The 461,373-nt window shown below is 58.3% G+C and carries 422 protein-coding genes, 4 tRNA genes, 3 pseudogenes and 2 riboswitches (1 of these 431 running past the window's edge); of the genes and pseudogenes, 227 read left to right on the top strand and 202 right to left on the bottom strand.

The features are described from left to right. Positions 1-8: 8 nt before the first annotated feature. From PVA19_RS05070 to PVA19_RS05080, 3 genes are all read left to right on the top strand, one after another. The gene (locus PVA19_RS05070) at positions 9-1,448 is read left to right on the top strand and encodes a M81 family metallopeptidase (RefSeq protein ID WP_274101427.1); all 1,440 of its coding nucleotides are present in this window, start codon (positions 9-11) and stop codon (positions 1,446-1,448) included. A 225-nt stretch (positions 1,449-1,673) separates the two neighbouring features. After that, positions 1,674-2,918, top strand: coding sequence for an MFS transporter (locus PVA19_RS05075; protein ID WP_274101429.1), 1,245 nt, complete (start codon positions 1,674-1,676; stop codon positions 2,916-2,918). Further along, positions 2,911-3,645 (top strand): copper homeostasis protein CutC, encoded by a 735-nt coding sequence (locus PVA19_RS05080; protein WP_274101430.1) that lies wholly within the window; start codon positions 2,911-2,913, stop codon positions 3,643-3,645. The genes PVA19_RS05075 and PVA19_RS05080 overlap by 8 nt, the downstream gene beginning before the upstream one ends. A 98-nt stretch (positions 3,646-3,743) precedes the next feature. On the opposite strand, the gene PVA19_RS05085 is transcribed toward PVA19_RS05080, so the two are convergent. Next, a complete protein-coding gene (locus tag PVA19_RS05085) occupies positions 3,744-5,153 on the bottom strand; it encodes a sensor domain-containing diguanylate cyclase (protein ID WP_274101431.1) in 1,410 nt (469 codons plus the stop codon). Here PVA19_RS05085 and PVA19_RS05090 point away from each other — a divergent pair. Further along, a complete protein-coding gene (locus PVA19_RS05090) occupies positions 5,152-5,349 on the top strand; it encodes a hypothetical protein (protein ID WP_062424118.1) in 198 nt (65 codons plus the stop codon). The two genes, PVA19_RS05085 and PVA19_RS05090, sit on opposite strands and share 2 nt — an antisense overlap. A 99-nt stretch (positions 5,350-5,448) precedes the next feature. Here the strand turns inward: PVA19_RS05090 and PVA19_RS05095 are convergent, their stop codons facing one another. Beyond that, on the bottom strand, positions 5,449-7,539 hold the full coding sequence (locus tag PVA19_RS05095) for a carboxy terminal-processing peptidase (protein WP_274101432.1): 2,091 nt from the start codon (positions 7,537-7,539) through the stop codon (positions 5,449-5,451). Positions 7,540-7,854: 315 nt separating this feature from the next. Between PVA19_RS05095 and PVA19_RS05100 the strand changes: the two genes are divergently transcribed. The 6 genes from PVA19_RS05100 (at position 7,855) to PVA19_RS05125 (ending at position 12,291) form a co-directional block, all read left to right on the top strand. Beyond that, positions 7,855-8,142, top strand: coding sequence for a hypothetical protein (locus tag PVA19_RS05100; protein WP_062424116.1), 288 nt, complete (start codon positions 7,855-7,857; stop codon positions 8,140-8,142). A gap of 392 nt (positions 8,143-8,534) precedes the next feature. Then, positions 8,535-9,038 (top strand): RNase H family protein, encoded by a 504-nt coding sequence (locus PVA19_RS05105; RefSeq protein ID WP_274101433.1) that lies wholly within the window; start codon positions 8,535-8,537, stop codon positions 9,036-9,038. A 136-nt stretch (positions 9,039-9,174) separates the two neighbouring features. After that, positions 9,175-10,041 (top strand): SDR family oxidoreductase, encoded by an 867-nt coding sequence (locus PVA19_RS05110; protein WP_274101434.1) that lies wholly within the window; start codon positions 9,175-9,177, stop codon positions 10,039-10,041. A 91-nt stretch (positions 10,042-10,132) separates the two neighbouring features. After that, on the top strand, positions 10,133-10,345 hold the full coding sequence (locus tag PVA19_RS05115) for a hypothetical protein (protein ID WP_274101435.1): 213 nt from the start codon (positions 10,133-10,135) through the stop codon (positions 10,343-10,345). Between the two features lie 73 nt (positions 10,346-10,418). Beyond that, positions 10,419-10,880, top strand: coding sequence for a hypothetical protein (locus PVA19_RS05120; protein ID WP_274101436.1), 462 nt, complete (start codon positions 10,419-10,421; stop codon positions 10,878-10,880). Between the two features lie 271 nt (positions 10,881-11,151). Continuing rightward, on the top strand, positions 11,152-12,291 hold the full coding sequence (locus tag PVA19_RS05125; RefSeq protein ID WP_274101438.1) for a ceramide glucosyltransferase: 1,140 nt from the start codon (positions 11,152-11,154) through the stop codon (positions 12,289-12,291). Between the two features lie 190 nt (positions 12,292-12,481). Here the strand turns inward: PVA19_RS05125 and PVA19_RS05130 are convergent, their stop codons facing one another. The 6 genes from PVA19_RS05130 to PVA19_RS05155 form a co-directional block, all read right to left on the bottom strand. Further along, entirely contained in the window at positions 12,482-12,733 is a 252-nt protein-coding gene (locus tag PVA19_RS05130) for a hypothetical protein (RefSeq protein WP_130978721.1), read from the bottom strand. Positions 12,734-12,909: 176 nt separating this feature from the next. Then, the gene (locus PVA19_RS05135) at positions 12,910-14,118 is read right to left on the bottom strand and encodes a glycosyltransferase family 4 protein (protein ID WP_274101439.1); all 1,209 of its coding nucleotides are present in this window, start codon (positions 14,116-14,118) and stop codon (positions 12,910-12,912) included. A gap of 167 nt (positions 14,119-14,285) precedes the next feature. Then, positions 14,286-15,527 carry a glycosyltransferase family 4 protein gene (locus PVA19_RS05140; RefSeq protein ID WP_274101440.1) on the bottom strand — a complete coding sequence of 414 codons (1,242 nt, stop codon included), beginning with the start codon at positions 15,525-15,527 and terminating at the stop codon, positions 14,286-14,288. Between the two features lie 9 nt (positions 15,528-15,536). Continuing rightward, positions 15,537-16,307, bottom strand: a complete 771-nt coding sequence (locus PVA19_RS05145; RefSeq protein ID WP_274101441.1) for a polysaccharide deacetylase family protein — start codon at positions 16,305-16,307, stop codon at positions 15,537-15,539. Then, positions 16,279-17,583 carry an O-antigen ligase family protein gene (locus PVA19_RS05150; RefSeq protein ID WP_274101442.1) on the bottom strand — a complete coding sequence of 435 codons (1,305 nt, stop codon included), beginning with the start codon at positions 17,581-17,583 and terminating at the stop codon, positions 16,279-16,281. Before PVA19_RS05150 ends, PVA19_RS05145 begins: the two co-directional genes overlap by 29 nt. 44 nt (positions 17,584-17,627) lie before the next feature. Further along, positions 17,628-19,097, bottom strand: a complete 1,470-nt coding sequence (locus PVA19_RS05155; protein ID WP_274101443.1) for a GumC family protein — start codon at positions 19,095-19,097, stop codon at positions 17,628-17,630. A 161-nt stretch (positions 19,098-19,258) separates the two neighbouring features. On the opposite strand from PVA19_RS05155, the gene PVA19_RS05160 reads away from it, so the two are divergent. Together PVA19_RS05160 and PVA19_RS05165 are read left to right on the top strand one after the other, a co-directional pair. Next, the gene (locus PVA19_RS05160; RefSeq protein ID WP_443111620.1) at positions 19,259-20,506 is read left to right on the top strand and encodes a lipopolysaccharide biosynthesis protein; all 1,248 of its coding nucleotides are present in this window, start codon (positions 19,259-19,261) and stop codon (positions 20,504-20,506) included. Then, positions 20,503-21,591 carry a hypothetical protein gene (locus tag PVA19_RS05165; protein ID WP_274101446.1) on the top strand — a complete coding sequence of 363 codons (1,089 nt, stop codon included), beginning with the start codon at positions 20,503-20,505 and terminating at the stop codon, positions 21,589-21,591. Before PVA19_RS05160 ends, PVA19_RS05165 begins: the two co-directional genes overlap by 4 nt. A 168-nt stretch (positions 21,592-21,759) precedes the next feature. Here PVA19_RS05165 and PVA19_RS05170 read toward each other — a convergent pair whose 3' ends face one another. From PVA19_RS05170 to PVA19_RS05190, 5 genes are all read right to left on the bottom strand, one after another. Continuing rightward, positions 21,760-23,925, bottom strand: a complete 2,166-nt coding sequence (locus PVA19_RS05170; RefSeq protein ID WP_274101447.1) for a glycoside hydrolase — start codon at positions 23,923-23,925, stop codon at positions 21,760-21,762. Continuing rightward, entirely contained in the window at positions 23,925-24,926 is a 1,002-nt protein-coding gene (locus PVA19_RS05175) for a glycosyltransferase family 2 protein (protein WP_274101448.1), read from the bottom strand. Before PVA19_RS05175 ends, PVA19_RS05170 begins: the two co-directional genes overlap by 1 nt. A 157-nt stretch (positions 24,927-25,083) precedes the next feature. After that, entirely contained in the window at positions 25,084-25,365 is a 282-nt protein-coding gene (locus tag PVA19_RS05180) for a hypothetical protein (RefSeq protein ID WP_130978729.1), read from the bottom strand. Between the two features lie 163 nt (positions 25,366-25,528). Next, a complete protein-coding gene (locus tag PVA19_RS05185) occupies positions 25,529-26,221 on the bottom strand; it encodes an SDR family NAD(P)-dependent oxidoreductase (RefSeq protein WP_274101450.1) in 693 nt (230 codons plus the stop codon). Between the two features lie 11 nt (positions 26,222-26,232). Next, positions 26,233-27,783 carry a cryptochrome/photolyase family protein gene (locus PVA19_RS05190; RefSeq protein ID WP_274101451.1) on the bottom strand — a complete coding sequence of 517 codons (1,551 nt, stop codon included), beginning with the start codon at positions 27,781-27,783 and terminating at the stop codon, positions 26,233-26,235. A 362-nt stretch (positions 27,784-28,145) separates the two neighbouring features. Here PVA19_RS05190 and PVA19_RS05195 point away from each other — a divergent pair, with 362 nt between their 5' ends. Further along, positions 28,146-28,460: a BA14K family protein gene (locus tag PVA19_RS05195; protein WP_112357865.1), complete on the top strand. Its 315-nt coding sequence runs from the start codon at positions 28,146-28,148 to the stop codon at positions 28,458-28,460. A gap of 63 nt (positions 28,461-28,523) precedes the next feature. Here PVA19_RS05195 and PVA19_RS05200 read toward each other — a convergent pair whose 3' ends face one another. Further along, positions 28,524-29,153 carry an outer membrane protein gene (locus PVA19_RS05200; RefSeq protein WP_112358123.1) on the bottom strand — a complete coding sequence of 210 codons (630 nt, stop codon included), beginning with the start codon at positions 29,151-29,153 and terminating at the stop codon, positions 28,524-28,526. A gap of 311 nt (positions 29,154-29,464) precedes the next feature. Here PVA19_RS05200 and PVA19_RS05205 point away from each other — a divergent pair, with 311 nt between their 5' ends. After that, complete coding sequence (locus tag PVA19_RS05205; RefSeq protein WP_062441777.1) at positions 29,465-29,662, top strand: hypothetical protein; 198 nt, start codon at positions 29,465-29,467, stop codon at positions 29,660-29,662. Positions 29,663-29,723: 61 nt separating this feature from the next. Here the strand turns inward: PVA19_RS05205 and PVA19_RS05210 are convergent, their stop codons facing one another. Continuing rightward, positions 29,724-30,911, bottom strand: a complete 1,188-nt coding sequence (locus PVA19_RS05210; protein ID WP_112357864.1) for a Gfo/Idh/MocA family protein — start codon at positions 30,909-30,911, stop codon at positions 29,724-29,726. Positions 30,912-30,937: 26 nt separating this feature from the next. Beyond that, positions 30,938-31,990 carry a sugar phosphate isomerase/epimerase family protein gene (locus tag PVA19_RS05215; protein WP_153310600.1) on the bottom strand — a complete coding sequence of 351 codons (1,053 nt, stop codon included), beginning with the start codon at positions 31,988-31,990 and terminating at the stop codon, positions 30,938-30,940. 281 nt (positions 31,991-32,271) lie between these two features. Between PVA19_RS05215 and PVA19_RS05220 the strand changes: the two genes are divergently transcribed. The 6 genes from PVA19_RS05220 to PVA19_RS05245 all read left to right on the top strand — a co-directional run bounded on the left by PVA19_RS05220 (position 32,272) and on the right by PVA19_RS05245 (position 38,666). Next, positions 32,272-32,964, top strand: coding sequence for a superoxide dismutase (locus tag PVA19_RS05220; protein ID WP_274101452.1), 693 nt, complete (start codon positions 32,272-32,274; stop codon positions 32,962-32,964). 309 nt (positions 32,965-33,273) lie between these two features. After that, positions 33,274-34,872 carry an ABC transporter substrate-binding protein gene (locus PVA19_RS05225; RefSeq protein WP_062424094.1) on the top strand — a complete coding sequence of 533 codons (1,599 nt, stop codon included), beginning with the start codon at positions 33,274-33,276 and terminating at the stop codon, positions 34,870-34,872. Between the two features lie 146 nt (positions 34,873-35,018). Continuing rightward, on the top strand, positions 35,019-36,023 hold the full coding sequence (locus PVA19_RS05230; RefSeq protein WP_062424093.1) for an ABC transporter permease subunit: 1,005 nt from the start codon (positions 35,019-35,021) through the stop codon (positions 36,021-36,023). A gap of 15 nt (positions 36,024-36,038) precedes the next feature. Beyond that, positions 36,039-36,956: an ABC transporter permease subunit gene (locus PVA19_RS05235; protein WP_062424092.1), complete on the top strand. Its 918-nt coding sequence runs from the start codon at positions 36,039-36,041 to the stop codon at positions 36,954-36,956. Position 36,957: 1 nt separating this feature from the next. Continuing rightward, positions 36,958-37,824, top strand: coding sequence for an ABC transporter ATP-binding protein (locus PVA19_RS05240; protein WP_082447357.1), 867 nt, complete (start codon positions 36,958-36,960; stop codon positions 37,822-37,824). After that, positions 37,821-38,666 (top strand): dipeptide ABC transporter ATP-binding protein, encoded by an 846-nt coding sequence (locus PVA19_RS05245; protein WP_062424091.1) that lies wholly within the window; start codon positions 37,821-37,823, stop codon positions 38,664-38,666. Before PVA19_RS05240 ends, PVA19_RS05245 begins: the two co-directional genes overlap by 4 nt. A gap of 39 nt (positions 38,667-38,705) precedes the next feature. Here the strand turns inward: PVA19_RS05245 and PVA19_RS05250 are convergent, their stop codons facing one another. Beyond that, the gene (locus tag PVA19_RS05250) at positions 38,706-39,515 is read right to left on the bottom strand and encodes a class I SAM-dependent methyltransferase (protein WP_062424090.1); all 810 of its coding nucleotides are present in this window, start codon (positions 39,513-39,515) and stop codon (positions 38,706-38,708) included. A gap of 109 nt (positions 39,516-39,624) precedes the next feature. On the opposite strand from PVA19_RS05250, the gene PVA19_RS05255 reads away from it, so the two are divergent. The 7 genes from PVA19_RS05255 to PVA19_RS05285 all read left to right on the top strand — a co-directional run bounded on the left by PVA19_RS05255 (position 39,625) and on the right by PVA19_RS05285 (position 46,113). After that, positions 39,625-40,758, top strand: coding sequence for an ABC transporter substrate-binding protein (locus tag PVA19_RS05255; RefSeq protein ID WP_274101453.1), 1,134 nt, complete (start codon positions 39,625-39,627; stop codon positions 40,756-40,758). 96 nt (positions 40,759-40,854) lie between these two features. Then, the gene (locus tag PVA19_RS05260) at positions 40,855-41,991 is read left to right on the top strand and encodes an ABC transporter substrate-binding protein (protein ID WP_062424088.1); all 1,137 of its coding nucleotides are present in this window, start codon (positions 40,855-40,857) and stop codon (positions 41,989-41,991) included. A 1-nt stretch (position 41,992) separates the two neighbouring features. After that, positions 41,993-43,060 (top strand): FecCD family ABC transporter permease, encoded by a 1,068-nt coding sequence (locus PVA19_RS05265; protein WP_112519580.1) that lies wholly within the window; start codon positions 41,993-41,995, stop codon positions 43,058-43,060. Then, the gene (locus tag PVA19_RS05270) at positions 43,054-43,806 is read left to right on the top strand and encodes an ABC transporter ATP-binding protein (protein ID WP_062424086.1); all 753 of its coding nucleotides are present in this window, start codon (positions 43,054-43,056) and stop codon (positions 43,804-43,806) included. Before PVA19_RS05265 ends, PVA19_RS05270 begins: the two co-directional genes overlap by 7 nt. A 254-nt stretch (positions 43,807-44,060) precedes the next feature. Beyond that, entirely contained in the window at positions 44,061-45,194 is a 1,134-nt protein-coding gene (locus PVA19_RS05275; protein WP_274101455.1) for a PLP-dependent cysteine synthase family protein, read from the top strand. After that, positions 45,175-45,579 carry a LysR family transcriptional regulator gene (locus tag PVA19_RS05280; RefSeq protein ID WP_274101456.1) on the top strand — a complete coding sequence of 135 codons (405 nt, stop codon included), beginning with the start codon at positions 45,175-45,177 and terminating at the stop codon, positions 45,577-45,579. Before PVA19_RS05275 ends, PVA19_RS05280 begins: the two co-directional genes overlap by 20 nt. Positions 45,580-45,594: 15 nt before the next feature. Continuing rightward, positions 45,595-46,113 carry a LysR substrate-binding domain-containing protein gene (locus tag PVA19_RS05285; RefSeq protein ID WP_274101845.1) on the top strand — a complete coding sequence of 173 codons (519 nt, stop codon included), beginning with the start codon at positions 45,595-45,597 and terminating at the stop codon, positions 46,111-46,113. 24 nt (positions 46,114-46,137) lie between these two features. Here PVA19_RS05285 and PVA19_RS05290 read toward each other — a convergent pair whose 3' ends face one another. Both PVA19_RS05290 and PVA19_RS05295 read right to left on the bottom strand, forming a co-directional pair. Next, entirely contained in the window at positions 46,138-47,319 is a 1,182-nt protein-coding gene (locus tag PVA19_RS05290; protein WP_274101457.1) for a low temperature requirement protein A, read from the bottom strand. 51 nt (positions 47,320-47,370) lie between these two features. Continuing rightward, positions 47,371-47,754, bottom strand: a complete 384-nt coding sequence (locus PVA19_RS05295; RefSeq protein WP_274101458.1) for a hypothetical protein — start codon at positions 47,752-47,754, stop codon at positions 47,371-47,373. Between the two features lie 257 nt (positions 47,755-48,011). Here PVA19_RS05295 and PVA19_RS05300 point away from each other — a divergent pair, with 257 nt between their 5' ends. Genes PVA19_RS05300 through PVA19_RS05310 form a run of 3 tightly spaced genes read left to right on the top strand, consistent with a single transcriptional unit; the run spans position 48,012 to position 50,942 of the window. Beyond that, positions 48,012-49,466, top strand: coding sequence for a sensor histidine kinase (locus PVA19_RS05300; RefSeq protein ID WP_274101459.1), 1,455 nt, complete (start codon positions 48,012-48,014; stop codon positions 49,464-49,466). After that, complete coding sequence (locus PVA19_RS05305) at positions 49,463-49,900, top strand: response regulator (protein ID WP_062424082.1); 438 nt, start codon at positions 49,463-49,465, stop codon at positions 49,898-49,900. The genes PVA19_RS05300 and PVA19_RS05305 overlap by 4 nt, the downstream gene beginning before the upstream one ends. Positions 49,901-49,913: 13 nt before the next feature. Next, complete coding sequence (locus PVA19_RS05310) at positions 49,914-50,942, top strand: sensor histidine kinase (protein ID WP_062424081.1); 1,029 nt, start codon at positions 49,914-49,916, stop codon at positions 50,940-50,942. Between the two features lie 20 nt (positions 50,943-50,962). Here PVA19_RS05310 and PVA19_RS05315 read toward each other — a convergent pair whose 3' ends face one another. From PVA19_RS05315 to PVA19_RS05325, 3 genes are all read right to left on the bottom strand, one after another. Beyond that, on the bottom strand, positions 50,963-51,709 hold the full coding sequence (locus PVA19_RS05315; protein WP_111847036.1) for a L,D-transpeptidase: 747 nt from the start codon (positions 51,707-51,709) through the stop codon (positions 50,963-50,965). Between the two features lie 122 nt (positions 51,710-51,831). After that, a complete protein-coding gene (locus PVA19_RS05320) occupies positions 51,832-52,836 on the bottom strand; it encodes a L,D-transpeptidase family protein (RefSeq protein ID WP_274101846.1) in 1,005 nt (334 codons plus the stop codon). A gap of 204 nt (positions 52,837-53,040) precedes the next feature. Further along, positions 53,041-53,820: an SDR family oxidoreductase gene (locus PVA19_RS05325; RefSeq protein ID WP_274101460.1), complete on the bottom strand. Its 780-nt coding sequence runs from the start codon at positions 53,818-53,820 to the stop codon at positions 53,041-53,043. 110 nt (positions 53,821-53,930) lie between these two features. Here PVA19_RS05325 and PVA19_RS05330 point away from each other — a divergent pair, with 110 nt between their 5' ends. Further along, on the top strand, positions 53,931-54,485 hold the full coding sequence (locus tag PVA19_RS05330) for a DNA-3-methyladenine glycosylase (RefSeq protein ID WP_274101461.1): 555 nt from the start codon (positions 53,931-53,933) through the stop codon (positions 54,483-54,485). Here the strand turns inward: PVA19_RS05330 and PVA19_RS05335 are convergent. The 5 genes from PVA19_RS05335 to queC form a co-directional block, all read right to left on the bottom strand. After that, entirely contained in the window at positions 54,482-54,637 is a 156-nt protein-coding gene (locus tag PVA19_RS05335; protein WP_274101463.1) for a hypothetical protein, read from the bottom strand. The genes PVA19_RS05330 and PVA19_RS05335 overlap by 4 nt on opposite strands. 163 nt (positions 54,638-54,800) lie before the next feature. Then, positions 54,801-54,992, bottom strand: a complete 192-nt coding sequence (locus tag PVA19_RS05340) for a hypothetical protein (protein WP_062424077.1) — start codon at positions 54,990-54,992, stop codon at positions 54,801-54,803. Between the two features lie 254 nt (positions 54,993-55,246). Further along, positions 55,247-55,996, bottom strand: coding sequence for a 7-carboxy-7-deazaguanine synthase QueE (queE, locus tag PVA19_RS05345; RefSeq protein WP_274101465.1), 750 nt, complete (start codon positions 55,994-55,996; stop codon positions 55,247-55,249). Then, positions 55,993-56,361: a 6-carboxytetrahydropterin synthase QueD gene (gene queD / locus PVA19_RS05350; RefSeq protein ID WP_274101466.1), complete on the bottom strand. Its 369-nt coding sequence runs from the start codon at positions 56,359-56,361 to the stop codon at positions 55,993-55,995. The genes queE and queD overlap by 4 nt, the downstream gene beginning before the upstream one ends. Then, positions 56,361-57,071: a 7-cyano-7-deazaguanine synthase QueC gene (gene queC / locus PVA19_RS05355; protein ID WP_112357850.1), complete on the bottom strand. Its 711-nt coding sequence runs from the start codon at positions 57,069-57,071 to the stop codon at positions 56,361-56,363. The genes queD and queC overlap by 1 nt, the downstream gene beginning before the upstream one ends. A gap of 213 nt (positions 57,072-57,284) precedes the next feature. Here queC and PVA19_RS05360 point away from each other — a divergent pair, with 213 nt between their 5' ends. The 3 genes from PVA19_RS05360 to PVA19_RS05370 all read left to right on the top strand — a co-directional run bounded on the left by PVA19_RS05360 (position 57,285) and on the right by PVA19_RS05370 (position 61,339). Next, the gene (locus PVA19_RS05360; protein ID WP_062424073.1) at positions 57,285-57,809 is read left to right on the top strand and encodes an RNA polymerase sigma factor; all 525 of its coding nucleotides are present in this window, start codon (positions 57,285-57,287) and stop codon (positions 57,807-57,809) included. Next, positions 57,806-58,756 carry a FecR family protein gene (locus tag PVA19_RS05365; protein WP_274101467.1) on the top strand — a complete coding sequence of 317 codons (951 nt, stop codon included), beginning with the start codon at positions 57,806-57,808 and terminating at the stop codon, positions 58,754-58,756. Before PVA19_RS05360 ends, PVA19_RS05365 begins: the two co-directional genes overlap by 4 nt. A 90-nt stretch (positions 58,757-58,846) precedes the next feature. Beyond that, positions 58,847-61,339, top strand: coding sequence for a TonB-dependent receptor (locus PVA19_RS05370; RefSeq protein WP_274101468.1), 2,493 nt, complete (start codon positions 58,847-58,849; stop codon positions 61,337-61,339). 84 nt (positions 61,340-61,423) lie between these two features. Here PVA19_RS05370 and PVA19_RS05375 read toward each other — a convergent pair whose 3' ends face one another. After that, a complete protein-coding gene (locus PVA19_RS05375; protein WP_113265368.1) occupies positions 61,424-61,891 on the bottom strand; it encodes a MarR family winged helix-turn-helix transcriptional regulator in 468 nt (155 codons plus the stop codon). A 140-nt stretch (positions 61,892-62,031) separates the two neighbouring features. On the opposite strand from PVA19_RS05375, the gene PVA19_RS05380 reads away from it, so the two are divergent. Further along, positions 62,032-62,814 (top strand): alpha/beta fold hydrolase, encoded by a 783-nt coding sequence (locus PVA19_RS05380; RefSeq protein ID WP_443111621.1) that lies wholly within the window; start codon positions 62,032-62,034, stop codon positions 62,812-62,814. A 101-nt stretch (positions 62,815-62,915) separates the two neighbouring features. On the opposite strand, the gene PVA19_RS05385 is transcribed toward PVA19_RS05380, so the two are convergent. The 6 genes from PVA19_RS05385 to PVA19_RS05410 form a co-directional block, all read right to left on the bottom strand. Then, complete coding sequence (locus tag PVA19_RS05385) at positions 62,916-64,049, bottom strand: Gfo/Idh/MocA family protein (protein ID WP_274101469.1); 1,134 nt, start codon at positions 64,047-64,049, stop codon at positions 62,916-62,918. 122 nt (positions 64,050-64,171) lie between these two features. Then, complete coding sequence (locus PVA19_RS05390) at positions 64,172-64,933, bottom strand: sugar phosphate isomerase/epimerase family protein (RefSeq protein ID WP_274101470.1); 762 nt, start codon at positions 64,931-64,933, stop codon at positions 64,172-64,174. A 43-nt stretch (positions 64,934-64,976) separates the two neighbouring features. Further along, on the bottom strand, positions 64,977-66,065 hold the full coding sequence (locus PVA19_RS05395; protein ID WP_274101472.1) for an ABC transporter ATP-binding protein: 1,089 nt from the start codon (positions 66,063-66,065) through the stop codon (positions 64,977-64,979). A gap of 4 nt (positions 66,066-66,069) precedes the next feature. Beyond that, positions 66,070-67,011: a carbohydrate ABC transporter permease gene (locus PVA19_RS05400; protein ID WP_062424066.1), complete on the bottom strand. Its 942-nt coding sequence runs from the start codon at positions 67,009-67,011 to the stop codon at positions 66,070-66,072. Next, positions 67,004-67,906, bottom strand: coding sequence for a carbohydrate ABC transporter permease (locus tag PVA19_RS05405; protein ID WP_062424065.1), 903 nt, complete (start codon positions 67,904-67,906; stop codon positions 67,004-67,006). The genes PVA19_RS05400 and PVA19_RS05405 overlap by 8 nt, the downstream gene beginning before the upstream one ends. 137 nt (positions 67,907-68,043) lie before the next feature. Continuing rightward, positions 68,044-69,279, bottom strand: a complete 1,236-nt coding sequence (locus PVA19_RS05410) for an ABC transporter substrate-binding protein (protein WP_113226333.1) — start codon at positions 69,277-69,279, stop codon at positions 68,044-68,046. Positions 69,280-69,934: 655 nt separating this feature from the next. Here PVA19_RS05410 and PVA19_RS05415 point away from each other — a divergent pair. From PVA19_RS05415 to PVA19_RS05470, 13 genes and pseudogenes are all read left to right on the top strand, one after another. Further along, positions 69,935-71,065 carry an HD-GYP domain-containing protein gene (locus tag PVA19_RS05415; RefSeq protein WP_274101473.1) on the top strand — a complete coding sequence of 377 codons (1,131 nt, stop codon included), beginning with the start codon at positions 69,935-69,937 and terminating at the stop codon, positions 71,063-71,065. After that, on the top strand, positions 71,062-71,373 hold the full coding sequence (locus PVA19_RS05420) for an STAS domain-containing protein (RefSeq protein ID WP_062441850.1): 312 nt from the start codon (positions 71,062-71,064) through the stop codon (positions 71,371-71,373). Before PVA19_RS05415 ends, PVA19_RS05420 begins: the two co-directional genes overlap by 4 nt. Further along, positions 71,374-71,742 (top strand): response regulator, encoded by a 369-nt coding sequence (locus tag PVA19_RS05425; protein ID WP_113175918.1) that lies wholly within the window; start codon positions 71,374-71,376, stop codon positions 71,740-71,742. Further along, positions 71,739-73,736, top strand: a complete 1,998-nt coding sequence (locus PVA19_RS05430) for a chemotaxis protein CheA (protein ID WP_274101474.1) — start codon at positions 71,739-71,741, stop codon at positions 73,734-73,736. Before PVA19_RS05425 ends, PVA19_RS05430 begins: the two co-directional genes overlap by 4 nt. After that, positions 73,733-74,275 (top strand): chemotaxis protein CheW, encoded by a 543-nt coding sequence (locus PVA19_RS05435; RefSeq protein ID WP_112952921.1) that lies wholly within the window; start codon positions 73,733-73,735, stop codon positions 74,273-74,275. Before PVA19_RS05430 ends, PVA19_RS05435 begins: the two co-directional genes overlap by 4 nt. 173 nt (positions 74,276-74,448) lie before the next feature. Beyond that, on the top strand, positions 74,449-76,266 hold the full coding sequence (locus PVA19_RS05440) for a methyl-accepting chemotaxis protein (protein WP_274101475.1): 1,818 nt from the start codon (positions 74,449-74,451) through the stop codon (positions 76,264-76,266). A 496-nt stretch (positions 76,267-76,762) separates the two neighbouring features. Further along, positions 76,763-77,041, top strand: a pseudogene (locus PVA19_RS22385) (methyl-accepting chemotaxis protein); the annotation flags it as partial. Positions 77,042-77,326: 285 nt separating this feature from the next. Continuing rightward, positions 77,327-78,385 (top strand): annotated as a pseudogene (locus PVA19_RS22390) (methyl-accepting chemotaxis protein); the annotation flags it as partial. A 133-nt stretch (positions 78,386-78,518) separates the two neighbouring features. Then, positions 78,519-80,222, top strand: a complete 1,704-nt coding sequence (locus PVA19_RS05450) for a methyl-accepting chemotaxis protein (protein ID WP_274101476.1) — start codon at positions 78,519-78,521, stop codon at positions 80,220-80,222. 98 nt (positions 80,223-80,320) lie between these two features. Next, complete coding sequence (locus PVA19_RS05455) at positions 80,321-80,815, top strand: chemotaxis protein CheW (protein WP_062424057.1); 495 nt, start codon at positions 80,321-80,323, stop codon at positions 80,813-80,815. Between the two features lie 12 nt (positions 80,816-80,827). Next, a complete protein-coding gene (locus PVA19_RS05460) occupies positions 80,828-81,676 on the top strand; it encodes a CheR family methyltransferase (protein WP_274101478.1) in 849 nt (282 codons plus the stop codon). A 6-nt stretch (positions 81,677-81,682) separates the two neighbouring features. Beyond that, positions 81,683-82,771, top strand: coding sequence for a protein-glutamate methylesterase/protein-glutamine glutaminase (locus tag PVA19_RS05465; protein ID WP_062424055.1), 1,089 nt, complete (start codon positions 81,683-81,685; stop codon positions 82,769-82,771). Positions 82,772-82,894: 123 nt separating this feature from the next. Then, positions 82,895-83,587, top strand: coding sequence for a ParA family protein (locus PVA19_RS05470; RefSeq protein WP_062424054.1), 693 nt, complete (start codon positions 82,895-82,897; stop codon positions 83,585-83,587). A 35-nt stretch (positions 83,588-83,622) separates the two neighbouring features. Here PVA19_RS05470 and PVA19_RS05475 read toward each other — a convergent pair whose 3' ends face one another. Continuing rightward, the gene (locus PVA19_RS05475) at positions 83,623-85,053 is read right to left on the bottom strand and encodes a mannose-1-phosphate guanylyltransferase/mannose-6-phosphate isomerase (protein WP_274101479.1); all 1,431 of its coding nucleotides are present in this window, start codon (positions 85,051-85,053) and stop codon (positions 83,623-83,625) included. Between the two features lie 258 nt (positions 85,054-85,311). Then, entirely contained in the window at positions 85,312-87,741 is a 2,430-nt protein-coding gene (locus PVA19_RS05480) for a glucose/quinate/shikimate family membrane-bound PQQ-dependent dehydrogenase (RefSeq protein WP_274101480.1), read from the bottom strand. Between the two features lie 651 nt (positions 87,742-88,392). Between PVA19_RS05480 and PVA19_RS05485 the strand changes: the two genes are divergently transcribed. From PVA19_RS05485 to PVA19_RS05495, 3 genes are all read left to right on the top strand, one after another. Continuing rightward, positions 88,393-90,681 carry an NADP-dependent malic enzyme gene (locus tag PVA19_RS05485; protein WP_062424050.1) on the top strand — a complete coding sequence of 763 codons (2,289 nt, stop codon included), beginning with the start codon at positions 88,393-88,395 and terminating at the stop codon, positions 90,679-90,681. A 172-nt stretch (positions 90,682-90,853) separates the two neighbouring features. Then, positions 90,854-92,431, top strand: a complete 1,578-nt coding sequence (locus PVA19_RS05490; RefSeq protein ID WP_082546319.1) for a glycosyltransferase family 39 protein — start codon at positions 90,854-90,856, stop codon at positions 92,429-92,431. Between the two features lie 131 nt (positions 92,432-92,562). Continuing rightward, complete coding sequence (locus tag PVA19_RS05495) at positions 92,563-93,825, top strand: NAD(P)/FAD-dependent oxidoreductase (RefSeq protein WP_062424048.1); 1,263 nt, start codon at positions 92,563-92,565, stop codon at positions 93,823-93,825. Positions 93,826-93,938: 113 nt separating this feature from the next. Here PVA19_RS05495 and PVA19_RS05500 read toward each other — a convergent pair whose 3' ends face one another. The 3 genes from PVA19_RS05500 to PVA19_RS05510 form a co-directional block, all read right to left on the bottom strand. Then, the gene (locus PVA19_RS05500) at positions 93,939-94,886 is read right to left on the bottom strand and encodes a substrate-binding domain-containing protein (RefSeq protein ID WP_062424047.1); all 948 of its coding nucleotides are present in this window, start codon (positions 94,884-94,886) and stop codon (positions 93,939-93,941) included. Between the two features lie 131 nt (positions 94,887-95,017). Next, positions 95,018-96,031, bottom strand: coding sequence for an ABC transporter permease (locus PVA19_RS05505; protein WP_062424046.1), 1,014 nt, complete (start codon positions 96,029-96,031; stop codon positions 95,018-95,020). 64 nt (positions 96,032-96,095) lie between these two features. Further along, positions 96,096-97,616: a sugar ABC transporter ATP-binding protein gene (locus tag PVA19_RS05510; protein WP_274101481.1), complete on the bottom strand. Its 1,521-nt coding sequence runs from the start codon at positions 97,614-97,616 to the stop codon at positions 96,096-96,098. A gap of 162 nt (positions 97,617-97,778) precedes the next feature. On the opposite strand from PVA19_RS05510, the gene PVA19_RS05515 reads away from it, so the two are divergent. Then, positions 97,779-98,822 (top strand): LacI family DNA-binding transcriptional regulator, encoded by a 1,044-nt coding sequence (locus PVA19_RS05515; RefSeq protein ID WP_062445031.1) that lies wholly within the window; start codon positions 97,779-97,781, stop codon positions 98,820-98,822. A gap of 28 nt (positions 98,823-98,850) precedes the next feature. On the opposite strand, the gene PVA19_RS05520 is transcribed toward PVA19_RS05515, so the two are convergent. After that, positions 98,851-99,120 (bottom strand): DUF6074 family protein, encoded by a 270-nt coding sequence (locus PVA19_RS05520; RefSeq protein ID WP_062424043.1) that lies wholly within the window; start codon positions 99,118-99,120, stop codon positions 98,851-98,853. A 342-nt stretch (positions 99,121-99,462) separates the two neighbouring features. Between PVA19_RS05520 and PVA19_RS05525 the strand changes: the two genes are divergently transcribed. Both PVA19_RS05525 and PVA19_RS05530 read left to right on the top strand, forming a co-directional pair. Beyond that, positions 99,463-99,753 (top strand): exopolysaccharide production repressor protein, encoded by a 291-nt coding sequence (locus PVA19_RS05525; RefSeq protein WP_062424042.1) that lies wholly within the window; start codon positions 99,463-99,465, stop codon positions 99,751-99,753. A 126-nt stretch (positions 99,754-99,879) separates the two neighbouring features. Then, positions 99,880-100,869: a glycosyltransferase family 2 protein gene (locus tag PVA19_RS05530; protein WP_274101484.1), complete on the top strand. Its 990-nt coding sequence runs from the start codon at positions 99,880-99,882 to the stop codon at positions 100,867-100,869. Between the two features lie 23 nt (positions 100,870-100,892). On the opposite strand, the gene PVA19_RS05535 is transcribed toward PVA19_RS05530, so the two are convergent. Then, a complete protein-coding gene (locus PVA19_RS05535; protein WP_274101485.1) occupies positions 100,893-101,846 on the bottom strand; it encodes a polysaccharide pyruvyl transferase family protein in 954 nt (317 codons plus the stop codon). Between the two features lie 52 nt (positions 101,847-101,898). Continuing rightward, positions 101,899-102,864 carry a glycosyltransferase family 2 protein gene (locus PVA19_RS05540; RefSeq protein WP_112360362.1) on the bottom strand — a complete coding sequence of 322 codons (966 nt, stop codon included), beginning with the start codon at positions 102,862-102,864 and terminating at the stop codon, positions 101,899-101,901. A 120-nt stretch (positions 102,865-102,984) separates the two neighbouring features. Here PVA19_RS05540 and PVA19_RS05545 point away from each other — a divergent pair, with 120 nt between their 5' ends. The 9 genes from PVA19_RS05545 to PVA19_RS05585 all read left to right on the top strand — a co-directional run bounded on the left by PVA19_RS05545 (position 102,985) and on the right by PVA19_RS05585 (position 114,427). Further along, positions 102,985-104,469 carry a lipopolysaccharide biosynthesis protein gene (locus PVA19_RS05545; protein WP_274101486.1) on the top strand — a complete coding sequence of 495 codons (1,485 nt, stop codon included), beginning with the start codon at positions 102,985-102,987 and terminating at the stop codon, positions 104,467-104,469. 393 nt (positions 104,470-104,862) lie between these two features. Beyond that, the gene (locus PVA19_RS05550; protein WP_274101487.1) at positions 104,863-105,972 is read left to right on the top strand and encodes an acyltransferase family protein; all 1,110 of its coding nucleotides are present in this window, start codon (positions 104,863-104,865) and stop codon (positions 105,970-105,972) included. Positions 105,973-105,975: 3 nt separating this feature from the next. Further along, positions 105,976-106,764 carry a glycoside hydrolase family 16 protein gene (locus PVA19_RS05555; protein ID WP_153310647.1) on the top strand — a complete coding sequence of 263 codons (789 nt, stop codon included), beginning with the start codon at positions 105,976-105,978 and terminating at the stop codon, positions 106,762-106,764. Positions 106,765-106,805: 41 nt separating this feature from the next. Next, the gene (locus PVA19_RS05560; protein WP_274101489.1) at positions 106,806-108,005 is read left to right on the top strand and encodes a glycosyl transferase family 1; all 1,200 of its coding nucleotides are present in this window, start codon (positions 106,806-106,808) and stop codon (positions 108,003-108,005) included. Further along, complete coding sequence (locus PVA19_RS05565; protein WP_274101490.1) at positions 108,002-109,018, top strand: glycosyltransferase family 2 protein; 1,017 nt, start codon at positions 108,002-108,004, stop codon at positions 109,016-109,018. The genes PVA19_RS05560 and PVA19_RS05565 overlap by 4 nt, the downstream gene beginning before the upstream one ends. Then, entirely contained in the window at positions 109,015-109,947 is a 933-nt protein-coding gene (locus PVA19_RS05570) for a glycosyltransferase (RefSeq protein WP_274101491.1), read from the top strand. Before PVA19_RS05565 ends, PVA19_RS05570 begins: the two co-directional genes overlap by 4 nt. After that, positions 109,944-110,936, top strand: a complete 993-nt coding sequence (locus PVA19_RS05575) for a glycosyltransferase family 2 protein (RefSeq protein ID WP_274101492.1) — start codon at positions 109,944-109,946, stop codon at positions 110,934-110,936. Before PVA19_RS05570 ends, PVA19_RS05575 begins: the two co-directional genes overlap by 4 nt. Positions 110,937-111,007: 71 nt before the next feature. Continuing rightward, positions 111,008-113,356: a Wzz/FepE/Etk N-terminal domain-containing protein gene (locus PVA19_RS05580; protein ID WP_111847489.1), complete on the top strand. Its 2,349-nt coding sequence runs from the start codon at positions 111,008-111,010 to the stop codon at positions 113,354-113,356. Between the two features lie 126 nt (positions 113,357-113,482). Continuing rightward, positions 113,483-114,427 carry a 2-hydroxyacid dehydrogenase gene (locus PVA19_RS05585; protein WP_274101493.1) on the top strand — a complete coding sequence of 315 codons (945 nt, stop codon included), beginning with the start codon at positions 113,483-113,485 and terminating at the stop codon, positions 114,425-114,427. A 66-nt stretch (positions 114,428-114,493) separates the two neighbouring features. Here PVA19_RS05585 and PVA19_RS05590 read toward each other — a convergent pair whose 3' ends face one another. Both PVA19_RS05590 and PVA19_RS05595 read right to left on the bottom strand, forming a co-directional pair. Further along, positions 114,494-117,445, bottom strand: a complete 2,952-nt coding sequence (locus PVA19_RS05590; RefSeq protein ID WP_274101494.1) for a hybrid sensor histidine kinase/response regulator — start codon at positions 117,443-117,445, stop codon at positions 114,494-114,496. A gap of 140 nt (positions 117,446-117,585) precedes the next feature. Then, positions 117,586-118,797 (bottom strand): TIGR03862 family flavoprotein, encoded by a 1,212-nt coding sequence (locus tag PVA19_RS05595; protein WP_274101495.1) that lies wholly within the window; start codon positions 118,795-118,797, stop codon positions 117,586-117,588. 180 nt (positions 118,798-118,977) lie between these two features. Here PVA19_RS05595 and PVA19_RS05600 point away from each other — a divergent pair, with 180 nt between their 5' ends. The 3 genes from PVA19_RS05600 to PVA19_RS05610 are packed head-to-tail and all read left to right on the top strand — an operon-like array spanning position 118,978 to position 120,924. Next, positions 118,978-119,565 carry an IMPACT family protein gene (locus tag PVA19_RS05600; protein ID WP_274101496.1) on the top strand — a complete coding sequence of 196 codons (588 nt, stop codon included), beginning with the start codon at positions 118,978-118,980 and terminating at the stop codon, positions 119,563-119,565. Positions 119,566-119,617: 52 nt separating this feature from the next. After that, on the top strand, positions 119,618-120,286 hold the full coding sequence (locus PVA19_RS05605; protein ID WP_274101497.1) for an RluA family pseudouridine synthase: 669 nt from the start codon (positions 119,618-119,620) through the stop codon (positions 120,284-120,286). Positions 120,287-120,294: 8 nt separating this feature from the next. Then, the gene (locus tag PVA19_RS05610; protein ID WP_274101498.1) at positions 120,295-120,924 is read left to right on the top strand and encodes a class I SAM-dependent methyltransferase; all 630 of its coding nucleotides are present in this window, start codon (positions 120,295-120,297) and stop codon (positions 120,922-120,924) included. Here the strand turns inward: PVA19_RS05610 and PVA19_RS05615 are convergent. After that, positions 120,921-121,106 (bottom strand): hypothetical protein, encoded by a 186-nt coding sequence (locus PVA19_RS05615; RefSeq protein ID WP_062424028.1) that lies wholly within the window; start codon positions 121,104-121,106, stop codon positions 120,921-120,923. The genes PVA19_RS05610 and PVA19_RS05615 overlap by 4 nt on opposite strands. A 183-nt stretch (positions 121,107-121,289) precedes the next feature. On the opposite strand from PVA19_RS05615, the gene PVA19_RS05620 reads away from it, so the two are divergent. The 6 genes from PVA19_RS05620 (at position 121,290) to PVA19_RS05645 (ending at position 128,724) form a co-directional block, all read left to right on the top strand. Further along, positions 121,290-122,513, top strand: a complete 1,224-nt coding sequence (locus PVA19_RS05620) for a PQQ-dependent sugar dehydrogenase (protein ID WP_274101499.1) — start codon at positions 121,290-121,292, stop codon at positions 122,511-122,513. A 112-nt stretch (positions 122,514-122,625) separates the two neighbouring features. Further along, the gene (locus PVA19_RS05625; RefSeq protein ID WP_274101501.1) at positions 122,626-123,642 is read left to right on the top strand and encodes a DNA topoisomerase IB; all 1,017 of its coding nucleotides are present in this window, start codon (positions 122,626-122,628) and stop codon (positions 123,640-123,642) included. A 96-nt stretch (positions 123,643-123,738) separates the two neighbouring features. After that, the gene (locus tag PVA19_RS05630) at positions 123,739-125,436 is read left to right on the top strand and encodes a phosphoethanolamine transferase (protein ID WP_443111622.1); all 1,698 of its coding nucleotides are present in this window, start codon (positions 123,739-123,741) and stop codon (positions 125,434-125,436) included. Between the two features lie 67 nt (positions 125,437-125,503). After that, on the top strand, positions 125,504-126,157 hold the full coding sequence (locus PVA19_RS05635) for a response regulator (RefSeq protein ID WP_062424025.1): 654 nt from the start codon (positions 125,504-125,506) through the stop codon (positions 126,155-126,157). Between the two features lie 37 nt (positions 126,158-126,194). Beyond that, positions 126,195-127,508: an ATP-binding protein gene (locus PVA19_RS05640; protein WP_274101503.1), complete on the top strand. Its 1,314-nt coding sequence runs from the start codon at positions 126,195-126,197 to the stop codon at positions 127,506-127,508. A gap of 115 nt (positions 127,509-127,623) precedes the next feature. Further along, the gene (locus PVA19_RS05645; RefSeq protein ID WP_274101505.1) at positions 127,624-128,724 is read left to right on the top strand and encodes an RHE_PE00001 family protein; all 1,101 of its coding nucleotides are present in this window, start codon (positions 127,624-127,626) and stop codon (positions 128,722-128,724) included. Positions 128,725-128,854: 130 nt separating this feature from the next. Here the strand turns inward: PVA19_RS05645 and PVA19_RS05650 are convergent, their stop codons facing one another. The 6 genes from PVA19_RS05650 to minC form a co-directional block, all read right to left on the bottom strand. Next, on the bottom strand, positions 128,855-131,053 hold the full coding sequence (locus PVA19_RS05650; RefSeq protein ID WP_274101506.1) for a methyl-accepting chemotaxis protein: 2,199 nt from the start codon (positions 131,051-131,053) through the stop codon (positions 128,855-128,857). A gap of 323 nt (positions 131,054-131,376) precedes the next feature. After that, positions 131,377-132,312 (bottom strand): dihydrodipicolinate synthase family protein, encoded by a 936-nt coding sequence (locus tag PVA19_RS05655; RefSeq protein WP_274101507.1) that lies wholly within the window; start codon positions 132,310-132,312, stop codon positions 131,377-131,379. A gap of 138 nt (positions 132,313-132,450) precedes the next feature. Next, the gene (locus PVA19_RS05660) at positions 132,451-133,170 is read right to left on the bottom strand and encodes a GntR family transcriptional regulator (protein ID WP_111847478.1); all 720 of its coding nucleotides are present in this window, start codon (positions 133,168-133,170) and stop codon (positions 132,451-132,453) included. Positions 133,171-133,284: 114 nt separating this feature from the next. After that, on the bottom strand, positions 133,285-133,545 hold the full coding sequence (gene minE, locus PVA19_RS05665; protein WP_062424021.1) for a cell division topological specificity factor MinE: 261 nt from the start codon (positions 133,543-133,545) through the stop codon (positions 133,285-133,287). Beyond that, positions 133,542-134,354 (bottom strand): septum site-determining protein MinD, encoded by an 813-nt coding sequence (gene minD / locus PVA19_RS05670; RefSeq protein WP_062424020.1) that lies wholly within the window; start codon positions 134,352-134,354, stop codon positions 133,542-133,544. The genes minE and minD overlap by 4 nt, the downstream gene beginning before the upstream one ends. Before the next feature lie 30 nt (positions 134,355-134,384). Then, positions 134,385-135,116, bottom strand: a complete 732-nt coding sequence (minC, locus tag PVA19_RS05675; protein ID WP_274101508.1) for a septum site-determining protein MinC — start codon at positions 135,114-135,116, stop codon at positions 134,385-134,387. Positions 135,117-135,325: 209 nt separating this feature from the next. On the opposite strand from minC, the gene PVA19_RS05680 reads away from it, so the two are divergent. Both PVA19_RS05680 and PVA19_RS05685 read left to right on the top strand, forming a co-directional pair. Continuing rightward, positions 135,326-136,174, top strand: a complete 849-nt coding sequence (locus PVA19_RS05680) for a TIGR02587 family membrane protein (protein WP_274101509.1) — start codon at positions 135,326-135,328, stop codon at positions 136,172-136,174. Positions 136,175-136,181: 7 nt separating this feature from the next. Next, positions 136,182-136,592 carry a TIGR02588 family protein gene (locus PVA19_RS05685; protein ID WP_274101510.1) on the top strand — a complete coding sequence of 137 codons (411 nt, stop codon included), beginning with the start codon at positions 136,182-136,184 and terminating at the stop codon, positions 136,590-136,592. A gap of 3 nt (positions 136,593-136,595) precedes the next feature. Here the strand turns inward: PVA19_RS05685 and PVA19_RS05690 are convergent, their stop codons facing one another. From PVA19_RS05690 to PVA19_RS05715, 6 genes are all read right to left on the bottom strand, one after another. Continuing rightward, positions 136,596-137,672 (bottom strand): ABC transporter ATP-binding protein, encoded by a 1,077-nt coding sequence (locus PVA19_RS05690; RefSeq protein ID WP_112360372.1) that lies wholly within the window; start codon positions 137,670-137,672, stop codon positions 136,596-136,598. Next, positions 137,669-138,499, bottom strand: a complete 831-nt coding sequence (locus PVA19_RS05695; protein WP_113180051.1) for a carbohydrate ABC transporter permease — start codon at positions 138,497-138,499, stop codon at positions 137,669-137,671. The genes PVA19_RS05690 and PVA19_RS05695 overlap by 4 nt, the downstream gene beginning before the upstream one ends. Further along, a complete protein-coding gene (locus PVA19_RS05700; RefSeq protein WP_062424015.1) occupies positions 138,489-139,391 on the bottom strand; it encodes a carbohydrate ABC transporter permease in 903 nt (300 codons plus the stop codon). The genes PVA19_RS05695 and PVA19_RS05700 overlap by 11 nt, the downstream gene beginning before the upstream one ends. A 123-nt stretch (positions 139,392-139,514) precedes the next feature. Continuing rightward, a complete protein-coding gene (locus PVA19_RS05705) occupies positions 139,515-140,720 on the bottom strand; it encodes an ABC transporter substrate-binding protein (protein ID WP_062600119.1) in 1,206 nt (401 codons plus the stop codon). 52 nt (positions 140,721-140,772) lie between these two features. Continuing rightward, positions 140,773-141,705: a sugar phosphate isomerase/epimerase family protein gene (locus PVA19_RS05710; RefSeq protein WP_274101513.1), complete on the bottom strand. Its 933-nt coding sequence runs from the start codon at positions 141,703-141,705 to the stop codon at positions 140,773-140,775. An 8-nt stretch (positions 141,706-141,713) separates the two neighbouring features. After that, positions 141,714-142,748, bottom strand: coding sequence for a Gfo/Idh/MocA family protein (locus PVA19_RS05715; RefSeq protein WP_274101514.1), 1,035 nt, complete (start codon positions 142,746-142,748; stop codon positions 141,714-141,716). Positions 142,749-142,884: 136 nt separating this feature from the next. On the opposite strand from PVA19_RS05715, the gene PVA19_RS05720 reads away from it, so the two are divergent. Next, a complete protein-coding gene (locus PVA19_RS05720) occupies positions 142,885-143,925 on the top strand; it encodes a LacI family DNA-binding transcriptional regulator (RefSeq protein WP_111847470.1) in 1,041 nt (346 codons plus the stop codon). 42 nt (positions 143,926-143,967) lie between these two features. Here PVA19_RS05720 and PVA19_RS05725 read toward each other — a convergent pair whose 3' ends face one another. The 5 genes from PVA19_RS05725 to PVA19_RS05745 form a co-directional block, all read right to left on the bottom strand. After that, the gene (locus PVA19_RS05725; RefSeq protein ID WP_274101515.1) at positions 143,968-145,971 is read right to left on the bottom strand and encodes an aldo/keto reductase; all 2,004 of its coding nucleotides are present in this window, start codon (positions 145,969-145,971) and stop codon (positions 143,968-143,970) included. A 34-nt stretch (positions 145,972-146,005) separates the two neighbouring features. Beyond that, the gene (locus PVA19_RS05730) at positions 146,006-147,088 is read right to left on the bottom strand and encodes an ABC transporter ATP-binding protein (protein ID WP_274101516.1); all 1,083 of its coding nucleotides are present in this window, start codon (positions 147,086-147,088) and stop codon (positions 146,006-146,008) included. 15 nt (positions 147,089-147,103) lie between these two features. Beyond that, positions 147,104-147,940 (bottom strand): carbohydrate ABC transporter permease, encoded by an 837-nt coding sequence (locus tag PVA19_RS05735; RefSeq protein WP_062424008.1) that lies wholly within the window; start codon positions 147,938-147,940, stop codon positions 147,104-147,106. Further along, the gene (locus tag PVA19_RS05740) at positions 147,937-148,797 is read right to left on the bottom strand and encodes a carbohydrate ABC transporter permease (RefSeq protein WP_062424569.1); all 861 of its coding nucleotides are present in this window, start codon (positions 148,795-148,797) and stop codon (positions 147,937-147,939) included. The genes PVA19_RS05735 and PVA19_RS05740 overlap by 4 nt, the downstream gene beginning before the upstream one ends. A 90-nt stretch (positions 148,798-148,887) precedes the next feature. Beyond that, positions 148,888-150,159 (bottom strand): ABC transporter substrate-binding protein, encoded by a 1,272-nt coding sequence (locus tag PVA19_RS05745; RefSeq protein ID WP_274101517.1) that lies wholly within the window; start codon positions 150,157-150,159, stop codon positions 148,888-148,890. Between the two features lie 86 nt (positions 150,160-150,245). Between PVA19_RS05745 and PVA19_RS05750 the strand changes: the two genes are divergently transcribed. The 4 genes from PVA19_RS05750 (at position 150,246) to recX (ending at position 153,561) form a co-directional block, all read left to right on the top strand. Beyond that, the gene (locus PVA19_RS05750; protein WP_274101523.1) at positions 150,246-151,139 is read left to right on the top strand and encodes a helix-turn-helix domain-containing protein; all 894 of its coding nucleotides are present in this window, start codon (positions 150,246-150,248) and stop codon (positions 151,137-151,139) included. 212 nt (positions 151,140-151,351) lie between these two features. Further along, positions 151,352-151,582 (top strand): helix-turn-helix domain-containing protein, encoded by a 231-nt coding sequence (locus PVA19_RS05755; RefSeq protein ID WP_062444964.1) that lies wholly within the window; start codon positions 151,352-151,354, stop codon positions 151,580-151,582. Positions 151,583-151,766: 184 nt separating this feature from the next. Beyond that, positions 151,767-153,014 (top strand): adenylate/guanylate cyclase domain-containing protein, encoded by a 1,248-nt coding sequence (locus PVA19_RS05760; protein ID WP_062424004.1) that lies wholly within the window; start codon positions 151,767-151,769, stop codon positions 153,012-153,014. 1 nt (position 153,015) lies between these two features. Beyond that, positions 153,016-153,561 carry a recombination regulator RecX gene (gene recX / locus PVA19_RS05765; RefSeq protein WP_274101524.1) on the top strand — a complete coding sequence of 182 codons (546 nt, stop codon included), beginning with the start codon at positions 153,016-153,018 and terminating at the stop codon, positions 153,559-153,561. Positions 153,562-153,569: 8 nt separating this feature from the next. On the opposite strand, the gene PVA19_RS05770 is transcribed toward recX, so the two are convergent. The 4 genes from PVA19_RS05770 to cls all read right to left on the bottom strand — a co-directional run bounded on the left by PVA19_RS05770 (position 153,570) and on the right by cls (position 157,295). Further along, positions 153,570-153,956 carry a c-type cytochrome gene (locus PVA19_RS05770; RefSeq protein WP_274101525.1) on the bottom strand — a complete coding sequence of 129 codons (387 nt, stop codon included), beginning with the start codon at positions 153,954-153,956 and terminating at the stop codon, positions 153,570-153,572. A 101-nt stretch (positions 153,957-154,057) separates the two neighbouring features. Continuing rightward, positions 154,058-154,588: a DUF992 domain-containing protein gene (locus PVA19_RS05775; RefSeq protein WP_144620305.1), complete on the bottom strand. Its 531-nt coding sequence runs from the start codon at positions 154,586-154,588 to the stop codon at positions 154,058-154,060. Positions 154,589-154,908: 320 nt separating this feature from the next. Next, the gene (locus PVA19_RS05780) at positions 154,909-155,730 is read right to left on the bottom strand and encodes an endonuclease/exonuclease/phosphatase family protein (protein ID WP_112519533.1); all 822 of its coding nucleotides are present in this window, start codon (positions 155,728-155,730) and stop codon (positions 154,909-154,911) included. Positions 155,731-155,834: 104 nt separating this feature from the next. Further along, complete coding sequence (gene cls / locus PVA19_RS05785; protein WP_062423999.1) at positions 155,835-157,295, bottom strand: cardiolipin synthase; 1,461 nt, start codon at positions 157,293-157,295, stop codon at positions 155,835-155,837. 125 nt (positions 157,296-157,420) lie between these two features. On the opposite strand from cls, the gene PVA19_RS05790 reads away from it, so the two are divergent. The 8 genes from PVA19_RS05790 to scpA all read left to right on the top strand — a co-directional run bounded on the left by PVA19_RS05790 (position 157,421) and on the right by scpA (position 167,668). Next, positions 157,421-158,725, top strand: a complete 1,305-nt coding sequence (locus PVA19_RS05790) for a L,D-transpeptidase family protein (RefSeq protein ID WP_274101527.1) — start codon at positions 157,421-157,423, stop codon at positions 158,723-158,725. After that, positions 158,722-158,955, top strand: coding sequence for a sulfurtransferase TusA family protein (locus tag PVA19_RS05795; RefSeq protein ID WP_274101528.1), 234 nt, complete (start codon positions 158,722-158,724; stop codon positions 158,953-158,955). The genes PVA19_RS05790 and PVA19_RS05795 overlap by 4 nt, the downstream gene beginning before the upstream one ends. 205 nt (positions 158,956-159,160) lie before the next feature. Then, positions 159,161-159,979 (top strand): N-formylglutamate amidohydrolase, encoded by an 819-nt coding sequence (locus PVA19_RS05800; RefSeq protein WP_274101529.1) that lies wholly within the window; start codon positions 159,161-159,163, stop codon positions 159,977-159,979. Further along, complete coding sequence (locus PVA19_RS05805) at positions 159,976-161,850, top strand: flavohemoglobin expression-modulating QEGLA motif protein (protein WP_274101530.1); 1,875 nt, start codon at positions 159,976-159,978, stop codon at positions 161,848-161,850. Before PVA19_RS05800 ends, PVA19_RS05805 begins: the two co-directional genes overlap by 4 nt. A gap of 10 nt (positions 161,851-161,860) precedes the next feature. Continuing rightward, on the top strand, positions 161,861-162,907 hold the full coding sequence (locus PVA19_RS05810) for a glutathione synthase (protein ID WP_062423995.1): 1,047 nt from the start codon (positions 161,861-161,863) through the stop codon (positions 162,905-162,907). A gap of 101 nt (positions 162,908-163,008) precedes the next feature. Continuing rightward, positions 163,009-163,902 (top strand): DMT family transporter, encoded by an 894-nt coding sequence (locus PVA19_RS05815; protein ID WP_274101849.1) that lies wholly within the window; start codon positions 163,009-163,011, stop codon positions 163,900-163,902. Positions 163,903-164,090: 188 nt separating this feature from the next. Then, on the top strand, positions 164,091-165,359 hold the full coding sequence (locus tag PVA19_RS05820) for a GNAT family N-acetyltransferase (RefSeq protein ID WP_274101531.1): 1,269 nt from the start codon (positions 164,091-164,093) through the stop codon (positions 165,357-165,359). A gap of 167 nt (positions 165,360-165,526) precedes the next feature. Further along, positions 165,527-167,668, top strand: coding sequence for a methylmalonyl-CoA mutase (scpA, locus tag PVA19_RS05825; RefSeq protein ID WP_274101532.1), 2,142 nt, complete (start codon positions 165,527-165,529; stop codon positions 167,666-167,668). 239 nt (positions 167,669-167,907) lie between these two features. Here the strand turns inward: scpA and PVA19_RS05830 are convergent, their stop codons facing one another. The 5 genes from PVA19_RS05830 to PVA19_RS05850 all read right to left on the bottom strand — a co-directional run bounded on the left by PVA19_RS05830 (position 167,908) and on the right by PVA19_RS05850 (position 174,793). Further along, entirely contained in the window at positions 167,908-168,726 is an 819-nt protein-coding gene (locus tag PVA19_RS05830) for a DUF4167 domain-containing protein (RefSeq protein ID WP_274101533.1), read from the bottom strand. Positions 168,727-169,110: 384 nt separating this feature from the next. Next, positions 169,111-169,974: a peptide chain release factor N(5)-glutamine methyltransferase gene (prmC, locus tag PVA19_RS05835; RefSeq protein ID WP_274101534.1), complete on the bottom strand. Its 864-nt coding sequence runs from the start codon at positions 169,972-169,974 to the stop codon at positions 169,111-169,113. Continuing rightward, positions 169,971-171,050: a peptide chain release factor 1 gene (prfA, locus tag PVA19_RS05840; protein ID WP_274101535.1), complete on the bottom strand. Its 1,080-nt coding sequence runs from the start codon at positions 171,048-171,050 to the stop codon at positions 169,971-169,973. The genes prmC and prfA overlap by 4 nt, the downstream gene beginning before the upstream one ends. A 31-nt stretch (positions 171,051-171,081) precedes the next feature. After that, the gene (gene ptsP, locus PVA19_RS05845; RefSeq protein ID WP_274101536.1) at positions 171,082-173,349 is read right to left on the bottom strand and encodes a phosphoenolpyruvate--protein phosphotransferase; all 2,268 of its coding nucleotides are present in this window, start codon (positions 173,347-173,349) and stop codon (positions 171,082-171,084) included. A 163-nt stretch (positions 173,350-173,512) separates the two neighbouring features. After that, positions 173,513-174,793, bottom strand: coding sequence for an aspartate kinase (locus tag PVA19_RS05850; protein WP_062423988.1), 1,281 nt, complete (start codon positions 174,791-174,793; stop codon positions 173,513-173,515). A 345-nt stretch (positions 174,794-175,138) separates the two neighbouring features. Between PVA19_RS05850 and PVA19_RS05855 the strand changes: the two genes are divergently transcribed. Further along, positions 175,139-176,983, top strand: coding sequence for a DEAD/DEAH box helicase (locus PVA19_RS05855; protein ID WP_062444937.1), 1,845 nt, complete (start codon positions 175,139-175,141; stop codon positions 176,981-176,983). 33 nt (positions 176,984-177,016) lie between these two features. On the opposite strand, the gene PVA19_RS05860 is transcribed toward PVA19_RS05855, so the two are convergent. Then, positions 177,017-177,802: an SH3 domain-containing protein gene (locus PVA19_RS05860; protein ID WP_274101538.1), complete on the bottom strand. Its 786-nt coding sequence runs from the start codon at positions 177,800-177,802 to the stop codon at positions 177,017-177,019. 216 nt (positions 177,803-178,018) lie between these two features. On the opposite strand from PVA19_RS05860, the gene ubiG reads away from it, so the two are divergent. Beyond that, positions 178,019-178,765: a bifunctional 2-polyprenyl-6-hydroxyphenol methylase/3-demethylubiquinol 3-O-methyltransferase UbiG gene (gene ubiG / locus PVA19_RS05865; protein WP_274101539.1), complete on the top strand. Its 747-nt coding sequence runs from the start codon at positions 178,019-178,021 to the stop codon at positions 178,763-178,765. Positions 178,766-178,787: 22 nt separating this feature from the next. Here ubiG and PVA19_RS05870 read toward each other — a convergent pair whose 3' ends face one another. From PVA19_RS05870 to PVA19_RS05885, 4 genes are read right to left on the bottom strand one after another with little or no spacing between them, the layout of a single operon-like run. Beyond that, entirely contained in the window at positions 178,788-179,216 is a 429-nt protein-coding gene (locus PVA19_RS05870) for a DUF1178 family protein (RefSeq protein WP_274101540.1), read from the bottom strand. After that, a complete protein-coding gene (locus PVA19_RS05875) occupies positions 179,213-180,073 on the bottom strand; it encodes a carbon-nitrogen hydrolase family protein (protein ID WP_274101541.1) in 861 nt (286 codons plus the stop codon). Before PVA19_RS05875 ends, PVA19_RS05870 begins: the two co-directional genes overlap by 4 nt. A 37-nt stretch (positions 180,074-180,110) precedes the next feature. Beyond that, positions 180,111-180,365 carry a glutaredoxin 3 gene (gene grxC, locus PVA19_RS05880; protein ID WP_062423982.1) on the bottom strand — a complete coding sequence of 85 codons (255 nt, stop codon included), beginning with the start codon at positions 180,363-180,365 and terminating at the stop codon, positions 180,111-180,113. Positions 180,366-180,408: 43 nt separating this feature from the next. Next, positions 180,409-181,167, bottom strand: a complete 759-nt coding sequence (locus tag PVA19_RS05885) for a ComF family protein (protein ID WP_274101542.1) — start codon at positions 181,165-181,167, stop codon at positions 180,409-180,411. Between the two features lie 81 nt (positions 181,168-181,248). On the opposite strand from PVA19_RS05885, the gene PVA19_RS05890 reads away from it, so the two are divergent. Next, positions 181,249-182,121 (top strand): methyltransferase domain-containing protein, encoded by an 873-nt coding sequence (locus PVA19_RS05890; protein WP_274101543.1) that lies wholly within the window; start codon positions 181,249-181,251, stop codon positions 182,119-182,121. 33 nt (positions 182,122-182,154) lie between these two features. Here the strand turns inward: PVA19_RS05890 and PVA19_RS05895 are convergent, their stop codons facing one another. The 6 genes from PVA19_RS05895 to PVA19_RS05920 all read right to left on the bottom strand — a co-directional run bounded on the left by PVA19_RS05895 (position 182,155) and on the right by PVA19_RS05920 (position 186,404). Then, positions 182,155-182,352 carry a Flp family type IVb pilin gene (locus PVA19_RS05895; RefSeq protein WP_274101544.1) on the bottom strand — a complete coding sequence of 66 codons (198 nt, stop codon included), beginning with the start codon at positions 182,350-182,352 and terminating at the stop codon, positions 182,155-182,157. Between the two features lie 205 nt (positions 182,353-182,557). Further along, positions 182,558-182,875, bottom strand: a complete 318-nt coding sequence (locus PVA19_RS05900) for a hypothetical protein (protein ID WP_062423978.1) — start codon at positions 182,873-182,875, stop codon at positions 182,558-182,560. Between the two features lie 143 nt (positions 182,876-183,018). Then, positions 183,019-183,432, bottom strand: a complete 414-nt coding sequence (gene mutT, locus PVA19_RS05905; RefSeq protein WP_113326251.1) for an 8-oxo-dGTP diphosphatase MutT — start codon at positions 183,430-183,432, stop codon at positions 183,019-183,021. Next, positions 183,432-184,202 carry a GNAT family N-acetyltransferase gene (locus PVA19_RS05910; protein ID WP_062423976.1) on the bottom strand — a complete coding sequence of 257 codons (771 nt, stop codon included), beginning with the start codon at positions 184,200-184,202 and terminating at the stop codon, positions 183,432-183,434. The genes mutT and PVA19_RS05910 overlap by 1 nt, the downstream gene beginning before the upstream one ends. Before the next feature lie 18 nt (positions 184,203-184,220). Beyond that, positions 184,221-185,462, bottom strand: coding sequence for a bifunctional glutamate N-acetyltransferase/amino-acid acetyltransferase ArgJ (gene argJ / locus PVA19_RS05915; RefSeq protein ID WP_274101545.1), 1,242 nt, complete (start codon positions 185,460-185,462; stop codon positions 184,221-184,223). Positions 185,463-185,540: 78 nt separating this feature from the next. Then, positions 185,541-186,404, bottom strand: coding sequence for a peptidylprolyl isomerase (locus PVA19_RS05920; RefSeq protein ID WP_062423974.1), 864 nt, complete (start codon positions 186,402-186,404; stop codon positions 185,541-185,543). 240 nt (positions 186,405-186,644) lie between these two features. Between PVA19_RS05920 and secA the strand changes: the two genes are divergently transcribed. Then, positions 186,645-189,362, top strand: coding sequence for a preprotein translocase subunit SecA (gene secA / locus PVA19_RS05925; protein WP_274101546.1), 2,718 nt, complete (start codon positions 186,645-186,647; stop codon positions 189,360-189,362). A gap of 120 nt (positions 189,363-189,482) precedes the next feature. On the opposite strand, the gene PVA19_RS05930 is transcribed toward secA, so the two are convergent. From PVA19_RS05930 to PVA19_RS05945, 4 genes are all read right to left on the bottom strand, one after another. Further along, entirely contained in the window at positions 189,483-191,300 is a 1,818-nt protein-coding gene (locus PVA19_RS05930) for an alpha/beta fold hydrolase (protein ID WP_274101548.1), read from the bottom strand. Between the two features lie 97 nt (positions 191,301-191,397). Then, positions 191,398-192,654, bottom strand: a complete 1,257-nt coding sequence (locus tag PVA19_RS05935; protein ID WP_274101550.1) for a glycosyltransferase — start codon at positions 192,652-192,654, stop codon at positions 191,398-191,400. A gap of 71 nt (positions 192,655-192,725) precedes the next feature. Continuing rightward, positions 192,726-193,805 (bottom strand): glycosyltransferase family 4 protein, encoded by a 1,080-nt coding sequence (locus PVA19_RS05940; protein WP_274101552.1) that lies wholly within the window; start codon positions 193,803-193,805, stop codon positions 192,726-192,728. Beyond that, entirely contained in the window at positions 193,802-194,914 is a 1,113-nt protein-coding gene (locus tag PVA19_RS05945) for a glycosyltransferase (RefSeq protein ID WP_274101553.1), read from the bottom strand. Before PVA19_RS05945 ends, PVA19_RS05940 begins: the two co-directional genes overlap by 4 nt. Positions 194,915-195,183: 269 nt before the next feature. Here PVA19_RS05945 and PVA19_RS05950 point away from each other — a divergent pair, with 269 nt between their 5' ends. Beyond that, the gene (locus PVA19_RS05950) at positions 195,184-196,425 is read left to right on the top strand and encodes a glycosyltransferase (protein WP_274101554.1); all 1,242 of its coding nucleotides are present in this window, start codon (positions 195,184-195,186) and stop codon (positions 196,423-196,425) included. A gap of 43 nt (positions 196,426-196,468) precedes the next feature. Here PVA19_RS05950 and PVA19_RS05955 read toward each other — a convergent pair whose 3' ends face one another. Next, positions 196,469-196,924 carry an NUDIX domain-containing protein gene (locus tag PVA19_RS05955; protein WP_112360402.1) on the bottom strand — a complete coding sequence of 152 codons (456 nt, stop codon included), beginning with the start codon at positions 196,922-196,924 and terminating at the stop codon, positions 196,469-196,471. A gap of 247 nt (positions 196,925-197,171) precedes the next feature. Between PVA19_RS05955 and PVA19_RS05960 the strand changes: the two genes are divergently transcribed. Continuing rightward, complete coding sequence (locus PVA19_RS05960; RefSeq protein ID WP_274101556.1) at positions 197,172-198,473, top strand: O-antigen polymerase; 1,302 nt, start codon at positions 197,172-197,174, stop codon at positions 198,471-198,473. Here PVA19_RS05960 and PVA19_RS05965 read toward each other — a convergent pair whose 3' ends face one another. The 9 genes from PVA19_RS05965 to PVA19_RS06005 all read right to left on the bottom strand — a co-directional run bounded on the left by PVA19_RS05965 (position 198,474) and on the right by PVA19_RS06005 (position 209,211). Then, positions 198,474-199,391, bottom strand: coding sequence for an ATP-grasp fold amidoligase family protein (locus PVA19_RS05965; RefSeq protein WP_274101558.1), 918 nt, complete (start codon positions 199,389-199,391; stop codon positions 198,474-198,476). Positions 199,392-199,432: 41 nt separating this feature from the next. Then, positions 199,433-200,707, bottom strand: a complete 1,275-nt coding sequence (locus PVA19_RS05970; protein WP_274101559.1) for a lipopolysaccharide biosynthesis protein — start codon at positions 200,705-200,707, stop codon at positions 199,433-199,435. 33 nt (positions 200,708-200,740) lie between these two features. Beyond that, on the bottom strand, positions 200,741-202,882 hold the full coding sequence (locus PVA19_RS05975; RefSeq protein WP_274101560.1) for a GumC family protein: 2,142 nt from the start codon (positions 202,880-202,882) through the stop codon (positions 200,741-200,743). Between the two features lie 267 nt (positions 202,883-203,149). Further along, positions 203,150-204,193, bottom strand: a complete 1,044-nt coding sequence (locus PVA19_RS05980) for a Gfo/Idh/MocA family protein (RefSeq protein WP_062423962.1) — start codon at positions 204,191-204,193, stop codon at positions 203,150-203,152. A 6-nt stretch (positions 204,194-204,199) separates the two neighbouring features. After that, on the bottom strand, positions 204,200-204,985 hold the full coding sequence (locus PVA19_RS05985; RefSeq protein WP_062423961.1) for a ThuA domain-containing protein: 786 nt from the start codon (positions 204,983-204,985) through the stop codon (positions 204,200-204,202). A gap of 56 nt (positions 204,986-205,041) precedes the next feature. Next, the gene (locus PVA19_RS05990; protein ID WP_274101563.1) at positions 205,042-206,070 is read right to left on the bottom strand and encodes an ABC transporter ATP-binding protein; all 1,029 of its coding nucleotides are present in this window, start codon (positions 206,068-206,070) and stop codon (positions 205,042-205,044) included. Positions 206,071-206,080: 10 nt separating this feature from the next. Beyond that, entirely contained in the window at positions 206,081-206,914 is an 834-nt protein-coding gene (locus tag PVA19_RS05995; protein WP_274101564.1) for a carbohydrate ABC transporter permease, read from the bottom strand. After that, on the bottom strand, positions 206,911-207,879 hold the full coding sequence (locus PVA19_RS06000; RefSeq protein WP_113180016.1) for a carbohydrate ABC transporter permease: 969 nt from the start codon (positions 207,877-207,879) through the stop codon (positions 206,911-206,913). The genes PVA19_RS05995 and PVA19_RS06000 overlap by 4 nt, the downstream gene beginning before the upstream one ends. 63 nt (positions 207,880-207,942) lie before the next feature. Beyond that, complete coding sequence (locus PVA19_RS06005; RefSeq protein WP_274101567.1) at positions 207,943-209,211, bottom strand: ABC transporter substrate-binding protein; 1,269 nt, start codon at positions 209,209-209,211, stop codon at positions 207,943-207,945. A 259-nt stretch (positions 209,212-209,470) separates the two neighbouring features. Between PVA19_RS06005 and PVA19_RS06010 the strand changes: the two genes are divergently transcribed. Next, positions 209,471-210,487: a substrate-binding domain-containing protein gene (locus PVA19_RS06010; protein ID WP_112360432.1), complete on the top strand. Its 1,017-nt coding sequence runs from the start codon at positions 209,471-209,473 to the stop codon at positions 210,485-210,487. A gap of 154 nt (positions 210,488-210,641) precedes the next feature. Here the strand turns inward: PVA19_RS06010 and PVA19_RS06015 are convergent, their stop codons facing one another. The 5 genes from PVA19_RS06015 to argH all read right to left on the bottom strand — a co-directional run bounded on the left by PVA19_RS06015 (position 210,642) and on the right by argH (position 217,820). After that, the gene (locus PVA19_RS06015) at positions 210,642-211,811 is read right to left on the bottom strand and encodes a zinc-dependent alcohol dehydrogenase (RefSeq protein ID WP_062444889.1); all 1,170 of its coding nucleotides are present in this window, start codon (positions 211,809-211,811) and stop codon (positions 210,642-210,644) included. Positions 211,812-211,973: 162 nt separating this feature from the next. Further along, complete coding sequence (locus tag PVA19_RS06020) at positions 211,974-214,661, bottom strand: TIGR02302 family protein (RefSeq protein WP_274101569.1); 2,688 nt, start codon at positions 214,659-214,661, stop codon at positions 211,974-211,976. 175 nt (positions 214,662-214,836) lie between these two features. Continuing rightward, positions 214,837-216,105, bottom strand: coding sequence for a diaminopimelate decarboxylase (lysA, locus tag PVA19_RS06025; protein WP_274101571.1), 1,269 nt, complete (start codon positions 216,103-216,105; stop codon positions 214,837-214,839). Positions 216,106-216,117: 12 nt separating this feature from the next. Beyond that, on the bottom strand, positions 216,118-216,312 hold the full coding sequence (gene lptM, locus PVA19_RS06030; protein ID WP_062600158.1) for an LPS translocon maturation chaperone LptM: 195 nt from the start codon (positions 216,310-216,312) through the stop codon (positions 216,118-216,120). A gap of 107 nt (positions 216,313-216,419) precedes the next feature. Next, a complete protein-coding gene (argH, locus tag PVA19_RS06035; protein ID WP_274101574.1) occupies positions 216,420-217,820 on the bottom strand; it encodes an argininosuccinate lyase in 1,401 nt (466 codons plus the stop codon). A 22-nt stretch (positions 217,821-217,842) separates the two neighbouring features. Here argH and tlpA point away from each other — a divergent pair, with 22 nt between their 5' ends. Next, the gene (gene tlpA, locus PVA19_RS06040; RefSeq protein WP_112519820.1) at positions 217,843-218,511 is read left to right on the top strand and encodes a thiol:disulfide interchange protein TlpA; all 669 of its coding nucleotides are present in this window, start codon (positions 217,843-217,845) and stop codon (positions 218,509-218,511) included. On the opposite strand, the gene PVA19_RS06045 is transcribed toward tlpA, so the two are convergent. From PVA19_RS06045 to PVA19_RS06075, 7 genes and pseudogenes are all read right to left on the bottom strand, one after another. Further along, positions 218,512-219,393 (bottom strand): 3-hydroxybutyryl-CoA dehydrogenase, encoded by an 882-nt coding sequence (locus PVA19_RS06045; RefSeq protein ID WP_062423952.1) that lies wholly within the window; start codon positions 219,391-219,393, stop codon positions 218,512-218,514. Positions 219,394-219,557: 164 nt separating this feature from the next. Then, positions 219,558-220,487 carry an electron transfer flavoprotein subunit alpha/FixB family protein gene (locus PVA19_RS06050; RefSeq protein ID WP_274101576.1) on the bottom strand — a complete coding sequence of 310 codons (930 nt, stop codon included), beginning with the start codon at positions 220,485-220,487 and terminating at the stop codon, positions 219,558-219,560. Between the two features lie 23 nt (positions 220,488-220,510). Then, positions 220,511-221,257: an electron transfer flavoprotein subunit beta/FixA family protein gene (locus PVA19_RS06055; protein ID WP_062423950.1), complete on the bottom strand. Its 747-nt coding sequence runs from the start codon at positions 221,255-221,257 to the stop codon at positions 220,511-220,513. Positions 221,258-221,438: 181 nt separating this feature from the next. Further along, positions 221,439-222,216 (bottom strand): annotated as a pseudogene (locus PVA19_RS06060) (rhomboid family intramembrane serine protease). A gap of 29 nt (positions 222,217-222,245) precedes the next feature. Then, positions 222,246-222,833, bottom strand: coding sequence for a cob(I)yrinic acid a,c-diamide adenosyltransferase (locus PVA19_RS06065; RefSeq protein WP_153310702.1), 588 nt, complete (start codon positions 222,831-222,833; stop codon positions 222,246-222,248). Between the two features lies 1 nt (position 222,834). Then, positions 222,835-223,032 (bottom strand): twin transmembrane helix small protein, encoded by a 198-nt coding sequence (locus PVA19_RS06070; RefSeq protein ID WP_274101579.1) that lies wholly within the window; start codon positions 223,030-223,032, stop codon positions 222,835-222,837. Positions 223,033-223,126: 94 nt separating this feature from the next. Further along, positions 223,127-223,960, bottom strand: coding sequence for an SDR family oxidoreductase (locus PVA19_RS06075; protein WP_274101581.1), 834 nt, complete (start codon positions 223,958-223,960; stop codon positions 223,127-223,129). Between the two features lie 172 nt (positions 223,961-224,132). On the opposite strand from PVA19_RS06075, the gene PVA19_RS06080 reads away from it, so the two are divergent. Beyond that, positions 224,133-225,041, top strand: a complete 909-nt coding sequence (locus tag PVA19_RS06080; RefSeq protein WP_062423945.1) for a YihY/virulence factor BrkB family protein — start codon at positions 224,133-224,135, stop codon at positions 225,039-225,041. Here PVA19_RS06080 and gluQRS read toward each other — a convergent pair. Continuing rightward, positions 225,012-225,893 carry a tRNA glutamyl-Q(34) synthetase GluQRS gene (gene gluQRS, locus PVA19_RS06085; protein WP_274101583.1) on the bottom strand — a complete coding sequence of 294 codons (882 nt, stop codon included), beginning with the start codon at positions 225,891-225,893 and terminating at the stop codon, positions 225,012-225,014. The two genes, PVA19_RS06080 and gluQRS, sit on opposite strands and share 30 nt — an antisense overlap. A 53-nt stretch (positions 225,894-225,946) precedes the next feature. On the opposite strand from gluQRS, the gene PVA19_RS06090 reads away from it, so the two are divergent. Both PVA19_RS06090 and PVA19_RS06095 read left to right on the top strand, forming a co-directional pair. Next, entirely contained in the window at positions 225,947-226,591 is a 645-nt protein-coding gene (locus PVA19_RS06090) for a DNA-3-methyladenine glycosylase family protein (protein WP_274101585.1), read from the top strand. A 99-nt stretch (positions 226,592-226,690) separates the two neighbouring features. Further along, on the top strand, positions 226,691-227,248 hold the full coding sequence (locus PVA19_RS06095) for an HNH endonuclease (RefSeq protein ID WP_062423942.1): 558 nt from the start codon (positions 226,691-226,693) through the stop codon (positions 227,246-227,248). 275 nt (positions 227,249-227,523) lie between these two features. Here PVA19_RS06095 and PVA19_RS06100 read toward each other — a convergent pair whose 3' ends face one another. Further along, positions 227,524-228,039 carry a disulfide bond formation protein B gene (locus PVA19_RS06100; protein WP_274101586.1) on the bottom strand — a complete coding sequence of 172 codons (516 nt, stop codon included), beginning with the start codon at positions 228,037-228,039 and terminating at the stop codon, positions 227,524-227,526. 331 nt (positions 228,040-228,370) lie between these two features. Here PVA19_RS06100 and PVA19_RS06105 point away from each other — a divergent pair. Then, positions 228,371-228,455 (top strand) — tRNA-Leu (locus PVA19_RS06105). Between the two features lie 421 nt (positions 228,456-228,876). Beyond that, positions 228,877-229,655, top strand: a protein-coding gene (locus PVA19_RS06110) for an IS5 family transposase (protein WP_443111629.1) whose coding sequence is annotated in 2 segments (ribosomal slippage) — positions 228,877-229,219 and positions 229,219-229,655 — 780 coding nt in all. Because the reading frame shifts where the segments join, the coding sequence is not laid out codon by codon here. 149 nt (positions 229,656-229,804) lie between these two features. Here PVA19_RS06110 and PVA19_RS06115 read toward each other — a convergent pair. The 5 genes from PVA19_RS06115 to PVA19_RS06135 all read right to left on the bottom strand — a co-directional run bounded on the left by PVA19_RS06115 (position 229,805) and on the right by PVA19_RS06135 (position 233,358). After that, positions 229,805-230,179: a hypothetical protein gene (locus PVA19_RS06115; protein ID WP_274101588.1), complete on the bottom strand. Its 375-nt coding sequence runs from the start codon at positions 230,177-230,179 to the stop codon at positions 229,805-229,807. Positions 230,180-230,309: 130 nt separating this feature from the next. Continuing rightward, a complete protein-coding gene (locus PVA19_RS06120) occupies positions 230,310-231,047 on the bottom strand; it encodes a YrbL family protein (RefSeq protein ID WP_274101590.1) in 738 nt (245 codons plus the stop codon). 173 nt (positions 231,048-231,220) lie between these two features. Then, the gene (locus tag PVA19_RS06125; protein WP_274101591.1) at positions 231,221-232,174 is read right to left on the bottom strand and encodes an acetyl-CoA carboxylase carboxyltransferase subunit alpha; all 954 of its coding nucleotides are present in this window, start codon (positions 232,172-232,174) and stop codon (positions 231,221-231,223) included. Positions 232,175-232,237: 63 nt separating this feature from the next. Next, the gene (xerD, locus tag PVA19_RS06130; RefSeq protein WP_130978925.1) at positions 232,238-233,191 is read right to left on the bottom strand and encodes a site-specific tyrosine recombinase XerD; all 954 of its coding nucleotides are present in this window, start codon (positions 233,189-233,191) and stop codon (positions 232,238-232,240) included. A gap of 14 nt (positions 233,192-233,205) precedes the next feature. Further along, positions 233,206-233,358, bottom strand: a complete 153-nt coding sequence (locus tag PVA19_RS06135; protein ID WP_130978927.1) for a hypothetical protein — start codon at positions 233,356-233,358, stop codon at positions 233,206-233,208. 287 nt (positions 233,359-233,645) lie between these two features. Between PVA19_RS06135 and PVA19_RS06140 the strand changes: the two genes are divergently transcribed. Both PVA19_RS06140 and aroB read left to right on the top strand, forming a co-directional pair. Then, complete coding sequence (locus PVA19_RS06140; protein ID WP_274101594.1) at positions 233,646-234,227, top strand: shikimate kinase; 582 nt, start codon at positions 233,646-233,648, stop codon at positions 234,225-234,227. A gap of 4 nt (positions 234,228-234,231) precedes the next feature. Further along, entirely contained in the window at positions 234,232-235,362 is a 1,131-nt protein-coding gene (gene aroB / locus PVA19_RS06145) for a 3-dehydroquinate synthase (protein ID WP_274101595.1), read from the top strand. 31 nt (positions 235,363-235,393) lie between these two features. Here aroB and PVA19_RS06150 read toward each other — a convergent pair whose 3' ends face one another. Beyond that, positions 235,394-235,675 (bottom strand): BolA family protein, encoded by a 282-nt coding sequence (locus tag PVA19_RS06150; protein WP_113180105.1) that lies wholly within the window; start codon positions 235,673-235,675, stop codon positions 235,394-235,396. 165 nt (positions 235,676-235,840) lie between these two features. On the opposite strand from PVA19_RS06150, the gene PVA19_RS06155 reads away from it, so the two are divergent. From PVA19_RS06155 to PVA19_RS06170, 4 genes are all read left to right on the top strand, one after another. After that, on the top strand, positions 235,841-236,467 hold the full coding sequence (locus PVA19_RS06155) for a J domain-containing protein (RefSeq protein ID WP_062427625.1): 627 nt from the start codon (positions 235,841-235,843) through the stop codon (positions 236,465-236,467). 63 nt (positions 236,468-236,530) lie between these two features. Next, positions 236,531-237,520, top strand: a complete 990-nt coding sequence (cobS, locus tag PVA19_RS06160) for a cobaltochelatase subunit CobS (RefSeq protein WP_062427624.1) — start codon at positions 236,531-236,533, stop codon at positions 237,518-237,520. Between the two features lie 156 nt (positions 237,521-237,676). Beyond that, complete coding sequence (gene cobT / locus PVA19_RS06165) at positions 237,677-239,584, top strand: cobaltochelatase subunit CobT (RefSeq protein WP_274101596.1); 1,908 nt, start codon at positions 237,677-237,679, stop codon at positions 239,582-239,584. A gap of 58 nt (positions 239,585-239,642) precedes the next feature. Further along, positions 239,643-240,614: an esterase-like activity of phytase family protein gene (locus PVA19_RS06170; RefSeq protein WP_274101851.1), complete on the top strand. Its 972-nt coding sequence runs from the start codon at positions 239,643-239,645 to the stop codon at positions 240,612-240,614. Between the two features lie 7 nt (positions 240,615-240,621). Here the strand turns inward: PVA19_RS06170 and PVA19_RS06175 are convergent, their stop codons facing one another. The 5 genes from PVA19_RS06175 to ftsE all read right to left on the bottom strand — a co-directional run bounded on the left by PVA19_RS06175 (position 240,622) and on the right by ftsE (position 244,986). Next, positions 240,622-241,473, bottom strand: coding sequence for an FRG domain-containing protein (locus tag PVA19_RS06175; protein WP_113265485.1), 852 nt, complete (start codon positions 241,471-241,473; stop codon positions 240,622-240,624). A 161-nt stretch (positions 241,474-241,634) separates the two neighbouring features. Beyond that, on the bottom strand, positions 241,635-242,423 hold the full coding sequence (locus tag PVA19_RS06180) for a lysophospholipid acyltransferase family protein (RefSeq protein WP_062427622.1): 789 nt from the start codon (positions 242,421-242,423) through the stop codon (positions 241,635-241,637). Between the two features lie 154 nt (positions 242,424-242,577). Next, positions 242,578-243,264 carry a YdcF family protein gene (locus PVA19_RS06185; protein WP_062427621.1) on the bottom strand — a complete coding sequence of 229 codons (687 nt, stop codon included), beginning with the start codon at positions 243,262-243,264 and terminating at the stop codon, positions 242,578-242,580. A 68-nt stretch (positions 243,265-243,332) separates the two neighbouring features. Next, positions 243,333-244,334, bottom strand: coding sequence for a cell division protein FtsX (locus PVA19_RS06190; protein WP_274101597.1), 1,002 nt, complete (start codon positions 244,332-244,334; stop codon positions 243,333-243,335). Continuing rightward, positions 244,327-244,986 (bottom strand): cell division ATP-binding protein FtsE, encoded by a 660-nt coding sequence (ftsE, locus tag PVA19_RS06195; RefSeq protein ID WP_062427619.1) that lies wholly within the window; start codon positions 244,984-244,986, stop codon positions 244,327-244,329. The genes PVA19_RS06190 and ftsE overlap by 8 nt, the downstream gene beginning before the upstream one ends. A gap of 208 nt (positions 244,987-245,194) precedes the next feature. Between ftsE and PVA19_RS06200 the strand changes: the two genes are divergently transcribed. Both PVA19_RS06200 and hpt read left to right on the top strand, forming a co-directional pair. Beyond that, the gene (locus PVA19_RS06200) at positions 245,195-245,866 is read left to right on the top strand and encodes an FxLYD domain-containing protein (RefSeq protein WP_274101852.1); all 672 of its coding nucleotides are present in this window, start codon (positions 245,195-245,197) and stop codon (positions 245,864-245,866) included. A 73-nt stretch (positions 245,867-245,939) separates the two neighbouring features. Further along, entirely contained in the window at positions 245,940-246,485 is a 546-nt protein-coding gene (gene hpt / locus PVA19_RS06205) for a hypoxanthine phosphoribosyltransferase (protein ID WP_062427617.1), read from the top strand. Positions 246,486-246,549: 64 nt separating this feature from the next. Here the strand turns inward: hpt and clpB are convergent, their stop codons facing one another. Together clpB and PVA19_RS06215 are read right to left on the bottom strand one after the other, a co-directional pair. After that, positions 246,550-249,168, bottom strand: a complete 2,619-nt coding sequence (gene clpB / locus PVA19_RS06210) for an ATP-dependent chaperone ClpB (protein ID WP_274101598.1) — start codon at positions 249,166-249,168, stop codon at positions 246,550-246,552. A 301-nt stretch (positions 249,169-249,469) separates the two neighbouring features. Beyond that, complete coding sequence (locus tag PVA19_RS06215) at positions 249,470-249,829, bottom strand: response regulator (protein WP_062427616.1); 360 nt, start codon at positions 249,827-249,829, stop codon at positions 249,470-249,472. A gap of 148 nt (positions 249,830-249,977) precedes the next feature. Here PVA19_RS06215 and PVA19_RS06220 point away from each other — a divergent pair, with 148 nt between their 5' ends. Next, positions 249,978-250,442: a group III truncated hemoglobin gene (locus PVA19_RS06220; protein ID WP_274101599.1), complete on the top strand. Its 465-nt coding sequence runs from the start codon at positions 249,978-249,980 to the stop codon at positions 250,440-250,442. 146 nt (positions 250,443-250,588) lie between these two features. Then, positions 250,589-251,692, top strand: coding sequence for a TRAP transporter substrate-binding protein (locus PVA19_RS06225; RefSeq protein ID WP_111847403.1), 1,104 nt, complete (start codon positions 250,589-250,591; stop codon positions 251,690-251,692). 227 nt (positions 251,693-251,919) lie between these two features. Here PVA19_RS06225 and katG read toward each other — a convergent pair whose 3' ends face one another. Then, positions 251,920-254,103, bottom strand: a complete 2,184-nt coding sequence (katG, locus tag PVA19_RS06230) for a catalase/peroxidase HPI (protein WP_274101600.1) — start codon at positions 254,101-254,103, stop codon at positions 251,920-251,922. Between the two features lie 389 nt (positions 254,104-254,492). On the opposite strand from katG, the gene PVA19_RS06235 reads away from it, so the two are divergent. From PVA19_RS06235 to PVA19_RS06260, 6 genes are all read left to right on the top strand, one after another. Continuing rightward, entirely contained in the window at positions 254,493-255,278 is a 786-nt protein-coding gene (locus tag PVA19_RS06235; RefSeq protein ID WP_062427612.1) for an amino acid ABC transporter substrate-binding protein, read from the top strand. 110 nt (positions 255,279-255,388) lie between these two features. Next, a complete protein-coding gene (locus tag PVA19_RS06240) occupies positions 255,389-256,069 on the top strand; it encodes an amino acid ABC transporter permease (RefSeq protein WP_274101602.1) in 681 nt (226 codons plus the stop codon). Further along, positions 256,066-256,824, top strand: coding sequence for an amino acid ABC transporter ATP-binding protein (locus PVA19_RS06245; RefSeq protein ID WP_153310771.1), 759 nt, complete (start codon positions 256,066-256,068; stop codon positions 256,822-256,824). The genes PVA19_RS06240 and PVA19_RS06245 overlap by 4 nt, the downstream gene beginning before the upstream one ends. 297 nt (positions 256,825-257,121) lie before the next feature. Continuing rightward, positions 257,122-257,679: a TetR/AcrR family transcriptional regulator gene (locus PVA19_RS06250; RefSeq protein WP_062445326.1), complete on the top strand. Its 558-nt coding sequence runs from the start codon at positions 257,122-257,124 to the stop codon at positions 257,677-257,679. A gap of 88 nt (positions 257,680-257,767) precedes the next feature. Next, positions 257,768-258,901: an efflux RND transporter periplasmic adaptor subunit gene (locus tag PVA19_RS06255; RefSeq protein ID WP_443111630.1), complete on the top strand. Its 1,134-nt coding sequence runs from the start codon at positions 257,768-257,770 to the stop codon at positions 258,899-258,901. 9 nt (positions 258,902-258,910) lie between these two features. Further along, entirely contained in the window at positions 258,911-262,066 is a 3,156-nt protein-coding gene (locus tag PVA19_RS06260) for an efflux RND transporter permease subunit (protein WP_274101603.1), read from the top strand. Positions 262,067-262,151: 85 nt separating this feature from the next. Here PVA19_RS06260 and PVA19_RS06265 read toward each other — a convergent pair whose 3' ends face one another. Next, positions 262,152-262,685 carry a gamma-glutamylcyclotransferase gene (locus PVA19_RS06265; RefSeq protein ID WP_274101604.1) on the bottom strand — a complete coding sequence of 178 codons (534 nt, stop codon included), beginning with the start codon at positions 262,683-262,685 and terminating at the stop codon, positions 262,152-262,154. Positions 262,686-262,733: 48 nt separating this feature from the next. On the opposite strand from PVA19_RS06265, the gene PVA19_RS06270 reads away from it, so the two are divergent. Next, complete coding sequence (locus PVA19_RS06270; protein ID WP_274101605.1) at positions 262,734-263,735, top strand: DUF2125 domain-containing protein; 1,002 nt, start codon at positions 262,734-262,736, stop codon at positions 263,733-263,735. Between the two features lie 32 nt (positions 263,736-263,767). On the opposite strand, the gene PVA19_RS06275 is transcribed toward PVA19_RS06270, so the two are convergent. The 3 genes from PVA19_RS06275 to PVA19_RS06285 form a co-directional block, all read right to left on the bottom strand. Further along, positions 263,768-264,697, bottom strand: a complete 930-nt coding sequence (locus PVA19_RS06275; RefSeq protein ID WP_274101606.1) for a prephenate/arogenate dehydrogenase family protein — start codon at positions 264,695-264,697, stop codon at positions 263,768-263,770. After that, a complete protein-coding gene (hisC, locus tag PVA19_RS06280) occupies positions 264,697-265,803 on the bottom strand; it encodes a histidinol-phosphate transaminase (protein ID WP_113265499.1) in 1,107 nt (368 codons plus the stop codon). Before hisC ends, PVA19_RS06275 begins: the two co-directional genes overlap by 1 nt. 83 nt (positions 265,804-265,886) lie before the next feature. Next, positions 265,887-266,660, bottom strand: coding sequence for a class I SAM-dependent methyltransferase (locus PVA19_RS06285; RefSeq protein WP_062600239.1), 774 nt, complete (start codon positions 266,658-266,660; stop codon positions 265,887-265,889). Positions 266,661-266,764: 104 nt separating this feature from the next. Here PVA19_RS06285 and gloB point away from each other — a divergent pair, with 104 nt between their 5' ends. Together gloB and PVA19_RS06295 are read left to right on the top strand one after the other, a co-directional pair. Continuing rightward, on the top strand, positions 266,765-267,535 hold the full coding sequence (gene gloB / locus PVA19_RS06290) for a hydroxyacylglutathione hydrolase (RefSeq protein WP_274101609.1): 771 nt from the start codon (positions 266,765-266,767) through the stop codon (positions 267,533-267,535). After that, positions 267,535-267,966, top strand: a complete 432-nt coding sequence (locus PVA19_RS06295; protein ID WP_062600241.1) for a cupin domain-containing protein — start codon at positions 267,535-267,537, stop codon at positions 267,964-267,966. The genes gloB and PVA19_RS06295 overlap by 1 nt, the downstream gene beginning before the upstream one ends. Before the next feature lie 11 nt (positions 267,967-267,977). Here PVA19_RS06295 and PVA19_RS06300 read toward each other — a convergent pair whose 3' ends face one another. Further along, positions 267,978-268,751 carry a DUF3108 domain-containing protein gene (locus PVA19_RS06300; protein WP_062427749.1) on the bottom strand — a complete coding sequence of 258 codons (774 nt, stop codon included), beginning with the start codon at positions 268,749-268,751 and terminating at the stop codon, positions 267,978-267,980. Positions 268,752-269,001: 250 nt separating this feature from the next. Between PVA19_RS06300 and rpmB the strand changes: the two genes are divergently transcribed. Together rpmB and PVA19_RS06310 are read left to right on the top strand one after the other, a co-directional pair. Next, the gene (gene rpmB, locus PVA19_RS06305) at positions 269,002-269,292 is read left to right on the top strand and encodes a 50S ribosomal protein L28 (protein WP_062427600.1); all 291 of its coding nucleotides are present in this window, start codon (positions 269,002-269,004) and stop codon (positions 269,290-269,292) included. A gap of 191 nt (positions 269,293-269,483) precedes the next feature. Beyond that, the gene (locus tag PVA19_RS06310; protein ID WP_274101612.1) at positions 269,484-270,119 is read left to right on the top strand and encodes a queuosine precursor transporter; all 636 of its coding nucleotides are present in this window, start codon (positions 269,484-269,486) and stop codon (positions 270,117-270,119) included. A gap of 89 nt (positions 270,120-270,208) precedes the next feature. On the opposite strand, the gene PVA19_RS06315 is transcribed toward PVA19_RS06310, so the two are convergent. Further along, a complete protein-coding gene (locus PVA19_RS06315) occupies positions 270,209-270,685 on the bottom strand; it encodes an FUSC family protein (RefSeq protein WP_274101613.1) in 477 nt (158 codons plus the stop codon). A gap of 3 nt (positions 270,686-270,688) precedes the next feature. After that, positions 270,689-272,476: an aspartate--tRNA ligase gene (aspS, locus tag PVA19_RS06320; RefSeq protein ID WP_062445346.1), complete on the bottom strand. Its 1,788-nt coding sequence runs from the start codon at positions 272,474-272,476 to the stop codon at positions 270,689-270,691. 287 nt (positions 272,477-272,763) lie between these two features. Between aspS and rnd the strand changes: the two genes are divergently transcribed. From rnd to PVA19_RS06335, 3 genes are all read left to right on the top strand, one after another. Next, entirely contained in the window at positions 272,764-273,933 is a 1,170-nt protein-coding gene (gene rnd, locus PVA19_RS06325) for a ribonuclease D (RefSeq protein ID WP_112360695.1), read from the top strand. Between the two features lie 176 nt (positions 273,934-274,109). Continuing rightward, a complete protein-coding gene (locus PVA19_RS06330; RefSeq protein WP_062427594.1) occupies positions 274,110-275,132 on the top strand; it encodes an adenylate/guanylate cyclase domain-containing protein in 1,023 nt (340 codons plus the stop codon). 202 nt (positions 275,133-275,334) lie between these two features. Then, complete coding sequence (locus PVA19_RS06335; RefSeq protein ID WP_274101616.1) at positions 275,335-276,696, top strand: esterase-like activity of phytase family protein; 1,362 nt, start codon at positions 275,335-275,337, stop codon at positions 276,694-276,696. 95 nt (positions 276,697-276,791) lie between these two features. Here PVA19_RS06335 and ppx read toward each other — a convergent pair whose 3' ends face one another. The 4 genes from ppx to PVA19_RS06355 all read right to left on the bottom strand — a co-directional run bounded on the left by ppx (position 276,792) and on the right by PVA19_RS06355 (position 282,448). Then, entirely contained in the window at positions 276,792-278,315 is a 1,524-nt protein-coding gene (gene ppx, locus PVA19_RS06340; RefSeq protein WP_274101617.1) for an exopolyphosphatase, read from the bottom strand. After that, positions 278,312-280,516 carry an RNA degradosome polyphosphate kinase gene (locus PVA19_RS06345; protein ID WP_062445358.1) on the bottom strand — a complete coding sequence of 735 codons (2,205 nt, stop codon included), beginning with the start codon at positions 280,514-280,516 and terminating at the stop codon, positions 278,312-278,314. Before PVA19_RS06345 ends, ppx begins: the two co-directional genes overlap by 4 nt. A gap of 64 nt (positions 280,517-280,580) precedes the next feature. Next, positions 280,581-281,294 carry a DnaA regulatory inactivator HdaA gene (gene hdaA, locus PVA19_RS06350; protein ID WP_274101618.1) on the bottom strand — a complete coding sequence of 238 codons (714 nt, stop codon included), beginning with the start codon at positions 281,292-281,294 and terminating at the stop codon, positions 280,581-280,583. Then, on the bottom strand, positions 281,294-282,448 hold the full coding sequence (locus tag PVA19_RS06355) for an AI-2E family transporter (RefSeq protein ID WP_062445362.1): 1,155 nt from the start codon (positions 282,446-282,448) through the stop codon (positions 281,294-281,296). Before PVA19_RS06355 ends, hdaA begins: the two co-directional genes overlap by 1 nt. A 234-nt stretch (positions 282,449-282,682) precedes the next feature. Between PVA19_RS06355 and purM the strand changes: the two genes are divergently transcribed. After that, positions 282,683-283,756: a phosphoribosylformylglycinamidine cyclo-ligase gene (gene purM, locus PVA19_RS06360; RefSeq protein ID WP_113261478.1), complete on the top strand. Its 1,074-nt coding sequence runs from the start codon at positions 282,683-282,685 to the stop codon at positions 283,754-283,756. Beyond that, positions 283,753-284,412, top strand: a complete 660-nt coding sequence (gene purN / locus PVA19_RS06365; RefSeq protein WP_274101619.1) for a phosphoribosylglycinamide formyltransferase — start codon at positions 283,753-283,755, stop codon at positions 284,410-284,412. Before purM ends, purN begins: the two co-directional genes overlap by 4 nt. A gap of 69 nt (positions 284,413-284,481) precedes the next feature. On the opposite strand, the gene PVA19_RS06370 is transcribed toward purN, so the two are convergent. After that, positions 284,482-285,420: a phytanoyl-CoA dioxygenase family protein gene (locus PVA19_RS06370; RefSeq protein ID WP_274101620.1), complete on the bottom strand. Its 939-nt coding sequence runs from the start codon at positions 285,418-285,420 to the stop codon at positions 284,482-284,484. A 131-nt stretch (positions 285,421-285,551) separates the two neighbouring features. Between PVA19_RS06370 and PVA19_RS06375 the strand changes: the two genes are divergently transcribed. Continuing rightward, positions 285,552-286,403, top strand: a complete 852-nt coding sequence (locus PVA19_RS06375) for an AraC family transcriptional regulator (RefSeq protein ID WP_274101622.1) — start codon at positions 285,552-285,554, stop codon at positions 286,401-286,403. Positions 286,404-286,451: 48 nt separating this feature from the next. On the opposite strand, the gene PVA19_RS06380 is transcribed toward PVA19_RS06375, so the two are convergent. Both PVA19_RS06380 and PVA19_RS06385 read right to left on the bottom strand, forming a co-directional pair. Next, on the bottom strand, positions 286,452-287,066 hold the full coding sequence (locus tag PVA19_RS06380) for an NUDIX domain-containing protein (protein ID WP_274101623.1): 615 nt from the start codon (positions 287,064-287,066) through the stop codon (positions 286,452-286,454). 13 nt (positions 287,067-287,079) lie between these two features. After that, entirely contained in the window at positions 287,080-289,278 is a 2,199-nt protein-coding gene (locus PVA19_RS06385) for a molybdopterin-containing oxidoreductase family protein (protein ID WP_274101624.1), read from the bottom strand. Between the two features lie 17 nt (positions 289,279-289,295). Here PVA19_RS06385 and PVA19_RS06390 point away from each other — a divergent pair, with 17 nt between their 5' ends. After that, positions 289,296-290,144: a 23S rRNA (adenine(2030)-N(6))-methyltransferase RlmJ gene (locus tag PVA19_RS06390; protein ID WP_274101625.1), complete on the top strand. Its 849-nt coding sequence runs from the start codon at positions 289,296-289,298 to the stop codon at positions 290,142-290,144. 6 nt (positions 290,145-290,150) lie between these two features. Here the strand turns inward: PVA19_RS06390 and PVA19_RS06395 are convergent, their stop codons facing one another. Further along, positions 290,151-291,107 carry a lysylphosphatidylglycerol synthase domain-containing protein gene (locus tag PVA19_RS06395; RefSeq protein WP_274101626.1) on the bottom strand — a complete coding sequence of 319 codons (957 nt, stop codon included), beginning with the start codon at positions 291,105-291,107 and terminating at the stop codon, positions 290,151-290,153. Between the two features lie 204 nt (positions 291,108-291,311). Here PVA19_RS06395 and PVA19_RS06400 point away from each other — a divergent pair, with 204 nt between their 5' ends. Together PVA19_RS06400 and PVA19_RS06405 are read left to right on the top strand one after the other, a co-directional pair. After that, positions 291,312-292,040: a ribonuclease T2 family protein gene (locus PVA19_RS06400; protein ID WP_274101627.1), complete on the top strand. Its 729-nt coding sequence runs from the start codon at positions 291,312-291,314 to the stop codon at positions 292,038-292,040. A 17-nt stretch (positions 292,041-292,057) separates the two neighbouring features. Beyond that, entirely contained in the window at positions 292,058-292,651 is a 594-nt protein-coding gene (locus PVA19_RS06405; protein WP_113261472.1) for a glutathione S-transferase family protein, read from the top strand. A 74-nt stretch (positions 292,652-292,725) separates the two neighbouring features. On the opposite strand, the gene PVA19_RS06410 is transcribed toward PVA19_RS06405, so the two are convergent. After that, positions 292,726-293,376 carry an outer membrane protein gene (locus PVA19_RS06410; protein WP_062445385.1) on the bottom strand — a complete coding sequence of 217 codons (651 nt, stop codon included), beginning with the start codon at positions 293,374-293,376 and terminating at the stop codon, positions 292,726-292,728. A gap of 369 nt (positions 293,377-293,745) precedes the next feature. Here PVA19_RS06410 and PVA19_RS06415 point away from each other — a divergent pair, with 369 nt between their 5' ends. The 5 genes from PVA19_RS06415 to PVA19_RS06435 all read left to right on the top strand — a co-directional run bounded on the left by PVA19_RS06415 (position 293,746) and on the right by PVA19_RS06435 (position 297,961). Further along, positions 293,746-294,513 (top strand): SDR family oxidoreductase, encoded by a 768-nt coding sequence (locus PVA19_RS06415; protein ID WP_113179971.1) that lies wholly within the window; start codon positions 293,746-293,748, stop codon positions 294,511-294,513. Then, positions 294,510-296,552, top strand: coding sequence for an excinuclease ABC subunit UvrC (gene uvrC / locus PVA19_RS06420; RefSeq protein ID WP_162740990.1), 2,043 nt, complete (start codon positions 294,510-294,512; stop codon positions 296,550-296,552). Before PVA19_RS06415 ends, uvrC begins: the two co-directional genes overlap by 4 nt. A gap of 102 nt (positions 296,553-296,654) precedes the next feature. Continuing rightward, on the top strand, positions 296,655-297,242 hold the full coding sequence (pgsA, locus tag PVA19_RS06425) for a CDP-diacylglycerol--glycerol-3-phosphate 3-phosphatidyltransferase (protein WP_062427575.1): 588 nt from the start codon (positions 296,655-296,657) through the stop codon (positions 297,240-297,242). Then, on the top strand, positions 297,242-297,496 hold the full coding sequence (gene moaD / locus PVA19_RS06430) for a molybdopterin converting factor subunit 1 (protein WP_062427574.1): 255 nt from the start codon (positions 297,242-297,244) through the stop codon (positions 297,494-297,496). Before pgsA ends, moaD begins: the two co-directional genes overlap by 1 nt. A 3-nt stretch (positions 297,497-297,499) precedes the next feature. Continuing rightward, complete coding sequence (locus tag PVA19_RS06435) at positions 297,500-297,961, top strand: molybdenum cofactor biosynthesis protein MoaE (protein ID WP_111847372.1); 462 nt, start codon at positions 297,500-297,502, stop codon at positions 297,959-297,961. Positions 297,962-298,056: 95 nt separating this feature from the next. Here the strand turns inward: PVA19_RS06435 and PVA19_RS06440 are convergent, their stop codons facing one another. Beyond that, positions 298,057-300,354, bottom strand: a complete 2,298-nt coding sequence (locus tag PVA19_RS06440; protein WP_274101630.1) for a heavy metal translocating P-type ATPase — start codon at positions 300,352-300,354, stop codon at positions 298,057-298,059. 230 nt (positions 300,355-300,584) lie between these two features. Between PVA19_RS06440 and PVA19_RS06445 the strand changes: the two genes are divergently transcribed. Next, complete coding sequence (locus PVA19_RS06445) at positions 300,585-301,469, top strand: DMT family transporter (protein ID WP_274101632.1); 885 nt, start codon at positions 300,585-300,587, stop codon at positions 301,467-301,469. On the opposite strand, the gene PVA19_RS06450 is transcribed toward PVA19_RS06445, so the two are convergent. Beyond that, positions 301,464-302,552 (bottom strand): ornithine cyclodeaminase, encoded by a 1,089-nt coding sequence (locus PVA19_RS06450; protein ID WP_274101634.1) that lies wholly within the window; start codon positions 302,550-302,552, stop codon positions 301,464-301,466. The two genes, PVA19_RS06445 and PVA19_RS06450, sit on opposite strands and share 6 nt — an antisense overlap. Before the next feature lie 13 nt (positions 302,553-302,565). After that, a complete protein-coding gene (gene rocF / locus PVA19_RS06455) occupies positions 302,566-303,486 on the bottom strand; it encodes an arginase (protein WP_274101856.1) in 921 nt (306 codons plus the stop codon). A 129-nt stretch (positions 303,487-303,615) separates the two neighbouring features. Here rocF and PVA19_RS06460 point away from each other — a divergent pair, with 129 nt between their 5' ends. Then, complete coding sequence (locus tag PVA19_RS06460; RefSeq protein WP_274101636.1) at positions 303,616-304,053, top strand: Lrp/AsnC family transcriptional regulator; 438 nt, start codon at positions 303,616-303,618, stop codon at positions 304,051-304,053. 110 nt (positions 304,054-304,163) lie between these two features. Further along, a tRNA-Gln gene (locus PVA19_RS06465) sits at positions 304,164-304,237 on the top strand. A 662-nt stretch (positions 304,238-304,899) separates the two neighbouring features. Here the strand turns inward: PVA19_RS06465 and PVA19_RS06470 are convergent. From PVA19_RS06470 to PVA19_RS06495, 6 genes are all read right to left on the bottom strand, one after another. Further along, a complete protein-coding gene (locus PVA19_RS06470) occupies positions 304,900-305,202 on the bottom strand; it encodes a putative quinol monooxygenase (protein WP_112953154.1) in 303 nt (100 codons plus the stop codon). Continuing rightward, complete coding sequence (locus PVA19_RS06475) at positions 305,199-306,140, bottom strand: ABC transporter permease (RefSeq protein WP_274101637.1); 942 nt, start codon at positions 306,138-306,140, stop codon at positions 305,199-305,201. The genes PVA19_RS06470 and PVA19_RS06475 overlap by 4 nt, the downstream gene beginning before the upstream one ends. Continuing rightward, a complete protein-coding gene (locus PVA19_RS06480; RefSeq protein ID WP_274101639.1) occupies positions 306,133-307,707 on the bottom strand; it encodes a sugar ABC transporter ATP-binding protein in 1,575 nt (524 codons plus the stop codon). The genes PVA19_RS06475 and PVA19_RS06480 overlap by 8 nt, the downstream gene beginning before the upstream one ends. Next, on the bottom strand, positions 307,704-308,870 hold the full coding sequence (locus PVA19_RS06485) for a Gfo/Idh/MocA family protein (RefSeq protein ID WP_112953159.1): 1,167 nt from the start codon (positions 308,868-308,870) through the stop codon (positions 307,704-307,706). Before PVA19_RS06485 ends, PVA19_RS06480 begins: the two co-directional genes overlap by 4 nt. 121 nt (positions 308,871-308,991) lie before the next feature. Continuing rightward, complete coding sequence (locus PVA19_RS06490) at positions 308,992-310,113, bottom strand: substrate-binding domain-containing protein (RefSeq protein ID WP_113227177.1); 1,122 nt, start codon at positions 310,111-310,113, stop codon at positions 308,992-308,994. Positions 310,114-310,151: 38 nt separating this feature from the next. After that, positions 310,152-310,979 carry a sugar phosphate isomerase/epimerase family protein gene (locus tag PVA19_RS06495; protein WP_274101641.1) on the bottom strand — a complete coding sequence of 276 codons (828 nt, stop codon included), beginning with the start codon at positions 310,977-310,979 and terminating at the stop codon, positions 310,152-310,154. A gap of 188 nt (positions 310,980-311,167) precedes the next feature. Between PVA19_RS06495 and PVA19_RS06500 the strand changes: the two genes are divergently transcribed. Next, positions 311,168-312,523, top strand: coding sequence for an ROK family protein (locus PVA19_RS06500; protein ID WP_274101643.1), 1,356 nt, complete (start codon positions 311,168-311,170; stop codon positions 312,521-312,523). Between the two features lie 9 nt (positions 312,524-312,532). Continuing rightward, the gene (locus PVA19_RS06505; protein WP_112953165.1) at positions 312,533-313,537 is read left to right on the top strand and encodes a substrate-binding domain-containing protein; all 1,005 of its coding nucleotides are present in this window, start codon (positions 312,533-312,535) and stop codon (positions 313,535-313,537) included. 827 nt (positions 313,538-314,364) lie between these two features. Here the strand turns inward: PVA19_RS06505 and PVA19_RS06510 are convergent. The 6 genes from PVA19_RS06510 to PVA19_RS06535 form a co-directional block, all read right to left on the bottom strand. Further along, on the bottom strand, positions 314,365-315,042 hold the full coding sequence (locus PVA19_RS06510; RefSeq protein ID WP_274101647.1) for a permease: 678 nt from the start codon (positions 315,040-315,042) through the stop codon (positions 314,365-314,367). A 357-nt stretch (positions 315,043-315,399) separates the two neighbouring features. Then, positions 315,400-316,806 (bottom strand): dihydropyrimidinase, encoded by a 1,407-nt coding sequence (gene hydA / locus PVA19_RS06515; protein WP_274101649.1) that lies wholly within the window; start codon positions 316,804-316,806, stop codon positions 315,400-315,402. A 16-nt stretch (positions 316,807-316,822) separates the two neighbouring features. Beyond that, positions 316,823-318,088: a cysteine desulfurase-like protein gene (locus PVA19_RS06520; RefSeq protein ID WP_274101651.1), complete on the bottom strand. Its 1,266-nt coding sequence runs from the start codon at positions 318,086-318,088 to the stop codon at positions 316,823-316,825. A gap of 23 nt (positions 318,089-318,111) precedes the next feature. Next, positions 318,112-318,861 (bottom strand): amino acid ABC transporter ATP-binding protein, encoded by a 750-nt coding sequence (locus tag PVA19_RS06525; protein ID WP_274101653.1) that lies wholly within the window; start codon positions 318,859-318,861, stop codon positions 318,112-318,114. Further along, positions 318,858-319,532 (bottom strand): amino acid ABC transporter permease, encoded by a 675-nt coding sequence (locus PVA19_RS06530; RefSeq protein WP_113179956.1) that lies wholly within the window; start codon positions 319,530-319,532, stop codon positions 318,858-318,860. The genes PVA19_RS06525 and PVA19_RS06530 overlap by 4 nt, the downstream gene beginning before the upstream one ends. Positions 319,533-319,589: 57 nt before the next feature. After that, positions 319,590-320,378 (bottom strand): transporter substrate-binding domain-containing protein, encoded by a 789-nt coding sequence (locus PVA19_RS06535; RefSeq protein WP_111847523.1) that lies wholly within the window; start codon positions 320,376-320,378, stop codon positions 319,590-319,592. 157 nt (positions 320,379-320,535) lie between these two features. Here PVA19_RS06535 and PVA19_RS06540 point away from each other — a divergent pair, with 157 nt between their 5' ends. After that, entirely contained in the window at positions 320,536-321,222 is a 687-nt protein-coding gene (locus PVA19_RS06540) for a FadR/GntR family transcriptional regulator (protein ID WP_113226655.1), read from the top strand. 174 nt (positions 321,223-321,396) lie between these two features. Continuing rightward, positions 321,397-321,693 (top strand): PRC-barrel domain-containing protein, encoded by a 297-nt coding sequence (locus PVA19_RS06545; protein WP_062423755.1) that lies wholly within the window; start codon positions 321,397-321,399, stop codon positions 321,691-321,693. A 198-nt stretch (positions 321,694-321,891) separates the two neighbouring features. Here PVA19_RS06545 and PVA19_RS06550 read toward each other — a convergent pair whose 3' ends face one another. Further along, a complete protein-coding gene (locus PVA19_RS06550) occupies positions 321,892-322,146 on the bottom strand; it encodes a hypothetical protein (RefSeq protein WP_130978135.1) in 255 nt (84 codons plus the stop codon). Between the two features lie 307 nt (positions 322,147-322,453). On the opposite strand from PVA19_RS06550, the gene PVA19_RS06555 reads away from it, so the two are divergent. The 8 genes from PVA19_RS06555 (at position 322,454) to PVA19_RS06590 (ending at position 329,913) form a co-directional block, all read left to right on the top strand. Then, entirely contained in the window at positions 322,454-322,924 is a 471-nt protein-coding gene (locus PVA19_RS06555; RefSeq protein ID WP_144620077.1) for a heme-degrading domain-containing protein, read from the top strand. 146 nt (positions 322,925-323,070) lie between these two features. Next, complete coding sequence (locus PVA19_RS06560) at positions 323,071-323,907, top strand: transporter substrate-binding domain-containing protein (protein WP_274101659.1); 837 nt, start codon at positions 323,071-323,073, stop codon at positions 323,905-323,907. Positions 323,908-323,930: 23 nt separating this feature from the next. Further along, positions 323,931-324,677 carry an amino acid ABC transporter permease gene (locus PVA19_RS06565; RefSeq protein WP_112520688.1) on the top strand — a complete coding sequence of 249 codons (747 nt, stop codon included), beginning with the start codon at positions 323,931-323,933 and terminating at the stop codon, positions 324,675-324,677. Next, positions 324,674-325,456, top strand: a complete 783-nt coding sequence (locus tag PVA19_RS06570) for an amino acid ABC transporter permease (RefSeq protein ID WP_274101661.1) — start codon at positions 324,674-324,676, stop codon at positions 325,454-325,456. Before PVA19_RS06565 ends, PVA19_RS06570 begins: the two co-directional genes overlap by 4 nt. A 12-nt stretch (positions 325,457-325,468) precedes the next feature. Then, complete coding sequence (locus tag PVA19_RS06575; RefSeq protein WP_274101663.1) at positions 325,469-326,254, top strand: amino acid ABC transporter ATP-binding protein; 786 nt, start codon at positions 325,469-325,471, stop codon at positions 326,252-326,254. Between the two features lie 2 nt (positions 326,255-326,256). Next, complete coding sequence (locus PVA19_RS06580) at positions 326,257-327,597, top strand: MmgE/PrpD family protein (protein WP_443111623.1); 1,341 nt, start codon at positions 326,257-326,259, stop codon at positions 327,595-327,597. A 15-nt stretch (positions 327,598-327,612) separates the two neighbouring features. After that, positions 327,613-328,911: an LLM class flavin-dependent oxidoreductase gene (locus PVA19_RS06585; RefSeq protein ID WP_274101667.1), complete on the top strand. Its 1,299-nt coding sequence runs from the start codon at positions 327,613-327,615 to the stop codon at positions 328,909-328,911. Positions 328,912-329,046: 135 nt separating this feature from the next. Then, positions 329,047-329,913, top strand: coding sequence for a D-amino-acid transaminase (locus PVA19_RS06590; RefSeq protein WP_274101669.1), 867 nt, complete (start codon positions 329,047-329,049; stop codon positions 329,911-329,913). A 16-nt stretch (positions 329,914-329,929) separates the two neighbouring features. Here the strand turns inward: PVA19_RS06590 and PVA19_RS06595 are convergent, their stop codons facing one another. Further along, positions 329,930-330,802, bottom strand: a complete 873-nt coding sequence (locus PVA19_RS06595; protein WP_443111624.1) for a LysR family transcriptional regulator — start codon at positions 330,800-330,802, stop codon at positions 329,930-329,932. Positions 330,803-330,976: 174 nt separating this feature from the next. On the opposite strand from PVA19_RS06595, the gene PVA19_RS06600 reads away from it, so the two are divergent. Further along, on the top strand, positions 330,977-332,488 hold the full coding sequence (locus PVA19_RS06600) for an MFS transporter (protein WP_274101671.1): 1,512 nt from the start codon (positions 330,977-330,979) through the stop codon (positions 332,486-332,488). Here the strand turns inward: PVA19_RS06600 and PVA19_RS06605 are convergent. Then, positions 332,478-334,010 carry a serine hydrolase domain-containing protein gene (locus PVA19_RS06605; protein WP_274101673.1) on the bottom strand — a complete coding sequence of 511 codons (1,533 nt, stop codon included), beginning with the start codon at positions 334,008-334,010 and terminating at the stop codon, positions 332,478-332,480. The genes PVA19_RS06600 and PVA19_RS06605 overlap by 11 nt on opposite strands. A 110-nt stretch (positions 334,011-334,120) precedes the next feature. Here PVA19_RS06605 and PVA19_RS06610 point away from each other — a divergent pair, with 110 nt between their 5' ends. The 5 genes from PVA19_RS06610 (at position 334,121) to PVA19_RS06630 (ending at position 342,027) form a co-directional block, all read left to right on the top strand. Next, positions 334,121-335,158, top strand: a complete 1,038-nt coding sequence (locus PVA19_RS06610; protein WP_130978148.1) for a dipeptidase — start codon at positions 334,121-334,123, stop codon at positions 335,156-335,158. A 147-nt stretch (positions 335,159-335,305) separates the two neighbouring features. Next, positions 335,306-337,906, top strand: coding sequence for a bifunctional lysylphosphatidylglycerol flippase/synthetase MprF (mprF, locus tag PVA19_RS06615; RefSeq protein WP_113226639.1), 2,601 nt, complete (start codon positions 335,306-335,308; stop codon positions 337,904-337,906). Continuing rightward, on the top strand, positions 337,903-339,267 hold the full coding sequence (locus PVA19_RS06620) for a virulence factor family protein (RefSeq protein ID WP_113261456.1): 1,365 nt from the start codon (positions 337,903-337,905) through the stop codon (positions 339,265-339,267). Before mprF ends, PVA19_RS06620 begins: the two co-directional genes overlap by 4 nt. 190 nt (positions 339,268-339,457) lie before the next feature. Next, entirely contained in the window at positions 339,458-340,600 is a 1,143-nt protein-coding gene (locus PVA19_RS06625; RefSeq protein WP_274101677.1) for a M24 family metallopeptidase, read from the top strand. Between the two features lie 89 nt (positions 340,601-340,689). Continuing rightward, positions 340,690-342,027, top strand: a complete 1,338-nt coding sequence (locus tag PVA19_RS06630; RefSeq protein WP_274101679.1) for a telomere resolvase — start codon at positions 340,690-340,692, stop codon at positions 342,025-342,027. 71 nt (positions 342,028-342,098) lie between these two features. Here PVA19_RS06630 and PVA19_RS06635 read toward each other — a convergent pair whose 3' ends face one another. After that, the gene (locus PVA19_RS06635) at positions 342,099-342,767 is read right to left on the bottom strand and encodes a CHASE3 domain-containing protein (RefSeq protein WP_274101681.1); all 669 of its coding nucleotides are present in this window, start codon (positions 342,765-342,767) and stop codon (positions 342,099-342,101) included. Between the two features lie 209 nt (positions 342,768-342,976). Next, a riboswitch (TPP riboswitch) is annotated at positions 342,977-343,079 on the top strand. A 71-nt stretch (positions 343,080-343,150) separates the two neighbouring features. Here PVA19_RS06635 and PVA19_RS06640 point away from each other — a divergent pair. The 3 genes from PVA19_RS06640 to thiD are packed head-to-tail and all read left to right on the top strand — an operon-like array spanning position 343,151 to position 345,331. Continuing rightward, positions 343,151-343,888 carry a hydroxyethylthiazole kinase gene (locus PVA19_RS06640; protein ID WP_443111625.1) on the top strand — a complete coding sequence of 246 codons (738 nt, stop codon included), beginning with the start codon at positions 343,151-343,153 and terminating at the stop codon, positions 343,886-343,888. Next, positions 343,875-344,534, top strand: a complete 660-nt coding sequence (gene thiE / locus PVA19_RS06645; RefSeq protein ID WP_274101682.1) for a thiamine phosphate synthase — start codon at positions 343,875-343,877, stop codon at positions 344,532-344,534. Before PVA19_RS06640 ends, thiE begins: the two co-directional genes overlap by 14 nt. Beyond that, a complete protein-coding gene (gene thiD, locus PVA19_RS06650) occupies positions 344,531-345,331 on the top strand; it encodes a bifunctional hydroxymethylpyrimidine kinase/phosphomethylpyrimidine kinase (RefSeq protein ID WP_274101684.1) in 801 nt (266 codons plus the stop codon). The genes thiE and thiD overlap by 4 nt, the downstream gene beginning before the upstream one ends. Before the next feature lie 13 nt (positions 345,332-345,344). On the opposite strand, the gene PVA19_RS06655 is transcribed toward thiD, so the two are convergent. Continuing rightward, a complete protein-coding gene (locus PVA19_RS06655) occupies positions 345,345-345,821 on the bottom strand; it encodes an Lrp/AsnC family transcriptional regulator (RefSeq protein WP_062423735.1) in 477 nt (158 codons plus the stop codon). A 127-nt stretch (positions 345,822-345,948) separates the two neighbouring features. Between PVA19_RS06655 and alr the strand changes: the two genes are divergently transcribed. Further along, the gene (gene alr / locus PVA19_RS06660) at positions 345,949-347,115 is read left to right on the top strand and encodes an alanine racemase (RefSeq protein ID WP_274101686.1); all 1,167 of its coding nucleotides are present in this window, start codon (positions 345,949-345,951) and stop codon (positions 347,113-347,115) included. A gap of 7 nt (positions 347,116-347,122) precedes the next feature. Next, positions 347,123-348,379 carry a D-amino acid dehydrogenase gene (locus PVA19_RS06665; protein ID WP_274101687.1) on the top strand — a complete coding sequence of 419 codons (1,257 nt, stop codon included), beginning with the start codon at positions 347,123-347,125 and terminating at the stop codon, positions 348,377-348,379. A gap of 37 nt (positions 348,380-348,416) precedes the next feature. Here the strand turns inward: PVA19_RS06665 and PVA19_RS06670 are convergent, their stop codons facing one another. Further along, positions 348,417-349,127 carry a GntR family transcriptional regulator gene (locus PVA19_RS06670; protein WP_062423733.1) on the bottom strand — a complete coding sequence of 237 codons (711 nt, stop codon included), beginning with the start codon at positions 349,125-349,127 and terminating at the stop codon, positions 348,417-348,419. A 260-nt stretch (positions 349,128-349,387) separates the two neighbouring features. Between PVA19_RS06670 and PVA19_RS06675 the strand changes: the two genes are divergently transcribed. From PVA19_RS06675 to PVA19_RS06700, 6 genes are all read left to right on the top strand, one after another. Then, on the top strand, positions 349,388-350,467 hold the full coding sequence (locus PVA19_RS06675; RefSeq protein ID WP_062423732.1) for an ABC transporter ATP-binding protein: 1,080 nt from the start codon (positions 349,388-349,390) through the stop codon (positions 350,465-350,467). Positions 350,468-350,497: 30 nt separating this feature from the next. After that, the gene (locus PVA19_RS06680) at positions 350,498-351,787 is read left to right on the top strand and encodes an ABC transporter substrate-binding protein (protein WP_062423731.1); all 1,290 of its coding nucleotides are present in this window, start codon (positions 350,498-350,500) and stop codon (positions 351,785-351,787) included. A gap of 191 nt (positions 351,788-351,978) precedes the next feature. Beyond that, positions 351,979-352,890, top strand: a complete 912-nt coding sequence (locus tag PVA19_RS06685; RefSeq protein ID WP_274101691.1) for an ABC transporter permease — start codon at positions 351,979-351,981, stop codon at positions 352,888-352,890. A gap of 3 nt (positions 352,891-352,893) precedes the next feature. Then, positions 352,894-353,712, top strand: coding sequence for an ABC transporter permease (locus PVA19_RS06690; RefSeq protein ID WP_274101693.1), 819 nt, complete (start codon positions 352,894-352,896; stop codon positions 353,710-353,712). A 10-nt stretch (positions 353,713-353,722) separates the two neighbouring features. Continuing rightward, a complete protein-coding gene (locus tag PVA19_RS06695; RefSeq protein WP_274101695.1) occupies positions 353,723-354,469 on the top strand; it encodes an aspartate/glutamate racemase family protein in 747 nt (248 codons plus the stop codon). 111 nt (positions 354,470-354,580) lie between these two features. Next, positions 354,581-355,063, top strand: coding sequence for a BA14K family protein (locus PVA19_RS06700; RefSeq protein WP_062423727.1), 483 nt, complete (start codon positions 354,581-354,583; stop codon positions 355,061-355,063). A gap of 46 nt (positions 355,064-355,109) precedes the next feature. On the opposite strand, the gene PVA19_RS06705 is transcribed toward PVA19_RS06700, so the two are convergent. Beyond that, a complete protein-coding gene (locus PVA19_RS06705) occupies positions 355,110-356,465 on the bottom strand; it encodes a sigma-54-dependent transcriptional regulator (protein ID WP_274101697.1) in 1,356 nt (451 codons plus the stop codon). Between the two features lies 1 nt (position 356,466). After that, the gene (locus PVA19_RS06710) at positions 356,467-358,287 is read right to left on the bottom strand and encodes a sensor histidine kinase (RefSeq protein WP_274101699.1); all 1,821 of its coding nucleotides are present in this window, start codon (positions 358,285-358,287) and stop codon (positions 356,467-356,469) included. A 257-nt stretch (positions 358,288-358,544) separates the two neighbouring features. Between PVA19_RS06710 and PVA19_RS06715 the strand changes: the two genes are divergently transcribed. The 9 genes from PVA19_RS06715 (at position 358,545) to iolB (ending at position 370,583) form a co-directional block, all read left to right on the top strand. Next, positions 358,545-359,879, top strand: a complete 1,335-nt coding sequence (locus PVA19_RS06715; protein WP_062443951.1) for a dicarboxylate/amino acid:cation symporter — start codon at positions 358,545-358,547, stop codon at positions 359,877-359,879. 121 nt (positions 359,880-360,000) lie between these two features. Beyond that, positions 360,001-360,438: an EamA family transporter gene (locus PVA19_RS06720; protein ID WP_112359058.1), complete on the top strand. Its 438-nt coding sequence runs from the start codon at positions 360,001-360,003 to the stop codon at positions 360,436-360,438. 91 nt (positions 360,439-360,529) lie between these two features. Further along, positions 360,530-362,062: an acyl-CoA carboxylase subunit beta gene (locus tag PVA19_RS06725; RefSeq protein ID WP_274101703.1), complete on the top strand. Its 1,533-nt coding sequence runs from the start codon at positions 360,530-360,532 to the stop codon at positions 362,060-362,062. An 11-nt stretch (positions 362,063-362,073) separates the two neighbouring features. Beyond that, positions 362,074-364,077 carry an acetyl-CoA carboxylase biotin carboxylase subunit gene (locus PVA19_RS06730; protein WP_274101705.1) on the top strand — a complete coding sequence of 668 codons (2,004 nt, stop codon included), beginning with the start codon at positions 362,074-362,076 and terminating at the stop codon, positions 364,075-364,077. 101 nt (positions 364,078-364,178) lie between these two features. After that, positions 364,179-364,994 carry a MurR/RpiR family transcriptional regulator gene (locus PVA19_RS06735; RefSeq protein ID WP_274101707.1) on the top strand — a complete coding sequence of 272 codons (816 nt, stop codon included), beginning with the start codon at positions 364,179-364,181 and terminating at the stop codon, positions 364,992-364,994. 115 nt (positions 364,995-365,109) lie between these two features. Beyond that, entirely contained in the window at positions 365,110-367,035 is a 1,926-nt protein-coding gene (locus PVA19_RS06740) for a bifunctional 5-dehydro-2-deoxygluconokinase/5-dehydro-2-deoxyphosphogluconate aldolase (RefSeq protein ID WP_274101860.1), read from the top strand. Beyond that, positions 367,032-368,855: a 3D-(3,5/4)-trihydroxycyclohexane-1,2-dione acylhydrolase (decyclizing) gene (iolD, locus tag PVA19_RS06745; protein WP_274101709.1), complete on the top strand. Its 1,824-nt coding sequence runs from the start codon at positions 367,032-367,034 to the stop codon at positions 368,853-368,855. Before PVA19_RS06740 ends, iolD begins: the two co-directional genes overlap by 4 nt. A gap of 2 nt (positions 368,856-368,857) precedes the next feature. Further along, positions 368,858-369,757 (top strand): myo-inosose-2 dehydratase, encoded by a 900-nt coding sequence (iolE, locus tag PVA19_RS06750; RefSeq protein ID WP_274101711.1) that lies wholly within the window; start codon positions 368,858-368,860, stop codon positions 369,755-369,757. A gap of 16 nt (positions 369,758-369,773) precedes the next feature. Next, complete coding sequence (iolB, locus tag PVA19_RS06755) at positions 369,774-370,583, top strand: 5-deoxy-glucuronate isomerase (RefSeq protein WP_274101713.1); 810 nt, start codon at positions 369,774-369,776, stop codon at positions 370,581-370,583. 74 nt (positions 370,584-370,657) lie between these two features. Here the strand turns inward: iolB and iolG are convergent, their stop codons facing one another. After that, positions 370,658-371,650: an inositol 2-dehydrogenase gene (gene iolG, locus PVA19_RS06760; RefSeq protein WP_274101715.1), complete on the bottom strand. Its 993-nt coding sequence runs from the start codon at positions 371,648-371,650 to the stop codon at positions 370,658-370,660. Between the two features lie 402 nt (positions 371,651-372,052). Further along, positions 372,053-372,436, bottom strand: a complete 384-nt coding sequence (locus PVA19_RS06765; protein ID WP_113179927.1) for a hypothetical protein — start codon at positions 372,434-372,436, stop codon at positions 372,053-372,055. 159 nt (positions 372,437-372,595) lie between these two features. On the opposite strand from PVA19_RS06765, the gene PVA19_RS06770 reads away from it, so the two are divergent. The 3 genes from PVA19_RS06770 (at position 372,596) to PVA19_RS06780 (ending at position 374,190) form a co-directional block, all read left to right on the top strand. Further along, on the top strand, positions 372,596-372,814 hold the full coding sequence (locus PVA19_RS06770; RefSeq protein WP_113179926.1) for a hypothetical protein: 219 nt from the start codon (positions 372,596-372,598) through the stop codon (positions 372,812-372,814). A gap of 144 nt (positions 372,815-372,958) precedes the next feature. Then, positions 372,959-373,702: a cytochrome c oxidase assembly protein gene (locus PVA19_RS06775; protein WP_274101716.1), complete on the top strand. Its 744-nt coding sequence runs from the start codon at positions 372,959-372,961 to the stop codon at positions 373,700-373,702. Continuing rightward, positions 373,702-374,190 (top strand): CopD family protein, encoded by a 489-nt coding sequence (locus PVA19_RS06780; protein WP_274101718.1) that lies wholly within the window; start codon positions 373,702-373,704, stop codon positions 374,188-374,190. The genes PVA19_RS06775 and PVA19_RS06780 overlap by 1 nt, the downstream gene beginning before the upstream one ends. On the opposite strand, the gene PVA19_RS06785 is transcribed toward PVA19_RS06780, so the two are convergent. Further along, complete coding sequence (locus tag PVA19_RS06785) at positions 374,168-374,665, bottom strand: DUF2231 domain-containing protein (RefSeq protein WP_274101719.1); 498 nt, start codon at positions 374,663-374,665, stop codon at positions 374,168-374,170. The two genes, PVA19_RS06780 and PVA19_RS06785, sit on opposite strands and share 23 nt — an antisense overlap. Positions 374,666-374,746: 81 nt before the next feature. Here PVA19_RS06785 and coxB point away from each other — a divergent pair, with 81 nt between their 5' ends. The 4 genes from coxB to PVA19_RS06805 all read left to right on the top strand — a co-directional run bounded on the left by coxB (position 374,747) and on the right by PVA19_RS06805 (position 379,120). Further along, positions 374,747-375,400: a cytochrome c oxidase subunit II gene (coxB, locus tag PVA19_RS06790; RefSeq protein WP_112953524.1), complete on the top strand. Its 654-nt coding sequence runs from the start codon at positions 374,747-374,749 to the stop codon at positions 375,398-375,400. Next, on the top strand, positions 375,397-377,892 hold the full coding sequence (gene ctaD, locus PVA19_RS06795) for a cytochrome c oxidase subunit I (protein ID WP_274101720.1): 2,496 nt from the start codon (positions 375,397-375,399) through the stop codon (positions 377,890-377,892). Before coxB ends, ctaD begins: the two co-directional genes overlap by 4 nt. Continuing rightward, on the top strand, positions 377,892-378,224 hold the full coding sequence (locus PVA19_RS06800) for a hypothetical protein (RefSeq protein WP_274101721.1): 333 nt from the start codon (positions 377,892-377,894) through the stop codon (positions 378,222-378,224). Before ctaD ends, PVA19_RS06800 begins: the two co-directional genes overlap by 1 nt. Before the next feature lie 128 nt (positions 378,225-378,352). Continuing rightward, positions 378,353-379,120 carry a Crp/Fnr family transcriptional regulator gene (locus PVA19_RS06805; RefSeq protein WP_274101722.1) on the top strand — a complete coding sequence of 256 codons (768 nt, stop codon included), beginning with the start codon at positions 378,353-378,355 and terminating at the stop codon, positions 379,118-379,120. A gap of 53 nt (positions 379,121-379,173) precedes the next feature. Here the strand turns inward: PVA19_RS06805 and PVA19_RS06810 are convergent, their stop codons facing one another. From PVA19_RS06810 to PVA19_RS06840, 7 genes are all read right to left on the bottom strand, one after another. Continuing rightward, complete coding sequence (locus tag PVA19_RS06810) at positions 379,174-379,776, bottom strand: hypothetical protein (RefSeq protein ID WP_112358970.1); 603 nt, start codon at positions 379,774-379,776, stop codon at positions 379,174-379,176. Positions 379,777-379,981: 205 nt separating this feature from the next. Further along, positions 379,982-380,710 (bottom strand): Crp/Fnr family transcriptional regulator, encoded by a 729-nt coding sequence (locus tag PVA19_RS06815; protein ID WP_112358971.1) that lies wholly within the window; start codon positions 380,708-380,710, stop codon positions 379,982-379,984. 458 nt (positions 380,711-381,168) lie between these two features. Beyond that, on the bottom strand, positions 381,169-381,687 hold the full coding sequence (locus PVA19_RS06820; protein WP_062424532.1) for a sigma-70 family RNA polymerase sigma factor: 519 nt from the start codon (positions 381,685-381,687) through the stop codon (positions 381,169-381,171). 299 nt (positions 381,688-381,986) lie between these two features. After that, positions 381,987-382,883, bottom strand: coding sequence for a DMT family transporter (locus PVA19_RS06825; RefSeq protein ID WP_200951718.1), 897 nt, complete (start codon positions 382,881-382,883; stop codon positions 381,987-381,989). A 56-nt stretch (positions 382,884-382,939) separates the two neighbouring features. Further along, the gene (locus PVA19_RS06830; protein WP_274101725.1) at positions 382,940-383,701 is read right to left on the bottom strand and encodes an ABC transporter ATP-binding protein; all 762 of its coding nucleotides are present in this window, start codon (positions 383,699-383,701) and stop codon (positions 382,940-382,942) included. Next, a complete protein-coding gene (locus PVA19_RS06835; RefSeq protein ID WP_112953307.1) occupies positions 383,698-384,717 on the bottom strand; it encodes a FecCD family ABC transporter permease in 1,020 nt (339 codons plus the stop codon). The genes PVA19_RS06830 and PVA19_RS06835 overlap by 4 nt, the downstream gene beginning before the upstream one ends. Before the next feature lie 35 nt (positions 384,718-384,752). After that, positions 384,753-385,772: an ABC transporter substrate-binding protein gene (locus tag PVA19_RS06840; RefSeq protein WP_062443887.1), complete on the bottom strand. Its 1,020-nt coding sequence runs from the start codon at positions 385,770-385,772 to the stop codon at positions 384,753-384,755. 181 nt (positions 385,773-385,953) lie between these two features. After that, positions 385,954-386,169: riboswitch (cobalamin riboswitch) on the top strand. Positions 386,170-386,471: 302 nt separating this feature from the next. Here PVA19_RS06840 and nrdH point away from each other — a divergent pair. Genes nrdH through nrdF form a run of 4 tightly spaced genes read left to right on the top strand, consistent with a single transcriptional unit; the run spans position 386,472 to position 390,253 of the window. Beyond that, entirely contained in the window at positions 386,472-386,696 is a 225-nt protein-coding gene (gene nrdH / locus PVA19_RS06845; RefSeq protein ID WP_062423697.1) for a glutaredoxin-like protein NrdH, read from the top strand. 8 nt (positions 386,697-386,704) lie between these two features. Then, on the top strand, positions 386,705-387,103 hold the full coding sequence (gene nrdI / locus PVA19_RS06850; RefSeq protein WP_062443883.1) for a class Ib ribonucleoside-diphosphate reductase assembly flavoprotein NrdI: 399 nt from the start codon (positions 386,705-386,707) through the stop codon (positions 387,101-387,103). Then, positions 387,091-389,247, top strand: a complete 2,157-nt coding sequence (gene nrdE / locus PVA19_RS06855; protein WP_274101727.1) for a class 1b ribonucleoside-diphosphate reductase subunit alpha — start codon at positions 387,091-387,093, stop codon at positions 389,245-389,247. Before nrdI ends, nrdE begins: the two co-directional genes overlap by 13 nt. A 16-nt stretch (positions 389,248-389,263) precedes the next feature. Beyond that, positions 389,264-390,253: a class 1b ribonucleoside-diphosphate reductase subunit beta gene (gene nrdF, locus PVA19_RS06860; protein ID WP_113261423.1), complete on the top strand. Its 990-nt coding sequence runs from the start codon at positions 389,264-389,266 to the stop codon at positions 390,251-390,253. A gap of 246 nt (positions 390,254-390,499) precedes the next feature. Here nrdF and PVA19_RS06865 read toward each other — a convergent pair whose 3' ends face one another. The 6 genes from PVA19_RS06865 to PVA19_RS06890 all read right to left on the bottom strand — a co-directional run bounded on the left by PVA19_RS06865 (position 390,500) and on the right by PVA19_RS06890 (position 399,545). Next, positions 390,500-391,852, bottom strand: coding sequence for an alpha-glucosidase/alpha-galactosidase (locus PVA19_RS06865; RefSeq protein WP_112358983.1), 1,353 nt, complete (start codon positions 391,850-391,852; stop codon positions 390,500-390,502). A gap of 21 nt (positions 391,853-391,873) precedes the next feature. Beyond that, positions 391,874-393,535 carry an ABC transporter ATP-binding protein gene (locus PVA19_RS06870; RefSeq protein WP_274101728.1) on the bottom strand — a complete coding sequence of 554 codons (1,662 nt, stop codon included), beginning with the start codon at positions 393,533-393,535 and terminating at the stop codon, positions 391,874-391,876. Between the two features lie 12 nt (positions 393,536-393,547). Then, the gene (locus PVA19_RS06875) at positions 393,548-394,669 is read right to left on the bottom strand and encodes an ABC transporter permease (protein WP_113179906.1); all 1,122 of its coding nucleotides are present in this window, start codon (positions 394,667-394,669) and stop codon (positions 393,548-393,550) included. A gap of 2 nt (positions 394,670-394,671) precedes the next feature. Then, positions 394,672-395,676, bottom strand: a complete 1,005-nt coding sequence (locus PVA19_RS06880) for an ABC transporter permease (RefSeq protein ID WP_274101729.1) — start codon at positions 395,674-395,676, stop codon at positions 394,672-394,674. A gap of 219 nt (positions 395,677-395,895) precedes the next feature. Beyond that, positions 395,896-397,977: an ABC transporter substrate-binding protein gene (locus tag PVA19_RS06885; RefSeq protein WP_274101730.1), complete on the bottom strand. Its 2,082-nt coding sequence runs from the start codon at positions 397,975-397,977 to the stop codon at positions 395,896-395,898. A gap of 113 nt (positions 397,978-398,090) precedes the next feature. Then, positions 398,091-399,545 carry an alpha-glucosidase/alpha-galactosidase gene (locus tag PVA19_RS06890; protein ID WP_113273815.1) on the bottom strand — a complete coding sequence of 485 codons (1,455 nt, stop codon included), beginning with the start codon at positions 399,543-399,545 and terminating at the stop codon, positions 398,091-398,093. 197 nt (positions 399,546-399,742) lie between these two features. Between PVA19_RS06890 and PVA19_RS06895 the strand changes: the two genes are divergently transcribed. Together PVA19_RS06895 and PVA19_RS06900 are read left to right on the top strand one after the other, a co-directional pair. Then, positions 399,743-400,630, top strand: coding sequence for an AraC family transcriptional regulator (locus tag PVA19_RS06895; protein ID WP_274101731.1), 888 nt, complete (start codon positions 399,743-399,745; stop codon positions 400,628-400,630). Between the two features lie 135 nt (positions 400,631-400,765). Continuing rightward, positions 400,766-400,996 (top strand): EAL domain-containing protein, encoded by a 231-nt coding sequence (locus tag PVA19_RS06900; protein ID WP_274101732.1) that lies wholly within the window; start codon positions 400,766-400,768, stop codon positions 400,994-400,996. A 32-nt stretch (positions 400,997-401,028) separates the two neighbouring features. Here the strand turns inward: PVA19_RS06900 and PVA19_RS06905 are convergent, their stop codons facing one another. From PVA19_RS06905 to PVA19_RS06915, 3 genes are all read right to left on the bottom strand, one after another. After that, positions 401,029-402,087, bottom strand: coding sequence for a D-alanyl-D-alanine carboxypeptidase family protein (locus PVA19_RS06905; protein WP_274101733.1), 1,059 nt, complete (start codon positions 402,085-402,087; stop codon positions 401,029-401,031). A 137-nt stretch (positions 402,088-402,224) separates the two neighbouring features. Then, positions 402,225-402,299 (bottom strand) — tRNA-Gly (locus PVA19_RS06910). Between the two features lie 217 nt (positions 402,300-402,516). Next, a tRNA-Gly gene (locus tag PVA19_RS06915) sits at positions 402,517-402,591 on the bottom strand. Positions 402,592-402,845: 254 nt separating this feature from the next. Here PVA19_RS06915 and PVA19_RS06920 point away from each other — a divergent pair. The 6 genes from PVA19_RS06920 to PVA19_RS06945 all read left to right on the top strand — a co-directional run bounded on the left by PVA19_RS06920 (position 402,846) and on the right by PVA19_RS06945 (position 408,472). Beyond that, positions 402,846-403,358: a prolyl-tRNA synthetase associated domain-containing protein gene (locus PVA19_RS06920; RefSeq protein WP_062443855.1), complete on the top strand. Its 513-nt coding sequence runs from the start codon at positions 402,846-402,848 to the stop codon at positions 403,356-403,358. A gap of 55 nt (positions 403,359-403,413) precedes the next feature. Then, complete coding sequence (trxA, locus tag PVA19_RS06925; protein ID WP_274101734.1) at positions 403,414-404,382, top strand: thioredoxin; 969 nt, start codon at positions 403,414-403,416, stop codon at positions 404,380-404,382. A 75-nt stretch (positions 404,383-404,457) separates the two neighbouring features. Then, entirely contained in the window at positions 404,458-405,129 is a 672-nt protein-coding gene (locus PVA19_RS06930) for an LON peptidase substrate-binding domain-containing protein (RefSeq protein ID WP_162693867.1), read from the top strand. 9 nt (positions 405,130-405,138) lie between these two features. Next, the gene (locus PVA19_RS06935) at positions 405,139-405,327 is read left to right on the top strand and encodes a Trm112 family protein (protein ID WP_027674673.1); all 189 of its coding nucleotides are present in this window, start codon (positions 405,139-405,141) and stop codon (positions 405,325-405,327) included. 152 nt (positions 405,328-405,479) lie between these two features. Further along, the gene (locus PVA19_RS06940; RefSeq protein WP_062423683.1) at positions 405,480-405,659 is read left to right on the top strand and encodes a hypothetical protein; all 180 of its coding nucleotides are present in this window, start codon (positions 405,480-405,482) and stop codon (positions 405,657-405,659) included. A gap of 305 nt (positions 405,660-405,964) precedes the next feature. Then, positions 405,965-408,472: a methyl-accepting chemotaxis protein gene (locus tag PVA19_RS06945; RefSeq protein ID WP_274101735.1), complete on the top strand. Its 2,508-nt coding sequence runs from the start codon at positions 405,965-405,967 to the stop codon at positions 408,470-408,472. Between the two features lie 33 nt (positions 408,473-408,505). Here PVA19_RS06945 and PVA19_RS06950 read toward each other — a convergent pair whose 3' ends face one another. The 9 genes from PVA19_RS06950 to rsmI all read right to left on the bottom strand — a co-directional run bounded on the left by PVA19_RS06950 (position 408,506) and on the right by rsmI (position 416,147). Continuing rightward, entirely contained in the window at positions 408,506-409,033 is a 528-nt protein-coding gene (locus PVA19_RS06950; RefSeq protein WP_274101862.1) for a GNAT family N-acetyltransferase, read from the bottom strand. A gap of 11 nt (positions 409,034-409,044) precedes the next feature. Further along, on the bottom strand, positions 409,045-409,626 hold the full coding sequence (locus PVA19_RS06955; protein ID WP_274101736.1) for a helix-turn-helix domain-containing protein: 582 nt from the start codon (positions 409,624-409,626) through the stop codon (positions 409,045-409,047). 87 nt (positions 409,627-409,713) lie between these two features. Further along, positions 409,714-410,817 (bottom strand): sn-glycerol-3-phosphate import ATP-binding protein UgpC, encoded by a 1,104-nt coding sequence (locus PVA19_RS06960; RefSeq protein ID WP_274101737.1) that lies wholly within the window; start codon positions 410,815-410,817, stop codon positions 409,714-409,716. A 12-nt stretch (positions 410,818-410,829) separates the two neighbouring features. After that, the gene (gene ugpE / locus PVA19_RS06965) at positions 410,830-411,672 is read right to left on the bottom strand and encodes a sn-glycerol-3-phosphate ABC transporter permease UgpE (RefSeq protein WP_062443839.1); all 843 of its coding nucleotides are present in this window, start codon (positions 411,670-411,672) and stop codon (positions 410,830-410,832) included. An 11-nt stretch (positions 411,673-411,683) separates the two neighbouring features. Then, complete coding sequence (locus PVA19_RS06970) at positions 411,684-412,655, bottom strand: ABC transporter permease subunit (protein ID WP_274101738.1); 972 nt, start codon at positions 412,653-412,655, stop codon at positions 411,684-411,686. A 199-nt stretch (positions 412,656-412,854) separates the two neighbouring features. Next, positions 412,855-414,153 (bottom strand): extracellular solute-binding protein, encoded by a 1,299-nt coding sequence (locus PVA19_RS06975; RefSeq protein WP_274101739.1) that lies wholly within the window; start codon positions 414,151-414,153, stop codon positions 412,855-412,857. A gap of 141 nt (positions 414,154-414,294) precedes the next feature. Then, positions 414,295-414,849: a sugar O-acetyltransferase gene (locus PVA19_RS06980; RefSeq protein ID WP_274101740.1), complete on the bottom strand. Its 555-nt coding sequence runs from the start codon at positions 414,847-414,849 to the stop codon at positions 414,295-414,297. Positions 414,850-414,859: 10 nt separating this feature from the next. Next, positions 414,860-415,228, bottom strand: a complete 369-nt coding sequence (locus PVA19_RS06985) for a YraN family protein (protein WP_274101741.1) — start codon at positions 415,226-415,228, stop codon at positions 414,860-414,862. Further along, positions 415,218-416,147: a 16S rRNA (cytidine(1402)-2'-O)-methyltransferase gene (gene rsmI, locus PVA19_RS06990; RefSeq protein WP_443111626.1), complete on the bottom strand. Its 930-nt coding sequence runs from the start codon at positions 416,145-416,147 to the stop codon at positions 415,218-415,220. The genes PVA19_RS06985 and rsmI overlap by 11 nt, the downstream gene beginning before the upstream one ends. 259 nt (positions 416,148-416,406) lie before the next feature. Here rsmI and dnaN point away from each other — a divergent pair, with 259 nt between their 5' ends. The 22 genes from dnaN to guaA all read left to right on the top strand — a co-directional run bounded on the left by dnaN (position 416,407) and on the right by guaA (position 440,737). Beyond that, positions 416,407-417,525 (top strand): DNA polymerase III subunit beta, encoded by a 1,119-nt coding sequence (dnaN, locus tag PVA19_RS06995; RefSeq protein ID WP_062423674.1) that lies wholly within the window; start codon positions 416,407-416,409, stop codon positions 417,523-417,525. A gap of 171 nt (positions 417,526-417,696) precedes the next feature. Continuing rightward, positions 417,697-418,290, top strand: a complete 594-nt coding sequence (gene pmtA, locus PVA19_RS07000; protein WP_274101742.1) for a phospholipid N-methyltransferase PmtA — start codon at positions 417,697-417,699, stop codon at positions 418,288-418,290. Positions 418,291-418,304: 14 nt separating this feature from the next. Then, a complete protein-coding gene (locus tag PVA19_RS07005) occupies positions 418,305-418,886 on the top strand; it encodes a histidine phosphatase family protein (protein WP_274101743.1) in 582 nt (193 codons plus the stop codon). A 5-nt stretch (positions 418,887-418,891) separates the two neighbouring features. Beyond that, positions 418,892-419,599, top strand: a complete 708-nt coding sequence (gene pyrF, locus PVA19_RS07010) for an orotidine-5'-phosphate decarboxylase (protein ID WP_274101864.1) — start codon at positions 418,892-418,894, stop codon at positions 419,597-419,599. Positions 419,600-419,610: 11 nt separating this feature from the next. Further along, positions 419,611-419,898 (top strand): DUF1330 domain-containing protein, encoded by a 288-nt coding sequence (locus PVA19_RS07015; protein WP_062423671.1) that lies wholly within the window; start codon positions 419,611-419,613, stop codon positions 419,896-419,898. A gap of 119 nt (positions 419,899-420,017) precedes the next feature. After that, positions 420,018-420,998: a complex I NDUFA9 subunit family protein gene (locus PVA19_RS07020; protein WP_274101744.1), complete on the top strand. Its 981-nt coding sequence runs from the start codon at positions 420,018-420,020 to the stop codon at positions 420,996-420,998. Positions 420,999-421,868: 870 nt separating this feature from the next. Continuing rightward, on the top strand, positions 421,869-422,561 hold the full coding sequence (locus tag PVA19_RS07025; RefSeq protein WP_062423668.1) for a glutathione S-transferase family protein: 693 nt from the start codon (positions 421,869-421,871) through the stop codon (positions 422,559-422,561). An 82-nt stretch (positions 422,562-422,643) separates the two neighbouring features. Next, entirely contained in the window at positions 422,644-423,780 is a 1,137-nt protein-coding gene (gene queG, locus PVA19_RS07030) for a tRNA epoxyqueuosine(34) reductase QueG (protein ID WP_274101745.1), read from the top strand. Beyond that, positions 423,781-424,659, top strand: a complete 879-nt coding sequence (locus PVA19_RS07035) for an SDR family oxidoreductase (RefSeq protein ID WP_274101746.1) — start codon at positions 423,781-423,783, stop codon at positions 424,657-424,659. A 380-nt stretch (positions 424,660-425,039) separates the two neighbouring features. After that, complete coding sequence (locus tag PVA19_RS07040) at positions 425,040-425,408, top strand: septal ring lytic transglycosylase RlpA family protein (protein WP_112359003.1); 369 nt, start codon at positions 425,040-425,042, stop codon at positions 425,406-425,408. Between the two features lie 157 nt (positions 425,409-425,565). Further along, a complete protein-coding gene (locus PVA19_RS07045) occupies positions 425,566-426,855 on the top strand; it encodes an RsmB/NOP family class I SAM-dependent RNA methyltransferase (RefSeq protein WP_113261403.1) in 1,290 nt (429 codons plus the stop codon). A gap of 156 nt (positions 426,856-427,011) precedes the next feature. Further along, entirely contained in the window at positions 427,012-428,289 is a 1,278-nt protein-coding gene (locus PVA19_RS07050) for an imelysin family protein (RefSeq protein ID WP_274101747.1), read from the top strand. A gap of 96 nt (positions 428,290-428,385) precedes the next feature. Further along, positions 428,386-429,906: a di-heme oxidoreductase family protein gene (locus PVA19_RS07055; protein ID WP_274101749.1), complete on the top strand. Its 1,521-nt coding sequence runs from the start codon at positions 428,386-428,388 to the stop codon at positions 429,904-429,906. Next, the gene (locus PVA19_RS07060; RefSeq protein ID WP_274101750.1) at positions 429,906-431,027 is read left to right on the top strand and encodes an imelysin family protein; all 1,122 of its coding nucleotides are present in this window, start codon (positions 429,906-429,908) and stop codon (positions 431,025-431,027) included. Before PVA19_RS07055 ends, PVA19_RS07060 begins: the two co-directional genes overlap by 1 nt. Position 431,028: 1 nt before the next feature. Further along, positions 431,029-432,120: a DUF1513 domain-containing protein gene (locus PVA19_RS07065; protein ID WP_274101751.1), complete on the top strand. Its 1,092-nt coding sequence runs from the start codon at positions 431,029-431,031 to the stop codon at positions 432,118-432,120. A 50-nt stretch (positions 432,121-432,170) separates the two neighbouring features. Then, entirely contained in the window at positions 432,171-432,626 is a 456-nt protein-coding gene (locus PVA19_RS07070) for a TspO/MBR family protein (protein WP_062600350.1), read from the top strand. A 224-nt stretch (positions 432,627-432,850) separates the two neighbouring features. Beyond that, positions 432,851-434,734 carry a sigma-54-dependent Fis family transcriptional regulator gene (locus PVA19_RS07075; RefSeq protein WP_274101752.1) on the top strand — a complete coding sequence of 628 codons (1,884 nt, stop codon included), beginning with the start codon at positions 432,851-432,853 and terminating at the stop codon, positions 434,732-434,734. A gap of 154 nt (positions 434,735-434,888) precedes the next feature. Next, complete coding sequence (locus PVA19_RS07080; RefSeq protein WP_113326110.1) at positions 434,889-435,962, top strand: 2,3-butanediol dehydrogenase; 1,074 nt, start codon at positions 434,889-434,891, stop codon at positions 435,960-435,962. Between the two features lie 114 nt (positions 435,963-436,076). Next, positions 436,077-437,879, top strand: coding sequence for an NAD(P)/FAD-dependent oxidoreductase (locus PVA19_RS07085; RefSeq protein ID WP_274101865.1), 1,803 nt, complete (start codon positions 436,077-436,079; stop codon positions 437,877-437,879). Between the two features lie 111 nt (positions 437,880-437,990). After that, complete coding sequence (locus PVA19_RS07090) at positions 437,991-438,449, top strand: PaaI family thioesterase (RefSeq protein WP_062423657.1); 459 nt, start codon at positions 437,991-437,993, stop codon at positions 438,447-438,449. Beyond that, the gene (locus tag PVA19_RS07095; RefSeq protein ID WP_274101754.1) at positions 438,439-439,077 is read left to right on the top strand and encodes a 5'-methylthioadenosine/S-adenosylhomocysteine nucleosidase; all 639 of its coding nucleotides are present in this window, start codon (positions 438,439-438,441) and stop codon (positions 439,075-439,077) included. The genes PVA19_RS07090 and PVA19_RS07095 overlap by 11 nt, the downstream gene beginning before the upstream one ends. A gap of 82 nt (positions 439,078-439,159) precedes the next feature. Then, complete coding sequence (guaA, locus tag PVA19_RS07100; RefSeq protein WP_062423655.1) at positions 439,160-440,737, top strand: glutamine-hydrolyzing GMP synthase; 1,578 nt, start codon at positions 439,160-439,162, stop codon at positions 440,735-440,737. A 208-nt stretch (positions 440,738-440,945) separates the two neighbouring features. Here guaA and PVA19_RS07105 read toward each other — a convergent pair whose 3' ends face one another. Beyond that, positions 440,946-441,734 (bottom strand): SDR family oxidoreductase, encoded by a 789-nt coding sequence (locus tag PVA19_RS07105; RefSeq protein ID WP_274101756.1) that lies wholly within the window; start codon positions 441,732-441,734, stop codon positions 440,946-440,948. Next, a complete protein-coding gene (locus PVA19_RS07110; RefSeq protein WP_274101757.1) occupies positions 441,731-442,060 on the bottom strand; it encodes a YybH family protein in 330 nt (109 codons plus the stop codon). The genes PVA19_RS07105 and PVA19_RS07110 overlap by 4 nt, the downstream gene beginning before the upstream one ends. Before the next feature lie 96 nt (positions 442,061-442,156). On the opposite strand from PVA19_RS07110, the gene PVA19_RS07115 reads away from it, so the two are divergent. The 3 genes from PVA19_RS07115 (at position 442,157) to PVA19_RS07125 (ending at position 444,539) form a co-directional block, all read left to right on the top strand. Then, positions 442,157-443,068 carry a LysR family transcriptional regulator gene (locus tag PVA19_RS07115; RefSeq protein WP_274101759.1) on the top strand — a complete coding sequence of 304 codons (912 nt, stop codon included), beginning with the start codon at positions 442,157-442,159 and terminating at the stop codon, positions 443,066-443,068. A gap of 154 nt (positions 443,069-443,222) precedes the next feature. After that, positions 443,223-444,050, top strand: a complete 828-nt coding sequence (locus PVA19_RS07120; protein WP_274101760.1) for a DUF1206 domain-containing protein — start codon at positions 443,223-443,225, stop codon at positions 444,048-444,050. Positions 444,051-444,104: 54 nt separating this feature from the next. After that, positions 444,105-444,539, top strand: a complete 435-nt coding sequence (locus tag PVA19_RS07125) for a pyridoxamine 5'-phosphate oxidase family protein (protein ID WP_274101761.1) — start codon at positions 444,105-444,107, stop codon at positions 444,537-444,539. Positions 444,540-444,858: 319 nt separating this feature from the next. Here PVA19_RS07125 and PVA19_RS07130 read toward each other — a convergent pair whose 3' ends face one another. Next, positions 444,859-445,635 carry an IclR family transcriptional regulator gene (locus PVA19_RS07130; RefSeq protein WP_274101763.1) on the bottom strand — a complete coding sequence of 259 codons (777 nt, stop codon included), beginning with the start codon at positions 445,633-445,635 and terminating at the stop codon, positions 444,859-444,861. An 89-nt stretch (positions 445,636-445,724) separates the two neighbouring features. Here PVA19_RS07130 and PVA19_RS07135 point away from each other — a divergent pair, with 89 nt between their 5' ends. The 3 genes from PVA19_RS07135 to attM are packed head-to-tail and all read left to right on the top strand — an operon-like array spanning position 445,725 to position 449,196. Beyond that, positions 445,725-447,179 (top strand): NAD-dependent succinate-semialdehyde dehydrogenase, encoded by a 1,455-nt coding sequence (locus tag PVA19_RS07135; protein ID WP_274101765.1) that lies wholly within the window; start codon positions 445,725-445,727, stop codon positions 447,177-447,179. A 20-nt stretch (positions 447,180-447,199) separates the two neighbouring features. Continuing rightward, positions 447,200-448,360 carry an iron-containing alcohol dehydrogenase gene (locus PVA19_RS07140; protein ID WP_274101766.1) on the top strand — a complete coding sequence of 387 codons (1,161 nt, stop codon included), beginning with the start codon at positions 447,200-447,202 and terminating at the stop codon, positions 448,358-448,360. A gap of 44 nt (positions 448,361-448,404) precedes the next feature. Then, positions 448,405-449,196 carry an AttM family quorum-quenching N-acyl homoserine lactonase gene (attM, locus tag PVA19_RS07145; protein ID WP_062423647.1) on the top strand — a complete coding sequence of 264 codons (792 nt, stop codon included), beginning with the start codon at positions 448,405-448,407 and terminating at the stop codon, positions 449,194-449,196. 152 nt (positions 449,197-449,348) lie between these two features. Here attM and PVA19_RS07150 read toward each other — a convergent pair whose 3' ends face one another. Continuing rightward, on the bottom strand, positions 449,349-449,516 hold the full coding sequence (locus PVA19_RS07150; RefSeq protein ID WP_165457025.1) for a hypothetical protein: 168 nt from the start codon (positions 449,514-449,516) through the stop codon (positions 449,349-449,351). Between the two features lie 192 nt (positions 449,517-449,708). On the opposite strand from PVA19_RS07150, the gene PVA19_RS07155 reads away from it, so the two are divergent. The 4 genes from PVA19_RS07155 (at position 449,709) to PVA19_RS07170 (ending at position 454,132) form a co-directional block, all read left to right on the top strand. Further along, entirely contained in the window at positions 449,709-450,059 is a 351-nt protein-coding gene (locus PVA19_RS07155; protein WP_274101768.1) for an ArsC family reductase, read from the top strand. 5 nt (positions 450,060-450,064) lie between these two features. Then, a complete protein-coding gene (ybaK, locus tag PVA19_RS07160) occupies positions 450,065-450,541 on the top strand; it encodes a Cys-tRNA(Pro) deacylase (RefSeq protein WP_274101770.1) in 477 nt (158 codons plus the stop codon). Positions 450,542-450,626: 85 nt separating this feature from the next. Further along, on the top strand, positions 450,627-451,865 hold the full coding sequence (locus PVA19_RS07165; RefSeq protein WP_274101772.1) for an aminopeptidase: 1,239 nt from the start codon (positions 450,627-450,629) through the stop codon (positions 451,863-451,865). A gap of 380 nt (positions 451,866-452,245) precedes the next feature. Beyond that, positions 452,246-454,132: an MFS transporter gene (locus PVA19_RS07170; RefSeq protein ID WP_274101773.1), complete on the top strand. Its 1,887-nt coding sequence runs from the start codon at positions 452,246-452,248 to the stop codon at positions 454,130-454,132. Between the two features lie 71 nt (positions 454,133-454,203). Here PVA19_RS07170 and PVA19_RS07175 read toward each other — a convergent pair whose 3' ends face one another. The 7 genes from PVA19_RS07175 to PVA19_RS07205 all read right to left on the bottom strand — a co-directional run. Beyond that, positions 454,204-455,610, bottom strand: a complete 1,407-nt coding sequence (locus PVA19_RS07175; RefSeq protein WP_274101774.1) for a mannitol dehydrogenase family protein — start codon at positions 455,608-455,610, stop codon at positions 454,204-454,206. Between the two features lie 2 nt (positions 455,611-455,612). Continuing rightward, positions 455,613-456,809 carry a mannonate dehydratase gene (gene uxuA, locus PVA19_RS07180; protein ID WP_274101775.1) on the bottom strand — a complete coding sequence of 399 codons (1,197 nt, stop codon included), beginning with the start codon at positions 456,807-456,809 and terminating at the stop codon, positions 455,613-455,615. A gap of 18 nt (positions 456,810-456,827) precedes the next feature. After that, positions 456,828-457,877 (bottom strand): L-idonate 5-dehydrogenase, encoded by a 1,050-nt coding sequence (locus PVA19_RS07185; RefSeq protein WP_274101776.1) that lies wholly within the window; start codon positions 457,875-457,877, stop codon positions 456,828-456,830. A gap of 73 nt (positions 457,878-457,950) precedes the next feature. Continuing rightward, the gene (locus PVA19_RS07190) at positions 457,951-459,357 is read right to left on the bottom strand and encodes a TRAP transporter large permease (protein ID WP_274101777.1); all 1,407 of its coding nucleotides are present in this window, start codon (positions 459,355-459,357) and stop codon (positions 457,951-457,953) included. Between the two features lies 1 nt (position 459,358). Beyond that, a complete protein-coding gene (locus tag PVA19_RS07195; RefSeq protein ID WP_062423638.1) occupies positions 459,359-459,934 on the bottom strand; it encodes a TRAP transporter small permease in 576 nt (191 codons plus the stop codon). A gap of 112 nt (positions 459,935-460,046) precedes the next feature. Then, positions 460,047-461,021 (bottom strand): sialic acid TRAP transporter substrate-binding protein SiaP, encoded by a 975-nt coding sequence (locus PVA19_RS07200; protein ID WP_274101778.1) that lies wholly within the window; start codon positions 461,019-461,021, stop codon positions 460,047-460,049. A 76-nt stretch (positions 461,022-461,097) separates the two neighbouring features. Beyond that, a protein-coding gene (locus PVA19_RS07205; protein WP_274101779.1) for a FadR/GntR family transcriptional regulator crosses the window boundary here: on the bottom strand, positions 461,098-461,373 show its 3' portion. The gene runs 423 nt beyond the window's last position; 276 of the gene's 699 nt are visible here — the last part of the coding sequence; the start codon falls outside the window, past its right edge; its stop codon occupies positions 461,098-461,100.

Genomic DNA, 461,373 nt, shown 5'->3' on the forward strand with positions numbered 1-461,373 from the left:
ACAGTGCCATGGTGTTACGCATTGCAGTCGGCGGCATTCATACGGAGTGCTCCACCTATTCGCCTGTTCTCATGCAGCCGGAAGATTTTCGCGTGTTGCGCGGTAACGATCTGACGGGCGCTGAGTATTTCAGCTTCCTGCCGACCGAGGGGGTGGAAATCTCTCCGCTCCTTCACGCCCGCGCCATTCCAGGGGGCCCGGTCTCCCGTGCCACCTATGAGGAATTCAGGCAAGAATTTTCCGACAAGCTGCGGGCAACCCTGCCGCTCGACGGTCTTTATCTTGCCATGCACGGCGCAATGAATGTCGAAGGCATGGACGATGCCGAAGGCGACTGGATTGCCAATGCCCGCTCGATCATCGGTCCGGATATTCCGCTGGCTGTCAGCTACGATCTGCACGGCAACGTGACCCAGAAGATCGTCGATCAGATCGACATCTTCGCCGCCTATCGTACCGCGCCCCATATCGATGTGCGCGAGACGATGGTGCGGACTTGGTCGATGCTGATCAGGACGCTGAAGACGGGCGCAAAGCCAGGTGTCGCCTGGGCTCCGGTTCCGGTTCTGCTGCCGGGCGAGAAAACCTCGACGGAAGATGAGCCTGCCAAATCGCTCTACCATCGCCTGCCGGAGCATGATCGGATCGACGGCGTTTGGGATGCCAATCTGATGGTCGGCTATGTCTGGGCAGATGAGCCGCGAGCAACCGCCTGCGCTGTTGTGACTGGGTCAAATCCCGAAGCGGCGAAACGCGCAGCGGAAGAGATCGCACTGTCCTATTGGCAGGCGAGAGAAGACTTTCGCTTCGGTCCCGTCACCGGCGATCTCGACGATATGCTCGACCTGGCCGAAAAGGCCGAAACGCAGCCGGTCATTCTTGCCGATTCCGGCGATAATCCCACTGGTGGTGGCGTGGGCGATCGTGCGGACGTGTTGAAGTCGCTGATCCTGCGCGGCTTCGAAGGTGCCGTCATTGGCGGCATTACCGACCGTCCGGCGGTGGAAGCGTGTTTTGCCGCTGGTATCGGCAAGACGCTCAGCCTCAAGATCGGCGGTTCACTCGATCCGGCCAGTCCCTTCGTCGAGGTCGGTGCCGAGATTGTCAGCCTCGATGATCCAGGCGCAGCGGATGAGCGACAGGCTGTCGTCAAGATCGGCGGCATAACGCTCATTCTGGCAGCCCGCCGTCGCCCCTACCACAATATCGCAGACTTCACGCGTCATGGCATCGATCCCGCCAAAGTAAGATTACTGGTGGTGAAATCCGGTTATCTCTCGCCAGAGCTTCAGCCGCTGTCCAACCCCAACCTGATGGCGCTGACGGATGGCGTTATCAACCAGGATATCGAGACGTTGCCATCGAAGCGGCGGGTGCAACCGATATTTCCTTTCGTCAAAGACTTCGACTATACCCCGTCTGCGAAACTATCCGCACGATGGCGTTGAGGCTTTCGGCCAAGCCGCTGACTGCTAAATTACTCGCGGGCGCTCGGGATACCTTCCGAGCGCCCCTTCAACTTTCCCATCCTGCGTGACCGCAGGCTGTCTCTCCTGAAGCGTAACGCGATGTTGCAGATTCGCTGATATGCTTTGGGTCCTGTTTTTACCGCATGTCGTCATCGCAAAATCACTCCACACTTTTGCTTGGACCATGCTTTAAGTGGACGATCCATGCTGTCGGCGCTGCCCTTTGTTTATCGACATGACCAGCTGCGGCTTTCGGCTGCCGGTATTTTCGTCTTCGGTTTCACCGGTGCGGCGACCGCGCCCTATATGTCGCTGATCGGCATTCGCGAGCTTGGCCTGACAGATGCCGGCTTCTCGATCCTGAGTTTCGTCGCAGCGCTGGTCAACGTGTCGGCCAGCATCAGCATGGGCATCCTCTCGGACCGGCTCGGCCACTATAAGCTTCCCATTCTCGGAGCATGTATATCCGGGGCGTTGGGTTATGGCGTGGTTTATGCCTTTCCGACCATCTGGACCTTCGCACTTGCGCTGCTCATTCCCGTTCCGGTTTACGGAGCGCTCAACTCGCTGATTTTCGCCTATGTCCGCGCAAGCTGCGCCGGCATGCCGCCGCGTGATCTCATTGCCGTCAACTCCGCGGTTCGTGCCGCGATCTCGCTCTCCTGGGTCCTTGTGCCCGGCATTGTCGGTTACGCGCTTGCGGGCCGAACGAGCATGCTCCCGGCTTTTCTGCTGGCGGCGATCGCATGCGCCTTCTGTTTCATTCTCTTTGCCCGCTTCATGCGTGAAGAAACCGTTGCCCATGCCGAACGGCAGGAACCGGCTTACGCGTTCCTGGCATCCATTCGCCATCTCGGCTCACGCCAGATCTGGCCCTTCGTGCTTGCCATTGCGCTGATCTCATGCACCCTGCATGTCAACGGCATCGTGTTGCCGCTTGTGGTAACTGGAAAGGCGGGCGGGCAACCGGCCGATGTCGGCGCGATCGTCGGCATCGTTGCTCTTCTCGAGATCGTCTTCATCTTCTTCTGGGGATGGGTGGAAACCAAGACATCGGCCGCAGTCGCCATCGCTGCCAGTGCGCTTATCTATTGCGCTTACATGCTCGGTCTCGGCTTGGCGAAAGACCCGATGACAGTCTACCTGCTGACACCTCTTTCGGGTCTCGGCGCAGCCGGCATCATTTCCCTGCCCATCACCTATCTGCAAAACCTGATCGCCAGGCGCGCAGGTCTTGGAAGCTCGCTCATTGCCGTCAACATCTTCTTGGGCGGCGGCCTGAGCTCCCTGCTCTTCTCGGTCGGCACGGCCGTCAGTGATTATTCCCACACGGCAATGCTCGGCGCATTTGCAGGTCTGTGCGGCGTGGCATTGCTCGGCTTCCTTCACAAGCGGCCGGCTGTTAAGGACGATCTCCACACCCAACAAGGAAGCGAACATCATGGCTGATCACACCGGGCGGTTGCTGGAGATTTGCGTCGACAGCGCAGAGGGTCTCGCCGCCGCGATCGAGGGCGGGGCAGACCGCATCGAGCTTTGCTCCGCACTGGGCGTCGGTGGATTGATGCCGTCCTACGGCCTGATGCAGCACGCGAAACGAACGAGCCCAATCCCCGTCTACCCGCTCATCCGCCCAAGAGCCGGAAACTTCATCTATGACGAGGCCGATGTCGCCATCATGGAGGCGGATATTGCGCAGGCACGGGAGCTTGGGCTACCCGGCGTCGTCATCGGTGCGACGACCACAGACGGACGCCTCGACCGACAGGTTCTAGAGAGGTTGATTGAAGCCGCATCCGGCCTGGACATCAGCCTCCACCGCGCTTTTGATATGGTGCGCGATCCAATCGAAGCGCTCGAGACTGCGATCGATCTCGGCATCTCCCGCATCCTGACCTCCGGCTGCGCAAAGAACGTATCCCTTGGAATGGAGATGCTGAAGCGACTGTCGCATCAAGCGGATGGCCGTATCAGCATCATGCCGGGCGGTGGCGTAACGGCCGATCTCGTGCCCGAGCTTCTGGCCGCAACTGGCATCCACGAAATCCATGCCTCAGGCAGTGCCTCTTCGAAAGAGGACCATTCTCTTGTGGAATTCGGCTTTGCGCCTGAGCAGCGCAGACAAACCAGCCCGCAGGTTATTCGCGCGTTGAAGACGATTGTTCTTGAAGTCTGATTTGGCCAACGCGCACGGCAGCGTCGCTACAGCATCGGCCCGAGAATCGGAATCGATTTTCGGAAAGCACGATGCGTCGATCAAGGACGCGCTAATGATCAAGAAGAGGACGCTGCCAGATCGACTTCGCCCCGGAATGGATTGGCTCCACCGCGGTTGAGACGTTTTGCAATATAGAGCGCCTCGTCTGCACGTCTGAAGACGGGATCTGGTGAGGTCTCCTCTGCCAGAACCCTGCTCATTCCATAGGACGCGCCAACCGCCATGATTGTGCCGTTCACTTCGTAAGGCTTGGAAATCACCGCAGCCAGTTGACGGCACCGCGCCTCCGCTTCCTCTTCGGAAACCTTCGGCATCATCACCGCAAATTCGTCGCCCCCAAGACGGAAGCAAACATCATCCTCAGCGCATCCGGCACGCAACCGCTCGGCAACCTGCTTCAGAAGATCGTCTCCATCGGCGTGACCGAAGCGATCGTTGATTGCCTTGAACCCATCGAGATCGATGCAGACAACCGTCAACGGCCCCTGCTCCGACAGCTGCGTAAACCTGGTCGATACCAGTGTTCTGTTGGCAAGCCCCGTGAGGAAATCATGTGTTGCCGCATGCCGCATGTGCTTTTCCGCATCGACAAGCATCCTGAGCGCCTGACGCGATGTCGAGATTGCGAGGGCACAGCTCGCGATGAAGATGCAGAGCGTGGCCGCGGCAAAGGGCAGTGACTGCCGCAGCAGATCATGGGCTGGCGTGTTCGCCTGCCACGACAAAACCTGTACCTGCCCATGCGGGGCAGCGGCAATGTCCACAGACGCGCGACCGGGCTTGACCTGCTCAGACGGCTCGACGGCTGCATCGTCAAGCATGAAGCGCTCGCCGAAAAACGCCTGAAGGCTGCCTGCGATTGGAATGGCCGAAACAAGGATTGGCGCGCGGTCGGTATTGGGCACGACTGTCCCGATATCGGCCTGGAAGAGGCTCGCCGTCAGCAAGAGAGCGTCATTCCCCACCACTTCGATTTTGCTTGATGAGATCCTGTCCGGAATGCCGCTCTTCTTCGGCTGGTGCTCACGCGCTCGCACCGAGTCGATCAATGGTTGGGCGGCCGCGACAAGCGCGCTCGGTTCCTGTTTCAGGAACGAATGGTTGGCGAAATCATCCGCCGTCTTGGCGTAGATAATCTTGTCGTTGCTGTCGATTACGGCGAGCGAGCGCACGTTCGACGTGCCGATGATAGACTGGCCGAGATTTCGCTCGGCCCAGCTGAGATCGAAATTGTTGTTGAGCTTATCGATCGCCTCGTCCCAGATCGTCCAGGATGTCAAAACGACTTCCATGTCCGAAATCCAGATCGCGACATTGCGCTTGACCAACGTCTCCTGGCGCACTTTCGCCTCTTCGTCCAAGCGGGCAGCACCAAAAAACAGTACGGCGGCCAGGCCGAGCAACAAAAGCCCGACAATGACGGCAACAGGGCCGACAAGCTTGAAGTGATTAAGGCGCGCCGTCATGGTGAGTTCCGTTGGCAATACGCAGATACTCTACATCAGCAATAATGCACTCACAGTTATCAGGGCAAACAATTACCTTGGCAAGGTTAATGGTTTTCTCACGAGTGAAGACGCCGCATCGGCCGCCTTATCTCAAGCGGCAGACAGCAACATCAAAGCTCCTAACCGCCAGCACGACCCATACGATCAAAACTAAATCGTCACAAAAGAGCGAGACCTTGAATTGATGCTTCGGCCCGAAATCCAAATCGCTTTTCAGGCCGAAGCTACAGATCTATTCGCACTACTTCCTATTTTAACGGGAAGCCTTGTCCTTGCCCGGCAAGATATCCGCCATGTCTGCTACGATGGCAGCCGCTTCGGTCTGAAGCACATCTTTCGCGTTCTTCCGGGCATTCTCCAGAGCAAGGTTGGCACTGAGGCTTCGCTCATTGGCCTGCAGCCCGTCATCGAGTTCCGGAACGACGACGCCGGCTTCCTGGCGCGCCTTGAGTTTCGCAGCCACCGCGGCCATTTCCTTGCGACGCTCTGCCTCGTTGAGGGAGATCGTCTTCTTTTCGCGCTGGGCCTTCAGCTCTGCGGCATCTTCAACGAAGCGCTGATAGTCCTTGTCGTCTTTGATGCGCGCTTCATGACGGCTTTCCAATTCAGGCACAAGTGCCGTCATATCGCCCTGTTTCTTGTATTTGGCGGGCTTGATCGTCGTCCACGGCAATGCATTGTCATAGCTGGACTCGCCGAGCGTTTTGGGGTCCTGAACGCTTGGCGTGTTGATGTCGGGCGTAACACCGCGCAACTGCGTCGTGCCGCCGTCGATCCTGAAGAACTGGGCAATCGTCAACTTAAGCTGACCGAGTTCCGGCTCCTGCTTGCCGGCCACCCTGTCCAGATCGACGACTGTCTGCACGGTGCCCTTGCCGAAGCTTGGGTCACCGACGATGACGCCGCGGCCATAATCCTGAATGGCGGCCGCAAAAATCTCCGACGCCGAAGCGGAGCCGCGATTGATGAGAACGCCGAGCGGACCATCCCAGGCCGGCGTGGAGCGATCATCATTCTCGACTTCAACCTTGCCAGCCGCATTGCGCTGTTGAACCACAGGTCCCTTGCCGGTGAAGAGACCGGTGAGATCGATGGCCTCGGCCAGCGAACCGCCACCATTGTCACGCAGATCGATGACGACCCCGTCGACCTTCTCCTGCTTCAATTCGCCAAGAAGCTTTTCGACGTCGCGGCTGGCGCTTCTGTAGTTCTTGTCGCCAGCGCGGCGCGCCTCAAAATCCTCGTAGAACGTCGGCAGCGCAATGACGCCAATCTTCAATGTCTGGTCGCCAAGCTTGACAGGTACGACGGACTTCTTGGCCGCCTGCTTCTCGAGGCTGACCTTATCGCGCACCAGGTTGATCACCCGGTGACCGCTGGCATTTCCGGCATCGGCCGGCAGAATGTCCAGGCGCACCACAGATCCCGCTTCGCCGCGGATCATCTGCACAACCTCGTCGAGACGCGTCCCGACAACTTCCTTGATCGGGCCTTCTTCGCCCTGACCGACACCAATGATGCGGTCGCCAACGGCGAGTTTGTTCGAGAGTTGCGCCGGTCCACCGGCTACAAGCTCGCGGATCGTCGTGTACCCGTCGCGCTCCTGCAGCACGGCACCAATGCCGACCAGAGAAAGCTTCATCGAGATATCGAATTCAGCTGAAGCCTTGGCGCTGAAATAGTCGGTGTGGGGATCGACCGCCGTGGTGAAAGCCGCCATGAAGGACTGGAAAACGTCGTCGGCCTTATAGGTTTCGACACGGTCCAGAATGTTCTTATAACGCTTGTCGAGCGTATCGCGGATCTTTGCTTCGTCCTGATCGGCAAGCTTCAGTCTGAGCCAGTCGCTCTTCACGCGCTTGCGCCAGAGTTCGTTGGCCTGCTCTTCCGTCTTGGGCCAAGGCGCGTCCTCGCGCGACAGCGGATAGTCTTCCTGCACCGTAAAATCGAAGCCGTTCTTCAACAGGCTGCGCGCATAGGTCATCCGCTCGACCACACGCTGGTTGTAGATCTTGAACATCGAGAAGGGGATGTCGAGGTTCTTGTTCTGGATCGCGTCGTCGATCTTTTTGCTGTCCTTGGCAAAGCCGTCAATATCGCTCTGCGTAAACAGCATCCGGTCGGGATCGAGCGACTTTATATACTTGTTCATGACCTTGACGGAGAGAGCATCGTCCAACGGAACAGGACGGTATGCATAACGCTCCAGGAACTGTGCGCTGAGAGCGGCCGCTTCTGCCTCGGGTGCAGTGGCTTCCAGCACCGGCATCTGCGCGGGCTCGCGCGCTTGCGCGACGGTGGCAATTCCGATGACAAGGCTGAAGAAAAGGGGCTTCAAGCGCATCCCGACATGTTCCTTATTACTCAATATCTCCGTCTTATCTTATTCTTGGGCGAAATTGCGATAGTTTAAAAGCGATCAAGATATATTGATCCTTTGAATTTGAGACGGACGGCCCACGCCTCACCTCAGACTTGCTGGACGTCTTGCAGCAGCAAGCGAAGCCAACCGCCACACACCAGCTAAAGCGTTGTGCGTCCTGTTGGACGCACAAAGCATGCTTTGCCTTTTCTGAATCGACGCATCGTGCTTTCCGAAAATCGATTCCGATTTTCCCCTCGATGCTGTAGAGACGCTCCTGCAAATCAGGAGTAAAACATGCAAAATATCAGAAGCTTGGTCGTGGCCATCATCGTCGGCATCGCTGTCGGAGCGGCTTTCATGATGTTGGACAAGTCGCGAGGCGCGGAATGGGCCGTCTCGCCTCAGCAGATCGAACAGGCGAAAGCGGAAGGCAAAGCCGGATACGAATCCTCTCCCGGCACCGTGACCGTTCTGCCGATCCGCAGTGAAACCGCGGATGCTCTTCCCTTCAAATGGACGATGTATGGCCTGGTGGCTGCTGTCGTGACCTTCGTCACCCTGCGCCGCAAACAAAAACGCTGAAAACGAAAAAGCCTGCCGCGGGAGGAGGTGCGGCAGGCTTTCGAAAAGAACCGAACAGCAACTGGGAGGAGGAGTGCTGCTGTTCTAACAAATGCCCTTTGGGAGGAGGATAAGGACATTTGCAACTCGAAGCTTTGCGGGAGGAGGTGCATCGCTTCGATGATTAGAAACTACCCCTAATTCTCGGCACAATAAATGACCTTTATCGCAGGTGAGATATGCATAGACGCATAGCTCCGCGTCTTGAAGTAGGGAGAGCCAGAAACGGTGCTGTGGAAATAGGCACGCGGGTGTGTTTTGTCTTCTAGAAGCTCATCTTCAGCGGTGAACCCTGTCTAACTCAACCGCGTCATCAACTCAGCTGCCGATCGATCGCCGAAAGAACCTCGCCCATGTTGGAATCCTCTACTCCCCACGACCTCCAGCTCTTCGTCGATGGTTCATATGACCCAATCAAGCGCATCGGCGGGTGGGGCGTGGTCGTGCTTCGGCACAATGTCGAAGTGGCGTCGCGGTCCGGCAGTATAGGCTGCACTGATAGCAGCGCGCCGGAACTCCTTGCCCTTCTTGAAGCCCTCCATTGGCTGGACGAGAATGCGCGTGGCGAAGCTGCGACCATCTGGTCCGATTCCACCTACACAGTGACGGGATGCAATAGGTGGCGCCACATCTGGAGAACAAATCATTGGCGGAAGCGCGCCCCGAACGGCAAGGGTCGCAGCCGAGACGTTCCCAATGTCGATCATTGGAAGGCGCTCGACACGTGCCTGACACGCTGCGATAGGATCGAGATTGCCTGGTGCAAGGGCCATGTCGGCCTGCCATGGAATGAACGAGCGGACGCCCTTGCGAGGCAGGCAATCCAGCACGCAACAGTTGCCACAGCAGTTTGCTAAGGTTGGTCTCCTACGCCGCGGAACGGGAACCTCAGACACCTACGAGGCACAAAATCCTTAAGCGCCCGCTAAAACTTACAGGGAACTGCAACTGCTGAACCGTGTTTGGGCTTCGTAACAATTGTGGAGCACAGACATGGATTCCGATATTCGCCGCCCTTCCCCGCCCTATCCTGAGCAGCAGCAGGCGCCACCAGGCACCACCGGTCAGATGGAGCCAAAGCCCGATCACGGCGAAAAGTCCTATAAGGGCAGCGGCCTTCTAAGCGATAAGGTCGCTCTGATCACCGGCGCGGATTCCGGTATCGGCAAGGCCGTCGCAATCGCGTTTGCACGTGAAGGCGCCGACCTCGTCATCTCCTATCTCGATGAGGAAGAGGACGCGCGCGATACTGTCAAATGGGTGGAAGACGCCGGCCGCAAGGTGGTCGCCGTTCCTGGCGACATCACCTCTGAAGAGCATTGCAAAACGCTGGTGCAGCGCACCGTCGAGGAATTCGGCAAGATCGATATCCTCGTCAACAACGCCGCATTCCAGCGCACCTATGCGGACATTGGCGACATTGAGTCAGCTGAGTGGGATCAGACATTCAAGACCAACATCTATGCGCCATTTTTCCTGTCAAAAGCTGCCGTGCCGCACATGCAATCTGGAAGCTCGATCATCAACACCGCCTCGATCCAGTCGAAACAGCCCTCGCCACACCTGCTTGCCTATGCCTCCACCAAAGGTGCGATCCTGAACTTCACCGCCGGACTCGCCGGGATGGTCGCCGAAAAAGGTATCCGCGTAAACGCGGTCGCGCCTGGCCCGATCTGGACACCGCTCATTCCGTCTACCATGGGCGTAGAGAAAACCAAAAAGTTCGGTGAGCAGACATTGATCGGTCGCGCTGGACAGCCAGCGGAGCTAGCTGGCGCCTATGTTCTGTTGGCGTCGGACCGCGGCAGCTACATGACCGCTGCCGTCATTCCCGTCACCGGCGGTGAAATCATGATCTGAGACCGACGGTCAAAGAGGAAATGTGGGCGGGGCCGTACGGAACCGCCTTGTCCATCTGCGGTTCGGTCAGGAGAATAGGGAGGAGATTCCCATGGCCGGCCCGCAACGCACATATGGCTTCAACGAGACCACTTTCGTCATCCGACCCCAGCCATCCGAAAGCCTGAACATCTTTAAGCTGGTTTCCTGTGGCAGATGCGCTGCCGGCCGAGAACGTCTCCACCCGCTTCGGCTCTCCACCATTATCGCGGTGGACCATGACCGCTCGCACCCGCAACGCAGCGTCATCTCGAGCCCGCCGTAATCCATCATCGAACGAACCGGAACCCTCCCGCGTCTGAGAAGTTGAGACGACGAACCCTTACGGAGACAAAACCATGTCCGACAAAAATTCTATGTCACCTGCCGTTGCCTCACTGCATGACGAGCAGGCAAGACAGCGCACCGGAAAAGAAGATCTTCAGACGGGGCTCGAAGACACGTTCCCTGCCTCCGACCCTGTTTCTCAAACGAGTCCGACGACAGCAACCGCGACAACCGAACCCGCGGAAGAACAGGAAACGGACGACACCCCAAAGGTGGACGAGGCTCTTGCCGCTGTCAGAGCGCGCCACGACGATCCGGAAACTGGTCGCGCGATGGAAGAGATCAGAGCACTGCGCTCTGAACTAGGGCGTATCACGGGATCTGCTCAGGAAATGATTTCCGGATCGGCGCGCGTCGCGAAGAGTGAAATCGATTCCGTTCAGAACACGGTGATCCGCCAAGTCCGAAAGCACCCTCTTCAGGCTTTAGGCTTGGCCGCATTGCTCGGCTACGTCTGGGGCATGACGCGCTAGATGGCGCAGGTTGTTTCGGACGCATAAGAGACGCGTTTCGCCCATTGAACCGACCTATCGCACCGGTCCGAAAATCGGTTCCGATTTTCGGACCGGTGCGATAGTCTCAAACGTCACAGCATTTGCGGATGGATGCGTGCAATATTGCTCATCCACAGTAGAATGAAAACTATGTGACAGGGGGAGCCATATGACATCCGTCTGTCATGAAAGCGTTATAGTTGCGATAGAAACCTAAACGCCGGGCAGATCCGGATGTGTGGAGTTGCACATGGACATCGCTCTCGCCGTTCTCGCCCTCGCGCTGATTTTTGTTCACCTGTTGAGCATAGCTCTTACCGCGATCCGTGTGAAACCGACGACGAAGCGCGGCTTAGAGCCACAAACCCAACCGCCCGTCTCCCTCGTCATTCCGCTTCGAGGTGTGGAGAATTTCACTACACTGACAATTCCTCGGGCCTTTCAGCTGGACTGGCCAAACTACGAGATCATCTTTTGTGTTGCGGATAGCGCAGATCCTGTCATCCCGCACGTCAAATCCAACATCGCCGCCTTCCCTCACATTCGGGCAAGCTTGCTGGTGGGTGATGATCGGATCAGCGCCAATCCCAAACTGAACAATTGCGTCAAGGGTTGGCGTGCGGCGACCAGCGAATGGGTGATCCTCGCCGATTCCAACGTGCTGATGCCCGATCATTACATTGCGACGCTGATGAGCGCATGGCGTAAGGATAGCGGCCTCGTCTGCTCGCCGCCGCTTGGTTCACGCCCGGCCGATCTTGGATCGGAGCTTGAATGCACCTTCCTCAACACATTTCAGTGCCGCTACCAATATGCCGCAGAAACGTTGGGCCAGGGCTTTGCGCAGGGCAAGACAATGCTGTGGAACAAGCCGCTTCTCGACTCCCTCGGCGGTATAGAGGCTCTTGGAGCGGAAATTGCGGAGGATGCTGCCGCGACGAAGCTCGTTCGTGCAAGTGGACGCAGCGTTCACCTTGCGCCAGCCCCTTTCGAGCAGCCGCTCGGCACGCGCAGCTTTGCCGAGGTCTGGTCGCGGCAGGCCCGCTGGGCTCGGTTGCGGCGCGTGACCTTCCCGCAATTCTTCGCGCCCGAAATCCTTGTTGGCGGAATTCCACCTCTGTTTCTGGCCCTCGCCGCAGCCCTGCTCGCCGGCGCAGACGGCAAGACGCTGGTAGCGGTTACGGTCGCCGTCCTCGGGCTCTACTACCTTCCAGAACTGGCACTCGCAAAACTCAAAGGCTGGCATGTCTCATGGACCAGCTTTCCAGCCATGATCATGCGCGATGCGCTGCTCCCGCTTATCTGGGCAAGAAGCTGGATGGGTTCCTCTGTTTCGTGGCGCGGCAACATGATGACCGTCGGAACCCAGGAAAGCACACTCAGAGGCTAAAGCCCGGTCCGATCAAAGATATGCATCGGCTTTGCGATAAAGATATGCGGCAGAACAAAGACTTAAAGGGTAGGAAGCGAGTCTGGAAGATCGCGACACGCTTTAGGGGAGGCAGGCGATACGCGGCCATGAAACCAGAGAACTAAGCTTCTGGGTAGTGCTCACCCGCTTGGCACTGACTCCTGTTTCATCAGGCCTTCTGCTCTTCGTGTTCCGCGAGAAGCAGTGCAAGTTCGTCGCCGGCGATCAGAACATCGTGCCCTCCGCGGTGAACATGCAGTTCAACACGGCTCGGTCGAAACGCGGTGTTCCGAACAAACTCGATCGCACTCCAGAGGGAGTCGAACATCTCCCTGTGAGAAACTTCGAAACGCTGCCACAAAACAACAGTTGTATGGCTCTCTCCAAACCGGCTCATTGCCTCGCTCGCATCGAAAACCAACTCAGCGCTCCTCACCATTGCATTTGAAAAGCAACGTTTAAAGACGCTGATCGTTCAACGGGAATGCCTTATTATGACGCGCATATGTCATTTGGGGCTTGGCATCGCGCTGGCGTCGATCGGTTCCTGTTTCAGGCCAGCTCCGTAACGCTACGCAAATCCCCGTAGGTCTGATGTCAGTTACGCTTTAAAACGGAGAGGTAGAGTGAGGCTGTCTGCTCGCAGATGGTCGTCCAGTTATAGCGCGCCATGATCTTGCTGCCCATCTCGCCCACATCGACGGAGGCTTGTGCAGGCATCTTGCGATCCGAGAGCTTTTTCTGCATCGCCTGGGAAAGTGCCGGGACATCGCCCAAGGGGAAATAGGATTCGGCATCCAGTTCGAGCGCCAGATTCGCCTCGATGTTGCTTGCCAATATGGGAAGGCCGTAAGCCAGCGCCTCGAGAAGCGCTATAGGCATCCCCTCATGACTGGAAGGCAGAACGAATAGTCCGGCATTGGCAAACAGCCCACCAAGCCTTGCGCCCGATTGCGATCCTGTCAGCACGATGTTCGAATGTGATTTCGCCCGTGCTCTCAATTTTTCTGCGTAGTCGCTTCGGGCGTCCCCGCCGCCGACCAGAACCAGTTTGGTGTCCGGCATATCCGCATGCAGAAAGGCCTCGATCAAATCCATCTGGCGCTTCTCGACGACGAGGCGGGCCACCAGCAGGACATAGCGGCCTTTGATCAGCCCGAATTCATCGAGGACGGTATCATCTGCGGCTTCGATATCGATCTGCACGCCATTTGGAATGAAATGGACGTTGCGATTGAACTTTGCCTGCATGGCATCGGCAATATGTTTGGCGACGACGATGCGGCCGTGGGCGAAGCGCATGCCAGCCCATTCGCCAAGACGCAGAACCTTCTTCTCCAGCGTGTTCCACTTTTCGCGGTCGTAATCATAGCCGTGATGGGTGAAGACGACCTTCATTCCCATCAGGCGCGCCAAGGGTGCCACCAGCGAAGGACCGACCGCGTGAATGTGGACGATGTCAGGTTTCAGCCTTCGGGCTTTGAAGAGCGCGAGAAGCGTGTGGACGATGGCTTCCAGTCGCGTGTTGCTCGGCGCCCAAGTCGGATGAACGGTGACACCGCGCCAGACATAAGGCACTTCGCCGGCGACGTAATTTTGACGCGCATAGACGTGAACGTCGGCGCCTCTTTCGGCCAGCCCTGGAACAAGTTGCTCAACATGGGTTTCGATACCGCCCGGTACACCCGGCACACCGCGCAACCCGATCACACAAATGCGAACCGCATCAAGATCGGGAAAGTGGACCTCGTCGGCATTCCTGCGCGCCCGAAGTGCCGTCGTCTGTTTCGACGCCGTATAGTCCACTACTCGCTTCCTCCCGGGCATCCTACCCACTCCTACGGTACAGTCATGATACCAGCAACCGGCGGACAGCTTTCACGCTGCCTCGCCTACTCTGCACCGTAGCGCCATTTTATTGACGAAACCCTTCACATAACAGGTAAATTATAATTATCTAAAATACTAAAGACCTACCCGAGAGACGAAATCCCTAAACGTCGATAAAGGTCCAGCGTTCTTTTGAAAAAAGCGCCGCGAGAGAATTCTTGGTTAACCCAGGCGCGACCACGCTCGCCCATCTCCTTGCGCTCGCTTGCAGAGAATTGGTTCATCGCGTTGAGTGCTCCTGCGAGATCATCCGGATCGCCGGGTGCAGCGATAAGCCCTGTCTCTCCTGGTTTTATCAGTTCCGGAATACCCCCGATGTCCGTTCCGATCACCGGACGACCCAAGGCATAGGCCTCCAGAATACTGACCGGCGCATTTTCATACCACTCGGAGGGAAGAACGAGCGCCTTGGCACCGGCCACCGTTTCATGGAGCGCTTGGCCGCTGAGATAGCCGAGGAACTCGACGTCGGCATTTTCTCTCTGCGCCAGCGCCCGAAGCTCTGCTTCTTCCGGTCCCGTGCCTGCAACACGCAGACGTTGCCCCGACCGTGCAGCCGCCCGGATCAAGGTATCGACGCCTTTTTCGGGCGCGAGACGCCCCGCGAACAGAAAGTAATCGCCCTCCTCAACGGCAAAGCGTTGTTCGCTGATCGCATGGTCGACGAAGTTTGGGATATAGACCAACTTGTCGTCCGGCCATCCCCATTCGATCAGCTTTTGCCTGTAAAACCGGCTTGGAACCACGAGCTTGTCGATATGATCGCGATAGAGCCGGAGCGCGCGATGCACGGCGGTCTCCACCATGACCAGACCGCTCAGAGCAATCGATCCCTTCATGCAGCGGTGAAGCAGCACATTATAGATGCGACCGCCTTTGCATCTTTCGCAAACGCCATCCGGCGCCAGCATCTTGTAGGAGGGACAGGCGAGCTTCAGGTCATGCACCGTCATGACGGTGGGTATTCCCTTTTTCTTCAAGAGTGGGAAGATCGCCGGAGAAATGTGGTGATAAACATTGTGGGCGTGCGCCACATCAGGCCGCACTTGGTCGATCAATGCAGCCAGGCTCTGTCGCGCCTTGCGGGAATAGATGATCTCCAGCCCGTGACCGATCTTCGTCATCAGACCGCCTTGACGACCGAACTCGATTTCAGGAACGAAATAGGGCGACCACTGCGATGGCAGATTGTCTGGATGCTGCATGGAAAAGGGCACGGCGTTCCACCCGGAGCGGGCAAACATCTCCATCTGGTCAAGGAAAATCGCGTCCGCACCACCGCGACGATAGTGGTAATTGTTGATTGCCAGAAGCGTCCCGCTCATTGCGTCATCTCAACTCTCCACATGTTGAAGAGCATCCCGAACCGGCAGAACGAGGCAACCGCTCGAAATAGCATAGCGCACCAATGTGGAGAATGTCGAAGGCGTGCATCCATAGGGTGTCGGCGTGTCGCTGACATCGTGGGTGAAGAACACCAGCCAGCCTGGCTCCCTTACCACGTTGTCGATCTGCCGAACCAAAGCGAGGGCGTCCTGTTCCGGTTGGCGGATCTCCATTCCCCAGAGAAAGCCGCGGTTGACCTTTCCCCGGTTGATGCGATCCCCACCTCCGCGCGCCGTCTGGTAACGGTCGGCAAAGAGTTGCCGATGCCGTAGCGACCCCTGGTTATAGGGATAGGCAAAGTTTCGTTTGGTGAACGGCGGTTCAAAGCTATCGAGCAATGCGCCGTTACGGTTGAGATTGTCACGCAAGGCGCGACCCGACAGCGTGTGGACGATCTCATGCCCGAACGTATGGCAGCCGAGCTCATGACCCGCTGCGGCAAGCTCGCGGCAGCCCTCCTCCGAGATGATGTTACGGTCCTGCTCCACCCGATTGAGGAGCCCTCCGGCGATGTAGAACGTGCCACGGACCCCATTCTCCTCGAGAATCTTCGCACCGGCGCTTAACGCCGTGCAGGGCACATCGTCGAAAGTGAAGGACACAACGGGGCGACGACAGGCGACGTTCAGCGTCGATGCTGGCATAGCGCGCACAGCCCGTTCGGCAACACGTTCTCGCAGATACACAAGCTTACCGCTGACTTTGGACAAGAGCGCCATGGCTTTCCTCCCTGATCACAGTCGGTTCTTTGACGAGGCTCATCCTGGACTGCAGGACCAAGCCGAAAATGGAGATGAGGAAGATGAAAAACACCGGGCTGCCATTCTGGAAGAAAATAGCCTCGAGACAGGCAGAGTAGAGCACGCAAAGCCATGTGCGCTGGAACAGGCGCGTTAGCGCCGGGTCATTTGGTGGTGCCCGGTCCAGCCGTGCGATCGCTCGCATTGGCACCAGAATGACCAGCGTCAGCGCCAGTAGCAACCCAGGAATGCCTGTGGTCAGCAGCGTATCCACATAAGCGTTATGTCCGTTAAAAGCCCGGACCGCCCAAGTCTCAAGACCGGCCGGGCTTTGCATCAGGTCAGGCGTTTGCCAGAAGCCTTGGAAGCCATAGCCGAGGATTGGCGATTGGGCGATCGCATCGAAGGCGATCTTCCAGATGTCCGAGCGGTTGGTGAAGGTCGGATCAATGCCGACCGAGACGACCAGGCTTCGGAAATCCGACGATAGGGTGGCGCCAAGGATCAAAGTGTTGAAGGCGACGATACCGCCCACCGCGATAAACCACCGCGTCCAGCGAAATCTCTCGAACATCCATTGTAGAATAAGGATCATCGGCAACATCGCGGTCGAGGATTTACCGCCCGTGTGCATGAGGAAGAAGACGGCCAGAACCGCAATGGCGATGCCGCTTTTCTTCCATCCTGCACTGCGGAAGTAGAGCCCGAAAAATGTGATCTGCAGCATCACCGCAGCCGTCAGGTTCTTGTGTGCGTAATGGCCTCTCCAGTAACCCGCATTCATCGGCTCCACGATTTCAGCCGCCTGATGGATGGAAAGCCGCGGCAGAAAAATAACCCCGAAGTAAGCCACGCTGAGCGTGATGGCTGTGCCATAGAGCATCAGTCGGGCGAATTGCTCCTCTGAGCGGGGAAGAAGCAGGAACATGCCTGCATTGAAGAAGGTCAGAGTTGCAAGGATCGTGCGCTTGATTGCGTCGATGGGATAGTTCGAAAGCGCAGACGAGATGAAAAACCACCCTAGAAGCGCGATGATCAAAACTCTCGGCTGGGCGATCTGCGAGCGCGTGGGATGGTTCACGGCCGCATAGATGGTCAGAGACGTGATGAGCAAGAACGTCATCTGATTGAGAAAATTTGACCCTGATACGATTTCCGTTCCGGCGGATTGCAGTTTCACAAGGTCGATAAATGGATTCGTGGTTATGAAGTAGAACAGGAAGACCGCCATGAAGGTCGCAACTCTAACCTTCATGTGCTGTCCGTTTGGCCGCGCTGGCGAGATTGTGGTTGCCTGCATCACACGAGCCGCTCGAACCGCCAGTCGTTGCGCCTGAGTTCAATCAGTGTCCGACCTGCGATGACAAAAAATACACCAAGCAATAGCCCTGCAATCAAGCCGCCGATCGCAAGCAGTGATGTCGGAGGGGGGAAGTTGCGCCGTTCAGGCGGCACCGGCTCGGTGACGATCCGGAGATTGGAAACGTTGAGCTGTTCCTGCTCTCCCGTTTCACCGGCGCGCTTCAGGAACGTGTCGTAGAGCGCTGCCTTGGCCTCGGCATTCCTCTGCAAATCCTGCAACTCGACTTGCGCCGCATCGTCATTCGACACACGGCCCTGCGCGGTGTTGATCTGACTGCGAAGACTATCGACCGCACTTTGCGCCTGGTCCATCTCGATCTTGACACTTTGCAAGACGCGGTCCGTCTCGCGGGCGATTTCGGTTCTAAGCGTCGCCAACTGCGCCCTAGAGGCGGCAAGCTTCGGATAGCGTTCTCCGTAGGTCAGTGCCAGCTCGTCATATTGCTGTTTGAGAACCGAATATTGCGAGCGCAGCGTATCGAGCAGCGGTGACGACAGCGAACTGGTCCCGGCAACACCATTTGCTGACGTTTGGCTAAGTTTTTTGTAGCGCTCTCTGACGTCCTGAAGTCTGGAGTTGGCATCGTTCAACCGCGTGTTCAGCTGCGAAAGGCTTTGAACATTGACGGAGCCCGCACTTCCGAGATCCTGGAGATTGTTTTTCTGCCGGAATTCCACAACCGCATTGGCTGCTTCTGTCGCAGCACCCCTCAACTCTTCTAGGCGGGTTGCTAGCGCTGCGCTCGCATTCTTTGCAAGATCGCTGCGCCCTGCCTCAAGCTCTTGCCTGAAGGACTCGGCAAGTGTCGCCAGTATCTTGACCGACCGCTCGGGATCGCGTGTCCAGAGGGTGATGTTGACCAGATAGGTCCCGCCTTGGCGGCTAACCTTGATGCGCTTGTCGAGAATTCGCATCGAGGTCAAGGTTTGATCGCCCGGCGGCTTAGGGCTGGAGAGACCCAGCGCTTCCATCAGATTGAAGCCAGGTTCGAGCGAAGGGTTAAACTCCGGAAGCTGCTGCAACTGCTCGCGCTCGACCGTCCGCCGCAAAACGTTGCCGGAATTCAGCAGCAGAATTTTGCTCGACATATCCAGGATTTGGGCTTCGCTTTGAAGGGCGGGGACCGTCAATTCATTTGGAAGCACTTGACCGGACGGCGGCGGCAGTAGGATATCCATCGAGGCCGTGTAGCGCGGCTTGACGAGAACGCCGAAGGCGACGCCGGTAGCAGCGCCGACAATAGCAAACAGCAAAATGACGAAGAGCCCGCGGCGCAACCAAAGAAAGATATTGCCGGGCGTGATGATGGAGCCCGAAGGTGTGACCGGTTTTGCATCAAGGGTTGGACGCGGCAAAGGCTCCGGCGTTGGGCGCTCGACGCGCTTCTGCTTTGGATACTCGTACATGCGCGACCGGACCTTTGTGTCAATCGAAACGAAACATTTTCAGCTTATAGCTCCCATAAACCACACAGACCGCTGAGAAATGGTTTACGCCCCTCCTCTTTCTCGGCATGGAATGAAACATGGCAAGAAACGCACCAGGAAATACATCCAGATTGCTTGGAATGCTCTTGTCATATAGCGCATCCTCGGCAAGTCTTCTGATTGCCAATGCCGCGCAGCTCATCACATTTGCGATACTCGCGCGAACTTTCGGTGCTGACGAATTCGGTCGCTACGTTTCCTTGATCGCCGTCACCAACATTGCCGTCCATCTTTGCGGGATGGGCGCGTCGGAATCCCTCGTTCGCCGCGTTCCGCAAGACCCATCTTGCTTTCCGCGCATCTTCGGCCACAGCATTATCTTAAGCGGCATCAGCGGAGCGGTGCTGATTTTCCTCGGGATGATCGTGCTGCCGCACTTCATGCGCTTTGCAGAAGCGCCAGCTGAGAACCTCTGGATAACCTTTCAGCTGCTTTTGACCAACATCGTCCTGGTCCGCCTGATCATGCTGGGCGAAACCATCTTTCTGGCGCACCGCCGAAACGCTGCCGCCAATGCCTCGATCATGGGATTTGCGCTGATCCGAACATTGACTGCGGCTCTTGCCTGCACCGCCTTCGACGTCAATACGGTCGAAAGCTGGGCAACATGGCAAATGGTTTCATTCATACTGACGCTTGCGCTTTATGGGTTTCTCGCCTTTCGCATCGCGCGGCCGGACTACAGGCTGGACCGCCCCGAAATCCGCCTCGGAGTTCTCTTCGCCACCCCATTCATCTTTCGCGCCTTTCGTCAGAACGTCGATCTCCTGATCCTTGGCTTGGTGGCGAACCCCGAAATGGTCGGCAGTTACGGCGTCGCCAGGCGCATCACCGATAGCAGTTACATGGCGGTCGATGCACTGAACCGGCTCATTTACCCTCACCTTGCCGTGGCCAGCGTGAACGGCATCCACCACGCCTTCAAGCTGACAATGCGTATTCTGGCAATCGCGATCGGCCTTGGATTGGCGGCAGCCCTCTTCATATTCTTCGCAGCCTCCCTCATGCCGCTGATCTTCGGAACGGAATATGTGTCCCTGCCGACATTCGTCAGGATACTGGCGCCACTCATCCTCTTTATCGCGATCTGGTCGGTTGCGGTCGATCTGCTGGGAGCGGCGGGCGAACATGGAGCGCGCGCCTGGGTACTGAATCTCGCAAACGGCATCGGCGCGCTCGTTATCGGCGTGGCTGCATGGCTCTGGCCACCCTACGGAATTTTCATCTCAGCATATATTATCGAATTTAGCATCGTGATCGCTTCATGGCTCGTGGTTCGGACGTATGTCTCCCGCTCCATCGCAGCAAGCAAGGACGTTCAATTATGACGACAAAAAACACTTCAAAGCTTCGCCCCGCAGAACTGGCCGACGTTCCCCAGATGAGCGAACTCTTTACGGCGGTGTTCCGATCCCGTTCAAAGCCGAAGACGAAAGCGCTTGGAGCGCACCTGTCTGAAATCCTCTTCACGCATCCCAATTACACACCCGAAAATGGGAGCCTCGTGTCAGTCGATGACACTGGCGCGTTGAAAACGCTCCTGAACATCATACCGCTCACCTATCGTATCGGTGAGGAGACTGTGATTGCGAGGCTGACCTGCGGCTTCGCGACGACGCCCGATGCCAATCCGCGCGCCGCTGCAGCGGTGTTTTTAAGCACCCGACCGAAATCCGACAGCATCCTTTTTACAGACAGCGGCGCCCCGATCGGCATTGCCCATTTCAAGGCGATCGGCGGGATAGAACTCCAGGTTCAGGCTCTGCGGTGGTACAAAATGTTCAAACCAGTCCCGGCGCTTATCAACTTCCTGAGAATCAAATTGTTCGACCGCTTTCCACGCCTCATCAGCCGCGGTCAGCTTCCTGACAATCGCCTTGCTAACAACGTGACGACGGCGGACGGATACAGTGTGGTGGAGGCAACACCTGCTGTCTTTGCCGAATATGCGAACCGTTATCTGGCACGGTATGTGGTCGCACCGGTCTATGACGAGCGCTACGTCACCTGGGCCGTCAACGCCTCGGAGGGAGAGGACGGACGCGGCAAGCTGATGCTGGCGCAGGTCAAGGATAAGAACGGCAATGTCGTTGGCGTCTTCTCATGTGTGGGTGAAATGGGAGGCTCTGCGCATATCCTTGATCTTCTTTACGAAGACAAGGCTCAGGATGCCGTTGTCGATGCCACCCTGCTCGCACTCCAACGGTCCGGCTTCACCTATGCCTGCTCCCAGGCCCGACCCGAGATGATCAGGTCTCTCTCCCGCTACAGCCGCATCTGGTATCGCTACTTCACCGGCATCTCCGCAACCTCCCGCTCTGAGCGGTTCAAGGAGGCGATGGAGAATGGCAGGGCCTATTTCGGCGGGCTCGGTGGCGAAGGTTGGACACGTCTGACGCGCGACTTTTACTAGAGCGTCCTTTGGGACGAACAAAGCTTTAAATTTACGAATTGTGCTTTGCGAAAATCGACTCCGATTTTCAGGTCAATGCTTTAGCATACGGCGCAGTTTTGCGGCCATGACCGGCGCGACAATAGTCGCCTGATGCGTACGGAGCAAATCTCAAAGATCGTCGCGCCTTTATTCGGTTCGTTCCACCAGGAAGTAGGTTGTCGGACCGCCGTGCGTGTCGTTCGACAGACGCACAATGTTACCGCTCTTGACGGTTGCGACAGGCGCACGGACACGGCCGTCCAGCCCGACAGGAGAAATCTTGAAGGTGCCGGGGGTATCGAAGCGGAGACCCACCTCCATGCGCCTGATGAGAACCGGCAGATGGCCGAAATCTTCGATAACGTGCTGATCCGCGTCGCGAAAGCGCATTCCGGAATTGCGGGCATCCGAGGCCAGGATCAAGAGCTGCCGCTTGCTGTCTGTCAACGGCAGTCCGTCTAGCGACGACAGCGATAGCAATCCTCGTCCATCCGCCTGCTTCACGCTGAAAGCACCAAGCTCGACGCCGTCCCCGACCTTGTCAAAAGCGATCGCCTGCGTCATCGGCGTTCTCAGGGCCAGGGCCTTGGCTCCGGCATCCAGTTGCAGTTCGCCGGTCTGGCTCACCACTTTACCATTATCGAGATCGGACGGGGCAGACGGATCGACGCGACCAGCATCTTTCAGCTTTGCCACGATTGCCATCGGGGTCTCCCCTTCACGCTGCGGCGCGACCGAAACCACACCAGGCTTGGCATCGGTCACAGATTGGAGGCCGATGGCCCCGACAAGACCGAGGCGTGTGAGAAGCTCAGGCTCCATGTCGTTGACGCCTTGCGGCAGACCCTTTTGCCCATCGACGAGGAAAGGGATATCGAGCGACGTGCTCTTGGCATCGCCACGGCGAAAGACGAGCGCAGCCAGCGTTTCACCCGCGCGTGCTACCGGGTCGAGTGCGATCGCGTAGGGCAGAATCTGCTTCTTGAACCGGAAGTCCTCGCCATAGGCCAAAACGATCGGGCCGTGCGCGTGGCGGCACAAGACGTCCCAACCCTGTAGGGCAGCAAAAGCGGGTGCCGCAAGACCTGCCTCGTAGCGATAGGGGTTCCAGAAGAGATGATCATATTCCGTGATGACGAAGGGTCGCCCAAGCCAGCGTGCAGCACCCACGGTTCTCAAGTAGCGCAGCCCGTCTTCCAGCGAACTCTTCCCCTCGATGCTGGTGCCCGGCTCATAGGAGCCGACCCAGTCATGATAGGTGTTCATCGCCACCGCATCCTGGATGCTGCGGCTAATGCCGGTCTGGATCGTCGGCCAGTTGTTGTAAGGCAAGACGATACCGCGAAAGCCAAGATCGCGAAGCGCCTTGGTCATGCGCCGGGTGGCGTTCTGCTCGACATCGATGAAGAAGGATTGCAGGTCGCGCATCCGCTCGCTGCGCTCGTTGCGGTTGGTCGGCAGAGCAACGGAGCGGTCCTCAAGACTGCCGTCCTTCGTCCACCAACCCCATTTCTGCTTCAAGGCGTCGTCACTGCCGTAGTTCTTCCAAAGCCAGTCATTGAAGAGCGGTTGAAGCTGCTTTTGAAAAACGCTGCCGCGCGCACCCTCTTGCACCATGGAATCGAATTCCAGGCCGTTTTCGTTGAAGGGAACAATGGCGACGAGTGCCGGATCGCGAATGGGCGCAATGCCGGTATAGGGATTGACCTTGCCGAGGAAGGCCTGCTGAAATTTCAGCCAGTGATCAAAGCCTGCATCCGTAATCTGCGCATCGACTTTGAGGTCGCCCTTGAGATCCCATCGGTCCTCATAGCCGCCATAGGCTCCGCGGGTGGAACTCAGTCCATCCATGATCCAGTAGATGCCGTTTCGCTTCAGCGCAGCCATGAAATAATGGACGCGATCCAGCACCTGCGGGTCGAAATCGAAATCCTCGGCGCGGTCCGCCATCAACGCGGCGTCGACATAATGGAAACGGGCGATATTGTAGCCGTGCCTTTTGAGCTGCAGGGCATAGCGGTCGGCAGCATCGTGATCCGGAAACCCGCCAGACGCCGGGCTTAGCGCAAGAGACGCGCACAGGAAGCGCTGCGGCTTGGCGGCGTCATTGGCTATCGCGAGCTTGCCAGCGGGTGTGACGATGACCCGCGTATCCTCTTCGATCTTCGTCTCAGGAAGAATGTCGGAAAAATCGAGCGGGCTTCCCGTCTGAACTTCAAGCGACTTTTCCCTGACGGGGAGCCACTCTTCGGCATAGACTGGCCGGATCAATGCGAACGAAACGGCCAGTATCCAAAGAAGGGCTTCTTTCATCAGGGCTTCAACAACTTACTTTCAATCCAACTGCCGGGATCTTTCCGTCGCGATAGGATACCGAACGGAAGTGCTGCCGCATGAAAGCACCAGGCCACGATGGCGTAAAGGCCAAGCTCCAGACTTTTTTTCTTGATCGACATCGCCACAACCGGCAGCACCAGAAAGGCGACAAAGGCAAGCAGCCCGATCGGATGAAAGAGGCTGCCGATCAGACAGAAAAGCAGAATTGCCCACCAGGCATAGACGCCCAGCCAAAGCTTGATCTCCGGGTTCTCTTGAACGACTTGCCTCAACCGCCCCTGCTGCCAGCCTGCGCGTAAAAGCTCCCCTGTGCCAAGCAGATATTTCGACGACCAGCGCCGTGTCAGCAGCACATAGGAATTGATGTTATGGCCGAAGTGATCGACATAGCGCCGGTCCAGCCGGTAAAGCGTCCAGCCGCGCAGCCGAAGACGTTGGGCCAGATCGAATTCCTCAAACGCATGGAGATTGCGGTCGGAGAAATATCCGGCTTCTTCGATTGCGGCGCGACGATAAAGGCCGCCACCGTTCAGACGATCGCGAACGCCATGCTTGACCTGCGAGGCAATTCGCTGCACCCGGCGGGTAAATTCCAGATTATCGAGATTGACCTCGTTGATATCGCCGCTGACGCCGGCGACGCGGGGATGCTTGTCTAGATAATCGAAGGCTTCGGGCAAAAAGGTCGGATCAAGCAGCATGTCGCCGTCCATCAAGGCGACGAATTCCCCCTTGCTGTATTGAAATCCGAGCTGGGGACCGACGCCGCAGCTGGCTTTGGCGGGCGCTTGAATCTGGGCGATGATGACAGGATATCGAGAAGCAATCTCTACTGTTCGATCCTTCGAACCGCTATCGGCAACGATGATTTCGCTTTCGATATCAGGCACGGCCTTCAAAGCAGCGATCACGCTTTCGATGGCCGCGCCGATCCGATTTTCCTCGTTCAGCGTCTTCAGAATGACCGATAGTTTCACAGCCGCATCCGTTACATGTCAGTCTACTGAGGGAAGAATACAGGTTTCGGCACGAAGCTGTATGCAGAATTTCTTATATGCTTAACGCCACAGCAGAGGTCTATGCGGTTGTTGAGAGTCTGGCAACTATGGGATTTGCGGGCGCGGTGAAATCCGCTCAGTGAAGCACCCGGTTTCCGGCGGCCTTGTCCATGTAGAGCTGCAGGAGTGTCAGTGCTTGCGTCAGAATAAGCTCAAGCGGCCTGAGGTTATCCGATGACCTTTCCCCGCTTTCACCTTCGATCATCGCAGCCATGGCGCGGAAATTTTCCGCCAGCCGCACATCGCCCTCCTCTGAAGCATGTTCGGCCGCATCGAAAAGCGCTTCGCTCACAGTATTCATCATGGCGTGCCGCTCGCCGACATTCATCTCTGGTAAGCTTTTGGGTGCTGATTGCATCGATTTACCTCCGCGCGCGTCTTTGCTCCGCACCTGCCGTTGCAGATGCTTTAGCATTACGCATTGTTTGATCGGATTGATGAAACAGAGATAGGGTTGCAGGAGCGGCGAGGCAAGTCATGACAGCGATGCCGTCCGCGCATGGCCTGAACCTTCGCACGGCCTACCATTCGATGCTCGAACCGTCATAGGCATGGAAGCTTCCGCTTTGCGCCGGCTGAAGTCTATCCAGAACGGAAAGCATCTTGGTCGCGCTCTCCTCCGGTCGAAACCGATCGCGGCCACCGGCGTAGTCATCACTGAGCGAGGTTGCCACGGTGCCAGGATGCAGTGCTGCCAAGACCGACTGCGGGTGAGTGCGGCCCAGTTCGACGGAAGCGGTTCGGATAATCTGGTTCAACGCCGCCTTCGAGGCGCGATAGGATACCCATCCGCCCAGATGATTGTCGCCGATCGAACCAACCCTTGCCGACAGAAACGCCATCAGCCCGCGGTCTCGCCTCGGCAGTTTCGCCGCGACGTGTTTCAACACCAGCGCAGGGCCGATCGCATTCAGCGCAAACTGCTTCATCATCGCGTCGGCAGAAAGCTGCTTCAGTGCCTTTTCGGGGCCAACGCCGTCGATCGTCAGCGCTCCGGTAGCGCAGAAGATGAGCTGAAACTCTCCGTCAAGTCTTCCGAGGACGTCGTGAACGCTCGCCTCGTCGGTAATATTCAGGCCATCGCCGGAGCGCGAAAGACCGACGACCTCTGCGCATCTCTCGTCCGCCTGGAGCAGTCTCGCAATTGCCGAGCCGATCCCACCGCTGGAGCCGATCACGAGCGCGCGATATCCGTCTGCGAGTGATGTCATCATCACGAGAACTCCTAAACAGGTTCCGCATCATCGAGCTTTTTCAGAAACTGGCGCGCTGCATTTTTATAATCCTTGCGCTGTTCGTCCTTCATCCGTCCCCAGGTCGCATAAGGCTGGGCCAGACGGCGGTTGCCGTCGAGCTTCTTTTTGTTCCGGTCAAGGAAATCCCAATATAGCGAATTGAACGGACAGGCTCCCTCCTCGGTCTTCTTGCGCACATCGTAGCGGCAGTTTTCGCAATAGTCCGACATGCGCGAAATATAAGCACCACTTGCCGCATAGGGTTTGGATCCCAGCAATCCGCCATCGGCGAACTGGCTCATGCCGATGACATTCGGCATCTCCACCCATTCGAAGGCATCGGCGTAGACTTCGAGATACCATTCATGCACCGCATGGGGATCGAGGCCCGCGAGAAGCGCGAAATTGCCAGTGATCATCAGCCGTTGAATGTGATGGGCATAGGCGTGGTCAATGGTTTCACCAATGACCGTCGAAAGGCAGTTCATGTCGGTCTTGCCGTCCCAAAAGAAGGATGGAAGCGGTCGCGACGCGTCAAAGAAGTTGCGATCCGCATAGTCCGGCATGAAGTGCCAATAGATGCCACGCATATATTCCCGCCAGCCAATGATCTGGCGAATGAAGCCCTCAACAGCGTTGATCGGCGCATCGCCTTCGAGATAGGCGCGCTCCGCCCTTCGGCAGATATCGAGCGGATCAAGGAGACCCAGATTGATGTAAAAGGACATGAGCGAATGATTGAGGAACGGGTCGCTGGAGAGCATGGCGTCCTGCGTTTCACCGAAGCTCGGCAGGAATTGCTCGATGAATGCATCTGCTGCCTGCTCCGCATCCTTCTGCGTGACCGCAAATACAAAGCCCTTCGACTCCCCCATATGCTCGGCAAAGCGTTCATCGATCAATTTCATCACGTCGCGCGTCGTCTTGTCGGGCGTAAACTGCGGATGAGAGGCGCGAAAGAGATCGGGCTTTGCCGGCTTGCGGTTTTCGGCATCGAAGTTCCAGCGCCCGCCTATGGGCTTGTCATCTTCCATGAGAAGTCCAGTCTTTCGCCGCATGTCACGGTAGAAGAACTCCATCCTCAACTCGCGCCGCCCCTCAACCCACGCACCGAACTCTTCCTTCGAACAAAGGAAACGGCTGTCGGCGCGTATGTCTACGGGAATGCTCAGAGACTTTTCCCAGCCAGACATCGCCTGCAAAACCCGAAATTCGCCCGGCTCAGTGACGATGACCTTTTCTGGCCTGATCTCTTCGACGGCGCGCTTCAGCTCTTCGGTGAAGCTCCCCGTGTTCGCCTTATCATCCAGCTCGGTGTAGCGAACGTCGAATCCCTTGCCGCGCAAATCTTCGGCGAAGTGGCGCATGGCCGAAAGGATCAGGATGATCTTCTTGCAGTGATGGCGCACATAGGTGGTCTCTTCCTGCACCTCGCACATCAGGATCATGTCCTGATCCGGATCGGCACCCTCCAGGCTTGCGATGGAGTGGGACAATTGATCGCCAAGGATGAAGATGAGGTTGCGGCAGCGCTGTTTCATCGCCGCAGAACGCCAAGATGCCGCCTGCCGTTCCAGACGGGAACCGCGATCAACGTCTTTTCATGGGCGACGAGGATGCAGGCGATCGCTGCTTGTACTGCATCCTGTCTGCCCCAGAAGATCGCAAAGCATGTGTGGGTGTAAAAGGGCGCAGGCGTAGGGGAGATGTTGAGCCGATATCGTTCAGGAATGGCCAGGGGATAGCGAGACGAAAGAGGACGTCCGCAGCGCGAATCAGCAGGGTTGCGCGCATAGGCAATCGGCCATCATCGGCACGATAAATCTAAGACTTCGTTAATAAGCGGAACCAAAGGCTGTCTTGCTACGTTGCTTTTTCGAGATACGGAAAAGGAACTTCCAAAATGTCAAGATCAGGAAAAGCAAAATCCGTAATTTTTTTAGCAGCGGCCTTCATGTGCGCTGCAAGCGGCCCATCGTTCGCCCTGAGCGTCATTAACCCCGCCTATGTAAACGAAGCTTCTTCGGAAGAAGCCACGAACGCTTCGGTCTCGGCCTTCAGCAATGGCGGAGCAACGAAGGGCAGTGGCGACCTCATGCTTTCGGCTGAAGAAGTTCAGCACATTCGCTGGTGCGCCACCCGCTACCCGTCATATCACGCTTCGGACAACACCTTCGCCACCGCTTCTGGTGTACGTACAGAGTGCCGCTCCAAGTAAGGCGGGCTCGTTTTGCCCGCCTTCCAAGAACCGCGTTGGCAGTCTCAAATCCTGCCAAACATGTCAGAAGTGATAGTTCAACCCGCCCTTGACGACGTTGTCGCTGATATCAGTCCGCGATGTGGTGCCGCCAGAGAATGTGCGAACGTCGTTGGTCGCAACATAGTTGTACTCGACCTTGCCCGAAATCTGCTGATTGAACTTGTGCTCGATACCAGCGCCAAGCAGATAGCCCTCTTTCATGCCATCAGGGCCGACGACATTATCGCCGTCGCGAAGGCTCGTGACCGTCAGGCCAGCCGTGCCGTAGATGAGAGTTTCGTCCATCTTCACGCCGGCCTTGGCCTTTGCCGCGACGCGCCAGCGCTCGCGCAGGTTTCCGTTCGGAACGGAGACGCGGGTATCACCAAGATGGGTTGCTTCGAGTTCGCCACCGACGACAGCGCCGCCGAGGTCATAATTGTAGCCGCCCTGAACGCCCAGCGCCAAGCCCTTGCCGTCACGGAAAGGGTTTGCGCTTGGCATGGCAGCGCCAATATGGCCACCGGCGTAAGCACCTGTCCAAGACGAGCTCGCAGGCTCGTTATAGGCCGGTGGCGCCTCGTAGGACGAGGTGAGGTCTGCAGCAACAACCGGGCTGGCAGCCACCATTGCCGCAACGGCAACAGCGTAAGATCTGAATTTATTGGACATCATCAACTCCATACCAAGTCCTTAAGTCTCCCCGCGGGAGACGTCATTCCGAAAGCCACCAAAGACAGTGCCTGTCTGATTGCTGTTATGGTCAACATAAGCGCGAAGGTATGGCGGAAAAAGAAACTTGGTTAGAATTTAGCTAAAACTTTAACGGCATGGATAACAGGAGGTTAACGACGAATTGCGATCGCTATTCGCGATCTGATGCTTGAGTGCCGGGTGCAGAGAGCCAGGCGTCGGGAGCAAGATGGGAACCAACAGGGCGGCCTTCTGTTTACCTATCGAACAACAAACAGAGGAGGCTCACCATGCCAAACCGTGATCCATTGGACGAGTCCACGATCGACAGCCCGCGTGGTCCAACATCAACACCGGGCATCCCGGACCGCGTCCAGGAAAAGCCGCCCGTGCCACCCGTGAAGGATCCGGGCGATACGAAAAACCCGAACGATCCGACACTCAATCCCGCACTTCTGCCGATCGGGGATCCAGCGGGCGCAGCCTGAAAGCTGTTATAGGAATTCACCAAACCGCCGTGCGAGACAATCGCACGGCGGTTTGTTTGTCTTAGAGCTTGACCCAGCTGCCGTTGTCCTTGGACGAGCGAATACACGCCTCGACAAAGGCGACGCCTTTCACGCCATCATCCACGGTTGGATAGATGACGGCCTTGTCGAGATCAGAACCGTTGCGGCGCGCATCGATGGCATTGGCCGCTTCCGAGTAGATCGTCGCGAAGGCTTCTAGGTAACCTTCCGGGTGACCCGACGGAATGCGTGTGACACGGGACGCCGCATCACCGGCACCAGCGCCACCGCGGGTGATCAGTTGCTTTGGCTCTCCAAGCTTGGTGAACCACAGATAGTTGGGGTCCGCCTGCGTCCATTCCAGCCCAGCCTTGGTGCCATAGACGCGCACCTTCAAGCCGTTCTCATGGCCCACGGCGACCTGGCTGCACCACAAAAGACCCTTGGCCGCCTGCTTTCCTTCCTTCGCCTTGAAGCGCAGCATGACGTGGGCGTTGTCATCCAAGCGCCGCCCTTCGACAAAGGTGTGCACGTCGGCCGCAAGCTCATCCAACTCCAAACCCGAAATGAAGCAGCCGAGATTGTAGGCATGGGTGCCGATGTCACCGGTCGAGCCGCCTGCACCCGACTGCGCGGGGTCCGTTCTCCAGACCGCCTGCTTGGCGCCGGTCTGTTCGATCGGCTCGGCCAGCCAATCCTGCGGATATTCCATCTGAACCAGACGAATATCGCCGAGCACGCCACTTTCCACCAGCTCCCGTGCATGGCGGACCATGGGGTAGCCGGTATAATTATGGGTGAGCACGAACAGCGCATCCGCCTTGTCGGCAACCTCTTTCAGCTTCTTGGCATCTTCGAGGTTGGAGGTCAGCGGCTTGTCGCAAATGACGTGGATACCGCGCTCCAGGAAGGCCTTTGCCGCCGGATAGTGAACATGGTTCGGCGTGACGATCGCGACGGCGTCGATGCCATCTTCGCGTGTCGATTCCTTTTCCGCCATTTCCTCATAGGAGCCGTAGCAGCGGTCTTCGTCGAGCCCCAGCTCCAGGCCGGACGCCTTCGACTTCTCCGGTGTGGACGACAATGCGCCTGCCACCAATTCGAACCGGTTGTCGAGACGCGCCGCCATGCGGTGAACGCCGCCGATGAACGCGCCGCTGCCACCGCCGACCATACCGAGGCGAATACGCTTGGACGCCTTGTCGGTCGTCTTTCCTTCAATTGCCATAGTTTTCAGTCCTCGCAATCGTTCTATTACAGGCCGAGCATGCGCCGGTTGGCCGCATCATCCGTGCCACTGGAGGCGAAATCGTCGAAGGCCTTTTCCGTCACGCGGATGATGTGTGCCTTGACGAATTCAGCGCCTTCGCGCGCGCCGTCTTCAGGATGCTTCAAGGCGCATTCCCATTCGACGACGGCCCAGCCATCGAAATCATTGGCCGCCATCTTGGAGAAGACGGCGCCAAAATCGACCTGGCCGTCGCCAAGCGAGCGGAAGCGGCCCGCGCGGTTGACCCAACCCTGATAGCCGCCATAGACGCCCTGGCGTCCCGTCGGGTTGAACTCGGCATCCTTGACGTGGAACATCTTGATGCGGTCTTTGTAAATGTCGATATTGTCGAGATAATCCAGGCACTGCAGCACGTAGTGCGAGGGATCGTAGAGCATGTTGGCGCGGCTGTGGTTCTTCACACGCTCCAGGAACATTTCGAAGGTTACGCCATCATGCAGGTCTTCGCCTGGATGAATTTCGTAGCAGACATCGACGCCCTGCTCATCGGCAAAGTTCAGGATCGGAGTCCAGCGTTTAGCAAGTTCGTCGAATGCCGTTTCCACCAGGCCTGCAGGACGTTGCGGCCACGGGTAGATGAAGGGCCAGGCGAGAGCACCTGAAAATGTCGCGTGTGCATCGATGCCGAGATTGCGCGATGCTTTCAAGGCGAGCTTGACCTGATCGACCGCCCATTCCTGCCGTGCCTTGGGATTGCCGCGCACTTCCGGTGCTGCAAAACCGTCGAAGGCTTCGTCATAGGCGGGGTGAACCGCGACGAGCTGACCCTGAAGATGGGTCGAAAGCTCGGTCACTTCGACACCATTCTGGCGCGCAATGCCAGCAAATTCGTCGCAATAATCCTTGGATTCCGCCGCCTTCTTGAGGTCGATCAACTGGCTCGCCCATGTCGGCACCTGAACGCCGACATACCCTTTTTCAGCGGCCCATTTGGTGATCGCGTCCCAGCTGTTGAAGGGTGCGGCATCTCCCGCGAACTGACCCAGAAACAAACCGGGACCCTTGATCGTCTTCATCTCTGACTTCCTCCTGTATCGATACAGTTGAACGGACCAAGCCTCCGCCGCGCAACCGCGGACAAGCTAACCGCTCCAGAATTTCGTGCAACCCTGAATGTCGCCTGCGCCGCTAAAAATTGCGCAGGGGCGACGCCGACCGCTGGAGATCCTTCGCAGCGAGTCTCGATCGCGATAACAACTTCGGGAGAACGTCTTAAACGAAGCCAGTGCGGGAAACCTTTTGCAGTTGCTGTGGTTATCCGTTCTCAACCTTTAATCACCAGGAGCTTCGAACCGCCATGATATTGACCAGACGCGCAGTCCTCGCAGCCGGCGCCGCCTCGGCTGCCGCAAGTGTTCTTTCAACGCCGTCCATCGGCCGTGCCGCAGCTCCTTTCGAGCAGCCCGCACTTCCCTTCAAGGAGGACGCGCTGGCGCCGCATATCTCGGCAAAGACGGTGGGCCTTCATTACGGCAAGCACCACAAGGCCTATTTCGACAAGCTCAACACGCTTTCGAAGGGCACGCCCTATGCGGACATGAAGCTGGAAGAGATCGTAACGGCGTCCTACGGCAAGGCGGCAGACAAGAAGATTTTCAACAACGCCGCGCAGGCGTGGAACCACGTTTTCTACTGGGACCAGTTCGTACCAGGCGGCCCAAACAGGCCAGAGGGAAAAACGGCCGATGAAATCAACGCCGCATTCGGCGGTTATGACAAGTTCATCGAAAAGGCCGTCGCGGCTTCCGATGAGGTCTTCGGCACCGGCTGGGTTTGGCTCACCAGAGATGACGCGAACAAGCTTGCGCTGGTCGGATATGAAGATGGCAACAATCCTGTCGCCGTCGGTCGCCCGGCCTATCTCGGCATCGATATCTGGGAACACGCCTATTACGTCGATTACGAGAACCGTAAGCCCGCCCATATCAAGGCCGTGCTGGAAAACCTCGTGAACTGGCGCTTCGTCGGCGATAAGATCTCTGCGGCTTGAGGTTCGTCGGCGCAATCAACGACTGAACCATCGTAATCCACCCCATGCGCCCTGCATCTCGCGGGGCGCTTTCGTATGCCCGCTCCTCACGGCGATAGAAGGATATATCGCATTTGAGCAATTCGACGATCATAACATTCTAATGATTTCGCCTAAAATAGTATCAGATCGCGGTAAGTTGAATATTTGATCAAAAATCATATGAATCGTTTCAGTGTTCGCTTGAGTATGTAAAGACTTTCTTATAACGACGATCAGTCGGCATTCGCGGGACAAGCGAGCCGGTTACAAAAAATTGGGAGCTCACATATGAGATACAAATTTGGCATCATCGCCGCCGCTCTGCTTTCGGCGACGTGCTTCGCGAATGTGGCAAGCGCGAAAACCTTCGTCTATTGCTCCGAAGGTTCTCCTGAAGGCTTCGATCCGGGCCTCTACACTGCCGGCACCACCTTCGACGCCGCTGCACACACCGTTTACAGCCGCCTGCTGGAATTCGAAAAGGGCACCACGAAGCCGATTCCAGGTCTCGCGGAGAGCTGGGAAGTTTCCAAGGACGGCAAGGAGTACACCTTCAAGCTGCGTCCTGGCGTCAAGTTCCAGACCACAGACTTCTTCACGCCGACCCGCGACCTGAATGCCGATGACGTTGTTTTCTCCATCGAGCGCCAGATCAAGACCGACAATCCATGGCACCAGTATGTTCCGGGCACGTCCTGGGAATATGCAGCCGGCATGGGCTTCCCTGAACTGATCAAGTCGGTCGAAAAAGTCGACGACATGACGGTCAAGTTCACGCTGAACCGCCCGGAAGCTCCTTTCCTCGCAAACCTCGCAATGCCTTTCGCTTCGATCGTTTCAAAGGAATACACCGATAAGCTCGCTGCCGAAGGCAAGCAGGCCGAACTGAACCAGAAGCCGGTCGGCACTGGTCCGTTCACATTCGTCGGCTACCAGCAGGATGCCGTCATCCGCTACAAGGCCAACAAGGATTATTGGGGCGGCGCACCGAAGATCGACGATCTGGTTTTCGCAATCACTACCGATGCTGCCGTTCGCTACCAGAAGCTCAAGGCTGGCGAATGCCACCTGATGCCTTACCCGAACGCTGCTGACGTTCAGTCCATGAAGTCGGACTCGAACCTCAAGGTCATGGAGCAGGAAGGCCTCAACGTCGCCTACCTCGCCTACAACACCACCCAGGCTCCCTTCGACAAGGTCGAAGTGCGCAAGGCGCTGAACAAGGCCATCAACAAGAAGGCCATTGTCGACGCTGTCTTCCAGGGCATGGCAACACCTGCCAAGAACCCGCTGCCGCCGACCATGTGGTCCTATAACGACAAGATCGAAGACGATACCTACGATCTCGACGCTGCCAAGAAGATGCTTGCAGATGCCGGCGTGAAGGACCTTTCCATGAAGGTCTGGGCAATGCCTGTTTCGCGTCCTTACATGCTGAACGCACGTCGCGCGGCTGAAATCATCCAGGATGATTTCGCCAAGATCGGCGTCAAGGTTGAAATCGTCTCCTACGAGTGGGCCGAATATCTCGACCGCTCCAAGGCAAAGGACCGTGACGGTGCCGTCATGCTCGGCTGGACCGGTGACAATGGCGATCCGGACAACTTCCTTGACACGCTGCTCGGCTGCGAAGCTGTTGGCGGTAACAACCGTGCGCAGTGGTGCAACAAGGAGTTCAACGATCTGGTGAAGAAGGCCAAGGTTACGACCGATCAGGCCGAGCGCACCAAGCTCTACGAAGAAGCTCAGGTTGTCTTCAAGAAGGAAGCACCTTGGGCCACGCTCGACCACTCCCTGTCCATCGTTCCGATGCGCAAGGAAGTAACGGGCTTCGTTCAGAGCCCGCTGGGTGACTTCACGTTCGAAAACGTCGACATCACCGAGTAATCGCTGCACCCAAACAAGACATGCCGCGCATCTTTTCGAAGGTGCGCGGCAGTTCCTTTATGCGGCACTCATAACATACCAATAAGCAGGCGAAACTGCCTCGTGCCAGAGCATAGGTTCCTCAAGGAACAGATCGAAGGTTTCTCATGATTGGCTTTCTCGTGCGGCGTATTGCCGTGCTCATCCCGACATTCATCGGGGTTTCTATTATCGCGTTCCTGTTCATCCGGCTTCTGCCGGGCGATCCGGTCGCACTGCTGTCCGGCGAACGCGTCATGTCGCCAGAGCGTCATGCGCAGATCAGCGCAGCGCTCGGTCTCGACCGTCCGCTGGTGATCCAGTATTTCGACTATCTGAAGGGTATCCTGACTGGCGATTTCGGCACGTCCATCGTGTCAAAGTCGCCGATCATCGATCAGTTCTTCGCACTCTTCCCGGCAACGGTCGAACTCTCCTTCTGCGCCATCATCCTGGCCATCTGCATTGGCATTCCGGCAGGTGTGATTGCAGCCATCAAGCGCGGCTCGGTCTTCGATCAGGGCCTGATGGGCATCGCGCTCGTCGGCTATTCCATGCCGATCTTCTGGTGGGGCCTGCTGCTGATCATCCTGTTTTCCGGTATTCTGCAATGGACGCCGGTTTCGGGGCGCATCTCGCTGATGTTCTACTTCCCGCCGGTCACCGGCTTCATGCTGATCGACTCGCTGCTCTCCGGGCAGAAGGGGGCATTTGCCTCCGCGCTTAGCCATCTGGCGCTGCCGTCGATCGTGCTTGCCACCATTCCGCTCGCCGTCATTGCGCGTCAGACGCGCTCGGCCATGCTGGAAGTGCTGTCGGAAGACTACGTGCGCACCGCACGCGCCAAGGGCCTGTCTCCCTTCCGGGTGATCGGCATCCATGCGCTGCGCAACGCCATGATTCCGGTCATCACCACCATCGGTCTCCAGGTCGGCGTCATGCTGGCAGGTGCCATCCTCACCGAAACGATCTTCTCCTGGCCGGGCATCGGCAAGTGGATGGTCGATTCCGTCTTCCGCCGCGATTACCCGGTCATTCAGGGTGGTCTGCTGTTGATTGCAGGCATCATCATGGTCGTCAACCTCATCGTTGACCTCCTCTATGGCCTGATCAACCCGCGCATCCGGCACTAAAGGGAGGACCGCTTCATGGCCGATACCGCCATTACCAAAACCGCTGCACCGGTTTCCTCTGCCGCCATGCGCAAGCAGATGCTCAAGGAATTCTGGTTCTATTTCTCGGAAAACAAGGGTGCCGTCATCGGCCTTTATGTTTTCCTCGCGCTCGTGATCATTGCCGTCTTCGCGCACTTCATCGCGCCGCACTCGCCATTCGAACAGTATCGTGACGCTGTCCTTCTGCCGCCCGCCTGGGTTGAAGGGGGACGCCTGACCTATCTGCTCGGCACCGACCCGGTCGGCCGCGATATTCTGTCCCGCCTCATCTACGGCGCGCAGTATTCGCTGTTCATCGGTGTCTTCGTCACCACGCTGTCCCTGACCACCGGCGTCGTCATCGGCGTTCTGGCCGGCTATTATCGCGGCTGGCTCGACACCGCCATCATGCGTCTGATGGACATCATCCTGGCCTTCCCGTCGCTGCTTCTGGCGCTCGTTCTCGTCGCCATTCTGGGACCGGGACTAACGAACGGCATGATCGCGATTGCCCTCGTTCTTCAGCCGCACTTCGTGCGCCTGACCCGTGCTGCGGTGATGGCAGAAAAGAGCAAGGACTATGTGACCGCCTCGCGACTTGCCGGTGCAGGTCCTCTGCGTCTGATGTTCCGCACGATCCTGCCGAACTGCACAGCCCCACTGATCGTCCAGGCAACGCTCTCCTTCTCGAACGCCATTCTCGATGCAGCCGCTCTCGGCTTCCTCGGCATGGGCGCGCAACCGCCTGCACCCGAATGGGGCACCATGCTTGCCGAAGCGCGTGAATTCATTCTGCGCGCATGGTGGGTCGTCACTTTCCCAGGTCTTGCCATCCTCATCACCGTTCTTGCCATCAACCTCATGGGCGACGGTCTGCGTGATGCGCTCGACCCGAAACTGAAGAGGTCCTGATATGGCACTTCTGCAAATCGATAATCTCACCGTCGAGTTCGAAACCGCCAATGGCTGGTTCCGCGCCGTGGATGGCGTGTCGATCTCGGTCGATCCGGGTGAAGTGCTTGCCATCGTCGGCGAGTCCGGCTCCGGCAAGTCCGTCTCCATGCTGGCCGTTATGGGCCTCTTACCTTGGACGGCACGCATTACCGCCGACCGCATGCTCTTCCAGGGCAAGGATATCCAGAATCTCAGCGCATCCGAACGCCGCAAGCTGATCGGCAAGGATGTTGCCATGATCTTCCAGGAACCGGTTGCAAGCCTCAATCCGTGCTTCACGGTTGGTTTCCAGATCGAGGAAGTTCTGCGAATCCATATGGGCCTCGACAAGAAGGCACGTCGCGCACGCGCGATCGAACTCTTCAAGCTCGTCGGTCTGCCGGATCCGGAAGAGCGGTTGAAGCATTATCCGCACCAGATGTCTGGCGGTCAGTGCCAGCGCGTGATGATCGCGATCGCGATTGCCTGCAATCCGAAGCTCCTGATCGCCGACGAGCCGACCACCGCGCTCGACGTGACGATCCAGAAGCAGATCCTCGATCTCATCATGCGCCTGCAGGCCGAAACCGGCATGGGCCTGATCATGATCACCCACGATATGGGCGTGGTGGCGGAAACGGCGGACCGCGTGGTGGTTCAGTATAAGGGGCGCAAGATGGAGGAGGCCGACGTGCTCACTCTGTTTGAAAACCCGAAGAGCAACTATACCAAGGCACTTCTGGCAGCGCTGCCGGAGAATGCGACGGGCGATCGCCTCACGACCGTATCGCAGTTCTTCGATGGCACACCGACGCCAGCCGCAAGCATTGGGGGAGAAACGGCATGAGCGAGAACAAGATCATGCTCGAAGTCCGCGACATGAAGCGGGATTATCATATCCCTGGCGGCTTTCTGAAGCAGAGCAAGACGGTCCATGCCGTCAAGGGCGTGTCCTTCAAGCTGGAGACAGGCAAGACTCTGGCAATCGTCGGCGAAAGCGGCTGCGGCAAGTCTACCCTTGCCCGCATGCTGACCTTCATCGACGAGCCCACATCCGGCGAACTCTTCATCGACGGCGAGAAGATGGACACGCGTCCCGGCCACCTGACGGCGGATATGCGCCAGAAGGTGCAGATCGTGTTCCAGAATCCCTATGGCTCACTCAACCCGCGCCAGAAGATCGGCGATGTGCTGGGTGAATCGCTGCTGATCAACACCAAAATGTCTGCCGCCGAGCGCCGCGAAAAGGCGACCGACATGCTGGTGCGCGTCGGTCTCGGCCCCGAGCACTATAACCGCTATCCGCACATGTTCTCCGGCGGACAGCGCCAGCGTATCGCCATTGCGCGTGCACTGATGCTCAATCCTAAGCTTCTCGTCCTGGATGAGCCGGTTTCCGCGCTCGATCTCTCGGTCCAGGCACAGGTGCTGAACCTGCTTGCCGACCTTCAGGACGAATTCGGCCTGACCTATGTCTTCATCAGCCACGACCTGTCGGTGGTGAAGTATATCGCCGACGAAGTTATGGTGATGTATTTCGGTGAAGCGGTCGAATATGGCACCCGCGACGAGGTCTTCTCCGACCCCAAGCACAGCTACACCCGCACATTGTTTGCGGCGACGCCCAAGGCAGATGTGGAATCGATCCGCGCCCGCATGGCTGCCAAGGCTATGGCCAAGGCCGGCTGATTACACGACCCTCAAGCCTCGGAGAAATCCGGGGCTTTTTTATCCCGGCTTGCGCGCACAGATCGCGTAGCGGTGCTGAATGCCACGGGCCGCAGCCTTCAGGACATTCCAGTTCTTTGCCTGGCTCTTGTGAACATCGCGAAGATCGGTGTCGATCGTCACGTCCTCGAAGCCGGCATCGCGCAGCAATGCTGCCACCGCCTCGGCACGGGCGCCATTGGAAAAATATACGCGGGATAGAATGCTGTTATGCGTGCCGGCCATATCCGGCGGCATGTGCACCGCTTCGGCCTTGAGAAGCCCGCGCCTTTGCAGCCAGTTCGCCAGGTCTTTCAGGACCTTCTCCATGCGGCTGACATTGACGAAATCACCATCGACGATCAGCACCTGCCCGCCGGGTTTCAAAACCCGGATCCATTCACGGAAGGCGGCCTTTGGATCGACCAGGGTCCAGACGAGATGACGGTTGATCACCACATCATAGCTTGCGTCCGGCTCCATGGTGTTTTCCGCATCGCCCATACGAAAGGCAATCTGTCGGTTTCGGCTCTTCGCCTTGGCCTTTGCCCGCTCCAGCATGGGCTCTGCCCAGTCGAGGCCAGTCACGCGGAAGCCGAGATCGTCCATCAGATGGGAGACGACGCCCGTGCCGCTTGCGAGATCGAGCGCCAGCCTCCCCTCACCCGGCCCCAGATGCTTCAGCACAAGACGATGCCAGGCGGCGCGTTCATCCTCGGAAAAGATTTCATGTCCGGGTGAAAGATCGAAGGTCGCAGCGCGAGCGGACCAATAAGCCTTGATCTCGTCCTTCAGACCAAAGTTGCTTCCGTAATCATTTGCGCTGTCCATGCTGGCCGACCTTCACAATTGCAGTTGAGAATTGCTCTAAAAGATAAAACTTGACGAACGCAATCATAAAATCTTAAAGCGCCAAAAGTTTTATTGGAGAGCTATTTCAATGCGCATTACAGGCAGATCCGCAGTTCTTGCAATGGGCCTTCTGGTTTCGACCGTATGGCCTGCTTTTGCTGAAAAAGTGACCGTCAAAGACGTCACCGGACGCGATGTCGAGGTCAATGTGCCGGTCAAGCACGTAATTCTCGGCGAAGGCCGCCAAATCTATTTTCTCGCCGCTCTGGACAAGAACAAACCCTTCGAACACGTCGTCGGTTGGCGCGACGATCTGCCGAAGGCCGATCCGGAAACCTATGAGGCCTATCTGGCGAAGTATCCGGATATCGCCAAGCTGCCGAAGTTCGGCGGCATGAAGGACGGCACCTTCGATATCGAGCAGGCGGTTGCGCTGAAGCCCGATGTCATCCTGATGAACATCGATGCCAAGACGGCAACGGAGGAAGCCGGCTATATCGAGAAGCTTGGCAAGGTCGGCATTCCGCTGGTCTATGTCGACTTCCGCGAAAAGCCGATGGAGAACACAGAGCCGAGCATGCGTCTTATGGGCAAGCTGATGGGCAAGGAAGCGGTCGCGGAAGACTTCATCAAGTTCCGCTCCGACAGCATCAAACGCGTCACCGACGTTCTCGAGAAGGAAAACCCGAAGAAGCCCGTCGTCTTCGTCGAGCGCGCCGGCGGATATTCGGACGATTGCTGCATGTCTTTCGGCAATGAGAATTTCGGCAAGATGGTCGAGATCGCCGGTGGCATCAACATGGCCAAGGGCATCATTCCCGGCACCTTCGGCACGGTCAATCCCGAGCAGATCATTGCCTCCAATCCGGACCAGATCATCATCACCGGTGGCAAGTGGGACGCTTATGTGCCCGGCGGCAATTGGGTCGGCGTCGGTTACGGTGCGGATCTAAAGGAAGCGCGCCGCAAGCTGGAAGCGCTGACGAAGCGCCCGGGCTTTACCGGCGTCAAGGCGGTCGCGAACGGCAATGTTCACGCCATTTGGCACCAGTTCTACAACAACCCCTATCAGTTCGTCGCGATCCAGGAGATTGCCAAGTGGCTGCATCCCGATCTCTTCAAGGATCTCGAGCCTGAGGCGACCTTCAAGGAACTGCATGAGCGTTTCCTGCCGCTCGAATACAAGCCCGGCTACTTCGTGTCTCTGAAAAACGACACGTAAAACAGAGAAGACAATGGCCCGAACCAGGCCAGAAACGAACGAAGCGAGGCGGCCTCTCTCCGCCTCGCCATGCTGTTTTTAAAAGAGGGTCATCCCATGATTTTCAAAACGCTTGGCACCATTGCAACCATCCTTTTTGCGACGCTCTCCTCTCCGGCCTTGTCGGCGCAGATCGTCGATGCAGCCGGTCGCACCGTCGAGATGGATCTGCCTGCAAAGCGGGTGATCCTCGGCGAAGCCCGGCAGGTTCACGTTGTCGCGGCGCTTAAGGGCGACAAAACGTTTGACACGGTTGTCGGCTGGCGGGACGATCTCATCAAGAAGGACCCGGATAGCTACACGGCCTATGTCGAGCGCTTTCCGCAGATCAAGGATTTGCCCCGCTTCGGTTATCTGCCGCAAGGCGGGTTCAGCCTGGAAGCCGCTATTGCACTGTCTCCGGATGTGATCACGCTGAACCTGGAGGCCGAGCAAAGCGCAAAGGAAAGCGGCTTTGAAGAGAAGGCCGCCGCTGCCGGTATCAAGGTTGTCTATCTCGATTTCCGGCTCGACCCGGACAAGAACACCGAACGTTCGATCCGCGCCCTTGGACAAATTTTCGGTGCCGAGCAGCGCGCAGATGAATTCATGGCCTATCGCCGCCAGCAGATCGCGCTGGTGACCGATAAGCTGGCGACCGTGAAGGATCTGAAACGTCCTGGTGTCTTCATAGAGCGCGCCCCGGGTATCTCAGGCGAAAACACCTGCTGCCGCACCTTCGGCCCGGTCAATTTCGGCGCGATGGTTGAGGAGGCCGGTGGCCACAATATTGCGTCTGACGTGATCAAGACCACCTTCGGTGATCTCAACCCGGAGCAACTCGTCGTCTCCGATCCAGCCCACATCATCGTTACGGGCTCCAACTGGGCGGCGGAATCCGATATCAACCAGTTCGTGCCTGTTGGCCGCGGCGCCGATATGACACTGGCGCGGGAGCGTCTCGCCAAGCTGATGACCCGCACGCCGTTTCCTGAACTGACGGCAGTCAAGCAAGGCAATGTCCACGCCGTCTGGCACCAGTTCTATGGCGCCCCTTACGAGTTCTTCCCCATCCAGCAATTTGCCAAGTGGTTTCATCCCGATCTCTTTGCCAATCTCGATCCGGAGAAGAATTTCGACGACTTCCACAAGAAATTCCTGCCAATCAGCTACAAGCCCGGCTACTTCGTTTCCCTCGAAAAAGGCGTGAACTAAAATGGCTTCCGTCACCCAAACGCCCATGGAGACGACCGGAGGGCATCAATACCGCGCCCTTGCCGGCCGCCGCATACTGATCCTCGTCGGTCTTCTTCTAGCTTTGTGCCTCAGCATTGCGACGGACATGGCGCTGGGGCCGGCGCGTTACACGCTTTCAGACGTGGTAAGCGCTATCTTCGATCCGGCGGCGGTTGCCAACCAGCTTCGCGTGGTTATCTGGGACATTCGCATGCCGATTGCCTTGATGGCGGTCACCGTCGGCGCCTCTCTTTCTGTCGCGGGCGCGCAGATGCAGACCATCCTCTCGAACCCTCTCGCCAGCCCCTTCACGCTTGGCATCTCGGCAGCGGCAAGCTTTGGCGCTGCTTTGGCGCTTGTCGGCGGCATTGCGATCTTCCCAGGCGCGGTGGAGTATATGGTACCGATCAACGCCTTCCTGATGGCGATGCTGGCGGCCCTCTTCATTCACTTTGCGTCCACCATGCGCGGCGTCAGCGTCGAGACCATCGTGCTTCTCGGCATCGCACTGGTTTTCACCTTCAATGCGGCCCTTTCACTTCTGGAATATCTCGCCTCCGAACAGGCACTCGCAGCGGTCGTCTTCTGGACCATGGGCAGCCTCACCAAGGCAACATGGGCTAAGGTCTATGTGACTGCCGCCATTCTCGTGCTGACCGTGCCGCTCTTCATGAAGAATGCCTGGGCTTTGACGGCGCTCCGCCTTGGCGATGACAAGGCTGCGAGCATGGGCGTCAACGTCCGTCGCCTGCGCCTCCAGACCATGCTGACCGTCAGCCTGCTGGCCGCCATTCCGGTGTCCTTCGTCGGCACGATCGGCTTCGTTGGTCTCGTCGGCCCGCATATTGCCCGCATGGTGGTGGGTGAGGACCAGCGTTTCTTCCTGCCCGGCTCGGTCATCTGCGGCGCGCTTCTTCTCTCTGTCACCTCCGTCGTCAGCAAGATGCTGATCCCAGGCGCCGTTCTGCCAATCGGGGTGATTACGGCTCTCGTTGGTGTACCCTTCTTCTTCATCCTGATCTTTTCTAACAGGAGACGCGCATGGTAGCCTTGGCTCTACAGGATGTCGGCGCGAAATACGGACGCACCACCGTTCTTTCCAATGTCACTATGGATATGCTCCGCGCAGGGAGCGTCACGGCTGTCATCGGCCCGAACGCAGCCGGAAAATCCACGCTCTTCAAGCGCATTGCCAGCCTGATTTCCGGCCCCGGCGTGGTGACGCTATCTCAAACGGAGCAAGGGCCGAAGACCATCTGCTATATGCCGCAGGACACCGGCGCCAATGCGGTGCTCACGGTTTACGAATCCATCCTGCTTTCTGCCAAGCAGGGAAGCGGCTGGAAAGTTCGCGACGACGAACTTGCCGAGATCGACGCGATCCTGAAGGCGCTCAACATCGACAACCTGTCCTTCCGCGGACTTGGCGAACTGTCCGGCGGCCAGCGTCAGCTCGTGTCACTGGCGCAGGCACTGGTTCGCAAGCCGGAAGTGCTGTTGATGGACGAACCGACCTCAGCGCTCGATCTTCATCGGCAAGTGGAAGTGCTGGACTTCATCTCAAGCCTCGCCCGTCGCGAGGGCATGATCGTGTTGATTGCGCTTCACGATCTGAACCATGCGCTACGCTACTGCGAAAATACCCTCGTGATTGCCGGGGGCCAGATGGTGGTGAGTGGCGCGACCGAAGATGTCATCACGCCTGCCATGCTGCGCGATATCTATCGGGTGGATGCGCGCATTGAAACATGCTCGAGGGGACAGCCCTTTGTTCTGGTGGACGGCACGGCCTAACGCTATCGCCATCTGAGACGGCTCTGGAAGGCCAATCCGATCACAGGGCGCTAAATTTTGGCGGTGCGGTGTGCGCTGCTGGCCTCCACCCGCTTTGCAAAACCATCGTTCTAAGATAGGACGATTCCATGGAACATTCTTCTTCCATATCTATTCATGGGAGCATATTTTTATGGAAACTGTCGCTTCGATAAAATATTTGAACGAGGCATCGCGCACAGCAAGCCGGTCGGGCCAGATGGAGCTCAACTGCCATGCATGAGTGTCTTTCAACGCCTCCAATCACCCCGCTGCCGGCATGCGAAGACCGCGAATGGGCGCGTCGTGCCATCGGCATTCTGCAAGGTGATGGACGCCGTTCAGCTGATACCCATCTCGTGAAGCCCGTTTTTAACGGCCTGCGCGGCATATCGATTTATCTGAAAGACGAGTCGACGCACCCGACCGGCAGCCTCAAGCATCGCCTCGCCCGCTCATTGTTCCTCTATGGAATCTGCAACGGAAAGATCCGCCAGGGAACGACGCTGGTAGAAGCCTCGTCCGGCTCCACCGCGGTCAGCGAGGCCTATTTCGCGCATCTGCTCGACCTGCCCTTCATCGCCGTCATGCCGCACTCAACCAGCCGCCAGAAGGTAGAGGCCATCGAGCGCTTCGGCGGTCGCTGTCATTTCGTCGACAGCCCTTCCGAAGTCTATACCGTTGCGGAGAAGCTGGCTGCGGAAGCGCAGGGCCATTATCTCGACCAGTTCACCTATGCCGAACGTGCAACGGATTGGCGTGGCAACAACAATATCGCCGAATCCATCTTCGACCAGATGCAGAGCGAAGAGCATCCTGAGCCATCATGGGTGGTGATGAATGCCGGCACCGGAGGCACCTCCGCCACGATCGGACGCTACATCCGCTATCGCAATCTTCCGACCCGGCTATGTGTGGTGGACGTGGAGCACTCGGCCTTTTACCAATCCTATATGTCGGGAGACCGAAACGTCACCTGCTCGACACCGTCACGCATCGAGGGCGTGGGCCGCCCGCGCGTCGAGCCCTCTTTCATTCCCGGCGTCATCGATCACATGATCAAGATACCGGACGCAGCATCGATCGCTGCCATGCATGTCCTCTCAGAGCGCCTCTTCCGGCGCGTCGGTGGCTCCACCGGCACCAATTTCTTCGGTGTGTGCTGGATTGCGGCAGCGATGATGAAGGAAGGACGGGAGGGTTCGCTCGTATCGCTGATATGCGACAGCGGTGACCGATACGCCGCAACCTACTACAATCAGGAGTGGCTCGCTGATAACAGGATCGATATAAATCCTTACAAGGCCATGATAGAAGCCTTTATCGATAGTGGCGACTTCAGGAGTTTCGATGCCACTGGACTACCTTGATGCGCGCCAGCTCGAAGCGTTTGTTGCGGTCATGTCGATTGGCAGCATGACGGGTACTGCCCAGGCGCTCCGCAAGTCGCAACCGGTGGTCACAAGGCTGATCCAGGACCTCGAGAGCGAACTTGGTTTCCCTGTGCTGCATCGGAATGGGCCGCGCATCGCGCCTACAGAAGAAGGCAGTGCGTTGTTTGTTCAAGCGGAGCTGTTTTTGAACGGGCTGAAGACGATCAGCCAGACCGCTTACGACATTGCCAATGATCAGGCCGGCACCGTGCGGCTGGCTGCCGTTCCTGCACTGGCGGCCGGTATCGCACCACTTGCTCTTGCCGATCTTCCAGACCGCGGGTTCCCGCTGGACATCCATCTGTCGATCATGACGTCGTAAAATGTCGTCCAAGCCATTGTCGCGCGCACCGCAGAGGTCGGCATCGCGAGCCTGCCTTTTGACAATCCGGGTGTCGACGTCCACTGGATCGGCGAGGTTTCCTATGTTGCCGTCATCGCCAGCGACGATCCTCTGGCAAAGCGGCACGTGATCACAGCCTCGGACTTTAGGGAACGCCGCCTGTTGACCTCTGCCAACCCTTACCGATTGCGCAGGCGGATCGATCAGGCGTTGAACCATCACGACGTCGAACCGGCTGGCATTATCGACAGCAATACGAGTTACGTCTCGCTGGCGCTCGCCAGAAGCGGCCTCGGTATCGGTATCGTTGAGTCCGTAACACTGACGGGCCTGCCGATCGAAGGACTGACTGTCCTTCCGCTCGATTTCCATGTTCCATTTTACTGGGGCGTCATCACCGCAACCGGCGTGCCGCTCTCGACGCCGGCGCAAAGTCTGATTGTCGCAATCGAACGTCGGTCTGAGGCATTACCGACCTTCCGCAAGCATGACGTCATGCCGAGCCTTGATTGAGGCGTGAGAAGCTTAAACGCCAGCCTATCCCATCGTCTCGGCATTTTTGCGAAGCGCCACATACTCCCAGATCGCAACGAGCAACAGGATGGCTGCACTGGCAATCTGCAGACCATAAAGCGGCACGTCTGGGACGAAGAGGAGTGCCACCAGTACACCCACACCGACGAAGTGCGACACCGGCCTCACATGGGATGCCGCAACCTTAACGCCGATATTGCCGAGCAAAAACAGGATCGGCCCGCCCATGATCGCCAGCGACTCTCTGAGCGTCGCGGGATCATGGCTGTTTGAAAGACTGAAGTCCTCGCCGACAGCCGTCAGGATGATACCTGCGACGATGGGCAGATGGCCGTAGTTGAAGAGGTTCTGGACGATTTTCTCCGGCTCGGCCGTCTCCTCGGCTTTTTCCGAGGCTTGCTCCTGCCCATGGTGAAAATATATCCACCACATGATGACGGTGCTGAGGAAGGCCGCACAGAACACCACGAAAGTCAGGCCGGAATTCATATATTCCGTCGCCGTCTTGCCTGTCGTGAGGATCGTTTCACCAAGGCAGATGATGACGAACAGCGCGCATCGCTCCGCAAGGTGCTCGCCCGAAAGAAGAATCTGCTCGTCGTCATGGGCACGTACGCCAGGAACATAGTACCGCACGAGCGGCCCGATATATTCGGTGGCGATCGCGACCGTCCACAAGATCAAGCGATAGGTCAAGCTATCGGTCAGCCCGCCGGCAATCCAGAAAAAGCTGGAAACCACCAGCCATACGGTCATCCTGCCGAAAGTCTTGGAGTTGCCGTGGTCGACACCATGGAAAACATAGAGACCGAAGAGCGAGCGGGAGAGCTGCATCACCGTATAGATCGATGCAAAGATGATCCCCTGGCTCTCGAACGCCTTGGGCAAGGCGATGGCGAGCAACACCCCGGCAAACATGAGGCCGAACAGGAACATCCTGACAGGCCCTTTATCGGTGTTCAGCAGATTGGTGAGCCATGTGATGTGCACCCACAGCCACCACAGCGCTAGAATGAGGATGGCGGCCTCGTAGAGTGCAGTCGCGCCAAAATCTTCCGTCAAAGTGTAGGAAAGCTGGATCAGCGCGAAAACGAAAACGAGATCGAAGAATAATTCTGGAAACGTGGCCTTTTGCGACTCGTCATCGTCAGGCCTGATCCACCCGCTTCCCCTGTTATCCGTCATATATTTCCCCAAGGTGATGCAAGACGATTACTTCACCTTGCAGCAAACAGCCTACCGCGATGCCGTCGAAATGGAAGTGTCCATCAGGGCTGCTTCCCTCATCAAAGCGTCTTTGCGCCCCGCCAACTCCACCTCATTGGAGTTGTCGGGATAAAAGCTTGGCCCGATAAGACGCACGCGCTTTCCGGACACGTCGACGATGTAGGTAGCAGCGATCTCAGTTTTGGGAGCGATCTCCGCTTTCGGTGCGGCGTCCGTTTTAGCAGCCACGGCCGTTTTCGCTCTCTTCGCCAGTTTTGGCTTCTTCGCGACACCACTGTTCGATGAGACTTTCTTGGCCGGCGCGATGCTGCTGACTTCGTAGGTTTGCGCCAGAACGGCAGTCGTCGTTGACAATAGGAAGAGCGCTGCGGCGCCTGCTGCGAACCGTTTCATCGGGGTCTCCAGAACTGTATAGCTTTGCAGCAACAACATCGGACCCGGAATTTTGGTTCCACTACTCTAACGTCAGTCAAAGTCTTTTGTGCGAAACCGTACTATCCCGCTGGTAAGACTGCATGAACTTGCATAAACAACAGGATAGGCATAGGTCGTTTTCAACTGCGCATTGCGACATGCCGGGCAACTGTGCCGATTGAGATGTGGGGACGTCATTGGTCAAACTCTCTCCTTTTGTCAGGCGAACCCTGGTCATGCTGGGGCTCGGAATAGCCCTGTTGATCGGAATGGTCGGGGCATCGCTGTGGCTCGTTGAAAAGAACGATAACTATTCCCGTGAGACCGCAGATCTCCGCCGAATCCGCTCGGCAATTTTGGACGTACTCACCACCATTCAGGACGCGGAGACCGGTCAGCGCGGTTATCTGTTGACCCGCAGGGAAGATTATCTCGCTCCATATAGGGAAGCCTTGCAGACGCTGGCGGAAAAGCGTGAGCGGCTTGTGGCCAGCGTTCAGAACAAGCCGATCTATACTGGAAAGCTTCCTGTTCTTCAGACCGCCATCGATGCCAAAATCGCCGAAATCGGTCGCACGATTGATCTTGTGAATGCGGGACGGATTGATGAGGCGATCGATATCGTCCGCGCCGATACAGGCCTCATCTACATGCAAGAGATCCGCAACACGCTGGATGAGTTTCAGGATGTCACGGATGATCGGCTTCGCGTCATTGTCAACGATCAGTTGCAAGCGGCGGACAATCTTCGCTGGGTGACGATCGGCGGCGCTATCGCTATCATCGCGGTTGTGGGTGGCGCTCTTTTTCTGATCGCGAAATATGTAGGCGAACTGATGCGCTCTCGCGAGGAGGTCGATTCACTCAATCGTGGCCTCGAAGAACGCGTCAACGAGCGCACCCGTGACTTGATACGCGCCAATCAGGAAATACAGCGCTTCGCCTATATCGTGACGCACGACCTGCGTGCGCCGCTCGTCAACATTATGGGCTTTCTGTCTGAATTCGAAGCCTCGCTGAAACCTATCGAAAGCTATGTGCTGGCCGATGGTGCCACGCTCTCGGAAAACGAGATCAGAGACGCACGGTTAGCTGTCAAGGAAGACCTGCCGGAAGCAATCGGTTTCATTCGCTCGTCCACCCGCAAGATGGATCAGCTGATCAATGCCATCCTGAAGATTTCCCGCGATGGCCGCCGCAAGCTGCAGGCGGAGAAGGTCGATCTGAGAGAGCTTTTGGCGGTAGCGGGCGCAAGCGTTCAGCACCAGGTCTCTGCAGTGGACGGCGAGATCGACGTGAATGTGCAGCCCTTCACCGTCATCAGCGACAGGATCTCGCTTGATCAGATCCTCGGCAATCTCTTCGACAACGCCGTCAAGTATCAGATGAAAGGTCGTCCGCTGCACATTTCAGCGCGCATCCTGCCGCAGGGACGTGGTATCGTGCGGCTCGACATTACCGATAACGGACGTGGTATTGCGGAAGAAGACCTGGAGCGGATCTTCGAACTCTTCAGACGCGCCGGCGATCAGGACCAGCAGGGCGAGGGCATTGGACTCGCGCACGTGCGTTCGCTAATAAGAAATTTAGGCGGGGACATTACCGTCGCCTCGGAACTTGGCAAAGGAAGTACATTCCATCTGACCTTGCCAACTGATCTGCGGAAAATCACACGAGGTAACGACACATGAAAATAACCGGCCAGGAAGTCACGATCGTCATGATCGAAGACGATGAGGGGCATGCCCGCCTGATAGAGAAGAACGTTCGGCGCGCCGGCGTCAACAACGAGATCGTGCCCTTCACGCTTGGCAACAAGGCGCTGGACTACATTCTCGGACCGAACCGCGATGGCCTCGTCAGCAAGGACCGCTACATTCTCGTTCTTCTCGACCTTAATCTTCCCGATATGTCCGGAATCAGGATATTGGAGCAGATCAAGAGCAACGAGCATACCAAGCGTCTGCCTGTGGTCGTGTTGACGACGACGGACGACGAGACTGAAATCCAGAAGTGCTACGATCTCGGTGCAAACGTCTATATCACCAAGCCGGTCGATTACGAAGGCTTTGCCACCGCGATCAGAAACCTCGGCCTCTTCTTCTCGGTGATACAGGTTCCATAAAGGCGTAAACGCGGTGCATATACTTTATGTCGATGATGATCCCACTGTCGCGCGGCTCGCTACACGCGTGTTGGGTCGGCACGGCGTTCAGGTCGACCATGCACCGTCCGTCGTCCTTGGGCTTGAGAAATTCAATGCCGGGACATTCGACGCCGTGGTGCTGGACCATTATTTTGTAACCGGCACCGGCCTGCAATTCCTTAATGCCATCGGCGACCGCAGCCGCGATACGCCCGTTCTTTATGTCACCGGCGCAAGCGAGGCACAGATCGCAATCGACGCATTGAAGGCGGGCGCTGCGGACTACGTCATCAAGACGGTCGCCGACGATTTCTTCCCACTGCTTCTGACCTCCATCGAGCAGGTCTGCGCCAATTTCCAGCTTCGCAAGGAGAAGGAAGAGGCGGAGCGTCTTCTCGTGCGCGCCAAGGAACGCGCCGAGCTGATGGCAAAAGAGATGAACCATCGCATCGCCAACAGCCTTTCGCTGGTCTCGGCAATGATCCGCATGCAGATGATCGCGGCCTCCAGCGAAGAGGCGCGCACTGTTCTATCGGAAACGCAGAACCGAATTTCGGCCATCGCCGGCGTCCATCGCAGTCTTTATACCGCCGACAATATGGGTGTGGTGGACCTTGACGCTTATCTCTCTTCCATCATCAACGAGCTGGCGAAATCCGGCCCGGATAATGAGCGCATTCGCATCAAGACAGACATGGAGACGATCAGCGCGGCCCCCGACCAGGCGGTGGCACTCGGCGTGATCGTGACCGAACTTACGACGAACTCGTTGAAATACGCCTACCCCACCAGTGATGGCGATATCCGCATCTCGCTCAAAATTCGCGAGGGCAAGCTGCAACTAACAGTCGAAGATGACGGTGTAGGGATGGGAAGCAAGCCGAAGCCGCAAGGCACCGGGCTTGGCACAAAGCTCATCTCTGCCATGGCCCAGAGCCTGAAGGCGACGGTCGAGCAGAGCAGCGTTCAGGCGCATTCCGGAACACGCATCTGCGTGGAATGGGAAGCGCCGCCTGCCTGATACGGCGACGCTCTTTTCACTTAGTAAGTACCCGGCAAACCAGCAACGATCTGCGGCGCAGGCGCACCAGCCATCACCTGTGACGGCGGAGCAAGCGACGTTACAACGATCGGGGTGCCGTCAGGCACACGATTGTAGAGGTCGACAATATCCTGGTTCATCAGGCGGACGCAGCCGGACGAAACGGATTTGCCGATCGTCCACCATTCCGGCGAACCATGCAGTCGGTAGATCGTATCGCGGCCGTCCTTGAAGATGTAAAGCGCGCGTGCTCCAAGCGGGTTCATCAGACCCGGGGCCATACCCCCGTTCGCGGAGCTGTAAGGCGCAAGTTCCGGCTGGCGCGCGATCATCTCATCGGGCGGCGTCCAGCGCGGCCATTGGCGCTTATACTGAATGACACCCCTGCCCGCCCACTCAAAGCCGGCACGCCCCAGGCCCACACCATAACGCATCGCCTGGTTGTTTTCATAGGTGAGGTAGAGGAAGTGGTTAGCCGTGTCGACAACGATGGTTCCGGGCCGTTCGCCGGTCGGGTTCTCGACCATCTGGCGGTAAAATTGCGGATCGATTTTCTGGTACGGGATCGCCGGCAGCGGGAACTGCTCGTCCGGCTTCGGTCCGTAGACCTCGGCATAATAAGGATCGACTCTGGGGCGTGTTTCTACCGTCTCGCGCGGCGTGGTGGTGCATCCTGCCAGTGCCGTCAGGGCCAGTCCGCCGGTGCCGAACAGAAAGCTTCGGCGTGTCGTTTCATGCTTATTCAATCCAAATCCTCATCAACTGGAGCGCCGTGCGTCCCATTGGACGGCCAAAAGACACTCCACCTTCTTAAATCCATGCATCGTGCCTGCCGAAATCGGTTCCGATGTTCAGGCCGGTGCCATCGTCATCGTGCTCCGGAAAACGGGTCGGCGAGCGCTGCTTCCGGGCGGCTGATCGGATACTTCGTGCCGGAAACACGACCCGCCATGTCCTTTGCACCGCTGTTCTTCAAAATAGCGCGGAAGCTTGGATGCATCCCGCCATCGACATAAGCGTTCATGACGCTTGAAGTTCCACCGGCCATGGCAACATCGAGCTTCTGCTTCTCGACGTCGAGCCGCGAGGCCACTTGCGGGTCAAGTTGATTGACAGCGGGTGGGCAGGCTGCCAGCGGATCGGCCGGCTCGCCACCGGCAAATTCCGTGTTGAACACGTAGCGGCGACCGCAGACCGAGACCTTTGGCTGACGGCGAGTGACTTCGAAATAGTCGTAGCCATCCTTCAGCGTCCGCCAGAAGGGGAAGTTCGGATCATTCTTGTAAGCCGCCATGTTCTTCGCCGTCATGCGGAACGGATAGGCCTGAACCTGGAAGCGATCCTGGCCGCCCTTCAAGGCACGCTCGACGATCGCATAGATCTCGCCAATCTGCGCATCCGTCATGGCGTAGCAGCCAGACGAAGAACAGGCGCCATGCACCATCAGCGCTTCACCCGTATAGCCGAGCGCCGATTCAAGCCGGTTCGGATAGCCGAGGTTGAAAGAGACATAATATTGCGAGTTCGGGTTCAGCATGCTGGAGGAGACATGGTAGAAACCTTCAGGCGCCTGTCGATCCCCGCTCTTGGTTTTGGGACCAAGCTTGCCGGACCACCGGCACATCGGATAGGCCTTGAACAGGGCGTAGTTACCGGTCTTGTCAACCTTCCAGACTTCCAGCTCGCTTTCCTGCTTGAAAATCCTCACAAGCACGGGGCTTTCCGGCTTCATGCCCTTGGCAGACATGGCGGCAGCAACCTTGGAGGATAATTTAGGCGGCTCTTTCGACGCGCTGTCGAACCCCATGGACGTACAGGCAGCAAGCGACGCACACAGCCCAACGACAGCTGCGGCGCGCGCCGATGCGATCATGATGTCTCGAAGCTTCGTCGCTACGAAACCCGATTTTGCCGAAGTGCTCATGGAACGTCTTGCCCGTCTCTTTGTCGCGTGACTAACTAAAGAAGGTGACCACATGACGGCAATCACCCGAATGGACAAAGAGTCGTGAATTTCCGTTACGAGTCCGTTAATCATAGACACACAACGACGTGAGCGCGACGAATGGCAGTCCTTCTATCGCAAAAGTCCCTGACCGCCATCGATCCAGACCGGCGTACCGGTGATGTGACGCGACTTGTCGCTCGCCAGAAACGCTACGAGATCGGCGACGTCCTCGCTCAGACCCGCCTCCCCGCCCGTGATGGGGATGTCGCCCTCCGGCCATTCGACCGGAATTTCCGTTTCATCGGAGCTACGGATATCGGTGTTGTCGTCGATCTTCGTCTCGATTGCGCCTGGACAGATCGCGTTGACACGGATTTTGTACTGGCCAAGCTCAAGCGCCAGTTGCTGCGCCATCGCAAGCTGCCCTGCCTTAGTGGCTGAGTAGGCAGTGGCGCCCGGCGACGTGAAGGTGCGTGTGCCGTTGATGGATGAGATGATAACGATCGATCCGCCACCGGCAGCCTTCAGATGCGGCACCGTCTTATGGAGGGTCATGTAGGTGCCCCGAAGATTGACGGTCATGGTCTTGTCCCACTCTTCCGGTTTCAGATCATCGATCGGAGCCCATACGCCGTTGATGCCGGCATTCGCCACCACAACGTCCAACCGTCCATATTTTTCAGCAAGCCGGGTGACGGCCTCATCCATTGCAGCCTCGTCCGCGACGTCGGCAACCAACGTCAGCGCCTCGCCGCCATCCTTCTCGATATCGGCAACGAGCTTTTCCAGTTCATCGGCAGTATGCCCGAGCGCACCGATGGCATATCCATCCTTGGCAAGAGCAAGGGCGGAGGCACGACCAATGCCGGATCCCGCGCCGGTGACGAGTGCAACTTTTTCCTGCGCCATTGGCGGTCTCCTATTGATGGCAGTAGCGTTTAGCCAGAACGAGTGGCTTATTCACTAAACTGGATAAAATACGGGTTGTTCCCGGCGCCTGCGCGCGTCACCATGCCGGGATGAACAAGGATTTCTTCGATAGGGATGCGGTGGTCGTTGCCAGGGCAATGATCGGGATGGAATTTCGCTTTCACAACACCGGCGGCATCATCGTTGAGACAGAGGCCTATCGACCTGACGACCCCGCCTCACACAGCTTCAACGGGCCAACGTTGCGCAATCGCGTCATGTTTGGTGCGCCAGGACACCTCTACGTCTACCGCTCCTATGGAATTCATTGGTGCGCCAACATCGTGTGCACCTCTGGCTCGGCGGTCTTGATCCGCGCGCTTGAACCTCAAACGGGCGTGGACCTGATGAAGATGAGACGCGGAACTGATGTGTTGCGGAACCTATGCTCCGGTCCGGGCAAACTCTGCCAAGCGCTCGCGATCACAGGCGACGCCGATGGAATGTCTGTGTTTGAGCAACCGGTCCTCCTCCGTCCAAGTGAGACCGATCCAGAGATCGTCGCCGGGCCGCGCATCGGCATTACGAAGGCTGTGGACCTGCCGTGGCGTTTCGGCGCCAATGGCTCACTGCATCTCAGCAAGCCGTTCAGTCGTCCAGCCTAAACCACCATCGGTGGCTCATCGTTCTCATCGGGGTTGGGATTGGGCGCCTCGTCCGGCAGGCGGTCGGGCTCTGGCTCCTGGATTGGAGGGACTTCAGGCTGCGGCGGGATTAGCGGCGTCGTGGGATCTGGCTCTGTCGGGACAATACCCATCGCGTCTTATCTCCAAATGTGTGCGGGCAGCTGGTCTCCAGAAATCGCCTTCCGGTCCACTGTGTTCGCCGGATCGGTCCATTCTCAAGACCAAACTGCCCGCTCTCCTGACATGACGTTGTAACGTCCTAGTCCGTGGAAGGGTTGCCCGCTTTTTTCAAACTCAAACAAATCCAAGTGAGCTGCGCGCGATCTCGCGCTGATCGCCATAATCGCGCGTATGGGCGTCATGGCCATATTCGTGCGCCGCATTGGTCAACTGCAACTCGGGAACCTGAAGCAAGGCATCGGCATAGGTGCCGGTCTCCTCGTCATTCTCAACAATCGTGTGAATTGGCTTCAAAAAATCGAACATGGCTTCCTCCCATTCGAAGTTTCAACCTAACGCATCAGCCGACGCTACGTTCCTCCTCATAGCGGCAAACCATGTCCGTTAGGTACCAACTTTACTACACTTTAATTTGACGAATCGTTATGACGCAGACGCGCATTGTAGCGATCGCGACGTGAAGCCGGCTCCATCTTATGCCTTCTGTCAGCACGCTCGCGGTTCTGGCTTATCGGGATGACGAGACCGCGAGATCCAGTTACCGATTTGCGCGCCACGCGTTAGACGCCGCGGCGATTGCCCCACAGCAAAACGTGAAGCTGAGGCAGCACGCGCGCTTCGAACCAGCGCTCCGATGCGACCTTTTCCACCAGCCACAACATGCGATCCATAATGCCGTCAACATCGACGCGCGCATCATCGTCATCGGGTGGTGGCGGGGTGTGGTTGCCGGGCTGAAGATATACCGGAAGGGAGGGAAAGCGCGAGGCGGCTTCGCGCGCATAGGCAAAATCGGCGTCGTCGAAAACGACGACCTTCAGCGCAAGCTGGGGTTCCGTTCCGGCGGCCCCCAGACAGTTCTCGAAGGCCTGCCAGTCCGTCTCCATGCCGCTGGAGGGTGGCTTGGGGCTGAGCACGAGATAATCCAGATCGGCAAACCAGTCCTTGCAGATGCTTCCTTGCGTCTCGAGCGCGAAGCGGTATCCCTCGCGCTTACCTTTCTGGATCAGCGGTCCAAGTGGTTGGATCGCAGGATTGCCGCCGGACAACGAAACGGTGATCGGCTTGCCGCCAGACAGCCTAACGACCTCCGCCCAGATCGCCTCGACGGAGAGCGGCTTCCAGTCATCCCGATAGTCGCTATCCACCGCATGCAGTGTATCGCACCAGGAACAGCGATAATCGCAGCCGCCGGTGCGAACGAAGACAGTCGGTAGACCGATCAGCAGCCCCTCGCCCTGAATGGTCGGACCGAAGATTTCGCTGACCCGGATCGGCGGGTCGCGCGGCGCATCAACAGCCGCACTCATCGCGCAGCCGCCGGCCGGTACTCTGCCCATGTCTTGGCGGTCTCGCTGACGCGCACTGCACTCGTCTCGGGAAGCCGACCCTTGCACCAATCGTAGAAATGCTGCGCCAGCCGTTCCGCGGTCACCATGTCATGGCCGAGAACATCGTTCAGATGCCGGTGGTCGAAGCAGTCGTCGATATAGCGCTTCAGCGGCGCGAGCTCGTGGTAATCGCGAATGAAGCCGTGCTCGTTCAATGCCTCGCCGGAAAGCTCCACCTCGACGATGTAGTTGTGGCCATGCAGCCGCGCACATTGATGATCGGCGGGCAGGCCTTTGAGTTGATGCGAGGCGGAGAAGTGAAATTCCTTGGTGATGCGAAACATCAACGCACCTCCCGCGCCGCATAGGCACTGGTGGCCGCCGCCCAAAAATCCGGGTCTTCGTAATCGGTAGGGTCAGCCACGCCAGCCAGATGAAAGGCCTCGCGCCGCTCGACGCAGGTGCCACATCGCCCACAATGGCGCTCGCCGCCCTTATAGCAAGACCAGGTTTCGCCAAAGGGTGTGTCGTGCTTTGCCCCATCGGTGACGATATCCGCCTTGGAGACCATGACGTAAGGTGCGTAAAGCTCTACCTTGGCATAGCCCTCCAGCGCATGGGCCTGCATGGTGTTGAAGCTATCGATAAAGCCCGGACGGCAATCCGGATAGATGAAGTGATCGCCGCCATGAACGGCAATCGCCACCGCATCCGCCTGCTGCGCAGCCGCCAGACCAAAGGCAATGGTGAGCATGATGGCATTGCGGTTCGGCACCACGGTGGAGCGCATGGTCTCTTCCGCATAGTGCCCATCCGGCACCTCGACATCGTCGGTCAAAGCCGAGCCGGTGAGATGAGCGCCGATGGTGCGAATGTCGATGATGTGATGCGGCACACCAAGGCGGGCGGCACAGGCACCTGCATAGTCCAGCTCTTTTCTGTGGCGCTGACCATAATCGAAAGACAGCAGAGCAAGAAGTTCGTGTTCCGCTGCAATTCTATGCGCAAGCGAAACGGAGTCCAATCCGCCGGAGCAGATGACGATCGTTTTCATAATTTGAGATCCCTTGTTTTGACCGGGTGGGCTGCGACCGGATTACCGCTGGGCTTCTAGAGCAAAGGGCGAGGCTTGTGAAGACGTAAAAGCCTGGTGAATCGCTCCAAAGGTGAACAACAAAATAACATGATATTTTTAGTCATATTTAATTGCCGATGCGTCATTTCCGTTCTATGAGAGCGCAACTCAGCGAATAGTCGGATACCACCCATGTGGAGCAAACCTGCTTCTCAGTCTCAGATCAACGCAGCAATGGAAGCCTATTACGACGACCTTTGCCGCGCTATGCGCAAGCGAGGACACACGCCTCTCGGTTCGCAGGATATAGTTCACGATATTTATGTGCGGCTGATGGGGAAACCGCGACTGCCGGAAAACCAGTCGGCAGTAAAAGCATTCCTCATTCGCGCCTGCATCAATCTGGGCATAGACCACTTCAGAAGGGCAAACTTCGAAAAGCGACTGTTCGCTGGTAACTCCGAAGAGGCCGCGACTGTAGCGGACGCTTGCCAGAGCGCTGAAGACACCGCGGACATTGGCCTGAGGCTCGTCATTCTGGAACAGGCAATCATGGAGTTGTCTTTACAGCGTCGCCGGGTGTTTCTCGCAAGTGCAGTCGGAGGACTGACATCGACTGAGATCTCTAAGAAGAGCGGACTTACGAAGAATATGGTCGATCGTCATTTGCGAAAGGCTTATTTGCACTGCCTCCAAAGACTGGAGCCGACACTTTGACGGATCGCACAGATCTTACGGGCAATGCCGAAGAGGGGGCAATTGATTGGCTTCTGGAATTGCGAGACCGGCCCAACGACGAAGAGTTGAAAAAGGATTTCGACGCCTGGTTAGCCAGAGACCAGAGCAATGCGAAAGCCTATGAACGTGTGCGTTGTCTCGTAGGCGATGCGAAGCGGCTCTCGGCGGCGCAAAGCGACTTTGGATTTCCTCTTCCGTCCAAGCCACCTTCGAAGACGGTTCTCCCCTCCATCATTGTCATGACTGGGATAGCTGCGGGCTCGTATCTTTACATGTCGGATGCGCTGATAACCTTACGGGCGGATCACGTCACGGACGTTGCTCAGCGAGCATCCTTCAGAGCCCCTGACGGTTCCAATCTCGTGCTGAACGCTGACTCAGCGATAGCGTTTCAGTTTTCGCAACACGAACGGCGTGTCATTTTGATGCGCGGCGAGATGCTTGTCGACGTTACGCCAGACCCGACAAGACCCTTCGTCGTCGAGGCCGACGGTGCGACCGTGACAGCTTTGGGCACAGCCTTCGACGTCAACATGCTGGAGAGCGAAACAAGGGTTGCTGTCATCAGACACAGTGTCGCTGTGCGCCTTAACGATGAGCATCAGGTGAAAGTCGTCAAGGAGAACGAGGGCGTTAATTTTGCCTCAGCCTCCGGAATTAGCGAGACCTTTCCTGTCGACTCAAAGTCCGTCACTGAATGGGAAAGCGGCAGGTTGGTATTCGACGAGCAGCCTCTTCCAGACGTTATCGAGACCGTCGGTAGGTACTTGCCGGGAAAGATCCTGGTCGCAAACCGCGAACTGCGTAGCAAAATAGTCTCTGGGACCCTCGATATGAGCGACCCTCACAAGGCTCTTCAGTCTTTCGCCAAAGCGTTTGATATCAAGCTGTTGGAGCTCACGCCCTACCTCACGATCCTGCGCTGATATCGCCAGAAAAAAATCTTAAAAAGATGTCCCAAATACTCATGTTCATTCGTACCGGGGATGAAAACATCCAATATCCGGAGACTCCCCATGGACCGTGGACACCTGAATATTCGACCGGGACGTCGAAGCTATATCTTGCCGACGTTGCTTATTGGTTTTGCGCTTGGGAGTGGGTGCAATGCCTTTGCAGAGCCAGCGAAGCTGGATGCGTTTGACATTCCAGCAGGTTCTCTTAGCTCGGCGATCAACCGCCTAGGCTCTCAATCGGGGCTGCAAATTCTTTTCGATTCTTCGATTACGACAGGCAAGACGAGCCCGGAGATCAAAGGGCAGATGGACGTGCGTCATGCGCTTGAAGCGCTATTGTCGGGCAAGGGATTGGCCTATCGATACATCTCTGTGGATACTATCAAGATCGAGCCGGCATCGGAGCCAGTCCAGCCTCCACCAGACGGAGCTACCACACTTAAAACAATTGTGATCAGAGGTAGGGAGTTCAACGAAAGTGCGCCGGGCAATGCCGCATTTGACTCAGCCGATATCGAACGTTCCCAAGCTAGTACGCTTCCCCAATTGTTGCAAAGGACACCTGGGGTGGCGACCGCGGGCGGCGTAAGATTGCAAGGACAGACAACGGTGATACGCGGGTTTGCGAGACCATCAGATACCAGGGTGTTGCTGGACGGTGCTCCGAAAAATTTCGAACTTTACGATCAGGGTTCCATTTTCATAGAGCCGGAAATCCTCAAGAGCGTCGAACTTCAGAAGGGTGCAACATCGGTTCGCTACGGAAATGGCGGTTTCGGCGGCACCATTCTGATGGAAACGAAGACAGCAAAGGACATGCTGAAGCCCGGCCAAAGCTTTGGAGGATGGACGAAAGGAAGCTACCACACCGCCAATAATCAGCGAACAGGGAGTGTCATGGTCTATGGGCAATCAGATTTCGACACGCCAGTAACCTATGACGGGCTGATGTCTGGAACCTGGCGCAAGAGCGGCAATATGCGCGTGGGCGGCGGAGAGGTTTATGACGCATCAAATGACCGGCTCACAACATTCACCGCCAATGGCGGCGCTGCTTACGAAGGTCACGAAATCCGCGCTTCCCTCACCTACGGACGCTCCGATGATTGGGGGCCAGTGGCAGCCGTTCGTGGCGATCTTGCCGTGAGTCAGTCCAGTATCGATCGGTACGGAAGGCAACAGGCACGACTGCGTGCGTTGGCTGCTCGCGATCTAGATGATTTTTCGGCCACGCTCAAATACCGCTATGACGGCGAAAGCGACCTCGTGAATTTCAAAGCAATGGCAAGCTTTTCTTCCACGAGCCTCCATCGCACGCGGCCCATCATCCCGGGATTTACACCCAGCGCCTCGCTTGGCGGCCAAGAGAATGACGCCCAATACTCCGACATCAAGTTTGAGGCAGAGAACACGTCCAGGCTAGAAATACTGAATGCTCCGCACGTCTTGAACTATGGCATCCAGATCGGCATGCATGATCGTGACGCATGGATGTACGACGTCGCGAACAGCAGCAATCCAAGCTACAACTACGGCTACTATGCGTCCTGGATCGTGCCTGAAGGCACACAGACATCGATCTCAGCCTTCATTCGTGATGAAGTCGAAGTCACGGATGGCTTCTTCATCACTCCGGGACTTCGCTTCGACCACGTGAGAATGGAAGGCAAACCGAATGCCGCTCCGAGATACAACAACCCCTTGGCGGGACATGATTACTCGGCGGTTTCCTACAATGGCTTCACCCCAGCCCTGAGCGGCCGTTGGGAAGCGACGCCTTCCACAACACTTTTTCTCGACTGGGCTTACGCGATGCGAACCCCCATTATCGATGAACTCTATTCGTCGCAAAGCATTGCAACGAAAGCATCTGCAACATCAAGAGATCTTCTTCCGGAACGCAATAACTCCTTCAATGTGGGTGTGTCGCAGGAGTTTTACGATGTGTGGAGTTCGGGGGATACTCTCACCACCTCGGTATCGGGTTTTTACAATCACGTTACCGATCCCGTCACCAGACGATTTGGTAGTGCCAATCTGGCAAATGTGACAGGTCCTGTGCCCTTCTATTGGAACACGCCATCCTATCGTATCTACGGCGTTGAAGTGAAGGCGAATTATGAATCGGACACCGTGTTCGGCAGCCTCGGTCTTTCCATCATGAATGGCTCACGCAAGGGCGCGATCAACGACATTTACGGCGGCAAAACTTATCCAGGCGATATGGCTCCGCTTACTGTGAATGCTTCGCTAGGTTATCGAATTCCAGACTCCGAACTGTCACTGCGCTGGACCGGCCAGTTTGTCGCCGAACAGAAGCACACACCTTACTATCAAGGTACCGGGTACTTTTACGCGAGGCCTGAAAGTGGAGGCTATGCCGTCCACGGACTTCTCCTGGAATGGACACCTAAGGAAGGGTTTATGGCAGGAACGGAAGTCAGAGCAGGCGTCGAAAACATCTTTGATAAGTTTTACAGCCCTTATCTCGCCGACGGCGTATCGGCGATGGCGGGCAGAAACTTCACGCTTTCGGTCAGCCGAAAGTTCTAAATACATACCAAGGGACCGGGCACGCATCCCCAACTGGGATGCGATCCACCATTACCGTTCATCCAGCCAGCATGTCTGACAAATTCACGCAGGCTCGTCCCACCCGCCAATCTGCGAATAGATGGCGTTTCGTAGGCCTCGCACGTCGCGGTTCAGTGCCGCGAGCGCTTCTGGCGTTTGGGTCGACGCCGCCAGCAGCGTATCGCTCAGGCACCCCGCCTTGTGCTGCAGCGCCCTGCCCGCATCGGTCAATGCGATAACGACCTGGCGTTCATTGCTGACGTTTCGCGTTCTTTGTAGCAGGCCCGACGCTTCCAGACGTTTGAGAAGCGGAGTGAGGGTGCTGGATTCGAGCGCCAGCGAGGCCGCGATGGCACCGACCGTCTGCTCGTCTTTGCTCCATAGAACGTTGAGCACGAGGTACTGAGGATATGTCACGCCCAGTTCATCGAGAAGCGGCTTGTACGCGCGCTGGATCGCGATGCCTGCACTGTAGATCGCGTAGCACAGCTGGTCGCTAAGAGGCGGGGGATCATTCCTTTTGGTGGCCATGTCGAACTCCTTTCCCTTTATATACAGGGCGTTACGACAAAGACCAATATCGCGATAAATAATATCTTGACGATCCCGAAAATCCATGTGAGTTTATTGTTATCGCAATAATAGTTATTGCAACATTTAAGGAGATTACGATGAAGACCTTGACCTCGATCACTGCTATCGCCGCCGCCTTTGTAACCACAGCATCTGCCCATGCCGCAGACGTCATTCCTGAGAACCAGATCGTCAGGAATGTTGTTCTGGTTCATGGCGCCTTCGCCGATGGCGCCGGCTGGAGAGGCGTTTATGAAGACCTGACAAAACGCGGCTACCGCGTCAGCATTGTCCAGAATCCATTGACCTCACTGGAAGACGACGTTGCCTCAACCAGGCGGGTGCTGGACCGACAGGATGGTCCGACAATCCTGGTCGGGCACTCCTGGGGAGGCACGGTCATCACTGAGGCCGGCATCGATCCCAAAGTGGCGGGCCTGGTCTATGTCTCGGCCCTTTCGCCAGACGCTGGCGAAACCACGGCCCAACAGTATGAGGGCTTTGCACCGGCAACGGAATTCGTCTTGGACATCACCAAGGACGGGTACGGTTATGTTAACCGCGATAAGTTCAAGGCGGGGTTTGCTCATGATGTGAGCGATCAGGAAGTCGCCTTCATGCGCGACTCTCAGGTGCCGGTCAACATGTCTGCATTTGCCACAAAGTTGAATAACGCCGCCTGGCGCAGCAAGCCCAGCTGGGCTGTGATCGCCACGGAAGACAAGGCCTTCGATCAGGCGATGCTGATCCATATGGCCGAGCGCATCAACGCGAAGATCACGAAGGTTTCGGCGAGCCATGCGCTGTTCATGACCCAGCCGGAGGTCGTGTCCGACACGATCGACCAGGCGGCGAAGGCGGTTTCCGCCAAGCAGAAGTAAGGCAAAATGAAACAGCCAACGGGGGCGCAGTCGCGACCCCGGTGGCAGTCATTTTCTCGCAATTCCGTGTCAGCGACACGGGCACTTCAGTGCCGCCGATGTTATCGCAGCAGAGACTGCGCTTCTTCGATGCCGAGCGCTGCCGGCTGGGTGCAGGTAGTTGTCAGCTCGATGAAGCGGCCTTCTTCGCCGGATTTCAGGATCGAGGTCATGACGTCGATGCCGTGAAGCGAGCGCTCCAGTGAGCAGCGGGCGTCCCGGCCTTCGATCAGAGCCATCACCATATCGGCAAGGCCGGCGGTGCGATAATTGGCGCGCGGACCGTTAGGGCTTTCCTGATTGGAAATGCCGAAGGGATGCGCCCAGTCTTCTAGCGGCTTGATGTCCTTGTCGCGGCCGCTGGCCTCGACCACGCCGCCAAAGAAGTTGGGGTCGGGCACGTAGATGGAGCCCTCGGTGCCGTAAAGCTCCATATTGGCGTGACGGTGCGACCAGACATCCCAGCTGGCAGACAGCGTGATGGTCGCGCCATTGACGAATTCGAGCAGCGCGTGGATGTTCGTGGGCGTCTCGACCGGAATAATCTGGCCGTTAAGCGGCTGGCTCGTCACGGTGCGGGTCGGGTTTGCCATGGAGGTCAAGGCGCCGACGCGCTTCACCGGACCGATGAGGTTGATCAGGTTGGCGATATAGTAGGGGCCGAGATCGAGGATCGGACCGCCACCCTTCAGGAAGAAAAAGCCGGGATTGGGGTGCCACATCTCCATACCGGGGCTCATCACATGGCAGGTGCCCGAGGTGATGCGACCGACGCCGCCTTCGTCAATGTGCTTGCGAGCCAACTGGTGCGCGCCGCCAAGGAAAGTGTCGGGCGCGCACCCGACGGCGAGGTTCTTTTCCTTCGCAATGCGACGAAGTTCCTCGCCCTCTTCCAGGCTGAGCACAAGCGGCTTTTCCGAATAGACGTGCTTTCCGGCTTCCAAGATCGCCTTGGAGACTTCGAAATGCGCTGCCGGAATGGTGAGGTTGACGACAACGTCGATCTCGTCATTCGCGAGCAGTTCCTCGATGGACTGCGCCTTTACGCCGAACTCTTCCGCACGCAGCTCTGCGGCGCTTCTGTTCAAGTCTGCGCAGGCCAGCACCTTCAGCCCATTAAAGAGCGGAGATAGCGAGAAGTATGTGGTTGAAATATTGCCGCATCCGATGATGCCGACGCCAAGTTCCTTGGCCATGATGGGTAACTCCGAAGTGGTCTAGATGATGGTGTCCGGCCAACCGAGTGTGAGCTTCGTTGGCCGGACACGCGTGAAAATAGAACGGTGATTGCGGCGAACCGGCGCTCACCGCAATGGTGTCAGTAGGTCTTGAAGGATTCGATGGAGCGCGTGATCAGGCGATCAGCGTCGCTTGGATTGTCATGCTCGACCACATAGTATTTCACGGCTGTGTTCTTCAAGGCAGCAACAAGACCCTTCCAGTCGACTGTGCCGTGCCCGACATCCGACCAGCCGTCTTCATTCTTGTTTTCGCCGGACGGAGCAATGTCCTTGACGTGGACTGCGGTGATGCGCTTGCCGTAGCTTTCGATCCAGGCAAAAGGATCGGCATTTCCGCGGATAATCCAGGCGATATCAGCTTCCCATTCGAGATCTGGGCCACCTGCAAGGATCTGCTCCTGTGGCGTGGAGCCGTCTTCCAAGGTCGCGAACTCGAAGTCGTGGTTGTGCCAACCGAAAGAAATGCCGGCATCGCGATAGGGCTTGCCTGCCTCCTGCAGTCGCTTGCCGAGGGCAAACCAGCCGGCGGCATCGCTGGGGCGCTGATCAGGCATGAGATAGGGGCAATAGATCGCCTCGATACCAAGCGTCTTGGCGACCTTTAGCGACTGCTCGCGATCATTTTCCAGCATGTCTAGACCGAAATGGCCCGTCGGCATGGTGAGACCATTGGCATCCAGATCGGCGCGGAGGCCCTTGAGTGCTGCCTCATCCATATTGGCATAGATCCCGCCAAAACCTTCGACATGGGAATAGCCTGCTGCAGACAGCTTCTTGAGAATATCGGAAAGCGGCGGGAAATTGCGCGCACTGTAGAGTTGAAAGCCGAGTTTGGTCATATGTCTCTCCTGACATTTGGCTCGAATGATGAAGATGAGAGGGTCAGATGCGGTCTTCCGTGCCCGCATCGAAAAGGGATGCCATGGTCATGTCGAAACCGAGCTTGACCCTGGTACCGGGCGCAAAACGCCTGTGGCCGCCGACGCGCACCGATATCGTATGGCCTGCATGCTTCAGCCAGATGAGGTTATCAGCACCCATCGGTTCTTCGATGTCGACTACGGCCTCATGCACCTCGCCGCTGATGATATCGGCGTCCACACGAATATGTTCGGGGCGAACGCCGAGAACCGCAGGCTTGCCGGCAGTCAGAGGCGCCAGGGCCTGATAACCGTCGAGGCTCAAGCTCACGCCATTGGTCACGAAGACGACCTTGCCGTCTTTTTCCGCCAATTCGCCACGCAGGAAGTTCATCGACGGCGAGCCGATGAAGCCTGCGACGAAGAGGTTCTTCGGACGGTTATAGATCGAGACCGGATCATCGAGCTGCTGGATGACGCCGGCTTTCATGATGGCAATACGGTCGGCCAAGGTTAGGGCTTCGATCTGGTCGTGCGTCACATAGATCATCGTGTTCTTCAGCGCCTGGTGCAGGCGCTTGATTTCCACACGCAGTTCGGAGCGGAGCTTGGCGTCGAGGTTGGAGAGCGGTTCGTCGAAGAGGAACACATCCACGTCGCGCACCAATGCACGGCCAATCGCCACACGCTGGCGCTGACCGCCGGAAAGTTCGGCAGGCTTGCGCTTCAAAAGAGGCTCGATCTGCAAAATGCCCGCGGCTCTTTTGACGCGACGATCGATCTCGTCCTTCGGCACTTTCGCAACCTGAAGGCCGAAGGACAGGTTCTTCTCCACCGTCATCTGCGGATAGAGCGCATAGGATTGGAAGACCATGCCGATGCCACGATCCTTGGGCTCTTCCCAGGTGACGTTGCGATCCTTGATGAAGATCTGGCCTTCGGTCGGCTCCAGAAGTCCGGCGATGCAATTGAGCAGAGTGGACTTGCCGCAGCCCGACGAGCCAAGAAGAACGAGAAACTCGCCATCATAGATATCGAGATTGAGCGTGGACAGCACGTTGACCGCGCCGAACGACAGAGACAAATCCCGAATGGAAACGCTTTTATTCATGAACTTACCCTTTGACTGCGCCTGCGGCGATGCCGCGCACAAAAAGTCGGCCTGAAACGAAGTAAACGAAAAGAGGAACGGCACCCGTCAGCAGCGTTGCAGCCATGTTGACGTTGTATTCCTTCACGCCCTGAACCGAGTTGACGATGTTGTTCAGCTGAACGGTCATCGGATAGTATTCAGGCCTTGTGAACACGACGCCGAACAGGAAGTCGTTCCAGATGCCCGTGACCTGAAGGATCATGGCGACGACGAAGATCGGCATCGACATGGGCAGCATGATGCGGAAATAGATCTGCCAGAAATTGGCGCCGTCGATGCGCGCAGCTTTAAAGAGCTCTTCCGGCAGCCCTGCGAAATAGTTGCGGAACAGCAGGGTCAGGATGGGCATGCCGAAAATGGTATGAACCATGATGAGGCCCGTCAGCGTGCCATAAATGCCCATTTCACGCAGCACGATGACGATCGGATAGATCATCACCTGATAGGGAATGAAGGCACCAATGATCAGGACCGAGAAGAAGAACTCAGAACCCTTGAACTTCCAGTTCGCCAGCGCATAGCCACTGATCGAGGCAATCAGGATCGAGACGATGGTGGACGGGATCATAATGCGCACGGAATTCCAGAAGCCGCGTGAAAGCCCGTCGCAATTAAGCCCGGTGCAGGCATTCGCCCAGGCCTTGACCCACGGCTCGAAGGTGATTTCCACCGGCGGCGCGAAGATGTTGCCGAGTCGGATCTCCGGCATGCCCTTCAGCGACGTCACGACCATGACGTAGAGCGGCAGGAGATAGTAGAGCGCTGCGACGATCAGCGTGCCGTAAAGGATGATGTTACGTCGCGACAGTCTCTTGCGGGGTTTACGGCCGCGAGGTCCGCTCAATTGATCCGAGACGGCATCTGCACCGGCAGCGACGGTGTTGAGAGTGCTGATGTTAGCCACGCTTGCGCCCTCCGAATTCGAGATAGGCCCATGGAACGATGATGATGGCGACGGTGAGCAGCATCATGGTGGAGGCGGCAAAGCCCTGCCCCAGGTTCTGCGCCTGGAACATGTAGTCATAGACATATTTCGCCGGCACTTCCGAGGCGATGCCGGGACCGCCACTCGTCTGCGCCACGACGAGGTCGTAGACCTTGACGATGCCGCTGGCGATAATGACAAGCGTCGTGATGAAGACGGGCCGCATCATCGGAATGACGATGAGCAGGTAGGTCTTCCACATGGGAATGCCGTCCACCCGCGCCGCCTTCCAGATATCCTCGTCGATGCCGCGAAGCCCTGCGAGCATGAGGCACATGACGAGGCCCGTGCCCTGCCAGAGCGCTGCGATCAGGATGCCGTAGATCACGATCTGCGAATTATAGAGCGGATCGAAGGTGAAGCTTTCCCAGCCGAGCGAACGCACGACCGACTGAATGCCGAATTCCGGGTTGAGCAGCCACTGCCAGACGAGGCCCGTCACGATGAAGGACAGAGCAAAGGGATAAAGGAAGATCGTTCTGAACGTATTTTCGAACCGGATTTTCTGGTCCATCAGTGCGGCCAGCAGAAAGCCGATCACCAGGCTGAAGATCAGGGACAGGATGCCGTAAATGGCAAGGTTCTGGATCGATATGATCCAGCGTGGTGCGGCCCACAGACGCTCATACTGATCAAAGCCGACAAAGGTCGTCCTTGGCAGGAGCTTGGAGTTGGTAAAGGAATAAACGACAGTCCAGATCGTGCCGCCCAGGAAAATGACCATGGAGGTCAAGATCAGGGGGATGGAAGCAATCTTCGAGTTCAGATTGCGAAACAGCTGGTTTGGACGTCCAGAATGGCTCTTTACGGCCATATGCCCTCCTATCAATCGTTGCTCCGGACATCTGTTGAGCAATATCCGAAAGATATCTCGACGAGCGCTTGCCTGCGCACTCATGAGGTTTCGCGTCATCGGCGGGATTTCGCCCGCCGATGACTTGCGATTGATAATCAGTCCGCCGAAGAGATGATGTCAGCGAAGCGCTTCTGCGCCTGCTCAGCGGTCAGCGATTCATTGGCGAAGAACTCCGCCATCAGATCTTCCTTCTGCTTCTGCGAGTCGGCAGAAATCAGCTGGTCGGTGCTGGTGAGGGCGTTGCCCTTGGCGAGAATGGCAAGACCCTTCTTCATGCAGTCGTTCGCCGCATTGAGATCGACGTCCCCGCGGATCGGCAGCGAGCCCTTCTTCAGGTTGAAAGCAACCTGGGTCTTCGGATCGACGATGGTTTCGGCCAGCACTTCCTGCGCCTTGGACTTGGCTTCGTCCTTCAAGAGCGGAAAGTAGAAGGCATCGCCACCGGTCGTCAGATATTCGTTGAGACCAAGACCCGGCAGGCAGGAATAATCCGTGCCGGCCTTTTGACCCGCCAGCTGGAACTCGCCCTGCGCCCAGTCACCCATGACCTGGCCGCCGGCCTTGCCGGTGATGACCATGTTGGTGGCCTGGTTCCAGTCCTGAACATTGGAGCCCTTGGCAAGTTTGCGGGCGGCATCGGCGGCAGCAAAAATCTTCGCCATTTCCGGTCCGGCTGCAGCTTCCGCATCCTTGTCCTTGTAAACCTTCTCGTAGAGATCCTTGCCGCCGAGTGACAGAACAAGCGTATCGAACAGGCCGTTCGCCTGCCATGCCTGACCACCAAGCGCCAGAGGCTGGATACCGGCCTTCTGCAACGCAGGACCAGCCGCAATAAACTCATTCCAGTTCTTCGGAACCTCGACGCCGGCCTTCTTGAAGGCCGCATTGGAAAGCCACAGCCACTGCCAGGAGTGGATGTTGACCGGCGCGCAGTAGATCTTGCCGTCGATGGTGCAGCTGTCGAGCAGGCTTGCCGGCTTGATCACATCTTTCCAGTTGCCCTTCGTGGCAACGTCGGTAAGATCGCGCATCAAACCGGCCTGAACAAGCTCTTCAGCCTGGCGTCCGTGGTTGAACTGCGTGGCACCCATGGGATCGCCGCCGGTGATGCGGCTGATCATGATCGGGCGGGCAGTGCCGCCGGAACCCGCAATCGCGCCATCCACCCACTTGTTTCCGGTTGCGTCAAATGCCTTGGCAAGCTCGGCCACGGCAGCAGCTTCGCCGCCCGATGTCCACCAATGCGTTACTTCAAGATCCGTCGCTGCGGCTATACCCGCCGGCAGCATAACACTTGCCGCCAAAGCGGTCAGGATAGAACGAATGCGCATGAGTCTCCTCCCTCACTGAAACGTTGCCGTAAGACCGTATGCGAATCATATTGGTTGCGCAACTGGGCAAGATGCGAAATTTTAACTTTCTAAAAATGCAATTATATTCAATTATTTAACTCGAAAATGACTGGATGAATCAGCAGGATTTGGGAGGAATGAGGCTTCCTTCGCCGGGGAGCCTACGTTTTCCCCCACTCGTCGCTGAACGCAAAAACTTCATAGGCCACGTCAAACATTAAAATATATAAATAAATAAAAAATCGCTTTCAATATTAAATATTACTCATGTATATTTGACGTTCCGCTTGGTCCTTTTTCACTTCGTACATTTTTTACTAGACTGGCGTAGACGCATATTCCTTATATTAAATACAGACTCATCCTATTCTATTTATTGATCTTTTTCTTTTAGAAATAAAAAACCATGGCGCCCGAGTTTTAACGCGCCCTTAACCATCGTTCTATTAAATAGATTTTCGACAACCGTGGCCCGATTGCGTGTTCTAACGACATTTTCGGCCTGCATGCGGCGGTCACAATGGGCGCATGACGCAAGCCCGGTTTTCCAAATGTCCTCATCATCATGAACGCCCGCTTCGGCCTCAAAACCGAAGAACGGAATGCTGTTCCCTGTCGAAGGCCTGGAGCCACGGTGAAGGTAGTACTCGTAGACGATAGCCGATCGGCACTCTTTGCTCTTCAATCATCGTTGAGCAACATTGAAGGTATTGAAATTATTACATTTATGGTGCCGAAAGAGGCGCTGACCTATTGTCTTGAAAATCCTGTCGACCTGCTTTTCATCGACTATATGATGCCGGGCTACACGGGCATCGATGTCATCAAGACGTTGAAACAATCGCCCGACTACGACCTTGTACCGATCGTCATGGTGACAGCGGAGCGTCAGCGCGAAGTCCTGATTGCCGCAATCGAAGCGGGCGCTACCGAGTTCGTATCAAAGCCGTTTGACGCCATCGAGCTTCAGGCGCGCGCCACCAATCTGCTGCAGCTGCGTAAGGCCCATCTCGAAATCTCGCGCCAGGCGACGCGGCTCGAGGAAGAGGTCGCCCACGCGACGCAGGAACTGGTTGCGCGCGAAGAAGAAATCATCTGGCGCCTTGCAAGGGCGATCGAGTTTCGCGATGGCGCAACCGGCGACCACATCTCGCGTGTGGCGAAGATCAGCCAATTGATTGCCGCCGATCTCGGCCTCGACAAAGAAACGTGCCGGATGATCTATCTCGTGGCGCCGCTTCACGATGTCGGCAAGATCGGCATTGCCGACTGCATACTGCAGAAGCCGGGCAAACTCGATGACAACGAAATTGCGGAAATGCGCAAGCACGTGGAGTTCGGCGTCAGCATGCTGGGCGACGGCACATCGCGTCTTCTGCAGATCGCCGAGGCGATCGCAGGTGGCCACCACGAGAAGTGGGATGGCACAGGATACCCGAAGGGCATCAAGGGTACGGATATTCCGCTCGTCGCGAGGATCGTCGCCGTCGCAGATGTCTTCGAAGCGCTGTGCACGCAACGCCCTTACAAAAAGGCGTGGGAGATCGAAGCTGCTCGCAACCACATCCTTGAAAACAGCGGGCTACACTTCGATCCCGACTGCGTCGCGGCATTCGATCGGCAGTGGCCGGCCATCCAGACACTGATGGCAAATGGCAGCAAGGCGCAGGTCGAACCGCCAGCGCTGGCAGCCAGCCTCATCGACACACTTTCCCTTTCTCCCGAAGGGCGCGTTCAAACCGAAAACACCCAGGAAAGCCGATGACCCCTGAAACAGTCACTCTTCCCTCATCCCTGTCGATCAGGGGGATCACCGCGATTCACGAGACCCTGCTTTCCGCATTTCAGGAAAGCAGCGCTGTCGTGCTGGACATACCCGAGGACGCATCCGTCGATCTGAGCTTCGTCCAGCTCGTCGAGTCGTCCCGTCTTTACGCCCGCGAGCAGGGCAAATTCATCACTTTGAAGAAGCCAGCCGGCAAAAGCGTCGTGGAAACGCTGGGACGCGCTGGCTTTCTTGAAAACATGGACGAGGCTTCGCGCCTCTTCTGGCTGCATGGAAAGGACATCTAAATGAGCGCCAACATTCTTACCGTGGACGATTCCGCAAGCATTCGCATGACGACGAAGATCGCCCTCACCAATGCCGGTTACCAAGTAACCGAAGCTGTAGACGGGGCTGACGGACTTGCGAAAGCAAAGGGCGCTCCCTTCGATCTCATCGTCACCGACCTTAACATGCCGAACATGAACGGTCTGGAGATGATCGAGGCGCTGCGCCAGTCGCCAGCCCATACCGGCGTGCCGATCATCTTCCTGACGACCGAATCCGATGCCGACATGAAGGCGCGCGCCAAGGCAGCCGGTGCCACCGGTTGGGTTACCAAGCCTTTCGACCCGGAAAACCTCGTGAAGATTGTCAGAAAGGTACTTGGTAAATGACGCTGCTGGACCCAATTCAGGTTTTCAGGACAGAGGCCGCCGAGCTTTTCGAGCAGATCGAAAGCGGGCTTCTCGACCTCTTGCATGATCTATCCAATCAAAGTCAGATTGATGCCGTGTTTCGCGGTCTGCATACCTTAAAAGGGTCCGGCGCAATGTTCGGCTTCGAGGCACTCGCTGCCTTTACCCATCACTGCGAGACGGCCTTCGACCGTGTTCGCAAGGGCGAAGTTCCTGCCACCAGCGAGTTGATCGCTGCCGTTCTGGAAGCCCAGGACCACATGCGTCGGTTGGTGGACAACCCTGCAACTGCTTTTCCTGAAACCGGCGATCGGTTGCTGGCCAAGTTGCAGGCTGCTGTCGGCGAAGGCTCTGGTAAGAAGGCCGTTGCCCAGTCGGCTCCGAAGGCGACAGCTGCTGTTCCGGCGCCAAAAACCACTGGCGCGACGTGGACGATCACCTTCCGTCTTCCTGAGAACGCGATGGCAAATGGCACCAACCCACTCGGCCTGCTCAACGAGCTGGCTGAGCTTGGCGAATGCATCATCGTCGCCAACACAGGCGCCATCCCTCCTCTTGGAGAAATCGACCCCACGCAGCTTTATCTCGGCTGGTCTGTGACCTTGACGACCGAACAGCCCCGTTCCGCCATCGATGACGTCTTCATCTTCGTCATGGACGATATGGAGCTTGAGATCACGCAGGTGGAGGACACCTCGGCTTCCCAGGAAATCGTGCCCCCGCCGGCACCTGTCGAAGAAGCCGCCAAGGCCAATCCGCAGCTTGTTCAGGCGGCCACCGATGGCAAGCAGGGAAGAGCCGCTGAAAATGTGCGTGTCCCGGCTGAACGGCTCGATGAGTTGATGGACCGCGTCGGCGAGCTTGTTATCGCCCAGTCGCGTCTGTCGCAGCTCGCCAACACCAGCGTCGACATTCACCTTCGTGCCGTCTCCGAGGATGTGGAGCGGCTTTCGGGCGAACTTCGCGACACGATGATGGTGCTTCGCATGGTGCCGATCGCCCAGCTCTTCAGCCGCTTCCGCCGCCTGACGCATGATCTGGCGCGCGAAACCGGCAAGCAGATCGAGCTGATCACCGAGGGCGAAAGCACTGAAGTCGACAAGGCCGTGATCGAACGGCTTGCCGATCCACTCGTCCACCTTGTTCGCAACTCCTGCGATCACGGCCTGGAAACACCGGAAGAGCGCTTAGCCGCGGGTAAGGACCCGGTCGGACATGTTTCACTTGTCGCGCGCCAAACCGGTGGGGATGTCATCATCACCATTAAGGACGACGGTCGTGGCATCAACCGTGAGCGGGTTCGTGCCAAGGCGGAATCCTCAGGGCTCGTGGCCCCGGGCGCAACCCTGACAGATCAAGAACTCCTGCAGATGATCTTCGAGCCAGGCTTCTCGACGGCAGCCCAGGTTACGAACCTTTCCGGCCGCGGCGTCGGCATGGATGTCGTCAAGAAGACGATCGAGGCGCTACGCGGCACGATCAACATCACCAGCGCACCGGGTGCTGGCTCGGAAGTATCGCTCGCCATTCCGCTGACCCTTGCCATCATCGACGGTCTGCTCGTTCGCGTCGGTCATGGCTGCTACGTCATTCCGCTCTCGGCAGTCGAAGAGTGCCTGGAACTGTCTCCGGAAGACGACGTCAAATCTCGCGGTCGCTCGTTCATTTCGCTGCGTGAAAGCCTGGTGCCGTTCATCCGCCTGCGTGAGCTTTTCCAGAGCGGCACGAAGCCGGACCAGTTCCAGAAGGTGGTGGTCATTTCCACCGGGTCGGAACGTGTGGGTCTCGTCGTCGACCAGATCATCGGCGATCACCAGACCGTCATCAAAGCCATGTCCAAGCTGCACCACGATGTTGCGACCTTCTCGGGCGCCACCATTCTTGGAGACGGCAGCGTCGCTCTCATTCTCGACGTCGCACACCTGGTTGCGGCAGGCCAGCAACAGGAGGCGCAGATGCGCATTGCCGGATGAACCAGCCGCTTTTGAAACAGCCCGTGGACTTCTGGGCCGAACGCCAAGACATTGAAGTTCTGACATTTTCGATCGAAGGCGAGACCTTTGCCATCGAGGCCGCACAGGTTCAGGAAATCCTCGACCTTCTGCCCGAAACGGCCGTTCCGGGCGCCAAGGCTTTCGTGTCGAGCGTCATCAATTTTCGCGGCAAGGTCATTCCGCTGGCGGACATCCGTCTCGCCTTCGGCATGCATGCGGCGGAGAAGACCATCGACAGCCGCATCATCGTCATCGAGGTTTCGCTGGAAGGCGAACAGACGCTGGTCGGGCTCAGAACCGACAAGGTCTACGAAGTGACGACCTTTTCCAAGTCCGCCAGCGAGGCGCCACCCAGCGTCGGGATGCGGTGGCGACCCGACTACATCAACTGCCTGATCAAGCGCGGGGCCGAGTTCGTCATCATGCCGAACCTGATCGCTATCTTCTCGGCACAGCGCGAGAGCCTGCCCGGGAAGGTAGGCGCGCAGGGCAATGTCGTGGAACTTGGAAGAGCATGAATTCCGCACCGTCGAAGGGAATCGACGGTTAAGCGAGCGCCGAAAGGTGTGAATCAAACTTTCCATTCGCCCAGCCGGGCGCATGGAAGCAGACGACACGGCACGCCGCAAGAAAAGGGATCTTTCGGCCAGCAAACACCTGATGCGCCTTGCGCGTCACTCACGGGGGCAAAATGCGATTTACGATTAAACTCAAACTGACGCTGGCATTCGGCATTATCCTCACGGTTCTCGCTTCGCTGTCGTTCTACAGCATCACAAGTCTCGGCACAGTGAACGAGGCGATTGGCAATCTGGCCAACGGCCCCGAAAAGAGGCTCCAGTACGCGCTCCAGATCGACCGCAACCTCTCAGAAATCATCCGCCAGCAGAAGAATGCTCTGCTCGAAAAAGACAGCAGTGGTACAGATCGTTACTTGAAGATCTCGGATGATTTGACTGCCACCACACTGGAACTTGCGCGCACGGGATTCTCACAGGCGTCGGCACAAGGCAAGCCTTACTGGGCTGCGGTTGTCGAGAACTTTGAGAAGTTCAGCGGCGAGTCTGTGAAGCTTAAGGATTTGCTATCGGGCGCCGACAGACAGCAGGCGATTGAGTATTCAAACGGACAAATGCGCGCACTCGCCCAGTCCATCGGCACGAATACCAAGGAACTTGTCAGAGTTCAGCTTGAAATCGTCGACACGATGCTGGCCGCCAGCCAGGCGACCTATGAGCAGGTTCGTCTGATCTTGATCATCGCAGTCGCATCGGCAGTTCTCGGAAGCCTGATCATTGCAACCTGGATTGCGCTCGGGATCAACACAGGGTTGCGCAAGATCATGACGGTTGCTGAAGCTGTCGCGGTTGGCGATCTCGACAAGAATGTCGAAATCAAGACCAACGATGAGATCAAGGACCTTGTCGAACGCATCAATGTGATGACGGCCAACCTGCGCAATACGGCCAGTGTGGCAAACCAGATTTCCGACGGCGACCTGACCGTTACGCCAAAACCACTGTCGGACAAGGACACCCTTGGTATCTCGCTCGAAAAGATGGTCGAACGCCTGCGTGGTGTCGTCGGCGACGCGCTTGCCGCAGCGGACAACGTCTCCTCCGGCAGCCAGGAACTGTCGTCGTCTTCCGAGCAGTTGTCGCAGGGTGCAACCGAACAGGCCTCCTCCGCAGAAGAAGCCTCCGCTTCGATGGAAGAAATGGCAGCCAACATCAAGCAGAACGCAGACAACGCAGCCCAGACCGAGAAGATCGCGCGTCAGTCTTCCAAGGATGCCGAGGCCAGCGGTGAAGCGGTTGGCCGTGCTGTGGTCGCCATGCGGACCATCGCCGATAAGATCTCCATCGTTCAGGAAATCGCGCGTCAGACCGACCTTCTGGCACTGAACGCTGCTGTCGAAGCCGCACGCGCCGGTGAACATGGCAAGGGCTTTGCCGTCGTCGCCTCCGAAGTGCGCAAGCTGGCAGAACGCAGCCAGGCGGCCGCCGCTGAAATCTCTTCGCTTTCCGGCGAGACGGTTCAGGTTGCGACCGAAGCCGGCGAGATGCTGAACCGTCTGGTTCCAGATATCCGCAAGACGGCAGAACTGGTCTCGGAAATCTCTGCCGCATGCCGCGAGCAGGATATCGGTGCCAGCCAGATCAACGAGGCGATCCAGCAGCTCGACAAGGTGACGCAGCAGAACTCCGGTGCTTCCGAAGAGATGTCCGCCACCTCGGAAGAACTGGCCGCACAGGCCGAAGAGCTTCAGGCCAGCATCGCCTTCTTCAAGGTCGAGCGTGCCAATACAAACGGTCGCCCCGCCCCGGCTCGCGCAGCGGCTGCCTCGGTTGCGCACCGTCCTGCGGCGAAATCTGCTGCTCCGGTTCGTCGCCCTGCCCCGTCGCAACCCGTCCACGCCCAGCAGGCCCGCGCTAACGGCTTCGCACTCGACATGTCGATGGGCGGCCCCCTCTGTAAATGCTCCACCAACACGATCTCCGTCACATAGCGCCGCAAATTTGTTGACCGGCGGAATGAGACAACCTCCCAAGGATTACACCAAGATGCGATTTACGATTAAGCTCAAACTTGCACTTGCCTTCGCGCTCATCATCCTGCTGTCAGCGGGCATGGCTGGAATGGCCATCACACAGCTTGCCTCGCTAAACGGCGCTGTGACGGATATCGTTCAGGGACCGGCCACCAATCTGCGTAATTCAAGCGATCTCTCCGACGCGATTCTGAACTCGATAGCAGCCGAAAAAAGTGCTGCACTAAACGAAGACGCGACCCGTATCTCAACTTACGTGGATGCCGCCCGCGCTAATCGGGCGAAAGTCGGGCAACTTATTGCCGCTCTTGAAAAGGAGAGCAATCCGGCGATCCACGCCAAGGTTCTGGAGCTCAGGGCGGCCATTCCAGCCTGGGAAAAACTGCAGGAAGAAGTGCTACGCCTTGGTACTGTAAACACCACGGAAAGCAATCGCCAAGCCGGGGTAATCTCCATGGGAGAGGGCGAGAAGGCAACGCAGGCTCTGCTAACCATTCTCCAAGGACTGAACGACGAAATCGCTGCTGACCTTAAGGCGACGGATGAAGCGACCAACGAGGAATATGACACGTCCCGTACAGTCCTCATCAGCGTCGTTGCAGCCATCATCATCCTGTCGATCCTGATCGCCACATGGATTGCGCTCGGTATCAACAAGGGATTGCAGCAGGCGATCCGTGCATCCCGCGCCGTTGCGCTTGGCGACCTTGATCAGGATATCGCAATCAAGAGCAATGACGAGATCAAGGATCTGGTCGACAGCATGAACGTCATGACGACGAACCTGCGCGCTACCGCAGCGGTTGCAAACAACATTGCGGAAGGTGATCTTTCCCAGGACGTGAAGCCGCTCTCCGACAAGGACCGCCTGGGTATCGCTATGAGCAACATGGTTGTGAATCTCCGCGCGACCGCCGATGTTGCCGGTACGATCGCCTCGGGTGATCTGTCCAAGGACGTGAAGCCTCTGTCGGATCGGGATACGCTGGGCAACGCCATGCTGCACATGGTCACGAACCTGCGCGAGACGGCAACGGTCGCGAATAAGATCGCAGAGGGTGATCTGACTGTTACGCCGAAGCCGCTTTCCAACCAGGACACGCTCGGCATTGCTCTCCAGTCGATGGTCGAGCGCCTGCGCGGCGTTGTCGGTGACGCGCTTGCCGCAGCCGACAACGTCTCCTCCGGCAGCCAGGAACTCTCTTCGTCTTCCGAACAGCTGTCTCAGGGTGCGACCGAACAGGCCTCCTCTGCCGAAGAAGCCTCCGCTTCGATGGAAGAAATGGCCGCCAACATCAAGCAAAACGCCGATAATGCTGCCCAGACCGAAAAGATCGCTCGCCAGTCTTCCAAGGATGCAGAGGCCAGCGGTGAAGCGGTTGGCCGTGCTGTCGTCGCTATGCGGACCATTGCTGAAAAGATCTCTATCGTGCAGGAAATCGCGCGTCAGACCGACCTTCTCGCACTGAACGCCGCTGTTGAAGCTGCACGCGCCGGTGAACACGGCAAGGGCTTCGCGGTCGTCGCTTCTGAAGTCCGCAAGCTCGCAGAACGCAGCCAGGCAGCAGCCGCTGAAATCTCATCGCTCTCAGGAGAAACCGTTCAGGTTGCGACCGAAGCTGGCGAAATGCTGAACCGCCTGGTTCCGGACATTCGCAAAACAGCGGAGCTGGTGTCGGAAATCTCTGCGGCATGCCGCGAGCAGGATATTGGTGCAAGCCAGATCAACGAAGCGATCCAGCAGCTCGACAAGGTGACGCAGCAGAATTCCGGTGCTTCCGAAGAAGTCTCTGCAACATCAGAAGAACTGGCCGCACAGGCCGAAGAGCTTCAGGCCAGCATTGCCTTCTTCAAGGTCGAGCGTGCCAATGCCGCCGCAGCAACTCGCTCTGCACCGGCTCGCCATGCAGCCCCGGCGGTCGCACATCGTCCAGTTGCGAAGTCTGCCGCTCCCGTGCGTCGCCCTGCACCGACGAGCGCCGTCCATGCTCAGCAGGCTCGCGCCAACGGCTTTGCCCTCGACATGTCCATGGGTGGACCGGACGACAACGACCACGACTTCCGCGAAACGGCCTGACACTGGGTACAACCCAATCAGTCTCGAAACTATGGCGGGCGATCTAGCCCGTCACCATCACAGGCCTAAGGTCTCTTTGAAAAGCGGCATGATAGCGCTGGCTACGTGTCCTACTTAGCTAAGGAACACCTCGATGCGTTTTACGATTAAATTGAAACTCACTCTGATCTTCACATTGCTCGTCGGTCTGATGGCAGGCTGCGCGATTTTCGGGATCAGCGGCCTCAATCGATTGGCAACGCTCCAAGATGCTATGATGACGGGACCCATCCGACAGGATGATGTGGCCAACGATCTGGCGAAGGCTTTTGACGGTCTCGGTTTGGCAGAGGGCGATCTTTTGCTCGCAACCACCGAGCAGAAAATGAACGCCGCCTTCGAAACCATCGAAGAAGAGAGAAACAACTTCACGACGGCGCTGAATGCTGGCGAAGCTGCAGCACCCGAAGAATTCAAAGGCAAGTGGGCGGAAATTCGCGAGTTCTGGGCTGGTTATGAGAAACTGGAAGATCGACTTGTCGGCTACATGAAGACGGGCCGCCGTGATGACGCGCTTGCCTTGAACCAGAATGAAGGAACAGTTGCGGGTCAAAAGCTCGACGCCCTGACGGAATCGCTTTCCAGCTTGACCGAAGCCGCCGTTAAGAAAGCCGATGAGGCGAGCGACGCTGCGTATCAAAGCACGTTCGGTACGCTTGTGATCATCGCTTCAGTCGCTGGCGTCGTGTCCATTGTTTCAGCAATATGGATCAGCATCTCCATTAGCCGCGGCCTCACAAGGGCAACGACAGCGGTTCGCAAGGTCGCCGAAGGCGATCTGACGGAGAATGTTCAGGTAAACTCCCGCGACGAAATCGGTGTCCTGTTGACGCATGTCGACGACATGGTCGAACGCCTGCGCGGCGTTGTTGGCGATGCGCTGGCCGCGGCAGACAATGTTTCCTCCGGCAGCCAGGAACTGTCTTCGTCGTCCGAACAGCTGTCTCAGGGTGCGACCGAACAGGCATCGTCTGCCGAAGAAGCCTCTGCTTCCATGGAAGAGATGGCCGCCAACATCAAGCAGAACGCCGACAATGCGGCTCAGACTGAGAAGATCGCTCGCCAGTCCTCCAAGGATGCCGAGGCCAGCGGTGAAGCGGTTGGGCGCGCTGTCGTCGCCATGCGGACCATTGCTGAAAAGATCTCTATCGTCCAAGAAATCGCGCGTCAGACCGACCTTCTGGCACTCAATGCCGCTGTCGAAGCTGCACGCGCCGGTGAACATGGCAAGGGCTTTGCGGTCGTTGCTTCTGAAGTGCGCAAGCTGGCAGAACGCAGCCAGGCGGCCGCCGCTGAAATCTCCTCGCTCTCCGGAGAGACGGTTCAGGTTGCGACCGAAGCCGGCGAGATGCTGAACCGTCTCGTTCCGGATATCCGCAAGACCGCGGAACTGGTCTCGGAAATCTCTGCCGCATGCCGCGAGCAGGATATCGGCGCAAGCCAGATCAACGAGGCGATCCAGCAGCTCGACAAGGTGACGCAGCAGAATTCCGGTGCGTCCGAAGAAGTCTCTGCCACCTCCGAAGAACTGGCCGCACAGGCCGAAGAGCTTCAGACGAGCATCGCCTTCTTCAAGGTCGAGCGTGCCAACGCGGGACCTGCGGTTCGCCCAACGCCCGTGCGCCAGGCAACGCCAGCAGCAGCACCACGAAGTGCTGCAAAACCGGCAACGCCAGGCCGTCGCCCTGCCCCGACAAGTACGGTCCATGCCCAACAAGCGCGTGCCAAGGGTTTTGCCTTGGACATGTCCATGGGCGGCCCGGATGAGAATGACGGCGATTTCCGCCATGCTGGCTAACGAACACTATGGATGCGGGCCCCAGGCCCGCCTCCCCTGACCTGACGTAACAACCGCTCAATCGGCAATGTCGACCAAGACTTCTGGAGAAGACGCAAATGGCGAGCCCTACATCTACCATGCAATACGTGACGTTCAGCCTTGGCGAGGAAGTTTTCGCGGTTCCTGTGGACGTCGTTCGTGAAATCCTCGACCACGAAGAAGCCTTCAAGATCCCCCACGGCCCTGATTATCTGCTCGGCCTGAGGGATGTGCGCGGACAGGGCGTTCCGGTCATCGACCTTCGCCTGCGCCTTGGCATGACCAAGACGGTTAAGACCTCGCACACGCGCATTCTGGTGCTCGACATTCCCTTCGTCGACAAGGTGCTGGCGCTTGGTCTCGTTGCCGACAAGGTCTTTGAAGTTGCGCCGTTCAGGCAGGACCAGATCGAGACCGCACCGGACATCGGCATTCGCTGGAACTCCAGCTACATCGCCGGTGTCGTTCGCCGCGAAAGCGATTTCGTCGTCATCATCGATCTCGCAAAGCTTTTCTCTGGCGATGCCGGTGAGCTTGCCAAGGTCGACAACGGCCCGATGCGCGCAGCCTGAAAGGACGAGTAATTGAATACCGCTGTTAGCGTCAACTTCGAAGATAGTCTGAGCACCCGCGATTTCCGCCAGCTATCCAGTTTCATTTATGATTATTGCGGGATCAAGATGACGGACGCCAAGCGTTCGATGCTGGAAGGCCGTCTGCGCAAGCGATTGCGCGCAACAGGCTTTCGATCCTTTGGCGACTACTGCGAATACCTGTTCCGCCAGGACGGTCTGAAAGACGAGGTCATCTATCTCATCGACGTGGTGACGACGAACAAAACGGACTTCTTCCGCGAACCCAACCATTTTGACTTCCTCGAAAAAACCGCCCTTCCTACGCTCGCCAAGCAGGGGATCAGACAGCCCCGCACGTGGAGCTCCGCATGTTCGACGGGTGCTGAACCCTACACGATGGCGATGGTCATGGCGGAAGCCGTAGAGAAGGGTGTGATCTCCGATTTCAGCATTCTCGCGACGGACCTCTCGACAGACGTTCTGAAGAAGGCGCATTCCGGTATTTACAACCGTGATCTTCTGGAGCCTGTACCCTCCGCCATGCAGCGCAAATACGTAATGCAGGCGCGCGACAAATATCGCAGCGACGTCAGGATTTCGCCGAAGCTGCGCGTCAAGGTCGGCTTTGCCCGCATGAACCTTATGAACCCGTCCTATGAGATCGGCGCGCCGGTCCATGTCATCTTCTGCCGCAACGTGCTGATCTACTTCGACAAGAAGACGCAGACTCACGTGCTGACCGAGCTTTGCAAGTGCCTGGCGCCGGGCGGTTACCTGATGATCGGTCATTCGGAATCTGTCACCGGCATCAATCTTCCGGTCAAGCAGGTCGCCAATACGGTTTTCCTCAAGCAGTAGGTTATCATGGTCAAAAAAGTACGCGTCCTCATTGTTGATGACTCTGCCAGCGTGAGACAGACGCTGACCGCGGTGCTAGAGGGCGATCCTGCGATCGAGGTCATTGGGGCAGCGTCCGATCCGTTCATGGCGGCGAAAAGGATCCAGGAAGACCTGCCCGACGTCATCACGCTCGATGTCGAAATGCCGCGCATGGACGGCATCACCTTCCTGCGGAAGATCATGTCGCAGCACCCGATCCCGGTCGTCATGTGCTCCTCCTTGACCGAAGCAGGCTCCGAAACGCTGATTCAGGCGCTGGAAGCCGGTGCCGTCGATGTCATTCTCAAGCCGCGCATCGGCGCTGCCGATCATCTGGCCGAATCCGCCTTGCGCATCTGCGAAGTCGTCAAGAGTGCGGCACATGCGCGCGTCAAGAGCGTGCGCGCTCAGCCTCGCGGGTCGAGCTCGCTTGGTACCCAGGCCAAATTGACGGCAGATGCCGTGCTGCCGCCGCCGTCCGGCAAGGCGATGGCGCGCACCACCGAAATGGTGATCTGTGTTGGCGCCTCCACAGGCGGTACAGAAGCTTTACGCGAAATGCTGGAGAGACTGCCGGCAAACTCACCGGGCATGGTCATCGTCCAGCACATGCCGGAAAAGTTCACAGCGGCATTCGCCAAGCGCCTGAATGGTCTTTGCGAAGTCGAGATCAAAGAAGCGGAAGATGGCGATCCGGTTTTGCGCGGCCACGTGCTGATCGCACCGGGCGACAAGCACATGCTTCTGGAGCGCCAAGGCGCGCGCTATCATGTCTCCGTCAGAAACGGTCCGCTCGTCTCCCGGCACCGACCGTCGGTCGATGTTCTCTTCCGCTCCGCCGCCCGCTCCGCCGGGTCTAACGCCATGGGCGTGATCATGACGGGCATGGGGGACGATGGCGCGCGCGGGATGCTCGAAATGCATCAGGCCGGGGCCTATACGATTGCCCAGGATGAAGCCTCCTGCATCGTCTTTGGTATGCCCAAGGAAGCGATTGCGCATGGCGGCGTCGACAAGATCGTTCCGCTCGATCAGATCGCCCGCGAAATCATGGCGGAAGACCACAGACGCTGACTTCTCGCACTTTCTCTTCAGAGCCTGTTAACCATATTGTTGAATGATCGAACCGCACCATGAAATGGGTGCGGTTTCTTGCGCGATGATCGCCGCCCCCCTCTTTTTACGCTCGGGTTCATCATGGCAGTCATCACGTTCGCAAACACCAAGGGCGGTGCAGGCAAGACAACCGCAGTTCTTCTCTTGGCATCGGAGCTTGCGCGGCGGGGCTTGCGCGTCTGCGTGATCGACACCGACCCACAACGCTGGCTCTCGAAGTGGCGCGATAATGCCGACCACCGCATTGACCTTACGGTCATCACCTATGTTTCGATAACCACACTGCAACAGCATGTGCTCGACAACCGCAAGAAGTTCGACCATGTGATCGTCGATCTGCCGGGCGCCCAGTCCCCGCTTCTGGCGACGGCAGTTGGCCTCTCCAATCACGTCATCATTCCGGTCCAAGGCAGCACGATGGATGCGCAGGGCGCAGCACAGGTGCTGGAACTGCTGCGCTATCTCGACGATCGCGCAGGCATCAAGATCCCGCACTCCGTGCTGTTGTCACGCGTGAATTCCATGGTGACCACGCGCGCGCTGCTAGCAGCGAAGGCGCTTCTGGCCAAGCGGGACGTCAACGTTCTCAACACGCCGATCATCGAACGTGCCGCCTTCCGCGACATGTTCGAGTTCCGCGGCTATCTCCACATGATGAACCCGTCACAGGTCAGCAATCTCGACAAGGCACTTCAAAACAGCATGGCCTATGCCGATGAAGTATTGAGACTTCTGCCGGCACAGGGAACCGTCAGGCTGTCTTCCGCAGCCTGATCCGGTCCACGTTCCAAGACGCCGATGCCTTAATCCTACTCGCGCTTGTAGTCGTCGTGCAGGCGGACGATATCGTCTTCGCCAAGATAGGAGCCGGTCTGGATTTCGATCAGTTCCAGCGGGATCTGACCCTCATTCGCCAAGCGATGCGGCTTGCCGATCGGGATATAGATCGACTCGTTTTCCGTCAGAAGGCGGGTCTGGTCTTCAATCGTGACCGTCGCGGTGCCGCGAACGACGATCCAATGCTCCGAACGATGATAGTGCTGTTGCAGCGATATCCGGTGGCCAGGCTCGACCTTGACGTGGCTGACACGATAGCGATGGCCGGAATCCGTCTGCTCGATATGACCCCATGGACGGTAGGCGCGCTTGTGCCGCTCCGTTTTCAAGGAATGGTCGCCACTTTTCAGAGTCTCCACCAGGCCCTTGACGTCCTGAACTCGATTCTTCGGTGTGACAAGAACCGCATCCTTCGTAGCAACAACGACCAGGTCCTTGGCGCCGACGACAGTCGTCAACAGGCCGTTGGAATGCACGAGGCAACCTTCGGAATCGATAATGATCCCCTGCCCCTCGATCGCATTATCAGCGTCATGCTTGTCGGCAATCTCCCAAATGGCATCCCAGCTACCAATATCGGACCAACGGAAATGCCCCCGCACGACGGCCATGCGTTTGGTGTTCTCGATGACAGCATAGTCGATCGAGTTCTTTGGTGAGGACTCAAAGCTTTCCTTCTGCAGGCGAACGAAACCGAGATCGACCTCCTGGTTCTCCACGGCCGCCTGAACTGCGGCCAAGATCTCGGGAGCATGGCTCCTCAACTCCTCGATCATGATGTCGGAGCGAAACAAGAAGTTGCCGGAATTCCAGAGATAGCCCTTCTCGACGTAGCTGACGGCACGCGCCTCATCCGGCTTTTCGACGAAGGCTTCGACAATGCAAAGGTCCGGATTTCCGTTGATAGCTTCACCAGGATTGATGTAACCATAGGACGTGCGCGGCTCGGTGGGCGTCAGGCCGAAGACCACGATGTTGCCCTGCTCTGCCGCTTCCGCACCCAGCCTCACGGCATCGGCGAAAAGATCATTGTCCAGCACCACATGGTCTGCCGCGAGCGCCAGCACGAGCGACCCCTTCTCGCGCCGATCCGCCAGCAGTGCTGCAGCAGCCATGGCGGCAGCGCTGTCGCGGCGCGCCGGTTCCAGAACGACGGTTGCCGGCAGATCGATCTCTTCGGCCTGTCGTCTTGCGAAGAAGCGAAAATCTTCGTTGGTGATGACCAGCGGTTCCGCATAGAGGCTTTTGTCGCTGACTCGCTTTAAGGTCTGCTGATATGTCGAAAGCTCTCCGACAAGAGGCTGGAACTGTTTGGGCAACTGATCCCGTGATACTGGCCAAAGTCTAGATCCAGCGCCGCCTGCCAGAAGTACTGGGGTGATCTTTCGAGATAGTTCCTTCACAAATAAAACCTTTCTAAGCTAAAAATGCCTGCGCCGAACCATATAGATATTTCCCAACATCGCCATGACCGTTCTTGGGCGAATACGAAACTTATCAGCTCAACCCGTCAATAGTCTGTTGATCGAAATGGTTACTGCCCGGCGCGGGCCTCCTAACGCCCTCCAAAGTGAGCGGTTCCAGCGGTATTCTGCTCTCCAAAACACACGAACCCGGGATTGCTCCCGGGTCCGATCGTCATTCAGCGCATCTTGTGGCCATCATTCCGGCAGCGCGTAAGCGATGACGTAATCGCCGCGATCGGGAGACTGGCGCGCGCCGCCAGCCGAAATAACGATGTACTGTTTGCCGGTCTTTGGCGACTTGTAGCTCATCGGGCCGCCCTGGCTGCCCACGGGAAGGCGGGCTTTCCAGACTTCCTTGCCGGTCGCGGTGTCGAAGGCACGCAGATAGTAATCCTGCGTTCCGGCGATGAAAACCAGACCGCCCTGCGTGGCGAGCGTGCCACCAAGAGTCGGCATGCCGATCGGGATCGGAAGACCCATCTTGATCCCGAGCGGGCCGGTATCTTCGACGGTGCCAACAGGAACCTGCCACTTGATCTGCTGTGTCTTCATGTCGATGGCGGTCATCGTGCCATAGGGCGGCGCCTGGCAGGGAATGCCGAGTGCGGACAGGAAGCGGTTCTTGTCGACGGCATAAGGCGTTCCCTTCATCGGCACGAGGCCCATGCCGGTATTGACGCTTTCGCCACCGCTTGCTGTTGCCTTGGTCGGTGCGGCTTCCTTCATCTGGATCCACAGGCCGAGACGCATGTCGTTGACGAAGATGGTGTTCGTCGTCGGATCGGTCGATAGACCGCCCCAGTTCATCCCACCAAGCGAGCCCGGGAAGCTGAGCGACAGGTCAGTGCCAGGGGCGGTATAGAGGCCGTCGTAGCGCATGCCCTTGAAAGCGATGCGGCACAGAAGTTGATCGAATGGGGTCGCGCCCCACATATCCGCTTCGGTGAGCGTCTGCGCACCGATCTGCGGCATGCCGACGGAGCGTGGCTGTGTCGGCGCGTAACGCTCGTTTGGAATATTGGCCGGCTCGACCGGGACCTCTTCCACCTTGGTTAGGGGCTGACCTGTGGCACGATCGAGGACGTAGATCTGGCCAGCCTTGGTGCCGAAAACGAGAGCGGGCACGGTTGTACCATCCGCCTTCGGGAAGTCGATGAAGCTTGGCTGCATTGGCACGTCGAAGTCCCAGAGGTCGTTGTGGACCGTCTGGTAGACCCACTTCTCACGACCCGTCGTGGCGTCAAGAGCGAGCATCGATGCGCCGTATTTGTGGTCGAGCGGCGTGCGCGTTGCGCCGTACAGATCGACGGAGGGGCTGCCGACCGGCATGAAGACGGTGTTCAGCGCCGGGTCATAGGACATCGCGGCCCAGACATTCGGCGTGGAGCGCGTATAGGTCCGGCCTTCGGGCGGCAGCTTGGTGATCTCGGGGTTGCCCGGGTCGAAGGCCCAGCGCAGTTCGCCGGTCATCACGTCGAAGCCACGCATCACGCCACCTGGCATATCCACCTGGACGTTGTCGGCGATACGACCACCGACCACGACCGTGGTGCCCGCAAGCGTTGGTGCGGAGGTCAGCACATATTGCGGATCAGGCGCGTTGCCGAGCCCGACCTTCAAATCGACGCGACCATTGGTGCCGAAGTCCGGGCAAAATGCACCGGTATCGGCATCGAGCGCAATCAGTTCAGCCGTGATCGTGTTCATCAGAATGCGGCGCTGGCAAAGCGCACCGTCTGCAACGGTCACGGGCGTGACAGGCGTGGAGCCAGGTACGGTCGGCTGTTGCAACGGTGCCTTAGCATCGAAATAGGCAAGACCGCGGCAACGCATCCAGACGGACGACTTGGCGTTGATGTCCGTCTTCCACTTCTGAGCACCCGTATCGGCATCGAGAGCGATGACATTGTTGTGGGGTGTGCAAAGGAAGACGGTGTCGCCCACCTGTAGCGGCGTTTCCTGATCTTCCGCACCGTTTGCACCGGGGCTGATCGGCGTATCGCCAGTGTGATAGGTCCACGCGACCTTGAGGTCTTTGACATTGTCACGGGTGATCTGATCCAGAGCCACGAAACGGCTGCCGCCTGCGGTATTGCCGTAATGCTCCCAGTTCTTCTGCTCATCGCCAGACGTCACCGGAGTCAATTGAGCCGCCTCGCCCTTGAAGGCGACAGTTGGATGCGCCACGAACATGCCGGCGAAACCGGCACCGGAGGCAATGGCCAAGATGGCAGCAATGGCAAAGGAGGAACCATAGGCAGGTGTCTTACCCTGCGCGCGCCGCAAAAGCGGATAGGACAGCGCAACCACCGTTGCACCGACGCCGATCGCCAGCAGACGCGAGATCAGCGGCCAGAAGTGTAAGCCTGCTTCCCACACCGCCCAGATGGCGGTGCCGATGAAAACAAGGCCGAAAAGAAGAGCGCCGGCAGGCTTGCGCAGAATGATCAGCAGGCCCGAGATGACGAGCGCTGCACCAGCCGTGACGAAATAGGGGCTGCCGCCAAGCGTAAAGAGCTTGCCGCCGCCGATGGCGAAGAACAAGCCCGCGGCAAGGATGACCACGCCCAGCACCAACAGCCATAATCTGGCTGGAAGCGAAAGTGAATTTGCAGATTTATTCATAGAGTCAATATCCGGTTGGAGAGCCACCGAAAAAAGGAAGGCTCGATAATCATTCGGTTTCCGGCACCGCCGGGACAGTTCGCAGGAAGAGTTTCTGGACGGAACCTCGATGAGGTTGGCGCAACCGAACAAGGACGATTGAGGGGAAAGACGTCCGCCGTGACAGTCATATCGATCCATTCATTGCATAGATCGTCGCCGACCCTGTTGTCGACGACCAAAATACCAGAACAAATCCTCCCAGGGTTCGGAGGACGAGACATTGCCGTCATCCAAAACCACTACCGGCGGTATAACGTCGTCTGGGCCGGAATGACAATGGCGAAAGAGTCATTTTCATAAGGAGGACTTATCAATAGTCCCGCGGACAGAAAAGCCTGTGAGCCGGCGTCAACCACGAACTCCCGATGGTGTGGACGCGACAGCGGCACACGAGCGGCAGTGCCCTCCCCCGTTATCCACACGGCGCCTGACGTCCGAAGCAAAGATTAACAAGAGGAATTGCAAACTAATCGATTGAATCTCTCTTGGTGGCCCTAGCCTTCAATTTTGCTGCAGTGAACAACATTCAGTCCTTGGCACCAGCGCCGAAAATACAATAACTACGGCGGAGATCTTATACTGTTGATAGACGGAAAGTACCGCAAGCTCATGTCAGACTCGTCAAAGCCCGCCAGCACAAGAACATCGGTTACGGATCAGGAAGCCCTGGATTTCCATTCGGAAGGCCGTCCCGGCAAGCTTGAAATCGTTCCGACCAAGCCGATGGCAACGCAGCGGGATTTGTCGCTGGCTTATTCCCCTGGCGTCGCAGTCCCGGTGAAGGCGATCGCGGAGGATCCTGCCACCGCCTATGACTACACCACGCGCGGCAACATGGTGGCGGTCATTTCCAACGGAACTGCCATCCTTGGCCTCGGAAACCTCGGTGCGCTGGCGTCCAAACCGGTGATGGAAGGCAAATCCGTCCTCTTCAAGCGCTTTGCCGATGTCGACTCCATCGATCTGGAAGTGGACACGGAAGATGCAGACGCCTTCATCAATTGCGTGCGCTATCTCGGCCCTTCCTTCGGCGGCATCAACCTCGAAGATATCAAGGCGCCGGAATGTTTCATCATCGAAAGCCGTCTGCGCGAACTCATGGACATTCCGGTGTTCCATGATGATCAGCATGGTACCGCCATCATTGCTGCTGCCGGCCTCATCAATGCCATTGCGCTGACGGATCGCGACTTCAACACCACCAAGCTCGTCTGCAACGGCGCAGGCGCGGCAGCGATCGCCTGTATGGACCTGATCAAGGCCATGGGCTTCAATCCCGCCAACATCACCATGTGCGATACCAAGGGCGTCATCTATCAGGGACGCACCGAAGGCATGAACCAGTGGAAGTCGGCTCATGCAACGAAGACCGACAACCGCACACTCGCAGAAGCGATGAAGGGTGCGGATGTGGTGTTCGGTCTCTCACAGAAGGGCGCCTTCACCGAAGAGATGATCCGCTCCATGGCACCGAAGCCGATCATTTTCGCCATGGCCAATCCCGATCCGGAAATTACACCGGAAGAAGTCTCGCGCATTCGCGATGACGCCATCATGGCAACGGGGCGTTCGGATTATCCAAATCAGGTCAACAACGTTCTCGGCTTCCCTTACATCTTCCGCGGCGCGCTCGATGTGCGTGCAAGTCAGATCAATGACGAGATGAAGATCGCAGCGGCCCAGGCGCTCGCCGATCTCGCCCGCGAAGACGTGCCGGACGATGTGGCAGCTGCCTATCAGGGCAACCGTCCCCGCTTCGGGGCGCAATATATCATCCCTGTTCCCTTCGACCCGCGCCTGATTTCGGCGATCCCGGTCGCCGTCGCGAAGGCTGCGATCGAGACCGGCGTTGCGCGCCGCGTGCTCCCCGATCTCGATGCCTATGCCCGCGAACTATCTGCACGCCGCGACCCGATGGCATCCACCACGCAGCGCCTCTACGAGCGCATCCGCCGCTCGCCAAAGCGCGTGGTCTTCGCCGAAGCCGAAGAAGAGCAGGTCATGCGCGCCGCGATCTCGTTCACCGCGCAAGGGCTTGGCACTGCCATCCTTCTTGGGCGCGACGACATCATCAAGGCCAATGCCGAGCGCGCCGGCATCGATCTCGACCGCCCGAACATAAAGATCACCAACGCGCGCCTGTCCGAGCGGGTCGATTCCTACATCGATTACCTCTACGCCCGCCTGCAGCGCAAAGGCTTGCTGCTGCGCGATGTCCAGCGCCTGATCCACAACGACCGAAACCACTTTGCGTCCTGCATGGTGGCGATGGGCGATGCGGATGCGATGGTGACCGGCACGACGCGAAACTACTCCACAGCGCTTGAAGATGTGCGCCGCTGCATCGACGTGAAGCCCGGCCACCGCGTCATCGGCGTCTCTCTTGTCGTCTCGCGCAATCGCACCGTCTTTGTTGCCGATACCGCCGTTCACGACATGCCGTCGGCCGAAGACCTGGCGGACATTGCGGAAGAAGCGGCAGGACTGGCGCGGCGTTTCGGCTACGAGCCGCGCGTTGCGATGCTCGCCTATTCCACCTTCGGCCATCCCGTTGGTGAACGCTCCGACAAGGTTCGCGAAGCGGTTCGCATTCTCGACAAGCGCAATGTGAGCTTCGAAGTGGACGGTGAAATGGCGGCAGACATCGCCCTCAACCACCAAAAGATGCAGAGCCAGTATCCGTTCGCGCGGCTCTCTGGACCGGCCAATGTTCTTGTCATGCCGGCAATCCATTCCGCGTCGATCTCGACGAAGATGCTGCAGGAACTTGGCGGTGCCACCGTGATCGGTCCGCTGCTGGTTGGTCTCGACAAGTCGGTGCAGATCACCGCCATGGGTGCAAAGGACAGCGATATCGTCAACATGGCCGCGATCGCTGCCTACAACGCCGGACGCTAATGCAAAGGCGGGGTGCCCGGTGGGCCGGGCATCCTCGCTACGCAAAAGATCCCGTAGAATTTTCTGTCTCGAAAGCATGATTTTTCACGCGCAAAATAATTAGGCCATGCTAAAACGCCCCGCAAACATTCGCCAGTCTGGCGAATGCGCATGACGAAAAGCTGGATCCACTATGGCACTCTGCACAGGTCTGGAGCATAGAGCGTCGGGCATAAACAGTCTCTACAGGCGGCTCACAAGCTCTCTGGTGAACAATCCGAACGCGATAATTGCCCTTTTTGGCGTCTACTTTCTCATTCAGATCGCCGTTCGCCTCCTGCTCCCTCCGGCACTACGTATAGACGAAGCACAGCAGGTGCTGTTTGCCCAGTGGCTGGCGCTCGGCTATGACGCCCAGCCACCGCTCTATAACTGGTACCAGCAGGCAATCTTTGCGATCTTCGGCACCTCGGTGCTGGGTCTTGCTGTTGCCAAGAACCTCATTCTTTTTCTGGTATTTGCGACCTATGTGAAACTGTCCGACCTTGTCTTGAGAGAGAAGTCTCTGGTCCTGGTTGCGTCACTGGCATTTTTCGTGAGCCCTCAGCTGTTCTGGCAAGCGCAGCGCGATCTCACGCACACGACGATGCTGATGCTGACCAGCCTGTGGGCGATCTATCTGAGCGTCCGGCTTCTTAAGACGCCAACCACGATGGGCTATGTGCTGACCGGAGTTGCGGTCGGCCTTGGGATGCTGTCGAAATACAATTTTGTCCTCATCCTTCCCGCGATCCTCCTTGCCGTCTGGCTGCATCCAAAGGGGCGCGAGCGCATCTTCGATTGGCGCATTCTGCTAACCATCGGCATCAGCCTCCTCGTCTTCCTGCCGCATTCTATATGGCTCTTCGACAACCTGCAATTTGCCTCGGATGTGACACTGCGGCGGATGGCGGAAGAGGCGCCCGAAAGCCGGTGGATGCAGATCCTGACGGGCATCGCGCACGTCTTTTCTGGATCGGCGATTGTGATGATCCTGCCTGCGCTGGTGCTCATCGCATCGCGTGCCAAGAGGACGGACACCAAAGCAGGCGAGCAACAGGTCTCGCCTTGGCTCCGCTTCTTCCTGCATTACTTCATCGCACTTGTGGCGGTTCTCCTCATCGTCATCATAGCAACGACGATGACGGAGGTGAGAGACAGATGGTTGCTCCCGCTCGTCATGCCCTTCCCGATCCTGGCAGCCCTTTGGCTGGAACAGAGGTCATTCGATCCGGCCGTTTTCGTCAAGAAGGTTCTCCCCGTCTGCCTCGTCGTCATGGCCATTTTGCCCGTCGCTTTGATCGTCTCCGTGCCGGTTCAGGCAATGCTCGGCAAGACATCGAGATCCAACAATGACTGGCAGGTCTTCCGGCAGCATATCCAAGAGAAGAGAATCTCGCCTTCTCTCATCGTGACCTCCGACTGGTACACCGGTGGAAATCTGCGGTTTGTCTTTCCGGACACCACGGTTGCCACCACCACCTATGACGACTTCGATCCGGCCTTCGTGTTGTCGAGCGATCATCCCGTGTTGTTTGTCTGGGTTACCGGGCGCGACCAGTCGGCTGGCATGGTGGATTGGCTGCAGGCGCAAATGGGTGTGACGTTGAGCGACATAAGCGTCAACACATTCGAGGCGCCGATGTATTTTCCTGTCGAAGGCAAGATGCAGCGGTTCAGCTATGCTTTGATCACGCCGGACAATGTAGCGAAACCCCCGAGAGAGCCGTGAAGCACAACACGGTCTCTGGAACTGCTGGAGTAAATTCCCGCGACCAGCCCCAGTCGACAAACAATATTCAAAAATGGTAGGCAAGCGACGGATTTGCGATCGGCGCTTATCTCGTTCGGAATGGATGAGACATGGATAGGAACGGCTCTCTGGGCAAATGCGAAGTGCTGGTTATCGGCACGGGGATCGTCGGCGTCATGTCGGCGCTTTATTTGCAGAATGAAGGGAAGTCCGTCACGCTTCTGGAGCGCGGCGAAATAGCCCGCGGCGCCAGTGCCGGCAATGCCGGCATCCTGGCCTTTCCGGAAATCATTCCGATGCCGGCCCCCGGGATCATGAAGAAGGCGCCGAAGTGGTTGATCGATCCGCTCGGCCCGCTGAGTGTTCCGCCGGCCTACGCCCACAAAATCGCACCTTGGCTTTGGCGTTTCTGGAAGGCCAGTTCGCCGCGTATGTTCGAACATGGCATGCGGGTGCAGACGCGGATGATGGCGCTTGCCGCATCCGAGATGCAGCATGTGGCCGCGATGCCGGAACTGTCCTCCTTCATCTCCAACACCGGCACGCTCGATCTCTACGATACGAGCGCGAGCTTCGATGCGTCCAGTCATCACTGGGATGAGAAGGCCAAAGCCGGCTTCGTCTTCTCCAAGATCGGCCGCACGGAGATCGATGAGCTGCAGCCGGGTCTCGCCCCCCAGTTCAAGCACGCAGTCTATACGCCGTCAGGCCTGCAGGTCAGCGACCCTCACGAGTTTACCAAAGCCGTAGCCGAACTGGTAATTGCGCGCGGTGCGAGCTTCAGAAAAGGTGAGGCCGTAAGGATCGAAGCGGTGGGCGAAAGCACCATCGTAACGCTTGCCAATGGCGACAAGATCGACGCCGACAAGGTGATCCTGGCAGCCGGCGCCTGGTCGAAGCCGCTTGCCGCATCTCTTGGCGATGACGTTCCGCTGGAAACCGAGCGCGGATACAACACCACCCTTCCCGCAGGCAGCTTCGATCTAAAACGCCAGATCTACTTCAACGACCATGCCTTTGTCGTCACGCCGCTGTCGAGCGGCGTGCGTGTCGGGGGTGCTGTGGAACTCGGCGGCCTCGACCTGCCCCCCAATTTCCGCCGCTCCGAAGCGATGCTGAAAAAGGCAAGTCGCTTCCTGCCCGGCTTGAAAACCGAAGGCGGTCAGCAATGGATGGGTTTCCGCCCCTCGCTGCCAGACAGTCTTCCGGTGATCGGGCCGTCGCGGTCCGCGCGCTCCGTCATCTACGCCTTCGGCCACGGCCATCTCGGACTGACGCAATCGGCAGCCACCGCGCGCCTTGTCACGGAACTGGTCTGTGAGCGCGATACCTCGATCCTCGTCGATCCCTTCCGCGCCAATCGCTTCTCTTGAGCGACAGCATTGTCAAGTAAGGCGGCCTTGGTCCGTCCAACACGGCGCAGGGCGCTCTAAACGCAAAAAGGCCCGCTTCGACAGCGGGCCTCTCATCATATGCTTTGATAGGATCAGAACGGCGAATCCGGGAAGTAGAAGTCCTTCGCGTTGTCCTTCGTCACCAGCGTGGCATCCAGAATATAGGTGCCGCGAACCGGAACCTGATCGTAGAAGTTGGCAGCGGTCAGTTCCATGGCGGTTGCCACCATCGACGGCGGATAGAGAACGTCGACCGGGATCATCTTGTCGCCATCCATGACCTTCTTGATCATGTCCTTGGAGCCTGCACCGGCAACGACATACTGAATGTCGGTACGCTTGGCCTGCTCGATGGCCTGCAGCACGCCAACGGCCATGTCGTCATCCTGGCACCATACGACGTCGATCTTCGGATACTTCGTCAGATAGTCCTGCATCACCTTGAAGGCATCGTCGCGGTTCCAGTTGCCGAACTGGCGGTCGAGAACCTTCACCTTGGAGCCGGCAATGCCCTTGTCGAAACCGTCCTGGCGCTGCTGATCGATCGGGATCGGAAGACCGCGAATGATGACGACTTCAGCTTCTGGTGTCTTTTCCGCGATGTATTTGCCAGCGACTTCGCCGAGTGCCGGGTTGTTGCCGGCGACGTAGAGATCGCGCACGGTGTCGTCATTGACGCTTGGAGCGCGGTCAACGAGGGCGACGAACTTGCCGTTGCCTTTGACTTCCTTGATGGCGTTGACCAGCGGATCAGGATCGGACGGCAGGATGACCAGCGCATCGATGCCCTGGGTCTCGAGATCCTGTACCGCATTCGCCTGGGTTGCGGCATCGGGCGATGTCTTGACGATCACGTTGAGCCCCGGATGCTCCTGCATCAGAAGCTTGGCAACACGTTCGGCATGAAACACCACGCCCGATGTCCAGCCATGGTCGGCGGCCGGGATCGAAACGCCGATCGTGACCTTCTTGTCTTCCGCATGTGCTGCCCCCGCCAGCGCCACCATGGCGACAGCCATTCCCAACAGTCTTTTACGCATGTGTCTTCCTCCCAACAGATAAGGTCTCGATTCCGAAGCCGGGCGACCTCTCGACCCGGTGTTTCCGGAGCGCCTTATGTCCATGAGACGGGCTGGACGCTCCAAGACTTTGAAAGCATGCAGCTATGTTCTCAGCGCTGGCGCATCAGCGAACGCTGCACCAACATGGCGATGATGATGATCGCACCCTGGATGGCACCAATCAGATACTCGCTGATGAAGTTGGAGAGCAGCATGATGTTGCCGACGAGTTCGAGAATGAAAGCGCCGCAAATGGTGCCCCATACGCGCCCTGCCCCGCCCTTCAGCGCCGTCCCACCAACGACGACGGCCGTAATTGCCTGCAATTCCCACATCATGCCCGTCGTGGCGGATGTGGAGCCAAGCCGCGGTACGTAGAGAAGAACGGCGATCGCGACGCATAGTCCCTGGATGACGAATGCGATGGTACGGACGCGGTTGACGGCGACGCCCGAATATTTGGCAACGTCGCGGTTCGATCCGACTGCGGTCACATGCCGGCCATAGCGCGTGCGGTAGAGAATGAAAGCCGCAATGGCCGTCACCGCAAGGATGACGATGATCGGAACGGGAATGCCGAAGATCGTACCGAAATAGGCAGGTCGGTACATGCTCTGCAACTGTGGTTCGCGCAGCGTGATCGCGCCGCCCTGGGACAGCCATGTCGTCAGGCCGCGAAAAACGCCCATCGTGCCAAGCGTTGCGATGAAAGGCTCGATCTTGCCGACCGTTGTGATCAGGCCATTGGCGAGGCCACACAGCGAACCGGCAATGACGGTGAACACAATCGCCGCTGTCAGCATCAGTGCGGGGTCGGTAATCGTGCCGGAATTCATCAGCAGGATCATAAGGCTTGCAACGAAGGCAACCATGGATCCAACCGAGAGATCGAGGTCTCCGGCGGAAATGACGAAGGTGGCGCCGACGGCGATGATCGCAATGAAAGCGCTACGGGTTGCGACATTTGCCAGATTGTTGATGCTGATGAAGTTCGGGTTGACCAGCGCGCCGACGATCAAAAGCAGTAACAGCGCAACAAAGGGCGCCACGGCGCGCAGATCTACGTCACGAAAGGATCGCGACCGGCGGACACTCTTTTCCTTGCCGTCTTCACTTACACTCATACCCACAACAGACCTCCCGTCCTGCCCCTGTTGCCCGCGACGACCCCTCAATTGACAGGGTCGTTCAGGCGGCTGTTTTTGTTTTCAATCCGGCGGCATAGCGCATGATTTCGTGTTCGTTGATCTCGTCGCCCTCGAGCATGCCGACGATCCGGCCTTCGCGCATCACCGCAACGCGGGTGCAAAGTCCGATGACTTCCTGCATTTCGGAAGAGACAACGATGATCGAATGACCGTCTCGCGCAAGCGCCGAGATGAAATGATAGATTTGCTGTTTGGTGCCGACATCGATGCCGCGTGTCGGCTCGTCGATGATGATGATCTTTGGCTCGGTCTCCATGACTTTCGCCAAGAGTAGTTTCTGCTGGTTGCCACCGGACATGCGGCCCACCATCACGTTGCCGTCTCGCACACGGATGTCGAAGCGACGGCGCGCCTTTTCCAGCGCTCTCGCCTCACTGCCGGAGCTGAGATAGCCGAAGCGGCCATGCCGGTCGAGCGATTGCAAGGTGAGATTGAGACCCATGCCCGAGCCCAGCAACAGGCCCTTGGATTTCCGATCCTTGGTCATGTAAGCCAGCCCGGCATCGATCGAAGCATGCAGATCATGCGATGGCAGCGTGACGTTATTGGCATCCACCGCTCCCGCCTGGCTTGCCTTGATGCCGACGATCGCCTCCATCAACTCCGTTCGGCCGGAGCCGATCAGACCGGAGAAGCCGAGGATTTCGCCTTTGCGCAGTTCGAAACTGGCGTCCTTCACATAACCTGTGGAGAGGCCTTTGACATTGAGTACAATCTGTTCGTCGACGTCCGGCTCGCGTTTTGCCGGGTAGAGGCTCGAAAGCTCGCGACCCACCATAAGCTGGGCGATCGCCTCGCCATCCAGCATCGAGGTGGGTGCAGTCTTCACCCAATGGCCGTCACGAAGCACGGTCACCCGGTCGGTCAGTTCCATCACCTCATCCAGCTTGTGCGAGACGAAGACAAAACTGGTCCCCTGGTCGCGCAGCTTACGCACCTGTTTGAAGAGGTAATTCGTCTCCTCACGGGAAAGAACGGCCGTCGGCTCATCCATGAAGACGATGCGCGCTTCGCGGCTAATGGCTTTCGCTATTTCCACCATCTGTTTTTCCGCGATGGAGAGGCTCGAAATCATCGCGTCTTCATCGACATGACAGTTGAGGAGATCGAGAATGCGACGCGTCTCCGCCCGCATGAACTTTCTGTCGAGCACGCCGAAGCGGGTCACCTCGCGACCGAGGAAGATGCTTTCAGCCACGGTCAGGTGGTCCGCGAGGTTAAATTCCTGGTGAATGATGACAATGCCGAGCGCCTCTGCAGCGCCGTTCGGCGGCAGCTTCACAGGCTGCCCGTCCAGAAGGATTTCGCCGGAGCTTGGCTGCTCGAAGCCGGAAAGAACCTTGACCAGTGTCGATTTACCGGCACCGTTCTCACCCATCAACGCGTGGATCTCGCCTGCCTTCAGCTCGAAATTGACGCTGAAGAGGACCTGCACTCCATTGAACGATTTTGAAACCCGGCGCGCGCATAGCACAGCATTGCCGTTCTCGACGGTTTCCATCCCACTCCTCCATGCGGCTCCCATTCCGCAAGGCTGGTGTAAACCTTTACATGGTTGATGTAAAGGTTTACATTCGCAGTTGTTACACAGATGTGATCAATCCATTTGACGCAACGCGCGGCGTGTGTAGTGTCCGGTCGCAGATAGACCCGAGGCTTATCTTTGTCCAATTCGCCACCAGCCACGATAGAAGATGTAGCCCGCATTGCGGAGGTATCGATTGCCACCGTATCGCGCGCCATCCACAACCCTGAAAAGGTTGCCAATTCTACCCGGTTGAAGGTCAATCAAGCCATTGCCGTCACAGGCTACACCACCAATGCGGTGGCGCGTAGCCTGAGGCTCGGCCGCTCGAACATGATTCTTGTGGTCGCACCCGATATCGGCGACCCCAACTTTTCCAATATTCTCATCGGTTTGGAGAATGAGGCACGGGCGCACGGCTATGGCATATTGATCGGCCACACCCAGAACGATGCCCAACGAGGTCTGGAATATCTGAAATTCCTCAACGCCAACCAGACGGCCGGCCTTATCCTCTTTACCGGCATATTGCCCTTTGGCCATCAGGCCATGACGGCACGTCTCCCGCCAAGTGTCGGCGTTTTCGAGCCAATCTTCAATGGCGGCATTCCCTATGTCGGCGTCAACGATACCGCAGGCGCTCGTAAAGTCGTGGATATGCTGATTGCCGAGGGCCATGAACACATCGCCTTCATTGGCGATTCCAGAGTCCGCCTTGCCTATATGCGAAGACGCGCAGGCTTCGACGAAGGGATGGACGCGGCTGGACTTCCCAAAAGTAGCCGCATGATCCTGGAAGGTGATGGGACACTGGAAAGCGGCAGGCTGGCGGTGGAGCAGCTGTTCATGCGCGACAGGTTGCCGACGGCCTTCATGTGCGTCAACGACCAGACAGCGATTGGCGTCATGATCGGCCTCTCGGCCCGCGGCTATGATGTGCCGGACGATTTTTCGGTCACCGGCTTTGACGATATTCCGCAAGCCGTCTTCATGTCGCCGCCGCTCACGACCATTCGCCAGCCCCGCAGCGCCATCGGCAAACATGCAATGGCGCTTCTGTTGCAGCTTCTCAACAATGAAGAGCCGACCCAACAGGAAGTGTTGCTGACACCCGACCTGGTGGTGAGAAACTCCGTCGCAGCACCTTCACGGCGCAGCCACAAGTCACGCGACAAAAGCTAGACGCCGATCGACGGATTACGAGAGGCCTTTAGTACGTATCGCGGCGTGCGGCTTCTTCGGTCTGGGATTGCGCCCAGAGCTGCGCCTGGACCGCGTTCTGGAATTCCATGACCTCGTGGCGCATGGCTGTGTCGTCGTAGCCGAGTTCCGTCAGATGCGCAGCAAGCGCGCGGCACTCATCCCGCCAGAACCTGTTGGCCTGATCCCCTTGGAGGGTTTCCAGCATGTCGACGCAACGCTGAATGTCGCGGACACGATTTTTGACGGGAAACGCAATTACTTCGGAACGCTTGGACACACGTACACCTGACAGCTCGAGAATCGGTTCCCAAGTTTTACGGTCTACATAGTTAACGAAGTCTGCAGAGGCGAAGCGGAACCGGTTATCGGCAACGGGACGTCACGGTTTGCTTAGGATTCCTGTAACGGGCGACCGCGCGAGGGTGCATTCTCTGATGCGAAAATATCCTTGTTGAGCAGATTTTTACCTTGAAACCTTACCTGAATTTCATGTTCAGCGGGGTATTTGAGCCTATTACTTGGTTGAAACGATGCCAATTTGCCCATATATTTTATGGAAAAAGAACCGATGAAAAATTGTATCCCGCAAACTGGGATAGCATCAGGCGAGGAGAGAGACATGTACGCGCCCCGCGTTTTCGTCAGCATGATCTGCGCCTTGCTGGTGTTCGCAGTGGCGACCTATTGGATCCATGGCTCGTTCTACACGACGTTGATACAGACGGCCATCTCGCTTGTCGTCATTCAGATCTGCTACTTCATCGGTGTCGTCTTCATGGTATCGCGCGAGAAGAAGCGCATGCGCAAGACACTGGAATTTCAGAAGGATCGACCTGCTTCAGCCGACCAGGCAGGCCCGGAACCCATCTCGGCCGTCAGTCGTCATCGCCCGACGCTGAAGGATATCTGACCGCGCTGACCTCCTGAAGCGCTGTGAATATATTTCGCAGGTGCGAAATAGCACTTCCCTCTCCTCATCCCTGACATGTTTTCTGTCCAGTAATCTTGTCGAATGCTGAAGAACGGGAGCGAAGTCATGGGCTCACAATCCATCTGCGTCATCATAGCGGCTAAAAACGCGTCATCGACGATCGCAGAGGCGATCCGATCCGCGCTAGCGGAGCCGGAAGTCTCGGAGGTCGTCGTCATCGATGATGCATCCACCGACGACACGTTTCAGGTTGCGAAGCAGTGCGATGACGGAACGGGACGGCTGATCGTTGAGCGCTTCGACGTCAATCGCGGCCCTTCCGCGGCACGCAATCATGCGATCGGCATTTCCTCGGCGCCGCTGATCAGCATTCTGGACGCTGACGATTTCTTTTTCCAAGGCCGCTTTGCTGCAATGGTTGCGGAGGACGACTGGGATCTGGTCGCGGACAATATTGCCTTCATTCACCAAGGGTCACCTTCGGCCACCAATATCATTCCCCGTCGCTTTGCTCCCCAGCATCACTTCCTGACGCTCACGGAATTCGTGACTGGAAATATTTCGACGAGAGGTATCGAGCGCGGTGAAACCGGCTTTCTGAAACCCGTCATCCGCCGATCGTTTCTCGACCAGCACCAGCTTCGCTATGACGAAGCTCTGCGGCTTGGTGAGGATTATGAACTCTACGTTCGGGCACTCGCCTCAGGCGCACGCTACAAGGTTATCCGCAATTGCGGTTACGGTGCCATCGTGCGCGGCAATTCCTTGAGCGGACGACACAGCACGCAGGATCTGAGGCTGCTCTACGAGGCCGATCGCAAGATTCTTGCCGACTACGCTCTCTCTGCTGAACAACAATCAGTACTGAAAGAGCATGAGCGGCACATTCGGGAGAAGTTCGAATTGCGGGATTTCCTCGACGCCAAATCACAGCGTGGCTTGGGTGGCGCCATGGTTCATGCATTGCGGCGCCTTCCCGCGGTTCCTGCCATCACCAACGGGATTTGGCACGACAAGACAGCGCGCTTGCGCAAGAAGCCCACTCAGCCCGCCGATATCCGTTATCTCCTGAAAGGAACGCCGCTGTCTTCCTGAAGGAAAAAGCGGCGTGTTTCGTTTCAGAAGTAGTCGCGCTTGACCGTTTCCAGAACCGCCTGAAAGCGCTCCTTACGCTCTTCCAGCCGTCCGTCGGGGCTCAGTCTTGGTTCCGCACGGCTTGCCTGCCATAGCGCCAGAATCGACGGAGCGGCGAGAACCTGCTTTGCGAGTTTGCGCAGCGGGCGTTGGGTCTCGGCACGGACAAGCACATCGCCATCGTCATGTGGCGCTGCAGAGGTGTGTTCGACGACGACCGGCGGGGGCGGAGGCGGAAAGCTCATGCCCCAGAACTTCGAACCCTTCTTTGCAGCTTCTGCGCGTGTGGACACGGGAATATAACGAGGCTCGTAGGTGACGCCGACGCTCCCTGCCCAGTCACTCCACTTGAAACTGTTGATCGATTGCGAGGTGCTGACCGCTACCCAGGGAACCCGAAACGCATCGGCAAGGATCGCGCCATGCATGGATTCGGCCACGATCATTTCCGACTGGGCAATCTGCTTGATGACCGATTTCGCCTCTCCTCTCGGATCGAGATAGGTGAGACCAGCCGGTTCGCACACAGTGTCCCACATGCCGAACTCCGCCGATTCCCAATGGGGAACGAAGGTCTTTTTATAGATCTTCTGCAGGTTCTGGAACTCCGGCATCTCCGTCACCATCACGGCGGGATCGACGATGCCCTTCTCGGGCGGCAATCCAAGCTTGGCAGCGGTCATTTCACCACGCACGCAACGGATATCCCAGAGATCGGGGTTCGATGTATCGGGCACGGCCCCATAGCCATATCCGCTGCCGATCACCAGCTTGCGCTGGCCGGGAGGGAAGAGCACATCGTTGAGAACCGTGCCGACGCCGACGAGCAGAACATCCGGATGAACATCGCGAAGCCCCGGCAGCAGGAAATCCCAGAGCCAGAGATTAAGGTCGTCGCCGAAATTCCCGTGATGGGATTCCCAATGGTAAGGTTTCATGGATTTCTCCTGAGTGAAAAAAGGGCCTGAAAGAAAGCCGCGAAAGAGACGATCACTTCGAGCGGACGATCTTGCCGGCCCCAAGTTCGAAGGCTGCACGCAAGATCGCAGGATCACGCATCATCCACTTGAACAGAAGGCCAAGCTCCGGCGCCTTGCGACGCTTCAGCTTGCCGGCCTGGCTCCAGAGTGCCTGTCTGCGTGCCGTATTCTTGTAGGACGCGATGGAAGCCACATCGGCGGGACGTTTGGAGAAACGACTTTGCAAGGTGTCGAGCGCGACCCAGGTGTTGAACTGCTGGCGCAGAAACTCCGGCGAGGTGTTGTCGATGCTGTGGAAGATGTTCACACCCATGCCGCGTGCCGCACCGGCATCGTCACATAGAAGGGTGCGCCTGGATGCGAGAATGCAGTCGCAGAAGAAGAGCACGTCCTCTGCCGCCAGCCGAAGCGCGGGATCGAAACGGATCTTTTCAAAGAGCGGCCTGCCGATAACCATGCAGGAAAGATGCAGGAAGCTCCAGTTGCGCAGCATGACGCTGGCGAGATCTGGCAACTCAATAACACGCGGTGATTCGCTCAGACGGGCTGCGCCCTCGTTCTTTTCAAGCTCCGACATGGCGAAGTGATAGTAGAACTCATCGCTTGCCTGCATCGACGCCCAGTAGCATTCGCCTTCGAACCGATCGAGGCTGAGCTCTGCATTTTTCAGGTGCTCCGGCGTCCAGATATCGTCCGAATCAAGAAAGGCCACATATCGCGTTTCGGCCGGCACATGATCGAGCCCGGTATTGCGCGCACCACCTGGACCGGCATTCGCCTGCTTGACCACCTTGATGCGGTTTTTCTGCTCTTCAGTCAGCTCCGCCAGTTCATTTTCAATGGGATACGGCGATTCGTCGTCGACAATGACGAGATCGAAATCCTGGCATGTTTGAGAAAAAACCGATGCGAGCGCTCGACCGAGTATGCCATGCTTCTTCTGGTAGTAAGGAATAACGACTGTAAATTTCGCCATTGTTTCGCCCCTTGTTTCATCAAGAAGTGTCGGGCCCGCCGTAGACTCACGGCCCCGATGAGTGGCAACCCTCCCGCCGGCTCCACGATTTTTGCCGGCCTCCAGACACAGGATGGACCCATGCCTCCAGCCCCAAGCGTCAAAACCATCACGGCCAATGTCGGCTGGAGCGTGCTCTCAAAGACAGGCACATTCGGGCTTAAATTTGTCACAGTCCCGATTCTTGCACGTTTGCTAACACCGGAAGAATTCGGCGTTGTCGCTGTCGGGCTCACAGTCGTGCAGTTTTTGACGATGATTGCAGGCGCCGGTCTGACCTCCGCTCTGATTGTGGAAAAGGAAGAGGATATGGATACGATCCATACCGTCTTCTGGGCCAATCTGGCAATTTCCTGCACCATGGCCGCCATCCTCTACTTTGGCGCAGAGTTCTTCGGTGGCCTGTTAGGTGCCGTGGAAAGCGCCTATCTGCTGCGCATCATGGCTTTCCTCATTCCGCTGCAACTGGCAGGCGATGTTGCCTATTCGCTTCTGGCGCGGCGGATGAATTTCAGCAAGGACGCCATCTGGAGCATGACGTCGGAAAGTGCTGCGGCCATCCTCGCAGTCGTGCTGGCCTTTGCCGGCTTCGGCGTTTGGGCTCTGATCATCCAGCTTTTCGCCGCAGCCCTCATCCGGCTTGTCGGGCTTTATGCCGTGTCGCGCTATACGCCGCGCCTCGTCATGAAGCCGAGGCGGTTGATACCTTTGCTCGGATTCAGCTCCGGCCTGATGGGCTCGGAAATCGCCAACTTCGTCACCTTCCAGTCGCCGATGGTGATCATTGCCCGCTATCTCGGGCTTGCCGATGCCGGCGCTTATTCCGCCTCCAATCGCTTTGCCAGTATTCCCAACCAGGTCGTGCTCTCTGCCGTTATGGGCGTTCTTTTCCCGGCCTTCAGCCGCATGATGGACGACCGGCAGCGGCGGCGCGAAGCGCTGATGTTCAGTACGCAGGTGTTGACCGTCATCCTGGCACCGATGATGTTCGGCCTTTGGGCCGTTGCAGAACCGGCAATGCTGGTGATCTTCGGCCAGAACTGGGCCTATGCGTGGCCTGTGCTCGGCCTTCTTGCTCTGTCGAAAGCGATCCTCACCCCATGCAGCACCTTCATCCCCTATCTGAAGGGTGCCGGCTATGGGCGCGTGCTGTTCTGGTCCGCAACGATCCGCGCCGTCGTGACCACCGCTGCGGTCTGGGTTGCCGCAGTCTACGGGTCGCTTATCGACGCGATGATCTGGCTCTGCATCGTCAATGCAGCAACGCTCATTGCCTATTCCTGGGCCGTGTTCAAGGCGAGCGAAACCCCCTTCTTTTCGGGCCTCTATGTCAGCAGCCGGCCGATGATCTCGGCTTTCGTCATGGCTCTTGCGGTCCGCTACATTCTGCAATGGACGGGCGACGCGCTGCCGCACGCATACATGCAGGTGCTCGTCGGCGCTGTCGCTGGCGGTGTGATCTACGGCGTCCTGATCCTGCTGACCGAACGCGCATTGCTGCAAAAAATCATCGGTCTTGTGAGATCGCGCAAAGACCAAGGCGCCCCTGCCCCGATCACCAGCTAACGGGGCCGCACGGGCCGTCGAAGCGATTCTGTCGTCAATGCCGTGAGAAAATACGGCGAACTCGCGAGTTTATTTTGCAATGCAGCATTACAGCTCTCCTCTCCTCAGCCTCAGGAGACACTCCTGAGGGCAGCACGATAGAGAAAATAAGCAAAATAAAATCATATGCTTAAGACAAATAATTTGTTTTAGTAAAGTAGTATCCAGACATTTACCCCTCATATCTTGCGGCGCGATTTTCCCGCGCTGCCACATTTTGCCCTTAAGTGAAAACCAGACTTTTGCGCACGGGCTTCAAGTTCGCTCTGTGTGAAACGCGGTGAGGGGAGACACCGCCCAACTAGGGTAACTGATGTGACTGTTGATCAGAACCTATCTTCCCGTATCAATTTGATGCGCATAATTTTAATATCCGGCATCGTGTTCGTTCACGTGCCGCACGATCCGGAGACAAGTCCGTTTCTGGGTCTTTACGGATTTTTCGACTGGGTCCGGGTGTTTCTTGGTGATGCCCTGTTCCGCATTGGTGTGCCGTGCCTGAGCGCGATCTCGGGCTATCTGCTGTTCCGACGCGGCTGGAATGCCTTCAGCTATCCGGCAACGATCAAGTCCAAGACCAAGACCGTGCTTCTGCCATTCCTGCTGTGGAATGGCGGGCTTTTCGTTGCGGTCATGCTGCTTCAGCGTGCAGGTATTGGCGTCGGCTATTTTCCAGACTTGTGGAACGCCAGCCCGCGCGAAATGCTCAGCCATGGCGTCGCGGTGGAAGAGCTGCCCGTCAACGTGCCGCTCTACTTCCTGCGCGATCTCTTCGTCTGCATTCTGCTGTCGCCGCTTTTGGCGCTGCTGGTTCGTCGCTTTGCGCTACCGACGCTTGCCATTCTCTTGCTCCTGACGGCGATCCCGGATCTTAGTCTGCTGATCGTACAGAAGAAATCCATTCTGTTCAGCTTCACGCTCGGCATTGCGCTCGCACTCCACAAGATCGACCTGAAGATGCTTGACCCTTACGCCAAGCCGCTGACGGTGGTCACGCTGATCGTCGCCGCCGCGCTTGCCACCGCGCTCTATTGGACCGGCCCGGAATTTACCTTCGGCCTCAATCTCATGCGCAATTTGCTGGCGGTGTTCGGCGTGCTGGGCTTCTGGGTCGCCTCGTCCCTGCTCGTGCAGAACCGTCTTGGCCAGCGTCTATCGCAGACAGGCAGCCTGAGCTTCTGGATTTTCTGCGCCCATTATCCCCTCCTCGTCATCCTCTGGATGGTATGGAACAAGGGAGATCTCGACTTCTATCCCGCCTTCTATATCGGCGCGGTGGCTTTGACCTTCCTGCTGCTGATCATCAGCAACGCGCAGGTCCGCGCCCGGCTGCCCTCGCTTTATGCAGTGCTGACCGGCAGCCGTAGCGGCAAGCCGAAGCCCCTTGCCTATGACCACACGGCGGAAGCTGCCGCCGCTCCCCAATCTTCTGCCAATCCCGCCTACACGCAACGACGGAGGTAACACATGACCTACCCCGCCCTATCTCAGCCGCGCATCGTGGCTGCCGCACTGATCGCCATCACGTTCGGCGCATCTCCCGCCTTTTCCCAGGAAGAGAACGGCAAGTCCTTCATCGAGAACTTCGACAGCATGGACCGCTCTTTCTGGTACGTTTCCGATGGCTGGAACAACGGCCCGCACCAGAACTGCACGTGGTCCAAGAAAATGGTCGCCTTCGAAAGCGGCCATCTGGAACTCGGGTTCAGCAATGAAAAGGCCGGAGACCGCAACTATTCCTGCGGAGAAATCCAGACCAAGGGCCGCTATCGCTACGGCACCTACGAAGCGCGCATCAAGACCGCGCCGGGCTCCGGCCTGAATTCGGCTTTCTTCACCTATATCGGGCCAACCGATAAGAAGCCGCACGACGAGATCGACATGGAGATCCTGGGCAAGAACAGCAATCAGGTCCAGCTGAACCAGTATATCTCGGCAAAGGGCGGCAACGAACAGCTGGTGGATGTGCCGGGTGGTGCCGACAAGGGCTTTAATGATTACGCCTTCGTCTGGGAGCCGCAGCGACTGCGCTACTACGTGAACGGAAAGATGGTTCACGAGGTCACAGACCCATCGAAGATCCCGCAAAACGCCCAGAAAATCTTCTTCAGCCTGTGGGGTACCGACACGCTGAAAAGCTGGATGGGCAAGTTCGACTATTCCGGTCCTGTGACCATGCAGGTCGATCGCTTCGCCTTCACCGCGCTCGGCGACAAGTGCCAGTTTTCGGAATCCGTCGCCTGCCAAACCAACTGATGCAGACTGCCCAAAGTCAGACGAAGATGAACGGATCGGACATGACCCATATTCTCTATTTTGCGCATGATCTGGCAGACCCTGCCATCCGTCGTCGCGTCATGACGCTGCGGGCCGGTGGCGCGACCGTCAGCCTCGCGGGTTTCAAGCGCGCGGATAACGGGCTGGCCGACGTCGATGGCCTTGCCCCGATCGATCTCGGACAAACGGCCGATGGCCGCTTTGCCCAACGGATCGCTTGCGTGGCAAAAGCAAGCCTCACTCTTGCGAGCAAACTATCGCCCGTGAAGAAACCCGACGTCATCATCGCCCGCAATCTGGAAATGCTGGCGCTTGCCCGGCGCGCCGTGAGCCATTTCGGTGCGGACGTTCCGGTCGTCTACGAGTGTCTCGACATCCACAGGCTTCTTTTGAACGACGGGCTGCCCGGTAAACTGCTGAACGCTGTTCAGCGTGCGCTTGGCCGGAACGTCAAGCTCCTCATCACCAGTTCACCAGCATTCGTGGAGAATTATTTCAAGCCGCGTTCCGGTCTGAATCTTCCCGTGCTTTTGCAGGAAAACAAGGTTCTGGCGCTGGATGGCGACGACATGACCGCCCCCTCCCCGCGCCTGCCGCAAGCGGGAGAACCTTGGAAGATAGGCTGGTTCGGGGCGTTGCGCTGCCGCAAGTCACTCCAGATCCTCGCCGACTTCGCCGCAAAGATGGACAGCAAGGTCGAAGTGGTCTTGCGCGGCCGCCCGGCCTATTCCGAATTCGATGACTTCGACGGCTTCATTGAACGCGCACCTCATCTTTCTTTCCATGGCCCCTACAGAAATCCGGAGGATCTGGCGTCGATCTACAACGATGTCCAGTTCACCTGGGCCATCGACTTTTTCGAAGAAGGACAGAACTCAAGCTGGCTCTTGCCGAACAGACTCTATGAAGGTTGCCTCCATGGCGCCCTGCCAATTGCGGTCGCCGGCACCGAAACCGCGCGCTTTTTGCAGCAGCGGAAGATCGGGCATGTTCTCAAGACGGCCGACGTCGCGTCGCTTGAAACGCTGTTCTCCGAATCGAGCGATACCTCCTATCTCCAAAGCTTCCAAACGCTGGCAGCAATCGACCGGCAGCAATGGATCACGGATCGAAACGACTGCCGCGAGCTTGTCCGCGTGCTTCAATCCTTGAGCACGCGAACCGACGGTCGGTCGGTCGATTCAGTTCCCTCGATGGCTTTGAGCGGGAGGACATCATGAAATCAGTCTCCATTCCCGGTATAAAGACGCTTATCGTCATTCCCTGCCTCAACGAGGCACGAACGATCGACGATCTGCTGTTGAAATTTTCCAGCACGTTGAACCATCCGGACGATCGCATCATCGTCGCAGACGGCGGCAGCACGGATGGAACGCGTGACATCGTTGCCGATTTTTCCCGGCAGGATCAGCGCGTCATTCTGCTTGCCAACCCAAAGCGGATCCAGAGCGCGGGCATCAACCTTGCGGTCGAAGTGTTTGGAGAGGGCTACGACTATATGATCCGTATCGATGCGCATGGCGACTATCCTGATGATTACTGCCATCGCCTGCTGGAAGATGCCGTCGCGACGGGCTCGGATTCCGTTGTTGTCGCTATGGACACGGTCGGCCATGGCACGTTCCAGAAGGCCACGGCGGTTGCGCAGAATTCCAAGCTCGGCAATGGCGGTTCGAAGCATCGCGAAGGCGCCAAGGGTCGCTGGATCGATCACGGCCACCATGCCTTAATGCGGATAGAGGCGTTCAAGGCTGTCGGCGGGTACGATGAAAGCTTCAGCCACAATGAAGACGCCGAGCTGGACCACCGCTTGCGCAAGGCTGGTTTTCGCATCTGGATGACCGACAAGACACGCATGACCTACTATCCGCGTGCCAGCATCGGTCCGCTCTTCCGCCAATATATGGCCTATGGCCGAGGCAGGGCGAAGAACCTCTTGAAGCACCGCACCATTCCAAAAATCCGCCAGATGATCCCGCTTGCGGTGCTGCCTTGTGCCGCCCTTGCGCTCTTCGGCTTTGTCCACTGGATCGCCCTTGTCCCGCTTTGCCTCTGGATTGCCGCATGTCTGGGATATGGGGTGTGGATGGCTATTGCAGAGAACAACCCCTACGGGCCGCTTGCGGCCGTCTCGGCTATGACCATGCATCTGGCCTGGTCGACAGGTTTCTGGCGTGAGCTTCTGGGCTCCGTCACCACGCCCCAGCCACTGGCAGGAAAGGCTGTCTCGTGACGTATGATCCCGCAACTCCTGTGAAAGTCGATATTGGCATCTGCACCTATCGCCGCCCGATGGTGGTGGATACGCTGCTCTCGCTGTTTCGGCTTGACGTTCCGCAGCGCGTGTCGGTGCGCCTGATCGTGGCTGACAATGACGCCGAACCCTCGGCGCGCGCGTTGATAGACGCGTTGCGCGAGCGTTCACCCTTTCCGATCCATTACGTCCATTGCCCGAAGTCCAACATTTCCATTGCCCGCAACGCTTGCCTTTCCGAATGCGAAGCCGATTTTCTGGCCTTCATCGACGACGATGAGACCGCGCCGGCAAACTGGCTGACCGAGCTTTTGAAGACGGAGCAGGAGACGCAGGCCGATGCCGTGCTCGGCCCTGTGACAGCGCTCTATGCCAATGATGTGCCGGGCTGGATGAAGAAGGGCGATTTCCACTCCACCCGGCCTGTCTGGGTGGGTGACGACATCATCACCGGCTACACCTGCAACACGCTGTTGCGCATGGCGTCTCCTGCGGTGAACGGTCGGCGCTTCGCCCTGTCGCTCGGACAAAGCGGCGGGGAAGACACGCATTTTTTCACGAATATGCATCTGGACGGCGGACATATCGCCTACTCGGCAAACGCCCTGCTGACAGAACCCGTACCCCAAAGCCGCGCCAGCTTTATGTGGCTTGCGAAGCGGCGTTTTCGTTCGGGCCAGACGCATGGACGGTTGCAGGCGGAACAGAAGACAGGGCTCCGGCGCCTACCGCTGATCGTCTCGACGGCGGCGAAGATCACCTATTGCGCCGCCGCCACGCTGGTCACCGCTTTCGATCCCGTCCGTCGCAGCCGTTCGGCTCTGCGTACCGCACTTCATGCCGGATCGCTGAGCGGGATCTTCGGCGTTCGTGAAATCCGCCAATACGGCGCTGTGGAGGCTGCATGAGTGCATTGCCAACCGAACCGGATGTGACCTTCGTCGTCGCCGCCTACAACGCCGCCGACACGATTGTCGCTGCCATCGACAGCGCTCTGGCGCAAGACAATGTCTCGCTCGAGGTCGTGGTGGTGGATGACTGCTCGCCGGACGATACGCGCGCTGTGGTGCAGGCAGTTGCCGAGCGCGATCCCCGTGTCAAGCTGATTGCCCTCGACAGCAATCTTGGCCCCGGCGGCGCGCGCAATGCCGGGATCGATGCTGCGCAGGGGCGTTGGATCGCGGTGCTCGATTCCGACGATATGGTCTATCCGGATCGCATGGCGCAGATGATCATGCGTGCTGAAAAAGCCAATGCGGATATCGCCGTCGATAATCTCGATGTCGTCTACAGCGACGGACGCCCACGCGAGACGATGTTCGATCCCGCCTTTCTTGAAGCGAAAGGTGTTCTCACACTAGAAGACTTCATCCGCTCCAACATCCTCTTCAGGTCCACTTTCAATTTTGGCTACATAAAGCCGATTTTCCGTCGTGATTTCCTCAACGACCACGGCCTTCGCTTCCGCCACGACCTGCGCATCGGCGAGGACTACCTTCTTCTGGCGTCAGCGCTCGCGTCCGGTGCCTCCTGTGTCATCGAGCCGATGCCGGGATATGTCTATAATATCCGGCAGGGCTCCATTTCGCGCGTGCTCGAACTCCATCATGTCGATGCGATGATCGCCGCAGACAAGGAATTCCTGCGCCAGTTCACGCTTCTGCCGGCGGCGATGGACGCGCAGGTCGAGCGCACCAGAAGTCTTATCCAGGCGAGGCACTTCCTGATGCTGGTCGACAGCATCAAGCGGCGCTCCGTCTCAGACACGATCAGGATCGCGCTTCGCGACCCTTCCGCCCTCAAACATCTCCGCATGCCGATTTCCGTCAGACTGCAAAAGCTCAAAAAAACGCTTCTTCCTTCAGCCTTATCTTCGGCAACGCCGGCCAGAAACTGAACGCTGCGGTGACCAAGCGAGGCAGTCAATTGCCGCGCGTCCCGCGCCCATAAAAATGACAAGGTAGGTCCATGAACCAGAAAACCTTTAGATCGAACGGCCATTTCCCGGACCCTGCAAAGGATTCCGACACCTTTATAGACCTCGACCGCCTCTGGGCTGCTGTGGTACGCCGGGCCAATATCATTGGCGCTTGCGTCGTTGCAAGCATGGTGCTGGCTGGGCTTTATCTCGTTCTGGCGACCCCTGTTTATACCGCGATGACCCAGGTGCTTCTCGACGAGAGCTTGTCTCGTTACGCTGAGGAGGAAAGCCCCGTCCCTGCGGCCCAGGTCATCGACAACCGGATTGCCAGCGCTGTCGAAATCCTGAAGTCGAAAGAGATGGCTCTGACGGTCGTGGACAAGGCAAGGCTTGACGAGAACGATACGATCGTCAATCCGCCGACCGGCCCGGTCGATCTCGTCAAATCCTCCGTCAAGGCCGTGGTCGACCTCGTGACACCGAGCGACACACCCGCGTCGGAAGAGGCGATCCGTAACGGCAAGCGCGAAAAGGCGGCTGCCGTGATCCAGCAGGCATTGACGGTGGAGCGCGTCGGCAGAAGCTCGGTCATCGCAATCTCGATCCGCTCCACCGACCGCCAGCTTGCCGCCAACATCGCCAAGACCTATGCGAACTCCTATCTGACCGAGCAGTTGAACGCCAATTTCGATGCGTCGGAACGCGCTTCGGTCTGGCTGCAGGAGCGTCTGACGGATCTCAACCAGCGCGCCCAGGCTGCTTCTCTGGCCGTCGAGAAATACAAGGCCGACAACAACATCGTGTCGTCGCGAGGGGAGCTGATGTCGGAAGGTCAGCTTGCCGATCTGAATGGGCAACTGATTGCTGCCCAGGCCGATGCGGCGACGGCACAGGCCCGCTACTCTCAGTACAAGTCGATCATTGATCAGGGGCCGGACAACGCGGTCAATAACGCTGTGGTCTCGGCACGTGACACGGACAATACGGTCATTCAGGATCTGCGCAAACGCTATATTGGCATTTCGGATCGAGAGCGCGGCGTGATCCAGCAATTTGGCAAGGATCACCCGCAGGCTATCGCCCTCGAGGCCGAGAAAAAGGATCTGGCGGGCCAGATCTACCAGGAACTTCAGCAGCTGACTGGTAGCTTCAAGAATGAATTCGATGTCACCCAGTCACGTGTACAGTCGCTGCGCGATAACATCGACCGCGTTGCCGGCCGCAACTCCCAGACCAATATGACGATGGTCAAGCTTCGGGAACTGGAACAGCAGGCAACCGCGCTGAAGACCCTTTACGAGTCCTATCTCGGTCGCTTCGAAGAGGCTTCGCAGAAACAATCCTTCCCGATTGCCAAGGCACGCGTCATTTCAGAAGCCGGCCTGCCGACATCGCCCTCCAGCCCGAAGAAGACCATGACGATGGCGCTTTCGATCGTGCTGGGCCTGATGCTGGGTGGCGGTCTGGCGGCCGTGCTGGAATTCCGCGATCGCTATTTCCACACCGGCGCCGACGTGCGCGACAATCTGCGGATGCGCTTCCTGGGCTACCTGCCGTTCATTGGCGAGAAGGGGGTCGAGACCGGAAAGTCGGAAACTGGCGCGGCCACGCCGGATGTGCCTGATACCAATATCGAAGACAACGGGCAGGTCTCTTTCCAAAAGATGCTGCGGCTTGCGGTCGACAGCCCGCGCTCCAGCTTCACCGAGACGCTGCGCAACGTGAAACTGACGGCCGATGTAGTGATCCAGGAGCGGCAGTGCCGTGTGATCGGCGTGATCTCTTGCCTGCCGAATGAAGGCAAGTCGGTCGTCGCACTCAATCTCGCGGGGCTCATCGCCACCACGGGCAAGCGCACCCTGGTGGTGGACGCCGATATTCGCAATCCTGGTCTCAGCCGTATGCTGACGACACGCCAGTCGGCCGGTCTTGTCGAAGTGGTTCTCGATGATGTTCCTTGGACCAAAGCCGTCAAGGTCGATAGCCGAACCAAGATGGGCATTCTGCCGGTCTCCGTCAGCAACCAGTTTGCCCATTCGAGCGAGTTGCTGGCATCCGCGGGCATGCGCAAGTTCATGGAGTCTGCGCGTGAAGCCTGCGACTACATCATCGTCGACTTGGCGCCTGTCGTGCCGGTGATCGATGCAAAGGCGTTCGCCTCGCAGGTTGATGGCTTCGTCTTCGTCACCGAATGGGGCAAGACGCCAATTCAGATGGTTCAGAACCTGATGAATCACGAACCGGAAATCGCCAGCAAGACGCTCGGTATCGTTCTCAACAAGACGGATATGACAGAGCTTCAGCGCTATGCGGACCCGGGCGGCTCGGAACATTACCACGAGCAGTTCGGCGCCTATTATGGCGACGCCAAAAAGCCGGTGCCAGAAACGGTCTGATCAAGCAACAAGATGCCCGCCCCTCAAGCGGGCATTTTTTTGTTTCCAAGCGCTATCGCGGGGTGGATTTCATATTCCTTTTCAGACTTTATGTCGGCTCAGCCGATCTTATGCAGGATGATGACCATGACCTCCGCAATCGCTTACGTTTCTCGCGCAGCCGATGACGAGGAGGCGACTTGGATCGACACCTTGGCGAAGGCAATGCCGGAAGAAAAGATCGTCTCCATTCGACAGATGACGGACGCCGAGCGTCAAGCCGCCGAGGTCGCCATCGTCGCCAATCCCGATCCAGCCGATATCGCCAGGCTCCCCGGATTGACATGGATCCACAGCCTGTGGGCGGGCGTGGAGCGAATTGTTTCGGAACTCGGACCAACAGCGCCGCCCATTGTCCGTCTCACCGATCCGGAACTGGCGCGCGTCATGGGAGAGGCGGTGCTCGCCTGGACCTATTACCTGCATCGCGACATGCCGGCCTACCGCCAGCAGCAGGAAAAGAAGGTCTGGAGAGATCTCGAATACCGCCATCCGAAAGACGTGACGGTTGGTCTTGTCGGGCTAGGCCTGCTCGGCACCGAATCTGCAAAACGCCTGCGGGGCGCCGGCTTCAATGTCATGGGCTGGAGCCGCTCGCTCAAAGACCTGGAAGGCGTGACAACACGGTCTGGTGAAGATGGGCTGAACGAGCTTCTCGAAAAAAGCGATATCGTCGTCTGCCTCGTTCCGTTGACTTCCGAGACCCGCGGCCTGATCAATGCCGGCCGTTTGCAGCGTATGAAGGCGGGCGCATCGATCATCAATTTCGCCAGGGGAGCTGTTATCGTCGCCGATGACCTCTTGGCATCGCTTGAGAGTGGCCATCTCGGTCATGCCGTGCTCGATGTTTTCGAGAAAGAACCGCTCGACGAAGGTTCACCGTTCTGGAGCCATCCGAGCGTTACGGTCCTCCCCCACATCTCGGCACCGACCGACCGCAGCTCCTCTGCCGCAATCGTCGCGCAGAATATTCGCGACTGGCGGAGGACGGGAGAATTGCCGACGACGGTCGATATGCAAAAAGGCTACTGACGCAGGCAAGGCATCGGCTTCAAGCGTATCGCGATCTGAAAGACCGCGACACGTGCTCATGACGGATCAGGAATTGCTCATCGCCTGACCGATGGCGTAGCGCACATCGTTTTCGTTGTAAGGCTTGCAAAGCAGGACGGCACCGGCCGGTGCATTCTTCGGCAGGAAATTGTCCCCCGTGGCGAAGACCACGGCGATCTCCGGCTTGCGCTGCTTGACCAGCACGGCAAGCTCCGCACCGCCCATATCCGGCAGCCCGAGATCGGTCACCAGAATGTCGATCTCCTCCCGATCCAGCAGATCGAGCGCCTGCGTTGCGTTCGCGGCTTCGACCACTGCATGGCCGACTTCGGTCAGAATGTCCGTGGTGTTCATACGGATCAGGTCGTCATCCTCGACCAGCAGGACACGCAACGCGTCCTTAGCCTCGACCTTCGCAGTCGGTTCGCTCGCCACCGCCTGATCAGGGGCGCGGTCACGGGTCGATTCGGCTCTCTGCTTCTGGTTGGCAATCACATGGCGCAGTCGGCGTGCCAGCGCTTCGCGCGTATAGGGCTTCGACAGGAGCTCGACGCCAGGATCCAGCTTGCCGCCATGGACAATGGAGTTTTCCGTGTAACCGGAGGTAAAGAGGATGGCGAGATGTGGCATGCGCTCCTTGACACGGCGCGCCATCTCGCTGCTCTTCAATGGCCCAGGCATGACGACATCGGTAAAGATGACATCGATCGGCACGCCGCTTTCGGCAACCGTTAGGCCAGCCTGTGCGTCGCGCGCCGTCAGAACCCGGTAGCCGAGATCGGTCAGCATCTCGACGACAGTGCCGCGAACTTCGTCATCATCCTCCACGACGAGCACCGTTTCCGAGCCGCCGACGACAGGCCCGTTGTGAACGACAATCTCTCTGTCTTCATCCGCCATGGAGCGCGGCAGATAGATGCGTACAGTGGTTCCCTGCCCCAGCTCCGAGTAAATCTTCACATGGCCGCCCGACTGCTTGACGAACCCATAGACCATCGACAGGCCAAGGCCGGTGCCCTTGCCTTCCGGCTTGGTGGAGAAGAAGGGTTCGAAGACGCGGTCGAGGATTTCCGGTTTCATGCCGGAGCCGGTATCGGTCACCGCGAGCATGACATACTGGCCAGGCTCCACCTCTGCATGATTGCGCGCATAGTCCATATCAAGCGAGGCATTGCCAACTTCGATCGTCAGCTTGCCTGTTCCTTCCATCGCGTCGCGCGCGTTGATCGCAAGGTTGAGAAGTGCGTTTTCGACCTGGGTCGGATCGGCATAGGTGTTCCACAGGCCGCCAGCGGTGATGACCTCGACCTCGACGGCCTCGCCAAGCGAGCGTCTCAAAAGATCGTCCATGCCGGCGACGAAGCGACCGACATTGATGACGCGCGGCTCAAGTGCCTGACGACGACCGAAGGCCAGAAGCTGGCTTGCAAGCTTCGCACCGCGGCTGACGCCAGCAAGCGCATTGCCGACGCGGCGTTCGGCTCTTTCATTGCCGGCCACGTCCTTGGCAAGAAGCTGGAGATTACCGGCAATGACCTGGAGCAGGTTGTTGAAATCATGCGCCACGCCGCCGGTAAGTTGGCCAATCGCTTCCATCTTCTGCGCCTGCTGCAACGCAAGCTCCGTCTGACGGCGTTCGGCAATTTCCTTTTCGACGCGTGCCTCAAGCCCTTCGTTCAGCTGACGAAGCTGGTCTTCGGCGCGAATACGGTGACGGATTTCGCGCTCAAGATTGGCGGCATGCTCCTTCAACGCCACCTCGGCGCTGCGCTGCTCGGTAATATCGGTATGAACGCCGACCCACTCGGTGATCTCGCCTTGCGGGTCAATGATCGGCACGCCACGAATGGCAAAGGTGCGATAGACGCCATCGCGCCGGCGGACGCGATGCTCCCAGACATAAGTTGCCTTTGCCGCGACGGCACGGTTCCAGCTGTCGATCGATCCTTCACGATCTCCAGGATGAACCGCTTCTGCCCAGCCGAAGCCTTGATATTCGTCGTAGCTTTGACCGGTCAGTTGCGACCAGGCGGGCTGTTCACCACTCATCCGGCCTTCGGGGCTGTTCGTCCATAGAACACCGTGGACGGCTTCGACAGCAGCCTTGAACCGACTGTTGCTGAGGAGGATTTCGCGCTCGGCCTGCTTCCTCGTCTCGATATCGATGATCAGGATGTAGCAGCCGTCCACCTCGCCCCTGTGGTCGTGTCTCGGCACGTATCGGATTTCAGCCGCATGCTGCTTGCCGTCAGGACGCTGTATGCTGGTGTCGGAGACGATATGCTCGCCTGCCATGGAGCGCTGAATGAATGGCTTGCGCTCGTTGAAGAATGCCTCACCCACGACGTCCACGACGCGTTTGCCAAGCACGTCTTCTGGTGCCCAACCGAACCAGTCGAGATAGCCCTGATTGGCAAAGCGATAGGTGTAGTTGAGGTCGATAAAACCGACGAGGATCGGCAAGGCAGAGGTGAGACGGCTCAGTTCTTCGCGACTAGCGGCCAGTGCCTGGACAGTCTTCACCTTCTCGGTGTTTTCAAGAACAGTGCACAGGACGCCTTCGACGATGCCTACATCATTGTAGATCGGCGTGTAGAAGAGATCGAAGACGACCTCCTCCGGCGTACCGTTGCGGTTAAGGACCATTTTCTGATCGCGAAAGGACTGCACCTCTCCACGAAAACCCGCCTCCAGGATCTTTTCGTTCCAGTCCCAGATTTCCGGCCATATGCCGTTGACCGTGCCGCCGAGCGCGTGCGGATGATAGTTCCCGGCAATTTCGGTGTAGCCGTCATTATAGATCATCACATGATCCGGCCCCCACATCAAAACCTGCGGGATGGGTGAGTTGACCACCGAGTTCACCTTCAGGCGAAGGATCTGCGGCCATTCGGCAATCGGCCCGAGCGACGTCTTCGACCAGTCAAAAGCGCGTACCAAGGCACCCGCCTCTCCGCCACCGACAGGCCAACTCGCAAACGCACCCATATCAGTCATGCAAATTCACCAACAAGAACTTCGACTTGCCACGCCAAGTCTTGAACACAGGAAATGGAAGCAGGCTTTCGCTTATCCATTTGAATGGACTTATCAAGCTCTTTTTCATGTGTGATGCAAGAGGTATGACGATCATGTGACTAACAGATGTTTGTCATCCGGTTCAGCAGACCTCTCGCCGCCGCCTTTCCCGTGGCAAAACAAGCTGTTAGGAGGTAGCCACCGGTGGTTGCCTCCCAGTCCAGCATCTCGCCTGCGACGAAGAATCCCGGCAAGGATTTCAGCATATAATTCTGATCGACACTTTCCCAGCGAATCCCACCAGCACTTGATATCGCCTCGGCAATTGGACGAGGTGCGGAAACAGCAAGTGGAACCGCCTTGATCAACCGAGCCAGCTCGCTCGCGGACATCTGCTGTGGTGATGAGCACTCGCGCAACAGCGCGACCTTGACGGGAGACAGCCCGACGCTTTTACGAAGCCTGTTCGAGAAACTGTCCTTGCTGGATGCCCGCGCCAGATCCCGCGCAACGCGCTCCTCGGAGCGACCAGGGGCCAGATCGATCGTGAGGACAGTCCGACGGCCTTCGCGAAGACTGTCTCGCAAAGCGGCAGCGTGCGCATAGATCAGGGCACCCTCGACCCCGTGCCGGGTGATGACGAACTCTCCTTCGAAGCGACCCGCATCGGACGTGGTGACGACGGATTTGAGCGGCTCGCCAGAAAAGCGCTCGCGAAAATGCTCGCTCCAGGCGACATCGAAGCCGCAATTGGCTGGCTGGAAATCCGCAACGTCCACGCCTGCTTCCCGCAGTCCCTGCACCCACTCACCCGTCGAGCCAAGCCTCGGCCAGCTTGCGCCACCGAGCGCAAGCAAAACAGCATCCGGCTTGATTTCGATTTTCCCATCCGGCGTCTCGAAAAGAAGCGCGCCGTCATGCAGCCCGACCCAGCGATGGCGCACCTTGACCGCAACGCCCCGCTCTGTGAGTCGGTTGAGCCACGCCCGCAACAAAGGCGAGCCTTTCATCGCCTTCGGAAAGACACGGCCGGAGGTTCCGACAAAAGTCTCCTGCCCCAGCCCCCCCGCCCAGTCGCGCAGCATCTGCGGTGTAAACGCATCCAGCGCGCTTTTAAGGCGGGCTTCTGAAGCGCCAAAGCGCGTGGTAAAGCGGGCGTAATCCTCGCCATGGGTGATGTTGAGGCCGGACTTTCCGGCCATCAGAAATTTGCGCGCGACGGTCGGCATCGATTCATAAACAGTGACGTCCACGTCCGACGTGGATAGCTCCTCGGCAGCCATCAGACCTGCCGGACCTCCACCGATGATCGCAATCTGTTTTCTGTGCATTGCCAACGACTATCCTTCGACTGTTCGATGTTCTTAAAGCATGTCGCGCAAAACTGTGCAGCGGTTTTACGAGAACGACATGCGACAAGACAAAGAATGAAGGCGTGAGGGGGGAATCTGAAAGATCGCCACGTGCTTTCGAACGTTTGCCGCAACGCGTATATGCGCTATTGAGGCGTCATGTTCACGCTTATCCGGACGGAAACTTTCGAACAGGACATCAAGAAGAGTCGCTTTATCGCGACGGCAGGTCCTGTTGCCAATGAGGAAGCCGCAAGACGCTTCATCGCCGACCATTCGGACCCGGCGGCCAACCACAATTGCTGGGCATGGCGCATCGGCCAAAGTTATCGCTTCAACGATGATGGCGAACCGTCAGGAACAGCGGGCAAGCCAATCCTCCAGGCGATCGACGGGAACGAACTCGACAGCATCGCAGTGGTCGTCACACGCTGGTTCGGCGGAATCCTCCTGGGCAGTGGCGGCCTTGTGCGGGCCTATGGCGGAACGGCGGCGTCTCGTCTGAAGAATGCCGAGAAGACCGCCATCATTCCTGCCTATCAACTGACTTTGACCTGCGGCTTTTCCGACCTCGCGCTGGTCAAGTCCCGCCTTCTATCCGTTGAGCATCTGGTCATCGAGGCCGAGACATTCACTGGCTCGGGGGCGAACCTCAGAGTCAGTGTGCCTTCGAGCGAAGCGCAACGCGTTGCGCGCATGATTCAGGACATCACCAGTGGGCGTGTCCTTCTGCCGCTGCCGGAATAGGCCATCTCGCACCGCGCTGGCGTGTGGTGCAAATCATGCTATGAGGCTTCGCATGTCTGGCCAATTGCAAAACCCGATCTATAATCCACCGCTGGAGCCCTATATCTCGATCCTTCACCGGGATGAGAGCTTGCTGGTGCTGGACAAGCCAAGCGGGCTGCTGTCGGTACCAGGGCGAGATCCCGCACTTGCCGACAGCCTCGCAACTCGCGTTCAAAAACAGTTCCCCTCTGCCTTGATGATCAACCGGCTCGACAAGGATACCTCCGGCATTGTCTTGATGTCGTTGAACAAAAAAGCCCATGCTGCCATCGCGAGCCAGTTCGAAAGCCGGACGACGAAAAAAATCTACCAGGCAATCGTCTGGGGCGAAGTGACGGGCGAAAGTGGTGAGATCGATCTTCCGCTGGCGATCGACCCGGATAACAAGCCGCGGCATCGGGTGGACCCGGATAATGGACGTCCGTCACAGACGCAGTGGCGTGTTCTGGAACGCCTGCCGCTTCCCGCGACGCGTCTCGAACTGCGTCCTCTAACCGGCCGAACGCATCAGCTGCGAGTGCATCTGAAGGCGCTTGGTCACCCTATTCTCGGTGATGAATTCTACGCCAGCGGCGAGGCCCTTGCCGCATCGGAGCGGCTTCTCCTGCACGCCGAAGAACTGAGCTTCCAACATCCTGACGGTCACGATGTGACCTTTCAGGTCCCCGCGCCCTTCTGAGACGAGCCATGGCAAGGAAAGATGAAAGTCAAGAATTTGTCGTTGATTTCGTCGGCGGAGCAGTCGGTCACCGATTGCGCTCAGGTGAAGGGCGGGGACAGGCTTTGCCGAAGGCCGCCGGTTTCACCAAAGGCCGCACGCCCACAATCGTCGACGCGACGGCGGGTCTCGGCCGCGACGCGTTTCTGCTCGCCTCGCTTGGCGCGCATGTCACGCTGATCGAGCGGTCGCCGGAGATGCATGCCCATCTGCAAGATGGAATTGCCAGAGCGCTCGCCGCAGGCGGCATTTATCAAGAAATCGCCTCCAGAATGACGCTTCGTCACGGGGACTCCCGGGAGTTGCTGAAGACCCTGTCGCCAGACGTGGTGGTGGTCGATCCGATGCACCCACCCCGCCACAACAGCGCGCTGGTGAAAAAAGAAATGCGGGTGCTGCGCGATGTGGTTGGTTCAGACCCGGACCAGCTGGAACTGATGGAAGCGGCTTTGCAATCCGCGAACAAAAGAGTGGTCCTGAAATGGCCGCTTCGGGCGGCGCCTATGGAGGGGCTTCAAAAGCCCTCCCATCAGATTTGCGGAAAGAACACGCGCTATGACGTGTTCATGGTGTTCAAAGCTGAAGTTTCCGACGATTAACGGAACACAGGTTTGCGCTGTGCGTTCATCAAAAGCTCATGACGCGAGGCAAAATCGCCGAAAAGTTTGCGAAGACGCTTCTCTTCGGTCTCATCCAGTCGATAGCGACGGCAAAACTCCATCACGCTCAAAATTGGCTTGACCTCGGTAGTGTCAAGCTCGTCCTTGTCCAATCTTTGCATAATGCCCTCCTAACCGACGCAGCTAAACGCCGCTCGCAGAAGAACGTTCCAAGGTAAATCGTGTGGACGAGAAATTACATAAGACTGTATACGCGCCGATCAAGTTTTCTTGACGGACGTTGATGCAACTTAAAAAGCGCCGAAATGTTCCCGGTCGGCTCAATTAAACCGGAAGGGAGTTCCATGCCGCGTGTTCGAAACCTGCTGACCACCACACTTCTGTCTGCAATCCTTGCCGTTCCCGGCTACGCCTTGGCGCAATCTGCGAGCCCTGTAGAAACGAACCCACCGCATGGCACGAACCAGAAGCCCGCTTTTGAAGGACAGACACGCGCACCACAGCCGGACAAAATGCCGTCGCTGCAAAAGACCGTTGTTGCCGACGATCTTCCACATCTCTGGTCGATGGCCCTCTTGCCAGATGGCCGCATGCTGGTCCTGGCGAAGGAAGGGGCCATGCACATCGTCAAGGATGGCAAGGCCGGACCTGCGATCGAAGGTGTGCCCGAAGTAGCCTCTGACGGCCAGGGTGGCCTTCTCGACATTGCTCTGGCGCCAGATTTCGAAACGTCCGGAATGATCTACTTCTCCTTCTCCGAACCGCGCGATGGCGGCAACGGAACGTCGGTGGCTTCGGCAAAGCTGGTGAAGAAGTACGGCACGGCAACGCTTGAGAACACCAGCGTCATCTTCCGGCAAACGCCCACCTACGACGGAGACAAGCACTTCGGTTCTCGTCTCGTCTTCGGCAATAATGGCGAGCTTTATGTCACCGTTGGCGAGCGTTCCGATAAGGAGCCGCGCGTGCAGGCGCAGGATCTCTCCAGCGGACTGGGCAAGGTGTTCCGCATTGATACCAGCGGCAAGGCACTCCAGGATAATCCCTTTGTCGGTCGCGAAAACGCCCTGCCCGAAATCTGGAGCTATGGTCATCGCAACATTCAATCCGCAGCCCTCGACGGCGAAGGGCGCCTTTGGACCGTCGAACACGGTCCGAAGGGCGGTGATGAGTTGAACCTTCCAAAGGCCGGACTGAACTATGGCTGGCCGGTCATTACCTACGGCATCGAATATAGCGGCGACAAGGTCGGCGAAGGCGCAACCGCTAAGGAAGGCATGGAGCAGCCCACCTATTATTGGGATCCAGTCGTCGGCCCCTCCGGCATGGTATACTACAATGGCGACGCCATTCCAGAGTGGAAGGGCTCCTTCGTGATCGGCGGGTTGGTGACCCAGGGGCTCGTTGTGTTGAAGATGGACGGCGACAAGGTGGTTTCGGAAGGCCGTCTGCCGCTGGAAGCACGCATTCGCGATGTCGAGCTCGGCAAGGACGGCGCAATCTACGCCGTGACCGAGGAGCGCGGCGGCGGCAAGTCACAGATCATCCGCCTAGCGCCGGACGCCTGATCCTCCGGAGTCTGATCAAATTCACAGGAGCGGGCATGTCCCGCTCCTTTTTCTGGAACGGACACCTGTTCAGCGCAGTTATTTGGGAAAACTCGAAGGCAGCGCCAAAATCATGAACCAGCATCCCGCCCGGCTCCTCAAGAAAATCGGCCTAACCTATGTCAGCGACCAGGAACCCGGCATAGCCCGTGAGCGGCGCGGCAAGGGATTTTCCTACAGGCTTCCAGACGGAACACTGCTTTCCGACAAGATCGAAATTACACGCATACGGTCACTTGCAATCCCGCCCGCCTATCAACGCGTCTGGATCTGCATCGAGCCCTCCGGCCATCTTCAGGCGACCGGCTTCGACGCGAGAGGGCGAAAGCAGTATCGCTATCACGTCGACTGGCACGCATTTCGCGGTGAAACCAAGTTCTTCCAGTTGAAGTCGTTCGGCGAGGCATTGCCCGCCATTCGCCGCCGGGCGCTTTCCGATATCGAGAAGGACATCAACAGCCAGAACAGAACGCTCGCAGCATTGGTCCTTCTTCTTGACGCCGCCTATCTACGCGTCGGCAACAAGACCTATCTTGAAAGCAACGGCACCTATGGTGCAACGACGCTTCTGAAGCGCCATGTGTCGCTCGGCGAGACGATTGAACTTCGTTTTATCGCCAAGGGTGGACAGAAGGTGCGCCGCAGCCTTCGGCACCCAAAGCTGCAAAAGATTCTGGAAGAGATCGCCGATCTGCCCGGCAAACAGCTTTTCGTTTGGCAGGATGAAAACCACATGGTCCATCCCATCGATTCCAGCGCACTCAACAGCTACCTGTCCGAAACGGCGGGCGAAGGCATTTCAGCCAAGACCTTCCGCACCTGGGGTGGCACGCTGGCAGGCTTCTGCCACGCTGCAGAGCGCCTCGCGAGCGGCAGCGCGCCGACCATCAAGAGCATCTGCCAGGCAGCGGCAGAAGAGCTTTCCAACACGCCAGCCATCTGCCGCAAGAGCTATGTCCACCCATCCGTACTGGATCTTGCCACCGAGCCGAAGGCGATCAAACGGCTTGAGACCGTTTTGGAAACGCCGACAAAAGCCATATCGGGGCTAAGGGCAGACGAGCGTCGGCTTATCTCCTATCTCACCTAATTAAGAACTATCTTGATAACCAGATTGATCCGTTCAGTCTCGTGTCAGCAAATCTCTCCAGAAGGCCTTCATTAGCCGGAAAAGTAAAAAGCGCGCATGCGCGCCCGGTACACTGATTGGCACGAGGAGAATGGGCGCGTGGCACCATTGACGGATCACCTGGACAGCAGCAGACTTCGCCGTCCTGAAATTGGCAGCATTACATTGAGCATCATCACCGCTCTCTATCTGCTGTTCTTCATGAACCAGACATTCTGGTCGAAGGTGAACACCCATCTGTCTGCCTATCCTGCCGCGATCTACGCGCTCTATGTGGCCATGGGAGCGCTTTTTGCTGCCCTCCTCATCACCTTTTCGGCCAAGTACGTCATGAAGCCGGTTCTGATGGTGGTGATCGTCATTTCCGCGCTCTGCTCCTGGTTCATGGATCGCTTCGGTGCGGTGATCGACCGCGACATGGTGCGCAATGCCTTCGAGACCACCACCGGCGAAGCGAACAATCTGATCACCTCCGCCTTCCTTCTGCACATGGCGATCTACGCACTACTCCCCATCGTGCTTCTTGCTCTCGTGCGTATTCGTCATCGCCCGATCCTTGGAAAGCTATTCTGGAATACGCTGAGCGTCATCGCCTGCCTCGTTATCATTGGCGGCATGGCCGCGATGAATTCCAAGACCTTTACCACAGCGATCCGTCAGCACCGGGATATCGTCAAAAGCCTCAATCCAATTTCGCCGATGTTCGCCACGGCGCATTACTTCCAGATCGCCAACAAGGAAGCGCAGTTGACGGTAACGCAGACCGGTCTCGACGCGAAGGTACAGCCTCCTGTCGTTGCAGTCGGCAAGCCGCGTGTGACCGTGGTCGTGGCAGGGGAAACCGCACGTGCTGCCAATTTCTCGCTGAATGGCTATGGCCGCGAAACCAACCCCGAACTTAAAAAGAGAGATGTGTTCTATTTTCCGAGCACGGTCAGTTGCGGCACCTCCACGGCCATCTCACTTCCCTGCATGTTCTCAAAGTTCACCCGCTCGGAATATACCCACAGCAAGGCCCTTTCCAATGAGAACCTCATGGATGTTCTGGTGCATGCCGGGGTCGATGCGCAGTGGCTGGACAATGATACCGGAAGCAAGGGAGTAGCGGATCGCATTCCCTATTTCGATCTCAGCGCCACCCGCGATCCCACCTTCTGCAAGACGGGGGAATGCAGCGACGACATCTTCCTCGACAGGCTCGACAGTTGGCTCGACCGCGTCACCAAGGACAGCGTCATCGTGATCCACCAGCTTGGCAGCCACGGTCCGTCCTACTACCTCCGTTATGGCGATCAATTCAGGACGTTCACGCCGGATTGCCGCACCTCGGAGCTCGGCAATTGCAAGGACGAAGAGATCGTCAACGCCTACGACAATACGATCCTCTATACCGACCATTTCCTCTCTGCCATCATCGACAAGCTGAAGGCCCGCTCTGACAAGCTTGCGACCGGCATGCTCTACGCCTCCGACCATGGCGAGTCGCTTGGCGAAAACGGTCTCTATCTCCATGGTGCGCCTTACATGCTGGCACCGGCAGAGCAGACCCATGTGCCCTTCCTGGTATGGATGGACAATGACTTCGCACGCTCGATGGGTGTCGACCGGGCCTGCCTTGCCGATGAGGCAAAGGCTGGCGGCAAATCCCACGACAATTTCTTCCATAGTATTCTCGGGATGATGAACGTCTCAACCTCGGTCTACGACTCGTCGCTCGACGTCTTCCACGCCTGCCAGTCGAAGCCCACGACATGATGCGCCTGTGCCTTGACGACGAACCGCACGAAGCGATACGCATTGGCAGTTCGGGAGTGAGGTCGGTGTGCGCGTTCTGCTGGTTGAAGACGATCATGTGCTGGGAGAAGCACTAAGGGATCACGTGGCGGCAGCAGGGCATGCCGTGGATTGGTTCAAGACATTGGGCGAAGCCATGGCCGCGACCGAGACCGTGAGCTATGGTCTCATCCTGCTGGATTTGCGACTTCCCGATGGCGAGGGGCTCAGCCTCTTGCGGGCACTGCGCAAAGCGAACAATGCCGTCCCCGTGATCATCCTGACGGCCCATGATCAGGTCTCCGACCGGATCGAGGGCCTGAATGCCGGGGCGGACGACTATCTGGTCAAACCGTTCAATCTTGGCGAACTGACAGCCCGGATGCTTGCAGTGTCCCGCCGCTACGAGGGACGCTCGACGCCAATCGTCAGATTGCCAGGTATCGAAATCGATCAGGCGGCCAAAAGTATTACGGTCAACGACCGCTCACTGACACTGAGTGCGCGGGAATGGGCGGTGCTGGAAAAGCTCGTCGAGAGACCTGGCGCACTTATCTCGAAAGCGCAGCTGCAGGAAACCTTGTATGAGTTCGGTGCCGAAATCGAGAGCAACACTGTCGAGGTCTATATCAGTCGGCTGCGCAAGAAGATCGGTTCGGATCGCGTGGAAACCGTAAGAGGGCTTGGTTATACAATTCGCTGATCTCATACCGTTTAAAACGGGTCCTCGTAAAACGAGCATGACGCGCCGGATGGTGCTCGCGCTCGTCAGCGTGCTGGCTATTTCCTGGATGGTCGCATCTGCCCTTGGCGTGATGGTCATGGAGGAAGAGTTTGCGGAAATCTTCGACAGCGGCGTTCAGGAAACAGCCGACCGGCTGCTACCGCTCGTGGCAGAGGATCTTCGCGAACGCAGCCCCGAAGCGCAACGGCGTCTCGGCCAGTCGACGACCGGCTCGGAATATCTGACCTATCAGGTGCGCGATCGCGACGGTGCTGTTTTGCTACACTCTCATGAGAGCGCCAGAGAAGGCTTCGATGTGCCACTGAGGCCGGGTTTTGCCGATACGGATACCCAACGAATTTACACCGTGGTCACGCCGGAGGGAGATCTCTATCTTCAGGTGGCCGACGCTTTCGCCAATCGCCGCGAAGCGATTGAGGAAGCATCCACAGCACTCATCCTTCCCGTTCTTGTCCTCATCCCGGCCAGCATCATTGCCGTCATTCTCGTCATCCGTCGCACGTTGGTGCCGATCCAGACACTGAGAGACGATATTGCCCGCAAGGATGGCGGCAATCTCGCGCCGGTCGATTCCGGTTGCCTTCCGACAGAACTCGATCCGATCGCCCGCTCGGTCAATCTGCTGCTGGAGAGGTTGCGTTCAGCGCTGGAAGCAGAGCGTTCCTTCGCCTCCAACAGCGCGCATGAATTGCGAACGCCGATTGCCGGAGCGCTTGCCCAGGCGCAACGCTTAAAGGCGGATATTCCACCGCAACTTGCCCCGCGCGTCGATCAGATCGAATTGTCGCTCTCCAATCTCGCGCAATTGTCCGAGAAGCTTTTGCAGATGTCACGCGCGGAGGCCGGTATCGGCATCTCCGATACGATCATTGATCTTCTCCCGGTGCTGGAACTCGTGGTGGAGGATATGAGCCGCTCAGAACTTGGCGCCGGACGCATTCACCTGCACCTTCCAGAGGACGGGCCGCTGAAAGCCAAGGTCGATCCTGACGCTTTCGGTATCGTTATTCGAAATCTCCTGGAAAATGCGCTGACGCATAGTCCCGAAGATTCGCCGGTCGATATCTATGTCGATCAGAACAGGTCCATTCGGATCGTCAATGGCGGGACGCCGATCGATCCAGCACTTCTGCCGAGACTGACAACCCGCTTCATGCGCGGCCAGACCCAGGCGTCTGGGTCTGGCCTTGGCCTTGCAATCGTCGACAATCTGGCAAAGCGCATGAATGCGTCGCTCACTCTATCCTCGCCCGCCCCAGGTCGAGAACAGGGCTTCGAAGCGAGGATCGATCTGCCGAAGCAGGCGTAAGGCCCTGGAGATAACTCCAAGGCCTCTTAGACTTTAATCTTCTTGGATGTAAACATCGGTTGAAAGTGAACAGCCAGAATTGCTTTCATTCCGGTCTGTCCTTTAAGTGAATCCAATGACCTATGAGTTCTCTTTATTGAAAGCCACAAGGCTCCTGCAGTCCCTGACGCGGGCTGGCGAGGCTTTGGCGCGTCTCGATGAAAGGGTCAGCCGATCTCCGATCAGAGACGGATTTCTGCAGCGACAGAATTTCCACGATGCCGTTTCCTCGCTTTGGGTCGATGGAGAACTGGTCCATGTCGAGGATCTCGTCTTGCACGATGCACGTATGGACATTCGAGCCCCGACGAACGAGATCGTCAATGCCCACCGTATTCTGCGGGCAAGGCGGCTGATGGAAAGTCATCCACCGCAATGGGCGCTGAGCGATCACGGCATCGATCTCCTTCGCGGGAAGAACGTCCAGCCGCAGGCCGCCCCATCAAACCTGGTTTCGGATGGCGAAGAGGCGGACTTCGAAGAGCCAGACGATGCGGACAAAGCTCTTGCCGATGAGCTGGCTCAGATGGACGCCGTGCTGTCACGCAGCACCGCCCTTGTCGCAGATGCCTTGAGCTATCGCGGCCAGTCGGAGACGTCGATCCGCAGCCCTGCTGGCGAACAGTGCGATGAAGATAGCGAAGAAGAAAGACTTCAACGGTGGCGGAAGCTTGTCGATCGCTATTCCAACTATCCGGCGGCGCTGCAGGCTGCCATTCTCCTCGATGCCTGGCGCGATATCCAGGTGTCGGACCGAAGCCCGTGGCTGGGTCGGCAACTCGCAGCCGCATCGCTGCGTGCCAGTGGTTTAACGATCCTGCCGGCGCTCAATAGCGGACTTCGCGCCATTCACAGAGAACGGCGCCATTCGCGCGATCAGGAAGAACGACTGGTCGCGATCCTCGATGGAATGATCGAAGCGGCCGAACTCGGCATGAAGGAACACGACCGTCTTTTGAACGGAAAGAGCCGAATGGAAAGACGGTTGGTCGGAAAGCGGTCAAATTCGCGACTGCCGGATCTGGTCGAACTGGTTCTGGCAAACCCAGTCGTCTCCACATCCATGATCGTCAAGCAACTTGGTACCACGCCACAGGGCGCGATGGTCCTTGCCAACCAGCTGGAGCTGCGCGAAATGACGGGGCGCGGACGTTTCAGGGCCTGGGGGATTTTGTAAGCCCCTCGCCGCTACGGCATCGGCCCGAAACTCGGAACCGTTTTTGGAAAGCACGATGCGTCGGATCAAAAAGATGGAGCCCCCGTGCGTCCAAAAGGATGCACGGGGGCTCTCGTTTCTAAATCGCAGATCAGCTTGCCATGGCGTAGCGTGCGTGGGACGAGTTCGAGGCGAGCCTCGTATCTCCGCTGACGCGGAAGCGTCCCACCATACTCGCCAGGTTTTCGGTTTCCTGCGACAGGCTTTGAGCAGCAGCGGTGGTTTCTTCCACCATCGCTGCGTTCTGCTGCGTAACCTTATCCATCTGATCGGCGGCCGACGAGACTTCCTTCAAGCTGACGGCCTGCTCACGGGCACCGGCTGCAATCTGGTTGATGGTCTGGCTCATGCCGAGAACCTGTTTGACGATCTTGCCAAGCGAATCGCCCGTTTCTTCAACCAGATGAACGCCGGTTTCGACCTGGCTGGACGAGGTGGAGATCAAGCCCTTGATCTCCTTTGCGGCATTGGCGGAGCGCTGCGCCAGTTCACGCACTTCCTGCGCAACCACCGCAAAGCCCTTGCCTGCTTCGCCAGCGCGTGCGGCTTCAACACCCGCATTCAGCGCCAGCAGGTTGGTCTGGAATGCGATTTCATCGATGACGCTGATGATATTGCCGATCTTGCTGGACGATCCCTGGATTTCGGTCATCGCGGCGACGGCGCGGGCAACGACGTCGCCACCCTTTTCAGCATCCGCCCTGGCGCCGTTCACGGTCTTTTGCGCATCCGTTGCACCATCGGCGGTGTCGTTCACACCACGAGTAACCTCGCTTAGGGCTGCAACGGTCTCTTCCAGAGCGGCAGCCTGCTGCTCGGTACGGCGAGCCAGATCGTTCGACGCGGTGGAGATTTCGCTCAGACCAGAGCGGATCGTATAGACGGCGCTCACGACATTGCTGATCGTCTCTTCCAGCGCAGAAACCGAGATGTTGAAATTCTGGCGGATCGTGTCGAATTCAGGAGCAACCTTCTCGTTCATGCGGACCGTCAGGTCGCCGCTTGCCAGAGAATTCAAGCGGCTCTGAACCAACTCGACGAAGTGTCGGAGATCTTCAGCCTTGGCATTGTCGATGTCGCTCTGACGCTTGCGATCGGTTTCGACCTGGCGCTGGAGTTCTTCCTGCTCGGCCTGAACGTCTTCGCCGCGGGCAAGCGCAAAACGGAACTTTTCAAGGGATGCGGCCAGATTGCCAAGTTCATCCTGCTTGCCCGTCTGGGCAACCTGATCCTTGTAATTGCCATTGGCCATCTTGCCGACGGAACCCAGAACGGATGTCAGAGGCTTCTTTATCAGGATTTGTGTGGCAACGAGGATCACGCCAAGCGTCACTGCGAGAATGATCAGGCCACCGATCAGCATGCTGTAGATCTGCTGCCAGACTGGCCCTGAGAAGACGGCCGAAGGCACATCCAAAACCGTCGCCCAGGTGGTGTTCATGCCGGGTGCCGTGAAGGGGTAGACGAGGCGGACAGAACCGTCCGGGAGACCCTCGATCACACGCATCTTGCCGTCGGCCAAGGCCTGCTTGACGAGATCGGCGCCGACATCGGAATAATCCTTCATCAGATTGTCGGCGTTGTCGTGGGCGAGCCACTTACCGTTGTTGGCGACCAGCATGACGTCGCCACCTTCAAACGGCTTGATCTGGGCCAAGCTTTTTGTCAGATCGCCGAGCTTGATATCAACGCCAGCGATACCGACCATCGTTCCAGCGGCCTTGACTGGCACGGAGACGGAGGTGACGAGCTGCTTCGTGTTGGTCAGATAGGGCGAGGTGATGAGCGGTTTACCGGTCTTCACCACACCGCCGTAATATTCGTCCTCTGGCTTGATCTTCCAGGTCGAGAGACCGATCTTGCCACCGTCGTCCTTCGTCCAGTAGGGCGTGAAGATGCCCTCCTCGTTCAGAGCTTCCTTGCCGACCGTCGGCTTAGGGTTCTTGCCGTCGATCAGTTCACACATCCACGCGCCAAAGACGTTCGGATATTGCGGCGCGACGGTCTCTATCATTGAAACGATGTCGGCGCGGCTGCGCGAACCGTTTTCGATGAAGCCACCGATCGTGGCAGCAAGCGTTGCGCCTGCGGATGTTGCGACAGAGATGTCTCCAGCGATCTTCTCGCTGACTGAAGCAGCCTTCTCGGTTGCGAGCGCCATCACGTCACGCTCGGTCGCTGACTTCACGTTCATCACGTTAACAGCAGTGTAAGCAATCATGATGCCGGCAATAGCTGTTCCGGTAGCTAAGATAAGCTTTCCGGAAACGGAATTGAGAATCTTCTTCATGCGACGAGCCCCTCTAAATTTGGGGCGACGTTAATGTAAGATTTTAAACAATTCGCAAACAAGCCGCCAAAAGAATAGCATTGTCGGCGCTATAAGAATTTTGCAACATCGCCTCTCAGCTCAGAGACATTCGCTTTTTTGCTTGATCTCAATTCCATCGCGGTGGGAAGATCAGTTTCCGTATCCATGCCTGAAATAGAAAAGAGACGGCCGTCGTCCGGCCGCCTGCCTAATCTTTGCTGCTTAATGTATAGTGCGAAAAACGAGACCTAATGCACGGCGCAATTCTTGGCAATCGCGTCCTGCATCCAAGTCGGTAATCGTCACACCGAGTAACGCGATGCGTACCAGTTCCGGAACAAGGTGTACTGGCTTTCCAGATGACGGCGCTGCGAGGCGCTCAATTCATCCGTCTCGTTGAAATGCAGCGTGTATTCGGTATCGCCGTTCAGAACCATCAGATACTTGTAGTGCAGAACGAGGTCCGGACCTTCATCATAGGTCGAGAGCACCGTCAGCGCCTCTTCCAACTCGCGCGCTTCAACGCGCGCCGCTGCATCGCCCTTCGCGGCCTTTTCGCACAGAGCGACCAGATGCAGCACTTCCTTTGGCAGCGCGTTACCGATGCCGGTGATGGCACCGCCTGCACCGCAATTGACGAAGCCGTGGTAGACGCCCGTATCGACGCCGACCATCAGCGTCAGATCATCGTCACCGGCGGTGATGTTTTCCGCAGCGTAGGTCATGTCCTGCTTGCCGCCGAATTCCTTGAAGCCGATGAGGTTCGAATAGCGCGAGCGCAGATCGAAAAACAGATCAGCGCGGGTCGCAAAGCCATAATAGGGGCTGTTGTAGATCACCGCCGGAAGACCGTTTGCCGCTTCGAGAATGGCGGAAAAGTGTGCCTTCTGCGCAGAAACGGACGACCCGCGGGAGAGAACGCGCGGAATGACCATCAAGCCCTTGGCACCGACCTTTGCAGCGTGCGCGGCATGGCTGACGGCCGACTTGGTGTTGATGGCGCCGGTGCCGACGATGACGGGAACACCCGCTTCAGCCAGACGCTGCACGCCTTCCTGGCGCTGCTCGTCTGTCAACAGCGGCCAATCGCCCATGGAGCCGCAATAGACGACTGCCGACATACCGGCCGCGATGAGTTCCTTGCCCTTCTTCACCAGCAGGTCGAAGTCAGGCGTTCTGTCCGCCTTGCAAGGCGTCATGAGGGCGGGGATGCATCCGGTGAAGATCGTGCTGGCCATGGTTTCCAATCCTTTTGCGGCACCATAGCCGCCTGATACGCAGCCCTTGTAGCATTGGATTTCGATCTTGTCGACAAATAAAATACATGAAATCTGGGCGCAAATGCTGGGCGTTCCGCCAAGGCGCTCTTTTTGAATTTAAAGGCTGAGATTGGCGCTTTGGCGAGTATCGGCCGTGATGTAGGAGCGGATCTGTGTGACGATCTGATCGGCATGCGCCCTGGCAAGCGCGTCCGCCTTTTCGACGTCCCGGTCGATGATCGCCTGAATCATGTCTTCATGCTCGCTGACATACTGGTTGGGCAGGACATCATTGAACGAGGAGTAGTAGAGGCGAAGGATGCGCCGTCCCTCGTCGAGCAGCCGAGTGAAGAGCTCGACATAATGACGGTTGCCGCCGGCTTGCGCGATCGCGACATGAAAATCGCGGTTGGTGGAAATCATCGAAAGCGCGTCGCGTTGCTCGACAGCCAAGGCAAAGGCGCTCTGCAGGGTACGGATCTGCGCGATATCAGCCTCTGTATGATTGGCCGCAGCAAGCCTAGTCGTAACGCGATACATCAGGGTCAACGCGTCGAAGAATTCCGGCAATCCGAGAAAATCGATCTGCGAGACGATAGTCGCGCGGTTGGTCAGCGTCGTGATCAGTCCTTCGGCGGAAAGACGGACCAGCGCCTCACGAATGGGCGTGCGCGACAGCGAGAAACGTTCTGAGAGTTGCAGCTCATCGATCGGACTGCCGGGCGCCAGCCGCAATTCAATGATCTCATTGCGCAGCGTCTCGTAGACGGTGGAAACGCCAAAGCCTCTTCGATGGGTCTGTTTTTCCCGCTCGTCCGCCTTCTCCACCTCTGCCATCAAACCATCCTTCAGTCTCGATCAAGACAGGCTTAGTCCAGAATCGCGCCTGATGGAAAGATCAAACCGCCCAATGAAAACGCCGGGACAGTGCCCGGCGTTATCTTGATCGAGTTAGGCAGCGCGAAGCGACGCGCTCAATGGAATTTCGACATCGATTTCCAGAAGCGACATATGCTCGTCGCTGTCCATTTTCACATGGACCTTATCGCTATCGATCTGCACATGCTTGGCGATCGCCGCCAGAATTTCCTCACGCAGAATGACGACCAGATCCGAACCCTGATTGGTGCGCTCATGCGCAAGAAGAACTTGCAACCGTTCGCGTGCGACGGGTGCGGACTTCTGTTTGCGGAAAAGGTTGAAGATGCTCATGCGGCCCTCCCGAAAATCTTGGCAAAGATGCCGCGCTTTTCGCCGGGAATGGAAACCGGAATGTCTTCGCCCGACAGGCGTCGTGCCGCATCGAAATAGGCCATGGCTGGCGCCGACTTGGCGTCAGCCAGCGTGACCGGTGCACCAACGTTGGAAGCACGCAGCACGTCCATGCTTTCGGGAATGATGCCGATCAACGGAATGGAGAGGATTTCCAGAACGTCATCGACCTTGAGCATGTCGCCGCGCTCGGCGCGGGCGGCATCGTAACGGGTGAGAAGCAGGTGCTTTTCCATCCGCTCGCCCCGTTCAGCCTTGATCGTCTTGGAATCGAGAAGGCCGATGATGCGGTCGGAGTCACGCACGGACGAGACTTCCGGGTTGGTCACGACGACGGCGATGTCCGCGTGCCGCATGGCAAGCGTTGCGCCGCGTTCGATACCCGCCGGACTATCGCAGATCACCCAATCGAAATGCTTCTTAAGCTCGGAGATGACCCACTCGACACCTTCCGGCGTCAGATTGTCCTTGTCGCGCGTTTGCGAAGCCGGCAGCAGGAACAGCGTATCGAGACGCTTGTCGCGGATGAGCGCCTGCGTCAGCTTGGCGTCGCCCTGAATGACATTGACCAGATCGTAGACCACACGACGTTCAGCACCCATGACCAGATCGAGGTTGCGAAGACCGACGTCAAAATCCACGACGACGACCTTTTCCTTGTTCTGTGCCAGCGCTGCACCGAGGGCTGCGGTCGACGTCGTCTTTCCGACGCCTCCCTTTCCGGAGGTAACGACTACTACCTTCCCCATCCTGATCTCCTGTTTCCTGCCGCTTACGGCTTAATTGAGTTTGTCCGCCTTGATCGTATCGTTTTCCAGCCAGAGCTGGACGGCCTGCCCCCGAAGCTTCGGGTCGATATCTTCCGCAACCTTGTAAACACCGTCGATGGCAAGAAGCTCGGCTTCCAGCTTCTTGCAGAAAATGCGCGCCGAAGCGTTGCCAAGTGAACCCGCCATGGCGCGTCCGCGCAGCGCGCCATAGATATGGATCGAACCGCCAGCGATCACTTCTGCGCCGGAGGCGACGGAACCGACGATCGTCACATCCCCTTCCGGAAAGATGATCGACTGGCCCGAGCGCACCGGCTCGCTGATCATCAGCGACTGCACGACGCTGCGGATTTCGGTCACGGGTGCTCTTTGCTCCGCCGGCGTTTCCACCTCGGCAAGCGCCACCGGCTCAACCTCGACATCGGAGGCCGGCTTTCCGCCCTTGAGGGCAGGCGGCATACCGGTTTCGATCATCGAAGGCCGTGCGCCCTCGATGCCCATGATGGCAACGTTGCGATTGTAAAGCTCGGCAAGCAAGGACTTCAGGCTTGCCTTGTCGAGCTTCAAATCCGCCACATCCAGCACCACCGGACGTGACAGAAAGAACCCGGCAGAGCGCGCTGCCAGATCGTCCAGCCGCTCCAGCCAGACATCCAGCGGCGACTCGGGAGAAAGAACGACCGCCAGAAATGAGCGGCCCTTGATACGGATCGAACGCGAGTCTGTTAGCACTTTGGTCATCTTGGTAAAGAAATCGTTGATAGAGAGGTAGCGGTGATTTGGTTAACAAATGGTTAACGCGCGCCCTTAGCGACGGCTAAAATTAACTTCGAGACCCCCTTGACCGAGCACCGGACTGAGTCGGTCAATCCCTGTGAAAAAGCCTGCGTCCGCGACTGCGGGAACCGGCCTCAATCCAGAAGGTTATAGGCCTATTCCGGGGGGATAAGATGGCCGATGGCGCAACGCAATATTCATCGAAGGAACGGGAGTTTCTGATCGGTCTCGCGCGTGGCGTGGGTGGTGCGCTTCTCTTTGCGCTTCCCATGTTGATGACGATGGAGCTGTGGTTTCTCGGCTTCTACATGTCGCGGGAGAAATTGCTGCTGCTCTGCGTTCTCAACATCCCGCTGCTGGTGGTGCTGGCAAAGCGTGTCGGCTTTGAGAAAACCTCCTCCTGGATCGAAGCGACCCGAGATGCTGTGACGGCCTATGGCCTTGCAATCATTGTCAGCGCTGCCATTCTTGCCCTCTTTGGCTTGATCAACAACCAGGCGACGACAAGCACGACGGTGGCAAAGATCGCGCTTCAGGCCGTTCCCGCCAGTATCGGCGCGCTTCTTGGCCGCAGCCAGCTTGGCATGCATTCCGAAGACGATGACGAAGGCGACGACGCCGAGACGGAGACCAGCTACTTTATTGAGCTGTTCATGATGCTGGTCGGTGCTCTATTCCTCGCGCTCAATGTCGCGCCGACTGAGGAGATGATCCTGATCGCCTACAAGATCACGCCCTATCAGACGCTGCTCACCGTACTCCTGTCGCTCACTCTGATGCATGGGTTTGTCTATGCCCTCCATTTCAAGGGCGGGCACGGCCACGCAGAAGACAGCGCCTGGTGGCACACCTTCATCCGCTTTACGATGCCGGGCTATGTGATCGCGCTTGGCATCAGCCTCTACTGCCTGTGGAGCTTCGAACGACTGACGGGAACATCCCTGTCGCAGATCGTTGGAGCCGTCGTCATCTTGGGTTTCCCCGCAGCCATCGGCGCTGCTTCGGCCCGCCTCGTGCTATGAGAACGCCATGACCAAATCCTCCGCAGACGGCCATATGGAAACATCCTCGCCCCACTGGATCGAGTGGGCCACCGGCATCATCTCATCCTTGCTCGTGATAGCACTGCTCGGCTGGATATCATGGGACATCTATCGCTATGACGACGCGAAAGCGGATTTCGAACTTTCCGTTGTCTCCGTAGAGCCCGCCAGCAACGGCTTCAGGGTGAACTTCGATATCCACAATGTTAGCCAGACGACCGCCGCCACGGTGCATGTGGTCGGCACGCTGCGCAGCACAGACGGAACCACGGATACGGCGGATGTGACCTTCGATTATGTTGCAGCCGAATCCCATGACAACGGGACGCTCTTCTTCAAGAGCGATCCGCAATCGGGCACGCTGGATCTGCGCGTTGGAGGCTTTACCGATCCTTGACGATCAAAGCCGCTGTTCGGTCTCATGGTCAAACAGATGCAATGATGCCGGATCGATATTGAAACCGACGTTGTCTCCCGCTTTCACATTGCTTCTTCCCTGAAGCGCCACCGTCATTTCCGGTTGCGTCGCCGTGGTCACCGAGGTCGCGGAGCCCGTGGTTTCCACAATGCCGACCGGCAGGGTGATCGTCGACGATCCTGGCGGTGCGAGCGTAATGTGCTCTGGCCGGATACCAACGGTCACGCGAGCGCCCGGCGTAAAGGCGACGGGGGACATGATCGTCTGAGGTTCGGACTGTCCACCAAAATTCAAAACCAGCGTTCGTCCGTCTTCCGCGGCGATCGCCGCTACAAAGTTCATGGCCGGAGAGCCGATGAACCCTGCGACGAAGCGGTTGACCGGTCGATCGTAGAGCTCAAGCGGCGCGCCCTGCTGCTCGATCACGCCAGCGCGCATGACGACGACATGATCGGCCATGGTCATGGCTTCGATCTGGTCATGTGTCACATAGACAGACGTTGCTCCAAGACTGTTGTGCAATTTGCGAATTTCAGCGCGCATGTGAACGCGAAGCGCCGCGTCTAGATTGGACAGCGGCTCGTCAAAGAGAAACGCCTTGGGATTACGGATGATGGCCCGCCCCATTGCGACGCGCTGGCGCTGGCCACCGGAAAGCTCGCGCGGATAGCGGTTGAGGAGCGTGGTAAGGCCGGTGATCTGGGCAATCTCCTCCGCCTTACGGCGTGCCTCAGCCTTGGAAACACCCTTCAGCCGCAGCGAATAGGTGAGGTTCTTTTCCACAGTCATATGCGGATAGAGCGCATATGACTGGAACACCATGGCGATATCGCGCATGCGCGGCGGCTGGCGGGTGATATCTTCGCCTTCGATGCGGATTGTGCCGCTCGAGATCGTCTCCAGCCCCGCAAGGGTGCGCAACAAGGTCGACTTGCCACAGCCGGACGGCCCGACAAGCGCCACGAACTGGCCTTTCGGGATGGCGATATCGATGCCGCGCAGCGCGTGGTAGGCACCGTAGTGTTTCTGGATGCCGGACAGTTCGATCTGCAATGTCATTTGAGCGCTCCGGATGTCAGGCCGCTGACGATGCGGCGCTGAAGCAGGACGAAGATGATGAGAATGGGCGTTACGTAGATCGCCGCGAAGGTCATGATGCCGGTCCAGTCGGAGGCGTTCGGCCCGACGAAGAACTGCAGGCCGACAGTCGCAGGCTGGAAGGCCCTGTCGGTAATGAGCGAGCGCGAATAGACATATTCGCCCAGCGACTGAAGAAAGATGAGGATCGCCGAAACCAGTATGCCATTGCGGGCAAGCGGTACCGAGATGCGAAGGAATGCGCCAATGCGGCTGTTGCCATCCACCAGTGCTGCCTCTTCAAGCTCGCGCGGCACCTGGGTGAAGGCTGCCCGCACCAGAACGATATAGAGCGGCAGCTTGTTGGCAGCGGTTGCCAGGATGACGCCCGTTCGCGGCCATGACAGCAGGCCAAGCTGACTGAAAGCGACGAAGATCGGCGTCACCATTAGGGATGGCGGCAGGACCTGCAACATCAGAACGAGGAAGAGTGCCAGATCCATCCAGACCGAGCGGACACGCGCCAGAGCGTAAGCGCAACCCGTGCCGAAGAGCACGACAAGCGAGACCGTACCAAAGGCGATGATCAGCGAGTTCTGGATGAAGGTATCCATGCCCATGTCGTTCCAGACACGGGTAACCTTCAACTCGGGATGATGCGGCCAGAGTGTCGGCGGGTTGGCGAAGGTCTCGGTGTTGGTCTTCAGCGCCGTGACATACATCCAGTAGAGCGGGAAGAGGTAGATCGCGACGATAGCGATGGCGATGGCCAGCAGGAGCCAGCGTTTCCAGGGGGTGCTAGACAACATGTTCGTGCCTCGTCGAGCGGACATAAGCGGTGGCGACGACGATGACCAGAAGGGTCATCACGACGGAAACGACCGAGCCATGGCCGATGCGGTATTCGCGGAAGGCAAGCTCCCAGGACCAGTATTGCAGCACGTTGGAGGCATTCGACGGACCGCCTTGTGTCAGCGCCGCAAAGAGGTCGAACTGCTGCAGGGTGAAAATGATGCCAAGCGAAATGACGGCACCGAGCTGCGCCCGCATCATCGGCAGGGTGATGGTGAAGAAGCGCTGCAAGCGCGTCGCTCCATCCAGTTCCGCCGCCTCGTAGACGTCATCGGGGATCGAGGCGAGACCGACCGACAACAGGATCATGTTGAAGGGAACGCCGAGCCAGATATTGGCGATAATGACGGAGTAGATCGAGATCGATGGATCGGAGAGCCAGAAGATTTTCTGCTGGGTGATACCGAGTGATTGCAGGAGCCAGTTCACCACGCCGAAGTCACCGGCAAGAATCCAGCCCCAGATGGCACCGACGACCAGTCCCGGCATGATCCAGCCCGCGAGAAACAGGCCACGCAGCCAGGAGGCGCCGGGAAAATCGAGCCGGAAGAACAATGCAAGCGCCAGGCCGATCCCCAATTGGAAGATGACGGACAGGAAAACAAACAGGAAGGTGTTGCGTACGATCGGCATGAACAGCGGATCGTCGATGATTTCGCGGTAGTTATCGAGACCGACAAACGGACGGTCGAAGGTGGCAATGGTGAAGAGATCGACGCTCTGGAACGAGATGACCAGATTGTAGATCAACGGGAAGGCAGAAAAGGTAACGAGATAGGCGAGCGCGAACAGAACGAGCGCGCTGTCAAACCCGCCACCATCGCGGAAAACTCGATTGAAACGGAGCATTTCGCCTCCCGACATCTCATATGCGCGTTCCACCAAGTCGGACCGTGCGCTTCATCAGTTTGGAAACTGGCTGCGGACGTGGACGCGCCCGCAGCCCCTCGATCAAAGGACCGGACATCCAGCCTATTTGAGGATCTTGTCGATCGACTTCTGCGCCGTCGTCAACGCATTTTCCGCTGTGGCTTGGCCGGTCAGCGTCGTTTGGATTGCGGTTTGGATCGCCTTTGAAATCTTCGACCAATCGGGGCTGGGGCCGCGATTGCGCGCAAACTTCATCGACTCCTCGAACACCTTGTACGCTTGCGGATATTTCGGATCCTCGACCTTCACCGGATAGGCGGGCACATAGCCGAAGTCGTTCCAGACACGCGGCATCTGCTCATACATATATTCGATGAACTTGAACGCTTCCTTCGGGTGCTTGGAGTTGGCAACGATGACGTTGTCGCCTTCACCCAGAGCCGAAGCATGCGGTGCTCCTTCCTTGGGAACAGGCAGGATCGCGACGCGATAATCGAATTTCGCATCTTTGCTCATGCGCGGCAGTTCCCATGGGCCGGAAATGCTCATGGCGGCGTTGCCGGCATTGAAGGTACCGGTCGAGTCCCACTGGCCGCGGATCAGCGTGTCCTTGGAGGCAAGTCCCTCATCGATGAACTTCTTCCAGAGTGTGAGCGCTTCCACACCGCCCGGAACATTGACCTTGTTGTAATCGCCGCCGGCCATTTGCAGCCATGGCAGGAACTGGAAGGTCCCTTCTTCGGTCGCTGCGGCGGAGAATGCCAAGCCATAAACGCCCTTATCAGGCTGCGTCAGCTTCTTGGCGGCATCATAAAGCTCGTTCCATGTCTGCGGCGGCTTGTCCGGGTCGAGCCCTGCGGCCTTGTACATGTCGGCATTGTAGTAGAGCGCGATGGTGTTTGCCCCGCGCGGAATGCCGTAGACGCCATCCTTGTAGGTCACGGAGGCGAGCGGGCCAGGAAGGATCTGATCGAGCTTGATCACCGAGCTTTTGTCGATCATCGGCTTCATGTCGAGCAGCAGCTTGCGCGATGCAAAGAGCGCGACATCCGGGTTATCGATATAGGTGACGTCCGGCGCTTCACCTGTCGCCATGGCCTTGGCCAACTCGTTGACCATGTCCGGAAACTGAACCGATCGAACATTGACCTTGATGTCCGGGTTCTTGGCGGAAAATTCCTCTGCCATCTTGTAGTGATATTCGCCTGGCCGATCGACGGTCCAGAGATTGATCTGAACCTGCTCGGCCCATGCGGGCGTCGACAATGCGGCAAGTGCAACTGCACCCATTAGCTTTGCAATAGTCATGATACTCCTCCTTTGATCATGATTGCGATGCCGGTTCCCCCCGGCTTGAGTCTTACAAAAGCGACGGGTCGCCGCCTCCATATTCTGCGGCGAGATCGACGAAGGACCCTCCCCGGCTATGCTTCAGATAGTTGAGCGCATGAACCTGGCCCGTCATTTCCAGGCGATCGCGATAGACCGGATCGTGCCAGCCTTCGATATCGATGGAGCCGGACCAGCCGGCCAGCCGAAGCTCGGAAATGATGTCGGTCCAGTTGCTGTCGCCGAAGCCCGGTGTGCGCATGAAGACGAAGGGGTGCTTGCCAAAGATGCCGTGCTCCTTGATCACATCCCAACGGATGGTCGCGTCCTTGCCGTGGACGTGGAAAATCTTGTGCGCCCATTTGCGGATCTGCGGCAACGGGTCGATCAGATAGACCATCTGGTGGCAGGGCTCCCACTCCAGACCGATATTATCATCCGGCGTCTCGTTGAACATCAGTTCCCAGGCATCCGGATTGTGGGCAATGTTCCAGTCACCCGTTTGCCAGTTGCCGTCCATGGCGCAGTTTTCAAAGGCGATCTTCACGCCCTTGTCGGCAGCGCGCTTCGCCAGCTCGCTCCAGACTTCCCTGTAGCGTGGAAGGCTGTCCGGCAAAGGCTTGCCGCGGACGCGGCCGGTAAAGCCTGCCACGCAGGTGGCGCCGAAATGATGGGCGTTGTCGATGCAGTCCTTCCAGCCTTGAAGGGTCTGGAGGTCCATCTCCGTCTCTTCCAGCGGATTGCCGAACATGCCGAGCGTCGAAATGGTGATGTCGCGGTCGCCGATGGCTTCGACGCAGCGTTTGCCAAGTTCCGCAAGATCCTGGCCATTGGTCGTCTGCCAGAAAAACGGCTCAAAGCTCTCGAATCCAAGGTCGCCGATTTCCGAGATTCGCTCGGCGGCATCCCCTTTTGTGGCACTGACCATGGTGCCGATGCGGACGGATTTTGCTGGATCGCTCATATTAGACCTCAAATCTCGATGAGAACACGCTGACCGGTGCGGGCGCTTTCAATGGCGCCCATGACCATGGCCAAGCTTTTGATATTGTCGGAGGAAACGGTCTCTGGAACCGTCCCATTTTCGATAGCACGCAGGAATGACAAGAGCACGCTCGCATGCCCTTCCGTCTGCTCTTCATTCACGTTTTCAGAAACGTTTACGGCGGAAGTTCCGCGCAGAAGCCCCTCGTCGCTTCCCGCTACGTTTGCCGAGAAACCATCCTCACCATCCCAAAGGATCATGCCCTTCGATCCGACCAGCCGCCATGTGCTTTCCCAGCTTGTACGCTCGCCTTCGGCGCACCACGAGCCGCGATAGGTGAAGACCACATCGTTAGAAAGTTCGAAGATGGCGTTGGCCGATGCGCCATGGGAGTACCATGAGCCGGCTGGATTTCTCTCCACGCAATAGACCGCCAGCGGGTTTTGATCGGCGACGAAACGCGCGGCATCGAAGGTGTGGATCGCCATATCCAGCAGCAGCACATTTTGCATTTCCTCACGGAAGCCGCCAAAGTGCGGCGCCAGAAAGAAGTCGCAATGAATGGCGGTCAACTCACCGATAACACCATCCTGAACGGCGCGATGCAGGCGGCGTATCCCTCTGATATAGCGTCTGTTTTGAACAATGGCGTGGATTTTTCCAGCACCTTTGGCAAGCTCCAGCAGCGTCTTCGCCTCTTGCAGGGAAGGCGCCATCGGCTTTTCGCTCAACACATGGCAGCCAGCCTTAAGGCCAGTAGCAACCACGCCGAAACGGGCATCGGGGATGACGACATCGAAAACCACGTCAGCTTTGGTCTTGGTGAGGACGTCTTCGAGATCGCTGCCGATAACGACGTCCTGGAGCCCGAACTCGTCGCCCAGCGCCTGGGCGACGTTCTCGTTCAGATCGACAAGACCGCATATGCGGATCGACGATTGCAAATCTGGATGTGAGGCGATCGCGCGCAGCCAGCCTTTGGCCATAGCTCCGCACCCGCACAAAACGGCATTCAATGTCACATTGTCCTCCCTGCTGCCCGCAAACTCCTCTTTGCGGAACCAGCTTTCGTAAACGTTTACGAGACTATGCTTAAGGTGCTAGATGTGTCAAGACCGTAGTGAAAGGCTTCTCTGGTTTGGAGCCGGGAGAACATGCATGAAGGGTATCCGCCAGCTCGCAGACTATCTGGACATCTCCATCGGCACCGTATCCCGCGCCTTGAATGGTAAGCCGGATGTGAATGACGATACCCGTCGCAGGGTTTTGGAGGCGGCAGAAAAGCTGGGCTACGTCGCAAACCAGTCTGGGCGCAGCCTGCGGCAGGGTGCCACCAACGTCATCGGCCTGATGACCGGGTCCGACACGCAAGCGGTCGAAAACGCCGACAATTTCTTTCTGGGCGTGACGGATGGCTTGCAGAGTGTGTTCTCCACCCACAATCTCGACCTCATCGTCCTGCCTTGCCCAGCGGAAGAGGATCCCGACGAGTATTTGAAGCGCATGGTGGCAAGGCGCATGGTGGATGCGATGGTCATCTCGTCTACCAGCCGGATCGACAAGCGCGTCGACTTCCTCAAGCAGACGCGCCTGCCTTTCGTCACCCTGGGGCGAACGGGCTCCAGCACCGATCACGCGTGGATCGATCTCGATTTCGAAGGTGTGGCAAGAACCGCCGTGGCTCGCCTTGCGGCCGCCGGCCACCGGTCGATTGCCGTTGCAGCCCCCGACACCGACATCAATCTTGGCTATATCTTCCTGGAAGGCTATCGCAAGGGTCTGGAGGACGCGTCTCTCCCCTATGACGAAAAACTCATCATTCGCGCCAGGTCCAGCGAACAGGGTGGCTATCACGCGGCAAGCGAGTGGCTGCAGATGCGGCCACGCCCCACGGCCCTGATCCTGATTTACGAGTTGATGGCGATCGGTCTTTACCGGCGCCTTGCAGAGGTGAAACTTCGCGCCGGACAAGATCTCGCTGTCATCGGATTTCGCGAGGGCCCGAGCGGCCAGTTTCTCGAGCCGAGACTGACGAGTTTCCGTATGTCATTGCGCGATCTCGGCGTCTCCGTCGGCAAGACCCTGCTATCGACCATGCCGGCCTATAGCAGCTTCTATCCGCAACAGCCCAAACACATCGTCTGGCCGATGCAGCTCATTCCGGGCGACAGCGATATCACCAACCTGCAATCCAAGTGACATCCGGCCGCGTATTTTCCGCGGCCGGATATCTGTGGTCAATCAAGCTTCCAGCCAGCGAACCTGCTCAGGCGTGAGCTTGATGTCGAGCGCCGACAGGCTGTCTTCCAGCTCTGCAATGGTGCGCGGGCCGATCAGCGGTATGACGGGGAACGGCTGGGCGATCACATAGGCAAGCGCAATGTGGATCGGGTGACGGCCAAGCTCCCTGGCAAGCTCGATTGCCCGGTCGCGGCGCTCGAAATTGCGCTCGGAGTACCAGACGCGCACGATCTCCTCATCGTCCCGCTTGTCGCGGCCTGCCCTGTCGGTGAAGAAGCCTCGGCCTTGGCTGGACCAGGCAAAGTTCGGGATCTGGCGCTCTTTGGCCCATTCTTTCCAAGGCTCGTCGGAGGCTGCGACACATCCGGCCCAGATTGGGTCCAGCATTTCGGCCAGCGAGAAATTGTTGGAAAGCGCGCCCGGCGCGGTCTTGCCGGTCTTCTCAGCATAGGCGGTTGCCTCGTCCATGCGCTGGCGCGTCCAGTTCGAACCGCCGAAAATGCCGCGAATGCGCCCGCGTTGTACTTCGGCATCCATCGCATCGACGAACTCACCGACAGGCACATCGGTATTGTCGCGGTGCATGAAGTAGATATCGACATAATCCGTTTTCAGCCGGTTCAAAGACTGGTCGAGCTGCTTGGCAATCACATCGGGATAGCAAAGCGGCGAATGCGCGCCTTTGCCGATCAGCACGATCTCTTCGCGCGGGACGTTGCGGCTGGTATGCCAGTCGCCAAAAATCGCTTCCGTCTTGCCGCCGCCATAGACGAAGGCGGTGTCGAAGAGGTTGCCGCCTGCCTCATAGAAGCTGTCGAGGGTCAGCGATGCGGAAGCAAAGTTCGGGAAGAACTCGAAACCGAGCGCCACGACGGATGCGGGCTTGGCGACGCCCGGAATCTGACGCTTCGGTACGGAATTGCCCGGCGCAACCTTGCCGCCTGCAATGTTGAGAACGCGCTTGGACGCACTCTCCACGCCATATTCCAGTCCAACCGACGCGCGCCACTGATCCATGACCCGCAGATTTCCGAGCGTGTCGGCCCAGCTCATGCCGGGATAGGCGAATTCCTGGGACTGGTTGCGAATGGCCTCACCTGCAGCGTCCACCTCGAAGGAGTAGAGATAACGATCTTCGGCAACCTCAATGGTCTGGCGGTCCTTGCCCTTGATCACATCGATCTTCCCGACACCCCCCTTATGGCCGGAGGCGAACCAGAAGTCCTGCACTTCAATGCGGCCTTCCGACCCGATGATGCGCAGCACATTGTCCTGGTTCGCCATGATCGAGCAGGACACTTCAGCGATGATCTCGTTCGGAAACTTCAGCACCGCCGAGGCCCATTCATCGACCCCCGACTGCCCGAGATGTGCGACGCCGGACACTTTGGTGGGCTCCAGAAACGGCTGACCGGACACGGCACCGGCAATCAGCCGCGCCATAGAGACAGGATAGCCACCGACATCGAGAATGCCGCCGCCAGCACTCTCATTGGCAAACAGGCGGTGATCGGCGCGGAAGCTGCCCATGCTGAAGCCGAAGCTGGAGCGGATGATCCTCACCTCGCCAATCGCGCCGCCCTTGACCAGCTCGACGATCCTGGCGGTCTGTGGATGCAGACGGTACATATAGGCTTCACCGGCAAAAACGCCTGCCTTCTTCGCCTTGTGGAAAATAGCGTCGGCATCATAGGCGGAAAGCGCGATCGGCTTTTCCACCAGCACATGCTTGCCGGCACGGATCGCCTTGATCGCCCATTCGGCGTGGCCTGTGTGTGGTGTCGCGATATAGACCGCATCGATCTCTGCATCGGACAGCAGCGCATCGTAGCCATTGACGATGCGGGCACCGGGGAAGCCATCGCTCAGGCCTGGACGGTCCGGATTGCGCGTTGCGATCGCCACGAGCTTGCCGGTCGTCGAATGGGCAACGCCCTCGGCAAAGGTCTTTGCGATGGTGCCGGGTCCGATAATGCCCCAGCGGATGGGTTGAAGGTCGGGCATGATATTCCTCGTCTGCTTTGGATGTGAATTTGGTTTAGCGCAGGCGCGTGCCGTCGCTATCGAACAGGAAGGCCTTGTTGGCCGGAACGGAAATGGTGAGCCGGTCGAGCTTGCCGACGTGGCGGGACTCGGGGCGCTCGATGATCAAGGGCAACTCTTCCGCCAGATGCGCATAGACGTAGCTGGTATTGCCAAGATGTTCGGCGACATCGACGGCAACCGTCAAATCGGCGGCCTCGCCGGCATCCTCGAAATGCTCCGGGCGAATACCGAGCGTGATGGGCGCGCCGATCCCAGGCCGCGCCGCAACCGGCAGGGTCAATGAGAAGGTCGGCGCGTGGTCCAGGGTGATCGTCACGCCTTCAGCGGTCTCGTGAGCGACCTTGCCCGGCAGAAAGTTCATTTTTGGCGATCCGACGAAGCCTGCCACGAAGCGGTTTTCGGGATCGTCATAGAGATCGAGCGGCGCGCCGACCTGCTCGATCTTGCCGCCGCGCAGCACCACGATCTTGTCGGCAAGCGTCATGGCTTCCGTCTGGTCGTGGGTCACGTAGATCATCGTCGTGCCGAGCTGCTTGTGCAGCTTGGAGATTTCGACGCGCATCTGCACGCGCAATTCCGCATCGAGATTGGAGAGCGGTTCGTCGAAGAGAAACACCTGCGGTTCGCGCACGATGGCACGTCCAATGGCAACACGCTGCCGCTGACCGCCGGAGAGCTGCTTTGGCCTGCGCTGCATCAACTCGTTGATCTGCAGGATTTCGGCGGCGCGCCGAACACGCGCTTCCGTATCCACCTTGGGATTGCCATTCATGCGAAGGCCGAAGGACAGATTTTCTTCGACCGTCATATGCGGATAGAGCGCGTAGGACTGAAAGACCATGGCAATGCCGCGATCGGCTGGCTCGGCGTCGTTGACGACTTTGCCGCCGATCTCGATCTCGCCATCCGAGATATCTTCAAGACCGGCGATCATGCGAAGCAGCGTCGATTTACCGCAGCCGGAAGGGCCGACGAAAACGACGAATTCGCCATCTTGAATTTCCAGGTTCGCGCCGTGGATAACCTCCAGCGAACCATAGCGTTTGACGACGTTTTTAAGTGAAAGTCCCGCCATGCGGCTCCTCCCGGATTACTTGACGGCGCCGGCTGAAATGCCGGCGATGAAGTGGCGTTGCAACACCACGAAGATGACGAGGATGGGCGCGGTCAGCAGCACCGCTCCGGCCATGATCCCGCCCCACGAAACCTTAGTGAGACCGATCAGCGTGCCGAGCGCCACGGGTGCCGTCATCATTCCTGGGCGGGAATTGATGAGCAGCGGCCAGAGATAGTTGTTCCACGAGGCGAGAAACAGAATGATCGAAAGAGCGGCCATGGTGGGACGCGCCAGCGGAAGCGCTATGCGCAGAAAGATTTGCCACTCTTTCACCCCTTCCACACGCGCGGCGTCGAACAGTTCGCCCGGCATCATGGAAAAGGACTGGCGCATGAAGAGCACGCCGAGCGAGTTGAAGAGTGGTGGGACGATCAGCGCCACCCATGTATTCCCGAGCTTGAACTCTCGGGCCACCATGATGAATTGCGGAATGACGACGACCGCATAGGGCAAGGTGATCGTGCCGATAATGATCGCAACCACCACCGAACGTCCGGCGAAGCGATAGCGCGCCAAGGCCCATCCAGCCATCGATGTCAGCATGACGGAGAGGACCGTGTAGATCACCGCCACCGTGATCGAGATGAACATCGCGCGCAGAAAATCGGTGTCTGCCTGCAGGTTCTGGAAGTTCTCGATGAAATGCGTCGACGGGATCAGCTCGATATTCGGACTGAAGATGCCGTAATCCGGCATGGTCGAGAAGACGAACATCATCCACAGCGGGAAAAGCCAGATCAGAGCGAGTGGCGTGAGCGCCGCGTGCAACGCGATTTTCTGCCAGAGAAGCGATCTCGATTTCGATCTCATTTCTGCTCCCTCCCGACCCAAAGATTGAAGAGCGATATGACGATGGCAAGGGCTGCAATCGTGTAGGCAATCGCCGAGGCATAGCCGAAGTTTAGCGAGGTGAAGCCCTGGCGGTAAAGGAAGATGCCGAGCGTCTCGGTGCCGCCACCCGGACCGCCGCGATTGGTGATGAGGAACGGTTCGGTAAAGAGCTGCATCGTGCCGATGACCGAAAGCACCATGCAGAAGATGATGATGGGTTTCAGAAGCGGCAGCGTGATGTGGAAAAACTGCTGGCGTTTGCTGACCCGGTCCAGCCGCGCCGCCTCATAGACGTCGCCGGGGATGGATTGCAGTCCAGCCAGGATGATGATGGCGTTGTAGCCTGCCCACCGCCACGTCACGGCAATGATGATCAGCGCCATGGCAGCCGTTGCATTGTCGAACCAGGAGATGGGCGAGAGACCGACATTCACGAGCATCTTGTTGATGATGCCGAAATCGGCACTGAACATCAGACGGAAGACGGCGGCGTAAGCGACCTCCCCCACGACGACCGGAGCGAAGAAGGCAAAGCGATAAAGCGGTCTTGCTTTCAGAAGCGGCGAATTCAGCAGCACGGCCATGATGGTGGCGAGTGCGATCATGATCGGCACCTGAATGACGAGAATGATCAGCGTGTTGTAGAGCGCATTGTAAAAGGCCGGATCGCCGATCAGGCGTCCCCAATTCATCGTCGGCGCGAAACGCCATGGATTGACGCGCGTGTTTTGGAACGACAGCAGAAACGAGTTGATAATCGGCCAGAGCCAGAATGTCGTGAAGATCAAGAGATAGGGCGCTAGAAACGCATAGGCGACCCTGGTTCTGATGGGCATCTTCACCTCCCGAACGATAATTTGCATGAGGGCTGAGCCTATCCGGGCGCCCCGTGCAAGGGGCGCCCGGCTCTGGTTCAGCTTGGGAGATCACTGTGCAGCGGGAAGACCCGTTGCGGATTCGATCTGCTTGGCGGCATCATCGAGTGCCGCCTTGGCGTCCGGGTAGCCGCCTGCCAGATATTTCGTCTGGACGGCGCGGTAGATGCCCTCCGCATCCGACTGGTAGGCCGTGCCTCTGCTTGGCTTGATCTTCGGCAGGGTCGCCAGAATATCCGTCCACACGGCCTGGCCGCCCCAATAGGGCTGCGGCTCCTTGACGAAGGGATCGTTGACGGCAGACAGAAGCGACGGAACGAGACCGAACGACTTCAGCATCATGACCTGGCCTTCATTCGTCGTCAGCGCGTAATCGACGAACTTCCAGGCCGCTTCCTTGTTCTGCGAAACGGAGCTGATGGCGAGCGACGAGCCGCCAAGGTTTGCCGCACGTGGACCATCTACCGTCAGGCTCGGCATCGGATAGACGCCCCACTTGCCGGACAAGTCCGGAGAGCCGGAGCGGATCGAGCCTTCATACCAGCCGCCATACATCTGGCTTGCGACCTTGCCGGCGGTATTGGCCTGGATCTTTTCATCCCAGATCGCCGCGGTGATGATGCCCGCATCCTTCATCTGTTTCAGCTTTTCAAGCGTCGCAACGCAGGCTGGCTGATTGATGGTGATGGACTGGCCATCTGTCGAAAAGTAACCGCAGCCCTGTTCGTTGGAGATCATGCGAAACCATTCGCTGTCGCCGTTGAAGTCGGCCTGCGTCATGACTACGCCGGGATTGGCCTCCATGACCTTCTTGCCGGCGGCAATGAAATCGTCCCAGGTCTTGATGGTGGCCGGATCGACGCCGGCCTTCTCGTAGAAGTCGCGGCGGTAGAAAACCGCCACCGGACCGGAATCCCACGGAACGGCGTAGGCAACGCCATCAACTTCCAGTTCGGTACGCTTGAATTCGGGGAAAAGCGCCTGCTTTTCAGCCGTGTAGCCAAGTGCCTTTACATCGGTGAAACAATCCGGGAAACGGCTCCAGAAGACTTCCGCCTCAAAGTTTTCAACGGTTACGATATCCGGCAAGCCTTCGCCACCGGCGGCGCAGGCGGCAAGCGCCTTGTCATAAACCTGGTTGTTGCCAAGATCCTGGACATCCACCTTGATGTCCGGATTGGCCTTGTTGAAGCCTTCCAAAGTGGATTTCAACGCCGATGCGGCGACGTTCCAGCTCCAGATCGTGATGGTGGTTTGGGCAGACGCGGGTGCAGCCGCAAGCAGGGCAAGCGATACCGCCACGCCCGTGATTTTAAAGCACATTGAAAACCTCCCTTTTTCAATTGCCGTTCTTAAGCGAACATGTGCAGAGTAGCGGGGTGGCGAAATCTGTCTCGTAAAATGGGAACGTGAATTTGTCGAAAAGTAAGATCGAGGAAAAAGCCGTCTATCAGCCGGGTGCAAGCAGCATCGAGGGTTGGCCCACGACGCTCCAGTTTTTCTACGCCCACCCACCCGTCATGCTGATGCCCCACTGGCACGCGCAGGTGGAAGTGAATTACGTCATGTCCGGCAGCGTTCACTATCGCATGGGCGACCACACGTTCCGTATGAGCGCGGGGCAGATGTGCCTCTTCTGGGGCGGACAACCGCATCAGATGGACGAATCCTCTGACGATTCCTTTTACGCCGGCGCACATCTGCCGCTCTTCCACTTCTTCCGCATGCGTCTTCCACCCGCCGTCTCCGCCATGTTGATGGGCGGTGCGACCATGCTGACGGAGGTGACGGGGAAGGCAGATGATGAAAACTTCGCCCGATGGCGGGATTATGCGAAGTCGGGTGACACCGCCAAGGCCGAGAATGCTGTCCAGGAACTGATCCTGCGTGTCGAGCGCATGTTCATGGAGCCTTACAATGTCATTTCCCCAGCCTCCTCGGCCTCAAAGACGACCAGTCAGGACAATGCCGCATCCGTTGCGGTGGCACGGATGTGCGATTTCATCGCCGCCAATTTTCTGGAAGATATTGACGCGACGGATATCGCCCGGGTGGCGAACCTGCACCCAAAATACGCGATGAACGTCTTTCGCAAGTCGACCGGCATGACGCTGATGAAGTATCTGACACTTCTCCGGCTCTCCCGCGCCCAGGCCATGCTCGTCAACGGTAAGGACAATATTCTCAGCATCGCGATGGAAAGCGGCTTCGGTTCGGTGAGTGCTTTTAACAAGGCCTTCCGCCAGATTGCCGGCATTCCGCCATCGGGGTTTCGCCGCGGCTCCAGTGGCTACTTCCAATGAGTTGCGAGACATCGCCATTGCAGGCCTGAGACAATCTGACAAAGGCATATTCGTTAATCGCAATTTAACTATTGCAAGCGCGGCAAAGATCACTATTTTCCCTGCTGCGCTGCAACATTCATCTCTCCTTTGCAGCGCAGTCGCATGCAATTCAACGCGACGGCATTCGCCGCCGGCACATTCAGTGTCCATTCTTCTAGGGAGATTTATTCATGACGATTTCCGTCTCGACACCTTTTACAGGACATGAAACCAGCGCCCCTTTTGCAGGCAAAATCGCCTCGGCGCGTAACGCTGCAGGTTATACGGTCGATCAGTTGGCCCTGACCTGCGGGCTGACCTCGCAGGAAATTCTGGCTCTCGAAACGGGCGCAGACAGTGATCCCTCGCGACTGAGACGCGTTGCGAACGCTCTTCAGCTTCCGTTGACCGCCGTTCTCTAAAACGATCCTTCAAGATCGAAAAAGGGCGCCTGCCGGCGGATGCCGCATGCAGGCGCCCTTTTTTATATCCAATATTTCTTATCCTCCCCGCCCTTCCATTTTCCGTTATGATGCACCAAATGCCCTGCATTGAAGTGGGAGCGCTGCCGCCTCTTCAATCACGCAAAGGCGGAGAGGCGAGCACATGGCTCTTGTGGAAACCGTAGATATTCCAAACCCAGTCGAAGAGAACGCGCTGTGGCCACATCAGCGAAGCGATGTGCTCGACTGGCTGGTGACTGGGACGAGCGATAACCGCTACATCGACAATATTTTCGTCGAGATGTGTGGGCGACTGAGAAGCCAAGGCATCTCGATTGCGCGGGCATCGATGAATTTTCTCGTGCAACACCCGCAATGGCGCGGCGCGCGCATCTTATGGAACCGAGGCGAGAAGGAAGCGGAGTTTGCGACCTATGCCTATGGTAGCGAAACCACGGCAGAATATCTGAACAGCCCGCTCTATGACATCCACAAGGGGGCGGACGAGGTCCGGCAGGCGCTTTATCTGCCAGGCCCGATCGATCCGGACTACCAGATCTATCGGGATCTTCGCGAAGAAGGCCTGACGGAATATGTCGCCTGGCCGCTTGAGCACACATTCGGCAAACGCCACGTGGTCACCTTTGCCAGCGATCGTGCGAACGGATTTCTCGAATCCGAGATCGAGCAGTTGAAAAGCCTGGTGCCTGCCATCTCTCTCGTCTCGGAAATACGGCTGAAGAACCGCATGGCCCGCACTTTGCTGGAAACCTATGTCGGCCCGCATGCCAGCCAGGAAATTCTGGAGGGCGCGACGCGAAGGGGTAGCGGCAATACGGTGAGCGCGGTGATCATGATCTGCGACCTGCGCGACTTTACACGCATCTCAGACCTTTGGCCGCGTGACGATGTGATCGAGTTGCTGAACGGCTATTTCGATGCGCTGGCGGAGCCGATCGAGAAGCACGGCGGCGAAATTTTGAAGTTCATGGGTGACGGTCTGCTCGCCATCTTTCCGTTGAACAATGCCGATGCAGGACCAAACCTCATCGCCGCCATTCGCGAGGCGCAGACTGCGCTTGAGGAATTGAACACCAGCAATATCGACAAGGGCCACGAGCCGTTCGGCTATGGGATCGGCGTTCATGTCGGCGATGTCATGTATGGCAATATCGGCTCCAAGAGCCGGCTCGATTTCACGGTCATCGGCCCGGCGGTCAATATTGCCTCGCGCCTTGAAACCCTGACCAAGACGGTTCGCAGACAAGTTCTGCTCTCCGAAGATTTCGTCGCAATGATCGACAACAAGAGCGAATTCGACAGCATCGGGCCGCAACTGCTGCGCGGCCTTGAGCATCCGGTGGGGGTCTACGCCTTGAAGAACCTGCCGCACGAGGCGTCGCAGACCTGAGATGAGTAACGAGCCGACCGAGACCGCTCCCACAAGCCGCATGCTGACATGGGCCAGGAACTCCACGATCTACCGTCTAGAAAGACGGATGATGACGGAGCGGCAGCTTTTCGATGCCATTTCCCGCAAGGCCAAAGAGAAATTCGACGACATCTCCGCAGAGCAGATCCGCGCTTTGGCCGACTCCGCGGTGCGGTTTGCCTATGAGATCAAGGCACTGGACGATAATGCCTTTGCCGAAATCACCACCCGCTCCGCGGTGCGCAGCGGAAAATCCAAGCGGGCGATCGCCCAGAAGCTCAATCAGAAAGGCATCAGCAAGGACATTGCAGAACATGCTCTTGAAGCGAGCGACGATCTTTACGCAGCCGTCGTGCTGGCACGTAAGAGACGGTTTGGTCCGTTCCGCCGTGAAGACGAGGTGGACGAGAAGCGGATGAACAAGGAAATCTCGGCTTTTGCCAGAGGCGGTTACAGCTTCGAGTTGGCGAGCCGCGTCTATTCGATGGCTCTCGGTGAGGCGGAAGACATTCTCGCCTCGCGTTGATAACTGGTTCAGGGAGCCGGTTTTGTCTTGAGATAGGCGATGATGTTGTCGATCTTCGTTTCACTCCACAGGCCGAAAAAACGCATTGCGGTGCGAGGCACCTTCTTCTTCGGGCTTGAGAGAAACTCCCGTAACGCCTCTTCATTCCAGACAAGACCGCCTGCTCCAGCATCCTTCATTGCCTGCGAGTAATGCGGATAGTCGGCAACGGAACCCGCCTGCCTTCCCACAACGCCCATCAGATGTGGTCCGAGACGCGTCCGGGGCGTATCGACGTTGTGACAGTTCGAGCATTTGCCAAAAGCGCGTTCACCCGCTGCCGGATCACCATCGGCATAAGCCCCGGTCGTAACAAGCAAGACGAGTGGAACGGCGAGCGACAAGATTGGCTTCATGGGATTTCTCTGGTCCGGTAACGAAAACGCCCTCCCCGCTATATAGCGAAGAGGGCGATTGTTGCTCATGCGGCATTTTGACGTGGCCGCGATGATGCCGATCAGCCGTTAGCTGGCGTCAGGGTCACGGATGTGCCGGTCGCAGCAAGGTTCAGACCAACCTGGCCGGTCACGCTGACAGTTTGCAGCTGGATCGAGCCGGCAGTACCGCCGACGAGGACGTTCGCGCCGATGCCGACGCCAACGGTGGCTTCAGCCGTTGCGCCCTGGTAGAGGCCGGAGAGCGAACCGCGGTGATAGCCGGCGGTCGGAGCGAACACTGCCCAGACAAGCTTACCCTGCGTGGTGAAGCCGAGGTCTACACCCATCTTGCGGATGACGCCCGTGTAGCTGTCGGTGCGGCGCGCGCCAACGGTGGACTTGAACGTGCATTCCAGTTCCTTGGCCGAACCGATCACGTAGCCAACACCGCCGCCAACGTCGCAGGTCAGATAGCCGATCTTAACGCCATTACGGTCATCGCTGTCCTGGTAGGTTTCGCGGTACGGCGCCAGATCGGCTGCGACTGCGCTAATCGGACCGCTCAGTCCAAGTGTCATGGCAGCAAAAGTAACGGCAAAAGTCTTTTTCATCTGTTTTCTCCTGTTTTATTCTGTGACCCAACAGCCCTGAAGTCTTTGTCGGACATTCAATTGCGCACACCCAAAATGGTTCCAACGATTTGATCCAAAGCCTTCAAGCAGGTGGAGAATCTCGTCCATCGCCCCAGCACCGATGATGGACTAGAAGTCCAATTGGGCGGGATGATGGCACCCAGATACCGCATCTTGGAGCCAAGCGTCAGTTGTCTCCATCGTGTCGACTGGGGAGTTGGACGTGGCGTTCGCAAAGCATCGCGCCCAGTGTCACGGAGCGGGCGCATCCTTGCGCGTTTGAAGGCGCGTGCACCGATCTAGCCAGCAGCGGACATCTTGAGAAGATCCGTATTGATCGTCGCTTTCAGCGGCAGGTGATCGGAGGCAACACGCGCCAGCGCGCTATCATGCGCTTCAACCTTCTCGATCATGCCTTCGCGATTGGAAATGATGCGATCAAGCGCGAGAACAGGAAGTCCGGAGGGAAAACTCGGCACCGCGGGCGGCAAAGTCCCAAAGGCCTCGCGGAAGGTATTGAGTGATGAGCCATTGCCCAGCCGCCACTCGTTCAAATCGCCCATCAACACGGTTGGCTGCGCTTCTCGCTTGTTCAGCAACTCCACCAGGGCTTTGGCCTGCTGAGCGCGTGAATGCCGCAGAAGTCCGAAATGCGCGGCGATGATGCGGAGTGTCCCCGCGAGTTTCAGGTCCAACTCCACTACGAGTGCGCCGCGCGGCTCTAACCCAGGCAGTTTGACCGTGTGAACATCGCGGACCGCGCCTTCGCGGAACAGCACGACATTGCCGTGCCAGCCATGCGCCTTGCTGGTACCGGCCACCTGCACCGGCGTCAGCCCGCACTCACGTTCGAGCCGCCCGAGATCGAGCAGGCCCGTCCGCTCGCCAAATCGACTATCGGCCTCCTGGAGCGCGACGACGTCGGCTCGCAACTCGTGAATGACCTTGCATATGCGATCAGGATCAAACTTGCCGTCGCGACCGATGCATTTGTGCACATTGTAGGAGGCCACGACCGGAGAGGTCTCCTCGATCGAGACCTCGTCTATACAGCGCCGGTTCTTGCGGTTGCGCAGCGACGAGATGAAAACTGCAGGGAGACTATCGTTTTTCGGTCGCATCGTTTTCCTGTCGTAAGCGCCGCGCGTCTTTGGGACGCACAAGGGACGCTCTAGTTCCTTCAATCGACGCATGGTCGCGTCATGGGTTCAACCCGATGCCGATGTCAAAGGTAAGGCGAGGCCAACCACAATATCCGTTCCGTCAGACGAACGAGGAACGGCCTTGCTCTCAACTCTTCCAGCTTCACCGGCGTTGCATTCTCGAGTGCCAGACCTATTCGCTCCGACACCGTGTTCGCAAAGCCTTCATCCAGAACTTCCATATCCACCTCAAAGTTCAATCGAAGTGATCGAGGATCGAGATTTGACGAGCCGACATAGGACCAGCGATCATCGATCACCAGAAGCTTGGAGTGATTGAATTGGCCGGTGGCGCGCCATATGCGGCAGTAACTCCTCAGCAACTGGTCGAACTGTGCCGTCATGGCACGATCGACCAGCATCAGGTTGTTGGTCGCCGGAACGATGATATCCACCGCGACGCCTCGACGCGCGGCCGTCGTCAGGGCGGAAATCAGTTCGCGATCCGGCAGGAAGTAAGGCGACATGATGCGGATCGAGGACCGCGCGATGGAGAACGCACCCATCAGCATCTTGTGGCTCGTCTCGATGCTGTTGTCCGGTCCGGAGGCCACCGCGCGCATCAGGATCGGCTGACCGGGAACGCCGTCAGGAATGGTGATATCCCACACAGGTCCGTCCAGACGCTCACCGCTTGCAAAGCGCCAGTCCTCGGCTGCGACCGTGAAAAGATCGGCGACGATCGGCCCCTGGACCTTGAAATGCGTGTCGTGCGACTGCTTGTCTCCATGGAACTCGCGGGTGAAGCCTTCGCGAATATTCATGCCGCCGGTAAAGGCGATCTTGCCGTCGACGATCAGGATCTTGCGGTGCGTACGCAGATTGGCATAGGGCAGCCGCAGCCCCATGATCACATTGCCATTGAAGACCGCGGATTTGATTTCTTCCAGCCGCAGTTTGGAGAGGATGCTTGGTACTGAGTATCGCGCGCCGACAGCGTCGACCAGCACACGAACCTCGACACCCCGTTCCTTGGCGCGGGCGAGTGCTGCGACGACGCGAAGCCCGATCCGGTCGTGATCAAGAATATAGGTTTCCAGGATGATCGACCGGCGCGCGTGACCGATGGCGTCAAGCATGGCCGCATAGGCCTCGTCTCCATCGGACAGGGTCTCGATGGTATTGCCTGTGGTCAGCGCCGCACGCGTCACCCGGTCACCCACGGTCTTCATTGCCACAAAGCGTCGGCCGAAACGCTCGACGACCAGGGCGTTGTCCGCGTCGAACCGCGCCACCCTGTCCATGATCGTGCCATGCATCAAAGACCGCTGTTGCCCAAGGTTGCTGCGCCTGATCCGGTTGATGCCGGCAATGGCATAGAGCAACGCGCCAATGATGGGAGACAGCACGATCACGCCGACCCAACCGAGGGCGGATCGTACTTCCTGTTTGGTCATTGTGGCATGGACCGCAGCCACGGTCCCCATGACAAGCGAGAGCAGTGCGAGAACGTGGGGCCAGTAGGCTTCGAACAATGCGATCATGACCTGAATATAGCGATCAAGAGCCAAGCCGCAACGACCTGAATCACGAGAGAAAACAACTGACTTGTAATCAAATTCAATTTACCTTACGAGCATTAGACATCATGCAAATCGGTATGACGCCCATGCGTTTGAGACACATCGCTCTTCTTGCCTGCGCCGGTCTAATGCTTGCGGGCTGTAACGAAACGCTCGAAACCGTCGAGCGTGACGTGTCTCATGTCAAAAACAAGGTCGATTATCCCCTCGCCCCCACCATCCTTGCCGAGATGGACAAGAAGAACATGGATCGCAATGCGCCGATCATGATTCGCATCTTGAAGGAAGAAGGCAAGCTGGAAGTCTGGAAGGCGCGACGCGACAACCGGTTCGAGGTGATTGCGTCCTACGATATCTGCGCTTGGTCCGGCAAACTCGGACCGAAGGTCAAAGAGGGGGACAGGCAGGCGCCTGAGGGATTCTACAACCTTTCTCCCGGCCACATGAATCCCTATTCGAACTACTATCTTTCGATCAATACCGGCTTCCCGAACCGCTACGACCAGGCGAACGGCCGCAACGGCACGAACCTGATGATCCATGGCGCGTGCTCGTCATCGGGCTGCTACTCCATGACCGACGCGCAGATGCTGGAGATCTATGCCTTCGCGCGCGACGCCTTCAAGGGTGGCCAGAAGACGATCCAGCTTCAGGCGCTGCCATTCCGCATGACCGCGGAAAACATGGCGCGCCACCACAAAAGCGAGAATTACGAATTCTGGAAGATGCTGAAGGTCGGCTACGATCATTTCGAAGTCACCAAGCGTCCGCCCGAAGTGAATGTCTGCGAGAAGAAATACGTCTTCAATCAGCAGGCACAGGGTGGGCAGTTCAACGCTGCTGCAACCTGCCCCGCCATGAGCACGCCGCCGGCCCTCGCCAGCACAATGGTCAGCTACAACAAGACCTACGACCTTGCCTACGACAAGGCGATGAAGAAGTTCGACGGCATGGTCTGGTATGATCCGACCGAGGCCGAGCGCAAGGTTCTGGTTGCAGAAAAGCGCAAAGGTCGCGAACCGGCTTACGCGCCGACCGGCTCGGCGCTGAAGGCCGGTAAGCTGATGAAAGAAACCGAATTCGCCGCACTGATGGAAAAGAAGGCCGCAAAGGGGATTTCCGCAACCGGGGCAACCGCCATTGCCTCGGCCTCTGGTTCGGCACCGCGCACGACCGCTCCGGCCTCTCAGCCAACACCATCTCAGCCTGCGGTCGCTGCCCGCCCGACATCCGTCATGCTCGCGGCCGCGGCACAGGTTCAGACGCATCCAGCACCAGCGGCAGCGACGCAGGCCATCCCCGTTCCCGCCGTCAACCCGCTCGCATTCAGCGCAACGGCACAGGAAGAACCGGCAAAGAAACCGTTCTGGAAGTTCTGGGCCAAGGAGTGACCTTGGCAACCGATGCCGTTTTTGATCTGAGGGGGCTGAAATGCCCTCTTCCTGTTTTGCGCAGTCGCAAGAAGCTTTCCGCCATGCTTTCTGGTGAAGACCTGGTTGTCGAGACGACCGACCCTCTGGCGGTCATCGATATTCCGCATATGTGCCGGGAAGATGGTCATACTCTTCTCGAGACAATCAAGACCGTGGACGGCCACCGGTTTTGCATTCGCCGAGGTTGAGCGCGTAAGCTGCTCTTAAAAGCATGATTAACGCAAAACTGTACAGCGGTTTGCGATACCGACATGCGACAAAACAAAAGCTTAGAGCGTCAGAAGCGAATCTGAAGGATCGCGACACGTCTTAGGCCGTTCCATGATCCAATAGAGGTATCCTGGAACCAACATTCGCGCTTTCGTGTTTCCCACCCGAGTTCATGAGGGGAAAATGACGGAAAACGGCGCAAGTCCCAACACATCAAAGAGACAAATCTGGTCGGCGTCATTTGGCAGCTCACCGATCATTGGCACCGCGATCCATGACGGTCATCTCCTGCGCGATGATCTCCTCGATACGATGGCGCTTTCCGATGAAGAACGGCTCTATGAGGAAGATCCCTATACCGGTGAGATGATCGGCGGCCTGACAAACAGGATCATCGGGCAGCGATCGCGCTTCGAGATCGACCTCAATCGTGCAAGGGACGCCGCGATCTATCTCACGCCGGACCAGTCCTGGGGGCTGGAGGTCTGGCGCGCGCGTCCATCCGACGCCGCCATTGCCGCGTCTCTCTCCGTGCACGACGACTATTACGCGATGCTGTCTGCCTTTCTGGATCGGATCGAAAGGTCACATGGTCGCTTTATTCTGTTGGACGTTCACAGCTACAATCACCGCCGCCAGGGCGCCGATGGGCCTGTCACTGCGCAGGAAAAGGCGCCCGACATCAACATCGGCACCATCTCTATGGATCGCGGCCGCTGGGCCTTTGCGGTGGACGCCGTGATGGAGCACTTTGCCTCTGCTGAGATCGGTGGCCGCAAGCTGGACGTTCGTGAAAATGTTGCATTTCAGGGACGCGGCGAACAAACGCGGTTCGTTCATGAGACCTATCCGGACACCGGATGTGCCATTGCCATCGAGTTCAAGAAGATCTTCATGGACGAGTGGACCGGAGAACCGGATACACGGGTAATCGCCGATATTCGCCGCACGATGAACGCGTTGGAAACGCTGCTTGAACGGTTGCTGCGAGAGAGCCAATGAGCAGTGTCTCCCCGATCAAGCAGGCAAAAGAAGAGCCGCTGCTGTCGCAAATCTCAACTGCTTTGTCTGAGGGACAGGCGATCCGCAAGGATGTCGGCAAGGATGGTCGTCTTCATATCGACAGGCCGCTTCCGTTCCTGTGCCTGCACTTGACCTACGGAACAAAGAACCTTGCCGCGCGCGACATTGCCTCTGCCAATGCATCCTACCTCATCGCCTCGAGCTTGAGCGAAGCCGCACCGATCATCCAGGCGATTGGCAATGAGATGGTCAAGCGCTTCGGCGCCTTCGTCGTTCTCGATATCGGTGAACTGGAGCACGATATCCTGTTGGCTGACGACTCCCCCTTCCTGCCGCATTACGAAGTTGCCGTTTCCGCGACTACGGAACCCGAGACGCAGAATGCCCGAAAAGCCTTCATCAAGGCGATTTGCGATGCCGAGATACGGTTCCGCACCCCGCGCATCACGCGGCCGGAACCCGCACAGGATCCGATCTTGCGGCTGAGAGAGGCTGGTATTTCTTTCCCCTGCATCAGCGTTCGCTTCGCGCCCATCTATCGTCAGCCGGAATCAGGTACCGACTATCCCGGTCTTCGCGAAACCATGATTGCCGATCTTTTCGATGCAGGGCTTCGTGCTTTCTCAGCCTTCGCGACAGAAACGAACACGCTGAACATCACCACCCATCGGGCGCTCGGGCGAAAAGCGTTTGTCGATGCGGTGCGTCGTGCCGATCGCTCGGTTGATGAAATCGCTCAGTCCTTCGATTTCCTCCTGTCGGTGACGCCGATAAACGCGCGCCAGGCCTTCGAGGAATTCAAGCAAAGCGATTTTGAGTATGCGCCGCATTTCCTCTATCGCCCGCTGGGGGTCGATGTTGAAGAGCAGAAGCGCAAGCTCTATTCGGTCGCCTTCGACCATCTGGAAGACCCGGTCCTCTATCATCTTTACCGCGAAAAGCAGCAGGAGATCGACCTGCAGCTGACGATGCTCGCCCACTTGCACAAGCGGCAATATACCGATTTTGGCCGTGCGCTTTACAGTTCGGTCGAACCGGAACTACTAACCCTCGCGCTCGATGTTCTCGCGCGTTGTAAGATGCCTGCCAATGAAGATGATATCCCGATGGTCGGCTGCTACGAAGTTGCGCAAAAGGCCCGCGAGATGGTCGACGCCTATCATCAGGAGGAGGCGAGCTTCAAGGCGCGCGTCGAAATCCGTGATGACCTTCCGCCGGGTCTGATGGTGACCGGCGAAAAGCTGCTGATTTCCCGCCACACGGTGATGGAGCAGCGCCGCCTCGACGCCTTGCTACACCACGAGATCGGGGTCCACCTGCTCACCTACTTCAACGGTTCGGCTCAGGGCCTTCGGCTCTTTCGCAGCGGCCTCTCCGGCTATGAGGGCGTGCAGGAAGGCTTGGCTGTGCTGGCCGAACATCTTTCGGGCGGCATGACACGCCAGCGCCTTCGCCTCGTCGCCGGACGCGTCGTCGCCTGTGCTGCCATGCTCGATGGGGCAAGTTTCGTCGAGACCTATCGACTGGTCACGGATGAGCATCATTTTGATCAGGCGAATGCCTTCAACATGGTGCTGCGCGTCTATCGCGGCGGCGGGCTACCGAAAGACGCCATCTATCTTCGTGGGTTGAGCGAAATCCTCCACCATCTTCGTAAAGGCGGCGCTCTAGATCCCTTCTGGATGGGCAAGATTTCGGCGGCTCATTTCCCCATCATGCAGGAGCTTTCGCTCCGCGGCCTGCTGCGGCCGCCCGGCATCCGGCCGGCCTTTCTCTCACTGACACGCGCCAATGAACGGCTCGAAAAAATACGATCAGGACTTTCCATCGCCGAAATGGCCACGCTTTAAGGAGGGGACCATGCGCCTAGCGTTCTTTGTCAATTCAATCGAAGGCGAACATCCAAGCTACGCCACAGGGCTTCTGGCCATGGCCGCGCTCAATCGCGGCCACGAGGTCATCTATCTGACGCCTGGGGACTTCACCTTGCGCCCGGATGACACGCTTGTCGTCCATGCGCTGGTCATGCCGAAGCAAAAATACAAGAAGGTGGAGGCTTTCCACGCAGCTCTGCAGGAACGGCAATTGCAGCGCGAGACGATCGATATCGAAGAGATCGACGCGCTGATGCTGCGCAACGACCCCTCGCTCGATCAGACCGCGCGGCCTTGGGCCGTACACTCCGGCATTCTCTTCGGACGACTGGCGGAGCAGCGAGGCGTAATTGTTCTCAACGATCCGGAAGGTCTGGCGCTGGCCCAGAACAAACTCTACTTCCAAAGCTTCCCTGAGATCGTTCGTCCGACAACGCTGATTTCGCGCAACGTTGAGGAAATTCGCGCTTTCGCCGATGCCCACCCCAAGGGCGTCATCGTCAAACCCTTGCAGGGTTCCGGCGGCAAGAACGTTTTCAAGATCGGCTCGTCCAAGGAAACCAACCTGAATCAGATATTCGAGGCGGTCAGTATCGAAGGCTATCTCATCGCCCAAGCTTATCTGCCCGCGGCAAAGAGCGGCGATATCCGCTTCTTCATGATGAACGGCAAGCCTTTGATGCGTGACGGGGCCTATGCCGCACTTCGTCGTGTTCCGGCCAAGGGCGATCTTCGTTCGAACATCCACGCCTCCGGCACGGCGGAAGCGGTCGAGGTCAATGACGATGTGCTCGCCCTTGCCGAAATGATGCGACCGAAGCTCGTTGAGGACGGCATGTTCCTCGTCGGCCTCGATATCGTCGGCGACAAGATCCTTGAAGTGAATGTCTTTTCCCCTGGCGGCCTCGGCCATATTCGCGAACTCACGAATGTGGATTTCACCGATACCGTCATCGAGGCAGTGGAGAAGAAAGTCTCCATGCAGGCGGCCTCAGCCGGCATGTTGAGCAACCGGCTGCTGGCAACGCTATAATGCGACTTGCGGCACCATCATTCGGGAAAATCCATTTGACCGAATCCAGGGCCTTGCCTAACTGTTCCGGCATCATCCCTCTTGCCGGAACGATCCTTGCCATGAAACCGGGCCAACTCGCCGCCTATCTCTTTCTTGCCGTGGCGTGGGGCTTCTCCTTCATGCTCGTGCTTCATACGGTCGGCGCTTTTGGCTGGGTGGGGGCCGTCTCGCTCAGATGCTTCATCGCCAGCATCACGCTCTATCTCGTCGCCAAGGCAATCGGCCGTCACCTGGATTTCTCCGCCGGATGGCGCGCCTTCGCGATGGTGGGGGCAACGACCGTTGCCGGCCAGCTGATTGGCCTCTCTTACGCCACAGCACTGATCGGTACGGCAATGGCCGCCATTCTCGTCGCCAGCATCCCGCTGTTTTCCATGCTGATCGGCCAGTTCTGGGGCCTGGAGAAGATATCCGCGCAGTCGCTTCTCGGTATTGCTTTCGGTATCCTCGGCATCGTTATCCTGGTGGGCTTCCCTGCGGTTCCGGTCACTCAAGCATTCGTGCTCGGCTGCATTTCCTGCATGCTCGGCTGCCTCTGCGCCGCCTTCGGCAGCAATTATGCCAGCCGCTACCTGAAAGGCACCGGCTCTTGGGAAATCACCATCGGCTCGTTCTTCGCCGGTGGCGTCGTTACTTTGCCCCTGTTTGCCGTGGTGCCGATCACCACCATGCCGTCTCTCCTCGATATCGGCTACCTCTTCGCCCTCGCCATATTGATGAGCGCGCTGACCTACATCACCTATTTCCGCCTGGTCGCCACGATCGGCGCGACAAAAACGATCAGCGTGGAATTCGTGGTGACCGTCATTGCCGTGTTCATCGGCGCATTTTTGCTGGATGAGCCGCTATCGGTAGCGCAATTCGTCGGGGCCGGTATCATCATCATCGGTTGCGCTCTGGTGCTCGGCGTTCTTCCTCCCCGCAAACGCGCGCCTATCGTTCCAGATTTATGATCATATGCGAATATTTCGTTTTAGACGGCCCTCAACATTCGCGCGATTTCGATATATGATGAGGATGTTGTGATAAATGTGCGCGCCCGAGGATTTGTCGCCGGTCCCTTTTGCCTGAAACCAATTAAAGTACTGAAGCTGCTTTGGCTTTTATGGTAATCCTACATCCAGCAATGGTATAGAAAAGCATGGCAAGCGACCCAAACAATCCGGATTTCAGCGAAGATCGATTCGCCATGGTGAAGACCTCCGCTGACCTGGAGCGACCTGAGGCCGATAGCAGTATCCGCGTCGGTCGCGAGGGTCGCGAATTTTGCATCTATCCCGCCCAGCTCGGTTATGACCTTCAGGAAGAACTCGATTTCCTGTCCAATCGCGTCATGGAGCCGAACGTCTTTTTTACCGGGCGACTGCTCGCACCAGCCATGCCGCGCATCGATGACCGTTCCGTTCGCTTCGCTCTGATGCGGGATGAAAATGGCACGCGCAGCCGCATGCGGTTTCTCATGCCTTTTACCGTCGAGAAGCCTGGCTTCTCCGTCGGCCCATCCATCTTGCGGGCCTGGGCCAATCCGTTTGGTCCGCTCGGAACGCCGCTTGTCGACATCGAGGGCGCAGGCGAAACGATCGACAATCTCATCGATGCCCTGATGCAGGCGGAACTGAGACTGCCCAAAGTGCTCGTCCTTCCGCTGGTGCGGCTGAATGGCCCCTTCGTGCGGATGATCCGAACGATCGCCATGACCCGCAACCTTCCGGTTGCGACCGCAGAACGTGACAGACGACCGCTTCTGGAAAACGGTCCGGATGCTGACAGCTTTCTCCACAACCGGCTTTCGTCCGACGAGCGCGCGTTTCTGAAGGCGAAATGGTCTGATCTTGAAGCAATGGGAGAGGTCACCTACGACGTCGCCCGTCAGGCGCGTGACGTGCGCATGCGGATGGAGGAGTTTCTGGCGCTCGAGGCGCATGGCGCGAGTAACCGCAAGCGCAATGCGCTCGTTACCGATCGCTACCGCACCGCCTTCGCCCGCGAAGCCATCAACAACCTGGCAGAAATCGACTCCGCGCGTATTCATACGCTGAACCTCAACGGTGAAGCTATCGCCTCTGTCGTCATCCTTATGGCCATGGGCGAGGCCTATATCTGGAAGGCAGCGTTCAACGCGCGCTACGCCAACTATATGCCGGAGCGGCTTCTTGCCCATCGGCTGACCGAATGGCAGCTTGACGATGCCAACATCATTCGCACCGACAGCTGCGTTGCAGACGACGAGCTGCCCGTGAACCAATTGTGGGGCACGGATGCCGAGATGGGAACGCTGGTCATCGGCCTTTCGGAAAACAGCGACCGTGACGTGCGTCAGGTAGCAGCGCAGGTGCACATGTACCGAAATACCCGCAATCTGGCCAAGGCACTGCGCGAACGCATCATGTCGCTTGGACGCAAGGCATAGACTTGTTCGATCGTAGCGGTTGTTAATTCATCGATTGCTTTCTAACCTGTACATTCAGCCGCATTCAGATGCGACCGGATGGAGAGATGAACGTTTTTGTCTTTGCAGGAGTGGCGCCCGGAAGGGCGCGGCCACCGGCGCAGGACATAACGCAACGGGAGACAGGCATGACGGAGGAAAAGTCGGTGATGGATTGGGAGAAACTGGCAGAGAAAGAACTCAAGCGGTCCCCCGACACATTGACCTGGCAGACCCCCGAGGGCATTGCCGTCAAGCCGCTCTACACCGCGCAAGACCTGGAGAAGGTCTCCCACCTCGATAGCCTGCCGGGGTTCAAGCCCTTCGTCCGTGGCCCACGGGCGACGATGTATGCGGGTCGCCCCTGGACGATCCGCCAATATGCCGGCTTCTCGACTGCTGAAGAATCGAACGCGTTCTACAAGCGCAATCTGGCCGCCGGTCAAAAAGGCCTTTCCGTCGCCTTCGATCTTGCCACCCATCGCGGCTATGACAGCGACCACGAGCGCGTGGTCGGGGATGTCGGCAAGGCGGGTGTCGCGATCGATTCCGTCGAGGACATGAAAATCCTGTTTGACGGCATTCCCTTGAAGGACATGTCGGTTTCCATGACGATGAATGGTGCAGTGATCCCGATCCTCGCTTCCTTCATCGTCGCCGGGGAAGAACAGGGATGCGCACGCGCCGAGCTTTCCGGCACCATACAGAACGACATTCTCAAAGAATTCATGGTGCGCAACACCTATATCTACCCGCCGGAACCCTCGATGCGGATTATTGCCGACATCATCGAATATACGGCGCGTGAAATGCCGCGCTTCAATTCCATCTCCATCTCCGGCTATCACATGCAAGAAGCCGGCGCGACGCTGGTGCAGGAACTGGCCTTCACGCTGGCAGATGGTCGCGAATATGTGCGGGCCGCTCTGAAGAAGGGGCTGAACGTCGACGATTTCGCTGGCCGCCTCTCCTTCTTCTTCGCCATCGGCATGAATTTCTTCATGGAGGCAGCGAAGCTTCGCGCTGCCCGCCTGCTCTGGTCGCGGATCATGGAAGAGTTCAATCCGCAAAAGGCATCCTCAATGATGCTGCGCACCCACTGCCAGACCTCCGGCGTGTCGCTTCAGGAGCAGGACCCGTTCAACAACGTTATCCGCACGGCCTATGAGGCGCTCTCCGCCGTGCTTGGCGGCACGCAATCGCTTCACACCAATGCACTCGATGAGGCGATGGCGCTGCCGACCGATTTTTCCGCGCGCATTGCCCGGAACACCCAACTCATTCTCCAGCACGAAACGGGTGTCACCAAGGTGGTCGATCCGCTGGCGGGCTCCTACTATGTCGAGAGCCTGACGAACGAGCTTGCTGAAAAAGCCTGGGCTCTCATCGAAGAGGTGGAGCAACTGGGTGGCATGACCAAGGCCGTCGATGACGGTTTGCCGAAGCGGTTGATCGAGGAGGCTGCGACAAAGCGCCAGGCCGCCGTCGACCGCGGCGAAGAGATCATCGTCGGCGTCAACAAGTTCCGTCTGGAAAATGAAGAACCGCTCGACATTCTGGATATCGACAACTCCGCGGTTCGGGCGTCCCAGATCAAGCGCTTGGAAAGCGTGCGACGCCAGCGCAACCCGAAGGATGTCGAAAAGACCTTGGCGACGCTTTCGGACGTTGCACGCACGGGACAAGGAAATCTGCTTGAAGCGGCTGTCGAAGCAGTGCGTGCGAGGGCGACCGTCGGTGAGATTTCCGACGCCATGCGCGCAATCTTCGGAGATCATTTGGCCGTCCCGGAAGTCGTCCACGATGTTTATGGCGCCGCGTATGAGGACGATCCGGAATTTGCCACCTTGCGCAACCGGATTGGCGAACTGTCGAGCAGCGTCGGTGGCAAACCGCGGATGATGGTCGCCAAGCTCGGCCAGGATGGGCACGACCGCGGCGCAAAAATCATCGCATCCGCCTTCGGCGATATCGGCTTTGATGTGCTCGCAGGGCCGCTCTTCCAGACGCCTGAGGAAGCGGCCGATCTCGCGGTCAAGAACAAGGTGCATGTGGTTGGCATGTCATCGCTTGCTGCGGGCCACAAGACGCTTGCGCCGCAGCTTGTCGAAGCGTTGAAGGCCAAGGGCGGAGAGAACATCATCGTCATCGTCGGCGGCGTCATTCCGCGTCAGGACTACGAGTTCCTGCTGGACCACGGTGTGGCTGCGGTCTTCGGCCCTGGCACCAACGTATTGGAAGCCGCCCGCGCGGTTATCGACCTGATGCAGGGGCGTTTGCGTAACGCGTGACTGCGACACACCAACCCTAATATCGAACCAAGTGTTGGGCCTATGCGTAGACTTTGAAGCGCCATGCGTTCTGTTGGACGCACAAAGGACGCTTTACCTTTTTGAATCGACACATCGTGCTTCCGAAAATCGAGTCCGGTTTTCGGGCAGATGCTGTAGGGATGCCCTCGGCATCTCAACAAAAAAGCGATGGATTTCCACCCATCGCTTTTTCTTTTTCTCAATGTGAAAGGGCAGCCTTACTCGGCAGCCTTCTCCAATTCGGAAGGCTGTTCGCCTTCTGCCTCTTCGGCGCCTGCCGTGCGACGTGGGCGGCGAGGACGCGGGCTGGTGCTGCGCGTGCGGCGCGGTGCGCGCTCGCCTGCACCGGCTTCAGCCTGGGCTTCCTCTTCAACAGCCACTTCCTTTGGCGTGCCTTCGATCACGGGCTGCGGTGCAGAGCTTGCATCGTAAACCGGCGCGATGACAACGGCTTCTGCGCCCTCTTCGGCCTGCGCTTCGCGCGGCTGACGTTCAGGGCGATTTGGACGCTCGCGGCGATCGCGACGCTCACCACGGTCCGGACGATCTTGCCGTTCTTGACGCTCTGGCCGCTCTTGGCGCTCCTGACGTTCGGGCTGGTCCTGACGCTGCGCGCGCTGTTCGTTCTGCTCATGCGCGACGGGCAGCACAACGACGACGTCGTCATTGTCATTGCCGTCCATATCGTCGCCGTCACGATCATTGCCGTATTCGCCGCGATCTTCGCGCTGGAAACGTTCCTGCATCTGCGCCTGGGCGGATGCGATGATACGGTTATAATGTTCGGCGTGCTGCAGGTAATTTTCCGCCATGACGCGGTCGCCGGAGCTTTGAGCATCACGTGCGAGCGCGGCGTATTTTTCCGCAATATGCTGGGCAGTGCCGCGAATCTTCACATCGGGGCCGGAACTATCATAGGTTCTGGTCAGCGGATTTCCACCTTTACGGTTGAAATTGTTATTGTTTCCGCCGCCATTATTATTGTTGTTGTTATTATTACGCCCCCGGCCGCGCTTGTTTTGCTGTCCTGGCCTCATCAATTGCTCACCTGAATTCTGTTGTGCTGACAATTATCGTTTTTCGATGCGATCCGGCAAGGAATTAGCCCTCTCCTGAACCGCGACCATTACGCGTCCTGCTCTCACAAGAGACAAGACTTCGCGTTTGCCGACCTGATGCGCATATGCTGCATCTAGCCGCTTGCGAACAAAGTTTCCTGAATCACATGCCGGAAATGCCCAGCCTTTCAGAGTTCTCCAAGAGAACCCGCTTCGGGACTGATCCAAACCCTGACGAATCTTATTTCGCCCTCAGCCACCCGGCATGTGGCCGCAAACTAGCCCGCTTCCTGCGGAAATCCAAGCCTTTTCTTTTGCTTTGCAAAATATCCTTGAACAAAACACCCGCAGCTGTTTTTTGACCTATCTGCGAAATATCAATACGCGATCGTTGCCGCCGTAGTCTTTGACGCGGTCCACGCAATCATATCCCTGCGATGCAAATATGGTCGTTACATCTGCCATTTGATCGTAGCCTATTTCGACCCCGACCACTCCACCACTTTCGAGAAAATCCACTGCTTTTTCAGCTATAACTCTGTAGGGGAGAAGGCCATCCGCACCGCCATCCAGGGCGACCAAGGGATCAAACTCGCGAACTTCGCGATCCAGTGTATCGATGACATCTGTTCTAATATAAGGCGGGTTTGACAAGATTATGTCGAAGCGCCCGCAAATATGATCGAACCAGTCGCTTTCCACCGTCTCGAACCGCGTCTCGAGCCCAAATCTTTCCGCATTGCGAAATGCAGTTGCCAGGGCATCCATCGATACATCGCTGCCGACCCCCGTGGCTTCGGGAATAGAATGCAGCAGCGACAGGCATATGGCACCCGTGCCAATCCCCATATCGAGAATGCGTGCCTCACCCTTTTGTGCAACCACGGCCCGCAGATGCGGCAACACCGCCTCGACCAGCACTTCGGTATCCGGCCTCGGCTCCAGCGTCCCGGCTGACATGAGAAAGTCCAGGCCGTAAAATTCGCGGTGTCCCAGGATGCGGTGGACTGGCTCCCCCTTTTCACGCCGCGCGATCAGTTCTTCGATCCGGTGCGCTTCATCGGGATGAACGGGCCGAGACCCTTTCAGAACGAAATCGGTCAGAGAAAAGCCGATCACGTCGCCGATCAATATCCGCGCATCCGTCGAAGGATCGGCAATGCCCGCAACAGCCAGGCGCCGCTTCGCATCGGCCACCAAAGCTTGAACGGTCGTCTCGACGCTCACTGCTGCTCGCCAAGCTGAGCCAACTGGCCCGCCTGATAATCGGCAATCAACGCATCGACCAGCTCATCGATATCGCCTTCGATCATGCGATCGAGCTTGTAGAGCGTCAGGTTGATGCGGTGGTCGGTGACCCGACCCTGGGGGAAGTTGTAGGTGCGGATGCGCTCTGAGCGATCGCCGGAACCGACCTGGCTCTTACGGTCGGCTGAGCGCTCGCTGTCGGCCTTCTGCCGCTCGATATCGTAAAGCCTGGAGCGCAGAACCTGCATGGCCTTGGCACGGTTCTGGTGTTGCGACTTCTCCGATGACGTGACGATGAGACCGGTCGGCAGATGGGTGATGCGCACGGCAGAGTCGGTCGTGTTGACGTGCTGACCACCGGCACCGGATGCCCGCATCGTATCGATGCGGATATCTTCCGGGCGGATTTCGATGTCGATATCTTCGGCTTCCGGCAACACGGCGACCGTTGCCGCAGACGTGTGAATGCGCCCGCCCGCTTCGGTTTCCGGCACACGCTGAACACGGTGAACGCCGGATTCGAATTTCAGCTTGGAAAACACGCCGCGGCCAGTGATCGTGGCAATAATTTCCTTGAAGCCGCCCGCTTCCCCTTCGCTTGAGGACAGCACTTCCACCTTCCAGCCCTTGCCGCTGGCGAAACGCTCATACATGCGGAAGAGATCGCCGGCAAAGAGCGCGGCTTCGGACCCACCGGTTCCTGCGCGGATTTCAAGGATCGCGCTTCTTTCGTCCGCCGCGTCCTTCGGCAGCAGAAGGATCTGCATCTCCTTCTCCAACGCTTCGATGCGTTCGGAGAGATCGGGCAGTTCGGCTTCGGCCAGTTCGCGCATGTCGCGATCCATCGTCTTGTCGGACAGGATCGCTTCCAGATCGGCAGCCTCAGCCTTGGCCTTCTCATATTCCCGGATGGTCTTTACCACGGGCTGCAATTCCGAATACTCGGACGCAAGCTTGACATAGACATCCGCGGACGGACCTGCCGACATTCGGGCTTCGATCTCGCCGAAGCGGCGTTCAAGCTCACGCATTTTCTCGACGGGAAGCTTCGCCACCTGTCACATACTCCACTTTTTATAATCGTGCTTAGATAGGGATCGAATGGGTCGAAGCAAACCGCACCAGCAAATCACGCGTACTTTCCAATGATTTGCTGTCATCGAGCGCCGCATTCAACTCTTCCGCCAGCAGCCCGGCATCGACCCCAAGCAGCATCGCCTTCACCGGACCGATCGCCGTTGGCGACATGGAAATCGACCGGAAACCGAGCCCGATCAACGCCATGGCCGACAATGGCTTGCTTGCCATTTCGCCGCAGAGCGTCACCGGAGTGTTGTTGCGTTCGCCAGCCCGAATGATGTCGCGCAGAATGCGAAGGAACGGCTTGCCCAGATTGTCGAAGCGATCCGAGACACGCGCATTGCCGCGGTCCACCGCCATCGCAAATTGGAACAGATCGTTCGATCCGACCGAAACGAAATCCACTTCCGACATCAGTTCGTCGAGCTGCCACATCAGCGACGGCACTTCCAGCATCACACCGAATTGCAGCTTGCGCGGCAGCGCGTGACTGAACTTCGAAAGATGCTGAACTTCCTTCTGCATCAACTCGCGAACGGCATGAATTTCCGAGACTTCCGTCACCATCGGCAACATCATCTTCAATTCCGCGCCGGAGGCCGCACGCAGAAGCGCCCGCATCTGGGTGCGAAGCAAGCCCGGGCGGTCGAGCGACAGACGAATGGCGCGCCATCCGAGCGCCGGATTTTCTTCCTCCTGGCCCCGCATATAGGAGACGACCTTGTCGCCGCCGATATCAAGCGTGCGGAAGGTCACCGGCTTGCCCTTGGCCTGGCGCAGGACACTTCGGTAGAAGGCCTCCTGCTCCTCGCCCTTCGGCATGGTCGATGCGATCATGAATTGCAGTTCGGTGCGGAAGAGACCGATACCGTCTGCGCCAGACTCTTCCAACTGCGGAAGATCGACCAGCAGGCCGGCATTCATCTTCAGGCTGACCTTCTGGCCATCCTTCGTGATCGGCTCCACGTCACGCAGTGCACGGAACTGTTCCTGGCGGCGGGCGCGGAGGCGAACCTTCTCTTCATAGGCGCGCTGCAGGTCTGTGACAGGCCGCAAATGCACCTTGCCGTCGTCGCCGTCGATGATGATCGAGTCGTTGTTTTCGGCCAGCGCCACGATGCCGGTTGCCTGGCCGATGACGGGAATACCCATGGCACGGGCAACGATCACCACATGGCTCGTGACCGCACCGTCTTCCAGCACCAGGCCACGCAGCTTCTCACGCGGATAATCCAGAAGCTCGGCAGCACCCATGGCGCGCGCCAATACGATGGCGTCGAGAGGAAATTCGTGGTCTGGGGCTCTGCCACCAAAGCCCATCAACTGACGCAGCAAGCGGTTGGCCAGGTCGTCGAAATCATGCATCCGCTCGCGCAGATACGGATCGGTCAGGCGCATCATGCGCGCCTTGGTGTCGCTCTGCACCTTCTCGACCGCAGCCTCAGCCGTCAGGCCGTTGCGGATCGCCTCTTCCATACGGCGCACCCAGCCCTGGTCGTGGGCAAACATGCGGTAGGTTTCCAGCACCTCGCGATGCTCGCCTTCGGTAGCGACATCACGGCGCTGCAACATGTCGTCGATCGAAATGCGCAGCGAGCCGATGGCTTCGGCAAGGCGGCGGATTTCGGTATCGGCGTCTTCGTTCAGAAGGTTGGTGACGACGATGCGGGGATCGTGGAGAACCACGTGACCAAGGCCGATGCCTTCACCATAGGCGTCGCCATCAATGGAGACCGCTCTGGTCAGGTCCAATTCCACGCCGGGGCGGGTGATTTTCTTCAATTCGCCGCTCGCCACGATTTCCGCAATAAGCATTGCGGTTGTCTCAAGCGCTTCAACTTCATCCTCCCGGTATGTTCGGCTGGTCTTGTTCTGAACGACAAGAACGCCAAGAGTGCGACCGGATCTCAAAATCGGCACACCGAGAAAGGAATGATAAATTTCTTCACCCGTTTCAGGGAGATAGCGGAAAGCGGGATGCGCCTGCGCATCGGAAAGATTGAGCGGCTGGGCGGAAGCGGCAATTGTACCGACAAGGCCTTGCCCCATTTTCAACTGGGCAAGATGGACCGCATCCTTGTTCAGGCCTTCGGTGGCATAAAGCTCGAGAATGCTGTCGGAGCGAAGCACGTAAACGGAACACACTTCGGCAACCATGTTGCTGGCGATCTGCCGGACAATCTGGTCGAGGCGCTCCTGCGGCTCAAGATGCTCCGCCATCATTTCGCGAAGCCGCCTGAGAAGGACACGCGGACCTGCGGAAAGGTCTCTCATCGCGCATGCTCCCGAATGCCGATCGTGCAAACCCTTGCGGCCGGCACGAAAGGCTCAATCAAATTTAAGGCGTACCGCCCCCGGCTCTCAAGCCGAAAGCGACACTTGCATCAGAATACCGCTCTTCGGAAAGAATCGAATAACGTGTACTGACGTTCAAGAATCAACTTTTATCCAGACCGTAAGCAGAATGCAAAGTGCGAACTGCAAGTTCGGCATAGGCACCGTCGATCAGGATCGAAATCTTGATTTCCGAGGTGGTGATGGCCTTGATGTTGATGTTCTTTTCAGCCAGCGCCTTGAACGCGCTTGCGGCAACACCCGCATGGCTGCGCATGCCGATACCGATGACCGACACCTTGGCAAGGCCGGTTTCGTTCTGCACAACGTCAAAGCCGATCTGCGCCTTGTTATCTTCCAGAACCTTCAGCGCCTTGGGAGCGTCGCCGGAGGGGACCGTAAAAGTCATGTCCGTGCGCGAGCCGTCTTCGGAGATGTTCTGCACGATCATATCGACATTGATATGCGCTTCAGCGAGCGGGCCGAAGATGGCGGCTGAAACGCCGGGGCGATCCGAGAGGCGACGCAGCGAGATTTGCGCTTCATCCTTGGCATAGGCGATGCCGGTTACGACTTCCTGTTCCACGATTTCATCCTCGTCACAAATCAAAGTACCGGGCGGGTTGATAAGGTCACCCATGCCCGGCGCATCGGGATCTTCAAAACTGGAGCGCACGAAGGTACGAACCTTGTGCACCATGGCAAGCTCGACCGACCGGACCTGCAAAACCTTGGCGCCAAGCGACGCCATTTCGAGCATTTCCTCAAACGCCACCTTTTTCAGACGGCGCGCCTTGGGCTCGATGCGCGGGTCGGTCGTGTAGACGCCATCCACATCGGTATAGATGTCGCAGCGATCGGCCTTGACGCCAGCGGCGATGGCAACGGCGGACGTGTCTGAACCGCCACGACCGAGTGTTGCAATGCGATTGTCCGGGCCAAGCCCCTGGAAGCCGGCGATGACGGCGACCTGACCTTCCCCCATGCGGCGAATGATATCGGAACCGTCAATGTCGAGAATGCGGGCAGCGCCATGGGCGTTGTCGGTGCGGATTGGAATCTGCCAGCCCTGCCAGGAGCGGGCATTCACACCCATCGACTGAAGCGCGATCGCCAGAAGACCGGAGGTGACCTGCTCGCCAGATGCAACGACGGCATCATATTCACGGGCATCGTAAAAGGACGCGGAGCCACTGGCACCGGCGACTTTCGGCGTGTTCTGCACCCAGTCGACCAGTTCATTGGTTTTTCCGGACATGGCCGAAACCACCACGGCCACTTCATGGCCGGCATCCACTTCACGTTTCACATGCCGCGCGACATTGTGAATACGTTCGAGGTTTGCGACGGACGTACCGCCGAATTTCATGACAATGCGAGCCATAGCCTAGACCAGTACCATCCCACTGCGCCGCGCGAGCGGCAGATAAGCACACACCCCGTTTCCCCCGGAAAGACCGGGCTGTCAGGTTGCGGGTCTCTTAGCGAAAAGGATAAGGCCATGCAATGCCGTTTGTGAACCATGCGGTACGGTTGTGGACGCGTGCCCGCGCCGCGCTCCAGACAAGCCTTTGCGCCAAAATCGGCAAGCGTACCGTCCCGCACTGTACAAATGCGGGCAATCGCAGTAAAAGCGCGCCACATGAATTGGCCATAGTGGCCCTCAACGGCCTGTGTGGCGTCGTCCGTTTGGGACAAATGCAGGCATCCATATTCCGAAAGACGGTAGATGACAGACACTCAGGGTATCGCCCCTGCGATTGCGCAGGCGTTGGAAAAGCGCGGCTATAAAGACTTGACCCCCGTTCAGCAGGCCATGCTGGACCCGGAACTTGCCGACAAGGATGCGCTGGTTTCGGCGCAGACCGGCTCTGGCAAGACGGTCGCTTTCGGCATTGCGCTGGCGCGGACCCTGCTCACGAAGGGCGACAGGTTCGGCGCGGCCGCGGCCCCGCTGGCTCTCGCCATTGCCCCAACCCGCGAACTCGCCATGCAGGTGAAGCGCGAGCTCGAGTGGCTCTATGAATTTGCCGGCGTTTCGATCGCCTCCTGTGTGGGTGGTATGGATATCCGTAACGAGCGCCGGGCGCTGGAACGCGGCTCCCATATCGTCGTCGGTACGCCTGGTCGTATCTGCGACCACATCAAGCGCGGCGCACTCGACTTGTCGTCGCTGCGTGCCGTGGTGCTCGACGAAGCAGACGAAATGCTCGATCTCGGCTTTCGCGAGGATCTGGAATTCATTCTGGAGGAATCTCCGGAGGATCGCCGCACACTGATGTTCTCCGCCACCGTTCCGCGCAGCATTGCCAAGCTTGCCGAAAGCTACCAGAAGAACGCGGTGCGCATCGCCTCTGCGTCCGAACAGAAGCAGCACGTCGATATCGAATACCGCGCCATGATGGTCGCCCCTTCGGATCGCGAGCACGCCATCATCAACGCGCTGCGTTTCTACGAGGCACGCAACGCCATTGTCTTCTGCTCGACACGTGCTGCCGTCAACCACCTGACAGCGCGCCTCAACAATCGTGGTTTCTCTGTCGTCGCCCTTTCCGGCGAGCTATCACAGAACGAGCGCACGCACGCGCTTCAGGCCATGCGTGACGGCCGCGCCCGAGTTTGCGTGGCCACCGACGTGGCTGCTCGCGGTATCGACCTCCCTGGCCTCGAACTCGTGATCCACGCCGACCTGCCGACCAATTCCGAGACGCTTCTTCACCGCTCAGGCCGCACAGGCCGTGCTGGACAGAAGGGCGTCAGCGCGATCGTCGTTCCCATCAACCAGCGCCGCAAGGCCGAGCGTCTTCTTGAAGGCGCGAAGGTCAGCCCCGCCTGGGTTCATCCGCCTTCTGCCGACGAGATCGTCGAACGCGATGGTGCCCGCCTCCTGGCAGATCCATCCCTGAACGAAGCGGTTACCGATGAAGAACGCGATTTCGTCACCAAGCTTCTGGAGCAACATGGCGCTGAAAAGGTCGCGGCGGCCTTCGTGCGCATGTACCATTCCGGTCGCTCTGCCCCTGAAGACATTGCGGAAGTTGCACTGGACGGCCGCAAGCCGCGTCGCGACAGCTTCGAAACTGTCGAGAATAACGCGCCGCGCCGTGAACGCTCCGACTTTGCCGATAGCGCCTGGTTCACCCTTTCGGTCGGGCGCAAGCAGAATGCCGAACCTCGCTGGTTGATCCCGATGCTCTGCCGTTTCGGCAAGCTGACGCGTCAGGATATCGGCGCGATCCGCATGCAGCAGACGGAAACCTATGTGGAACTGGCAGCTGACGCCGTCGACCGCTTCGAGTCCGCTCTCGGCAAAGACATGACGCTCGAAAAGGGTATCCGGGTCAAGGCCATGGAAGGCAAGCCGGAAATGACCGGCAAGCCCCGCGAGGACACCCGTCCGCCAAAGGCTCAAAAGAAATTTGCAGGCAAGGGTGATTTCGGTGGCGAGCGCCGGGGCGAAGACAAGCCTTGGAAGAAAAAAGCCAACGCCACCGGCGACAAACCCGCCAAGTTCGAAGGCAAGAAAGACAAGCCCTTCGAAAAGCGCGGCCCCAAGAAAAAAGATCCCGCATAAAGAAAGCCCGGCGCGAAGCCGGGCTTTTTAGTTTTAACGGTTTTCGCAGTTACGATCTCCGGGGCGGCACCACATTCCGCCGCCCTGATTGGACGGCTCCATTTGCTGCTCCTGCCAGCGACGCTGGCGCTCGCCGTCATTCCAGTTGCGATCACGCTCGCCATCTCGGTTCCGGTCGCGCTCCCAACGGGGGCGATCGCCGTCACGGTCACGCTGACGCTCCCTGTCTCGCTCCATCCGCTGCTGCTCGCGGTCACGGCGATCGCGGTCGCCCTGATTCCAGTTGCCGTAACGCTCTTCCCAGCGTCCGTCATTGGGGCCAGGACCGCGCCGGTCGCGCCATTCTTCCCGCGGCGGACGCGGACGATCGCGATCAGCCCATGGCGGCGGTGCATTCCAGTAGCCACCGGCAGGCGGCGGGCGACGCCAACGATCACGCTCGCGGTAGAAGTCACGGTCGCGATAGTAGCGATCCCAATAACGGCCCACTTCGAAGGTGATGACCGGAACGCCCAGATCGCGATAGTAGCGTGGCTCGACATAAACACGGTTCTGACGATAGAGCGCCTGGATATAGCGCCCGGCCACCCAGCCGCGTCCATAGCTGAAGGACACGTCGCACCAGGGCGTATCGGACAGGCAGCCGTGGATAGTGAGCGGCGCGCCATCTGGAATGACCACGACGGCAGGATAGGCGGTGCTCGGGCCGGAGCGCATGTTGACGTTTGCGGTCGCGAATCCGCGCGTTGCCGCTTCAGCGAGCGCAGGCACGGCCATGAGCGCCAGGAGCGCAATCGCTCCAAATAGTTTCTTCTTCACTTTTTTCTCCTCAAGCAAAGGCCTGGCCACCGATGTCGGCAATCAGTATGGGAAAAATACGCTCCCCTTGCTGAACGCAGCATGAAACGAAAAGTCCGCTAAAACAGTTCCTTGCGTCGATGGATCGCGGTGAATGATCCCAGCTGTGGAAGCCCGACCCTTGACTTCACCACCCAATCATCCGACTTCAGGCTAGAAGACATTTAGGAGATGACCATGAGCGAGACCGCGAAAACGACGATCGACCAGAGCGAAGTGGATCGCTTTTCCGCCATGGCCGCAGAGTGGTGGAGCCCGACAGGGAAATTCCGTCCGCTGCACAAATTCAATCCCGTCAGGCTCGAATTTATCCGCAACCGGGTGTGTGAAAATTTTGGCCGCGACCCGAAGGCCCATCGTCCGCTGGAAGGTTTGCGCTTCCTCGACATCGGCTGTGGTGGCGGGCTGCTGTCCGAGCCGATAGCCCGCATGGGCGCCGAGGTCGTTGGCGCCGATCCATCTGAAAAAAATATCGGCATTGCGTCTACCCATGCGCGCGAAAGCGGCGTTCCCGTCGATTATCGCGCAGTCACCGCCGAACAGTTGCAGGCGGCGGGTGAGACGTTCGACGTGATCCTTAACATGGAGGTGGTCGAGCACGTGGCCGACGTGAACCTCTTTCTAAACACCTGTGCGCAGATGGTTCGCCCCGGCGGGCTGATGTTCGTCGCAACAATCAACAGAACGCTGAAGGCACGCGCACTCGCTATCTTTGCTGCCGAAAATGTCTTGAAGTGGTTGCCGCGCGGAACGCATCAATATGAAAAGCTCGTGCGACCCGAGGAAGTGGAACGTCCTTTGACCGCCAACGGCCTGGAGATCGTTCACCGCACCGGCGTTTTCTATAACGTCCTGCAGGACAGGTGGAACCTGTCTCCCGATATGGATGTCAACTACATGATGCTGGCCAAACGCCCGGCCTGAGAGCGTGTTTGAAGCCGAGGCTTCAATTCACATCGTCGGGGAGAAGGGGAAGAGGTGCTACCTCGATCCCTTCGTCCACAAGCGCTTTCACATCCTCGATGGAGGCCTGACCGATGATTCCGCGCTCTTGCGCCTCGCCATAGTGGATTTTGCGGGCCTCTTCCGGAAACTTGTCTCCGACATCTTCGGCGCTGGCCCGGATGCTCGCGACCGTTTCCCTGATTTTCGCCAGGACTTCCTTTTTCCCCGCATCCATCGCCAGCGTGTGCATCGCCTCTTTCTTCCGTCCGGTCGAGACTGAAGGCGCCATCAGTGTCTTGTCGATGGCCCGTGAATTGCACACCGGGCAGCTGACGAGCCCACGCTCGCGCTGGCTATCGAAATCGGCGCTGCCCGAGAACCATCCATCGAAGGCATGCGCATGGTCACAGGTCAGCGAGTAGCGGATCAAGCAAGCGCACTCCGCGAAGCCGCCCTGGACGCTACCGTTTCGAGCTGGAAGTCGCGCGCGTTCTTCAGGTTAGGGATCTTGCCGCGAACGGCGGAAACCTGTTCAGGATCGATATCGGCAACGATGATCTCTTCGCCAGCACCGCCGGCAGCGGCCAGCACCTTGCCCCAAGGGTCGATGATCATCGAATGGCCAAAGGTTTCACGGCCATCTTCATGCTGCCCACCCTGAGCCGCGGCGATGACGAAGGCACCGTTTTCGATGGCGCGCGCGCGCAGAAGAATCTCCCAATGGGCTTCGCCGGTCTGCTTGGTAAAGGCTGCAGGAACCGTCAGAACCTGCGCGCCGGCAACGGCTTCCGCGCGGAAGAGCGACGGGAAGCGGACGTCGTAGCAGATGGCGAAACCAAAGGTCGCCAGAGGAAGTTCCGCAATGCGTGCCGCTTCACCCGGCTGATAGGTGGCGCTTTCACGCCAGCTCTCGCCATTGTCGAGATCGACATCGAACATGTGAATCTTGTCATAGGTGCAGATACGGTCTCCATCCGGTGCAAAGAGAAAACCACGATTGGCGATCTTGCCGTCGGGACGCGCAATCGCCGTGGAGCCGACATGAACATAGATCCCGAGTTCACGCGCAAGCTTGGCTGCTGTGGAAACGATGATGTCGCAGGTCTCGTCTTTCAAGACGGCCTGGAGTGCGGCACGGTCGCGCTGCAAAGCGCCGGTCATCTCAGGCGTCTGCACATAGACGGCACCTTGCGCCACAGCATCGCGCACCAGCCTCTCCATGGCTTCGGCGTTTCGCTTCGGATCCGTTCCGGAGCACATCTGGATTGCGGCGGCCTTGAAGCTCATGTCTCTCTTCCCAATGTCCATGTCAGTTTATCGGCTATTATGCTGCCAGAAGCGGATCGAGCTTTCCGTCCCGATCAAGCGCGTGAAGATCGTCGCAGCCACCGACATGCTGCTCGCCGATGAAGATCTGCGGGAAGGTGTTACGGCCGGACTTGTCCATCATTTCCTGGCGATATTGCGGATTTTCCGTCGCATTATATTCGGTGAAATTCACGTTCTTGCTCTGCAGCAGGGCCTTGGCGCGGGCGCAATAGCCGCAGAAATCGCGCGTATAGATCGTAACGGATGCCATATATCTCAACCTCTAAAGCTGCGTGGAGCATGAATTTTGCATGTCATATAGGCCCGGATATGGCCATTGCAAAGGTCAAAACCGTGACTTGCGCCACACCTGATTTTTTCAGCCGCTTCGCCGCCGCCGAGACTGTGGCTCCAGTGGTGTAGACATCGTCCACGAGCACCACGCGCTTGCCGAAAATCTCGGCCTCCTGCCCCGGCGAAAGCGCAAAGGCGCCTTGGACGTTCTTCTTTCGCGCAACAGCCGAAAGCCCTACCTGACGGCTGGTCGACTTCACCCTGATCAGGGTCGCCGGCAGAAAGGGCTTTCCTGCAATCGCCGCCAGATGCCGCGCAAGTTCGGCCGATTGATTGAAACGGCGCGAGAAAAACCGCCAGCGATGAAGCGGAACAGGAATGATGCAATCACATTGAGTAAGCGCTTCGCCGCCTGCTCGTGCCATCCACAACGCCATCAGGCCCGCGAGATCCGTGCGGTCCTGATATTTCAACTGGTGGACCAATTTGCGGGCCGGCCCGTCGTAGATCGTCGCGGACCTGAGGCGATCAAAGCTTGGCGGATTGGATATGGCTTCCGCGCTGACCATTCCTTCGCCGTGATCATAGACGAAGGGGATGCCGAGAACCTCGCAATAGGGGCGCTCGATGAATTTTATCTCTGGCCAGCATTGAACACAAAAGGCCCCGGCGCCACCTGTGGCGCGACCGCAGCCGGCACAGGCCGGCGGGTAGATGACATCACTGACATAGCGAAGCAGTCGGTGCAGGGGCGTTACGACAATCTGCCTTGAAACCATCGCCTTCCCCTTATGCTCCCGCGCTTGACAATAGGAGGAAAGGGGTGCCTTTGCGACAGCAAAGTTATCACAGGTTCGCCAATGGACATTCTTTTCGACCCGCAGCTTATTGAACGCCACCGTGAGCGCGCATTGCAGATTGGAGATCGTCAGGCTCACTTTCTGCCGAATATTGCTGCAGACGAAATCGCCGACCGCATTGCCATCGTCGAGCGCCATTTCGATACCGCGATCGAGCTTCACGGCGCGACGGGTGTTACCGCTCAGCGGGTCATGGAAACCGGCAAAGTGGGCTCGATGACCCGGATCGAGACCAGCGACGAATTTCTTGTGGGTGAGCCGAACTCGAAAATCTCATCCCTCGAAGACCTCGGGCTTGAGCCTGCTTCCGCCAACCTGGTGATCTCACCGCTCTCGCTGCATTTGACCAATGACACGCCGGGAACGCTGATCCAAATTCGCAAGGCGCTGAAGCCGGATGGCCTTTTTCTCGCCGCCCTTCCCGGCAGCGGCACGCTGCAGGAGCTCCGCGACGTTCTTCTGGCAACGGAGGTGGAACTGCTTGGCGGCGCAAGCCCACGCGTCATCCCCTTTGCCGATGTGCGCGATATCGGCGCGCTCTTGCAGCGCGCGGGATTTGCCTTGCCGGTCACGGATACGGAAACCTATACGGTGCGCTATGATTCCATCTTCCCGCTGATGCGCGACCTGCGCGCCATGGGCATGGCAAACCCGCTTATGGGCCGCAGCCGGACACCGCTTACCCGACGCTTCTTCATGCGCGCAGCAGAACTTTACGCGGAACGGTACAGCGATCCAGATGGACGGATCAGGGCCACCTTCTCCATCATCTACATGTCAGGCTGGGCACCGCATGAGAGCCAGCAGAAGCCGCTGAAACCCGGCTCTGCCAACGTCAGGCTTGCGGATGCATTGAAGGGAAAAAGCTCCTGAAGGTGGCCCGCTTGCGCTGAAAAGCAGATATTTTCAGGAGGGCAAGGCGTTGGTGAGGGCTTCCACAATGGTCGTCAATACGCCGAGGAGACTGTCACGCACGCCACTCAGTCCAAGGATCAAGGCGCCGCCAATAATTCCGATCAGAAGGCCATATTCCACGGCGGTCGCGCCGCGCGTATCGGTGACGAAATTCCAATAGTAACGCGAGATACAATTTTTTCCGTGCAAATCACAAACCCCTGCCGGACAGACGCAATAGAAACGTCCTCAATCAACATGCTTGCGATAATGGATCAACAACATATCTATTTCGTTACCGTACCTTCGACTTTTCTCCGATAGGTAGTGAAACAGTGGCATTGGTTGTTGCTGTACTAAAGAGACGTTTAAACCACGCCCCATATCTTGCAATACTGACCTATTGCGAGACGGATCAGCAGTCGCGCCCGCTGTTATAACCATCGACGATGCAGACGGACCCGGGCATGGGCTGCGTGATGCTGCGACGAATGCTGTAGGTCGTTGGCTGATCGCCGCGCTTGATCGAACCGGTGCTGATCATGTCGATATTGTCCGGCACCTGCGCAAAGCGGGCCGGCGAGGTCTTGCCGGCCAGCATCGGCGTTACGATCAATGAGAGCGCGATTGCAACCATGCCAAACAAAAGCGCAACGTTTAAAACGCCGATCCGGCGTGACTTGGCGGAATAAGACTGGCGGTCTTCAACGGTTTTCCAGAAATCCTCATTCATCACTCGGCCTCACTACGCGCCATTTACCAAATCTTCAGCACTGCAATGTGCCAGAGCTTGCTAAACGATCGGTTAACGGCGTGCCGTTTCAGGACGCGTAGGCGGGTTGAAAAGCGCTGCTTTCCAGCCTTTTCACAGAAATTTCAGAGAAGATCCTGAAGATAGGGGATGAGAGGCTCGTCAGCGGGCGGCATGGGGTAATCGCGCAGAGCCTGCGGTTTGACCCATTTTACAGTCTGGCCTTCCCGCCCATGGGGTATGCCTTCGTAGCGGCGACAGACATAAAGCGGCATCAGCAGGTGAAATGTCTCATAGGTGTGGCTGGCAAAGGTGAGCGGTGCAAGGCAGGCGACCTTGGTGGTAATACCGAGCTCTTCGTTCAGTTCACGCACCAGCGTCTCTTCAGGCGTTTCGCCCTGCTCGACCTTGCCACCGGGAAATTCCCAGAGTCCGGCAAGCGACTTGCCCTCCGGTCGCTGAGCGAGAAGTATCCGGCCATCGTGATCCACAAGGGCGCAAGCCGCGACAAGCAGGATCTTCTTGAACGGCTCATCCATCACGAATTGTCCTTGCCCCAATAGCGATAGGTATAAGCCTCTTCGAAACCGAACTTCTCATAAAGAGCGAGCGCCGGCACATTGGTTGAGACGACCTGCAGCCACGCCGTCTTTGCGCCGCTGATACGAGCCCAACGCAATGCCGAGGTGAGGATTTCACTGCCTACACCCATGCGCCGCGCAGCGCTTGCTACTTCGAGGGAAAGAACACCTGCGAGATCATTGTCCTGCACACAGATGACGGTGGCGTGCGGATCACCTTCTACCTCTTCCTTGATGAAGAGGCCGAGATTGGGCTTGATCGAACTGACGATCTCAGCGATCGGAGAGCGGAGGGATAGGTCTTCGTTGCCCACCTTAAGGCTCGCTTCTACGAACCTGCCGATATCGTGGGTCGGGAGATGGGCCATGGTCTCCGGCAACTCGGCGTTAACCAGATCGGCCGTCATCACCTTTACCTCTTCGAAAACGGTCCAGCCATTATCGTAGAGGTGCGCCCTGAGTTCAGGCGGCATCAGCGTCGTCTCGCGAATGATCAGCGGTCTGCCGAAATCCTCGAAGCGACGGCGCGCCTTTTCCAGTCGCACATCGCAATTGCCGTAATCGGACGGGTCCAAAGGCACGACACAATTGATGCGCTTGGAGGGATGCGAGCCCGTCAACCGGATTTGCCAACTGCCATCATAAATGACCGACGAAGCCGGCCAGGCACGAAAGCTTACCGCCTCCAGGCGGCGAACGAGCGGCAAATTGACGGCACTGCTATGCATGGGTTTGGCCTCCACCGTTTAGCTCCGGTAGTCGCCGTTGATTTCGACGTATTCCTTGGTGAGATCGCAAGTCCAAACTGTAGCCGTGCCGTTACCAAGCCCGATATCCACCTTCACCGGAATATCCTGCTGCTTCATCACGGCAGTGGCTTCCGCTTCGGAATAGGACGGGTCGCGTTCGCCATTGACGGCAACACGCACATGTCCGAACGAGATGGCCAGCCGGTCACGATCGGCAAGCTCGCCGGACTTGCCGACGGCCATGACGATGCGGCCCCAATTGGCGTCTTCTCCGGCAACTGCGGTTTTCACCAGCGGAGAGTTGGCGATGGAAAGCGCAATCTTTTTGGCGGCAGCATCGCTTTCAGCGCCGGTGACCGTCACTTCCACCATCTTGCGCGCGCCTTCGCCGTCCCGCACGACCTGAAGAGCTAGGTCTTTCAGGAGGTCGTTAAGTGCGGCACGGAAACCTTCGAGCTTCGCATCATCGGCGTTTTCGATACGCGACTGACCGTCGGCAGCAGCAGCGCCGGTGGCAAACAGCATCAAGGTATCGGAGGTCGACGTATCGCTGTCGACCGTCACGGAGTTGAACGTCGGGCCGACGCCTGCGGACAAAAGCGCCTGCAAGGCAGGCGACGCAATGTCGGCGTCAGTCACGACATAGGAAAGCATGGTCGCCATATCTGGTGCGATCATGCCCGCACCCTTGGCGATACCATTGATCGTGACCTCAACGCCGCCGATCTTGGCGGTACGCGTTGCGACCTTTGGATAGGTATCCGTGGTCATGATGGCCTTTGCGGCTTCGAGCCAGAAATCGCCCTTGGCATCAGCATTCATCTGATCGAGAACGCCGGCAAATTTCGAAGCGTCGAGCGGCTCGCCGATCACGCCGGTGGATGCCAGAAACACTTCTCTTTCGCTGCATCCGACGGCGGCGGCGGCGGATTTACCCGTCAGCTCGGTCGCTGCCCTGCCCTTCTGGCCGGTAAATGCGTTCGCGTTTCCGGAATTGACCACGACCGCCCGCGCGATGCCGCCCGCAAGGTTGGCACGGCAATAGTCCACCGGCGCGGATGGGCAACGGGACTTGGTGAACACACCCGCAACCGCGGCCGGTTCGTCAAACACCATCAAGAGAACGTCGGTTCGGTTCTTGTACTTGATGCCAGCGGCAGCCGTCGCCATGCGCACACCGCGGATGACGGGCATCTCAGGATAGGATTTTGGAGCAAGTGGGGAGACGGCAGCGGACATGGAATCGACCTGCGTTAGAAAAGACAATGCTGGAAGCGAGAAAAGGGCGGCTGAACGCCGCCCTCATGCGTGAGGCACTTACTGCTGCGGCTGAGCGTCTTGCGCCTTATTGACCTCGTCATATTCCTTGCGGAGCGTTTCGTCCTTGATATCGACCTTCTGTTCGGCCTTGGCCTTCTTGATGAGATCCATATACTTGTCACGCATGACGAGCTGGCGAACCTGCGGCTCGACCTGCTCGAAGGCTGGCGGAGGCGAAATGCGCTTGTCTTCGACCTTAATGACGTGGAAGCCAAACTGCGACTTGACCGGCTCCTTGGTGTAGGCGCCCTTCTCCAGCTTGAATGCGGCTTCTTCGAATTCCGGAACCATGCGGCCCTTGCCGAACCAGCCGAGATCGCCGCCGTCATCCTTGTTGGAGTCGGTCGACTTTTCCTTTGCCAGTTCCGCGAAATCCTTGCCGGCATCGAGCTGCTTGATCACGTCCTTGGCTTCTTCTTCCGTCGCAACCAGAATGTGGGCAGCCTTGACTTCTTCTTCCTTCGGAAGTGCGGCGACTTCCTTGTCATAACGTGCCTTCACCTCGGCATCGGTGATCGCGTCAGCCACGTGCTTGCGGAAATAGGCGTTGTGCAATTCGCGGTCGGAGATGAAGTTCAGGCGCTTCTTGAAGTCGTCGGTCTTGTCCAGACCTTCGGCAGTCGCACCCTCGACCAGCAGCTTCACTTCGATCGCGCTGGAAAGAGCGGCAACCTTCTTCTGCTCATCCGGGAGCTGGGCCAGCTGGGAGTCGAGATTGCTCATGGCCAGATCGAGTTCCGACTGACGAATCTCGAGATCGCCGACCGTGGCCACCACGGCATCTTCCTGGGCGAAGGCAGGGAAGTGAAGACCAAGCCCGGCCACGATCACGGCAGCGGCGATTCTATTGTAGCGCAACATATTGAACCTTTCGGAGACAAAGCCGGCTCCAGACGTGGTTTTCCGGCTGAAAAAACTTCCAAACACCGGAATGTGGCCATTCTGTAACGGGCAGAACCGTTGACATCATTTGCCCCCCCTCTTATCTGTCACGCAATCTCGCGTCCAGATGCGTTTCGGGGTGTCGTTCGTCATTTGTGCGTTATTGCCGATGACGCTGAAAGCGCCCGACGAAACGAAATTTCAGAAAGGGCCAGTTGGATGGTCAGTCTCGGCGGCATCGCCCGCAAATTGTTTGGCTCGTCAAACGATCGCCGCGTTCGTTCCTATCGCACCAATATTGCAGCCATCGGCGCGCTCGAAGATGAGTTGAAGGCGCTTTCGGATGAAGCGCTTGCTGCAAAGACGGTGGAATTTCGCCAGCAGCTGGCCGAAGGCAAGACGCTCGACAGCCTGCTGATCCCAGCCTTTGCCGTTGCGCGCGAGGCTTCGCGCCGCGTTCTCGGCATGCGTCCCTTCGACGTTCAGTTGACCGGCGGTATGATCCTGCATCAGGGCGCGATCGCCGAAATGAAGACCGGTGAAGGCAAGACGCTGGTGGCGACACTTGCCGTTTACCTCAATGCACTTGCCGGCAACGGCGTGCATGTGGTGACGGTCAACGACTACCTCGCCAAGCGCGATGCCAGCATCATGGGCCGCCTCTACGGCTTCCTCGGCCTGACCACCGGCGTGATCGTGCATGGCCTGGACGACGACGAGCGCCGCGACGCTTATGCCTGCGACATCACCTACGCGACGAACAACGAACTCGGCTTCGATTATCTTCGCGACAACATGAAGTACGACAAGGCGCAGATGGTCCAGCGAGGCCACAACTACGCCATCGTCGACGAAGTCGACTCCATTCTGGTCGATGAGGCGCGCACGCCGCTTATCATTTCAGGTCCGCTGGATGATCGCTCTGATCTCTACAATACGATCGACGCCTTCATTCCGATGCTGACGCCGGACGATTATGAAATCGACGAGAAGCAGCGCTCGGCGAACTTCTCCGAGCAGGGCACCGAAAAGCTCGAAAATCTTCTGCGCGACGCAGGCCTTCTCAAGGGTGAATCGCTCTATGACGTGGAGAACGTGGCCATCGTTCACCACATCAACAACGCTCTGAAGGCACACAAGCTCTTCCAGCGCGACAAGGACTACATCGTCCGCAACGGCGAGATCGTCATCATCGACGAATTCACCGGCCGCATGATGCCGGGTCGCCGTTACTCCGAAGGTCAGCACCAGGCGCTTGAGGCCAAGGAAAAGGTGCAGATCCAGCCGGAAAACCAGACGCTGTCGTCCGTCACCTTCCAGAACTATTTCCGCATGTACACCAAGCTTGCCGGCATGACCGGTACGGCCTCGACGGAAGCGGAAGAGTTCAACAACATCTACGGCCTCGACGTCGTGGAGGTCCCGACAAACCTGCCGATCCAGCGTATCGACGAAGACGACGAGGTCTACCGGACCGGCGAAGAGAAGTTCAAGGCGATCATCGAAGAGATCCGTGCAGCGCATGAGCGCAATCAGCCGGTTCTCGTCGGTACGACCTCGATTGAAAAATCCGAACTGCTCGCCACCATGCTGCGCCAGACGGGCTTTGAGAACTTCCAGGTTCTGAACGCCCGCTACCATGAGCAGGAAGCCTATATCGTCTCGCAGGCAGGCGTGCCCGGCGCTGTGACCATCGCCACCAACATGGCGGGCCGCGGTACGGACATCCAGCTTGGCGGCAACGTCGATATGCGCCTTGAGCGCGAATTGGAAGGCATGGAGCCTGGACCGGAGCGTGATGCCAAGGAACAGGCGATCCGCGACGAGATCAAGGTTCTGAAGGAAAAGGCGCTTGCGGGGGGTGGCCTCTACGTCATCGCCACCGAGCGTCACGAAAGCCGCCGTATCGACAACCAGCTGCGCGGCCGTTCCGGTCGTCAGGGCGACCCAGGGCGCTCGAAGTTCTATCTGTCGCTCCAGGACGACCTGATGCGCATCTTCGGATCCGACCGTATGGACTCGATGCTGCAGAAGCTGGGCCTCAAGGAAGGCGAAGCGATCGTCCATCCGTGGATCAACAAGGCCCTCGAACGCGCGCAGAAGAAGGTGGAAGCCCGCAACTTCGAAACGCGTAAGAACCTGCTGAAGTACGACGACGTTCTCAACGACCAGCGTAAGGTCATCTTTGAACAGCGCCTCGAGCTGATGGAAGCCGACAATATCGGCGAGACCGCAGCGGACATGCGCAACGAAGTGATTGAAGCCCTTGTCGGCAAGCACATCCCTGAAAACGCCTATGCGGAACAGTGGGATATCGAAGGCCTGAAGGCTGGCGTTCAACAGTCTCTCAACCTCGACCTGCCGCTCGACGATTGGGCTAAGGAAGAGGGTATTGCCGAAGACGATATTCTTCAGCGTATCACCGAAGCTGCAGACAAGGTCATGACAGACAAGGCCGAGCGTTTCGGTCCGGAAGTAATGACCTATGTCGAGCGCTCCGTCATTCTGCAGACGATCGACCATCTGTGGCGCGAACACATCGTCAACCTCGACCACCTGCGCTCTGTCGTTGGCTTCCGCGGTTACGCACAGCGCGATCCGCTTCAGGAATACAAGGCGGAAGCCTTCGAACTCTTCCAGGCCTTGCTCGCAAATCTGCGTGAAGCGGTCACCGCCCAGCTGATGCGTGTCGAACTGATGCGCGATCCGCCACCGCCCGCTGAGCTTCCGGAAATGACGGCGCATCATCTCGACCCGATCACCGGTGAGGATGAATTTGCCGTGGCCTCCGCCGGCAATGGAGACGTCTATGTTCCACCGGAACAGCGCAATCCAAACGATCCGTCCACATGGGGCAAAGTCGGCCGCAACGAGGCCTGCCCATGCGGATCCGGCAAGAAGTACAAGCACTGCCACGGTGTTTTCGAGCAGGCTTGACCCTTACCGTTGAAAACAATGAGCGCGTCATCTGAGTTTAAATCAGATGGCGCGCTTTTCTTTTGAGGCTACGCCAGGGATGGCCTTACGCCTTTTCTCACCGACTTTGAAAATCAGATCTTAATGCTTGGGCTGAAGTTGAAAGGCTAGTGTCTTCAACTCCAGCGTCCAGGCCTCGCGAGCTTCGGCGGTGGTGAGGTTGTGATCGGCCTTCGGGATGGCGACGATCTTAGGCGTGCCATATGGACCTCTCAAAAGACGCCCGCGCCGGCAGAAGTTGCGCTCAAGCATGCCAAAGCCAGCGTCTCCCTCGGAGTAGATTAAGGTGACCTTTGTATCGTTTCCGGCCAGTTTGCTGAAGTCGCGCGAGAGCGAACGGGCGCGTTCGGAAAAATAAGGGTACTTCACTGAAAGCGGGGTGAGAAAGGAAAACGCCTTCCCCACCAACGCCTTGAACAGATTGGAGAGGCCGCTTACCACGCGCACTTCGCCCCGCAGCACACGCTTCCAGAGCGCTCCGCTCATAAACTTGGAGCCATATCCAGACAGCGACTGACGGGTTGAGCGGAGAAACAGGTTCACGTCCACGTCGGCTGGAATATAGAGATCATAGAGGTTGACCGGAACGCAGCCCTTGATCCGCGGGTCTTTTACGGCGCTCTTGAAGGCGACCCACGCGCCGCTGCAACGTCCGGTCACGACGACAGGAAGCTGGTTTTCCGCTTCGAGAAAATCGACGGCAGCCATGACGTCGGTCAACTGGCTCGCATGATAGAGAATCTGCTCCGGCGCGCCCTCGGCAGGCGGGCTATCGGCAACATTTGCTCCATCGAAGCGAAGCGAGGCAATGCCTTGGCGGGCAAGGTCTCTGCACATTTGAGCTGATATACGCCCCCATCCCGACATGCGTTCATAGCCTGTTGGAGACACGATGACGGTGGCACCTTGTCGCTGACCAAGGGGTTCGCAGACGATGCCGTAGAGCCGTTTGTAATCGCCAAAGCGGACCGGGCGCTCTTGAAACCCATCGCCCGTCAGTGGTTGCGAAGAGAGACTTTGCAATAATGCTTCCTGCTGCGGCATTGCAGTCTTGCCGCTCTGCTTTGCCGCGACGTCGGCAGCCCAGCCAGAGAGCATCTCGATGGACTTCAGGGACGGAACCGAGAAAAGCACGTCGCGTACAAAGTTGTTGTAGTCGGGAAACACCACCGACCGCAGCTCGGTATCGAGCGCAGCGAGATGGGTTGCGAACTGCTCGTCGGCCGGACGGTTCTCCTGCTTCAAGAGAAAAATATTGCGTGCAGGTACGCTTGTGGAAGACGATATGGCGATGGTGCGAAGACTGGCGGCGAGACTATCAGGGAAGACCTGTTCGCCCATGGCGGGGCCTGATGCCTGCGCCCTATGCTGCAGGGCATCAGGATTGGCGACACGACTCAAGGCCACGAACTCTCGAAGCCAGTGACGCCCGGACAAAGCGGGCGCGGCAAGCGCAAGACCAACCACATTGTCCATGCTTTCCGCAGCCTTCCAGGCCAGCAGCGCGCCAAGACCATGGCCAATGAGGATCAATTGACGGACTTGAGACAGCTCCCGCAGCTTCGCTGCCGCCGCGCGAATGCTGTCGAGCCATAGATCGAGACCGTTGTCGTAGTCGACTGGATCGATTGCGTCACCCGTTCCGGGATAGTCGAAGCGCATGCTTGAGAGGCCGCGCGTCGCAAGATCGCCAGCAAGCAATCGCCAGAATTTCCGTGCGCATAATTCTTCAAAGCCCCAGGAACTAACGAACAGGACCGCCGTGTCGGCACCCTCACCGCTCAAGGAAACATCCGCCGGCTTATAAAGACCGACCGTGTTTGCAAATGTAACCGGATGGTCGACAGATGTCTGCTGCGTAGACACAGACATCTGACTGGAAGCGAAACCGGCGTTCATGTTCAATTCCCCTGCTTGCACCTATGGAGCAAAAGCAAAAATCGGACAATCGGCTAAATAAAATCTAAAGATACTGTAATTTTCCAAAGTTATTACTTTAGAGAGCCTGAAGCTGTAGATGATCCGGCCTCTGCGCCTCAACCAGAAGTTCATTCAATCGTTCGTAATAGCGCGATGCTTCAGCCGTCCCTTTAAAGCCCCGGATACCTGGAAAAAGTTTATCGCGCTCCGCCCACCAATTTCCATGACCGATCCCAAGCGCCTTTTCCATCACTCCGGCGAGCGATCCGGCCACACTTGGATCATAGCACCAACCCGTTTTCATATCTTCCACGATCTCGGGTGTACCGCCGAGATTGGTGGCGATGATCGGCACACCATAGGCCGCGGCTTCGATCAGGATGAGGCTTTGAGGCTCGCGCCAGCGAGAAGGTAGAATGACAGCATCCGCCACTCCGTAAACCTCCTCCGGCGGCGTAAAGCCCATGAAGGTGACTGGCGCGCCGTTGGCGATGGACTGCAGGTGACGGACATAATCTTCGCGGCCTCGACCCGCAATAATAAGCTTGGCAGAGCGGCGATTCGGCATGTCGACAAAGGCGCGGATGAGATCTTCGATGCCCTTTTCTTCCGACAGAGCCCCGAGATAGCCAAAAGTGAAGATATCACTACGAGCGCTATCGCGTCCGACGAAGGGCCGATGAAGCTTATCCTCGCGGAGGTTCTCGTTCCTCAGCACGTGCCAGTCCGCTTTGGTGAGAACGCCTGCCCGAAGATAGGTCTGCTTAAGCGCCTCGCTTACCGCGATCGCGGTCATTCCATCGCCATCCGATTTCAGTCTCGACGTCAGAACACGACATTTGAGGCACGGGGTGTCGCAATTTCCGCCAGCGTTGAACATGCTCGATTTTGGACAAAGCAGAGCGTAGTCATGCAGATGCACACATAAGGGAATATTCAATTGCCGGCTGGCCTCGAAGAGCGCCGGCTGCATGCGTGCCGAGTTATGCGCGTAGACGAGGTCCACCTGCTCACGCGCGAATATCTCCCTGATTTCCTTGGCTGAAACGGCACCCACTGATGCCTTCAGATGCCAGCGCGCTTTCTCGATGCGCCCGACCAGCGGCTTCTTATGTCCAGGGAGGTAGCTGTTGTGCCAATTCACCCGGACGACTCTGATACCGTCTTCACCCGTCGCTTCGCCCGTCGGCGCCAACCTGTCGCCACTCATACCGAGCGAGAGAACGAAGACCTCGTGGTGGCGCGCCAACTCCCTAGCGCACATACGCGCCACAATCTCCGCACCGCCCTCTTCCTGGGGCGCGAATGTCTGGGCTACGATACAAATCCGCATCGACTGGATTCACTTTCTTTCAACTGGCGCTCTGCCAGTCGACTATTACATTTAAGTATCTTCAATTTTACTTAAAGCTGCTCGACAATATCAAGAAGGCGACCTGCGCTCCTGTCCCAAGAAAATTCTTGAGCGCGCAGATATCCACGCTCTATCATCTTTGCACGATGTTCTGGGTTGTGCAAAATCTCCTTGATCGCGCGAGCCATGTCGTCCGGTCGAAGGGGATCGAAGAACAGTGCCGCATCGCCGCAGACCTCCCGGGTCGGCGGAATATCCGATGCCAGTACAGGGCAACCCAGCAACATGGCCTCCAGCGGCGGAATGCCGAACCCCTCATAGAGGCTGGGAAAAAGAAGCGCCGTCGCTCCGGCATAAAGTCCAGCAATTTCCTCATCGGACAGGCGGCCTGTGAAGACGATCTTATCGGTGACAGAATTTGCCTCCGGATCGGACGTCTCATAGGATTGAAAAACGCTGGATGCGGGCGCGCCTGCGATGACGAACTTGGGCGCTGCTGAACCCATCATCCGGATAGCGTCCATGGCGCGCCTTATATTCTTGTTCGGCGTACGCGAGCCGACGAACAGGAGATAGGGTTCATCCGCGAGCCCCAATCGCGACACGATGGTCTCATCCCTGACAACCGCAGCCATGTGCTCGCAGCTGTTAGAAACAACAGTGACATCCTTGGTGCCGAAAGCACTTTCGAGCTCTCGCTTTGAAAACTCCGATACGGTGGCGATTTTTCCGCGGTGCGCGAGAAGACGGCCCAACAACCCGTGAACCAGCCGGTACTTGCGCGAAAAATTCTCCGGCGTGCGGAAAATCATCGCGTCGTGAACGACTGTGACCGCGCGCGAATGAAGGATGGGGCCGCTATTTCCAAGGTTGATGAGCCGGCCGTGCCGTGCGGCTTTGTAGAGGTTCGTCTGTTCCCAGACATGCCCGGAAGACCGGCCCACAGCCCGCTGTGTGATCGCACGCAGAGGCATCCTTTCCGTGGCTCCCTCCGGCGTCAGCAGCACCCACTCGTCCGCGGTGGGATTTTCGGCCAGCCGTTTGTCGAGAGCAATGACGACCTCCCGGGCAAAACGCTGAACCCCACTCGTCGTTTGAGTGAGGAAGCGCCCATTGATGAAAATGGTCATGCCAGCACACGAACCTCGGCGGTTTGCTTGCCCGTTATCTGGTCATAGAGATCGACAATATCGCCGTTCATCCTGTCGCTCTGATAACGTGACAGAAAACGCATGTATCCCGCAAGGCCCATCTCGCGCCAACCCGCTCTATCGCGCGCCACGATCGTTTGCGCCAGAGCGTCACTATCGCCGGCGGGAACCAGAAAGCCCGTCTGCCCATGGCGTACGATCGAGCGAAGGCCACCAACTGCAGAAGCAATCACCGGCTTCCTGGCACGCATTGCTTCCACCGCAACGAGGCCAAAACCCTCCCAACGCGACGGCATGACCACCACGTCACAAGCATTCATGTAGCCTGCAATCTCCTCGGGCGATTTCCATCCCAAAAGCTCGACATTGTCCGGAACAGAGATGGGCTTGTTTTGCTCTTCCTTCGTCGTGACATGAGCCCCGATGACTTTGACTGCGACCTGGCTACCGAGCGACTGGACGGCTTTCAAAAGCACATCGACACCCTTTTGCCGGTCGAGGCGTCCAACAAACAGCACCTTGAGACGTGGATCGCTCCATTCGACCGGAACCGCGACGGGCCGATTGCTCGACAGGCCGTTTTCGATCACGACCATCCGGTCAGGAGAAATACCGGCTTCGATCCCTCTGTCATATTCGTGCTGTGAGATGGCGACGATCTTCTGGCACAAGGGCGCAAGCAGACGCTCACCTAGCTTTGCGACGGGACGCAGAGGGCCAAGCGTCTCCATGTCGAAAGACCATCCATGCGGACAGTAGACGACGGGGGGGAAATTTCGATTGAGCGCGCCGACTAAGCGCACCGCCAGACCTGCAAAGGTCGAATGGGCATGCACGACGTCCGGACGAAACGATTGCACTTCTTCCGTAACCGCACGTGCCAGCGCCGCAAGGGATTTGTACCGGCCATTCCTTCGGAACGTGGCGATACAGGACAATGGAATATTTTGCACATGAGACAAGTGTCGGTCTGGGACGATCACCCTGATATTCGCCGCGCCGTATTTTGCCACCTGATGGGGCGCCACCTCACTGAGATATGTCGCAGGCCCACCCGGCAGTGTTTCAAAAACGTGCAGAACCCTCATTGTCTCTTCCCTTGGGCCACCCATTGACGTGGGTATACGCGGCATTGTTGTTTTTGTTGCCCAGCGATTTTGTAAAACAGAATTCATGCGCTCGCCACCGATTTGCTCAACTGCGCCCTTCCTCACGACTTCGAAGTGAAGAGCTCTTGATTGATGCAATGACTTTAGACATGCTTTCTCAAGGAAGGTTTATTCAACATATTTAAAGAGTTGTTTGCGATTTAGGAACAATTGTAACGAACCACTCCCGATCAACGAGGGGAAGACGCGTGAAAATCTGCATCGTCTCGCAGACTTTTGCTCCCCAGGCAGAGGGAGGCGCTGAGATATCGGCACGCGCGGGAGCGATCGAGCTCGCCAAGACGCATGATGTGACCGTACTGGCGCTGGGAAAAGTCGGAGATCCTCTGGTGCCGCCAGGGGAAACTCGGCTTGCCGGCAATGTACGCGTGGTTCGCCTGCCCTGGAAGAACAGCTACCTGCCCGGCCACCTCAAGCCCTCGGTCAACTTTGCTCGTCGTGCCGCATGGCATCTGCGCACGGCCTTTGGCGCGCTTTGCGTGGAAGGACTTGCAGAATTTTTCAGGCGCGAGAATTTCAATCTCATCTACGCGCAAAACTCCTCCTATATGCAGCCTGCGATTTTTCAGGCAGCCGAGGACGCAGGGATACCGATCTGTCTGCATCTCCGAGACTACGCCTTGCTCTGTCCCAAGACCAGCATGTTCCGCAGGGAGGACAATTGCATAACGCCTTGCTTCGACTGCAGCCTGATCAATCGTCGCTTGAGACTACGCGGAAACGGCATGACGGTCATTGCCGTCAGCAACTTCGTGAAGCAGCGTTTCATCGAAAACGGTGTTTTGGTTGAAGCTGACTGGCATGTCATGCACAACAAGAACACGCCGCTGCAATCCTTCGACACAAGCGCCATTGGACGCACAACACCGGTGGAGCGCGTGTTTACCTTCGGTTACCTCGGTGCGCTGGCAAAAGAAAAGGGCGTTCCCGACTTGATCAAGGCCTTCAAGGCTTTGCCTGCAGGGAGCAATGCCCGTCTGGTCCTCGCGGGACGCGGTCGCCCGGGTGAGGAAGACCGTATCAAACGTCTTGGCTCAGTGGCCAATGTCGAGTTTCGCGGTTTCGTCACACCTCAGGAAATCTATCGCATCGCCGATGCTGTCGTCGTTCCCTCGCTTTGGCACGAGCCGCAAAGCCGTATCCTCGTTGAGGCTGGCGTCTATGGTGTTCCCGTCATTGGCAGCACGAGAGGCGGAACGCCGGAAATCATCGAAGCAGGAAAAACCGGCTGGTGCTACGATCCGGAGCAGCCGCGAGCGCTTGCCGGACTGCTGGCGAAAGCAGTCTCGATCGGCCCGGAGCGTTGGTGGCAGAGACGCGACGAGCGGTTTCCAGGGATCACCTCATTTGATGGCACGGCGGAGCAGTCAGGATATTATGACAAGCTCGAGAAAATCCTAATGACGGCTGCCACTGGCTCCGCCGTGTAGTTTCTTCGACAAGGGCTACAGGTAAACTGCACTTCGCCAGAGCTTAGCTTTCCTCTTGATCACGTCCAAACAGCGATGACTTTGGATATGGCAGCGCCAACGTCGGCAACGCTCCCGAGTGGAAATAACGTATCGATCTCGTCTCAGTGTCAGGGATCGGCGCCTGTGGAGCCGTAACCTTGCACTTGAACAGCGTCACAACGTATTCAACCTCATCGCCGTTTGGATAAGTGTAGCGGAAATGCTTTCCGCCAAAAACGTCGACGATCTCTTCGACAGCTATCGACAGGCCCGTTTCCTCGAATACCTCTCTAACGATGGCTTCCCGCGGAGTTTCGCCGGGCTCAATAGCCCCTGCTGGCAAGCTCCACCCCTCTCCAGACGACTTCTCCTGCAGCAACAACCGACCGTTCGAATCGTGAATCACCGCTGCGACCGACGGGCAGAGCAATAAGCCTTGGCCAAGCTTTTCGCGCAAAATTTGAATGTGAGATGTCATCCTAACGATCTCTCAGAAAGAGGGCTCGTCAAGCCAGAAATGCCCCGAGCGCCCAGAAGAAATCAGTAGCACAAAATCGGCAGAGATCGGAAATCCGATCATGATTGGCTGTGGACGTCCAACCAACAAACATGGTCAACAATATCTTAAGAGATTTTGGGCATGGTGATGGCAACGAAACGTAGCCTGAACCGACGCGGGTTCAGCTGGCCGATTTTGCAGCCCGGCACGTGAACAAGGCTTGGAAATGTCCAATCTCGCTTGGCTCATCCTCATTCTCGGCTGGTTGATCTTCGTCCTCTATTACATCAGCTCCTTCTTGCGATGGGGTGTGCTGACACTCTCCTCCTATTTCTGGCTTCGTTACACCGTCCTGCCAGTCCTCATCATGCCCATCTTCGCCGGCTCGGAGAAGAATATGGAGGCGGTTGGTGGTGCAATCTTTGCTATCCGGCAGCACCTCGACCAGGCCTTCTTTCTCTCGGTGCTTGGCGTCGTCTTTCTCATTGTCGGCATGGGCCTTGCAACATTCAGCTCAGGCCGAAGCTACCTCTTCGACTTCATTGAAAGCGGTTACTCTTTCTGGCAGACGCGGACCGGCGCTTGGCTGTCCTTCCTCATCATTCTCCTGGCAACGGCGGGGCTGTTCGCTCTCGGAGTGAGGCCCTTCGAGGGTCGCGAATTCGCTTTCGAAAACCCCTCGATCCGCCCGGTCATCAATCTCTACGCTGTCATTCTTCCGACCACCGCGATCAGCCTGCTGGTCTATGGTTTTGCCGGGGGCCGGAAATTCATTGCCATGGGCCTCTTCTGCAGCGTGCTTGGCTTGATGATCGGTACGCGCGGCGCCAGTATCGAAGCGCTCTTCGCCTTCGTCATTTGCATCATCATTGCCTACCGATACCGCAACCTCCTCGTCTTCGGTGCTTCCGCCTTCGCGTTTATCCTCGTCGCCGTAGGCCTCGGCATATTGCGCTCGTCTGCAGATGGCCAGGCAGCACCCGACTTGATCGACAGCCTGAGCGCCCAGATCTTCTACGGCAACAACTTCTCGGATTTTCGCGACTACGCGTGGATCTTGAGCGGCTTCAAGGGCCAGTTCTACCACGGCATGACCTATCTGGCGGGCTACACCGCACTGATCCCCGCCTTCATCAGCGAGTTTCGAAACGACTACCGCACCGGCGTCATCACCACGACGCTCGCAGGGCTCGATCCCGAATTCCATGCTGGCCTGCGACCCACCCTCTTCGGCGAGGCCTATCTCAATTTCGGCATCCCCGGCATCATCTTTGCCGCAACGCTTTTCGGCTTCTACTTCGGCAAGCTGCATCTTTGGGTCCACACGGACCTGCCACGCAATGGCCTAGGCGTGCGACGCGTGGCCTGCGGTTACATCGCGTTCCTGTTCCTGTTCAACGCGGTCTTCACCCCGAGCTTCTACTACGTCTATGTTGTGTCGGCGTGGCTCCTGGGCGGCATCATCCTGTCGTGGCTTCTCACTGTCCCAGATCGCACGGATACCAACGACCTCCCTTCGGCAGGCTGATCACCCCTCTGCCGATGTGCGAAACCGCCCTTTGGGATTATCGCGCCAGAAGGTGCCCAGCCAGGCATCCGTCGATGGTGGACGGAAGGCGCCAAATCCCGACGTCGGAGAGAAAGTCATTTCCCCGAAAACCGGTCCCGACGGCTTGTCGTAGAAATCGATGCGGACGAATTCGAAGCCCTGCGCCAGGGTGCGGGCCGCGGCGAGAATGGCATCGAGGTGCGGCGGACGCGGCAATTCCTTGTCTTCCATCGGGTAGTAATGACCGAAGGATAGCTTGTTCCAATGCTCGTCATAAAAGCAGCGGCGGTGATCGCTGAAGCGGGCCGTATCGATCTGGATGCAGGGAATATCGTCCTCGAAGCAGAACAGCTTGTAGTCCACCGGCGCCTCGCCATTCTCGCCAATAAAGGGCTCGATGAAGAGTTCCGGTTCGATATGGTTGTACCATTCTTCCGCAAGACGCCAGGCGGTACGTCCCTGTAGCCATAGGTCGCACTTCTCCTTGGCACCGACGAGATCGTCAGGCCCATAGACGAAGATGTTCCGATCCGAACCGTGATTGACCTTGATCACATAGGGAAACGGCAAGGGCGGGCAATCGTCGAGGTTCTTGCCCCGCCAAAGCGTCGGTGTCACCCATTCCTTGCCAAGCACCTTGGCGACATGCGCTTTGACAGCGATCTTGTCGCTCAGCATGATCAATCGCGGATCGTCCGCTGGTTCACGCCACGCGATCTTGCGCGCAACCAGGTGTTCATTGAGTGTCTTGGGGTTATTGATGTTGGGCCAAAGCCGGTGATAGCGGTAATACTGAAGTTGGGTCGCCTGTTTGATCGGCAGGCTGTGTATGGTGGCGTGATAGAGCGCCTTTAGAAGCTTCCCCAACACGGTTTTCTGCGGTTGACCGACTGCCATGCCCATCCCCTTTAGCCTGCCCCCAGCAGGCATCAATTGCTTTAAATATTTCTTGAAGCGCGCCACAGCATGAGCGCCGAAACGCTCGCTGTAATCAGAGCCGTCACAAGCGCTGCGAGCCCCGCTCCCATGAAGCCCAAGGTGCTGATGAGAAGAAAACTCATGCCGATCGAGATAATAACGCTGGAAAGATTGACGACGGCGTAATGGCCGTCCTTTCTGAGGCTGCTCATGCCAAAACCCATGAGATCGGTGCAGGCGCGGACCGCAGCCGTAACCAGCAGCAGCGCAAAAACGCCCTCGTGCTCAATAAGCGCAGGCATGTTCATGACCTCCACCACCACACTTCCCGCAACGAAAATCGCCACGCCGAGAATGAGGCCGGCCACGGCCGTCTTGGTAAATTGCCGGACCATCATCCGTCGCCATTCCGCAGCCGAGCCGTCGTTGTAAGCCTTGAATAATTTTGGGATGGCGATTTGCAGGACAGCCGTCGAGATCAGCGTCTGCAATGCATTCGCCAGCGACCAGTAGAAGGTGTAGACCCCCGTCAATGACAGCGTCAGCAACAGTGAAATGATATAGCGGTCGGCATAGACAAGCCCGACGTTGCAAATCTCGCTGATGTGAATCATCCAGGAGCGGCGCATGCGGCTCTTGATCCAGTCATAGCGCACCGGCGCTTTGGCGATGCGCGCAAGTGGCCAATGGCGCAGGGCGTAAAACAGGCCGATAAACATGCCGATATACCCAAGCGACCAGCCGACGAACACTGTTTCAACGTTGCGAAATGCTGGGAAGGCGAGGCCCAGAGCAATCACGGGCAAGACCCAGGACGTCGTTCGCAGGAAGAAAAGGATATTGGCCGCGCTTGCCATCTCCTTGGAGATCAAGGGCATGTGGATGTCGCAGGCGATCGTCTCCAGCCAGACGATGATCAGGATGACGACATATAGAGGTTTGATCGGATAACCGAGCGTGAACGCCGTAACGACGGCCAGCAGCGTCATGAGGGACAGGGACGCAATCGTTACCGCAAGCCGCGTCTTCATATAGGCGCCGGTCACGCCGTTCGATTTACCGCTGACATCGCGGGCGATGAAGTAGTTGAGTCCCCATCCAAGGATTGCCGGCGCGGTTGTGACGACGCCAAGGGCAAGGCCATAGATGCCCGCCGCCTCCAGCCCCATGAACTTAACGATATAGAAGGAAAGCGCGAAGCGCAGAACGAGCGTCGATCCGCGAAGTCCGGTATTGAAGAGAATGCTGAGGCCTGTGGCTCCAAGGCCCTTCTGCCAGAATGGGATGCGCTTCATGGCGAGATGCCTACTGTCTGCCAAGACCGGGCCTCAATAATGCAGGCCGGTACGGTCTTGGCGAACCACCCGTGCCTGCTTGAGCCCACTTTCTTCGAGAGCTACGAGCGAGAGAACAGTACTTCCGGCATCGTCCTCATTTTGCATGAGAACGACCTCGTCGACCATCTTGGCAATCGGTGCGGAGATGGGATGCGCACTGGCAATCCCGCCATCGACAACGATAAGATCGAAGGCCTCGTTTTCCTCGCTTACCATTTTGCCCGACAGATGAGCCTGGAGATCAGCACCAGCGGGCAGGAATTTCATCAGCGCCGTGTCTTCGAAATCGACAATTCCCCCACGCTCATCACGATCTGTGACAGCGTTGTCTGCGGCGGCGGAGGATGCATCCAGCAACATGCGCGTCAATGCCGGATCACGGCTTGCGCCGTCCGCCAACAGCACGCGCCGTCCCAGGCGCGCGGCAGCATGTGCCAGGTTGAATGCCGTATGCGAGGCGCGATTTTGCGGGCCGACGGCAGCCACGAGCACCGCATATCCTTGTGCCAAAGGAACCGAAGAGCACAGTTCCTTCACAAGCCCCGCATAGTCATCTTTCTCATTGGCCAGAAGCGCGCGGCTGCGCTTGGCAGGTATGATGCCTGACGCAAGAGTCACGGGTTTGGGGACAGGCTCTGGAGAAGCAACAGGTGCAACCGTCGAAACCGGTGTTGATGGAACAGTCTGAAGCTTTTCTTCAGGCGGCGTGACTGCAGGCTTTTCCGGCTTCGCCCTCTTGAAGCGATTGACAAGGGAGGGGGTAGCAGCAGCGACCGCCGAGCTTCGTCCACCGAACTGGTCGCGCAGCACCAGAATACCGGCTGCCAGGATCATGCCGAAGAGTCCGGCACCGGTGGCGAGCAAGGCTCTCGGTGGTCCAGCCTTTTTCAACGGCGCCTCGGCAACGGAAATGATCCGCGAATTTTCCGTCGGCGTTCCCTGCTGCTCGGTAAGCTGGCGCGTCCGCAGCAGGAAGGATTCGTAGACGGCACGATCGCTGTCGAGCTTGCGCTGAAGCTCGCGCAGTTGCACCATCGTGCTTTCTTCGCCGTTTTGATTGCGCGTCAGCCGGTCAAGATTGGCCTGAAGAAGCGCCAACTGGTTTTTCAGCCGGTCGAGATTGCGCGATGTCGTGGTGGAGAAATTGCGAAGCTGGTCGTCGAGAATGGTGGCAAGCGACTGCGTTCTCGCTCTTGCGGCCTGAAGCGCTGGATGCTGCGCGCCGAGCGAGGTTGCGAGAACGGCCTGTTCCTCCTGGCTTTGCTGGTACCGGGCCCTGAGCGAAATGATCGATGGAGTCAGTGAGGAATCGGGGATCGATCGCAGATATTGCCGGTCGTTACGCGCCTGCCTCAGTTCGGAAACCAGCGCCTCGTTCTCTGCAATCGTGCCGGATAGACGCGCAATCTCCGCATTGGTGTCGGAAATCTGCTGCTCGATATCGGGACGCCCGGCGACGTTGGCAAGGTTGTGGGTTGCCCTGTAGGTCTGAACGGCACGGTCGCCATCTTCCACGGCCTTGCGCAGTTGCTCCAACTGTGCGGACAGGCCGCCACCCGTGCGCTTCAGCGTGTCGGCATTCATCTCCGAACGGAGTTCCAAGTAGGTGTCGGCAATCGTATTGGCGAGCTTTGCCGCCTGCTCCGGGCTGCTGGATCTCACAGTGACATTGACGATGAAGCTCTTGCCGACGATCGCAACAGACTCGGCCTTGCGCAGTCTATCGACCGCAAGCTGTGTGCGGCTTTTGCTGTCGGTATATTCGGAATTGTAGGCGCCGAAGTCTGGATCGTTCTGCAGATTTTCTTTTTCGACGACGCGGGTCAGAAGCTCATTCGACGTCAGCAGATATTGCTGGTTCAGCACGTGAGAATCGACCGCACGCGGCTGGGCAGTCAGATCGCTTTCCAAGATCCTGGAGCCTTCCGGATCAAGCAGGATTTGGGTGGTAGCAGAATAGTAATTGGGGATGAGCAGCGACACGCCGAAGGCGGCAGCTGCCAGAAGCAGTCCGCTCAAAAGGATGATGAGGATATTACGCCATAGAAGAGCGAAGAGCCGCAGCAGGTTTTCCGGTCCATGCGTGGGTTCGCGATAGCTCGCCCCGTCCATCACGCCCTGATTCATCGCCATCTCAGTTCACCGGCCCATAACGCAAACACATAAAAGCAGACGAGGAACTGGTGAGGACAACATCACCATGACCCGCGCGACAGAGATGTCCAAGCTTTAAAGATGGCCGCTTCAGTATATCGGCGCTCCAGCACAGACACTCTCTGGATCACCCTAGAACAGCACCTGTTAACATACCGTTTGTCGGGTGTTGGCGAGCCTTAATGCAAGAAGGCCGCGGAGCGGGCGGCTCCCCGGCCTTCAATGTCTGTGCTGACTGTCGAAACCTCAGACGGCGATTTCGCGTCGCTCGCGATCGGTGATGATCGAGAGGTCGAGGATCTTCTGCAGGTTGGCCGCGTGACGGAAATCAGGATCGGCGACCCCACCCTCCATCACCGCCTTGGCGAATTTCTCGTAGTTGGTCGGCACGGGTTCCGGCTCGATATCCCGCCAGACCGCCTTTTCGATATCCTCGCCAAGGCAACCGCGCAGCGTCGAATATTCCGGCGTATGGACGACCTCAAGCGCGCCCTTGTCGCCATGCAGGCGCAGGCGAAGCTCGTTGAGGTGGCCGGTCGCCCAACGGGTGGCATGAATGACACCCATGGCGCCGTTCTGCAATTCTGCCGTCATGGTGAAGCTGTCATTGGCATCAAGATCATAGACGTCAATCCGGTTGCCCTCATATTTGTCGAAAGTCTTCAGACGCGTGAAGATGCGCTCCACATCGCTTCCCGCACCGTAGGACGCAAAGTCGAGAATGTGGATGCCGACATCGCCCAGCACGCCGTTTGAGCCGTGCTTGGTCGACAGGCGCCAGAGCCATTTGCTCTCCGTCATCCAGTCGCCCCAGGCTTTCGACACCAGCCAGCTCTGGAGATAGGATGCCTCCAGGTGGCGAAGCTTGCCGATGCGACCGTCCAGCACCATCTTGCGCGCTTCCTGTAGCGGAGCAACATTGCGATAGGTGAGATTGACCATGGCAACGAGACCGGCCTGTTCGGCGGCATCCGCCATTTCGGCAGCCTTGCCATAGGTTTCCGCCAGCGGTTTTTCGCAGAAGACGTGCTTACCGGCAGCCAGCAGCTTGAGGCTGGTTGGGTGGTGGATTGCGTCAGGCGTGACGTTCGCCACCGCATCGAACTCGCCCCAGGCAAGGGCATCATCCAGCGAGGTGAAGGTCAGCGGAATGTTGTGGCGTGCGGCAAAGGCGCGGACGATTACCTCGTCCACATCCACTGCTGCAACGGTTTCCACACCGGAAATCTGAGAGAAATGGGTGGCGTGCGTGTTCGCCATGCCACCGGTACCGAGAATAAGAAGCTTCATGATGGATTACCTGTAACCTGCTTCACCAGCCTGGTGCAGTTTGGGGCCGCGCTCTTCGATAGGCTCAAGCGCCTTGTCGACCGGCACGTTCGGGGCATCGTGGATGCTCTTCAGCGCGCCTGCCGGATTGTAGGCCCATTTGACCGAGTTGCTGATGACCGTCTGAATATTGGCGTCGTGGTAGGTGGGATATGTTTCATGTCCCGGACGGAAATAAAAGATGTTGCCCGCACCGCGGCGCCATGTGAGACCGGAGCGGAAAACCTCGCCGCCCTGGAACCAGGAAATAAATACGGTTTCAAGGGGTTCTGGCACGGAGAACTGCTCCCCGTACATTTCCTCGTTTTCCAGTTCAAAATGCTCCGGCAGGCCGGCGGCGATTGGGTGACGGGGATTAATGGTCCAGATGCGTTCACGCTCGCCGGCTTCGCGCCACTTCAAGGCGCAGGGCGTGCCCATCAGCCGCTTGAACGGCTTGGAGAAGTGACCGGAGTGGAGAACGATGAGACCCATGCCTTCCCAGACGCGCTTGGCGACGCGCTCGACAATTTCGTCCTGAACGGCGCCATGGTCCTTGTGGCCCCACCAGACCAGCACATCGGTCTCGTCCAATCTCGCCTGCGAAAGCCCGTGCTCGGGCTCCTGCAGGGTGGCGGTCGTCGCATTGATCTCCGGGTCCTTGTTCAAGGCATCGGCAATCGTGTTGTGCATGCCGTTGGGATACACAGCACGAACCGTCTCATTGATATGCTCGTGGATGTTCTCGCCCCAGACGACGGTATTGATGGTCATAGATATGCTCCTTGATGAACCAGCGTGGGTTGTTAACGCCGGTGAAGTGAAATTGATCAGGCGGCTCCGCGTGTTTCTGCTCTTTTCAGAGCAACACCTGCCTGATCGAAACGGTGAATGTGCTCCGGCAAGGGCGAGAGCTTTAGTTTTTCGCCGGGCGCTCGGTGCGAAACACCCTCCTCGCGCACGACAAGCGGCTCGTCCGCGCCGATATCGACGTAGATGTAGCTATCGGAGCCGAGCATTTCGGAGTGAACGATTTCGCCCGTCCAGCCACCCGCTCCATCGGAAACCACGATATGCTCCGGCCGCACACCGATCGAATGCGCGCCGTGGCTTTCGGCCAAACGTCCACCGATGAAATTCATCTTCGGCGAGCCGATAAAGCCGGCGACGAAGGTGTTGACCGGGGTCTCGTAAAGCTCGAGCGGCGTGCCGACTTGCTCGACACGACCGTCCCGCAACACGCAAATTCTGTCTGCAAGCGTCATCGCCTCTACCTGATCGTGGGTAACGTAGATCATGGTCGTGTCATGCATGCTACGGTGGAGCTTGGCAATTTCAAGACGGGTCGCGACACGAAGGGCAGCATCGAGATTGGAGAGTGGCTCATCGAAGAGGAAGACCTTGGGATCGCGAACGATGGCACGTCCAATGGCCACACGCTGGCGCTGGCCGCCGGAAAGCTGTTTGGGCAGACGTTCGAGATAGGGTGTCAGTTGCAGCATCTCTGCGGCCGCTTCCACGCGCTTGCGCCGCTCTTGCTTGCTGGAGCCGGCGAGCTTCATGCCGAAGGCCATGTTCTCGAACACGGTCATGTGCGGATAGAGCGCATAGGACTGAAAGACCATGGCGACACCGCGCTTGGCAGGCGTGAGGCGATTGACCACCTCGCCCTCGAAGGAGAGTTCACCGCCGGTAATTTCCTCCAAGCCGCAGATGAGACGCAACAGCGTCGATTTCCCGCAGCCGGATGGGCCGACGAAGACCATGAATTCGCCGGAGCGGATATCCATGTCGATGCCTTTGATCACCTCGAAAGCGCCAAAGGATTTGCGCAAGTTGCGCAGTTGGATGCTGGTCATGAGATTTCTCCTAGCCTTTGACGCCACCGGCGGTGAGGCCGGAAATGATGCGTCGCTGGAAGATCAGAACGAGGATGACGAGTGGGACGGTGACAATGACGGAGGCCGCCATGATCGTTCCCCAGGGAATTTCAAACTGGGAGCTTCCCGAAAGCAGGGCAATCGCCACCGGAACCGTGCGTTGATCGTTCGATGAGGTGAAAGTGAGCGCGAAGAGGAACTCGTTCCAGGCCGCGATGAAGGCGAGAAGCCCCGTCGTAACCAGCGCCGGCCACATCAGCGGCAGGAAAACCTGCGTGATGATCACCCATGGCGAGGCACCATCGACGATCGCCGCCTCTTCGATTTCCACAGGCAGATCCCGCATGAAGGTCGTCAGAACCCAGACGGTAAAGGGCAGTGTGAAGATCATGTAGGAGAAGATCAGCGCCAGCGGCGTGTTGAACAGACCCGCCCAGCGGATCAATTCAAAGAGGCCGGCCAGCACCGCGATCTGCGGAAACATCGAGACCGAGAGGATCGTCAGCAGTAGCAGCGCGCGGCCCCGAAAGCGAACACGGGCAAGCGCATAAGCCGCCGTTACCGCCAGAAGCAATGAGAGAGCCACGACGCAGGTTGCCACCATGAGCGAGTTGCCGAGATTGCGCAGGAAGCTGTCATTGGCCAGCACGTCGGCATAATTGCCGAAAGAGAAGCTCTTCGGCAGATAGTTGATTTCGAAGAGAGCCGTGCCGGATTTGAAGCTGGTCAGGATGGCATAATAGAAGGGAAAGACCGCCACCACGATGATGATGGCGACGAGCGCATAAAAGGCGGTGTTTTTCAGAACCGTCGTTGCCGTCATTTTGCGCCTCCATCGGTGTTGACGCGGCCAAGCCACATATAGACGATGGTGATTGAGGCGATGATGAGAAACAGCATCGTCGAGACCGCCGCACCATAGGCGAACTTGTCGAAGTCGAAGAGGTTTTCGCGTGCCAGCACCGACAAGGTGCGCGTCTGGGCATTGTTGGGCGTCAGTATGTAGATGAGGTCGAAGACGCGCATCGCATCCAGCATGCGGAAGATGACCGCGACCATCAGCGCCGGGCGGATCATCGGCAGTGTGACGCGCCAAAACACCTTGATCGGGTGGATGCCATCGACCTTGGCTGCCTCGTACATATCCTTCGGCACCATCTGCAGACCGGCGAGAATGAGGAGCGCCATGAAGGGCGTCGTCTTCCACACGTCGACGATCAGCACGGCGGTCATAGCGGTCTCAGGATTGGCCGTCCATGCGATCTTCTGGCTGATAAGGCCAAGGCTCAGCATCATGTCGTTCAAAATGCCGAACTGGTCGTTCAGCATCCAGGACCACATGCGGGCTGAAACGATGGTCGGAATGGCCCAGGGAATGAGGATCGCGGCACGCACGAGGCCTCGACCCCTGAACTCGGCGTTCAACACCAGCGCTACGATGAGACCCAGAACCGTTTCGAGCGACACGGAGACGATGGTGAATTTCACCGTGTTCCAGGCAGCGCCCCAGAAGACCGGATCTGCAAGGAGTCCACGATAAACGGTGCGACCACTGCTGAGCGTAATCCACGAAATGTAGTTCTTGAGGCCGACGAATTGGGCGCCGGAGAGATTGGTCAGAGAGGCGTCCGTCAGACTGAACCAGACGGTTCTGACGAGAGGCCAGCCCGCGACAAGCGCGAGCACGAGAAAGGTCGGGGCGAGGAACAGCCAGGCTGAGCGCAGCCGCTCCGACTGCAGGTCGGAGCCGACCATCGCCGCCTGTCTATCAGGGACAGTTGTTTTCATGAGAGCTTCCACCGATTGGACGGGAGGCGAAGCGGCGAGAGATGCCGCTTCGCGTTGACAGTGTTACCAGCCACTTCCCTTGAGATCGGTCAGCTCGACTTCAAGAAGTTCGAGGTTTTCGGCAGCCGTGCCGGAGCCGGAAAGCGTGTTGTGCACAGCACCCCAGAACTTCGACGAGACCTCGTTGTACTTCACCTTGGTTGCCGCGGAGGGACGCGGAACCGCCGTCTCGAAGATCGGCTTCCACTGCGGCATGAAGGGCTGCGCTGCAGCCACATCCTTGTCGTCGTAAAGCGCTGCGATTGTGGGCATATTAGACAGTTCCACCGCCCGCTTCTTTTGCGTTTCGGCAGAGGTCAGGAATTTGACCAGTTCTATGGCTGCATCCTGGCTCTTCGAATATTTCGAGACAGCGACGTTCCAGCCACCCAGGGTCGAAGCAGGTGCCTCACCGTCTGCGCCCGCTGGCAGCGGCGCGACGCTGAACTTGCCCTTGATCGCGCTGTCTGCACCATTGCCGAGAGCATAGGCATAGGGCCAGTTGCGCATGAAGACGGAATTGCCCGTTTGCCAGACCCCGCGGGCCTCCTCTTCCTTGTAGGCCAATGCGCCCTGGGGCGAAATCGTGCCGATCCAGCTTTTCGCCATATCGAGAGCGGCAGCGGCCTTCTCGTTATTGATGGTAATGTCGCCATTGGTCTCGACGATATGTCCACCGCCAGCGGACGCCACCCATTCGAGCGCGTTGCAGGTCAGGCCTTCATAAGCACTGCCCTGGAACACGAAGCCCCATATGTCCTTCTGGCCGGCTGCACGTTCCTTGTCCTGAATTTCCTTGGCAGTCTCTGCCATCTCTTTCCAGGTCTTCGGCGGCTGCTTGCCGTATTTGTCGAGCAGATCCTTGCGATAGAACATCGCCGGCGCATCGGTGTACATCGGCATGGCCACAAGCTTGCCGTCCACGGTTTGCGACGCGACCACGGATGGGAAATGCTGACCGATGACGTCCTTGGCCGCAGCCGTCAGATCGACGAACTGATCGGCAAGTTGTGGCGCCCAGACGATATCGGTCTGGTAGACATCCACATCCGTGTTCCCGGCTGCCAGCCAAAGGCGATACTGGCTGAACTGTTCGCTTGACGATGGCGGCATCGTCACCAGTTTGACCTTATGGCCGCTCTGCTTTTCAAACTCGGCCAGACGCTCGCGAATGAAGTTCAGATTCTTGCCGGTGGAATTGGCTGCCATGGCGATCTCGGCAGCTTGGGCCGATGTCGCAAAAGCCAAAAGGCTGCCGCAGAGCAACAAGGCCCTCTTAGAAAAGTTCGTCATCATTCTCCTCCCTATGAAACTTTGACGATATGTAAATTGAAAACGCTTTCAATTTTTCGAAGCTTACAATTCCTCTTCCGCCTGTCAATAGCGGATGAAATGGTATTTTTCTGCATCGATACGCGATTGATGGGACAACTGCAGAGAAGCCTCTGAATCTAAATGCTTCATCTTCCTTCTCTAATTTTAAATCGCTTTCGATTTTTGTTGCTTGAAAAATTCTGTTTGAGCTAGCATGCAGATGAAAACGGCGGACATCATGAAGCTCAAGGAATTCGCAGAACAGGTCGGCCTTTCTCCGACGACGGTCAGCCGCGCCCTTGGGGGCTATCCGGAGGTTCGCCAGGAAACCCGCGAGCGGGTGATGGAGGCTGCGCGCAGGCTCGGCTATCGCCCCAATGCCAATGCGGTCAGGCTTGTGACCGGGCGCGCGGGCGCCATCGGCGTCGTCATGGGCCGCAGCGGTGGCGGACACTTCTTCTCGGAATTCATGGGCGGCATGGCCGCGCGTCTTGAAGGCCAGGAAACAGACATTCTTGTCAGCGTCGCCATCGACAACAATCTCGATGAGGAACTGGCGATCTTCAACCGTCTGGCCGCCAGCGGCAAGGTGGATGGCATCGTCGTCCACTCGCCCCGCCCGGCGGATGAGCGCGTGGCCCTGCTGAACCGACTGGGCGTGCCCTTTATCGTGCATGGCCGGTCGAAGACGTCGTTTCCGCATGCCTGGCTCGATATCGACAATCGCGACGTTACATACCGTCCCACCATGCATTTTCTCGAGCGCGGACACCGCCGCATTGCCCTCATCAATGGACCGAAGGGGCGAACATTCGTCAACGACCGCGAACAGGGATTTGCGGACGCGCTTTCGGAATACGGGCTTTCACCCGACCCGAAGCTGATGATGAACGAGCATTTCAGCGAAGAGACGGCCTTTCGATTTGCCCGCGCACTTCTGGAGCAACCATCGCGCCCCACTGCCTTCGTTGCGGGAGCGATGATGACAGCTCAAGGCGTCTATCGTGCCGCGACACAACTGGGTCTTACGATCGGCAAGGACGTGTCCGTCATCGCTCATGACGATGTGTTTCCCTATCTGACGCCTGAGAGCATGCTGCCACCGCTATCCACCACCCGCTCGTCCATGCGCATGGCCGGCATGCGCGTGACCGAACTTCTCCTCCAGATCATCTCCGGCAGGCCGATTCAGGAATGTCAGGAACTGTGGCCGGTGGAGTTGATCCTACGTCAGTCCACCGGCTCAGCGTCCTGAAAGACAATAGCAAAGCTCCTCAGGCTTTCCAGGGCTCAGCCATCTGTTGATGCTGTTTCGCCAGCGCCCAATCCATGACGATGTCCCGTCGCCCCTCACCATCGCATGGAGTGCGAGCCCCTTCTCCGATTGTGGTCCAGACTCATCGCATTCCTTACGGCTTGATGACGACTTTGATGCAGCCATCGTCCTTGTTCTTGAAGGTTTCGTAAAGGCCGGGCCCTTCCTCCAGTGTCGCGCGATGGGTGATGACGAAGGACGGATCGATCTCGCCTTTCAGCACACGGTCCATCAACATCGGCAGGTAGCGCTGAACGGGTGTCTGCGCCATGCGGAAGGTCAAGCCGCGATTGATGGCAGAGCCCATCGGAATCTTATCGAGGAACCCGCCATAGACGCCGACGATGGAAACAGTGCCGAAGTTGCGGCAGCAGTGAATGGCCTGACGCAGCACATGCGGCCGATCCGTCCCCATAAAGGTTGCGACCTTGATCCGGTCGATGCGCGAGTCCCAGCTGGCTGCAGGGTCCGCCTCTGTTCCGACAGCATCGATGCAGGCATCCGCGCCACGTCCGCCGGTCAGTTGCATGATCTCGTCATAGATATCGGTTTCCAGATAGTTCAGCGTCAGCGCACCGGAAGCCGCCGCAAGCGCGAGGCGCTCCGCCACACTGTCGACGGCAATCACGCGGGCAGCACCCAGCATGTAAGCCGAGCGGATAGCCATCTGACCGACCGGTCCACAGCCCCATATGGCAACCGTCTCGCCGGGTTGGATATTGCAGAACTCCGCCGCCATGTATCCTGTCGGAAAGATGTCGGACAGAAAGAGAGCCTGCTCATCGGTCAAGCCGTCGGGCACCTTGATTGGCCCCACATCTGCATAGGGGACCCGAAGATATTCCGCCTGACCGCCGCTATAGCCGCCAAGCATATGCGTATAGCCGAAAAGACCGGCGGGGGAATTGCCCCACATCTTCTTCGCTTTCTCCTTGTCGGGATTACTGTTCTCGCAACCGGAAAAGAAGCCGCGCTGACAAAAGAAGCAATGCCCGCAGGAAATGGTGAACGGCACAACGACCCGGTCGCCGACCTGCAGCTTGCTGTTTCCTTTGCCCACTTCAACGACCTCACCCATGGCCTCATGGCCCATAACATCGCCGGAATGCATGTCAGGCACGGAGCCTTGATAAAGATGAAGATCGGAGCCGCAGATCGCGCAAGCGGTTACTTTGATGATGGCATCCCGATCATCCTCGATGATGGGATCGGGCACGGTTTCGCATCGAATATCGTGTTTGCCGTGCCAGGTCAGTGCCTTCATAACATTCTCCTCTGGTTCGCTTGATGTAGCGCTTCTTCGAACCAGAGCTTTTTGAGATTGTTCCTGACATGACGTCAGCCGGCAGCAATCAAGCCACCCGAAAAGACCACGGCGCAACGACATATCGCGGCCTTGCTGTGGGGGATAACCCGTCTGTAGCGGTTACTGGATATCCAGCAGGCGTTCCAGATAGCGGCGTTCCACATCCGCAGGCGGATTGTTGCCGAGCTTTTCGCGGATTGCTTCGAGAATCTCACGTGCGCGCTGCACGTCGATTTCATCTGGTACCCGAACCTGTGAATCACCGAAATCCGGGCCGGAATTGGCGCGGGGACGGCCAAGCGGATCGCGGCCGTTCTGGTCGCCCTGCCCCATCATGCCCTGTTGACCCTGGCCAGGCTGCTGCCCCTGCTGGCGCATGGCCTGCATGATCTGGCCCATCATATCCTGAGCACCCTGGCGCAGCGCATTCAGAGCATTGCCCTGACCTTCGACAGCCCGTTCGCCACGGCCCTGCCCCAGCGCTTCACCGGCGCCCTTCATTTCCTGCTCGGCCTTGCCGAAATTCTGACCGGGCTCCATGCCTAGATCGCGAAGGCCCTTTTGCAGGTCACCGAGCTGCTTGCCCAGTCCCTCCTGCTGCTGGCGCAGGTTCTTCAATGCCTCGCGAAGTTGCTGGGCGGTCATCTGATCGGGATTTTGCCCCTGTCCATTCTGTGGCTGGCCATTCTGCTGCTCGCCGTTCTGGCCTTGCTGATCTTGCGGCTGCTGGCCGTTCTCGCCCATCTGCTGCTCGCCGCCCTCTTCGCCCTGCTGAGGATCGCCGCGCTGCATACGGTCGCGCAGCGCCTGGTCGAGCTTGAAGGTCTCGTCCATCAGCTTCTGTTGCTGCTGCATGATCTCGCCCAGCTTGTCAATCTGCTGGCGCAACTGGCTATTTTCCTGCTGCTGTTGGCCCTGCTGGCCGCGCTGCGGGCGACCGGCCTGCAGGTTGTTCATCATGCGCTGCATCTGCGACAGCATTTCCTGCGCGGCATCGCGGTTGCCGGAACGAGCTAGGTTCTCGATCTGGTTCATCATGTTTTCCAGATCGCGCTGACGAAGCACGTTCTGCGCCTGCTGGTTCATATTGCCCTGTGGTGCATTTTGCATGCGCTGCGCGAGTTCCTTCATGAACTCGTTCATCGCCTCGCGAAGCTCCTGCATCAGCTTGGCAATTTCCTCATCCGGTGCCTTGCGTTCCAGTGCCTGCGACAGGGCATCCTGCGCATCGCGCAAGCGCTTTTCCGCCTGCGACAGATCACCGTCTTCGATACCCAAAGCGATTTCCCAGAGATAATCCGCCGTATTCTTCAGCATCTCCTCATTATAGGCGAGCTTCATACGCGCCTGCGCCGATTGCAGCAGGAGGTAGTGCGTCTTGTTGGGGATGGTCTCTTCCGGACGCAGACTGACCGCTTCATTATAGGCGATCGCCTTTGGCATCTGGCGTGTATCGAGCGAGAAGATCTGCCGCTGTTCTGCGACCGAGGCCGCGAGTGGCTCGGAGAAATTGCGCCCTGGAAGGATCATTTCCTGCGGAGGGCTCTTGCCCGTCTGACCTGCACCATCGGTTGCGACGAGCGTAATGCGGACGCGTTTTCCCGCCATCGGATGTTCGGTGAGATTGCGGCTCGTCACGCCCTTCATGTCACGCGGATTCTGGCGCGGAAGATCGAGCTTGTATTCCGGCGGCGGATAAAGCGGCGTGGCGTCAGCCTGAATGTCGAGAGGCTCGATGACGGCATGGGCTTCACGCACGCCATAATCGTCCTTGGCGGTGAAGCCGATCTCCAGCGCACCATTGGCCGCACGGCGCGGCAGATTGTCAAAAGCGATGACCGGCGGCTTGTCCGGAATGATGTTGAAGAACCAGGACTGGCCGTTCGCCTCGATCGTGCCGCTTTCCTTGAACTCCATCGTGAAGGTGCGCGGCGCCACTGCGGTCTGGCCCTCGGGGCTTGGCTGGGCAGGCGCAACAGCGACGGTCGCCTTTTCCTGCGCGCCTTCCGGCGCAAGCTTTTGCAACTCGCCGGCCGCGTCAGGCTCGAAGGTGACCTCCTCCTGGCCCGCACCACCCGTCATTCGGATCGTCAGCTTGGAGGATTGCGGAACGGAGACTGCGTCGGCGCGATCGGCATTCTGGCTGGTGAGAAAAATGGGCGCCCGACCCGTATAGGATGGCGGCGTCACCCAGGCATCGAGACGGATATCCGGGTTCAGCGGCCCGGAGGCCGGACGGCTGCGAAATGCATCGGCAATGCTGCCTGCACCATTCGAATAGGAAAAGCCGAAGGCAGCAACGAGGAGAAGCGCCGGGATAGCACGAAGCGCCATCCGGTCGTGGCGGGCGATATCCGGCCGCGGCAAACCTGCATCGAGCGCGGCGATCCGCTCGGCCATGCGCGTCTGGTGCTCTTTCCATAGCGCGCGCGCAATGGGGGTATCGAAAGCGGGCTCGTCTTCCTGCACGCCGACCGGCTGGTGGGGAAGACCGTTGCGCTCTTCAAGCAGGCGCGAGGCTTCTTCCTTCGAAGGCCAGCGCAGACGCGCAATCGGCAGGAGCTCGCTGAGGAATGTAAAGACGACAATAAAAACGACGGCCCAGCGCAAAAGGCCAGGCATCTGCCGGAACAGGCCGAACCAACAAAGCGAGAGAAACACCGCGGCGACCGAGAGCGGCAGAAGCGTTTTCGGTGCAAGGCGCTCGGCAAACAGAACGAGTTTCGCAAAGAACCGTTTGGCTGCCACGCGCCGTGCCAGCTCAGGTCTCTTGTCGAAAGCGCCTTTTCCGCCTTGCCTGGTGGTCATCAATCCGTTCTCCCGGTCTGGCCACACGATCTCGCCGCCAATCCCGCCAATGACGCAGCCGCGAAATCTTTCAGTGCAACAGCGTGCAGGATAGCATTGTTTGTGGCGAAGACGAGGGCAAGCTAGCGCTTGCCCTGCTTTTTTCGTCCAGTTCGCCTAATCGTGATAGACGCTCTCAGTCCAGCCAGGCCGGCACGGAGTCGAGCGCGATCAGTTCTTCATAGGTGCCGCGCGGGCGAATGATGTGGAACTGGTCTTCACTGACCAGCACTTCCGGCACCAGAAGCCGCGAGTTGTAAGTCCCGGCCTGCACCGCGCCATAGGCACCGGCAGAGCTGACGGCAATGAGATCACCGGGCTCAGGTTCTGCCATCTCGCGATCAAGCGCCAGATAATCGCCCGTCTCGCAGACCGGTCCCACCACATCCGCCTTGATGCGCAGCGCATCGGCGGACGGCTGCACGACGGGGCGAATGCCGTGATAGGCTTCATAAAGCGTCGGACGGATGAGATCGTTCATCGCCGCATCGACGATGACGAATGACTTCTCGCCGCCATCCTTCACGTAAAGAACTTCGGTTACGAGGATTCCGGCATTGCCAACGATCAGGCGACCCGGCTCGGTGACGATTTTGCAGTTGAGGCTCTTCAGCTCGTTCTTGACGATATGCGCATAGGCATCCGGCAGGGGGGGTGGATTGTTGTCGTCCTTATAGGGAATGCCTAAGCCCCCACCGATATCCACATGGCTGATCGTGTGACCATCGCCGCGCAACGACTCCACCAACTCACGCAGCAGTCGGAACGCATCTTCGAAAGGCTGCAGCTCGGTGATCTGGCTGCCGATATGCATGTCGATGCCGCTGACATCGATGCCGGGAAGTGTCGCGGCATGGGCATAAACGGCCCGCGCCCGCTGATAGGAAATGCCGAACTTGTTTTCCTTCTTGCCGGTCGAAATCTTGGCGTGCGTCTTGGCATCCACATCCGGGTTGATGCGGAAGGAGACATGCGCCTTCTTACCCGCCTTCACTGCGCGCAGATTGAGAACCTCGAGTTCCGGCTCCGACTCCACGTTGAAGCAATAGATGCCGGCCTCCAGCGCCAGATCCATTTCGGCCGGCGTCTTGCCGACGCCGGAAAACATGATGCGGCTTGCCGGCACGCCGGCCGCTAGCGCACGACGAAGCTCACCGCCTGATACGACGTCGATCCCTGCGCCAAGCTTTGCCAGCGTCTTCAGCACAGCCTGATTGGAATTGGCCTTCATGGCGTAGCAGACCATCGCATCGACATCGCTGAAAGCCTCGGAGAAGACCTTGTAGTGACGCTCCAGCGTCGCCGTCGAATAGACGTAGAAGGGCGTTCCAACAGCCTTGGCAATTTCGGGCACGGGAACGTTTTCGGCGTGCAGCACGCCGTCGATGTAATGAAAATGGTTCACGGCTGTAATCCGTTACAGAAGCTTGTCGAGAATGAAGGGGCGTTCCGGCGTCTTTTCCACCTTGCCGTTTGTGCGCTGGTTGCGCTGCTCGACCGGCGTGCTCGGCGCATCGAGATCGCCCTTGCGACCACAGCTGGAGAGAGCAAGACCTGCGGCGAGCGCCACGCTGACCGGAATGATGATACTGCGAGAGGTTTTAAGGAGCATGGACCCGTCCAAAGGAAATCTTTGCATCTCTGATAACGAAAAACAGGGAGCTTGTGCACCCTGTTTCTTGTGATGGTGGCGTAACGCCAGATTGATCGGTTGCTCGATCAGTTGCGACCGCGCCACCAGGCGATCTGCTTGCGCACCTCAGACGGCGCCGTACCGCCGAAGCTGGTGCGGCTTGCCACCGACGCCTCGACCGACAGCACGTCAAAAACGCTGGCGGTGATCGCCGAATTGATTGCCTGCAATTCCTCAAGCGAAAGATCGGCCAGATCGCAGCCCTTCTTTTCCGCAAGCGCAACCGCATGTCCGGTCGCGTGATGGGCATCGCGGAATGGCAGACCGGCTTCACGCACCAGCCAGTCGGCAAGATCCGTTGCGGTCGAGTAACCAGAACCGGCAGCGGCACGCATGCGATCAGCGCGCACTTCCAGATCGCGGATCATGCCAGTCATGGCGGCAATCGCAAGCTCCAGGCTCTCCGCCGCATCGAAGACCTGTTCCTTGTCTTCCTGCATATCCTTGGAGTAGGCGAGCGGCAGACCCTTCATCACGGTTAGAAGCGCGACCAGCGAGCCGTTGATGCGGCCGGTCTTCGCTCGCACCAGTTCCGCGGCATCGGGGTTCTTCTTCTGCGGCATGATGGAGGAGCCGGTGGAGAAAGCATCCGACAGACGAATGAAGCCGAATTGCGGTGTCGACCAGATGACGATCTCTTCCGCCAGGCGCGAAAGATGCGTGGCGCAGATGGATGCGATAGAAAGAAACTCCAGCGCGAAGTCACGATCCGACACCGTATCGATGGAATTGCGCGTCGGCTCGCGGAATCCGAGCGCATTCGCCGTCATATGGCGGTCGATCGGGTAGCCGGTTCCGGCGAGTGCTGCAGCGCCGATCGGGCTTTCATCCAGATGCTCGATGGCGTGGCGAACGCGGGCACGGTCGCGGCCAAACATTTCGACATAGGCCATGCAGTGATGACCGAAGGTGACGGGCTGTGCCGTCTGCAGGTGTGTAAAGCCCGGCATCACCGTATCGGCATGCTGCTCGGCGCGGTCGAGGAAGGCTGCGATCAAAGCGCTCAACATGGCTTCGGTCTTCTGCAACTCTTCCTTGACCCAGAGGCGGAAATCGAGTGCAACCTGATCGTTGCGCGAGCGCGCCGTATGCAAGCGCCCAGCGGCGGGTCCGATGAGATGTGCGAGACGCGCCTCGATATTCATGTGAATGTCTTCGAGCTTGCGTGAAAACTCGAAGGTCCCTACCTGGATTTCTGACAGGATCGTGTTCAGTCCCTCGATAATCTTGTCTTTATCTTCGGCCGAAATAATGCCTTTTGCGGCAAGCATGGTGGCGTGGGCGATGGAGCCCCGGATATCCTGGGCGTAAAGCTTCTTGTCGAAGCCGATGGAGGCATTTATCTCTTCCATGATGGCTGAGGGACCGGAAGCAAAGCGTCCGCCCCACATCTGGTTGGAGGATTTTTGTTCTGCGCCGTCAGCCATTGTGCATGCCCTGGAGTATTCGATGACAGAAAAAAGACCTTTCAGACTTCCTTCCGTCAGACTTGTTGCAATTGCCGCCATCGCCGGCATTGTCTGCGGCGGGGGAGTGGTGTTGTTCAGGCATATTGGGTCTGAAGGACAGGTTCAAGGGGCAGCGGTGGCGGATGCGGCTTTATGTGAGGGCGCGGCCAAGCGCATTGCGAGCATCGAGCCCCTGCTGAAAGGCCAGATCGCGGCGATGTCGCCAACCGATAAGCCCCGTGTCATTCCGCTCTCCTTCAAGTCGGCCGACGGCACGGCGATGACGCAAGCGGATATCAAAGGCAAAACCGTTCTTCTGAATCTCTGGGCCACCTGGTGTGTGCCCTGCCGCGAGGAGATGCCTGCTCTCAATGCTTTGGAAAAAGAAAAAGGCAGTAACGCGTTCGAAGTCGTGACCATCAATATCGACAATGGCGAGGACGAGAAGCCGAAAGCCTTCATGAGCGAATACAAGATCGATTCGCTGAAGCTTTACCGCGATAGCTCCATGGGCGTGTTCAATGCCTTGAAGAAGGAAGGCCTTGCCTTCGGCCTGCCGGCAACGCTGCTTCTGGATGACAAGGGCTGCCTGCTTGCTTCCATGAACGGCCCGGCCGCCTGGGACAGCCCCGACGCCAAGGCGCTGGTAACGGCAGCAACCTCCCCTTGATCAGCGCGTCGGGACAGGAATCTCGCCACGGTAATCGTAAAAGCCGCGGCCGGATTTGCGACCAAGCCAGCCGGCTTCGACATATTTGACCAGCAACGGGCACGGGCGATATTTGCTGTCGGCCAGGCCATCATGCAGCACCTGCATGATCGAAAGACAAGTGTCGAGACCGATGAAGTCGGCAAGCTGCAGCGGACCCATGGGGTGGTTTGCACCAAGTTTCATGGCGGTATCGATGGCTTCCACCGTGCCAACGCCTTCATAAAGCGTATAGATCGCCTCGTTGATCATCGGCAGAAGAATGCGGTTGACGATGAAGGCCGGGAAATCTTCCGCAACGGTAATCGCCTTATCCAGCGAGCGGACATAATCCTTGGCCGTCTCGAAGGTCTTTTCGCCGGTGGCAATGCCGCGCACCAGTTCGACGAGCTTCATCACCGGTACCGGGTTCATGAAGTGAATGCCCATGAACTGTTCGGGGCGGTCGGTCGCAGACGCCAGGCGGGTAATGGATAGGGACGAGGTGTTGGTGGCAAGCAGGGCTTCAGGTTTCAGCACTGGGCAGACCTGAGCGTAGATCTTGCGCTTGACCTCTTCGTTCTCGGTAGCGGCCTCGATGACGAGATCCATTGCCGCCAGATCGTTCAGATCGGAAGACCCGCCGATCAGGCCGAGCGCGGACTTGCGCGCATCGTCCTCAAGCTTGCCGTTGGAGACCTGTCTCGCAAGATTGCCGTTGATGGTGGCCAGCCCCGCCTCGATGCGGTCCTTGGAGACATCGTAGATATGCACCTTGTAGCCTGCCAGAGCAGACACATGCGCGATGCCGCAGCCCATCTGACCGGCTCCGATAACACCGATGTTCTTGATTGGGGCTGTCATGCGTCTATCTCCTGTCGGGTTGGTCTCAGCGCTTATGGCGCTGAAGCGCGTCTTGGTCTTTCAGACTGACCCGGTCGCGCTTCAGATCTTCGTTGTTGCGCATATTGCCACAAAACGAAAGCGGCGCGTCGGTAAAAACGCGCCGCTTCCCATCATTGCGGTTATCAGATTGCTTTTTCAAGCTCTGGAAGGGCTTCGAAGAGGTCTGCGACGAGACCGTAATCGGCAACCTGGAAGATTGGTGCCTCTTCGTCCTTGTTGATGGCGACGATGACCTTGGAGTCTTTCATACCCGCCAGATGCTGGATGGCACCGGAGATACCGCAGGCGATGTAAAGCTGCGGAGCGACCACTTTGCCAGTCTGACCAACCTGCCAGTCGTTCGGCGCGTAACCGGCATCGACGGCAGCGCGCGATGCGCCAACGGCGGCACCGAGCTTGTCGGCAACCGGCAGGATGACTTCCTTGAACTTCTCCGAAGAACCAAGCGCGCGACCGCCCGAGATGATGATCTTGGCAGACGTCAATTCCGGACGGTCGGACGAAGCAAGCGCGTCCGAGACGAAGGAGGAAACGCCGGGGTTCTCGGCAGCCGAGACGGATTCGACGGAGGCAGAACCGCCAGCCTCAGCCGGAGCAAAGGACGCGGTACGAACGGTGATGACCTTCTTGGCGTCGGTCGACTGAACCGTCTGGATCGCGTTACCGGCATAGATTGGGCGCTTGAAGGTATCGGAGGACACGACGTCCGTGATTTCGGAAATCTGCGCCACATCGAGAAGCGCTGCAACGCGTGGCAGCACATTCTTGGCCGAGGCCGTCGCGGGGGCGATGATCACATCATAGGATGCGGCAAGCGAAACGATCAGAGCAGCCAGCGGCTCGGCCAACTGGTTGGCATAGGATGCGTCATCGGCAAGCAGCACCTTGGAAGCGCCGGAAAGCTTCGCGGCTTCATCGGCTGCCCCTTTGGCGCCCGAGCCGGCGACCAGCACATGCACGTCACCGCCAATTTGCGTTGCCGCCGTCAGCGTCTTTGCCGTCTGGTCGGAAAGGGTTGCATTGTCGTGTTCTGCCAGAAGAAGAATGGCCATGGTTTATCTCCCTTTCACTTTCCTTAAAGGACGCCGTCGGCTTTAAGCTTGGACACCAGCTCAGAAACGGATCCAACCTTGACGCCTGCCTTGCGGCCAGCGGGCTCTTCGGTCTTCAAAACCTTGAGGCGCGGAGCGATATCGACGCCGAAATCGGCTGGCGACTTCTTGTCGAGCGGCTTCTTCTTGGCCTTCATGATGTTCGGCAGCGACGCATAACGCGGCTCGTTAAGGCGAAGGTCGGTGGTGACGACGGCCGGCAGCTTCAGCTCGACAGTCTGCAGACCACCATCCACTTCGCGTGTCACAGCAACCTTGCCATCGGACGGCTCAACCTTGGAAGCAAACGTGCCCTGGCCCCAGCCCAGGAGCGCCGCCAGCATCTGGCCGGTCTGGTTGGAATCGTCGTCGATCGCCTGCTTGCCGACAATGACGAGACCTGGATTTTCCGCCTCGACGACGCCCTTCAAGAGCTTGGCAACAGCGAGTGGCTCAACGGTTTCATCAGTTTCGATGAGGATGGCGCGGTCAGCACCCATGGCGAGCGCGGTACGCAGCGTCTCTTCAGCCTTTGCAGGACCGATGGACACGACGATCACTTCCTCGGCCTTGCCAGCCTCTTTCAGGCGCAGGGCTTCCTCGACGGAGATTTCGTCGAAAGGGTTCATCGACATCTTGACGTTGGCAAGCTCTACACCGGAGCCATCCGCCTTGACGCGGATCTTCACGTTGTAGTCCACCACACGCTTCACTGGGACAAGAATCTTCATCGGCAGCCTTCTTTCAACTCCTGACCGTAAAGCGCGTACGCAAACGGTCCTCCTGACAATCAAGTTGAGCCATGGATACGCATTTTTCCAATGAGATCAACGGAACAATGCTCATGACGCGATGCACTCACGAAATATCTTACGTTGACGTGAACGTAAATACTCGCTCTCAGAATAATTTTCACGGAATACTATCGGATGGCCGTTCCGTTTGCGACACGCCAGCGTCTTGCAGCCCCTGATTTTTATGCTGGACGGCCCGTGGCGTGACCAGCGTTCGATCGAAAAGTGGAACGCCGCTCCGACGAAAGAAAACGACAAGGATCGCCCCCGTCAGGATGCCTCCGACATGTGCCGCCCCAGGAGACGCTTTCTTCCGGGCTCAGGAGCAGCATGACGAACTGCTGGCCGACCCATAGTGCCAGGGGAATAAAGGCTGGAAGCGGCACCGGAATGCGCATGAAGACTAGCACCCAGACCCGCACACGTGGATGCAGCAGAAGATAGGCGGCCACCACGCCGGAAACCGCACCCGATGCCCCGATCAGCGGACCCTGGGACTGCGGCGCAATAAAGCCGTGAAGCAGCGCGCCGGCGGCGGCGCAGGCAAGATAGAAGATCAGAAAGCCGAGATGGCCAAACGCATCTTCCACATTGTCGCCGAACACCCAGAGAAACACCATGTTCGAGGCGAGGTGCCAAAAGCTCAGATGCAGAAACGCATAGGTAAAGATCGTTGCATCCTTCGGCACCAATACCAGCGCAGGGTCGAGCGAAGCATAGTCGAACAGAACGGCGGGAATGAAACCTAGTCCCAGCACCGCAGCGCTTGCCTGCTGATCGCTCGAAAATGCGCCAACGACCAGCCAGACGAGAATGTTGATGCCAATCAGCGACACCGTCACATATTGCAGCTTTATGTGCTTCAGCGAGTTCGCATCATGCAGCGGGATGAACATGGAATGCGACCTCTGCTTTTACGCTCAACTCAGCGGTTCTTTCCGGGTACCCAGAGGACATCCGCCTTTATCGCGTCCGCATTATGATTGGCGAAACGCGCGGCAACGAAGAGGAAATCGGACAGGCGGTTGATGTATTTCAATGCCGCGGGGCTGACGATCTCGTCTTCCATCTTCGCAAGCTCCACCATACGGCGCTCCGCGCGTCTCGACACCGTGCGCGCCAGATGCAGATGCGCCGCCGCGGCCGAGCCGCCGGGCAGCACGAAGGAGGTGAGAGCCGACAGCGTGTCGTTCAAAGCATCGATCTCCTTTTCGATGCGGGTGACCTGCGATTCGACGATCCTCAATGGCTCGTAAGACAAGGGCTTACCATCATCGGGCGTGGCCAAATCTGCCCCCAGATCGAAAAGATCGTTCTGAATGCGAAACAGCATCGCGTCTAGTTCGGTCAAATCAACGGTATGAAGCCGCGCCATGCCGATGACCGAATTGGTCTCGTCCACGTCACCATAGCTTTCGACGCGCAGATCATATTTCGCCCGGCGCGGGCCAGAGACCAACGCCGTGGTGCCGTCATCGCCGGTTCGTGTGTAAATCTTGTTGAGCTTCACCATATCAGCGCCCGCCTCCCGTCAGCCACAAGGTCAGCATGATCAAAACGATTGCAAGGGCCTGCAGAATAAGCCGCAACTGCATCAACTGGTTGGAGCGGTTGGCATCGGTCCCCTTCAACATGTTGAACAGACCACGGATGAGAACCAGCACGACCAGCCCCATGACAATGACCGCAAGCACGGTGGTAAAGCTGGACATCCTATTGCCTCCCTCAGCATGTCGCGCAAAATGGTTAACGTTCTTTGCGATAACGACAACCGCAAGCGTTCTAACGGATGAGATGGCGATTTAGCTAGTCGAACTTGCGAAGAAGTCGGTAAAATAGAGAAGCTGGTAGTAGACGCTTCAACAGCACACCCTGCTTTGCCGGCGTAGTGATCACGTAATGCGGCTTTGGACGACGCGCCGTCAAAGCATGTTGCAGGTCCTTGTACACCGCCTCAGGACCGAGCTTATGCTTGTTGACGGGTCCGCTGCCTTCCAGCCGGGCAAGCTGGCGTCTGTATTCCTGCGCATGCGCCGAATTCTCGATATCGATATTGGCCTTGATGTGCTTCAAGGCCGTCGCCGTAAAATTCGAGGCGATCGGGCCGGGCTCGATGAGGCTGACATGAATGCCGCTGCCCTCCAACTCCATGCGCAAGGTGATACCGAGCCCTTCCAAAGCAAATTTCGACGCGTTGTAAGCGCCGCGATATCGATAGGGAACCAGCCCAAGGATGGAAGAGCAATGAACGATTCGTCCCTGCCCTCGTCTGCGCATGAATGGGATGACACGGCAGGTCAGGTCGTGCCAGCCGAACACATTGGTCTCGAATTGCTGGCGCAGCACCGCGACGGAAATATCCTCCACCGCGCCGGCCTGCCCATAAGCGCCATTGTTGAAGAGCGCATCGATGCGGTCGCCGGTGCGGGCTGCGACCTCATCCACCAAAGCGGCAATGGTTTCCGGCCGGGTATAGTCCATGATCAGCACTTCGATGCCCTGACCTTCCAATGCCGCCATATCCTCCGTTCGGCGCACCGTGGCGAAGACCCGCCAGCCATCACGGTGAAGCGCGCCGGCGCAATAAGCACCAATGCCGGTAGAGCATCCGGTGATGATGATGACGGGCTTTTCAGACATGGTATCCTCGATACTTCGACAAGCAGGCAAAGAAGCTTGCGTCCCGTTGAATAGCGCACAATTCTTATCGGTAAAATGGAACCGATGCATGGTTTCGGGCGCTATACAATTCGAAACCCATTTCCCATATTTCATTGCTCGTTACGAATGAAATTCTGATCAAGGAGGTGACATGGCTGCCGCTTTAAGCCTCGCCCGCAAAGTTGCCTATGACGCCTATATCCACTTTGCCGAGGATGACGGCTGGGCCATGGCAAGCCATGTCGCATTGTCTGGCCTTCTGGCGCTTTTTCCCTTCCTGATTTTCGGGACGGCACTTGCAAGCTTTCTCGGTGCGGATCAGTTTTCGGAAACAGCGGTTCATCTGATCTTCGACACGTGGCCGGAGGCCATTGCCGGTCCGCTTGCGGCGCAGGTTCAGCAGGTTCTGACGATCCCGCGTGGCGGGCTTTTGACCATCTCGGTTCTGGCGGCGGCTTACTTCGCCTCCAATGGCGTGGAAGCCATCCGCATTTCGCTGAACCGAGCATACCGCGTCACCGAAACCCGCTGGTGGTACATCACCCGTCTTCTCAGCCTCTTCTACGTCGTGCTCGCCGTCATCATCTTTGCCGGCATCAGCATCGTCCTGGTTGCCGTTCCTGTCGCTTTAAAATTCGTCGAAACCCGCTCTTCCCTTCTGACAGAGGTGTTGCAACTGGTTTCCAATCTCGGCCTTTACGGGACTATCGTGGTCTTGACCGCAGGCCTTGTCGCCGCGCATTTGTGGCTGCCGGCAGGCCGCCGCAAACTGTGGGACGTTCTGCCCGGTATTCTGCTGACGATGATTTTCTGGATCATCGGCGCTGCGATCTTTGCCTACTACCTGGCCACCTTCGCCAACTATGCCGCCACCTATGCCGGTCTCGCCTCGGTGATGATCGTCCTCGTCTTCCTCTATATGGTCGGCGTTATCTTCATGCTGGGTGCTGAGGTCAATGCGGCGCTGATGAAGTACCGGGTTCGCCGGGTGGTGAAGGCTGGCATCCGCACCGGCAGCCTCAGACGGGCGCTAGAGGCCGACGAAGCGGCGGACATCTGAAGGCGTGCAACCCGCGTCACGCAGAACCGTCAGCCCTGTGCTGCCTTCGCTCTTCGACAGCTTGCGCCCATCCGACGCTAAAATCAGGCGGTGATGATGATACTCCGGCACCGGCAGATGAAGCAGCGCCTGAAGCAGCCGATGCACGGATGTGGCATGGAATAAATCGAGCCCACGCACAACCTTCGTCACGCCCTGCAGCGCATCATCAATGACGACGGACAGGTGATAGCTGGACGGGGCATCGGACCGGGACAGAACCACATCACCCCAGGCAGCCGGATCCGCCTTGATCGATGTCTGACTGCCCTGCCCCAACTCCAACCAGACCAAAGGATCGGAAAGCTGCGCGAGCGCTCTCTCCATATTCAGGCGCCAGGCATGTTTGGCACCGGACGCCAGCAAGGCTTTGACCTCTTGGGGGCCACGCTCCTTGTCCAGTGGCGGATAGAGCGGTGCACCATCCGGATCGCGCAACCAGCTTCGACCGGCTGACTCGTACTCCGAAACAAAAGCCTTGATCTCGCCGCGGCTCATGAAGGCTGGGTAGACCAGCCCCATCTCGATAAGACGATCAAGCGCCGCACGATATTCCAAAAAATGCTCCGATTGCCGCCGAGCAGGCTCTTTCCACTGCAAGCCGAGCCAGCGCAAATCCTGATAGATACCCTGCTCGAAAGCAGGGGTGCAGCGCATCAAATCGATATCTTCGATACGCAGCAGGAAGAGCCCACCTTGCGCGACGGCCATGTCATGGTTCAGGAAAGCCGAAAGCGCATGCCCCAGATGCAGCGGGCCGTTGGGACTGGGCGCAAAGCGAAAGACTGGATTTTGACGAAGGGGTGAAGTCATGATGTCTTCTGCCACGTTTTGCGGCGAACTGTCATTATGGACCGGGTTCTGAAATGAAGATCATTCAATCCACGGAGGATATCGACGAGGGCGTGGCAGCGCTTCGCATGATAGATCCACGGCTGGAGCCGGTGATCGAGCGGGCGGGTGAAATCCCGCTCAGGCTGAACGAGGCCGGATTTGCTGGATTGGCGCATATCATCGTCTCGCAGATGGTCTCTCGGGCAAGCGCCGATGCCATCTGGCGCCGCATGGTGGCGGGCACAAAAACCATGACGGCCGAGCGTTTTCTCGCCGTGGATGAGGCGACCCTCTCAAGCTTTGGCTTGTCGAATGCCAAACGGACGACACTCTTGTCACTCGCCTCGGCAGTTGCCGCAGGAGAACTGGATCTGATCGAACTCAGCCAGTTGGAACCAACCGTCGCGATGCAACGATTGACGGCCCTGAAAGGCATCGGCCCTTGGACGGCGGAAGTCTATCTGATGTTCTGCGGCGGGCACGCCGATATCTTCCCGGCTGGAGATGTGGCACTTCAGGCCGCCGTGATGCACGCCTTCGCGCTGGACGTCCGTCCGAGCCGAAACGATCTTGCCGAAAGGGCGCTTTTCTGGTCGCCGTGGCAGTCAGTCGCCGCGCGCATTTTCTGGGCCTATTACGCTTCGATCACGCGGCGCGATGCGCTACAGATTGCCTGAAATCCGCCTTTCTTTCCGCGCTTCATTTAGAGGCTTCACAATCCTGTAACAACAGACCTAATATACAGATGTAGATGCAGAATCGCTCAGGAGACGCCCTTGACGATTGCAGTTTCACCACAGGCCCTGCCGGCGCTCGTCCTGAACGCAGACTACAGGCCACTGAGTTATTATCCCTTGTCGCTCTGGTCCTGGCAGGACGCGATCAAGGCAGTCTTCCTCGACCGTGTGAACATCATCGCGGAATACGACCACGCGGTGTGCTCTCCCAGTTTTTCGATGCGATTGCCGAGTGTCGTCAGCCTCAAGACTTATGTTCAGCCAACGCGAAACCCCGCCTTTACCCGCTTCAACGTGTTCCTTCGCGACAAGTTCGAGTGCCAGTATTGCGGATCTCGCGACGACCTGACCTTCGACCACGTCATCCCCCGCGCCCATGGCGGAGAGACGACCTGGCACAACGTCGTGGCGGCCTGCTCTCCCTGCAACCTGAAAAAGGGCAGTAAGCTACCGAAACAGGCCGGTATGTTCCCGCACCAGCATCCCTACCAGCCAACGGTTCAGGACCTGCACAACAACGGACGGTCTTTCCCGCCGAACTACCTGCACGAAAGCTGGATGGACTATCTCTACTGGGATACCGAACTGCAGCCCTGATTTTTAGGACTGCCTCCGACGGCAAATGTAGGCACGAATTCTGTGTCCCTCGTACCGTTAGAGCGGACGAAGCGCTATGCAACGGCTACAGCATACGCCCGAGAATCGAAACCGATTTTCGGAAAGCATGATGCGTGCAGTCTCAGAGATAGAGCGCACTTTGTGCGTCCAATAGGACGCACGGCACTTTGAATAACGGGATTCACACGAAAAGCTTAAAGCGAACCGCGCGCTCCACACATCGCGGTGCGCTCTAAGTCCGTATCTCTCTTTGATCAAGCGCTTTTACGGCTCGCACCCCAAAACGCGATGCCGGCAAGCACTGCGCTTGCGATCACGTTCCAGCCCGCAAATGAGAGCCCTAGAACACGCAACGCTGCCTCGTTGCAGGATGGGGCCTTGATGGCGTTGAGATCATTCAAGAGATTGCCGGCATTGGTGGTGATGGAGGGTGCGCCGGTGGCGCAGGTCGTCGGACCCGGCCAAAAACCCCATTCAACACCCGAATGATAGACGCCAAGCCCGAGCCCAATGAGCATGGCGACGCCGATCACGACGAGCAGCACCCGCGTCAGTGCCGCCGGTAGCTTGAAGATGCTCGCGAGGATGGCTAGAACGCCGATCGGGATCGCATAATAGTAAGGATCACGCTGCAACAGGCAAAGCGCGCACGGCGTATAGCCGCCAATATGCTGAAACCCCAACGCCGACCCAACCGTGAAGATCATACCCGTCGTGACGAGCAACTCCGAAACCATGCGGCTTTTTTCTGCTGAAACACCTACGCTCATCATCGTCCTCATAACGCCGAAATCCTGCAAACCACTTGAACAGGTGGAAACTAATGCACCCCGCTTCGAAGAAGTTCAGCGTCTCCACGAACGAGGTCTTGCAAAAGAAGGCCTCAAAGCGAGCGGAGCGACCTTGAACGCTCGCGACGCACTTCGCGGCGGAAAGCACCATCGCTCTAATCCAGTCCCACCCGAACTGCAATCCTTAGAACCGCCGCTCCCGCGGCAGACAAGCAAAGTTTCATCAAACGAAATTTTCAGCAAAAACAGGTTGACCAAAGACCCGCGGTTCGTATAGTCCGCCGCATACCAACCGACACGCTTCGGAATTGCCCCTTTGGCGGAATTGGTAGACGCGCCTGACTCAAAATCAGGTTCCGAAAGGAGTGCTGGTTCGATTCCGGCAAGGGGCACCATCATCTTTTTCAAGCCACTGAGAAAGCTGCGCTTTTAGGCGCTTCTTGTGTCACTTTTTGACAACCTTAGAGCGTGGGGCGATACTCGCGCGCTTTGGCCGAATCCGCTTCGAGATGGACTCGTGCAAATCCGATCTTCCTTCGTGCAGTCATGCCTTCTGGGTTTTACACATGGCATGAACTGCGAACCGCAGCGGATGGCCGGGCAAGAATACTTGCTGCGTCGTCCTTTACCTATCGAGGTCAAAAATCACATTCCATTCCACGGGGAAGACATTTCGCACGCGATGTATGTGGAGAGCGCGCAGAGGTCAGTCGCTCGCCTTGGCACCGTTGAGAATTCCAGCTTTGTCCTAGGCAGCGTCCCCATAAATGGGGTTCATCTTATTTACGGTATATGATTCAATTTCCGTGAAAGGAGATTGCCATGCGCCGTCACGAATTGAGCGACGAAGAATGGGCTATCATTGCGCCTCTTTTGCCGAACAATAGCCGTGGAATTGAACGTGTCGATGACCGCCGGGTGATCAACGGCATCCTGTGGCGTTTCAGGACTGGTTCGTCTTGGCGAGATGTGCCGGAGCGTTATGGCCCGCGCACGACGCTTTACAATCGGTTCTCCCGCTGGCGCAAGGCGGGCGTCTGGGATCGTCTTCTGGACGCCGTTTCAAAGCGTTACGATGGAGACATCGTGATGATCGACAGCTCTTGTGTTCGCGTTCACCAGCATGGTGCCAACGCTAAAAACGGGGATCTGCCAATCCTTGCATGGGACGTTCGCGCGGCGGCCTGACAACCAAGATCCACGCCCTTGTCGATGCAGATGGTAGACCGGTTCGGTTGGAACTCACCGCCGGCCAAGCCGCTGATGCACCGATGGCTGAAAAGCTGTTGAGCGACCTGCGGCCTGGCGCGACGATTCTCGCCGACAAGGCATATGATACCGACGCAATTCGAAACTTTGCCAAGCAACGCAAATGCTGGGCGAATATCCCTGCAAAGGCCAATCGAAAGCAGACATTCAGCTTAAACCGCTGGGTCTACCGTCAGCGCAATCTCGTGGAACGGTTCTTCAATCGTATCAAGCAGATGCGAGGCCTCGCGACGCGATATGACCGACGCGCTGATAATTACACGGCCGCCCTCAAGCTTGCCGCGACGAGGATATGGATCGCCTCAACTAATGAGTCCGTGGCCTAAGCAAAGCGATCAATGCCCTAGAGACAAGTACAACAGTGGAGCGGTATGTTCCGATCACCAGAATGACCGCCAACGAACTGCCGCCGGTCGATTCTTCTATCGTCGATGAGTCGCTAGAGGTGTGATACCTTACATCGAAATCACGTTGTTCACTTCGCCGCCTTTTTGCTTCCCGGCTTTGTCACCGCCGGAATGTTGCAGCCTTTGCTTCTCAGATTGGCTTCGATAGCGTTGACTTTGCCTTTCGTGACAGCCACCTGACCTTCCTTATCACCACCAAAGGTGCTTGACATCGGAACGCCTATTAGAAAGACGCCGAAAGCATCGCCTGTTGCGGCATCGCTCTGTTGCTTGGAGACGGCCAATAGAGCGGTTTGCTCCTTCAGGTATTCCTGCGCCAATGATTGGCAGTCCATGTTGCCATAAGCGGCCATCGGCACATCGACTGGAACAATAGCATCTGGTCTTTTTGCACAGGCGGTCAGGGCCAGTCCTGCGACCAGCAGCGTCAAAATCTTTTTCATGATGTCCCTTTACCCCTTGGAGACGCCCCTACGTCCCTTGATCAACGATACAACGTAAGATCGAGATCGAGTCAATAGTTTGCTGGGGTAGGATGCAGGTGTCCAAGGGCTTATTGGAAACGACGAAGATTCATCCATCAATCAACTGGCCATCCGAGATATCGATACCCAACATCGTACCTGCGAATACGAAGAGCAGAAGAACAGTCCGGTTGCTCAACGCTGATTTCATAAAGCGGTGCGCCACTTCTGCATAGATCGACTGGGCCAGTCGCTTCTTATAGCTCCTGTTCAGCCAGGAAAACCATGACCGGACGGGAAGGAAGGTCTTGTCTCCGATGCCGTCGATCAGAACGAGTGCACCGTTCTTCTCGTCCACGACGATATTCTTCAGGTGCACGTCCACGGCAACAATCTCGCTCTTGACCAGCCAGTCCAGGAATTCCGAAAGCGCAGCATCCGTCTGCTGGCTGTATTGCCCGCTCTCGATCGCATCCTGAAGGGTCATCGCAAGGGCACCGTTCCTCCGGCGCACAGCCTTCACGAGAATGCCCGTGCCCCTGTCGGTGGAAACGACGCCTGCAAAATGCTGGAGATGGCGCGCGGTTCTGGGGCCTTCATGTGCGACCCGTTCATACTCTCTCAATTCGCGCCGCAGTGGCACGATAGCCTTATAAAAACGCCGCACTAGATATAGCAGCCGGATGTTCTGGAAGTAGCGGCGTGGCGGTATCTTTGTCTGCACCTTCACGAGCATATTGGTACCGGGAAGAGCATAGACCTCACGCGACATGCCGGACGCCAGCGGCTTTTCCAGAAGCCTTAACGGGGATCGGGAATCATCGCCTACCGACGCCAATACCGACATCACTGTCTCCTGCTGTCACAAATATGAAATATTCCTCATATTTCATATTTGTGCGAGATAAAAGCGTCGTTTGCGAGAAGGCGGGCCTATCGCGTGGCAGTGTGAACCACAGATAAGCAAAAGGCGCACCGCGAGCGGCGCGCCTTTGCAAACAGAAAACATGGTCGAGCGAATTACAGGCTGCGGCCGATATCCAGGAACTTCTGACGACGTTCGGCGCGAAGCTGGCTGCCGGTTTGCGCCGTCAGTTCTTTCAACGCAGATTCGATTGTTTTCCCCGTTGCGGCGATCACGCCTGAAGGATCGCGATGGGCGCCACCGATTGGCTCCGGGATGATACCGTCGATGACGCCGAGCGCCTTCAGGTCATCCGAAGTGATCTTCATGTTGGTCGCGGCCTCCTTGGCGCGGGTTGAGTCGCGCCAGAGGATGGAGGCTGCGCCTTCGGGGGAGATCACCGAATAGATTGCGTGTTCGAGCATGTACACACGGTTGCCGGTGGCGATCGCGATGGCGCCACCGGAGCCGCCTTCGCCGATGACGACGGACACGATCGGCACCTTGACGTTCAGGCACATTTCCGTCGACCGGGCGATGGCTTCCGCCTGGCCGCGTTCTTCAGCACCGACACCTGGATAAGCGCCGGCGGTATCGATGAGCGTCACGACGGGTAGAGAGAAGCGGTCCGCAAGTTCCAGAACGCGGATCGCCTTGCGGTACCCTTCCGGACGCGGGCTACCAAAATTGTGCTTGAGCCGCGACTTCGTGTCGTTGCCCTTTTCCTGACCGATAATGACGACCGGTTGGCCGTTGAAACGGCCAAGACCTGCCTGGATGGCGGCATCTTCGGCAAATTTGCGGTCGCCGGCCAGCGGCGTGAAGTCGGTGAAGAGCGCGCTCGCATAGTCGATGAAGTGAGGGCGCTGCGGGTGGCGGGCCACCTGCGTCTTCTGCCAGGCATTCAGCTTGGAATAGATGTCCTGCATCGCGTCGTTGACGCGCGCTTCCAAACGCGAAATTTCCTCGGACGTATCTATGCTCTCGTCTTCTGCGGCCAGTTTCTTCAGTTCAAGAATCTTGCCTTCCAGGTCCGAAATGGGTTTTTCGAAGTCGAGATAGCTGAGCATGAGATCCGTTTCCGATCGTTTTGCGCAAGGTTTGACCGGGCTCTCCCGGCGGTTCCGGTCGCTCTAATCAAGGTTTTTGCCCTGTTTGGCAAGAGGGTGGTGCGTTTGTACCAACTCTTGGAGGCGTTCTTCCAACACATGTGTGTATATTTGTGTCGTTGAAATGTCCGAATGGCCCAGCAGTTCCTGCACTGCGCGCAGATCCGCGCCGTTCTGCAGAAGATGGCTGGCAAAGGCGTGCCTCAGCACATGCGGCGAGACAGCCGACGGGGTGAGCCCGGCGCGGATGGCGATATCCTTCAAGTCGCGGGCGAACACCTGACGGGGCAGATGCCCCTCCTTGCCGGCGGAGGGAAAAAGCCAGGGGCTTTCTTCGTCTGACTTGCCCTTCGGCGCAAGCGCCTTGCGGGCTTCATCATATCTCTCCATCGCCTCGATCGCCGTTCGTGACAGCAAGACGACGCGATCCTTATTGCCCTTGCCGCGGATCATCAGGAAACGGCCTTCGTGACGCAGGACCTTGGCCGGCAAGGAGACGAGTTCGCTAACGCGCATGCCCGTTGCATAGAGCAGTTCCAGCAGAAGATGCATGCGGATGCGCCCCAGTTGCCCCGGCCCTTCCAGGCTCGCTTCTTCCGCGGCTTTGGCGAGAAGTGCTGTGACGCTGGCAACGCTCATGGTTTTAGGAAGAGATCGACCTTTGCGTGGCGCGTCCAGTATTCCGGTCGGATCGTCAGTGCGAACACCTTCCGAATAGAGAAACTTGTAAAACTGCCGGAGCGCAGAAAGGCGCCGTGCCTGCGAGGATGCAGCAAAGCCTTGGGCGGAGAGATGAGCGAGATAGGCCGAGAGGTCGGCTGTGGTTGCCTCGGTCAATGACGCCTGGCGCGATGAGAGAAACGCCATCAGGTCGGTGAGATCCCGCTCATAGGAAGCAAGCGTGTTCATCGCCGCACCGCGCTCGGCGCTCATCATTTCCAGAAAGCCTTCCAGTCGTGCATGATCCTGGCGAGACATGCCTTGCCTGCTCCTCAAGGTGTGGGCGGGTTGAGGCGCTCGGAAGGAACGCGCACCGTGACTTCCCGTTCGCGCGGTTTCACCAGCGACACAAGCGATACCATGCTCCCATAGATGATGCCGGCGATGGCCGCGAGGATGAAGATGAAACGGAAAAGGGTGGGCATGATCACTCCGCAGCACTTGGTCGCCTTGCCTGTGGGAACATCTTGGCAAGGGCATGGCGTCGCTGGCCTTCCCGCATGACAATCGGTGTCATCCGATCAGGCTGTTTCTATGGCCTAAAGCGCGCCGCGATCCTTCGGATTCGCGCTTTAGGCTTTAGGTTCTTGTTTCATCGCATGTCGTTATCGCAAAACCGCTGCACACTTTTGCGCGACATGCTTATAAGGCGCGATTTGGCTTGACGCTTGGTAAACATTTGAAGATACCGAAGCCAAATGGGCCATCATTCATGAGCGAAACCAACTTATCTCTTCCCCAGAGCCTGGGAGAAAAAGCGCGTGCCGCCCTAGGCAGGCGCAACATCGTCTTTGTTGGGCTCATGGGTGCAGGAAAATCTGCAATCGGCAGGTCGGTCGCGCAGCAGTTGAGGATCCCCTTCATCGATACGGATGACGAGATCGAGCGCGTCTCGCGCATGACGATCTCGGAACTCTTCGCCAGCTATGGCGAAGACGAATTTCGGGCACTGGAAACGCGGGTGATCAAGCGGCTTTTGCGTGGTGGACCCAAGGTCGTCTCCACCGGTGGTGGAGCCTTCATCAATGAGAATACCCGTAGACACATCAAGCGTGGCGGCGTTTCGCTCTGGCTGAAAGCCGATCTCGAAGTGCTATGGGAACGTGTCAACAAGCGGGATCATCGCCCCTTGCTGAAGACCGAGAACCCCAAGGCAACGCTGGCTGCACTGATGGAAAAGCGTTACCCCATCTATTGCGAAGCCGACGTCACCATCGAATCCCGCGATGTTCGCAAGGACATCATCGCCACGGAAGTTCTAGAAGCCATCGCCAGCCTCACCAAGAAAGCCTGATGCCATGCCCTCTGCCATCCAGACCGACGAGCGCCTCGTTCATGTTCCGCTGGGTGAACGTGCCTATGATATCCTCATCGGACCGGGCCTGATCGGCCGCGCCGGTGGAGAAATTTCCTCACGGCTGAAGGGCAAGCGCGCCGCCATCATCACTGATGAGCATGTCGCGCCGCTTTATCTCGAAACCCTGATGGATGGTCTGCAGACCGACGGCATCGAAGCCGTATCGCTGACGCTACCGGCAGGCGAAAAGACCAAGAGCTTCGATCACCTCGTCACCGTTTGCGATGCCATCCTTGCCGCGCGGATTGAGCGGAACGATGCGGTCATCGCGCTCGGCGGCGGCGTCATCGGTGATCTGGCGGGCTTCGCAGCAGGCATCGTTCGCCGTGGAGTCCGTTTTGTCCAAATTCCAACCTCGCTTCTGGCGCAGGTCGATTCCTCCGTCGGCGGCAAGACCGGCATCAACAGCCGTCACGGCAAGAACCTCGTCGGCGTCTTCCATCAGCCGGATCTGGTGCTGGCCGATACCGCCGTTCTCGATACGCTGAGCCCCCGCGAGTTTCGTGCAGGCTATGCCGAAGTGGTCAAATACGGCCTGATCGACAAGCCGGATTTCTTCTCCTGGCTTGAGAAGAACTGGGCGGAGATCGCGAAGGGCGGCCCGGCCCGCATCGAAGCGATCGCCACGAGCTGCCAGGCGAAGTCGGACGTCGTTGTCGCGGATGAGAAGGAAAACGGTGTCCGCGCGCTGTTGAATCTCGGCCATACCTTCGGCCACGCTCTGGAAGCGGCAACCGAATATAACGGCGAACGGCTGGTTCACGGAGAAGGCGTTGCCATTGGCATGGTAATGGCGCACCAGTTCTCCGCCCGCATGAACCTTGCAAGCCCGGACGATGCAACCCGCGTCGAAGCGCATCTGAAAGCGGTGGGCCTGCCCACCTCGATGAAGGATATCCCAGGCACACTTCCGCCGGTCGAAACGCTGATGGCGGCGATCGCCCAAGACAAGAAGGTCAAGGGCGGCAAGCTCACCTTCATCCTGACCCACGGCATCGGCCAGTCTTTCGTGGCGGATGATGTTGCAGCATCTGAGGTGCAGAGCTTCCTATCGGAAAAGCATCCGGGATAAAGCTGCAACGGCTCACGGTCGCTGTAGACAATCAAAACCGCGTCGGTTCGCCCGGCGCCGCTGCTTCGATGGCCAGCGCATGCAGGCCGGCATCCAGTTCGGGCTTCAATAGCCCATTAATGGCGCGGTGGCGGTCCACGCGAGACTTGCCTGAGAACTGCTCAGACACTATCTGAACACGCATATGCGTCTCGCCTGTGCCGGTCATATCCGGCTGGTGTCCGGCATGCATGTGGCTTTCATCAATGACATTCAGGCGATCCGGCAAAAATGCTTCCCGAAGCTTGTTTTCCATGCGTTGGCGCAGGGACATGGCATCCATCTCCTGATGATCACGTTGGTTAGAGCCTGTCTGGCAATTCGGCGACGGAGAGCGATGGGTTACCAAACAGGCCTAAAGGGGCTACCTAAAAGCCTGCAACATTCCGCTTTGTCAATTCTTGTTGTGCACCCTTTTGCGCACCATAATTGGGATATCATGAAACTGGATTCGAAATACTTCGACCGCATCCGCACGCGTCGCAAGAGAGACCAACCGCCGGAGGCTCAAGCCCCCGTGTGTCAGTGGGATGGATGCGACAAGCCTGGTAATCACCGCGCACCCGTCGGCCGCAATGCCGAGGGGCAGTTCTTCATGTTCTGTTTCGAGCATGTGAAGGAATACAACAAGGGCTACAATTATTTTTCGGGCCTCTCCGACAGCGAGATTGCCCGCTACCAGAAGGAAGCGATCACCGGCCACCGACCCACATGGACGGTGGGGGTGAACAAGACAGCGCGCGACAGCCCGCTTCATTCGACCTTGCGTTCGGGTGCTGCAAATGCGCGCATCCGGGATCCTTTTGGCTTCACCAATGGTTTTGGCGACGGAAGGGCGGGCGGCCAGCGCATCCAGCCGGACCGCAAACTGAAAACACTGGAAGCGAAAGCCTTCGACACGCTCGGTCTGGAGGCTGGCGCAAAGCAGGAAGACATCAAACGACGCTATAAGGAGCTTGTCAAAAAGCACCATCCTGATGCTAATGGTGGCGATCGCGGTTCGGAAGAGCGTTTTCGGGCTGTCATTCAAGCCTACCAATTGTTAAAGCAATCGGGTTTCTGCTAAGCCCTTTTGGTAATTGCCTTATGAAGATGTGGCCGGGTGGTTGCTACCCGCCTTGGAGACGTGATGAGCAAAATTGACCTTGATATTACCAACCTGCCGGATACGACTGTTTCTGTCCGTGAGGTCTTCGGTATCGATACGGATCTGCGTGTTCCGGCTTACAGCCAGGGCGACGCCTATGTGCCCGATCTGGATCCGGATTATCTTTTCGACCGCGATACGACACTGGCGATCCTTGCAGGCTTTGCTCATAACCGACGTGTCATGGTGTCCGGCTTCCACGGCACCGGTAAGTCCACCCATATCGAACAGGTCGCAGCGCGCCTCAACTGGCCGTGCGTTCGCGTCAACCTCGACAGCCATGTCTCTCGTATCGACCTCGTCGGCAAGGATGCCATCGTTCTGAAGGACGGCAAGCAGGTCACCGAGTTCAAGGACGGTATCCTGCCCTGGGCTTACCAGCACAATGTCGCGCTCGTCTTCGACGAGTATGATGCGGGCCGCCCGGACGTGATGTTCGTTATCCAGCGTGTTCTGGAATCGTCCGGTCGCCTGACGCTGCTCGATCAGAGCCGCGTCATCCGCCCTCACCCGGCCTTCCGCATTTTCGCAACCGCCAACACCGTTGGCCTTGGCGATACGACCGGCCTTTACCACGGCACGCAGCAGATTAACCAGGCGCAGATGGACCGCTGGTCGGTCGTTACGACGCTGAACTATCTGCCGCATGAGCAGGAAGTGAACATCATCGTTGCCAAGGTGAAGAGCCTCGACACCGAGAAGGGTCGCGAAACCGCATCGAAGATGGTTCGCGTTGCCGATCTTACCCGCTCGGCCTTCATCAATGGCGACCTCTCAACCGTGATGAGCCCGCGTACCGTCATCACCTGGGCAGAGAACGCAGAAATCTTTGGCGATCTCGCCTTTGCCTTCCGCGTGACCTTCCTCAACAAGTGCGATGAGCTGGAGCGGACGCTCGTGGCAGAGCAGTACCAGCGCGCTTTCGGCGTCGAGCTGAAGGAAAGCGCGGCAAACATCGTTCTCAGCGCCTGATCCTTCCGGCGAAAGCCGGGAGATCACTAGAGCATTTCCAGCAAAAGTGGCATCGGTTTTGCGTCCGGAAATGCGCAGATTAAAGCGTGAAGACGAAGACGCTCCAGCGTGACTTTCGAAGTCTGCGCGGAGCGTTCAGAATCGACAGGAAAGACCATGGCAGCGCGCGGCGACAATGTGAGACCCAAATCCAGCACGGTGATCGATACCGAACCGCTGCGTCAGGCGATCACCGGCTGTGTGCGTTCTGTCGCGGGTAGTTCCGAAGTCGAAGTGGTTTTCGCCAATGAGCGCCCGGGTCTTGCCGGCGAGCGCATGCGGCTGCCGGAAATTTCCAAGAAGCCGACGGCACAGGAAGTCGCGATCACCCGCGGACTTGGCGATTCCATGGCGCTTCGCCTTGCCTGCCACGATAGCGATGTTCATGCCACGATGTCGCCGCAGGGTGCCGATGCACGGCAGATCTTCGATGCTGTCGAACAGGCGCGTGTCGAATCCATCGGCGCGCTTCGCATGCCGGGCATGGCGAACAACATTCGTGCGATGAACACGGAGAAATACGCCAAGGCGAACTTTGGCGCGATCAACACCCAGGAAGATGCACCGATTGCCGAGGCTGTGGCGCTGTTGGTCCGCGAGAAGCTGACCGGTGAAAAGCCGCCGGAAAGTGCTGGCAAGATTCTCGATGTCTGGCGTCCGTTCATCGAAGACAAGGCGTCTGGTGACCTCAAGGATCTCTCCTCCGTCATCGAAGACCAGAAGGCGTTTTCCAAGCTCGTTCGCAAAATGCTGACCTCCATGCAGATGGCGGAGGATTTCGGCGACGAGAATGACGAGCCGGAATCGCAGGAAGCCGAATCCGACGAAGACCAGCCGCGCAGCAACGAGCAGCAGGAAGAACAGGTCGAGGAAGACGCGGGCTCCGATGCCGCTCCTGCGGAGGAGACCGAAGCCTCTCAGGAGCAGATGGAAGATGGCGAGATGGATGGCGCCGAGATGTCGGAGGACGAAATGTCCGATGATCTCGACGAGGATTCCGAAACGCCCGGCGAAACCCGCCGCCCGAACAGCCCCTTCGACGATTTCAACGAGAAGGTCGACTACCGCATCTTCACCCAGGAATTCGATGAGGAAATTCACGCTGAGGAACTCTGCGACGAAGCGGAGCTGGATCGCCTGCGGGCCTTCCTCGACAAGCAGTTGGCGCATCTTCAAGGCGCCGTTGGACGCTTGGCAAACCGCTTGCAGCGCCGCCTGATGGCGCAGCAGAACCGCTCCTGGGATTTCGATCTGGAAGAGGGCTACCTCGATCCGGCACGTCTCGTGCGACTCATCATCGATCCGATGCAGCCGCTTTCCTTCAAGAAGGAACGCGATACGAAATTCCGCGACACGGTCGTTTCGCTCGTCATCGACAATTCGGGCTCCATGCGGGGTCGACCGATCACGGTTGCCGCGACTTGTGCCGATATTCTGGCCCGCACACTGGAACGCTCCGGCGTAAAGGTGGAAATCCTCGGCTTCACCACAAAGGCCTGGAAGGGTGGACAGTCGCGCGAACAATGGCTTGCCAGCGGCAAGCCGCCGTCGCCCGGCCGTCTGAACGACCTGCGCCACATCATCTACAAGAGCGCGGATGCGCCGTGGCGCCGTGCGCGGCGCAATCTTGGCCTGATGATGCGCGAGGGCTTGCTCAAGGAAAACATCGACGGCGAAGCACTGATGTGGGCGCATAACCGCCTGATCAACCGGCCGGAGCAGCGCAAGATCATGATGATGATCTCCGACGGCGCGCCGGTGGACGACTCGACGCTGTCCGTCAATCCGGGCAACTATCTCGAACGGCATCTACGTGCCGTCATCGAGCAGATCGAGACGCGTTCGCCTGTCGAACTTTTGGCGATTGGTATCGGCCACGACGTGACACGCTACTATCGCCGTGCTGTGACCATTGTGGATGCGGACGAACTGGCGGGCGCCATGACCGAGCAACTTGCCGCTCTCTTCGAGGATACCAGCGCAAGCTCCGGCAAGCCGTCCCGCAGGATGCGCCGTGCGGGATAAGACACGTCGCAGCGGGGGCGTTTTCCCCCGCCGATCGTTCGCACGCCCCGTCGCTACGCTGGCTTTTGTTCTTGCCATTCTCAGCCCGGCCGCAATCGGCGCCTCCTCTCCCGAAGTGGCTGTGACCTCTTCACCAATCCGGGATTTTCTGACCGGATCGAGTGAAAGGCATTTCGGCAAGCTGGAATTTATCGGCGGACTGTCCATGCGCTCGTCCGACCCTGATTTCGGGGCAATTTCGAGTGTGCGCTTTCGAGCAGACGGACGCAGCTTCGTTGCGGTTCTGGATACCGGCCACTGGATGACCGGCGAGATCGAGCGCGATAGCAAGACCGGGGCTCTTTCCGGCGTGTCAATGTTGCATATCGATCCGATGCTGAACGAGAATGGAACCGCCGCACGCAGAAAGGTGGACATGGATGCGGAGGGCCTGGCAGTACGCGGCGATCGTCTCTATGTCAGCTATGAACAGTTCCACCGCATCGGCATTTATCCCGACAAGAATCTCGCCGGTGCCAAGCCACGCGGCAGGCTTCCCCATCTCATTCCCAACAACGCCCTGAAACGCAATGCCGGGCTGGAGACACTTGTTGCCTCGCCGGAGAACTCGCCACTCAAAGGCGCACTGGTTGCGGTGGCGGAAGACAGCGTCGACAGAAACGGCGATCTCTATGCAGTCATACTGGACGGGCCGCTCAAGGGGCTGTTTGCCGTCAAGAAACATGGTGATTTCGCCGCGACGGACGGCGCTTTCCTGCCCAATGGCGACCTGCTTTTGCTGGAGCGCCGCTTCAATTTCAGCGAAGGCGCGGGCATGCGTATCCGTCGTATTGCTGGCGGAGATATTCGTCCCGGCGCTATCGTTGATGGCGAAACGCTAATCGAGGCCGGCCCGTCCTATCAGATCGACAATATGGAAGGCATCGACGTCGTGCCTCAGCCGGATGGGTCCACCCATCTCATCCTTGTCTCGGACGACAACCACTCGTTCCTGCAGCGGAATCTGATGCTGGAATTCAAGCTGAATTAGAAAACAGCTATGCCTTTGTTGCGTAGCGGTCTGCGATAATTTGTGCCGCTTTGTCAATCTCAGGAAACAGGGAGCCTGCGTTGAGACCTAGGCGGTCAAGTTGTATCCTAATTGCCGCCTTTTTATCGTGTTCTATGATAAGCCTCTTAAGCTTGAGACCGGAGTCGGTAGGAAGTAAACTTCTTTTTCTTCCAAAGAGGATGAAAGCTCCTAGCTGAGCTATGATCCGCCGGTTGTTCATCTTTGGTTTCACGAAAACAGGTAGTTTAATGTCGGCAGGATCTATGTCCGGAGTGAAATGAAATTTTTCAGCTCGTACAAAGCTGATCAATTTGAGCACAACTGCCTGTTTATTGAACTCCTCTTTCTCCAACTTAAGCGCAGTCGTCAATTCAGACTTTTCTTTAGACGTGAGGTTAGCGATATTCGCCATACAACTCACTCTATCACTGTCATAATATCTCCGGCGCTTCTCAGGAATAAATATGGCTTGAACTTTTCCATTTTTCTGAGAACCCTTTAGGGAAAAAGGTGCCGTAGCGAAATAGAGTGCTACCAAAGGGTTTGTTGTGACATCGAGTAACCGAGTTGGCAGTTCAAAGTGCTGCATCCGGACGAGGCGATCAAACATCGTTTGATCATCTCGGAACTCTTGGGGGTGAATAGAAATAAGGTCTCTAACAGCCTCTTTCTCTTTATGGTCAATGCCCACTCCATCGCGGTAGAGCTTTGGCTGAGTGTGCCACTGATCAAATGCTTGACCACGGAATGCCACGGGCTGTTCTCCGTCAAGCGTCCACTTCATGACTTCTTCGACAAAGTGTGAAACCGACAAGATTTTTGTCTCAGTACCGGCCATCTTCCCCCACTTTCGCCATTTCTTAATAGAAAGCCAAGATGCAACCTTAAGATATATTATAAATTATTGCAACCAAAACAAAATGGTGGGAAGCAAGGTTATAAGCGTTTCGTCGGCGTACGTGACTAAGGCCCCGCATTCGAAGCCGTGGATCACGAGCGTTAGACGCGCGAGAAACCCAACTCGGCGAGCCGCTTCTGCGCGGTCGGCGGCATAGGCAGGTCGGGATTGTTGCGCGCCGTCTCGATGAGCAGTTCGTCGCTCGCCTTTTCCGTCACCTCGATCAACGTCTTGAAGAAAGTATCCGGATCGAGACCGGGCTGGATCGGCGGCAGAATGCGCACCTTGAAGTGCCCCGGATAGCGCATGGTGGACCGGCGTGGCCAGAAAAGGCCGGGATGCATCGCCACCGGTACCACCGGCACCTTCAGATCGCGGTAAAGGCGCGCAATGCCGTAACGATATTCCGGCTCCGCCCCCGGTGGACGGCGCGTGCCTTCCGGATAGATGATCAACTCGCGACCCTTCGCCATCTCCTCCTTGGCGCGGTCCATCACCTTCAGCATAGCCTTGCCGCGCGCAGCACGATTGACCGGGATCATGCGCTGCTTGGCGACATACCAGCCAAAAAGCGGTATCCACATCAGTTCACGCTTCAGGATATAGACGGGGTCCTTCAAGTCCGGCAGCAGCGCGTAGGTGTCCCAGAAGGACTGGTGCTTCGGCGCGAAGATGCAGCCGGTTTGCGGAATATTTTCCAGACCCTCGACCTCGAAAGTCGTTCCGACGATCGTCTTCATCAGCCAATGGTTGGAACGTGCCCAGTTCTTCGGGATCTCATAGGCAAGCTTGCGCGGCACGATGAAGTAGATCGGCGTCAGCACGATCATGCGCAGGATGAGATTGAGATAGAAGAAGGTGTTGAACAGAACCGAACGTAGTCTGAGCATGTGTCTGGCGTCTCCGGGCGCTTGAGCCGAAGACGGGTGCCTCTTCACGCCAGCGCAGATGGGCAACGCCTACACGAAACCGGGGCCATGCAGCAAGAGCTATCCAGCAAGAAGGTCGTGGCCGAGACAGCGCAAGGTTTTTCGGATCGACCGTTCAGTCTCTCAGGCCATTGCCTTTGCCGATGCCCGTCAGGTCGCGAAGTGCGGCGACGACGAATTTCGCGTATTCGGAGATCATGGTGCGCAACACGTCGGGATTGGCGAACCAGTTGGTGCGGCTCAAATCCGAGTTGATGACCGGATAGGCGATAAACTCAGTATTGGGACTCGCACTTCTGAGCTCATGCAGGCTTCGATGCATATGGTAATTGTTGGTAACGACGACGATCGAGGTGTAGCCCTTGTCGCGTATCCACCCTGCAGCCTCATTGGCATTGCCAATCGTGTCGATCGCCTTGTAGCCCATGTCGACGCAGCAGGCGAAGAGATCGGGAGAACTCTGCGTCATCCTCCTGATTTGCGCGCGTGTCGTGGATGGGTTCACGCCTGAAATGAGCAGCCGCTTTCCGACCTTATCGCGCAACAACCCGACCGCCTGGTCAATCCGCTGGTAACCTCCGGTCAGGACAATGATGGCATCGGCTCTTGCGCCTTCCGGCGGTCGCATGGTCGCAACGGAATCGGCAAACCACAAAAATCCGCCGAAAACGGCACCGGCAGTCACGACGAAAACGAGGATGGCGATACGGATGAAGCGGCGCAACGGCCCGCGTCGCGAGAACATTCGGTTCCGCGGCGAATCAGCCATATGATCATGCCGGTCTATGCGACTCATTGCCATGAGTTACCATAAGCAGGGACTATGGCAAGGAACAGGCGGTTGTGCCCGGTCCTCGACCACTAACGCCCCTATAAGCCATCGCTCTTCGACGGGTCGGAACGGATGCGGTCGATCTCATCAATGGTGCGAATGACCGTCATGCGCGCCGTAATCGTCGTCAGCAACGAGATGATGATCATCGTCATAAGGATACCGAGATAACCGTCGATGCCGACCGAGAATGAGCCGAACAAGGCGGTCGCCTGATCGCTTTGCGGCGTTGCAAGCGATCGCGACTGCCAGAAGCCTGCCGCAAGAAAGACGAACGCCGCGACAGCACTGCCGGCACCTGACCCCTTGAGACTGATCTTCAGAAAGTGCTTCTGGAATTCTCGCGCGACGAAGCTGCTTTCGGCGCCGACGAAATGCAGGACCTCGACAATGTGCCGGTTGCCGGAGAGTGCACCGCGCGTGGCAAAGATCACCGTCAGCACCATGGCGGTAAAGACCAGCACCAGCACGCCGACGCCGATCATCACCGTGGTATGAGCCATGGAGACCAGGCGATCCACCCAAGTGCGGTGATCATCCAGAAAGGCCTGCGGGATTTCGGTCTTCAGCATTGCCCGCATGGCTTCGAAATCCGGCGGGTTGTTTTCATCAATGGTGATGATCACGAGGCGCGGCACCGGCAGTTCGGAGAGATCAAGACCCGAACCCAGCCACGGCTCCAGGAGGCGACTTGTCGCGGCGTCGTCCATGATCGTGCCTTCGCGCGTGCCGACGAAACCCAGCGCAAGATTGCGGGCCTTGTTGAGCGCCGCATTCATATCGAGCCCGTCTTCGGGCTTGATCTGAATGGTGATTTCCCGCGAAATCTGGCTCTGCCAGCTGGCGGCGGTGGCGCGTACCATGCTGACGGCACCGAGCGTCAGACAGGCGAGAAAGGCCATGATGGCGATGACGACGATCAGCGCGTTGCCCTGAATGTTGGATGGCGGCAGGATCGGCGCCATCGGGCGGATGCGCATCTGCGGTGCGCCCTGCTGCGGTGCTCTCGGCTTCAGCGTCTTACGGTTCATCTCATTCATAGATGTCGAGCCGCCCTTCGGTCAGAATCATCCGGCGCGCATCCACCTGATCCATCAAGCCAAAATCGTGCGTGGCGATGACGACGGCGGTGCCCAGCCGGTTGAGTTCCAGAAAGAGATTGAGCAGCCGCTTGGCCATGGGCGGATCGACGTTACCGGTCGGCTCATCGGCCAACAGGATCTCCGGCTGGTCCATCAGCGCGCGCGCGATCGCGGCGCGCTGCTTTTCTCCGCCCGAAAGAATGGCGGGAAGAACGTTGACGCGCTCTCCCAGACCGACCCACTTCAAAAGCTCGATGACATCGTTGCGATAGGCGCTTTCTTCCTTGCCGCGGACACGCAAAGGCAAGGCGACATTCTCATAGGTCGTCAGATGATCAAGGAGGCGAAAATCCTGAAAGACGATGCCGACGCGTCGACGCAGCATCGGAAGCTCGCTTCTCGGGATGCGCGAGATGTCGCGATTGAACATGCGGATATGACCGCGCGTCGGCTGCAGCGACATAAGCAGCAGGCGCAGAAGCGTCGTCTTGCCCGCGCCGGACGGCCCGGTCAGGAACTGAAAGGAACCCTTGGGAATATCGAAGGTCATGTCCCTGAGAATTTCCGGGCCCATGCCGTAACGCAGCCCGACATTTTCGAAATGGATCAACGCTTTTCCAGTCTCTTTCTTTTCCGATCCGCTTGAGCGTCTTTAAATCTCCGCCCTGCCGCTTTTTGCCCGCAAACGGCGGGAAACGCGGCTCGACGCAGTCGATCTTTGCGAAGCGTTAACCAATTAAATTTACGACTGGTCAAGATTCCTTTCAATGCCCGGGGTGAACTCGGGCTGAAAAACTGACCAAGGGAACTTCATGGCTATGTTCCGTCCATTTCGCAAACAATCGGCACATGATTACGACCTTTTGATGCCAGATGCCCCTGCTGCCCGGCCAAAGACAAGAGCCGTGACGCGACAGGAAACGATCGACGCCGACTTCGTGACCGTAAAGGAAACGGTCTTTCGTGACTACGGAAACGACAATCGACGCGCGGCTTATCAACAAGGCAAGCGCAGGACCGTCGGTGCGCTCGAGACATTTCAGGCGATGATCGCATGGATCGATCGCAAGCTCTCCTCGCTTTCGGTCGACGGCTATTCGGCCGTCGTCGCGGCAGCAGCCGTCGGCATGTTCTTCATGTCCGGTGGATTTTCCGTGCTTCCAACGGAAAGACCGGCCGTCGAGGCCCCGCCTGAACCTCTTGCCATCTCGCATATCAGCATCACCCCGCAGGATGCTGGCGGGATGGAAGTCCTGGTCATCAACGGCATTGTCGATAACAGAACCGACAACATTCAGGAGGTTCCTTCCATCCGCGCCGACCTCTTCGCTGCCAAGGGAGAGAAGATCGCCAGCATGCTGATCGAGCCGCCCATCACCGAGATCGGTCCCGGCCAGAGCCATGGCTTCTCGGCAAAACTGCGCCATCCCGGTGGAAAAACGCCAGAAATCAAGCTTTCCTTTATCGAAACGGATGCTTCCGCCCGCTGACTGTGCTACCGCAGCCCCTTCATTTCATCCGCCGGCAGGTTCTGTCTGGTTGCGAAGCAATGCAGGAGACACAATGCCCGTCGTTCGTGGAAAAAACATCGAGCCGCTTTACACCGCCGACCAGATCGCCGAGCGCAACCGCGACATGGCAAAGCACATCGCCCAGGGCCCGACAAAGGACCTGCTGGTCATTGCGGTGTTGAAGGGCTCCTTCATTTTCGCTGCCGACCTCATCCGCGCGCTGCACGATAGCGGCCTTGCACCGGAAGTCGAATTCATCACGCTTTCCAGCTACGGCACCGGCACCGTTTCGCAAGGCGTCAAGATCGTCAAGGATATCGACAGCGACGTGAAGGACCGCGACGTTCTTCTGATCGACGATATTCTCGAATCCGGTCGCACGCTGCGTTTTGCCAAGGAACTGCTTTTCGAGCGTGGCGCCCGCAACGTCTCCATCGCCGTGCTGCTGGACAAGAAGGTCAAGCGCAAGGAAGATCTGGAGGCTGATTTCGTCGGCTTCGAATGCCCGGACTACTTCGTCGTCGGCTACGGCATGGATGTGGCCTATGCCTTCCGCGAATTGCCTTTCGTCGGCGTCGTCACTGGTGACGCAGAGTAAGTCTGTCTCTTCTCGATAAAACCGCAACAACGAAAAAGGGCTCCCGAAGGAGCCCTTAATCAAATCAGGCGGCGTCTGCCACGCCATCATGCACAGATGGCTGCTTGACCTTGAACAGCAGTCTGTCGGTACCGGAGGTCACCTTGACGGTAGAACCATCAGGAACCTCGCCACCCAGGATCATCTCGGCCAGCCTGTCCTGAACGGACTTCTGAATGACACGCTTTAGCGGGCGTGCACCATAGGCAGGGTCGTAACCCTTGTTGGCCAGCCAGATCCGGGCATCCTCGTCCAGGTCGAGCGTCACCTTGCGATCGCTGAGCAGCGAAACGAGGCGGCGAAGCTGGATATCGACAATCGCACCCATCTCATCGCGATGCAGGCGATGGAAGAGGATGATGTCGTCGATACGGTTGAGGAATTCGGGGCGGAAGTGACCGCGCACGCGCTCCATCACCATTTCGCGGACAGACTCCACCGTGTCGCTGTCGCCCATCTGCGTCAGGAACTCCGAACCGAGGTTCGAGGTCATGATGATGATGGTGTTCTTGAAATCGACGGTGCGGCCCTGGCCATCGGTCAGACGGCCGTCATCCAGCACCTGCAACAGGACGTTGAAGACGTCCGGATGCGCCTTTTCGATCTCATCGAACAGCACGACCTGATACGGCCGGCGGCGAACCGCTTCCGTCAGAGCACCGCCTTCTTCATAGCCGACATAGCCGGGAGGCGCACCGATCAGCCGGGCAACGGAGTGCTTCTCCATATATTCCGACATGTCGAGGCGAACCATCGCGGTTTCGTCGTCGAAGAGGAAGCGCGCCAGCGCCTTGGTCAGCTCCGTCTTACCTACGCCCGTCGGGCCGAGAAAGATAAAGGAGCCGATCGGACGGTTCGGGTCCTGAAGGCCGGCACGCGCACGGCGCACCGCCTTCGACACGGCCTGAACCGCTTCGCCCTGGCCGACTACGGACTTGCCGAGTTCGTCTTCCATGCGCAGCAGCTTCTCGCGCTGACCTTCCAGCATCCTGTCGACGGGAATGCCCGTCCAGCGGGAGACGACATGGGCAATATTGTCCGCCGTCACCACTTCCTGCACCATGGAGGCGGCACCGTTGCTGTCGCGCTCTTCCGCCGTCGCCAGTTCCTTTTCCAGGCCTGGAATGATGCCGTAGGTCAACTCACCGGCGCGCTGGAATTGACCGTTGCGCTGGGCAATCGCCAATTCGTTGCGTGCTTCGTCGAGCTGCTTCTTCAGGTCCGCAGCATGTCCGAGCTTCTGCTTTTCCGCCTGCCAACGGGCCGTCAGGGCATCCGCCTTTTCTTCCGTATCAGTCAGCTCATCCTCAAGCTTTTTCAGCCGGTCGGCCGAAGACGCATCCGTCTCCTGCTTCAAGGCTTCGCGCTCGATCTTGAGCTGGATGATGCGACGATCCAGTTCGTCCAGCTCTTCCGGCTTGGAGTCTACCTGCATGCGAAGACGCGATGCGGCTTCGTCCATCAGGTCGATGGCCTTGTCCGGCAGGAAGCGATCGGTGATGTAGCGGTTCGAAAGCGTCGCAGCCGCAACCAAGGCCGAATCCGAGATACGGACCTTGTGATGCTGCTCGTATTTCTCTTTCAGACCACGCAGGATCGAGATCGTGTCCTCGACCGTCGGCTCGTCAACCAGAACCGGCTGGAAGCGACGGGCAAGTGCCGGATCCTTTTCCACGTGCTTGCGATATTCATCGAGCGTGGTTGCACCGACGCAGTGAAGCTCGCCACGGGCAAGAGCAGGCTTCAGGAGGTTGGAAGCATCCATCGCGCCATCCGCCTTACCGGCACCAACCAGCGTGTGCATCTCATCGATAAAGAGGATGATTCCACCCGCTTCTGCCTGAACCTCATTCAGCACAGCCTTCAGACGTTCCTCGAACTCACCGCGATACTTCGCACCCGCAATCAGCGCGCCCATATCGAGCGCCATCAGCTTCTTGTCTTTCAAGCTTTCCGGCACGTCGCCATTGATGATGCGCAACGCCAGGCCTTCGGCGATGGCCGTCTTACCGACGCCCGGCTCACCGATCAGCACGGGGTTGTTCTTGGTGCGGCGCGACAGAACCTGGATCGTGCGGCGAATTTCGTCATCGCGACCGATCACCGGATCGAGCTTGCCTTCGCGCGCTTCCTCCGTCAGGTCACGGGCGAATTTCTTCAGCGCATCAAAACCCTGTTCGGCATTGGCGCTATCGGCCGTGCGGCCCTTGCGGATATCATTGATCGCCTGATTGAGTGCCTGCGCCGTCACGCCCGCCTTCTTGAGCGACGAGGAGGTGGATGCGGAGGTCTCGATCGCGAGCGCCTGAAGCAACCGCTCGACGGTCACGAAGCTATCGCCTGCCTTTTTCGACACGTCTTCAGCGGTCGCAAAGACCTTCGCGAGCGGCGCTGTCAGCGAGAGGCCGCCATTGCCGCCGGAAACCTTGGGCAATTTGGCCAGCGCCGCATCATTGGCAAGCCGCGCTTCCTTTGCATCGCCACCTGCGCGCTCGATCAGCGAGGACGCCATACCCTGGTCGTCATCGAGCAGCGCCTTGAGCACATGCTCGGCTGCGAACTGCTGGTGGTTTTGCGCCAGCGCATAGGTCTGGGCGGATTGAAGAAATCCGCGGACCCGCTCTGAGTATTTTTCAATGTTCATATTCCTAGCCTCCTTTGCCGGCCTGCCCGCTTTCGGCACAGATCGGAACGTTGGGATTGGAGCCCCCGTAAGCGGCAGACCCCTTTTCGGCATCTCACATCTTGGATTTGCAAGTGCCGCGAAGCCTTGGCGCATTTGATCGCCGCGGCTTGCTTAGCCAGAATATGGTGGGTGTTTTCATGCCTTTAAAGAGCATGCGGCAGTTACGCATGCAAAATACTGCGGCCTGCTTCAGGCAGACGGCGAAAGCCGCAGAAGCGACAGGTTCGCAAACCCATCGCGCAGTGTCTCCGCTGTCTGATCAGGCCGCGAGAGCGCGAGCCACGGCAAGGCGGATATCCGGCAGCGCGAAGGGCTTGGGAACGACGTCGATGATCTTGGTAACGAGATCGTCCGCACGCTCACGCTGTTCGGCATATCCCGTCATCAGCAGGATTTTGAGGTTGGGATATTGCGTCGAGGCACGATGCGCCAGTTCGATCCCGTCCATCACCGGCATGCGGATATCGGACAGGAGAAGATCGAAATCCTGTTCGCTCAGTTTTTCGAACCCCTGCTCGCCATCGGCGGCCTCGTGGGTTTCGTGTCCATCCAGGCGAAGTGCCCGGGCGACAAACGTACGCAGAGCGTCTTCGTCTTCGGTAATGAGAATTCTGGCCATCTTCCATTGCTCCTGGTATTCATTCCAGCGAGCCCAAACTCGGTCATTTCCCTTTGCAATAAGTAAATGACGGCGAGGCCACCGGTGGCATGGTTAACAACCCATGCCACAATGCGTTCCACCCCATCCAAGGCAGACCCGATAACTGATGAGTGAAGACATTCCAGCAAGAGCGGCCCACAGCGCGGCAATGCAGGAACGCGCCGAAAGGGATATGGCCCGCATGGGTGTCGATGCGGCATTTATTTCCAGACTGGTCGAGACCTTTTACGAGCGTGTCCGTGCGCATGACATGCTCGGACCCGTCTTCGACAACCGGCTTTCAGGCCGCTGGCCGGAGCACATGGAAAAGATGAAGAGCTTCTGGTCTTCCGTTGCATTCAAGACCGGGGCCTATGGCGGAAAGCCTGTCCAGGCGCATATGGGTGTCGGCGGCATGAGCGCCGATCTTTTTCCCCAGTGGCTGACATTGTTTTCGCAGACGCTGGATGAGATCGCGCCCACCGGGCAAGCGCATGCGTGGTTCATGCAGACCGCAGACCGCATTGCCAGAAGTCTGACACTCTCGCTCTTCTACAACCCCGCCTTCGACGATCCGGCACGCGGCACTTGACGAATTTGCCGATCTCAACTTGGGGTTACCCAAGGCTGGCCGAAATATCACCACTATTGTCTTGAAGGCTGCAATCGGACGTGGTTATTACATCGGCGGGAGGCGTACCAAGCGGTTCGCCGAAGCTTCAGTCAAGGCAATCAGTGATGGATCGCAGATCGTTTATCAGAAACGCGGGCGCCGCCGGCGCAGGCGTTACAGCAGCAGCCCTCGCAGCACCCGCTATCGCGCAGGAAAACCCGCAGATCACATGGCGCATGACGTCCTCTTTCACCAAGGGGCTGGATATTCTCTTTGGCGCGGGGCAGCTGGTTGCCGATCATGTGAAAGAAGCCTCGGGCGGCAACTTCGTCATCCAACATTTTGCCGGCGGTGAAATCGTTCCGGCTCTCCAGGCGGCAGATGCAGTCAGCGCCGGAACAGTCGAGATGGCGCATACCTGCTCCTATTATTATGTCGGCAAAGACCCAACTTTCGCCCTCGGCACCGCTATTCCCTTCGGCCTCAATGCTCGCCAGACCAATGCCTGGTTTAATCAGGCCGGCGGCAACGATCTGCTGAACGCGTTTTTTGCCAAGCACAACATCTATTCCATCCTGCTCGGCAATACAGGCGCGCAGATGGGCGGTTGGTTCCGCAAGGAAATCAACACCATCGATGACCTGAAGGGCCTGAAGATGCGCATCGCCGGACTTGCCGGCCAGGTCATGCAGAAGGTTGGCGTCACGCCGCAGCAGATCGCCGGCGGTGATGTCTACGCCGCCCTTGAAAAGGGCACGATCGACGCCACCGAATTTGTCGGCCCCTATGACGACCAGAAGCTCGGCTTCTACAAGGTCGCCAAATATTACTACTATCCCGCCTGGTGGGAGGGTGGCCCCGCGGTTCACGCCTTCATCAATCTGGAGAAGTACAACAGCCTGCCGGAAAACTACAAGCGCATCCTGAAAGACGCCTGCGCTGCGGGTAACGCCTACATGCTGGAGCGCTACGACGCGCAGAACCCCAAGGCGCTCAAGGAACTCGTGGCTCAAGGCGCGATCCTTCGCCCGTTCAGCCAGGAAATCCTCGATGTCTGCCACAAGGCAGCGGTCGAAACCTATGCAGGCATTTCCTCGGTGAACCCGGACTTCAAGACCATCTACGAGAGCCAGCAGGCCTTCAAGAAGGATGCCTATCTCTGGGCGCAGATCGCCGAATACACCTATGATACTTACATGATGATCCAGCAGCGAAACGGCACGCTTTAAGCATCATCAAGTCGACACGCCCGCAGGCCATCCGTCGAGTGCGGGTGGCCTTTTTATTTTCAGGCTACAGCTTCGGCCCGAAAATCGGACTCGATTTTCGGAAAGCACGATGCATAGATTCAAAAAGGCAAAGCGTCCTTTGTGGGCCCAATAGGACGCACGGCGCTTTAACCGAAAAGGGGCGCGACTTTCATCGCGACCCTTTCATTGTGTGTCAGCTTCAGAAATCAGACGAGATCGAAGCGGTCGGCGTTCATCACCTTGTTCCAGGCAGCAACGAAGTCCTTGGTGAACTTGCGGCCGGCATCGGCGGAGGCATAGACCTCGGCGAAGGCCCGCAGTTGCGAGTGCGAACCGAAGATCAGATCGACGCGCGTACCGGTCCACTTCACCTCGTTGGTGTTGCGGTCACGCGCCTCGTAGATGCCTTTCTCGCCAGCGACCGGAGCCCACTGGGTGCTCATGTCGAGAAGGTTGACGAAGAAGTCGTTCGTCAGAACTTCGGGACGATCGGTGAAGACGCCATGCTCTGGCTTGCCGACGTTGAGAACCCGAAGGCCACCCAAGAGCGCCGTCATTTCAGGACCGGTCAGGGTCAGCAGGTGCGCACGGTCGATCAGTGCTTCCTCTGCCTTCATGAACTGATGGCGCTTCTCGTTGACATAGTTGCGGAAGCCATCGATGCGTGGCTCGAGTGCGGCGAAGGAGGCAACATCGGTCTGCTCCTGCGAGGCATCGGCGCGGCCAGGGGTGAACGGTACGGTTACATCCTGTCCGCCAGCCTTCGCGGCCTTCTCGATTCCGGCAGCACCCGCCAGCACGATGAGATCGGCAAGCGAGATCTGCTTGCCGCCCGTCTGAGCCGCGTTGAAGTCACGCTGGACGCCTTCGAGAACCGAGAGAACCTTTGCCAACTGCTCAGGCTGGTTGGCTTCCCAGTTCTTCTGCGGCTCCAGGCGAATGCGTGCGCCATTGGCACCGCCACGCTTGTCCGAACCACGGAAGGACGAAGCGGACGCCCAGGCAGTGGACACCAGTTCCTGCACCGAAAGACCGGTCGCCAGAACCTTTGCCTTCAACTCGGCAATGTCCTGATCGTCGATCAGCGGATGGTCGACGGCTGGAACGACGTCCTGCCAGATCAGGTCTTCGGCCGGAACTTCCGGGCCGAGGTAGCGAACCTTCGGACCCATGTCGCGATGGGTCAGCTTGAACCATGCGCGAGCGAAAGCATCGGCAAACTGTTCCGGATGCTCCAGGAAGCGACGCGAAATCTTCTCATATTCCGGGTCGAAGCGCAGCGACAGGTCCGTCGTCAGCATGGTTGGCAGCTTCTTCCTCGACGGATCGAAGGCATCGGGAATGGACGGCTCTGCATTCTTCGCCACCCACTGCTTTGCACCCGCCGGGCTCGTGGTCAGTTCCCACTCGAAACCGAAGAGGTTTTCGAAGAAGAAGTTGCTCCACTGGGTCGGTGTCTGCGTCCAGGTGACTTCCGGTCCACCGGTAATGGCATCCTTGCCGACGCCGGTGCCGAACTTGCTCTTCCAGCCCAGACCCTGGTCTTCAAGCGCGCCACCTTCCGGCTCTGCGCCGATCAGCGACGGGTCGCCCGCACCATGCGTCTTGCCGAAGGTGTGGCCGCCTGCAATGAGAGCAACCGTTTCCTCGTCGTTCATCGCCATGCGGGCGAAGGTTTCGCGGATATCGCGGGCCGCGGCAACCGGATCCGGATTGCCGTTCGGGCCTTCCGGGTTGACGTAGATGAGACCCATCTGCACCGCGCCGAGCGGTTCGGAGAGCTGGCGCTCGCCGCTGTAGCGCTCATCGCCGAGCCATGTGCCTTCCGGGCCCCAGTAGAGCTCTTCCGGTTCCCACACGTCTGCACGACCGCCGGCAAAACCGAAGGTCTTGAAGCCCATGGATTCGAGCGCGACATTGCCCGTCAGGATCATCAGGTCTGCCCAGGAAATCTTGTTGCCGTACTTCTGCTTGATCGGCCACAGGAGACGACGCGCCTTGTCGAGGTTGGCGTTGTCCGGCCAGCTGTTGAGGGGCGCAAAACGCTGCTGGCCCATGCCGGCACCGCCGCGGCCATCGGTGATGCGATAGGTACCGGCGCTGTGCCAGGCCATACGAACGAAGAGACCGCCGTAATGGCCGAAATCGGCTGGCCACCAGTCCTGGGAGTCCGTCATCAGCGCATGCAGATCGTTCTTGACGGCATCAAGGTCTAGCGACTTGAATGCTTCGGCATAATCGAAGTCCTTGCCCATCGGGTCGGACAGGCTGGAATGCTGGTGAAGCTTCTGGATATCCAGCTGATCGGGCCACCAGTCACGATTGCCTCTTCCACGCGGGGAAGAATGGGCGACGGGACACTTGCCCGCGGCTGCGTTGGGATTGTCCATGATGTTCTCCTGCTTTGCTCAATCAAGTCATCAAATTTAATGAAGCGCGGTTGCGGAAATAATATGAGCCGCTCGCTCGTCGCGCTATGATCCCATCTTCGAAGACGGAAGCAGCGCGGCGCTCCTCGCGGTTCATGTCTTAGCCAATAGATGTGATAGTTTTAAGTTGGATTTACCGATTGCATCGATAGGAAATGATTATCGATATCATCTTCCAGCGTGCTTAGGCGGCAATTCCGAGGGAGACCAGCAACAGAGTTAAAAAGCAGCAAAAATATTCTCCATCACCGCATCTTTTTGAACGTTTCTGCCGTTTAAGGCGTCACGCTTTGTGGGATGACACATCAACCGGAGCGACGTTATCCGGACATAGGGAAAAGGAAATACCAATGGGCTTGCTCAAGACAATCGTAACGACGGCCGCAACCACGATTGCGCTCCACGCCGTGCTGATCTCTCCTTCTGCGGCGGGAGAAAACCTCGATCAGATCAAGTCCGCCGGTGTCATCAAGATCGGCACCGAGGGTACGTACGCTCCTTTCACCTTCCATGATGCCAGCGGCAAGCTTGTCGGCTTCGATGTCGAAATCGGCCAGGCCGTTGCCGAGAAGCTTGGCGTGAAGCCGGAATTCATCGAGGGCAAGTGGGATGGCCTGATCGCTGGCCTTGATTCCAAGCGCTATGACGCCGTCATCAACCAGGTTGGCATTACAGAAGCGCGCAAGCAGAAATACGCTTTCTCAGAGCCTTACATTGCTTCGAAAGCCGTGCTTATCGTCAGCGACAAGAACACCGATATCAAGGGCTTTGAAGACCTGAAGGGCAAGAAGTCGGCGCAATCGCTGACCAGCAACTTCGGCAAGCTTGCGACCGAAGCGGGCGCCGAACTCGTCGGCACCGATGGTTTCGACCAGTCGATCCAGCTCGTCCTAACCGGCCGCGCCGATGCGACCGTCAATGACAGCCTGTCCTTCCTGGACTTCAAGAAGAAGCAGCCGCAGGCACCGGTAAAGATCGTCGCCGAAAAGCCGGATGCGGACTATTCGGGCATCATCGTTCGCAAGGGCGATGACGCACTGGTCGCCGCCATCAACAAGGCGCTGGAAGAGATCAAGGCCGACGGTACTTACAAGAAGATTTCCGACACCTATTTCGGTCAGGACGTTTCCAAGTAAGCTCTTTCTAAATAGCGGATGCGCCGCATCTGCTATATCCTCTCTTATAGATCATTCGCAGACGAAGTCCGGCAACAGCCGGGCTTCCTTTTTGTTTTGAGGGTTTCTTCGTGCCGCATTGGCTGCAATTGATGATGGATTCGCTCCCCACGCTTCTGTGGGCCGGGGTGAAGTTCACAATACCGCTGACCCTGCTCTCCTTCGTCCTTGGCCTGGCACTCGGGCTGGCGACAGCGGTCGCACGGCTGTTCGGTCCGGCGCCCGTTGTTCTCCTCGCCCGCTTCTATGTCTGGGTGATCCGGGGAACGCCGCTTCTCGTCCAACTCTTCGTCATCTTCTACGGACTGCCGAGTATCGGCATCCTTCTCGATGCTTTTCCCGCAGCCCTCATCGGCTTCACGCTGAATGTCGGCGCCTATACATCCGAGATCATTCGCGCCGCCATTTCGTCCGTGCCCAAGGGACAGTGGGAAGCTGCCTTCTCGACGGGAATGAACTGGCGTCAGGCCATGCAGCGCACGATCTTGCCGCAGGCAGGGCGCGTTGCCGTCCCGCCTCTGTCGAACACCTTCATCTCGCTGGTGAAAGACACCTCGCTGGCAGCGGCTATCACCGTGCCGGAACTCTTCCAGTCGGCCCAGCGCATCGTTGCCACGACATACGAACCGTTGATCCTCTATATCGAAGCAGCTCTCATGTACCTTGCCCTGAGTTCCGTTCTATCGACCCTGCAGGCGCGACTTGAAACCCGCTTTGCCCGATATGGCGGCATGATGGAGAGCAACCGATGATCGAACTCAATGCCATCGAAAAGCGCTTCGGCGATGCCGTAATCCTCAAGGACATCACGCTCGGCTTTCCCGAAGGAAGCGTGACGGCTCTCGTCGGGCCTTCAGGCGGCGGCAAGAGCACGCTTCTGCGCTGCATCAACCTTCTTGAACTGCCAAGCGAAGGCACCGTACGGATCGGCACCGATAGCGTCTCCTTCCATAACGGTCGAAGGGTCGCGTGGCAGGAGATTCAAAAAATTCGCCGCCAGACGGGTATGGTGTTCCAGAACTTCCAGCTCTTCCCGCACAAAACCGCGATCGAAAATGTCATGGAAGGCCTGCTCGTCGTGCAAAAATGGCCGATGGAAAAGGCCCGTGCGAGAGCGATGGAGCTTTTGACAAAGGTCGGCATGGCGCACAAGGCGGATGCCTGGCCTGCAAACCTGTCGGGCGGCCAGCAGCAGCGCGTCGCCATTGCCCGCGCGCTTGCGCCCTCGCCCAAGGTGCTGCTCTGCGACGAACCCACATCGGCGCTCGATCCTGAACTGTCGGCGGAAGTGGTCGAGGTCCTGGGCCAACTGGCGCGAGAAGGCACGACCATGGTCATGGCGACACATGATCTGCGCCTAGCGTCAACGATCGCCGGTCTCGTCGTGTTTCTGGAAGCCGGCAAAGTGGTTGAGACGGGCAGTTCCGACGCCATCTTCCGCAACCCGCAGCAGGAGCGGACACGACGTTTCGTCTCATCCATCAACGCGGCACAGACGTTGTCATAAGCCTCTTCGAGCTTTCAACTTCGCTCGACACGTTCCCGGTAGCCATTAGGCGCTCGAGATAACGCGCGCCCAGCGATCGCTTTGCACGTCCTCTCGCCATGTCAAATTTGCGTGAGCAGGACGGCAAGACGGGCGCACAGGCTTCGGTCATATTGCGCGGCAGCATTTTATAAGCATTTATAAAGAAACGCCTATTAGCCATCATTCAAATAATAAGGACCAAATCTGCGCAGGCGCGAGAAACCGCTTGATTTTAAAAACGAACGTTCGTACTTAAATTCCGACAAAGGACGTTTCATGGCTAGAACCCGCAAGATCAGCACCGACGATATTCTCGACGCCGCCGAGCGCGTTGTCATGCGCGACGGCGCGGCGGGGCTTTCCATCGATGCGGTGGCGCAGGAGGCCGGCGTCAGCAAGTCGCGCGTGGTCTATGACCACAAGTCGAAAAGTGCGCTTCTCGAAGCTCTGATCGATCGGCACATGTCTGCCGAGGAGGCCCGTATTCGCGACGCCGTCGGCTCGCACAGCGAGGCTCCTCACCCCGAGCTTTTCGGCCGGATCAGTCTTGCGGAAGAGGCACCGGACGATATCGACCGCGCCGTTTGCTTCGCCATTTCAGCCGCCATGTCCAGCGAGGAAAATGTTCATGAGCGCATGCGGTCATGGACGAAGGCCGACCTCGAGGCGATGAAAGCCGGGCCGCGCCCGAAAGCAGCCCTTCTGACCTACCTTGCCCTCACGGGTCTTTGTTGCATGGAGCTCTTCGATTTCCACCGCTGGGAGACCAGCGAGCGACACGAGATTCTGGATGGTATCAAAGACATCTACGCTTCCTTACCCGATAAAAAATGACGATCGCTCGATAGCGATGAAGACGAGGATTGAAAAAATGCTGAGCAGAAAAGCTTTGCCCCGCCTTGCGAGCCTGTTCCTTGGTGGCATGATCGTGCTGTCGGGACAGTCGCTGCATGCGCAGGAAGGCGGCATGCAGATGCCCCCGCCCGCCGTTGGCGTTCTCGAGTTGAAGGCACGCGCCGTTCCTGTCGTCAACGAATTGCCAGGCCGCGTCGCCGCAACGCGCGTGGCGGAAGTGCGCGCCCGCGTTTCCGGCATTCTTCTGGAACGTGTCTTCCAGCAGGGCACCTTGGTGCAGAAGGACGACGTTCTCTACCGGATCGATCCGAAGCTCTTCAAGGTGCGCGTGGAGAGTGCTGAGGCCGCGCTGCAGCGCGCGCAGGCAACGCAGGCCAACGCCCGACAGCAGCTGGAACGCCAGAAGAACCTGCGCGAACGCAATGTCGCGACCGGCATCGAATACGACACCGCCGCGGTAAACCTCGCACAGGCGGATGCCGATGTCGCGCTCCAGCAGGCAGCACTCGATGAAGCCAAGATCAACCTCGATTATACGGAGGTCCGCGCGCCCATTACCGGCATCATCGGTGCGGCACTGGTGACCGAAGGCGCGCTCGTGACAGCGGACGGCACTCAGAACCTCGCGCTGATCCAGCAGATCGACCCCATCTATGCGGATTTCACCCAATCGGCGCAGGACATGCTGGCTTTGAAGCGTGCGGTGGAAGACGGCAAGCTGGCAAGCCCCGCCCCGGATCAGGCGAGTGTCCGTCTCGTCTTCGATGACGGCACTGTATACGCCGATGCCGGCCGCCTGCTCTTTGCCAGCGCCAGCGTCGATGCCACCACCGGGCAGGTGACGCTGCGTGCGGAATTCCCCAATCCGAAGCGCAACCTGTTGCCCGGCATGTATGTACGCGTGCGCATCGAGCAGGCCGTCCGCCAGGACGCGATCACCATTCCCCAACGCGCCGTTCTTCGCAACGCCGAGGGCAAGCCGATGGTCTATATCGCCAAGGATGACGGCACCGCCGAAGCCCGCCCGATCGAACTCGGACAGGCTGTCGATACCGAATGGGTTGTCGATAAGGGTCTGTCGACGGGCGAGAAGATCATCGTCGACGGCGCACAGAAAGTTCAGCCTGGCGGCAAGATCGCAGCAGAACCCTGGCAGCCGCAACAGCCTGCCGATGCCGCAGCGCAACCGCCGAAGCAGTGAGGTCACCTCATGGCACAGCTATTCATCAGACGGCCGATCCTTGCCTGGGTCTTTGCGCTGTTCATCTCGATTGCCGGCATCATCGCCATCCCCTTCCTGCCGATCGCGCAGTATCCAAAGGTGGCACCGCCGCAGCTGACGATTTCCACCAGCTATCCCGGCGCCTCGCCGCAGGAAATCTATCAGGGCGTGACCCGTCTCATCGAAGACGAGTTGAATGGCGTCGAAGGCCTGATGTATTTCGAATCCACCTCGGATACAGCAGGTCAGGTCTCGATCAACGCCACCTTCCAGGCCGGAACCAACATCAACCAGGCCTCGGTGGATGTGCAGAACGCCATCCGCCGCGTGGAGGCACGCCTTCCTTCTGCCGTCGCCTCGCAGGGCGTGACCGTCGAAGAAGCCTCCTCCGGCTTCTTGATGTTCATTACGCTCACCTCTACCGATGGCACCATGGACGAGGTGGCGCTCGGCGACTATCTCAACCGCAACGTTCTTGGCGAATTGCGCCGTATCGACGGTGTTGGCCGCGCCCAGCTTTTCTCCGCCCAGCGTGCCATGCGCGTCTGGATCGATGCCGACAAACTTGTCGGCCTCAACCTGACAGCCGCCGATATCAACAGCGCCATCACCGCCCAAAACGCCCAGGTGGCCGCAGGCCAGATCGGCGCAGCCCCCAATCCGGTCTCCCAGGATTTGACGGCCACCGTTCTCGTCAAGGGACAGCTGACCGACACGAAAGAGTTCGGCAACATCGTTCTGCGCGCCAACCCGGACGGCAGCTCCGTTCGCTTGAAGGACGTAGCCCGGATCGAACTTGGTGCAGAAACCTACAACTTCTCGAGCCGCCTGAATGGCCAGCCAAGTGCTGCCGTCGGTATCCAGCTTTCCTCCACCGGCAATGCGGTCGCCACCTCGAAAGCGGTGACGGCAAAGCTTGAGGAACTGTCGCGCTTCTTCCCTTCGGGCGTTGCCTACAGCGTTCCCTATGACACCAGCCCCTTCGTCTCCGCATCCATCGAGAAGGTGATGCACACGCTGGTGGAAGCCATCATCCTCGTCTTCGTGGTGATGTTCGTCTTCCTGCAGAACTTCCGCTACACGGTCATCCCGACACTCGTGGTGCCGGTGGCGCTGCTCGGCACCTGCGCCATCATGTATGCGACAGGCTTCTCCATCAACGTGCTGACGATGTTTGCCATGGTGCTTGCCATCGGTATCCTCGTCGATGACGCCATCGTCGTGGTCGAAAATGTCGAACGCATCATGGCCGAGGAAGGTCTGTCTCCCAAGGCCGCGACGCAAAAGGCGATGCGCCAGATCACCGGCGCCATCCTCGGCATCACACTGGTTCTTTCCTGCGTCTTCATTCCCATGGCCTTCTTCCCCGGATCGACAGGTATTATCTACCGCCAGTTCAGCTTGACCATGGTGGTGTCGATCCTGTTCTCGGCCTTCCTCGCCCTGTCGCTGACGCCCGCGCTCTGCGCGACGTTCCTCAAGCCCATTCCAAAGGGACATCACGAAAAGCGCGGCATCGGCGGCTGGTTCAACCGCAAGTTCGACAGCCTGACAAACGGCTATACGAAGACGGCAACCGGCACGGCCAAGCGAGCAGGCCGGATGATGGTGATCTATCTGGCACTGGTCGCGGGTCTCGGCTATCTTTTCATCAACCTGCCAAGCGCCTTCGTGCCGGATGAAGATCAGGGCTTCCTGATCGTGGACATCCAGGGCCCACCAGAGGCCAGCGCGAACCGCACACTCGCGTCCATCAAGCAGATCGAGACGATCTTCAAGGCCGACCCTGCCGTGAAGGATATTGTCGCGATCCAGGGCTTCAGCTTCTCCGGCAACGGCGCTAACGCCGCACTTGCCTTCGTGACGCTGAAGGATTGGAGCGAGCGTGGTTCTGGCAACTCGGCGCAGGATATCGCCAACCGGGCCAACATGAAGCTCTTCGGCCTGAAGGATGCGACAACCTTTGCCCTTTCGCCTCCACCGATCGAAGGCTTCGGTACGTCCGGCGGCTTCTCCTTCCGTCTGCAGGACCGTAACGGCATCGGCCAGGCGGCCCTTTCTGCCGCAGCCGCAGAACTGATGCAGAAGGCGAGCCAAAGTCCGATCCTGACGGGCATGCGTATCGAAGGTCTGCCGGACGCGGCCCAGGTGCTGCTGGTGATCGACCGTGAAAAGGCCAACACCTTTGGCGTGACCTTCGCGGATATCAACAACACCATCACCGCCAATCTCGGATCGTCCTATATCAACGACTTCCCGAATGCCGGCCGCATGCAGCGCGTCATCGTGCAGGCGCAGGACCGCGACCGCCTTCAGGTCGAAGACCTGCTGAAGCTCAACGTCCGCAACTCGAGCGGTGGCATGGTGCCTTTGAGCTCCTTTGCCATTGCTCAGTGGCAGAAGGGTTCGCCACAGGTCGTCGGCTATAACGGCTATCCGACGATCCGTATCTCCGGCGCTCCAGCTACCGGCAACTCCACAGGCGCGGCGATCACCGAAATGGAACGCATCGCTTCGGAACTTCCGGCCGGTGTCGGTTACGAGTGGACGGGCCAGGCACTTGAGGAAATCAAGTCCGGCTCCCAGGCACCCTTCCTCTTCGGCCTCAGCATTCTCTTCGTGTTCCTGCTTCTGGCAGGCCTCTACGAAAGCTGGTCCATTCCGCTTGCGGTCATGCTGGTCGTTCCGCTCGGCATCATCGGCTCGGTCCTGGCGGTCATGGTCCGGGATATGCCGAACGACATCTACTTCAAGGTGGGTCTGATCGCGATCATCGGTCTCTCGGCCAAGAACGCGATCTTGATCGTTGAATTCGCCAAGGATTATTACGCGGAAGGCAAGTCGCTCCTGGATTCTGCGGTTCAGGCAGCACGCGTCCGCTTCCGCCCGATCATCATGACCTCGCTTGCCTTCACGCTTGGCGTGGTGCCGCTGGCGATTGCGACCGGCCCAAGTGCGGCAAGTCAGAACGCCATCGGCACCGGTGTTCTGGGCGGCATGATCTCGGCCACAATCCTTGCGGTCTTCTTCGTTCCCGCCTTCTTCGTCTTCGTGCTGACGCTGATGCGCACCAAGCGGCCCGTCACGGAGCACGAGGAAAAACAGGAGCCACCGCCGGAGGCCACCCAAACCCACTCCTCCTGACGAAGATCGATTGAAACACGAACGCCGCGAATGGAAACATCCGCGGCGTTTTCGTTTGTCAGACAGGATGGATTTCAACGGGGCGCTACTTCGTCCCAGCCTCGTCCTCGACATGAGCGGCAATCTTTTCCAGCAGGACATCGCGAATGCCGATGGCCTTGAGATGCTCGACCGTGTTGAAGACATAATCCGAGTTGGGGCCTGAACTGCCCTCCGCATTGCGGATGATCGAGGCGGCATCATCCACCTCCAGACCACCGACATATTGCGGGTGGCAAGGGTCTGCCACATAGGTCAGCGCGTTCAGCCGTCGACCGTCCTCAAGGCTCACCATGATCAGGCGTTCCTTGTAGACATTCGTCACCAGTTCCCGCTCCCGCAGATAATCGAGCACAGGCTTGCGGCCCGATGCCTTGACCCGAAAAGCAACGCCAAGGCAGGACCCGCCACGCTCAAGACCCAGCACCAGCCCCGGCCTTTCCTCCGTCCCGCGGTAGTGGTTAGAGCGGATGCAAAGCGCCCGCCGGTAGCCGAATAAACGCGCCCGCTGACGCTCCTCAAAAGGGAAGCCGGGGTTCCACATCAGCGAACCGTAGCCAAAGACCCAAAAATCGTCCATATCGCACGCCAAATCACTATTCTACGCCGCGCAGCATTGGAGATCATCATGGCAACGTCAAGCCAATCCCGTACAGGCAGAAAATTCCTTTTTCTCGGGCTCGGCATCGTGCTTGTCATCGCCATCTACACGGCGGGTTGGTTCTATGCCGCCAACAGGCTGGAAGAAACGGTAATCAAGGCGATTGCGCCCGGCGGCACGTCCAGCATCAAGGGTGAATGCACCGAGATGGCCTTCCGGGGCTATCCCTTCCGCATTGGCCTCTTCTGCTCCAAGGTGAATGTCGAAGATACCAAAACCGGCGTGACCACATCCTTCGGGGCTCTACGCTCGGCAGCGCAGGTCTATGCACCGGGCCACATCGTCTGGGAGCTGGATTCGCCAGCTGAAATCCGCACACCGCATGGCCTCACGGTCTCGGCGCAATGGGCGAACCTGCAATCGAGCCTCGTCACCAAGCTCAAGGGCATCGATCGCACCTCGCTGGTGATCGACGGATTGAAGGCGCAAGCCGTCTCATCTGTGACTAACCAGACCATCGACTTCGACGCCGCCAAAACCGAGGTTCATCTGCGCCAGAACGGCGCCGATCTCGACGGCGCTGTAACGCTGAACGACGCCGCCACAGTCGTTCAGGGCTGGCCGCAGATCCTGCCGCGCCTCAACGCCATCGCCGACGTCACCCTTGCCGGCAAGGCCGGTATGATCGATGGCAGCGATACGACCGGGCTTTACGGTGCAAGCGGCGAATTGCGCCGGGTGATGCTCGATATTGGCGATGGTCGCATCATGCGCATCAGCGGCCCGTTTGCTTTTGATGATCAGGGCTATCTGTCGGGCAAGTTCAAGTTGGAGATCGAAAAGCTGGGTGACTGGGCCGACAATGCCAAACAGGCCTTCCCGCAGCTTCAATCCACCATCGACACCGCCCGCAAGCTTCTTGGCGCGCTCGCAGGTGGCGGTGATCATACATCCGTCGATCTGGTGGTCGATCGTGGCCGCGCCACCGTCAGCGGCTTCATTCCGCTCGGCAAGATCCCCCCGATCTGACGATCGGGGGTTTATCGAGACTCACAAAGCGCTTACTTTTTCTGGTCAAGCGAATGGCGGCCAAAGTCCGGCGCGTCGACATCCTGGCCAGCCTGAATAATGGAGCGTCGGACCGCACGGGTGCGGGTGAAAAGCTCGAACAGCTTGTCGCCTTCGCCCCAGCGAATTGCCCGCTGCAGATAGGACAGGTCTTCTGAAAACCGCGCCAGCATTTCAAGGATCGCATCCTTGTTGTGCAGGCAGATGTCGCGCCACATGGTCGGGTCGGACGCCGCCAGTCGGGTGAAATCGCGAAAGCCGGAGGCGGAGTATTTGATGACTTCCGATTCCGTTACCGCCGAAAGATCGTCCGCGGTGCCCACGATGTTGTAGGCGATGATGTGCGGAAGATGCGAGACGATCGCCAGCACCTTGTCGTGGTGCTCCGGGTCCATCTCGTCAACGCGCGAACCGAGCGCCAGCCAGAAACCTTTCAGGCGATCGAGAGCGGCAGCATCCGTGCCGGGCAGCGGCGTGAAGATGCACCAGCGATCGCGGAAGAGGCCGGCAAACCCGGCATCCGGGCCGGATTTTTCCGTCCCCGCCAAGGGGTGGCCTGGAATGAAATGCACATGCTGCGGCATATGCGGCGCCATCTGGGCAATCACGGATGCCTTGGTGGAACCGACATCGGTGACGATCGCGCCCGCCTTCAAGTGCGGCGCGATCTGCTTAGCCACGTCCTCCGATGCGCCGACGGGAACCGAGACGATAACGAGGTCGGCCTCCCTCACGGCATCGGCCACCGAAGTGGTGTAGGATGCCCCAAGCTCCAGTTCCTCGGCACGCTTCAGCGTCTCTTCGCTGCGCGTCGAGACGACCACCTCGCGCGCAAGGCCAAGCTCTTTGATGTCGCGGGCAATGGACGAGCCGATCAGGCCGATGCCGATCAGCGCGATGCGTTCAAACAGAATGTCTACCATCACGCCTGACCCATGAACTCTTTGAGGGCGGCGATGACGCCGAGATTAGCTTCTTCCGAGCCGACCGTCATGCGCAGCGCATTGGCAAAGCCGTAACCCCGTACGGCACGTAAGATATAACCACGACGGCTCAGGAATTCGTCGGCATCGGCTGCACGCTTGCCGTCCTGATCCGGGAAATGGATGAGAATGAAGTTGGTGACGGACGGCGTGACCTTGAGGCCAAGCTCGGTGAAGACGGAGGTCAGCCGGTCGAGCCAGTGCAGATTATGTGCCACAGCCTGCTGCATGAAAGCCTGATCGCGAATGGCGGCGGCACCGGCAGCAATTGCCGGCGCATTCATGTTGAACGGTCCGCGCACGCGGTTCAGCGCATCGATGATGGCAGCCGGTGCATACATCCAGCCAACGCGCAGCGCCGCCAGACCATAGACCTTGGAGAAGGTACGGGTCATGACGACGTTGCCGTTACCGGAAACGAGCTCAAGCCCCGCCTCGTAATCGTTCTTGCGCACATATTCGGCGTAGGCCGCATCGAGAACCAGGATGACATTTTTCGGCAAAGTCGCCTGCAGGCGACGAATTTCGGACACGGGAATGTAGGTGCCCGTGGGATTGCCGGGATTGGCAATGAACACCATCTTCGTCCTCGGCGTAACCGCGTCGATGATCGCGTCGACATTGACCGTGCAATCCGTTTCCTTGACGGTGACCGGTGTAGCGCCTGCGCCCATGATCTGGATCTTGTAGACGAGAAAGCCGTGTTCGGTGATGATCGCCTCGTCGCCTGCGCCAAGATAGACGTGGCAGAGCAGGCCGAGCAACTCATCCGAACCGTTGCCGCAGATGATATTGGCCGGATTGAGGCCGTGAACATCGGCAATCGCCTGACGCAACGCCACGGCCTGACCGTCCGGATAGATCTCCAGGTTGGACGCAGCCGCCTTGAAGGCTTCGATGGCTTTGGGGCTTGGGCCGAGCGGCGTTTCGTTGGAGGAGAGCTTATAGACCTTCGCCACACCGTCTACATGCTCCTTGCCAGGAACATAAGCGGCGATATCCAGGATGCCTGGACGTGGAACAGGTTGGTTAAGCTCTGCACTCATTTCATCGACCTTCGGAAAAGCACCGGGAAATCCGGCCTGACAATGCCGAAGGCATTAGACTGGAAGCGGCCCTTTGTCGAGTATCAGCGCGTCTTTTGCTGCTCGAGATCATGCGTCAATTTCACCCGAGTGCTTGGCACGCCCTGCGGCGCCAGCACCGGCACGAAGACACGGCGGGACGCGCGCTGCGTCACGGGTAGCCCCTGATAAAGACGCTTTTGGGCTTCCACGATAATCACACCGGAAAAGACCGGCCAGAGCCTTCGCCCCATCGTTTCCAGATAGCGACGAAACTTCAGCACGGAGCGGACCTTGGACGGTGGGAAGAACAGCGCTTCGGAAGAGGCGCCGGGGGTGAAGTTTGTCTCGCGCAAAAGTGCCGTCAACTGGCTGCGGGAATAGGGTCGGCCTGAACCAAACGGCGTATGCTCAACACGCGCCCAGACGCCGCGCCGGTTCGGCACCACGATGACCAGACGCCCGCCAGGCGCCAGCACCCGCCAAAGCTCCTTCAGCGCCTCACGCGGATTTTCGACGAATTCCAGCGAGTGGATCATCAGCACGCGGTCGATCGAGGAATCAGGCAGCGGCAGTTCCTCGTCGAACACAAGCGCGGTGGAGGAAAGTTCGCCCGCCGGCCAGTTCACCGCACCCTGCCCTGCGGGCATGAAGGCAAAGGTGCGCTCGGTATCGTGGCGAAACCGGTCGAGAAACGGCACGGCATAGCCGAGCCCCACCAGCCGCTCATCCGGCAGCGAAGGCCAGAGCGTCGAAAGCGCCATGGTGATCGCCTGTTCGGCAGAACGGCCAAGCGGGGAATGATAGAATTCGCGCAGATCGACGATATCGGTGTTCATGGCTGGAATGTAGCGGCTCGCGAAAGGACTTCAAGCTTGGACTTCAAGCACGCTTCACCTAAATAGAGGAGACTGGTTTTTAATGCGAGTAAAGGGAGCGAACCATGAAGCCGCTGGATATCGAGGTCTTTCCGTGCCGAAGCGACAATTTCGGCGTGCTGTTGCATGACAGCGAAAGCGGCACGACGATTTCCATCGACGCTCCCGAGGAAGCGCCGATTCTCGACGCGCTTAACCGCCGCGGCTGGCAGTTGACCCACATCTTCACCACCCACCACCACCAGGATCATGTGGATGCCAATCTCGCTTTGAAAGAGCGTTTCCACTGCGAAATCCGTGGACCGCATGACGAGGCTATCGCCATTCCCGGTCTCGACAAGACCGCAGCCGACGGCGACGAATTCGAGATTGCCGGACGCCGCGTACAGATCATCTCAACGCCCGGTCATACGGCAGGGCATATCTGCTACTATCTTCCCGATGACGGCCTGCTTTTTGCCGCCGATACGCTGTTTGCCATGGGCTGCGGCCGCCTGTTCGAGCGCCCCGCCGCGGACATGTGGCACTCCTTCCAGAAGCTGATGGCGCTGCCGGACGAGACGCAGGTCTATTTCGGCCATGAGTACACGCTTTCGAATGCGCGCTTCGCGGTCACCGTCGATCCGGAGAACGAGGCCTTGACGCGCCGCCTGAGCGAAGTCGAAGCGCTGCGCAACGAGGGCCGCTTCACCATTCCGACGACCATTGCACTCGAAAAACAGACCAACCCCTATATGCGCGTGGCTGACGCCAGCATTCGCACCTATCTTGGTCTGGAAGGTGCGACAGACGAGGATGTCTTTGCCGAGATCAGAGCCCGCAAGGACAAGTTCTGATGGCAGCAGAACCGTCCGCCGCCGCCATTATCGCCGCACTCAACCTCGAACCGCATCCCGAAGGCGGCTTTTATCGCCAGACATTTCGCGATCCCGATGGAGAAGAGCGAGGTCACTCGACAGCGATTTATTATCTGCTCGAAAAAGGCCAACGCTCGCACTGGCACAAGGTGATCGATGCGGTGGAAATCTGGCACCACTATGCCGGCGCGCCGCTATCGCTTCATTTGTCCGAAGACGGCAAGCGTGTCACGACCGTGCGGCTTGGGCCTGCGGTGCTTGACGGTGAGCAGCCGCAGGCGATCGTTCCGGCAAACTGGTGGCAGGCCGCAGAAAGCCTTGGCGATTTCACGCTCGTTGGCTGCACGGTAGCGCCTGGCTTCGTGTTCGACAGTTTCGTCATGGCCGAACCCGGCTGGGAGCCGGGCTAACCCTGGCTAGATCACCCACCGTATTTCGTGGCGGTGATGTAGACCTGGCCGACCTTGGTTGGAATGCGGGCATAGACGGGGGCGTAGAGGTCCATATTGTTGGCCTTGGCAAACCACACTTCCATGGAGATCGACTTCAGATATTCGATATCCTTGCGGCCCTTGCGGAAGCCGGATTTCGGCACATAACGCATATTGCAAACAACGGCGTCGCCTGAGTACCCGTTGGTCTTGAACGGCTTCGTTCCGCTGGAACTCAACACCAGATCAAGACGCGACTCGCCGTCATAAATCGGCAGGCGGCTCGGGCAGATGCGCCCGCCGACCGGGAAGATCAGGCCGGAAATCGGATCGAGCACGGAGCGCAGGTCACGATCCTTCACATCCACCCAATTGTCCGGCCGGGATTTCGGCGCGGGATCGATGGTCGTGGAAGTCACGTTGCCGTTGCGATACTGCACATCATAGGTGCGGGTGCGCTTGCCGTCCTTGTAGACCAGCGAATATTCGTTGGCCTGCATGCGATTGCCGCGCTTTGCTCCCGACACAGTGGTCTTGCCGGAGATATCCTTCAGCACGCTGGCGATACCTGCGGAACTGAAAGAGCCGGAAATCGAATAGGTCGAGCCGTTCATCTTCGTTGAGAAATTGGCGCGCGCGATCGGCAAAACCCCAAGCGCGATGGAATATTCGCTGTCATGGCGCGATTCGGCAGCGAAGGATGGCGTGAGGCCGCAAAGCACCAGCGCTGCAGCGGCAAAAAGTCTTTGTGCATTGACGATCATGAAGATAAACCTCGGCGGCACCAAAAGCCGCGCACTTCCGGCGATCATATACGCGCACTTGTGGCAATAAAAAAGCGGAAGCCACAGCAAAACCGGTGAAATCGCGTACAAAACGGCGCGAGCGGCTTGACTGCACGGGCAGGCCTGACTATAGAACCGCAACTTTCCAATCATCGGCTGTTGGATTGCAAACCGGATTTTGCCGGAGAGCAGACTGATAGCCATACAGTGACAACGAATAGGTGTACCCATGTCCCGTGTATGCGAATTGACCGGCAAGGGCGTCCAGACGGGCAATAACGTCAGCCACGCCAATAACAGAACCAAGCGCCGGTTCCTCCCGAACCTTTGCCAGGTTACTCTGATTTCCGATTCTCTCGGCCAGCGTTTCCGTCTGCGCGTTTCCGCAGCGGCTCTGCGTTCCGTTGAACATCGTGGCGGCCTTGATGCCTTCCTTCTGAAGTCTGACGAAAACGATCTCTCGATGCGCGCCCGTCTGCTGCGTCGCCAGATCGCAAAGAAGACCGCTGAAGCCGCTTAATCGCAGCTCAGACGTCTATCCTTTTCAAAAGGCTTGAATGGCTCTGCCGCTCAAGCCTTTTGTCTATTTTGGGATTGGCTTTTGCCTCGGCATTCGGCTTGCCCACTTCTCACGCAATGCTGCAATATCTCTGAGACGCTTGCCGCTTGCATATGTTCGCTCCAACTGGTGGCATCACCCAGGATAAAAAAATGCCTTACCTGCGCCAAACGCTTATCTATGTGATCCTGATGACGCTTGTCGTCGTCGCATCGAATATCCTCGTTCAGTATCCGCTCTCCGGCACGCTCTTTGGCATCAATCTTGGCGATCTGCTGACGTGGGGTGCCTTCACCTATCCTATCGCCTTTCTGGTGACCGATCTGACCAACCGGCAGTTCGGCCCCTCCATTGCGCGCCGGGTCGTGCTGGCAGGCTTTGTCGTCGGCGTCACGCTGTCCTTCTGGACCTCGCTGCCGCGGATCGCGATTGCGTCCGGTACCGCCTATCTGATCGGCCAGCTGCTGGATATATCTGTCTTCAATCGCCTGCGTCGCCAAAGCTGGTGGCGTGCGCCTCTGGCGGGCTCCATGTTCGGCTCCGTGCTGGATACCGCCCTGTTCTTCTCCATCGCCTTTGCGGCGAGCTTCGCCTTCATCGGCCCGAACGATGCCTTCGCCATCGAGAGCGCGCCGATCCTTGGCATCTTCTCAGCTGAAGCGCCACGCTGGATCTCCTGGGCGCTCGGCGACCTGTCGGTCAAGGTTCTTGTCGGACTCGTCCTCTTGCTGCCCTACGGCGCTCTGATGAACACGCTGAAGCCCATGCCGCCGGTACGCTCTGCCTGAGCGAAGGCAGTCAAAGTCGACGATAACAACGTGAAGCAGCGGAGGTTGATCGCCCCGCTGCTTTTGCGTTTTAAGGCCATGTGTGTGAGCTAGAACTTCAGCCGTTCACGAAAGAACACAAAGGCTACGATCAGTCCTGTCGAAGCGCCGATCAGCACGTCGAGAAACCGCGCAAGTCCCGCGACCTGTGGCCCCATCAACAGCACCAGCATCGCGGATGCGCCAGCCTGGATTGGCACCACCGGAGGCATGCCGAACGCAACGGCGATCATCATAGCGATGAAGGTGGCTGACGCCATCCTAAGCTCTGCAAGTTCCGCCGGAATGACGAGCGCGAGTTCGCCAACCACAATGCCGACGGTGACGCCGACGATCAAACCCATGCCTTGGCGGATCTGGCTTGGGATGCCCGGTGCCAAGCATATCAGAGCGCTGATGGCAGCAAAAACCGGCTGCTGATGGCCAAGCAGATGGCGAGAGGCCCAGAACGCAAAAGCGGCAGCCAAGGCTGCCGCAAATGCACGGGTGAAAGCTGATCTGAGACGCTCGGCGATCTGCCTGAGCATCGATCAGTCCTTCTTTGACGGAACGACGCGCAAAGCCAGTTCGCGAAGCTGTGTCGGCGTTGCCGGAGACGGCGCGTTCATCAGAAGGTCCTGTGCCTGCTGGTTCATTGGGAACAACGTGATTTCACGCAGGTTCTTCGCACCGACCAGCAGCATGACCACACGGTCGATACCGAAAGCGCAACCGCCATGCGGAGGCGCGCCGTACTGGAAGGCGCGGTAGAGGCCGCCGAAGCGTTCTTCCACATCTGCTTGGCTGAGACCAACCTTTTCAAACGCCTTGACCATCAGCTCAGGCGACTGGTTACGAATGGAGCCCGATGCAATTTCGAAGCCATTGCAGACGGCATCATACTGGTAGGCCTTGATCGACAGCGGGTCCTGGCCTTCGAGCGCTTCCATTCCGCCCTGCGGCATGGAGAAGGGGTTGTGGGCAAAGTCGATCTTCTTGTCTTCTTCGTTGTATTCGAAGAAGGGGAAGTCGACGATCCAGCAGAGCTCGAAGCGGTCGCGATCGACGAGGTTCAGTTCCTCGCCAGCGCGGGTGCGGGCCTCACCGGCAAACTTGTAGAACTTGGCAGGATCGCCAGCCACGAAGAAGCAGGCATCACCGGCTTCAAGACCAAGCTGCGTGCGAAGCGCCTCGGTGCGCTCCTCGCCGATGTTCTTGGCGAGCGGACCGGAGCCTGCGATCTTGCCGTCTTCTTCCTTCCAGAAGATGTAGCCGAGACCTGGCTGGCCCTGGCCCTGCGCCCAGGCATTCATGCGGTCGCAGAACGCGCGGCTGCCGCCGGTCTTTGCGGGAATGGCCCAGACTTCGACCTTCGGGTTCGACGCGATCATATTGGCAAAGACCTTGAAGCCGGAACCGGCGAAATGCTCGGTCACAGCCTGCATGACGATCGGGTTGCGCAGATCCGGCTTGTCGGAACCATATTTGCGGATCGCTTCGTCGTAAGGAATGCGCGGCCATTCTTTGGTGACCGGCTTACCTTCGGCAAACTGCTCCAGAACCGACGTCATCATCGGCTCCATCGTGGCCCAGACGTCTTCCTGCGTCACGAAGCTCATTTCCACATCGAGCTGGTAGAACTCGCCCGGCAGACGGTCAGCACGCGGGTCTTCATCGCGGAAGCACGGCGCGATCTGGAAGTAGCGGTCGAAACCGGCAACCATCAGAAGCTGCTTGTACTGCTGCGGGGCCTGCGGCAGGGCGAAGAACTTGCCTTCGTGGATACGGCTCGGCACGAGAAAGTCGCGCGCGCCTTCCGGAGAAGAGGCCGTCAGGATCGGTGTCGTATATTCGGCGAAGCCGGCCTCGGCCATGCCGTTGCGCATGGCGGAGATGATCTGCGTGCGCTTGACGATATTCTTGTGCAGCGTCTCGCGGCGAAGATCGAGGAAGCGATACTTCAGGCGAACGTCTTCCGGATAGTCCGGCTCGCCGAAGACAGGCAGCGGCAATTCCTTGGCAACGCCCAGCACTTCGATCTCTTGTGCATAGAGTTCGATCTCACCGGTTGCCATCGCCTTGTTGACGGTGTCTTCCGAACGCGCCTTGACCTTGCCGTCGATGCGGATCACCCATTCGCCGCGCACGGTTTCAGCCGCCTTGAAAGCCGGGCTGTCCGGATCGGCAACCACCTGGGTGATGCCGTAATGATCGCGAAGGTCGATGAAGAGAACGCCGCCATGGTCTCGAACGCGATGCACCCAACCGGAAAGACGAACGGTCTCGCCGACATGAGACTTGCGAAGAGCGGCACAGGTGTGGCTGCGGTAGCGATGCATGATTGTATCCTGAAGAAGCGTGTCATGGCCTCGAGGGCCGACTTACGAAATTTGGCGGAAAAGCGCATGGCTGAACCGATTTGTCAAGGAAAAGCGCCATGCGCGAGGCTTTGCCGTCGAGCCTGGAAATTCTCGCGAAACTCGAAAGCGAGCCGGATCAAGGAGAAAATGCAGAAGAAGATCGACAATTGGAGGGGCAAAGCGCTCAGTAAAGCGGCCTCTCATATTGACATGTGGCCCCCAAAGAGAAAGTAAGACGGAGTGTTTTCCAGGACTGGCCGAACGTAATGATTGAAACGACTGCAGCACTCGCCGACGCCTGCAAGGAGCTGGCGAAATCGGAATTCGTCACCATCGATACGGAGTTTCTCCGCGAAACAACCTTCTGGCCGCAGCTCTGTCTCGTCCAGATGGCAAGCCCCACGCTCGAAGTGCTGGTGGACCCGATGGCGAAGGGTATCGATCTGACGCCGCTCTTCGAACTGATGGCCGATGCGAATGTCGTAAAAGTCTTCCACGCTGCCCGTCAGGATATCGAGATCATCCATCACCTCGGCGGGCTCATCCCCCATCCGATCTTCGATACACAGGTTGCAGCCATGGTCTGCGGCTTCGGCGATTCGATCTCCTACGATCAGCTGGTGCAGAAGACCAAAAATGTCCAGATCGACAAGTCATCCCGCTTTACCGATTGGAGCCACCGTCCGCTCTCGGAAAAGCAGCTGGATTATGCGCTGGCAGATGTCACCCATCTTCGCGATGTCTATCTGGCGCTGAAGGCGCAGCTTGAGCGTGAAGGCCGTTCGTCGTGGCTCAAGGAAGAAATGGATATCCTTGAGGCGCGTGAGACCTATGACATGCATCCCGACGATGCATGGCTGCGATTGAAGTCGCGCCTTCGCAAACCGACCGAGCTCGCCATCCTGAAATTCGTCGCCGCCTGGAGAGAGCGCGAAGCACGCTCGCGCAACGTTCCGCGTTCGCGCGTGCTGAAGGACGACGCGATTTTCGAAATCGCTCAGCAGCAGCCGAAGGACGCGGAAGCGCTCTCGCGCCTGCGCACCATCCCAAAAGGGTGGGAACGCTCCACCTCCGGCACGGCAATCATCGAGACGGTCAATGCAGCGCTCGCCCTTCCCAAGGCCGACATGCCGCAGGCGCCCCGGCACAGCCATTCTCCCGAAGGCTCTGGTGCCGCGGTAGAGTTGCTGAAGGTGCTTTTGAAGTTGACGGCCGATAAGCATGGGGTCGCTGCCAAGGTGATCGCCAATAGCGACGATCTCGACAAGATCGCGTCTGAAGGCGAGAAGGCCGAGGTTCAGGCGCTTTCCGGCTGGCGGCGCGAACTCTTCGGTGAGCCTGCTTTGAAGCTCATCCGTGGTGAAGTCGCGCTTCGCTTTGCAGGCAAGAAAGTCGAGGCCGTCGAAATGCCAGCCCAGGATCAGGCCACCGAATAAGTCATCGGTGAAAAGCCGGGGTCGTGCAAAACTGCCACAACCGCGCCTCTTCCTGAGTGATCGCTAAAACATCCCTTTTGGCGGCACCTGATCCGCATTATCATCCCGCACGGGAGGAATCGACCTGCTCACTTGGGAGGAAGTGGCACTCCTATCCCCTCAATTAAGGGCAGACGATGAGAAAAATTCTGGCGATGCTGGACTATGTCGTGCTGTTTCTGGCGGTTGCCGGAAGCGGCGTGGTCTATGCATTCCTCGAATATGGCGGCGGTGCATTCATCGGGGCAACCTACGCCCTGTTTGCTTGTGCGCCGATCCTTGCGTTCGAGCGTGGCCATATCCTGCCCGGCCTGTCCAAGAAGATCAGCATGCTGCCAACGCCCGCCTATATCGCGGTCGGCATGGTCGTTTATGTCATTCTCGTCTTTTGCGGCTTCGGTCTCGGCGGTACCATCCTGTGGGCAACCGGCGTTCTTCCCACGAGCTGGGCGCGCGCGGTGCATGCGGAACTGCAGACCATGGTGTTTACGCTCGGCGTGTGCGCCATCATCGTCTTCATCATGCGCGTGCGTGAGCTTTTGGGACGCGATATTTTCATCGATCTCATCCTCGGTCGCTATCGCAGGCCGGTCAGCGAAGAGCGCGTGTTCCTCTTCATCGATCTCGTCGGCTCCACATCCTTTGCCGAAACCCATGGCGATCTCAAAGCCCAGGAATTTCTGGGCGCGCTCTTTTCCGCCTATGCCGCTCCGGTCAGAAAGCATGGCGGCATCATCGACGACTATATTGGCGATGCTGCCATCATCACCTGGCCCTATCATCTTGCAATCCGGCGTGCCGCCTGCATCAACTGCGTCTTCGACATTCTTTCGGAAATCGAAAGCAGCCGTGCCACCTGGATCGCCAGTTTCGGTACTGTCCCGAAGCTCCGCTTTGCCATTCACGGCGGGCCGGTGATCACGGCAGAAATCGGCGTCGATCATCACAAGATCACCTATTTCGGCGATACGGTGAACACGACGGCACGGCTGGAATCGCTGAGCAAGATGCTCGGCCATCCCATTCTGATCTCGTCCGACCTCGCCCATCAACTTCTGCTGCCCAAGGGCATCAGGAGCCAGTATCTCGGCGAACACGCCGTCAAGGGTCGCGGCCAGACACTCGGCGTCTGCGCGCTCAGCCGCCAGCCGGCTTTGTAAAAGGATACCGTCATCAAAGCTTCAAAGCTGTTTTGCGCGCCTGTCACAAAGCCCGCCTATCGGTCCGTTGCTCCTCTACAGCATCGGCCCGAAAATCGGAATCGATTTTCGGAAAGCACGATGCGTAGATTCAAAAAGTTAGAGCGTCCTTTGTGCGTCCTAAAGGACGCAAGGCGCTCTATGCAACAGACAGGTATGTTCCATGAAAAAAATCCTGCTTTCTTCCGCTGTTTTCCTCACGCTCGGCACCCTTCACGCGCTTGCCGCTGAGAAGGAGTTTCCGGCAAAGCTCGTCTCTCAAGCAGTTCTGCCGGCCAACACCATCATCCCCGCACCGGCCGATGCTCCAGACTTTTTGAAAAGCGCAGGTAAGTTCACCACAGCCGACCGCAAGCGTGCCGAAGGCATCGGCACCGTGCCCGGCAAGGATGGCGTCCGCCCCACCGGACTTTCCATGCCGTTTAACGGCCAGGCAATGCAGGGCTTTTCCGGCATCAAGGCCATGGAAGACGGCACCTTCTGGAGCCTGTCCGACAATGGCTTCGGCTCGAAACTGAACTCCAGCGACGCCATGTTGATGCTGCACCATTTGAAGTTCGACTGGGATGCCGGCAAGGTCAACGCGGTTGAAACGGTCTTCCTGTCCGATCCCGACAAGAAGGCTCCCTTCCCGATCGTCATGGAAGGCTCGGACAAGCGCTATCTGACCGGCGCAGACTTCGACGTGGAATCGATCCAGCCGGTCGCGGACGGCTTCTGGGTCGGTGAAGAATTCGGCCCCTACATTCTGAAGTTCAGCCGCGACGGCAAGCTGACGGATGCGATTGCGACCAAGGCCGGCGAGACCGAGGTCAAGTCTCCAGACAATCCCACGCTGACCCTTCCCGGCAATCCCACCCAGAAGCTGCCCGCCTTCAACCTGAAGCGCTCCGGTGGTTTTGAGGGCATGGCGCTCTCCAAGGATGGCACGAAGCTCTACGGCCTGCTGGAAGGCCCGCTCTACACGGCAGATGGTCAGGTCGAAAAGACGGAAGATGGTGCGACGGGCCTGCGTATCATCGAACTCGACGTTACCTCCAAAGCATGGACCGGCCGGACCTGGCTCTATCCGCTGGCCGAAGGCGGCGAGGCGATCGGCGACTTCAACATGCTGGACGATAGCACTGCGCTGGTGATCGAACGCGACAATGGCGCCGGCACGGCAGACAAGGCCTGCGCCGACCCGAAGAAGCCGGAGGCCAACTGCTTTGCAGTCCCTGCCAAGGTGAAGCGCATCTACAAGATCGAGTTCAACGATGCAAATGTCGGCAAGGCTGCCCGCAAGATCGGCTATATCGACCTGATGAAGATTGCTGATCCCGACAAGAAGGCCCGTCAGGGTTCTGAAAACGGCATCTACACGATGCCGTTCGTCACGATCGAAAATGTCGACCGCGTCGATGCCAGCCACATCATCGTCGGCAATGACAACAACCTGCCCTTCTCGGCCGGCCGTGCGCTGGACAAGGCTGACGACAACGAGTTCGTCATCCTCGATGTGAAAGATCTGCTGGACGCAAAGTGATGCAAAGGAGCGTCGCCGTCTCGGCGGCGCTCTTTCCACCGCGGCTGGATGACGATCCGTTACTCAACCCGGTGACCCAGTCGGCGGTCTCAGACTTATTCGAAAATGAAGGCCAGCCGCTTGCCCGTGAGCTTCGCCAGTTGCTGCAGACGTCCTTCGAGACGTTCGCCAGCAAAATCGCAGTACTCATGCGGCACGACGAATTCCAGGTCGAGATCGGGATTCTCCGACACTCGGAAGCGCAAGTGGTCGACGACGCCCGGCATGGAAGCCGAGAAAAGGTAGACGACGCGCAGCAGTCCGCCCAGAAGCTTGGCAAGCTCGAGCAGACGAGGCCCGGCCATGTCGGCCAGCGACTGGGTGGTGCCGTTATCGTTCAGGCCTTCGAAGCGGTAATAATTGGCAAGCGCGATGAAGGCGCGGCCTGGATGCGTGATAGAAACAAAGGATGAATGGGCAATGACGTTCAGCGCCTGGAGGCCGCGGTAATCCGGATGGGCGCGCCAGCTGATATCTGCCAGGAGACAGGCCGCCTGTCGGTACCGCCGCTCTTCTTCCGTTTCATCGATACCGAAAACTGGCACGGTTCTGCCGGTCCAATCCGCCAGCTCGCGCGCATGCTCGGGAGACCGGGCGCGCAGAACCGCCAGTTCATCGGCAGCAACCAGCAGCGGATCGGCGGCTTTGTCTGTCTCGGATAGAAGCGAATAGAGATAGCCCTCACGCACGCCTTGGGCCGAGAAAGCAATCTTTGCCGGCTTCATCACCTCAAGCACTTCGCGCATGGCAATCGCGCCAAAGGGAAGAAGCGACCGGCGGTTCTTGGAGACAGCCTGCCACGCCGGGTCCTTGCTGTCCTTGGAGGCGATGACCTCGTTCAGGAAGTTGAGTATCTCCTGCAGAGGAAGCTCATATCCCTGCATCATATGCAGCGGATAATGGGTGATCTCCATATGGAGCTTGGCGATGTTGCGCCATGTGCCGCCGACGGCATAGAAGGTCCGGCCTTCCCCTGCTGACAGCAAAGCGGCGCTCTTCTTGACCTGCTTTTTGGCAAAAGCCGTAGCCTTTTCGAGCGATCCGCCTGCCTGTTCGGAGAGCCTCAAGCCGCCGAGCGGAAGAGTGATACCCTTGCCGCAGGCATTACCCTTGATATCGATCAGTTCAAGAGAGCCGCCGCCCAAGTCGCCGGCAATGCCATCGGGGTCGTGGAAACCGCCAATGACGCCATAAGCCGAGTAAAGTGCCTCGCGCTCGCCGGAAAGAACCTCGATCTCGCAACCGAGGATCGCTTCCGCATCGCGAATGAAGTCCGGACCATTTTCGGCTTCGCGTGCTGCTGCGGTGGCGAGCACATGTACCTGGGTGGCCTGTGCCTGATCGGACAGTGCGCGGAAACGGCGCAACGTCATCAGCGCTCGCCGCACCCCTTCGTCGTCCATCCGCCCGGTCAGGGCCAGCCCTTTGCCAAGGCCGCAAAGAACCTTTTCGTTGAACAGCACCACAGGCGCGCGCGAGAGACCTTCATAGACGACAAGGCGAACCGAGTTCGAACCGATGTCGATGACGGAAACGGGGGCATGGCCGACAAGCCGCCCCTGTGCTTCTGATCGTGTCATTCAGCCTGTTTCTTGCGGGAAGAAATCAACCCGGCAATCAGTTTTGGCGCACTGGATTTCAAAGCTTCACCACGTCCGGACAGGCTGGGATTGGTCATGAAATAGTGCTGCGCGTTGAACGGTTCCTCGCCCTTGCGCACTTCGATACGCCTGGACGTTCCGTCGGGAAGTATCTCGTAGCTTTGCTGGTTGTCAATGAGATTGCCGAGCATGATCTGTGAAAGAACCTGCTCATGCACAGTCGGATTGACGAGCGGCACAAGGGTTTCGACACGGCGATCAAGGTTTCTCGGCATCATGTCGGCAGAGCCGATATAGACCAGCGCCTTGTCCGATGGCAGCCCGTGACCATTGCCGAAACAGAAGATTCGGCTGTGTTCTAGGAAGCGACCGACGATCGATTTGACGCGGATATTATCCGAAAGTCCGGGCACCTGCGGGCGAAGGCAGCAGATGCCGCGCACCACGAGATCAATTTCCACGCCTGCGGCACTGGCGCGATAAAGCGCGTCGATGATCTCCGGATCGACCAGAGAATTCATCTTCATCCAGATCGCAGCCGGCGCGCCGTTCTTGGCGTGCTCGATTTCATCATTGATGTGCTTGAGGATGCGCGGACGCAGCGTATAGGGCGAGACCGCCAGCTTCATGCCTTCTTCCGGCTCGCCATAGCCGGTGATGAAGTTGAAGATATTGGCCATGTCATGGGCAATCTTCGGATTGCAGGTGAAGAACGAAAGGTCGGTATAAATCTTCGCCGTGACGGGGTGGTAGTTGCCGGTACCAAGATGGCAGTAGGTGCGCAGCTTACCATCTTCACGGCGCACGACCATCGACATCTTCGCGTGGGTCTTGAGTTCGATGAAGCCGAACACGACCTGCACGCCAGCACGCTCAAGGTCGCGCGCCCAGCGGATGTTGGCCTCTTCATCGAAGCGGGCCTTGAGCTCGACCAGTGCCGTCACCGACTTTCCAAGCTCGGCGGCATCGATCAGCGCGCGAACGATCGGGCTGTCATTGGAGGTTCGGTAAAGCGTCTGCTTGATCGCCAGAACGTCGGGATCGCGGGCGGCCTGAATCAGGAACTGCACGACGACGTCGAAACTTTCATATGGATGGTGAACCACCATGTCCTTTTCGCGAATGGCGGCAAGGCAGTCGCCCATATGTTCGCGCACGCGCTCCGGGAAGCGGGCATTATAGGCTTCGAACTTGAGGTCTTCTCTCGGCGCCTTGGCGAGTTCCGAAATGGTGTTGAGCGCCAGAAGACCGGGCAGCACCGCCACGCGATTTTCCGGTACGTCGAGCTCGTGAACCACGAACTGGCGCAAGGAATGCGGCATTTCACTGTCGGTCTCGATGCGGATCACCGAGCCGCGACGACGGCGTTTCAGAGCGCTTTCGAAGTAGCGCACCAGATCTTCCGCCTCTTCTTCCAGCTCGATATCGCTGTCACGGATGATGCGGAAGGTGCCGAAGCCCCGAACGGTGTATCCCGGATAGAGCCTGTGGATGAAGAGACCGACCGAATCTTCCAACGTGATGTAGCGGATCGCGGTCTTGTCGTCGGGCAGGCGGATGAAACGGTCGAGCGCCGTCGGAAGACGCAGCAGCGCCGTCATCGGCTCGCGCCCATTGACGCTGTCCAGTTGCAGACCCATCGAAAAACCGAGATTGGGAATGAACGGGAAAGGATGTGCCGGATCGATGGAAAGCGGCGTCAGAACGGGAAAAATCCGTTCCTCGAACTCGTTCTCAAGCCAGGTGCGGTCTTCGTCCGAAAGCGCGCCCGGACGAACAATGTAGATATCTTCCTTGGCGAGATACTGCTGCAGAACGGCAAGCGAGGCCTGCTGCTCCATCTGGAGATTGTCGATTTCCTTGAGAATATCTTCAAGCTGCTCAGCGGGCGTCCTGCCATCCGGAGTCTTGATGGTGACGGACTGGCGTACTTGGCCTTCCAGGCCCGCAACGCGCACCATGAAGAATTCATCCAGGTTGGCGGCGGAAATGGACAGGAAGCGCAGTCGTTCCAGAAGCGGATGCGCGGGGTTCAGCGTCTCTTCCAGCACGCGGCGGTTGAACTGCAGCCAGGAGAATTCGCGGTTCACAAATCGAGTGGGGCTGTCCCAGAGATTTTCAACCTCCGCTGCCTGTGCCGATTGACCGCCTGCCAATTCTTCCTGTACCGCCGAATCCATCAAGTCGCCCACCCTTTGTCAGTTTCCATGCCCGTATAACAGTTTGACGACGGAACTATGACAGTCAATCGTCCTGCGAAGCGGCACCCAATTCGTTCAGCACCTCGGCCGCGAGCGCCCGACTGATGCGCGTTCCACGCGAAAGTGCCAAGCGATCCAGCCGCTCCACGATGATCTGCGCTGTGTCCAGCGAACGCTCCATTCTGGCCACGATATAGCTGACAAGTTTGTCATCCATGTAAAGCTGCCGATCGGCGAAGAGCTTCATCAGCACCTGCGCCAGAAGGTCCTCGTCCGGCTCGCCGATCTCCACCACCGTCGCCGCTTTCAAGCGCGAACGCAGATCCGCAAGCGTGACAGGCCACGCCGCCGGCCATTGCCTGGTCGTGATCAAAAGCGAAGTCCCGTTTTCACGCACGCTGTTGATGACGTGGAAAAGCTCGGTGTCGTCGAATCCAACGCGATCGGCATCTTCGAAAAGAACCGACCCTTGCTCGGCAGCGCGCGCGGCATCAGATCCCTTTTCAGGTTTGATCTCGACGGCACCGCTGGTGTTCCTCCAGATCGCAGCGAGATGCGACTTGCCTGATCCTGGCGGACCGGCCAGAATGACGACCGGAGACGGCCATTTCGGCCATTCGTCGACGATGCTGACCGCCGCATCCAGCGGAGCGGCCACCAGCAAATCGTCACGGCCCGTCGCGCTGCTATGAGAAAAGGCAAGCGGCAACTGTTCGGCCTTTGGCCGGAACGGACCGGGCTTATCATTCTCGTTCATCAATCAGCTCTGGAGTCGATCTGCGCATCGATCTTCTGCGATGGCACGATGTCGGGTTGCCACGGCAGATTGGCGGCGCGACCATGATAGAGATCGCTTTCGAGATATCGCGACAACGCGAAGCGAACCAGGACACCAACCGCGGCCGCGGCCGGCACAGCAACCAACAGGCCGACAAAACCGAATAGCGCACCGAATGCAAACAGCGCGAACATCAGCCAGACCGGGTGCAGGCCGACGCTGCTGCCGACGAGCTTCGGCTGAAGGATATTGCCCTCGATGAACTGACCGGAGAAGAACACCGCCAGCGTCAGGATCACGTAGATATAGTCCGGCCAGAACTGGACGAGCGCAATCCCGATGGCAAGGACCAGACCTACCATCGAGCCGATATAGGGGATGAAGCTGATGGCGCCAGCGAACATGCCGATCAGAAGGCCGAAGTTGAGGCCGACGAGCGACAGGCCGACTGCGTAATAGACGCCGAGAATGATGCAAAGCGAGCCCTGGCCGCGGATGAAGCCAGCAATGGTGGCATCCATGTCACGCGCGATCTGGCGAACGGTCGCGACGTGATCGCGCGGCACCCAGCTGTCGACCTTGTCGATCATGCGATCCCAGTCCAGGAGCAGATAGAAGGCGACAACCGGGGTGACGACAAGAAGCGAAATCACATCGATCAGCGACTTGCCGGAATTCCATATCTGCGTCAGCAAGGTGCCGATAAAGCCTGCCCCTTCGGCGAGAAGCTTGGAGAAGTTCTCCTTCACCGTGTCGATCTGGGCGCTGACCCAGGCGGGCAACAGGTTGGTATCCGCTCCGGCAATCAGATTCTGCAGCGACGAGATGTAGGAAGGAATGCGGGTGATGAAGTCCGACGCCTGCGCCGCGATCAACGGAATGATGATGATCAACGATAGCGCGAACAGGAGCACGAAGGAAATCAGGATGAAGATGCTCGCCATCATGCGGCTCAAACCCCGGCGCTCCAGCCAGTCGGCCACAGGATCGAGGAAATAGGCAAGCGCCATGCCTGCAACGAAGGGCAGCAGAATCGAGCTGAACACCATCAGGAAGACGACGAACACGACAAGCGCGCCCAGCCAGAAGAATATCTGGCGTCTTAGATTGATGCCTCTGATGTGTGGCTGCATCTCATTTCCCTTCGCGGCACGTGACGCCTCATAACGCACTGCAACGAGATAGGATGCGCCGCTAGGAGAGGTCAAGGGTTGCGGCAGGTGGTCAGACACCTCAACAGCGCATTGCTCAATGCTCTGCCGCGGGTAAAATGGTACGAAAATCGGGGGCTGCAGCGCTCTTACCCTTGCATCAGCACCCATCTCATGCGAATGGCGAGCCCAAGAAAACCAGCGGAGACGAGAGCCATGAGCCAGTCGGGCAAGAACGGTCTTACCTACAGCGATGCAGGCGTGGATATCGATGCCGGAAACCTGATGGTCGAGAAGATCAAGCCGGCCGTGCGCTCCACTCGCCGGCCCGGTGCGGATGGCGAAATCGGCGGCTTTGGCGGCCTGTTCGACCTGAAAGCCGCAGGCTTCACCGATCCGGTTCTGGTTGCCGCCAATGATGGCGTCGGCACCAAGCTGAAGATCGCGATCGACGCGAACTTCCACGACACCGTCGGTATCGACCTTGTTGCCATGTGCGTCAACGATCTGGTCGTCCAAGGCGCAGAACCTCTCTTCTTCCTCGACTATTTTGCCACGGGAAAGCTCGATCCGGATCAGGGTGCAGCCATCGTCAACGGCATTGCCGCGGGTTGCCTGGAATCCGGTTGCGCGCTGATCGGCGGCGAAACGGCTGAAATGCCGGGCATGTATTCCGATGGCGACTATGATCTCGCGGGCTTTGCCGTTGGCGCTGCCGAACGTGGCCAGCTTCTGCCGGCAGGCGACATTGCCGATGGCGACGTGATCCTCGGTCTTTCTTCGTCGGGCGTTCACTCCAACGGCTTCTCGCTGGTGCGCAAGATCGTGTCGCTCTCCGGCCTCGGCTGGGATGCGCCAGCACCCTTCGCAGACGGCAAGAAGCTCGGCGAAGCGCTGCTGACGCCAACCCGCATCTATGTGAAGCCGCTTTTGAAGGCGATCCGCGAGACGGGTGCTTTGAAAGCGCTGGCCCACATCACCGGCGGCGGTTTTCCCGAGAATATTCCACGTGTGCTGCCGAAGCATCTGGCTGCAGAAATCGATCTCGAATCCATCGAGGTGCCTGCGGTATTCTCCTGGCTTGCAAAGACCGGCGGCGTTGCGGCAAACGAGATGCTCCGCACCTTCAACTGCGGCGTCGGCATGATCGTCGTCGTCTCCGCAGAGAATGCCAAGGTCGTCACAGACGCCTTGACGGCGCAAGGCGAGACCGTGTTCCCACTGGGGCGCATGGTTGCCCGTGAAGAGGGCGCGCATGGCACGATCTACAAGGGCACGCTCGCACTATGAGCCACAGCGCTCCCCGCAAGCGCGTCGTCGTCTTCATCTCAGGTGGCGGCTCGAACATGGTGGCGCTGGCGCAAGCCTGCCGTGAGCCGGATTTTCCCGCAGAGGTCGCTTGCGTCATCTCCGACAAGCCGACGGCCGGCGGGCTTGACAAGGCGCAAGGCTTTGGCATTCCGACGCTGGTCTTCGAGCGCAAGAATTATGCAAGCAAGGGTGAGCATGAAGCCGCGATCCTCGCAGCCCTTGGAGAACTCGCGCCCGATATCATCTGCCTTGCGGGCTATATGCGCCTGATCTCTGGCGAGTTCATCGCGCCTTACGAGGGCAGGATCATCAACATCCACCCCTCGCTTCTGCCGCTCTTCCCCGGCCTCCACACCCACCAGCGCGCCATCGACAGCGGCATGAAGATCACCGGCTGCACCGTGCATTTCGTCACCGAAGGCATGGATGAAGGCCCGATCATCGGCCAGGCCGCCGTGCCTGTTGTCGCTGGCGACACGGCCGACAGCCTCGCCGCCCGCGTTCTGACCGTCGAGCACAAGCTCTATCCGCTTGCCCTCCGTTTGCTGGCGGAAGGCAAGGTTCGGATGGACGGCGGGAAGGTCGTCCGGGACTCGGACGTCAGTTCCGAACTCCAATCGCTTGTTTCGATCTGATCCAATACGCCAGTCTACAATCCTGATGATCGGGTCGCCATCCCGTATGACGACGACGCTGCATCATCATCACCAGCGTTTCAGCCCAAGAAGCTTCTCGCCAAGGGGATTGAGTTCTGCCGTCTCCGCATTGTGCTTTTCCCACTCGCGCGGATCGCCGGGAAAAGCATCGCGGCGCGGATGATCGCGTTCTTTCCATAGCCGAATGCGCTCCTGGCGCTCAGCCTCGTTATCGAACTCGGCGGGGTGCATCGAGATGTATTGCGCCATGCGCACGCGATGATCGGAGTGGTTCGGTCTGACGCCATGCGCCAGCAGCGAGTTGAAGATCATCAAGTCACCCGGCTCCATATCGATATTGACGATGGAAAGACCGGCCATGTCCGGATGCATCGGATCACGATCGTCGGGCTGCGTTTTCACCCATTCGTCAAAGTGCTCGAAAAGATACGGCACGCATTGGAAGCCGCCGACGTCGCCATCTTGCTTCTGCAGGCTCAACACACCCTGCACGCCGATTGGCAATGGCCGAATGGAGGTATCGACATCCCAATGGATGAAGCCGTTCGGATTGCCCTTCACCTTCTTCGGCGGATTAAGATTGGCGCGATCGATAGTGACCCAAAGGTCCTCCCGATCCCAGATATCGACGAAGATATCGTAGACACGCTGCTCCATCCGATTGTCCCAGAGGTATTGGTGATTATAGATTTCAAGCATGCCTGTGTTGTTGAGCTCCTTCATCTTGTGTTCGCGTCGCTGCGGCGCGTACCAAGTGGACGGGTCCTTCGGGTCTTTCTCGTCAAAGCGCCAAAGGAGTTCCACAAGCCGCTCTACATTGGCCGCAGGCACCGCCTGACGGACAATGATGTAGCCCTTCGTGATCCAGTGCTCCCAATCGGCCTTGGACAGAACCCGCAGCGGCAATGTCTTGCTGATCTCCTTGAGCTGCGTCGTGGCATTCGTCGTCGGGTGGCTGTCCCGTTTCATGGCGGCGGTGGATTGCATGTTCGTCTCCCATCGAAATCTCCCTGAACACCAAGGCGATGTGAAAAGAGTAATCGACGCGACGCCTTCATGTTGTCGAAGGCTGGCAATTTCTGATACTATTCTGGCATCCATAATTCTCGGGATGCGCGATGCGATCTTATCTCGAACATCTTATCGTGTCCCCTGGGTCTTCTTGGAGCCGGCTGAACAGGCGCCTTGAGGATGAAATTCCATTCGAATGGCATCACCATCCCGAATTTGAACTGACACTGACGCTCAACTCCCGCGGCCAGCGCTTCGTCGGCGACCATGTGGGTCGCTATGACGATGGCGATCTGGTTCTCATTGGGCCGAACCTGCCGCACACCTGGGCATCGAGAGAAAAGGTGCGTGAAGGCGAACCGCATACCGCGCTCGTCTTCTGGTTCAGTCGCGAATGGATCGAACAACTGACGACCGAAACCGCGGAATTGCGTCCTATCCACCGCCTGATCGACCGCGCCGCCAGTGGTCTTGCTTTCGACCGATCCATTGGATTATCGCTCGCGGCGGATTTCGAAGCGATCTTTTCCAGAACGCCAGCCCAGAGCCTGTTCAGCCTGCTCGACCTTCTGCTGCGCATAGCCGAATTAGAGGCGCAACCACTGTCAGCAACCGCGCCAGCCCAGGCGGAGGCCGGTCGCGAGCGGATCGACCGGGTGTTGCAACACCTGCACCAATCCTATCAGGAGCCGCTGCGGATGGAAGACCTTGCCGAGATCGCCGCACTCAGCGTTTCCGGCCTGCACCGACTGTTCCGCAAACACACGCAGTCCAACGTCTCGGATTATCTGATCGGCTTACGGATCGGCGAAGCCTGCTCGCGCCTGTCGGCGACCCGGCAGCCTATCCAACACATCGCAGCCGAAGTTGGCTACGCCTCGCTTGCAAACTTCAACCGGCAATTCCGGCGGCTGCGTGGGATGTCACCACGCGCCTACCGCGCTTCGTTTCAACGGTAACGCAGACGGGCCCGCAAGGCGCAGAGCCTTTTCGCCACGCGCTCCCGGTTACAGGCTCGCCCGGTTGAGCATGGCCCATTGCAGCATGATGATCGTCTTGGAATCGGTGATCTCGCCGGATGCGATCATGCCATAGGCAGCCTCGAGGGGGACGGTCAGAACTTCGATGTCTTCCCCCTCGTTTTCGAGGCCGCCACCCTCTCCCGCCTTCACATCGAGATCGACACGGGCGTAGAAGAGGCTGACCTTCTCGGTCAATGTGCCGGGGCTGGCATAGGTGTCGAAGAGATAGCGCGGCGCGCTGACGGCATAGCCGGTTTCTTCCATGGATTCGCGCCGAATGGCCTCGTCCGGATGATCGCCATCGGTCAGACCAGCAGGGATTTCCAGCATGAAGCTTGGGTCGCCATTCACATAAGCGCCGGGGCGGAACTGGCGAACCAGCACGACTTCTTCCCGCTTCGGATCGAAAAGCAGGATCGCGGCAGCGACTCCGTGATCATGCACCTCGCGATGGATGCGGAACGTGCGCCCGTCACGGGCCTGCTGTTCGAAAATCATCGTCTGCAAGTGGATGAAGTTCTTCCAAACCGTCTGCTTTTCGATGAGCTTGACGCGCGACTCGTCATCGACCTGCGATACTGGACCAGCAGTGGACCGCATCATGAAACTCCCATCAGGCTTTCTTCAGCCACACCTTGTTATCGTGGAACGCCGCGCCGCCATAGGGAGCAACAGCATCGGCTCCCGTCAAGACGTTGATACCCTCACCGTCAAGATGTGCCTTGTTGGGCCAGAGCCCTTCGGCAATCAGCACGCCAGGGCGAGCGCCCTCGACGATTTTCGCATGAATGCGCACATCGCCGCGCGCATTGCCGATCTGGACCACATCCCCTTCTGCGATGTCGAGACGCACCGCATCGACGCGGGAAATCATCAGCTCTGGACGGCCTTCCTTTTGCACCGAGGTCTTGGTTTCGGCGAAGGTGGAATTCAGAAAGTTGCGAGCAGGAGACGTGGCAAGCCGGAAAGGATGCTCGGCGTCGGCCGTTTCGATCACATCCACCTGATCCGGGAATTTTGGAAACGCGTCGGCAGGCCCCATGACGCCGACATTTTTAGGCGGCTTGTTGGGCGATGGGCCGTTCTGCCAGTCCGGGCTGAAACGGAACTTGCCGTCGCCATAGCCGAAGCCCTGCAGATAATGCGCGACCTCGAACTCCGGCTGCGCATCGATCCACTTCTCCTCAGCCAGATTGTCGAAGCTGCCCCAACCGCTTGCTTGAAGAACCGTCTCGACATGCTCGCGCTCGCTCCGGCCAAAACCCGGCATGTGATCGACACCAAGGCGCTTAGCGAGCTCCTCGATAACGAAGAGGTTTGTCCGTACCGTTTCCGGTGGCTCGACCAGCTTGGGACCCAGCAGAATATGGTTCTGCCCACCGGCGCGATAGAGATCGTCATGCTCCAGAAACATGGTGGCCGGCAGAACGATATCGGCAATCTCTGCCGTCTCCGTCATGAACTGTTCATGCACGGCGACGAACAGATCCTCGCGCAGGAAGCCCTGCTTGACCAGCCGCTGCTCCGGGCAGACATTGGCCGGATTGGTGTTCTGGATCAGCATGGCCGTCACCGGTCCGCCGCCGCGCAGCGCCTCGGCATCGCCCGTCAGGATGCGGCCGACCTGCGACTGATCGAGCTGGCGGACATTCGGATCGGCATAGGCCGTTCCCATCAACTCCGCCTTGTTCAGCCGGAAGATATCGCCATTATTGTGGAAGGCACCGCCGCCCTCATATTGCCAGGAGCCGAGAACGGTGGCGATCGACAATGCCGCATGCATGGCGACCGCGCCATTGCGTTGGCGGGCAAAGCCATAGCCGAGGCGGAAGAAGCTTTTTTTCGTCGTTCCGACGAGCCTTGCGAAAGCCTCGACCTCTTCCACCGAAAGCCCGGTAATGTCGGCAGCCCACTGCGGAGTCTTGGACGCAAGATGCGCTTCGAGCCCGGCCGGATCGTCGGCAAATTTTGCCATATAGGCGCGGTCGGCATAACCATCGCGAAACGCGATGTGCATGACGGCGCAGGCAAGCGCCGCATCCGTACCCGGCCGCACGATAAGCTTCATATCCGCCTGCTTCATCGTCGGGTTGTCATAGATATCGACAACAACGATCTTTGCACCGCGTTCCTTGCGGGCCTTGACCGCATGGGTCATGACATTGACCTGGGTGGCAACCGCATTGGTCCCCCAGATGACCACGACATCGGCCTTCGCCATCTCGCGCGGGTCCGGTCCGCGCAAGGCACCTGTCCCCATCACATAGCCGGTCCAGGCCATATTGGTGCAGATGGAGCCGAAGAAGCCGGAATATTTCCTAGCATGCCGCAGCCGCTCGATACTGTCGCGCTGCACCTGCCCCATCGTTCCGGCATAAAAATAAGGCCACACGGCCTCGGCACCATGTGCCGCTTCCGCCTTGATGAAGGCGTTGGCGATCTCGTCCAGCGCATCGTCCCAGCCGATCTCCTGCCAGTCGCCAGCACCCTTCGCGCCCTTGCGGCGCTTCGGCGTCAGCAACCGGCCTGGATGATAGATCCGCTCCGAATAGCGAGCCACCTTGGCGCAGATCACGCCAGCGGTGTAGGTGTTGGCGTTCGCACCACGCACCCGGCCAATACGGCCATCGGCGTTGATATCGACCTCCAGCGCGCAGGCGCTCGGACAGTCATGCGGACAGACGGTATGGCCGACGCGGGTGGCATCGGTCACGGCTTTGGCGGAAATCGGGGTCGCAACGTTCATAGATTTTCTATATTGCATGTGCGAGATCGCCAAAAGGGCGAAGTGACGCACATCAAGATAATTCATAAAAGGCATCGCCCCCGATGAACTACCGGCACATCTACCACGCAGGCAACTTTGCCGATGTTCTCAAACACACGGTCCTGGCCCGGCTCGTCCGCTATCTGCAGAACAAGGACAAGGCGTTTCGCGTGCTGGATACGCACGCCGGCATAGGACTGTATGACCTCTCGTCCGAAGAGGCGCAGAAGACAGGCGAATGGCAGACCGGCATCGGCAAGCTTCTGGAGGCCGATCTTCCGGCAGAGGTCGCTGAACTGATGGAGCCTTATCTTTCTGCTGTTCGGGAATTGAACCCGGAGGGCGGGCTCAAATACTATCCAGGCTCCCCAAAGCTTGCCCGGATGTTGTTTCGCCCGCAGGATCGTCTTTCAGCCATGGAGCTGCACCCGGATGATTTTCGCGCGCTCTCACGCCTCTTCGAAGGCGATTATCAGGCGCGCGTCACCGAACTCGATGGCTGGCTTTCGCTTGGCGCGCATCTGCCGCCGAAGGAAAAGCGCGGCCTCGTTCTTGTCGATCCGCCGTTCGAGAAGGAAAACGAATATGAGCGCCTGGCGGATGGTCTGCACAAGGCCTATCGCCGCTTTGCCACCGGGACCTATTGTCTATGGTATCCGCTGAAGAAGAATGCGCCGATCAAGGACTTCCACGAGCGCCTGCAATCCTATGAGATTCCCAAAATGCTCTGCACCGAGCTGTCTGTCAGAAGCGACCGGCTGGAGGGCTTGAGCGGATCCGGCCTCATCATCGTCAACCCGCCCTATACGCTGAAGGACGAGTTGCACGCGATGCTGCCTGTTCTGAAGGCGATCATGGCGCAGGACCGATACGCGTCGCATCGCGCCTTCTGGCTGCGCGGGGAAGAGTAAGAACGGCTACTTCTGCTGAAGCCGCCTTTCCTCCAGTTCGGCGGCTGCGAGCTGAGATCGTTCGAAAAACAGGATGATGAACAGGCCGATGACGAAGGGGATGATCAGGTAGAACAGGCGGAAGACGAGAAGTGCAGCGATGACGTCTGCGGGGTTCATATCCGGCAGACCCATGACGAAGACGAGCTCGAGCACCCCGAGCCCGCCTGGCGCATGCGAAATCAGGGCGGCGGAAAATGAAATCAGGAAAATTCCCAGGATCACCATGAAGCCCGGATTACCCAGCTCGGGCAGTGCAAAATAGATGATACCGGCCGCGCCGATCAATTCGATCGGACCTATGACCAACTGCTGAACAACCAGTTTCGGCACCGGGTAGAACAGCGTAAAGGAGCCGATCTTGAGCGGCCTCAGCTTCATCAGACTTCCGAGAACGTAAAGCGCGACAATGGCAAGCAGCAGGATTCCTGTGGTGCGCGAGGCTTCCACCGGCAGAACATCGACAAATCGCTCAGTGATATCCGGCTCATAAACCAGGATGAAGCCGATCAGCATCAGCGTGCCGATGACGAAGGTGAATGAGCAAAGCGCAACGAGAACGCCGACTTCCGCAGCACTCAACCCCTTGGAGGTGTAGGCACGGTAACGCACCACGGCACCGGAAAACACGGACGCGCCGACATTGTGGGATAGGGCATAGGTGGTAAACGAGGTCAAAGTGATGAACCACCAGCCGACCTTGCGCTTCAGATGCCGCAGTGCGATTCGGTCGTATCCGGCAAGTGCGGCATAGGCGACCAGCGTGCAGAGCCCCGACATCATCCAGTGATGCATGCTGATGGCGCTGAGGCTGTCCCAGACGTCATCGAGCGAGAGATGGCGCAATTCCTTATAGAGCAGCCACACCGAAAAGCAGATCGTCGCAATCCCGATGACGGGCCAGAGATACTTTTTCATTTTCATGCGGACATGCCCAGGCTCGATCCTCCCTCCGGCAAGGCGTCATGCCGGATTCGACAAGCTTATTCGTTATACTAACTCCGGTTCAACACGAAGGATGCCGGAGAGATGATTTTTCGGTGGTCTGTTTGCCATAGGCAGAAGATGGTATAAAACCCGAAGCCTGTTCAACAAATCGTCATCCTTGCCAGAAAGACAGCGCCCTCGATGAAACAGTATTTCGGTTTTATCGCACTCGGCGCACTGTCATTGGCAGCGGCTGGCTGGGTGTTCCTGGGCCAACCCAAGCCGGCGTCCGGTCCTACGGCGCCGCGAACCGGAACCCCCTCAGCGCCAAGCGCACAAGACACTGCTAAAACCTCGGAAACAGGCTTCGATTTCTACGTCCTGTCGCTCTCCTGGTCTCCAGCATTCTGTGCCAGCGACGCCGGACGCAACAGCCGGCAGCAATGCGGCGCGGATCGAAAGTTCGGTTTCGTGGTTCATGGTCTCTGGCCTCAGAATGACCAAGGCTATCCGGAATTCTGCGGCGCGGACAAAAACGAGCGCGTGCCTGACAACCTTGGACGAAGCATGTTCGACATCATGCCCTCCATGGGGCTGATCGGCCACCAGTGGCGCAAGCATGGCAGTTGCAGTGGCCTGACCCAGAAACAATATTTCGACAAAACACGTGATGCCTATGACCGCATCAAGATACCTGCCGACCTCTCAATCGGCAATCAGAGCAAAAGGCTTTCTGCCGACGCTATCGAAGCCGCCTTTGTGAACGCCAATCCCGGCATGACGAAGAATGGCATCGCTATCAGTTGCGAAGGTCCGCGACTGGAGGAGGTGCGGATCTGCCTGTCCAAGACCTTGTCCTTCCTCGATTGCCCTGAGGTCGATGGCCAGGGTTGCCGATCGAATGCCGCAGAGATCATTCCCATCCAATAGTGAAACAGGAAAAACCAATGGAACTGCTTTATGCTCCTGCCTCCCCCTATTCCGCCAAGGTGCGCATGGCAGCGCGTTATCTGGATATCGGCATCACCGATGTCCGCGTCGACACCAATGCCGAACCCGCCACGCTGATCGACAACAATCCGCTGGGCAAGATCCCCGTGCTGCTGCATGAGGGTGGCTCGGTCTATGACAGCGTCGCGATCATGCATTATCTCGATCGCGTGTCTGGCGGAAAGCTCTACCCGAAAAAGCATGCCAAGCGCACCGAGGCCGAAATCCTCGAAGCACTTTGCGACGGTGTGACGGATTGCCTGCTGGCGATCGTTTACGAAAAGCGCTTCCGCCCGGAGGAGAAGGTTCACCAGGAGTGGATCGACAAGCAATGGCGCAAGGTGGTGAAGGCGCTTGATTTCCTGAACGACAACCTGCCGAAGACCGGCAAGAAGCTGAATGGGGGCCACTTCGCTCTTGCTGCGATGATCGGCTATCTCGATTTGCGCTTCAGCGGACAATGGGCGGAGGGCCGCAAGCGGCTCGCGGACTGGCCGGAGAAATTCGGCAAGAAGTTCAAGCAGTACACGGAGCTGAAATCGGCAGCCTGATCGCCGAATTTTACTTTATGTAGAAACAGAAAAGCCGGGGAGAACCCCGGCTTTTCCGCATAATGTCTGGCAGATTAGAACTTGACGCCGATACCAGCCTTGACGCTGTGATCGTCGAAGCCGCGCGAGACGTTGCCACCGTTGATGGCGAAGTCCTTGTCCTGGTAATCGGTGTAACGATACTCAAGACGTGCCGTGATGTTGTCGGTGACGAGAGCTTCGACACCGGCACCAACCGTGTAGCCGAGAGCTGTCTTGTCGTCCTTGCTGCCGGTTGCGGTGTCACGAATTTCGTTGTTCGAAACTGCAAGACCACCCGTACCGTAGATCAGGAAGGGGTTCATGTCGTAACCGACGCGAGCGCGCAGCGAGCCGTTCAGCTTCTGCTTGCCTTCCAGCGTGCCGCCAGCGGAGCCCTTCTCATCGCCGTAAGCGAGGTCGGCTTCACCACCGTAAACGATCTGGCCGTTCTGCCAGTTGTAACCACCATAGAGGCCACCGCCGAAACCGTCAGCGTCGCGACCGTTGTTGCTGCCGCTGAAACGACCCCAGTCGTAGTTCACGGTACCACCGAGATATGCGCCAGACCAATCCTTGATCGGTGCGGGCTGCTCAACTGCGACCGGCGCCTGCGGAACTTCATTTACCGCATCGGCTGCCTGTGCTGCCGAGAAAGCTGCCGCGGCCATGGTAGAAGCCAAAAGTGTTGCAACGATAGTACGCATGCCATTCTCCTTTTCAAACCCGCGGGGGCACTCAAACACTCGGTCCCAACGCGGTACAAAACAGTTAGTTCCCTGCCCGTCTGGAAATGCAAAATGATGGGGGAATGAGGAAATCACAGAGCCAAAATGTGAATTGATTGAGGCACAGCCGTGACGGAAATTGGACGTTGCCAAAAGGACACAGAAATCTATTAAGGATAATGGATCGTTAATTTAAGCAAAGCGCGTTTTTACTTGTGTTTACATCAAATTAAGCTGGCAAAACTTGTGCCTGATAAGTCTGTATAACGCCATTCGGATGTGGGCAAACCTCACGGTTTCGATTTATATCTACAGGTAAATGTGGAATAAGCAGAGCACGGGTCCGCTTTGACAGAGACTATACCGAAGACCGTCTTGATTACGGGCGCAGCGCGCCGCATCGGCAAAGCCATCGCCGATTATCTTGCTTGCGAAGGGTTTGCCGTGGCAATCCACGCACGCTCTTCTTTGGCCGAAGCCGAAGAGTTCGCTAACGATTTACGGCAAAAAGGTGGCAAGGCGGTCGTCTTACAGGCCGACCTCATGGATTGCGCCTCCACCGCCGAATTGATGGAAGAGGCGACAAAAGCCCTTGGACCCGTGGGTGTTCTCGTCAATAACGCCTCTGTTTTTCATAAGGACGAGGCCGAAACCTTCGACGCTGAGACCTTCGACGCGCATTTTGCCGTGCATGTGCGCGCGCCGTCCATCCTCTCAGCCGCATTTGCAAAACAACTGCCGCAGGAGCATTCCGGTCTGATCGTCAACATCATCGACCAACGCGTGTTGGCGCTCAATCCGCGCTTCTATTCTTATACGCTGTCGAAGGCAGCGCTTTGGGCCGCAACGCAGACGCTTGCGCAAAGTTTTGCGCCACGCATCCGGGTCAATGCCATCGGCCCTGGTCCGACGTTTAAAAACGAGAGACAGAGCCCCGAGGACTTTCAGGCGCAGGTCGACGCCCTTATATTGAAGAGAGGTCCGAAGCCCGATGAGTTCGGGCGGACGATTCGCTTTCTTTACGATACCCCCTCGATGACCGGCCAGATGATCGCACTCGACGGGGGCCAGCATCTTGGCTGGGAAACCCCGGACGTGGCGGAGATTAATGAATGAACGGAAAGAAGCTGCCGGATGGCGGTGTTCTCTTCGATGAAACCGACGACGATGAAGACGATGTTGCACTCTCCACCACCGATGTGGCCGTGGAGCGGGACAGTGCCGGCATCGACTGGAACGCCGGCTGGAAGAACGAGTCCGGCCTGAAGGGCATGGATCTGATTGGCGAATTCGTCAAACACCTGCCCAACAATCCCGGCGTCTATCGCATGTTCAACGAGGCTGGCGACGTTCTTTATGTCGGCAAGGCGCGCTCGCTGAAGAAGCGTGTCAGCAACTATGCTCAGGGACGTGTGCATTCCAACCGCATCGGCCAGATGGTGCGGCTGACGACTCATATGGAGTTCGTTACCACCCGCACCGAAACGGAAGCGCTGCTGCTGGAAGCCAATCTCATCAAGCGCTTCCGCCCACGCTTCAACGTGCTGCTGCGCGATGACAAGTCGTTTCCTTATATTCTGATCACGGCGGACAATCGAGCGCCAGCGATCTTCAAGCATCGCGGTGCAAGAGCGCGCAAGGGCGCCTATTTCGGTCCTTTCGCCTCTGCCGGTGCTGTGGGTCGAACCATCAACTCCCTGCAGCGCGCCTTCCTGATCCGTACCTGCACCGACAGCGTGTTCGAGAGCCGCACACGGCCTTGCCTGCTCTATCAAATCAAGCGCTGTTCAGGCCCTTGCACCCATGAGGTCAGCGACGAGGCCTATGCAGAGCTCGTGCAGGAAGCCAAGGATTTCCTCTCCGGCAAAAGCCAGAGCGTGAAATCGACAATTGCCCGGCAGATGAACGAGGCCTCGGAAGATCTCGATTTCGAGCGCGCCGCCATTTATCGCGATCGTCTCGCCGCGCTCTCGCACGTTCAGAGTCACCAGGGCATCAACCCTGCCGGGATCGATGAGGCAGACGTCTTTGCCATCCATCACGAAGGTGGCGTCTCGTGCATTCAGGTCTTCTTCTTCCGCACCGGCCAGAACTGGGGCAACCGCGCCTATTTCCCCAAGGCCGATCCGTCGCTTCCTGGCTCGGAAATTCTCAACGCCTTCCTGGCGCAGTTCTACGATGACAAGCCGGTGCCGAGGCAGATTCTCTTGTCTGAAACTGTGGACGAGCAGGAATTGCTGGCTGCAGCCTTCAGCGAAAAGGCCGGTCACAAGGTCGTCCTTTCGGTGCCGCAGCGCGGCGAAAAGAAGGACATTGTCGATCATGTGCTGGGCAATGCCCGCGAAGCCCACGGCCGCAAGCTCGCCGAAACCTCGTCTCAAGCGCGTCTGCTGAAAGGCTTCGCCGAGACCTTCGGTATGCCTTACATCCCGCGCCGCATCGAGATCTACGATAACTCCCACATCATGGGCACCAATGCGGTAGGCGGCATGGTGGTGGCAGGGCCGGATGGCTTCGTCAAAAACCAGTACCGCAAGTTCAACATCAAATCGACGGACATTACCCCCGGCGACGACTTCGGCATGATGCGCGAGGTGATGACGCGTCGCTTTTCTCGCCTGCTGAAAGAAGAAGGCAGGCCTGACCGGAGCCAGCCGGTGTCGCCGGAAGATGCGGCAGATATGCCCTTCCCGGCCTGGCCCGATGTGATCCTGATCGACGGCGGTCAAGGCCAGATGTCAGCGGTACGTGCCATTCTCGATGAACTTGGCATTCGTGACTGCGTCACCGCGATTGGCGTTGCCAAGGGTGTGGACCGAGATGCCGGTCGCGAGCGCTTCTTCACCGATACCCGCAGCGACTTTTCGCTGCCACCGCGCGATCCCGTTCTTTACTTCGTCCAGCGCCTGCGCGACGAGGCGCACCGCTTTGCCATCGGTTCTCACCGGGCGCGACGTAAGAAAGAGATGATCAAGAATCCTCTCGATGAGGTGAGCGGCATCGGACCGGGGAGAAAGCGCGCGCTTCTTCAGCATTTCGGCACGGCGAAAGCCGTGTCGCGTGCGGCGCTCAGCGATCTGATGGCTGTGGGCGGCATTTCAGAAACTGTCGCAAAACAGATATACAATCACTTCCATGAGAGCGGGCGCGAGTGACGCGGCGGCTTTTACCGCCGCCCGCTAAAAAAACACAAAGAAGTGTTGACGCTTCCACCTCGGAGCGTCATCAACGCTCTGATATCGATAGACAGGTTTTCCATGGCTTCGCGCGCATACAACATCCCGAATCTTCTGACCTATGGCCGGATCTTGGCCGTACCGGTCATCGTCCTGTGTTTCTTCGTCGAAGGAAAACTCGAAAGTTCGGATTTTGCGCGATGGACCGCGCTCTGGCTGTTCATCATCGCCTCCATTACCGATTTCCTCGATGGCTATCTGGCCCGCATCTGGAACCAGACCTCCAATATTGGCCGCATGCTCGACCCCATCGCCGATAAGCTCTTGATCGCCTCGATCCTGTTGCTTCTGGCAGCCGACGGCACGATTGCCGGCTGGTCGCTGTGGGCAGCGATCACCATCCTTTGCCGTGAAATTCTCGTCTCGGGCCTGCGAGAATATCTCGCAGCGCTCAAGGTGTCCGTGCCTGTAACGCGCATTGCCAAGTGGAAGACGACGATCCAGATGGTGGCCATCGCTTTCCTTCTGGCCGGACCGGCGGGCGACACGATCCTGCCCTACACCACCGAGATCGGCATCGGCCTTCTGTGGATCGCCGCAGCACTGACGATCTATACCGGCTATGACTACTTCAAGGCTGGCCTGCGCCACATCGTGGATGAAGAGTGATGACCCATATCGTTTACTTCGCCTGGGTGCGCGAAAAGATCGGCAAGTCGGAGGAAGATATCGACCTTCCCGCGAATGTGAAAACGGCGCGCGAACTGATCCTTTACCTGAAAGGTCTTGGCGAAGAATACGAGGCGGCCTTCGAATATCCGAATGTCATTCGCGTCGCGGTCAATCAAGAGCATATCGAGCATCACGAAAGCATCGTCGGCGCGCGGGAGATCGGCATTTTCCCGCCCATGACCGGTGGTTGACCGATGGGCGTGACCCCGACCATCCGCGTTCAGGCGGAAGACTTCGACCCTGCCGCAGAAGCCAGGCTCTTGACGCGAGATGACGCAGGGATTGGTGCTGTCGTCACCTTCACCGGTCTCTGCCGTGATGAAGGCGGCGCCCTCTCTGCACTGGAGCTCGAGCATTATCCCGGCATGGCAGAAGCGGAAATGATGCGGATCGCCAGGCTTGCCATCGAGCGCTTCGACCTTCGTGGCCTGACTGCGATCCATCGCTATGGCAAGATCGCCACCGGGGACAATATCGTCCTCGTCATCGCCGCCTCATCCCACCGCCAGGCCGCCTTCGATGGCGCCAATTTCGTCATGGACTATTTGAAGACCGCTGCCCCCTTCTGGAAGAAGGAGCACGGGACTGATGGGACTGCGGGCGGTTGGGTATCGGCTAAAGATGCCGATGAGAGCGCCAAGGAAAAGTGGCGCTGAGGCTCTCGATCGTCTCCATGTGACCACATGAACGGTCTCAGGCTTCGCCGAGGTGAGGCCTGAGGCACGGTCGCTGGTCGGCTTTGAGCTGTTCCTTACTTCGCGACCCTCAGCAAGCGCAGCGCGTTCATCGTTACAAGTACCGTGGCGCCGGTATCGGCAAGGATTGCCGGCCACAGACCGGTGACGCCGATAATGGTGGTGACGAGGAAGATGGCCTTCAGACCAAGCGAGATCGCAATGTTCTGATAAATATTGCGCATCGTCCGCTTGGAAAGATCGATCATGCGGGCGACATCGCCGACGCGCCCGTGCAGGATGGCGGCATCCGCCGTTTCCAGCGCCACATCCGTTCCGCCGCCCATGGCAATGCCGACATCGGCAGCGGCAAGCGCTGGTGCATCGTTGATGCCGTCGCCCACCTTGCCGACGACGAGACCCTGCTGCTTCAGTTCGCCGACGATGCGCTGCTTGTCCTCCGGCAGAAGGTCTGCGCGCACCTCGATGCCCAGCGTCTTGCCGATAGCGCTTGCCGTACGGGCATTATCGCCCGTCAGCATCACGACCCTGACGCCCGCATCCTTCAGCGCCTTCAAACCGTCTGCGGCATCCGCACGCGGCTCGTCGCGCATGGCAATCGCACCGGCCAGTTTTCCGTCCACCACGAGGACAGAAACCGTCTTGCCTTCATCATTCAGCGCACTGATGGCGGTCTGATCCGCAGCGGGAATATCCACCAACCCCGAGGCGGCTTTCGCCGAGCCAAGAAAGACCGACTGCCCTTCCACGGCGGCCGACACGCCCTTGCCGCCAAGCGCCTTGGCCTCGCTGACCGCTGGAAGGGCGATCTGGTTCTCCGTGGCCCTTTCCAAAATAGCGATAGCAAGCGGATGGCTGGAGCCCGTCTCAAGCGCCGCTGCCAGACGCAGGGTTTCCGGTTCCGACAGCCCGAAAGATACAATATCCGTGACCTTCGGCTTGCCCTCTGTCAGCGTGCCCGTCTTGTCGAGGGCCACCGCCGTTAAACGACCGAGCCCTTCCAATACAGCGCCGCCTTTCAACAACAAGCCTCTGCGTGCACCTGCCGAGAGCGAGGCGGCGATGGCGGCAGGGGTGGAGATGACCAGCGCGCATGGGCAGCCGATCAGCAGAATGGCAAGGCCTTTGTAGATCCATTCATCCCAGTTCGCGCCCCAGATAAGCGGCGGTACGAGCGCCACCAGCGCGGCAACGACCACGACGCCTGGCGTATAATATTTCGAGAAGCGATCGATGAAGCGCTCGGTCGGCGCCTTGCTTTCCTGCGCCTCCTCAACCAGCTTCACCACGCGCGCAATCGTGTTGTCGGCTGCTGCTGCCGTGACGCGGACCCGCAATGCAGCGGCACCGTTGACAGTTCCGGCAAATACGCTGTCGCCAGCATTCTTTTGAACAGGTACGCTCTCCCCTGTTACCGGCGCTTCGTTGATCGCGCTTTCGCCGGACACGATGACGCCGTCAGCCGATATGCGATCACCCGGACGAACAAGAATGATGGCGCCGATCTCAAGGCTTTCGGCCGGCACCTCGCTGGTTTTGCCCGCCTCTTCCAACAGCGCGGTCTTCGGAACAAGCGCGGCGAGCGACTTGATGCTGTCACGCGCCTTGCCAGCAGCTACGCCCTCCAGCAACTCGCCCACCAAAAACAGGAAGACGACGGCAGCGGCTTCCTCCGTCGCGTTGATGGCGAGGGCGCCAACGGCCGCAATGGTCATCAGCATTTCGATAGAGAAAGGCGTGCCGGCGAGCGCTGCCATGATGGCCCGGCGCGCAATCGGCACCAGACCCACCAGCATGGCGATGGCGAAGGCATAAAGCTGGATGGACGGCACAAGGTGGCCGATCACATAGGCCACCACCAGGGCTGCGCCCGCCAACAGCGTTGCACGCCCCTTCTTGCTTTTCCACCAGGGGCCGTCACTCGACCCATGGTCATGGCCATGCAATCCCTCGACAGCGGCGGCACGGTCGCCTCGGTCCTGTTTGCCATGTTCGTGGCTATCGTGGTGGTGGGCATCGTGATCGTGGGCCGGGCCGGATTGCGTGTGGCTGTCGCCATCCGCATGATCATGCGCATGACCGCCACAGCAGGCCCCACCATGGTTCGCCGATGTCTGGTTATCGACTTGGCGCCCAGCCAATCGCTCGACCGAATAGCCAAGGCCCCGAACCTTCTTTCCTATGGCATCGAGATCGCTCGTCTGATCGTGACGGATGCTCATCGTTCCCGCGGTGACGGAGACCGATACGTCCTCCACGCCCGGCATGCGCCGAACGGCAGTGTCGATCTTGCTGGCGCAAGAGGCGCAATCCATGCCGCCAACCCGAAATCTGGTCTGTAAATCCGTGCTCATCTCGTCGGTCCTCATTTTGCTGAACACGTCTTACGACCTCTAGCCACTAGAGCTACAAGAGCAAAATAAGATTTCTCGCGAAATTCAACTCTGCATGCGAGGCATATAAATTGGTGAAGGGAACGGAAGAGATTTGATCCGGCCTTTCGCTTCCACCATTTTTCGCTAGATTGTTTGGTGATCAGACTATCGGCATATCCTCCCTCCCGCCGATATGCCGAGAGAGAGCGATGCCCAGCCAGTCAACCGGACTTCTTTACGCCCTTGGGGCGTTTTCGATATTTGCCGTGCAGGATGGCATTTCCAAGCATCTCGGCCAGTATTACCCGCCAGTCTTTGTCGTGATGCTGCGCTATTGGGCCTTTGCGGTCTTCGCCGTGATTCTGGCCGCACGCTCTCAAGATGGCCTGAAGGCCACGATGCGCTCCAAGCGGCTATTGCTGCAGATCAGCCGTGGCGTGCTGCTTGCCGCGCAGATCGTTCTTTCGATTTTCTCGTTCAAGCTCGTGGGCCTGGCGCACACGCACTCCATCTTCGCCTGCATTCCGTTGATCGTCGCAGCTCTTTCCGTGCCGATGCTGGGGGAAAAGGTCGGCTGGCGCCGCTGGTGCGCCATTCTGGTCGGCTTCATCGGCGTGCTGATCATCATCAACCCCGGCGAAACGGGCTTCGATCTGACCTTCCTGTTGACCTTCGTCGCCGCCTTCATGCTGGCGCTCTACGGTGTGATGACCAGGCTTGCCAGCCGCACCGATACAGCCATGACCAGCTTCTTTTACACCGGCGTTGCTGGCGCCGCAGCGCTGACGCTGGTCGGTCCGTTTTACTGGGTGAACATGGCCCCGCACGACTGGCTGTGGATGCTGGCGCTCTGCATCACCGGCATGAGCGGCCATTACCTTTTGATCCGCGCTTTCGAACTGGCGGATGCGGCCTCGGTGCAGCCCTTCTCCTACTACCAACTCGTGCTGGTCTCGATCGTTGGCGTCACGATCTACGGGGAAGTGCTCACCGCCCATATGGTTTTTGGCGCGGCGATCGTCATCGCAGCCGGCCTCTTCACCATTTGGCGCGAGCAACTCACAGCCAGAAAACGCCGACTTCAAGGACTATGAAAGCGCAGGCTGCCTCTGTGTGTCGGCAGCAGTCATCGCCGCCTCGCACCGAAGCAACATGCCATAAAGATCGCGCGGCTCGTCGGGATCGGCGAGAAGATCGAGTTCTTCGAACAGACCCGTTTCCATCAGCTTGGAACGCACATAGCGCAGCGCTGAAAAATCCTCGATGGCAAAGCCGACACTGTCGAACAGCGTGATCTGCCGCTCGCTCGTGCGACCCACCGTCTTGCCCGCCATGACCTGCCACAACTCGATGACCGGATGATCGGCATCCAGCTGCTGGATCTCCCCTTCGATCCGCGTCTGCGGCGGGTATTCGACGAAGATATCCGAGCGCAGCAAGATATCGCGATGCAGTTCCGTCTTGCCAGGGCAATCGCCACCAATCGCATTGATGTGGACGCCTGGACCGACCATGTTGTCGGTCAGGATCGTGGCATATTGCTTGTCTGCGGTAACGGTGGTGATGATGTCTGCACCTTCGACAGCCTGCTCGGCGCTGTCGCAGATCGTGATAGAGAAACCGAGCCCGCGTAAGTTGGCCTCGCATTTGCGGCTCGCTCCCGGGTCGATGTCGTAAAGCCGCAGTTGATCGACGCCGAGAATTGCCTTGAATGCCCGCGCCTGGAACTCGCTCTGCGCCCCATTGCCGATGATCGCCATGGAGCGCGCATCCGCCCGCGCCAGATGTTTTGCCGCAACGGCAGAGGTGGCGGCGGTTCTAAATGCTGTCAGGATCGTCATTTCGGACAGCAGCATCGGGTAGCCGTTGCCGACATCGGATAGGACGCCGAATGCCGTCACCGTCTGCCGGCCGTCGCGCGTATTTTTGGGATGCCCGTTGACATATTTGAAGCCGTAAAGCGTACCGTCGCTCGTCGGCATCAACTCGATCACCCCTTCCTGCGAGTGGGAGGCCACGCGTGGCGTCTTGTCGAAGGACTCCCAGCGCAGAAAATCCTCTTCGATCACGTCCGCAAGCTCGCGAAGAAAGGTGTCGATACCAACTTTCAGCACCAGCTTCATCATATGATCGACGCTGACGAAGGGAACGATATTCAGTTTCGCAATGGCTGTCATAGTCAGTTCCTCCTCAACCTGCTCGTGTCGGACGGTCGAGAACGCGCTTGCCCATCAGGCTTGCGGTCAGATCCACCATCAGGGTCGCGGTGCGCCCACGTTCATCCAGAAACGGGTTCAACTCCACGAGATCAAGGCTGCTGACTAGGCCGCTGTCATGCAGCATCTCCATCACCAGATGCGCCTCACGAAAAGAGGCGCCGCCCGGCACCGTCGTGCCGACCGCTGGCGCAATCGACGGATCGAGAAAATCGACGTCGAAGCTGACATGCAACAGCCCACTGGCCGCCTCGACCTTGGCCAGGAACTCCCGCAGCAGTGCGGCCACGCCATGCTCATCGATCATGCGCATATCATGCACGGTAATGCCGGAATCCTTGAGTGCCGCACGCTCCGCTGGATCGACGCTGCGAATGCCGATCATGCAGACATTGTTCGGATCGACAGGATGCGCGAGCGGCGGGAAGTAACCTGCAAAGCCATGTCTCCCTGTGTAATAGGCGACCGGCGTGCCATGCAAATTGCCGCTCTTCGTCGTTTCAAGCGTGTGAAAATCAGTGTGGGCGTCCAGCCAAAGTACGAAAAGCGGTCGCCGCCGCTCGGCAGCCCGGCGCGACAGCCCCGCAACGGTGCCGGCGGACAGAGCGTGGTCCCCGCCGAGGAAGATCGGCATGGCATTCGCACTTTCGAGATAGGCTGTCTCGATCAAGGCCTCGGTCCAGGCGACCGTTTCGGGAAGGTGATGCACCGCCGCGTTCGGATGCTGGAGATCGCGAAAAGGCGCCGGTGACACATTGCCGAGATCGTTGACATGATGCCCCAACTCTTCAAGCGCTACCTTCAGCCCCGCGACCCGAAGAGCGCTGGGCCCCATCTCGCATCCGAGCTGCCCTGCTCCGATCTGCAGCGGAACACCGATCAACTTGCACTCCATCATGTCATCTCCAGTTCCCGATTTTTCATCATGACACCACATTCAGATGGCAGATTGAATAGTAAGGATTGGCAATTTTCATTATAAAGCTTATCATTCTGATCAATAACCCTGCCAAAATGGTTTGCCATGGATCAACTTGACGAAAAGCTCATCACGCTTCTGCGCCACAATGGCCGAAGAAGCATATCGGACCTGGCGATCGAAACCGGCGCCTCCCGCGCCACGATCCGCACGCGCATGGAAAAAATGGAGCAAAACGGCACGATCATCGGCTACACCGTCATCCTGCGCGCCGACGCGGTAGAAAACGCAATACGAGGCATCATGATGATCGAGATCGAAGGCCACGTCACCGACCGCGTCATCCGCGCCCTCGGCGGCATTTCGGAGGTCTCCGAAATCCACTCCACCAACGGCCGCTGGGACCTGATCGTCGAACTGAGCGCTGCAACGCTCACCGAATTCGACGCAGTTATCCGCCGCATCCGCCTCGTCCCCGGCATCACCGGCAGCGAAACCAGCCTGATCCTCTCGACACAGAGATCCACCAAAGCAAGGCTTTGACCTGAACCGAAAAACAAGCTTTGGAAAAAAATGCATTTTTCAGCTTGCATAGCCAACCAAATCATCTATATGACGACCCACCAAACGAAAGCGCCCGGCGCTTCTCGAATTGGGGAATAGTTCAATGGTAGAACAGCGGACTCTGACTCCGTCGATCTTGGTTCGAATCCAGGTTCCCCAGCCAATTCTCCCTAAATGCCCTTAATTCCTTGATTTTCCAGTCGTGCCGGATATCGTTTTGGCATCATTGGCGACCTGATGCCCAGAACTGTAGCCCACAGGTGATGCCCACGCGAAATATGCGCGCTGGCATTTCAGGTGGCAGGCAAGGGCAACAACCCCATGGCGATCCGCCACGACGTCGAGAATCTCACCCGCCGCGGCAACATCTTCTATTGGCGTGCGCGCGTCCCAAGCGCCTTCGTGAAATGCTAACCAGGCAGCTGGCTTTCATTGAGCCTTCACTGTTCTGATCACAAGAAAGCGCAGGCGATCGGCCGCAAGCTGAACATGCTGGTCGCCGAACTGATATTGCGTTGGAAAAAGACCACGCTTACGTTGAGGCAGGTATTGTCGTCCGCTATCTGCTTCATCGCGGACTTCTTGCAATGAGGCCGACCGTTTGCCATCTATCCAGAGGTGTACCTCACATTGGTCCGATGTCGATAGCTACTTCTCCGTCCCCGTAAACCCTTCCGGCACATCGCCGCGGAAATTGACGGGCGTATCTGTGTACTCACCGACATAGTCGGTTTCGACATTTGCCACTATGGAAGAAGACAAGGGAGCCAGGAGAACCAGGCCGCTTTTAGCCTAATCAAGGAGGCCGGTGCCCTGAATGCTCGCTCATGTGGCCGGGTTGCCGATCATCCGCAGGTGTCGGATCTCGACCGGCTTTGCCAGCAGTCTGTCTATCTGCGATAGAAGCGGTACGAGATGCGGCATTTTCATGTGCTGGTCGAGATGCCCTTGGCTTCTCCAGTTCTCGTAGAAAACGAAGACACAGTCATCTGCCGCATCCACATGGAAGTCGTAGTTGATGCAGCCGCCTTCCGCCCGTGTCGGGGCCACCTGACGACTGAGGATAGCCTGTAGCTCATCCCGGTATTCGGGGCGAGCCGTTACGGTTCCGATAATGGTGATGGTCATGATGCCGACTTCTTCTGGCTGAGGGCGACGGCCAGGATGATGATGCCGCCGCGGGCGATCAACTGCTGGCTGAATTCCAGACCCATCAGAATGAGGCCGTTGTTGATAAGCCCGATCATCAAGGCCCCGACGATGGTACCGACCACGGTACCCTTCCCGCCGAACAGGCTGGTGCCGCCAAGCACTGCCGCTGCGATGACCGAGAGTTCGTCACCCTCGCCAAGCTGGAAGCGGCCTGATTGCAGACGCCCTGCATACAGCATGCCTGCCAGAGCCGCCGCACAGGACGACATTACCAGAACCTTGAATTTGATGTTGCGGGTATCGATACCGGAATAGCGTGCAGCGGTTTCGCCGCCGCCGGTCGCGAGCACACGGCGACCAAATCCTGTGCGCCGCAGCACCATATGGCCGAAGACGCCAAGCACGAGCATCCACACCAGCAGCACGGGAATCCGACCAAGATTGCCACCGCCGAACAGCCACGAATAGCCGGGCGAAAGGATCGGAACCGCAGCGGTCGCGGAAATCCACATGGCGACGCCCTTGGCGATGCCCATCATCGCCAGCGTCGTGAGAAAGGATGGAATGCCGATGCGCGTGGTCAGCCAGCCGTTGAAGGACCCGACCGCTAGACCTGTGGCAATCCCTGCCAGCACGCCTGCAAAAGGTCCGCCGGCGGCGATGGCCATGGCGACGGTCACCGTCGTCAGGCCTGCCACCGCGCCGACCGAGAGATCGATCTCGCCCGCCGACAGCACGAAGGTGATGGCTATTGCCATGACAGCGATCATCGCCGTCTGGCGTACGATGTTGAGCAGATTGTTGGCTGTCAGGAAGCCCTTGTCGTTCAGCGTCACCGCGAACACGACAAAGATGGCGATGAAGCCGATATAAATGATGTTCTGGCGCCAGTTGGCGGCGAAAGCCTTAAGCATTGATCGTCTCCTGGGCTGCGAGCGCCCGCTGTATTTCGGTCTGGAGCTTTTGCTCCGCTGCCTGCAGGCGATGCGCCGGGTCGTCCACCGCCACTGCCGGATCGTCGAAAGCCTCGCGGGGAAGGTCCGAGTGAACGCGTCCATCCGCCATGACGAGAATGCGGTCGCAAGCGGTCAACAGTTCCGAAAGCTCCGAGGAGATCATGATGATGGCCTTGCCGGAGGCGGCAAGATCCCGCACCAGACGAATGATCTCCGACTTCGAGCCTATGTCGATTCCGGCTGTCGGTTCGTCGAGAATGAGTATGTCGGGATCTGTGGCCAGCCACTTGCCGATCACCACCTTCTGCTGGTTGCCGCCGGATAGCGTGGCCACCGCGTGGTCGCGGCTCGCCGTTTTGATCGAAAGCCGCGCAATCTGCCTGTCCGTGAGGTCGACCACGGCCTTGCGGTCGACCACACCGGCACGCGACAGCCGTTCGATGACCGCGAGCACCATGTTCGATGCCACCGAATGCGCGGGAATAATGCCCTGGGTGGCCCGCGCCTCTGGAACCAGCGCCACGCCGTTGTCGATCGCATCGCCGGGCTTACTTATCGAGACCTCCCTGCCCTTGATGCTGATCGTGCCGCTTGCAGCAGGATCGATACCGGCGAGCAGCCGCGCAAGCGAAGACCGTCCAGAACCCAGGAGCCCGGCCAGGCCGAGGACTTCGCCGGCGTGGAGCGCGAAGGACACATGCTCAGGCTTGTGCGCACCGCTGAGATTGCTGACCTCCAGCAGGACCTTTCCCCTGACGGAAGAGCCGCGCACGACGTCCGAAAGTCCTTTCGAGCGCTTGCCGACGATATGCTCGATCATGGTGTCGATCGGCAGCTCGGAAAGCGGCGCGGTGACGACGTGCCGGCCGTCACGCAGAATGGTGGCGCGGTCGGCGATGCGGGCGATCTCGTCCATGCGGTGGCTGACATAGATGATCGCGACACCCTCGGCCTTCAGCTTTTGAAGGAAGACGAAGAGGCGTTCGACGTCGGAGACCGCGAGCGCCGTCGAGGGCTCGTCCAAAACGAGAACCTTCGCATCCTGCGAAATCGCCTTGGCGATCTCGGTCAACTGCTTCTGGCCGGCACCGAGATCGCCGACCAGGGCGCGGGGATCGACCGAGACCTCAAGCCGCGCAAAAAGTTCAGCGGCGCGGCGCTCCGCGTCCGCATCGTTGATCAATCCGGTGCCGGTGCGGCTTTCACGCGTCAGGAACACGTTCTGCGCCACCGTCAGCGTCGGGATAAGGCTCATTTCCTGGTAGTTCATGGCAATGCCGGCGTCACGTGATTCTTCCGGCGTGTGAGCCGTCAATGCGCGTCCGGCGACGACGACCGTGCCCTGATCAGGCCGATGAACCCCGTTCAGTATCTTCAGGATCGTGGATTTGCCAGCGCCGTTGCCGCCCAACAGGGCATGAACCTCGCCGGGCAACACCTCGAGATCGACGCCTTCAAGGGCGCGGACGCCCCCGAAGGATTTCGAAATGCCTGTCATCCGAACGGCTGCGGCGCTGTCGTTCATCCCACCTTCTCCCATACACCCGACTCACCGGAGCGGATGAAAGCATCCGCGACAAGTTCGGTCAGCAGGCCGTCTTCAAAATTGGGGCTCGGCTGCTTGCCCTTCGCGATCGCCTGGAAGAAGTCATAGCACTCAACGATCTTCGTTTCCGAATATCCGATGCCGAGGCCGGGGATCGGCCATAGACCGCCACCATACGGGTGCGCCGGACCGGTATACACGGTGCGGAAGCCGCGCGCATCAGCCGGGTCGTCCGCAAACATGACCTGCAACTCGTCACGGCGTTCGTAGTTGAAGTGGATCGAGCCCTTTGTACCGTGGATTTCGAGCGTGATGAAATTGTTGCGCCCATAGGCATTGCGGGTCGCCTCAAGGCTACCGATCGCACCATTGGCAAATTTCAGCATGGATACGACTTCGTCGTCCACATCCACGTCGCCACGTTCAGCGTCGGCCGCTTTTTCCGCCGCACCAAGTTTGTCGATCCCGCCCTGTTGAAGCGGACGGGTCTTGTTGTAGGTCGTGGTCAGCGCGATGACCTCCGCAATCGGCCCTACCAGATAGTGCGCGAGATCGACCACATGGGTGCCGATATCGCCGACCGCGCCCGAGCCTGCGATCTTCTTCTGGAAGCGCCAGGAAAGCGGTGAATCCGGATCCGCCGACCAGTCCTGCAGATAGGTGCCACGGAAATTGAGGATGCGACCGATCCGACCCTCATCGATGTACTTCTTCGCCAGAGCAACGGCTGGGGTGCGACGGTAGTTGAAGGCCACCATGTTGATCACGCCGGCTTGTTTGACCGCTTCGGCCATGGCGCGGGCTTCTTCCACGGTGCGAGCCAACGGCTTCTCGCAGATGATATGCTTGCCGGCCTTTGCCGCCTCTATGGCGATCTCAGCGTGGACATTGTTCGGCGTGCAGATATCGACAACGTCAACATCCGGCCGGTTGACCGTGGCGCGCCAATCCGAGGAAGCTTCCTCGAAACCGAAGCGTTGGCGGGCGTCCTCGGCCATGCCGTCGGTCACATCCACTATCACCTTGCGGTGCGGGATCGCCGGAGCCGGCCAAAAGAACATCGGCATAGCGGCATAGGCCATGGCATGCGCCTTGCCCATGAAGCCGCCGCCAATCATGGCGACGTTCATCACTTTCGTCATCGAGGTATCTCCTAATTTGGTGCAGCCACACGCTGCTCAACATGCCGGCAGGATCAGCGATCGCCTTACCGGGGCTCTCCTGGCGCGGCGCGGTTTTTACGCACCGCGCGCTGTAAGCGATTTAGTTCCCGAGGCTGGACTTGACGTTGGCGGTCGCTTCGGTCGAATAGACCGTTTTCCACGCATCTAGCAGGCTGTCGCGGGTGACAGGCAGAGCCGGCAGGGCGACAAAGGCTGGGGCCGTCTTGCCCAGAAGGGCATAGCCGGCAAGTTTGGCTTCCACGACGCCCGCATCATAGGGACGTTGGGCGCCGAGGCCCTTGACGAAACCGTTCTGCGCCATCGAGATCGCCACGTTTTCGCCGAGGTCGATCGTGGTGATGATCAGGTCGTCCCGTCCGGCATTTCGCGCTGCGGCGATGACGCCTTCGGCGGGCACGTCCCAGACCGCCCAGATGCCCTTAACGTTCGGGTTGGACGTCAGAATTGCGCCGGCGGCCTTTTCTGCGTCACCGGAGAAATCCGGGCCGCCGATGCCCTGCTCGGCTACGATCTTGATATCGGGATAGTCCGACGCGATGGTTTTCTTGAAGGCGTCATAGCGCTGCTTGGTAACGAAGAAATCCGCAGCGTGGAACACCAGACCGATCTCGCCCTTGCCACCGAGTGCCTTGGCCATCAGATGCGCCGAGGCGACGCCATTGCCGTAATTGTCAGCGGAGACGACGGAGACGTAGTCCTTGCCCGCCTTGAAGCCGGTAGGCACGTTATCCATGAACACCAGCTTGGTGCCAGCATCCGCTGCGGCCTTGTAGGCCGAGGCCGTCGAAGTCGGATCGGTTGGGATGGAAACGATGATATTCGGCTTCTGCGCCATGATGGTTTCGAGGTCGGCCACCTGCTTCTCGGGCTTGAAGCCGGCATCGGTCACCGCAATGACCTTTATGCCCATAGCCGCGAACTGCGTCTGCAAGCCGTTGATCTGGGCGCGAGACCAGTCGTTGCCGCCATAATGCATGACGATGGCAGCCGTAGCGCCCATTGCCTTGACCTTGGCGAGTTCCTCTGCAGTCAGCGAGACGCCGGAGGCGGGCGACGGGTCTTCACCCGACGGTCCCTTCGACAGCACCGATTCCTGCAGCTTGGCTAGCGCGGTATCGGGATCGGCGGCAAATGTCGGGGCCGCGATGGACAGCACTGCCGCGATGGCCGCGGAGCACAAAAGAATGCGTCTGGTAATCATGGTTTCCTCCCGTGGATGGGGCACAGCCCCGGTGGCCTTCAATCCGTCTTGAGATCGGCCGATTTCAGATAAGTCATACTGGCACGAGCGCCCTCCAGCGGATCGGTCCAGGCATCGAGTTCCGCGCAGATCCAGCCGGCAAAGCCGATCTCGCGCAAGGCGGCAACAATGCCGTCGGTCGGTACGTCACCACGATCAAGAGGCGTGAAGGCAAACGGCTCGCGCTGCAGGCCCTTGAGGTGGACATAGGAAATACGGGACGCATGATCGCGTATAAGCTGCGCAGGATCGCCGCCTGCTGCTGCGAGATGCGCCGTGTCCGGGCAGAAATCGATACCCGTCAGGCCGAAGATCTTTGCGACCTCCTCCGGTCCCTCCACGATTGTGGAGAGGTGGGGATGATAATGGCCGCGCAAACCGTGTGCGCTCGCAATTTCCCCTACCCGATCAAGCGCTGCCGCGAGCTTGTGAAAATCCGCCTCTCGCGTTCCGTCAAAACGCTTTGCGCCGCCGCCGACAACGAGATGCGGAGCACCGAGTTCAGCGGCCCGTTCCGCAGCGCGCGTCACGCGGGCCAACTCCTCCGGAAGGATATCGTCGAAGATGAAGTTTCCACCAGCATATGCGGCGACAAGGCTCAAACCATTGTCGGACAGCAGGGCACGCATATCCGCCGTGGAGAAATCGAGCAGGTTGCCATCGAAAAGCTCCACACCTTCATATCCTGCCGCTGCAATATCGGCGAAGGCACGCCGCATGTCACCGAAGGTTCGGTAGGAGAGCTGTGTAATCGAGGTGACGCCAACGGCACTTCCGCCGAGCTCCCCCCAGCAATTGGCATGATAAGCCAGCTTGCAACGCTCCATGGTCATCTCCTCCTCAAGACATTTCCACCTTATATCGCCTTGATTGCGCCCTTAAACCACTCATGTCAACATTTAAAATGCATTTATCGGCATACTTATGCTGTTTTAATACAAAAGTTTGTTGTTGCACGTCTCAAGGTGAGGATTTATCAAGGCTTATCCGCTTGGTTCGGGTGAAAGGAATAGACATGCCTGCTACGGCGAAGATGGACGCCGATATGCACCCGCGACGAAAGGGGCGTCCGCGCACGGCGGAAACGGCTGCGCCCAGCCTTGTGGAAATTTTCAACCTGGTGCGCACGGAAAAGGCTACGACCCGTCAGGAACTGGAGCGTGAAAGCGAACTCGGCCGCGCCGTGGTGGCAGATCGCCTGGGGACGCTCGCCGAACTCCGGCTCGTTGATGAGAGCGAGCTTGGGACGGCTACAGGCGGTCGGGCGCCGCGGCTCGTGCGGTTTTCCGCAAATCGCGGCAGCATCCTCGTCGCCACCCTCGACCAGACTGCGCTTGGCGTCGGCCTTGCCGATCTCGGCGGCCATCTGAGGATGGAACATCACGAGGCAGCGGACCTGACGCAACCTGTCTCTACGCTGCTCGACCGGCTCACCATGCTGTTTCGCTGGATCCTCGATATGCAGCCGGACGCCGGCGAGCTATGGGGCATTTCCATCTCGGTGCCTGGCGTCGTGACCGACGCTGGCGAAAGCTTTTTTCAGAATGGCACGCCCCCGGTGCTGCCGGGATGGGAGAGCTTTCCGCTGGTCGAGAAACTGGTCGAGGGATTCGACGTTCCCGTCTGGCTGCGGTCCAGCGTCGAGACCATGACCATGGGTGAATTTCACTCCGGCGCTGGCGTCGGCCACCGGGCGATGCTGTTCGTCAAGATCGGTAAACGTATCGGCGCCGGGCTGGTCAGCGACGGTGCGCTGTTCCGGGGCGCACAAGGCGCGGTCGGCTTGATCGGCTCCGTGCCGGTGAGTTCGGGTGAGAGGCACGGTACGCTGGAGATCATGGCCGGCTCGGAGGCGATAATTCGTGACGGCCGGATACAGGCGGAGAAGGGCTTGAGCCCGATCCTCGCCGAGCATGCCCGGCGCGGCGGCGAGATCACGGCGGTCGAAGTGGCGCAGGCGGCGCATATGGGCGACGCGGCGGCCATCGATATCCTCTCGCAAAGCGGGCGTATGATCGGCCAGGTCGTGGCGACGCTTGCAAACATGCTGAACCCGGAACTGATCGTGCTCTCCGGGTCGATCGCTCAGAGCAACGATATCCTGCTGGCAGCCGCTCGCGAGGCCATCTATGGCGCATCCCACCCGCTGGTCAGTCGCGACCTACAGATCATCCGCTCACAGATGGGCAGTTCCTCCGGCCTCGTCGGGGCTGCTATCGTGGCGACGGAAAGCCTGTTCTCGCCAGCCGTACTCCGCGACTGGATTATGGCAGGGCGCCCGCAGGCGCATCCACAATTCGAGGCCCTTCGCGGCCGGTTAGAGCCGCAGACCGCAGCCGTTGCAGCGGTCATGCCGCCGCCCAAAACTTGAGGCGTGTCGATGGTGATTGAAGGACTTGGTCCCCATGGCGAACGCGCATCCGCACCAGAGCGGGTCTTGCTTCTTCCTGAGGACAAGGCACGGGCACGGGCTGCGGGCTTACGCATTGCCATCGTCCTGCATACGCTGGCGAGCGACTGGGCCAAGCAGCAACTGGCCGGTATCGTCGGAACGCTCGGCGACTGCGGTGTGGCGGTTATCGATGTCGTCGACTGCGGTTTCACGCCCGAGGTGCAGATCGAGGCGCTGGACCGTCTGATCCGCGAAGCACCGGACGCCATCATTTCGCTCCCGGTCGCCAATGCCAAGGTCGCCGCGGCCCATGCACGCGTTTCCGCCGCCGGAATCAAGCTCGTGCTGCTTGATAATGTCCCGACTGGTCTACTGCCGGGCAAGGATTACGTATCGCTGATTTCAGCAGACAACTTCGGTCTCGGCAAGATGGCGGCAGAAGGTCTCGCGCCCTATCTCGGCGAGGAAGCCGAGGTCGGTGTGCTCGGATACGAATCGGATTTCTTCGCGACCAACGAGCGCGAGATCGCCTTTGTGAAATGGATGCGTATCAACCGACCGCGCCACCACCTGCATGTCGCCCGATTCCCTTCCCTCACGGAGGCGGGCGCGACGGCTTCGGCGTTAGCAAAAAAGCTCCCGGACCTAAAAGGGCTGTTTGTGGTCTGGGATACGCCGGCCATCGCGGCGGCCGCGGCTCTCGTCTCCGCTGGCCTGTCTGTTCCGATCGCCACAGTCGACCTCGGCAAGGAGGCGGCCATCAGCCTCTCGGGCGGCGGGCCAATTGTAACAATTGCCGCCCAGCAGCCATTCCGGCAGGGGCAGACGGCCGCCTCGACAACGGTAACCGCTCTCCTCAGTCGCCTTACGCCAGCCTGGGTAGCCCTGCCCGGCGTTGCGGTAACTGCCACAAATGTGGTGGAATCGTTCCAGACGATCTGGCGGTCTCCGGCGCCTCGAGAAGTCTTGAGGCAGCAGAAACTTCTCCGCTGAGTTTGGCTCATCTGACGATTTTGTTGCGAGGCGATCCTTCGTCGGTCCAAAATTTGGACTGATGAGACCAGAACCCGGATTGGTCTCATGCGATGGGCGCCGTGCCGCCACACGCACAACTTCGGTGCGCTGCGTGATATCCCACCCTTTTGCGCGTAAAGTTCAGCGCATCGATCCGGAAATAATTGCCGCTTTAGCGCCCTGTTGACTGAGGCCCAAAGCCAGGGCACAAAGGAGGTATCCATGGTCGCTCGCGACGGGAAAACACAGGGAATTTCAAAGCTCCCCCACTAAGCTATTGAAATCATGTGAGAATCCAGGCTCCCGAGCCAATCCTCCCTAAATGCCTTTAAATCCTTGATTTTCCATTCGTGCCGGATATCGTTTTGGCATCATGGCGACCTGATGCTCAGAACTCTAGCCCACAGGTGATGCCCACGCGAAAAACGCGCGTTGGCATTTCAGGTGGCAGGCAAGGGCAACACGCTCACGGCCCGCCGCGGCAATATTTTCTATTGGAGTGCCCGCGTCCAAAATGCCGATGGGCGATGCCACCAGGCAGCCGGCTCGTTGCGCCTTCGCCGTTCTGACCGACAGAAATTCAAACTGTTGCTATCAAGCTTCACGTGCTGGTGGGTAAACGTATTGCGAACTTTCAGCTGTGCAGCCCGCTGGAATGATGAAACTCATCGTCTGCGACTTTATTTTCCGGGCGATCGGCGGTCACCGCCGCGCCAATACTAGCTCAGCACGCATCATGGAATTGCAGCAGTCCAATGCACGCATCTTTGCAAAGTCGCCGTGTCAGGAAAGTACGCCTTCGGTGATCAGACCGAGGTAGCTATGCTTCTTGCATCAAAGGTAATCACCAAAGCCACGAGAAGCGCCGCCAGAGTGGCAAACAGAAATGCCGCGAGGAATATGGCGGTCGCTCTTTGTACTCCGATCCTAAGGTCGTGCATGAACCATCGAACCTGTGCCTGAGCATACCAGATCATTGCAAAAGCCACGGTAAACGAACCCACCAGCACCCCATGCTCTTCAGGCATGCTGATGAAATCAAACCCCAGCACAAGGAAAAAGGCGAAAGGCGCAGCGACATAGCATTGGCTGAAGAACGGCGGACGCAGCGAATTGCGAGTGATTTTTGATGCCTTCGATCGCAGCAACGTTACCGCCATACAAAGCGGGTAAATTCCGAAGATCACTCCGCGCGCAATCAGGAGGTTAGACCCAGACCCAAGTTCGCGCGCTGCCTGCGTGGTATCGTACACCGACGGCAGAGCATTGGAGAGCCCTTGGGAAAGAAGCAGGGTGATCAAGAGAAACAAGGGCGGGCTAAGGGTGTCGTCGTACTGGTCGTCGAGCCTGTCGGAGAGCTCGATGTCCGCATATCGCATCATTTTGAGAGGCGTGATCACCGATCTCCACATAGTGAGAGGATAAAACACCAGCCATGCCACGAGCTCGTAGAGAAGTTCTTCGAGCGACTTCAGCAGTTTCATGAAGTCCACTTGTCGGTCCTTTCCGCTCGATGCCTGAGACTGAATGTACCTGTTACCAGCCTGAATGCCTGATGTAACCGAAACTTTCCGCGTCCCGTCTTTGCGAAATGTGACATTGATGACCAAGCGGGGAAGCCATCACGACGATACGATCAAAGCAGTGTTTGGCGCTTAAATTTCAATCCAATTTGACATGACACTCGAGCAAGACACCTTGCTCACGCTGGGGAAGTGAACTTTCGCCGCCGAAATAGCTTGGCTCGATGCGCGTGAAAAGACGCAAACTGAATCCCTTTCCGGTGAGCGGTCCCCCGATGTCCGCTATGGGATGACCGCTCCGCTCATTCCCAAAAAGTATCATTTCTTTACGAGGCACGAGGTTGTGCGAGGAATATATCTGCCGCCGGTCGGCGCAGGGCTGAGAGCGGATTCTTCGACGATCGACTTGCCGCGCAGGAGCACGCGGATGGGCCATCCCTGCACCTCAAGACCTTCGTAAGGCGTATAATCCGAACCTTGCGCCAAGAGATCATTGGTAATCGTCACTCGCTTTTCCGGGTCCCATAGAGCGAGATCGGCATCGGAGCCAACTGCGATTGTGCCCTTCTGCGGATAGAGCCCGTAGAGCTTGGCGTGGTTGGTCGATGTCTGAGCGACGAACTGGTTGAGCGATATACGTCCCTTCATCACACCTTCGGAAAACAGGATCGGCAAGCGCGTGGCGACGCCAGGGATGCCATTTGGTATCCAGCGGAAATGCCGCTTTCCCTTTTCGTTCAGCTTCCCCTCGGCGTCTTCATAGCGAAATGGGCAGTGATCGGACGAGAAGAGATCGAAGACATTCTGCTCCAAACCTTCCCAGCATGCATCCTGGCTCTGCTGGTCACGTGGTGGGGGAGAACAGACGTATTTTGCGCCTTCCAGCGCATCCTGATCCAGATCGGCGGCCGTCAGCATCAGATATTGCGGGCAGGTTTCACCGGCGATCTTCTGGCCGCGCATGCGCGCTCTGCGAATTTCCTCCATCGCCTCGCGATTGGACACGTGAACGATCACGATTGGGACATCCACGATCTCCGCAAGCGACAGGGCCCGATGGGTCGCCTCACGCTCGGCCGCAATCGGCCGCGTCGTCGCATGATATTTGGGAGCAAGCTTTCCTTCGTCTTCGTGGCGTCCAATCAGATAGCGGATCGCATCTTCATTCTCGCAATGGACCATGACGAGCGCTCCGGTACGGCGCGCCGCATCGAGCGTATCCAGTATCTGATCATCGCGCAGCCGAAGCCCCTCATAGGTCATGAAGACCTTCAGCGACGTGTACCCGGCCTCTACCAGCGCCGGCAGTTCCTGCCCCAACACCTCGGGGGTCGGATCAGTGATGACGAGATGGAAAGCAACGTCGGTATAACATTTGTCCTCAGCCTTGGCGTGATAGGTCTTGAGGGCCTCGCGCAATGTCTGACCCTTCTCCTGCATGCAGAAGGTCAGCACCATGCTATTGCCGCCGATGGCTGCCGACCGTGTTCCACTTTCAAAATCGTCCGCCATGACGATGCCTTCGCCGGACGGCTGGTCAAGGTGAACATGGCTGTCTATCCCGCCCGGCAACACGAAAAGGCCCGCGGCGTCGATGATCTCCGCTGCATCGTTAAGCCCGCTTGAAAGGGTCGCGATTTTTCCATCAAGGATACCGATGTCGCAGACAAAGGTATCGCTAGCGGTCGCCACGGTTCCGTTACGGATGATTGTATCGAAGCGCATCGACGCCGTCCTTTTCTCAGCTTGCTTTCGCAAAACCCGTTTCGCCGGAAAGAATTTTGTCGAGAGCCTGCGTGAAGCGATCGACTTCTTCCAAGGTATTATAATGCACCATGGACACTCTCAGCATGCCACTTTGGTCGGTGAGGCCAAGATATTCGGCCAAACGGCGCGAGTGGAAATCTCCGAACCGCATTGCGATATGATGCTCATCCATCGCGCGGCATATCTCAGCTGCGTCGCGGCCATCGAAGCGGAAAGCAATCGTGGGAACGCGGGAACTGTCTCCATTATGGCTCTGCCCGACGATCTGGCAGTCGTTTCGCGATCGCAAGTACGACAACAGCCTTTCGGTCAGTGCGTCCTCCTGGGCGGTGATTGCCTTGAACGCTGTTGCGATCCGATTACGAACACTGCTTTTTTCCCCGGCGTGTTCTCCAAGTTTCGTCAGGTAGTCGACGATGCCACAGGTGGAATAGGCAAGCTCGTAATTGGGATTGCCAGGCTCGAGCTTTCCCGGAACTTTGTCCTTGCCGTAAAAGTAGTGGTAAAGCGTATCGAGCTCGAGGAGATAATCATATTTCCCATACATGAGCGCGTAATGAGGCCCGTAGGTCTTGTAGAGGCTGAAGACGTAGTAATCCGCATCGAAAGCCCGAACGTCAACGAGACGGTGGGGGGCGTAAGCCACCGCGTCCACGCATAGCCGGGCGCCTTGCGCATGAACGAAGTCGGCAATCTCGCGTACTGGGTTGATCGACCCAAGAATGTTGGAGACATGCGTCATGCAGACTAGCCGCGTGCGCTTCGACATCAAGGGCTGAAGATCTGCCAGATCAAGGCTCAAAGTGTTCTTGTTGAGCGGCCAGAACTTTATGATCACGCCCGCCGACTGCAGTCGATCCCAGGGACCGATATTGGATTCATGGTCACTCACGGTCACGATAATTTCGTCGCCGGGCTCAAGCTGGCTTTCCATGGCGCGCGCCAGGTTTTGCAGAAGCGCAGTTGTCGAATTTCCAAAGACGATCTCTTCAGGCCGCGTCGCGTTGACAAGGTGCATGGCGGCGGTGCGCGCTTCGTAGAGGGCCTCCGCCGCCTTTTGCGACACCTCATAAGAGCCGCCGATCTGGACATTGCGTTCGATCAGGAAGCTGTTGATACGGTCGATCGCACCCTGCAGGATCTGCGAACCGCCGGCGTTGTCAAAAAACGTCCAGCCTCGTTCCAGACCGGGAAATTGGCTTCGCACGAATTCCAGATCGAGCGATGGCTTATCGTTCATGGTGTGTCCTCCACAGACATAATTCAATGGTTGAGTACCGCGCGCAGGAAACTGCGCGTTCTTTCTTCCTGGGGATTGTCGAATATCTGCTGAGGGGTACCCATCTCGACCAGCTTCCCGCCATCCATGAAGATGACGCGGTCGGCCACCTGCTTGGCGAAGCCCATTTCGTGCGTCACGACGATCATGGTGACACCGGTCCAGGCCAGACGCCGCATGACATCCAGCACTTCCCCCACCATTTCCGGATCGAGAGCCGATGTCGGCTCGTCGAATAGAAGAACCTTCGGCTCCATGGCGAGAGCACGCGCAATCGCCACGCGCTGCTGCTGCCCGCCGGATAGCTGCCCAGGATACTTCTCCGCCTGTTCGGAAATGCCGACACGGGCCAACAGGTCTTTCGCCTTCGCAGCCGCCTGCGCTTCGCCAAGCCTGCGCACACGCATCGGCGCCAGCATGACGTTTTTAAGCACCGTCATATGTGGAAAAAGATTGAAGGACTGAAATACCATGCCGACTTCGGCACGAACTTTGGCAAGATCCTTGCCGGGACGCACCTTGACGCCATCAACGGTGATGGAGCTCTCAGGCGAGAAAGCCTCCAGGTGATTGATGCATCGGATCAAGGTCGACTTGCCGGACCCGGACGGACCGATAATGCAAACGACCTCACCTTCGGTGATATTCAGGTCAATACCGTGTAGCACGGTATATGTACCATAAGCCTTGAATAGCCTTTCGACGCGGATCAAATTCTTGGATTGATCAGTCATCTACGTCTCCCTGCACCAAACCGCACTTCGAGTCGGGAAACGACAGCCACCATGGGCCAGAGCAGCAGGACATAGATCAGAGCCGCACCAATCAAGGGCGTGGGATTGGCGCTCAGGGCCTGCGCTTGCGTCGCCTGCTTTAACAGATCAGGCATGGCGACCACCGACGCCAGGGCCGTATCCTTAAGGACATTGATGGAATTGTTGGTCAGCGGCGGAATAACGATCCGAATGGCTTGAGGGAGAATAATGTCCGCCATTGTGTGCCGGTTCGATAGACCGAGAGCCGCCGAAGCCTCAAACTGGCCGACCGGTATGGCGTCGATGCCTGCACGGAAAATCTCTGCCGTATAGGCCGCCGAGACAAGCGAGAGCGCTGTGACCGCCGAAAAGAACGGCGAGAGCCTAATCCCGACGAATGGCAACGCGTAATAAATGACGATGAGAAGAACGAGCAAGGGAATGGATCGGAAGACGTCCACATAGACACGAATGAGCAGCACGATTGCCCGTGGCGCGTAAAGCCGAGTAACCGCAAGCACAAGGCCACCAACGAGACCGGCGACGATGCTGACGATGCCAATCTGAAGCGTGACGACCAGTCCCCACATCAGTTGCGGAAGGCTTTGAAGCAGGACATCGTAATTGAAGAATGTGTTGATGAGATTCATGCCGAAAAGGCTCCCTCAAGCCAGCGGATCTAAGACCCGCTGGCGGCTGTGGTGCTGTTAAAGTTTTGGCATGTCCATGACCGTCACGGTCGATGTTTTCTCTTCCGCAGGCGCTCCAAACCAAGTCTGATGAAGCTTGGCGAGATAACCGTCCTTCTTCATCTCGGTGATGACGCCATTCACCTGCTCTGCAAGCGGGTCGCCCTTGTTGAACATAACGGAGTATTTCTCGCCGGTTTCGATGCGAGCGACCACCTTCAGTTCTGGCTTGTCCTTCACATAGTACAAGAGAGCTGGAATGTCGCTGATGTAGCCATCGATGCGGCCGGCAACAAGATCGAGCATAGCGGGAGAAAGTCCTTCGAACCGCCGGATGTCGGAGAACTTGTATTCGGCCTTATTCTTCTCAGCCCACATGTCGCCGGTCGAGCCAGTGTCAACACCGACCACTTTGTCATTCATATCTTTCAAGCCGGTGATTCCGGACTTTGCTGTCACCGTGAGCGACTGGTCGCTGTCGTAATATGGCTGCGCGAAGGATACCGATTCAAGACGCTTTGGCGTAATGGTAATCGAAGAGATCGCCATATTGATGCGCCCCGACTGAACCGCCGAGAACAGTCCATTGAATGGAGTGTTGACAAACTCGACCGACTTGCCGAGGCGCTTTGCGACCTCGTTGACGAGGTCGACTTCGAACCCGACGACTTTGCCGGAGGCGTCCTGGAATTCCCACGGCACGTTGCCGATGTTTGCGCCCACAGTCAAATCAGCGGCGCGCGCTGCTTGCATGCTCATAAGAGCGATACCGGCAGCCAATGAAGCGGTTAAAAATCTCGCTGTCATGCGTTTCATCAGTGTTCCCCTTGTTATTTGATACACGATCACACATTGTGGTCTAACTGGTCGGACCAGTTAGACCAAACAAGCATGGACTTTCGGTCTTGGCAAGCTGTTGTGTTGAAAATAGACGTTGATTAAGAAAAAGAGGGATGTGCGCAGGATGCTGAACAAAACGCTTTTGCCACAAACAGTGGCGCGCGAAATCCAGACTATGATTCAGAGCGGCGTGCTCAAGCCCGGCGAAAAAATCCAGTCCCAGCGCGAGCTATCGGAAAAGTTCGGCGTCAGTCGCGCGTCGCTGCGCGAAGCCTTGCTGACCCTTGAGACACTTGGCATGGTAAAGACGGAAGCAGGACGCGGCACCTTCGTTACCGCGCCAGCAGAGCGCGCCGCTAACATGGCGCCTTGGCGCTACTCGCACAGCTATTCCGCCTTCGATGTGTTCCAGACACGCGCACTCCTCGAAGGCGAGATCGCGAAACTGGCCGCCGGTCGCTTGACTCAGCGCCAACTGGACGAAATGGAGCAGGCCACCGAGACGATGGAGCGTTCCTGGGAGAAGCAGGATGTCATCTCCAATGTCGAAGCCGACCTGCAGTTTCATTCGACGATCGTATCCGCGTGCTCGAATGTCATGTTGCAGGCGTTGTACCAGACTGTCCGTGAACTGATCACGGAGACCCAGCGGCAACCCATTCCCATTACGGATCCAGCCAGGATGCGCAAATCAATTGCCGAGCATCGCCGCGTCATTGAGGCTCTACGTCTCAACGACGGAAACTTGGCGAAAGCGGAGATGGAAATGCATATTCGCAACACAGCCCGCTGCGCTGGGCTGGATCCTTAGATTGCCGACCGCAGGTATCGTCGCCGCGCATGAGCGTGTGAAGCTACGAGCGCCGCGTTTTAGTTGAGACAGAGCGGTGCACGTTGATTTCGTGATACACCTGCTCACACAAATTTCCTCGGAACAGGAGCGGAATCCACGAGTTATCCTGGTGCCAACAACAGGAGAAACATCATGGATCATAGCAATCACATCCGCCTCACCGTTGATGAACTGAGACCCTCCGTGCTCGCAGGAGCCACGGTCTACGGAGCAGACGATCACAAGGTCGGAAAGGTTGACCACGTCCATGGTATCGGCGAGAGCAGCAGCGTGATTATCGATGTGGGTGGCTTTCTCGGGATCGGCGCGAAGCCAGTTGCGGTTTCCATCTCCGATCTGGACTTCATGCGTGACGAGGACGGCGATGTGCATGCCGTGACCTCCTGGACCAAGGATCAGCTTAAGGAGATGCCAGAGCATCGCGACTGATCTTTCGAAAAGTGGAGGCGGCCTCAGGGGCCGCCTTTCGCTTCGGCGCCGTGGCGACCTCATGTCTGCGGACTACAGCAAACTTTAAGCGCCATAAACTTTACAAAGACCGTGTCACTGGTGGCGGTGTTTTCATCTCCCGCCGTGTCGCTGTCCCATACCCACGATTGTATGAAAGCGTATCTCGACAGGCTCGTCTCACTTCAACTGGTTGAGCAGAGCCGAAATCTTGTCCGATTCTGGCAGGTGCGGCGCGTGCTCCAATTTGGATTTGTGCCGATAGCTCGGGCTGGTCGCATACCATTCGATAAGCGCCGAGGCGACTTCCTGTGCTCTTCCGTCAGTCTTGTCGACACCGTTTTCTTCGCACCAGGCGTTGAGGAAACGGTTGACCTCTTCCAGGTCATCTGACGAAAGGGGGACGGTGGAATAAGATGGAGACTGTGTGTTCATGGTGGCACCACGCATTAATTATATATGTTACAACTTCCGAATAAATTGTTTTGTTCCCATAAGTATTTGGGGCAGCTGATGATATTGCAAAAGCGGCCTCACTTTCGATATTTGCGGTAGAAGGTCGCGCCTTTTGCATGACGTGGAGCGCTTGGAAATATATGTGCTCCTCCTCGTCCCGCACTCACGGGAATTCTCAGGACAGTCCTCCAGCACAACCGTCGCCGAAAAGGCTTGTCTGATGCGGTTGCTCCACATATTCAATCCCCCATCTTGAGCGCGAAAGCGTCGACCCGAGGACGTGATGATGCACAGTAGCAAGCCGACGATCGAGAGCGTGAAGGCCGAAGAAGCGGCCCTGCAGGTTCCAACGTTTCACTACGACTTTGCCTGGACGCTCGGAAGCCTGATCCGGCAGAAGGCGGCGGAGAGAAAACACCCTGTGGCCGTCGAGGTCAGGCATGGAAACGACGTGGTGTTTGCAACGCTTTTGCCCGGAGCGACCATCGATAATTTCGGCTGGACCCGGCGCAAATGCGCCGTTGTGCACCGCTTCCACCGCAGCTCTCTTCGCGTGCGGCTCGAGGCTGAGGCCAAGGGCTATGACTTCAATGCGAAATTCGGTTTGCCCGTGACCGATTATGTGGCAAGCGGCGGCGGCTTTCCGCTGATCCTGCAGGGCGGCGCGCTGGTCGGATCCGTTGCCGTCAGCGGACTCCCCGATATAGAGGATCACGCCTTGATCGTGGAGAGCCTTCGCGAACTGCTGAGTATCTGACGGCAGCCGCTTGATTGGGGGCAGCGTTGCCAAAGGCGCCGTACGAAGAAAGAACGCTTTTCTGCATTCTTGCTAAAATGAAGAATGGCGTTCCTCGTGAGGCCTTGGCCGTTCGATTATGTTTCGCGGCGAAATAGGAGCCTCCCATGTTCGTCAAAGCCTTCACCAAAGCTGTCTTCGCCCTCTCCATCTCACTTGCGACGCTTGCAGCGACTGAGGCTTCCGCGGACGCCACGCTTGATCGCATCAAGGGCCGCGGCAAGCTCACTGTCGGCGTCATCTTGTCCGGCGCGCCATTTGGTTACATCGATCCGGCCTCGCAGGAGCAGAAGGGCTACAATGTCGATCTCGCCAAGGCCCTGGCGGCCGATATCGGCGTCGAGCTCGAAACCGTGACGGTGACACCGCCGAACCGCGTTCAATTCCTGCAGCAGGGCAAGGTCGATATTCTGATTGCCAACATGCAGTACACCGAAGATCGCGCGAAGATTCTCGACTACGTTCCGACCCCTTATGATCGCGCTGGCGGCGCAGCGGTTGTGCGTAAGGATAGCGGACTGAAGGACTGGGCCGATTTGAAGGGCAAGCCGGTTTGCATTTCGCAGGGATCCAACTACGCACAGCCATTGGCGGAAGAATATGGCGCAATCGTAAAGGGCCTGCCAAGCCAGCCGGAATCGCTTCTGGCACTTCAGGGCGGTAACTGCGTTGCCGCCGTGCATGTGGGCGCAACCGTCGGCCTTCTTCTCGTGGACCGCGCCGATGAATGGAAGGATTACGCCATCCCCTTCCCAACCGAACTCATCCCTTCCGACTCCGTTATCTGGCTGCGCAAGGGCGAAAGCGACACGCAGGCAGCTCTCGACAACAGCGTCAAGAAGCTTCACGCGTCCGGCAAGCTGCTTGAAATGGCCAAGGCTAACCGCCTGCTGAACACCAAGTATCTCGAGGAAGAAAAGACCAAGCTTTCTGCCGCGCAGTAAGCGGAAGGCAGCGGTAGCGCTCCATGCAAGACATGAACCCGACCAGCCTGTTCGTCGATCTGACGGGCAGGCTGGGTCTCAATTACGAATTTCTCCTGACCGGCTATGAAGCGCAGATCTGGCGCGACGGCTTTCTGACGACCCTCTATCTCGTCGCCATCACTATTCCAGTCAGCCTGTTCTTCGGTGTTATCTTTGCGGCTTGCCTGACGTCTGGCAGGTCCTGGCTGTCGACGCCTGTGCGCGCCTTCGTTGAGCTTACGCGCAACACGCCGACGCTGGTACAGTTGATGTTCAGCTTCCTCGTGCTCAACACCGTCGTGTCCAACATGGTCGGTGGTGCGGTGAACAATCCTCTGTCGCCGTTCTTCTGGGTGGTTGCCGTGGTGGGACTGCATGTCGCCGCCCTGCACGCGGAAGCGATCCGAGGCGGTATCGAGGCGGTTCCCGCATCAATGATCGAAGCCGCGCGCGGCATGGGTTTCAGCCAGTTCGAAATTCTCCGCTTTGTCCAAATCCCGCTCGCGCTCCGCTCTTCACTGCCAGCGATCGTCAATGGCCTAATCAGCCTCGTCAAATCGACGACTGTCGGTAACGCGATCGCGGTCAGCGAAATCACCTACGCTTCCATCATGGTCTGGACGCAGCGCGACAATGTGGTCGAACTGATGATCGTGCTGCTCGCCTTCTTCAGCCTGATAAACTTCCTCATCGCCCGCCTCGGCACATGGGTAGAACGCAAGCTGGCAGTTCCGGGGTATGGGCTATGAGTGCAATCACCTCACAACCAACAAGCTCCAGCGGCGGCATTCTGCGCTATATCGGCTTCGTCGCCATGCCGCTTCTGGTGGTCATCTGGTCGCTGATCGATCCCACACTTGGTGCCGAGTTGGTGAAGTGGGTGCCCTATCTCGCTTCCGGCTTCTGGATGAACATCGTCATCACGTTCTCTGCTGTGACGCTGGGGACAATTGCGGGTGTACTTCTTGGCCTCATGCAACTGGCGCCGCTTTGGCTCATCCGCTGGCCTGCGGCGATCTATGTGCAGATTTTCCGCAATGCGCCGGCACTCGTGCTGATCTTCGCTACCACCTACATCTTTCCCTTCGAGATCGTCGCCTTCGGCCACTACCTGCCCTTTCCAGATTGGATCAAGGCGGTGATCGGCCTCGGCATCCTGGCTAGCGCCTACATTGCCGAGATTACGCGCGGGGCAGTGCTTTCCATTCCGACAACGCAGTGGGAGGCAACCAAGGGGCTCGGCTTCTCAAGGTTACAGGCGCTGCGCTTCGTCATCCTGCCACAATGCATCAGACGGTCTCTGCCGCCCTGGATGAATGTCGCCTCTTCGATTGCCATGGGGACATCACTTGCGTCGCTCGTCGGTGTTCACGAACTCATGCACGCCGCGACCGATGCCAGCACCGCCGTGCGCCGGCTGGACTTCACCGTCATCGCCTATGTCGTGGTCATGGCCGCCTTTTTCACGCTTTGCTACCCGCTTTCTCGACTGACGCGCCGCCTCGAGCAGCGCTTCAATGCGGGTTGAAGGATTTCGATCATGACCACATCCACCGACACCGCGATCGTAAAACTGGAGGACGTTCATCTCGCCTTCGGACAGACCGAGGTTCTGAAGGGCATCGATCTCACCGTCAACAAGGGCGATGCCGTCTCGATCATCGGCCCCTCGGGCTCGGGAAAGTCGACGCTTCTTCGCTGCATCAACGCGCTCGTCACGCCGCAGAAGGGCCGCATCACCGTCGCTGGCACGCGCGTGGATGAGCTGACGAAGGAAAGCGAACGCATCGCGCTACGCAAGCGCGTCGGCATCGTCTTCCAGCAGTACAATCTCTTCCCGCATCTGACTGTGCTCGACAACATTGTGCTAGCACCGACCCGCATCTTAGGCGCGGACCGCGGAGCGACCGTCAAGCTTGCACGCGAGTTGCTGGAAAAGGTGCGACTTTCGGAAAAGGCCGACGCCTATCCAGGCCAGCTGTCGGGCGGCCAGCAGCAGCGTGTGGCGATCGCCAGGGCTTTAGCGATGAAGCCGGAGCTTGTGCTCTTCGACGAGGTAACATCGGCGCTCGATCCGGAAACGGTCGGCGAAGTTCTCTGGGTGATCCGCGACCTGATCCGGGAGGGGATGACCAGCATTCTGGTCACGCATGAGATGCGTTTCGCCGAAGAAATCAGCGATACCGTCATCTTCACTGAAAATGGCCGGGTGGCGGAGCAAGGCTCGCCGAAGCACATCTTTCACCAGTCGCAAAATCCCCGCATCCGCCAATTTGTCGGCGGTCTTTCCGGCGGGCGCTCCGTTCGCGATGGCGAGGGCATTTGATCATGTCCAAGGCCCTTGTCACCACAGCCTTTGCCACGGCAATCAGCAACGCCGATCCCCGCCAGGATAGTGCGGCCATGGAAGCCGCGCGGGTAGCGATTATCGATTTTCTGGCATGTGCCATCGCCGGCGCCAATGACCGTACAACGGATATCCTCGCCAAGGCCGTGGGCGTCGATCTTCCAGGCAACGCGATCCTCATCGGCAGAGCCGCAAAGACGGACCCTCTCACGGCTGCGGTCATCAATGGCTATTCCGGCCATGTGCTGGATTATGACGATGTTCATTCCAGTGTGCGCGGCCATCCGACCACCGTCATTCTACCGGCTCTCCTGGCATTCGCCGCCGATCAGAGCGTAAGAGCAGACGCCGTTGTTGCGTCTTACATCGTCGGGCTGGAAGCAATGGCGCGGCTCGGACTGTCTCTCGGTTCCAGGCACTACGAAAATGGCTTCCACGCAACCGCGACGCTTGGCCCGATCGGCGTTGCCGCCGCCGTCAGCCATCTCACCGGCGCGACCTCCGAAAAGACCGCGATTGCGCTTGGGCTTGCCGCAACCGAGGCCTCCGGCCTGCGCCTGCAATTCGGCTTCGATGCCAAGCCCTACCATGCCGGAATGGCGGCGCGCTCCGGCTTGCTTGCTGCCCGGCTCGCGGCGGCTGGCTTCAGCGGCGCGCCCGATTTTCTCGACAACCCAACCGGCTTCTACTCGGCTTACGGCTTCGGTGCCTCTCGGCCGGAACTGGCGACCGAAAACTGGGGCGCTCCGTGGCAGATCGCATCGCCCGGCCTGACGCTGAAAGCCTATCCCTGCTGCACGGCAAGTCATCCGGTGGCATCCCTCGGCATCGAGCTTCACCGCGAAGGTCTGACTGCGGATCAGGTGGAAGCTGTTACGTTCACCTATCCCCCAGGCGCGGACGCGGCTCTCGTGGTCACAAAGCCGGAAAACGGTATCGAAGCCCGTTTCAGTCCGGAATATGTGTTTGCTGCCGCCCTGCTGGATGGGGCGCTGAGACTTGATCATTTCGACGAAAGACCGGTCGAAGATCGAATTATGGCGCTTGCGCTCAAAGCCAGCCGCCGCCACGACAATGCCGCGCCGCGTATGTCGAGCGACCCGAGCACGCGCTTTGTGCTTCTGGATATCGCGCTCAAGGATGGCACGAAGATCCATCGTCGTTTCGACGGCCTGCCAAGCCTCACCGACCCCGAACAAAAATTCAAGAACGCGACTTCAGGGAGTTCGGCCTTCGCCGATATTCCCGAACTCGTTCGCAGCATGGAAAGCGAGGCCGATCTCGCCCGCCTTCTATCGCTGCTCAACCAGACCTCCCTCTGACGAAAGACGTATGCCATGACTGCCAAGCGACAAATCCACCTCGGCCTGTTTCTCCAGGGCGCAGGCCATCACGTCTCCGGCTGGCGGCACCCGAAAGCGGAAGCAGGAAGCGAGAATTTCGACCTGCTTCGCCGCGTCACGCAAGCCGCCGAGCAGGCGAAGTTCGACATGGTATTCCTGGCGGACGGCTTGACCAGCGGCGTCGATGCCCATCCGTCCACCATCGCCCGTTTCGAACCTCTGACGCTGCTTGCAGCACTTGCCCTCGTCACCGACAAGATCGGTCTTGCCGCAACATCCTCCACCACCTACGGCGAACCCTACCATACAGCTCGGGCCTTCTCCTCGATCGATCATCTCAGCCACGGTCGCGCTGCATGGAATATCGTCACGACCTCCTATGCCCGCACGGCCAACAACTTCTCCAAGTCGCATCCCGAGCATGATGAGCGCTATGCGGTGGCGGAAGAGTTCGTCGATGTGGTTCGCGGTCTCTGGGACAGCTGGGATGATGACGCCTTCATCAAGGACAAGCAGAGCGGCATCTATGCCGATCCGAACAAGGTACATATGCTGGACCACCAGGGTAAATATTACTCGGTCAAAGGCCCTCTCAACATTCCCCGCTCGCCCCAGGGCCACCCTATCCTGATCCAGGCCGGCTCGTCGGGCCCAGGCCAGGATCTTGCGGCCCGTACCGCCGATGTCGTGTTTACGGCGCAGCAAAGCCTTGCGGAGGCCCAAGGATTCTACAAGAGCCTGAAATCGCGCGTCGAGAAATTCGGCCGTCCTGCAGATGCCGTTGCCGTCATGCCGGGCTTTCTGCCGGTGATTGGGCGCACGTCGAAAGAAGCGGCGGAAAAACTGGCAGAGCTCGATCAGTGGACGGAGCTGAAAAGCGCCATGCCGCTTCTCGAAGAGCGCATCGGTCACAGCCTCGCGGAGTATGATCCAGATGGCCCCTTGCCGGATCTGCCCATCTCGGATCAGCTGCGCAGTCGGGCTGAGCTTTTGACCGCACTGGCCAGACGCGAGAACCTGACGATCCGCCAGTTGGCCCTTCGCGTGGCTGCCGGACGTGGGCACCATATCGTGCTCGGCACGCCGGTCGATGTCGCGGACCGCATGCAAGAATGGTTCGAAACCCGCGCCGCTGACGGCTTTAACGTCATGCCGCCCTTCTTCCCGGAGGGCCTGGAGGACTTCACGCAACTGGTTGTGCCCATTCTGCAGGAGCGCGGGCTGTTCCGAACCGACTATACGGGCTCGACTCTGCGCGATCATCTTGGTCTGGCGCGTCCGGCACTCACCTAGGTCTGATCTCGTTTCAGACTGCTATACGCACTGGCTCGAAGCCTCCGGTTCTGAACCGCCAGCCTTGCATACTGATGCCCGCAATGCCAGACAGGGAGGAAAGCTGGTAGGCATAGGGCAAGCATAGGCAGGATCATGGACAGAACGGTTTATCTCAATGGCGCATGGGTTGCGGAAGGCGACGCAAAAGTTTCGGTCTTCGATCGTGGCTTCCTTTTTGCCGACGCGATTTATGAGGTGACGGCGATTATTCACGGCAAGCTCGTCGATTATCCCGGCCACCTCGCCCGTCTCAAAAGATCGCTTGATGCGCTCGGCATTGCCATGCCGGTGGCAGAAGCCGAATTGCTGGACCTGCACAAGGAAATCGCAAGACGCAACGGCATCCAGGACGGTCTGATTTACTTGCAGGTTTCCCGCGGCGTTCAGGATCGCGACTTCGTCTTTCCTGAAGCCATGGAGCCGACCTTCGTGATGTTCACCCAGACCAAGAAGGTGCTGGACAATCCGAAGTGGAAGACCGGTCTTTCCGTCAAGACGGTGCCCGAGGGCCGCTGGTCGGACCGCCAGATCAAGACAGTCCAGCTTCTCTATTCATCGCTTCGCAAGACGGAAGCCAATCGCCAAGGTTACGACGACGTTCTGTTTGTCGAAAACGGCCATATCACCGAAGCAAGCTCTGCGAATTTCCACATCGTCACGCAAGAGGGCGTTCTGGTCACACGCGATCTGTCGAACGCGCTGCTGCACGGCATCACCCGCGGCTCCATTCTTCATCTCGCCAGGAAGGCGGATCTCAAGGTGGAAGAGCGCGCTTTCACCCCGGAAGAAGCCAAAGCCGCTTCTGAGGCTTTCGTGACATCTGCAACGAGCTTCGTCACGCCCGTGGTCAGAATGGATGGTGTCACAATCGGCAATGGTGAAGTTGGCCCGATCAGCCGCCGTCTGCTGGATATCTATATTCGCGAGCAGCTCTCAACCGGTATTCCGATCGCTGGCTAAAGACGTCTTCTCTCGATCAGGCGCTTGCGAGGCTGATCCGCCGGTTACTGGATTTACGATGCTCACTGAAGGCTGCGGTAATCGCCCGCAGCGTTTCCCGCGTCTTGGCATCCGTGAGTGAGGAGTGCAGCGTGATCGATAGCGAGGGAATGCGCGGCAGGCCGAGCGCATGCCCGACGTCGATCATGTCCGGCGTTGCCAAGCGGAAGGGAAATGCCGCCACGGCAAGTCCAGCAGAAAGCGCGGCAGTGACGGCCGAGGTCCCTCCGATAAACACTTCCGTCCAGGGAATCGATGCGCCGTCCAACAAGCGGGTCGCCACTTCGCGCACCGTGCAGCAGGTCGGATGGCTGGCAAGCGGCAGTGGCTCGCCGACTCGATGCTCGAAATCAGCGGACGCGAACCATCCGAAATGTTCTGGCCCCAGCACCTCGCCGCCTCTCCGGTCATCATCGCTGCGCACGATGATTGCATCAAGCGCGCCCTCCTCGTAGGAGTCGAGAAGCGCACGAGAATTGTCGATCATGACTTCAACCTTGAGGCAGGGATCGAGCGTCTTCAGCTTGGCGAGGAGGATCGGCATCTCCGGTCCCATAATATGAGCGGCAATGCCGAGCCGGAACCGCCGTCGCTCTGCCGTCAGTGCAGCCATTGCACGCTCATGGGCAGCGAGAAATTCTCTCGCTGGTGGCAGGAAGGTTTCGCCTTGCGCCGATAGCCGGACCTGCCTCGGCGTGCGTTCGATCAACCGCTTTCCAAGACGATCTTCGAGCCGCTTGAGTTTCACGCTGACGGCGCCCTGCGTAGAACCAAGAGCTTCCGCCGCGCGTGTGAAGCTCTGATGGTCCGCGATCATCACGAACGCCCGCACGGCATCGACTTCCAGCATCCCGATCATCCATCGTATTTTGTTGTTACTGAAATTCCCTGCCATGCAGTTTATGAATGGTCAAGCCTCCGGCACATTGGCTTCGACACAAATCAATCTACAAGGCCGTCGCGCCCAGTCTTCGCTTCCCGATGGGGGCGACGCGCCTTGCATTGTCAAAAAGCAGGGCAGACCATGACAACCTATCGACAATCCAGAAATTGTTTCGCGCTCGTCGCCGTATGTCTTTCGGCTCTGATGTTAGGGCTTGAAATTACCAGCATTCCCTCAATCTTGCCGACGCTCGAGAAAGTCCTGTCGGCGGACTTTCAGCAACTCCAATGGATCATGAACGCCTATACGATCGCGATGTGCTCCGTACTGATGGCCATGGGGACGTTGGGCGATCGCTTTGGACGCAAACGGGTCTTCAAGATCGGCATCGCAGTCTTCGCCTTCGCTTCGCTGATTTGCGGGCTGGCGACCAGCGCGCCCCTGTTAATCGCAGCCCGCTTTGTTCAAGGAACCAGTGCAGCGGCGATGCTCGCTTGTCAGGTCGCTGTTTTATCCCATCAATTCCAGGATGGGGCTGAGCGCGGAAAAGCATTTGGATGGTGGGGTATCGTCTTTGGAGTGGGCTTGGGTTTTGGTCCGATCGTCGGGGGAATGCTCATTACACTGACAAGCTGGCACTGGGTTTTTCTTGTGCATGTGGTGATCGCGGTCGCAACCGTCGTCTTCGCGCAGAAAGGCGTCGAAGAATCTGTCGATCCGCACGCGACACGCATCGACATGGGAGGAATGGCAACGCTCTCGCTAGCCGTCTTCGGCATTGTCTATCTCATCACCCAAGGTCAGCAGCTTGGACCGACAAGCCCTCTTGCATTGACCATTCTCGCTATAAGCGCTGCGAGTTTCCTGCTTTTCGTGATCATCGAGATCCGCGTCGCGCGACCTATGTTTGATTTCGGAGCGTTCCGCGTCCGTCGCTTCGCTGGTGCGATCATTGGGTCGAGCGGCATGAATTTCAGCTTCTGGCCCTTCGTCATCTATCTGCCGATCTATCTTCAAGCTGTGCTCGGCTATGATGCGATCGCTGCAGGGATGACCGTGCTGGCCTACACGCTCCCAACCATTGTCGTTCCGCCGCTTGCCGAGCGGCTATTGCTTAAATGGGGTCCGAGACTTGTGATCCCGGTTGGCCTCCTCACTATCGGTGCGGGGTTCATGCTCTTGGTTTTGGTGATCAACAGCGAGCATGCCAGCTGGATGACCTTGCTGCCGGGTTGCGCCTTGGCTGGCATCGGATTAGGCCTGACCAATACGCCCGTCACAAACACGGCAACGGGAGCGTTACCGCTGGAACGCAGCGGGATGGCGTCGGGCATGGATATGAGCGCCCGAATGATCTCACTATCCATCAACATTGCGCTGATGGGACTCATCTTGTCGAGCAGTATATCCGGCTACATACTTCGTGCGCTTCCCGATGCACCCTCAGGTTCCACGCTTCGAACGCTAGCAGATATCGTTTCGGCCGGAAACCTCACCGCCATCGAGAACAACGGGGTCTCGCTCACGTTGGCGAAATCGGCGCTGTCGTACGGCATAGGAAGGGTTGCGCTCTATGGCGCGATCTCAGCATTCATCCTGGCCCTAGTCAGCTTCACAATCTTCGGGAACAATCGGACACCCCTTAAACGGTAGCACCAAGCCCATCGCATTTCCGTCGATACTCGATCATCCGGGCGCGGCTTGTCACAAGCTCCACATGATCGTCGCCGAGCGTGTGGAGGCAGACGCGCTTCGTCCACGGGCCATCTTGGATGGTGAAGAGATAGCGCCCATTGCCGAGCGCCATAAGCGGCATGCGCCGGCGAAGGGGCCCAGTGCCCATGATTAGGGCGCCAGCGGCGATGTCGAACTCCGCGCCCTCGTCGGAGCGCCAGCGTCCATCAAGCGTTGGCGGAACGTCTTTGCCAGGCACGACGGGTAGAAACCGTCGCGGCGCATGGCCGACTTCGCCAGCAAGCGTTTCTCCATAAAGGCGAAGACGAACGGGCGAGGACGCTGAGCGAGACGAGACCCAGCCATCACCCTCGTCATAGAGCGTGTCTTCGGCATCGAGAAAGCTGCAGGTGCTGCCCTTGATCTCCAGCCACCAGGGCCCCGTCTCTGTGACGTAGAGACCATCCGGCAGGAATGCTGCAGGTCTCGGCAGCGGCAAGCCCGTCAGTGCCGCCATGCTCTCAAGTGCAATCTTGAACCCGTTCGTATCCTCACGATTGGAGAGGACGACGAAGCCCGTGCCACTCTCTGGATCGAGCAGGAAATAGCTCTTGTAGCCGGGATGCGATCCGCCGTGGCCGACGAAACGCCTGTCGCCGAGATGCGTCCACCGAAGACCCAGACCATACTCGCTTATCCTGCCATCGGCGAGCGGACGCGGAGCCGACAGTTGATCGAGCACGCCGGTGAAACCATGATCGCCCTTCAACAGGCATTGCAGCCATGCGACGAGCGCCTCGGCACTTCCGGCAAGGCTTCCGGAGGCGGAGAGATGCAGGCCGGCGGCGGACAATTGCCAGCCCTTATCGGATTTCCAATAGCCGGGTGCCAAGCCGATAACAGGATTGTTCCAGACATCCGGCGCGGACAGCGCAAGCCCCAGATGCCTGGCGGTCTCTTGCACGAAGTCGTCGAAACGAAAACCCTTTCGCGCCAGTGCAGCCTCGACCAGTCGGTAGCCGGTATTGGAGTAGGACACTTCCGTACCGGCGGGGAAATTCAGCCTCGTCTGGCGCGCAACATAGTCCAGCAAGGGCTGAGCCTTTGTCTCGCTGTAGACCGACAGGCCAAGCAGCGAGAGACACTCACGCACGTCCGGCAAACCTCCGCTCATATCGAGCGCCTGACCGACCGTGACATCGCGTAACGGGGACTGCAGTTCCGGCAGGTGCTCGCCGAGTGGATCATCGAGACCCATCACATCGCTATGGGCAAGGACCATGGCGCAGAACACATGTTTGGTGAGCGACGCATAGCGGGCCACGGTCCTGGACGAGAACGGCGCAAGGGTGGAGAGACTTTCAACGCCGCCAGCATGAGCGAAGCGAATGCAGGAAAGATCGAAGCCGACCACGCAGCCGCCTGGCTCATCGTCGCGCCAATGCGAGACGAAATCTCCAGCTGTTTTCGAAGCGCCAGTCCAGTCCATCTTCGTTGTCATCACCCACGTCCTCCTTGTTCCACCCGGCAGCGGAAACCATTCTTGCATTGCATTTGCCCCGCTCTCGGGGATAGAGCAAAGACGCGATGACATCAGTTGGAAGCAATCCTATGACCGATCAAACCGTCCTGCCCGTCTTCGATGGGCATAATGATGTTCTGCTGCGATTGAAACTCTCCGGTTATTCAAACCCGGAAGAGCGTTTCATCGAGGGAGACAGCCTCGGCCATATCGACCTTCCCAAGGCCAAGAAAGGTGGATTGGCCGGCGGGCTTTGCGCCGTCTACATCCCCTCGCCGCGCGGAACCGATGCCAATGGCGATTTCTTGGCCCCGACCCAGCAGACAGCACTTGCCACCACGCTTGCAATGGCCGGTCTGCTGTTTCGCATCGAAGCGCAGTCAAAGGGCGGGCTTACGGTCTGCCGCAGCGCTGCGGATATCCGCAACGCCATGGCACGCGGTTCCTTCGCCTCCGTCTTCCACATCGAAGGTGTCGAAGCCTTCGACGCCGACTTGGAAGCGCTCTATGTTCTGCATCAGGCGGGCCTTCGCACGCTTGGTCCCGTCTGGAGCAGGCCCAATATCTTTGCCTATGGTGTTCCCTTCCGCTTTCCTTCCTCACCCGATATCGGCCCGGGGCTGACGGAGGCGGGGCAGCGCCTCGTCAAGACCTGCAATGAGCTGAAGGTCATGATCGATCTGTCGCACATGAACGAGCAGGGTTTCTGGGATATCGCCAAATTGTCCGATGCGCCGCTGGTCGCCTCGCACTCCAACGCCCACGCGCTCTGCAACCACAGCCGCAACCTGACCGACCGCCAGCTCGACGCCATTCGCGACACGGGTGGTCTGGTGGGCATCAACTTCGGTGTCCTATTCCTGCGTCAGGATGGCATCAAGAACCCGGATACGGATATTCGCGAACTGGTCCGTCATGTGGATTACATCGTCGATCGTATCGGCATCGACCATGTGGCGCTCGGCTCCGACTTCGACGGCACGACCATTCCGGCTGCCATGCGTGACGCTTCCGATCTGCCGCTTCTTGTCGATGAACTGCGCAAGGCTGGATACGATCAGGCGTCGCTGGAAAAGATCGGTCACGGCAACTGGCTAAGAGTTCTGGAACGCACGTGGGGTGCGTAAGCCAATATTCTATCCAGAATTTCAGACGAACGACATATAGTAGATAATCTCAGAAAGATTATGAATTTTCGTATTTGTGAAACCACAACGAATTACTGTCATAATCCTGTGGTTGGCAAACTGCGCCTCGCTTTCGTGGAACATTAAATGACAGAGAAGAACGACGTGACGCCGATTGAAGAGGCCGAAGATGGCCTGAGCGGCTTTTTCGAACGTTACAAACCTCATCTGACATCGCTTGCGGTTATTGCCGTCTTCGTCATGATGACGGTGACGATCTATCGCCTCACCTCCGAGGTCCGCTACGATGACATCGTCGTCGCCCTTCTCGACACCAGCTGGAAGTCGGCGTTTCTGGCCGTCCTCTTCACGGCGCTGAGCTTCGCTGCCCTGATCTGCTACGATCTGAATGCACTCGAATTTATCGGCAAGCGCCTCAAAAAGCCTTCCGTCATCGCCACGGCCTTCATCGCCTATGCTGTTGGCAACACTGCAGGCTTCGGCCCCTTGAGCGGCGGCGCGATCCGTTTCCGCGCCTATTCGCGCATGGGACTGACGCCATCCGACATCGCCCGCGTCATCGCCTTCGTCACCCTGTCCTTCGGCCTCGGACTTCTGTCCGTCAGTGCGTTGGCAACCTTGATCGTTGCGCCGCGCGTCGCCAGCATCATGGGCGTGGACGCCATCTGGCTTCGCGGTGCCGCAGTCATCGTCATTCTCGTTCTGGCGACGCTGATCTATGTCGGTCGCAATGGGCGCGTCGTTCAGATCCGTCAGCTGAAACTGCGCCTTCCCGATAGCCGCACCTCCTCGCGCCAGTTTCTGGTGTCAGCGCTCGATATCGCGGCATCGGCTTCGGTCCTCTATGTGCTCCTGCCGGAAACCAATGTCGGCTGGCCGAGCTTCTTTGCCATCTACGCCACTGCCGTCGGCCTTGGCGTTCTCAGCCACGTGCCGGCAGGTCTTGGCGTTTTCGAAGCGGTGATGGTGGCGGGTCTCGGCAACGCGATCAGCCTCGATCAGCTTCTCGGTGGCCTTGTTCTTTACCGCGTCATCTATCACGTGCTGCCGCTTCTCTTCGCCATCATCCTGATGCTGATCACCGAGATGAAGCAGTTCGCCGCAAAGCCGGTGATGGCTGATATCGGCAATCTTGCCGGTCGGCTGGCGCCGTCACTTCTCTCGGCCTTTGCCCTGATTCTCGGCGCGATGCTGATCTTCTCCTCCGTGACGCCAACGCCGAACAGCAACCTGGATTTCCTGTCCAACTTCGTGCCGCTTCCCATCATCGAAGCTGCGCACTTTCTCTCCAGTATCCTGGGTCTCGGCCTCGTCGTCGCATCCCGCGGCTTGAGCCAGCGTCTGGATGGCGCATGGTGGGTGGCACTGGTGGCGGCTGCAGGCGGCCTGTTCCTCTCGCTCATCAAGGCGATCGCCATCTTCGAGGCGATCTTCCTTGGTATCTTCATCGTCGCGCTCTTCTTCAACATGCGCGCCTTTACCCGCCACGCCTCGCTTCTGCGTCAGGCTCTTGGTCCCACCTGGATTGCCGCGATGGCGGTCATCGTCGCCGGTGCGGCCACCATTCTGCTGTTCGTCTATCGCGATACCGATTACAGCCAGACTCTGTGGTGGCAGTTCGAGTTTTCCGAGGAAGCGCCGCGCGGGCTTCGCGCCGTCCTTGGTCTCGTTCTCGCCTCTTCGACCATCGCCATCTTCAGCCTCTTGCGGCCTGTCACCTACCGGCCGGAAGAAATCCAGCCCGAAGACATCGAGAAGGCCACCGATATCGTCGCCAAGCAGGACGTGGCAGACGCCAATCTGGTGCGCATGGGCGACAAGCACATCATGTTCTCGGAAAAGGGCAATGCCTTCATCATGTACGGCATTCGCGGCCGCTCGTGGATCGCGCTGGCCGATCCTGTCGGGGACGAAAGCGAATTTTCCGATCTGATCTGGCAGTTCGTCGAGACCGTGCGTGCCAATGGCGGACGCGCTGTCTTCTACCAGATATCATCCGCGTCGCTTCCCTATTGCACAGATGCGGGTCTTCGCGCCTTCAAGCTCGGCGAACTCGCCATGATCGATCTCAAGCGCTTCGAACTGAAGGGCGGCAAGCTTGCCAATCTGCGTCAATCGCTGAGCCGCGGCGCGCGCGACGGCTTGACCTTTTCAGTTGTCGATACGCCGGATGTCCCAGCCATCTATGACGAGTTGAAGCAAGTCTCCGATTCCTGGCTGGAGCATCACAACACGCGCGAAAAGACCTTTTCGCTCGGCTCCTTCGAGCGCGACTACATCCTGTCTCAGCCGGTTGCGGTTCTGCACAAGGACGGCAAGATCACTGCCTTTGCCAACCTGTTGATGACCGATACCAAGAGCCAGGTGACGGTGGATTTGATGCGCTTTGCACCGGATGCACCGCGTGGCTCCATGGACTTTCTCTTCGTCAGCATCATCGAGCATATGCGTGAACAGGGTTATGCCCAGTTCAACCTCGGCATGGCGCCGCTGTCCGGCATGTCGAAACGCGATGCCGCCCCCGTCTGGGATCGTATCGGCGGCACATTGTTCGAGCACGGCGAGCGGTTTTACAATTTCAAAGGCCTGCGCGCCTTCAAGTCTAAATTTCATCCCAAATGGGAGCCACGTTACGTTGCCGTCTCGAACGGCACCAGCGCCGCGCTGGCTTTGATGGACACAACGGTTCTCATCAGCGGCGGCGTGAGAGGAGTGATCGGTAAATGAGATTTTTGAAACGGCTCACAGGCGCTTTGCTCACGGCAGCGGTTTTGCTGCCTTCACATGCGCCGGCACAGGACGCTCAAAAATACGAAACCGGCATGATCCCCGCCGATCACATTCTGCTGCCCGATGGCGACATCACCTCAACCGTGTTCCTGGTGTCGGACGGCAATGGCTGGGATGAGACCGAACAGAAGGAAGCCGGTGCTCTTCTCGAAAAAGGCGCCGCCGTCGTCGGAATCGATTTTCCGGAATACATCAAGTCGCTCGAGAAAGACGACGACGACTGCGTCTACATGATCTCCGATATCGAACAGCTTGCGCAGGAAATCCAGCGTAAGGCGGGCGTTTCCAATTACAGCCTTCCGATCATTGCCGGCACGGGTGATGGCGGCGCGCTGGTCCTGGCGATGATCGCGCAAAGCCCGGCGGCAACGATCGGCGAGGCTGTCGCGGTCGATCCTGTGGCGAGCATTCCCTTGAAGAAGGTGCTCTGCACACCCGCAACCAAGGATAAGGACGGCGACCGCACCATCTACGGCCTGACGGACGGCCCGCTTCCGGCACCCGTCACCGTGCTGTTCACGCCGAAGGCTGAGGCGAAAGGCCGGGAACATGTCGACGCGCTTTTGAAGGCGCATGCGGACATCGACGTCAAGGATGTGACGGATGATGCGCAGACCGCGCTTATTCAGGTTCTGCAGGACCGGATCGATGCGGCCGCCAATTCCGACAGCCCGCTCGGCCTGCCGCTTACCATTCTCGAAGCCAAGCCGACCATGGATACGATGGCGGTCGTCTATTCCGGCGATGGTGGCTGGCGCGATATCGACAAGGATGTCGGCGACTATCTGCAGAAAGACGGTATTCCCGTCGTCGGTGTCGATTCACTGCGCTACTTCTGGTCCGAGAGAAAACCTCAGGACGTGTCCGACGACCTCGCGCGGATCATCGACACCTATCGCAAGGAATGGAAGGTCAACAACGTTCTTCTGATCGGATATTCTTTCGGCGCCGATATTCTGCCTGCGACCTATAACGGCTTGCCGGAGAAGGATAAGGGGCGTGTGGTGCAGATGAGCCTTCTGTCGCTTTCCCACCAGGTGTCCTACGAGATTTCCGTCGGCGGATGGCTCGGGGTCTCCTCGGATGGAGCGGAGGATCCTGTCAACGATCTCGCCAAGATCAATCCAAAGATCGTCCAATGCGTCTACGGCACGGATGATGATGAAAGCGCCTGCCCTGCTCTCAAAGACAAGGGCATGGAACTGATCGGCATTGAGGGCGGCCACCATTTCGATGAGGACTATGAGGCGCTGACCCGCAAGATCGTCGCTTCGCTGAAACAGCGACTGCAAAAATAACGCCGTCTCAGGCGCTACCGTCATCTTGAATACAGTCTGCAGCCTTTGTACTGCTTCTGACGCTGCGTCGCGCGAAAGGATCTAACCACCCCCACGCGCGACACCGCTCAAGAACAATGACCTGAAGCGTGACGCGCATCTGTAAGACATCGCGGACATGCTTCGGGTATAACAACCAAAGTGTGTGACGATGCGATTTCCAGCCAAGCCCGCTGCCATTTCCGATGCCGAACGCCAGGAGAGGCTTCAGCGCTTGCGGGTGAAGATGGGCGAGCAAGGCTTCAGCGCCGTGCTTCTCGGCTCGACGGAAAGTCTGCGCTATTTCACAGGCCTTGTCTGGCACCAGAGCGAACGGCTGCTTGGCGCGCTCATCACCCTGGATGCTCTTCACTACATCGTGCCAGGCTTCGAACAGAGCCGTGTTGACACACTTCCTCATATCGAGGGAGAGGTTCATCTCTGGCAGGAGGAGGAAAGCCCTTCAGCCCTCGTCGCAAGCCTTGCTGGCTCATCCGGCCTGATCGCTCTGGACGACGCCCTACCCCTCTTCATCTATCACAGCCTTGCCGCCAAGGTCGGGCCTGATCGTCTGGTCGATGGCGGCCCAGTGATCCGCTGCCTTCGGCTTCTCAAATCCGGCGCCGAAATTGCCATCATCGATTATGCGATGAACCTGACGCTGGACTTGCACAAGCGGGCGCATGCCATGATGAAGCCAGGCGTGCTGGCGTCCGATGTCGTCCGCTTCATCGACGAGCAGCACCGCGAACTTGGCGGAGAGGGTGGCTCTTCCTTCTGCATCGTCTCCTTTGGCGAAGCGACATCGTTGCCCCATGGCGCCGACGGGGAGCAGACCTTGCAGGCTGGCGACGTCATTCTGGTCGATACAGGAACGCGCATCGACGGCTATCACTCCGACCTGACGCGCACCTATGTGATGGACGAGCCAAGCGCTGATTTTGCTCGCGCCTGGGCTATCGAGCGCGAGGCACAGCAGGCGGTGTTCGATGCTGCACAGCTTGGGGCGCCATGCGAAAATCTCGATGCGGCAGCCCGCGCGGTCATGGCTCGGCATGGGCTCGGACCGGATTACGCTCTTCCCGGCCTGCCGCACAGGGCGGGCCATGGTCTTGGACTGGAAATCCACGAAGGACCTTACATTGTGCGCGGCAACACGCAGCCGCTTATGGCCGGCATGTGCTTCTCTAACGAACCCATGCTGGTCTATCCGCAAAAATTCGGCATCCGTCTTGAGGACCACATCTACATGGCCGCCGATGGCCCACGCTGGTTCACACAGCCTGCCGACTCGCCCGTCCACCCTTTCGGTTGAATTCAGAAATCCCGCCCCTGTCGCCCCTACATTAGCCCTTGCGTAAAATTTATATATTTTCTATCCCAAGAGAACTTGAGGAGGAATCGATGTCCGTCGCGGAAAAAAGAAAAACAAAAACGCCCATTCTGGCCGATCGCATCGCCGACTTCGTTGAGAAGATCAAAACAACGCGCAAGGAAGACGGCAGCTTCGACACGAAAGCGATCGGACGCCTTTGGGATGACGAGGTCCGTTTCCATTTCGAAAACGGCAGAACCGCCAAGACGCTTGAGCTTTATATCGTCAAGTACCGCTATGCGCTGAAAGACGCCTTCGGGCCGAAGACGACACCGCTTGCCATCTGCAACATGAAAAAGCTGCGCGAGCGTCTCGATACCTACATAGCGCGAGGCGATTACCCGCAAAGCGGGGTGGCGATGTCGATCGTGGAGAAGATCGAAAGAGCCGAGCACAACACGGCTGGCCGCAAGCCCCGCTTCCTGCTGCGCGTTTCAGACTTCATCTCCGCCATCAATGGCGTCAGCACCAAGGGAGAGATGCAGGCGCTGTGGGACCGGGAAATGGACGCCATGACCGGCAGAACGCAGGCGACGGTCATCTCCTACATTACGAAATATCGCAATGCCATTCGCGAGGCATTTGGCGAGCAGCATCCCATGCTGCGCATCGCCGCCGGCACGCCGCAGCTCTACGATGACGCGCGCAAAGCCAAAATGGCGAAGATCGCCACCAAGCACGGATCACTCATCACCTTCGAACATTATTCCGAGGTGATGCGACGCTGCCGGCGCTTCCTTCACTCGGAAGACCCGTTGACGATCGGTATCGGCCTGATCGGCACCACCGGTCGGCGTCCCTTCGAAGTCTTCACCCAGGCCGAGTTTACCCCAGCGCCCTATGGCAATGGCGTCTCCAAATGGAGCGTGCTGTTCAACGGGCAGGCGAAGACGAAGCAGGGCGAAGGGACGAAATACGGCATCACCTATGAAATCCCGGTTCTGGAGCAAGCCAAGATCGTGCTCGAAGCCTATCGACGCCTGAGAAACAGCAGCGATGGCAAGCTTTGGCTCGGCATGAATGTGGACGAGTTTTCCACCGATGCGAGACTGCCGCTGCGCGATGCAATGATCGCGAAATTCGAGGACATCTGGCCGAAAGAAGAGCCGCCGAAGCCCTATGGGCTACGTCACCTCTATGCCGAAATCGCCTATCGCAACTTCGCGCCCGCCAATGTCACGAAGAACAGCTATTTCGCTGCCATCCTCGGCCATAACAACAACGATCTGGAAACGTCGCTCTCCTACATGACCTATGCTTTTCCTGAGGACGAGCATGAATCGAAAGCGCGGGCGGAGCGTGTGGCGGATCGCACGATACGACAGATGATCACCGTCAATCAGATCCCCGGTATGGCAGGCGAGTAAAGCACAGCGACGCGCATTTTCATGGTCTTGTAGATGATGGGCATCGGCGAACTGGGCATTCCGTAAACGCCTTATGACCGGATCACACGATACCGGCGTGCCAGATACATCTCGACGCCAGCCCGTGTGAGGAAAGAAGCCAGGCCCACGATGATCGCCACAACCCTGATGCGGAATTCATCGGCTTCGACCTCGGCATGGCGTGTGTCCAGCAATGTGTGCTCGGTGACGGTGATCTCCCCGATGATATTGCGGATGCGGTCCATCGTTCCGACAGCCATGTAGCCGATTTCATTTGTGCGGGCGGCATCGGCACCGACGTCATCATAGAGCGATATTGAGTGCTTCAGCTCTTCAAGCTTCTTCTCGATCAGTGCGTCGAGCGCTTTGACGCGGGCAACCTGCCCGGAATTGTCCGATATCCTGGTCATCAAATCGTTCTGAAGCAGGTGAAGGCGCTCCATCGCCTTCTCATACGGCGCGAGATAGCGCTTGTCGCCGCTGACGAGATAACCCCTCTGTCCCGTCTCGGCATCATCAAGCGCGATCAAGACGTCCTTGGTGGTATCGATCGCTTCATAGGTATGCACCACCATATCATAGTGGTCGCTTAAAAGGTCATGCGTCCATGAGGTGGCAAGAATGCCGGCAGCCAAGACGACCCCGACCGGAATCGATCGCAGCAGTGTCGGGAAGGTCAGATACTTGTGGCGCAGCGACGTCAAAGACCAGTCAGACATTTACGGGATCATCCAAGCAAGCGCAGTTCAACGTCGTTATATCCGTCCGACGGCAAGAGCGCGAACAGGTTGGCATACACTGTGCCAGGTAGTTCAACGCAACAACAATCAGGAAGTTCAAAGTCGTTCGCCGAATTCGATTGCAGCCATGTGAGGTGAACTGGTCTGTCAAACGCCTTGACACGAGGTGCTATTTCTCATTTAGAGTCAGCCATTCCGAGGGGAGCATCGAACGGTGCTGAGATGGCGTTGAGCCGGACCCTTGAACCTGATCCGGCTCATACCGGCGTAGGAACGGAACGTTCGCCGTCAGGCACAGCTTTCTTTTCCATGCGTCATGCTTATCCGGGTCCGCTAACCGCGTGTCTGGAGATGAACGGCTGATGGCAAGCTTTCCCACCGCAGAAAAAGCGGCAGACCTTCTGGCTCTTGTGCGGGAGCGACGACCGCGTGTCCACTGCCTGATGAATACGGTGGTGCAGAAGTTTACCGCTGACGGCATCACCGCAATCGGCGGCATTCCCTCAATGACATCGTCGGAAGAAGAGATCGAAAGCTTCGTGACGAAAACGACTGCGCTGACGATCAACCTCGGGACGCTGGACGAAGCGCGCCGCAAGGTCATCCGTATCGCCGTCGCTATCGCCAATCGCCAGGGCAAACCCTGGATCGTCGATCCGGTCCATTGCGACTACTCCCCTTCACGGCTAGAATTCGCCCATGAATTGAGCCGGCTGCACCCCTCAATCATACGTGGGAACGCGGCAGAAATGGCGGTTATCGGGGACGTCGGTGGTGCATTGCGCATTCAGACCGGAGCGGTGGATCGCTTGAGTGATGCCGACCGCAATGTCCGGATCGTCAACGGCAATGCCCTGATGGCGAAGGTGACGGGCACCGGATGCCTTTCCGGCGGCATCATTGCCGCCTTCATGGCCGTCGAGCCGGATGCGATGCTGGCAGCGGCATCGGCTCTGACTGTCACCGGCGTTTCCGCAGAGTTTGCTGCCAGACAGGCCAGCGGGCCAGGATCGTTCGAAGTCGCCTTTCTGGACGCCCTCTTCAACCTGAAGAGCGAAGACATTCTCTCCCATGCGAGGATCGAACATGACGAAGATTGATTATCGGCTGAATGCCATTGTCGACGCCTCTCTCAGCGATATCGCGCCGCTTGCCGAACTTGCAGCTCTGGCAGCACATAACGGTGTAACGATCATCCAATATCGCGACAAGACCGCCTCCACACGTGAGATGATCGACCAGGCAAGAGCCATCGTTGTAGCCCTGAAAGGCACCGGCGTACCGCTGGTGATCAACGACCGATTAGATGTCGCCATGGCAACGGGCGCAGATGGCGTGCATCTCGGCGCAGACGATATGGATGCAGACACAGCAAGGCGGCTTCTCGGCCCGGATGCGATCATCGGGCTCACCGTCAAATCCATGGCTGATGCCCGACACGTTGCGCAAGCGCCGGCCGATTATGCCTGCATTGGTGGGGTGTTTGAAACCACCTCCAAGGTTAATCCGGATACGCCTGTCGGCCTTGCGGGGCTAAAGCAAATCAGGACATACCTGCGCAACGAGCGACCAGACCTGCCGGTTGGCGCGATTGCCGGCATCACGCTGGAGCGCGTTCCTGACGTGATTGCAGCAGGTGCCGATGGGGTGGCGCTGATCTCCGCCCTGTTTCGCACGGACGATATAGCAACCACGGCCAAGGCGTTTCGCAATGCCGTGGATGACGCGATCGGAGCACGCCCATGACCGCCATTGCTTTGACCATCGCCGGTTCCGATAGCGGTGGCGGTGCCGGCATCCAGGCCGACCTCAAGACATTCTCCGCTCTTGGTGTATATGGTGCCAGCGTCATCACCGCCATCACCGCACAGAACACCAAGGGCGTGACCGCGGTTGAAGATATTTCCGCCACGATCATTGCTGCGCAGATGGATGCGGTGTTTTCCGACCTCGATATCAAGGCGATCAAGATCGGCATGGTCTCGCGCACCGACACGATACGAACGATTGCCGAGAGACTGCGCGGCCAACCCCAACCGGTCGTCCTTGACCCCGTGATGGTGGCGACCTCCGGCGACAGGTTGCTTCAGGAGGAAGCAATCGAAACGCTTCGAAGCGAATTGCTGCCGCGGGCAACACTTGCCACGCCGAACCTTCCTGAGGCGGCACTGCTGACCGGAACCGGCATCGCCACCGATCTTGCCGCGATGCTGAAACAGGCCGAGATGATCCTGGCGCTTGGTGCGAAGGCTGTCCTGATCAAAGGCGGCCACGGCACTGGATCAAAGAGCGTCGATCTTCTGGTGGACGGCGGGAGGCCCCAAGAATTTTCCATGCCGCGCATCGAGACGAAGAACGACCATGGCACCGGCTGCACGCTTGCGGCAGCGATTGCGGCCCATCTGGCGCTCGGCCTACCGCTGACGGATGCCGTCGGCCTGTCCAAAGACTATCTCCAGGGTGCGTTGGCAGCAGGCCGCGACCTCAAGGTCGGTCATGGTCACGGGCCGGTTCATCATTTTTACCGCTGGTGGGCGCCCTGACGGGCCGGCCCGATCAAGATTTGCGCTCCGTCGCCCGAGGCTTGGGGGCGGCAAGCGCATTGCGGATGGCGAAGCTCGAATGGATGCGTGAGACACCCGGAAGCTTGGAGAGAATATCCTTGTGGACCCGCTCGAAATCGCCTGCGGTTTCGACCTCGACGCGGAGAAAATAATCCGAGCCGCCGGTCATGAGATAGCATTCTCGCACCTCCGGATAGCGTCGCACGGCATTTTCAAAGCGATTGAGAAAATCCTCCGTCTGCCGGTCGAGGGTGATCTGGACGATGACCGAAATCACCTCTCCACCGGCAGCACTTCCGGTGATCGCCGTATAGCCGCGAATGACGCCTTCCCTCTCCAGAATATCCACACGACGCAGACAGGCGGACGGCGATAGCCCCACCTCAGCGGCAAGTTTGGCATTGCTGATGCGGGCATTCAGCCGAAGCAGGCGGATGATATGACGATCGGTGGCGTCGAGAGCAGACATGATTTCATTCCGATTGATCGCATAAAATTGCAAGAAAAACGAATTTATCGAATTTTATTCGCCTTACCCTGCTTAAATTCAAGGATCATTGCAATACTCTGTTGCCAAAAGAACAAAGGGAACGGCAATGGACATGACCCTCCAGCAGCAGAAAGCTCAAGGTGGCGCAAGCGGCTATCTGACGATCGATCTTGCAGCCCTTCGCGACAACTATCTGACGCTTGCCGCCAAGGCTCCGCATGCGGTGACGAGTGCCGTGGTGAAGGCAGATGCCTATGGTCTTTGCGCCGATATCGTCGCCCCCGTCCTTTACGATGCGGGATGCCGGCATTTCTTCGTCGCTCATATTGATGAGGCGCTGTCTCTTCGTCTGCATATCGCGCCCGACGCGAAAATCTTCGTTCTCAATGGCCTCCAGCCCGGAAACGAAACTTCCTGCTCTGCACTGAACATCACTCCGGTTCTCAACTCACTGGAGCAGGTCGCCCAATGGTCGGCGCAAGCCGCCGTCCTTGGCAAGACTCTGCCCGCTGCCCTGCAAATCGACACTGGCATGTCGCGGCTAGGACTGGCGCCTTACGAGGTGGAAAGGCTGTTGGCGACACCAGCCATGCTCAAGGGCATCGATCTTGCCTGCATCATGAGCCATCTCGCCTGCGCCGACGAGCCGGACCATGAGGCCAATGCGCTGCAGCTTAACGTCATGCGCAAAACCACCGAGCAGTTTCCCGGCGTGCCAGTCTGCTTTGCCAATTCCGGCGGCATCTTTCTCGGCACGGACTATCACAATGCTCTGATGCGGCCGGGCATCGCGCTTTATGGCGGAGCGCCATCGACAGTTCATCCCAATCCGATGAAGCCGGTCGTCAGCCTGAGTGTCGCCGTGGTTCAAACCCGTACAGTGCCGGCTGAAAGCTTCGTCGGCTACGGCGCCTCGCTGCGCACCACCGCCGATACCCGTCTGGCAACGATTGCCGCAGGCTACGCCGATGGCCTGCCGCGCTCTTTGAGCAGCCGAGGAGCCGCTTATTTCAACGGCGTTCGGCTTCCTATTGCCGGGCGCGTTTCGATGGACAGCATCACGCTCGATATTTCCGCGCTTCCAGAAGACACGCTCACCCATGGCAGCCTCGTCGAAATCATCGGCCCGAACCAGACGCTCGAGGCAATTGCCGAGGACGCAGGCACGATCGCCTATGAGATACTGACGCGGCTCGGCCAGCGCTATCGCCGTCGCTATATCTATCCGGAAAAGCAGCCTGCCGCTTCTTCCACTATTGCTCGAAACCTGTGAGGCCAGCATGAACATCACCATTCTTGGAGCCGGCGTCATTGGCGTCACCTCAGCCTGGTACCTCGCCAAGGCCGGACATTCCGTGACCGTGATCGACCGGCAGCCGGCAGCGGCACTGGAGACCAGCTTCGCCAATGCCGGCGAAGTATCGCCGGGCTATTCGTCTCCCTGGGCAGCACCCGGCATTCCGATGAAAGCGCTGAAGTGGCTCTTCATGGAGCACGCGCCGCTGATCATTCGTCCCACCGCAGATCCCGCCGCCTGGCGCTGGATGATCCAGATGCTGAGCAACTGCACGGCTGCGCGCTACAACGTCAACAAGAGCCGCATGGTGCGTATCGCCGAATACAGCCGCGACTGCCTGATGGCGCTTCGTGACGAGACCGGCATTCAGTATGATCAGCGCATGCAGGGGACGCTGGAAGTCTTCCGCACCCAGAAGCAGTTCGATGGTATCGGCAAGGACGTCGAGGTTCTCAAAGCCGGTGGCGTGCCTTACGAAATTCTCGATCGCAACGCCTGCGTTTCGGTAGAGCCTGGTCTTTCCTCCTCGCGGGAAAAGATCGTCGGTGGCCTGCGGCTGCCGGGCGATGAGACGGGCGACTGCTTCATGTTCACCTCGGAGCTGGCGAAACTGGCGGAGCAGGCCGGCGTCAAGTTCATCTACGACACTGGCATCACGCGCCCTATCGTTGAAGGCAACCGCCTCAAGGCCGTTGAGACAAGCAAGGGCCTGATCGAAGCGGATGTTTTTGTTGGCGCGCTTGGCAGCTACACGCCACATTTTCTCAAGCATCTCGGTCTCGACCTGCCCGTCTATCCGGTCAAGGGTTACTCGATCACCGTGCCGATCGTCGATGCGGCCAAGGCGCCGATCTCCACGGTCATGGATGAGGCGCACAAGGTGGCGATTACCCGCCTCGGCGATCGCATCCGCGTGGGCGGCATGGCGGAAATTGCCGGTTTCAACAAGGATCTGCCCGCCAAACGTCAGGCGACCTTGAGGCATTCGGTGGAAGACCTGTTCGGTGGTGCCGGTGATCAATCCCAGGCGAAATTCTGGTGCGGACTGCGGCCGATGACGCCGGATGGCACGCCGGTGATTGGCGCGACGCGCTATGCGAACCTTTACCTGAACACCGGACACGGAACGCTTGGCTGGACTATGGCCTGTGGCTCGGCGCGCGTGTTGTCGGATCTGGTGTCGGGCAACAAGCCGGACATCGACACCGCCGACCTCGGAATCAGCCGCTACGCGGCATAACACAACGGCCGTGCGGCGCTTGCGCGCACGGCTTTTGTTACAGCGCCAGCGCTTCCTTCAGCGCCAGGCCTTCCTTCACACGCAGATCGAGGTCCGCCTCGATGTGATCGATGTGATGCATCATCAGGCGATGGGCCTTTTCTCCATCGCGGGCTTCCAACGCATCGAGAATGGCAGAGTGATCGCCATGGCCGCAGCTTGAAATGCCAGATCGGCCATAAAGGGCGATGACAAGCGAGGAGCGGGCGACGAGCTCGCCCATGAATTTTTCGAGAATGGCGTTGCCGGCATGTGAGGCCAGGAGCAGATGAAAATCGCCTGAAGCCTTGATCTCCGCTCGACGGGCGGAAGGCCCCCTCTCATGCTGGTATCGCGTTTCCTCTTGCAGATGAGCGCGCAGGCTGGCGATGCCTTCGGGTGTAATCCGTTCCACCGCTGCGGCAACGATGCCCTGTTCTATGAGGCGGCGAGAGGCGAAGACCTGACGGGCTTCATCCGGCGATGGATTGGATACGAAGGCGCCCCTATTTCGCTCCGTCCTCACCAGTCCCTCAAAGCTCAGCATCTGCAAGGCAGCGCGTACCACCGTACGGCTGACATCGAAGAGCGCGCCGACTTCGGCCTCTGATAACTTCGTTCCCGGCGTGAGACGGCGATCTGCGATCGCATCGCGCAAAGTATCGCGAATTGCTTGTGCGCGATCCTCTGGCGCGTTGTCCATGTCGGGTTCGAGTTGAGAAAGTGTCATTGCTTTTTCCCGATTTATTTTCTTACTATCGCGAAAGTCGCGACGTGGAAACATCAAAGCGGCCATCGCTCCCGCAAAATTGCATACAATCCTGCTCGCTATTGAAAACAATAGCTGCTTTTTTGTGCATGCAAGTGGCAGAGGCTGATCAAAGTCGCGCCAGCTAAAATAAAAGCGATGCCGTTTCAATCGGTTAGACACGTAAGCCTGAAATTGGCACGGCTTATGCAAGTTCATCTGCAACAAGCAGGGGATCATGCATGAGCAAAGCTGCCGAGATAGACATCGCCGCCGTTACCAAGGTCTATGGAAGCACCACGGCCGTTCACGCCATTAGCCTGAAAATACCGGCGGGCAGCTACTGCTGTTTGTTGGGTCCGTCCGGCTGCGGCAAGACCTCGACGCTGCGCATGATCGCAGGCCACGAAACCATTTCCAGCGGCGATGTTCGGCTCGGCAACACGGTCGTCACCGATCTGCCACCGGCCCAGCGCGGCACGGCGATGATGTTTCAATCCTATGCGCTTTTCCCGCATCTCGATCTCGTCGACAATGTTGCCTTCAGCCTCAAGATGAAGGGCGCGGACAAGGAGACCCGGCGGGCCAAGGCGCTCGAAATGCTGAAGCTGATGCAGCTTGAGCCCTATGCGACCCGCCGTCCTGCCCAGCTTTCAGGCGGCCAGCAGCAGCGCGTCGCTCTTGCCCGCGCGCTCATCACCGACCCGGAAGCGCTGCTTTTGGATGAGCCGCTCTCAGCACTCGATCCCTTCCTCAAGATCCGCATGCGTGCAGAGCTGAAAAAGCTCCAGACCTCGCTCGGCATTACCTTCGTGCATGTGACCCACAGCCAGGAAGAGGCCATGGCGCTGGCCGATATCATTGTCGTCATGAATGACGGACGCATCGAGCAGGCCGCCGCACCCCGCGAGGTTTTCGAGCGCCCCGCAACGGCTTTCGTCGCGCGCTTCATGGGCGATCACAACGTCATTTCCGGTCGCCTGAAAGAGGTTGACGGTGAGATGGTGACGCTGGAAGTGGCAGGCGGCGGCATCTTCAAGGCCAGCGGCAAGACACCGCCGGATGATGCGGTCGATATTGCCGTCCGTACCGACCGCGTGCGCATCGGCGAAGGGGAGCCTGGCCTTGGTTTCACCGGCATCGTCTCCAACGTCGAGTATCGCGGCGCTAGCGTCAAGCTCGCCGTCAATGGTGCCGGCATCGACGATTTCAATGTGATTTTGACCGATGCGGTCTTCTTCGAAAATCCCATCAAGGTTGGCGATGCCATACCTCTTTCCTGGAATGCGGACGATGCCATCGTGCTCGGACGGGTAGAATAACGACCATAAAACAACCAGAGGAGAACTGAAATGACCGATTCCAACAAGACGAAAAAGGGTCTGACCCGCCGCGGTCTCCTGAAGGCGGGCGCTGCCGCCACGGGTGCTGCCGTCGGTTCCGGCCTGATCACCGGCTTCCCCACCATCTGGGCGCAGAACCCGATCACGCTGCGCCAGTTCGGCACGGGCGTGTCCAACATCAATGCGATTGCCGAAAAGTGCAAGGCGGACCTCGGCATCACGCTTGAAATGACGGCAACGGATTCGGATGCAGCCGCACAGCGCGCCGTCACCCAGCCGAACTCCTACGACATCGCAGACATCGAATACTGGATCCTGAAAAAGGTCTATCCGGCCGGTGTGATCCAGCCGATGGAAATCAAGAAGCTGAAATATTACGACAAGATCGTGCCGCTGTTCAAGACCGGCAAGCTGACGCCCGACAGCGTGATTGCCCAGGGCACGGCACCCCACACGGTAGGTTATGTCGAGAAGCCCGGCGACAAGAAGTTTGCCAAGAGCGAAACCGAATACTTCACCATGGTTCCGACCATCTACAATGCCGATACGCTCGGCATTCGCCCGGATCTCGTCGGCCGTGAGATCACCACCTGGGCCGATATCATGGACCCGAAGTTCAAGGGCAAGACCTCCATCCTGAACATTCCATCGATCGGCATCATGGATGCTGCGATGATCATGGAAGCCATGGGCAACATCAAATATGCCGACAAGGGCAATATGACGAAGGCCGAAATCGACAAGACCATCGATTTCCTCATCAAGGCCAAGAAGGACGGCCAGTTCCGCGCCTTCTGGAAAAGCTTCGACGAGAGCGTCAACCTCATGGCGTCGGGCGAAGTCGTCATCCAGTCCATGTGGTCGCCAGCGGTTGCCGCCGTTCGCTCCAAGGGCATCGCCTGCAAATACCAGCCGCTGAAGGAAGGCTATCGCTCCTGGGGCGGCGGTCTCGGTCTCGCCAAGCACCTGAGCGGCGCTAAGCTCGACGCGGCCTATGAATATATCAACTGGTACACATCCGGCTGGGTCGGCGCTTACCTCAACCGCCAGGGCTACTACTCCGCTGCCATGGATACCGCGAAGAACTACATGACCGCCGACGAGTGGGGTTACTGGGTGGAAGGCAAGCCTGCCCAGGGCGATATCATCGCTCCGGACGGCAAGGTCATGGAGAAGGCCGGTGCTGTGCGCGATGGCGGCTCCTTCGAAGAGCGCATGGGCAAGGTCGCCTGCTGGAACTCCGTCATGGACGAAGACCGCTACATGGTCCGTCGCTGGAACGAGTTCATCGCTGCTTGATGAGAAAAAGAAGGCTGGCGGTCAGCGCCGCCGGTCTTCGGTTGCCGATACCCTCGGCACTTGTTTTTCGTCATCCTCGGACTTGATCCGGGGGCCGACCATGACGACGGAGAGGTTTCAATCCGTCGTCATCGCACCAGGACCGGCAGCGCGAAGCTGCCGATCATGACAACAATAAAGGGCTCCATTGAATGGCGACGGTCAGATTTATAGGCGTTGGCGAAAAGAAAGAAAAAACGGGCAAGCCCTTCACCCTGCCGAAGGGACTTGTGTCTTACATCGAGGCAACGCCGTTGGCGCTGATCCTCGGCTTCTTTCTCCTTCTGCCGATCCTGATGATCGTGGTGGTGAGCTTCTGGGATTATGACTTTGCCCAGATGTATCCCGACTTCGTCACCTTTAACTATACCGAAACGCTCGGCTCGTGGGTGACGTGGCAAACCTATCTCAATACGTTGAAATATGCCTTCCTTGTCTGGGCGATCACGCTGTTCCTCGGCTTCTGGGTGGCCTATTTCCTGGCCTTCCATATCCGCACCACCACCATGCAGATGGTCCTGTTCCTCATCTGCACCGTGCCCTTCCTGACCTCCAACATCATCCGCATGATTTCCTGGATCCCGGTCCTTGGCCGCAACGGCCTGATCAACAGCGCGCTGGTGAATTTAGGGATTGTTCCGGCACCCATCGAATGGCTGCTCTATTCCGACTTCGCCGTGGTGCTGGCCATGGTGCATCTTTACACGCTCTTCATGGTGACGCCGATCTTCAACACGCTGATGCGCATCGACAAGTCGCTGGTGGAGGCCGCGCGCGATGCGGGTGCGTCCAGCTGGCAGGTGCTGTGGAACGTCATCATTCCCTTGGCGAAGCCCGGAATGGCCATCGGGACCATTTTCGTCGTAACGCTGGTCATGGCGGATTTTTCCACCGTGCAGGTCATGTCCGGCGGACAGAGTGCCTCTGTTGCCCTGATGATGAAGAACCAGATGTCGCTCCTGCAATATCCGGCCGCTGCCGCAAACGCCGTCGTCCTTCTCGCCCTCGTTCTCCTGATGGTCGCAGGCATTCTGCGGGTCGTCGATATCCGTAAGGAGCTCTGATCCATGCACTCGGAAAAACGCGGTCGCGAATTCTACATCCTTGCCATCTTCTTCGCCCTCTTCGCGCTGTTTCTGTATGGCCCGCTCTCGGCCATCCTGATCCTGGCCTTCCAGGGACCGAATGGCGGCCTGACATTCCCGCTGAACGGCGTCTCTCTACACTGGTTCGCCAACCTCTTCGAGCAGCAGGCGGTCGGGGACTTTGGTGGCTCCTTCCGACGCTCTTTCATGCTGGGCGTGATGGTGATGATCGTCACCGTGCTTGTCTCGCTTCTGGCGGGCCTCGCCTTCCGCCGCAAATTCGTCGGCGCCACCCCGCTCTTCTATCTCTCGGTTGCAAGCCTTGTGGTGCCATCCATCATCATCTCGCTCGGCATCGGCGTGCTTTTCCAGCAGCTTGGCCTGGAGCCTGCATGGTACAGTTCCGCCTTCGGCGCACAGCTGACGTGGACCCTCCCCTTCGGCGTCCTCATCATGTTTGCGGTCTTCAACCGCTTCTCGCCATCTTACGAAGAAGCGGCGCGCGATCTAGGTGCAAATTCTTGGCAGACCTTCAGCAACGTGGTGTTGCCGATGATTGCGCCAAGCCTGATCGGTGTCGGCCTCTTCGGCTTCACGCTTTCCTACGACGAGTTTGCCCGAACCCTCATGACGTCAGGCACGTATAATACGCTGCCGCTCGAAATCTACGGCATGACGACGAACGTCACCACGCCGGTGCTCTATGCCCTGGGTGCCGTCACCACTTTCTTCTCTCTCATCGTCATCGGCGCAACGCTTGGTATCATTGCCGCCATGAACCGCCGCCGCTCGAAAGGCTGACCTGCACATCATGCGCATTCTCGTCGTCAATCCCAACACCACGCAATCGATGACCCAGACGATCGAGGCGGCGGCCAAGGCGGTCGCTTCCGCCTCGACGGAGATCGTCGCCGTGACGTCGTCGATGGGACCGGTCTCGATCGAGGGTTACTACGACGAAGTCTTCGCCATACCGGGGCTTCTCCTGGAGATCGCCAAGGCAGAGAAGGGCGGCGCGCAGGCCGCGGTCATTGCCTGCTTTGACGATACGGGCCTCGATGCGGCGCGCGCGCTTGCGACCATCCCTGTCATCGGCATCTGCGAGGCAGCTGTCGCGACCGCGGCTTTCATCGCGCAGCGCTTCACCGTCGTCACCACCATGGAACGCTCCCGCCTGCCACTCGAACATCTGGTGCATCGCTACGGCATGGGCGCGCGCGCCAAGGTGCGGGCGGCGGACATTCCGGTCCTGTCGCTGGAAGACCCGAGTTCAGACGCACTGCCGCGGCTCCGGGCCCAGATCACGGCAGCGCTTCACGAAGACAAGGCGGAGGCCATCGTGCTTGGCTGCGCCGGCATGGCGGATCTCGCGGCAGAGCTGTCACATGAATTTGGCGTTCCCGTCATCGATGGTGTTTCGGCAGCGGTCAAACATGCCGAGACGCTGATCTCGCTGAAGCTCACCACGGCAAAGCGGGGTGCCTATGCAAGCCCCGTCGAAAAGCCCTACCTGGGCTTGATGGAAGCGTTTTCGCCTAGCCATATGGCGGCAGGTTAAGCGTTTCGATCCTGCCACAATTCATTCAGCGCCCGTTCAGCCTGCGGAATCTATTTTCTTAACCATCGGATAACAACTGGCGGGCAACTGCCGTTTTGATGGAAAATGAACATGGCTTCGATTGCAGCTAAATCTCTTCTGGCCCTTGCGGTATCTGCAACCGTCCTGGCACCCTTGAACACGGCATCTGCTGGCGACTGGCGTCACAGAAATCGCGACGCAGCCATCATCGGCGGTGTTCTTGGCCTCGCTGCCGGTGTCGCTGTCGGCTCTGCCCTGTCGCAGCCGCGCTATGAGGAAGAGCCGGTCTATGCCGAGCCTCCTCCGGTCCGCCGTTACCAGACCTATCAGCCCAGCTACACATATGATGATCCGGACTATCGCGAGTATCGTCCGGCACCCCGCCCGGTCTATCGCGCCCAGCCGGTTTACGAGCCCCGCCCTGTCTACAGACAGCGTCAGGTTTACCGCACGATCGAACCGTGGTCTCAGTCCTGGTATAACTATTGCTCGCAGCGTTACCGCAGCTTCAATCCGAACAGCGGTACCTATATCGGCAATGATGGAAACAGTCACTTCTGCGTCGCAGGCTGACCACTACATCCTGGATTTTTAAGAACTTGAACCGCTCGGATGACCCTCATTTGGGGACGTAATCCGAGCGGTTTATGTTATGGCGCTGCAGCTTGTCGTAAAAGGTCTTGCGCGCAATTCCGAGCGCCGCGATGGTTTCGGCAACGTCACCCTGATGCTTCTCCAGTGTTTCGCGAATGATGTCCGCCTCCTGCCGATCCATGCGTTCGGAAAGCGTCCCTGATCCACTCGATATCGCAGCCGGGCTGGAAATCTGCGGCTGCCCGCCTTCCAGTCCCAGCACCACACGCTCGGCGAAATGTCCGAGTTCACGCACATTGCCCGGCCATTGGTGTTCGTTGAGGTAGCGCGAAACGGATGCCCCGATCTGCGGCACCGGCATGCCGAAGCGGCTGGAAGCCTTGCTGACGAAGTGAGAAAAAAGCAGCGGTATGTCGGCACGCCGCTCGCGCAGTGGCGGGATGGAGAGCGTCACCACATTCAAACGGTAATAGAGATCCTCGCGAAAATCCTTGCGCTGCTCGGGATCCCCGAGATCCACCTTGGCGGCGGCGACGACACGAATATCGACGGAACGCTCCTCGTTTGAGCCGACCGGAGATACCTCGCGCATTTCCAGCACGCGCAGCATCTTCACCTGGAGAGCAGGCGGCATGCTTTCGATCTCGTCCAGAAACAGCGTCCCGCCGCTCGAATATTCGATGCGGCCGATGCGCTTCTTCTGCGCACCGGTAAAGGCACCGGCCTCATGGCCGAAGAGCTCGCTTTCGATGACGGTTTCCGGCAAGGCACCGCAGTTCAACGCCACGAAGTTTCCGTGGCTGCGCTTCTTGCTCCAGCGGTGCAGGGCAGTTGCCACCACTTCCTTGCCGCTGCCAGTCTCTCCCGCCACCAGCACATCCACATCCGTATCGGCGATGTGGCGCAAGGTATTGCGCAGGCGCTCCATCGCAGGCGTCTGGCCAAGCAGCGGCATGTCGTCGATCGACTGTTCCGCCGCCTGCTTCAGCGCCCTGTTTTCCATCACCAGCCGGCGCTTCTCCAGCGCACGGCGCACACTTTCCACCATGCGCTCGGCGGGAAAGGGCTTGGCAATAAAATCGTAAGCGCCGTTTTGCAACGCACTAACCGCCATCGGCACATCGCCATGGCCGGTGATCAGAATGACCGGCAGATCCGCGTCGATCTTCCGGACATGCTCGAAAAACTGCAGGCCATCCATGCCGGGCATGCGCACATCAGTGACGATCACACCGTCGAAATTTTCTTCCAGAGCGTCAAGCGCCATCTCTGCCTTGGGGAAAGGCATCACCGTCATGCCTTCGAGTTCAAGCGTCTGCCGCATCGCCTTGCGAAGCTGCGAGTCATCATCCACCAGGTAGACCGTTCCCATCACCGTCATGTCACGCCCGCTTCAAATAGACTGAGAAACATGTGCCGCTTTCGCCGGTATCGACCTCGATCCGGCCACCATAATCCGAGGCGATATCGCTGGAGATGACGAGGCCGAGACCAAGCCCGCCTTCCTTCGACGTGTTGAAGGGAGAGAAAAGCTGCTCGAGAATTGGCGCAGCGATGCCGGGTCCGTTATCGCGAACCTTCAGCACAACGTCGTCCTTTTCCTCCTCGACCCGGACGTCGACGCGACCATCAGTCTTCTCCTCGACGGCTTCGAGCGCGTTCTGCAGGAGATTGATGACGATCTGCTCCAGGCGGATGCGGCTTCCCATCACCTTGACGCTCTCATCGGGAAGATCGAGATCGAGAATGTCCATGCGACCGGAAAAGCGGCTGCGTAACAACACCACCGCCCCTTCCACAACCAGGCGAAGGCTGACGGGCTCTGCTGCGGTCCTTCCCTTGCGGGCAAGGATTTTGAGATCGCTGGTGATGACGCCGATGCGCTCGGTCAGTGCAGCGATATTCTCTAGGTTCTCATCCGCCTCTTCGGCACGCTTTCGCTTCAAAAGTACGCGCGCATTGTCCGCATAGGCGCGAATGGTCGCCACGGGCTGATTGATCTCATGCGCGACGCCCGCCGCCACCTGGCCAAGAATCGAGAGCCGGTTTGCCTGGACGAGATCGTGCTGAACGCTCTGCAACTCTTTACCAGTCTGTTCGTGTCGCAGAATTTCGGCCTGAAGCTTGTCGCGCGCCATGGTCAGATCGACAGTGCGCTCCTGCACGCGGCGCTCCAGCTCTGCCCGCGCGCGCTCTGCAGCAGCCTGTGCCTGCTCCGCCTTCAACCGACGCCGAAGCCAGATTGCCGAGAGCGCAAAGAGCGGCATAAGGGCAGCAAGGGCAATGATCCGGCTTTCGCGTATCGCGGCATTGGTCGTCGGCGTCACGGGCTGAAGATAATGCAATGACCATCTGGTCGTCGGAACGGGGAGCTCCAGACGAAGATAATCTCCTCTCAGCGCTGGCGGGGAGTTGACCTCAACCAGCGCCACATCCGGACCGAGTTTGGATCGCACGGTCACCGGCAAGGGAGAGAGCGCTTCCTCTCCGAATTGAAGACTGGCGGAAATCATCCGCCGTTTGTCTTCGTCGATCGGCGCCACCGTCTTGAACCGCCATTCGGGTATGCTTGTCATCAGCACCACGCCGTTGGAATCGACGATATAAACGGGACGCCCGCCGATATTCCAGTCGGTCTCAAGCCGATTGAATTCCACCTTGGCGATGACGACGCCGAGCGGCCTTCCATCTGCCCCATCGATCCGCCGCGATATATAGAGACCTGGCCGGCGGCTGACATTGCCAAGCGCGTAATGCTCCGCCATGCCCGTTTCCATGGCTCTGCGAAAATAGTCCCGGAAGGCATAATTGGAGCCAACGAAACTCTCGGGCGTCTGCCAATTGCTGGACGCGATGGTGACGCCCTTCGCATCCGTCACATAGATGACCGAGGCCTGCGTGCCCTCGATCAGCCCCTCCAGCTTTTCATCCAGACGCTGGACGGCCGCGCCGCCATTCTCCAATGCTTCGGTGATATCCCTGTCTCGGGAGAGGACGAGCGGCAGGACGCGCGGGCGCTCCAGTGCCACATTTAGCAAAGCCGTTTTCAGCTCGGCGTCCGTGGTGGAATCGGCAATCAACCGTTTCGTCGCTTGGACGCGCCCGATCTTGTCGGCAGCCACGAAGGCGCCGAAGCCAATGATGACCCACATCAGAGCAAAGGCCATCCAGCGGAAGCGGCTACTATTTAAGAAAGTGGACATTGTATTGCTCGAAACCCATCGCCCCAATGTGCGGGAATCCACACAAAACACAAGAGATGTTGAGCGGGAAAACACACTTGTGAAAACGGTTCCTGATCCAACTCAAAATAAAATACATATTTTTCAGTAATTTATTCCCAGAAAGTCGAACTGGCACGCTACTTGCTCTTGTATTTCCGAACGGCAGAGGGCCGGGCAAAACGCAAAGGCAAACCCGGGAGGCCGTCAGGGCAGGGTTAAGCCGAGGAGGAACTACAATGATTGACAGCACAGCCGTGGCCGAAAGCCACGCCAGACTGCCTTTTTACCGGCATCTCTATTTCCAGGTCATCGTCGCCATTGCCGCAGGTATTGCGCTCGGCCACTTTTATCCCGCTCTCGGCGAACAGCTGAAGCCGCTTGGTGATGGTTTCATCCGCCTGGTCAAGATGATCATCGCACCCGTGATCTTCCTCACAGTCGCAACCGGCATTGCCGGCATGAACGACATGAAGAAGGTCGGCCGCGTTGCCGGCAAGGCGATGATCTACTTCATAACCTTCTCCACCCTGGCGCTCATTGTCGGCATGATCGTCGCCAACGTCGTTCAGCCGGGTGCCGGCATGAACATCGATCCGTCCACGCTGGACGGCAAGGCCGTTGCCACCTACGCCGCCAAGGCGCATGAGCAGTCCATCACCGGCTTCCTGATGAACATCATCCCGACGACGATCGTCGGCGCTTTCGCAGAAGGCGATATTCTTCAGGTGCTGTTCTTCTCCGTTCTGTTCGGCATTTCGCTCGGCATCGTCGGAGAGCGTGGCAAGCCTGTCGTCGATTTCATGCATGCTCTGATGTATCCGATCTTCAAGCTGGTCGCGATCCTGATGAAGGCTGCTCCGATCGGTGCGTTTGGCGCCATGGCCTTCACCATCGGCAAATACGGCATTGCATCGGTCACCAACCTCGCCATGCTGATCGGCACCTTCTACCTGACGTCGCTGATCTTCGTGCTCGTCATTCTGGGTGCCGTCTGCCGCTATAACGGCTTCTCCATCCTGGCGCTGATCCGCTACATCAAGGAAGAGCTGCTGCTCGTTCTCGGCACATCCTCTTCGGAAGCAGCCCTTCCGGGCCTGATGAGCAAGATGGAAAAGGCTGGCTGCAAGCGTTCTGTCGTTGGCCTCGTCATTCCGACCGGCTACTCCTTCAACCTCGATGGCACGAACATCTACATGACGCTCGCTGCCCTCTTCATCGCACAGGCAACGGGTATCCACCTGTCCTTCGGTGAACAGGTTCTCCTGCTGCTCGTCGCCATGCTGAGCTCCAAGGGTGCTGCAGGCATCACCGGTGCAGGCTTCATCACGCTTGCGGCCACGCTCTCGGTCGTGCCATCCGTGCCGGTCGCCGGCATGGCGCTGATCCTCGGCATCGACCGCTTCATGTCGGAATGCCGCGCGCTGACCAACTTCGTCGGTAACGCGGTCGCAACGATTGTCGTTGCCCGCTGGGAAGGCGAACTCGACCAGGAGCAGCTGGCAACGGTGCTGAGAGGCGAAGAGCCCAAAGTCGTCGACGATCCAACAGCACTTGGGGTTCCGGCAGAGTAAGACACTCTCTTGAAAACAATGCATACAGAGGCCCGCTTCGATCATTCGAGGCGGGCCTCTTCTTTTCCGGCCCCGGCTTGGTAAGGATGGATACCACTCCTCTCCTCAACGGTGCTTGATGATGAAAAACCTGTTTCTCTCCTGGCAAGTCTGGGCTCTTCTTTCGGCCGCTTTCGCCGCGCTGACCGCCATCTTCGCCAAGATCGGCATCGAAAACGTCAACTCCGATTTCGCCACCTTCATCCGAACCATCGTCATTCTTCTGGCTGCAGGCTTGATGGTCTACGTCACCGGGAACTGGCAGAGCCCGGCGACGATCACGCCGCGCACCTGGCTGTTCCTCATCCTCTCCGGCCTGGCTACCGGTGCATCCTGGATCTGCTATTTCCGTGCCCTGAAGATCGGCGATGCCGCACGCGTTGCGCCGATCGACAAGCTCAGCGTCGTCTTCGTCGCGGTATTTGCGGTTCTCTTTCTGGGCGAGCGGCTCTCTCTTCCCAACTGGCTCGGCGTGGTGCTGATTGCCTGCGGGGCGGTTCTCGTCGCCTATCGCGGCTAGCTGGTGTATGTTCCGTCTGCGACGAAGGCCGACATTTCCATTTTGCGAATAAGGCTTTAAGACTTGTCGGCGAATGCGACAGGGAGGTCTTATGCGTTCAGTCCTTCAAGAACTGGAAAGCCGCCGCGCCGAGGCTCGTTTGGGCGGCGGGCAAAAGCGTATCGATACGCAGCACGCCAAAGGCAAGCTGACGGCGCGCGAACGCCTCGACGTGCTGCTGGATGAAGGCTCCTTCGAAGAATACGACATGTATGTGACCCACCGGGCGGTGGATTTCGGCATGGCGGATCAGAAGGTGGCGGGCGATGGTGTCGTGACCGGCTGGGGCACGATCAACGGGCGGCAGGTCTATGTGTTCAGCCAGGATTTCACCGTGCTTGGCGGCTCCTTGTCCGAGACCCACGCCCAAAAAATCTGCAAGATCATGGATATGGCGGTGCGCGTCGGTGCCCCTGTGATTGGCCTCAACGATTCCGGTGGGGCACGCATCCAGGAAGGCGTCTCGTCGCTTGCGGGCTATGCGGAAGTTTTCCGTCGCAACGCGGAAGTGTCCGGCGTGGTGCCGCAGATCTCCGTCATCATGGGACCTTGCGCGGGCGGTGCGGTCTATTCGCCCGCCATGACCGACTTCATCTTCATGGTGCGCGATACCTCCTACATGTTCGTCACCGGTCCGGACGTTGTGAAGACCGTCACCAATGAGATCGTCACCGCCGAGGAGCTGGGTGGCGCCACCACCCATACCAAAAAATCTTCTGTTGCCGATGGCGCCTATGAGAACGACATCGAGGCGCTGGAAGCGGTGCGCGCGCTGTTCGATTTTCTCCCCACCAACAACCGGGAGAAGCCGCCGACGCGACCGTTCCATGACGATCCGGCACGCCTTGAGGCGAAGCTCGATACCCTGATCCCGGACAGTTCCAACAAGCCCTATGACATGAAGGAGTTGATCCACGCGATTGCGGACGAAGGCAATTTCTTTGAATTGCAGGAGGCCTTTGCCAGAAACATCATTACCGGTTTCATCCGCCTCGAAGGCGAGACCGTCGGCGTCGTCGCCAACCAGCCCATGGTGCTGGCCGGATGCCTGGATATCGACAGCTCCCGCAAGGCGGCAAAGTTCGTCCGCTTCTGCGACGCCTTCAACATTCCAATCCTGACCCTGGTGGATGTGCCGGGCTTCCTGCCGGGTGTCGCGCAGGAATATGGCGGCGTCATCAAGCACGGCGCCAAGCTGCTCTTCGCTTATTCCGAAGCAACGGTACCGATGGTGACGCTGATTACCCGCAAGGCCTATGGCGGTGCCTATGATGTCATGGCGTCGAAACATATCGGTGCCGATATCAACTATGCGTGGCCGACGGCGGAGATTGCCGTGATGGGCGCCAAGGGTGCGGCTGAAATTCTTTACCGCTCTGAACTGTCGGACCCCGCCAAGATCGCGGAACGGACGCGCGAGTATGAAGAGCGTTTCGCCAATCCCTTCGTTGCTGCCGAACGCGGCTTCATCGATGAAGTCATCATGCCGCATTCCTCACGACGTCGGATTGCCCGCGCCTTTGCGTCCCTGCGCAACAAGCAGGTGACGACGCATTGGAAAAAACACGATACGATTCCATTGTGAGGATGAAGCCTATGTTCAAAAAAATCCTCATCGCCAATCGCGGCGAAATCGCCTGCCGCGTCATTCGCACCGCAAAGAAGATGGGCATCGCAACGGTCGCGGTGTATTCCGATGCGGATGCCAATGCGCTGCATGTGCGCGAGGCCGACGAAGCGGTGCATATCGGCCCCGCACCCTCCAACCAGTCCTATATCGTGATCGACAAGATCCTCGAGGCCATTCGCAAAACGGGTGCTGATGCGGTGCATCCGGGCTATGGCTTCCTCTCTGAGAATCCAGCTTTCGCGGCGGCTCTGGAAAAGGAAGGCGTTGCCTTCATCGGCCCGCCGGTCAAAGCCATCGAAGCGATGGGCGACAAGATCACCTCCAAGAAGCTTGCCGCCGAGGCAGGTGTCTCCACCGTTCCCGGCCATATGGGTTTGATCGAGACTGCCGATGAAGCCGTCCGCATCGCATCCGAGATCGGCTACCCGGTTATGATCAAGGCATCGGCCGGCGGCGGCGGCAAGGGCATGCGCATTGCCTGGAACGATAGCGAGGCACGCGAGGGTTTCCAGTCATCACGCAACGAAGCAAAAGCATCCTTCGGTGACGATCGGATTTTCATCGAAAAATTCGTCACCCAGCCGCGTCACATCGAAATTCAGGTTCTCGGTGATCAGCACGGCACGGTGCTCTATCTCGGCGAGAGGGAATGCTCCATTCAACGCCGAAACCAAAAGGTGATCGAGGAAGCGCCGTCACCGTTTCTGGATGAAGCAACGCGCAAGGCGATGGGCGAGCAAGCTGTCGCGCTTGCCAAGGCGGTCGGTTACTTCTCTGCTGGCACGGTGGAGTTCATCGTCGATGGAGACCGCAACTTCTACTTCCTGGAAATGAACACCCGGCTTCAGGTGGAGCACCCCGTCACCGAACTTGTGACCGGCATCGATCTCGTGGAGCAGATGATCCGTGTTGCGGCAGGCGAGAAACTGTCTCTTTCCCAACCGGACATCAAGCTCAATGGCTGGGCCATCGAGAGCCGGCTTTATGCGGAAGACCCGTATCGCAACTTCCTGCCCTCCATCGGTCGATTGACCCGCTACCGTCCCCCGGAAGAGGGCCATCAGGAGAATGGCACGATCCTTCGCAACGATACCGGCGTCTTCGAAGGCGGCGAAATCTCGATGTATTACGATCCGATGATCGCCAAGCTCTGCAGTTGGGGCGAAACACGGCTCTCCGCTATCGATGCCATGGGCGAGGCGCTGGATCGCTTCGAGGTCGAGGGCATCGGGCACAACCTGCCTTTCCTCTCCGCGGTCATGCGGCATCCTCGTTTCCGTTCCGGCAATCTGACCACTGGCTTTATCGCCGAGGAATTTCCAGACGGTTTTTCCGGAGTGGTGCCGGAGACGCGGGCCGCTGAACGACTGGCGGCGATTGCTGCGGTCATTCACCATCAGGTGCAGAGCCGCGCAGCCCAGATCTCTGGCACCATTGGCAACCATCGCCGCATTGTCGGCAAGGACTGGGTGGTTCAACTCGGTAAAACCGAGCACCGGATTTCCCTTGATCTCGAGGGCGATCATATCGTGACCGACATCGAGGGCGGCGAGAGGCTGGCTGTCGAAACAGACTGGCTGCCGGGCCGCAGTCTTGGCATTTTTCGGCTGGGCGGTGCGGTCCTGGCGGTAAAGATCGATCTGTCGCCATCCGCCATCCGATTGCGTTGGCATGGTGTGGACATCGTCGCCCAAGTTCGCAGCCCGCGCGTCGCCGAACTTGCGCGTCTTATGCCGGAAAAGCTGCCGCCGGACACATCGAAGATGCTGCTTTGCCCCATGCCCGGCGTCATCACCTCGATCTCGGTCGCGGAGGGGGATGAGGTCGAGGGCGGACAGGCGCTGGCAACTGTGGAGGCGATGAAGATGGAAAACATTCTTCGCGCCGAGCGCAAGGGCCGCGTTGCAAAGGTTTCCGTGAAGGCTGGTGACAGCCTTGCCGTCGATGAGGTGATCCTGCAATTCGATTGACGAGGATGTCCACCTGAGATTCCGCTTCCCTGTCACGCCTTTTCTGGAATAGATATTCCAATCCAGGAGAGACGATTTCATTTTTGGGGGAGTGAAACGAGATGCAGGATCTTGCCGCACCGGCAACGGTGAAGGAGTTTGAGGAAAGACTCGTTGAGGTGGCGCCGAAACTGCCGAAGAGATTGCGGCAGTGCGCGGACTATGTGGCAGCCAATACCGACCGCATCGCCGTTTCCACCGTAGCCGAGATGGCCGAGGCCGCCGGTGTCCAGCCCTCTGCCTTCATGCGTTTTTGCCAGATTCTCGGTTTCTCCGGTTTTTCGGAGATGCAGCGGCTGTTCAAGGAAAGCTATTCCGGTCGCTGGCCGGATTACGACACGCGGCTCACGAACCTGCGCGACAAGGGAGAAGACAGCGGCGGTCGGCTTCTGGCGGAATTCGTCGAGGCCGGGCGTGCATCGCTGGAAAACCTGCTGAAAACCGTCGATCAGGCTGCTTTCGAGACCGCGATCCAGGTGCTGGCTGGCGCACAAATGATCCATATCGTCGGTTTGCGTCGCTCCTTTCCTGTCGCAAGCTATCTTGCCTACGCGTTTGAGAAAATGCAGGTGCCCTCCATGCTGCATGCCTCCGTCGGCCAGTTGCAGAGCGCAAGCGCAATCCGTCAGGGCGATGTCGTCCTCGCCATCACCTTTGCGCCCTATTCCGCAGAGACGATCGATATTGTTTCCTCAAGTCGTGCCCGCAAGATACCAGTGGTGGCGATCACCGATACCGCAGTAAATCCGCTGCGCCAATTCGATGCCACAGTGCTGACTGTGTCAGAGGTCGATTTCGGTGCATTCCGTTCTCTGTCGGCGACCCTCTGCATTGCGATTGCGCTTGCAGTGGGTGTGGGAACACACAGACAAAATTGAATATTCGTGTTGAAAATAGAAAAAATAGAATTTATGATCCAAATATGAATTAGGGAGAAGAGCGACGGGCGTCCAGTTCCGTCCTTTGTAGCGCATCACGGCGCGGAGGAGACAGATCGTGAAGACACTCGATCTCATCACGATCGGCCGCTCGTCGGTCGATCTTTACGGCGCGCAGATTGGCGGACGTCTGGAGGATATGTCGTCCTTCAACAAGTATATCGGTGGCTCGCCCACCAATATCGCGGCAGGCGCTGCACGGCTTGGTCTGAAGAGTGCCGTCATCACCCGCGTCGGTGACGAACATATGGGGCGTTTCATTCGCGAACAGCTTGTTCGCGAGGGCGTCGATATTCGCGGCGTACAGACGGACAAGGAGCGCCTGACGGCGCTCGTCATTCTTGGCATCCGCGATCAGCAGCAGTTCCCCTTGATCTTTTATCGCGAGAATTGCGCTGACATGGCGCTAAGCGAAGACGACATCGATCCGGCCTTTATTGGCGAAGCGGGCTGTGTTTGCGCCACCGGCACGCATCTTTCCCATCCCCGTACCGAAGCAGCTGTTTTGAAGGCGTTACGCCTGGCGAGAGAAAGCGGCGCCAAGACGGCGCTCGATATCGACTACCGCCCGAACCTCTGGGGTGTGGCTGGCCATGGTGACGGTGAAAGCCGTTTTGTGGAATCGGCCAAGGTCACGCAGAAGCTGCAATCCGCCCTCAATCTGTTCGACCTGATCGTCGGTACCGAGGAAGAGTTTCACATCGCCGGCGGCTCCACCGATACGCTGGAAGCGCTGCGCGCCGTCCGGGCAGTCTCAAACGCGACGCTGGTCTGCAAGCGCGGCCCGATGGGCGCAGTGGTATTCCCAGGCGCCATTCCAGACAGTCTCGATGATGGCGAAAGCGGCGAAGGCTTCCCTATCGAAGTCTTCAATGTCCTGGGTGCCGGCGATGGCTTCATGGCGGGGCTGTTCCGTGGATGGCTGCGCGGCGAAGACTGGCCAACGACACTCAAATACGCAAATGCCTGCGGCGCCTTTGCCGTATCGCGCCATGGCTGCACCCCAGCCTACCCAAGCTGGGAGGAGCTGCAATATTTCTTCCGCACCGGCATTCGCAACAAGGCGCTGCGCAAGGACGACGCGCTGGAACAGGTGCATTGGGCCACCAATCGCAAGGGCGACTGGAGCACGATGCGCGTCTTTGCCTTCGACCACCGCATGCAGCTGGAGGCCATCGCAAGGGACGTCGGCGTCGACGACAAGAAGATCGGCTCTTTCAAGGAACTTTGCCTGAAAGCCGCCCATCAGGTTGCCGGTGGGGAGGCTGGTTACGGCATTCTCTGCGACGGACGGCTTGGCCGCGACGCGCTTTATCAGGCGGCAGGTTCGGGCCTGTGGATCGGTCGTCCCGCAGAATGGCCGGGCTCGCGCCCGCTGACGCTGGAGCCGGATCTTGGGCCGGATTGCGGCGGACTGAGTGAATGGCCCGCCGAACACGTGGTCAAGGTGCTGTGCTTCTATCATCCGGACGATGACACCGCGATGCGCGCCGAACAGGAAGAGACGGTCTCGCGTCTCTTCACCGCTGCGCGCCGCAACCGGCTGGAATTTCTGCTGGAGGTGATCCCCTCCAAGGTGGCGCCGATCGATGATAACACGACGGCCCGCATTATAGACCGCTTCTACGAGATTGGCGTCTATCCAGACTGGTGGAAGCTTGAGCCTTTGAAGAGCGTGGAAGCCTGGCGCCAGGCGACCGATGCGGTCAAGCATCATGACCCTTACGTTCGTGGTATCGTGGTTCTCGGCCTGGAGGCACCGCAGAGCGAGTTGGAGGAGAGTTTCAGGCTGGCGGCAGGTTTCGATCTGGTGAAGGGTTTTGCCGTGGGGCGCACGATTTTTGCCGAGGCCGCGCGCAACTGGCTTGCGGGCAAGGTGAGCGACGAGGAGGCGGTTGCCGACATGGCAGCCCGTTATGATGCGCTTTGCCGGATTTGGGACAAGGCGCGCGCCGCGCATGTAAAGGGAGAGGCAGCGTGAAGACGGTACGATTGACGGCGGCACAGGCGCTTGTGCGTTACCTGGCAGCCCAGATGAATGAGGATGGCGAGCCTTACATCGCCGGCGTTTGGGCGATCTTCGGCCACGGTAACGTGGCTGGCATGGGCGAGGCGCTTTACGGCATCCGCGAGGAACTGCCGACCTATCGCGGCCAGAACGAGCAATCCATGGCGCATGCGGCGATTGCCTACACCAAGCAACTTGGCCGCCGCCGGACGATGGCGGTGACGTCCTCCATCGGTCCCGGCGCACTGAACATGGTAACGGCTGCCGCCCTTGCGCATGTCAACCGCCTGCCCGTCCTGCTGATCCCCGGCGATGTCTTCGCCAACCGTGGGCCGGATCCGGTGCTTCAGCAGATCGAAGACTTCAACGACGGCACGATCTCGGCCAATGACTGCTTCAAGCCGGTGAGCCGCTATTTCGACCGGATCATGCGCCCCGAACAGCTCCTGACGGCCCTGCCCCGCGCCTTCCGCACCATGACTGACCCCGCCGATTGCGGTCCTGTAACACTCTCTTTCTGCCAGGATGTGCAGGCGGAAGCCTATGATTACCCGGAAACCTTCTTCGACAAAAAGGTCTGGCGCCAGCGCCGCCCCGAGCCCGACAAAGCGGAGCTCGAAGAGGCGATCGCAGCCCTCAAAGCCGCGAAGCACCCGATCATCGTCGCAGGCGGCGGCGTGCATTTTTCCGGCGCGACCGAAACGCTGAAGAGCTTCGCCGAGCGCCACTCCATACCCGTCATCGAGACTCAGGCAGGCAAATCCGCGCTGGCCTGGGATCACGAGATGAATTTCGGTCCCGCTGGTGTGACGGGTGCATCGAGCGCCAATGCGATTGCAGAAAAGGCCGATCTCGTCTTCGGTGTCGGAACCCGTTTTCAGGATTTCACCACCGGCTCCTGGGCGCTGTTCAAGAACCCGGCGCGCAAACTTCTGGCGCTCAACGTGCAGCCTTATGACAGCGCCAAGCACGATGCCATCAGCCTGACGGCCGATGCGAAAGTCGGCCTTGAAAAACTGACCGAAGCCTTGGGAAGCCATCGTTATGCCGAACCGGATGCCAGCCTGAAACAGGACTGGTTCGCCAAGGCCGACGCCGTGACCGCGGCACCGAAGGAGGCCAACAGCCTGCCGACGGATATGCAGGTGATCGGCGCGGTACAGCGCGCCTCGCGCGACAATACCGTCGTCATGTGTGCGGCGGGCACCATGCCTGGAGAGCTGCACCAGCTGTGGAAGGCGAAGCTACCGCTTTCCTACCACATGGAATATGGCTTCTCCTGCATGGGTTACGAGATTGCCGGTGGCCTCGGCATCAAGATGGCAGAGCCCGAGCGCGATGTGATCGTCATGGTGGGCGATGGCTCCTACATGATGATGAATTCGGAGCTTGCCACTGCCGTTGCCATGGGCGTGAAGATCACTGTCGTCATCACCGACAATCGCGGCTATGGCTGCATCAACCGGCTGCAGATGGGCACCGGCGGAGCGGAATTTAACAATCTCTACGCCCACACCAACCAGAAGAACCCGATCGCCATCGATTTCACCGCGCATGCAGCCAGCATGGGCGCGGATGCGCACAAGGTCTCGACAATCGCCGAACTCGAAACAGCACTCGATGCAGCCCGCAGCGCGGATGTTCCGACCGTGATCGTCATCGATACCGATCCCTATCCGACACCGGATGCCGGTGGCTATTGGTGGGATGTCGCCGTGCCGGAAGTCTCCGAACGCAATGAAGTCAAACAGGCTCGTGCAGCCTATGAATCCGCACTGAAAGAAAGACTCTGACCATGATTCTTTACGGTACAAACCCGATCGCCTGGAGCAATGACGACGACCGCACGCTCGGCGCCCATATCAGCCTTGAGCAGTGCCTGGACGAAACCTCCAAGATCGGCTTCGACGGCATCGAGAAAGGCCACAAGTTCCCACAGGAACCGGAAGGCCTTAAGGCTGTGCTGGAACCCCGCAAGCTGCGCTACGTTTCCGGCTGGCATTCGCTCAACCTTCTGACCAACTCCATCGAAGACGAGAAGGCTGCCATGCAGCCTGCCCTCGACCTTTTGAAGGCGATGGGCTCGAAGGTCATCATCGTGTGCGAAACCTCCAACGCCATCCACGGCGAGGATGCAAAGCCGGTCAATGACCGCCCGAAGCTCTCCGACAGCGAATGGAAGCGCTTTGGCGAAGGCGTTGAAGCGCTGGCGAAACATGCGGCCGATCAGGGTGTCGCGCTCGTCTATCACCATCACATGGGCACGATCGTCGAGAGTGAAGACGAGATCGACCGGCTGATGGAGAACACTGGCCCGCACGCCAAGCTGCTGCTCGATACCGGCCATTGCCTCTTTGGTGGCGGCGACCCGGAGCGGCTGGCCAGGAAGCACATGGGTCGCGTCGGCCATATCCACGCCAAGAACGTGCGTCCGGTCATCGCCAAGCAGGTTCGCGACGAAAGCCTCTCCTTCCTCGAAGGTGTGCGCCGTGGCGTCTTCACCGTTCCTGGCGATAGCGAGGGCGGCGTCGACTTCCTTCCCGTTCTCAAGATTGCCGCAGAGCATGGCTACAGTGGCTGGCTCGTGATCGAGGCCGAGCAGGATCCGGATGTCCGTAATCCTTTTGAATATCAGAGCCTCGGCCTGAAATCGTTGCGCGCCTTCGCACGCGAAGCCGGCCTGGACAAAGGTTGAACAGAAAGGTCAAGACATGGCAGGTCTGCTGCGCAAACCCACCGGCACCTCCGGCAAGGTTCATGACATCACGCCGGAAAGCGCCAATTGGGGCTATGTGGGCTTCGGGCTCTACCACCTGAAGCCTGGCGAAACCGCAACCGAACAAACCGGCGAGACGGAGGTCATTCTCGTTCTCGTCGAGGGCAAGGCGGAAATCTCGTCGGAAGACAAGAATTTCGGCGAACTCGGCGACCGCATGAATGTCTTCGAGCGCAAGCCGCCGCATTGCGTCTATATCCCGGCGGGCTCTTCCTGGACCGTTACGGCAACCACCGACTGCACGCTTGGTGTGTGCACCGCACCGGCAAAGCCCGGTCGTGAAGCGCAAGTCATTGGACCAGCGGGAATTACTCTGGCGGAGCGCGGCAAGGGCGGCAACACGCGCTACATCTTCCCGATCGCCATGGAAGATCGCGACGTGGCCGATAGCCTGCTGGTCACGGAAGTCTTCACCCCATCGGGTCACTGGTCATCCTATCCGCCGCATAGGCACGACGAGGACAACTATCCGGAGATGACCTATCTGGAGGAGACCTACTACCACCGCCTCAATCCGGAGCAGGGCTTCGGCTTCCAGCGCGTCTTCACCGAAGACGGCTCGCTGGACGAGACCATGGCGGTCTCAAGCGGCGATGTGGTGCTGGTACCGAAAGGTCACCACCCCTGTGGCTCTCCCTATGGCTATGAGATGTACTATCTCAACGTCATGGCTGGCCCGATGCGAAAATGGCGCTTCCAGAACCATCCGGATCACGACTGGATTTTCAAGCGCGACAATCCATAAACGCGCAATCTCTGCCTGAAAAAAACGCTCGCACCGAGACAATGATGCGAGCGTTTTTATTGGTCAAAAACCGATCAGACGATCTGGACTGGCTTGCCTGTCTGCCAGCTTTCGGTGGCGGCATCGGCCAGTTTCTGCGCCTGGAGACCGTCGAAACCGCTTGGACGCGGCGAGGTGTTGCCGGCATCGACCGCGTCGATGAAGGTGTTGATCTCGTTGGCATAGGCCTGGGCGTAGCGCTCGATGAAGAAGTTCTGCACCGGATCGCCGGCAATGCCGTTGGCGTTCCACAATTCGACGCTCGAATTCTGGATGTTGCGAGCCGAGAGCATGCCAGTCGAGCCATGCACTTCGATGCGCTGGTCGTAGCCATAGGTCGCACGGCGGGAATTGGTGATCACTGCGATCCGCCCAGATGCCGTCTGCATCTGGACCGCTGCAGTATCCACATCGCCTTCCTCACCGATCGCCTTGTCAACCAGCGCGGAGCCGAGCGCGTTGACGACCACGAACTCTTCACCCATCAGGAAGCGGGCCATATCGAAGTCGTGGATCATCATGTCACGAAAGAGACCGCCGGAGGACTTCACATAGCTTGCCGGTGGCGGGTTGGGATCGCGGCTGATGATGGTGACGATCTCGATCTCTCCGACATCGCCATTGCGCAGGCGCTGCTCGACCATCGAGAAATTGGTATCGAAGCGGCGGTTGAAGCCGATCATCAGCGTGGATTTGTTCTGTTCGACCACATCCAGGCACTGGTTGATGCGATCGACCGAAAGCGATACCGGCTTTTCGCAAAGAATATGCTTGCCAGCCTTCGATGCCGCCTCGATCAGATCGGCATGGCTTGGCGTCGGGGTGGCGATCAGCACGGCATCGACATCCGATGCGGCGATAATCTCTTCAACGGATGCGACCCGCGCGCCCGTTTGTAGCGCCAACTGTTCCGCCGCCGCAGGAAAGGCATCCGCGACATAGGCAAGCTTTGCCTTGGGATTGGCGGCAATCGTTGCCGAATGGACCTTGCCAATACGGCCCGCACCCAGCACACCGAACCTGATCATTTCATTTGCTCCACGCTAAATTCCTCCTCGGGACGGCCACGCCTAAGAAGCAGGTCGCGTCCTGTCATCATCCGATCTTCTGTCGATGACGATCGGTGAGACCCTAGCTCAAGCCAAGGCGAAATCAAGTGGAAATTCCATTAGAAGCGGCAGTGAAATATTTATTCTATTCACTGTCTGAATGATGATCTGTCGGACACTTATCGGCTCATGTGAAGGCGTGGTGAGCCCTCACACATTAGAGGCGAATGAGAGCCTCCATGCGAGGCCCATCGCGAGTCGCGGTGAATGCTGTACCAAGTCCGACGGGGCGCAATGGTGGGACGCCAGATGCGGCAACCGGTTCAAATTTCCTCCCTGCATGGAGAGAGCTGACTCGAGGGATAGGCACTCTATAGCGCCTCAATGCGTGGAGCCACGGCTCTGGGCCGCAAGCGCGGAAACGATGTGTCTGATTTCAGCTTTAGCGTCCGAGAGCACGAACGGCCCCTGGCGGTGAGCGAGGGAACCGTGTGGAACGAAAAAGATGTAAGGGATTGCTCTGCTGTCCAAGTCTGCCATCAACGGCAGCATCAATTCGGCTCCGTATCGCGCATCGATGACTGCGCCGCTGAAATGCCAATCGTGATCATGGACTGACGTCGCGGCGTAAGGACCTTGCAAAACCATCGATGCCTCGAACCACGCAGACTTGATTGCAGGCGTGAGCGTGTCGCTTTTGCCAAAGACGGCTATCGTCAAGCGGCCGTTCGTCCCCAAGCGCTGCTCCGCGTTCGTTTTGGTCATTTAGCAGTCCCTTGCATCCACCGATAATCGACTCGCCCTTCCGGCCCGTGGACGATCATCATGTCCATCCGTCTTCTCATCCCTTGAGGAACCGAACTGCGCAAACACGGTTTGGGCACATCACAAAATTGAATGTGAGCCTATCGGGAGGAAAAAATCATGAGCAATGACACGGTATTGATGCCCCACGAGCGCGGTTGGGCTGTGCTGCACAATGGTATGCTGACGAAGGTCTACCCAAGCCGTCATCTGGCCATGCAGAAGCTCAAGGACGAGATGAGCCGGCGCTCACTTAAGAACCAAAGGACGCATCAGAGCGAGCCCACCCATGCCCCGCGGCGACAGGAAAGCGCCGCGCAAAGACGCGATCAAGCATAGAGCCTCTGATTGACCCTCCGCTCCAGGATGAGGACGAAAGCATTCCCTCATCTTAAAAAACAACGCCGGAACCTCAGCCCCCCTCCGGCGTTCGACCCCTGATGTCTCTGCATCGCTTCAACGGAGGGCGGACGGATTTTTGGGGTGAACCAACCAGTTCCTTATTGCGGTCCTGCACCGCTGCCATCGCAAGTCTGGGGCGCTTGGAACTTCGACCCCTTTGCTCTGGCGGTCGTCCTCGCGCTGACGATGCTGTCGGCGCTTTCGCTTCATAGACACCGGATATGGATTGCGACGGCTGTTTTTGCCGTATCCACCCTTCTTTTGATTTCACCGCTTTGCGCTCTGACCACCGCGCTGTTTTCCGTGCGGGTGACCCATCATTTCATCTTGATGACAGTGCTTGCTCCGCTTCTCACCACGGTCTTCCGGACGAGAAGCGCTGTTTCCAGCCGCCTGCCACCGGAAATCGCGTTCATCTTTCACACTTTGATCTTCTGGTTCTGGCATATTCCGCCGGGCTATGCCTTCGCCCTTGATGGCATGATCCCCTATTGGATCATGCAGGCAGGCCTTCTTGCCAGTGCCATCTGGCTATGGGCGATCCTGCTGTCTCCGAGAACCAGTGTCTTCACTGCCGTTGCCCTGGCTCTTGCGACCGTTGCGCAGATGGGCATGCTTGCGGCGATCCTGACGCTCTCGCGCGCGCCGCTTTTCGCCGCACATCTCGATACGACACAAGCCTTCGGCCTCGAGCCGCTTCAGGACCAGCAGCTTGCCGGCGTCATCATGTGGACGGTGGGCCTGCTACCCTATCTCATTGTGGCATTGATCCGCCTTTATCGCGGTGTCGCTAGCCGGGATGGCAAGGGCAGCTGGCAATGGTGATGCTGCTGAAATTCATCCACATCGCAGCGATCTCCGTCTGGGCCGCGACACTTCTCAGTCTCCCTGCTCTTTACGTCCAGCGCGCCCATGTCGGCAATCGACCCGCGCTTTACGCGCTCCAGCGCCTCGTGCGCTTCTGCTACGTCGTCGTCGCCTCGCCGGCGGCCTTCGTCTCGATCCTGACCGGCACGGCCCTAATTTTCTTTCAGCACACTTTCACGCTCTGGTTCACCATCAAGCTTGGGCTTATCGGCGTGATGGTGACAGTGCACATCGTTACAGGGCTCGTCATCATTCGTCTTTTCAACGAGGGAGAGGTCTATCCCGTGTGGCGCTTCATCGGCGCCACCGTGCTCACCGCCGCGACGGTGCTCGGCATCCTTTTCGTCGTTCTCGCCAAACCGGATTGGAGCCTCGACATAATTCCGATCGAGGCTGGAGGGTTAAAAGAGATCGCGCGGTCGATCAGTCCTTGGACGATACCATGAGACCGACGCCATGATCGAAAATCAACTTGCCGCCATGCCAGCCAGCCAGCCCCGTCAACCCCGACGCGATCAGCGACAGGACAAGGCCGTGGGGCAGGACCTCGATGCTGGAAAAATAGCGACCGCCCCAATTGGCCCCGCAGACCGCAATCAGCGACATGCCAGCCACTGCATGCGCCCAGCTTGCAACACGCGCGCGGATGCCTGGAACGAGAAAGAGCTCGGCCGAGCCGATCAAACCGGCCGCAATGGCGCTGAAGAATGCAATGCCCGTTGTCCACAGCCCGACACGCAGCCAGAATGGATCAGCGCCCCACCAGTACATGATGTCCGCACCGAGCGTCCCGAAGACAAGCGCAATCGGGAAATGCACCGTCATTGCATGAAGGGGATGGCCAGCAACGGCAACGGCCGAACTCGCATCCTTTTCCTCGAGCTTGGAGATGACCGGGTTTTTCTTCGGCGGTGTATCCAAAACACGTCTCCTCTTTCTCCGACAACCAGCGGGCCCGGGCAGAGGTTCCGCGCAATCGCGACGACGACCACCCTGCCGTTGATGCTGGCCGGCTGTTCCGGCGATCTTTCCACACTCAATCCTGCGGGACCCGCCTCAAGCGCGGTGGCGCAACTGTGGTGGATCATGCTCTTCGGATCGGCCGTCCTATTCGCTCTTGTGCTCGGCCTTTTCTTCCTGAGCGCCTTTTCTCGAAAGCTGTCACACGTCCCTGCTTCGCGCTGGATTATCGGCGGCGGGATCGTCATGCCCATCCCCGTTTTGACGGCACTTCTGGGTGCAGCCTTCCTCCAGGGCGAAGCTCTGTTCGGCGCGAGAGCAGATGCACCCGCCGACGTCATTCGTGTCCAGGCCAGCATGTGGAACTGGGATGTTCGCTATAGTGCGGCGAACACCGGTCCTGGTAGTCGCAATGTCCTCCATATCCCGGCTGGACAGACGGTCGAGATCGTCGTTTCCAGCACCGATGTGATCCACAGTTTCTGGGTGCCGCGCCTTGCCGGCAAGATCGATGCCATTCCAGGCCATGAGACGCGCATACGGCTGAAGGCGGACAAGGCCGGCACATTTGGCGGGATCTGCGCCGAATATTGCGGCACCGGCCATAGCGCCATGACTTTCAGCGTGATCGCCCATGAGCCGGACGACTATCGGCGGGTGATAGAAACACTTCCAGATGCACAGGGATCGACGTGACGCAAAAGATTTCACCCATTCGCCTGCATCGGGAACTGGAAGCCATCTGGGGCACAGGCAAGGGCTGGCGCCGCCTCGCCGCCGTCAATCACAACATCATCGGCGCGCGTTTCATGCTCACCGCCCTGGTGTTCTTCGGGATCGGCGGCTTTCTCGGCATGCTGATCCGCACGCAACTTGCAACATCCGAAAGCCGCTTCCTCGATGCGGCAGAGTATGCGCAAGTCTTCACCATGCATGGGACCATCATGATGTTCCTCTTCGCCATCCCATTTTTCGAGGGACTGGCGATCTATCTGTTGCCCAAACTGCTCGGCGCCCGCGACCTCGCCTTTCCGCGTCTCTCCGCTTACGGATACTGGTGCTACCTCTTCGGCGGCAGCATGCTGATCATCGCGCTCCTGGCCGGCGTCGCGCCGAATGGCGGCTGGTTCATGTATACGCCGCTCAGTTCTTCCACCTACAGCCCCGGCATCAACGCCGATGTCTGGTTGCTCGGCATCACCTTCGTCGAAATTTCGGCGATGACGGCGGCAATCGAGATTGTCGTGACGATCCTCAAGATGCGCGCGCCCGGCATGTCGCTCGACCGGATGCCGATCTTTGCCTGGTACATGCTGGTGGTGGCGGGCATGATGGTGATCGGCTTTCCGCCGCTGATCCTGGGCTCAATCCTGCTGGAAGCGGAACGCGCCTTCGGCCTGCCCTTCTTCGACCCGACCCGCGGGGGTGATCCGCTCTTGTGGCAGCACCTGTTCTGGCTGTTCGGCCACCCGGAAGTCTATATCATCTTTCTGCCTGCAGCCGGCGTCATCTCCACGATCCTGCCCGTGCTCGCCCGCACGACGCTTACGGGATACAAGATCATCATCGCCGGCATCCTGTCGATGGCCTTCCTGTCCTTTGGGCTTTGGGTCCATCACATGTACACGACCGGCATCCCGCATGTGGCCCTGTCGTTCTTCTCCGCGGCAAGTGCCCTCGTTGCTGTGCCGACAGCAATCCAGATCTTTGCGTGGATTGCGACGCTGAGCCAGGGCCGGCCGTCCTTCACCATTCCGATGCTGCACATTTTCGGGTTCTTCTTCGTCTTCGTCATCGGTGGTTTGACCGGCGTGATGCTGGCGATGGTACCCTTCGATCAGCAGGCGCATGACACGCATTTCGTCGTCGCCCACCTCCACTACGTGCTTGTCGGCGGCTTCCTGTTCCCGATGCTGGCAGGCGCCTATTACTGGGTGCCTCACATCTCCGGTCGCCAGCCCATTCAGCATATGTCGCACGCAGCCTTCTGGATGATCTTTATCGGCTTCAACCTGACCTTCTTCATGATGCACCTGACAGGTCTCCTTGGCATGCCGCGGAGGGTCGATACCTACCCGGCGGAGTCGCCGTGGGAATGGTTGAACCTGATGTCGTCCATCGGCAGCTTCATCATGGCGATGGGCTTCGTGCTGGCCGCAATCGATCTGTTTCTGGTGTTTTTCTTTGGCCGTCCGTTCCGGCGCAATCCCTGGAACGCCGGCACACTTGAATGGGCTATGCCGACACCGCCGCCATCCTACAACTTCGCCGCCCTGCCATCTGTCGACACACGGGCAGACAGGCTCGACATCAACCGCCTTGGCTCAAGCCTTGCGGCAGGCGATGGCTATCTCGGCTTCACCCGCAATGGCTGGATGGAAACACTGGGGGTAAGCGCCGTTCAGGCTCGGCCCAACCAGATCATTATCCTGCCACGCCAAACCTATCTTCCGCTCATCACGGCCCTGGTGACAGGGCTGTTCTTCGTCTCCTTGCTCGCAAAGCTCTACGTGATAGCGCCCATAGCGCTTCTGGCGGTGATCGGTCTCTTCCTGAGATGGACTCCGAATGAGGCCGTGCAGACCACAGGCAGTGAACTTTACGCGGGCAAGGGGCTGATCCTGCCACCGCATTTTGAAAGTGGAGATCCCCCCTCGCTCATGGCGATGCGACTGACATTGCTGGTCACCGCCACACTCTTCACTTCGCTTCTCTTTGGCGGCCTGTTCCTCTGGGTGTCGGCGCCTGGTTGGGAGAACCTTCGCCCCTCCTCAGTTTCATCCCTCTGGACGCTGTTGGCCTGCGCTATCGCGATAGCAGCGGCAGTGCTCGGCTCACTGCCCGCGAAAGCTATGCTGCGCGCGCCATTCCTGCGCCTTGCAAGCATGGCTCTATACGGCATCGCCATTGCATTGCTCTTGTTGGACCTAGTCAGGACATATGAAACGGAGTTTCACGCCTCGGATGCCGTGATTTACGCCGTCAATATCTACGGGCTCATTCACATCGGCATCGGCGCGCTATTGTCTGCGTTTTGCATCTGGAGAATTCGGACCGGCTACGTCACCGGAAACAGGCTAGTCGATCTGCAGATCGCGGGACTTTGGAACAGATATGTGGCGGCAACGACTGCGATCGTGGCCGTCTATCCTTCTCTTCTGTCGCTTCTGCAGGGTGGAGGAAGCTGATGCGATATGCGCTGGCTATCGCCCTTCTGCTGCCCTTCACGGGCTGGAGCCTCGGCTTCCTCCTTCTTTACGGCGCTCAGGCCACCGGCTGCTCGCTGGGATGGCAGGACATGGCGATCGGCCCAATCTCTTCGCTGAGAGCACTCCTCATTTTGTTGTTCGCTGCCACGACCCTCATCATAGCGATAACCGTCTTCGTTGCGCTGAGTGCTGAGAAAATCTCCTCGTCCTTGAGCGGAACAATGCGCTCCGTGACGCGCTACACGGCGGGCGCTGCGCTCTTCAGCACGGCTTATGTGTTTTCAGGCATTTTATGGCTGGACCTCTGCTGAAGCGTTTTGGCTGACCGCGAATACGAAGAGTCGCGAAGACAGAACTTTTCTTCCGCTCAAGCATTTCCACGCTGGTGGCTTGAAAATCTGCGCCATTGCCGAACAATTGTGCCGCGAGAGGAAGCAGAATGACTGGGGAACACGAGAAGCTTGCAGGCCAGAACCAATTGATCTCGTTCCTGCCGGACGACATTCGCTCAGAACTGCTGAGACGTGCCGTGGCCGTCGATCTGCCTGCCGGCTCAATCCTCATCAAGGCAGGCGAGAAGATTGAAAAGGTCTTTTTCGTCTGTAGCGGCATCGCCTCGGTCCTCGTCCAATCGCGCTCCGGCAAGGTGACGGAATCCGGCATTGTCGGGCGGGAAGGTTATGTGCCGTCAGGCGCACTGGTCGACGCGGAGACGAGCTTTACGCAAGTCATCATGCAGGTCCCAGGACAGGCGATGGTTTTGGAGATCACCGCGTTCCAGGCTTTACGAAATCGTCATCGAATTCTTGAGCAACTGCTGACCTGCGCATCGCATGCGCTGCGCACTCAGATCGAGTGCACCCTGCTTTCCAATACCACGCAGCCCGTCAGCCAACGGCTGGCCCGGTGGATTCTTGTCTGCCACAACCGGGTGGACGGCAACCAGCTTCATCTGACCCACGAATTTTTGTCGCTGATGCTGGCAGTCCGGCGACCGAGTGTGACAGATGCCCTGCATTTTCTCGAAGGCAGGGGGTTCATTCGCTCCGAAAGAGCCAAGATCACCATACGCAATCGGGACGCCCTGGAAGAATATGCCGGCGATATTTACGGCCTGTCCGAGGAAGAGCATGACCGGGTCTTTGCCCGCTTTCGTGCCTCGGCACTTTTGCGCCCTGCGACGGCCGATACCCGCTCTGCGGGTTGAGAAAGGGCGCGGGGGCCGCCTCGATTGCGGACGGCCCCTTTCGCGACTTCGCTTTACCGCGAGGCGGTGCGGATGATCCGACAGAGCTTCACGAGATCTGCCTCATAGCCGCCCCTCATGATATCGACGCAGCGCTTCGCCAGGCGAAGCTGCTCCGTGCGCGACATATCGTTGTAGGCACGGATCATGCCGTTGGCCGGCAGTGACGGATTGGTGCCGGGATTGACCGTTCCAGGGTTCGGTCTTCCAGGACCGGTGCCGACACCGATACCAAGATCGACGTCCAGGGCTCTCGCGCCTCCGACAGTCGCTCCGACCGAAGCATTCAATCCGCGGCTTCCGCCGACTGACGCGTTCACATCCGCATTTGCAATGCTCCGGCCTCCGACCGTCGCACTGGTATTGGCGTTCACGCCTCTGCTTCCACCCACCGAAGCGTTGACGTCTGCGCCAAGGCCACCTCCCGAACGGCCTCCGACGCTGGCTCCGGCATTGATCCCGCCGCTTCCTCCGACAGAAGCACCGACACCCAAGCCGCCGCTACCATTGCCGCCGACACTTGCGCTAACTCCGCCCACACTGACGTCCAAGGCATGCGCATTGATCGGAAGCGCCAGACATGCGCTCACCAACAAAACACTACTCAGTCTTGTCATGATTTTTCCTCCTCACACACGATACTCACTCCACATCAGCATCAAAGATGCCATTTAAGAGTGTATATTAGAGGATGCTGCTTTGAAACATCAATGTATAAGTGAGGCCTAATATAGAGTGAAAATGACGTCACATTTCCGTGAAATCAGCGGTTTGTCTCATTTTAGTACAAGTAGTCTGCATCGGCGTGTAAGCAATGTGGTACTAAGATACTTGCCTTGCGAGTATATCGGTCATGAGGCGATTGTATTCGCTCTCTGCTTGGCCATATGAGCCACCCGCTTCCAACTCCAGCCCTTGCCGATTGATGATGGTAATCTGCCCCCGAGAGGCCCGTATCAGGCCTTTTCCTTCAAGAATATGAAGCGCGACAGTAACGCCAGGACGTCTCACTCCAAGAACAAGGGCAAGGAACTCGTGGGTCATCGCCACCGTTGCGCCATCGATCCGGTCATGGATCATCAGCAACCAGCGCGCGAGACGTTTATCGAGTTTTGATAAACCATTGGCGACGACCGTCGACGCGGTCTGAGTGAGCAATGTGTGGATGTAGGTCAGGAATACATCACGCAAGGTATCGCTGACTCTCATGGCGTCGACGATAGCGGAAGACGAAACGGCGATCCCGTAGCCGCCCACTTGAACAAGCGTGCGGTGCGTTGCTTCTGTACTGCCGAGTACGATGGCGGAGCCCGACATGCCTTCACGACCTGTCAGCCCGACCTCGATGCTTTTCCCACTAGACAGATGACCGATGACGGAAGCGAGACCCGTTTCGAAAAAAATGACCCGTTCGATGGGGACATGCGGCTGCTCTATCACTTCATGGACGTTAAGCTTGACGATCTGCATGCTCGGCCGCAGCAGTTCGTAATCTTCCGGACGCAGAGCTTTCAACAGTTTGTTGCGTACAGAGTTCTGTTCGGTATCCATTGAAGTCGTCATTCCCTTCGATCGTCCACAGGACGTTTGAGGGACACTAAACAGTTGAAACCTTTGAGCAATACAATGTCATCTACCGTACAGAGAGCGCTCCCTGCCAACCGTCCTATTCATGTGACGAATATCCACTGAGGATGTGGCGGCAGGAAGGAGGGTTAAGGCGTCTAACAATGTCCTTGTTCCCAAGTACGACGGCGGCAACCGCCAGATACCTCATGGGAGACAGATGGCTCAGTCCATGGATGAGGCGAGCTTCGCGTCTTTAAACTGCGCGGTCTGGAGTCTAGAACTTCGCCCCGGCATCGAATCATGCGGACGGGAGAAGACAGTACCTATCTGCACCGATCCGCCGGCAGCGCTTTAAGGGCATGGCCGGAAGCATGAACGAACTCTTATCCCATTCCCCGACGCGCAGGGATAGGCCATGTCAGACGCGCTGATCAGATATTTTAATAAAGGTCGCGACGCAGAGCTTCGCGAGCGCGGCTAACGCGGCTCTTGATGGTGCCGATACGGCAGCCGCATAGATCCGCAGCGTCGGAGTAGCTGGTACCGTCCGCGATCAGGAGTAGAGCCTTCTTCTGGTCCGAATCCAGATCGCCTATAGCACGCATGACCTGTTGATGTTCGAGGCGCCATTCTTGGCTCGGGGGCGTGGACATCATTTTCTCTACACCCGCAGGCAGGCCGATGCGTTCTCGCTGAGCGACCTTATAACGGGTGCAGAATGTGTTGCGCATAATGGTGAACAGCCAGGACTTTAACGCTGTCCCCGGCGTGAACCGGTGGACGGCACGAAGCGCCCTTAGAATTGTTTCCTGGACGAGATCGTCAACCTCTCCTTCCGTCCGAACAAAACGGCGGGCGAAAGCAGAAAGCGCCGGGCTGAGATCGGCAATGCCCATTCTCAATTCGGCAAGCTGGTCCTCGGTGACAACCAATTCGGATGCGGTGCTGGCGTTTTGCATGTCCATATTCCCCTCCGTGGATACAGTTCATAATGCAGGGGGAAGGTCATTGTTGCTGTACGCCAGCGTACACACAGCGGTTGAATTAGAGAAAACTTAAGGAACGGAACAGGAATCTGACGGTTCGAAGCATCTTTTATGGCAGGATCACCGATGGGGAAAAGAGCCCTTCTATTGCCGGAATTGGAGCACGGCCCAAGCAAAACTGTGCCTCGGTCTTGCGATAACGACGTGCGTCCCGAAGACCTTCAACGCACGCCCTCGATCAGAGCCAATAACGCGAGATGGTGACGCACAATCTATGATTGAGTTCGCCTGCGCCTTCCTTCCAAGGCAGCCAGCGCTGCACCGGCGAGGATCAGCGGCAGGGCGGTGATGAAAGTGCTGGAGAGCGGCGACTTGAAGATCAGCAAGTCCGCCAGGACCGGCCACAGGATGGCGAGATATTCGAAGGGCGCCAGCAAGGATGCTTCGGCGTGTCGAAAGGCCATCGTCATGGCAATGTGCGCAAAGCCACCGAAAAGGCCGGCGAGAATGAGAAGTGAGAAACCTATGGGGTCCGGCATCACCCAGCCGAAAGGCACTGTGAAGAGACCGCCGATCATCGAGGCAATAACGAAATAGAAGGCGATCGCGCCCGGATTTTCCGTTCTGCTGAGACTGCGCACCATGATGAGGGCGAAGGAGGTCAGCACCCCCATCAGTAGACCGAGGAAATAACCCCACATTCGCGCGTCATCCATGACTCCGTGACCGATCTCCGGCCACACCAGCGTCACCACCCCGGCAAGCCCGAAAAGCACACCACCCACACGCCACTTGGTCAACCGTTCGGAGAGAAGCACCACACCAGCAACACTGGTGAAGGTTGGCGAGAGGTAGGTGAGAAGCGTCGCCTCCGCCAGGGGCAGGCGCGCAATGGAGGCGAAGGACGCAAACATCGCAGCAGCCCCAAGACTGGAGCGCAGCAAATGGCCGAAGGGGCGTCGCGTCGCTAACCCACGCGGAAATTCGTTGCGCCACCATAGAAAGATCACCAGCGGGATCAGCGCAAATGCCGAGCGGAAGAAGACGATCTGGCCGACAGGGACCTGACCGGAGGTCGCCTTGATGCAGATCGACATGGCTGCAAAGAGAAATCCCGAGAGAACCCGAAGACCGATGCCAAGCGTCTGGTTTTCGCTGATGGTTTTCACAAGAGTCCCCTGGACCGGAGATGCATGGTCGCTGCCACCCATTCAAACGCGATGTTCTATCGGAGAAACTGGATATGTGGCTTGGCGTGGAAGCGCGAGGCCTCGACGACGGCTTCAACCGAAAAGACGTTCCGCAAGAGATCCTGCGTCATCACCTCTTCCGGCGTTCCTGACGCCACGACCTTCCCCGTCTGCAGCACGATCAGGTGATCGCAGTACATGGCAGCATGGTTGAGATCATGGAGCGCGATGATGCTGGTGACCGGAAGCCCAGATACGAGGCGCAGAAGGCTGATCTGGTGGTGGACGTCCAGATGATTGGTGGGCTCATCGAGAATGAGCTCCTTCGGCGACTGCGCCAAGGCGCGGGCAAGATGAGCACGCTGCTTCTCGCCGCCCGAGAGGCTCTGCCAGGCATCGTTGCGTTTAGCGGTCATCTCTGTGCGCTCAAGCGCTTCACCCACAGCCGCATCGTCTTCCCGCGTCCAGCCGGAGAACATCGATTTATGGGGAAAGCGTCCCAGCTTGACGACGTCGATGACCTTCAGATTGACGTTCGTCGTGGCGTGCTGCTCGATGAAGGCGATACGCTGCGCAAGAGACTTGCGGCGGATCGTCCTGATATCCTTGCCGTCCAGAAGCACTTGGCCCGAATGGGGTTTCTTCAACCCGCTGAGCAGGCGAAGCAGCGATGTCTTGCCGGAGCCATTTGGCCCAAGAAGTCCAAGCATCTTGCCGGGCTCGACCGTGAAGGAAATGCCATCCACGATCGTCTTTGCGCCGACCTTCCACACCAGATTGTCCGCTGTGATACTCATGACGCGCGTTGCAGCCTGTAAAGGATGACGGAGAAGAACGGCACGCCGACCAGAGCCGTCACCACGCCGATGGGCAGAACCTGCTGCGGCACAAGCGTGCGCGAGGCGATATCGGCGAGCACCATGAAGATCGCCCCGGTGATGGCGCAGGCCGGCAAGAGCCGTGCGTGCAGCGGCCCGACGACGAAACGTGCTGCATGCGGAACCACCAGACCGACGAAGCCGATCGTCCCCACCATACTGACGATGGTGGCGGTGATGACCGCGGTCAGCGCAAAGAGGATGATGCGCGTGCGCCCGACATTGACACCAAGTGAGGCGGCCGCCTCATCGCCGAAGGCAAAGGCATCCAGCACGCGCGCATGGAACAGGCAGCAGATCAGACCGAGACCGACGACGATGGACACGAGACCGACATCCGGCCAACGCACGCCACCGAAGCTGCCGAGAAGCCAGAACATCACGTCGCGGGCCTGCTGGGCATTGCCGGAAGTGGTGACCACATAGGATGTGGCGGCATTGAAAAGCTGAGCGGCTGCAACACCCGCCAAGATCGTTCTGTCTGCGCCGCCGCGCGCACCATTGGACAGAATGGCGACCAGGAAGAATGCTGCAAAGGCGCCGACGAAGGCACCGAGAGACAGCGACACCGCGCCGGCACCGATCCCGAGAATGACGACGGCTACGGCACCTGTCGAGGCGCCAGCGGAAATGCCGAGAACATAGGGCTCAGCCAGCGGATTGCGCAGCATCGCCTGCATGATGGCGCCGCACATGGCCAGGCCCGCGCCACAGAAGACGGCCACGAGAGCGCGGCTCAGCCTGTATTCCCAGATCACCGCCTCATGGATGCGGCTGATCTCGACCGACGTCCAGCCGAGCTTGTTGGTGATGGCGGCATAGGTGGTCGAGAGCGGAATTGGTAGATCGCCAATCCCGACACTGATGCCGACCACGAGGGCAATCGCCGCGAAGCACGCAAGATAGAGCGTTACGGAGGCAACAAGCCGCCGCATCCCGCTACCTGATCGATCCTTCGCCGCCACCGAACTCACTTCAGGCCGAGGGTCTTCAACTGCTGAGCAATCTGCTCGGCACCGTAGATCGTCTGAACGCTTGGGTTCATCGCCTGTGCCGGCATGATGACGAGCGCCTTGTTCTTGACGGCATTCATCTGGCTGGTGGCAGGGTCGCTATTAAGGAACTTGATCTTGGCATCTGCCTTGTCGAGTTCCCAGCGATTGCGGTCGACCTGCGTCACGACGATGACATCGGGATTGGCGGCGATGATCGTTTCCCAACCGATAGCCGGAGATTCGGTTTCGGTGGTAATGGCATTGGTGCCGCCCAACAGATCGGCGATATAGCCCGACGGGCTGTTCTTGCCGCCGAGATAGGCGTCAGCCGATGGCGACGGGCTGGAGAACCAGAAGACATAGGAAAGCTTCTTGCCATCCTTCGGCGCATCAGCACGCAATGCAGCTTCGCGCTTCTTCAGGTCGGCGATGACGGCCTGACCCTTGTCGGCCACGTCAAATATCTGCGAGAGATCGTCGATCTCCTTATACAGCGTCTCCATGTTCCAGAGTTTGGAGCGATTGCCATAACCGGACTTGTCTTTGGACATGTCGTCCAGCGCGCACATGCTGGGCGAAAGATAGGTGGAGATGCCAAGCTTGTCGAAATCTTCGCGCTTCGCCACCTTGCTGGTGGGGCCGACGAGCGTCGGCAAGGCGGCGGTCACAAAGTCTGGGTTCTGTGCAAGAATGGATTCGAAGGTTGGAAACTCGACGGTCAAAACCTTTACTTTGGCGTTTGCCTCTGCGACCTGCGGCAGAACCTTGTTCGGCCAGAAGGCAGTGCCGACCATCTTGTCCTGAAGACCAAGCAGCAGCATGATCTCGGCACTGTTCTGACCGAGTGCCACCGCACGCTCAGGCGCCTTGTTGAAGGTAACCGTGGCGCCGCAATTTTCGATCGTCAGAGGATAGGTCGTCGCAGCCGTCGCCGGGGTTGCCGCAAACCCTGCAAATGCACAAAATCCCACAGCCGCAAAAAGACGCTTCATCATCACCCAAAATCCCGTTGAACGCGGCTCCCGCCGCACAATGCCTGCGCCTATAATCACCTCTCCTTGTACAAAACAAGACCGTTTGCTTCATATTATGGTGTCGGGATTTTTCCTGTTGATATTAAGATCAGCCCAGTTCGCGTCGTTGCAACAGCCTATTGACGCATTGAACGAAATCCATACTATATCTGGTATTCAAGGTTCTTCCGATTCTGTCGGAAGCGAAGATGGGAATACGGTGCGCGAAGCCAGCGATGGTGGAGCAATGCCGCAGCTGCCCCCGCAACTGTAAGCGGCAAGCATTCTCTCAAACGCCACTGAAACATTAGGTTTCGGGAAGGCGAGATGAATGTGACGACCCGCGAGCCAGGAGACCTGCCTTGAGTCAGTACGTCCACCGGCGGGGTGCCCGGAAGGTCGCGAATGCGTACGGGATGACCCTGTGTGCCTCGCTTCGCCATGCCTCCGCGTAGAGCCACTTCGGGGTGAAGTCCTATGATTATGAGTTCAGTCTTTTATCCGTTGGAGTAACCGGCGTCTGAGGCATGGTGCACAGAAGCGTTCATCGCTTTTGCTATCGAGCCATGCGACGGCACTGCCCGGCAGACCTCGGCTTTGCGTTCAACCCTGTTTTTAAACCATCGCGCGCGTCATGGCGCGAGAGCGATTTCCCATGCCTTTTTTCCAACGAGGATCAAAATGAGCATCACCGTCTACAGCAAGCCTGCTTGCGTTCAATGCACTGCGACCACCCGCGCGCTCGACCGTCAGGGTCTCGACTACACGATCGTTGATGTCTCGACCGACGAGCAAGCCTATGAGCGGGTGCTCGGTCTTGGTTATCGCCAGGTGCCGGTCGTCATTGCCGGCGAGACGCATTGGGGGGGCTTTCGGCCCGATATGATCAGCACGCTTGCATCGTGACGAAGACTATGGCGGGGGAGATTGTCTACTTCTCGACGCGCTCGGAAAACACACATCGCTTCGTGACCAAGCTCGACACCCCTGCCCGCCGCATCCCGATCAGCGCTGCTGAAACTCTCCATGTTCCAAGCCCATTCGTCCTCATCGTCCCGACCTATAGCGGCGAGAACGGCAAGGGCGCGGTTCCCAAACAGGTCATTCGCTTCCTCAACGATGCGAGTAATCGAGCAAACCTTCGCGGCGTCATTGCTGCGGGCAACAGCAATTTCGGCGCAACCTTCGGGATCGCCGGCGACATCATCTCCGCCAAATGCGGCGTGCCCTATCTCTATCGCTTCGAGCTGATGGGGACGGGTGAGGACGTCGTCAATGTCAGACAGGGATTGGAAAGATTTTGGACACGTTGACACTCGAGAGGCCCCTAAAGCAGTCGGACGCGGCAGTGCTGGATTACCGTGCGCTGAATGCGATGCTGAACCTTTACGATGAGGATGGCCGGATTCAGCTGGACAGGGATAGGCTGGCTGCGCGCCAGTACTTTCTCCAGCACGTGAACCAGAACACGGTGTTCTTTCACAATCTGCGCGAAAAGCTCGATTATCTTTTGAGTGAAGGCTATTACGAGCAGACGGTGCTGGACCAGTATGCCTTCAACTTCGTCCGCGATCTCTTCGACCATGCCTATGCGAAGAAATTTCGCTTCCCGACATTCCTCGGGGCTTTCAAATACTACACGTCCTACACGCTGAAGACCTTTGATGGAAAACGGTATCTGGAGCGGTACGAGGACCGCGTCTGTATGGTAGCGCTGGCACTGGCACGCGGCGACGAAACCCTGGCTCGCGGCCTGGTGGATGAGATGATCTCCGGCCGTTTTCAGCCCGCAACTCCGACATTTCTCAATGCGGGAAAGAAGCAGCGCGGAGAGCTCGTGTCATGCTTCCTGCTGCGCATGGAAGACAATATGGAATCGATCGCCCGCGGTATCAACTCGGCCTTACAACTCTCAAAGCGCGGCGGAGGGGTGGCCCTTTCACTGACCAATCTTCGTGAAGCCGGTGCGCCGATCAAACAGATCGAAAACCAGTCCTCCGGCGTCATTCCGGTGATGAAGCTGCTGGAAGATTCCTTTTCCTACGCCAACCAGCTCGGCGCGCGCCAGGGTGCAGGCGCCGTCTATCTCAACGCCCATCACCCCGACATCATGCGTTTTCTCGACACCAAGCGCGAAAATGCCGACGAAAAAATCCGCATAAAAACGCTGTCGCTCGGCGTCGTCGTTCCGGATATCACCTTCGAGCTCGCCAAGAACAATGAGGATATGTACCTCTTCTCGCCCTATGATGTGGAACGCATCTACGGCGTTGCCTTCAGCGAAATTTCGGTAACGGAAAAATACCGCGAGATGGTCGCCGATAGCCGGATCCGCAAAAAGAAAATCAAGGCGCGCGAGTTCTTTCAGGTGCTGGCCGAAATCCAGTTCGAAAGCGGCTATCCCTACATCATGTTCGAGGACACGGTGAACCGCGAGAACCCGATTGCCGGGCGCATCACCATGAGCAATCTCTGCTCGGAAATTCTCCAGGTCAGCGAGCCCAGCACCTATGAAGCCGACTTGTCGTACGAAACGACGGGCAAGGACATTTCCTGCAATCTCGGCTCTCTCAACATCGCAGCGGCGATGGATTCGGACGATTTCGGCAGGACGGTCGAGACCGCGATCCGCGCTTTGACGGCCGTCTCCGACATGAGCCATATCGCCTCCGTGCCATCCGTTGCCAAGGGCAACGCAGAGAGCCACGCGATCGGCCTCGGCCAGATGAACCTGCATGGCTATCTGGCCCGCGAGCGGATTTTCTATGGCTCCGAAGAAGGTGTGGATTTCACCAATATCTATTTCTACACGGTGACCTATCACGCGCTGAAGGCTTCCAATCGCCTGGCAGTAGAGCGTGGTCAGCGCTTCAAGGGCTTTGAACAGTCCAAATATGCGAGCGGCGACTACTTCGACAAGTACACGCAAAAGGAATGGAAGCCGTCAACGGCGCGCGTTGCCGATCTGTTCGAAAAGGCCGGTATTCACATCCCGACACAGGAAGACTGGCTGGAACTGAAGCAGGCTGTGATGGAGGGTGGGCTGTACAATCAGAACCTCCAGGCGGTGCCGCCGACCGGCTCGATTTCCTACATCAACCACTCGACCTCCTCCATCCACCCGATCGTCTCGAAAATCGAAATCCGCAAGGAAGGCAAGATCGGCCGCGTCTATTATCCGGCTGCTTTCATGACCAACGACAATCTCGAATACTACCAGGACGCCTACGAGATCGGGCCTGAGAAGATCATCGATACCTATGCCGCAGCCACGCAGCACGTGGATCAGGGATTGTCGCTGACCTTGTTCTTCCGCGACACCGCCACGACACGCGATATCAACCGCGCCCAGATCTATGCCTGGAAAAAGGGCATCAAGACCATCTACTACATCCGCCTTCGCCAAATGGCGCTGACCGGCACGGAAGTGCAAGGTTGCGTCTCCTGCGCCCTCTGATCATTCGGTAACAACCATGAACATCCAACTGAAGACCACGGCGCCAAAGGCTGCCACCGCGATCCGCGCGATCAACTGGAACCGCCTTGAGGACGACAAGGACCTCGAGGTGTGGAACAGACTGACGGGCAATTTCTGGCTACCGGAAAAGGTGCCGCTCTCCAACGACATCCCCTCCTGGGCAACGCTGAAGGCGGAAGAGCAGCAATTGACGATCCGCGTCTTCACCGGACTGACACTGCTCGACACGATCCAGAACGGCGTCGGCTCGGTCCGACTCATGGAAGATGTGGCGACACCGCATGAAGAGGCGGTGCTTTCCAACATCTCCTTCATGGAGGCCGTGCATGCCCGCTCCTATTCGTCGATCTTCTCGACGCTATGCTCCACGCCGGATGTGGACGATGCCTATCGATGGTCGGAAGAAAACGAGTTCCTCCAGCGCAAATCGTCCCTGATCCTGGAGCAATATGCCTCTGACCATCCATTGAAGAAAAAGGTAGCGTCTGTCTTCCTCGAAAGCTTCCTGTTCTATTCGGGCTTTTATCTGCCGATGTACTGGTCGAGCCGCGCCAAGCTCACCAATACGGCCGACATGATCCGCCTCATCATTCGCGACGAGGCGGTGCACGGCTACTATATCGGCTACAAATTCCAGCGCGCGGTCGAACGTTTGCCAGAGGCGGCGCGCCAGGAGATCAAGGATTTCGCATTTGATCTGCTGCTGGAGCTTTATGACAATGAAGCGCGATACACGGAAGCGCTTTACGACGGCGTCGGCCTGACCGAGGACGTCAAGAAGTTCCTGCACTATAATGCTAACAAGGCGCTGATGAATCTCGGCTACGAGGCACTGTTTCCGCCGGAGGCCTGTAAGGTCAATCCGGCCATCCTTTCAGCGCTGTCGCCCAATGCCGACGAGAACCACGACTTCTTCTCCGGCTCCGGCTCTTCCTATGTCATCGGTAAAGCAGTCGCCACAGAGGATGAGGACTGGGATTTCTGAAGCGCCGCGCGTCCTGTAGGACGCACGAAGGACGCCTTACCTTTTTTGAATCGACGCATCGGCGCGAAAATCAAGCCTGATTTTCACGCTGATGCGTTGTGGACAGTCCGCCTCGCAGCCTCAGGCATCTCCAATCTGCTTGAGAGAGTGCCTGAGACGTAGAGTAGTAGCGTGTCCCAACCGCGAACGATCGCGACAATCATAATGGCAGCAAGTGTGAGAAATGCGCCGCCAAACCTTGTTGGATCAGCGTGCCTGTGTCCACTCCGGCAGCCAGTCGCGGTGGGCTACGAGAAGGTCATCCACCATCGACCAGATCTGATCAAGGTCGAGTTCCGCCGCCGTATGCGGATCCATCATCGCCGCGTGATAGATGTGCTCGCGGTTTTCGCTCATCATCGCCCGGACCGTAAGTTCCTGGACGTTGATGTTGGTGCGCATCAGCGCTGTCAGTTGCGGTGGCAATTCGCCGATGAAGGTTGGCTGCACGCCGTTATGGTCGACGAGGCAGGGCACTTCTGCGGCGCAGTTATAAGGCAATGAGGTTATGCAGCCATTGTTGCGCTGGTTTCCGTAGATCACCGAAGGCTCGCCGGTCCACACCGAGTTGATGATCGAAGAGGCATATTCCTTCGATTGCTTGACCTCGATCTTGTTCGCCGAGCGATAGGCGGCCGCCTCACCCTTCCAGCGTTCGATCTGCTCGATACAGCGCTTCGGATATTCATCGAGCGGAATGCCGAACTTCTCGATCAGGTCCTCACGGCCCTCCTTGATGAAATAGGGCGTGTATTCCGCGAAGTGCTCGGAGCTTTCGGTGACGAAGTAACCGAGGCGCGTCAGCATCTCGTAGCGGACCTTGTTGGGGCAGCGCGGGTTCCAGCCGGGCTTCGGGGCGCGGCCTTCGCGGTAGCCGCGCACCAGATCCGGGTACAGGTTCTTATAGCTGCCATCCGGCTGGCGGTGTTCGAACTCAAGAAAGAACGCCATGTGGTTGATGCCAGCGGAGCGGTAGCGAATTTCCTCGTAGGGAATATCGAGATCGAGTGCCAGTTCCATCGCCGTTCCCTGAACGGAGTGGCAGAGCCCCACCTGGCGGATCGTCGGATATTTCTCCGCGATCGCCCAGGTATTGATGGCCATCGGGTTCACATATTGCAGCATGATGGCGTTCGGGCAGACCTCGAGCATGTCCTCGCAGATCTTCCACAGATGCGGCACGGTGCGCAGACCACGCATGATGCCGCCCACACCAAGCGTGTCGGCAATCGTCTGGCGCAGACCATATTTGCGCGGCACCTCGAAGTCGGTGACGGTGCAAGGCTCATAGCCGCCGATCTGGAAGGCGACGACGACAAAATCGGCATCCGTCAGCGCTTTTCTCTGATCGGTGAAGGTTTCCGCCTTGGCGCTGACGCCGAGCGTCGAGATCAGCTTGTTGACGACGATGGCGCTCTCGTCCAGCCGCTGCTGGTTGATGTCCATCAGCGCAATGCGGGCGCCGGACAAAGCGGGGCGCTGCAACACGTCGCCGATGATATTTTTCATGAACACCGTGGACCCTGCCCCGATGAAAGCGATCTTGGGATTTCTTGTCATTTCTTTCTCCACTCTCGGAAATTATGCGATTTCGAACGCAGCCCGGACCAGCCGCTGCGTGTATTCGGTCTTGGGATTAGATAGGACCTCCTCGACGGACCCCTGCTCCACGATCTGCCCGCGCTGCATAACGATGACGCGGTGGCAAAGAGCCCGCACGACCTTCAGGTCGTGCGAGATGAAGAGGTAGCTCAAGCCCTTCTCATCCTGCAGCTTGCGCAAGAGATCGATGATCTGTGCCTGCACAGAGAGGTCGAGCGCCGATGTCGGCTCGTCCAGCAACAGGAACTCGGGCTCGAGCGCGATCGCACGCGCGATCGCGATACGCTGGCGTTGCCCGCCGGAGAACTCATGCGGAAAGCGATTGGTGACATTGTCGGGAAGTCCCGCATCTCTGAGAGCCGCCCGCACGCGATCCAGCCGCTCGGCGCTGTTGGCGCCGATATTATTGACGACCAGCCCCTCACCGATGATCTGACCCACCGTCATGCGCGGATTGAGCGATGAAAATGGATCCTGAAACACCACCTGCATGCGTGAACGTAAGGGACGCATGCCGTCGCGATCCTTGTCGTGGATCGGCTGCTTGTCGAAGAAGATTTCCCCGCCCTCATTGCTGATCAGTCTTGTCAGCGCCTGCCCAAAGGTCGTCTTGCCGGAGCCGGATTCGCCGACGAGCCCGAGGGTTTCATGTCGCCTGAGGTCGAGCGACAGGCCATCCACCGCAACGAGATCGTGAAATACAGGACGGAAAAAGCCGCCGCTGCGCAGACCAAACGATACCCGGACATTCTTACCTTCGAGCAGGATGGGTTGGTCGTCAGACAGTGGCTTGGCTCGGCCGCGTGGCTCCGAGCCAAGAAGATGGCGCGTGTAAGGGTGCTGCGGCGCCTCGAAGAGCGCGGCTGTGGTATTGTGCTCCTGTAGCAGACCCTTCTGCATGACATAGACATAGTCGGAGAAGCGCCGCACCACCGTCAGATCATGCGTGATGAGGACGACTGCCATGCCGTGCTTCTGCTGCAAATCGCGCAGCAGATTGAGGATTTGCGCCTGCACGGTAACGTCGAGCGCGGTCGTCGGCTCATCGGCGATCAGCAGGTCCGGATTGTTGGCAAGCGCCATGGCAATCATCACGCGCTGGCGCTGTCCGCCGGATAGCTGGTGGGGATATTGATCGATCCTGAGTTCTGGATCAGGGATGCGCACTTCGGCCAGAAGTGCGATGGCCTGCTTGCGCGCCTCCGACTTGCTGACCCGGCGATGCGCACGGATGGCTTCGGCAATCTGCGTGCCGATGGAGTAGAGCGGATTAAGCGAGCTCATCGGCTCCTGGAAGATCATCGATATCCGGCTGCCGCGCAGCAGGCGGCGTTTGTCGCGCGAATATTTCAGAATGTCTTCGCCGCGAAACTTCACCCGCGTATCGGGACTGACGGTGGCGCGCTTGGACAAGAGCCCCATGACCAGACGTGCCGTGACCGATTTTCCCGAACCGGATTCACCGACGATCGCAATCGTCTCGCCGCGGTATAGCTGGAACGAAATATCCTGAACGGCAGAGACTTGGCCATGCTCGGTCTTGAAGTTGACACCGGCGTGGCGAACATCAAGAAGCGGCTCGTCGGCATGCAGCGCTGCGTCGAGACGAAGTTCGGGGATGAGGTTTTGTGTCATCGTCATCTCTTTCTCGGCTCAATAGGGATCGATTGCATCGCGAAGACCATCACCCAGCGCATTGAAGGCGAAGACGGTAACCAGCACGAAGCCGACAGGTGCGAGGATCCAGGGGTAGGAACCGATGACCGAATAATTGGCCGTATCCTGAAGCATCAAACCCCAGGAAATCAGCGGCGGCTTCACCGCAAAGCCAAGGAAACCAAGGAAGGATTCCAGAAGTACGATCGTCGGAATGTTCAGCGTCACCGCCACGATCACATGGCTCATCACATTCGGAAAAATGTGCTGGAAGATGATGCGCCGGTCGGTCGCCCCGATCGCGATCGCCGCCTTCACATATTCGATACGCGCAAGTGCGAGCGTCTTACCACGCACTTCGCGCGACATCTGCGCCCAACCGAGCGCCGACATGACCACGATGACGAAGCCGAGAAAGACATTGGTGGGTGCAGTGACGGGGATCAGCGATGTCAGCGCCAGATAAAGCGGCAGTTGCGGGAAGGCGAGCACGAGCTCGACAAATCGCTGCGTCCATGTGTCGAAGGCACCGCCAAGATAGCCGGAGACCATGCCGACGGTCGTGCCGATCGCGGTGACGATGGTGACGACGGTCAACGCAATCATCAGCGAGATGCGCGAGCCGTAGATCGCGCGGGAGAGAATGTCTCGACCAAGCTTGTCCGTACCGAGGAAGTGAATGGGCTTGCCATCCGTCGAGCCGAAGAAGTGGATCGTGGACGGAATGATGCCGAACAGCTTGTACTCGAAGCCGGTCACGAAGAAGCCGAGGACCCGGGGGTTCTCATAGTCCGGTCCGCTGATGGGCTGGAACGTGATGGGATCGAGCTTTTCGGAATCGACGATCGGATAGACGCGGGGCATGACCAGATTGCCTTCCTGGTCATGGATCGAAATCGATTCCGGCGGCATGAAGGAATCTTCCGATAGCATCGGATCGACGGGGGCCAGGAAGCCCGCGAAGACCGCCATGATGAGAAGTGCGCAGACGAGCACGAGGCCAAGCATGCCGGTGAAAGACCGCCGGAAGCGGCGCCAGACCAGAGCCTGGTAGCTTTCGCTGCCTGTTGGTGCAGTCTTTACGGTCGGCTCGATTGTGGTTTCGGCTGGAACCAACATGGTCACGCTCCTCCCAGTTTGATACGTGGATCAAGCGCTGCCAGCAGCATGTCGGCGATGATGTTGCCGACGATCAGTGTGGCGGCGAGCACCAGCATGAAGGTGGCTGTCACATAGACATCGCCCACATGCATGGAACCAACGATGGCTGGTCCGACGGTCGGCAGCGCGAAGATGATCGCAACCTCGATTTCGCCGGTCAGCATGTAGGGCAGAACCACGCCCTGATACATGATGAGCGGATGGAGCGCATTGGGCACGGCATGGCGCATGACGACGGCACTTTCGCGCAGGCCCTTGGCCCGCGCCGTCTCGATATATTGCGCATTCAGCGTATCGAGCAGATTGCCGCGCATGACGCGCATATTGTAGGCAAGCCCGCCAAAGGTGGCGATGGCGACCACGGGCCAGACATGCTTCACCAGATCGACGAACTTGTCCCAGGACCAGGGCGCGCCGCCATAGCGTGGCGAGAAGAAGTTGCCGATTTCGCTGATGTTGAAATGGAAGACCAGGAGATAGACCATGATCAGCGCCATCAGAAAGCGCGGAATGGTCATGCCGAGAAAGGCGATGCCGGAGAGGATCGTATCCACCCAGCTATATTGGCGTGTCGCCGCAAGAATACCGAAGCTGATGCCGAGGATGGATGCCAGGATGTGGCAGACGAGCGCAAGGATCAGCGTGCGCGGCAGACGTTCTGCAACAATCTCGCCGACGGGGCGGTTGTAGTACATGCTGTAGCCGAAATCGCCCTTCGACACCATATTCCAGATCCAGTTGAAATACTGGATGACGATCGGCTTATCGAGACCGTGGGCAACGGCATAGGCCTTGGCCTGAGCATTGGCCTGCTCGAAGGACGCGCCCCCGAGATTCATAAGCTGCGACCGGATATAATCTGCATAGTTGCCGGGCGGCGCCTGGATGATCGCAAATGTCACGATGCTCAGGATCAGAAGCAACGGGATTGCGGACAGAAGGCGGGTAACCAGAAACCTCAACATAAGAACTTCTCCTCGAGGGGACGGTGGCGGTCCGCGGTGTTATAGCCGACAAACCGCCACCACTTAGAGCGCCGTGCGTCCTGGAGGACGCACAAAGGACGCTCTAACTTTTTGAATCTACGCGTCGGGCTTTCCGAAAATCGGAATCGATTTTCGGGCCGATGCTGTAGGTTCCACGCCCCGCCTGATGCTGCGGGGCGCAGAGCCGGGAGGAAACGCTTACTTCTGCGGACCGTCACCGCCAGGCTTGCCTGGCAACATGTCCTTGAAGAGCTGGTAGTCACCCTGATCGGCTGCCGGAACATAGAGGCGTTCGCGGATGATCGAGTCTTCGGCCCAGTTGAACATGTAGATCGGCGCACCGTTCGGCACGTTCTTGAAGCGCTTGTTGATGATCAGAGCACCGGGATATTCCACAAGACCGACCGTGTTGACGTTGGTCGTGTAGATTTTCTGATACTGCTTGATCAGTTCGGCCTGCTCCTTCGGGTCGCTTGAGATGACGAACTTGTTGATCGTATCAGCCAGTTCCTTCTCGAATGGCATCAAGTCGAGCTCATTCTTGTTGTTAGCGCGGTGGAACCAGCTGGTGCGCGGACCGGTGGGAGCGAGCTGTGGCGTGTTCTGCACGACGGACGCGAGTTCTGCCTGGGTGCGGTGTAGCGACCAGTCGAACTTGCCACCAAAGTTTGCCGCATCGCGATCCTTGCTGGCCTGGGCGTTCAGCACCACACGAATGCCGAGCTTCTGCATCTGAGCGATGACGCCTTCGCCAAGACTCTTGTCTGTCGTGTAGTCATTGCTGACGAGCATCGAGATTTCGACATCCTTGCCGCCGGCAGTCCCTGCCGGGAAGTTGACGATGCCATTGCCATCGGTGTCCTTCAGACCGGCTGCAGCAAGCTCCTTCTTGGCGCCTTCAAGATCGAAGGGGTAGTAGAGGGTCGACTGACGATCGTAGAAATTCGAGCCGGAAAGGATACCACCGGCATAGGTCGCGACGAACGGTCCCTTGACGAGAGAATCGCCCAGTTCCTTGCGGTTGGTTGCCATGGTGATGGCTCGACGGAAGTGCTCGTTTCGGTTCAGTTCGCGAATGGCCTGTTGGCGGGCATCCGGATCGCCCCAGCCGTTGGCGGAGAAATTCATCTCGATGTTGTAGCCGATCAGGCGCGGTCCGAAGGCAAGTCTTGCGGGAGCGTCCTTCTGGGCGGAGCGCTTGAGCGACTCCACGAAGTTTTCCGGCTGCTCGAGATTGGAAATGTCGCCGGAGCCTGCAACTGCCTGAACGTCACGGTCGGCCCAGGTCGAGAGCTTGTAGTGCGTCTCATCCAGGTAAGGGAGCTGGTTGCCCTTTTCGTCAACCTTCCAGTAGTAGGGATTGCGGCGAAGGACGATGATGTCGTCCGGACGATACTCGACCGGGACCCACGCGCCCATGACAGGGAAGTTCATGTAGCTCGGCGGGAATGCGTTCTTGTACTGCTCGTAGGTGTTCTTCGAATACTTAGGATGCTGCGGCTTCAGCATATGGGCAGGACCTGGGCAGAAGGTGCCATAAGCCATATTGTAGATGAACTGCTTCGGAAACGCGTCCTTGAAGGTCCATTCAATCGTGTATTTGTCGATGGCTTTCAGCGTCGTGCCGGCGCCGAAGGTCTCCTGGGTGGCACCGTTCAGCGGCGAGACGTTCGGATCGAGGACGTTATCGTCCCAGTAGAACATCACGTCATCGGAGGTGAAATCCTGGCCGTCAGACCACTTCGCACCCTCGATGAGCTTCATGGTCAGCTTGTGGCCGTCCTTGGACCATTCCCAGCTTTTTGCGAGGTTCGGCAGCGGCTGAAGGTCGTCTGCCTTGACCTGGAAGAGAGGGCCCGTGCGCGTCAGGCACTCGAAGAGACCGATGTCGATGCCGCCCCATCCCTGGTTCTGACCGGCCCAATAGTTCCAGCCTTCCGGACGACCACCGATGACATGACGCAGCGTATCGCCATAAACGCCCACACCATCCGGCATGTTGCCGATCTTGTAGACCATCGGCTCTTTCGGCAGGCGATCCTTGACGGGAGGCAGCTTCTTCTGGTCGACGAACTGCTTCGTTACCCAGGAAGGCTCATGATATTCCGGCAGCGCCTTATATTCGAGGATGGCCGAGCCATCCACATATTGGACCTTGGTCTGCGCCGGAAAGTCCGGCGGCTGCGGCACGACGGTCAGTTCCGACGCCATGGCGCCATATGCCAACGCGGACACGCCGACAAGAAGGGCGGCCGTTTTCACAAAATATCGGTTTGTCATCCTCACTCCCCTTTTTGAACAACGGGCAATACCCGCCGTGGCTCTTTGAACCGGGCCTCCCGCCCGGTCTTATCGACGGCCCTCCTCAGGGCCGTCTGATCTCTATGCGGCGATCAGCTTGCCTGCTTGATGGCACGCAGCTCCTCGACGGAGCGAACGGCGCGACGCGCTGACCCTTCCCAATCGCGGGTCTTGACCGTTGCGTTCTTCAAGCGCTCGCGCGCGGCTGGAACGGCATCGGCATATTGTGGCAGCCACTGGGCCTGCGCCACGACCATTTCGTCGACCATCTGCCAAACCTCTTCCGGGGTGGATACCGCACCCACCAGCGGATCATGCAGCACGGCAAGCTTCAAGAGGTCGATATCGCCGGTCACCGCTGCGTGCACCGACATGCGCTGAACATTGATGGACGCCATGCAGGTCGCCGCACAGGCTTCCGGCAGAGTGATCCCTGAGACCATGTTGATACCGAAGCGATCAACGAAGCCGGGCGACTCGATGATCGCATCCGAAGGTAGATTGCTGATGACACCATTGTTCTTGACGTTGAAGTGGCCACGATAGACGCGTCCGGTCTCCAGAGCCTCCAGAATATGGCTGGCATGTTCATTGGAGCGCTTGGCCGGATCGATCGGCTTGTCGGCTGCCGCCAGGAACTGTGGGAACTCCGTTTCGAACCAGTTGCGCGTTTCCGTCGAGTAACGCAGGTAACCACCGGTTTCGCCGTGGATCCAGTCCGACATGTCGATCCAGCGGGAGATTTCTTCCGGCCGCTTACGATACCATGGCAGATATTCCGACAGATGTCCGTTGCTTTCGGTGGAATAGACGCCGAACCGCTTCAAGACGTCGATGCGAAGCTTTTCCTGCTGCGAGAAAACCGGATGGGCTTCAAAGGCAGCAATCAGCTCCTCCTTGCCGATCTTGCGACCATTAAGACGCAGGTCGACAAACCATGTCTGGTGGTTGATGCCGGAGCAGATGTAGTCGAGCTCGGAAAGCGATTTTGCGCCCAGAACTTCGGCAATCTGTTCGGCGCCATGCTGGACACCGTGGCAAAGACCGACAGTGTCGACCTTGCCATATTCGATGGCCGCCCATGTGTTCATTGCCATCGGGTTGGCGTAGTTCAGGAACTTCGCATTCGGGGCAGCCACTTCGCGAATGTCGCGGCAGAAATCGAGAATGACCGGAATATTGCGCTGGCCATAGAGAATGCCGCCTGCGCAGATCGTATCGCCGACACACTGGTCGATACCGTATTTGAGCGGAATGCGAATATCCTCGGCATAGGCTTCCAGACCACCGACGCGCACGCAGCTGATGATGTATTTGGCGCCTTCCAGCGCACGTTTACGATCCGTGTGCGCGGTGACCTTCACCTTGAGGCGGTTGGCTTCAACGATCTTGTCGAGAATGGCCTTGATCATATCGAGATTGTGCTGGCTGATATCCGTCAGTGCCACCTCGATATCGTGAAACTCCGGTACGCACAGAACATCGGTAAAGAGCTTTTTTGTGAAGCCGACGCTCCCCGCCCCGATTATAGCGATTTTGAAACTCATAACGCCACCTCTTTTTCAAATAGAAAGGGTGAAACGGGCCAAAGGATTCTCGCGTCACAAAAACTCAGATGACCTTCCATCTCATTGGAAAATCAGAATTATTGACTGTATCTTTCTTAAAAAATCCTGCTGGCTGTCTCCTCTGCGGGCGATTATGCGTATAAAGATGGTCAATGCCAGAGAAGGATTATGCTTTAATGGGTAATTTTGTGCTGCAAGATTTGATCGACCAAGGCCCTTGCATGCGCGCCGTTTCCCTGCCGCGCGGCCGCCAGACGCTTCATACGATGCCGACCAGCAGCGGGTACGAGATTCGCCGCGGCGGAAATTACGACTGGGATGGGCGAAAGCGTGGACAGACGCCATTCACAGTCCTGCAATATTGCATCAGCGGTTCGGGCAATCTGCGCTACGACAATCGTCGCTACCTGGTGAAGCCCGGCGAGACGTTACTGCTTCTTATTCCCCACAATCACCGTTACTGGTTGGAAGAAGGCCAGGAATGGGAGTTTTTCTGGATCTCCATGAATGGCGAGGAGGCGCTGCGTATTCACCGCAACATCCTCGCCGTCACCGGCCCGATCCTCAAGTTGAAGACGCAGACGATCGATCAACTGGCAAGCTGCTGCTCTCGCCTCGTCAACGGCGCAGAAACGCCGGGAGCGGCTTCCGCAGCCGCCTACGAAGCGGCGATGACGCTTTATGATGATGTCTTCGGTTCGCATCCCTCTTTCGGCGGCGAATATCGTACCATGCAGCAGGTGCTCAGCTATATCGACGGGCATCTCAATGAACGCCTCTCGGTCAATGATCTCGCAGCCGTTGCTGGTCTGAGCCGCGCGCATTTTTCGCGGATCTTCACGGCGAATGAAGGGGTGCCGCCGGCGGAATTCGTTCTGCAGAGGCGGCTGCGTCGCGCTGCAAAACTTTTGACCTCGGCGGCGGACATTCCCATCAAGGAAGTCTCCGTGCTTTGCGGCTTTGACGACCCGAACTATTTCTCAAAGGTGTTTCGCAGGCTTTACGGCGCCAACCCAAGCGAATTTCGCACCAGCGGCATGTATCCAAGCGCGCCCCAGAAATAAAGCATGCCGTCGTAGAGAGAGATACTGCCATGCGGCACCCTTGGCGCAGCCTCCACATGGCCGCTTCCAAACATATTTCTGAAATCACACAGTTATGAAGTATCAACTTCTGTCCTAAGACGGGTTTTTACACTTTTGCCTTGTCAGTCTCATCGAGAGCGAGGCGAGTCAGTAAATCGGTCGGTCAACTCTCTGTCGCGCGATTGCGTTGTAGAAGGCGTGGAGACCGAAGATCAGCTCAATATGCTGACCGAAATGGGCTGCAACCTGATCCAGGGCTACATATATTCCCGCCCGCTGAAAGCCATCGACGTTCAACCCTTCCTGGACCAGCAGGTCCGGACGGATGTCGTGGCCGTCGGCTAACGAAGCCAAAGCATGCTGTAGCTCAAGAGGTCTCAGTTCCGCGGTGCGTTATTCTCGACCGGCCGCGGTGATGGCAACGGAACATCGGCAGCAGCGGCCTCATTCTGCCAGGTCGTGATGCGGTGAACGATGCCAGGTATTTCATCATTGAGGTAGCTTGGCTGGCCGGGAAGCCCCATCGGATACATCGCCTCACGCGACGCTTCATATTGAACGCTTTGATTGGTGCAAAGCCGTAATCTCATATCTTCCGGCTTCACCTCGGGTCTGTTGGCGATCGACTCCACGGTGCCGAAGCTCGGGGAAAGCTGCCCTTCAAAGCCCTCGTCCAGATATTTTGCAGAGCGTTCGTTGCGCTCGCGCTCGGTGGTCGCGCCCATCACCACCACCATGAGGCGGCGGTTGTCGCGCCTGGCGACACCGACAAAGTTGCGCCCAGATGCGCAGAGAAACCCGGTCTTCATACCGGTGGTGCCGCGGTAGCGGGTCAGGAGCAAATTGTTGGATGGGATTTCCTTGCCGTTGATTGATACGGCAGAGACCTGGAAGAAGTTCTGGAACTGCGGGAACTGCTGTTCGATGGCGAGCCCCAAAATGGCGAGATCGCGTGCGGTGGTGTAGTTATTCTTGTCGAACAATCCGTTCGGATTGGAAAAATGCGTCCCCGTCATGCCGAGGCGCCGGGCTGCTTCGTTCATCTTCTCAACGAAAGGTGCCTCCCCATGGCCCACCCGTTCCGCGACGGCCATCGCAACATCATTGGCTGAGGCGACGATCATGGCATAAAGAGCGTCCTCCAGCGTCATCGCCTGACCTTGAGACAGACCGGACTCCAGAAACGCTTCGCTGACGGATTTCTTCGTCATGGTGACAGGCGTGGAGAGCGAAATCTCGCCATCACGCAAGGCCTCGAAAGTCAGAAACGCCGTCATCAACTTGGTTGTCGACGCGGGATACCAGGGAATGCCGGCATCTTCCTGAACGAGCACCTGATGGGTATCGGCATCCAGCACAAGCACCGGAGTAGCATTTGCAGCAATCGGCGCGGCAAACAAGGATCCCAACAAAACGGAGCCGATCAGTCTTTTCATCTTACTGCACATCCAATGTCTTGCAAAAGCGGTCCCCATATCAGCTAAACGATCCGGATGCCACCTGAGCAAAGATGGCCGAGCATGTTAGCTGATATGCAATAAAGACATATCGAAAGTTTTTAATTTTGAGAATTTGGAGCGGGCGAAGGGATTTGAACCCTCGACCCCAACCTTGGCAAGGTTGTGCTCTACCCCTGAGCTACACCCGCTCAAAGTCCGACGGTTCGGGGTAGATCGCTGAACCGCGGGTCGCCATCATGCGGCAACGGGCGCTATATCGCTCAACCGACTTTCAAATGCAAGAGATAAATGCAGAGAGAGTACGATATATCTTTTGTACACCAGCGACCAGCCGTTTGCGCCACAAAAGCGGATTGCGACATAGTCTTTGGCGACGAACGAGAATGAACATTGAAAAGAGAGATTTGGAGCGGGCGAAGGGATTTGAACCCTCGACCCCAACCTTGGCAAGGTTGTGCTCTACCCCTGAGCTACACCCGCTCAAAAATCCAACGGTTCGGGGTAGATCGCTGAACCGTGGGCGCCGTCTTGCGGCGACGGGCGCTATATCGCTCAACCGATTTTCAAATGCAACAGGGAAATGACGAAAACCGGAAGAAAAATTTACGCCTCATCGCAAGCATCGGAAAAGGCTGCTCTTTTGCGGGCTTCACGGCAGAATGGATTGCAAAAGCGGTGTGTCGGGCCTATTCACTTTGTCAAAGACAGACGAAATCCGGCAGAGGCACGCAGTGATGGTTGCAGAGCATTCCCCCAAGACGGCGCAGGATCTTTTCAGCTTTCTCGATGGCCTTGGCATAAAACACACGACCACGCAGCATCAGCCGGTCTTCACAGTCGCTGAATCGGAATCCCTGCGCGATTTGATCCCCGGTGGCCACACGAAGAACCTTTTCGTCAAGGACAAGAAGGACCAGTATTTCGTTCTGACCGTCGAAGAAAACGCGACGGTGGACCTGAAGACGGTTCACAAGACCATCGACGCCGCCAGCAAGGTGTCCTTCGGCAAGCCGGAAAAGATGCTGGACTATCTGGGCGTCGTTCCAGGTTCGGTCACCGTCTTCGGCGCGATCAACGATACTGACAATCAAGTGACCTTCGTGCTTGATAGCGAGTTGATGAAATCCGACCTGATCAATGGCCACCCGCTGACCAACGACGCGACGACGACGATCGGCCGTGACGATCTCGTGCGCTTCCTGGAGGCGACGGGGCACACGCCGCTGATCTTGAAAGTCACGGAATAAACCACGATCTGTGCGGTATGAGCGCACCGGCACGAGATGATATTGGAGACGAGATATGAGCGGAATGGATAACCCTTACGGAGCCTCGCTCGGAGGTCAGATGACGGGTTCGGCAAGCTTCGGCGGCGGACAATCCGGCGCTCAAGGCTCCTATATCAAGGATACGACGACCGCGAATTTCTCCAAGGACGTTATGGATGAATCGCGCCGGCAGCCGGTGCTGGTGGATTTCTGGGCGCCGTGGTGCGGCCCGTGCAAACAGCTGACGCCCGTTCTGGAAAAGGTGGTCAATGAAGCGGGCGGACGCGTCAAGCTGGTCAAACTGAACATTGACGATCATCCAGCCATCCCCGGACAGCTCGGCATTCAGTCCATCCCCGCGATCGTCGCATTCGTCGACGGCAGACCGGTCGATGGTTTCATGGGTGCCGTTCCGGAAAGCCAGATCCTGCAATTCATCGAGAAGCTCGCAGGACCGGCAGGCGATGATCAGGAGGCCGAAATCGAGGCGGCGCTCGCCGAGGCAAAACAGCTGCTGGAGGCCGGCGATTTCCAGAATGCCGCCCAGCTCTTCGGCGCCGTGATGCAGGCTGATCCTGAAAATGCCGCCGCTGTCGCCGGCATTGCCGAGTGCATGATCGCGGTCGGGCAATATGAGCGCGCCAGCGAGCTTCTGTCGGCCCTGTCGGAAGAACTTTCCAAGGACGCAGCCGTGCAGGCGGCGTCGAAAAAGCTGGCGCAGTTCGAAGAAGCCCGCAAGCTCGGCGATCCGTTGGCCTTGCAGCAAGCCCTACAATTGAACCCGGACGATCACGCATCAAGGCTGAAGTTCGCCAAAATCCTGAATGCGCAGGGCAAACGGGAAGAGGCCGTCGAAGAGTTACTGACCATCATGCGCAAGGATCGGACCTTTGAAGACGACGGCGCGCGCAAGCAGCTGGTGGAGTTTTTCGAGACCTGGGGTTTCAAGGATCCGGCCAGCATTTCCGGTCGCAGAAAGCTCTCCTCCATACTCTTTTCCTAAAACCGTCTTGCGCTTTGCCGACCCGCTCCTCATCTAGATTGGAGCGGGAACGATGAGACATAAGGAATCCCTCCGATGCATGTCGGAAATGCGAGATATCTGAAAGAAAGCGATCTACCCGAGACTATTCCTGTTTTTCCCTTGCCGGGCGCCTTGCTGCTGCCGGAAGGGCACCTGCCGCTGAACATCTTCGAGCCACGCTATCTGGCGATGTTCGACGCGGCCATTGCAAGCCACCGACTGATTGGCATGGTCCAGCCCGCCCTGCAGGCTCTTGAAGCCGGAACCGAAGGTGGCGCACTGAGCCCCATCGGCTGCATCGGTCGCATCACCTCATTTTCCGAGACCGGTGACGGCCGCTACGTCGTGTCGCTGACAGGCGTCTGCCGCTTCAGGCTGCTGGAGGAGATCGAAGAGAAGACGCCTTACCGCGTGTTCAAGCAAGCTCCTTTCATTGCCGATCTCTCCGGTGAAGATGGGGAAGAAGATATCGATCGTGCCAATCTCTTGCGCATCTTCCGCAATTTCCTTGAATCGAACCAGTTGGAAGCGGATTGGGACAGCGTCGAGCGCGCGGGAAATCGCGTATTGGTCAATTCGTTGTCGATGATGTCCCCCTTTGGACCGGCGGAAAAGCAGGCTCTCTTGGAGGCTCCTGATCTGAAATCCCGCGCTGACGCACTGATCGCCATCATGGAGATCGTGCTGGCTCAGGGCGGGGCAGAGGGTGGTGTCATCCTGCAATGAGCCACAACCATGGATGAAAAGCTGAGCAAGGTCGATCCGAAGCTTCTGGATCTTCTGGTCTGCCCTTTGACCAAGGGCAGGCTCACTTATGACCGAGAACATCACGAATTGATTTCTGAGCGCGCCAAGCTGGCCTACCCGATCCGCGACGGCGTGCCGATCATGCTGATTTCGGAAGCGCGCAAGATCGAAGACTGACGACCTCAAGTCGCCCCTTCAGACTGACAGTACGCTTCCAATAGACGGCGCGGCACACAGCATTCGCTTGCCTCATGCTTGGGAACCGGTACTCCCCCCCACACGTTCGATCTTTGACGACAATCGTCACATTGCGATGAGGAGTTCGACCGATGGAAGACAAAAACGCCCGCGAGGCGATCGAAGAAAAAAACGTGAAGACCGAGCGCAATGAAGATATTCCCGCTGCCGGTCCGCACGCCAAAAAGCATCTGACCGACAACAGCAAGACGCCAGGTGCCGGCTCCCTCCCGGACGAGGACGACAACGAGGTCAATCCCGGGGCGGGCTAACCTTTAGGTAAAGTATTAGTATGGCTTCTGGCCGCGGCGATCACAAATTTTATGAACGTTGCGGCCATAACAGTGATGGGTCAACAAGCGGCCTGCTGCATCGGCCCGACGACCGAACACGAATTTCCAATATCGCGCACATTGCTCTGGTCGTCCATTTAATGGGCAGCCACTGATCGCTCATGGCACCAGCAAAAAATACGGTCTTTTTTTAACGCTTTTTCAAAGCTTGATTGCAAAAGTCTCCTCTGCCGGAAAACCGATAATAATCAACGGCATAATAATAATAGAGGCTCTGGGACAGCATGTTTATTGATAGAGTTCTGGCACGGTTTAAGATCCAGACAAAGGTTATTGTCTTCATTGCACCGTTCATTCTTAGTATTCTTGCGGTTGGTCTCTCGGGTCTTTACACCTCAAAGCTGCTTCAAGGTCGCATGGATATTTCCAACACGACCCTGCAATCCTTGACTGGCTTCAAGCAGGTCTATGAAAGCATGACCTCGTTTCTTCACAACACCACCGAAGAGACGCGAAATACGCTTCATCATCAAATCGATGAGCAGATCACCTTTCTCAAGATGACGGGTGACGGAAGCGATCCGGCCATTCAGGACGCGATTAAAAGCACCTCGCTGATCGGCGTTCAGGTGGATGAGCTGTGGTCCTTTTACCAGAAAGAGCAGGCGCTCAGATCGCAAATGAATGGCGATATTGCTGGTGTGACGAAAGAGCTCAACGGCCTTTTGGCAAACGCCACCAACATCCGCAGCACGCTCGAAACCGATGAGACGAAGGCCAAGGAGATGTTGCGCGAGGCCGACAGGCTGGTTCGCGGCGCGACACTGATCGCCACCGTTGTCACCGAATTCAACAAGCGTACAGTTCCGGAAGAAAAAATTGCGGTCATTCGCGATTCGATTGGCGGGCTTGAGGCTACGGCAAAGTCGCTCTCTGCCATCGCTAGTGCCGACCAGAAGCTGGTCATTGATCAGATTTCCGAAAATGTGAAGCAAATCCGCCAGCAGATCGATGTCGGCGTCGTCAACGACATGACGGTCGGAACGATCGATCAGGCGATCAACATGATGCGCCCGGCAACCATCCGCCTTCAAGGATTTGCAACGGTAAAGTCGCGCCAGGCCACCGAGGTGTTCGGGCAGTTGGATGGCAAGATCGAGCCCGCCGTCAACTTCCTGACGATGGCGCGGCAGATCGGCGACGACGCGAAGAACATGCAGCTTGAGATGGCCGGCTTTGCCGCAGCCCCGACAAAAGACGGGTTGGAGCGGTTTCGCGATATGGCCTTCCGTCTGAGCGTCTCTGCGGGTGCGGTGATGTCCGACAAGACGATGTCGGAAAGCGCCATCAAAAGCGCGACCCTGATCGATGCGCTGTCCACAAAGCTCGACAAGAATGCCGCCGACCTTCTGACCATGTTCAACCAGCGCAAGGCTGCCTTCGCCAAGGCAACGGAAGAAATCGGCCATATTTGGGAGCAGCTGACAGGCTTTGCCGAATCCCAGCGCCTGGCGGCTGATAGCGAACGCAGCAAGGCTGACGGCATCTCTATCTCTGCCATGCTTACCGGTATCCTGATCGCGATTTTCGCCGGCATCGGTCTGGTCATGACCTTCAAGGGCCCAATCCTGACGATCGTCAGCGCCATGAAGCGTCTTGCTACCGGGGACGTCAACGTACCGCTCAACGGCAACACCCGTCATGACGAGATTGGCGACATGGCGCGCGCATTGGAAGTCTTCAAGGAAAATGCCGCTCAACGCCTGCGCCTCGAAGCGCAGACGGAAGAGCAGCGCTCTGCCGCCGAAGCAGAGCGGCAGATGAACGAAGCGGAGCGCCGGGAACTCGATCGTCAGATCCAGTTTGCGGTGTCCGCACTGGGCGATGGCCTGGAACGGCTGTCTGCGGGCGACATTTCCACCATGATCGATACGCCCTTTACCGGACACCTGGAGGAGCTGCGTCTCAACTTCAACCAGTCCATGCAGCGGCTGCGCCAAACGATCGGCGGCATTCAGGACAATGTCGGAACGATCCGCGTCAATGTGCAACAGATGTCGGCATCGACGCTTGATCTATCCCGGCGCACCGAGCGCCAGGCAGCCTCGCTGGAAGAAACCGCAGCAGCCGTGGATGAGGTCAACTCCAACATGCGCAATGCGGTGGAGCGTGCGCGGCAAGCCAACAGCATTGTCGACAATACGCGCCGCCACACAGACGAGTCCCTTGCTATCGTCCAAAACGCAATAGCGGCAATGGAGAGGATCGAGGCGGCTTCGCAGACGATCGGCAATATCATCGAGGTGATCGACTCCATCTCCTTCCAGACCAATCTTCTGGCGCTCAATGCCGGCGTGGAAGCGGCCCGCGCAGGCGAAGCCGGCAAGGGCTTTGCAGTCGTTGCCCATGAGGTGCGGGAACTGGCGCAGCGTTCCGCCTCTGCCGCCAAGGAAATCCGCCAGCTGGTTGCCGTCTCGACGCAAGAGGTCTCGGCAGGTTCAAGCCTCGTCAACCAGACCGGCGACGCCCTGGCGGAAATCGGTGTTCAGATTTCCAAGGTCAGCGATCAGGTGCACCAGATCACCCAGGCGACCCAGGATCAGGCGGTCGTACTGCAGCAGATCAACGGCTCCGTTGGAGAAGTCGATGTGCTCACCCAGCAGAACGCCGCGATGGTGGAGGAGACGAGTGCCGCGACGCAGCAACTCAACACCGAGACAGATCAGCTGCTGCAATTGCTGCAGCAGTTCCGCCTGACGAAGGACAGTGCTGCAACCCGTTACGCAGCCTGACTTAAAAGAGCAGGCCTTCTACAACAGGTCCGGTCATTCGGCCGGACCTATGCGTCTGTAGAAGAAGGTCGTGTCGCAGTAACGCCCATCGGGGAAGAGCGCGAAATCCGGGATGACGCCGGCGCGTTGCCACCCGAAGCGCGGATAGATGGCTTCGGCCTCGCTGCCTGTTGCCGTATCCAGCACGAGAAGCGTCCGACCAAGGCCTGCCGCCTCCGCCTCCACATGCGCCATCAATTGGCGTGACAGACCAAGACCGCGCGCTGTTCGATGGATCAGCAGCTTCATCACGTCGCCCCGGTGAGGCTGGTTGGGCTTGGTGGCAAGACCCACCTGAACCGTGCCAACCACTTTGCCATCCCGTTCCGCCACCGCATGGAGTGTGGTGCCACGGCCCACCGCTTCTGCAACATCCTGCCAGAAGTTGCGCGCGTCGTCTGGTCCGAAGGGCAGCATGAAGCCGACAGAAGCTCCGCCATTGACGCAGTCCGACAGGACGTCGCAAAGATCCGGCAGGGCATCGAGTGTCTCCTGGCGGTCTAAAAGCCGGATGTTTATAATGTTCTCTTCCATCATATACGCTTTCTCTGGTCCAGCACGACGGCATAGCGAGCGGGACTATCGGACGGATTGTGAAAAATGTGGCCCTCGCCAACGGGCATGAAGAGGCAGTCACCCTGCTCTAGCCGGTAGGTCTGCTCTCCAAGAGTCATCTGGAGTGCGCCCTCGAACAGCCAGACATATTGGGTCATGCCCTTGCTGGCCGGGTGGGGCGGGAAGCTGACGCGCGCGGATGCGGGCAACGAAACTTCGACGATGTCGACATCCGAGCCCATGCGGGGTGGCGAAATGGCGCGGCGGACATAACCGGTTTCCGGATCTTTCCACGTCGGTTGATCGCTTCGTTTTACCAGCGGTGATGGCGGCGCCTCACCTTCGGCGAAAAACTGTGACAACGAAAGGCCGAGTGCGGCGCAAATGCGCGCAAGCAATGATGCGGTGGGGCTCGCCTCGCCTCTTTCGATGCGGGATATCATGGCGCGGCTCACGCCGGACGCGGTTGCAAGTCCATCGAGCGTTAGTCCACTTTGCTCACGCAGAAGCTTGAGCCTTGCGGCGATTACCGGTTCGAGCGGGTCAATTAGATTTTCCATGATAAGAGAATATTCGATCTTATAATGGAGTCAATGGACAAAAATGAAGCCGGGACGTGTCGCGCACTCCGGCTTCCTTACTGTTGATCAGACGCTTGCGCGTTCGACTTGCGGCTGCGCACTCTGCTCATTGAGCCTGACATCGATCCGCTTGCCGGTCTCCTTGTCGAAGAAATGCAGCTTTCCGGGATTGATGGTGAGCGCCAAGATTTCCGGAAGCTCCAGTTCGGCGGAAAGCGCCACCGTCAGTGGCTGATCTCCAACGACGCCATGCACCAGCCGCTGCGAGCCGAGTTCCTCGACATAATCGAGACGGAACGGCAAGGCTGGCTCATCACCATTTGCAATGCGCAAATCTTCCGCCCGTATGCCGACCGTCACCGGGCCGGAGGTCGGCGCAACACCATTCAACGACAAGACAGCAGGGCCGATCGCCAGACGATCACCATGCAGTTCGCCGGACAGAAGGTTCATCGCAGGAGAACCTATGAAGCTTGCGACAAAGGTGGAGGCAGGCGTGTGGTAGACATCGAGCGGCGCGCCAATCTGTTCGATGCGTCCCGCATTCAGCACCACGAGACGATCCGCCAGCGTCATGGCTTCCAACTGGTCATGCGTGACATAGATGGAGGTGGTGCCAAGGCGGCGTTGCAGCCGCTTGATTTCCCCGCGCATCGAGACGCGCAGCTTGGCATCGAGGTTGGAGAGCGGCTCGTCGAAGAGGAAGGCCGCGGGCTTGCGCACAATGGCACGGCCCATGGCAACGCGCTGACGCTGACCACCGGAAAGCGCCCGCGGCTTGCGGTCCAGATAGGGCTCGAGCTGAAGCATGCGTGCGGCTTCCGCCACACGCGCATCGATCTCCGCCTTTGGCGTCTTGCGGTTCTTCAGACCATATTCGAGATTTTCGCGCACCGACATATGCGGGTAGAGCGCATAGTTCTGAAAGACCATGGCGATGTCGCGGTCGGCAGGCTCCACATCATTGACGATGCGATTGCCGATGCTGACGGTGCCCTCGGAGATTTCCTCCAGGCCAGCAACCATGCGTAGAAGCGTGGACTTGCCACAGCCGGACGGGCCGACAAGCACGATGAACTCCCCATCCTTGATGGAGATATCCACATCATGAACGGCGCGCATGCCGTTGGAGTAATCCTTGCAGACCTGACTGATTTCGATCTCGGCCATTGTCGGTATCCTTTACTTATCGCTTTCGGTGAGGCCCTTGATGAACCAGCTCTGGAAGATGATGACGATCATCACCGGGGGCAGCATGGCCAGCACCGCGAGCGCGAAAGCCTCGTTATAATCGGGAAGTTGCGAACCGACCCAGACCTGCAGGATCGACTTGATGCCGCGCATCAGCGTGAAGAAGCTCTCATCATTGGTCATCAGCATGGGCCAGAGATACTGGTTCCAGCCATAGACGAACATGATGATGAAGATCGCTGCCACCATGGTGCGCGACAGCGGGATCAACACGTCAATAAAGAATTTGATCGGCCCCGCGCCATCGATGCGCGCCGCCTCCAGCAACTCGTCCGGCACCGACTTGAAAAACTGGCGGAAATAGAAGGTGCCGGTGGCAGAGGCGAGAAGCGGGACGATGAGGCCGGTATAGGAGTTCAAAAGCCCCAATTTGCTCATCACCTCGTAGGACGGCATGATGCGCACTTCGAGCGGCAACAGCAGCGTGGTGAAAATGATCCAGAAGGCGAGCGTCGCGAAGCGAAAGCGGAAATAGACGATGGCGTATGCCGCCATCATCGACAGCACGATCTTGCCGACGGCAAAGCCGATGCCGAGGATCAGCGAGTTCATCACCATGCTGAAGCCGGTCACCTGGCCGGTGAAACCGCCCTTTTGTGTCAGCACCTTCTCATAGGTGGCGACGAAATTGTTGCCTGGCGTCAGAGCCAGTCCATTCATGTGGATTTCGGCGGCGGTGTGCGTCGAGGTCATGAAGGCAACGATGACCGGCAGGACCAGAAACAGCGAGCCGATGATCAGCACCAGATGGTCGAGAGGCTTTGTCTTATACATGGGTTAACACCTCAACCGTAATGGATGCGTTTTTCGAGAAAGCGGAACTGCATGACGGTCAGCACGAAGACCACGACCATCAGGATCACGGATTGCGCCGAGGAGCCGCCGATGTCGTTGCCGCGGAAACCGTCGAGGAACACCTTGTAGACCAGCGTGATCGGATTGTTGGCCGCCTTGTCCTTCACCATCACGTCGATGATGCCGAAGGTGTCGAACAGGGCATAGGTGACGTTGATGATCAGCAGGAAGAAAGCGGTCGGCGCTAGAAGCGGCATGATGACGGTCCAGAACCGGCGAACGCCGGAACGGCAATCGAGATAGGCTGCCTCGCGCACCGAGACCGGCACACTCTGCAGGCCCGACAGGAAGAAGATGAAATTATACGGGATCTGCTTCCACACGGAGACGAAGACCATGGCAAAAGCCGTGTCAAAATAATTGACACCCACCTGCATGTGCCAGCCGAAGAAGGCGGCGATCTTGACGAAGGGGCCGATATGCTGGTCGAAGAACATCATGCCGATCAGGCCCGCAACCGGCGGCGCGATCGCATAGACGGAGATCAGCAGCGTCTTGTAGGCCGAAGAACCGCGGATGACCGCGTCGGCCTTCACCGCTAGCAGCAGCCCTATCGCCAGCGAAAACACCGTGACAAGGATGGTGAATATGCCTGTAAACTTGGCGATGCTGAGATATTCGGCGCTGAAAAGCGCATCTGAGTAATTCGAAAAGCCGACGAAGGTCGAGCCGAAGCCAAAGGGATCCTCGATATAGAACGAGGATTGGACTGCCTGGACGGACGGCCAATAGAAGAAGACGAAAATGACCAGAAGCTGGGGCGCGAGAAAGAGATAGGGCAGCAGCGAAGGGGAAAACTGGACGCGCTTGGCCGTCTCTGTCGCCACGACAGGCTTCTTCGCTTTCGCGGCAAGACCGGGAAGAACCTGTGTGGCATTCGGTTGGGAGGGAACGTAGGTCACGTCCGCAAACCTTCCTTGGTTATGGACCAGACATCTTGTGAAGACGTCGGTCCTTAAATTTTGAGAGAGCGCTGCTTGTGTGCTGTGCGTCATGCCCTGCCATTGAGGCGAGGATGACGGAGCCTTGGAAGCGCCTTGCAATTGGAACGGACCTCCCCTCGATTATGAGGAGAGGTCCTTCGATAGGGTGACGGTATGATCAGCCAGCGGTCTTGGCGAAACGAGCCAGAAGGTCGTTGCCTTCCTTCTCGATGATGTTGAAGGCGTCCTTGACGGAGACTTCGCCGGAGAAGATGCGGCCATACTCACGTTCCATGATCGCGCGGATCTGCGGGTAGAAGCCGAGGCGGTAACCCTTGGACCATTCGCCGCCTGGCAGCGAAAGCTGCTTGATGCCGACTTCGGCAACAGGCTGCTTCTCGTAGTAGCCTTCCTTCTTCGCCAGCTCGTAGGCTGCCTTGGTGATGGCCACGTAGCCGGTCGCTTCATGGTAGAACTTCTGAACTTCAGGCGAGGTGAGGAACTGGAAGAAGTCCGCTACGCACTTGTTTTCAGCCTCAGGCTTGCCGGACATGGCAAACAGAGCAGCACCACCGATGAAGGAGTTGGTGCCAGCGCCCTTGATTGCGCCCCAGTATGGCAGGAAGGTTGCCGAGAACGGCATCTGCGCTGTCTTCTGCAGACCGCCGAAGGAACCCGAAGAACCGATCCAGAGAGCGACCTTGTTTTCTTCGAATGGCTTCTGGTTGTCGTTCCAGCCAGCGCCGTAGTAAGCAAAGTAGCCCTGATCCTTCCAGGACTTCAGCTTTTCGAACATCATGATGAGGTTCGGGTCGGTGACCTTGAGCTTGGTGTCGACGACGCTGTCATAACCGTTGTTGTTGGTGGCGAACTGGACGTTGTTACGCGAGAAGAAGTTCTCGGTGAATTGCCACGTCAGCTGCGACTGAACGAGCGGGATGAAACCGGCTTCCTTCAGCTTCGGGGCAATGGCTTCAAACTCTTCCCAGGTCTTCGGCGCTTCGACACCGGCCTTCTTCAGGGCGTCGGTGTTGATATACATGATCGGCGCGGAGGAGTTGAACGGCATGCCGACGAACTTGCCATCAGCTGCAGCGTAGAAGTAGCGAACGCCAGGAATAAAGGCTTCGCGATCGAACGTGTAGCCGGCCTTGGTGATGATGTCTTCCGCCGGGATGACGGCACCCTTGGCGTTGATGATGGTGGCGGCACCGGCATCGAAGACCTGGAGAATGTTCGGCTGCTCGCCGGAGCGGAAGGCCGCGATGCCGCTTGCCAGCGCTTCCTCATAGGAGCCCTTGGAAACGGGCGTCAACGCGCATGCGCTCTGCGCAGCGTTGAACTTCTGCGCGACCTCATTGATGACTTCGCCATTGCGGCCGCCCATGCCATGCCAGAAGGTGATGTTGGTTGCCGCCATGGAAGATGTTGCGGAAACGCTGAGGGCCATCACAGCCATGGAAATTTTCTTGATCATCTTTCGATCCTCTACCGCCCTTGTTGGGTGAGGATGCGAATAGGCACGTTCCGTGACGGGGATTTTACAGTTTCATGTCAGATTTGTTACGTGAGAAGCTCCGAAATTGCAGGCCGATCGCGTCGGGCAATCGCAGGTAGATCATTTATGTCCCGTCGAGCGCGCCGGGTTGCCGACGACGATGTCGCCTGGCGCGACGCTCTTCGTCACCACGGAACCGGCACCGACGATGGCTCCATCGCCAATCGTCACGCCCGGCAGAATGATGGCGCCGCCGCCGATCCAGACATCCTTGCCGATCAATACCGACCGTGCCCTTTCGATCCCCTGCCCGCGCAACGTGATGTCGCGATGGTGATCGGCGCAATAGATGTGAACGCTAGGGCCGAGCATGGAGCCCGCACCAATCTCGACGCTGCCGGAGTCGAGGATGGTGCAGCCTGCATTGAGATAGACCCTTTCCCCCAGGCTGATATTGAGGCCGTAGCTGCAATGGAACGGCGCTTCGATGAAAGCGCTTCCCGCGGCCGATTTTAGAAGCTTGCCAAGCAGCGGGCCAATCGATCCACGCTCGTCCGGCGGCAGTATATTGTGCTGATGAACGGCGAAACGCGCCTTGACCCGAAGCGCGTCCAGCTCGTCATCGAGACAGCAATACCAGTCCCCAGCAGCCATTTTTTCACGTTCGCTCGGCATGGAATCGTCCTCAAAAAGCATCGATGAAATGGACTGGCAGACGCCGCGGCAAGACCGCGACGATGTCAAAACGCAAAGACAACAGATGCGCATCTTTACGTCGTGCCAGCCAGAGATCGGCAGACGCCCGGATGCGCCGTTGCGATTGCGAACTGACAGCATCAACCGCGCCATTTTCCGATCGACGGGCTTTCACCTCGATAAAGGCGACGACATCCTTGCGCCGGGCAATGAGATCGATCTCCCCAAGCGGCGTACGATAGCGCAACGCCATGATGCGATAGCCCTTCAGCATGAGATAAAGCGCCGCCCAGTATTCGGCAGCGTGGCCGCGTTTTTCCGCACGGCGTCTTTTCATATGCCGCGCATCAGCCGCCATGGCTGTCCTTCATGTCGAGCAGTCTCTGGTAGAGTTCCTTGCGTGGCAAGCCGGTGAGCTTTGCCGCCTCGGCAGCCGCCTTGGCCGCCGGCATGGTGGAGACCAAATCCTTCAACAGCTTTTCGACATCCTCAATATCGGGGATGTCATCATAGGATGGCGGCTCGACAAGAAGCACGATCTCACCCTTCACCGTGCGGTCTTCGTCATAATATTCCGCAAGCTCGCCCAAGGTCCCGCGACGGAACTCCTCGAAAGTCTTGGTCAGCTCACGGCACACAACGGCGCGACGCTCGCGCCCAAGCACGTCGGCGGCGACACGCACGGATGCACCGATGCGGTGCGGGGATTCGAAAAAGATGAGCGTTGCCGGGATTTTCGAAAGCTCGGCAAAGCGATCGCGCTTGCCACGATCTTTTACCGGCAGGAACCCTGCAAACAGGAAGGCGTCGCTTGGCATGCCCGATCCGACGAGTGCTGCAAGCGGCGCGGAAGCGCCTGGAATGGGTACGACGCGATAGCCAGCGTCCAGCGCCAGCTGCCCAAGCCGATAACCGGGATCGGAAACGAGCGGCGTGCCTGCATCGGAAACAAGCGCCACCGACTTGCCAGCCTCCAGAGCAGCAACCAATCTCGGCCCGACCTCCTGGGCATTATGCTCATGATAGGCATAGGGACGGTTGCGAATGCCGTAGCGCTCCAGAAGGATGCGGGTGACGCGCGTATCCTCGCAGGCCAGAACATCGGCGGAGCTTAGCGTTTCGAGAGCGCGCAATGTGATGTCGCCCAGATTGCCGATGGGGGTGGCCACAAGATAGAGGGCATTCTCGAGCGGCCGTGCCGGAACCGAAACGCCCGCGATGCGAAAGCTCTTGCCCGAAGACGTCTCCGTCTGGTCGTGGTTGGTTTCGTCTGTCACGGGTCAGTCCAATCTATTTTGCCATTCCAAGGAAGCACTTATGGGCAATCGGACGCGGCTGAACAAGCTCAAGATGTCACTCTTATCTGTGGATCACGCACGTTAGCGGGGAATAGCAACGGCTAGCGGATGCTGGCCTCTTGCATTTCACACGATAACTCTGCCATTTTGCCTGTCCCATTATCCGGCATCAGGCCGGGAAAGACTATCTTGCCGATCCGGCACCGCCGGGTCGCAACGGTTGAAAGCGGTAGCGTCCATGCGTATTACTCTTGAGCGGTCCAACCTTTTGAAGTCGCTGAACCACGTGCATCGCGTGGTCGAACGGCGCAACACCATTCCGATCCTGTCGAATATTCTGCTGCGCGCATCCGGCGCCAATCTGGACATGAAGGCGACCGATCTCGACCTGGAAGTGACAGAAGCGACACCGGCCATGGTGGAACAGGCGGGTGCGACGACCGTACCGGCCCATCTGCTTTATGAAATCGTCCGCAAGCTGCCGGACGGGTCGGAAGTGCTGCTCGCGACCAATCCCGACGGGTCGTCGATGACGGTGGCGTCCGGACGCTCCAAGTTCTCGCTGCAGTGCCTGCCGGAAACGGATTTCCCTGACCTGACCGCCGGCACCTTCAGCCACAGCTTCAAGCTGAAGGCCACCGATCTCAAGATGCTGATCGATCGCACGCAGTTCGCCATTTCCACCGAAGAAACCCGTTATTACCTCAACGGCATCTTCTTCCACACGATCGAAAGCGGCGGCGATCTGAAGCTGCGCGCCGTCGCGACCGACGGTCACCGCCTGGCACGCGCCGATGTCGATGCGCCATCCGGCTCCGAAGGCATGCCGGGCATCATCATTCCGCGCAAGACGGTTGGCGAATTGCAGAAGCTGGTCGACAATCCCGAGCTGGAAGTCGCTGTCGAAGTGTCCGACGCCAAGATCCGTCTGACCATCGGCGACATCGTCATGACCTCCAAGCTCATCGACGGCACCTTCCCCGACTATCAGCGCGTCATCCCGACCGGCAACGACAAGGAAATGCGCGTCGATTGCAGCAGCTTCGCCAAGGCCGTGGACCGCGTCTCCACCATTTCCTCGGAACGCGGGCGTGCCGTCAAGCTTGCCTTGACCGACGGACAATTGACGCTGACCGTCAACAACCCGGATTCTGGAAGTGCGACGGAAGAAGTGGCTGTTGGCTATGAGAACGATCCGATGGAGATCGGCTTCAACGCCAAATATCTCCTCGATATCACGGCGCAATTGTCTGGCGAAGATGCGATCTTCCTTCTGGCCGATGCAGGCTCGCCCACGCTGGTGCGCGATACGGCGGGGGACGATGCGCTCTACGTGCTGATGCCGATGCGCGTGTAAAACAACAATCTTGGAAAAAAGCCGGCGGAATTTTCCTCCGGCTTTTTTTGGCTCCAGCATTGCGATAAGTTTTTCCACTTGCGACATTTTGCTTTTGATTTGCGCCATACGAGACAAGATGTCGCCACAGTTTCAACAAATGGTGTTTGACGACAAATAAGGGGACGAAAAATGGGACTGAGCCTGAAAGAACGCTTCGGCCGAAAATTCGAAGAAGAAATTCGCTTCTTCAAGGGGATGGTCAATCAGCCGAAAAAAGTCGGCGCGATCGTTCCGACCTCCGGCATTACCGCGCGGCGGATGGCAAGCGTCATCAACCCTCATTCAGGCCTTCCCGTTCTTGAACTCGGACCCGGAACCGGCGTTATCACCAAAGCCATCCTCGGCCGCGGTCTTCGGCCCGATCAGGTGACGGCAATTGAATATTCGACGGATTTCTATCAGCAGCTTTTGCGCAGCTATCCTGGCGTGAACTTCATCAATGGCGACGCCTTCGATCTGGACACGACGCTGGGCGAGCAGAAGGACCAGATGTTCGACTGCGTCATTTCCGCCGTTCCCATGCTGAATTTTCCGATGGCTGCGAGAATCAAGCTGCTGGATGAGCTGCTGAACCGCGTCCCGCACGGCCGTCCCGTCGTTCAGATTTCCTATGGCCCGGTCTCGCCGATCGTGGCGCAGCCTCACCTCTATCATATTCGCCATTTCGACTTCGTGGTGCGCAACATTCCGCCTGCGCAGCTGTGGACCTACACCCGCACCTAGTCTAACCTTTGGGCATGTACGCTCTCTACATGACCCATCCGCAGGTTCGCATCGATCCGAACGTTCCCGTTCCCGAATGGGGACTATCGGATATAGGGGCAGAAAGAGCCCGAAGGGCGTTTTCGCAGCCCTGGGCTCGCAACTTGCGCCGTATCGTCAGCAGCACCGAGACGAAAGCGATCGAAACGGCGCAATACCTTGCCCGAGCCAGCGGTCTCGACGTCGAAACTGTTGAGGACATGCACGAGAACGACCGAAGCGCGACCGGCTTTCTTCCGCCTGACCTCTTCGAAAAGGCTGCTGACTGGTTCTTCGCCCACCCGCATGCAAGCTACAAAGGCTGGGAGACTGCAGCCGACGCACAGGCTCGCATCGTAAAATCGGTCGAAACCATCCTCGCCACCCACGATCCCAGCCAGCCCATTGCTTTCATCGGTCATGGCGCGGTCGGAACCCTTCTCAAAAGTCACCTCAGCCACGATGTCATCCGACGCAGCACCGACCAGCCGCCCGGCGGTGGCAATCTTTTCAGATTCGATCTTGCGGACCGGAAAGTGACATGCGACTGGACGCCCATCGAAAATTGGCAGGGGTGAAGATGATGACCACGAACGAGCGCCTGATCGTTGGCCTGGATGTTCCAACCGTCAAGGAGGCCGAGGCGATCGTCACCGCCATTGGCGATGATGTCATCTTCTACAAGATCGGTTATCAGTTGGTCTTCGCCGGTGGGCTGGAGTTCGCCCGCGAGCTTGCCCAGAGCGGCAAGAAAATCTTTCTCGACATGAAGCTCTTGGATATCGACAACACCGTCGCCTCCGGCGTGGAAAACATCGCCAAAATGGGCATGTCGATGCTGACCCTGCACGCCTATCCAAAGGCCATGCGCGCTGCTGTTGCTGCCGCCAAGGGATCGGATCTTACGCTTCTCGGCGTCACGGTTTTGACCTCGATGGACGATGCCGATCTGGTGGAGGCAGGCTACCAAGGTGACGCGCGGTCGCTGGTTCTCAAGCGCGCCGAACAGGCAAGAGAAGCGGGCATGGGCGGCATCGTCTGCTCGGCTGAAGAATCCTTAGCCGTCCGCGACATCGTCGGACCCGACATGGCTGTGGTCACCCCCGGCATTCGCCCGACAGGCGCAGACGCCGGAGACCAGAAGCGCGTCGTCACACCTTTCGACGCCATTCAGGGCGGTTCGAGCCATCTGGTCGTTGGCCGTCCCATCGTCAAGGCGGCAGACCCGAAGGCTGCGGCACGCGCCATTCTGGACGAAATGCTGCGGGCCAGCTTCCCAGCCAATCGATAAGGACGAAAGCCATGACCAAAGCCTATTGGATCGCCCGCGTGGATGTTCGCGATGCCGAGCGCTACAAGGATTATGTCGCGACAGCCAAGCCGGCTTTCGAACGCTATGGTGCAAAGTTCATCGCCCGCGGCGGTGCATTCACGGAGCTGGAAGGCCAGGCACGCGCCCGCAACGTCATCATCGAGTTCCCTTCGATGCAGCACGCCGTCGATTGCTATAACTCCGAAGAATACCAAGCCGCTGCTAAAATTCGCCAAGAAGTGGCCGACGCGGAAATGGTAGTCGTCGAGGGAATTTGAATAGCACTGGACGGCTCTGTCAGTCGCCTTTCTGCTTCACGCTGTTCTCTCTTCCCGTGCGCCAAGCTTTCAGCTAAGACACCAGAATATATCCATTAACGCTTCGCAGGAGCCGTCCCATGCCCTTGGCCAACCTTCCTCCTCTCGTCACCGTTTTTGGCGGCTCGGGCTTTGTCGGGCGGCATGTGGTTCGCACGCTCGCAAAGCGCGGCTATCGCATCCGCGTTGCGGTGCGCCGCCCGGATCTTGCAGGCTTCCTGCAGCCGCTCGGTAATGTCGGCCAAATCTCCTTTGCCCAGGCGAACTTGCGCTACAAGGACTCGATCGTCCGTGCTGTCGAAGATGCCGATCACGTCGTCAATTGCGTCGGGCTGCTGTTCGAAAATGGCCGCAACACCTTTGACGCCGTGCAGGAGTTTGGTGCGCGCGCCGTCGCTGAAGCGGCAAAAGCGGCAGGCGCGACGCTGACCCATATTTCGGCAATCGGCGCCGATGCGAATTCTTCGATTGGATATGCCCGCACCAAGGGCCGCGCAGAGGCCGCGATCCGCTCCATTCTGCCAGACGCCATCGTTCTGCGCCCATCCATCGTCTTCGGCCCTGAGGACGACTTCTTCAACAAGTTTGCCGGCATGGCCCGCACGCTTCCCTTCCTGCCATTGATCGGTGGTGGAAAGACAAAGTTCCAGCCCGTCTATGTCGAAGATGTCGCAGAAGCCGTTGCCCGCAGCGTCGATGGTCAGCTGAAGCCCGGCGCCACCTATGAGCTTGGCGGCCAAGACGTTCTGACCTTCCGTCAATGTCTCGAGGCGGTCCTGGAAGCAACCTACCGCGAACGCCCGATGATCAACCTGCCCTTCGGCATTGCCTCGTTGATGGGTTCGGTGGCGTCCCTCATTCCGCTGATCAAGCCTCCCTTCACCTCCGACCAGATTGCCCTTTTGAAGAATGACAATGTGGTATCGGCTGAAGCGGAAAAGGTGGGTCTGACGTTGGAAGGCATGGGGATCACCCCCGTTCGCATCACCTCGGTGCTGTCGTCCTATCTGGTCAGCTACCGCCCGCACGGCCAGTTCAGCAATGCGGGAAAAGCCGCTTAAAGCACAATTCTTCCTCTTCTCAGCACGAACGGCGCTTCAACTCTCTGAGTTGACGCGCCGCGTGCTTTGATGAAGTCGATTACGATGCGCTACGATGCCTGCGGTTTTTTTAAAACGCGCTGCAACCAAAGATTACTCCACCCGTTATGACCCCAACGAGCGTTCGGCGATGAATTTGTCGCGACGTTCAAGGGGTGAGAATGTCGCGGAAACGCGTGGGGAATGCCGCAAGCGTGGCGCAAGGGCAACGGTGGAAAAGTCTTCACATTAACCCGGTGTTCAGCAACGTCAGTTATTGGTAAACGCCACAATCACGACACATCCTCCATCGAACAACCAAGCAGCGGCGTGACCGCTCGTATTTTAATTTTGAAAGGCAATGAGAAATGGGCAGGTCTATCGCACTCTTTTTTGCGTGTGCGGCGTTGGTTGTTCTGGCAGGTTCGTTCATGGCTCCGGGCACGGTTGCCGCGGGCAAGACCGGTTGCTCTCCTGCCTATGGGGTTGACCCATGCGCAACGAGCTCCATCTCTGCGCAGTGAGGTCGATGGCTCGGACGGCCGTTGCGTGAAAAGGCTAAGCGCCCGGAGGGAAAATCCAGGGCGCTTTTTTATTGCAGCCGCTCAAGGCCGTCACGAAAGAGAAAGAGCGCCGCGCATCCCTGGATGCACAAGGGACGCTCCATCTTATTCGAGCCTACCCATTGCGTTTTTCGAAAATCGGTCCCGATTTTCGCGCCCATTCCGTGGTGCAACGCAGCATTAAAGTTACGTTAAAAAAACTTCGTCTATTATTTCGTGCCAAAGCCGCACTTTGAGCTTTTTTCCACCACAGATAAGCAACCGCAAGAAACACAAACTCTGAGCGCAAATGCCAACTCTTTATCATTCCTCCATGTCGACAGCATCACGGTTCGTCCGGCTGATCCTTGCCGAATATGGCTTCCAGATCGATCTTGTCGAGGAGCAGCCCTGGGAAAAGAGGCGGGAATTTCTAGCGCTCAATCCTGCCGGTACCTTGCCCGTCTATCTCGACGACAACATGCGCTCGCTCTGTGGGCCTTATGTGCTGGCAGAGTTTCTGGATGAAGCCCACGGCGTGCTGAAGCGCGATCGTCGTCTTCTAGCGGAAGAACCGTTTCAACGCGCTGAAATCCGCCGTCTGACCGAGTGGTTTCTTCAGAAAATGGAAAACGACGTCACCAAGCCCTTGGTGCGCGAGCGCGTCTACAAATTGCAGATGACCGCTGCCCAAGGTGGCGGACCGCCGGACTCGAAACTTTTGCGGACCGCCCGGTCAAACATTCGCCAGCATATGAAGTATCTCGAATGGCTTGCCGGGTCGCGCACCTGGATTGCCGGGGATCGCTTGAGCTATGCCGATCTCGCGGCCGCAGCATCGGTCTCCATTCTTGACTATCTCGGGGAGATCAACTGGCTGGAAGCGCCGATTGCCAAGGAATGGTACCAGCGGGTGAAGTCGCGCCCGTCCTTCCGTCCGCTGCTGGCCGAACGCGTGCCGCGTCTGGCACCCTCTTCCCATTATGCCGATCTCGATTTCTAATCCTGTCACCACGCATTATATATAGCGTCTCAGTCGGCGCAGTGCCGGCAGGCGTCCCAGGAGAGAAGCAATCGACACGGTCTTGCAGAAGCAGGAGCTGCGCGCCCGCAAGCTGACGGATTTCGTCAAAGCGGAAGCAACGGCGCTTGGCTTCGACCTCTGTCGGATCACCTCGCCGGACGCTATTCCGCTGGCGCCGGATCGACTGCGTGAATTTCTCGATAGCGGCTTCCACGGCACCATGGGCTGGATGGCGGAAACGCAGGAGCGGCGGGCCTCCCCCAAGACCCTGTGGGGTGATGTCCGCTCGATCGTGATGTTCGGACTGAATTACGGACCGGATGAAGACCCGCGCACAATCCTCGAAAAGCCGGACAAGGCCGCAATCTCCGTTTACGCCCGCAACCGCGACTATCATGACGTCATCAAAGGACGACTGAAGGAGATCGCAACACGCTTTGCGGCGCGTGCCGGAGAGGACGTGAAGGTCTTCGTCGATACTGCGCCGGTGATGGAAAAGCCGCTGGCTGCCGCTGCCGGTCTTGGTTGGCAGGGCAAGCACACCAATCTCGTCAGCCGCTCCTTCGGCTCATGGCTCTTTCTCGGCAGCATGTTCACCACGGCCGAACTCTGTCTCGATGAGGCTGAGAGGGATCATTGCGGCTCCTGTCGCGCCTGCCTGGAGGCATGCCCGACCAATGCCTTTCCGGCGCCCTACAAGCTCGATGCACGGCGCTGCATTTCCTATCTGACGATTGAGCATAAAGGGCCTATACCGCACGAATTCAGACCGATGATCGGCAACCGCATCTATGGCTGCGACGATTGTCTTGCTGCGTGCCCCTGGAACAAGTTCGCCGCCAGCGCATCGGAAATGAAGTTGCAGGCGCGAGAGGATCTCAAGGAACCCTCCATCGACTTTCTTCTTGGGCTCGATGACGCTGCATTCCGAACCTTCTTCAGCGGATCGCCAGTCAAGCGGATTGGTCGCAATCGCTTCATCCGTAACGTTCTGATCGCGGCCGGCAATTCGAAGGACCAAGGCTTGGTCGAAAAGTGCAAGGGTCTGGCAAGTGATGCATCACCGGAGGTGCGCGGAATGGCCGTCTGGGCACTTTCACAGTTGATGGACAGCCATAACTTCCATGCTTACGCTGCGTCGCACACGACCGAGGACGATTCGGATGTGCAGGAAGAGTGGCGTATCGCAGGAGCATAGATGTCGCAGCTGATGATTTTCGGTGCCGGATATTCCGGCAAAGCTATCGCCAAAAGTCTTCAGGACAGCATGGACCGGGTGTGCGGTACCACGCGAAGCGCGGACCAGGCCGACAAGCTGCAATCGCTCGGCATCACCCCCTTCATTTTCGATGGCGAAATGCTCAATGACGATCTGCGCGCGGCACTCTCAACCGTCACCCATCTCGTCCAATCGATTGCTCCCGGCAAGACGGGCGATCCATTGTTGCGACTTTGCGGTGGGGATGTGCAATCGCTCATGCCGCAGCTGAAATGGGCTGCCTATCTCTCCACCGTCGGCGTTTATGGCAATCACGATGGGGCATGGGTCGATGAAGCAACGCCTTGCAAGCCCGTTTCGGCGCGCTCGTTGGAGCGCGTGGAGGCAGAGCAGGCGTGGATCAAAGTGGCGAACGACGCCTCGGTGCCGCTCTGTATTCTGCGTCTGTCGGGCATTTATGGACCGGGCCGCAACGGCTTCATGAACCTGGAAAAGGGGACTGCCCGGCGCCTGATCAAGCAGGATCAAGTCTTCAATCGCATCCGCGTCGAGGACATCGGGGCAGTGAGCGCTTTCCTTGTGTCGCGCAACGCCAACGGCATCTTCAACGTGACGGACGACGAGCCGGCACCGCCGCAAGATGTCGTGACGTTCGCCGCGGATCTGATGGGGATCGACCCTCCTCCCGAACAATCCTTTGAGACGGCGGAACTCAGCCCCATGGCCCGGTCCTTCTATGGCGAGAACAAAAGGGTCTCGAACGGCAAGCTCCGCCACATAGGCTTTTCGTTTCGCTACCCCGATTACCGCGGATCGCTGCGCCAATTGTGGGAAAGCGGCACCTGGAAAGATGAATGAACGTTCATCTTCAAAGGGTGAAAAATCCATCCAAGTGGCGTTTTGAGAATGTTTATCATCGTCAAATTTGTCTTTAACCTTTTATTAATGTGCAAATTTAGAGGATTTTTTCAGCTTTTAGAAAATTATTTCGCTCGACTTTTGTGAAGTCGTGACTCGTAAGCTGGTGCCGCAATGCTTTTGCGCTTGTGGTTTGATTCTAAAGAAATTTTTCCGAAACCATAGACGGCTATCTAAAATTGGCTTTCACGCTACCGATCACGAATGTTACAGTCTGTAACAGTTCGTGATTGGAAGGAGGCAAGTTTTTGCCATTTTTCCGCGTCCCTAAACTCTCCGCAATTCATTCGGCGCGGGGCCGAGTATCAGGGAAGCACAGTTTGACGACTATCCGACGCATGACTATCGCGGCAGCAACTATTGCCGCCTGCTGTTTTATCGCTCCTCTTCAAGCCAGTGCCGCAAATGGTTGCGGCGGCGCATCTTGGTATGCTCTCACTTCCAAGACTGCTTCCGGCGAAAGGATGAATCCTTCCAATCTGACCGCAGCGCATCGCTCCTTGCGGTTCGGCACCAAGGTCAAGGTGACCAATGCACGCAATGGCAAAGCGGTTGTCGTTCGCATCAATGACCGTGGCCCGTTCATCAAGGGTCGTGTTCTCGACCTGTCCAAGGCTGCAGCCAAGAACCTCGGCATGGTTAGCTCCGGTACGGCGAAAGTCTGCTACGAGATCGTCGCCGCCAAGTAAGACTTGTTTTGCCGCATGTCGTTCTCGCGAGGCCGTTTAGGCGCTTGACGTGAACCATGCTTTGATTTCCGAAGCGCTTGTTCGGGAATTCCAGCCTAAGCCTTGCCCTCGCCGCCATTCGCGTCTACCAACCGGGCATCACAGAATGAGGTAGACAATGCGTTTGGGCGGGCGTTTGGCCGGAGCAATCGAAGTGTTGGCAGATATCGAGGCGCGCAGACGCCCGGTCGCCGACGCACTGAAAGACTGGGGACTGGCGCATCGTTTCGCTGGTTCCGGCGACAGGGCCGCCATCGGCAACATCGTCTACGATGCCCTTCGCATGAAACTGTCCCACGCATGGTTGATGGATGACGATAGCGCCACCGCGCTGGGCTACGCCGTCATGCTGCGCCAATGGGGCAAAACGCCTGAGCAACTGGCGCAAGAGTTCGATGGCGATAAGTTCGCACCCCCGCCTCTTTCCGAAGATTCAATCAACGCACTGAAAAGCCGCTCGCTGGCCGACGCGCCTCTGTACATCCAGGGCGATATTCCGGAATGGGTTCAGCCATCGCTTGTGGCGGCATTTGAAGACGACTGGCTCCGACAGGCAAAAGCACTGAATGAACGCCCGACGCTCGACCTTCGTGCCAACACGCTGAAGGCAAACCGCGACAAGGTGCTCAAGGCGCTGGAAGAGACCGGCGCCGTCGCAACCCGCATCGCGCGTCAAGGTATACGCATTCCAGCGGGCGAAGGTCCGTCGCGCCTGCCAAACGTCACAGCCGAGCTTTCCTTCCAGAAGGGTTGGTTCGAGGTGCAGGACGAAGGCTCGCAGATCGTTGCCGATCTGGCAGGTGCCACGGAAGGTGAGCAGATCCTCGACTATTGCGCCGGCGGCGGCGGCAAGACGCTGGCCATGGCCGCGTCCATGAACAACAAGGGCCAGGTTCACGCCTTCGATGCCGATCGCAAACGCCTGGCGCCGATCATCGAGCGTCTGAAACGTGCCGGCACGCGAAACGTCCAGGTGCATGACAGACCGGCCGGACTGAACGCGTTCCGCGACAAGTTCGACCGCGTTCTCGTGGACGCACCGTGCACGGGCACCGGCACATGGCGCAGGCGGCCCGACACAAAATGGCGCATCACGCAACGCAATCTGGAAGAGCGCGTCGGTCAACAGGCCGAAGCTCTGGATCAGGCAAAGGCCTTTGTGCGGCCTGGTGGTGAACTTCTCTATGTGACCTGCTCCGTGCTGCCGGAAGAGAACGAGCGTCAGGTTCGTCGCTTCTGCGCCGAAAACCCGGAATTCTCCATCACGTCGGCACTTGACCGGTGGACGAAGACCTTCGGGCCGACCGCGACCAGGCCCCATTCCGCAGATGGTGAAACGGTAACTCTGACGCCAGCGACGACGGATACGGATGGCTTCTTCTTCTGCGCCATGACTCGCAAGGGCTAGAAAGGATTTCCTCATATAAACGCTGCTGCAAGGCGATAAGACCGTGTCAGTCCGTTTGTTGGAAAGCTTCTAAACTAGAATATTTGACACCAGTTTATGATTGGTTCAGAACTCGCCTTCACAGCCTCGTTACCGCAGTGCTGGACAGGAGAGAGCATGTTTCGCAAAACCGTTCTAAGCGCCAGCATGGCGCTTTTCGCTGCATCGTCAGCCTTCACCGCGGCTCCCGCAAGAGCAGCGACCGATCCCGCCGCCGTGGTCAAGCACTATGCCGAGTTGGCTGAGGCGAAGTATCAGGATTCACTGACCACCGCAGAAGCGCTGGACAAGGCGATCGACGCGCTGATTGCAGCGCCGAGTGACGCGACGCTGAAAGCTGCCCGCGAAGCATGGATCAAGGCGCGTGTTCCCTACCAGCAGTCTGAAGTCTATCGCTTCGGCAACCCGATCGTTGATGAGTGGGAAGGCAAGGTCAATGCATGGCCGCTCGATGAAGGCCTGATCGACTATGTCGATAGTTCCTACGGCACTGAGAGCGACGAGAACGAACTCTACACGGCCAACATCATCGCCAACAAGAAACTGACCGTTGGCGGAGAAGTGGTCGATGCATCCAAGATCACGCCCGAACTGATCCGAAGCCTTGCAGAAGCTGGCGAAGTGGAAGCCAACGTCACCACGGGCTATCACGCGATCGAGTTTCTGCTGTGGGGTCAGGATTTGAACGGCACCGGCCCAGGAGCGGGCAACCGCCCGTACACTGATTATGACACGAAGAACTGCACGGGCGGCAATTGCGACCGCCGCGTCGATTATCTGAAAGCCGCTTCGACCCTGCTGGTCTCCGACCTGAAGGAGATGGCCGCGAACTGGGCGCCGGATGGCGAGGCGACGAAGAATGTCGAAGCCGATCCCAAGAAGGGCTTGTCCGCGATCCTCACCGGTATGGGCTCGCTGTCCTATGGCGAGCTTGCGGGCGAGCGCATGAAGCTTGGCCTTCTGCTGCACGATCCGGAAGAAGAGCATGATTGCTTCTCCGACAACACCTATAATTCGCATCTCAACGACGCGATCGGCATCGCTTCGGCCTATACCGGCGAATACACCCGCGCCGACGGGACCAAGATGACCGGACCTTCGCTCTCCGAACTCATTGCCGCCAGCGACAAGAAGCTGGACGACGAGATGAAAGCGAAGCTCAACAAAACGCTCGATGCCATGCACGCCATGGAAAAGCGCGCCAAGACCGTTGAAGCCTACGACCAGATGATCGGCGAAGGCAACAAGGAGGGTAACGCCGTGGTGCAGGCCGCCATCGACGGGCTTCTCGACCAGACCAAGACGATCGAACGCGTGATTGCCGCCCTCGACCTCGGCAAGATCGAGCTTGAGGGGTCCCAGAGCCTCGACAATCCAAACGCCGTCTTCAAGTAAGATAGATTGATCCGAAGAATAGATGAGGCTGCCGTCCCGGACGGCCTCATCATCTCGTTTCCATTTCTCCAAGCCGGGTCATCGTGAGCCGAGGACATGAAGCGCACTGATCTCGTTCGGCTTGTCACGCCCACCCTCGCCCTTCTCATATGCGGCCTGCCGTCACTGGCTGCCGATGCGACACGCCGCGACATCTCCCAAAGCGATCTCGATCGCGTTCGCGCCGTCACTAGGCCTACGACCGATTTCTCCAAGGCCGAACCTTTCGAAGCCATGTCCGCCGGTGCGGCGACAACAAGGGTTGCGCCGGGCAATACGTCCTTCTCCCAACCGTCCGCCAACATCGCCCTGGAGCAGGACCAGGACTTCAAGCTCGGCCATGCGCTGTTCCAGAAGCTGTGGGTGTCCTCACCTTCGTCGACGCAGGCTTCCGATGGTTTGGGGCCGCTCTATAACGCCCGCTCCTGTCAGACCTGTCATATCAATGACGGACGCGGGCGCCCGCCGCGTGAGGGCGAGGATGCCGTCTCGATGATCGCCCGCCTTGCACGCGCTCCACGCACGTCTGAGGAAGACAAGCTTCTCCAGGACCATCGGGTCCTCAATTTTCCCGATGTGACCTACGGCGCTCAACTGCAAAACCTCGCCGTGCCGGGTTTGCAGGCGGAAGGCAAATTGACCGTTTCCTATGAGGAGCGGACGGTTACGCTTGGCGACGGCGAAATCGTGTCACTGCGCAAGCCGAGCTATCGCGTCGATGGCTTGGCTGCTGGACCTCTCGAAGCCACAACCTCTATCTCTCCCCGGATTGCGCAGCCGACGCTTGGCCTGGGCTTGATCGAAGCGATCGCTCAAGAAGACATTCTCGCCAATGCCGATCCTGAGGACAAAAACGGCGATGGAATTTCCGGCAAGCCCGCCTTCGTTCGCGACCATCGTTCAGGCACGTTGTCGCTCGGTCGTTTCGGCTGGAAAGCCCAGAACGCAACCGTGCGGGATCAGGCCGCAATGGCCTTTTCGCATGATCTCGGCATATCGACACCCGACGCGCCCAATGCCTATGGGGATTGCACGGAAAGGCAGACGGACTGTCTTGCCATGCCGACCGGGGTGCAAAAGCGGTTGGGCGACACCGAAGCACCCTCCCCTGTTCTTGATCTCGTGACGGTCTATACCGAAAACCTGAGCGTTCCTGCCCGACGCAATGTGGATGCCCCCGATGTTCTGCGCGGCAAACAAATGTTCTACGACAGCGGCTGCGCGACCTGTCACACGCCAAAATTTGTCACAAGACGAAGCGCCGACGATCCCCTTCACTCTTTCCAACTAACCTGGCCCTATTCCGATTTTCTTCTGCATGACATGGGCGACGGTCTGGCGGATGGGCAGCAGGTTGGTGACGCGACAGGCAAGGAATGGCGCACGCAGCCGCTCTGGGGTATTGGCTTGACGGGCGCTGTCAACGGCAACGAGTTCTATCTGCATGACGGACGGGCCCGCAGCCCGACCGAAGCCATTCTCTGGCATGGGGGTGAGGCACAAAAAGCGCGCGACGCCTTTGCCGCCTTGCAAAAATCCGATCGGCAGGCATTGCTGACATTTCTGGAGTCTCTTTGATGGACATTTCGATGCGTAAACTTCTGGCAGGCCTGCCGCTGACGATCCTTCTCTTCATGGGTACGGCGAAGGCCCAGGATGTCGAGTTGATGCCACCGCCGCCGCTCGACCCCGTCAAGGTGCGTGCGACGATGGAAAAGGCCGTCGACGGGTTCATCCGTCCTGGCTATGAGACATTCCGCGACAAGGCACGCGCGCTGGAAAGCAAGATGCAAGCGCTCTGTGCCGATCCATCCGCCAACAAGATGAACGATGCCAAGCGAGGTTTTGCCGATACGGTGGACGCCTGGTCGCATATCGAAATCGTCCGCGTCGGTCCGGTCATCGAACAGAACCGTTTCGAGCGCATTCTCTATTATCCGGACAAGAAGGGTCTGGGCTTGAAGCAGGTGCAGCGCTATCTCGCCGACAAGGATGAGAGCGTAACGACGGCGAAAGGATTGAAGACAAAGAGCGTCGCAGCACAGGGTCTTGGTGCTCTGGAGTTCGTGCTCTACGGTACCGGCGCCGAGGCTTTGACCGGCCAGAAGAATGATTTCCGCTGCCGCTACGGCGCGGCGATCGCCGGCAATCTTGCCAATATCGGAAACGAACTGGTGACGATCTGGACGGCACCGGACGGGACAGCAAAGAACTGGAAAGAACCGGGTTCGGACAACCCTGTCTTTCGCGATGAGCGGGAGGCACTCGTCGCCCTTCTCGGCGTTCTCGTCCATGCATCAGAAGCGATCCGCGACCAGCGCATCGAGACTTTCTACAAGGGGCCGGACAATGTGAAATTTCCGCGCACCGCCATCTACTGGCGCTCCGGTCTCACCTGGAAGAGTATCGGCGACAACATCGCCGCCGTCCAGGATCTACTGCACACCGCCCATATGGGCGATCTCCTGCCACCGGATCAGCGCTCGATCATCGGCTCTATCGACTTCATCGCCAAATCCATGGTCCGCGTCTCCGGCACCATAAATCCCGATGTCGAAAAAGCCTTGGCTGACGACAAGGAGCGCGCCAAGGTCGATTACCTGCTGTTGAACGGCAAAGACCTGATCTACCGCATCAACGACCAATATGGCGGCGCCATCGGTCTGAGCTCCGGCTTTTCGTTCTCGGACGGAGACTGACGTGGACAAGGACCGGCGGCTTCTTATCGACAGACGCAGCTTCATCAAGGCTGCCGGTGTCCCCTTTCTGGCCTCGCTTGCGCCGCGTTCGCTTTTCGCGCTGGAGCGCACCGACGCCGTCTTCGCCTCCGCCTTCCGTAGTCGCGACGGTGCTTATGGCGTGGCGACGCTCAGCGAGGCGGGAGAGATCATTCATAAGATCGCCTTGCCGGCACGCGCGCATGGTTTGGCTTTCAGCCCGGAGACGGGTATGACGGTCGCTTTCGCCCGAAGGCCCGGGACCTTCTTCGTCGCCTTCGATCCACGCGGTCGTCGCGCTCCAGTGGTGATCAACACGCCCGAGGGGCGGCACTTTTACGGTCACGGACAGTTTTCGCCGGATGGTACGATCCTCTATGCCAGCGAGAACGACTTCGATGGCAATCGTGGCGTCATCGGCCTTTACGATGCCCGAGACGGCTTCTGCCGCTTCGGCGAATATGACGCCCACGGGATCGGCACCCACGACATGACAGTGAGTACCGACGGCTCGATGATCGTGATCGCCAATGGCGGGATCGAGACACACCCGGATTTTGGCCGCACCAAACTCAATATCGATCGCATGGAGCCCTCGCTGGTGCTTCTGGAGGCTGCGACCGGCAACCTGATCCAGAAACACACCCTCCCGGAGCAGCTGAAGCAGCTTTCCACCCGCCACGTCGATCTCGGCAATGACGGTCGCATCTGGTTTGCCTGCCAGTATGAAGGCCCGCGCAATGACCTGCCCCCACTTGCAGGCTATTTCTCCAAGGGCAAGGATCTGCGTTTCGTCGACCTGCCCGATGAGACGACCGGGCGGCTAGCCAACTATGTCGGGGCCATCGCGGTCAACCGCGAGGCGGGTGTGGTGGGGTTGACGTCTCCCAACGGCAACGCCTTCGTCACGCTAGACGAGAAGCGCGGCACGGTGCTGACGCAGACCGCATTGCGCGAAGCGGCAGGCGTCGCCGCATCGAAAAGCGGCGTCATCGCCTCCTCCTATGCCGGAGATTTTGCGGGCCGGATGAATGCTGTTTCATGGGACCAGCACATTGCGCGCATCTCTCGCTAATTTGTTGAAATAGCGCGGGAACCAAAGCCTGTCGCCACCATTCATGCGGCATGAAGAACGCGCTCGTCGTCTATCTCGTTTTTATCGCTGTGGTCGTGACCTGTGGCGCGTTGATTGGCATCAACAACGTTCCCGGCGACTGGTACCAGTCCCTGAACAAGCCGCCATTCAATCCTCCCAACTGGATTTTCGGCCCCGTCTGGACCACCCTTTACGTGATGATCGCCATTGCCGGCGCGCGCACGTGGTTGCGAAGCCGTATGGGCGGACGGATGCAGCTTTGGGGCAGCCAGATGCTGCTGAACTTCCTCTGGTCGCCGATGTTCTTCGGCATGCAGAGCCCGGCAGCGGGTCTGATCATCATCGTTCCGATGCTGATCTGCATCATCGCCTTCATCATTCTGACCTCCAGCCGCGACCGGCTGTCCATGTTGCTCTTCATCCCCTACGCGGCCTGGGTCGGCTTTGCCACGCTTCTGAATGCCAGCATTCTCTATTTGAACTAAAGCGCCGTGCGTCCTGCTGGACGCACAAAGGATGCCTGACCTTTTTGAATCGACACATTGAACTTTCCGAACATCGAGGCCGATTTTTGCAAAGCACGATGCTGTAGTCGCAAGTCTGCTCCGCTTCCGGCAACCATTGGGAGCACCGGAGTGGAAACCCAGACCGAAACTGGTTAAGCTCTCTGCGAGAGCCATGGGAGGCGGCGATCGAAAGCCGGCAGTCTATGAATGTTTCGGATCACATCAAAGAAATCGAGCATGTCGCAGATGGCATGAACACCGGTCGTGATGCCGTCGTCCTGGAATCCTGGAGACGCTGCCTCGATACCTACCAGTTGGACCCGGCAAAAGCGCGGGAAGCGGTGATCGTTTCGGACACGCGGCTGCGCGAACATCGGCAGCGATCCGGAGATCTGGTGCACATTGCCCGTTCCGCCCTGGAAGCGCTCTACCGCCAGGTGGCGGAGCAGAATTATGTGCTCCTTCTCTCCGATCGGCAGGGAGTGACGGTGGAATTCCTGGGGGATCCCTCCTTCAACAACAATCTGCGCAAGGCAGGACTTTACCTCGGATCGGAGTGGTCGGAACCCCGCGCCGGCACCTGCGCTGTAGGGGCCTGTATTGCGACGGGCGAAGCGCTGACCATTCACCAGACCGACCATTTCGATGTCACCCATACGCCGCTCTCCTGCACCGCCGCACCCATCTACGATACGCAAGGCGCTCTCGCAGCCGTGTTGGATATCTCGCTTCTGAGTTCCCCCATCCTCAAGACGAGCCAGAACATGGCCCGCCATCTTGTGTCTTCGACGGTACGACGCATAGAACTGGCGAACCTGATGGCGAGCAGCCGACATGATCTCGTGCTGCGCTTTGCCAGCGCACCGGAGTTTCTGGATGTCGATCCGGAGGCGGCCCTTTCGGTCGATGGCGCTGGCCGGATCACGGGCATGACCCATGGCGCTGCCCGCTTCCTCGCCGCATCACGAGGTTTGGACTGGCGAAAGCCGGAGGAACTTCTCGGACAGCGCGTCGAGGCGTTCTTCGAAGCCGACCTTGATGAGCTCGCGTCCCATACCCGCTCCAGCCTTCCGCAGGAAAGGCGGATCGTGGTCAAAGGCGGGACCATCCTTTACGCGCATGCAATCGAGCCGCAGCAAACCAGATCGACCGTGCCGCTCGCGCGGTCGAAACCTCAGGCGACGGTTTCCAGAATTGGCCAGAGCGGACCGGCGATCCAGAACCTCCAGCGGAAGGTGGAGAGACTGGCACCTTCGAAACTCCCGATCCTGCTGCAGGGCGAGACCGGCACCGGCAAGGAGCATCTGGCGCGCATCATTCATGATTTAAGCGGGCTATCCGGCCGCTTCGTCACCATCAATTGCGCAGCCATTCCCGAACAGCTGATCGAAAGCGAGCTGTTCGGCTATCTTCCAGGCGCCTTCACCGGCGCTTTGCCGAAGGGACGCAAAGGGCTCGTGGAAGAAGCGGATGGGGGCACGCTTTTTCTGGATGAGATTGGCGATATGCCGCTCGTTGCACAGAACCGGCTGCTGCGGGTTCTCGCCGAGGGAGAGGTTCTGCCGGTCGGCGGCTCGACACCGCAGAAGGTTGATTTCAGGGTCATCTCCGCGTCGCACCGCCCTCTGAGGGACATGGTGCTCTCCGGAGACTTCCGCGAGGACCTGTATTATCGGCTGAATACCGCCGTCATGACGTTGCCGCCGTTGAGAGAGCGGGAGGACTTTTTGTGGCTGCTTGAGAGGACCTTGGAGAAACACAGCATGCCGGGCCGCCAATTGTCGCTCTCCCATGCCGCGCAGTTGGCGCTCGCGCACCATCGCTGGCCGGGCAATATTCGCGAACTGGACAATGCGATAGCCTTCGCCGCAGCGCTCTGCGACGACGGATTTATCACGGTGGATGATCTGCCCGAACATCTCGTTTTCGCCGCGACAACGCCTGTGACCGATGAACGGGAACTTGATCTTCGCGCGCTGCTTGCCGCATGCGACGGCAATGTCTCCGAGGCGGCCAGAAGGCTTGGTATTGATCGCACCACACTCCATCGTCGGATGCGCAGGCTTGGCATCGGCAAGCCTCACTGAGTGAGGCACGCGCCACAGCTGTAGCACCACAGTTGTGGCGGAATGCAAAACCGGCCTGTCACGAAACCCCAGCAATCTCCGGCGTCTCAGCCTAGGAACGCGTCTGGCATGGGCATTGCACCTTCTCTGGCATCAGACGCCATGGAGGAAAAAAATGCGCGCCCTTAGATTTCATGCGGCCAAGGATTTGCGGATCGAGGATGTTCCAGATCCGAAACATCCCGGACCGGGACAGGTGCTCGTCCGTAACCGCTTCGTCGGCATCTGCGGCACCGATCTCCACGAATACAGCTACGGACCGATCTTCGTGCCCACCGAGCCGCACCCGTTCACTGGCGCGCATGGTCCGCAGATCCTGGGCCATGAATTCGGCGGTGTGGTGGAGGCCATCGGAGAGGGCGTGACCTCGGTGCGCGTCGGTGACCGCGTATCGATCCAGCCACTGGTCATGCCGCGCTCCGGCGATTACTTTGCCGATCGCGGTCTCTTCCATCTGAGCCCGCAACTGGCGCTCGTCGGACTGAGCTGGGACGGCGGCGGCATGGCCGAGGCAGCGCTGGTCAATGAATACAACGTCCAGAAAATTCCGGACGACATGACCGATGAGGAAGCAGCGCTGGTAGAACCGACGGCCGTTGCCGTCTATGCCTGCGACCGCGGTGGCGTGACCGCCGGCAACAGCGTCCTGGTGACGGGTGCCGGCCCGATCGGCATGCTGACGCTTCTCGCCGCTCGCGCCGCCGGTGCCGCGCAGCTTTTCGTCTCCGATCTCAACGATGCGCGCCTCGAACTTGCTCGCAACGTCATTCCCGACGTGATCACCATCAACCCGAAGCGCGATCATGTCGGCGATGTGGTGCGCTCGGCAACCGAAGGGCTGGTCGGCTGCGATGTCGCGATCGAATGCGTCGGCAACGAACATGCGCTCAAGGCCTGTGCCGATGCCGTACGCAAGCAAGGCGTCGTGGTCCAGACGGGCCTCCACCCACATGAAAATCCGCTCGATTGGTTCCAGGTGACTTTCCGGGACCTGGAAATCAAGGGCTCCTGGGCCTACCCGACCCATTACTGGCCCCGCGTGATTCGTTTGATTGCCTCTGGGCTGTTACCCGCCACGAAGATCGTCACCAAGCGCATCACGCTCGATACCGCCGTGTCTGAGGGCTTCGATACCTTGCTGGACCCGGCCGGCACGCATCTGAAGATTCTCATCGATCTTTCCAAATAGCTCATCCCTGTCGCAGGCCGGGAAGAGGAGCCCGGAATGCGGCAGATCACAGGCTGGCAGGTGGAGAGACCGCCGCTTGCCACGAGACCCAAGCAACCAATGGAGGAGATGAATATGCTTGACGTCAGTCCCGCCACCAAAATCGACACTGTTCTTTCCAAGCTCGGCACAGCGCTTGAAGCTGGCGACATAGATGCTGCCATCCACCTGTTTCATGCCGATTGCCACTGGCGAGATCTGGTAACCTTCACCTGGAACCTGAAGACGCTGGAAGGCCGCGAACAAATCCGCGACATGCTCCAGAGCCAGCTTGCCGCAATCAAGCCTTCGGGCTTTGTGCAAGACGGTAAAGAGCCCGCCTCGGAAGGTGGTGGCGTCACCGAAGGCTGGTTTGAGTTCGAGACTACGACAGCGCGTGGATACGGCCATATCCGCCTGAAGGACGGGCTGATCTGGACCTTGCTGACCACGATGAGCGAACTGAAAGGTCACGAAGAGCCGAAAGGCATACGCCGTCCCATGGGCGCCGAACACGGCCATGACCGCAACCGCCGGACCTGGAAAGAAAAGCGCGAGGCCGAAGCCAGCGAACTCGGTTATTCGGAGCAGCCCTATGTCGTCATTATTGGCGGCGGCCAGGGTGGCATTGCGCTTGGTGCGCGCCTTCGCCAACTCGGCGTTCCGACGATCATCATTGAAAAGAACGAGCGGCCGGGCGACAGCTGGCGCAAGCGCTACAAGTCGCTCTGCCTGCACGATCCCGTCTGGTACGATCACCTGCCCTATATTCCTTTTCCGGAAAACTGGCCGGTCTTCACCCCCAAGGACAAGGTGGGCGATTGGCTGGAGATGTATACCAAGGTCATGGAGCTGAATTACTGGGGCTCAACGACCTGCAGATCTGCGCAGTATGACGAGGCCAAAGGCGAATGGACGGTCGTCGTAAACCGTGCCGGTGAGGACGTCGTGCTGCGGCCGAAACAGCTGGTGCTGGCGACCGGCATGTCGGGCAAGCCAAACGTGCCGAAAATTCAAGGGCAGGATATCTTCAAGGGTGAACAGCAGCACTCATCGCAGCATCCTGGCCCGGATGCTTATGCAGACAAAAAGGTCGTGGTGATCGGCTCCAACAACTCGGCCCATGATATTTGCGCCGCCCTTTGGGAAGCCGGCGCAGACGTCACCATGCTGCAGCGGTCGTCCACCCACATCGTCAAATCGGACTCGCTGATGGAAATCGGTCTTGGCGATCTCTATTCCGAACGCGCGGTCGCGAGTGGGATGACGACGCGCAAGGCCGATCTCATCTTCGCCTCGCTCCCCTACAGGATCATGCATGAGTTCCAGATCCCGATTTACGACAGGATCCGCGAAAAGGATGCAGATTTCTACGCGGCACTGGAGAAAGCCGGCTTCATGCTGGACTTCGGCGATGACGAATCCGGTCTGTTCATGAAGTATCTGCGTCGCGGCTCCGGCTACTACATCGATGTCGGCGCCTGCGATCTGGTGATCGACGGCTCGATCAAGCTGAAATCCGGCGTGGATGTCTCGTATCTCACGGAAAATGCCGTGGTGTTGAAAGACGGCACCGAGCTGCCGGCGGATCTGGTGGTCTACGCGACCGGTTACGGCTCGATGAATGGCTGGGCAGCAGATCTTATCTCCCGCGAGGTGGCAGACAAGGTCGGCAAGTGCTGGGGCCTCGGCTCCAACACGACGAAGGATCCCGGCCCGTGGGAAGGGGAGCAACGCAACATGTGGAAACCGACCCAGCAACAGGCGCTGTGGTTTCACGGCGGCAACCTGCATCAGTCGCGCCACTACTCGCAATATCTGTCGCTTCAGCTGAAGGCGCGCCAGGTGGGGCTTGAAACCCCGGTCTATGGTCTGCAAAAGCCCCATCATCTGGCGTGATGTGAAACTGGCCTCGATCCGTCGGTTGGCAACAACCGACGGATCAGCCACCCTTGTCTTGCGCGTGAACGGACGCCATGTCATTTTTGCGTAAAAATGAGAGGCAGGGGAATGGCATTCACCGATCCTGGCGATTTTCGCCAGCGCATTGAAAAGAGCTTTGCACGTCAGGGCGTCGTACAGGCAATAAAAGCTGAGCTCTCGCGTATCGAGCACAGGCTGGTCGAAATCGAACTGCCCTTTCATCCCAAGCTGACCCAGCAACACGGCATCTTGCACGCAGGCGTCATCGCCGCAGCACTCGATACCGCCTGCACCTATGCAGCCTACACCATCGTCGAGCCCGAAGCGTCTTTGTTGACGATCGAGTTTAAGGTCAATCTCATGTCTCCGGGGCGTGGTGAGCGTTTTCTCTTTCGCGGCGAAATCACCAAGCCTGGCAGCAACATCATCGTTGCCGACGGGCGCGCCTATGCGATCTCCGACGGACCAGCCAAACTGATCGCGTCGATGACCGGTACGATGATGGTTCTCAAGGGCCGCGAAGGGTTCAACGAAAATGAGCTATGAACTGGTCGATATCGACGACAAGCGCCTTCTCTTCGTCATGGCGGCAGATGCCGAGTATGGCCCGCATCTGAAGGCCCGCTTCCGGCCACTGATGACCGGCGTCGGGCCGGTGGAAGCTGCCGTCTCCTTGACCGCGGCACTAAGCGACCTCAACGGCCAGGCGCGCCTGCCGCATCTCGTCGTGTCGCTCGGCTCCGCCGGTTCGCGCACACTGGAACAGGCGGACGTCTACCAGGCGGCGAGCGTCTCCTACCGCGACATGGACGCCTCCGCCTTCGGCTTCGAAAGAGGGCGCACGCCCTTTCTCGATCTGCCGGCAGAGGTGCCGCTCCCATTCATCATCCCGCAGATCCCCACTGCCCGGGTTTCAACCGGCGCTAACGTCGTATCCGGAAGTGCCTACGAGGCGATCGACGCCGACTTGGTGGAGATGGAGACCTTCGCGGTTCTGCGGGCCTGCCAGCGTTTCGGCGTTCCGCTGATCGGCTTGCGCGGCATCTCCGATGGCAGGGCGGACGTCCACCATATCGGTGATTGGACCGAATATCTGCACGTCATCGACGAGAGGCTGGCAGAGGCCGTCGACAGGCTGAAGGACGCCATAAAGGCTGGAGAGATTCCGCTCTAAAGCTTGCACTGAAGCCCATTTTCTGGCTTTTCAAGGCATCTGCCGGGTTGCCTTACGCCCGGCAATTCTTTAAAGGCTCGCCATGACCCAGATAGCCCATCCCGACAGCATCCTCATCATCGATTTCGGCAGCCAGGTGACGCAGCTGATTGCGCGCCGTATCCGCGAAGCCGGGGTCTATTGCGAAATTCACCCGTTCCAGAACGCCGCCGAGGCATTCGAGAAGATGCAGCCGAAGGGCGTCATCTTCTCCGGCGGCCCCGCATCTGTCACGGCAGAAGGAAGCCCGCGCGCACCGCAGGCGGTGTTCGATGCAGGCATCCCGATCCTCGGCATCTGCTACGGCCAGCAGACACTCTGCACCCAGCTGGGCGGCACGGTCGAAGGCGGCCATGCGGCGGAATTCGGCAGAGCCGATATCGAGATCAAGAAGGCAAGCCCGCTCTTCGACGGTTTCTGGGAACTCGGCGGCCGTTACCCGGTCTGGATGAGCCACGGCGATCGCGTCACGCAATTGCCGGCCGGCTTCGAAGTGGCCGCGACCTCCGAAAACGCGCCATTCGCCATCGCAGTCAATGAAGAGCGCCGTTACTACACCACCATGTTCCACCCGGAAGTGGTTCACACGCCGGATGGCGCAAAGCTGCTTTCCAACTTCGTTCACAAGATTGTCGGCCTGAAATCAGACTGGACCATGGCTGCCTATCGCGCCGAGATGATCCGCAAGATCCGCGAACAGGTCGGCGATGGTCGCGTGCTTTGCGCGCTTTCCGGCGGTGTCGATTCTTCCGTTGCAGCGATCCTCATCCATGAGGCCATCGGCGACCAGCTGACCTGCGTTTACGTCGATCATGGCCTGATGCGTCTGGCTGAAAGCGAGCAGGTCGTCGGCATGTTCCGCGATCATTACAATATCCCGCTCGTCCATGTGGATGCCTCCGACCTCTTCCTCACGGAACTGGCTGGCGTTTCCGATCCGGAAGTCAAGCGCAAGACCATCGGTCGCCTGTTCATCGAAACCTTCGAAGCCGAAGCTGCCAAGATCGCAGCCGACGGCAAGGGCGCACCGGCATTTCTGGCGCAGGGCACGCTCTATCCCGACGTGATCGAAAGCGTGTCCTTCTCTGGCGGCCCGTCCGTCACGATCAAGAGCCACCACAATGTCGGCGGTCTTCCCGAGCGCATGAACATGAAGCTGGTCGAACCGCTTCGTGAACTGTTCAAGGACGAAGTCCGCGCTCTTGGCCGCGAACTCGGCCTGCCGGAAAGCTTCATCGGCCGCCATCCCTTCCCGGGCCCAGGTCTGGCGATCCGTTGCCCCGGCGTCGTGACGCGCGAGAAGCTCGATATTCTGCGCAAGGCGGATGCGATCTATCTCGACGAAATTCGCAAAGCTGGCCTCTATGACACCATCTGGCAGGCCTTTGCGGTTCTGCTGCCGGTTCAGACCGTGGGTGTCATGGGTGACTATCGTACCTATGACTTCGTCTGCGCGCTGCGCGCTGTTACCTCTGTCGACGGCATGACGGCAGATTTCTACCCTTACGACATGAACTTCCTCGGTCGTGCGGCCACCCGCATCATCAACGAGGTCAAGGGCATCAACCGCGTGGTCTATGACGTGACGTCGAAGCCACCCGGCACGATCGAGTGGGAATGATCGCGCTCCCGCTATAAACCGGCAGCAATTGAGAGAAAATGCTGAAAGCCCGCTTATTGCGGGCTTTCAGGTTTCTAGATATGGCGCATTGACCCGGCGTTACGCGATTGAATGACTGTCCATGAGGCTCGCTTTGCCCTGCTGGTCAGTACCTTGCGGTCGATTACCTCGTGAACACTCTCTGGCCGTGAAGGGTTTGCGGGCCGCTTCAGACTGTCTTGATCGTACCGCCGTCGATGACAAACTCGGCACCGTGGATCGCAGCGGCCCGGTCGGAGGCAAGGTAGGCGATAAGGTCGGCAACCTCTTCCGGTTCGGCTCCCCGCCCGATCGAGATCCCGCCCAGCGCATCGAGCACGGACTGACGCGCGTCCTCGATCGTGCCGCCATTGGCATTGCGCAGCATGTCGAGGAAGTCCCCCGCGGCATCGGTCATGATCCAGCCGGGAGAGACGGAATTGACCCGCACACCTTTGGGCCCGAGTTCTTTCGAAATCGACTTGCTGTAGGTTCTCAGCGCCGCTTTCGCAGCGGCATAGGCTGTCGTGGATTCGGGCAGCGGCAGGACGGACTGGATGGAGGTAACATGCACGACGGTTCCCTGACCGCGCTCCAGCATCTGCGGGATTAACAGTCGGTCGAGCCGGACCGTCGCCAGCAGGTTGAGGTTCAGTTCGGCAAGCCAGTGCTCATCCGTCAGCGCGGCGAAGCCGCCCGCCGGCGAAGCAGAGCCACCGATAACATGCGCAAGAATGTCGATACCGCCAAGCCGCTCGATCGCCGCTTTGGCCACCGCTTCGCTACCCTCAGCAGTGGTCAGGTCCGCCTGGACATATTCCACGCCTTCAATCTTATCTTTGATCGTGCGGGCAGCCGTGACGACACGAGCGCCGCCGGCGAGGAAGCGTTTCACCGTGGCGCGGCCGAGACCCTTGGTACCGCCGCTGACGAGCACACGCTTGCCGGCAAATTCATGGGGAAGTACCTGGACACTCATATCGTGGTCTCCAGGGTCTTGATGGCATTTTGCGCCAGCGTGAATCGATAGGTGAAGCGGAGTGGGCTGCCGGGGAAATCTCCGTGAGCAGGACCTTCGAGAACAACGTCGCCGTTTTCTTCCCGAACACTATCGGGCTCGAAGATCGCTTTGACCGCGATCGCTTCCTCCTCAAGCAGCTGGCGGATTTTGGCCTCGCCCACGTAATGCTTGCCGTTATCTATGAAGACCGCATCATTCGTGAATTGCTTCATCATGCCTTCCAGATCGAGACGTGCATTTGCCTCGATGTAATCGGCAATCGGTTGAGGTAGGTTCAGTGACATGTTCATCTCCTTCTAAGTGATGCGGCTAATTTAGCGCTGGACTTTTCTCCCGATAAGCGAGATGAAACCGCATGGGGTGTAACGGAAATCGGGACAATGGCGCGCCACTCTCTCATTGAACTTGAGGCGGTCTTGGCCATTGTTCGGTGCGGTTCGTTTCGAGCAGCGGCTCTCGAACTCGGTATGTCGACCACGGCGATCAGCAGCGCTGTCGGCAAGCTTGAGCGGGAGCTTGCCGTTCGTTTGTTCAATCGCACCACGCGTAGCGTCTCGCTCACCTATGCGGGACGCATCTTCGTTGCACAGATCAAGCCGGCGCTGGAAAACATCCAGAAGGCGATGAACACGGCACGCTCCCAGCAGGAGACACCGTCCGGTACGTTGCGCATCAATACTTTCGCGACGGCGGCGCGCGAGATCATGGCGCCGCTGGTCCTGAACTATCTGCAGCGCTATCCCCATGTGCATATCGACATCGTGACTGAGGGGCGGCTTGTCGACGTGGTGGCAGCGGGCTTCGATCTGGCGGTGCGCAGCGCCGATCTCGTGCCCAGCGATGCCATCGCAATACCGCTGGGCCAGATGCGACGCATGGCCGTCGTCGCATCTCCTGCCTTTTTCCAAAACCAGGCTGTTCCCCAAGTGCCGCAGGATCTGCTTAACCACCCCTGCGTTCGCGCCCGGCTTCCCGATGGGACATTGCTCCGGTGGCGGTTCGAGAAGGGTGGCGAACAACTGCAGATCGACGTCGATGGCCCGATCACGCTCGACGAAGCGTCGCTTGCCCGGATCGCGGTGACGAGCGGTTTAGGGATCGGCTATTTCATGGAAACGGATGTCCGCGAAGACATCGCTGCAGGACGGCTTGTGCGCATCCTCGAAGACTGGACGCCGCCGCTCGTACCGCTGTGCCTCTATTATTATAATCGGCGCAATTCCTCGGCTGCCTTCCAGGCCTTCATCGCGCTGGCGCGCGACTATGCCGCCGGACGTCTCGCGCAGCCCTGAGCTTTTATCTCGGCAGTCGCTGAAAAAACCGGTCTCGAAGACGCCACCTCTGCGAAAAGGTGACAGCAACTTCGGCACTTTTTTTACTCCCGGCTCAACCATTCATCCGCGCGGCGCGTTAGGGACCCATTGTTCCCAGCACTGCGGTCCCGTCATGCCCTCAACCTTTCGATTCGATCTGCTCGCCAAGAGTGGTTACGCCGCACGCGGTATCGTCTTCATGCTCGTTGGCGGGCTGGCGCTGCTGTCCGGTGTCGCGGGTGAGAAAGCCGAAACGAAGTCGGCACTCTCAACGCTTCTGAGCCAGCCGTTCGGACGCATCTGGGTGGGTGCCATCGGCATCGGGCTTCTCGGTTTTGTCTGCTGGCGCTTGGCCCAGGCCATTGCCGATACGGACGATCACGGCACCAGTGCAAAAGGACTTGTCATTCGTACTGCTCTCATCGGAAGTGCGATTACCTATTTGGGTCTTGCCGGCTTTGCGCTTGGCCATAGCTTTCTTGCCGGTGGTGGCAATGAAGGATCTGGCGAGAAAGATCTTGCTCAATGGATCATATCGCAGCCCTTCGGATCTTATCTTCTGATTGTTGTTGGAGCGGGCTTCGTCATTGGCGGCGGTGTGACTGCTGCAAAGGGACTGACGCGAAAGTTCGAGCGTTATCTTCGCATCCCGGATCAGAACGCCATCGCCACCTGGATTTGCGTCTACGGGCTCGTCGCGCGCGGCCTGGTGTTTGCCATCATCGGCATCCTGTTTGTCACGGCGGGAATGAAGGTCGATCCGCAGGAGGCTGGCAGTATGGGCGATGCGATGCAGTGGCTGAGGCAGATGCCATTCGGCAGCGCTCTTTACATCTGCGTTGCAGCAGGGCTTGCCGCCTTCGGCATCTACAATCTGATTGAAGCCCGCTACCGGACGATCCCGAGCCCCTCCTTAAGCGCAGTAACGCAATCCGTGCGCTCCGCTTTGCCCGGGCGGTGACAGCGACGTTCCAAGACCTTCTGACGATCCAACGCTCAAGAAAAGGAGCCTTCCATGGCCAGCAAGACAATCGAAAACATTGCTTCAACGATGAAGAAGATCGACTTCTGCATGATGGCAACGCACGGCTCTTCCGGTGCCATCACCAACCGCCCGATGAGCAACAATGGCGATGTCGATTATGATGGCGATTCCTGGTTTTTCTCGATGAAGGACACCCACAAGGTCTCCCACATTAATCGCAATTCTCAGGTGACGCTTTCCTTCACCGAGCCGCCAAGCCTCCTTGGCAAACCCGGCATGTTCATTTCGATCGAGGGCGCGGCAGAGCTCATAGAGGACAAGGCCGCCTTCGAGCGCCACTGGGTGTCCGACCTTGATCGCTGGTTCACGGAAGGCGTCGACACTCCCGGCCTGGTCCTGATCAAGGTGCGTGGCGTTCGGGTGCAATATTGGGACGGGGAAGAGAACGGCACGATCGAACTCTAGAGCGTCGTACGTCCTATCGGACGCACAAGGGACGCTCTATCTTTTTTGATCTACGCATCGTGATTTTGGAAAGTCGATTCCGATTTTCGGGCCGGCGCTGTAACGCGTCTCGCGAACTTTCAGATTCGCTCCAAATGCTGTGGGTCCTTCTCCTGCCGCATGTCGTTATCGCAAAGCCGTCAAGCGGTTTTGCGCGGCATGCGTCAGGCTGGCATCGCGCAGAACTCGGCGGGTGGATTGACAATAGTGGGTCTGATCACAACCGCCCTTGCTTTGAGCCCCGTTGTTTCACATTCGGTCGACCGTCGAATCGATATCTTCAGGCTCCGCCAAGCCCTTCGGACATTCCCTTTGCGATCACCTGCAATTGCGCTCCGAGTTCAGATATTCTGTCGTCGCTTGCTTCGCTGCGCAACATACTGATCGCAATTCCTGCAACCGCGGAACCTGAGTGATCTCGAAGTGCTGCCCCAATACAGATCATCCCCTCACGGATTTGCCCATCGTCAATGGAAAAACCACGTTCTCGCGTGAGCTCGAGCTCCTTCTCCAGCTCTTCGACGGTGCGGACGCTCCGTTGCGTTAGGGGCTTGGGAAAATCGGCCAGCAGATGATCGAGTTCTTCACGTTTGAGATCCGACAACAGTATCTTGCCAGTGGCAGTAAACGGTGCCGCCAGTCTCATGCCGATGCGGAATGTCTGGCCTAGAGGCTGATCTGAGTTACGACAGCCAACATAGACGACCTCTGCGCCTTCGCGTACCGTCAGCGTAACAGTGTAGGGGTCAAGTTTTCGGTCCCGTGCAAGCACGTCCTGAAATGTCGTGACGATGTCGAGCTGCGACAAAAAGGCGTTCGCCCATCTGAGTGGATGAGGTCCAATCTTCAACGTTCCATCCGGCGATCTCACCACAAGATCGAGCTCACTCATCACCGCCAGGAGTCCGTGGGCCGTGCTCTTCGGCAGACCAAGTGCGCGGGCGATTTCAGCAGCCGTCAGATTTTTGCCAGAGGCGAGAATATCGAGAATGCCAACTGCCCGGCGCAGGGCCGGCACCGTTTGCGCGGAAGAAGAGTCGGGCTCGTCATTTTGCATTTCGTCTCCTTGACAGGATCGGCAGCAGCGATCATAGTTCAATATACGGACCAAGGTTCAATTAGATGAACTTATCTGGAGATCGCACAGTGCTCAAGTTGAGAAATCCTCGCCTTCTTAAAGATGCATGTTTGATCAACGGAAAATGGATTCAATCGGATAGTTCCCAAACGATCAAGGTTGAAAATCCGGCGACCGGGAATGTCATCGCTGAAGTTCCGTCACTGACATCCAACCAGGTAACGCACGCTGTCGAGGCAGCTGAACAGGCTTTGGTGGGTTGGAGAACCCGCTCCGCCAAGGAGCGCGCATCCATACTGAGGCGCTGGTTCGATCTGATGGTGGCAAACGCCGACGATCTCGCAGCGCTGATGACGGCAGAACAGGGCAAGCCGCTCGCCGAAGCCAAGGGTGAAGCGCTCTATGCCGCCTCCTTCGTGGAGTGGTTTGCAGAGGAAGCAAAACGGGTCTACGGCGAAACCATTCCTGCGCCCACCACCGACAAACGCATCACCATCCTAAAACAGCCGATCGGTGTTTGCGCTGCCATCACGCCCTGGAATTTTCCGGCGGCGATGATCACCCGCAAGGCCGCGCCAGCGCTTGCCGCAGGCTGCACGATGATCGTCAAACCTGCAGAGCAGACGCCGCTTACAGCATTGGCGCTTGGCGTTCTTGCTGAGGAAGCCGGCATTCCCGCCGGTGTGCTGCAGGTGGTGACAGGCGAGGCACGGGAGATCGGAAAGATCTTTACCGAAAGCGACACGGTGAGGAAGATATCCTTCACCGGATCGACCGAAGTTGGACGCGTTCTGATGGCGCAATCGGCCCCGACGATCAAGAAACTCTCTCTCGAACTTGGCGGCAACGCACCGTTCATCGTCTTTGACGATGCCAATATCGATGCGGCAGTCGAAGGCGCGATTGCATCCAAGTATCGTAATGCCGGGCAGACATGCGTGTGCAGCAATCGCATCTATGTCCAGTCAGCAATCTTCGACATCTTTACGCAAAAATTGGCCACAAAAGTGAAGGCGATGAAGGTTGGCGTGGGTACCGAAGAGGGCGTGACGATCGGTCCCTTGATCGACGAGGACGCTGTCAAGAAGGTCGAGGAACATGTGGCCGACGCTCTGGCGAAAGGTGCTGCTATCATCACTGGCGGCGGACGACACGCACTTGGCGGAACCTTCTTCGAGCCGACCGTTATTGCGGGCGCGACACAGACCATGAGGGTCGCGCGCGAGGAGACGTTTGGACCGGTTGCGCCACTCTTTCGCTTCGAGACGGAAGACGAGGCGATTGCCATGGCCAACGACACCGAGTTTGGTCTGGCAGCGTATTTCTACACCGAAAACTTCAGCCGCACATGGCGCGTCGCGGAAGCGCTGGATTACGGCATGGTCGGTCACAACACCGGCCTGATCTCCAACGAGGTTGCCCCCTTCGGTGGCGTCAAGCAATCCGGCCTTGGCCGAGAGGGCTCCCACTTCGGCATCGATGAATATCTTGAAATCAAATATCTCTGCTCGGCTCTCAGCTGAGACGTGATCGGGAGGATACTATGACCATCAATCCGTTCGAGTTTCGAACCGTCCCCTCCATGCAGGTCGCCTGGGGCGGGGCAGCAAAGCTCGGTGAAATTCTGGCTGGCCGTTTCGTACAGCGAACTGCGCTTCTCATAACCGACAGCGGTCTGGTAAAGGCAGGGCTCATCCAACCGATTGCCGAAGCGCTGTCTGCCAGCGGCTTTTCCGTCGAGACCTTCGACAAGGTGGTTGCGGATCCGCCCGAACATGTGGTTGCGGAATGCGTCGCCTCCGCCAAAGCCTTCGGCGCGGATATCGTCATCGGTCTTGGCGGCGGTTCGTCGCTCGATATCGCGAAGCTTGTGGCTGTGCTTCTGGTTTCCGATCAGTCACTCTCGGACATGTACGGTATCGGCAACGTCAAGGGTTCGCGTGCGCCTCTGGTACTGGTTCCGACCACGGCCGGAACGGGCTCCGAGGTCACCAATATCTCGATCATCACCACCGGCGAGACAACCAAGATGGGCGTCGTCTCGCCTCAGCTTTATGCGGATTTCGTGCTGCTTGACGCCGAGTTGACGGTGGGCCTGCCGCAAGTCCACACCGCTGCCACCGGCATCGATGCAATGGTTCACGCGATCGAAGCCTATACCAGCAAGCACAAGAAAAACCCGCTCTCCGATTGCTTGGCACGCGAAGCCCTGCGTCTCTTGGGAGACAATCTGGTCGCAGCCTGCAAGGATGGCAAAAACCGTCAGGCAAGAGAGGCCATGTTGCTCGGCGCCACGCTGGCCGGTCAAGCCTTTGCCAACTCGCCGGTAGCGGCCGTGCACGCTCTCGCTTATCCGCTTGGCGGACACTACCACATTCCCCACGGCCTCTCTAATGCTCTCATGCTCGGCCCCATCCTTCGTTTTAACGCCGCTGCAGCAGCACCGCTTTATGCTGAGCTTGCCGACGTCTTGAAGGTGCCGGGCGAAGGTGACGCGACCACGCGATCCACCGCATTCGTTCAGCACATGGGAAAGCTGATGGACGAGAGCGGTGCGCCGCGCCGTTTGAGAGATGTCGGCGTTACCGACAACAGCCTCGCAATGTTGGCATCGGACGCCATGAAGCAGACGCGTCTGCTCGTCAACAACCCCGTCGAGGTGCGCGAGGAGGATGCGCTGGCGCTTTATCGGGAAGCGTTCTGATCACCGAAACCATTCAGCAATCTACTCTCAGGGAGGAAACGTTTATGACCGATATCAGGCTTTATATGCTTCAATCCGGAACCTTGAAGTGCAAGGTACACAACATCAAGATGAACCAGGGAGACGGCGCGGACTACGAAATTCCCGTTCCTTTCTTCCTGATCACCCATCCGGACGGGCATACGGTCATCGATGGCGGCAACGCGATCGAAGTGGCAACCGACCCGCGCGGCCATTGGGGCGGCGTGTGCGATGTCTATTGGCCGGTTCTGGACAAGGATCAGGGCTGCGTCGATCAGATAAAGGCGCTCGGCTTCGACCCTGCGGATGTCAAATACGTCGTCCAGTCCCACCTGCATCTCGATCACACCGGCGCCATCGGTCGCTTTCCCAATGCCACCCATATCGTCCAACGCCGAGAATATGAATACGCCTTCACGCCGGACTGGTTTGCGGCAGGCGGCTATATCCGAAAGGATTTCGATAAGCCGGGTCTGAAATGGCAGTTTCTCAACGGCGCGGATGACGATCTCTACGACATTTACGGCGACGGCACCCTGACGACCATATTCACCCCCGGACACGCTCCGGGCCACCAGTCCTTCTTGGTGCGAGTGCCGGATAGCAAGCCGTTGCTGCTCACCATCGACGCTGCCTACACGCTCGATCACTGGGAAGAAAAGGCATTGCCAGGCTTCCTCGCCTCCACCGTGGACACCGTGCGTTCCGTACAGAAACTCAGAACAATTGCCGATAAGACAGATGCGATCGTGGTGACGGGGCATGACCCCGACGCTTGGTCGACCTTCAAGAAGGCTCCCGAATATTACGGCTGATATGCCGTTCTCATCGGCGGCGAGGCTCCATCCCCGTCGCAAAGGTTGAACTCAGTTTCAAAAACGGAAAAACCGGGCTCTGCATCAAGCAGAGCCCGGTTTTTTTGATTGAGCTTTACGGTGCGCAGCTCTTCAAGGCGCGCGACTGAATGTTACAGCTGAACCTTGTCGAAAGCCTTGGGATCGATGCCAAGCGCATCAAGATCAGAACCGGCAGGCTTGCGATGGGCACGCACAGCGGCGGAAACCGAAACGGCGGCGCCGAAAACAGCAAGGGTTTCACTGAAAAACTTACGCGATGTCTTTGCAACCGAACGCATTTCTTTCTCCTTTTGGGTTGACCTGAATATGGGTAAATCGACCCAAATCTACAACTCGTGATATAGCGGGGGAGCCATGCGGCAGAGCTCGAACTCCTTCGGATGACAGCTACGGCAAATTTGCATGGGTGATGGCGCTTTGACTACGGCCCCGATTTTGTTAATCCGTGGAGAGAAAGGGAGATTGAGAGCATGGCGACGGTCATTTACGGCATCAAGAACTGCGACACGATGAAAAAGGCGCGCAGCTGGCTGGAAGCGCACGGCATCGACGCCGCCTTTCATGACTACAAGACGCAAGGCATCGATCGCGCCCATCTGGACGCCTGGTGCGAGGCGGCGGGATGGGAAACCGTTCTGAACCGGGCGGGCACCACTTTCAAGAAACTGGACGATGCGCAGAAGGCCGATCTCACCAAAGAGAAGGCGATCGGGCTCATGCTGGAGCAGCCGTCGATGATCAAGCGCCCGGTTCTGGAAAGCGAAGACAAAATCACCGTCGGCTTCAAGCCTGATACCTACGCTTCGATTTTCGGCAAGTAGGCTCCATGTCCAAGACGACCCGTGCAACGCAGATGCTGACCAAGGTCGGCGTGGCCTTTACCACTGTATCCTATGAATACGATCCGAATGCTGAACGCATCGGTCTTCAGGCAGCCGAGTCGATTGGCGAGCCGCCGCATCTGGTGCTGAAGACGCTGATGGCCGAGGTGGACGGCAAGGCCGTCTGTGTTGCTGTCCCTTCCGACCGGGAAGTCAGCATGAAGAAGCTGGCGGCAGCCTTTGGCGGAAAGTCTGCCCATATGATGAAGCCGGCAGATGCCGAGCGGGCAACCGGTTACCATGTGGGCGGCATCAGCCCATTCGGGCAGAAGAAGCTGGTGCCGACTGCTATAGAGGCTCAGTCAATGGAACATCCTTACGTCTATATGAATGGCGGCCAGCGCGGGCTGCAGGTGCGCCTTTCGCCCAAAGATGCGCTCGCTGCTTTGAAGGCGAAGGCCGCACCGCTTGTCGCAGATTGAGCATTGCCGTCTGGGAAGGTGGTTGGCTTTCCCGATGGATGGTCTATTGTCCAAACCCATTCAAGCAGACATGTGAAGGCAGATCATGAGCGTTTCTCCTATCGATCCCGTCAAACTCGAAAAGCTGGCCGAAGTCGCCGTCAAGATTGGACTTCAGCTCCAGAAGGATCAGGATCTGGTGATCACGGCGCCGCTGGCAGCCTTGCCGCTGGTCCGTTTCTTGACCAAGCACGCCTATATGGCAGGCAGCGGCCTGGTCACCACCTTCTATTCCGATGAGGAAACGACGCTGGCGCGCTATCGCCATGCAAGTGACGCCAATTTCGACAAGGCGTCCAGCTGGCTCTACGAAGGCATGGCAAAGGCTTACGCAAACGGCGCAGCAAGACTGGCGATTTCCGGCGACAACCCCATGCTTTTGTCCGAACAGGACCCGACCAAAGTCGCGCGCGCCAACAAAGCCAACTCAACGGCCTACAAGCCGGCGCTTGAGAAGATTTCCAACTTCGACATCAACTGGAACATCATCTCCTACCCCAACCCATCCTGGGCCAAGCAGGTCTTCCCGGATGTCAGCGAAGACGAAGCCGTTCGTAAGCTTGCGGATGCGATCTTCGCAGCATCGCGTGTGGATGTTGCCGATCCGGTGGCAGCCTGGGTCGAGCACAATGCCAATCTTGCCAAGCGCTCCAAGTGGCTGAATGGCGAGCGTTTCGCCTCGCTGCGCTTCACAGGCCCCGGCACCGACGTCACCATAGGCGTTGCAGACGGCCATGAATGGCACGGCGGCGCCTCGATGGCGAAGAACGGTGTTACCTGCAATCCGAACATCCCGACCGAGGAAGTTTTCACCACACCCCATGCGCTGCGCGTGGACGGTTATGTCTCCAGCACCAAGCCGCTCTCCCATCAGGGCACGCTGATCGACAATATCCAGGTGAAGTTCGAGGCTGGTCGCATCGTCGAGGCCAAGGCCTCGAAGGGCGAATCGGTGCTGAACAAGGTGCTCGACACCGACGAGGGTGCACGGCGCCTCGGCGAAGTGGCGCTGGTGCCGCATTCCTCGCCGATTTCAGCGAGCGGTATTTTGTTCTACAACACGCTGTTCGACGAAAACGCCTCCTGCCATATCGCGCTCGGCCAGTGCTATTCCAAGTGCTTCATCGACGGCGCGACGCTCAGCCAGGATCAGATCAAGGCGCAAGGCGGCAATTCCAGCCTGATTCACATCGACTGGATGATCGGCTCCGACAAGGTCGATATCGACGGCATCAAGCCCGACGGCTCCGTCGTACCCGTTATGCGCAAGGGCGAGTGGGCCTGATCTAGGCACGGGCCTCCTAGAGCGCCGTGCTTCCTTTTGGACGCACGGACGCTCTGCCTTTTGAATCGACGCACCGTGCTTTCCGAAAATCGAGTCCGGTTTTCGGGCCGATGCTGCGGGATGAGAGGCCCGGCCCGCCACCGCGGTAGAGCGATTGGCGACAGCGATCGTAACGGATCGCCGCTCGTGCCTGCTATCCCCCGTCGATCGGTCCTGAAGCGCGCGTGTCTATTAGACTAAAGTCATAAGCCAAAAGCATCGCTCTTCCTTTCGTTAAAATTCTGTCACTTTGCAATCAGGTGCATCGCGCCCGGAAGGGCCAGTTCGAGGGGAGTCGAGCTGTTGCGATGCGTCTTCTTGATTTCTGTGGAGGACAGCCAATGGCGAATATAGCAGCGACGGGCGTGGAAAAGGCCCGCCCCATGACGGGGGAGGAGAAGAAGGTCATTTTCGCCTCTTCTCTCGGTACGGTCTTTGAGTGGTACGACTTTTATCTCTATGGTTCGCTCGCCATCTATATCGGCGCGAACTTCTTCAGCCAGTATCCGGAAACAACGCGAAACATCTTCGCGCTGCTGGCCTTTGCGGCAGGCTTTCTCGTTCGTCCCTTCGGCGCTCTGGTCTTCGGCCGTCTCGGTGATATCGTCGGACGTAAATACACCTTCCTCATCACCATTCTGATCATGGGCTTCTCGACCTTTGTGGTCGGTATTCTGCCAGGTGCCGCACAGATCGGTATTGCAGCGCCCATCATCCTGATTTTGCTGCGCATGCTTCAAGGTCTGGCGCTGGGCGGTGAGTACGGCGGTGCTGCAACCTACGTGGCAGAGCACGCGCCGAATGGTCGTCGCGGCTATTATACCTCGTGGATCCAAACCACCGCGACACTCGGACTCTTCCTGTCGCTGGTCGTAATTCTCGGCGTACAGTTCAGCCTCGGCAAGGAAGCTTTCGCAGCCTGGGGCTGGCGCATTCCATTCCTGCTCTCCGTCATTCTGCTCGGCGTATCGGTCTGGATCCGCCTGAAAATGAATGAATCCCCTGCCTTCAAGAAGATGAAGGAAGAGGGCAAGACCTCCAAAGCCCCGCTCAGCGAAGCCTTCGGTCAATGGAAGAACGCCAAGATTGCCATCATCGCACTTCTCGGTGCGGTCGTCGGTCAGGCAGTCGTCTGGTACACAGGCCAGTTCTACGCCCTGTTCTTCCTCCAGAGCATTCTGAAGGTCGATGGCCAGTCGGCAAACATCATGGTCGCCTGCGCTCTTCTGCTCGGCACCGGCTTCTTCGTTCTCTTCGGTTGGCTCTCCGACAAGGTCGGCCGCAAGCCCATCATCATGGCTGGCCTCGTTCTGGCGATGCTGACCTACTTCCCGCTGTTTAAAGCGCTCACATGGGCGGGCAACCCAGCCCTTGCTGAGGCCCAGGCGACCGTTCGGGCAACCGTGACGGCTGCCCCCGGCGACTGCAAGTTCCAATTCAACCCAACAGGCACGGCAAAGTTCACGACATCCTGCGATATCGCAACTTCGTTCCTGACCCGTAACTCCGTTCCTTATGATGTGGTGGAAGGTCCGGCCGGACAACCCGCCACCGTCAAGATCGGCAACACCACCGTAAACAGCTACGACGCTGTGGCGGCAGGTGCAGACGCAGCCGCCAAGGATCGCGCTTTCCAGAAGCAGATCAACATTGCCCTGCATGACGGCGGTTATCCGCTGGTTCGCGGCGCCGCTCAGGTCCCAGCCGCAAAGCTCGACGCCTTTGTTGCTGCAAACCCTGAATTGGCGCTCAACGCCGATGCCATCCGAGCAACGCCTTCCAAAACCGTGCCGGTCGACAAGCTTGTCGCAGACAAGCTTCTGACACCGGCGGAAGCCAATGGCGCAACCGAGATGGCCGTTTATACGGTTCCGGGCGGCGGTGCCTTTAGCATGGTTGCCGATCCGGCAGCCGTGAACTGGGTGGTCATCATCGCGGTTCTGACCGTTCTCGTCATCTATGTGACGATGGTCTACGGTCCGATCGCAGCGCTTCTGGTCGAGCTCTTCCCGACCCGCATCCGCTACTCCGGCATGTCCCTGCCCTACCACATCGGTAACGGCTGGTTCGGCGGTCTGCTTCCTGCAACTGCGTTTGCGATGAGCGCTGCCAAGGGCGATATCTACTACGGCCTCTGGTACCCGATCGTCTTTGCCGGCATCACGCTTGTGATCGGTCTGCTCTTCCTGCCGGAAACGAAGGACCGCGACATCCACAAGATGGATTGAGGACCCCTCATATCCAAAAGAAAACCCGGCGAGACGATCGCCGGGTTTTTTATTGCTCGAGAATGGGAAGCTTAGGCCTTCAGGCCCTGCAATTCGGCATTGACGCGATCGCGCCAGGCGCGGTTTTGAACGAGTGCTGGCGGAAAAAGTCCGTCGATGGCAAAGAAGGCCGCCGAAGGGTCGCTCGGATCGACATTGCCCACGGCGACAAGGATTTCCTCGCGACGCGGATCGTCGAGATTTCCGCGCTTGTGGATCGAAGCGATCCAGAGCGCGATCACATAGGCAAACTCCGCAGCGTCATGGCCCGCCTCCAGCGTTTCCACGGTTGCCGCCAGAATGCGCTGCGGCAGCTTCTGGCTGGTGTCCATGGCAATCTGGATATTCTTATGAGCAATCGTCGGATTGGCAAAGCGCTCGACAAGCTCATCCATATAGGCAGGCAGATCGATCCCCGGCACCGGATCGAGTGTCTTGACCGCTGCCTGCATGTGCCGCCTGACCTTCTCGACAAATTCCGGCACAGCCATCACGTCGCGCACGAACTCCAGATCGTTGAGAATGCCAAGATGGGCAATCATCGTGTGCGGACCGTTCAGCAGACGCAGCTTCATCTTCTCATAGGGTTCGACGGCCTTGGCGAAGACGGCACCGCCCGCTTCCCATGCGGGTCGACCAGAGACGAAATTCTCTTCGATGACCCACTGCATGAAAGGCTCTGTCTCGATCGACAGCGTGTCTTCAACGCCGAGCAGAGCTTGCGCGCGGGCCCGGCTTTCGGCCGTTGCCGCTGGAACGATACGGTCGACCATACTGCACGGGAATGCGCCGTTTTCGGCAATCCAGCGCGCCAGTTCGGGATCGCGACGTTCCGCCATGTCGAGGACGAGGCGACGAACCACGTGACCGTTGGAGGGGAGGTTGTCGCAGCAGAGAACGGTGTAAGGAGCGATCCCCATCTCACGACGCTTCGCGAGACCCTCAACGAGGAAACCGACCGCACCGACCGGCGCGTGAGGATCGGCAAGATCGGCTGCGACGGAAGGATGCTTCAGGTCCAGACCACCCGTGACGGGGTCAAGACCATAGGCCTTCTCGCTGACCGTCAGTGTGACGATCTTGATGGTTTCATTGGCAAGATAATCGAGAACGTCCGTGCCACGTTCTGCAGCACAAAGCCAACCGACCGTGGCACCCATGATTTCCGCCGTGTCGCCCTCTGCGTTACGAACGATGATCGAGTAGAGACCATCCTGCTCGGCAAGCGCTTCCACCGGATCAGGGGACCGCAGATTGACCGCAATGATGCCCCAGGCCCCGAACTGTTCGGACAAAGCCCGTTGCGTATAGACCGCCTGATGGGCGCGGTGAAAAGCGCCGAGCCCCATATGGATGACGCCGGGCTGCAAATTCGCGCGGTCATAGGAAGGCTGTGCAATGACGTCAGGCAATAAGGTTGAAGAAGACAATCTGCTCATAATCAAATGATTCCATAGTTGGGATGAGAAAGGGTACGTTCGATACCGCGAAGTTCCGCGAGACCCTTCAGCCGGCCGATAGCCGGATAACCGGGCTGGGCGCCGCGTGTCACATCGTCCAGGATTTCCTGTCCGTGATCCGGTCGCATGGGTATTTGATGATCGGAAAGACCGGCATCCAGGCGGCGTTTCTCTTCTGCGAGAAGGGCGGCAATCACGGCAACCATATCCGTTCCACCTTCCAGATGCTCGTCCTCAAAGAAGGAGCACGGCACGGTATCGGTGTCGCGGGTGACGTTGCGCAGGTGAACGAAGTGGATGCGATCGGCAAAGCGCTTGGCGATGAAAGGCAGGTCGTTATCCTGTCGCGCACCGAGCGAGCCGGTGCAAAGGGTCGCGCCGTTCGCGCGGCTATCGACGGCTTTGAGCATATGCGCGTAATCGTCTTCCGTCGAAAGAATGCGCGGCAGGCCGAGAAGCGGCCACGGCGGATCATCGCCATGGGCGCAAAGATTGATGCCGACCTCTTCAGCCACCGGTACGACCTCGGAGAGAAAATCGATGAGATTCTGCTGCAGCCTTGCCCGATCAATGCCGTGATAGCTGCGCAACTTCTCCAGAAGCTGATCAAGCGTGTAACCATCAGCGGAGCCGGGAAGGCCAGCGCCGATGTTCCTGCCAAGTGCGGCAATCGTCGCGTCCGGCATATCGGCAAAGCGGCGCGCCGCCTCGTCCACCAGCCAATCGGGATAATCGGCAGCGGCATTCGGGCGCTTGAGAATATGGATATCGAAAGCAGCAAAATCTGTCAGGTCGAAGCGCATTGCTCTCGCCCCGTGGCGGGTTTCCCATCTGAGATCGGTTCGTGTCCAATCGAGCACCGGCATGAAATTGTAGCAGACGGTGCGAATGCCGCTCGCCGAGAGCCGGCGAAGCGTTTCCTGCCAGTTGGTGATGTGCTGCTTCCAGTTGCCTGTCTGGGTCTTGATGTCTTCCGACATCCAGACGCTTTCCACCACATCCCAATAAAGCCCGCCCGCCTTGATTTCCGCATGACGCTTCTGGATTTCATCGACAGGCCAGACATCGCCGGTTGGTATGTGATGCAACGCGCTGACGATGCCGACGGCACCGGCCTGTGCGGCGTCCTGAACGGTTACTCTGTCCACTGGCCCGAACCAGCGCCATGTATGTCTCATGATCCTATCCTCTGAATTTTAACTCTGGTCGCTGAAGGTGATCTGCACCTTGCAGGCCACCTGACGGTCACCGGCCTGTTCGAAGGCCGCAACCGCCTGTTCAAGCGGAAAATGATGCGAAATGATCGGCCGCACATCGATGGCGCGAGACGAGATCAGCGAGACCGCCTCACCAAACTCTACGTCGAAACGTTGCGATCCGCGCCAGTTGATTTCCTTGCCCACCAGCAGGTTGAGCGGAATGGTGATGTCTCCCGTCACGCCCACCTGCACAAGTGTCCCGCGCGGCTTGATGGCACTGAAGGCGGATCGAAGCGCAGGCGCGGCGGCCGAGCAATCGAACACCAGGTCGAAGCTGCCCTTGTTTTCCTGATAAGGCGCTAGCGCCTCCGGGTTACTGGCAACGTTGACTGTTCCTGTCGCCCCCATGGCCGGTGCGCGGGCGATGGCAGCATCTGTAAGGTCGGTCACGATGATTTCGGCCGCACCGGCGTGTTTTGCCGCGGCGACGGTCAAGAGGCCTATCGGCCCCGCCCCGGCGATCATTACGCTTTTGCCGGAAAGATTGCCCGCTTGCGAAACGGCATGAAGGCAAACGGCGAGCGGTTCGGCACAGGCGGCCTCGTGCGCGCTCACGCCCTCGGCGAGGGCAAAACATTGCTTCGCAGGCACGACCAGATGATCACGGAACATGCCCTGCTCATGCGGCAGTCGCATGGCGCTTCCCATGAAACGCATGTCGAGGCAGTGGATGGGTTGTCCCTTGAGGCAATAAGCGCATTGGCCACAGGGCTGCGATGGATTGACGGCTACCAGCGCACCGATCGCAAGACCGCTGACACCCGCGCCGAGTTGCCCGACATAGCCTGAGGCTTCATGGCCGGAAATGATCGGCTCGCGCACCTGTACAGGCCCGAAACCGCCATCCTGATAATAATGCAGGTCCGATCCGCAGATGCCTCCCGATGCCATGCGCAGAAGGACTTCGCCCTCCCCCGGTGCGGAATAATCCTGCGTTTCGACCTTAAGGTCTCTTTTGCCGTAAAGACGCGCGACGCGTGTCAGCATTTCCAGTCGACTTTCCTTGTCGTGACGGAGAAGGTCCGCGCGAACCTAAACCCGCGCGGACCGATTTCATACCTTATCGGATCAGACCCATTTCCGTTGGCAGCCACAGCGTGATCGCCGGAATGAAGGTGATCAGGATCAGCGCCACGAAGAGCGGTACGAGCCATGGCAGAATGGCCATCGTCGTGCGCTCTACCGAAAGCTTCGCCACACGGGAGAGAACGAAGAGCACCATGCCGAGTGGCGGATGCAGGAGACCGATCATCAGGTTCAACGTCATGATCAGACCGAAATGCACCGGATCGATATGGAACTGCAAGACCAGTGGCAACAGGATCGGCACCAGGATGGTGATGGCCGCAATCGTGTCGAGGAAGCAGCCGACAAACAGCATCAAGAGGTTGACCAGCAAGAGGAAAATCCACTTGCTATCCGTCAGCGTCAGGATCGCCGACGAGAGAACCTGCGCTGCCTGGCTAACAGTCAGAAGCCAGGCGAAGACCGAAGCCGCCGCCACGATGAATAGAACCGATGCAGTGGTCTCGATCGTGTCGAAGGTTGCCTTCGCCAGCGTCTTGAGCGTCATCGTGCGATAACGAACGAGACCGAGGAAGAGCGACCAGAGCACGGCCGCGACCGCCGCTTCCGTTGGCGTGAACCAGCCCATCGTCATGCCGCCGATGAGAATGACCGGCGTCATCAGTGCCATCACGGCGGAGAAGTCAAAGTACCAGTCGCAGAAGATCAGCACGGCCAGCACGATCAGGATGGAGAGGTTCAGCGACATGCCGAATAGGGTCAGCACATAGATGCTGGCGGGAACGAGCATGACGATGAAGACTTCCAGCGAGGCACCGAAGATGGTGCGCAGGCTGAAGGGCGTGTCCGAGCCCCATTGCTTGACGTAGGCGAAGACCGCAACCGTGATCATCATCAACAACGTCATGACGACACCGGGCACGATGCCCGCCATGAACAACGCGCCGATGGAGACGTTGGCCATCATCCCGTAAATCACGAACGGAAGGGACGGTGGGAAGATCGGGCCCAACGTTGCCGAAGCGGCGGTGACGCCGACAGCGGCTTCCACCGGATAGCCGTGATCCTTCATCGCCTTGATTTCGATGGTGCCGATGCCCGCGGCGTCTGCCAGTGCGGTACCGGACATTCCGGAAAAAATCACCGAGCCGATGATGTTGACCTGTGCCAGACCACCCTTCATCCAGCCGACGAGGGCCACGGCGAAGGAATAGATGCGCCCCGTCACGCCAGCGGAGTTCATCAGGTTTCCGGCCAAGATGAAGAATGGGACCGCGAGAAGCGGAAAGCTTTCAACGCCCGCGATCATGCGTTGCGCCGCGATGATATCCGGCGCGACATTATAGAAGACGATGTAGAGCAGCGACGACGTCGCCATGGAGATGGCCACGGGCAGGCCGACCACCATTAGAAGGAGGAAAGAACCGATCAGCAACAGCATCTCAAATCTCCTCGCTCGTCTGGAATTCTTCCGGCCGCTCGAGAACCGAATAGCCGCGACGCTGATTGGCCACGAAGACCTGGATCGCGCGCAGGAACATCAGCACGAAGGCGCCGAAGACGGTGTAGAAAACGATGTTGCGCGGCAGCGCCACGGTGACCATTTCCTCATCCGCAACGATCTCCAGATAACGCCACATCAGCCATGAGCCGTAGGCGAAGAAACCGATGCGGATGATATCGACCGCGATCGCCATGATGCGCGTCAGATGCGGTGGAAGGTAGTGATAGAGAACATCGACCTGGATATGCCGCGACATGCGCACGCACATGACCGAGCCAAGGAAGACGACCCCGATCAGGCAGTTGACGGCGATTTCTTCGGTCCAGGCATAGCTGTCATTGAGAACGTAACGGGTGAAGAACTGGAGGAAGACGCATCCCGTCATCATCCAGAACAGGGCGAGCGTCAGCCAGTCTTCGAAGGCATAAACGGAAAGATCGGTATCGGGCGGTGCCTCGTCAAAAGTATGGGCAAGCTCCTCGGGCGTAACCTGAGTATGGATTTCCTGCGTCATTGAATTGTTCCGGTTGGAGCATCGGCGCGAGCAGCAGGGTCAATATGCGCTCGCCTGCCGGTGCTGAAAACGAGAAGGGTGGCGCGGAGACGAGCCCCGCGCCAGGCGCAATTTACTGGATGGCGCGGATCGCTTCCCAATCGGCCTTGTTGTATCCGAAGTCTTCGAACTTCACCTTGTCGAGCACGTTCTTTTCGAAGTCGGCCTTGTCGACTTCCGTCACCGTCAGGCCACGCTTCTTGAAGTCGTCCACGAGTGCCACTTCACGCTCCTCGATGATCTTCGTCGTCTTGGTGGCGGCCTCCTGCATCACGTCGACGAAGATTTTCTTGTCTTCGTCAGACAGGCTCGCCCAGCGCGACTTGGAGATCACCGTATTGAGATGGTCGACGATATGGCCGGTCAGAACGATGTTCTTCTGCACTTCAAAGAACTTCTTTGCTTCGATGGTCGTCAGCGGATTTTCCTGCGCGTCGACTGTGCCGTTTTGCAGCGCGAGGTAGACTTCGGCGAAAGCAATCGGCGTGGTGTTGGCGCCGCAGGCGCGCGGCATGGCAAGATAGGCCGGCACATCCGGAACGCGCATCTTCACGCCGTTCAAGTCGCTGCACTTCTCGATCGGCTTGTTCGATGTCGTGTGACGTGTACCGTAGTAGCTGACCGCCGTGATGACGTTGCCGGTCTTGTCCTCGTAACCCTTGGCAAGACGCTTGAAGACATCGCTCTTGGTGTAGGCGATCAGGTGTTCCGGATTGCGGAAGATGTAAGGAAAGTAGGTGACGCCAATCGGCTTGGAATCGCGGGCTGCAAAGCTTGAACCGGAAATGATGATATCGACCGTGCCGAGTTTCAGCCCCTGGTTGATATCGGCTTCCTTACCGAGCTGGGATGCCGGGAACACGTCGATCTTGTAGCGACCCTCCGTGCGCTTCTCGATCTCCTTCGCCGCCCATACCGATTCCGTGTGGAACGGTTCTGTGGTCTCGTAAACATGGGCCCATTTCAGCACGGCCTGCGCCTGCGCAGACAGCGCAGAGGCCATGATGATGGCTGTGGCACCCAGCAGGCTTCTCAATCTGAACGTCATTTCTGTCTCCTCCCGAAATAGTGTCAGATGTTGCTTCTCTACCGCCGCGCCGAACGCGGCAGCACCTTACCTCCCCTCAAGCCTCCTCTCCGAAGCTTTGAGAAAATCTCTTTTGCGACTGGCTGAGATGTCGCTGCATGGCAGCTTTCGCCGCCTCCGGATCGTTTGCGGCAATTGCATCACGGATTACCACATGCTCCTCAAGCGCCAGGCGCCAGGTCCGCGGCCCTTCGAAATGGCTGGCAAGACGCTCGAAGTAAGGCGTCATGCGGCGGTCGAAGATATTTCCGGTGAAGCGATGGAGTGTGACATTGCCTATGACGTCGGCGATCGCCAGATGAAACGCCCTATC

Origin of the sequence: Agrobacterium sp. CNPSo 3708 (assembly GCF_028674915.1) — a bacterium.
Lineage (GTDB): Bacteria > Pseudomonadota > Alphaproteobacteria > Rhizobiales > Rhizobiaceae > Agrobacterium > Agrobacterium cavarae.

Bases quoted from the DNA above. Each gene is read 5' to 3' on its own strand.
- PVA19_RS06675 (WP_062423732.1), top strand. From the start codon at position 349,388: ATGAGCAAAGCTGCCGAGATAGACATCGCCGCCGTTACCAAGGTCTAT.
- PVA19_RS06565 (WP_112520688.1), top strand. From the start codon at position 323,931: ATGCAAGACATGAACCCGACCAGCCTGTTCGTCGATCTGACGGGCAGG.
- PVA19_RS06805 (WP_274101722.1), top strand. From the start codon at position 378,353: ATGACTGGGGAACACGAGAAGCTTGCAGGCCAGAACCAATTGATCTCG.
- PVA19_RS06190 (WP_274101597.1), bottom strand. From the start codon at position 244,334: ATGAATGAGATGAACCGTAAGACGCTGAAGCCGAGAGCACCGCAGCAG.
- PVA19_RS05270 (WP_062424086.1), top strand. From the start codon at position 43,054: ATGGTAGCCTTGGCTCTACAGGATGTCGGCGCGAAATACGGACGCACC.
- PVA19_RS06685 (WP_274101691.1), top strand. From the start codon at position 351,979: ATGGCGACGGTCAGATTTATAGGCGTTGGCGAAAAGAAAGAAAAAACG.
- PVA19_RS07015 (WP_062423671.1), top strand. From the start codon at position 419,611: ATGACCAAAGCCTATTGGATCGCCCGCGTGGATGTTCGCGATGCCGAG.
- recX (WP_274101524.1), top strand. From the start codon at position 153,016: ATGAGTAACGAGCCGACCGAGACCGCTCCCACAAGCCGCATGCTGACA.
- hydA (WP_274101649.1), bottom strand. From the start codon at position 316,806: ATGCGCTTCGATACAATCATCCGTAACGGAACCGTGGCGACCGCTAGC.
- gluQRS (WP_274101583.1), bottom strand. From the start codon at position 225,893: ATGACTTCACCCCTTCGTCAAAATCCAGTCTTTCGCTTTGCGCCCAGT.
- minD (WP_062424020.1), bottom strand. From the start codon at position 134,354: ATGGGGAAGGTAGTAGTCGTTACCTCCGGAAAGGGAGGCGTCGGAAAG.
- PVA19_RS07035 (WP_274101746.1), top strand. From the start codon at position 423,781: ATGTCGCAGCTGATGATTTTCGGTGCCGGATATTCCGGCAAAGCTATC.
- PVA19_RS06560 (WP_274101659.1), top strand. From the start codon at position 323,071: ATGTTCGTCAAAGCCTTCACCAAAGCTGTCTTCGCCCTCTCCATCTCA.
- PVA19_RS05890 (WP_274101543.1), top strand. From the start codon at position 181,249: ATGGACATTCTTTTCGACCCGCAGCTTATTGAACGCCACCGTGAGCGC.
- PVA19_RS06390 (WP_274101625.1), top strand. From the start codon at position 289,296: ATGAACTACCGGCACATCTACCACGCAGGCAACTTTGCCGATGTTCTC.
- PVA19_RS07190 (WP_274101777.1), bottom strand. From the start codon at position 459,357: ATGCTGTTGCTGATCGGTTCTTTCCTCCTTCTAATGGTGGTCGGCCTG.
- PVA19_RS05650 (WP_274101506.1), bottom strand. From the start codon at position 131,053: ATGAAGAAGATTCTCAATTCCGTTTCCGGAAAGCTTATCTTAGCTACC.
- PVA19_RS06480 (WP_274101639.1), bottom strand. From the start codon at position 307,707: ATGAACGACAGCGCCGCAGCCGTTCGGATGACAGGCATTTCGAAATCC.
- PVA19_RS05630 (WP_443111622.1), top strand. From the start codon at position 123,739: ATGCGCGCCCGGTACACTGATTGGCACGAGGAGAATGGGCGCGTGGCA.
- PVA19_RS06935 (WP_027674673.1), top strand. From the start codon at position 405,139: ATGGATGAAAAGCTGAGCAAGGTCGATCCGAAGCTTCTGGATCTTCTG.
- PVA19_RS06640 (WP_443111625.1), top strand. From the start codon at position 343,151: ATGGCAAGCTTTCCCACCGCAGAAAAAGCGGCAGACCTTCTGGCTCTT.
- PVA19_RS05185 (WP_274101450.1), bottom strand. From the start codon at position 26,221: ATGATGACATCACTCGCAGACGGATATCGCGCGCTCGTGATCGGCTCC.
- PVA19_RS05095 (WP_274101432.1), bottom strand. From the start codon at position 7,539: ATGCGCTTGAAGCCCCTTTTCTTCAGCCTTGTCATCGGAATTGCCACC.
- PVA19_RS05690 (WP_112360372.1), bottom strand. From the start codon at position 137,672: ATGACATTGCAGATCGAACTGTCCGGCATCCAGAAACACTACGGTGCC.
- PVA19_RS05210 (WP_112357864.1), bottom strand. From the start codon at position 30,911: ATGGCAATTGAAGGAAAGACGACCGACAAGGCGTCCAAGCGTATTCGC.
- PVA19_RS07155 (WP_274101768.1), top strand. From the start codon at position 449,709: ATGGCGACGGTCATTTACGGCATCAAGAACTGCGACACGATGAAAAAG.
- PVA19_RS05160 (WP_443111620.1), top strand. From the start codon at position 19,259: ATGCTCTTGTCATATAGCGCATCCTCGGCAAGTCTTCTGATTGCCAAT.
- iolE (WP_274101711.1), top strand. From the start codon at position 368,858: ATGATTCTTTACGGTACAAACCCGATCGCCTGGAGCAATGACGACGAC.
- PVA19_RS07130 (WP_274101763.1), bottom strand. From the start codon at position 445,635: ATGCAAAATGACGAGCCCGACTCTTCTTCCGCGCAAACGGTGCCGGCC.
- PVA19_RS06150 (WP_113180105.1), bottom strand. From the start codon at position 235,675: ATGTCCCTGCGCCAACGCATGGAAAACAAGCTTCGGGAAGCATTTTTG.
- PVA19_RS06680 (WP_062423731.1), top strand. From the start codon at position 350,498: ATGACCGATTCCAACAAGACGAAAAAGGGTCTGACCCGCCGCGGTCTC.
- PVA19_RS06370 (WP_274101620.1), bottom strand. From the start codon at position 285,420: ATGCAATCCACCGCCGCCATGAAACGGGACAGCCACCCGACGACGAAT.
- PVA19_RS05990 (WP_274101563.1), bottom strand. From the start codon at position 206,070: ATGACCAGCATCCAACTGCGCAACTTGCGCAAATCCTTTGGCGCTTTC.
- PVA19_RS06315 (WP_274101613.1), bottom strand. From the start codon at position 270,685: ATGCTCAGGCAGATCGCCGAGCGTCTCAGATCAGCTTTCACCCGTGCA.
- ybaK (WP_274101770.1), top strand. From the start codon at position 450,065: ATGTCCAAGACGACCCGTGCAACGCAGATGCTGACCAAGGTCGGCGTG.
- PVA19_RS05405 (WP_062424065.1), bottom strand. From the start codon at position 67,906: ATGGCCGTAAAGAGCCATTCTGGACGTCCAAACCAGCTGTTTCGCAAT.
- PVA19_RS06600 (WP_274101671.1), top strand. From the start codon at position 330,977: ATGACAACCTATCGACAATCCAGAAATTGTTTCGCGCTCGTCGCCGTA.
- PVA19_RS05085 (WP_274101431.1), bottom strand. From the start codon at position 5,153: ATGACGGCGCGCCTTAATCACTTCAAGCTTGTCGGCCCTGTTGCCGTC.
- PVA19_RS06905 (WP_274101733.1), bottom strand. From the start codon at position 402,087: ATGAAAAGACTGATCGGCTCCGTTTTGTTGGGATCCTTGTTTGCCGCG.
- PVA19_RS06525 (WP_274101653.1), bottom strand. From the start codon at position 318,861: ATGACTGATCAATCCAAGAATTTGATCCGCGTCGAAAGGCTATTCAAG.
- tlpA (WP_112519820.1), top strand. From the start codon at position 217,843: ATGACAGAAAAAAGACCTTTCAGACTTCCTTCCGTCAGACTTGTTGCA.
- PVA19_RS07085 (WP_274101865.1), top strand. From the start codon at position 436,077: ATGCTTGACGTCAGTCCCGCCACCAAAATCGACACTGTTCTTTCCAAG.
- PVA19_RS06380 (WP_274101623.1), bottom strand. From the start codon at position 287,066: ATGCGGTCCACTGCTGGTCCAGTATCGCAGGTCGATGACGAGTCGCGC.
- PVA19_RS05230 (WP_062424093.1), top strand. From the start codon at position 35,019: ATGATTGGCTTTCTCGTGCGGCGTATTGCCGTGCTCATCCCGACATTC.
- PVA19_RS05100 (WP_062424116.1), top strand. From the start codon at position 7,855: ATGCAAAATATCAGAAGCTTGGTCGTGGCCATCATCGTCGGCATCGCT.
- PVA19_RS06880 (WP_274101729.1), bottom strand. From the start codon at position 395,676: ATGTTGAGGTTTCTGGTTACCCGCCTTCTGTCCGCAATCCCGTTGCTT.
- PVA19_RS07090 (WP_062423657.1), top strand. From the start codon at position 437,991: ATGGCATTCACCGATCCTGGCGATTTTCGCCAGCGCATTGAAAAGAGC.
- PVA19_RS05300 (WP_274101459.1), top strand. From the start codon at position 48,012: ATGCTGGGGCTCGGAATAGCCCTGTTGATCGGAATGGTCGGGGCATCG.
- PVA19_RS07165 (WP_274101772.1), top strand. From the start codon at position 450,627: ATGAGCGTTTCTCCTATCGATCCCGTCAAACTCGAAAAGCTGGCCGAA.
- PVA19_RS07195 (WP_062423638.1), bottom strand. From the start codon at position 459,934: ATGACGCAGGAAATCCATACTCAGGTTACGCCCGAGGAGCTTGCCCAT.
- cobS (WP_062427624.1), top strand. From the start codon at position 236,531: ATGAGCAAAATTGACCTTGATATTACCAACCTGCCGGATACGACTGTT.
- hdaA (WP_274101618.1), bottom strand. From the start codon at position 281,294: ATGAACGAGAATGATAAGCCCGGTCCGTTCCGGCCAAAGGCCGAACAG.
- PVA19_RS05390 (WP_274101470.1), bottom strand. From the start codon at position 64,933: ATGACCAAACTCGGCTTTCAACTCTACAGTGCGCGCAATTTCCCGCCG.
- PVA19_RS06260 (WP_274101603.1), top strand. From the start codon at position 258,911: ATGGCACAGCTATTCATCAGACGGCCGATCCTTGCCTGGGTCTTTGCG.
- PVA19_RS06175 (WP_113265485.1), bottom strand. From the start codon at position 241,473: ATGGCCGGTACTGAGACAAAAATCTTGTCGGTTTCACACTTTGTCGAA.
- PVA19_RS05195 (WP_112357865.1), top strand. From the start codon at position 28,146: ATGTCAAGATCAGGAAAAGCAAAATCCGTAATTTTTTTAGCAGCGGCC.
- PVA19_RS06835 (WP_112953307.1), bottom strand. From the start codon at position 384,717: ATGCGGCGGCTTGTTGCCTCCGTAACGCTCTATCTTGCGTGCTTCGCG.
- PVA19_RS06895 (WP_274101731.1), top strand. From the start codon at position 399,743: ATGGGTAATTTTGTGCTGCAAGATTTGATCGACCAAGGCCCTTGCATG.
- PVA19_RS05075 (WP_274101429.1), top strand. From the start codon at position 1,674: ATGCTGTCGGCGCTGCCCTTTGTTTATCGACATGACCAGCTGCGGCTT.
- aspS (WP_062445346.1), bottom strand. From the start codon at position 272,476: ATGCATCGCTACCGCAGCCACACCTGTGCCGCTCTTCGCAAGTCTCAT.
- PVA19_RS06215 (WP_062427616.1), bottom strand. From the start codon at position 249,829: ATGGCCAGAATTCTCATTACCGAAGACGAAGACGCTCTGCGTACGTTT.
- PVA19_RS05295 (WP_274101458.1), bottom strand. From the start codon at position 47,754: ATGAAACGGTTCGCAGCAGGCGCCGCAGCGCTCTTCCTATTGTCAACG.
- PVA19_RS06605 (WP_274101673.1), bottom strand. From the start codon at position 334,010: ATGACAACGAAGATGGACTGGACTGGCGCTTCGAAAACAGCTGGAGAT.
- purM (WP_113261478.1), top strand. From the start codon at position 282,683: ATGAGCCAGTCGGGCAAGAACGGTCTTACCTACAGCGATGCAGGCGTG.
- rocF (WP_274101856.1), bottom strand. From the start codon at position 303,486: ATGGAGTGCAAGTTGATCGGTGTTCCGCTGCAGATCGGAGCAGGGCAG.
- PVA19_RS06115 (WP_274101588.1), bottom strand. From the start codon at position 230,179: ATGAAAAAGATTTTGACGCTGCTGGTCGCAGGACTGGCCCTGACCGCC.
- minE (WP_062424021.1), bottom strand. From the start codon at position 133,545: ATGAGCATCTTCAACCTTTTCCGCAAACAGAAGTCCGCACCCGTCGCA.
- ubiG (WP_274101539.1), top strand. From the start codon at position 178,019: ATGAGCGAGACCGCGAAAACGACGATCGACCAGAGCGAAGTGGATCGC.
- PVA19_RS05930 (WP_274101548.1), bottom strand. From the start codon at position 191,300: ATGAACGCCGGTTTCGCTTCCAGTCAGATGTCTGTGTCTACGCAGCAG.
- PVA19_RS06015 (WP_062444889.1), bottom strand. From the start codon at position 211,811: ATGAAGGCACTGACCTGGCACGGCAAACACGATATTCGATGCGAAACC.
- PVA19_RS05325 (WP_274101460.1), bottom strand. From the start codon at position 53,820: ATGGCGCAGGAAAAAGTTGCACTCGTCACCGGCGCGGGATCCGGCATT.
- PVA19_RS05330 (WP_274101461.1), top strand. From the start codon at position 53,931: ATGAACAAGGATTTCTTCGATAGGGATGCGGTGGTCGTTGCCAGGGCA.
- PVA19_RS06890 (WP_113273815.1), bottom strand. From the start codon at position 399,545: ATGAGTTTCAAAATCGCTATAATCGGGGCGGGGAGCGTCGGCTTCACA.
- PVA19_RS05485 (WP_062424050.1), top strand. From the start codon at position 88,393: ATGTCAGACTCGTCAAAGCCCGCCAGCACAAGAACATCGGTTACGGAT.
- PVA19_RS06395 (WP_274101626.1), bottom strand. From the start codon at position 291,107: ATGAAAATGAAAAAGTATCTCTGGCCCGTCATCGGGATTGCGACGATC.
- PVA19_RS05205 (WP_062441777.1), top strand. From the start codon at position 29,465: ATGCCAAACCGTGATCCATTGGACGAGTCCACGATCGACAGCCCGCGT.
- PVA19_RS05640 (WP_274101503.1), top strand. From the start codon at position 126,195: ATGACGCGCCGGATGGTGCTCGCGCTCGTCAGCGTGCTGGCTATTTCC.
- PVA19_RS06715 (WP_062443951.1), top strand. From the start codon at position 358,545: ATGATTGACAGCACAGCCGTGGCCGAAAGCCACGCCAGACTGCCTTTT.
- minC (WP_274101508.1), bottom strand. From the start codon at position 135,116: ATGACCAAAGTGCTAACAGACTCGCGTTCGATCCGTATCAAGGGCCGC.
- PVA19_RS05980 (WP_062423962.1), bottom strand. From the start codon at position 204,193: ATGAAGCTTCTTATTCTCGGTACCGGTGGCATGGCGAACACGCACGCC.
- PVA19_RS07115 (WP_274101759.1), top strand. From the start codon at position 442,157: ATGGCGCGCCACTCTCTCATTGAACTTGAGGCGGTCTTGGCCATTGTT.
- PVA19_RS05720 (WP_111847470.1), top strand. From the start codon at position 142,885: ATGAAGGGTATCCGCCAGCTCGCAGACTATCTGGACATCTCCATCGGC.
- PVA19_RS06010 (WP_112360432.1), top strand. From the start codon at position 209,471: ATGAAGCTCAAGGAATTCGCAGAACAGGTCGGCCTTTCTCCGACGACG.
- uvrC (WP_162740990.1), top strand. From the start codon at position 294,510: ATGAACGGAAAGAAGCTGCCGGATGGCGGTGTTCTCTTCGATGAAACC.
- PVA19_RS05150 (WP_274101442.1), bottom strand. From the start codon at position 17,583: ATGAAGGTTAGAGTTGCGACCTTCATGGCGGTCTTCCTGTTCTACTTC.
- PVA19_RS06550 (WP_130978135.1), bottom strand. From the start codon at position 322,146: ATGAACACACAGTCTCCATCTTATTCCACCGTCCCCCTTTCGTCAGAT.
- PVA19_RS06920 (WP_062443855.1), top strand. From the start codon at position 402,846: ATGGTTGCAGAGCATTCCCCCAAGACGGCGCAGGATCTTTTCAGCTTT.
- PVA19_RS06690 (WP_274101693.1), top strand. From the start codon at position 352,894: ATGCACTCGGAAAAACGCGGTCGCGAATTCTACATCCTTGCCATCTTC.
- PVA19_RS06975 (WP_274101739.1), bottom strand. From the start codon at position 414,153: ATGATCAAGAAAATTTCCATGGCTGTGATGGCCCTCAGCGTTTCCGCA.
- PVA19_RS05545 (WP_274101486.1), top strand. From the start codon at position 102,985: ATGCCTCCAGCCCCAAGCGTCAAAACCATCACGGCCAATGTCGGCTGG.
- PVA19_RS06075 (WP_274101581.1), bottom strand. From the start codon at position 223,960: ATGTCTGAAAAGCCCGTCATCATCATCACCGGATGCTCTACCGGCATT.
- PVA19_RS06310 (WP_274101612.1), top strand. From the start codon at position 269,484: ATGCCTTACCTGCGCCAAACGCTTATCTATGTGATCCTGATGACGCTT.
- mutT (WP_113326251.1), bottom strand. From the start codon at position 183,432: ATGGATGAGCCGTTCAAGAAGATCCTGCTTGTCGCGGCTTGCGCCCTT.
- PVA19_RS05495 (WP_062424048.1), top strand. From the start codon at position 92,563: ATGGATAGGAACGGCTCTCTGGGCAAATGCGAAGTGCTGGTTATCGGC.
- PVA19_RS06930 (WP_162693867.1), top strand. From the start codon at position 404,458: ATGCATGTCGGAAATGCGAGATATCTGAAAGAAAGCGATCTACCCGAG.
- PVA19_RS05680 (WP_274101509.1), top strand. From the start codon at position 135,326: ATGGCCGATGGCGCAACGCAATATTCATCGAAGGAACGGGAGTTTCTG.
- PVA19_RS06940 (WP_062423683.1), top strand. From the start codon at position 405,480: ATGGAAGACAAAAACGCCCGCGAGGCGATCGAAGAAAAAAACGTGAAG.
- PVA19_RS06400 (WP_274101627.1), top strand. From the start codon at position 291,312: ATGAAACAGTATTTCGGTTTTATCGCACTCGGCGCACTGTCATTGGCA.
- PVA19_RS07050 (WP_274101747.1), top strand. From the start codon at position 427,012: ATGTTTCGCAAAACCGTTCTAAGCGCCAGCATGGCGCTTTTCGCTGCA.
- PVA19_RS06870 (WP_274101728.1), bottom strand. From the start codon at position 393,535: ATGACGATGACACAAAACCTCATCCCCGAACTTCGTCTCGACGCAGCG.
- PVA19_RS05425 (WP_113175918.1), top strand. From the start codon at position 71,374: ATGAGCGCCAACATTCTTACCGTGGACGATTCCGCAAGCATTCGCATG.
- PVA19_RS07150 (WP_165457025.1), bottom strand. From the start codon at position 449,516: ATGCGTTCGGTTGCAAAGACATCGCGTAAGTTTTTCAGTGAAACCCTT.
- alr (WP_274101686.1), top strand. From the start codon at position 345,949: ATGGACATGACCCTCCAGCAGCAGAAAGCTCAAGGTGGCGCAAGCGGC.
- PVA19_RS06375 (WP_274101622.1), top strand. From the start codon at position 285,552: ATGCGATCTTATCTCGAACATCTTATCGTGTCCCCTGGGTCTTCTTGG.
- PVA19_RS06185 (WP_062427621.1), bottom strand. From the start codon at position 243,264: ATGGCAATGAGTCGCATAGACCGGCATGATCATATGGCTGATTCGCCG.
- PVA19_RS06885 (WP_274101730.1), bottom strand. From the start codon at position 397,977: ATGACAAACCGATATTTTGTGAAAACGGCCGCCCTTCTTGTCGGCGTG.
- PVA19_RS05970 (WP_274101559.1), bottom strand. From the start codon at position 200,707: ATGAAGCGCATCCCATTCTGGCAGAAGGGCCTTGGAGCCACAGGCCTC.
- PVA19_RS05320 (WP_274101846.1), bottom strand. From the start codon at position 52,836: ATGATCGCATCGGCGCGCGCCGCAGCTGTCGTTGGGCTGTGTGCGTCG.
- PVA19_RS05470 (WP_062424054.1), top strand. From the start codon at position 82,895: ATGGCAGTCATCACGTTCGCAAACACCAAGGGCGGTGCAGGCAAGACA.
- PVA19_RS06635 (WP_274101681.1), bottom strand. From the start codon at position 342,767: ATGTCTGACTGGTCTTTGACGTCGCTGCGCCACAAGTATCTGACCTTC.
- PVA19_RS05920 (WP_062423974.1), bottom strand. From the start codon at position 186,404: ATGTTGCGCTACAATAGAATCGCCGCTGCCGTGATCGTGGCCGGGCTT.
- PVA19_RS05375 (WP_113265368.1), bottom strand. From the start codon at position 61,891: ATGGCCACCAAAAGGAATGATCCCCCGCCTCTTAGCGACCAGCTGTGC.
- PVA19_RS05380 (WP_443111621.1), top strand. From the start codon at position 62,032: ATGAAGACCTTGACCTCGATCACTGCTATCGCCGCCGCCTTTGTAACC.
- nrdF (WP_113261423.1), top strand. From the start codon at position 389,264: ATGAACATCCAACTGAAGACCACGGCGCCAAAGGCTGCCACCGCGATC.
- katG (WP_274101600.1), bottom strand. From the start codon at position 254,103: ATGGACAATCCCAACGCAGCCGCGGGCAAGTGTCCCGTCGCCCATTCT.
- thiD (WP_274101684.1), top strand. From the start codon at position 344,531: ATGACCGCCATTGCTTTGACCATCGCCGGTTCCGATAGCGGTGGCGGT.
- PVA19_RS07045 (WP_113261403.1), top strand. From the start codon at position 425,566: ATGCGTTTGGGCGGGCGTTTGGCCGGAGCAATCGAAGTGTTGGCAGAT.
- argH (WP_274101574.1), bottom strand. From the start codon at position 217,820: ATGGCTGACGGCGCAGAACAAAAATCCTCCAACCAGATGTGGGGCGGA.
- PVA19_RS06235 (WP_062427612.1), top strand. From the start codon at position 254,493: ATGGGCTTGCTCAAGACAATCGTAACGACGGCCGCAACCACGATTGCG.
- queE (WP_274101465.1), bottom strand. From the start codon at position 55,996: ATGAGTGCGGCTGTTGATGCGCCGCGCGACCCGCCGATCCGGGTCAGC.
- PVA19_RS06545 (WP_062423755.1), top strand. From the start codon at position 321,397: ATGGATCATAGCAATCACATCCGCCTCACCGTTGATGAACTGAGACCC.
- grxC (WP_062423982.1), bottom strand. From the start codon at position 180,365: ATGGCATCCGTTACGATCTATACGCGCGATTTCTGCGGCTATTGCGCC.
- PVA19_RS06155 (WP_062427625.1), top strand. From the start codon at position 235,841: ATGAAACTGGATTCGAAATACTTCGACCGCATCCGCACGCGTCGCAAG.
- lptM (WP_062600158.1), bottom strand. From the start codon at position 216,312: ATGCTCCTTAAAACCTCTCGCAGTATCATCATTCCGGTCAGCGTGGCG.
- PVA19_RS05165 (WP_274101446.1), top strand. From the start codon at position 20,503: ATGACGACAAAAAACACTTCAAAGCTTCGCCCCGCAGAACTGGCCGAC.
- PVA19_RS06470 (WP_112953154.1), bottom strand. From the start codon at position 305,202: ATGACCATCACCATTATCGGAACCGTAACGGCTCGCCCCGAATACCGG.
- gloB (WP_274101609.1), top strand. From the start codon at position 266,765: ATGAAGCCGCTGGATATCGAGGTCTTTCCGTGCCGAAGCGACAATTTC.
- PVA19_RS06385 (WP_274101624.1), bottom strand. From the start codon at position 289,278: ATGAATTATCTTGATGTGCGTCACTTCGCCCTTTTGGCGATCTCGCAC.
- cls (WP_062423999.1), bottom strand. From the start codon at position 157,295: ATGATCGCATTGTTCGAAGCCTACTGGCCCCACGTTCTCGCACTGCTC.
- PVA19_RS06665 (WP_274101687.1), top strand. From the start codon at position 347,123: ATGAACATCACCATTCTTGGAGCCGGCGTCATTGGCGTCACCTCAGCC.
- PVA19_RS05480 (WP_274101480.1), bottom strand. From the start codon at position 87,741: ATGAATAAATCTGCAAATTCACTTTCGCTTCCAGCCAGATTATGGCTG.
- PVA19_RS06245 (WP_153310771.1), top strand. From the start codon at position 256,066: ATGATCGAACTCAATGCCATCGAAAAGCGCTTCGGCGATGCCGTAATC.
- PVA19_RS06460 (WP_274101636.1), top strand. From the start codon at position 303,616: ATGGATCAACTTGACGAAAAGCTCATCACGCTTCTGCGCCACAATGGC.
- PVA19_RS06580 (WP_443111623.1), top strand. From the start codon at position 326,257: ATGTCCAAGGCCCTTGTCACCACAGCCTTTGCCACGGCAATCAGCAAC.
- PVA19_RS06625 (WP_274101677.1), top strand. From the start codon at position 339,458: ATGCGATTTCCAGCCAAGCCCGCTGCCATTTCCGATGCCGAACGCCAG.
- PVA19_RS07020 (WP_274101744.1), top strand. From the start codon at position 420,018: ATGCCCTTGGCCAACCTTCCTCCTCTCGTCACCGTTTTTGGCGGCTCG.
- PVA19_RS05370 (WP_274101468.1), top strand. From the start codon at position 58,847: ATGGACCGTGGACACCTGAATATTCGACCGGGACGTCGAAGCTATATC.
- PVA19_RS05220 (WP_274101452.1), top strand. From the start codon at position 32,272: ATGATATTGACCAGACGCGCAGTCCTCGCAGCCGGCGCCGCCTCGGCT.
- PVA19_RS06250 (WP_062445326.1), top strand. From the start codon at position 257,122: ATGGCTAGAACCCGCAAGATCAGCACCGACGATATTCTCGACGCCGCC.
- PVA19_RS06510 (WP_274101647.1), bottom strand. From the start codon at position 315,042: ATGAAACTGCTGAAGTCGCTCGAAGAACTTCTCTACGAGCTCGTGGCA.
- PVA19_RS06945 (WP_274101735.1), top strand. From the start codon at position 405,965: ATGTTTATTGATAGAGTTCTGGCACGGTTTAAGATCCAGACAAAGGTT.
- PVA19_RS05255 (WP_274101453.1), top strand. From the start codon at position 39,625: ATGCGCATTACAGGCAGATCCGCAGTTCTTGCAATGGGCCTTCTGGTT.
- PVA19_RS06045 (WP_062423952.1), bottom strand. From the start codon at position 219,393: ATGACAGCCCCAATCAAGAACATCGGTGTTATCGGAGCCGGTCAGATG.
- ptsP (WP_274101536.1), bottom strand. From the start codon at position 173,349: ATGAGAGACCTTTCCGCAGGTCCGCGTGTCCTTCTCAGGCGGCTTCGC.
- PVA19_RS05935 (WP_274101550.1), bottom strand. From the start codon at position 192,654: ATGCGGATTTGTATCGTAGCCCAGACATTCGCGCCCCAGGAAGAGGGC.
- PVA19_RS05815 (WP_274101849.1), top strand. From the start codon at position 163,009: ATGAAACCGGGCCAACTCGCCGCCTATCTCTTTCTTGCCGTGGCGTGG.
- PVA19_RS06295 (WP_062600241.1), top strand. From the start codon at position 267,535: ATGGCAGCAGAACCGTCCGCCGCCGCCATTATCGCCGCACTCAACCTC.
- hisC (WP_113265499.1), bottom strand. From the start codon at position 265,803: ATGAGTGCAGAGCTTAACCAACCTGTTCCACGTCCAGGCATCCTGGAT.
- rnd (WP_112360695.1), top strand. From the start codon at position 272,764: ATGATTGAAACGACTGCAGCACTCGCCGACGCCTGCAAGGAGCTGGCG.
- PVA19_RS05290 (WP_274101457.1), bottom strand. From the start codon at position 47,319: ATGACGGATAACAGGGGAAGCGGGTGGATCAGGCCTGACGATGACGAG.
- PVA19_RS06595 (WP_443111624.1), bottom strand. From the start codon at position 330,802: ATGCTGGAAGTCGATGCCGTGCGGGCGTTCGTGATGATCGCGGACCAT.
- PVA19_RS06300 (WP_062427749.1), bottom strand. From the start codon at position 268,751: ATGATCGTCAATGCACAAAGACTTTTTGCCGCTGCAGCGCTGGTGCTT.
- PVA19_RS05465 (WP_062424055.1), top strand. From the start codon at position 81,683: ATGGTCAAAAAAGTACGCGTCCTCATTGTTGATGACTCTGCCAGCGTG.
- PVA19_RS05725 (WP_274101515.1), bottom strand. From the start codon at position 145,971: ATGCCCGACCTTCAACCCATCCGCTGGGGCATTATCGGACCCGGCACC.
- attM (WP_062423647.1), top strand. From the start codon at position 448,405: ATGACCGATATCAGGCTTTATATGCTTCAATCCGGAACCTTGAAGTGC.
- PVA19_RS05305 (WP_062424082.1), top strand. From the start codon at position 49,463: ATGAAAATAACCGGCCAGGAAGTCACGATCGTCATGATCGAAGACGAT.
- PVA19_RS05235 (WP_062424092.1), top strand. From the start codon at position 36,039: ATGGCCGATACCGCCATTACCAAAACCGCTGCACCGGTTTCCTCTGCC.
- PVA19_RS05760 (WP_062424004.1), top strand. From the start codon at position 151,767: ATGGCTCTTGTGGAAACCGTAGATATTCCAAACCCAGTCGAAGAGAAC.
- PVA19_RS05535 (WP_274101485.1), bottom strand. From the start codon at position 101,846: ATGAAACCTTACCATTGGGAATCCCATCACGGGAATTTCGGCGACGAC.
- pyrF (WP_274101864.1), top strand. From the start codon at position 418,892: ATGACCACGAACGAGCGCCTGATCGTTGGCCTGGATGTTCCAACCGTC.
- PVA19_RS05745 (WP_274101517.1), bottom strand. From the start codon at position 150,159: ATGTGCTTTAAAATCACGGGCGTGGCGGTATCGCTTGCCCTGCTTGCG.
- PVA19_RS07120 (WP_274101760.1), top strand. From the start codon at position 443,223: ATGCCCTCAACCTTTCGATTCGATCTGCTCGCCAAGAGTGGTTACGCC.
- PVA19_RS05340 (WP_062424077.1), bottom strand. From the start codon at position 54,992: ATGTTCGATTTTTTGAAGCCAATTCACACGATTGTTGAGAATGACGAG.
- PVA19_RS05070 (WP_274101427.1), top strand. From the start codon at position 9: ATGGTGTTACGCATTGCAGTCGGCGGCATTCATACGGAGTGCTCCACC.
- PVA19_RS06670 (WP_062423733.1), bottom strand. From the start codon at position 349,127: ATGACACTTTCTCAACTCGAACCCGACATGGACAACGCGCCAGAGGAT.
- PVA19_RS05385 (WP_274101469.1), bottom strand. From the start codon at position 64,049: ATGGCCAAGGAACTTGGCGTCGGCATCATCGGATGCGGCAATATTTCA.
- PVA19_RS05450 (WP_274101476.1), top strand. From the start codon at position 78,519: ATGCGTTTTACGATTAAATTGAAACTCACTCTGATCTTCACATTGCTC.
- PVA19_RS05945 (WP_274101553.1), bottom strand. From the start codon at position 194,914: ATGAGGGTTCTGCACGTTTTTGAAACACTGCCGGGTGGGCCTGCGACA.
- PVA19_RS05830 (WP_274101533.1), bottom strand. From the start codon at position 168,726: ATGAGGCCAGGACAGCAAAACAAGCGCGGCCGGGGGCGTAATAATAAC.
- PVA19_RS06135 (WP_130978927.1), bottom strand. From the start codon at position 233,358: ATGCCCACCCTTTTCCGTTTCATCTTCATCCTCGCGGCCATCGCCGGC.
- PVA19_RS06720 (WP_112359058.1), top strand. From the start codon at position 360,001: ATGAAAAACCTGTTTCTCTCCTGGCAAGTCTGGGCTCTTCTTTCGGCC.
- PVA19_RS05730 (WP_274101516.1), bottom strand. From the start codon at position 147,088: ATGGCGGGACTTTCACTTAAAAACGTCGTCAAACGCTATGGTTCGCTG.
- PVA19_RS06695 (WP_274101695.1), top strand. From the start codon at position 353,723: ATGCGCATTCTCGTCGTCAATCCCAACACCACGCAATCGATGACCCAG.
- PVA19_RS06410 (WP_062445385.1), bottom strand. From the start codon at position 293,376: ATGCGTACTATCGTTGCAACACTTTTGGCTTCTACCATGGCCGCGGCA.
- PVA19_RS05555 (WP_153310647.1), top strand. From the start codon at position 105,976: ATGACCTACCCCGCCCTATCTCAGCCGCGCATCGTGGCTGCCGCACTG.
- PVA19_RS06220 (WP_274101599.1), top strand. From the start codon at position 249,978: ATGAGTGAAGACATTCCAGCAAGAGCGGCCCACAGCGCGGCAATGCAG.
- PVA19_RS06830 (WP_274101725.1), bottom strand. From the start codon at position 383,701: ATGAGTATCACAGCGGACAATCTGGTGTGGAAGGTCGGCGCAAAGACG.
- PVA19_RS06655 (WP_062423735.1), bottom strand. From the start codon at position 345,821: ATGTCTGCTCTCGACGCCACCGATCGTCATATCATCCGCCTGCTTCGG.
- PVA19_RS06255 (WP_443111630.1), top strand. From the start codon at position 257,768: ATGATCGTGCTGTCGGGACAGTCGCTGCATGCGCAGGAAGGCGGCATG.
- PVA19_RS05625 (WP_274101501.1), top strand. From the start codon at position 122,626: ATGAACCAGCATCCCGCCCGGCTCCTCAAGAAAATCGGCCTAACCTAT.
- PVA19_RS06440 (WP_274101630.1), bottom strand. From the start codon at position 300,354: ATGAGCACGGATTTACAGACCAGATTTCGGGTTGGCGGCATGGATTGC.
- PVA19_RS06495 (WP_274101641.1), bottom strand. From the start codon at position 310,979: ATGGAGCGTTGCAAGCTGGCTTATCATGCCAATTGCTGGGGGGAGCTC.
- PVA19_RS05455 (WP_062424057.1), top strand. From the start codon at position 80,321: ATGGCGAGCCCTACATCTACCATGCAATACGTGACGTTCAGCCTTGGC.
- PVA19_RS05280 (WP_274101456.1), top strand. From the start codon at position 45,175: ATGCCACTGGACTACCTTGATGCGCGCCAGCTCGAAGCGTTTGTTGCG.
- PVA19_RS06270 (WP_274101605.1), top strand. From the start codon at position 262,734: ATGGCAACGTCAAGCCAATCCCGTACAGGCAGAAAATTCCTTTTTCTC.
- PVA19_RS05395 (WP_274101472.1), bottom strand. From the start codon at position 66,065: ATGAATAAAAGCGTTTCCATTCGGGATTTGTCTCTGTCGTTCGGCGCG.
- PVA19_RS06575 (WP_274101663.1), top strand. From the start codon at position 325,469: ATGACCACATCCACCGACACCGCGATCGTAAAACTGGAGGACGTTCAT.
- PVA19_RS05805 (WP_274101530.1), top strand. From the start codon at position 159,976: ATGAGCAGTGTCTCCCCGATCAAGCAGGCAAAAGAAGAGCCGCTGCTG.
- PVA19_RS05700 (WP_062424015.1), bottom strand. From the start codon at position 139,391: ATGCTCCGTTTCAATCGAGTTTTCCGCGATGGTGGCGGGTTTGACAGC.
- PVA19_RS05875 (WP_274101541.1), bottom strand. From the start codon at position 180,073: ATGAGCTTCAAGGCCGCCGCAATCCAGATGTGCTCCGGAACGGATCCG.
- PVA19_RS05710 (WP_274101513.1), bottom strand. From the start codon at position 141,705: ATGAGCGATCCAGCAAAATCCGTCCGCATCGGCACCATGGTCAGTGCC.
- PVA19_RS06450 (WP_274101634.1), bottom strand. From the start codon at position 302,552: ATGACAGCCATTGCGAAACTGAATATCGTTCCCTTCGTCAGCGTCGAT.
- PVA19_RS05955 (WP_112360402.1), bottom strand. From the start codon at position 196,924: ATGACATCTCACATTCAAATTTTGCGCGAAAAGCTTGGCCAAGGCTTA.
- aroB (WP_274101595.1), top strand. From the start codon at position 234,232: ATGCCCTCTGCCATCCAGACCGACGAGCGCCTCGTTCATGTTCCGCTG.
- pgsA (WP_062427575.1), top strand. From the start codon at position 296,655: ATGGCTTCGCGCGCATACAACATCCCGAATCTTCTGACCTATGGCCGG.
- PVA19_RS06840 (WP_062443887.1), bottom strand. From the start codon at position 385,772: ATGATGAAGCGTCTTTTTGCGGCTGTGGGATTTTGTGCATTTGCAGGG.
- PVA19_RS06125 (WP_274101591.1), bottom strand. From the start codon at position 232,174: ATGCTCAGCTATCTCGACTTCGAAAAACCCATTTCGGACCTGGAAGGC.
- PVA19_RS06445 (WP_274101632.1), top strand. From the start codon at position 300,585: ATGCCCAGCCAGTCAACCGGACTTCTTTACGCCCTTGGGGCGTTTTCG.
- PVA19_RS05500 (WP_062424047.1), bottom strand. From the start codon at position 94,886: ATGCGTAAAAGACTGTTGGGAATGGCTGTCGCCATGGTGGCGCTGGCG.
- PVA19_RS06275 (WP_274101606.1), bottom strand. From the start codon at position 264,697: ATGGTAGACATTCTGTTTGAACGCATCGCGCTGATCGGCATCGGCCTG.
- PVA19_RS05975 (WP_274101560.1), bottom strand. From the start codon at position 202,882: ATGGCGATGAATCAGGGCGTGATGGACGGGGCGAGCTATCGCGAACCC.
- PVA19_RS05985 (WP_062423961.1), bottom strand. From the start codon at position 204,985: ATGACCATCAATACCGTCGTCTGGGGCGAGAACATCCACGAGCATATC.
- PVA19_RS05410 (WP_113226333.1), bottom strand. From the start codon at position 69,279: ATGCGCATTCGTTCTATCCTGACCGCTTTGGCGGCAAGTGTTATGCTG.
- PVA19_RS06800 (WP_274101721.1), top strand. From the start codon at position 377,892: ATGCGATATGCGCTGGCTATCGCCCTTCTGCTGCCCTTCACGGGCTGG.
- purN (WP_274101619.1), top strand. From the start codon at position 283,753: ATGAGCCACAGCGCTCCCCGCAAGCGCGTCGTCGTCTTCATCTCAGGT.
- PVA19_RS06585 (WP_274101667.1), top strand. From the start codon at position 327,613: ATGACTGCCAAGCGACAAATCCACCTCGGCCTGTTTCTCCAGGGCGCA.
- PVA19_RS06875 (WP_113179906.1), bottom strand. From the start codon at position 394,669: ATGTTGGTTCCAGCCGAAACCACAATCGAGCCGACCGTAAAGACTGCA.
- PVA19_RS06055 (WP_062423950.1), bottom strand. From the start codon at position 221,257: ATGAAGATTCTTGTCCCAGTGAAGCGTGTGGTGGACTACAACGTGAAG.
- PVA19_RS05960 (WP_274101556.1), top strand. From the start codon at position 197,172: ATGTCCAATCTCGCTTGGCTCATCCTCATTCTCGGCTGGTTGATCTTC.
- argJ (WP_274101545.1), bottom strand. From the start codon at position 185,462: ATGTCCGCTGCCGTCTCCCCACTTGCTCCAAAATCCTATCCTGAGATG.
- PVA19_RS05800 (WP_274101529.1), top strand. From the start codon at position 159,161: ATGACGGAAAACGGCGCAAGTCCCAACACATCAAAGAGACAAATCTGG.
- PVA19_RS06100 (WP_274101586.1), bottom strand. From the start codon at position 228,039: ATGAGCGTAGGTGTTTCAGCAGAAAAAAGCCGCATGGTTTCGGAGTTG.
- scpA (WP_274101532.1), top strand. From the start codon at position 165,527: ATGACGGAGGAAAAGTCGGTGATGGATTGGGAGAAACTGGCAGAGAAA.
- iolB (WP_274101713.1), top strand. From the start codon at position 369,774: ATGGCAGGTCTGCTGCGCAAACCCACCGGCACCTCCGGCAAGGTTCAT.
- PVA19_RS05770 (WP_274101525.1), bottom strand. From the start codon at position 153,956: ATGAAGCCAATCTTGTCGCTCGCCGTTCCACTCGTCTTGCTTGTTACG.
- PVA19_RS05695 (WP_113180051.1), bottom strand. From the start codon at position 138,499: ATGTTGTCTAGCACCCCCTGGAAACGCTGGCTCCTGCTGGCCATCGCC.
- PVA19_RS06770 (WP_113179926.1), top strand. From the start codon at position 372,596: ATGAGCAATGACACGGTATTGATGCCCCACGAGCGCGGTTGGGCTGTG.
- PVA19_RS05660 (WP_111847478.1), bottom strand. From the start codon at position 133,170: ATGGCAGAGGTGGAGAAGGCGGACGAGCGGGAAAAACAGACCCATCGA.
- PVA19_RS05855 (WP_062444937.1), top strand. From the start codon at position 175,139: ATGACAGACACTCAGGGTATCGCCCCTGCGATTGCGCAGGCGTTGGAA.
- PVA19_RS06475 (WP_274101637.1), bottom strand. From the start codon at position 306,140: ATGCTTAAGGCTTTCGCCGCCAACTGGCGCCAGAACATCATTTATATC.
- PVA19_RS06765 (WP_113179927.1), bottom strand. From the start codon at position 372,436: ATGACCAAAACGAACGCGGAGCAGCGCTTGGGGACGAACGGCCGCTTG.
- PVA19_RS05965 (WP_274101558.1), bottom strand. From the start codon at position 199,391: ATGGCAGTCGGTCAACCGCAGAAAACCGTGTTGGGGAAGCTTCTAAAG.
- PVA19_RS07185 (WP_274101776.1), bottom strand. From the start codon at position 457,877: ATGCTGACACGCGTCGCGCGTCTTTACGGCAAAAGAGACCTTAAGGTC.
- PVA19_RS05850 (WP_062423988.1), bottom strand. From the start codon at position 174,793: ATGGCTCGCATTGTCATGAAATTCGGCGGTACGTCCGTCGCAAACCTC.
- PVA19_RS05590 (WP_274101494.1), bottom strand. From the start codon at position 117,445: ATGACTGATATGGGTGCGTTTGCGAGTTGGCCTGTCGGTGGCGGAGAG.
- PVA19_RS05740 (WP_062424569.1), bottom strand. From the start codon at position 148,797: ATGCCCATCAGAACCAGGGTCGCCTATGCGTTTCTAGCGCCCTATCTC.
- PVA19_RS07080 (WP_113326110.1), top strand. From the start codon at position 434,889: ATGCGCGCCCTTAGATTTCATGCGGCCAAGGATTTGCGGATCGAGGAT.
- PVA19_RS05245 (WP_062424091.1), top strand. From the start codon at position 37,821: ATGAGCGAGAACAAGATCATGCTCGAAGTCCGCGACATGAAGCGGGAT.
- PVA19_RS05190 (WP_274101451.1), bottom strand. From the start codon at position 27,783: ATGAAACAGCGCTGCCGCAACCTCATCTTCATCCTTGGCGATCAATTG.
- PVA19_RS06730 (WP_274101705.1), top strand. From the start codon at position 362,074: ATGTTCAAAAAAATCCTCATCGCCAATCGCGGCGAAATCGCCTGCCGC.
- PVA19_RS06710 (WP_274101699.1), bottom strand. From the start codon at position 358,287: ATGTCCACTTTCTTAAATAGTAGCCGCTTCCGCTGGATGGCCTTTGCT.
- PVA19_RS07175 (WP_274101774.1), bottom strand. From the start codon at position 455,610: ATGAGCAGATTGTCTTCTTCAACCTTATTGCCTGACGTCATTGCACAG.
- PVA19_RS06490 (WP_113227177.1), bottom strand. From the start codon at position 310,113: ATGATTACCAGACGCATTCTTTTGTGCTCCGCGGCCATCGCGGCAGTG.
- PVA19_RS06530 (WP_113179956.1), bottom strand. From the start codon at position 319,532: ATGAATCTCATCAACACATTCTTCAATTACGATGTCCTGCTTCAAAGC.
- PVA19_RS07055 (WP_274101749.1), top strand. From the start codon at position 428,386: ATGAAGCGCACTGATCTCGTTCGGCTTGTCACGCCCACCCTCGCCCTT.
- PVA19_RS05685 (WP_274101510.1), top strand. From the start codon at position 136,182: ATGACCAAATCCTCCGCAGACGGCCATATGGAAACATCCTCGCCCCAC.
- PVA19_RS05780 (WP_112519533.1), bottom strand. From the start codon at position 155,730: ATGCGACCGAAAAACGATAGTCTCCCTGCAGTTTTCATCTCGTCGCTG.
- trxA (WP_274101734.1), top strand. From the start codon at position 403,414: ATGAGCGGAATGGATAACCCTTACGGAGCCTCGCTCGGAGGTCAGATG.
- nrdH (WP_062423697.1), top strand. From the start codon at position 386,472: ATGAGCATCACCGTCTACAGCAAGCCTGCTTGCGTTCAATGCACTGCG.
- PVA19_RS06610 (WP_130978148.1), top strand. From the start codon at position 334,121: ATGACCGATCAAACCGTCCTGCCCGTCTTCGATGGGCATAATGATGTT.
- PVA19_RS05145 (WP_274101441.1), bottom strand. From the start codon at position 16,307: ATGGCGCTCTTGTCCAAAGTCAGCGGTAAGCTTGTGTATCTGCGAGAA.
- ppx (WP_274101617.1), bottom strand. From the start codon at position 278,315: ATGACACGATCAGAAGCACAGGGGCGGCTTGTCGGCCATGCCCCCGTT.
- PVA19_RS05250 (WP_062424090.1), bottom strand. From the start codon at position 39,515: ATGGACAGCGCAAATGATTACGGAAGCAACTTTGGTCTGAAGGACGAG.
- thiE (WP_274101682.1), top strand. From the start codon at position 343,875: ATGACGAAGATTGATTATCGGCTGAATGCCATTGTCGACGCCTCTCTC.
- PVA19_RS06700 (WP_062423727.1), top strand. From the start codon at position 354,581: ATGGCTTCGATTGCAGCTAAATCTCTTCTGGCCCTTGCGGTATCTGCA.
- PVA19_RS05435 (WP_112952921.1), top strand. From the start codon at position 73,733: ATGAACCAGCCGCTTTTGAAACAGCCCGTGGACTTCTGGGCCGAACGC.
- PVA19_RS05105 (WP_274101433.1), top strand. From the start codon at position 8,535: ATGTTGGAATCCTCTACTCCCCACGACCTCCAGCTCTTCGTCGATGGT.
- ugpE (WP_062443839.1), bottom strand. From the start codon at position 411,672: ATGTATAAGACAAAGCCTCTCGACCATCTGGTGCTGATCATCGGCTCG.
- PVA19_RS05940 (WP_274101552.1), bottom strand. From the start codon at position 193,805: ATGACCATTTTCATCAATGGGCGCTTCCTCACTCAAACGACGAGTGGG.
- clpB (WP_274101598.1), bottom strand. From the start codon at position 249,168: ATGAACATTGAAAAATACTCAGAGCGGGTCCGCGGATTTCTTCAATCC.
- PVA19_RS05510 (WP_274101481.1), bottom strand. From the start codon at position 97,616: ATGGAAACCGTCGAGAACGGCAATGCTGTGCTATGCGCGCGCCGGGTT.
- cobT (WP_274101596.1), top strand. From the start codon at position 237,677: ATGGCAGCGCGCGGCGACAATGTGAGACCCAAATCCAGCACGGTGATC.
- rpmB (WP_062427600.1), top strand. From the start codon at position 269,002: ATGTCCCGTGTATGCGAATTGACCGGCAAGGGCGTCCAGACGGGCAAT.
- PVA19_RS06620 (WP_113261456.1), top strand. From the start codon at position 337,903: ATGAGATTTTTGAAACGGCTCACAGGCGCTTTGCTCACGGCAGCGGTT.
- PVA19_RS06090 (WP_274101585.1), top strand. From the start codon at position 225,947: ATGAAGATCATTCAATCCACGGAGGATATCGACGAGGGCGTGGCAGCG.
- PVA19_RS05620 (WP_274101499.1), top strand. From the start codon at position 121,290: ATGCCGCGTGTTCGAAACCTGCTGACCACCACACTTCTGTCTGCAATC.
- PVA19_RS05180 (WP_130978729.1), bottom strand. From the start codon at position 25,365: ATGCAATCAGCACCCAAAAGCTTACCAGAGATGAATGTCGGCGAGCGG.
- PVA19_RS05550 (WP_274101487.1), top strand. From the start codon at position 104,863: ATGCGCATAATTTTAATATCCGGCATCGTGTTCGTTCACGTGCCGCAC.
- PVA19_RS06725 (WP_274101703.1), top strand. From the start codon at position 360,530: ATGCGTTCAGTCCTTCAAGAACTGGAAAGCCGCCGCGCCGAGGCTCGT.
- PVA19_RS06080 (WP_062423945.1), top strand. From the start codon at position 224,133: ATGGCTGCCGCTTTAAGCCTCGCCCGCAAAGTTGCCTATGACGCCTAT.
- PVA19_RS06070 (WP_274101579.1), bottom strand. From the start codon at position 223,032: ATGTCCAGCTTTACCACCGTGCTTGCGGTCATTGTCATGGGGCTGGTC.
- PVA19_RS06000 (WP_113180016.1), bottom strand. From the start codon at position 207,879: ATGAAAACAACTGTCCCTGATAGACAGGCGGCGATGGTCGGCTCCGAC.
- PVA19_RS06955 (WP_274101736.1), bottom strand. From the start codon at position 409,626: ATGGAAAATCTAATTGACCCGCTCGAACCGGTAATCGCCGCAAGGCTC.
- PVA19_RS06120 (WP_274101590.1), bottom strand. From the start codon at position 231,047: ATGTCGGTATTGGCGTCGGTAGGCGATGATTCCCGATCCCCGTTAAGG.
- PVA19_RS07125 (WP_274101761.1), top strand. From the start codon at position 444,105: ATGGCCAGCAAGACAATCGAAAACATTGCTTCAACGATGAAGAAGATC.
- PVA19_RS05110 (WP_274101434.1), top strand. From the start codon at position 9,175: ATGGATTCCGATATTCGCCGCCCTTCCCCGCCCTATCCTGAGCAGCAG.
- PVA19_RS05655 (WP_274101507.1), bottom strand. From the start codon at position 132,312: ATGGCCAGCACGATCTTCACCGGATGCATCCCCGCCCTCATGACGCCT.
- PVA19_RS06330 (WP_062427594.1), top strand. From the start codon at position 274,110: ATGAGAAAAATTCTGGCGATGCTGGACTATGTCGTGCTGTTTCTGGCG.
- queC (WP_112357850.1), bottom strand. From the start codon at position 57,071: ATGAAAACGATCGTCATCTGCTCCGGCGGATTGGACTCCGTTTCGCTT.
- guaA (WP_062423655.1), top strand. From the start codon at position 439,160: ATGACCCAGATAGCCCATCCCGACAGCATCCTCATCATCGATTTCGGC.
- PVA19_RS06780 (WP_274101718.1), top strand. From the start codon at position 373,702: ATGCTGCTGAAATTCATCCACATCGCAGCGATCTCCGTCTGGGCCGCG.
- PVA19_RS05090 (WP_062424118.1), top strand. From the start codon at position 5,152: ATGGTGAGTTCCGTTGGCAATACGCAGATACTCTACATCAGCAATAAT.
- PVA19_RS05125 (WP_274101438.1), top strand. From the start codon at position 11,152: ATGGACATCGCTCTCGCCGTTCTCGCCCTCGCGCTGATTTTTGTTCAC.
- PVA19_RS07025 (WP_062423668.1), top strand. From the start codon at position 421,869: ATGCCAACTCTTTATCATTCCTCCATGTCGACAGCATCACGGTTCGTC.
- nrdI (WP_062443883.1), top strand. From the start codon at position 386,705: ATGGCGGGGGAGATTGTCTACTTCTCGACGCGCTCGGAAAACACACAT.
- PVA19_RS05735 (WP_062424008.1), bottom strand. From the start codon at position 147,940: ATGAGATCGAAATCGAGATCGCTTCTCTGGCAGAAAATCGCGTTGCAC.
- PVA19_RS05215 (WP_153310600.1), bottom strand. From the start codon at position 31,990: ATGAAGACGATCAAGGGTCCCGGTTTGTTTCTGGGTCAGTTCGCGGGA.
- PVA19_RS05155 (WP_274101443.1), bottom strand. From the start codon at position 19,097: ATGTACGAGTATCCAAAGCAGAAGCGCGTCGAGCGCCCAACGCCGGAG.
- PVA19_RS05490 (WP_082546319.1), top strand. From the start codon at position 90,854: ATGGCACTCTGCACAGGTCTGGAGCATAGAGCGTCGGGCATAAACAGT.
- PVA19_RS05810 (WP_062423995.1), top strand. From the start codon at position 161,861: ATGCGCCTAGCGTTCTTTGTCAATTCAATCGAAGGCGAACATCCAAGC.
- PVA19_RS06810 (WP_112358970.1), bottom strand. From the start codon at position 379,776: ATGACAAGACTGAGTAGTGTTTTGTTGGTGAGCGCATGTCTGGCGCTT.
- PVA19_RS06540 (WP_113226655.1), top strand. From the start codon at position 320,536: ATGCTGAACAAAACGCTTTTGCCACAAACAGTGGCGCGCGAAATCCAG.
- PVA19_RS06435 (WP_111847372.1), top strand. From the start codon at position 297,500: ATGGGCGTGACCCCGACCATCCGCGTTCAGGCGGAAGACTTCGACCCT.
- PVA19_RS06520 (WP_274101651.1), bottom strand. From the start codon at position 318,088: ATGAACGATAAGCCATCGCTCGATCTGGAATTCGTGCGAAGCCAATTT.
- PVA19_RS06705 (WP_274101697.1), bottom strand. From the start codon at position 356,465: ATGACGGTGATGGGAACGGTCTACCTGGTGGATGATGACTCGCAGCTT.
- PVA19_RS05775 (WP_144620305.1), bottom strand. From the start codon at position 154,588: ATGAAAAAGACTTTTGCCGTTACTTTTGCTGCCATGACACTTGGACTG.
- PVA19_RS05115 (WP_274101435.1), top strand. From the start codon at position 10,133: ATGGCCGGCCCGCAACGCACATATGGCTTCAACGAGACCACTTTCGTC.
- PVA19_RS05575 (WP_274101492.1), top strand. From the start codon at position 109,944: ATGAGTGCATTGCCAACCGAACCGGATGTGACCTTCGTCGTCGCCGCC.
- secA (WP_274101546.1), top strand. From the start codon at position 186,645: ATGGTCAGTCTCGGCGGCATCGCCCGCAAATTGTTTGGCTCGTCAAAC.
- PVA19_RS07070 (WP_062600350.1), top strand. From the start codon at position 432,171: ATGAAGAACGCGCTCGTCGTCTATCTCGTTTTTATCGCTGTGGTCGTG.
- PVA19_RS06005 (WP_274101567.1), bottom strand. From the start codon at position 209,211: ATGACGAACTTTTCTAAGAGGGCCTTGTTGCTCTGCGGCAGCCTTTTG.
- PVA19_RS05900 (WP_062423978.1), bottom strand. From the start codon at position 182,875: ATGAATGAGGATTTCTGGAAAACCGTTGAAGACCGCCAGTCTTATTCC.
- PVA19_RS05430 (WP_274101474.1), top strand. From the start codon at position 71,739: ATGACGCTGCTGGACCCAATTCAGGTTTTCAGGACAGAGGCCGCCGAG.
- PVA19_RS05200 (WP_112358123.1), bottom strand. From the start codon at position 29,153: ATGTCCAATAAATTCAGATCTTACGCTGTTGCCGTTGCGGCAATGGTG.
- PVA19_RS05595 (WP_274101495.1), bottom strand. From the start codon at position 118,797: ATGCACAGAAAACAGATTGCGATCATCGGTGGAGGTCCGGCAGGTCTG.
- PVA19_RS05275 (WP_274101455.1), top strand. From the start codon at position 44,061: ATGCATGAGTGTCTTTCAACGCCTCCAATCACCCCGCTGCCGGCATGC.
- PVA19_RS05120 (WP_274101436.1), top strand. From the start codon at position 10,419: ATGTCCGACAAAAATTCTATGTCACCTGCCGTTGCCTCACTGCATGAC.
- queD (WP_274101466.1), bottom strand. From the start codon at position 56,361: ATGTTTCGCATCACCAAGGAATTTCACTTCTCCGCCTCGCATCAACTC.
- PVA19_RS05605 (WP_274101497.1), top strand. From the start codon at position 119,618: ATGTCTGGCCAATTGCAAAACCCGATCTATAATCCACCGCTGGAGCCC.
- PVA19_RS07200 (WP_274101778.1), bottom strand. From the start codon at position 461,021: ATGACGTTCAGATTGAGAAGCCTGCTGGGTGCCACAGCCATCATCATG.
- mprF (WP_113226639.1), top strand. From the start codon at position 335,306: ATGACAGAGAAGAACGACGTGACGCCGATTGAAGAGGCCGAAGATGGC.
- PVA19_RS07110 (WP_274101757.1), bottom strand. From the start codon at position 442,060: ATGTCACTGAACCTACCTCAACCGATTGCCGATTACATCGAGGCAAAT.
- PVA19_RS06815 (WP_112358971.1), bottom strand. From the start codon at position 380,710: ATGGATACCGAACAGAACTCTGTACGCAACAAACTGTTGAAAGCTCTG.
- PVA19_RS05790 (WP_274101527.1), top strand. From the start codon at position 157,421: ATGCGTTTGAGACACATCGCTCTTCTTGCCTGCGCCGGTCTAATGCTT.
- PVA19_RS06200 (WP_274101852.1), top strand. From the start codon at position 245,195: ATGTTCCGTCCATTTCGCAAACAATCGGCACATGATTACGACCTTTTG.
- xerD (WP_130978925.1), bottom strand. From the start codon at position 233,191: ATGTCTCGCCAGGATCATGCACGACTGGAAGGCTTTCTGGAAATGATG.
- PVA19_RS05615 (WP_062424028.1), bottom strand. From the start codon at position 121,106: ATGCAAAGATTGGACAAGGACGAGCTTGACACTACCGAGGTCAAGCCA.
- PVA19_RS07170 (WP_274101773.1), top strand. From the start codon at position 452,246: ATGGCGAATATAGCAGCGACGGGCGTGGAAAAGGCCCGCCCCATGACG.
- uxuA (WP_274101775.1), bottom strand. From the start codon at position 456,809: ATGAGACATACATGGCGCTGGTTCGGGCCAGTGGACAGAGTAACCGTT.
- PVA19_RS05560 (WP_274101489.1), top strand. From the start codon at position 106,806: ATGACCCATATTCTCTATTTTGCGCATGATCTGGCAGACCCTGCCATC.
- PVA19_RS05580 (WP_111847489.1), top strand. From the start codon at position 111,008: ATGAACCAGAAAACCTTTAGATCGAACGGCCATTTCCCGGACCCTGCA.
- PVA19_RS05440 (WP_274101475.1), top strand. From the start codon at position 74,449: ATGCGATTTACGATTAAACTCAAACTGACGCTGGCATTCGGCATTATC.
- PVA19_RS05705 (WP_062600119.1), bottom strand. From the start codon at position 140,720: ATGACTATTGCAAAGCTAATGGGTGCAGTTGCACTTGCCGCATTGTCG.
- PVA19_RS06050 (WP_274101576.1), bottom strand. From the start codon at position 220,487: ATGGCCATTCTTCTTCTGGCAGAACACGACAATGCAACCCTTTCCGAC.
- PVA19_RS06405 (WP_113261472.1), top strand. From the start codon at position 292,058: ATGGAACTGCTTTATGCTCCTGCCTCCCCCTATTCCGCCAAGGTGCGC.
- PVA19_RS05820 (WP_274101531.1), top strand. From the start codon at position 164,091: ATGGCAAGCGACCCAAACAATCCGGATTTCAGCGAAGATCGATTCGCC.
- PVA19_RS05265 (WP_112519580.1), top strand. From the start codon at position 41,993: ATGGCTTCCGTCACCCAAACGCCCATGGAGACGACCGGAGGGCATCAA.
- PVA19_RS05645 (WP_274101505.1), top strand. From the start codon at position 127,624: ATGACCTATGAGTTCTCTTTATTGAAAGCCACAAGGCTCCTGCAGTCC.
- PVA19_RS06865 (WP_112358983.1), bottom strand. From the start codon at position 391,852: ATGACAAGAAATCCCAAGATCGCTTTCATCGGGGCAGGGTCCACGGTG.
- PVA19_RS06535 (WP_111847523.1), bottom strand. From the start codon at position 320,378: ATGACAGCGAGATTTTTAACCGCTTCATTGGCTGCCGGTATCGCTCTT.
- PVA19_RS05140 (WP_274101440.1), bottom strand. From the start codon at position 15,527: ATGAGCGGGACGCTTCTGGCAATCAACAATTACCACTATCGTCGCGGT.
- PVA19_RS05080 (WP_274101430.1), top strand. From the start codon at position 2,911: ATGGCTGATCACACCGGGCGGTTGCTGGAGATTTGCGTCGACAGCGCA.
- PVA19_RS06735 (WP_274101707.1), top strand. From the start codon at position 364,179: ATGCAGGATCTTGCCGCACCGGCAACGGTGAAGGAGTTTGAGGAAAGA.
- PVA19_RS05360 (WP_062424073.1), top strand. From the start codon at position 57,285: ATGTGGAGCAAACCTGCTTCTCAGTCTCAGATCAACGCAGCAATGGAA.
- PVA19_RS06345 (WP_062445358.1), bottom strand. From the start codon at position 280,516: ATGGATTCGGCGGTACAGGAAGAATTGGCAGGCGGTCAATCGGCACAG.
- iolG (WP_274101715.1), bottom strand. From the start codon at position 371,650: ATGATCAGGTTCGGTGTGCTGGGTGCGGGCCGTATTGGCAAGGTCCAT.
- PVA19_RS07105 (WP_274101756.1), bottom strand. From the start codon at position 441,734: ATGAGTGTCCAGGTACTTCCCCATGAATTTGCCGGCAAGCGTGTGCTC.
- PVA19_RS06570 (WP_274101661.1), top strand. From the start codon at position 324,674: ATGAGTGCAATCACCTCACAACCAACAAGCTCCAGCGGCGGCATTCTG.
- PVA19_RS07095 (WP_274101754.1), top strand. From the start codon at position 438,439: ATGAGCTATGAACTGGTCGATATCGACGACAAGCGCCTTCTCTTCGTC.
- PVA19_RS06555 (WP_144620077.1), top strand. From the start codon at position 322,454: ATGCACAGTAGCAAGCCGACGATCGAGAGCGTGAAGGCCGAAGAAGCG.
- PVA19_RS05505 (WP_062424046.1), bottom strand. From the start codon at position 96,031: ATGAGTGTAAGTGAAGACGGCAAGGAAAAGAGTGTCCGCCGGTCGCGA.
- coxB (WP_112953524.1), top strand. From the start codon at position 374,747: ATGCTGGCCGGCTGTTCCGGCGATCTTTCCACACTCAATCCTGCGGGA.
- PVA19_RS05585 (WP_274101493.1), top strand. From the start codon at position 113,483: ATGACCTCCGCAATCGCTTACGTTTCTCGCGCAGCCGATGACGAGGAG.
- hpt (WP_062427617.1), top strand. From the start codon at position 245,940: ATGCCCGTCGTTCGTGGAAAAAACATCGAGCCGCTTTACACCGCCGAC.
- PVA19_RS05530 (WP_274101484.1), top strand. From the start codon at position 99,880: ATGGGCTCACAATCCATCTGCGTCATCATAGCGGCTAAAAACGCGTCA.
- PVA19_RS06820 (WP_062424532.1), bottom strand. From the start codon at position 381,687: ATGCAAAACGCCAGCACCGCATCCGAATTGGTTGTCACCGAGGACCAG.
- PVA19_RS06335 (WP_274101616.1), top strand. From the start codon at position 275,335: ATGAAAAAAATCCTGCTTTCTTCCGCTGTTTTCCTCACGCTCGGCACC.
- PVA19_RS05755 (WP_062444964.1), top strand. From the start codon at position 151,352: ATGACGATTTCCGTCTCGACACCTTTTACAGGACATGAAACCAGCGCC.
- pmtA (WP_274101742.1), top strand. From the start codon at position 417,697: ATGGGACTGAGCCTGAAAGAACGCTTCGGCCGAAAATTCGAAGAAGAA.
- PVA19_RS07075 (WP_274101752.1), top strand. From the start codon at position 432,851: ATGAATGTTTCGGATCACATCAAAGAAATCGAGCATGTCGCAGATGGC.
- PVA19_RS06355 (WP_062445362.1), bottom strand. From the start codon at position 282,448: ATGCAGCCACACATCAGAGGCATCAATCTAAGACGCCAGATATTCTTC.
- PVA19_RS05885 (WP_274101542.1), bottom strand. From the start codon at position 181,167: ATGGTTTCAAGGCAGATTGTCGTAACGCCCCTGCACCGACTGCTTCGC.
- PVA19_RS06960 (WP_274101737.1), bottom strand. From the start codon at position 410,817: ATGGCCGAGATCGAAATCAGTCAGGTCTGCAAGGATTACTCCAACGGC.
- dnaN (WP_062423674.1), top strand. From the start codon at position 416,407: ATGCGTATTACTCTTGAGCGGTCCAACCTTTTGAAGTCGCTGAACCAC.
- PVA19_RS05260 (WP_062424088.1), top strand. From the start codon at position 40,855: ATGATTTTCAAAACGCTTGGCACCATTGCAACCATCCTTTTTGCGACG.
- PVA19_RS05240 (WP_082447357.1), top strand. From the start codon at position 36,958: ATGGCACTTCTGCAAATCGATAATCTCACCGTCGAGTTCGAAACCGCC.
- PVA19_RS06590 (WP_274101669.1), top strand. From the start codon at position 329,047: ATGGACAGAACGGTTTATCTCAATGGCGCATGGGTTGCGGAAGGCGAC.
- PVA19_RS05540 (WP_112360362.1), bottom strand. From the start codon at position 102,864: ATGGCGAAATTTACAGTCGTTATTCCTTACTACCAGAAGAAGCATGGC.
- PVA19_RS06505 (WP_112953165.1), top strand. From the start codon at position 312,533: ATGGTGATTGAAGGACTTGGTCCCCATGGCGAACGCGCATCCGCACCA.
- PVA19_RS06065 (WP_153310702.1), bottom strand. From the start codon at position 222,833: ATGGTGAAGCTCAACAAGATTTACACACGAACCGGCGATGACGGCACC.
- PVA19_RS06180 (WP_062427622.1), bottom strand. From the start codon at position 242,423: ATGCTCAGACTACGTTCGGTTCTGTTCAACACCTTCTTCTATCTCAAT.
- PVA19_RS05225 (WP_062424094.1), top strand. From the start codon at position 33,274: ATGAGATACAAATTTGGCATCATCGCCGCCGCTCTGCTTTCGGCGACG.
- PVA19_RS06285 (WP_062600239.1), bottom strand. From the start codon at position 266,660: ATGAACACCGATATCGTCGATCTGCGCGAATTCTATCATTCCCCGCTT.
- moaD (WP_062427574.1), top strand. From the start codon at position 297,242: ATGACCCATATCGTTTACTTCGCCTGGGTGCGCGAAAAGATCGGCAAG.
- PVA19_RS05335 (WP_274101463.1), bottom strand. From the start codon at position 54,637: ATGGGTATTGTCCCGACAGAGCCAGATCCCACGACGCCGCTAATCCCG.
- PVA19_RS06020 (WP_274101569.1), bottom strand. From the start codon at position 214,661: ATGACCACCAGGCAAGGCGGAAAAGGCGCTTTCGACAAGAGACCTGAG.
- PVA19_RS06980 (WP_274101740.1), bottom strand. From the start codon at position 414,849: ATGCCGAGCGAACGTGAAAAAATGGCTGCTGGGGACTGGTATTGCTGT.
- PVA19_RS06985 (WP_274101741.1), bottom strand. From the start codon at position 415,228: ATGGCGGCTGATGCGCGGCATATGAAAAGACGCCGTGCGGAAAAACGC.
- PVA19_RS05995 (WP_274101564.1), bottom strand. From the start codon at position 206,914: ATGACGGCAACGACGGTTCTGAAAAACACCGCCTTTTATGCGCTCGTC.
- PVA19_RS05600 (WP_274101496.1), top strand. From the start codon at position 118,978: ATGTTCACGCTTATCCGGACGGAAACTTTCGAACAGGACATCAAGAAG.
- PVA19_RS06225 (WP_111847403.1), top strand. From the start codon at position 250,589: ATGGATCGCAGATCGTTTATCAGAAACGCGGGCGCCGCCGGCGCAGGC.
- PVA19_RS06265 (WP_274101604.1), bottom strand. From the start codon at position 262,685: ATGGACGATTTTTGGGTCTTTGGCTACGGTTCGCTGATGTGGAACCCC.
- PVA19_RS07005 (WP_274101743.1), top strand. From the start codon at position 418,305: ATGTACGCTCTCTACATGACCCATCCGCAGGTTCGCATCGATCCGAAC.
- PVA19_RS05910 (WP_062423976.1), bottom strand. From the start codon at position 184,202: ATGCATAGCAGTGCCGTCAATTTGCCGCTCGTTCGCCGCCTGGAGGCG.
- PVA19_RS05565 (WP_274101490.1), top strand. From the start codon at position 108,002: ATGAAATCAGTCTCCATTCCCGGTATAAAGACGCTTATCGTCATTCCC.
- PVA19_RS06140 (WP_274101594.1), top strand. From the start codon at position 233,646: ATGAGCGAAACCAACTTATCTCTTCCCCAGAGCCTGGGAGAAAAAGCG.
- PVA19_RS05420 (WP_062441850.1), top strand. From the start codon at position 71,062: ATGACCCCTGAAACAGTCACTCTTCCCTCATCCCTGTCGATCAGGGGG.
- PVA19_RS07060 (WP_274101750.1), top strand. From the start codon at position 429,906: ATGGACATTTCGATGCGTAAACTTCTGGCAGGCCTGCCGCTGACGATC.
- PVA19_RS06630 (WP_274101679.1), top strand. From the start codon at position 340,690: ATGTCCGTCGCGGAAAAAAGAAAAACAAAAACGCCCATTCTGGCCGAT.
- PVA19_RS05610 (WP_274101498.1), top strand. From the start codon at position 120,295: ATGGCAAGGAAAGATGAAAGTCAAGAATTTGTCGTTGATTTCGTCGGC.
- PVA19_RS07140 (WP_274101766.1), top strand. From the start codon at position 447,200: ATGACCATCAATCCGTTCGAGTTTCGAACCGTCCCCTCCATGCAGGTC.
- PVA19_RS06485 (WP_112953159.1), bottom strand. From the start codon at position 308,870: ATGACGAAAGTGATGAACGTCGCCATGATTGGCGGCGGCTTCATGGGC.
- PVA19_RS05525 (WP_062424042.1), top strand. From the start codon at position 99,463: ATGTACGCGCCCCGCGTTTTCGTCAGCATGATCTGCGCCTTGCTGGTG.
- PVA19_RS06500 (WP_274101643.1), top strand. From the start codon at position 311,168: ATGCCTGCTACGGCGAAGATGGACGCCGATATGCACCCGCGACGAAAG.
- PVA19_RS05170 (WP_274101447.1), bottom strand. From the start codon at position 23,925: ATGAAAGAAGCCCTTCTTTGGATACTGGCCGTTTCGTTCGCATTGATC.